Annotated in this window: 444 protein-coding genes, 2 tRNA genes and 8 pseudogenes (2 of these 454 only partly in view); 187 read left to right on the top strand and 267 right to left on the bottom strand. The window is 62.4% G+C overall.

The genetic code is table 11. The features are described from left to right. From AMK02_RS06475 to AMK02_RS06465, 3 genes are all read left to right on the top strand, one after another. A protein-coding gene (locus tag AMK02_RS06475) for a transglycosylase domain-containing protein (protein ID WP_189637001.1) crosses the window boundary here: on the top strand, positions 1–1,583 show its 3' portion. The gene continues 622 nt to the left of window position 1, outside the view; the window shows 1,583 of its 2,205 coding nt (coding positions 623–2,205); its start codon lies beyond the left edge, outside the window; its stop codon occupies positions 1,581–1,583. A 152-nt stretch (positions 1,584–1,735) separates the two neighbouring features. Beyond that, a complete protein-coding gene (locus AMK02_RS06470; protein WP_064801320.1) occupies positions 1,736–2,323 on the top strand; it encodes a DUF1214 domain-containing protein in 588 nt (195 codons plus the stop codon). Beyond that, positions 2,316–2,867, top strand: a complete 552-nt coding sequence (locus tag AMK02_RS06465; protein WP_064801318.1) for a DUF1254 domain-containing protein — start codon at positions 2,316–2,318, stop codon at positions 2,865–2,867. Before AMK02_RS06470 ends, AMK02_RS06465 begins: the two co-directional genes overlap by 8 nt. Before the next feature lie 52 nt (positions 2,868–2,919). Here the strand turns inward: AMK02_RS06465 and AMK02_RS31635 are convergent, their stop codons facing one another. Then, on the bottom strand, positions 2,920–3,087 hold the full coding sequence (locus AMK02_RS31635) for a hypothetical protein (RefSeq protein WP_164517769.1): 168 nt from the start codon (positions 3,085–3,087) through the stop codon (positions 2,920–2,922). A gap of 352 nt (positions 3,088–3,439) precedes the next feature. Continuing rightward, entirely contained in the window at positions 3,440–3,820 is a 381-nt protein-coding gene (locus tag AMK02_RS31080) for a hypothetical protein (RefSeq protein WP_145924218.1), read from the bottom strand. A 108-nt stretch (positions 3,821–3,928) separates the two neighbouring features. On the opposite strand from AMK02_RS31080, the gene AMK02_RS06460 reads away from it, so the two are divergent. Then, positions 3,929–4,978, top strand: a complete 1,050-nt coding sequence (locus tag AMK02_RS06460; RefSeq protein ID WP_189637000.1) for a DUF2336 domain-containing protein — start codon at positions 3,929–3,931, stop codon at positions 4,976–4,978. Positions 4,979–4,996: 18 nt separating this feature from the next. Here the strand turns inward: AMK02_RS06460 and AMK02_RS06455 are convergent, their stop codons facing one another. The 4 genes from AMK02_RS06455 to AMK02_RS06440 all read right to left on the bottom strand — a co-directional run bounded on the left by AMK02_RS06455 (position 4,997) and on the right by AMK02_RS06440 (position 9,455). Then, entirely contained in the window at positions 4,997–5,341 is a 345-nt protein-coding gene (locus AMK02_RS06455; protein ID WP_064801315.1) for a DUF1491 family protein, read from the bottom strand. Between the two features lie 61 nt (positions 5,342–5,402). Beyond that, positions 5,403–6,851, bottom strand: coding sequence for a methyl-accepting chemotaxis protein (locus AMK02_RS06450; RefSeq protein ID WP_064806032.1), 1,449 nt, complete (start codon positions 6,849–6,851; stop codon positions 5,403–5,405). A 134-nt stretch (positions 6,852–6,985) separates the two neighbouring features. After that, entirely contained in the window at positions 6,986–7,942 is a 957-nt protein-coding gene (locus tag AMK02_RS06445) for a peptidoglycan-binding domain-containing protein (RefSeq protein WP_064801313.1), read from the bottom strand. Further along, positions 7,914–9,455, bottom strand: a complete 1,542-nt coding sequence (locus AMK02_RS06440) for a sensor histidine kinase (RefSeq protein WP_064801311.1) — start codon at positions 9,453–9,455, stop codon at positions 7,914–7,916. Before AMK02_RS06440 ends, AMK02_RS06445 begins: the two co-directional genes overlap by 29 nt. 452 nt (positions 9,456–9,907) lie before the next feature. Here AMK02_RS06440 and AMK02_RS06435 point away from each other — a divergent pair, with 452 nt between their 5' ends. After that, positions 9,908–10,396: a DUF5330 domain-containing protein gene (locus tag AMK02_RS06435; RefSeq protein WP_064801309.1), complete on the top strand. Its 489-nt coding sequence runs from the start codon at positions 9,908–9,910 to the stop codon at positions 10,394–10,396. 387 nt (positions 10,397–10,783) lie between these two features. Next, positions 10,784–11,206, top strand: a complete 423-nt coding sequence (locus AMK02_RS06430) for a SufE family protein (protein WP_064801307.1) — start codon at positions 10,784–10,786, stop codon at positions 11,204–11,206. Between the two features lie 375 nt (positions 11,207–11,581). Here the strand turns inward: AMK02_RS06430 and AMK02_RS06425 are convergent, their stop codons facing one another. Together AMK02_RS06425 and AMK02_RS06420 are read right to left on the bottom strand one after the other, a co-directional pair. Next, complete coding sequence (locus tag AMK02_RS06425) at positions 11,582–12,013, bottom strand: MucR family transcriptional regulator (protein ID WP_010060045.1); 432 nt, start codon at positions 12,011–12,013, stop codon at positions 11,582–11,584. 457 nt (positions 12,014–12,470) lie between these two features. After that, positions 12,471–12,686, bottom strand: a complete 216-nt coding sequence (locus AMK02_RS06420) for a hypothetical protein (RefSeq protein WP_064806030.1) — start codon at positions 12,684–12,686, stop codon at positions 12,471–12,473. A 187-nt stretch (positions 12,687–12,873) separates the two neighbouring features. Here AMK02_RS06420 and msrB point away from each other — a divergent pair, with 187 nt between their 5' ends. Together msrB and AMK02_RS06410 are read left to right on the top strand one after the other, a co-directional pair. Continuing rightward, positions 12,874–13,287, top strand: coding sequence for a peptide-methionine (R)-S-oxide reductase MsrB (gene msrB, locus AMK02_RS06415; RefSeq protein ID WP_064801305.1), 414 nt, complete (start codon positions 12,874–12,876; stop codon positions 13,285–13,287). A gap of 51 nt (positions 13,288–13,338) precedes the next feature. After that, positions 13,339–13,869 (top strand): GNAT family N-acetyltransferase, encoded by a 531-nt coding sequence (locus AMK02_RS06410; RefSeq protein ID WP_064801303.1) that lies wholly within the window; start codon positions 13,339–13,341, stop codon positions 13,867–13,869. A gap of 214 nt (positions 13,870–14,083) precedes the next feature. On the opposite strand, the gene AMK02_RS06405 is transcribed toward AMK02_RS06410, so the two are convergent. The 3 genes from AMK02_RS06405 to AMK02_RS06395 form a co-directional block, all read right to left on the bottom strand. Continuing rightward, positions 14,084–14,449 (bottom strand): SPW repeat protein, encoded by a 366-nt coding sequence (locus AMK02_RS06405; RefSeq protein ID WP_064801301.1) that lies wholly within the window; start codon positions 14,447–14,449, stop codon positions 14,084–14,086. Between the two features lie 332 nt (positions 14,450–14,781). Beyond that, on the bottom strand, positions 14,782–15,291 hold the full coding sequence (locus AMK02_RS06400) for an Hsp20/alpha crystallin family protein (RefSeq protein ID WP_064801299.1): 510 nt from the start codon (positions 15,289–15,291) through the stop codon (positions 14,782–14,784). Positions 15,292–15,345: 54 nt separating this feature from the next. Then, on the bottom strand, positions 15,346–15,822 hold the full coding sequence (locus AMK02_RS06395; protein WP_064801297.1) for an Hsp20 family protein: 477 nt from the start codon (positions 15,820–15,822) through the stop codon (positions 15,346–15,348). A 213-nt stretch (positions 15,823–16,035) separates the two neighbouring features. On the opposite strand from AMK02_RS06395, the gene AMK02_RS06390 reads away from it, so the two are divergent. Continuing rightward, a complete protein-coding gene (locus AMK02_RS06390; RefSeq protein WP_064801295.1) occupies positions 16,036–16,257 on the top strand; it encodes a hypothetical protein in 222 nt (73 codons plus the stop codon). Positions 16,258–16,295: 38 nt separating this feature from the next. On the opposite strand, the gene AMK02_RS06385 is transcribed toward AMK02_RS06390, so the two are convergent. The 5 genes from AMK02_RS06385 to groES (AMK02_RS06365) form a co-directional block, all read right to left on the bottom strand. Then, a complete protein-coding gene (locus AMK02_RS06385) occupies positions 16,296–18,506 on the bottom strand; it encodes an amylo-alpha-1,6-glucosidase (RefSeq protein ID WP_064801294.1) in 2,211 nt (736 codons plus the stop codon). A gap of 15 nt (positions 18,507–18,521) precedes the next feature. Next, positions 18,522–19,616, bottom strand: coding sequence for a glycosyltransferase family 4 protein (locus AMK02_RS06380; RefSeq protein WP_064801292.1), 1,095 nt, complete (start codon positions 19,614–19,616; stop codon positions 18,522–18,524). An 85-nt stretch (positions 19,617–19,701) separates the two neighbouring features. Continuing rightward, positions 19,702–20,124: a hypothetical protein gene (locus AMK02_RS32045; RefSeq protein WP_064801291.1), complete on the bottom strand. Its 423-nt coding sequence runs from the start codon at positions 20,122–20,124 to the stop codon at positions 19,702–19,704. 94 nt (positions 20,125–20,218) lie between these two features. Beyond that, positions 20,219–21,847: a chaperonin GroEL gene (gene groL, locus AMK02_RS06370; protein WP_064801289.1), complete on the bottom strand. Its 1,629-nt coding sequence runs from the start codon at positions 21,845–21,847 to the stop codon at positions 20,219–20,221. Positions 21,848–21,897: 50 nt separating this feature from the next. After that, entirely contained in the window at positions 21,898–22,212 is a 315-nt protein-coding gene (gene groES, locus AMK02_RS06365) for a co-chaperone GroES (RefSeq protein ID WP_064801287.1), read from the bottom strand. A 280-nt stretch (positions 22,213–22,492) separates the two neighbouring features. Between groES (AMK02_RS06365) and AMK02_RS06360 the strand changes: the two genes are divergently transcribed. Continuing rightward, entirely contained in the window at positions 22,493–22,765 is a 273-nt protein-coding gene (locus AMK02_RS06360; protein ID WP_011424576.1) for an usg protein, read from the top strand. A 78-nt stretch (positions 22,766–22,843) separates the two neighbouring features. Here the strand turns inward: AMK02_RS06360 and AMK02_RS06355 are convergent, their stop codons facing one another. The 4 genes from AMK02_RS06355 to AMK02_RS06340 form a co-directional block, all read right to left on the bottom strand. After that, positions 22,844–23,545: a pentapeptide repeat-containing protein gene (locus AMK02_RS06355; RefSeq protein WP_064806028.1), complete on the bottom strand. Its 702-nt coding sequence runs from the start codon at positions 23,543–23,545 to the stop codon at positions 22,844–22,846. Between the two features lie 189 nt (positions 23,546–23,734). Continuing rightward, complete coding sequence (locus AMK02_RS06350; RefSeq protein WP_082240279.1) at positions 23,735–24,286, bottom strand: GNAT family N-acetyltransferase; 552 nt, start codon at positions 24,284–24,286, stop codon at positions 23,735–23,737. 75 nt (positions 24,287–24,361) lie between these two features. Beyond that, complete coding sequence (gene trhA, locus AMK02_RS06345) at positions 24,362–25,030, bottom strand: PAQR family membrane homeostasis protein TrhA (protein ID WP_064801285.1); 669 nt, start codon at positions 25,028–25,030, stop codon at positions 24,362–24,364. 134 nt (positions 25,031–25,164) lie between these two features. After that, complete coding sequence (locus AMK02_RS06340; RefSeq protein ID WP_064801283.1) at positions 25,165–25,584, bottom strand: universal stress protein; 420 nt, start codon at positions 25,582–25,584, stop codon at positions 25,165–25,167. A 279-nt stretch (positions 25,585–25,863) separates the two neighbouring features. Here AMK02_RS06340 and AMK02_RS06335 point away from each other — a divergent pair, with 279 nt between their 5' ends. After that, entirely contained in the window at positions 25,864–26,724 is an 861-nt protein-coding gene (locus tag AMK02_RS06335; RefSeq protein WP_064801282.1) for a VOC family protein, read from the top strand. Positions 26,725–26,731: 7 nt separating this feature from the next. On the opposite strand, the gene AMK02_RS06330 is transcribed toward AMK02_RS06335, so the two are convergent. Then, positions 26,732–27,115: a hypothetical protein gene (locus AMK02_RS06330; protein ID WP_064801280.1), complete on the bottom strand. Its 384-nt coding sequence runs from the start codon at positions 27,113–27,115 to the stop codon at positions 26,732–26,734. A 214-nt stretch (positions 27,116–27,329) separates the two neighbouring features. On the opposite strand from AMK02_RS06330, the gene AMK02_RS06325 reads away from it, so the two are divergent. Together AMK02_RS06325 and AMK02_RS06320 are read left to right on the top strand one after the other, a co-directional pair. Then, on the top strand, positions 27,330–28,496 hold the full coding sequence (locus AMK02_RS06325; RefSeq protein ID WP_064801278.1) for an AI-2E family transporter: 1,167 nt from the start codon (positions 27,330–27,332) through the stop codon (positions 28,494–28,496). Between the two features lie 18 nt (positions 28,497–28,514). Continuing rightward, complete coding sequence (locus AMK02_RS06320; protein WP_064801277.1) at positions 28,515–29,807, top strand: NAD(P)/FAD-dependent oxidoreductase; 1,293 nt, start codon at positions 28,515–28,517, stop codon at positions 29,805–29,807. A gap of 36 nt (positions 29,808–29,843) precedes the next feature. On the opposite strand, the gene AMK02_RS06315 is transcribed toward AMK02_RS06320, so the two are convergent. Continuing rightward, complete coding sequence (locus AMK02_RS06315) at positions 29,844–30,641, bottom strand: polysaccharide deacetylase family protein (RefSeq protein ID WP_064801275.1); 798 nt, start codon at positions 30,639–30,641, stop codon at positions 29,844–29,846. 102 nt (positions 30,642–30,743) lie between these two features. After that, positions 30,744–31,133, bottom strand: coding sequence for a DUF930 domain-containing protein (locus AMK02_RS06310; protein ID WP_064801273.1), 390 nt, complete (start codon positions 31,131–31,133; stop codon positions 30,744–30,746). 243 nt (positions 31,134–31,376) lie between these two features. On the opposite strand from AMK02_RS06310, the gene AMK02_RS06305 reads away from it, so the two are divergent. Both AMK02_RS06305 and AMK02_RS06300 read left to right on the top strand, forming a co-directional pair. Next, positions 31,377–33,485, top strand: a complete 2,109-nt coding sequence (locus tag AMK02_RS06305; protein WP_064801271.1) for a S9 family peptidase — start codon at positions 31,377–31,379, stop codon at positions 33,483–33,485. 249 nt (positions 33,486–33,734) lie between these two features. Then, positions 33,735–34,259 (top strand): DUF1697 domain-containing protein, encoded by a 525-nt coding sequence (locus AMK02_RS06300; protein ID WP_064801269.1) that lies wholly within the window; start codon positions 33,735–33,737, stop codon positions 34,257–34,259. A gap of 35 nt (positions 34,260–34,294) precedes the next feature. Here the strand turns inward: AMK02_RS06300 and AMK02_RS06295 are convergent, their stop codons facing one another. Beyond that, a complete protein-coding gene (locus AMK02_RS06295; protein WP_064801267.1) occupies positions 34,295–35,752 on the bottom strand; it encodes an MFS transporter in 1,458 nt (485 codons plus the stop codon). A 260-nt stretch (positions 35,753–36,012) separates the two neighbouring features. Here AMK02_RS06295 and AMK02_RS06290 point away from each other — a divergent pair, with 260 nt between their 5' ends. Then, complete coding sequence (locus tag AMK02_RS06290) at positions 36,013–37,515, top strand: protein adenylyltransferase SelO (RefSeq protein WP_064801265.1); 1,503 nt, start codon at positions 36,013–36,015, stop codon at positions 37,513–37,515. Between the two features lie 140 nt (positions 37,516–37,655). Next, positions 37,656–39,995, top strand: coding sequence for a glucose/quinate/shikimate family membrane-bound PQQ-dependent dehydrogenase (locus AMK02_RS06285; RefSeq protein WP_064801263.1), 2,340 nt, complete (start codon positions 37,656–37,658; stop codon positions 39,993–39,995). 25 nt (positions 39,996–40,020) lie between these two features. Here the strand turns inward: AMK02_RS06285 and AMK02_RS06280 are convergent, their stop codons facing one another. Then, positions 40,021–42,027: a BTAD domain-containing putative transcriptional regulator gene (locus AMK02_RS06280; RefSeq protein WP_064801261.1), complete on the bottom strand. Its 2,007-nt coding sequence runs from the start codon at positions 42,025–42,027 to the stop codon at positions 40,021–40,023. A 175-nt stretch (positions 42,028–42,202) separates the two neighbouring features. On the opposite strand from AMK02_RS06280, the gene AMK02_RS06275 reads away from it, so the two are divergent. Next, positions 42,203–42,442: a DUF1127 domain-containing protein gene (locus tag AMK02_RS06275; protein WP_064801259.1), complete on the top strand. Its 240-nt coding sequence runs from the start codon at positions 42,203–42,205 to the stop codon at positions 42,440–42,442. Positions 42,443–42,470: 28 nt separating this feature from the next. Here AMK02_RS06275 and bla read toward each other — a convergent pair whose 3' ends face one another. From bla to dmeR, 3 genes are all read right to left on the bottom strand, one after another. Continuing rightward, the gene (gene bla / locus AMK02_RS06270) at positions 42,471–43,376 is read right to left on the bottom strand and encodes a class A beta-lactamase (RefSeq protein ID WP_064801258.1); all 906 of its coding nucleotides are present in this window, start codon (positions 43,374–43,376) and stop codon (positions 42,471–42,473) included. A 129-nt stretch (positions 43,377–43,505) separates the two neighbouring features. Then, a complete protein-coding gene (gene dmeF / locus AMK02_RS06265; protein ID WP_064801256.1) occupies positions 43,506–44,495 on the bottom strand; it encodes a CDF family Co(II)/Ni(II) efflux transporter DmeF in 990 nt (329 codons plus the stop codon). Positions 44,496–44,514: 19 nt separating this feature from the next. Beyond that, a complete protein-coding gene (dmeR, locus tag AMK02_RS06260; RefSeq protein WP_064801255.1) occupies positions 44,515–44,787 on the bottom strand; it encodes a Ni(II)/Co(II)-sensing transcriptional repressor DmeR in 273 nt (90 codons plus the stop codon). A 278-nt stretch (positions 44,788–45,065) separates the two neighbouring features. Here dmeR and AMK02_RS06255 point away from each other — a divergent pair, with 278 nt between their 5' ends. Together AMK02_RS06255 and AMK02_RS06250 are read left to right on the top strand one after the other, a co-directional pair. Continuing rightward, a complete protein-coding gene (locus AMK02_RS06255) occupies positions 45,066–45,560 on the top strand; it encodes a GNAT family N-acetyltransferase (protein ID WP_064801253.1) in 495 nt (164 codons plus the stop codon). Between the two features lie 42 nt (positions 45,561–45,602). Beyond that, positions 45,603–46,232 carry a glutathione S-transferase family protein gene (locus AMK02_RS06250; protein WP_064801251.1) on the top strand — a complete coding sequence of 210 codons (630 nt, stop codon included), beginning with the start codon at positions 45,603–45,605 and terminating at the stop codon, positions 46,230–46,232. Positions 46,233–46,256: 24 nt separating this feature from the next. On the opposite strand, the gene AMK02_RS06245 is transcribed toward AMK02_RS06250, so the two are convergent. The 3 genes from AMK02_RS06245 to AMK02_RS06235 all read right to left on the bottom strand — a co-directional run bounded on the left by AMK02_RS06245 (position 46,257) and on the right by AMK02_RS06235 (position 48,807). Beyond that, positions 46,257–47,171: a cytochrome c gene (locus AMK02_RS06245; RefSeq protein ID WP_064801243.1), complete on the bottom strand. Its 915-nt coding sequence runs from the start codon at positions 47,169–47,171 to the stop codon at positions 46,257–46,259. A gap of 114 nt (positions 47,172–47,285) precedes the next feature. After that, positions 47,286–47,729 (bottom strand): c-type cytochrome, encoded by a 444-nt coding sequence (locus AMK02_RS06240; protein ID WP_037137579.1) that lies wholly within the window; start codon positions 47,727–47,729, stop codon positions 47,286–47,288. A gap of 196 nt (positions 47,730–47,925) precedes the next feature. Next, entirely contained in the window at positions 47,926–48,807 is an 882-nt protein-coding gene (locus AMK02_RS06235; protein WP_064801241.1) for a LysR family transcriptional regulator, read from the bottom strand. A 95-nt stretch (positions 48,808–48,902) separates the two neighbouring features. Between AMK02_RS06235 and AMK02_RS06230 the strand changes: the two genes are divergently transcribed. The 3 genes from AMK02_RS06230 to AMK02_RS06220 all read left to right on the top strand — a co-directional run bounded on the left by AMK02_RS06230 (position 48,903) and on the right by AMK02_RS06220 (position 51,235). Then, on the top strand, positions 48,903–49,571 hold the full coding sequence (locus tag AMK02_RS06230; protein WP_064801239.1) for a DsbA family protein: 669 nt from the start codon (positions 48,903–48,905) through the stop codon (positions 49,569–49,571). A 28-nt stretch (positions 49,572–49,599) separates the two neighbouring features. Next, positions 49,600–50,208 carry an NAD(P)-dependent oxidoreductase gene (locus tag AMK02_RS06225; RefSeq protein ID WP_064801238.1) on the top strand — a complete coding sequence of 203 codons (609 nt, stop codon included), beginning with the start codon at positions 49,600–49,602 and terminating at the stop codon, positions 50,206–50,208. Between the two features lie 124 nt (positions 50,209–50,332). Beyond that, on the top strand, positions 50,333–51,235 hold the full coding sequence (locus AMK02_RS06220; RefSeq protein WP_064801236.1) for an MBL fold metallo-hydrolase: 903 nt from the start codon (positions 50,333–50,335) through the stop codon (positions 51,233–51,235). Positions 51,236–51,351: 116 nt separating this feature from the next. Here AMK02_RS06220 and AMK02_RS06215 read toward each other — a convergent pair whose 3' ends face one another. Then, positions 51,352–51,987: a LysE family translocator gene (locus AMK02_RS06215; protein WP_004680390.1), complete on the bottom strand. Its 636-nt coding sequence runs from the start codon at positions 51,985–51,987 to the stop codon at positions 51,352–51,354. Between the two features lie 130 nt (positions 51,988–52,117). Between AMK02_RS06215 and AMK02_RS06210 the strand changes: the two genes are divergently transcribed. After that, positions 52,118–52,810: a helix-turn-helix transcriptional regulator gene (locus tag AMK02_RS06210; RefSeq protein ID WP_064801234.1), complete on the top strand. Its 693-nt coding sequence runs from the start codon at positions 52,118–52,120 to the stop codon at positions 52,808–52,810. 384 nt (positions 52,811–53,194) lie between these two features. Here the strand turns inward: AMK02_RS06210 and AMK02_RS06205 are convergent, their stop codons facing one another. Together AMK02_RS06205 and AMK02_RS06200 are read right to left on the bottom strand one after the other, a co-directional pair. Next, positions 53,195–54,040, bottom strand: coding sequence for a metallophosphoesterase (locus tag AMK02_RS06205; protein ID WP_064801231.1), 846 nt, complete (start codon positions 54,038–54,040; stop codon positions 53,195–53,197). A 135-nt stretch (positions 54,041–54,175) separates the two neighbouring features. After that, positions 54,176–54,778: a superoxide dismutase gene (locus tag AMK02_RS06200; RefSeq protein WP_064801230.1), complete on the bottom strand. Its 603-nt coding sequence runs from the start codon at positions 54,776–54,778 to the stop codon at positions 54,176–54,178. Positions 54,779–54,991: 213 nt separating this feature from the next. On the opposite strand from AMK02_RS06200, the gene AMK02_RS06195 reads away from it, so the two are divergent. The 3 genes from AMK02_RS06195 (at position 54,992) to AMK02_RS06185 (ending at position 56,923) form a co-directional block, all read left to right on the top strand. Further along, positions 54,992–55,318, top strand: coding sequence for a hypothetical protein (locus AMK02_RS06195; RefSeq protein ID WP_064801228.1), 327 nt, complete (start codon positions 54,992–54,994; stop codon positions 55,316–55,318). 160 nt (positions 55,319–55,478) lie between these two features. Next, a complete protein-coding gene (locus AMK02_RS06190) occupies positions 55,479–56,132 on the top strand; it encodes a class I SAM-dependent methyltransferase (protein WP_064801226.1) in 654 nt (217 codons plus the stop codon). A gap of 59 nt (positions 56,133–56,191) precedes the next feature. Next, a complete protein-coding gene (locus tag AMK02_RS06185) occupies positions 56,192–56,923 on the top strand; it encodes a sulfite exporter TauE/SafE family protein (protein WP_064801224.1) in 732 nt (243 codons plus the stop codon). Here the strand turns inward: AMK02_RS06185 and AMK02_RS06180 are convergent, their stop codons facing one another. Then, on the bottom strand, positions 56,924–57,265 hold the full coding sequence (locus AMK02_RS06180; RefSeq protein WP_064801223.1) for a nuclear transport factor 2 family protein: 342 nt from the start codon (positions 57,263–57,265) through the stop codon (positions 56,924–56,926). It lies immediately after the preceding gene. Between the two features lie 107 nt (positions 57,266–57,372). Here AMK02_RS06180 and AMK02_RS06175 point away from each other — a divergent pair, with 107 nt between their 5' ends. Beyond that, entirely contained in the window at positions 57,373–58,647 is a 1,275-nt protein-coding gene (locus tag AMK02_RS06175) for a multidrug efflux MFS transporter (protein ID WP_064801221.1), read from the top strand. On the opposite strand, the gene AMK02_RS06170 is transcribed toward AMK02_RS06175, so the two are convergent. Then, positions 58,609–59,226 (bottom strand): TetR/AcrR family transcriptional regulator, encoded by a 618-nt coding sequence (locus AMK02_RS06170; protein WP_064801219.1) that lies wholly within the window; start codon positions 59,224–59,226, stop codon positions 58,609–58,611. The two genes, AMK02_RS06175 and AMK02_RS06170, sit on opposite strands and share 39 nt — an antisense overlap. Before the next feature lie 115 nt (positions 59,227–59,341). Here AMK02_RS06170 and gstA point away from each other — a divergent pair, with 115 nt between their 5' ends. Then, positions 59,342–60,025 (top strand): glutathione transferase GstA, encoded by a 684-nt coding sequence (gstA, locus tag AMK02_RS06165; protein WP_064806024.1) that lies wholly within the window; start codon positions 59,342–59,344, stop codon positions 60,023–60,025. A gap of 9 nt (positions 60,026–60,034) precedes the next feature. On the opposite strand, the gene nadE is transcribed toward gstA, so the two are convergent. From nadE to AMK02_RS06145, 4 genes are all read right to left on the bottom strand, one after another. Further along, positions 60,035–60,868, bottom strand: a complete 834-nt coding sequence (gene nadE, locus AMK02_RS06160) for an ammonia-dependent NAD(+) synthetase (protein WP_064801217.1) — start codon at positions 60,866–60,868, stop codon at positions 60,035–60,037. A gap of 299 nt (positions 60,869–61,167) precedes the next feature. Continuing rightward, positions 61,168–62,358 carry an adenylate/guanylate cyclase domain-containing protein gene (locus tag AMK02_RS06155; protein ID WP_064801215.1) on the bottom strand — a complete coding sequence of 397 codons (1,191 nt, stop codon included), beginning with the start codon at positions 62,356–62,358 and terminating at the stop codon, positions 61,168–61,170. A gap of 26 nt (positions 62,359–62,384) precedes the next feature. Further along, a complete protein-coding gene (locus tag AMK02_RS06150) occupies positions 62,385–64,004 on the bottom strand; it encodes an MDR family MFS transporter (RefSeq protein ID WP_064801213.1) in 1,620 nt (539 codons plus the stop codon). A gap of 70 nt (positions 64,005–64,074) precedes the next feature. Then, positions 64,075–65,316 (bottom strand): HlyD family secretion protein, encoded by a 1,242-nt coding sequence (locus AMK02_RS06145; RefSeq protein WP_064801211.1) that lies wholly within the window; start codon positions 65,314–65,316, stop codon positions 64,075–64,077. Between the two features lie 137 nt (positions 65,317–65,453). On the opposite strand from AMK02_RS06145, the gene AMK02_RS06140 reads away from it, so the two are divergent. Further along, entirely contained in the window at positions 65,454–66,353 is a 900-nt protein-coding gene (locus tag AMK02_RS06140; RefSeq protein WP_064801209.1) for a LysR family transcriptional regulator, read from the top strand. A gap of 298 nt (positions 66,354–66,651) precedes the next feature. On the opposite strand, the gene AMK02_RS06135 is transcribed toward AMK02_RS06140, so the two are convergent. Continuing rightward, a complete protein-coding gene (locus tag AMK02_RS06135; RefSeq protein ID WP_064801207.1) occupies positions 66,652–67,539 on the bottom strand; it encodes a branched-chain amino acid aminotransferase in 888 nt (295 codons plus the stop codon). A 247-nt stretch (positions 67,540–67,786) separates the two neighbouring features. On the opposite strand from AMK02_RS06135, the gene AMK02_RS06130 reads away from it, so the two are divergent. The 6 genes from AMK02_RS06130 (at position 67,787) to zwf (ending at position 73,975) form a co-directional block, all read left to right on the top strand. Further along, positions 67,787–68,830, top strand: a complete 1,044-nt coding sequence (locus tag AMK02_RS06130; RefSeq protein ID WP_064801205.1) for a zinc-dependent alcohol dehydrogenase family protein — start codon at positions 67,787–67,789, stop codon at positions 68,828–68,830. Between the two features lie 291 nt (positions 68,831–69,121). Further along, complete coding sequence (locus AMK02_RS06120; RefSeq protein WP_064801202.1) at positions 69,122–69,586, top strand: cupin domain-containing protein; 465 nt, start codon at positions 69,122–69,124, stop codon at positions 69,584–69,586. A gap of 15 nt (positions 69,587–69,601) precedes the next feature. Further along, positions 69,602–69,931, top strand: coding sequence for a hypothetical protein (locus tag AMK02_RS06115; RefSeq protein WP_123876184.1), 330 nt, complete (start codon positions 69,602–69,604; stop codon positions 69,929–69,931). 65 nt (positions 69,932–69,996) lie between these two features. Next, a complete protein-coding gene (locus AMK02_RS06110; RefSeq protein WP_064801198.1) occupies positions 69,997–71,277 on the top strand; it encodes a hemolysin family protein in 1,281 nt (426 codons plus the stop codon). A 76-nt stretch (positions 71,278–71,353) separates the two neighbouring features. Further along, positions 71,354–72,124 carry a trans-aconitate 2-methyltransferase gene (gene tam, locus AMK02_RS06105; protein WP_064801196.1) on the top strand — a complete coding sequence of 257 codons (771 nt, stop codon included), beginning with the start codon at positions 71,354–71,356 and terminating at the stop codon, positions 72,122–72,124. 321 nt (positions 72,125–72,445) lie between these two features. Continuing rightward, positions 72,446–73,975: a glucose-6-phosphate dehydrogenase gene (gene zwf / locus AMK02_RS06100; RefSeq protein WP_064801194.1), complete on the top strand. Its 1,530-nt coding sequence runs from the start codon at positions 72,446–72,448 to the stop codon at positions 73,973–73,975. Between the two features lies 1 nt (position 73,976). Here zwf and AMK02_RS06095 read toward each other — a convergent pair whose 3' ends face one another. From AMK02_RS06095 to AMK02_RS06085, 3 genes are all read right to left on the bottom strand, one after another. Further along, entirely contained in the window at positions 73,977–74,294 is a 318-nt protein-coding gene (locus AMK02_RS06095) for a hypothetical protein (protein ID WP_064801192.1), read from the bottom strand. A 120-nt stretch (positions 74,295–74,414) separates the two neighbouring features. Next, positions 74,415–74,870, bottom strand: coding sequence for an NUDIX domain-containing protein (locus tag AMK02_RS06090; protein ID WP_064801190.1), 456 nt, complete (start codon positions 74,868–74,870; stop codon positions 74,415–74,417). Positions 74,871–74,947: 77 nt separating this feature from the next. After that, the gene (locus AMK02_RS06085; RefSeq protein ID WP_064801188.1) at positions 74,948–75,340 is read right to left on the bottom strand and encodes a DUF937 domain-containing protein; all 393 of its coding nucleotides are present in this window, start codon (positions 75,338–75,340) and stop codon (positions 74,948–74,950) included. A gap of 199 nt (positions 75,341–75,539) precedes the next feature. Between AMK02_RS06085 and AMK02_RS06080 the strand changes: the two genes are divergently transcribed. The 4 genes from AMK02_RS06080 to AMK02_RS06065 all read left to right on the top strand — a co-directional run bounded on the left by AMK02_RS06080 (position 75,540) and on the right by AMK02_RS06065 (position 81,089). Then, the gene (locus tag AMK02_RS06080; protein WP_064801186.1) at positions 75,540–77,096 is read left to right on the top strand and encodes a helicase HerA-like C-terminal domain-containing protein; all 1,557 of its coding nucleotides are present in this window, start codon (positions 75,540–75,542) and stop codon (positions 77,094–77,096) included. Positions 77,097–77,164: 68 nt separating this feature from the next. Beyond that, positions 77,165–77,338, top strand: a complete 174-nt coding sequence (locus AMK02_RS06075) for a hypothetical protein (RefSeq protein WP_237358335.1) — start codon at positions 77,165–77,167, stop codon at positions 77,336–77,338. 183 nt (positions 77,339–77,521) lie between these two features. After that, positions 77,522–79,117 carry an ABC-F family ATP-binding cassette domain-containing protein gene (locus tag AMK02_RS06070; RefSeq protein ID WP_064801185.1) on the top strand — a complete coding sequence of 532 codons (1,596 nt, stop codon included), beginning with the start codon at positions 77,522–77,524 and terminating at the stop codon, positions 79,115–79,117. 451 nt (positions 79,118–79,568) lie between these two features. After that, the gene (locus AMK02_RS06065) at positions 79,569–81,089 is read left to right on the top strand and encodes an ABC-F family ATP-binding cassette domain-containing protein (protein WP_064801183.1); all 1,521 of its coding nucleotides are present in this window, start codon (positions 79,569–79,571) and stop codon (positions 81,087–81,089) included. 235 nt (positions 81,090–81,324) lie between these two features. Here the strand turns inward: AMK02_RS06065 and AMK02_RS06060 are convergent, their stop codons facing one another. Genes AMK02_RS06060 through AMK02_RS06050 form a run of 3 tightly spaced genes read right to left on the bottom strand, consistent with a single transcriptional unit; the run spans position 81,325 to position 83,394 of the window. Continuing rightward, positions 81,325–82,104: a VOC family protein gene (locus AMK02_RS06060; RefSeq protein WP_064801182.1), complete on the bottom strand. Its 780-nt coding sequence runs from the start codon at positions 82,102–82,104 to the stop codon at positions 81,325–81,327. Positions 82,105–82,154: 50 nt separating this feature from the next. Next, positions 82,155–82,622 (bottom strand): DUF1579 domain-containing protein, encoded by a 468-nt coding sequence (locus tag AMK02_RS06055; protein WP_064801180.1) that lies wholly within the window; start codon positions 82,620–82,622, stop codon positions 82,155–82,157. Positions 82,623–82,665: 43 nt separating this feature from the next. Further along, positions 82,666–83,394, bottom strand: a complete 729-nt coding sequence (locus tag AMK02_RS06050; protein WP_064801178.1) for a DUF899 domain-containing protein — start codon at positions 83,392–83,394, stop codon at positions 82,666–82,668. A gap of 88 nt (positions 83,395–83,482) precedes the next feature. Between AMK02_RS06050 and AMK02_RS06045 the strand changes: the two genes are divergently transcribed. Further along, positions 83,483–83,998: a MarR family winged helix-turn-helix transcriptional regulator gene (locus AMK02_RS06045; RefSeq protein WP_064801176.1), complete on the top strand. Its 516-nt coding sequence runs from the start codon at positions 83,483–83,485 to the stop codon at positions 83,996–83,998. Between the two features lie 176 nt (positions 83,999–84,174). Here the strand turns inward: AMK02_RS06045 and AMK02_RS06040 are convergent, their stop codons facing one another. Continuing rightward, on the bottom strand, positions 84,175–84,597 hold the full coding sequence (locus AMK02_RS06040; protein ID WP_003569525.1) for an organic hydroperoxide resistance protein: 423 nt from the start codon (positions 84,595–84,597) through the stop codon (positions 84,175–84,177). A 125-nt stretch (positions 84,598–84,722) separates the two neighbouring features. On the opposite strand from AMK02_RS06040, the gene AMK02_RS06035 reads away from it, so the two are divergent. Next, positions 84,723–85,205, top strand: coding sequence for a MarR family winged helix-turn-helix transcriptional regulator (locus AMK02_RS06035; protein WP_064801174.1), 483 nt, complete (start codon positions 84,723–84,725; stop codon positions 85,203–85,205). Positions 85,206–85,242: 37 nt separating this feature from the next. On the opposite strand, the gene AMK02_RS06030 is transcribed toward AMK02_RS06035, so the two are convergent. From AMK02_RS06030 to AMK02_RS05985, 10 genes are all read right to left on the bottom strand, one after another. Then, positions 85,243–85,479, bottom strand: a complete 237-nt coding sequence (locus tag AMK02_RS06030; protein WP_020920726.1) for a hypothetical protein — start codon at positions 85,477–85,479, stop codon at positions 85,243–85,245. A 140-nt stretch (positions 85,480–85,619) separates the two neighbouring features. After that, positions 85,620–85,856 (bottom strand): 30S ribosomal protein S21, encoded by a 237-nt coding sequence (gene rpsU, locus AMK02_RS06025; RefSeq protein ID WP_011424510.1) that lies wholly within the window; start codon positions 85,854–85,856, stop codon positions 85,620–85,622. 55 nt (positions 85,857–85,911) lie between these two features. Then, the gene (locus AMK02_RS06020) at positions 85,912–86,196 is read right to left on the bottom strand and encodes a hypothetical protein (protein ID WP_064801172.1); all 285 of its coding nucleotides are present in this window, start codon (positions 86,194–86,196) and stop codon (positions 85,912–85,914) included. Positions 86,197–86,364: 168 nt separating this feature from the next. After that, positions 86,365–86,574: a cold-shock protein gene (locus AMK02_RS06015; RefSeq protein WP_011424508.1), complete on the bottom strand. Its 210-nt coding sequence runs from the start codon at positions 86,572–86,574 to the stop codon at positions 86,365–86,367. A gap of 257 nt (positions 86,575–86,831) precedes the next feature. Continuing rightward, on the bottom strand, positions 86,832–87,566 hold the full coding sequence (locus AMK02_RS06010; RefSeq protein ID WP_064801170.1) for a L,D-transpeptidase family protein: 735 nt from the start codon (positions 87,564–87,566) through the stop codon (positions 86,832–86,834). 139 nt (positions 87,567–87,705) lie between these two features. Beyond that, the gene (locus AMK02_RS06005) at positions 87,706–88,512 is read right to left on the bottom strand and encodes a L,D-transpeptidase (protein ID WP_064801168.1); all 807 of its coding nucleotides are present in this window, start codon (positions 88,510–88,512) and stop codon (positions 87,706–87,708) included. 198 nt (positions 88,513–88,710) lie between these two features. Continuing rightward, a complete protein-coding gene (locus tag AMK02_RS06000) occupies positions 88,711–89,634 on the bottom strand; it encodes an alpha/beta hydrolase family protein (RefSeq protein WP_064801166.1) in 924 nt (307 codons plus the stop codon). Between the two features lie 118 nt (positions 89,635–89,752). Continuing rightward, entirely contained in the window at positions 89,753–91,378 is a 1,626-nt protein-coding gene (locus tag AMK02_RS05995) for a cisplatin damage response ATP-dependent DNA ligase (protein ID WP_064801164.1), read from the bottom strand. Positions 91,379–91,636: 258 nt separating this feature from the next. Further along, on the bottom strand, positions 91,637–92,647 hold the full coding sequence (locus AMK02_RS05990; RefSeq protein WP_064801162.1) for a ligase-associated DNA damage response exonuclease: 1,011 nt from the start codon (positions 92,645–92,647) through the stop codon (positions 91,637–91,639). A 51-nt stretch (positions 92,648–92,698) separates the two neighbouring features. Then, positions 92,699–93,505: an alpha/beta fold hydrolase gene (locus tag AMK02_RS05985; protein WP_064801160.1), complete on the bottom strand. Its 807-nt coding sequence runs from the start codon at positions 93,503–93,505 to the stop codon at positions 92,699–92,701. Between the two features lie 122 nt (positions 93,506–93,627). Here AMK02_RS05985 and AMK02_RS05980 point away from each other — a divergent pair, with 122 nt between their 5' ends. Continuing rightward, positions 93,628–94,599, top strand: coding sequence for a glycerophosphodiester phosphodiesterase family protein (locus AMK02_RS05980; RefSeq protein WP_064801158.1), 972 nt, complete (start codon positions 93,628–93,630; stop codon positions 94,597–94,599). A 19-nt stretch (positions 94,600–94,618) separates the two neighbouring features. On the opposite strand, the gene AMK02_RS05975 is transcribed toward AMK02_RS05980, so the two are convergent. Beyond that, positions 94,619–96,409 carry a methyl-accepting chemotaxis protein gene (locus AMK02_RS05975; RefSeq protein ID WP_064801156.1) on the bottom strand — a complete coding sequence of 597 codons (1,791 nt, stop codon included), beginning with the start codon at positions 96,407–96,409 and terminating at the stop codon, positions 94,619–94,621. Positions 96,410–96,880: 471 nt separating this feature from the next. Between AMK02_RS05975 and AMK02_RS05970 the strand changes: the two genes are divergently transcribed. Next, positions 96,881–97,603, top strand: a complete 723-nt coding sequence (locus tag AMK02_RS05970; protein ID WP_064801153.1) for a LuxR family transcriptional regulator — start codon at positions 96,881–96,883, stop codon at positions 97,601–97,603. A gap of 38 nt (positions 97,604–97,641) precedes the next feature. On the opposite strand, the gene AMK02_RS05965 is transcribed toward AMK02_RS05970, so the two are convergent. Further along, positions 97,642–99,939 carry a sensor domain-containing protein gene (locus tag AMK02_RS05965; protein WP_064806022.1) on the bottom strand — a complete coding sequence of 766 codons (2,298 nt, stop codon included), beginning with the start codon at positions 99,937–99,939 and terminating at the stop codon, positions 97,642–97,644. 253 nt (positions 99,940–100,192) lie between these two features. Between AMK02_RS05965 and AMK02_RS05960 the strand changes: the two genes are divergently transcribed. After that, on the top strand, positions 100,193–101,560 hold the full coding sequence (locus tag AMK02_RS05960) for a TIGR03808 family TAT-translocated repetitive protein (protein WP_082929690.1): 1,368 nt from the start codon (positions 100,193–100,195) through the stop codon (positions 101,558–101,560). 19 nt (positions 101,561–101,579) lie between these two features. On the opposite strand, the gene AMK02_RS05955 is transcribed toward AMK02_RS05960, so the two are convergent. Together AMK02_RS05955 and AMK02_RS05950 are read right to left on the bottom strand one after the other, a co-directional pair. Beyond that, positions 101,580–102,044 (bottom strand): YbhB/YbcL family Raf kinase inhibitor-like protein, encoded by a 465-nt coding sequence (locus AMK02_RS05955; RefSeq protein WP_064801151.1) that lies wholly within the window; start codon positions 102,042–102,044, stop codon positions 101,580–101,582. 102 nt (positions 102,045–102,146) lie between these two features. Continuing rightward, positions 102,147–102,350, bottom strand: a complete 204-nt coding sequence (locus AMK02_RS05950) for a hypothetical protein (protein ID WP_064806018.1) — start codon at positions 102,348–102,350, stop codon at positions 102,147–102,149. A 235-nt stretch (positions 102,351–102,585) separates the two neighbouring features. Between AMK02_RS05950 and AMK02_RS05945 the strand changes: the two genes are divergently transcribed. Continuing rightward, entirely contained in the window at positions 102,586–103,251 is a 666-nt protein-coding gene (locus AMK02_RS05945) for a glutathione S-transferase family protein (RefSeq protein ID WP_064801149.1), read from the top strand. A 3-nt stretch (positions 103,252–103,254) separates the two neighbouring features. Here AMK02_RS05945 and AMK02_RS05940 read toward each other — a convergent pair whose 3' ends face one another. Continuing rightward, a complete protein-coding gene (locus tag AMK02_RS05940) occupies positions 103,255–104,151 on the bottom strand; it encodes a LysR substrate-binding domain-containing protein (protein ID WP_064801148.1) in 897 nt (298 codons plus the stop codon). A gap of 178 nt (positions 104,152–104,329) precedes the next feature. Here AMK02_RS05940 and AMK02_RS05935 point away from each other — a divergent pair, with 178 nt between their 5' ends. Next, the gene (locus tag AMK02_RS05935) at positions 104,330–104,515 is read left to right on the top strand and encodes a hypothetical protein (protein ID WP_064801146.1); all 186 of its coding nucleotides are present in this window, start codon (positions 104,330–104,332) and stop codon (positions 104,513–104,515) included. 35 nt (positions 104,516–104,550) lie between these two features. Here the strand turns inward: AMK02_RS05935 and AMK02_RS05930 are convergent, their stop codons facing one another. From AMK02_RS05930 to AMK02_RS05915, 4 genes are all read right to left on the bottom strand, one after another. Further along, the gene (locus AMK02_RS05930) at positions 104,551–105,042 is read right to left on the bottom strand and encodes a GNAT family N-acetyltransferase (RefSeq protein ID WP_064801144.1); all 492 of its coding nucleotides are present in this window, start codon (positions 105,040–105,042) and stop codon (positions 104,551–104,553) included. 409 nt (positions 105,043–105,451) lie between these two features. Next, positions 105,452–105,913 carry a DUF2231 domain-containing protein gene (locus AMK02_RS05925; RefSeq protein WP_064801142.1) on the bottom strand — a complete coding sequence of 154 codons (462 nt, stop codon included), beginning with the start codon at positions 105,911–105,913 and terminating at the stop codon, positions 105,452–105,454. Position 105,914: 1 nt separating this feature from the next. Then, a complete protein-coding gene (locus tag AMK02_RS05920) occupies positions 105,915–106,130 on the bottom strand; it encodes a DUF2945 domain-containing protein (protein ID WP_064806016.1) in 216 nt (71 codons plus the stop codon). 65 nt (positions 106,131–106,195) lie between these two features. Then, the gene (locus tag AMK02_RS05915; protein ID WP_064801139.1) at positions 106,196–106,444 is read right to left on the bottom strand and encodes a hypothetical protein; all 249 of its coding nucleotides are present in this window, start codon (positions 106,442–106,444) and stop codon (positions 106,196–106,198) included. Between the two features lie 93 nt (positions 106,445–106,537). On the opposite strand from AMK02_RS05915, the gene AMK02_RS05910 reads away from it, so the two are divergent. Genes AMK02_RS05910 through AMK02_RS05900 form a run of 3 tightly spaced genes read left to right on the top strand, consistent with a single transcriptional unit; the run spans position 106,538 to position 109,193 of the window. Next, complete coding sequence (locus tag AMK02_RS05910; protein ID WP_064801137.1) at positions 106,538–107,539, top strand: ABC transporter ATP-binding protein; 1,002 nt, start codon at positions 106,538–106,540, stop codon at positions 107,537–107,539. 47 nt (positions 107,540–107,586) lie between these two features. Then, entirely contained in the window at positions 107,587–108,387 is an 801-nt protein-coding gene (locus AMK02_RS05905; protein WP_064806014.1) for an ABC transporter permease, read from the top strand. A 2-nt stretch (positions 108,388–108,389) separates the two neighbouring features. After that, on the top strand, positions 108,390–109,193 hold the full coding sequence (locus tag AMK02_RS05900) for an ABC transporter permease (protein ID WP_064801135.1): 804 nt from the start codon (positions 108,390–108,392) through the stop codon (positions 109,191–109,193). A gap of 16 nt (positions 109,194–109,209) precedes the next feature. Here AMK02_RS05900 and AMK02_RS05895 read toward each other — a convergent pair whose 3' ends face one another. Together AMK02_RS05895 and AMK02_RS05890 are read right to left on the bottom strand one after the other, a co-directional pair. Beyond that, a complete protein-coding gene (locus AMK02_RS05895; RefSeq protein WP_064801133.1) occupies positions 109,210–109,830 on the bottom strand; it encodes a glutathione S-transferase family protein in 621 nt (206 codons plus the stop codon). 278 nt (positions 109,831–110,108) lie between these two features. Beyond that, on the bottom strand, positions 110,109–110,465 hold the full coding sequence (locus AMK02_RS05890; RefSeq protein ID WP_064806012.1) for a hypothetical protein: 357 nt from the start codon (positions 110,463–110,465) through the stop codon (positions 110,109–110,111). Between the two features lie 123 nt (positions 110,466–110,588). On the opposite strand from AMK02_RS05890, the gene AMK02_RS05885 reads away from it, so the two are divergent. After that, positions 110,589–111,341, top strand: coding sequence for a DeoR/GlpR family DNA-binding transcription regulator (locus AMK02_RS05885; RefSeq protein ID WP_064801132.1), 753 nt, complete (start codon positions 110,589–110,591; stop codon positions 111,339–111,341). Between the two features lie 32 nt (positions 111,342–111,373). On the opposite strand, the gene AMK02_RS05880 is transcribed toward AMK02_RS05885, so the two are convergent. Then, positions 111,374–112,381, bottom strand: coding sequence for an asparaginase (locus AMK02_RS05880; RefSeq protein ID WP_064801130.1), 1,008 nt, complete (start codon positions 112,379–112,381; stop codon positions 111,374–111,376). A gap of 764 nt (positions 112,382–113,145) precedes the next feature. Between AMK02_RS05880 and AMK02_RS05870 the strand changes: the two genes are divergently transcribed. Then, positions 113,146–114,357 (top strand): MFS transporter, encoded by a 1,212-nt coding sequence (locus AMK02_RS05870; protein ID WP_064801129.1) that lies wholly within the window; start codon positions 113,146–113,148, stop codon positions 114,355–114,357. 27 nt (positions 114,358–114,384) lie between these two features. On the opposite strand, the gene AMK02_RS05865 is transcribed toward AMK02_RS05870, so the two are convergent. Next, on the bottom strand, positions 114,385–115,020 hold the full coding sequence (locus tag AMK02_RS05865; RefSeq protein WP_064801128.1) for a helix-turn-helix transcriptional regulator: 636 nt from the start codon (positions 115,018–115,020) through the stop codon (positions 114,385–114,387). A gap of 102 nt (positions 115,021–115,122) precedes the next feature. Here AMK02_RS05865 and AMK02_RS05860 point away from each other — a divergent pair, with 102 nt between their 5' ends. Continuing rightward, a complete protein-coding gene (locus tag AMK02_RS05860) occupies positions 115,123–116,544 on the top strand; it encodes an MFS transporter (RefSeq protein ID WP_064801126.1) in 1,422 nt (473 codons plus the stop codon). A 93-nt stretch (positions 116,545–116,637) separates the two neighbouring features. Here the strand turns inward: AMK02_RS05860 and AMK02_RS05855 are convergent, their stop codons facing one another. The 4 genes from AMK02_RS05855 to AMK02_RS05840 all read right to left on the bottom strand — a co-directional run bounded on the left by AMK02_RS05855 (position 116,638) and on the right by AMK02_RS05840 (position 120,683). Further along, the gene (locus AMK02_RS05855) at positions 116,638–117,642 is read right to left on the bottom strand and encodes an NAD(P)H-quinone oxidoreductase (RefSeq protein ID WP_064801125.1); all 1,005 of its coding nucleotides are present in this window, start codon (positions 117,640–117,642) and stop codon (positions 116,638–116,640) included. 77 nt (positions 117,643–117,719) lie between these two features. Continuing rightward, positions 117,720–119,468, bottom strand: a complete 1,749-nt coding sequence (locus AMK02_RS05850; RefSeq protein WP_237350470.1) for a GGDEF domain-containing protein — start codon at positions 119,466–119,468, stop codon at positions 117,720–117,722. Positions 119,469–119,696: 228 nt separating this feature from the next. After that, positions 119,697–119,939 carry a ribbon-helix-helix domain-containing protein gene (locus AMK02_RS05845; RefSeq protein ID WP_064801122.1) on the bottom strand — a complete coding sequence of 81 codons (243 nt, stop codon included), beginning with the start codon at positions 119,937–119,939 and terminating at the stop codon, positions 119,697–119,699. 195 nt (positions 119,940–120,134) lie between these two features. Next, on the bottom strand, positions 120,135–120,683 hold the full coding sequence (locus AMK02_RS05840) for an HdeD family acid-resistance protein (protein ID WP_064801120.1): 549 nt from the start codon (positions 120,681–120,683) through the stop codon (positions 120,135–120,137). 171 nt (positions 120,684–120,854) lie between these two features. Here AMK02_RS05840 and betI point away from each other — a divergent pair. The 3 genes and pseudogenes from betI to betA form a co-directional block, all read left to right on the top strand. Further along, positions 120,855–121,448 (top strand): annotated as a pseudogene (gene betI / locus AMK02_RS05835) (transcriptional regulator BetI); the annotation flags it as partial. A 157-nt stretch (positions 121,449–121,605) separates the two neighbouring features. Continuing rightward, positions 121,606–123,069, top strand: a complete 1,464-nt coding sequence (betB, locus tag AMK02_RS05830) for a betaine-aldehyde dehydrogenase (protein ID WP_064801116.1) — start codon at positions 121,606–121,608, stop codon at positions 123,067–123,069. 168 nt (positions 123,070–123,237) lie between these two features. Next, complete coding sequence (gene betA, locus AMK02_RS05825; protein WP_064801114.1) at positions 123,238–124,887, top strand: choline dehydrogenase; 1,650 nt, start codon at positions 123,238–123,240, stop codon at positions 124,885–124,887. Between the two features lie 11 nt (positions 124,888–124,898). On the opposite strand, the gene AMK02_RS05820 is transcribed toward betA, so the two are convergent. From AMK02_RS05820 to AMK02_RS05810, 3 genes are all read right to left on the bottom strand, one after another. Continuing rightward, a complete protein-coding gene (locus AMK02_RS05820) occupies positions 124,899–125,372 on the bottom strand; it encodes a DUF6644 family protein (RefSeq protein ID WP_064801104.1) in 474 nt (157 codons plus the stop codon). Between the two features lie 6 nt (positions 125,373–125,378). Further along, positions 125,379–125,765: a DUF6152 family protein gene (locus AMK02_RS05815; protein WP_064801102.1), complete on the bottom strand. Its 387-nt coding sequence runs from the start codon at positions 125,763–125,765 to the stop codon at positions 125,379–125,381. Between the two features lie 114 nt (positions 125,766–125,879). Beyond that, on the bottom strand, positions 125,880–126,326 hold the full coding sequence (locus AMK02_RS05810) for an RrF2 family transcriptional regulator (RefSeq protein WP_064801100.1): 447 nt from the start codon (positions 126,324–126,326) through the stop codon (positions 125,880–125,882). A gap of 422 nt (positions 126,327–126,748) precedes the next feature. On the opposite strand from AMK02_RS05810, the gene AMK02_RS05805 reads away from it, so the two are divergent. The 7 genes from AMK02_RS05805 to AMK02_RS05775 all read left to right on the top strand — a co-directional run bounded on the left by AMK02_RS05805 (position 126,749) and on the right by AMK02_RS05775 (position 134,852). Then, positions 126,749–127,492, top strand: coding sequence for a phosphoadenylyl-sulfate reductase (locus tag AMK02_RS05805; protein ID WP_064806008.1), 744 nt, complete (start codon positions 126,749–126,751; stop codon positions 127,490–127,492). A 114-nt stretch (positions 127,493–127,606) separates the two neighbouring features. Continuing rightward, the gene (gene cysD / locus AMK02_RS05800; protein WP_011424472.1) at positions 127,607–128,560 is read left to right on the top strand and encodes a sulfate adenylyltransferase subunit CysD; all 954 of its coding nucleotides are present in this window, start codon (positions 127,607–127,609) and stop codon (positions 128,558–128,560) included. A gap of 1 nt (position 128,561) precedes the next feature. Further along, on the top strand, positions 128,562–130,058 hold the full coding sequence (gene cysN, locus AMK02_RS05795; protein WP_064801098.1) for a sulfate adenylyltransferase subunit CysN: 1,497 nt from the start codon (positions 128,562–128,564) through the stop codon (positions 130,056–130,058). Between the two features lie 374 nt (positions 130,059–130,432). Next, positions 130,433–130,705 (top strand): hypothetical protein, encoded by a 273-nt coding sequence (locus tag AMK02_RS05790; RefSeq protein ID WP_064801096.1) that lies wholly within the window; start codon positions 130,433–130,435, stop codon positions 130,703–130,705. Between the two features lie 291 nt (positions 130,706–130,996). Further along, positions 130,997–131,437, top strand: coding sequence for a hypothetical protein (locus AMK02_RS05785; RefSeq protein ID WP_064801094.1), 441 nt, complete (start codon positions 130,997–130,999; stop codon positions 131,435–131,437). Between the two features lie 341 nt (positions 131,438–131,778). Next, a complete protein-coding gene (locus tag AMK02_RS05780; RefSeq protein WP_064801092.1) occupies positions 131,779–132,420 on the top strand; it encodes a peroxiredoxin-like family protein in 642 nt (213 codons plus the stop codon). 134 nt (positions 132,421–132,554) lie between these two features. Further along, entirely contained in the window at positions 132,555–134,852 is a 2,298-nt protein-coding gene (locus AMK02_RS05775; RefSeq protein ID WP_064801090.1) for a PBP1A family penicillin-binding protein, read from the top strand. A gap of 30 nt (positions 134,853–134,882) precedes the next feature. Here AMK02_RS05775 and AMK02_RS05770 read toward each other — a convergent pair. Beyond that, a pseudogene (locus AMK02_RS05770) lies at positions 134,883–135,748 on the bottom strand (LysR family transcriptional regulator). 71 nt (positions 135,749–135,819) lie between these two features. On the opposite strand from AMK02_RS05770, the gene AMK02_RS05765 reads away from it, so the two are divergent. Together AMK02_RS05765 and AMK02_RS05760 are read left to right on the top strand one after the other, a co-directional pair. Then, the gene (locus AMK02_RS05765; protein ID WP_064801088.1) at positions 135,820–136,791 is read left to right on the top strand and encodes a quinone oxidoreductase family protein; all 972 of its coding nucleotides are present in this window, start codon (positions 135,820–135,822) and stop codon (positions 136,789–136,791) included. Between the two features lie 235 nt (positions 136,792–137,026). Beyond that, positions 137,027–137,980 (top strand): NmrA/HSCARG family protein, encoded by a 954-nt coding sequence (locus AMK02_RS05760; protein WP_064806007.1) that lies wholly within the window; start codon positions 137,027–137,029, stop codon positions 137,978–137,980. Between the two features lie 60 nt (positions 137,981–138,040). On the opposite strand, the gene AMK02_RS05755 is transcribed toward AMK02_RS05760, so the two are convergent. Both AMK02_RS05755 and AMK02_RS05750 read right to left on the bottom strand, forming a co-directional pair. Further along, the gene (locus AMK02_RS05755; protein ID WP_064801086.1) at positions 138,041–138,961 is read right to left on the bottom strand and encodes a LysR family transcriptional regulator; all 921 of its coding nucleotides are present in this window, start codon (positions 138,959–138,961) and stop codon (positions 138,041–138,043) included. 74 nt (positions 138,962–139,035) lie between these two features. Continuing rightward, positions 139,036–140,073 carry a LacI family DNA-binding transcriptional regulator gene (locus AMK02_RS05750; protein WP_064801084.1) on the bottom strand — a complete coding sequence of 346 codons (1,038 nt, stop codon included), beginning with the start codon at positions 140,071–140,073 and terminating at the stop codon, positions 139,036–139,038. A gap of 453 nt (positions 140,074–140,526) precedes the next feature. Here AMK02_RS05750 and AMK02_RS05745 point away from each other — a divergent pair, with 453 nt between their 5' ends. Next, positions 140,527–142,029 carry a DegQ family serine endoprotease gene (locus AMK02_RS05745; protein ID WP_064801082.1) on the top strand — a complete coding sequence of 501 codons (1,503 nt, stop codon included), beginning with the start codon at positions 140,527–140,529 and terminating at the stop codon, positions 142,027–142,029. Positions 142,030–142,576: 547 nt separating this feature from the next. Then, the gene (locus tag AMK02_RS05740) at positions 142,577–142,777 is read left to right on the top strand and encodes a hypothetical protein (protein WP_064801080.1); all 201 of its coding nucleotides are present in this window, start codon (positions 142,577–142,579) and stop codon (positions 142,775–142,777) included. A 158-nt stretch (positions 142,778–142,935) separates the two neighbouring features. On the opposite strand, the gene AMK02_RS29940 is transcribed toward AMK02_RS05740, so the two are convergent. The 25 genes from AMK02_RS29940 to AMK02_RS05615 all read right to left on the bottom strand — a co-directional run bounded on the left by AMK02_RS29940 (position 142,936) and on the right by AMK02_RS05615 (position 164,654). Further along, a complete protein-coding gene (locus tag AMK02_RS29940; RefSeq protein WP_082240273.1) occupies positions 142,936–143,121 on the bottom strand; it encodes a hypothetical protein in 186 nt (61 codons plus the stop codon). Between the two features lie 188 nt (positions 143,122–143,309). Continuing rightward, on the bottom strand, positions 143,310–143,738 hold the full coding sequence (locus AMK02_RS05730) for a hypothetical protein (protein ID WP_064801077.1): 429 nt from the start codon (positions 143,736–143,738) through the stop codon (positions 143,310–143,312). Between the two features lie 12 nt (positions 143,739–143,750). Next, positions 143,751–145,607, bottom strand: coding sequence for a hypothetical protein (locus AMK02_RS05725; RefSeq protein WP_064801076.1), 1,857 nt, complete (start codon positions 145,605–145,607; stop codon positions 143,751–143,753). After that, a complete protein-coding gene (locus AMK02_RS05720; RefSeq protein ID WP_064806005.1) occupies positions 145,604–145,831 on the bottom strand; it encodes a hypothetical protein in 228 nt (75 codons plus the stop codon). Before AMK02_RS05720 ends, AMK02_RS05725 begins: the two co-directional genes overlap by 4 nt. A gap of 4 nt (positions 145,832–145,835) precedes the next feature. Continuing rightward, the gene (locus tag AMK02_RS05715) at positions 145,836–146,198 is read right to left on the bottom strand and encodes a hypothetical protein (protein ID WP_064801074.1); all 363 of its coding nucleotides are present in this window, start codon (positions 146,196–146,198) and stop codon (positions 145,836–145,838) included. Continuing rightward, positions 146,198–146,662, bottom strand: coding sequence for a lysozyme (locus tag AMK02_RS05710; RefSeq protein WP_064801072.1), 465 nt, complete (start codon positions 146,660–146,662; stop codon positions 146,198–146,200). The genes AMK02_RS05715 and AMK02_RS05710 overlap by 1 nt, the downstream gene beginning before the upstream one ends. Further along, a complete protein-coding gene (locus AMK02_RS05705) occupies positions 146,637–146,891 on the bottom strand; it encodes a DUF7940 domain-containing protein (protein WP_064801070.1) in 255 nt (84 codons plus the stop codon). The genes AMK02_RS05710 and AMK02_RS05705 overlap by 26 nt, the downstream gene beginning before the upstream one ends. A gap of 238 nt (positions 146,892–147,129) precedes the next feature. Next, a complete protein-coding gene (locus AMK02_RS05700) occupies positions 147,130–147,690 on the bottom strand; it encodes an acyltransferase (protein ID WP_064801068.1) in 561 nt (186 codons plus the stop codon). A 50-nt stretch (positions 147,691–147,740) separates the two neighbouring features. Further along, a complete protein-coding gene (locus AMK02_RS05695) occupies positions 147,741–149,099 on the bottom strand; it encodes a hypothetical protein (RefSeq protein WP_064801066.1) in 1,359 nt (452 codons plus the stop codon). 653 nt (positions 149,100–149,752) lie between these two features. Beyond that, positions 149,753–151,174 carry a hypothetical protein gene (locus AMK02_RS05690; RefSeq protein WP_064801065.1) on the bottom strand — a complete coding sequence of 474 codons (1,422 nt, stop codon included), beginning with the start codon at positions 151,172–151,174 and terminating at the stop codon, positions 149,753–149,755. Beyond that, complete coding sequence (locus AMK02_RS32035) at positions 151,174–151,611, bottom strand: hypothetical protein (protein ID WP_237358333.1); 438 nt, start codon at positions 151,609–151,611, stop codon at positions 151,174–151,176. The genes AMK02_RS05690 and AMK02_RS32035 overlap by 1 nt, the downstream gene beginning before the upstream one ends. Beyond that, positions 151,608–152,612 (bottom strand): tail fiber domain-containing protein, encoded by a 1,005-nt coding sequence (locus tag AMK02_RS05680; protein WP_064801063.1) that lies wholly within the window; start codon positions 152,610–152,612, stop codon positions 151,608–151,610. The genes AMK02_RS32035 and AMK02_RS05680 overlap by 4 nt, the downstream gene beginning before the upstream one ends. Then, complete coding sequence (locus tag AMK02_RS05675) at positions 152,578–152,994, bottom strand: GNAT family N-acetyltransferase (protein ID WP_064801061.1); 417 nt, start codon at positions 152,992–152,994, stop codon at positions 152,578–152,580. Before AMK02_RS05675 ends, AMK02_RS05680 begins: the two co-directional genes overlap by 35 nt. Next, a complete protein-coding gene (locus tag AMK02_RS05670) occupies positions 152,991–154,814 on the bottom strand; it encodes a hypothetical protein (RefSeq protein WP_064801059.1) in 1,824 nt (607 codons plus the stop codon). The genes AMK02_RS05675 and AMK02_RS05670 overlap by 4 nt, the downstream gene beginning before the upstream one ends. Continuing rightward, on the bottom strand, positions 154,811–155,515 hold the full coding sequence (locus AMK02_RS05665) for a hypothetical protein (protein WP_064801057.1): 705 nt from the start codon (positions 155,513–155,515) through the stop codon (positions 154,811–154,813). The genes AMK02_RS05670 and AMK02_RS05665 overlap by 4 nt, the downstream gene beginning before the upstream one ends. Before the next feature lie 230 nt (positions 155,516–155,745). Beyond that, complete coding sequence (locus AMK02_RS05660; protein ID WP_064801055.1) at positions 155,746–156,309, bottom strand: hypothetical protein; 564 nt, start codon at positions 156,307–156,309, stop codon at positions 155,746–155,748. Positions 156,310–156,516: 207 nt separating this feature from the next. Beyond that, positions 156,517–157,302: a hypothetical protein gene (locus tag AMK02_RS05655; protein WP_064801054.1), complete on the bottom strand. Its 786-nt coding sequence runs from the start codon at positions 157,300–157,302 to the stop codon at positions 156,517–156,519. A 22-nt stretch (positions 157,303–157,324) separates the two neighbouring features. Next, a complete protein-coding gene (locus AMK02_RS05650; protein ID WP_064801052.1) occupies positions 157,325–158,299 on the bottom strand; it encodes a phage major capsid protein in 975 nt (324 codons plus the stop codon). Positions 158,300–158,331: 32 nt separating this feature from the next. Further along, on the bottom strand, positions 158,332–159,354 hold the full coding sequence (locus AMK02_RS05645; protein WP_064801050.1) for a hypothetical protein: 1,023 nt from the start codon (positions 159,352–159,354) through the stop codon (positions 158,332–158,334). Between the two features lie 92 nt (positions 159,355–159,446). After that, entirely contained in the window at positions 159,447–159,758 is a 312-nt protein-coding gene (locus AMK02_RS05640; RefSeq protein ID WP_064801048.1) for a hypothetical protein, read from the bottom strand. Between the two features lie 19 nt (positions 159,759–159,777). Next, complete coding sequence (locus tag AMK02_RS05635; protein ID WP_064801046.1) at positions 159,778–161,862, bottom strand: hypothetical protein; 2,085 nt, start codon at positions 161,860–161,862, stop codon at positions 159,778–159,780. Next, entirely contained in the window at positions 161,862–163,433 is a 1,572-nt protein-coding gene (locus AMK02_RS05630; protein ID WP_064801044.1) for a hypothetical protein, read from the bottom strand. The genes AMK02_RS05635 and AMK02_RS05630 overlap by 1 nt, the downstream gene beginning before the upstream one ends. Beyond that, positions 163,399–163,869: a hypothetical protein gene (locus AMK02_RS05625; RefSeq protein WP_064801042.1), complete on the bottom strand. Its 471-nt coding sequence runs from the start codon at positions 163,867–163,869 to the stop codon at positions 163,399–163,401. Before AMK02_RS05625 ends, AMK02_RS05630 begins: the two co-directional genes overlap by 35 nt. Before the next feature lie 17 nt (positions 163,870–163,886). After that, on the bottom strand, positions 163,887–164,123 hold the full coding sequence (locus AMK02_RS05620; RefSeq protein ID WP_064801040.1) for a spike base protein, RCAP_Rcc01079 family: 237 nt from the start codon (positions 164,121–164,123) through the stop codon (positions 163,887–163,889). Positions 164,124–164,357: 234 nt separating this feature from the next. After that, positions 164,358–164,654: a hypothetical protein gene (locus AMK02_RS05615; RefSeq protein WP_145924216.1), complete on the bottom strand. Its 297-nt coding sequence runs from the start codon at positions 164,652–164,654 to the stop codon at positions 164,358–164,360. 474 nt (positions 164,655–165,128) lie between these two features. Between AMK02_RS05615 and AMK02_RS05610 the strand changes: the two genes are divergently transcribed. Continuing rightward, complete coding sequence (locus tag AMK02_RS05610) at positions 165,129–166,028, top strand: dienelactone hydrolase family protein (RefSeq protein WP_189636999.1); 900 nt, start codon at positions 165,129–165,131, stop codon at positions 166,026–166,028. Positions 166,029–166,076: 48 nt separating this feature from the next. On the opposite strand, the gene AMK02_RS05605 is transcribed toward AMK02_RS05610, so the two are convergent. The 3 genes from AMK02_RS05605 to aac(3) all read right to left on the bottom strand — a co-directional run bounded on the left by AMK02_RS05605 (position 166,077) and on the right by aac(3) (position 168,019). Further along, positions 166,077–166,607: a YidB family protein gene (locus tag AMK02_RS05605; RefSeq protein ID WP_064801036.1), complete on the bottom strand. Its 531-nt coding sequence runs from the start codon at positions 166,605–166,607 to the stop codon at positions 166,077–166,079. Positions 166,608–166,748: 141 nt separating this feature from the next. Then, complete coding sequence (locus AMK02_RS05600; RefSeq protein WP_011424430.1) at positions 166,749–167,081, bottom strand: hypothetical protein; 333 nt, start codon at positions 167,079–167,081, stop codon at positions 166,749–166,751. A 134-nt stretch (positions 167,082–167,215) separates the two neighbouring features. Then, positions 167,216–168,019, bottom strand: coding sequence for an aminoglycoside 3-N-acetyltransferase (gene aac(3) / locus AMK02_RS05595; RefSeq protein ID WP_064801034.1), 804 nt, complete (start codon positions 168,017–168,019; stop codon positions 167,216–167,218). A gap of 551 nt (positions 168,020–168,570) precedes the next feature. On the opposite strand from aac(3), the gene AMK02_RS05590 reads away from it, so the two are divergent. Next, a complete protein-coding gene (locus AMK02_RS05590; RefSeq protein WP_064801032.1) occupies positions 168,571–168,759 on the top strand; it encodes a hypothetical protein in 189 nt (62 codons plus the stop codon). Positions 168,760–168,834: 75 nt separating this feature from the next. Here AMK02_RS05590 and AMK02_RS05585 read toward each other — a convergent pair whose 3' ends face one another. From AMK02_RS05585 to AMK02_RS05565, 5 genes are all read right to left on the bottom strand, one after another. Next, entirely contained in the window at positions 168,835–169,845 is a 1,011-nt protein-coding gene (locus AMK02_RS05585) for a DUF3618 domain-containing protein (protein ID WP_064801030.1), read from the bottom strand. Continuing rightward, positions 169,845–170,261 carry a phage holin family protein gene (locus tag AMK02_RS05580; protein ID WP_064801028.1) on the bottom strand — a complete coding sequence of 139 codons (417 nt, stop codon included), beginning with the start codon at positions 170,259–170,261 and terminating at the stop codon, positions 169,845–169,847. Before AMK02_RS05580 ends, AMK02_RS05585 begins: the two co-directional genes overlap by 1 nt. Then, positions 170,254–170,820 carry a hypothetical protein gene (locus AMK02_RS05575; RefSeq protein ID WP_064801026.1) on the bottom strand — a complete coding sequence of 189 codons (567 nt, stop codon included), beginning with the start codon at positions 170,818–170,820 and terminating at the stop codon, positions 170,254–170,256. Before AMK02_RS05575 ends, AMK02_RS05580 begins: the two co-directional genes overlap by 8 nt. Positions 170,821–170,936: 116 nt before the next feature. After that, positions 170,937–172,076, bottom strand: coding sequence for a sialidase family protein (locus tag AMK02_RS05570; RefSeq protein ID WP_064801024.1), 1,140 nt, complete (start codon positions 172,074–172,076; stop codon positions 170,937–170,939). Positions 172,077–172,089: 13 nt separating this feature from the next. Further along, positions 172,090–172,392, bottom strand: coding sequence for a hypothetical protein (locus AMK02_RS05565; protein WP_064801022.1), 303 nt, complete (start codon positions 172,390–172,392; stop codon positions 172,090–172,092). Between the two features lie 204 nt (positions 172,393–172,596). On the opposite strand from AMK02_RS05565, the gene AMK02_RS05560 reads away from it, so the two are divergent. The 6 genes from AMK02_RS05560 (at position 172,597) to AMK02_RS05535 (ending at position 175,458) form a co-directional block, all read left to right on the top strand. Beyond that, positions 172,597–172,926, top strand: a complete 330-nt coding sequence (locus tag AMK02_RS05560) for an ArsR/SmtB family transcription factor (protein WP_064801020.1) — start codon at positions 172,597–172,599, stop codon at positions 172,924–172,926. Then, complete coding sequence (locus tag AMK02_RS05555) at positions 172,923–173,387, top strand: SRPBCC family protein (protein WP_064801018.1); 465 nt, start codon at positions 172,923–172,925, stop codon at positions 173,385–173,387. The genes AMK02_RS05560 and AMK02_RS05555 overlap by 4 nt, the downstream gene beginning before the upstream one ends. 40 nt (positions 173,388–173,427) lie before the next feature. Further along, positions 173,428–173,844 (top strand): GFA family protein, encoded by a 417-nt coding sequence (locus AMK02_RS05550; RefSeq protein ID WP_064801017.1) that lies wholly within the window; start codon positions 173,428–173,430, stop codon positions 173,842–173,844. Positions 173,845–174,034: 190 nt separating this feature from the next. After that, a complete protein-coding gene (locus AMK02_RS05545) occupies positions 174,035–174,367 on the top strand; it encodes an ArsR/SmtB family transcription factor (protein WP_064801016.1) in 333 nt (110 codons plus the stop codon). Further along, positions 174,360–174,845, top strand: coding sequence for an SRPBCC family protein (locus AMK02_RS05540; RefSeq protein WP_064801015.1), 486 nt, complete (start codon positions 174,360–174,362; stop codon positions 174,843–174,845). The genes AMK02_RS05545 and AMK02_RS05540 overlap by 8 nt, the downstream gene beginning before the upstream one ends. Further along, on the top strand, positions 174,838–175,458 hold the full coding sequence (locus tag AMK02_RS05535) for a glutathione S-transferase family protein (protein WP_189636998.1): 621 nt from the start codon (positions 174,838–174,840) through the stop codon (positions 175,456–175,458). The genes AMK02_RS05540 and AMK02_RS05535 overlap by 8 nt, the downstream gene beginning before the upstream one ends. Positions 175,459–175,587: 129 nt before the next feature. Here AMK02_RS05535 and AMK02_RS31630 read toward each other — a convergent pair whose 3' ends face one another. From AMK02_RS31630 to AMK02_RS32025, 3 genes and pseudogenes are all read right to left on the bottom strand, one after another. Next, positions 175,588–175,731: a hypothetical protein gene (locus tag AMK02_RS31630; protein ID WP_189636997.1), complete on the bottom strand. Its 144-nt coding sequence runs from the start codon at positions 175,729–175,731 to the stop codon at positions 175,588–175,590. After that, positions 175,703–175,905: pseudogene (locus AMK02_RS32030) on the bottom strand (antibiotic biosynthesis monooxygenase family protein); the annotation flags it as partial. The pseudogene AMK02_RS32030 and the gene AMK02_RS31630, both read right to left, overlap by 29 nt. Positions 175,906–176,027: 122 nt before the next feature. After that, positions 176,028–176,555 (bottom strand): hypothetical protein, encoded by a 528-nt coding sequence (locus AMK02_RS32025; RefSeq protein ID WP_237350441.1) that lies wholly within the window; start codon positions 176,553–176,555, stop codon positions 176,028–176,030. A 363-nt stretch (positions 176,556–176,918) separates the two neighbouring features. Here AMK02_RS32025 and AMK02_RS05525 point away from each other — a divergent pair, with 363 nt between their 5' ends. Both AMK02_RS05525 and AMK02_RS05520 read left to right on the top strand, forming a co-directional pair. Beyond that, positions 176,919–181,202: a Calx-beta domain-containing protein gene (locus tag AMK02_RS05525; RefSeq protein ID WP_064801014.1), complete on the top strand. Its 4,284-nt coding sequence runs from the start codon at positions 176,919–176,921 to the stop codon at positions 181,200–181,202. A gap of 122 nt (positions 181,203–181,324) precedes the next feature. Continuing rightward, positions 181,325–182,179, top strand: coding sequence for a heparin lyase I family protein (locus AMK02_RS05520; RefSeq protein WP_064801013.1), 855 nt, complete (start codon positions 181,325–181,327; stop codon positions 182,177–182,179). 557 nt (positions 182,180–182,736) lie between these two features. On the opposite strand, the gene AMK02_RS05515 is transcribed toward AMK02_RS05520, so the two are convergent. From AMK02_RS05515 to AMK02_RS05460, 12 genes and pseudogenes are all read right to left on the bottom strand, one after another. Further along, a complete protein-coding gene (locus AMK02_RS05515; protein ID WP_064801012.1) occupies positions 182,737–183,201 on the bottom strand; it encodes an Imm26 family immunity protein in 465 nt (154 codons plus the stop codon). Between the two features lie 79 nt (positions 183,202–183,280). Further along, positions 183,281–183,367 (bottom strand): hypothetical protein, encoded by an 87-nt coding sequence (locus AMK02_RS32675; protein ID WP_442966369.1) that lies wholly within the window; start codon positions 183,365–183,367, stop codon positions 183,281–183,283. Between the two features lie 126 nt (positions 183,368–183,493). Next, positions 183,494–183,961, bottom strand: a pseudogene (locus AMK02_RS32670) (transposase); the annotation flags it as partial. A gap of 744 nt (positions 183,962–184,705) precedes the next feature. Then, positions 184,706–185,389, bottom strand: a complete 684-nt coding sequence (locus AMK02_RS05500) for a phosphatase PAP2 family protein (protein WP_064801011.1) — start codon at positions 185,387–185,389, stop codon at positions 184,706–184,708. 443 nt (positions 185,390–185,832) lie between these two features. Then, positions 185,833–186,183 (bottom strand): hypothetical protein, encoded by a 351-nt coding sequence (locus AMK02_RS32020; protein WP_237358332.1) that lies wholly within the window; start codon positions 186,181–186,183, stop codon positions 185,833–185,835. A gap of 272 nt (positions 186,184–186,455) precedes the next feature. Further along, positions 186,456–188,417: an elongation factor G gene (locus AMK02_RS05490; RefSeq protein ID WP_064801009.1), complete on the bottom strand. Its 1,962-nt coding sequence runs from the start codon at positions 188,415–188,417 to the stop codon at positions 186,456–186,458. Between the two features lie 180 nt (positions 188,418–188,597). Beyond that, positions 188,598–190,127: a SulP family inorganic anion transporter gene (locus AMK02_RS05485; protein WP_064801008.1), complete on the bottom strand. Its 1,530-nt coding sequence runs from the start codon at positions 190,125–190,127 to the stop codon at positions 188,598–188,600. A 4-nt stretch (positions 190,128–190,131) separates the two neighbouring features. After that, a complete protein-coding gene (locus AMK02_RS05480; protein WP_010058543.1) occupies positions 190,132–190,836 on the bottom strand; it encodes a carbonic anhydrase in 705 nt (234 codons plus the stop codon). A 503-nt stretch (positions 190,837–191,339) separates the two neighbouring features. Then, positions 191,340–192,572 carry a serine hydrolase domain-containing protein gene (locus AMK02_RS05475; protein ID WP_064805962.1) on the bottom strand — a complete coding sequence of 411 codons (1,233 nt, stop codon included), beginning with the start codon at positions 192,570–192,572 and terminating at the stop codon, positions 191,340–191,342. A 311-nt stretch (positions 192,573–192,883) separates the two neighbouring features. Further along, positions 192,884–194,087: pseudogene (locus tag AMK02_RS05470) on the bottom strand (MFS transporter). Between the two features lie 262 nt (positions 194,088–194,349). Continuing rightward, complete coding sequence (locus tag AMK02_RS05465; RefSeq protein ID WP_064801007.1) at positions 194,350–195,129, bottom strand: alpha/beta fold hydrolase; 780 nt, start codon at positions 195,127–195,129, stop codon at positions 194,350–194,352. 61 nt (positions 195,130–195,190) lie between these two features. Continuing rightward, positions 195,191–195,958 (bottom strand): SDR family NAD(P)-dependent oxidoreductase, encoded by a 768-nt coding sequence (locus AMK02_RS05460; RefSeq protein ID WP_064801006.1) that lies wholly within the window; start codon positions 195,956–195,958, stop codon positions 195,191–195,193. A 134-nt stretch (positions 195,959–196,092) separates the two neighbouring features. Between AMK02_RS05460 and AMK02_RS05455 the strand changes: the two genes are divergently transcribed. After that, positions 196,093–196,980 carry an AraC family transcriptional regulator gene (locus tag AMK02_RS05455; RefSeq protein WP_082929646.1) on the top strand — a complete coding sequence of 296 codons (888 nt, stop codon included), beginning with the start codon at positions 196,093–196,095 and terminating at the stop codon, positions 196,978–196,980. 111 nt (positions 196,981–197,091) lie between these two features. Beyond that, the gene (locus AMK02_RS05450) at positions 197,092–197,883 is read left to right on the top strand and encodes an SDR family NAD(P)-dependent oxidoreductase (RefSeq protein WP_064801005.1); all 792 of its coding nucleotides are present in this window, start codon (positions 197,092–197,094) and stop codon (positions 197,881–197,883) included. Between the two features lie 369 nt (positions 197,884–198,252). Here AMK02_RS05450 and AMK02_RS05445 read toward each other — a convergent pair whose 3' ends face one another. Both AMK02_RS05445 and AMK02_RS05440 read right to left on the bottom strand, forming a co-directional pair. Continuing rightward, a complete protein-coding gene (locus tag AMK02_RS05445) occupies positions 198,253–199,035 on the bottom strand; it encodes a hypothetical protein (protein ID WP_145924198.1) in 783 nt (260 codons plus the stop codon). Positions 199,036–199,274: 239 nt separating this feature from the next. Beyond that, positions 199,275–199,757, bottom strand: coding sequence for a hypothetical protein (locus AMK02_RS05440; protein ID WP_064801003.1), 483 nt, complete (start codon positions 199,755–199,757; stop codon positions 199,275–199,277). 871 nt (positions 199,758–200,628) lie between these two features. On the opposite strand from AMK02_RS05440, the gene AMK02_RS05435 reads away from it, so the two are divergent. Further along, a complete protein-coding gene (locus tag AMK02_RS05435) occupies positions 200,629–202,335 on the top strand; it encodes an adenylate/guanylate cyclase domain-containing protein (RefSeq protein ID WP_064801002.1) in 1,707 nt (568 codons plus the stop codon). A 251-nt stretch (positions 202,336–202,586) separates the two neighbouring features. Here AMK02_RS05435 and AMK02_RS05430 read toward each other — a convergent pair whose 3' ends face one another. Continuing rightward, positions 202,587–204,050: a tetratricopeptide repeat protein gene (locus AMK02_RS05430; RefSeq protein WP_237350440.1), complete on the bottom strand. Its 1,464-nt coding sequence runs from the start codon at positions 204,048–204,050 to the stop codon at positions 202,587–202,589. Here AMK02_RS05430 and AMK02_RS05425 point away from each other — a divergent pair. Then, on the top strand, positions 204,049–204,324 hold the full coding sequence (locus tag AMK02_RS05425; RefSeq protein WP_064805958.1) for a DUF4242 domain-containing protein: 276 nt from the start codon (positions 204,049–204,051) through the stop codon (positions 204,322–204,324). The genes AMK02_RS05430 and AMK02_RS05425 overlap by 2 nt on opposite strands. A 299-nt stretch (positions 204,325–204,623) precedes the next feature. Here the strand turns inward: AMK02_RS05425 and AMK02_RS05420 are convergent, their stop codons facing one another. Continuing rightward, on the bottom strand, positions 204,624–205,370 hold the full coding sequence (locus AMK02_RS05420) for a glucose 1-dehydrogenase (protein ID WP_064805956.1): 747 nt from the start codon (positions 205,368–205,370) through the stop codon (positions 204,624–204,626). A 108-nt stretch (positions 205,371–205,478) separates the two neighbouring features. On the opposite strand from AMK02_RS05420, the gene AMK02_RS05415 reads away from it, so the two are divergent. The 3 genes from AMK02_RS05415 (at position 205,479) to AMK02_RS05405 (ending at position 208,489) form a co-directional block, all read left to right on the top strand. Beyond that, entirely contained in the window at positions 205,479–205,823 is a 345-nt protein-coding gene (locus tag AMK02_RS05415) for an ArsR/SmtB family transcription factor (RefSeq protein ID WP_064801000.1), read from the top strand. A 526-nt stretch (positions 205,824–206,349) separates the two neighbouring features. Continuing rightward, positions 206,350–207,033, top strand: coding sequence for a winged helix-turn-helix domain-containing protein (locus AMK02_RS05410; protein WP_064800999.1), 684 nt, complete (start codon positions 206,350–206,352; stop codon positions 207,031–207,033). A gap of 58 nt (positions 207,034–207,091) precedes the next feature. Next, positions 207,092–208,489 carry a sensor histidine kinase gene (locus tag AMK02_RS05405; protein ID WP_064805955.1) on the top strand — a complete coding sequence of 466 codons (1,398 nt, stop codon included), beginning with the start codon at positions 207,092–207,094 and terminating at the stop codon, positions 208,487–208,489. On the opposite strand, the gene AMK02_RS05400 is transcribed toward AMK02_RS05405, so the two are convergent. The 9 genes from AMK02_RS05400 to AMK02_RS05360 form a co-directional block, all read right to left on the bottom strand. After that, entirely contained in the window at positions 208,386–209,282 is an 897-nt protein-coding gene (locus AMK02_RS05400) for a glycosyltransferase family 25 protein (protein WP_064805953.1), read from the bottom strand. The genes AMK02_RS05405 and AMK02_RS05400 overlap by 104 nt on opposite strands. 333 nt (positions 209,283–209,615) lie before the next feature. Then, entirely contained in the window at positions 209,616–210,023 is a 408-nt protein-coding gene (locus AMK02_RS05395) for a GFA family protein (RefSeq protein ID WP_064800998.1), read from the bottom strand. A gap of 706 nt (positions 210,024–210,729) precedes the next feature. Continuing rightward, positions 210,730–211,320 carry a hypothetical protein gene (locus AMK02_RS05390; RefSeq protein ID WP_064800997.1) on the bottom strand — a complete coding sequence of 197 codons (591 nt, stop codon included), beginning with the start codon at positions 211,318–211,320 and terminating at the stop codon, positions 210,730–210,732. A 14-nt stretch (positions 211,321–211,334) separates the two neighbouring features. Further along, positions 211,335–211,544, bottom strand: a complete 210-nt coding sequence (locus AMK02_RS05385; protein WP_064800996.1) for a response regulator transcription factor — start codon at positions 211,542–211,544, stop codon at positions 211,335–211,337. Continuing rightward, positions 211,541–211,837, bottom strand: coding sequence for a GcrA family cell cycle regulator (locus tag AMK02_RS05380; RefSeq protein WP_064800995.1), 297 nt, complete (start codon positions 211,835–211,837; stop codon positions 211,541–211,543). Before AMK02_RS05380 ends, AMK02_RS05385 begins: the two co-directional genes overlap by 4 nt. Beyond that, positions 211,834–212,232 (bottom strand): hypothetical protein, encoded by a 399-nt coding sequence (locus AMK02_RS05375; protein WP_064800994.1) that lies wholly within the window; start codon positions 212,230–212,232, stop codon positions 211,834–211,836. The genes AMK02_RS05380 and AMK02_RS05375 overlap by 4 nt, the downstream gene beginning before the upstream one ends. Then, positions 212,198–212,566: a hypothetical protein gene (locus AMK02_RS05370; protein WP_064800993.1), complete on the bottom strand. Its 369-nt coding sequence runs from the start codon at positions 212,564–212,566 to the stop codon at positions 212,198–212,200. The genes AMK02_RS05375 and AMK02_RS05370 overlap by 35 nt, the downstream gene beginning before the upstream one ends. Before the next feature lie 34 nt (positions 212,567–212,600). Then, positions 212,601–212,867, bottom strand: a complete 267-nt coding sequence (locus AMK02_RS05365; RefSeq protein WP_064800992.1) for a hypothetical protein — start codon at positions 212,865–212,867, stop codon at positions 212,601–212,603. A gap of 139 nt (positions 212,868–213,006) precedes the next feature. Next, positions 213,007–213,231 (bottom strand): hypothetical protein, encoded by a 225-nt coding sequence (locus AMK02_RS05360; protein ID WP_064805951.1) that lies wholly within the window; start codon positions 213,229–213,231, stop codon positions 213,007–213,009. 83 nt (positions 213,232–213,314) lie between these two features. Here AMK02_RS05360 and AMK02_RS05355 point away from each other — a divergent pair, with 83 nt between their 5' ends. From AMK02_RS05355 to AMK02_RS05340, 3 genes are all read left to right on the top strand, one after another. Beyond that, positions 213,315–213,962, top strand: coding sequence for a S24 family peptidase (locus AMK02_RS05355; RefSeq protein ID WP_064800991.1), 648 nt, complete (start codon positions 213,315–213,317; stop codon positions 213,960–213,962). 775 nt (positions 213,963–214,737) lie between these two features. Next, positions 214,738–215,001 carry a hypothetical protein gene (locus AMK02_RS05345; protein ID WP_064800989.1) on the top strand — a complete coding sequence of 88 codons (264 nt, stop codon included), beginning with the start codon at positions 214,738–214,740 and terminating at the stop codon, positions 214,999–215,001. 13 nt (positions 215,002–215,014) lie between these two features. Beyond that, positions 215,015–215,242: a hypothetical protein gene (locus tag AMK02_RS05340; RefSeq protein ID WP_064800988.1), complete on the top strand. Its 228-nt coding sequence runs from the start codon at positions 215,015–215,017 to the stop codon at positions 215,240–215,242. Positions 215,243–215,268: 26 nt separating this feature from the next. Here AMK02_RS05340 and AMK02_RS05335 read toward each other — a convergent pair whose 3' ends face one another. Both AMK02_RS05335 and gcvA read right to left on the bottom strand, forming a co-directional pair. Continuing rightward, a complete protein-coding gene (locus AMK02_RS05335) occupies positions 215,269–215,508 on the bottom strand; it encodes a DUF982 domain-containing protein (protein ID WP_064800987.1) in 240 nt (79 codons plus the stop codon). Between the two features lie 143 nt (positions 215,509–215,651). Then, entirely contained in the window at positions 215,652–216,560 is a 909-nt protein-coding gene (gene gcvA, locus AMK02_RS05330) for a transcriptional regulator GcvA (protein WP_064805950.1), read from the bottom strand. A 204-nt stretch (positions 216,561–216,764) separates the two neighbouring features. Here gcvA and AMK02_RS05325 point away from each other — a divergent pair, with 204 nt between their 5' ends. Next, the gene (locus AMK02_RS05325) at positions 216,765–217,619 is read left to right on the top strand and encodes a DMT family transporter (RefSeq protein ID WP_064805948.1); all 855 of its coding nucleotides are present in this window, start codon (positions 216,765–216,767) and stop codon (positions 217,617–217,619) included. 323 nt (positions 217,620–217,942) lie between these two features. On the opposite strand, the gene AMK02_RS05320 is transcribed toward AMK02_RS05325, so the two are convergent. Together AMK02_RS05320 and AMK02_RS05315 are read right to left on the bottom strand one after the other, a co-directional pair. Beyond that, entirely contained in the window at positions 217,943–218,338 is a 396-nt protein-coding gene (locus AMK02_RS05320) for a DoxX family protein (protein ID WP_064800986.1), read from the bottom strand. A gap of 16 nt (positions 218,339–218,354) precedes the next feature. Further along, positions 218,355–219,203, bottom strand: coding sequence for an SDR family oxidoreductase (locus tag AMK02_RS05315; protein WP_064800985.1), 849 nt, complete (start codon positions 219,201–219,203; stop codon positions 218,355–218,357). 126 nt (positions 219,204–219,329) lie between these two features. On the opposite strand from AMK02_RS05315, the gene AMK02_RS05310 reads away from it, so the two are divergent. Next, entirely contained in the window at positions 219,330–219,725 is a 396-nt protein-coding gene (locus tag AMK02_RS05310) for a winged helix-turn-helix transcriptional regulator (RefSeq protein WP_064800984.1), read from the top strand. Between the two features lie 134 nt (positions 219,726–219,859). On the opposite strand, the gene AMK02_RS05305 is transcribed toward AMK02_RS05310, so the two are convergent. Beyond that, a complete protein-coding gene (locus AMK02_RS05305; protein WP_064800983.1) occupies positions 219,860–221,212 on the bottom strand; it encodes a hypothetical protein in 1,353 nt (450 codons plus the stop codon). A gap of 322 nt (positions 221,213–221,534) precedes the next feature. Then, a tRNA-Pro gene (locus AMK02_RS05300) sits at positions 221,535–221,611 on the bottom strand. Between the two features lie 262 nt (positions 221,612–221,873). Between AMK02_RS05300 and AMK02_RS05295 the strand changes: the two genes are divergently transcribed. After that, positions 221,874–222,281: a hypothetical protein gene (locus AMK02_RS05295; protein WP_064800982.1), complete on the top strand. Its 408-nt coding sequence runs from the start codon at positions 221,874–221,876 to the stop codon at positions 222,279–222,281. A gap of 242 nt (positions 222,282–222,523) precedes the next feature. On the opposite strand, the gene AMK02_RS05290 is transcribed toward AMK02_RS05295, so the two are convergent. Further along, positions 222,524–225,499: an NAD(P)-dependent oxidoreductase gene (locus tag AMK02_RS05290; protein ID WP_064800981.1), complete on the bottom strand. Its 2,976-nt coding sequence runs from the start codon at positions 225,497–225,499 to the stop codon at positions 222,524–222,526. Between the two features lie 794 nt (positions 225,500–226,293). Between AMK02_RS05290 and AMK02_RS05280 the strand changes: the two genes are divergently transcribed. Continuing rightward, on the top strand, positions 226,294–227,484 hold the full coding sequence (locus AMK02_RS05280) for a TCR/Tet family MFS transporter (RefSeq protein WP_064800979.1): 1,191 nt from the start codon (positions 226,294–226,296) through the stop codon (positions 227,482–227,484). 136 nt (positions 227,485–227,620) lie between these two features. Further along, a complete protein-coding gene (locus tag AMK02_RS05275; RefSeq protein ID WP_020920629.1) occupies positions 227,621–227,905 on the top strand; it encodes a GIY-YIG nuclease family protein in 285 nt (94 codons plus the stop codon). Positions 227,906–228,289: 384 nt separating this feature from the next. Here AMK02_RS05275 and AMK02_RS05270 read toward each other — a convergent pair whose 3' ends face one another. From AMK02_RS05270 to AMK02_RS05255, 4 genes are all read right to left on the bottom strand, one after another. Next, positions 228,290–229,348 carry a dipeptidase gene (locus tag AMK02_RS05270; RefSeq protein ID WP_064800978.1) on the bottom strand — a complete coding sequence of 353 codons (1,059 nt, stop codon included), beginning with the start codon at positions 229,346–229,348 and terminating at the stop codon, positions 228,290–228,292. Between the two features lie 567 nt (positions 229,349–229,915). After that, on the bottom strand, positions 229,916–233,311 hold the full coding sequence (locus AMK02_RS05265; protein ID WP_064800977.1) for an acyl-[ACP]--phospholipid O-acyltransferase: 3,396 nt from the start codon (positions 233,309–233,311) through the stop codon (positions 229,916–229,918). Between the two features lie 94 nt (positions 233,312–233,405). Next, positions 233,406–233,687 carry a YiaA/YiaB family inner membrane protein gene (locus AMK02_RS05260; protein ID WP_011424367.1) on the bottom strand — a complete coding sequence of 94 codons (282 nt, stop codon included), beginning with the start codon at positions 233,685–233,687 and terminating at the stop codon, positions 233,406–233,408. A gap of 43 nt (positions 233,688–233,730) precedes the next feature. Next, on the bottom strand, positions 233,731–234,417 hold the full coding sequence (locus AMK02_RS05255) for a PspA/IM30 family protein (RefSeq protein ID WP_064800976.1): 687 nt from the start codon (positions 234,415–234,417) through the stop codon (positions 233,731–233,733). A gap of 111 nt (positions 234,418–234,528) precedes the next feature. Between AMK02_RS05255 and AMK02_RS05250 the strand changes: the two genes are divergently transcribed. The 5 genes from AMK02_RS05250 (at position 234,529) to AMK02_RS05225 (ending at position 239,686) form a co-directional block, all read left to right on the top strand. Then, entirely contained in the window at positions 234,529–235,146 is a 618-nt protein-coding gene (locus AMK02_RS05250; protein ID WP_064800975.1) for a TetR/AcrR family transcriptional regulator, read from the top strand. Between the two features lie 490 nt (positions 235,147–235,636). Continuing rightward, a complete protein-coding gene (locus AMK02_RS05240) occupies positions 235,637–236,416 on the top strand; it encodes an SDR family NAD(P)-dependent oxidoreductase (RefSeq protein WP_064800973.1) in 780 nt (259 codons plus the stop codon). Positions 236,417–236,645: 229 nt separating this feature from the next. After that, positions 236,646–237,437 carry a helix-turn-helix domain-containing protein gene (locus AMK02_RS05235; RefSeq protein ID WP_037144084.1) on the top strand — a complete coding sequence of 264 codons (792 nt, stop codon included), beginning with the start codon at positions 236,646–236,648 and terminating at the stop codon, positions 237,435–237,437. Continuing rightward, positions 237,412–238,950: a GNAT family N-acetyltransferase gene (locus tag AMK02_RS05230; protein ID WP_064800972.1), complete on the top strand. Its 1,539-nt coding sequence runs from the start codon at positions 237,412–237,414 to the stop codon at positions 238,948–238,950. The genes AMK02_RS05235 and AMK02_RS05230 overlap by 26 nt, the downstream gene beginning before the upstream one ends. A 247-nt stretch (positions 238,951–239,197) precedes the next feature. Further along, complete coding sequence (locus AMK02_RS05225; RefSeq protein WP_064800971.1) at positions 239,198–239,686, top strand: hypothetical protein; 489 nt, start codon at positions 239,198–239,200, stop codon at positions 239,684–239,686. 40 nt (positions 239,687–239,726) lie between these two features. Here AMK02_RS05225 and AMK02_RS05220 read toward each other — a convergent pair. Next, a tRNA-Gln gene (locus AMK02_RS05220) sits at positions 239,727–239,801 on the bottom strand. Between the two features lie 165 nt (positions 239,802–239,966). Here AMK02_RS05220 and AMK02_RS05215 point away from each other — a divergent pair. From AMK02_RS05215 to AMK02_RS05200, 4 genes are all read left to right on the top strand, one after another. Continuing rightward, complete coding sequence (locus AMK02_RS05215; protein WP_064805946.1) at positions 239,967–240,875, top strand: MBL fold metallo-hydrolase; 909 nt, start codon at positions 239,967–239,969, stop codon at positions 240,873–240,875. Positions 240,876–240,897: 22 nt separating this feature from the next. Further along, complete coding sequence (locus tag AMK02_RS05210; RefSeq protein ID WP_064800970.1) at positions 240,898–241,347, top strand: thiol-disulfide oxidoreductase DCC family protein; 450 nt, start codon at positions 240,898–240,900, stop codon at positions 241,345–241,347. Further along, a complete protein-coding gene (locus AMK02_RS05205) occupies positions 241,344–243,065 on the top strand; it encodes an SDR family oxidoreductase (RefSeq protein ID WP_064800969.1) in 1,722 nt (573 codons plus the stop codon). The genes AMK02_RS05210 and AMK02_RS05205 overlap by 4 nt, the downstream gene beginning before the upstream one ends. A 204-nt stretch (positions 243,066–243,269) precedes the next feature. Then, a complete protein-coding gene (locus AMK02_RS05200; RefSeq protein ID WP_064800968.1) occupies positions 243,270–243,950 on the top strand; it encodes a peroxiredoxin-like family protein in 681 nt (226 codons plus the stop codon). A 505-nt stretch (positions 243,951–244,455) separates the two neighbouring features. Here AMK02_RS05200 and AMK02_RS05195 read toward each other — a convergent pair. Further along, a complete protein-coding gene (locus tag AMK02_RS05195; protein WP_064800967.1) occupies positions 244,456–245,361 on the bottom strand; it encodes a DUF1499 domain-containing protein in 906 nt (301 codons plus the stop codon). Between the two features lie 230 nt (positions 245,362–245,591). On the opposite strand from AMK02_RS05195, the gene AMK02_RS05190 reads away from it, so the two are divergent. Further along, complete coding sequence (locus tag AMK02_RS05190) at positions 245,592–245,978, top strand: hypothetical protein (RefSeq protein WP_064800966.1); 387 nt, start codon at positions 245,592–245,594, stop codon at positions 245,976–245,978. Positions 245,979–245,994: 16 nt separating this feature from the next. Here the strand turns inward: AMK02_RS05190 and AMK02_RS05185 are convergent, their stop codons facing one another. Then, complete coding sequence (locus tag AMK02_RS05185; RefSeq protein WP_064800965.1) at positions 245,995–246,240, bottom strand: hypothetical protein; 246 nt, start codon at positions 246,238–246,240, stop codon at positions 245,995–245,997. A gap of 103 nt (positions 246,241–246,343) precedes the next feature. Here AMK02_RS05185 and AMK02_RS05180 point away from each other — a divergent pair, with 103 nt between their 5' ends. Both AMK02_RS05180 and AMK02_RS05175 read left to right on the top strand, forming a co-directional pair. Further along, complete coding sequence (locus AMK02_RS05180; RefSeq protein ID WP_041678836.1) at positions 246,344–246,535, top strand: hypothetical protein; 192 nt, start codon at positions 246,344–246,346, stop codon at positions 246,533–246,535. 400 nt (positions 246,536–246,935) lie between these two features. Then, on the top strand, positions 246,936–247,211 hold the full coding sequence (locus AMK02_RS05175) for a hypothetical protein (RefSeq protein WP_064800964.1): 276 nt from the start codon (positions 246,936–246,938) through the stop codon (positions 247,209–247,211). Positions 247,212–247,221: 10 nt separating this feature from the next. Here AMK02_RS05175 and ppdK read toward each other — a convergent pair whose 3' ends face one another. Together ppdK and AMK02_RS31625 are read right to left on the bottom strand one after the other, a co-directional pair. After that, positions 247,222–249,888 (bottom strand): pyruvate, phosphate dikinase, encoded by a 2,667-nt coding sequence (gene ppdK / locus AMK02_RS05170; protein WP_064800963.1) that lies wholly within the window; start codon positions 249,886–249,888, stop codon positions 247,222–247,224. Positions 249,889–250,073: 185 nt separating this feature from the next. Beyond that, the gene (locus AMK02_RS31625) at positions 250,074–250,232 is read right to left on the bottom strand and encodes a hypothetical protein (RefSeq protein WP_189636996.1); all 159 of its coding nucleotides are present in this window, start codon (positions 250,230–250,232) and stop codon (positions 250,074–250,076) included. 482 nt (positions 250,233–250,714) lie between these two features. Between AMK02_RS31625 and AMK02_RS05165 the strand changes: the two genes are divergently transcribed. Further along, complete coding sequence (locus tag AMK02_RS05165; RefSeq protein ID WP_064800962.1) at positions 250,715–251,365, top strand: glutathione S-transferase family protein; 651 nt, start codon at positions 250,715–250,717, stop codon at positions 251,363–251,365. A gap of 301 nt (positions 251,366–251,666) precedes the next feature. Here AMK02_RS05165 and AMK02_RS05160 read toward each other — a convergent pair whose 3' ends face one another. The 5 genes from AMK02_RS05160 to AMK02_RS05140 all read right to left on the bottom strand — a co-directional run bounded on the left by AMK02_RS05160 (position 251,667) and on the right by AMK02_RS05140 (position 257,502). After that, positions 251,667–255,128 (bottom strand): chromosome segregation SMC family protein, encoded by a 3,462-nt coding sequence (locus tag AMK02_RS05160; RefSeq protein ID WP_064800961.1) that lies wholly within the window; start codon positions 255,126–255,128, stop codon positions 251,667–251,669. A 324-nt stretch (positions 255,129–255,452) separates the two neighbouring features. Beyond that, positions 255,453–256,223 (bottom strand): DsbA family protein, encoded by a 771-nt coding sequence (locus tag AMK02_RS05155; RefSeq protein WP_406869898.1) that lies wholly within the window; start codon positions 256,221–256,223, stop codon positions 255,453–255,455. 143 nt (positions 256,224–256,366) lie between these two features. Continuing rightward, positions 256,367–256,669 carry a type II toxin-antitoxin system RelE/ParE family toxin gene (locus AMK02_RS05150; protein ID WP_064800959.1) on the bottom strand — a complete coding sequence of 101 codons (303 nt, stop codon included), beginning with the start codon at positions 256,667–256,669 and terminating at the stop codon, positions 256,367–256,369. Next, positions 256,659–256,934, bottom strand: a complete 276-nt coding sequence (locus AMK02_RS05145; protein ID WP_064800958.1) for a type II toxin-antitoxin system ParD family antitoxin — start codon at positions 256,932–256,934, stop codon at positions 256,659–256,661. The genes AMK02_RS05150 and AMK02_RS05145 overlap by 11 nt, the downstream gene beginning before the upstream one ends. 76 nt (positions 256,935–257,010) lie before the next feature. Then, entirely contained in the window at positions 257,011–257,502 is a 492-nt protein-coding gene (locus AMK02_RS05140; protein WP_064805944.1) for a DUF721 domain-containing protein, read from the bottom strand. A 96-nt stretch (positions 257,503–257,598) separates the two neighbouring features. On the opposite strand from AMK02_RS05140, the gene mutY reads away from it, so the two are divergent. From mutY to AMK02_RS05125, 3 genes are read left to right on the top strand one after another with little or no spacing between them, the layout of a single operon-like run. After that, a complete protein-coding gene (mutY, locus tag AMK02_RS05135) occupies positions 257,599–258,702 on the top strand; it encodes an A/G-specific adenine glycosylase (protein WP_064800957.1) in 1,104 nt (367 codons plus the stop codon). 2 nt (positions 258,703–258,704) lie between these two features. Then, positions 258,705–259,319, top strand: a complete 615-nt coding sequence (locus tag AMK02_RS05130; protein WP_064805943.1) for an HAD family hydrolase — start codon at positions 258,705–258,707, stop codon at positions 259,317–259,319. A 4-nt stretch (positions 259,320–259,323) separates the two neighbouring features. Next, entirely contained in the window at positions 259,324–259,689 is a 366-nt protein-coding gene (locus tag AMK02_RS05125; RefSeq protein ID WP_064800956.1) for a nuclear transport factor 2 family protein, read from the top strand. Between the two features lie 118 nt (positions 259,690–259,807). Here the strand turns inward: AMK02_RS05125 and AMK02_RS05120 are convergent, their stop codons facing one another. From AMK02_RS05120 to AMK02_RS05110, 3 genes are all read right to left on the bottom strand, one after another. Then, positions 259,808–260,938, bottom strand: coding sequence for a site-specific DNA-methyltransferase (locus AMK02_RS05120; RefSeq protein ID WP_064800955.1), 1,131 nt, complete (start codon positions 260,936–260,938; stop codon positions 259,808–259,810). A gap of 120 nt (positions 260,939–261,058) precedes the next feature. Then, positions 261,059–261,409, bottom strand: a complete 351-nt coding sequence (locus AMK02_RS05115; RefSeq protein WP_064800954.1) for an antibiotic biosynthesis monooxygenase family protein — start codon at positions 261,407–261,409, stop codon at positions 261,059–261,061. Beyond that, a complete protein-coding gene (locus AMK02_RS05110; RefSeq protein WP_064800953.1) occupies positions 261,406–261,735 on the bottom strand; it encodes an NIPSNAP family protein in 330 nt (109 codons plus the stop codon). Before AMK02_RS05110 ends, AMK02_RS05115 begins: the two co-directional genes overlap by 4 nt. A 69-nt stretch (positions 261,736–261,804) precedes the next feature. On the opposite strand from AMK02_RS05110, the gene AMK02_RS05105 reads away from it, so the two are divergent. Further along, positions 261,805–262,491 (top strand): ArsR/SmtB family transcription factor, encoded by a 687-nt coding sequence (locus tag AMK02_RS05105; RefSeq protein ID WP_064800952.1) that lies wholly within the window; start codon positions 261,805–261,807, stop codon positions 262,489–262,491. Positions 262,492–262,597: 106 nt separating this feature from the next. Here the strand turns inward: AMK02_RS05105 and AMK02_RS05100 are convergent, their stop codons facing one another. Beyond that, on the bottom strand, positions 262,598–263,401 hold the full coding sequence (locus AMK02_RS05100; RefSeq protein WP_064800951.1) for a DUF3800 domain-containing protein: 804 nt from the start codon (positions 263,399–263,401) through the stop codon (positions 262,598–262,600). 194 nt (positions 263,402–263,595) lie between these two features. On the opposite strand from AMK02_RS05100, the pseudogene AMK02_RS31045 reads away from it, so the two are divergent. The 4 genes and pseudogenes from AMK02_RS31045 to AMK02_RS05085 form a co-directional block, all read left to right on the top strand. Beyond that, a pseudogene (locus tag AMK02_RS31045) lies at positions 263,596–263,778 on the top strand (transcriptional regulator); the annotation flags it as partial. Between the two features lie 182 nt (positions 263,779–263,960). After that, positions 263,961–264,533 carry a hypothetical protein gene (locus AMK02_RS05095; protein WP_064800950.1) on the top strand — a complete coding sequence of 191 codons (573 nt, stop codon included), beginning with the start codon at positions 263,961–263,963 and terminating at the stop codon, positions 264,531–264,533. A 51-nt stretch (positions 264,534–264,584) separates the two neighbouring features. Continuing rightward, the gene (locus AMK02_RS05090) at positions 264,585–264,929 is read left to right on the top strand and encodes a hypothetical protein (RefSeq protein WP_064800949.1); all 345 of its coding nucleotides are present in this window, start codon (positions 264,585–264,587) and stop codon (positions 264,927–264,929) included. Between the two features lie 9 nt (positions 264,930–264,938). After that, a complete protein-coding gene (locus AMK02_RS05085) occupies positions 264,939–265,385 on the top strand; it encodes a hypothetical protein (RefSeq protein ID WP_064800948.1) in 447 nt (148 codons plus the stop codon). Between the two features lie 118 nt (positions 265,386–265,503). On the opposite strand, the gene AMK02_RS05080 is transcribed toward AMK02_RS05085, so the two are convergent. Beyond that, a complete protein-coding gene (locus AMK02_RS05080) occupies positions 265,504–266,403 on the bottom strand; it encodes a LysR family transcriptional regulator (protein ID WP_064800947.1) in 900 nt (299 codons plus the stop codon). Between the two features lie 117 nt (positions 266,404–266,520). On the opposite strand from AMK02_RS05080, the gene AMK02_RS05075 reads away from it, so the two are divergent. Both AMK02_RS05075 and AMK02_RS05070 read left to right on the top strand, forming a co-directional pair. Then, positions 266,521–267,906, top strand: a complete 1,386-nt coding sequence (locus AMK02_RS05075) for an MFS transporter (protein WP_189636995.1) — start codon at positions 266,521–266,523, stop codon at positions 267,904–267,906. Between the two features lie 157 nt (positions 267,907–268,063). Continuing rightward, positions 268,064–268,753: an HAD family hydrolase gene (locus AMK02_RS05070; protein WP_064800946.1), complete on the top strand. Its 690-nt coding sequence runs from the start codon at positions 268,064–268,066 to the stop codon at positions 268,751–268,753. 833 nt (positions 268,754–269,586) lie between these two features. Here AMK02_RS05070 and AMK02_RS05065 read toward each other — a convergent pair. Continuing rightward, the gene (locus AMK02_RS05065) at positions 269,587–270,234 is read right to left on the bottom strand and encodes a hypothetical protein (protein ID WP_189637014.1); all 648 of its coding nucleotides are present in this window, start codon (positions 270,232–270,234) and stop codon (positions 269,587–269,589) included. A gap of 262 nt (positions 270,235–270,496) precedes the next feature. Between AMK02_RS05065 and thrC the strand changes: the two genes are divergently transcribed. From thrC to AMK02_RS05035, 6 genes are all read left to right on the top strand, one after another. After that, positions 270,497–271,921, top strand: coding sequence for a threonine synthase (gene thrC, locus AMK02_RS05060; RefSeq protein ID WP_064800944.1), 1,425 nt, complete (start codon positions 270,497–270,499; stop codon positions 271,919–271,921). Positions 271,922–271,924: 3 nt separating this feature from the next. Continuing rightward, entirely contained in the window at positions 271,925–273,220 is a 1,296-nt protein-coding gene (locus AMK02_RS05055; RefSeq protein ID WP_064800943.1) for a M16 family metallopeptidase, read from the top strand. A 28-nt stretch (positions 273,221–273,248) separates the two neighbouring features. Beyond that, positions 273,249–273,863, top strand: a complete 615-nt coding sequence (locus tag AMK02_RS05050; RefSeq protein WP_011424324.1) for a GNAT family N-acetyltransferase — start codon at positions 273,249–273,251, stop codon at positions 273,861–273,863. Then, positions 273,860–276,772, top strand: a complete 2,913-nt coding sequence (locus AMK02_RS05045; RefSeq protein WP_064800942.1) for a sensor domain-containing phosphodiesterase — start codon at positions 273,860–273,862, stop codon at positions 276,770–276,772. Before AMK02_RS05050 ends, AMK02_RS05045 begins: the two co-directional genes overlap by 4 nt. Before the next feature lie 119 nt (positions 276,773–276,891). After that, positions 276,892–277,311, top strand: coding sequence for a hypothetical protein (locus tag AMK02_RS05040; protein WP_064800941.1), 420 nt, complete (start codon positions 276,892–276,894; stop codon positions 277,309–277,311). Positions 277,312–277,406: 95 nt separating this feature from the next. Next, positions 277,407–277,715, top strand: coding sequence for a Dabb family protein (locus tag AMK02_RS05035; RefSeq protein WP_064800940.1), 309 nt, complete (start codon positions 277,407–277,409; stop codon positions 277,713–277,715). Between the two features lie 31 nt (positions 277,716–277,746). Here AMK02_RS05035 and AMK02_RS05030 read toward each other — a convergent pair whose 3' ends face one another. From AMK02_RS05030 to AMK02_RS05005, 6 genes are all read right to left on the bottom strand, one after another. Then, positions 277,747–278,649: a metal ABC transporter substrate-binding protein gene (locus tag AMK02_RS05030; RefSeq protein ID WP_064800939.1), complete on the bottom strand. Its 903-nt coding sequence runs from the start codon at positions 278,647–278,649 to the stop codon at positions 277,747–277,749. Positions 278,650–278,665: 16 nt separating this feature from the next. Continuing rightward, on the bottom strand, positions 278,666–279,538 hold the full coding sequence (locus AMK02_RS05025) for a metal ABC transporter permease (RefSeq protein ID WP_064800938.1): 873 nt from the start codon (positions 279,536–279,538) through the stop codon (positions 278,666–278,668). After that, positions 279,535–280,284 carry a metal ABC transporter ATP-binding protein gene (locus AMK02_RS05020; RefSeq protein WP_064800937.1) on the bottom strand — a complete coding sequence of 250 codons (750 nt, stop codon included), beginning with the start codon at positions 280,282–280,284 and terminating at the stop codon, positions 279,535–279,537. The genes AMK02_RS05025 and AMK02_RS05020 overlap by 4 nt, the downstream gene beginning before the upstream one ends. After that, positions 280,281–280,409 carry a hypothetical protein gene (locus AMK02_RS32455; protein ID WP_257784647.1) on the bottom strand — a complete coding sequence of 43 codons (129 nt, stop codon included), beginning with the start codon at positions 280,407–280,409 and terminating at the stop codon, positions 280,281–280,283. Before AMK02_RS32455 ends, AMK02_RS05020 begins: the two co-directional genes overlap by 4 nt. A 500-nt stretch (positions 280,410–280,909) precedes the next feature. Then, complete coding sequence (locus tag AMK02_RS05010) at positions 280,910–281,395, bottom strand: peroxiredoxin (protein ID WP_064800935.1); 486 nt, start codon at positions 281,393–281,395, stop codon at positions 280,910–280,912. Positions 281,396–281,486: 91 nt separating this feature from the next. Further along, the gene (locus AMK02_RS05005; RefSeq protein ID WP_189636994.1) at positions 281,487–282,326 is read right to left on the bottom strand and encodes a protein-disulfide reductase DsbD domain-containing protein; all 840 of its coding nucleotides are present in this window, start codon (positions 282,324–282,326) and stop codon (positions 281,487–281,489) included. Positions 282,327–282,467: 141 nt separating this feature from the next. On the opposite strand from AMK02_RS05005, the gene AMK02_RS05000 reads away from it, so the two are divergent. The 3 genes from AMK02_RS05000 (at position 282,468) to AMK02_RS04990 (ending at position 284,545) form a co-directional block, all read left to right on the top strand. Next, entirely contained in the window at positions 282,468–283,073 is a 606-nt protein-coding gene (locus AMK02_RS05000; RefSeq protein WP_064800934.1) for a YqgE/AlgH family protein, read from the top strand. Between the two features lie 119 nt (positions 283,074–283,192). Beyond that, on the top strand, positions 283,193–283,384 hold the full coding sequence (locus AMK02_RS04995) for a CsbD family protein (RefSeq protein WP_064800933.1): 192 nt from the start codon (positions 283,193–283,195) through the stop codon (positions 283,382–283,384). Positions 283,385–283,474: 90 nt separating this feature from the next. After that, positions 283,475–284,545, top strand: a complete 1,071-nt coding sequence (locus tag AMK02_RS04990) for a zinc-binding metallopeptidase family protein (RefSeq protein WP_064800932.1) — start codon at positions 283,475–283,477, stop codon at positions 284,543–284,545. A 354-nt stretch (positions 284,546–284,899) separates the two neighbouring features. Here AMK02_RS04990 and AMK02_RS04985 read toward each other — a convergent pair whose 3' ends face one another. The 6 genes from AMK02_RS04985 to AMK02_RS04960 all read right to left on the bottom strand — a co-directional run bounded on the left by AMK02_RS04985 (position 284,900) and on the right by AMK02_RS04960 (position 288,890). Continuing rightward, positions 284,900–285,133: a hypothetical protein gene (locus AMK02_RS04985; RefSeq protein ID WP_145924214.1), complete on the bottom strand. Its 234-nt coding sequence runs from the start codon at positions 285,131–285,133 to the stop codon at positions 284,900–284,902. A 71-nt stretch (positions 285,134–285,204) separates the two neighbouring features. After that, positions 285,205–285,660: a ribonuclease HI gene (gene rnhA, locus AMK02_RS04980; protein ID WP_064800930.1), complete on the bottom strand. Its 456-nt coding sequence runs from the start codon at positions 285,658–285,660 to the stop codon at positions 285,205–285,207. Beyond that, complete coding sequence (locus AMK02_RS04975) at positions 285,657–286,622, bottom strand: homoserine kinase (RefSeq protein WP_064800929.1); 966 nt, start codon at positions 286,620–286,622, stop codon at positions 285,657–285,659. The genes rnhA and AMK02_RS04975 overlap by 4 nt, the downstream gene beginning before the upstream one ends. A gap of 61 nt (positions 286,623–286,683) precedes the next feature. Continuing rightward, entirely contained in the window at positions 286,684–287,685 is a 1,002-nt protein-coding gene (ispH, locus tag AMK02_RS04970; protein ID WP_064800928.1) for a 4-hydroxy-3-methylbut-2-enyl diphosphate reductase, read from the bottom strand. A gap of 76 nt (positions 287,686–287,761) precedes the next feature. Next, the gene (locus tag AMK02_RS04965) at positions 287,762–288,517 is read right to left on the bottom strand and encodes an SURF1 family protein (protein ID WP_064800927.1); all 756 of its coding nucleotides are present in this window, start codon (positions 288,515–288,517) and stop codon (positions 287,762–287,764) included. After that, entirely contained in the window at positions 288,510–288,890 is a 381-nt protein-coding gene (locus tag AMK02_RS04960) for a DUF983 domain-containing protein (RefSeq protein ID WP_064800926.1), read from the bottom strand. The genes AMK02_RS04965 and AMK02_RS04960 overlap by 8 nt, the downstream gene beginning before the upstream one ends. A 138-nt stretch (positions 288,891–289,028) precedes the next feature. On the opposite strand from AMK02_RS04960, the gene AMK02_RS04955 reads away from it, so the two are divergent. Further along, positions 289,029–289,670, top strand: a complete 642-nt coding sequence (locus tag AMK02_RS04955) for a chloramphenicol phosphotransferase CPT family protein (protein WP_064800925.1) — start codon at positions 289,029–289,031, stop codon at positions 289,668–289,670. Between the two features lie 335 nt (positions 289,671–290,005). Here the strand turns inward: AMK02_RS04955 and plsY are convergent, their stop codons facing one another. The 8 genes and pseudogenes from plsY to coxB all read right to left on the bottom strand — a co-directional run bounded on the left by plsY (position 290,006) and on the right by coxB (position 296,432). Then, entirely contained in the window at positions 290,006–290,692 is a 687-nt protein-coding gene (plsY, locus tag AMK02_RS04950) for a glycerol-3-phosphate 1-O-acyltransferase PlsY (RefSeq protein ID WP_064800924.1), read from the bottom strand. Between the two features lie 32 nt (positions 290,693–290,724). After that, positions 290,725–291,039 (bottom strand): annotated as a pseudogene (locus AMK02_RS04945) (HIT family protein); the annotation flags it as partial. An 88-nt stretch (positions 291,040–291,127) separates the two neighbouring features. Further along, a complete protein-coding gene (locus tag AMK02_RS04940) occupies positions 291,128–292,006 on the bottom strand; it encodes a cytochrome c oxidase subunit 3 (protein WP_064800923.1) in 879 nt (292 codons plus the stop codon). 60 nt (positions 292,007–292,066) lie between these two features. Beyond that, positions 292,067–292,675, bottom strand: a complete 609-nt coding sequence (locus tag AMK02_RS04935; protein WP_064800922.1) for a cytochrome c oxidase assembly protein — start codon at positions 292,673–292,675, stop codon at positions 292,067–292,069. Further along, entirely contained in the window at positions 292,672–292,812 is a 141-nt protein-coding gene (locus AMK02_RS31620) for a hypothetical protein (RefSeq protein ID WP_004672998.1), read from the bottom strand. The genes AMK02_RS04935 and AMK02_RS31620 overlap by 4 nt, the downstream gene beginning before the upstream one ends. Then, positions 292,812–293,762 carry a heme o synthase gene (locus AMK02_RS04930; RefSeq protein ID WP_064805937.1) on the bottom strand — a complete coding sequence of 317 codons (951 nt, stop codon included), beginning with the start codon at positions 293,760–293,762 and terminating at the stop codon, positions 292,812–292,814. Before AMK02_RS04930 ends, AMK02_RS31620 begins: the two co-directional genes overlap by 1 nt. 66 nt (positions 293,763–293,828) lie before the next feature. Continuing rightward, positions 293,829–295,529, bottom strand: coding sequence for a cytochrome c oxidase subunit I (ctaD, locus tag AMK02_RS04925; RefSeq protein ID WP_064800921.1), 1,701 nt, complete (start codon positions 295,527–295,529; stop codon positions 293,829–293,831). An 18-nt stretch (positions 295,530–295,547) separates the two neighbouring features. Continuing rightward, a complete protein-coding gene (gene coxB / locus AMK02_RS04920; protein ID WP_064800920.1) occupies positions 295,548–296,432 on the bottom strand; it encodes a cytochrome c oxidase subunit II in 885 nt (294 codons plus the stop codon). 315 nt (positions 296,433–296,747) lie between these two features. On the opposite strand from coxB, the gene AMK02_RS04915 reads away from it, so the two are divergent. From AMK02_RS04915 to AMK02_RS04905, 3 genes are all read left to right on the top strand, one after another. Then, positions 296,748–297,404: an invasion associated locus B family protein gene (locus AMK02_RS04915; protein ID WP_082929644.1), complete on the top strand. Its 657-nt coding sequence runs from the start codon at positions 296,748–296,750 to the stop codon at positions 297,402–297,404. A gap of 409 nt (positions 297,405–297,813) precedes the next feature. Beyond that, entirely contained in the window at positions 297,814–299,229 is a 1,416-nt protein-coding gene (gene tldD, locus AMK02_RS04910) for a metalloprotease TldD (RefSeq protein WP_064800918.1), read from the top strand. 16 nt (positions 299,230–299,245) lie between these two features. Next, on the top strand, positions 299,246–299,737 hold the full coding sequence (locus AMK02_RS04905) for a GNAT family N-acetyltransferase (RefSeq protein ID WP_064805934.1): 492 nt from the start codon (positions 299,246–299,248) through the stop codon (positions 299,735–299,737). A gap of 32 nt (positions 299,738–299,769) precedes the next feature. Here the strand turns inward: AMK02_RS04905 and AMK02_RS04900 are convergent, their stop codons facing one another. Continuing rightward, the gene (locus AMK02_RS04900) at positions 299,770–300,150 is read right to left on the bottom strand and encodes an NUDIX hydrolase (RefSeq protein ID WP_335726413.1); all 381 of its coding nucleotides are present in this window, start codon (positions 300,148–300,150) and stop codon (positions 299,770–299,772) included. 372 nt (positions 300,151–300,522) lie between these two features. On the opposite strand from AMK02_RS04900, the gene AMK02_RS04895 reads away from it, so the two are divergent. Together AMK02_RS04895 and AMK02_RS04890 are read left to right on the top strand one after the other, a co-directional pair. Then, positions 300,523–301,164, top strand: coding sequence for a DUF47 domain-containing protein (locus tag AMK02_RS04895; RefSeq protein ID WP_064800917.1), 642 nt, complete (start codon positions 300,523–300,525; stop codon positions 301,162–301,164). After that, positions 301,164–302,177 (top strand): inorganic phosphate transporter, encoded by a 1,014-nt coding sequence (locus AMK02_RS04890; RefSeq protein WP_064800916.1) that lies wholly within the window; start codon positions 301,164–301,166, stop codon positions 302,175–302,177. Before AMK02_RS04895 ends, AMK02_RS04890 begins: the two co-directional genes overlap by 1 nt. A gap of 16 nt (positions 302,178–302,193) precedes the next feature. Here AMK02_RS04890 and AMK02_RS04885 read toward each other — a convergent pair whose 3' ends face one another. Further along, positions 302,194–302,499 (bottom strand): pyrophosphatase, encoded by a 306-nt coding sequence (locus AMK02_RS04885; RefSeq protein WP_064800915.1) that lies wholly within the window; start codon positions 302,497–302,499, stop codon positions 302,194–302,196. 74 nt (positions 302,500–302,573) lie between these two features. Continuing rightward, entirely contained in the window at positions 302,574–303,857 is a 1,284-nt protein-coding gene (locus AMK02_RS04880; protein WP_064800914.1) for a D-alanyl-D-alanine carboxypeptidase family protein, read from the bottom strand. A 215-nt stretch (positions 303,858–304,072) separates the two neighbouring features. On the opposite strand from AMK02_RS04880, the gene AMK02_RS04875 reads away from it, so the two are divergent. After that, the gene (locus AMK02_RS04875; RefSeq protein WP_064800913.1) at positions 304,073–305,110 is read left to right on the top strand and encodes a polysaccharide deacetylase family protein; all 1,038 of its coding nucleotides are present in this window, start codon (positions 304,073–304,075) and stop codon (positions 305,108–305,110) included. A 4-nt stretch (positions 305,111–305,114) separates the two neighbouring features. Here the strand turns inward: AMK02_RS04875 and pdxH are convergent, their stop codons facing one another. Continuing rightward, positions 305,115–305,735 carry a pyridoxamine 5'-phosphate oxidase gene (pdxH, locus tag AMK02_RS04870; protein WP_064800912.1) on the bottom strand — a complete coding sequence of 207 codons (621 nt, stop codon included), beginning with the start codon at positions 305,733–305,735 and terminating at the stop codon, positions 305,115–305,117. 65 nt (positions 305,736–305,800) lie between these two features. On the opposite strand from pdxH, the gene AMK02_RS04865 reads away from it, so the two are divergent. The 4 genes from AMK02_RS04865 to AMK02_RS04850 all read left to right on the top strand — a co-directional run bounded on the left by AMK02_RS04865 (position 305,801) and on the right by AMK02_RS04850 (position 309,356). After that, positions 305,801–306,259, top strand: a complete 459-nt coding sequence (locus AMK02_RS04865) for an RT0821/Lpp0805 family surface protein (RefSeq protein ID WP_064800911.1) — start codon at positions 305,801–305,803, stop codon at positions 306,257–306,259. Between the two features lie 337 nt (positions 306,260–306,596). Continuing rightward, positions 306,597–307,805 carry a J domain-containing protein gene (locus AMK02_RS04860; protein ID WP_064805933.1) on the top strand — a complete coding sequence of 403 codons (1,209 nt, stop codon included), beginning with the start codon at positions 306,597–306,599 and terminating at the stop codon, positions 307,803–307,805. Between the two features lie 121 nt (positions 307,806–307,926). Next, complete coding sequence (gene fabI / locus AMK02_RS04855; protein ID WP_064800910.1) at positions 307,927–308,745, top strand: enoyl-ACP reductase FabI; 819 nt, start codon at positions 307,927–307,929, stop codon at positions 308,743–308,745. 20 nt (positions 308,746–308,765) lie between these two features. Further along, complete coding sequence (locus AMK02_RS04850) at positions 308,766–309,356, top strand: histidine phosphatase family protein (RefSeq protein WP_064800909.1); 591 nt, start codon at positions 308,766–308,768, stop codon at positions 309,354–309,356. A gap of 22 nt (positions 309,357–309,378) precedes the next feature. On the opposite strand, the gene AMK02_RS04845 is transcribed toward AMK02_RS04850, so the two are convergent. From AMK02_RS04845 to AMK02_RS04835, 3 genes are all read right to left on the bottom strand, one after another. Continuing rightward, positions 309,379–309,573: a type II toxin-antitoxin system HicA family toxin gene (locus AMK02_RS04845; protein ID WP_064800908.1), complete on the bottom strand. Its 195-nt coding sequence runs from the start codon at positions 309,571–309,573 to the stop codon at positions 309,379–309,381. Between the two features lie 4 nt (positions 309,574–309,577). Continuing rightward, positions 309,578–309,820: a DUF1902 domain-containing protein gene (locus AMK02_RS04840; protein ID WP_064800907.1), complete on the bottom strand. Its 243-nt coding sequence runs from the start codon at positions 309,818–309,820 to the stop codon at positions 309,578–309,580. A 117-nt stretch (positions 309,821–309,937) separates the two neighbouring features. Continuing rightward, complete coding sequence (locus tag AMK02_RS04835) at positions 309,938–310,198, bottom strand: DUF1344 domain-containing protein (RefSeq protein WP_003569889.1); 261 nt, start codon at positions 310,196–310,198, stop codon at positions 309,938–309,940. Between AMK02_RS04835 and AMK02_RS31040 the strand changes: the two genes are divergently transcribed. Genes AMK02_RS31040 through ribB form a run of 3 tightly spaced genes read left to right on the top strand, consistent with a single transcriptional unit; the run spans position 310,197 to position 312,735 of the window. Next, the gene (locus tag AMK02_RS31040; RefSeq protein ID WP_123876175.1) at positions 310,197–310,562 is read left to right on the top strand and encodes a hypothetical protein; all 366 of its coding nucleotides are present in this window, start codon (positions 310,197–310,199) and stop codon (positions 310,560–310,562) included. The two genes, AMK02_RS04835 and AMK02_RS31040, sit on opposite strands and share 2 nt — an antisense overlap. Further along, on the top strand, positions 310,526–311,623 hold the full coding sequence (aroC, locus tag AMK02_RS04830) for a chorismate synthase (RefSeq protein WP_064800906.1): 1,098 nt from the start codon (positions 310,526–310,528) through the stop codon (positions 311,621–311,623). The genes AMK02_RS31040 and aroC overlap by 37 nt, the downstream gene beginning before the upstream one ends. 8 nt (positions 311,624–311,631) lie before the next feature. Continuing rightward, complete coding sequence (gene ribB, locus AMK02_RS04825) at positions 311,632–312,735, top strand: 3,4-dihydroxy-2-butanone-4-phosphate synthase (protein WP_064800905.1); 1,104 nt, start codon at positions 311,632–311,634, stop codon at positions 312,733–312,735. 300 nt (positions 312,736–313,035) lie between these two features. Here ribB and AMK02_RS04820 read toward each other — a convergent pair whose 3' ends face one another. Continuing rightward, entirely contained in the window at positions 313,036–314,226 is a 1,191-nt protein-coding gene (locus AMK02_RS04820) for a winged helix-turn-helix domain-containing protein (RefSeq protein WP_064800904.1), read from the bottom strand. A 345-nt stretch (positions 314,227–314,571) separates the two neighbouring features. On the opposite strand from AMK02_RS04820, the gene AMK02_RS04815 reads away from it, so the two are divergent. The 3 genes from AMK02_RS04815 to AMK02_RS04805 are packed head-to-tail and all read left to right on the top strand — an operon-like array spanning position 314,572 to position 316,442. Then, positions 314,572–315,246 (top strand): energy-coupling factor ABC transporter ATP-binding protein, encoded by a 675-nt coding sequence (locus AMK02_RS04815; protein WP_064800903.1) that lies wholly within the window; start codon positions 314,572–314,574, stop codon positions 315,244–315,246. Further along, positions 315,246–315,854, top strand: a complete 609-nt coding sequence (locus tag AMK02_RS04810; protein WP_064800902.1) for an energy-coupling factor transporter transmembrane component T family protein — start codon at positions 315,246–315,248, stop codon at positions 315,852–315,854. Before AMK02_RS04815 ends, AMK02_RS04810 begins: the two co-directional genes overlap by 1 nt. A 24-nt stretch (positions 315,855–315,878) precedes the next feature. Continuing rightward, on the top strand, positions 315,879–316,442 hold the full coding sequence (locus AMK02_RS04805; protein ID WP_011424275.1) for a biotin transporter BioY: 564 nt from the start codon (positions 315,879–315,881) through the stop codon (positions 316,440–316,442). Positions 316,443–316,795: 353 nt separating this feature from the next. On the opposite strand, the gene AMK02_RS04800 is transcribed toward AMK02_RS04805, so the two are convergent. The 3 genes from AMK02_RS04800 to AMK02_RS04785 all read right to left on the bottom strand — a co-directional run bounded on the left by AMK02_RS04800 (position 316,796) and on the right by AMK02_RS04785 (position 321,268). Next, positions 316,796–317,935, bottom strand: a complete 1,140-nt coding sequence (locus AMK02_RS04800; RefSeq protein ID WP_064800901.1) for an acyltransferase family protein — start codon at positions 317,933–317,935, stop codon at positions 316,796–316,798. A 632-nt stretch (positions 317,936–318,567) separates the two neighbouring features. Then, on the bottom strand, positions 318,568–320,112 hold the full coding sequence (gene metG / locus AMK02_RS04790; protein WP_064800899.1) for a methionine--tRNA ligase: 1,545 nt from the start codon (positions 320,110–320,112) through the stop codon (positions 318,568–318,570). A 271-nt stretch (positions 320,113–320,383) separates the two neighbouring features. Next, positions 320,384–321,268: a LysR substrate-binding domain-containing protein gene (locus AMK02_RS04785; RefSeq protein ID WP_064800898.1), complete on the bottom strand. Its 885-nt coding sequence runs from the start codon at positions 321,266–321,268 to the stop codon at positions 320,384–320,386. 179 nt (positions 321,269–321,447) lie between these two features. On the opposite strand from AMK02_RS04785, the gene AMK02_RS04780 reads away from it, so the two are divergent. After that, positions 321,448–321,834: an ectoine synthase gene (locus AMK02_RS04780; RefSeq protein WP_011424271.1), complete on the top strand. Its 387-nt coding sequence runs from the start codon at positions 321,448–321,450 to the stop codon at positions 321,832–321,834. Positions 321,835–321,881: 47 nt separating this feature from the next. On the opposite strand, the pseudogene AMK02_RS29910 reads toward AMK02_RS04780, so the two are convergent. The 4 genes and pseudogenes from AMK02_RS29910 to AMK02_RS04765 form a co-directional block, all read right to left on the bottom strand. After that, positions 321,882–322,025: pseudogene (locus AMK02_RS29910) on the bottom strand (LuxR C-terminal-related transcriptional regulator); the annotation flags it as partial. A 34-nt stretch (positions 322,026–322,059) separates the two neighbouring features. Next, on the bottom strand, positions 322,060–323,409 hold the full coding sequence (locus AMK02_RS04775; RefSeq protein WP_064800897.1) for an SLC13 family permease: 1,350 nt from the start codon (positions 323,407–323,409) through the stop codon (positions 322,060–322,062). A 93-nt stretch (positions 323,410–323,502) separates the two neighbouring features. Then, a complete protein-coding gene (locus AMK02_RS04770; protein WP_064800896.1) occupies positions 323,503–325,017 on the bottom strand; it encodes a malonate--CoA ligase in 1,515 nt (504 codons plus the stop codon). After that, positions 325,014–326,435 carry a malonyl-CoA decarboxylase gene (locus AMK02_RS04765; protein ID WP_064805931.1) on the bottom strand — a complete coding sequence of 474 codons (1,422 nt, stop codon included), beginning with the start codon at positions 326,433–326,435 and terminating at the stop codon, positions 325,014–325,016. Before AMK02_RS04765 ends, AMK02_RS04770 begins: the two co-directional genes overlap by 4 nt. Before the next feature lie 160 nt (positions 326,436–326,595). On the opposite strand from AMK02_RS04765, the gene AMK02_RS04760 reads away from it, so the two are divergent. Then, a complete protein-coding gene (locus AMK02_RS04760; protein WP_064800895.1) occupies positions 326,596–327,246 on the top strand; it encodes a GntR family transcriptional regulator in 651 nt (216 codons plus the stop codon). Between the two features lie 6 nt (positions 327,247–327,252). Here the strand turns inward: AMK02_RS04760 and AMK02_RS04755 are convergent, their stop codons facing one another. Continuing rightward, entirely contained in the window at positions 327,253–327,654 is a 402-nt protein-coding gene (locus AMK02_RS04755) for an acyl-CoA thioesterase (protein WP_064800894.1), read from the bottom strand. A gap of 189 nt (positions 327,655–327,843) precedes the next feature. Between AMK02_RS04755 and AMK02_RS04750 the strand changes: the two genes are divergently transcribed. The 4 genes from AMK02_RS04750 to AMK02_RS04735 all read left to right on the top strand — a co-directional run bounded on the left by AMK02_RS04750 (position 327,844) and on the right by AMK02_RS04735 (position 330,889). Next, entirely contained in the window at positions 327,844–328,779 is a 936-nt protein-coding gene (locus AMK02_RS04750; RefSeq protein WP_064800893.1) for a histone deacetylase family protein, read from the top strand. A 2-nt stretch (positions 328,780–328,781) separates the two neighbouring features. Continuing rightward, positions 328,782–329,033, top strand: coding sequence for an exodeoxyribonuclease VII small subunit (locus AMK02_RS04745; protein WP_012482899.1), 252 nt, complete (start codon positions 328,782–328,784; stop codon positions 329,031–329,033). Between the two features lie 86 nt (positions 329,034–329,119). Next, positions 329,120–329,887 (top strand): SDR family NAD(P)-dependent oxidoreductase, encoded by a 768-nt coding sequence (locus tag AMK02_RS04740; RefSeq protein ID WP_064800892.1) that lies wholly within the window; start codon positions 329,120–329,122, stop codon positions 329,885–329,887. 78 nt (positions 329,888–329,965) lie between these two features. Next, positions 329,966–330,889: a pirin family protein gene (locus AMK02_RS04735; RefSeq protein WP_064800891.1), complete on the top strand. Its 924-nt coding sequence runs from the start codon at positions 329,966–329,968 to the stop codon at positions 330,887–330,889. A gap of 36 nt (positions 330,890–330,925) precedes the next feature. Here the strand turns inward: AMK02_RS04735 and AMK02_RS04730 are convergent, their stop codons facing one another. Then, positions 330,926–332,902 (bottom strand): phospholipase D-like domain-containing protein, encoded by a 1,977-nt coding sequence (locus AMK02_RS04730; RefSeq protein ID WP_064800890.1) that lies wholly within the window; start codon positions 332,900–332,902, stop codon positions 330,926–330,928. Positions 332,903–333,165: 263 nt separating this feature from the next. Between AMK02_RS04730 and dxs the strand changes: the two genes are divergently transcribed. Further along, entirely contained in the window at positions 333,166–335,082 is a 1,917-nt protein-coding gene (dxs, locus tag AMK02_RS04725; protein WP_064800889.1) for a 1-deoxy-D-xylulose-5-phosphate synthase, read from the top strand. A 243-nt stretch (positions 335,083–335,325) separates the two neighbouring features. On the opposite strand, the gene AMK02_RS04720 is transcribed toward dxs, so the two are convergent. Beyond that, complete coding sequence (locus AMK02_RS04720) at positions 335,326–337,269, bottom strand: methyl-accepting chemotaxis protein (protein ID WP_064800888.1); 1,944 nt, start codon at positions 337,267–337,269, stop codon at positions 335,326–335,328. Between the two features lie 265 nt (positions 337,270–337,534). Here AMK02_RS04720 and AMK02_RS04715 point away from each other — a divergent pair, with 265 nt between their 5' ends. Together AMK02_RS04715 and AMK02_RS04710 are read left to right on the top strand one after the other, a co-directional pair. Further along, the gene (locus tag AMK02_RS04715; RefSeq protein ID WP_064800887.1) at positions 337,535–338,281 is read left to right on the top strand and encodes a TlyA family RNA methyltransferase; all 747 of its coding nucleotides are present in this window, start codon (positions 337,535–337,537) and stop codon (positions 338,279–338,281) included. Next, positions 338,278–339,528, top strand: a complete 1,251-nt coding sequence (locus tag AMK02_RS04710; RefSeq protein ID WP_064800886.1) for a class I SAM-dependent RNA methyltransferase — start codon at positions 338,278–338,280, stop codon at positions 339,526–339,528. The genes AMK02_RS04715 and AMK02_RS04710 overlap by 4 nt, the downstream gene beginning before the upstream one ends. Before the next feature lie 59 nt (positions 339,529–339,587). Here the strand turns inward: AMK02_RS04710 and AMK02_RS04705 are convergent, their stop codons facing one another. Beyond that, the gene (locus AMK02_RS04705) at positions 339,588–340,037 is read right to left on the bottom strand and encodes a winged helix-turn-helix transcriptional regulator (protein WP_064800885.1); all 450 of its coding nucleotides are present in this window, start codon (positions 340,035–340,037) and stop codon (positions 339,588–339,590) included. 85 nt (positions 340,038–340,122) lie between these two features. On the opposite strand from AMK02_RS04705, the gene AMK02_RS04700 reads away from it, so the two are divergent. Both AMK02_RS04700 and AMK02_RS04695 read left to right on the top strand, forming a co-directional pair. Beyond that, a complete protein-coding gene (locus AMK02_RS04700; protein ID WP_064800884.1) occupies positions 340,123–340,941 on the top strand; it encodes an oxidoreductase in 819 nt (272 codons plus the stop codon). 80 nt (positions 340,942–341,021) lie between these two features. Then, positions 341,022–342,026: an MBL fold metallo-hydrolase gene (locus tag AMK02_RS04695; protein ID WP_064800883.1), complete on the top strand. Its 1,005-nt coding sequence runs from the start codon at positions 341,022–341,024 to the stop codon at positions 342,024–342,026. A 29-nt stretch (positions 342,027–342,055) separates the two neighbouring features. On the opposite strand, the gene AMK02_RS04690 is transcribed toward AMK02_RS04695, so the two are convergent. Together AMK02_RS04690 and AMK02_RS04685 are read right to left on the bottom strand one after the other, a co-directional pair. Next, positions 342,056–342,808, bottom strand: a complete 753-nt coding sequence (locus AMK02_RS04690; protein WP_064800882.1) for a crotonase/enoyl-CoA hydratase family protein — start codon at positions 342,806–342,808, stop codon at positions 342,056–342,058. Positions 342,809–342,837: 29 nt separating this feature from the next. Next, positions 342,838–344,613 (bottom strand): acyl-CoA dehydrogenase, encoded by a 1,776-nt coding sequence (locus AMK02_RS04685; RefSeq protein ID WP_064800881.1) that lies wholly within the window; start codon positions 344,611–344,613, stop codon positions 342,838–342,840. A 196-nt stretch (positions 344,614–344,809) separates the two neighbouring features. Here AMK02_RS04685 and AMK02_RS04680 point away from each other — a divergent pair, with 196 nt between their 5' ends. Further along, positions 344,810–345,805: a transporter gene (locus AMK02_RS04680; protein ID WP_064800880.1), complete on the top strand. Its 996-nt coding sequence runs from the start codon at positions 344,810–344,812 to the stop codon at positions 345,803–345,805. 467 nt (positions 345,806–346,272) lie between these two features. Here AMK02_RS04680 and AMK02_RS04675 read toward each other — a convergent pair whose 3' ends face one another. Continuing rightward, positions 346,273–346,614 carry a carboxymuconolactone decarboxylase family protein gene (locus tag AMK02_RS04675; protein WP_064805929.1) on the bottom strand — a complete coding sequence of 114 codons (342 nt, stop codon included), beginning with the start codon at positions 346,612–346,614 and terminating at the stop codon, positions 346,273–346,275. An 18-nt stretch (positions 346,615–346,632) separates the two neighbouring features. Next, the gene (locus tag AMK02_RS04670) at positions 346,633–347,400 is read right to left on the bottom strand and encodes an SDR family NAD(P)-dependent oxidoreductase (protein ID WP_064800879.1); all 768 of its coding nucleotides are present in this window, start codon (positions 347,398–347,400) and stop codon (positions 346,633–346,635) included. Positions 347,401–347,510: 110 nt separating this feature from the next. Here AMK02_RS04670 and AMK02_RS04665 point away from each other — a divergent pair, with 110 nt between their 5' ends. Continuing rightward, positions 347,511–348,014, top strand: coding sequence for a TetR/AcrR family transcriptional regulator (locus AMK02_RS04665; protein ID WP_064800878.1), 504 nt, complete (start codon positions 347,511–347,513; stop codon positions 348,012–348,014). 336 nt (positions 348,015–348,350) lie between these two features. Continuing rightward, on the top strand, positions 348,351–348,614 hold the full coding sequence (locus AMK02_RS04660) for a DUF982 domain-containing protein (RefSeq protein WP_064805928.1): 264 nt from the start codon (positions 348,351–348,353) through the stop codon (positions 348,612–348,614). A gap of 134 nt (positions 348,615–348,748) precedes the next feature. Here the strand turns inward: AMK02_RS04660 and AMK02_RS04655 are convergent, their stop codons facing one another. Next, positions 348,749–349,216, bottom strand: a complete 468-nt coding sequence (locus AMK02_RS04655; RefSeq protein ID WP_064800877.1) for a BA14K family protein — start codon at positions 349,214–349,216, stop codon at positions 348,749–348,751. A gap of 127 nt (positions 349,217–349,343) precedes the next feature. Next, a complete protein-coding gene (locus AMK02_RS04650) occupies positions 349,344–350,588 on the bottom strand; it encodes an aromatic ring-hydroxylating oxygenase subunit alpha (RefSeq protein ID WP_064805926.1) in 1,245 nt (414 codons plus the stop codon). A gap of 402 nt (positions 350,589–350,990) precedes the next feature. Between AMK02_RS04650 and AMK02_RS04645 the strand changes: the two genes are divergently transcribed. The 3 genes from AMK02_RS04645 (at position 350,991) to AMK02_RS04635 (ending at position 354,114) form a co-directional block, all read left to right on the top strand. Continuing rightward, on the top strand, positions 350,991–351,599 hold the full coding sequence (locus tag AMK02_RS04645; RefSeq protein ID WP_064800876.1) for a DUF6656 family protein: 609 nt from the start codon (positions 350,991–350,993) through the stop codon (positions 351,597–351,599). 68 nt (positions 351,600–351,667) lie between these two features. After that, positions 351,668–352,648, top strand: coding sequence for an L-threonylcarbamoyladenylate synthase (locus AMK02_RS04640; protein WP_064800875.1), 981 nt, complete (start codon positions 351,668–351,670; stop codon positions 352,646–352,648). Positions 352,649–352,677: 29 nt separating this feature from the next. After that, a complete protein-coding gene (locus tag AMK02_RS04635; protein ID WP_064800874.1) occupies positions 352,678–354,114 on the top strand; it encodes an FAD-binding oxidoreductase in 1,437 nt (478 codons plus the stop codon). A 226-nt stretch (positions 354,115–354,340) separates the two neighbouring features. Here the strand turns inward: AMK02_RS04635 and AMK02_RS04630 are convergent, their stop codons facing one another. Beyond that, positions 354,341–357,676: a DUF1217 domain-containing protein gene (locus AMK02_RS04630; protein WP_064800873.1), complete on the bottom strand. Its 3,336-nt coding sequence runs from the start codon at positions 357,674–357,676 to the stop codon at positions 354,341–354,343. A 301-nt stretch (positions 357,677–357,977) separates the two neighbouring features. Here AMK02_RS04630 and AMK02_RS04625 point away from each other — a divergent pair, with 301 nt between their 5' ends. Next, positions 357,978–358,544: a DUF6101 family protein gene (locus AMK02_RS04625; RefSeq protein ID WP_064800872.1), complete on the top strand. Its 567-nt coding sequence runs from the start codon at positions 357,978–357,980 to the stop codon at positions 358,542–358,544. A 95-nt stretch (positions 358,545–358,639) separates the two neighbouring features. On the opposite strand, the gene ubiA is transcribed toward AMK02_RS04625, so the two are convergent. From ubiA to AMK02_RS04600, 5 genes are all read right to left on the bottom strand, one after another. Continuing rightward, positions 358,640–359,599 carry a 4-hydroxybenzoate octaprenyltransferase gene (gene ubiA / locus AMK02_RS04620; protein ID WP_064805924.1) on the bottom strand — a complete coding sequence of 320 codons (960 nt, stop codon included), beginning with the start codon at positions 359,597–359,599 and terminating at the stop codon, positions 358,640–358,642. A 274-nt stretch (positions 359,600–359,873) separates the two neighbouring features. Continuing rightward, entirely contained in the window at positions 359,874–360,686 is an 813-nt protein-coding gene (locus tag AMK02_RS04615; protein ID WP_064800871.1) for a MipA/OmpV family protein, read from the bottom strand. A 175-nt stretch (positions 360,687–360,861) separates the two neighbouring features. Next, entirely contained in the window at positions 360,862–361,443 is a 582-nt protein-coding gene (locus AMK02_RS04610; RefSeq protein WP_064805922.1) for a histidine phosphatase family protein, read from the bottom strand. A 34-nt stretch (positions 361,444–361,477) separates the two neighbouring features. Next, positions 361,478–362,737, bottom strand: a complete 1,260-nt coding sequence (locus AMK02_RS04605) for an SAM-dependent methyltransferase (RefSeq protein WP_064800870.1) — start codon at positions 362,735–362,737, stop codon at positions 361,478–361,480. Positions 362,738–362,870: 133 nt separating this feature from the next. Next, a complete protein-coding gene (locus AMK02_RS04600) occupies positions 362,871–365,180 on the bottom strand; it encodes a Tex family protein (protein WP_064800869.1) in 2,310 nt (769 codons plus the stop codon). Positions 365,181–365,598: 418 nt separating this feature from the next. Between AMK02_RS04600 and glyS the strand changes: the two genes are divergently transcribed. Then, on the top strand, positions 365,599–367,713 hold the full coding sequence (gene glyS / locus AMK02_RS04595; RefSeq protein WP_064800868.1) for a glycine--tRNA ligase subunit beta: 2,115 nt from the start codon (positions 365,599–365,601) through the stop codon (positions 367,711–367,713). Between the two features lie 193 nt (positions 367,714–367,906). Further along, positions 367,907–368,395 carry a DUF523 domain-containing protein gene (locus tag AMK02_RS04590; RefSeq protein ID WP_064800867.1) on the top strand — a complete coding sequence of 163 codons (489 nt, stop codon included), beginning with the start codon at positions 367,907–367,909 and terminating at the stop codon, positions 368,393–368,395. A 136-nt stretch (positions 368,396–368,531) separates the two neighbouring features. On the opposite strand, the gene AMK02_RS04585 is transcribed toward AMK02_RS04590, so the two are convergent. From AMK02_RS04585 to AMK02_RS04540, 10 genes are all read right to left on the bottom strand, one after another. Next, positions 368,532–370,355: a methyl-accepting chemotaxis protein gene (locus AMK02_RS04585; RefSeq protein ID WP_064800866.1), complete on the bottom strand. Its 1,824-nt coding sequence runs from the start codon at positions 370,353–370,355 to the stop codon at positions 368,532–368,534. A 417-nt stretch (positions 370,356–370,772) separates the two neighbouring features. After that, the gene (locus tag AMK02_RS04580) at positions 370,773–371,234 is read right to left on the bottom strand and encodes a plant virulence effector HPE1-like domain-containing protein (RefSeq protein WP_064800865.1); all 462 of its coding nucleotides are present in this window, start codon (positions 371,232–371,234) and stop codon (positions 370,773–370,775) included. 93 nt (positions 371,235–371,327) lie between these two features. Next, entirely contained in the window at positions 371,328–372,611 is a 1,284-nt protein-coding gene (purD, locus tag AMK02_RS04575) for a phosphoribosylamine--glycine ligase (RefSeq protein ID WP_064800864.1), read from the bottom strand. Positions 372,612–372,677: 66 nt separating this feature from the next. Further along, complete coding sequence (locus tag AMK02_RS04570; protein ID WP_064800863.1) at positions 372,678–374,609, bottom strand: DUF2207 domain-containing protein; 1,932 nt, start codon at positions 374,607–374,609, stop codon at positions 372,678–372,680. A gap of 37 nt (positions 374,610–374,646) precedes the next feature. Then, positions 374,647–375,909: a 3-phosphoshikimate 1-carboxyvinyltransferase gene (locus tag AMK02_RS04565; RefSeq protein WP_064800862.1), complete on the bottom strand. Its 1,263-nt coding sequence runs from the start codon at positions 375,907–375,909 to the stop codon at positions 374,647–374,649. A 91-nt stretch (positions 375,910–376,000) separates the two neighbouring features. Further along, a complete protein-coding gene (locus AMK02_RS04560) occupies positions 376,001–376,552 on the bottom strand; it encodes a LemA family protein (protein WP_064800861.1) in 552 nt (183 codons plus the stop codon). Positions 376,553–376,613: 61 nt separating this feature from the next. Beyond that, positions 376,614–377,165 carry an AAA family ATPase gene (locus AMK02_RS04555; protein WP_064800860.1) on the bottom strand — a complete coding sequence of 184 codons (552 nt, stop codon included), beginning with the start codon at positions 377,163–377,165 and terminating at the stop codon, positions 376,614–376,616. After that, on the bottom strand, positions 377,162–378,118 hold the full coding sequence (locus tag AMK02_RS04550; protein ID WP_011424229.1) for a glycine--tRNA ligase subunit alpha: 957 nt from the start codon (positions 378,116–378,118) through the stop codon (positions 377,162–377,164). The genes AMK02_RS04555 and AMK02_RS04550 overlap by 4 nt, the downstream gene beginning before the upstream one ends. Positions 378,119–378,445: 327 nt before the next feature. Next, entirely contained in the window at positions 378,446–378,637 is a 192-nt protein-coding gene (locus AMK02_RS04545) for a hypothetical protein (RefSeq protein ID WP_064800859.1), read from the bottom strand. Positions 378,638–378,655: 18 nt separating this feature from the next. Continuing rightward, entirely contained in the window at positions 378,656–379,516 is an 861-nt protein-coding gene (locus AMK02_RS04540; protein WP_064800858.1) for a S49 family peptidase, read from the bottom strand. Positions 379,517–379,698: 182 nt separating this feature from the next. Between AMK02_RS04540 and AMK02_RS04535 the strand changes: the two genes are divergently transcribed. Continuing rightward, on the top strand, positions 379,699–381,039 hold the full coding sequence (locus AMK02_RS04535; RefSeq protein WP_064800857.1) for an Nramp family divalent metal transporter: 1,341 nt from the start codon (positions 379,699–379,701) through the stop codon (positions 381,037–381,039). On the opposite strand, the gene AMK02_RS04530 is transcribed toward AMK02_RS04535, so the two are convergent. Both AMK02_RS04530 and AMK02_RS04525 read right to left on the bottom strand, forming a co-directional pair. Then, positions 381,029–381,826 (bottom strand): tRNA1(Val) (adenine(37)-N6)-methyltransferase, encoded by a 798-nt coding sequence (locus AMK02_RS04530; RefSeq protein ID WP_064800856.1) that lies wholly within the window; start codon positions 381,824–381,826, stop codon positions 381,029–381,031. The two genes, AMK02_RS04535 and AMK02_RS04530, sit on opposite strands and share 11 nt — an antisense overlap. 7 nt (positions 381,827–381,833) lie before the next feature. After that, a complete protein-coding gene (locus AMK02_RS04525) occupies positions 381,834–382,061 on the bottom strand; it encodes a putative signal transducing protein (RefSeq protein WP_064800855.1) in 228 nt (75 codons plus the stop codon). 108 nt (positions 382,062–382,169) lie between these two features. Here AMK02_RS04525 and AMK02_RS04520 point away from each other — a divergent pair, with 108 nt between their 5' ends. From AMK02_RS04520 to moaB, 4 genes are all read left to right on the top strand, one after another. After that, positions 382,170–383,186, top strand: coding sequence for a polyprenyl synthetase family protein (locus tag AMK02_RS04520; protein ID WP_064800854.1), 1,017 nt, complete (start codon positions 382,170–382,172; stop codon positions 383,184–383,186). A 127-nt stretch (positions 383,187–383,313) separates the two neighbouring features. Then, the gene (locus AMK02_RS04515; protein ID WP_064800853.1) at positions 383,314–385,146 is read left to right on the top strand and encodes a tetratricopeptide repeat protein; all 1,833 of its coding nucleotides are present in this window, start codon (positions 383,314–383,316) and stop codon (positions 385,144–385,146) included. Positions 385,147–385,158: 12 nt separating this feature from the next. Beyond that, positions 385,159–386,043 carry a 4-(cytidine 5'-diphospho)-2-C-methyl-D-erythritol kinase gene (locus AMK02_RS04510; RefSeq protein ID WP_064800852.1) on the top strand — a complete coding sequence of 295 codons (885 nt, stop codon included), beginning with the start codon at positions 385,159–385,161 and terminating at the stop codon, positions 386,041–386,043. After that, the gene (gene moaB / locus AMK02_RS04505) at positions 386,043–386,594 is read left to right on the top strand and encodes a molybdenum cofactor biosynthesis protein B (RefSeq protein ID WP_064800851.1); all 552 of its coding nucleotides are present in this window, start codon (positions 386,043–386,045) and stop codon (positions 386,592–386,594) included. The genes AMK02_RS04510 and moaB overlap by 1 nt, the downstream gene beginning before the upstream one ends. 82 nt (positions 386,595–386,676) lie before the next feature. On the opposite strand, the gene AMK02_RS04500 is transcribed toward moaB, so the two are convergent. Together AMK02_RS04500 and AMK02_RS04495 are read right to left on the bottom strand one after the other, a co-directional pair. Beyond that, complete coding sequence (locus AMK02_RS04500; protein WP_064800850.1) at positions 386,677–387,012, bottom strand: hypothetical protein; 336 nt, start codon at positions 387,010–387,012, stop codon at positions 386,677–386,679. A gap of 394 nt (positions 387,013–387,406) precedes the next feature. Beyond that, positions 387,407–387,925 (bottom strand): glycosyltransferase family A protein, encoded by a 519-nt coding sequence (locus tag AMK02_RS04495; RefSeq protein WP_064800849.1) that lies wholly within the window; start codon positions 387,923–387,925, stop codon positions 387,407–387,409. A 139-nt stretch (positions 387,926–388,064) separates the two neighbouring features. On the opposite strand from AMK02_RS04495, the gene AMK02_RS04490 reads away from it, so the two are divergent. Beyond that, a complete protein-coding gene (locus tag AMK02_RS04490; protein WP_064800848.1) occupies positions 388,065–389,222 on the top strand; it encodes a PA0069 family radical SAM protein in 1,158 nt (385 codons plus the stop codon). A 167-nt stretch (positions 389,223–389,389) separates the two neighbouring features. Then, entirely contained in the window at positions 389,390–390,079 is a 690-nt protein-coding gene (locus AMK02_RS04485) for a ribonuclease HII (RefSeq protein WP_064800847.1), read from the top strand. A gap of 112 nt (positions 390,080–390,191) precedes the next feature. Here the strand turns inward: AMK02_RS04485 and AMK02_RS04480 are convergent, their stop codons facing one another. The 12 genes from AMK02_RS04480 to AMK02_RS04420 all read right to left on the bottom strand — a co-directional run bounded on the left by AMK02_RS04480 (position 390,192) and on the right by AMK02_RS04420 (position 402,958). Beyond that, positions 390,192–391,142, bottom strand: a complete 951-nt coding sequence (locus AMK02_RS04480) for an IS110 family transposase (protein ID WP_064800413.1) — start codon at positions 391,140–391,142, stop codon at positions 390,192–390,194. 535 nt (positions 391,143–391,677) lie between these two features. Further along, positions 391,678–392,169, bottom strand: a complete 492-nt coding sequence (locus AMK02_RS04475; RefSeq protein WP_064800846.1) for a F0F1 ATP synthase subunit B — start codon at positions 392,167–392,169, stop codon at positions 391,678–391,680. A gap of 3 nt (positions 392,170–392,172) precedes the next feature. After that, a complete protein-coding gene (locus AMK02_RS04470) occupies positions 392,173–392,796 on the bottom strand; it encodes a F0F1 ATP synthase subunit B (protein ID WP_064800845.1) in 624 nt (207 codons plus the stop codon). Positions 392,797–392,873: 77 nt separating this feature from the next. Then, a complete protein-coding gene (locus tag AMK02_RS04465) occupies positions 392,874–393,101 on the bottom strand; it encodes a F0F1 ATP synthase subunit C (protein ID WP_003588243.1) in 228 nt (75 codons plus the stop codon). A 68-nt stretch (positions 393,102–393,169) separates the two neighbouring features. Next, entirely contained in the window at positions 393,170–393,922 is a 753-nt protein-coding gene (locus AMK02_RS04460) for a F0F1 ATP synthase subunit A (protein WP_064800844.1), read from the bottom strand. A gap of 62 nt (positions 393,923–393,984) precedes the next feature. Beyond that, a complete protein-coding gene (locus AMK02_RS04455) occupies positions 393,985–394,323 on the bottom strand; it encodes an AtpZ/AtpI family protein (RefSeq protein ID WP_064800843.1) in 339 nt (112 codons plus the stop codon). A gap of 272 nt (positions 394,324–394,595) precedes the next feature. Then, positions 394,596–395,807 carry a cell wall hydrolase gene (locus AMK02_RS04450; RefSeq protein WP_064800842.1) on the bottom strand — a complete coding sequence of 404 codons (1,212 nt, stop codon included), beginning with the start codon at positions 395,805–395,807 and terminating at the stop codon, positions 394,596–394,598. A 281-nt stretch (positions 395,808–396,088) separates the two neighbouring features. After that, a complete protein-coding gene (locus tag AMK02_RS04445) occupies positions 396,089–397,990 on the bottom strand; it encodes a potassium transporter Kup (RefSeq protein ID WP_064800841.1) in 1,902 nt (633 codons plus the stop codon). An 18-nt stretch (positions 397,991–398,008) separates the two neighbouring features. Then, positions 398,009–398,983: a magnesium transporter CorA family protein gene (locus tag AMK02_RS04440; protein ID WP_064800840.1), complete on the bottom strand. Its 975-nt coding sequence runs from the start codon at positions 398,981–398,983 to the stop codon at positions 398,009–398,011. A gap of 454 nt (positions 398,984–399,437) precedes the next feature. Further along, positions 399,438–400,604, bottom strand: coding sequence for an Mrp/NBP35 family ATP-binding protein (locus AMK02_RS04430; protein ID WP_064800838.1), 1,167 nt, complete (start codon positions 400,602–400,604; stop codon positions 399,438–399,440). Between the two features lie 613 nt (positions 400,605–401,217). Beyond that, on the bottom strand, positions 401,218–401,952 hold the full coding sequence (locus tag AMK02_RS04425) for a LuxR family transcriptional regulator (protein WP_064800837.1): 735 nt from the start codon (positions 401,950–401,952) through the stop codon (positions 401,218–401,220). 211 nt (positions 401,953–402,163) lie between these two features. Beyond that, positions 402,164–402,958, bottom strand: coding sequence for an IclR family transcriptional regulator (locus tag AMK02_RS04420; RefSeq protein WP_064800836.1), 795 nt, complete (start codon positions 402,956–402,958; stop codon positions 402,164–402,166). A 103-nt stretch (positions 402,959–403,061) separates the two neighbouring features. Here AMK02_RS04420 and AMK02_RS04415 point away from each other — a divergent pair, with 103 nt between their 5' ends. The 5 genes from AMK02_RS04415 to AMK02_RS04395 all read left to right on the top strand — a co-directional run bounded on the left by AMK02_RS04415 (position 403,062) and on the right by AMK02_RS04395 (position 407,137). Next, complete coding sequence (locus AMK02_RS04415) at positions 403,062–403,859, top strand: SDR family NAD(P)-dependent oxidoreductase (RefSeq protein ID WP_064800835.1); 798 nt, start codon at positions 403,062–403,064, stop codon at positions 403,857–403,859. Continuing rightward, the gene (locus tag AMK02_RS04410) at positions 403,859–404,773 is read left to right on the top strand and encodes a 2-dehydro-3-deoxygalactonokinase (protein ID WP_064800834.1); all 915 of its coding nucleotides are present in this window, start codon (positions 403,859–403,861) and stop codon (positions 404,771–404,773) included. The genes AMK02_RS04415 and AMK02_RS04410 overlap by 1 nt, the downstream gene beginning before the upstream one ends. Positions 404,774–404,786: 13 nt before the next feature. Continuing rightward, positions 404,787–405,419 carry a 2-dehydro-3-deoxy-6-phosphogalactonate aldolase gene (locus tag AMK02_RS04405; RefSeq protein WP_064805920.1) on the top strand — a complete coding sequence of 211 codons (633 nt, stop codon included), beginning with the start codon at positions 404,787–404,789 and terminating at the stop codon, positions 405,417–405,419. 4 nt (positions 405,420–405,423) lie between these two features. Continuing rightward, positions 405,424–406,311 carry an SMP-30/gluconolactonase/LRE family protein gene (locus AMK02_RS04400; RefSeq protein WP_064800833.1) on the top strand — a complete coding sequence of 296 codons (888 nt, stop codon included), beginning with the start codon at positions 405,424–405,426 and terminating at the stop codon, positions 406,309–406,311. Between the two features lie 220 nt (positions 406,312–406,531). Then, positions 406,532–407,137: a PRC-barrel domain-containing protein gene (locus AMK02_RS04395; protein WP_064800832.1), complete on the top strand. Its 606-nt coding sequence runs from the start codon at positions 406,532–406,534 to the stop codon at positions 407,135–407,137. Positions 407,138–407,254: 117 nt separating this feature from the next. Here the strand turns inward: AMK02_RS04395 and AMK02_RS04390 are convergent, their stop codons facing one another. Both AMK02_RS04390 and AMK02_RS04385 read right to left on the bottom strand, forming a co-directional pair. Then, positions 407,255–408,619 (bottom strand): putative bifunctional diguanylate cyclase/phosphodiesterase, encoded by a 1,365-nt coding sequence (locus AMK02_RS04390; RefSeq protein WP_064800831.1) that lies wholly within the window; start codon positions 408,617–408,619, stop codon positions 407,255–407,257. A 146-nt stretch (positions 408,620–408,765) separates the two neighbouring features. Beyond that, a complete protein-coding gene (locus AMK02_RS04385; RefSeq protein ID WP_064800830.1) occupies positions 408,766–410,493 on the bottom strand; it encodes a response regulator in 1,728 nt (575 codons plus the stop codon). Between the two features lie 183 nt (positions 410,494–410,676). Between AMK02_RS04385 and mutL the strand changes: the two genes are divergently transcribed. Both mutL and AMK02_RS04375 read left to right on the top strand, forming a co-directional pair. Then, a complete protein-coding gene (gene mutL, locus AMK02_RS04380) occupies positions 410,677–412,509 on the top strand; it encodes a DNA mismatch repair endonuclease MutL (RefSeq protein ID WP_064800829.1) in 1,833 nt (610 codons plus the stop codon). A 67-nt stretch (positions 412,510–412,576) separates the two neighbouring features. Next, positions 412,577–412,807, top strand: a complete 231-nt coding sequence (locus AMK02_RS04375; RefSeq protein ID WP_010010632.1) for a DUF2093 domain-containing protein — start codon at positions 412,577–412,579, stop codon at positions 412,805–412,807. Here AMK02_RS04375 and lpxK read toward each other — a convergent pair. The 6 genes from lpxK to AMK02_RS04345 all read right to left on the bottom strand — a co-directional run bounded on the left by lpxK (position 412,804) and on the right by AMK02_RS04345 (position 418,644). Beyond that, positions 412,804–413,847: a tetraacyldisaccharide 4'-kinase gene (lpxK, locus tag AMK02_RS04370; protein ID WP_064800828.1), complete on the bottom strand. Its 1,044-nt coding sequence runs from the start codon at positions 413,845–413,847 to the stop codon at positions 412,804–412,806. The genes AMK02_RS04375 and lpxK overlap by 4 nt on opposite strands. 90 nt (positions 413,848–413,937) lie before the next feature. After that, positions 413,938–414,660 (bottom strand): HAD family hydrolase, encoded by a 723-nt coding sequence (locus tag AMK02_RS04365; protein ID WP_064800827.1) that lies wholly within the window; start codon positions 414,658–414,660, stop codon positions 413,938–413,940. 9 nt (positions 414,661–414,669) lie between these two features. Beyond that, positions 414,670–415,989, bottom strand: a complete 1,320-nt coding sequence (gene waaA, locus AMK02_RS04360) for a lipid IV(A) 3-deoxy-D-manno-octulosonic acid transferase (protein WP_064800826.1) — start codon at positions 415,987–415,989, stop codon at positions 414,670–414,672. Positions 415,990–416,148: 159 nt separating this feature from the next. Beyond that, a complete protein-coding gene (locus AMK02_RS04355) occupies positions 416,149–416,397 on the bottom strand; it encodes a DUF4170 domain-containing protein (RefSeq protein ID WP_064800825.1) in 249 nt (82 codons plus the stop codon). A gap of 62 nt (positions 416,398–416,459) precedes the next feature. After that, a complete protein-coding gene (locus AMK02_RS04350; RefSeq protein WP_064800824.1) occupies positions 416,460–417,269 on the bottom strand; it encodes a 3'(2'),5'-bisphosphate nucleotidase CysQ in 810 nt (269 codons plus the stop codon). A 28-nt stretch (positions 417,270–417,297) separates the two neighbouring features. Further along, positions 417,298–418,644, bottom strand: a complete 1,347-nt coding sequence (locus AMK02_RS04345) for a TldD/PmbA family protein (protein ID WP_064800823.1) — start codon at positions 418,642–418,644, stop codon at positions 417,298–417,300. A gap of 119 nt (positions 418,645–418,763) precedes the next feature. Between AMK02_RS04345 and AMK02_RS04340 the strand changes: the two genes are divergently transcribed. The 3 genes from AMK02_RS04340 (at position 418,764) to AMK02_RS04330 (ending at position 421,554) form a co-directional block, all read left to right on the top strand. Next, a complete protein-coding gene (locus tag AMK02_RS04340) occupies positions 418,764–420,578 on the top strand; it encodes a monovalent cation:proton antiporter-2 (CPA2) family protein (RefSeq protein WP_064800822.1) in 1,815 nt (604 codons plus the stop codon). Between the two features lie 121 nt (positions 420,579–420,699). Further along, complete coding sequence (locus tag AMK02_RS04335; RefSeq protein WP_064800821.1) at positions 420,700–421,071, top strand: VOC family protein; 372 nt, start codon at positions 420,700–420,702, stop codon at positions 421,069–421,071. Positions 421,072–421,074: 3 nt separating this feature from the next. Further along, entirely contained in the window at positions 421,075–421,554 is a 480-nt protein-coding gene (locus AMK02_RS04330; RefSeq protein ID WP_064800820.1) for an EVE domain-containing protein, read from the top strand. Here the strand turns inward: AMK02_RS04330 and AMK02_RS04325 are convergent. Genes AMK02_RS04325 through AMK02_RS04315 form a run of 3 tightly spaced genes read right to left on the bottom strand, consistent with a single transcriptional unit; the run spans position 421,543 to position 424,966 of the window. Beyond that, positions 421,543–422,424 (bottom strand): patatin-like phospholipase family protein, encoded by an 882-nt coding sequence (locus tag AMK02_RS04325; RefSeq protein ID WP_064800819.1) that lies wholly within the window; start codon positions 422,422–422,424, stop codon positions 421,543–421,545. The genes AMK02_RS04330 and AMK02_RS04325 overlap by 12 nt on opposite strands. 15 nt (positions 422,425–422,439) lie before the next feature. Further along, positions 422,440–423,000, bottom strand: a complete 561-nt coding sequence (rsmD, locus tag AMK02_RS04320) for a 16S rRNA (guanine(966)-N(2))-methyltransferase RsmD (RefSeq protein WP_064800818.1) — start codon at positions 422,998–423,000, stop codon at positions 422,440–422,442. Continuing rightward, positions 422,981–424,966, bottom strand: a complete 1,986-nt coding sequence (locus AMK02_RS04315) for a pseudouridine synthase (RefSeq protein WP_064800817.1) — start codon at positions 424,964–424,966, stop codon at positions 422,981–422,983. Before AMK02_RS04315 ends, rsmD begins: the two co-directional genes overlap by 20 nt. 90 nt (positions 424,967–425,056) lie before the next feature. Between AMK02_RS04315 and AMK02_RS04310 the strand changes: the two genes are divergently transcribed. Beyond that, entirely contained in the window at positions 425,057–425,494 is a 438-nt protein-coding gene (locus AMK02_RS04310; protein ID WP_064800816.1) for a nucleoside deaminase, read from the top strand. Between the two features lie 250 nt (positions 425,495–425,744). Here the strand turns inward: AMK02_RS04310 and AMK02_RS04305 are convergent, their stop codons facing one another. The 4 genes from AMK02_RS04305 to AMK02_RS04290 all read right to left on the bottom strand — a co-directional run bounded on the left by AMK02_RS04305 (position 425,745) and on the right by AMK02_RS04290 (position 431,539). Beyond that, positions 425,745–426,374 carry a hypothetical protein gene (locus tag AMK02_RS04305; RefSeq protein ID WP_064800815.1) on the bottom strand — a complete coding sequence of 210 codons (630 nt, stop codon included), beginning with the start codon at positions 426,372–426,374 and terminating at the stop codon, positions 425,745–425,747. Between the two features lie 131 nt (positions 426,375–426,505). Beyond that, positions 426,506–429,412: an isoleucine--tRNA ligase gene (ileS, locus tag AMK02_RS04300; protein ID WP_064805918.1), complete on the bottom strand. Its 2,907-nt coding sequence runs from the start codon at positions 429,410–429,412 to the stop codon at positions 426,506–426,508. 280 nt (positions 429,413–429,692) lie between these two features. Further along, complete coding sequence (locus AMK02_RS04295) at positions 429,693–430,676, bottom strand: bifunctional riboflavin kinase/FAD synthetase (protein ID WP_064805916.1); 984 nt, start codon at positions 430,674–430,676, stop codon at positions 429,693–429,695. Between the two features lie 14 nt (positions 430,677–430,690). Further along, the gene (locus tag AMK02_RS04290) at positions 430,691–431,539 is read right to left on the bottom strand and encodes a TIGR01459 family HAD-type hydrolase (protein ID WP_064800814.1); all 849 of its coding nucleotides are present in this window, start codon (positions 431,537–431,539) and stop codon (positions 430,691–430,693) included. A 322-nt stretch (positions 431,540–431,861) separates the two neighbouring features. On the opposite strand from AMK02_RS04290, the gene groES (AMK02_RS04285) reads away from it, so the two are divergent. The 3 genes from groES (AMK02_RS04285) to AMK02_RS04275 all read left to right on the top strand — a co-directional run bounded on the left by groES (AMK02_RS04285) (position 431,862) and on the right by AMK02_RS04275 (position 434,919). Continuing rightward, complete coding sequence (groES, locus tag AMK02_RS04285; protein WP_004675403.1) at positions 431,862–432,158, top strand: co-chaperone GroES; 297 nt, start codon at positions 431,862–431,864, stop codon at positions 432,156–432,158. 70 nt (positions 432,159–432,228) lie between these two features. Then, on the top strand, positions 432,229–433,866 hold the full coding sequence (gene groL, locus AMK02_RS04280; RefSeq protein WP_064800813.1) for a chaperonin GroEL: 1,638 nt from the start codon (positions 432,229–432,231) through the stop codon (positions 433,864–433,866). Between the two features lie 606 nt (positions 433,867–434,472). Further along, positions 434,473–434,919, top strand: a complete 447-nt coding sequence (locus AMK02_RS04275; protein ID WP_064800812.1) for a hypothetical protein — start codon at positions 434,473–434,475, stop codon at positions 434,917–434,919. A 96-nt stretch (positions 434,920–435,015) separates the two neighbouring features. On the opposite strand, the gene AMK02_RS04270 is transcribed toward AMK02_RS04275, so the two are convergent. After that, positions 435,016–435,726 (bottom strand): glutathione S-transferase family protein, encoded by a 711-nt coding sequence (locus AMK02_RS04270; RefSeq protein ID WP_064800811.1) that lies wholly within the window; start codon positions 435,724–435,726, stop codon positions 435,016–435,018. Between the two features lie 203 nt (positions 435,727–435,929). On the opposite strand from AMK02_RS04270, the gene AMK02_RS04265 reads away from it, so the two are divergent. Next, positions 435,930–436,349 carry a DoxX family protein gene (locus AMK02_RS04265; RefSeq protein WP_064800810.1) on the top strand — a complete coding sequence of 140 codons (420 nt, stop codon included), beginning with the start codon at positions 435,930–435,932 and terminating at the stop codon, positions 436,347–436,349. A gap of 77 nt (positions 436,350–436,426) precedes the next feature. On the opposite strand, the gene hisG is transcribed toward AMK02_RS04265, so the two are convergent. The 3 genes from hisG to hisS form a co-directional block, all read right to left on the bottom strand. Further along, entirely contained in the window at positions 436,427–437,122 is a 696-nt protein-coding gene (gene hisG, locus AMK02_RS04260) for an ATP phosphoribosyltransferase (RefSeq protein WP_064800809.1), read from the bottom strand. Next, positions 437,119–438,240 carry an ATP phosphoribosyltransferase regulatory subunit gene (locus tag AMK02_RS04255; RefSeq protein WP_064800808.1) on the bottom strand — a complete coding sequence of 374 codons (1,122 nt, stop codon included), beginning with the start codon at positions 438,238–438,240 and terminating at the stop codon, positions 437,119–437,121. The genes hisG and AMK02_RS04255 overlap by 4 nt, the downstream gene beginning before the upstream one ends. A 180-nt stretch (positions 438,241–438,420) precedes the next feature. After that, positions 438,421–439,992, bottom strand: coding sequence for a histidine--tRNA ligase (hisS, locus tag AMK02_RS04250; RefSeq protein WP_064800807.1), 1,572 nt, complete (start codon positions 439,990–439,992; stop codon positions 438,421–438,423). 129 nt (positions 439,993–440,121) lie between these two features. Here hisS and AMK02_RS04245 point away from each other — a divergent pair, with 129 nt between their 5' ends. From AMK02_RS04245 to copM, 3 genes are all read left to right on the top strand, one after another. Next, on the top strand, positions 440,122–440,886 hold the full coding sequence (locus tag AMK02_RS04245; RefSeq protein ID WP_064805915.1) for a hypothetical protein: 765 nt from the start codon (positions 440,122–440,124) through the stop codon (positions 440,884–440,886). A 60-nt stretch (positions 440,887–440,946) separates the two neighbouring features. Further along, positions 440,947–441,315 carry a hypothetical protein gene (locus AMK02_RS04240; protein WP_064800806.1) on the top strand — a complete coding sequence of 123 codons (369 nt, stop codon included), beginning with the start codon at positions 440,947–440,949 and terminating at the stop codon, positions 441,313–441,315. 76 nt (positions 441,316–441,391) lie between these two features. After that, on the top strand, positions 441,392–441,751 hold the full coding sequence (copM, locus tag AMK02_RS04235; RefSeq protein ID WP_064800805.1) for a CopM family metallochaperone: 360 nt from the start codon (positions 441,392–441,394) through the stop codon (positions 441,749–441,751). A 230-nt stretch (positions 441,752–441,981) separates the two neighbouring features. Here the strand turns inward: copM and AMK02_RS04230 are convergent, their stop codons facing one another. After that, complete coding sequence (locus AMK02_RS04230; protein WP_064800804.1) at positions 441,982–443,031, bottom strand: aldo/keto reductase; 1,050 nt, start codon at positions 443,029–443,031, stop codon at positions 441,982–441,984. 254 nt (positions 443,032–443,285) lie between these two features. On the opposite strand from AMK02_RS04230, the gene AMK02_RS04225 reads away from it, so the two are divergent. Further along, positions 443,286–443,990 (top strand): HAD family hydrolase, encoded by a 705-nt coding sequence (locus AMK02_RS04225; RefSeq protein ID WP_064800803.1) that lies wholly within the window; start codon positions 443,286–443,288, stop codon positions 443,988–443,990. A 12-nt stretch (positions 443,991–444,002) separates the two neighbouring features. Here AMK02_RS04225 and AMK02_RS04220 read toward each other — a convergent pair whose 3' ends face one another. Then, a protein-coding gene (locus AMK02_RS04220; protein WP_064800802.1) for a hypothetical protein crosses the window boundary here: on the bottom strand, position 444,003 shows a 1-nt sliver of it. The gene runs 497 nt beyond the window's last position; only 1 of the gene's 498 nt is visible here; the start codon falls outside the window, past its right edge; its stop codon straddles the right edge of the window (only 1 of its three bases is visible, at position 444,003).

The following is a 444,003-nucleotide window of genomic DNA, read 5'->3' as shown; positions in this document are numbered from 1 at the left end:
AGCGCTCGATCGACCGCAAGATCACCGAGGCCTTCCTGGCGCTGTGGCTCGAAGCCAACCTTTCCAAGAAGGAGATCCTCTCCACCTATCTCGACCGCGCCTATATGGGCGGCGGCACCTTTGGTGCGGCGGCGGCGGCGCAGTTCTATTTCGGCAAGAATATTACCGATGTGAACCTTGCCGAATCCGCGATGCTTGCCGGCCTGTTCAAGGCGCCGGCCAAATATGCGCCGCATGTCAACTTGCCGGCCGCGCGTGCGCGTGCCAACGAGGTGCTGACCAATCTGGTGCAAAGCGGGCTGATGACAGAGGGCCAGGTGATCGCCGCCCGACGCAATCCGGCCACCGTCGTCGACCGCAACGAGGTGGAATCCCCGGATTTCTTCCTCGACTGGGCTTTCGACGAAGTGCAGCGGCTTTCGCCGCGTTTTCACCAGCATTCGCTGATCGTGCGAACGACGATCGACATGGGCATCCAGCAGGCGGCCGAGGATTCGGTCGAGACGTCGCTGCGCGAATATGGCGAGGCCTATCACGCCAAGCAGGGCGCCATGGTGATGATCGAGAACGGCGGTGCCGTGCGCGCCATGGTCGGCGGGCGGGATTACGGCGAGAGCCAGTTCAACCGCGCCACCAAGGCGCTGCGCCAGCCGGGCTCCTCCTTCAAGGTCTATACCTATGCCCTGGCGATGGAGAGCGGGATGACGCCGCAGACGACGATCGTCGACGCGCCGATTTCCTGGGGCAACTGGAGCCCGCACAATTACGCCAACCGCTATGTCGGCCGCATCACGCTCGAGACCGCCATCGCCCAGTCGATCAACACCGTGCCGGTGCGGCTCGCCAAGGAGAAGCTCGGTATCCAGCCGATCCGGGCAATGGCGAAGAACCTCGGCGTCGAAACGCCGATCCGCGACGACGTCACCATTCCGATCGGGACATCGGAGGTGACGGTGCTCGACCAGGCGACGGCCTATGCCACCTTCCCGGCCGGCGGCTATCAGTCGCGCCGCCACGGCATTACCCAGATCCTCGATTACGAAGGCGATGTGCTCTACGATTTCGACCGCGACGAGCCGGCGCCGAAACGCGTGCTGTCCGAGCAGGCCGATACCTATATGAACCAGATGCTGTCGCGCGTCCCCTATGTCGGCACGGCGCGCAAGGCGGCACTCGACAACGGCATCCTGACCGCCGGCAAGACCGGCACGACCCAGGCCTATCGCGATGCCTGGTTCGTCGGCTTTACCGGCAATTACACCTGCGCCGTCTGGTTCGGCAATGACGACTATACCTCGACCAACAACATGACGGGCGGCTCACTGCCGGCAATGACCTTCAAGCGCGCCATGGACTACGCCCATCAGGGTGTGACGTTGCGCCCCATCCCCGGCGTCGAAAACCCCCTGCCCTCGGAGAAGGATGTCGCCAAGACCGCCGCCGCCAAACCGCAGGATGGACCGCCGCAGCTCATCCGGCCCCGCATGCTCTCGGTGCAATCGACAAACATCCTCAAGAAGCTCGGAGAGAAGCTGAAGGCCGCCGCGCCGCTGACGCCGCAGAAGGTGGCGAGCGCGGAGTAGACGCTGCGTGGAAGTGTCGCTTTCTCTGTCTCTCCGCGAGTATGCAGACGAGACCACCCGCCTCTGGACAGATCGGCGTTCATTCGCCACCCGGCATTCCACCCTGCCAGAATCAATGCTAACCCTGTCATCCCGGTTTCCAAGGTCATGACGTGTTTCGATTCCCCCTTTTCATCCTGATCACGCTGATTGTCGCCTTTGGCGGCGGGATCATGATCTCGCTGTACGCGCTGGATGCGACGCAGGGTTTCGGGGCGATCAAGCTTGGCGCCTGGGAGGCCTTTCCGGCTTTGCAGACGGTCGATGCCGACCCTTACGCCAAGTCGCACCGGGCGCGCGCCGGCAAGCTGCTCTACGGCAGCGCGGAGGGGCTGACCTTCACGGCGAGCGTCGACGACGACGGGGCGCGGCTGAATGCCGGCTGCCGCTACCGCCTCAGCGGGCAGACCCCGCCCGCCCGGCTGTGGACGCTGTTTACCGCCGACAATGGCGGCAATCCGGCGGCGGTGAAAACCGGGCTTCCGGCGGCGCTCAATTCCTGGACGGTGCTGCGCCAGCCCGACAGCAGCTTTTCGATCGAGATCTCTGCCGCCGCTCAGCCGGGCAACTGGCTGGCCTTGCCGCAGGCCGGCACCTTCCGACTGGTGCTGACGCTGTTCGACACGCCGACCGCCGGCAGCTCCGGCGTGATCGATCTCGCCATGCCGAAGCTCACCAAGACCGGGTGCGGCAATGCTTAGGATCTTCTTCGCCATCCTGACCGGGCTTTTCGGTGCGGCGCTGCTGCATCTCGTCATCATCCTGTCGCTGCCGCATTTCACCGGCAGGGATGCGGCGACCCGCGTGGCGGCAGAGGGCGATCTCAACAATTTCTATCTGCTCGGCGAGCAGTACGACGAGGCCGGCCTTGCCAATGGCGACCCCTTCCTGCGGACCGCCGTCTGCTCCTTCGATGTCGAGGATGCGCCGGTGCATTTCACCGCCAAGGGCAATGTGCCCTTCTGGTCGATCGCCATTTACGACAGCGCCTCCAATGAGGTGTTCAGCATGAACGACCGGACATCTGTCGGCGGCGCGCTCGACGTCCTGGCCGGCGGCCCGATCCAGTTGACGGACCTGCGCAAGAACCTGCCGAAGGAACTGGATCAAGCGATCCTGGTGGAAATGGCGCGGCCGGACGGTTATGCCGTGCTACGGACGCTGGCACCGCAGGCAAGCTTCGACGAAGCAGCGCGCAGCTTCCTGACGGAAGCGGGCTGCGAGCAATTCACCCCCGGCAATTAAGCGGGATGTCTGTTCTCAATTTCGGCATCACGCTCTGGGGTTGAAGAAGCGCTTACTTCTTCCTGGCGCGCTGCGAGGGCGTCGGACGATGTTTCGGATTCTCGGCGAGCCGCTCGTAGCGGACCCCGGTGAACCAGAGGATCTTGGCTTCGCGCGGTTCCTTGTCCGGGCGACGCGGCGCCCGCGGCCGCCGATCCGCCAATGCGACTACTATTGCCATTCTCGTCTCCATGCACTGCCCGAGACGGATGAACTTGCGACGGATTTCACCCTGCCCGCCAATCTGCGGGCCGGCGCGTCCTGCGGTGCCGGCATGGCCGAACCGAGGGCATTCGCGCCTTTCCCACGGCACCTGACTGAAATACCGTGATGCGGAGTTTCGACGATCCAAACACTCAAATCGCGTCGTTCCTGTCCGAATTGAGACACATGACAGTTAACAGTTTACTAATATTCGGCGGATGCCAAATACAGTTTCCGTAACTTCCTCTTCAACGCTTGAGGAGTCGATTTGGTTTCATGCCTCCGCTGAAAGAACGGAAGGCGGCCGATAATATAAAATTAGAAACAATTCATACGGTTGACGGTATCTGTCTGCCGCGGGCAGTGCCGGTGTTGCAAATATGCGGCACAAAAATATTCGTTGCGGCAGATCTGGATCGGCTTTGGTTTGTCCTGCGTCGGCCACGCGTTTCGGGAGAGGGACCGATTGCAGTTCCCGCCACACTTGAAACGGCTGCAGCGGCCCGATTTTCATCTTTCTCGATGCGGCATGTTCGAAGCGCCGGACCCGATCCGGAGGAAGCAACGAGCTGCTTCAGCCGCCGCACCGGCGGTGGAAATTGCCGCAGCGCCTTTTCAAAACCGATCGCCTTTCCATTGCCGGCTAACCATTCGCCGCGCGTTCCGCAGGTATATTTCTGTATCATTTTAATAAAATCTTCAGCATCCATTAACCGTACCGGTGTAGGATTTGTTCATATCCGTGTGGTCCGAGAGGCGTCCCCGCCAGCGCTATCGGTCCGTGGTTTCCCTTGGTTCTGCGTTTTCAGGGTGTGCTTGTGCGTGACCGGTTTCGAGACCTAGAGGGCCCGTTGGCCGTCAGGAAAAAGGACGTGGTGTTAATGGCGACTGTGAGCAGTTTCGAGAGCCTGTCTCATCCGACACGATCCGAGCTGCGCCAATTCGCCGAGCTTTTCACACCGCTGTTCCAGGCTTCCTCCGACGAGGCCAAGCGCCAGGCAGTCGCCGCCCTTTCCCAATGCCAGACCATGCCGGCAGCCGTGGCGCTGTTCATCGGCAATCAGCCGATCGAGATCGCCGCGCCTTTCCTTATCGCCTCGAAGGCCATTGCCGACGACACGCTGATCACCATCGCGCGCATGCAGGGTGCGGCGCATGTCAAGGCGATCGTCAGCCGCGACTCGCTCTCGCCGAAGGTCATCGACGCGCTGGTGGCGTTGCGCCAGACCCAGCCGCGTTCCGCGACCGCTTCGGCGCCGATCACGGAATCGGTGGCCGTCCCGCTTTCGCCAGTCCAGGTGGAGAGCAACGAGGCCGAAGCGCTGGAGGAACAGCGCATCGCCAATGAGGAAGCCTTGCGCGGACGCATTCTGGATCTTGCCGGCCATCTCGGCCGCGACGATCAAGACAGGCTCGGCCTGCGCACCCTCACCGACATTCAGGAGGCGCTGCTGGTGCGCTTTGCCCGCTCGCAAGAGGCGACGCACTTCGCCACCGCACTCGCCGATGCGCTTTCCGCCAGCCGCTGGCTTGCCGAACGCATCATGCTCGACCTTTCCGGCCAGCAGCTCGCCACGACGCTGATGAGCCTCGGCATGGGCTTTCTCGACGCCGTCTTCGTGCTGGAACGATTCTATCCGCATCTTGCCGAACAACAGCACAATGTGACGCGCGGCTGGATGGTGCTCGATGCGCTCGATCCGGAAGAATGCCACGAAAGGGTGGAGGCCTGGCGGCGCGCCGATCGCTACACCTACAAGGCCGAGGCATCCGATTCGCGCACATCTCGGGAGACTGAAACGCACCGTTTCGCCCGCCAGGCGCCGGCGCGGCGCGACATGCGCGCGCTAGGGCGGCGGTCACGTTGAGTTGAACAAGACCTGATCTCAGCGATCCCCCGCCAAGGGGATCATGTCCCCCAATTCCTCCGCCTCCAGCTCGACGATCCAGAGGTCGGGGTCGAAGCGGCGTTCGCGATCCAGCATCGCCCGCACCGCTTCCGGCTCGCTGCGCGCGAGACGGACTTCGAACAGCCGGTCGCGGATCTCGTCTTCACCGAAGGCGGTCTGCGGCGCCGGCGCATAGAGCGTCTCCAGGCCGTCGCGAAAGTGCTGGCGGATGAAGATCGCGCCCGCCTCCTCCGCGCCCTTCTTCTCCACAGCCGCGAAATCGCCGCTTGCGAAGACGCGGCGCAGAAGCGAAGAAACGAAGATGTCAGCGCGTAATCTCATCGGCGCGATATAAACCGGCGCGCGGGCGCCGGCAATCCGCAGCCAAGTTTTGGCGGATACGTCAGACCTTGATCGCCAGCCGCAAGCCGCCCCAATGGCGGCCCCTGACGGTGATGGGAGCGGAGATATCCTTCATCATCACGAAATTGCCGCCGCCCATGTCGCGGCGATAGGTCTGGACGAGGAAAGGCGCAGTGCTGCGGCCGGCGGCAAGACCGACGCGATCGGCGAAGATACGGCGATTGCGGCAATTGGCAGTGTTCCAGACGATATCGCCCGGCCGCTGCGGCTGCGAAAACTTCCGGTTATGGGTCGGCAGATAGCCGTTTTCGTCGATCGCCGCGCAGAAGGCGACGCGCTCGTCAAGGGCAACGACGGGCTCCTGGATCGGCGGCAGCAGACGGTCGGTGAGTTCGGTGAAAGCGGCCATCATCTGAACCGGATCGGTGCCAGGCATCGGCCGGTAGCGTCGGTCGAAGAGGGCATCGAAACCGATCTGACCCTCGGCGACGGCGCGTTCGAAAGCGCCTGATATCTGCCTTGCCACCGATTGTGCTTCCTTGATCCAACGGCTGTCGGCGGTCTTGACGCCGGCGCTCGCCGTCAGCTGGATCAGCGTTTCCGAGAGGCCGACGACGCTGTCGACGCGGTTTGCCGCCTGCTGCAGCCTGACATTCGAACCGGCGACCTCGCCGGACATCTCGCCGAGCTTCTGGACGAAACCGGCGCATTGCTGGTCGACCGCCTCGGTGGTGTTGGCCATGACCGTCGAACTGTCGAGAATGCGGGTGATGACATGTTCCATGCTATCGAAGGCGCCGCGCATCGCGTCCGACTTGTCACGCACGCCGGCGGCACTGTCGCGGGCATCGCCGCCGACCGCCGACAGCCGGTCGATCTTCACCCGCAGCTCATCCAGCGTGTCCTGAATGGAGCCGGTCGCCTTTGACGTCTGCAGCGAAAGTGCGCGCACTTCAGCGGCGACAACGGCGAAACCCTTGCCCGCATCGCCGGCACGCGCCGCCTCGATCGCGGCGTTCAGCGCCAGGAGGTTGGTCTGGCGGGCTATGGTGCTGATCTCGTCGGCAATCTTGTCGACATCGGCAAGCGATTTCGAGAAGCCGGCGATTTCGGCGCCAATGACATTTGAAGCCTGAACCATATGGCCGATCTCGGCAACGGAGCCGGACAGGCGGTCGGCCGATTCCTTGAGCATCTGGCGAGCTTCGGCGGCCGTCCGGTCTGTCTCTCGCAGCGACAGGGCGACCGAGCGATTGGTCTCGGCGATGGAAAGTGCGGTGCTGGTGACATGATCGAAGGCTGAGGCATGGCGCGCCGACATCGCCGCCATGTCCTGAATGGCGCCGGCAATGTCGACGAGATCGATCCCAAGAGTGGAGGCTTCTTCGGCAAGGCGCTGCAGGATGTGGCGCAATGCCTCGCGATCCGGGCTTTCCGCTTCGACCGCCGGTTCTGTGGCCAGATCGTCTATCGCCTTCAGCGCATGCATGACCGACATTCCCCCGCCGCAATGGGCAAAGCTTCGGACAACATGGTTAACAAGTTGCAAACGGCGCCGGCATCTTAGACTTAGGTTGTAACCCAAAGACCGACCCTGCGGCTGCGCCGCTTGGCGCGTATGCCTTAAATCGCGCCGATTTCCCTCAACTTCTTCAGCACAGCCTCGTTCGGCTCGCCGTTTTCGGGGAGATTGTAGTGCTTCTGGAAATGGCGGATGGCAGCGCGGGTCTGCTCGCCGGCCACACCGTCGACGCCGACATTGGCATAGGCCATGTTGGAAAGGCCCTTCTGGATCTTCAGCACCAGGTCGACGGTGGCGAGCTCGCTTGATGGAAGCTGCTTTGCCGCGGATGGAGCCGTCTTGACGGTCTTTTCGGCGCTACGGATAGCAGCGGCGACCGGGTCTTCCGCCGCCGCCTTCGAGGTGACATCCTCACGCGGTTTTTCCACGGGCACGGTCGAGGGGCCGGCAGCTTCGGTTTTCAGCGCGGCCAGCACCTCCGGCGTCGCTTCCCCAGTCTGGGCCATGCCGACGGTCTCCTGGAAGAACAGGATGGCAGCGCTGGTGCGGGGGCCGATGATGCCGTCGGCGGTGCCGTTATAGAGGCCGCGGCGCACCAGCTGCTGCTGGATGTCCATGACCAGCTCGCTCGGCTGCTGAGCGGGTGCGGCCGGCGCCGGCGTCCCGCTGGTGGTGGCGCCGGCATCCTCCGGCCGTTCGATCCGGAAGGTGGTGACATCAGCCGGCTGTTCGTCGGCCGGACGGCGCGCACCGAGCACGTTTGGAGACTGCGGGTCGCGGGTGCGGAAAATCGGGTGCGGATGCAAGCCAGGCTGATACCAGAGGGCGTTGGCCGCAACGAAGGAGAAGATGACGAAGAAGGCGATCGCGCCGCCGGCGACCGACGGATTCCGGCCGATGACGCCGCCGAGCGCGGACGCCCCCTGCAGCCCGAGCCCACCCAGCGCGGATGCACCCTGCAGACCGAGGCCGCCGAGAGCGGCCGCACCCGACACGACAAGGCCCGGCTGCTGCCGCCGCTTCTTTCCCTTAGGCGATTTTCGCTTGCGCGCGGCCATCGAAAAGCCCCTCTTCCAATTCTGCTCCGGTACCGACCGCGTCCTTCAGCCGCGGCGGAAATTCGACGGTTGCGCCATGGCCGGCATTATCGGCGCGCCGGGCGCCCGAGCCATCCACCGCGATCTCGACGGTGATGATCGTACCTTCGCCCGGCTGGCTGGCAATGGCAAAATTGCCGCCATGCAGCGCCACCAGCCCCTTGACCAGCGAGAGGCCGAGACCGCTGCCCTCGAAGCGGCGGGTGTAATCGTTCTGGATCTGGACGAAAGGCTGGCCGAGCATCGCCAGCTTGTCGGCGGCAATGCCGATGCCGGTATCGCTGACCGTCAGCTTCAGAATGCCGTCACGCGCAGCCGCATCGACCGAGACGACGCCGCCGGCTTCGGTGAATTTCACGGCATTGCCGACGAGATTGATGAGGATCTGCTGAATGGCGCGCTGATCGGCGACGATCTCGCCAAGCCCGCGCTGAATCCGGCTCGTCAGCGTGACGCCCTTGGTCTTGGCTTGCAATGCCAGCATCGATTCGCAGGATCTGACGGAGCTCGAGATATCGAAGGCATCGAGAATCAGCTCGTAGCGCCCCGCTTCGATCTTGCTCATGTCGAGCATGGTATTGACGACGGAGAGCAGATGCGCGCCGGATTCGCGGACGAGCCCGACATATTCACGCTGGCGATCGTTTTCGAACTTGCCGAAATATTCGCCGATCAGAATATCGGAGAAGCCGAGGATGGCGTTCAGCGGCGTGCGCAGCTCGTGGCTGACCGCGGCGAGGAAGCGCGACTTGGCATCATTCGCCGATTCGGCGTCGGCCGCACGGTTCTGGGCTTCGGCCCGCAGCTGCTGCTCGACGGAGACATCGCGCAGTTGGGCGATGACGGCGGCAAGCTCGCCATCGGCATCGCGTCGCGCCGTCATGTCCATTCTCAGATAGGCGAACTGGCGCTGATCGCGCGAGACCGAAGGCCGATCGAGGCGCAGATCGACGCTTGCAGCATCTTCGCCGCGCCTGAGCTCATCGAGCGCCTGCAAGAACAGGATACGGTCGGAGACATGCACCTGCTCCAGGAAGCCCCTGCCCTTCGGATCGCGCATCCAGCCAAGGAAATCGCGCCGGTCGCGGCCGCCTATGGTGGCGACGCTGCCGTGCGGATCCAGGAAGAAGACGAGGCCGGGGGTGACGGCGAGGAAGAAATCCTCGGCCGACTGTGTGGCAATGCCGGCGGACGAGCCCTGGCGGGCCAACGCGATGCTGCCGACGGCGGAAAAGAGGAAGGCGGCGCAGACCATGGCGACGCCGGCCGGCAGCGCGACGGCCGGGCTGGTGACCGCCGAAAGGCCGACAGGCGCGGCGACGAGAGCGGCCGAGGAGAGCAGCACGAGACGGCGCAGAATCGCAAGCTCGCGCTGGCGCACGGCTTCGCCGCCACCCGTCCGGGAAAGCCAGCTTGTCGCCGCCCGGTCTACGAGGGTCGTCACCCAGCCGCCAATGTCACTCAATACTCGCACGCAATACCCGCCCAAAGAGGCTGTCTGTCGATCCGGACAATAGGCCCCCGCGACTTAAGGAAAGGATAAGGCAAAGGCGCTGTTCACAGCCAGAAAGAGCAGAAATTCCCGTTTTGGAGCATCCGAGAGCCCCTTTGCTTTTTGTGGTTAATGGCAGGTAAGCGGCGGATTTCCTTCATATTTCAGCATCGCGTTAACTCCTGTGGCAAGGCGAGCCGGCAAAAGCCCTGCAATTGCAGGCAGGTGCTGCCCTGATGCTTAACAACAATCGCTCGCATTCGACTTGAATGCCGCTCAAATGCGCTTCGCTAAAATTTGAATTAAATTTGCCGCAAATGCGCACGAGTTTCGAAAAGCGGCATTCGCAACTTGCCGATAGGGTGAAAGCACACCGGACAACCGGCCTGATTCGGCGATAAGAACCGGACGGGAAAACAGGATGGGCAACGACAATGTGGTTTCTGATCAAAGGATCCTTCTGGTTTGGCCTTGTGCTCGTGCTTCTTTCCGTCTTCAGCACGGAGGGATCCGACAAGCTCGCCGGCGGCCCGCAATTGCAGCTCTCCGACGCCTTTACGGCGGCGAGCGGCGCTTATGACTATCTCACCGGCATGTGCTCGGAAAAGCCGGAGGTCTGCGCCAAAGGCGCCGAGACCTTGACGGCGCTCGGCTATCGGGCCCGTGAGGGCGCCCGCGTCGCTTACGAACTTCTCGACAGCCAATTCACGGACGAACCGACGACGACCGCAAGCCCCGCCGAACCGGCGAACCGGGTGGCAGCCGCCGCCCCCTCCCTCGCCTCTCCTTCCGTCCAGGAGAAGGACCGCGAGGCAAAGGCTGCGCTCAACCAGCCGATGCCTTATCGTCCGCCGGTCGACGATGAAGCCGGGACCGTGGTAACCGGCGCGATCCCACTGCCGACGCCGAAGCCGGCGATCTGACGAAATTGCGCGGGCAACCGGCCCGCCGCACATAAGCAACGATCGGACGCGTCTCACTAGAATTCTACAGCTTGCATCGGTGGTCCGCATGACGCGGAAATGCCCCATGCCTGACGTGCCTGCCCTGTTTAATTCAGCAGATTGCTGCGCCGTGAGGATGCCCATCCCTCACGGCGTTTCTTTTTGAGAGCATGTCGCACAAGAATGTGCAGTGGTTTTCGATAACGACATGCGTAAAAAACAAAAGCCGGAGCGCGGCATCACTAAGATGGCTCGCTTTAGCGGTTCAAATCTGCAGGTCTAACACCTATATGCAGTCCTAGAGCATGTCCGGACGCAAAATTGCCGTGTCGTTTTGCCAGCATGCCAAAACGTGAAAGGCTTTTTATGGCATCCCTCGACCAGATCATCGATGACTTCGCCTTCCTGGACGATTGGGAAGACCGCTACCGCTATGTCATCGAACTCGGCAAGGCGCTGCCCGAGCTCGCCGAGGAAAAACGCACCTCGGAGAACAAGGTGATGGGCTGCGCCAGCCAGGTGTGGCTGGTGACGCATACGTCGGGCGATCCGGAAAACCCAATCATGAGTTTCGAGGGCGATTCCGACGCGCATATCGTGCGCGGCCTCGTCGCCATCGTGCTTGCCACCTATTCCGGCAAGCCGGCTTCCGAGATCGCTGCGCTCGATGCCTTCGAGATCTTCTCGAAGATCGGTCTGGTGGAGAACCTGTCGTCGCAGCGCTCCAACGGGCTGCGCTCGATGGTGAAGCGAATCCGGGAAGAGGCGAAAGTCCGCGCCGCGGCCTGAATGCGATTGATTCGGTCGGCGAGCGCGGCCGATTGCGCATTTGCGGAAACGGCCAATCGACTATATTAACACTTGCTTATAGTATAGGAATACATTCTACGCCGCCCTCCCAAGCGTAAGAGAGGCTTCCTGATAATATCCCGTCTCCCCCGTGCATGACTTGCGATAGCGGCGGAATAGTCAGGGAGGTATTATCCTCATTCAGAACAGGATGAACTCTGGGCCGTTCGGACCAAAGTCTGAATCGTGCTTTCTTTTAACAGGCCGGGACAGACAGCGCCGGGAAACGCTTCCGGTTTTCGGCATCATGTTTGCGGTACAGACAGAAAAGCCGGGCACAAGACCCGGCTTTTGTCGTTGACTGCTCCGAGAAGCTCAGCCGCGGCCGCGCTTGCGGCGCTGACCCAGGCCCATCTCCTTCGCCAGGCGCGAACGCGCTTCGGCATAGGCGGGCGCTACCATCGGGTAGTCGGTCGGCAGGTCCCATTTCTCACGGTACTCTTCCGGCGAGAGACTGTGATGCGTCATGAGGTGACGCTTGAGGGATTTGAAGTTGCCGCCGCATTCCAGGCACGTAATCTGCTCGTCCTGTACGGACTTGCGGACAGAGACTGCAGGCTTCTGCTTTTCGACGACAGCCGCAGCGGGCTGCGGTACGGACGTGTTGCTCAGTGCCGAATGCACGTCGGAAATCAGATTTGCCAGGTCGCTGACCGGGACAACATGGTTGCTGACATAAGCCGCGACGATGTCGGCCGTCAGTTCCACAAGCAGCTCCGGCCCATTGCCGGTCGCCATATCCGTCATATTTTTTCTCCTGTTAGCATGCTCAAACGATCTTTGACTGTCACGCCAAAGACCCGCCTCGTAGAAGCGAACAGCAAAAGCACAGGAAGCAATCTTCTGTTTCGAAAAACGTGAAATCCACCCCTAGATTCCGAAGTCCGAGACCTGTTCTTATACTGCCTGACCGAAAACCACTACCGTCTTGCTCCAGGCGATGGCCCCAGTTAGACATTGAAAAATCAAAACTGAGGGACTTGGAAGCAGTACGATTGTAATTCACAATCAGAATTCTACTTGCATTTTCAAATACCATCGTTTGGCCGAAAGGCCAATTATTATTTGTCGTTTTTCTTGAGAAAAAATGGCTGATGAAGAATTATAGGACTTTAGGCCAAGCTTTACTCACAGCTTCCTGTGCATAAGTTCGGCGTAAAACAGGTTAAGACGCCAATAGCATGGGCTCAGAGAGTTGCCGAGATCAGGCCGGCGATCGGGAGAGACGCGTCAGCAGCCGGACGACCGAGCCGTGCAGGACGAAGAGCAGAAGCGTCAGCGGCCAGAGCAGGCAGGCGAGAAGTCCGGCGAGACGATGGAACGTCAAACCGGCATGATTGGCCCAGCCCTCCAGCAGCGTGACCGCCATGGCGGTCACGGCCACGAGGCCGTAGAGCAGGACGATTGCGGCTTCAAACACCAATGGCTCCTCAATGCACGTAACATTAACCCTAACAGAAAACCCTTAATAGATGTAAAAGCAGACGTCCTCCCTGATAGCTGCATGCCGCGATTCCCGCGGCCCGGCGCCGGAGGCTTGATGAAACAAAGACGGCGCACCACATTTCTCGCGAACCGGAACCGCCCCTCGGCGAAAGGAGCACGTCATGTCCGAAACTGCAACCACCGCCAAGATCCATAAGTCAGACGCCGAATGGAAAGAGCAGCTCACGCCAGAGCAATACCGCATCACCCGCCAGCACGGCACCGAACGCGCCTTCACCGGCCCCTACTGGGATTCCTTCGAGACGGGGCTCTACCGCTGCGTCGGCTGCAACGCGCCGCTTTTCCGCTCCGACACGAAATTCGACGCCGGCTGCGGCTGGCCGAGCTATTTCGAAGCGGTCTCTCCCGATGCTGTGACCGAGCATCGCGACACGAGCTACGGCATGGTGCGTACTGAAATCCGCTGCGGCACCTGCGATGCCCATCTCGGCCACGTCTTTCCCGACGGCCCGCCGCCGACCGGCCTGCGCTATTGCATCAACGGCCATGCCATGGTGTTCGAGCCGGGGGAATAGGCGCTGAGGCAATGATCGGCTATCCGCCCACCTGCAGACAGGAGGAGACCAATGGCGCGCGCCGTCCTGGAGACCGACCGGCTCACTCTACGAGAGATCACGCCTGACGACCTGCCGTTTCTCCACCGCATTTTCGGCGACGCTGAATGTATGCAGTATTATCCCAGAGTTAAGAGCTTCGACGAAACCGCACGCTGGTTTCAATGGCTTGCCTTCGACAGCTACGCCAGTCACGGATTCGGCCTCTGGGCGGTAACGGACCGGCAGAACGGTGCACTGCTCGGCGATTGCGGCATCACGCTGCAGGAAACCTCGCGGGGCCTGGAACCGGAGATCGGATATCATCTTTGGCGCGACCATTGGGGCAAGGGCTATGCTGTCGAGGCGGCTGCTGCCTGCCGGGACCATGCAACTCATAGCCTCGGACTGGCGCGGATCGTGTCTATCGTCAGGCTCGATAATATTCCGTCGCAGCGTGTGGCGGAGCGGGTACATCGGCGGCGGGAAAGGTTCGCCAAGGCGGGAAGTCCCGATGGCGGCCTGGCGGAATTTTACCTCTACATCACCGAGAACATAGACTGAGGGACCTACCAGGATAACTGGTGCGCGTCGGCGCGAAGGCCGCACGGTCAGCTATGCTGCGAGGTTAGTCGTGCCGCGACCGCGCACCCATTCATGGCGATCATTGCGTCGCGGTCGTCAACCAGTCTGATCGGCCGCCAGGCCTCTCCTTCGGGGGCGGCTGGCGAAGAAATAAGGCGAGCGGGCCCGGACGTCCGAGCCCGTTCGCACTCAGTCATGCGGTCGACAACGGATGGTTATGACTGAACCAGATGCTGCCCGCTGCGAGGGCAGCGACGACCAGGCCGACAATCACATGCGCCCACATGGCCGCTGTCACGGCTGAAAAGCCGAGGAGCCACGGAGCGATCACAGCCCATAGCCCGAGGACCAGGTTGCACCATTCCTCGGCCTCATAGAAGGCGTAGAGAGCGGCAACGGCGATCAGGGTGATGGCCGCGCCAACGATCCACGCGTTCCAGGCGGCATAGGTCTCAGCGGCGAAACCGAACAGCCAGGGCGAGATGAAAAGGCCAAGACCGGCAACGATATTGACGATATCGAAAGCCGTCCGGTTGTTGGAAGACAAAGACTTCAGCATCGATCATTTCTCCTTCTTAGTTGGTTGCATCATCAATGGCCGCCTCCTGCGGACAGAAGACGGTTGCGGCGGCAGCGGTTCGAACCACCATCGCCGCAAAGCTCGGTCATCGTGTAGTGGGATGCCAGAATGAGAGATGCGGGCGACGCCGTTCCCTTGGAACTGCGGAACTGTGAAACGAAGACGGCTGCGCCGGTCGTCGTTCGAAGCGCGGAAGAGGGAGATCGGTGCTGTGTTTTCGCGGTGTGTACGTCCGATAATCTTCATCGTTTATCCTTCCCAAACTGGTGAAGGATGAGCGGCGGCCGGCCAGGTGTCGGCCGCCGCGCTCGTCAGCTTCTGATGGCGATGCGCTTGACCTGTGACTGCGCCTTTTCGGTCTTGGGCAAAGTGACGGTGAGGACGCCGTTCTTGAAGGTGGCGTCGACCTGGTCTTCCTTGACCTCGGTGCCGAGCGGGATGCGTCGTTCGAAGCGGCCGTAGTAGCGCTCCGAGAACTGCTTTTCCTTGTCTTCCGTTTCCGAACGCTTCTCACCCTTCAGGGTCAGTACGCCGTCATTGAGAAAGACTTCGATGTCCTTTTCCTCAAGGCCGGGTATTTCGGCCGTCACCTTAATGTCCTTGTCGGTGTCTGAGATCTCCACGCTCGGCCAGCCGGCACCAAAGCCGCTGGCGCCGCGAAGTGACGGCAAGCTGGAACCGAAGCCACGGAAAACGTCGTCGAACAGCCGGTTGACCTCGCGGTGGAGCGACAGGAAAGGATCGCGGTCGTCGTCGCGAAGGACACTCGGCATCTGATTGCCGTTGTTGCGGCCCCAGGGAATCAAATCACGAACACTCATGGCTCTACTCCTTTCTGATGGTTCATGGGCGCTAGACGGCGCCTGGCGCCACGCTTAGGCCGCCTGTGTCCCGCCCTCGATCTGCTTGGTCTCGGCCTTCGGCATTGCGTGCCCAGTTCCGATCTCGATTTGACGCGGCTTCATCTCTTCAGGAATTTCGTGCTTGAGATCGATGGTCAGCAGACCGTTGACCAGACCGGCGTCGACAACCTTGACATGATCGGCCAGCTCGAACCGGCGCTGGAACGAGCGTCCGGCAATTCCGCGATGTAGGTATTGAACATCTTCGCTGTCTGCCCTCTGCCCCGATACCATGAGCATGTTCTGCTCTTGCGTGATTGCCAGCTCGTCCTGCGAGAAGCCCGCCACAGCCATGGCAATGCGGTAGTCGTTCTCACCAGCCTTGACGATATCATAGGGCGGCCAGTTGTCGATTGTCTCGGCGCGGCCGGCAGCCTCAAGCGCGTTCAACATCCGCTCGAAGCCGATGCTCGACCGGAACAGGGGAGAGAAATCGAGGTTTGTCCTCATAGCCATATCCTCCTTGCAAGCAACATGGACACAAGGAGACGCCAAGAGCGACCGGCGTCTCCTGGACCTTCTGTCGATCCCTTTTGGGCGATCGACAATACTGATATAATTCAGTGTCTTACAGTTTCAAGGGATCGAATTTCTTAACGAGAAAAATTGATCTTTTCGAAGACGCCACCATATGTTTTGGAGCTTGAGCGAGGAGCAATGGTTATGACACTGACTTCACACGATGTCGTCGCCGTCCTTGGGCCCGCCGACAAAACGCTTGTGGCCGAGATCATCGCGACAGGTGCAACCCAAGCCGAGCTTGCCGAGGCGTTTGCATGGGCCAACAACGACGAGGCCCTGGTGGGTGAAGGGCGGCATCTACCGACTGGCAGGGTTGCTGCGCTTGTTGACCTGCTGAGATCGGACGAAGAGGAACCGGATTAGAAAAGGCGGTTGACCCGCCTTCCCCGCACCGTCCTTCATCAGGCCGTGGTGAGCACGCTGACATTGCCCTGTCGATTGATGACATCGACCACGACCTGGTGTCGAGACCGACGGATAGCCACGTCAGCCGAGCAATTGCCGATCAGCAGACGCCGCAAGATCACCTCGTCGAGAAACGAGGGAAGCCGCGGCACGCTGAAGCTGATCTGCAAACTATTCGGATCGAAGTCGAGGCCGAGGCAGGATTGCAGCAGCGACAAAGGGGCAGCTGCTGCCCATGCTTGCGGCGAGCAGGCAACCGGATAAGAGGTCGGTCCGCGTGCGCGTTGACGTGGCAGGCCGCAGAGGAGTTCGGGAAGCCGCCGCAGGTCGATATAGGTCGCAGTGGCAAACAGCCCCTCGAAGATTCGTGCGGCTTCGGCGCGATAGCCATAGCGGGCAAGACCACTGGCAATCATGGCATTGTCATGTGGCCAGATCGAGCCATTGTGGTAGCTCATCGGATTGTAACGTGCTTCGGTCGAGGGAATGGTCCGGATGCCCCAGCCACAGAAGGACGAAGCATTCATAAGGGTGCGGGTCACCTGTGCGACCCGTTCAGGATAAGCAATTCCGGTGAACAGAGCATGGCCGGCATTGGAGGATCGGACCCGGCAAGGCCGTTTATCCCCGTCGAGAGCCAACACATAGGTGCCCAGTTCCTCATCAAAGAAGCTCATGTCGAAGGCGCGGCGCAGTCCCTCCGCGCGCGCGAGAAAGCTCGCCGCGCGTTCCGGTTTGCCCCTCCACCGGAAGATTTCGGCAGCACTTTGCCAAGCGCCGTAGACATAGGCCTGGACTTCGGCGATCGCGATCGGGCCTCGAGCCAACGTGCCATCGGCATGGAAGACCGAGTCGTTGCTATCCTTCCACGCCTGATTAATAAGTCCTTCTTCCGTCAGCCGCCCGTATTCGACGAAGCCGTCACCATCGCGATCCCCATGTTCGTCGATCCAGGTCAGTGCCGCTTCGACGTGAGGCAGGATACGGTCAATGGTCGCAAGATCACCGGTTCGTTTAAGATAGTCGCCAGCCAGCATCACGAAGAGTGGCGTCGAGTCGATGCTGCCGTAGTAACGCCGGAATGGAACCTCGCCGAGCTCGGCCATTTCGCCGCAACGCACTTCGTGCAGGATCTTGCCCGGCTCGGCGTCTGAAGCAGGATCGACGTTCGTCGCCTGATTGGCGGCAAGATGACCGAGAACCCCGCGAGCGATCTCCGGATCGAGCCAAAGTGTCTGAAGCGCCGTGATCAGGGCGTCGCGGCCGAAAACGGTGCTGAACCAGGGAATACCGGCATAAGGATAGGGGCCTTCCGGCTTGTCGGTGATCAGCATATAGAGGTCGGAGGCGCTTCGTCGCGCGACTTCGTTGAAGATCTCGTTGGAGGTTGTGACCGACGCCGCGCGCGAGGAGGAGGCGCGCAACGCACGGCGGGCATCCCTCAAGGTAAGGAAGAAGGAAAGGCGGCTCAGTCGATCGGCGGAGGTATGGTCGCAGCCGATCTGCATGAAGAGCGATTTGGTCTCGTGCGGCTCCAGTTGGAGGTCGTAAGTAACAAGATCGCTACGAACTTCGGCCGGTTCGGGCATGAAGGAAAGGCGCGTCGACCGCTTGCGATCGTCCAGGCCAATATAGGAAAGCAGGATCCAATCCTGTTCCACGATGGCGGGAAGATGGCGCCCTCTTCTTGCTCTTGCGGTGCCGCGGACTTCAAAAAGATCGGCGAAATCGGCCCCGAAAGAGATCTGAATGCGAACATGTTGCCGCCGCTCGTCATAATTCCTCACGGCCAGCCGTTCATAACAACAGGCATTCCAGAGAAAGCGCGATCTGCGCAGATGAATCACGTCATGGCCCAGAACCAGCCTTCCCTTCTCATCGAACTGATCAGGATTGGTGAGATCGCAGGTCAGCGTGGCATTGTCATCCCGCAGCGTCGACGACAGAAGCATCGGCCGCTGTTCGTTGATCGTCAGGTAAAGATGCGAGAGATGACGGGTGTCCTGGTGGAAAAGGCCTTCCGGGCTGCCGGGACCGGAAAGAGCATCGCCATTATGGTCGAAGACGGCGAAAGTATCGCCGTGCTTCAAGGTACGCGGCCGGCGCTCCTGCAGCGATGCGGCGGCCGGAATGAAGAACTGAGCGACCGGCGCTGCCAGGCCTGACGATGCTGTGGCGGGGTTGCTGTCCGCAGACAGTTTCGACATGGTCTCCTCCTTGCCTCAGGCGACAGCCTGCAGGTCGAGCGCTTGACCATTCGACCGGCGGGTCGGCGCGGCTTTGATGCGAACGCCAGGCAGGTTGCGATAGATGTCGAGATAATCGCACGCCATTCGTTGTGCGGTGAAGCGCTTTTCAAACGCGGCACGCACCTTCTGCCGATCGAGACGGAGTGCCCATTCGACGTTTTCGGCCGCCTCGGTGACGCTGTCGACCAGGATGCCGGAGATGCCGTTGTCAATGACCTCGGGAACCGAGCCACAGCCGAAAGCGATGACCGGCGTGCCGCAGGCCATGGCTTCGATCATCACCAGCCCAAACGGCTCCGGCCAGTCGATCGGGAAAAGCAGAGCGCCTGCATTCCCAAGGAAGTCGGCTTTCTCACGTTCATCGATCTCGCCGATGAATTCCACATGCGGATGGCTCTTAACCATCGGCTCGATGACGGTTTCCCAGTAGGCCTTGTCGACATTATCGATCTTGGCGGCGATCTTCAGCGGCATTTCGACCCTTGTCGCGATCTGAATGGCGCGGTCCGGGCGTTTTTCTGGCGAAATACGGCCAAGGAAGGCCAGGTAATTGCCCCTTGGATTCTCCGTGAAGGGAAGAAGATCGGCCGGCAGACCATGATAGACCGTTCCGCGCCAGTCGACCGGAGGCATCGGACGGCGCTGATCATTGGAGATCGACACCAGTGGAATATCGGGGAACGTCCCGTAGAACGGCTTGAGATCCGGCAAGTCGAGTCGCCCGTGCAGCGTTGTCACCGTCCGATCGGCGAAATCGCGGATCAGCGGGAAATGCAGCAGGTCGATGTGGAAATGCAGCACGTCGAACTCGTGCGCCCGCTGTCGGATCTCCTCCAACATCAAGACCTGATGTGGAAGATGGTCCCTGACCGCCGGATTGAGCCGTAAGGCGACGTCCGCACACGACACGAGTGTCGCCTGGGTGACGGAATCGCCGCTGGCAAAGAGCGTGACCTCATGCCCCTGGGCCACGAGTTCTTCAGCAAGGTAGGAAACGATCCGCTCGGTTCCCCCGTAGAGCTTCGGCGGAACGCTTTCGGCGAGCGGTGCAATCTGAGCGATCTTCATCGGCAAACCTCCTCAGTTGAGCAAAGAGCCGTCGGCAAAAATCATGCCCGCGTCCTCGAGAGGCACACGGCAGGCCAGACGAGGGTCAGGTTTCGAACAGCGGTCGACGCCGTCCTCCTTTCCAGTAGCTGCACAAGCCAAGGCCGGGAAGCCGGCGTGCGGGCGGTTTTCGACGGCGGATCCTATGGCAACTCAGGGAAGCGGACGTATCCTGCCTCGCGGATGGTTGATCGCCATTATCCAAAGCCTTCAGCGCTTCAAGGATCTCGTCATAGGATACAGCTCTTTCGGCCCCGGGGTGAAGGCGGAGGGCTGGTACGGATTCGACTGCGAAGATATCGGATGCCCATGAAGCGAGAATTGCCCGCTTCTCGTCGTTGTCGATCTCGGCGGCGGCAAGCACGTCACGCGGGTGACCGAAATGCTTCGCCGGATGAAGCAGATGCGCCGCGCTTATGGCTGCCACGGCATTCTGCTGTATGGAATTGCTGATGTTTTCCTTTCTCATAGCTTGGCTCCATTGATGTCGACCCGATGGAACTTGTTAATTCGATAGTGCGTAGAACGGCCCGCCCCGATGGCAGAGCGGGCCGAGCGATCGCTTAGAAGTCCATGCCGGCGCCGGCCGGCATGGCCGGAGCAGCTTCCTTCTTCGGCTTCTCGGCGATCATCGCCTCTGTCGTCACCAGCAGGCCGGCAACCGAAGCTGCGTCCTGCAGTGCGGTGCGAACGACCTTTGCCGGATCGATGACGCCCTGCGCGTAGAGATCGCCATATTCGCCGGTCTGAGCGTTCCAGCCATAGGAGAATTCGCTCTTCTCGCGCAGCTTGCCGACGATGATGGAGCCTTCCGCACCGGCGTTTTCGGCGATCTGGCGAACCGGTGCCTCGATCGCCCGGCGAACGATGTCAACGCCGACCCGCTGGTCGTCATTGGCAGTCTTGATCGCGTCGAGGGCCTTGACCGCGCGCAGCAGCGCCACACCGCCACCTGGCAGGATGCCTTCCTCGACCGCTGCTCTTGTTGCATGCAGCGCGTCGTCAACGCGATCCTTCTTTTCCTTCACCTCGACTTCGGTCGAGCCGCCGACGCGGATGACGGCAACGCCGCCGGCGAGCTTGGCAAGACGTTCCTGCAGCTTCTCGCGATCGTAGTCGGAGGTGGTCTCTTCGATCTGGGCGCGGATCTGAGCGGTGCGACCGTCAAGTTCCGCCTTCGAACCGGCACCGTCGATGATGGTGGTGTTTTCCTTCTCGATCGCCACCTTCTTGGCGCGGCCGAGCATATTGAGCGTCACATTCTCGAGCTTGATGCCGAGGTCTTCGGAGATCACGGTGCCGCCCGTCAGGATGGCGATGTCTTCGAGCATGGCCTTGCGGCGGTCGCCGAAGCCAGGGGCCTTGACGGCAGCGATCTTCAAGCCGCCACGCAGCTTGTTGACGACGAGCGTTGCAAGGGCTTCGCCTTCGACATCTTCAGCGATGATGAGGAGCGGCTTGCCGGATTGAACGACGGCTTCGAGAACCGGCAGCATCGACTGCAGGTTCGACAGCTTCTTCTCATGGATGAGGATATAGGGATCCTCGAGCTCGACCCGCATCTTGTCCTGATTGGTGACGAAATAGGGGCTGAGATAACCGCGGTCGAACTGCATGCCTTCGACGACTTCGAGTTCGGTTTCGGCGGTCTTGGCTTCTTCAACGGTGATGACGCCTTCGTTGCCGACCTTCTCCATGGCTTCCGCGAGGTAACGACCGATCTCGGAATCACCATTGGCGGAGATCGTACCGACCTGGGCAATTTCGGAATTGTTGGAAATCTTACGGGCGTTGGTCTTCAGCTCCTTGACGACAGCGTCGACGGCAAGATCGATACCGCGCTTCAGATCCATCGGGTTCATGCCGGAGGCTACCGCCTTTGCGCCCTCCTTGACGATCGCTTGGGCAAGAACGGTCGCCGTCGTTGTACCGTCGCCGGCAAGATCATTCGTCTTGGATGCAACTTCACGCAGCATCTGGGCGCCCATGTTTTCAAACTTGTCTTCAAGTTCGATTTCCTTGGCGACGGAAACGCCGTCCTTGGTGATGCGCGGCGCGCCGAAGGACTTGTCGATCACCACGTTGCGACCCTTTGGGCCGAGCGTGACTTTCACTGCATTGGCCAGCACATCGACCCCACGCAGCATGCGTTCACGGGCATCGCTATGAAATTTGACTTCTTTCGCAGCCATTCTGTTACTCCTTCGATAGGCAGCTTTTTGACTAATGCGCGGAAATCGCCTCAGGCGGCGATCTTTTCGGCGACCCGGGCCTCGATGATGCCCATGACATCGCTTTCCTTCATGATCAGCAGGTCTTCGCCATTGATCTTGATCTCGGTGCCGGACCACTTGCCGAACAGGATGCGGTCGCCGACCTTGACGTCGAGCGGCTGGATCTGGCCGGCATCGTTGCGTGCACCGGGGCCGACGGCAATGACCTCGCCTTCCTGCGGCTTTTCCTTGGCGGAGTCGGGAATGATGATGCCGCCCTTGGTCTTTTCTTCGGAATCGACGCGGCGGACGAGAATGCGATCATGAAGCGGTCGGAACGACATGTTTTCCTCCAATGGACAAACAATAATGATGTTGTTCCCCTGGCCGGACCGGATGACCAGTCCGGGCGGGTGCAAAACCTCGATCGAGCGTTCTGCGCGCAATGATCTGGTTTTGCGCTTTTTCCATTTCAAGAGGGCATCATAAAAAAATTAGCACTCACTCGAAGTGGCTGCTAACATCCTGTAAAGGAACAATAAACAGGGTGGACGCGTTCAGAAATCCGTTGATGGCCGCAAAATTTTGCGCCACCTTTCGAGCGTCATGAAACGGAGATGAAGCATGCAATTTTCATCAGATCTGGAGCGTCAGCTGAACGGATATGGACTCACCACCGCCCATATCCTCTATCGCATTCCTGATTTTGAATCCGTGCTGCAGACCTATGTCTGGCAGGATTACGACCTCGCTCCGGACTTTCCGGAAATGCACAAGTTCCTGGATTTCTGGCAGTCCACGCTCGACGGGCCGCTGCATTCTGTCCGCTACACCCACCAGCGGCTGATCGGACCGAACGAATGGCGTCGCGTCATGGGCGAGTTCAAATTGCACTAGGTCGAACCCGACATTCCCAAGCCAGCCGGGCGCAGTTGCCATAGCGTTTTTTCAACACGTACGGTGTCGCCCGGGTAATCACTCGTGCTCGGCAGGGCATGGCCAAGTTGCCGGCGTCGAAAGGCCGGACGGCAATTTGGTCGAGGCATCGCCGCAGGCGAGCTCGATCTGCGCCTGTTCGAGCCCGGCGGCAGCCGAGAGGTCCAGGCCTTCGATGCGGGTCAGGAACATGAAGGCGCGCTCGAACGTTGCCGGGCCCTCGAAGACGGCGCTGGAGAGATCGGCGCGGGAGAGATTGGCGAAAGAGAATTTCACTCCCGTCAGCACCGCCTTGTCGAAATCGGCGCGGCCGAGTTCGGCCTTTTCGAAGCTCGCGCCGGAGAGCCGGGCGCCGGCAAAATTGGCCCGCTGCAGCTCGGCGCCGGCAAAGGAAGCGCCTTCGGCGGCAATGTTGGCGAAGCTGGCGCGATAGGCCTCCACTTTGGCGAAGTTGGCCCCTTCGGCATGTGACCCCTCAAGCGAGGCACGCACCAAGCTCGCCTTTTCCAGATTGGCGGATTTGAAATTCGAACCGCTGAGATCGGTCAGCGAGAAATCGGTGCTGAAGAGGTTGGCGCCTTGGAGATCACTGCCCTGCAGCATCAGGTTTTTCTTCGTGCATTCCTGCCAGTCGAGCTTCGGCGAGGCCGTGCTGCTGCAATCGGCAGCGTGTGTGGAGATCGGAGCGGAGGCGAGAAGAATGAGGGCAAGGAGGCCGAGCGGCGATCGATGCATTGCCATTGAACTGTTGATCTCCATGACGCTTATCACGCCGCCTCTCGCGAAGCAGGCGGCCTCTCTTTTCTACACAGCTCAGAATACAATAAAAAGATAGTGACCGCTCCGGCAATGATTTGCCGGTTCACTCCGTCCGGCGAGCGCTCATCCTCCTTGCCCCGGCAGGCCGTCGGCCTTGCCCGAGCAGGCAGGTCAATCGGCCTCGCCGGGCAGACGGAGTTCCATGCAGGTCAGATCCAGCCAGCGGCCGAACTTGGTGCCGACCTCGGAAAATCTGCCGGCGATGCGGAAGCCGAGCTTTTCGTGCAGCCGGATCGAAGCAGCGTTGTCGGCCTCGATGCCGGCGATCATCACATGGATATTGGCGGCGGCCGCACGCGCGATCAATTCGCGCATCAGGGCCTCGCCGATGCCGGCGCCGCGATGATCCTTGTCGACATAGACGGAATGTTCGACCGTGTGGCGATAGCCCTCGAAGGCACGCCAGTCGCCATAGGAGGCGTAGCCCGCCACCTTGCCCGACATCTCGGCGACAATGACCGGAAAGCCGCGGCCCTTGCGCGCACTCAACCATTCCCGCCGGTTTTCGAGATCGACGAGCGTTTCGTTCCAGATCGCCGTCGTGTGCTCGACGGCATGATTGTAGATATCCCGGATGGCGGGAAGATCGGCTTCGGTGGCGTCGCGGAGAAGGATGGCGTCTGTCATGATGGCCCGGTTCGGATTGACTGCGCGGGTTGGCATACGCCGCGGTTCAAAAGATGTAAACGGCTGATACAGCAGAGAAAGGCTTGCGGGACGCCTCGGGCGGGCGGCAGATCAGAACTCTGGCATCGGCAGGCTGAAACAGGTGAAGACGGCCGAATAATGCACGGCCGCGGCGATGACGACGAAACCGTGCCAGATGGCGTTCTGGAAACGCAGTTTCTCCCATACATGGAAGATGACACCGAGCGAATAAATGACGCCGCCGATGACGATCAGCAGCATCGAAGCGGAGGGAATGCGCGCGGCGACGGGCCCCGCCACGAGCACGCCGCTCCAGCCCATGGCGAGGTAAAGCAGGATGGCGAGACGGTCGTATCGCCCTGGAAAGGCGCATTTCAGGACGATGCCGACGGCAGCGAACAGCCATATCGCCACCAGCATGAAGGAGATCAGCGGATCGTCGGCGCCGCGTTCTAGGAATGGCGTATAGGTGGCGGCGATCAGGATGAAGATCGCCGAATGATCGAAGCGGCGCAGGAACCATTTGGTGCGCGAGACCGGCCAGACATTGTAAGAAAAGGAGATGGCAAGCGTCAGCACCAGTCCGACGCCATAGATCCAGGCGGCGGCGAGCGCCCCGTGGGAGCTCCAGACGGTGGCGTAGAAGATCAGAGCAGTGGCGCCGATCAGCGCCAGCACGAGACCGACGCCATGGACGATGCCGTCGGCGATCAGCTCATATCTGTCGTAAGCCCAGCGAATACCGTTGAACTCGGCCATGCACGCCAACCTGTTTCGTACCCGATCGCGATGGTCGCACCGAACCGGCGGGGGCGCAACTGCGGCGCATCGTGCGGGCAGTAAATCTTCGTGACAGACCGCACAGGCCCCGCCCCCTCGACGGCGGCACAGATTCAGATCTTCTGCCGCTCGACCAGCACGGAGCACTTGGCGTGCCGCACGACGCGGTCGGCCGTGGCGCCGATAAAGTAGTTGGAAAAGTCCGGAATATGCGAGGCGAGGATGATCAGGTCGGCGCCGTGGCTTTCGGCGGCCGCGATGATGGCCTTGGCCGGGGGGCCGTTGCGGATGTCGATCGTTGCCGCGACCCCGGTTGCGGCGACCAGCGCTTCCAGCTTGTCGCGGCCGTCCTTCATCGCGTCCTCGAGCATATTGGCCGGCAGTTCGATCGCGACATAGGTTGGTACATCCTCGACGACGTTGAGCGCGACGATCTGGCCGCCCGTGTCGAGCAGCGATGCGGCCTTGCGGAGAATGTTCTCTCCCCTGTCGAGGCTGCCGAGCGCGACCGCCACGATGATTTTCCTGTACATGGCTTCCCTCCATGACTGCGATGCATAAGCTTGCTCTAATGAAGATATGCACGCATTGACTGCGATCAAGCCGGTGCAGGTCATCGTCAACATCGGCTCAACGCTTCATCCTCAAAAACAAGCCTTCTGTGAACAATCGGGATGAGCCATATAGAGATCAAGTACGGCACCGAGGAGACCAGGCGCATGAACCGGCGGCACCTCCTCGGATTTGCTACAGGCGGCATGGTTGCCGCCCCCGCCGGTACGCCTTCAACTGCCAAGGCAGGAGACCCATTGATGACGACAGAAACATCTTATGCGCTGACGCGGCCTGCCTATATCGACCAGTCGCATCTCGTCGTTACCGACCTCGGCCTGGTTTCCGGCTTCTATCAATCGATGCTCGGCCTGAAGGTCATCGAGAAGACGACGAGCGGCGAAGTGCTGGGTGTCGGGGGGCATCCGCTGCTGACGCTGACGACGGCAAAGGACGCGGCAGTCGCGCCACGCAATGCCGCAGGCCTTTTCCACACCGCGTTCCTGATGCCCGACCGCGCCGAACTGGCGCGATGGCTACGCCATGCCGCCCACAACAACGTCGTGCTCGACGGCGCCTCGGACCATCTCGTCAGCGAGGCGATCTATCTTTCCGACCCCGAGGGCAACGGCATCGAAATCTATGCCGACCGGCCGCACAAGGGATGGAAATTCCTTGAGGACGGCATGGTCGAAATGGCGACGCAGCGCCTTGACCTGCAGGCGCTCTATAACAGCGCATCGGAGGATCGCTGGGACGGCATGGCTGAGGGAACAGCGATCGGCCATCTGCACCTGCAGGTGGGCGATATCCCGCAGGCCGACGCCTTCTATCGGGACGTGCTCGGCCTCGAGCTGATGGCCCGTTATCCCGGCGCGAGCTTCTTTGCCACCGGCGGCTATCACCACCATCTCGCAGCCAACATCTGGAACAGCCGGGGCGCCACTGCCCGCGCCGACAATATGACCGGGCTGTCGGATTACCGGATCCGTTTCAACGACAAGGCGACGCTCGACGCGGCGGTCTCCAGGTTCGACGCGCTGGAGATCAACAGCGAGAAGCGCGATGGCGGCGTTTTCCTCAAGGATCCCTGGGGCATTGGCCTGACGCTTTCGGCCTGAACCTGCACTATTGGACCTTCTCGGTTCCTGAGGGCGTCGTCACCTGCGTCGGTCCGCCGCCGTTTCCGCTCGGCGTTGGCGACCGGTCTGTCGCTTCGGGCGGCCGTGCAGGGCCGGAGGCCGGGTCGTTGTTGAACGCGCCGGGACCGGAGGGCTGCGTATTGATCGGATCCGGCTTGGTCGAAGCCGTCGCCGTCGGATCATTGTTGCTGGGATTGGGCCAGATCGCAACGCTCACGCCGGCAATGACGAGAACTGCCGCGCCCGCCACAAGAACGGTCCAAACCCACCAACGCCGCTGATCGGCGGCTTTCAGCCTCGCCTCGTCCGCATAGGGGGGATCGGTCGAATAGGTCTCGGTGGTTTTCGTCTGATCGGGATCTGCAATCATGAGCACTCTCCTTCCGAGGTCGAACGCCGGCGACTGCGAGCTTGTTCCGGCGGCAGGATCAAATCGGCGCGCGAGCCGATGAAAGGGCGGATGCTTCAGCGCCCTTGCCCGCAGGCGGACCGATGTCTTTACGATAGCGCCACGGGCCGGCGGAACCGGAACCGCATCGGCGCGTTTTTGTGGCGAAGCAATGGGGCTTCGGGGACCTCACCGCATGGGCATCGCCAACGGCATCCGCAAACACGCAAAGAAGATCGCCATCGGCGAACGCCAAACCAGCGCCTGGGCTCAGTCGTTGCAGGAGACGGCGGAGGAACTGCCGTCTCCGCCCGTGCATCGGCTTGAGAAGGACGGCCTCGACATCAGCATGGCCTGGGCCACCATCGGCATCTTCGCCATCCTCGGCCTTGCCGCCGTCTACACAATGTCGCTGATCCTCATTCCCGTCACCCTTGCCGTCGTCGTCGGCATGATTCTCGGCCTCGCCGCGGAAAACCTCAGCAAAATGGGCGTGCCAAGGCTTGCCAACGCCTTCCTTCTGTCAAGCAGCGTCGCCTTGGTCATCGTCCTGCTGGTCAGCTCGCTTGCCGATCCGCTGGCGACGCTTGCCAACGAAGCCCCGGCTTTCGTCGAGCGGATGATCAGCCGCATCATGCCCTATCTGGAGCGCATCGAATGGCTGCACATCACGCCGGCGACATTCGAAAGCGGGCCGATGTCGATCGGCGCGCTGCTCGAAAACACCGGTAGCGTCCTGCATGTGGTGACAACAAGCCTGACGCCGGCGCTGGTACAGGGGCTGATCTTCTTCGCTGCGCTGCTGCTCTTCCTCGCCAGCCGGGTCAATCTGCGCAAGACGATCATCATGACCTTCCGCACCCGCACGCAGCGCCTGGCGGCAATCCGGGTCATCAATGCGGTCGAGCAGGTGCTCGGCTTCTATTTCGCCACAGCCTCGCTGATCTATGTCGGGCTTGGCGTCGTCATGACGATCATCGCCTATGCGAGCGGGTTGTCGTCACCCGCGCTCTGGGGCTTCTTCGCCTTCCTGTCGAGCTTCATTCCCTATCTCGGCATCACGCTGATGACGCTTTCCGTCGCCATTGCCGGCATCATCACCTATGACGGCTTCATCGTCGGTCTGGTGCCGGCGGCGGCTTTCTTCACGGTGCATCTCGTCATGGAGAACCTGATCTTTCCGGCGGTCATGGGGCGGCGGCTGGAAATCAATCCCTTTATCGTCTTTCTCGCCATCCTGTTCTGGACCTGGATGTGGGGCGCCGTCGGCGCAATGCTGGCGCTGCCGCTGTCGCTGATCGTCATGACCATCATCGAGGAACTCCTGATCGAGGAAAAACCGCAGCCGCAATTGCCGAAGTGATCAAGCGAGGAGACATCAGTGGCGTCCGATCTCGATCTCGACGAATCCGATCATGACCAGATGGTCAGTGGCCGTTCGTTCTGGGGGAAGAATGCCATACGTCCGCAATGGCGGCCGATGGCGCAGAGCTTTTCCACCGATGTCGCGGTGATCGGCGGCGGCATCACCGGCGCGCTGATCGCAGATCATCTGACGGCGCGCGGCTTTTCCGTTGTTATCATCGACCGGGAGGAGCCGGGCTTCGGCAGCACAGGCGCCAGCACCGCGATGCTGCAATGGGAAATCGACAGCACGCTCAGCGAGCTCGAGACCTATTACGGCTTCGAACGAGCGGCCGGAATCTATCGCCGCAGCGCCGCTGCCGTCGCCGGCCTTTCCAAGCTGATCGCCGCAAACGGCATCGTCTGCGGCTTCCGGCCGCGCAACACGCTCTATCTCGCCGCCAATCGGGAAGGTGCGCGCGACCTGCAGGAGGAGCGCCAGCTGCGCCGGCGGGCGGGGCTGCCCGGCGTCTATCTCGAACATCCCGATCTCTTCACCCAGTTCGAGCTCGATCGCGACGGCGCGATCTATTCGCCGGGTTCGGCGGAGGCCGATCCGCTGCTGCTCACCTTGGCGCTGATCGCGATGGCTGTGGGACGCGGAGCGCAGCTCGTCAGCGCTTCGGTGACCGCGCTGCACAGCGAAGGCGATCGCGTCACGGCAGAGACGGCTGGGGGGCACGCCATCGAAGCGCGACATGCGGTGCTGGCGACCGGCTATTCGATGCCGGGGCTTAACATGCCGAAGCTGCACCGGGTCAGTTCAAGCTGGGCGCTCGCCACCGTGCCTCAGGACCCGGCGCGGCTCTGGCGCGACAGGACGCTGATCTGGGAGAATAGCCATCCCTATCTCTACATGCGCACAACCGCGGACAACCGCATCGTCGCCGGCGGCGAGGATGACGGCACGACGGATCCCGCGGGGCGAAATCACAAGCTGCCGGCCAAGATCAGTGCGATCCGGGAGAAGATGAAGCGGTTATGGCCGGCAGCCGATACCCGCGTCGCCCATGCCTGGGGCGGAACCTTCGGAGAGACGGCCGACGGCCTGCCGCTGATCGGCCCGATGCCTGGTGTGGCGCATGTGTTCGCCGCCTATGGCTACGGCGGCAACGGCATCACCTTTTCCTATCTCGCAGCCCAGATGATCGGTGCAATGATTGCCGGCATGCATCGCGACTGGTTCGAGGATTTCGCGCTCGACAGGGAGGGGCCGGGGATGCGGCGGTTCGGAGAGGATGCAGTGCGGGCTGCGGATGAGTTGCGGTAGAGGCCTTGCGTTTGCTGTCATGCCGTGGCCGCAGAACTACTCCGTCGTCCGATCGTCGCCCATATCCTCGACGTCCTGCAGACGAACGAACTCCGTGCCCTTGGCTTTCAGATCGATCAGCGCCTTCGCCACCCCCTCGCCCGCGGCATGGGTAGGCTGGTTGATGTGGGAGATGACGACATCGCCGTCCTTGGCGGAGGCGATGCGCTTTTCGGTGATTGCTGCGCCGAGCAGCGAGCCACCGTCGCCGTTTACCGAGTAGCCGGCGATGCGATAGCCCATGGTGCGGATCTCGCCGATGGCGGAAAGATCGTATTTGGCCGTGGATCCGCGGAACCAGTGAGGCGCGGGAATGCCAGATGCGACCATGGCCGCGGCGCCGCCTTCGACCTCCTGCTTCACCGCCTGCGGCGAGCCGGCCGAGGCAATGCCATAGACGAGCGTCGGCGTATCGACGGCCGGAATATGGTTCTCGCCATGGTTTTCGAGCTCGAAGAGATCCGGATTCTGCAGGAAGACGGCAAGGGCTTGCGGGTTACGCTTCAGCCATCGGGCGGTGACAAAGATCGTTGCAGGAATGCGCTCGCGCACGAGCGTCGACAGGATGCGTTCATCAGCCTGACCCATGCAAGCGTCGAAGGTCAACGCGATGCGGGCATGGCCCGGTATGTTGGAACGGCCGATATGCAGATGCGGTTCGACGAGCTTGATCGGCGGCGCCTTGGCCGGACCAATTGCGGCCGGGGCCGAAGCGATCGGCGGCGGCATTTCGTCCGCCAATGCAGCGGAGACCGAGGCCAGAAGCAGGGCCGATGTGAGTAGGATGCGGTTCATGTCGTGCACTTTACGATTCGAGCGCCGCGACTCTAGTCGCTCGCCTTGCCACACGCCATGTGGCCGGATGTCACCGCAGCCGCCCGGGCACATGCAACAGCATCAATCGTAGAGATAGTACTTGTCCCACTTCTCGCGCGGCACCTTCTCGCCGATCTGATAGTCGAGTTCGCGCACGTTGATATGCTGTGGGCCGGTGATGCAATTGTAGGAAAGATGGTACCAGTCGCCCTTGCTGCGGAAGACCGCGCCCGGCGCCTGCAGCGAATTGTCGCCGGCGATCGGGTCCTTGAAGGTATAGGCGATCACCTTATCGGGCTTGAAGCCGGTGCTGTCATTGTTGATCCGGCTCATCGCTTCCGTGTCGCAGCTCTGTTCCAGGCGGGTGGAGGGATCGAGTTTTTCCAGCTGCTTCTTGATGGCCGGGTCGACGGCAAAAGCGGGGGCAGCCAAGCCGGCCAGAGATACAAACAGGAGCAGACGTTTCGGCATTGCGGAGGAAATCCCTTACTGTTGTACAGTCTTCATCCTGCCGCCGGCGGCTTGCCGGGGGCTGGGCACGTGCAAAATTCGCTCTGTGATAGCCGACCTCCTTAAATATTGTGGTGACATCAAGGCAAGCCGGGCGGTGCCGTCTCCTCGACTGTGGACGGTCACCTCGTCCCTTGGCGCTTGATCCGGCGGCGGTGCGCCTCTATCTCTTGCCAACCCGACATTCCCACCGGAGCCAATTCCTTGTCCGTTTTCAAGAGCCTGCCGACACCGCCCGCCGCACCGAAAAAGCCTCTCTCCGACACGCGCCACGGCATTACCCGCACGGACGATTACGCCTGGCTGCGCGCCGACAACTGGCAGGCGATGTTCAAGGACCCGTCGATCCTTGACCCCGAGATCCGCCGGCATCTGGAAGCCGAAAACGCCTATATGAACGCGGCGATGGAGGACACCAAGCCGTTGCAGAAGGCGCTGTTTGCCGAGATGCGCGGCCGCATCAAGGAAGACGACAGCTCGGTGCCGATGAAGGACGGCGGCTATGCCTACGGCACGTTCTTTGTGACCGGCGGCGAACAGCCGCGCTATTTCCGCATTCCCCGCGACGGCGACGTCGCCGACGAGGCGATCCGCACCGTGCTGCTCGACGGCGACAAGGAGGCATCAGGCAAGGCCTATTTCCGCATCGCCGGACTCGACCATTCGAGCGACCACAGCCGCGGCATCTGGGGCTATGACGACAAGGGCTCGGAGTTCTTCACGCTGAAGGTGCGCGATCTCGCGACCGGGGAAGATCTCGAAGACCGGATCGAGAATACCGGCGGCGGCGGCGTCTGGGCGCCGGACGGCAAGAGCTTCTTCTATTCGGCGCTCGACGAGAACCACCGGCCCTCGAAGGTGTTCCACCACATTGTCGGCCGGCCTCAGTCTGAAGACCGCCTGGTTTATGAGGAAGCCGATGCCGGCTTCTTCATGGGCGTTGGCGGCTCGCTGCTCGACGATTTCATCTATATCGATATTCACGACCACGAGACCAGCGAATACCGGCTGCTGTCGACCAAGGATCTGACAGCCGAGCCGAAACTGGTGGCGGGGCGCGAGGAAGGCATCGAATATTCGCTGACCGAGGGCGGCGACGTCTTCTACATCCTGACCAATGACGGCGGCGCCAAGGATTTCAAGATCATGGAAGCGCCGGTGGAAAATCCGGGCAAGGAGAACTGGCGCGAAGTCGTCGCTCACAAACCCGGCACGCTCATCATCAGCCACATGGCCTATGCTCGCCACCTCCTGTGGCTGGAGCGCAAGGACGGGCTGCCGCGGATCATGATCCGCGATCGGGCGACCGGCGAGGAACATGCGATCGCCTTTGCCGAAGAAGCCTATTCGCTGGGGCTTTCGGGCGCGGCGGAATACGATACGGATGTCATCCGCTTCTCCTATTCCTCGATGACGACGCCGTCGCAGCTTTACGACTACAATATGGTGACGCGCGAGCGCACGCTGTTGAAGACGCAGGAAGTGCCGTCCGGCCACAATCCCGATGACTATGTCACCCGCCGCGTCTTCGCCCCGGCCTGGGACGGCGAGACGGTGCCGGTCACCCTGCTCTATCGTCGGGATACGCCGCTCGACGGCAGCGCCCCCTGCCTGCTTTACGGCTACGGCGCCTACGGCATCACCATTCCGGCCGGTTTCAACACCAATTGCCTGTCGCTCGCCGACCGCGGCTTCGTCTATGCCATCGCTCACATCCGCGGCGGCAAGGACAAGGGCTTTGCCTGGTACGAAGACGGCAAGATGGACAAGAAGACCAACAGCTTCAAGGACTTCGTCGCCGCGGCCGATTACCTGAATCAACAGAAGTTCACCTCTTACGCGAAGATCATCGCCGAGGGCGGCTCGGCCGGCGGCATGCTGATGGGCGCCGTCGCCAACATGGCGCCGGAAAAGTTCGCCGGCATCATCGCCGCCGTTCCCTTCGTCGACGTGCTCAACACCATGCTCGACGACACCCTGCCGTTGACACCGCCGGAATGGCCGGAATGGGGCAATCCGATCGAAAGCCGCGAAGAATACGAGCAGATCGCCGCCTATTCGCCCTATGACAATGTCGGCGCAAAACCCTACCCGCCGATCCTGGCGCTCGGCGGCCTGACAGACCCGCGCGTCACCTATTGGGAGCCGGCCAAATGGGTGGCGAAACTGCGCGACAAGACAACGGGCGAAGCGCCGATCCTGCTGAAGACCAATATGGACGCCGGCCATGGCGGGGCGTCGGGGCGGTTCCAGCGGCTGGAGGAGATTGCGTTCGAGTATGCGTTTGCGATCAAGGTGGCGGGGAAGATGTGAGGGAGTGGATTTGGTGGGGCTGAATGGGTGAGGCGTGCCGTGTGGCACCCCCCTCTGCCCTGCCGGGCATCTCCCCCACAAGGGGGGAGATCACAAGTGGCTTAACCTTGCCATCCACCTAGTGTTTCGCCGTGCTGAACGCTGATTGTTTGGGGAAGCCATCGCCCCCAGCCAATCTCCCCACCTGTGGGGGAGATGCCCGGCAGGGCAGAGGGGGTGCCACACGGCACAAGGTCAGGGGAGACAGAAATGCCCGTCTATATCGCCCTCCTCCGCGCCGTTAATGTCGGCGGCACCGGCTCGCTGCCGATGGCTGAACTCAAGGCGATCTGCGAAGGTCTCGGCTTTACCGACGTGAAAACCTACATCCAGAGCGGCAATGTGCTGTTCCGCTCGGATGAAGCCGAGAAAACCGTTGAGGAAAAGCTCGACGAGGCGCTCGGGCAGAAGATGGGCAAGCGCCCGGGCGTGATGGTGCGCAGCCGGAAAGAGCTCGACGCGATTGCCGCCAACGCGCCCTTCCCGGCCGCCAAGCCGAACTTCCTGCTCGTCTATTTCCTGCCCGAAAAGCCGCCCGCCGATGCGCTTGATAAAATGGTGGCGCCCGATGGCGAGGAGGCGAAGCTCACCGGCCGGGAGATCTATGTGCATTATCCGAATGGATCCGGCCGCTCGAAGCTGAAGCTGCCGGCGCTGAAGCCCGGGACCTCGCGCAATCTCAACACCGTGCGCAAGCTCGCGGACATGGCGGCCGACATGGAGAACAAGGACTGAGTGCGACGCGCAGAATTTGATTCAAGCGACGCGCGTCAAGCCTTTGTTTCTCCAGGTATCTTCGTGCGTCTGGCCTTATAGCCGCTGATCTCCTCGCCTGCTGTCGGCGAGAAACGCAGGTTCCAGACGGTAGCGGTGATCGAGATGATGGTGACGACGACGAAGGCGGCGGAGAAATCGCCGAGATCAGGCGTTTCGGTGCCTGACAAGGCCATGGAACCGTGCAGCGCCAAGGCCCCGATGCAGATTCCGAGCGACAACATAAGCTGCTGGAAAGTGGTGTAGAAGCTGGTGGCCGAGCTCATCCGCTCCTTTTCGATCTCGTCATAGGCGATGGTGTTGTAGGCGGTGAACTGGAACGACAGGAAGAAGGCGCTGAGCACCAGGACGACGAAGATCAGCGGCATCGGCCAATCCGGCCGAAAGGCGGCGCAGAGGGCATAACCAGCCGTGCCGAGGATGCCGTTGAGAACGAGGCTTCTGCGGAAGCCGAGCCGGCTGAAGACGAACCGCGCCATCGGCTTCATGGCGAGCGCGCCGAGCGCGGTGGCAATGACGATCTGGCCGGCTGCGGCGGCGGAAAGGCCGAAGCCGATCTGGAACAGCAGCGGCAGCAGGAAAGGTTGGGCACCCTGGGTGATGCGCGTCAGCGAACCGGCGATAACGGAGGTGCCGAAACTCGGCACCTTCATCAGTGAAAAATCCATGATCGGCGACGGATGCCGGCGGGCATACCTCAAATAGCCGATGCCGAAGAGCAGGCCGACAGCGATCAGGAAGATCGAGAAGGCGCCCTCGCCGTCATGGCTCGACATTTCGAAGCCGAAGAGCAGCGAGCCGAGCGAAATGCCCGAGAGGATGAAGCCGACCGTATCGAAGGGGCCGGTCGCCTTGCCTTTCACCTCGTCGATGTAGATCGAGACGAAGATCATGCCGATGATGCCGATCGGCACGTTGATGTAGAAGATCCAGCGCCAGTCGAGATAGGTGACGATGAAGCCGCCGAGCGGCGGACCGACGATCGGACCGATCAGCGCCGGCACCAGCAGCCAGGACATGGCGCTGACCATATCCTTGCGGGCGACGCTGCGCATCAGCACCAGCCGGCCGACCGGCATCATCATCGCGCCGCCCATGCCCTGCAGCAGCCGGGCCAGCACCAGGAAGGGCAGCGTCGGTGCGAGCGCACAGAGGATGGAGCCGATGACGAAGACCGCGATGGCGGCGCGGAAGACGGTGCGCGAACCGAAACTGTCGGCGATCCGGCCACTGGCCGGAATGAAGATCGCCAGGCTGAGGAGATAGGAGGTCAGTGAGATCGACATGGCCGGGGCGCTGACGGCGAAATCGCGCGCCATGGTGGGCAGCGCGGTCGCCAGCACGGTCGCGTCGATATTTTCCATCAGCATCGCACTCGCGACGATCATCGCGATCACCCGAAAATTGGGCGCGGCGCGCCGAACCATCGGCGCCTGGTAAATCTGATCCGACATCGTGTGGAATCACTCGCGGTGGCGCGGCGGAGCAGAGGAAGCAGCAAGGCCGCGGGGATGACATGGCGCAAGGCCAAGGGGAGACGATCTGCTATACGCCCGAGATCATGGCGGGGCTATGTCCTTTATGGCAAAGCAGCTTTGACGAGAGGTAAAAGCGGATCACGATTCCTTGCATCTGCGCGATCTGCGTGACGGCCGATGGATCCGGCGCGCAAGACCGGCTTGCGCGCGGGGCACCCCGACCCTACCTATGAACAATGACCTCGACCCCGCAGAAAATCCGGTCCGGTGCGGCCTTTCCGTTCGACAACAGCTATGTCGGCTTGCCCGAGCGCTTCTTTGCGCCGCAAACGCCGACGCCGGTGGCCGAGCCATGGCTGATCAAGCTCAACGAGCCGCTGGCCGCCGAGCTCGGGCTCGACGTCGAGGCACTGCGCCGCGACGGCGCGGCGATCTTTTCCGGCAATCTCGTTCCCGAAGGGGCCGAGCCGCTGGCGATGGCCTATGCCGGGCACCAATTCGGCGGCTTCTCGCCGCAGCTCGGCGACGGGCGGGCGATCCTGCTCGGCGAAGTGGTCGACCGCGACGGCAAGCGCTTCGACATCCAGCTGAAGGGCGCGGGGCCGACACCTTTTTCGCGTCGCGGCGACGGCCGGGCCGCAATCGGGCCGGTGCTCAGAGAATACATCATCAGCGAGGCGATGTTCGCGCTCGGCATTCCCGCCACGCGGGCGCTGGCGGCGGTGACGACAGGCGAACCGGTCTACCGCGAAGAAGTGCTGCCGGGTGCGGTCTTCACCCGGGTCGCGGCAAGCCATATCAGGGTCGGTACCTTCCAGTATTTCGCGGCACGGGGCGACACGGACGGTGTTCGGGCGCTCGCCGATTACGTGATCGAGCGGCACTATCCCGCGCTGAAGGAGACCGAGGCACCCTATCTCCGCCTGTTCGAGGCAGTTTCGGAGCGCCAGGCTGCGCTGATTGCCCGTTGGCTGCATGTTGGCTTCATCCATGGCGTGATGAACACCGACAATATGACGATCTCCGGCGAGACGATCGATTTCGGTCCCTGCGCCTTCATGGATGCCTATAATCCGGCAACCGTCTTCTCGTCGATCGACCAGCACGGCCGTTATGCCTATGCCAATCAGCCGGCCATCGGCCAGTGGAACCTTGCGCGGCTCGGCGAAACGCTATTGCCGCTGATCGATACCGAACCGGACAAGGCGGTCGACAAGGCCAATGCGGTGATCCGCGCCTATGGCGAGCGGTTCCAGGCGCATTGGCTGGCCGGCATGCGGGCAAAGATCGGCCTTGCCGGGCAAGAGGATGGCGATCTCGAGCTGGTTCAAGCGCTGCTCTCACTGATGCAGGCACAGGGCGCCGATTTCACCCTGGCCTTCCGGCGACTCTCCGATCTTGCCGGCAACGACGATGCAGAGCCTGCCTTTGCCGGGAGCTTCCAGGAGCCGGAGGCCTGTCGCCCTTGGCTCATGCAGTGGCGCGAGAGACTGTCGCGCGATCCGCAGACGCCGGTCGAACGCGCCGGCGCCATGCGCCGCGTCAACCCAACCTTCACTCCCCGCAATCACCGGGTCGAACAGGCGATCGAGGCGGCGGTCGAGAACGGCGATTTCTCGCTGTTCGAGGCGCTGCTCACCGTGCTGTCGAAGCCCTACGAAGACCAGCCGGATTTCGCCGCCTATATGGAGCCGCCGAAGCCGGAGGAACGGGTGCTGCAGACTTTCTGCGGGACGTAAGCGGCTTCAATACAACCGTACCGTGACGCCCGGCTGCGGCAAATGCGGCCGTTGAAAGGCATCTCCCTCGCTCTATCTGCCTGACCGGCGGGCCTTTTCCCGCCGTTCCCACCCGGCTAACCCACGCGGGAGACAGCCTTATGGCGCTCGTCATCACCTCCATTCTCTTCATCATCATCGGGGTTGCGCTCGGCGGCGGCGGGCTCTGGCTCGTCATGCTCGGCGGCAGCGTCTTCTATCTGTTTGCCGGCCTGATGTTCCTCATCACCGCAGCGCTGCTGCTGATGCGCAAGGCGGTGGCGCTCTGGGTCTATGCGGTGCTCGTCGTCGCCGCACTCGCCTGGGCGATCTGGGAGGTGGGATTCGACTGGTGGCAGCTGGGCCCGCGCGGCGGGGTGATCATTCTTCTCGGGCTCTGGCTGCTGACCCCCTGGATCCGCCGGCCGCTCGGGTTTCGCAGCCCAACCGGCATCGTCTACGGCGCCAATCCCTGGCCGCTCGCCGTGCCCGTCATTCTCGCTATCCTCGTCGCCGTCTATTCGATGACGACGGATCCGCATGATCTGGCCGGCGATCTGCCGAAGGATGCGGTCGCCGCCAATCCGGCTTTCGGCGGCAGCGTGCCGGATGGCGAATGGCACCAATATGGCCGCACGCCCTTCGGCCAGCGCTACTCGCCGCTCGATCAGATCAATGTCGGGAACGTCTCGACGCTGACGGAAGCGTGGCGATACCAGACCGGCGACGTCAAGCGGCCGGAGGATATCAGCGAGACGACCTATCAGGTGACACCGCTCAAGGTGAAGGACACGCTCTATCTCTGCACGCCGCATAACTGGGCGATCGCGCTCGACGCCAAGACCGGCAAGGAGAAATGGAAATACGACGCCAATTCCGGCATGAACCCCAACCGGCAGCACCAGACCTGCCGCGGCGTCACCTATTATGCCGATCCTGATGTCGCCGCCGGCCAGCCCTGCGCCGAACGCGTGTATCTGCCGACTTCGGACGCCCGGCTGATCGCCCTCGATGCGGCCGACGGCAAGGTCTGCACCGGCTTTGCCGATCAGGGCGTGCTGCATATGGAAACCGGCATGCGCTTCAATCCGGCCGGCTATTATTATTCCACCTCGCCGCCGGTGGCGGTGGCCGGCAAGATCATCGTCGGCGGGGCGGTGAACGACAATTATTCCACCGAGGAGCAATCCGGCGTCATCCGCGCCTTCGACATCAAGACCGGCGCCCTGATCTGGAATTGGGATTCCGGCAATCCCGACGTGACGACGCCGATCGCCGCAGGCCAGACCTACACGACCAACTCGCCGAACAGCTGGTCGGTCTTCAGCGTCGACGAGGCGCTCGGCATGGTCTACATCCCGCTCGGCAACCAGGTGCCCGATCAGCTCGGCATCAACCGCAGCGACAATGTCGAGAAATTCTCTTCCTCGATCGTCGCGCTCGATATCGCCAGCGGCCAACTGCGCTGGGTGCGCCAGACGGTGCATCACGACCTCTGGGACATGGACGTGCCGGCGCAGCCGGCGCTCATCGACCTGACCAAGCCTGACGGCAGCGTGGTTCCCGCCCTCGTCGGCCCCACCAAGCAGGGCGATCTCTATGTGCTCGACCGGCGCAGCGGCGAGCCGATCATCCCGGTCAAGGAAATTCCGGCGCCCAGCGGCGCGGTCACGGGCGATCATACGTCGCCGACGCAGCCGATCTCTGACCTCACCTTCTCGCCCGAGCCGCTCAAGGAAAAGGACATGTGGGGCGTGTCGCTGTTCGACCAGCTCCTCTGCCGCATCGATTTCCACCGCTATCGCTATGAGGGCCGCTACACGCCGCCGTCGCTGAAAGGGACGATCGTCTATCCCGGCAATTTCGGCACTTTCAACTGGGGCTCGGTGGCGGTCGATCCCGAGCGGCAGATCATGTTCGGCATGCCGACCTATCTCGCCTTCACCTCGCGCCTGGTGCCGGCCGCAGACATTCCGCCGCGAGGCCAGGACGAGAAGGGCAGCGAACAGGGGCTGAACCGCAATGACGGCGCCCCTTACGGCGTCTTCATGGGCCCCTTCCTCGGGCCGATGCAGATCCCCTGCCAGGCGCCGCCATGGGGCTATGTCGCCGGCGTCGATCTGCGCACCGGCAAGATCGCCTATATGCACAAGAACGGCACCGTGCACGACATGACGCCGCTGCCGCTGCCCTTCAAGGTCGGCGTGCCGGGCATCGGCGGCCCGATGCTGACCAAGGGCGGCGTCGCCTTCCTCGGTGCTGCGGTCGACAACTACCTGCGCGCCTATGATGTGACCAACGGGCGGGAACTCTGGCGGGCACGCCTTCCGGCCGGCGGCCAGGCAACGCCGATGACCTATACGACCGACGACAACAAGCAATATGTCGTCATGGTCGCCGGCGGCCACGGCTCGGTCGGCACCAAGCCCGGCGACTATGTCATCGCCTATACGCTGCCGTGATGGCGAGGTCTCCTTCGCCGCATGCCTACTCCGGCAACCCCGCCATACGAAGGGCCTCTATATAGCGGTTGCGGTCATCCGGTCGCCGGAACGGTGGGAGAATGTCGGCGAGATTCGAAAGCCGAAGCGCCGGATCCAGCAGGCGCAGGCGCGCAATCGTTTCCCCTGCTTCCGCGCTCCGCCCGGCCATGGCTTGGCCGGCCGCCATCACGCGTATCGCGCTCGGGTAGTTCGGCTGGTGACGCAGGGATTTTGCCGCCCAGGCGGCGGCATCGTCGTAGTGACCGGCACAGAAGTGAGCCAGCCCGGTGTTGAATTGCCAGGCAAACAGGCGCGGATCCAAGGGGCTCAGGCGCATGGCGAGGGCGGCGTGTTCGATGGCAATGTCCGGCTCGCCCAGGCAGGCTCGCACCCAGCTGCTGACGCCGAGCGCAGCGCCCAGGTTCGGGTTGAGGAAGAGAGCGCGATCGATACAAGCCGCGCTGTCATCGAGGTCGCCACCGACATAACCGAGCACATATCCGCCGTAGGAGAGCGCGACTGCATCGTCCCAGCCGAGTTCAACGGCTCTTCTCGCCAGTCGGGTCGCTTCGGCAATCTCGCTGGCGGGATTGACCATCCAGCCATTGCTCTTGCGGGTCGCGTAGCAGCGCGCAGCGCGGGCATGGGCGATGGCAAAATCCGGATCGCGCTCGATCGCCTTCATGAACAGCCGCAAGGCCTCGTCGACGACCGATCTGTTGGTCACCGTCCGGTCGAAGGCCGCCAGCCCACGGAGATAATAGTCATAGGCGTCGAGGCTTTCGGTCGGCTTGCGTTTGGCGCGCTCGATCTCCGCCTCCTCCACCTTCGGGGTTATTGCGCCGACAATACTCGATGCGACCTGGTCCTGCAGATCGAACAGGTTCGCCAGCGTCCCGTCGAAACGGTCTGCCCAGAGATGCGCGCCGGTCGAGGTGTCGATGAGTTGTCCGGCGATACGAAGCCGGTCACCCGCGCGGCGCACGCTCCCCTCGACCACATAATCCACGTCCAGCTCGCGCCCGACCCGCTTTATGTCGACGGCCTGCCCCTTGTAAGTGAAGCTCGAATTGCGGGCGATGACATAGAGGTGGCGGAATTGCGCGAGAGCGATGGTGATATCCTCCACGATGCCGTCGGCAAAATATTCCTGTTCCGCATCGCCGCTCAAATTCTGAAACGGCAGCACCGCGAGGGATGGCCGATCATGATGTTTCGCCGGAGCGAAGAAGCTCTGCAGCGGCAACTCGATTGCGGGCGTGGCCCGCGGATCACCGGATCGCTGCCGCGGTTGCAGCGAGGCGGCCAGGGACGACGTCTCCGCTTCGGGTTCGACATCCAGATGCTTCTTCAGGAGAGCTCGGCAGGTCTCGAACTGGCGCAAGGCCATGTTCTCGTGGCCGCGGAGAGTGTGGATCCGCATCAGCGCCCTGTGGGCAGCCTCCGCCGTGCGGTCGGAGGCGAGAAGTCTCTCGGCAAGTCCTTCACAGGGCAACTCTTCCGCGGAGCCTGGTTCCAAGAGGGCAAGGCTCAAACGTTCCACGAGCTGCAGCGCCTTGCGCTGATATGTGCTCCGGTAAGGTGCGAACCACTCACCCAACTCATCCGGAATGGACTCGCCTTCAAGCAGGTCGCCGCGGTAGAGATCCGCCGCGGAGGCGAGATCTGCGCTCGAGCCCGTCCCCAGCTTCCGGTCGAAGAGTGAAATGTCGACTTCATCAGGAGCGACAATCAGCGCCACGGTCTCCTGATCCCCTTCGATATAGGCGGTGGCGTCACTGCCTGCCGGGAACGACCGCCTGATATCGACCAGCGCCTGCCGCAAACTATTGCGGGCCTGCTCATCGCTTCGTCCCGGCCAGAAGACTTCGGAAAGCACCTCCCTGCGACAGCCGCGGCGGCCTGCCAGGGCCAGGGCCGCAAACAGCAGCGACGCCTTGCGCGTGGCGAAGCGGACTTGCCGGTCTTCTCCGGAGGTAACCTCGAGACCGCCTAGCAACCTGATGCGCACAGAAAGCCTCCAGCTTTGGACCGCCGCTGGCAGAATAGCATTTGGGAAGACGGATTTAACACCGATTTAGCGGCGGCATATCGAAGTTTTCTTCTCCTTTCACGCTCAGCCGAACAGGCCGAAAACACCCGCATGGCAGATTTCCACCCACACATCACAGATGGGAGATCGGAAAATGGCCCATACGGAAACACAGACCATCGTCAGCGCGCCGACAAGGCGGATGGCTGGTCTCATGAACGTCATAACGATTTTGTTGACTGCCCTGAGGACATGGCAACGGGCGGTCGCGAGTCGGAGACAATTGGCAGAGCTGACACCCTATCAGCTGAGAGACATCGGTCACCCGGAGGCCAATCGGCCGGTGCTCGACATCAAAGCGGGTCTGATCACGAACTTGATGTCGATGCGGTAATCGATTGCTGCTGAAGCGATTTCCGGCGTCACACCATCTCGGTGATCATCTTGCCGACTTCGGCAAAGATCGGGTTGAGATCCTTCACCGGCGCGGTCGCCTCGGCGATATAGACGGCTGCGACGATCGGGCCGCGGTCGGGCGGCCAGATGACGGCGATATCGCCGAGGGAGCCGTTTTGGCCGGTACCCGTCTTGTCGCCGACCTTCCAGTCCTGAGGCAGGCCGGCCCGCAGCCGCTCCTTGCCTGTTGTGCTTGCCACCAGCCAGGCGATCAGTCTCTCCGAGGAGGGTTCGGCAAGCACTGAGCCGAGCGTCAGATTGCCAAGCGTATCGAGCATCGCGTCGGGTGCCGTCGTGTCGCGCGGATCGTCCTTCCGGCCTTCGTTCAGTGTCGGTTCGGTGCGGTCGAGACGGGTCGTGCCGTCGCCGATCGAGCGCAACCAGTCGGTCAGCGCCGGCGGGCCGCCGAAGCTCTCGAGCAGCAGGTTGCTGGCGGTGTTGTCGCTGACCGTCACCGCCGCCTCGCAGAGTTCGGCGATCGTCATGCCGTCGGTATCGGCGTGTTTTTCGCTGAGCGGCGAATAGTCGACGAGTTTGTCCCTGCCATAGGTCACCCGCCGCTCGAGGCTCTCCTGCCCTTTGTCGACGCGGGCAAGGACGAAGCCTACGGCCAGCGCCTTGAAGGTGCTGCACATCGGAAAGGCCTCGCTGCCGCGATAGCCGAAGGAAATGCTCGTCTGGGTGTCGAGCACCGAGACGCCGAGACGTCCGCCGGTGCGTTTTTCCAGCGCGGCCAGGCGATGCTCGATATTGTCGTCGCCCTCCCCGGCAGTTTCCTGTGCATTGGCCGCAAGCGCCAGCGTGGACAGGCCCAAAGCAGGCAGGCAGAGTGCCGTGCCGATCAGCGTGCGGCGAGTTAGGCTGATATCCATGAATTCCTCCGACGATTCGGAGAATAGAGCTAAGGACCGATTGCGGCGGCATCTCGTCCCCGCTGCAACTTGTTGTCAGCCGCTGCAGCCTTGTTGGGTGGCGGCGATTTCGTGCTCCACCGCAGCCGATCAGGCGGCGCACGTGACCTCGACCGTCACATGCGACAATTCTTCCAGCGCTGAAAGCCGGCCCTTGTAGAAGGCCGGGTCGCGCGGCTGCGAGGTGACGACGGCGACGATTGCCGCATGATGGCCGGGGCCGACCTGCCAGACATGCAGATCGGTGATCCGATCCTCCTCGGTCTCGATCGCCCGGCGGATTTCGCTGGGCAGCGTCTCGCCTTCGGGCACGACGTCGAGAAGGACGCCGCCGGATGATTTCAGCAGGCTCCAGGACCAGTTGGCGATCACCAGGCCGCCAACGATGCCCATGATGGGATCGAGCCAGAGCCAGCCATAGAGGCTGCCGAAGGTGAGTGCCGCGATGGCGAGCACTGACGTGAGAGCATCGGCCATCACATGCAGATAGGCGGCCCGGATATTGTTGTCGCCGGTCTCGCCGTGGTGGGCATGGTCGCCGTGGCTGCCATGGCCGTGGTGATGCGCGTGGTGCCCATTCGCGTGCGCATGATGAGCATGCGCGGCATGACCGCCGCTCGCCAGCAGCCAGGCGCTGGCGAGATTGACGGCAAGGCCGATGACGGCGACGGCGATCGCCTGGGCAAAGCCGATCGGCACCGGATTGGACAGGCGCAGCAGGCTCTCCCAGGCCATCAGCAAGGCGATCAGGGCAAGGACAATGGCGCTGGCGAAGCCGGCGAGATCGCCGAGCTTGCCGGTGCCGAAGGTGAAGCGCGGATTGCGCGCCTGCCGGCGGGCAAAGAGATAGGCGAGCGCGGAAATCAAAAGAGCGCTGGCATGGGTGGACATATGCCAGCCATCAGCGACGAGGGCCATGGAGCCGTAGACGGTGCCGGCGGCGATTTCCGCCACCATCATCACCGTCGTCAGCGCAATCACCAGCCAGATACGCCGCTCGTTGCGCAGATGATCGGCGCCGAGGAACACATGATCGTGTTCGAGGGTTTTCACTTCGACTTTCCCGATCCCGGCATTCATTCCCAGGGTCCTTTTCTCATCAGCGGATATAGGTTCTCAGCACTTCAGATATTTCTTCGACCGCCTCGGCCCGGGCTCTGTCGTCCTCGGCATTGAGCACGTGCTCGCGCAGGTGATCATCCAGAACCTCGCCAGTCAGCCCGGTCAGCGCGCCCCGAATGGAGGCGAGCAGTTGCAGGATTTCGCCGCAGGGGCGTTCAGCCTCGAGCGCCCGCTCGACTGCTTCGAGCTGCCCCTTCAGGCGGCTGACGCGGGCAACAAGCTTCTTCTTCTGCAGGCTGGTGTGAGACATCGCAGACCTTCGTTTAGCATAGGGGGGTATCCTATTCAGGTTCTCGGCTGGATTCAAGGGTCTGACATGTTTCAGCGTCATGCGCTCACGCCATTGACAAATGCCGCGTTTGCGGCGATGGATGCTACATGATCAAAAACGCGCACCAGAGCCGCTCGTATTTTTGGCTGTACCTGTAAAGGGCGGCCGGGCAGATCATATTGTCAACAAGCCGCCGTCAGGCGGCTTTGTTGTATCGGCAGCGTCCTGACGGCAGATTATCAAAGGACGCGAAGACCATGACCGAAATTGAAGACAGCGAAATCTCACTGATGCGCCCATCGGTAGTGACCATCCGCGCCGCCAAGCCGCGCGATCTGCCCGAGCTCAACGAGATGATCGCCCTGCTTGCTGCCCATCACGGCGATGCGGCCGCCGCGACGCCGGAGCAATTGGAGCGCGACTTGTTCGGCCCGCTGCCGTGGATCACCGCGCTTGTCGCCGAAACCGGCGAAGGGCTGATCGGCTATGCGATTCTCGTGCCGCTCTACAGGGCGCAGGAAGGCAAACGGGGCATGGACCTGCACCATCTCTTCGTGCGCGACGGCCATCGCGGCCACGGCACCGGCCAGCTGCTCGTCGACCGCGCCCGCGAGACGGCGCGCAATGCCGGCTGCGGCTACCTCTCCGTCAGCGCCGCGACCGGCAATGTGCTCGCCCACCGCTTCTACGAACAGATGGATTTCACGCCGAGGCCGGTGACCGGCATGCGTTACATGCAGTCGATCGCTTAACCGCGTTTCGGGTCTAAGTCTTTGTTGTTACGAGGAGATTTCATGCCTGACTTCAAACTCCATTGCTTTGCTCTCTCGGGGAACGCCTACAAGGTCGCCCTCTTCTTTGCCCTTGCCGGCATCGAGTGGGAGAGCATTTTCGTCGATTATCTCGGCGGTGAAACGCGAACCGAACAATGGCGAGAAACCATCAACGAACAGGGCGAGGCACCCGTGCTCGAACATGGGCAAACGAAGATCAGCCAATCGGGGGTCATCCTCGACTACTTGTCAGAGGTAACGGGGCAGTTTGGGGCGCAGACAGCCGAAGAACGGCGCGAGATCATGCGCTGGATCCTTTTCGACAACCATAAATTCACGAGCTATTACGCGACGTTGCGGTTCATCTACGGCCTTCAGAAGAGCGGCGAGACACCGGTCGTCGAGTTTTTGAGGCTGCGGGCCAAGGCTGCCTATGCAATTGTCGACGGCCACCTTGCCCACCGGGCCTTTATGGTCGGCAACCGGCTGACAATCGCAGACCTCTCCTTGGCAGGCTACGTCTTCATGCCGGAGGAAACCGGGATCGATCACAGCGCTTATCCGGCCATCGCAGCCTGGAAAGACCGGATCAGCAACATGCCCGGCTGGGGCCATCCCTATGATTTGATGCCAGGCCCCACCTCCCTGTAAAGAGGCGTCGGTTTTGCAAAGGTGCTAACGCCCCGGCACGGCCTTGAGATAGGCGGCGATCGCCTCGCGGTCGGCAGCCGGCAGGCGGGCGATGTTCTGCTGCACGTCGACCATCGAACCGCCGACGGAATCGAAATCGGGCGTGAAGCCGGTTTCGAGGTAGTTGGCGATATCCGCCGCGCTCCAGCTGCTTGTGCTCTTCGAAGCCGGGGTGATATCGGGGATGCGGCCCTTGCCTTCCGGATTGGGCGCGCCGGCAAGCCACTGATCTGCCTGGAAACCGCCGAGCGCATTGCGCGGCGTGTGGCACTCGCCGCAATGGCCGGGGCCTTCGACGAGATATTGTCCGCGCTTGATCTTGTCATCGTTCTTGGCGAGCGCGACCCGCGGCTGATCATTGAAATAGAGGAATTTCCAGCCGCCGAGTGCAGGCCGGATGTTGTAGGGAAAGGGCAGTTCGTGCGGGGGCGCGACGTTGGCGCTCTTCGGCAGGGTCTTCAGGAAGGCGAAGAGATCGTTGACGTCCTTGTCGCTCATCCTGCTATAGGATCCATAGGGAAAGGACGGGTAGAGATGTTCGCCGCCGGGGCCGACGCCGCGCTTCATGGCGTTGCCGAACTGGGCGAGCGTCCAGCCGCCGATGCCGGCCTTTTCATCGGGCGAGATGTTCGGCACGTGGAAGGTGCCGAAAGGGCTCTTTAGCGCCAGACCGCCCGAAAGCGTCAGCCGGGCATCGCCTTCGGAACCGGGGGCCGAATGGCAGCTGACGCAGCCGCCCGCCCAGAACACCATCTGACCATTTGCCGGATCCGGCGCGCCGAGCCCGGCCCAATGGCTCTCCGGCAGCGGATCTGGCGCGGTGACGAGATAGAAAGCGCCGCCGCCGAGGACCGCGACGCCGATCAGACAGAGCAGTAACCGGATGAACCTGCGGACCATGCGCCACCTCCCCTCTTGCCGACAACCCGCGCCGGTCGATCCCACATAAGGCGATCCGCGCCGCCGGCAAGGCGGGCACGGATCGCCCTTGCTGGAATTGCTGTCGACGGCCTATCAGTCCTTTTTGATACGATAGGCCTTGTGACAGCCGCCGCAATTGGCGCCGAGGTTGTTCAGCGTGGCACCGACGGCGGCGGGATCGGCCGGAAGCTGCGCCAGCGCGGTCTCGGCATCGGCGGAGAGCTTTGCGGCGCGCGCCTTGAAGTCGTCCATGTTTTCCCAGACCTTCGGGCTGACCTCGGGATCGTTCATATCGCTGCCCGGCTTGAACTGATCGGGGAAAACCTTGGCCGTTGCTGCGATCGTCGTCAGCGCCGTCTTTACCGTCTCGGCATCATAGGGCTTCTCGCCCTTGGCGATGGCGGCCATGGCGCCTGCCGAACCGCCGATCTTCTTCATCAGCGCAATGCGCGAATCATGGGTTCCATCGGCGGCGGTCACGGAACCGAAGGCTATTCCTGCCATCGCTGCGGCGGCAGCTACTGCTTTCCAATTCATTTGTTCCTCTCCAATTTTCTGAAGGCCAAGGCGGCCGCTGGCCAATCTGCACCGGGAGCATGACAAAATCCATGGCGCAAGACAGTCACGTTTTGCCGGATCATCATAAAAACAATGTGATAACCAGCGCACAGACCCGTGGCGGGGCGAGCCGGACAGACCGACACCGGCACGAATAGTCTCGCGCCCGGCAACCCTACCCATCGGCAAGCTTCGTTGCCAGGAAGTCGATGAGGACTCGGGCAGCCATCGGCAGGTGCTTACGGGAAACATAGAGGGCGTGGATGCCAAGCGTGGCCGGCTGCCATGCCGGCAGGACGACAATCAACTTGCCGGCCTGAACCTCCTGATCGGCGGCAAAACGCGGCAGCATGGCGATGCCGAGACCGGACAGAGCGGCGCGGCGCAGGGCGACAGCGTCATTGGTCTGGAAGGTTCCTTCCACCGAAATAACGATCTGAGATTCGGAACTCCTCAGCGACCATTCGCTCCCTCCAAGATGGGTGTAAGTGAGGCACCTGTGGCGGTCGAGATCCTCCGGTCCTGTCGGAATTCCGTATTCCTCGAGATAGCGCGGGGAAGCGTAGAGCAGCGACGAGCACTGTCCGAGCCGCTTTGCGATCAAGGATGGATCCAGGCGGTTGGCGATCCTTATCGCCAGATCGATGCGGTCCTGCACGAGATCGATCGCTCGATCGGAAATTTGTAAATCGACCTTAATGCGCGGATAGAGATCGGCAAAATCGGAAAGAAGGGGAATGAGCTGCGCCTCGGCGAGGATGGCGGGCGCCGTCACCCTGAGAAGACCGTGCGGAGTCTCCGCATGGTTTGCGACCTCCGTCACTGCGTCGGCAACACGGGTGATGTCCCGACACATGTCGAGAACGCGTTCGCCCGCCGATGTCAGACTGAGCTGTCGCGTCGTGCGGTGGAGAAGCCGTGTTCCCGACCAGTCTTCCATGGCCGCAATGTAGCGCGAGGCCATCGCGCGGGACATGCCCAGTTCTTCGGCTGCAGCCGAAGCGCTGCCGCGCTCGACAGTCTTCAAGAGCACTTTCGCGGCAATGATCCGATCCATCTATTCGCTCGATTTATGCAACATTCTGTCGACTATAGTGACGTTTATCTTTGATCCGCGCAATATTATATCTCTCTCAACACAGGGAGATCGCAGTGACCACCGATATCGAACTTCAATATTTCTTCGACCCTTTCTGCGGCTGGTGCTACGCAAGCGCCCCGGCGCTGGCTGGTCTTGCCGACAGATTTCCAGATCGCCTCAGGATGCTCCCCTCCGGCCTTTTCGTCGGAGCAAGGCCAATCTCGTCGATATCAGATCATGCCTGGCGCAACGACCAGAGGATTGAGGTTCTCACCGGACAGCGCTTCTCCAAGGCGTACCATCAGAACGTCCTGCTGGCGCCGAACGGCGTTTTCGACTCGGGACCTGCGACGCTTGCGCTCACCGCACTTGGCGAGCACGCCACGCACCTCGAGCCCCGTTTCCTGCATGCCGTCCAGATCGCGCGTTATGTCGACGGACGCGACACGTCCAACGTTCAGGAAGTGGCGACTGTCGCCGTTCAGGTGGCTGCCGAGCATGGCGTCGAACTAAGCGCTGAGATCTTTGCCGAGAAGCTCCGGAACGACCCCGCTCTCAGCGAGCGCACGCTGGAGCGGATGGAAGAGACCCAGCGTCGGATGAATATCCTCGGCATTCGCGGCGTTCCGCAGCTCGTCGCCCGCATCAGCGGCCATGCGCACGTGCTGAGCGGCGAGGCGCTCTATCAAGGTCCGGCTCATCTCTTCGCGGCTCTCGACGAGCTCTGCGCCGTCGCCTGAAACATCAATCCCAACCAGGAGTACCACTATGAAAATTGCTCTCATCGGAGCTTCCGGTCAGGCCGGCTCCCGCATCCTGTCCGAATTGTCGGCCCGCGGCCATAGCGTCACCGCGATTGCCCGAGACCCCGCCAAGGTCGCCTCTCTGCCTGATGTCACCGCCGCCGCCGGCGACATCGAGGCGCCTGACGCTCTGGCAAAACTCTTGGAGGGGCATGACGCCGTCATCAGCTCGGTGCATTTCTCCGCCAGCGATCCGGACAAGCTGCTTGGCGCAGTCAAGGCCTCCGGCGTTCGCCGCTACTATGTGGTGGGCGGAGCGGGCAGCCTCGAAGTCGCTCCGGGTGTTCTCCTCGTGAACACGCCCAAATTTCCGGAAATCTACAAATCCGAAGCGCAGGGCGGCGTCGATTACCTCAACAAGCTCAGGAACGAAAACGACCTGGACTGGACCTTCCTGTCCCCTTCGGCCGCATTCGGCCCCGGCGAGCGGACCGGCACCTTCCGCCTCGGCAAGGACGAACTGCTGACGAACGAACAGGGCAGCAGCATTTCCTTCGAGGACTTCGCCATTGCGCTGGCTGACGAAATCGAAGCTCCGGCCCACGTCAGGCAGCGGTTCACCGTCGGCTACTAATCCGGTCTCCCCAATCCGAATCCCTTGCCGCAGCGTGGTCGACACCGTTCGTGTGTCGGCCGCGGCAGCTCCCCTCTGCCTCGAAGGCGGAATTAGACTGATCCCAAAACCTCGGAAATCGACGATGATCACCAGACGCACCACCCTCAAGACGATCGCCGCAGCCGCGGCCATCATGATCCCGCTCGCCACATCCGTCGTGGCGCAGGAGAAGTCTCCACTGTCATGGACGGCGTTCAGGACGAGCGAAGCGGGCTTCCTGCGCGCCCCAGTCCTCGTGACCGGCAAGACGGAGGCCGCCCTCATCGATTCGAGCTTCAGCTATTCGGACGGCAAGCTCGTCGCCGATGCCATCAAGGCGAGCGGCAAAAACCTCACCACGATCTATATCACCACCAACGATCCCGACTACTATTTCGGTCTCGCACCCGTCCATCAGGCCTTCCCGGATGCCCGCATCCTCGCTGCTCCCGACACCGTCGACCTGATGCGGGAGAAGGCCGAAGGCAAGATCAAGGCTTGGTCGCCTGTTCTGGGCGACAATGGTCCGAAGGCGGTCTCCGATCTCATTTTCCCGGAAGCAAGCGACATTGACACGCTGACGGTCGATGGCGAGAAGCTCGAAATCGTCACCGCGCCGGGTCTGAAGGATCGCGGTCGCTATATCTGGGTTCCATCGCTCAGCGCCGTGTTCGGCGGCGTGCCTGTCTTCGGCGGCATGTATCCCTGGGTCGCCGATCTCCCGACCGTCGACGAACGAAAAGCCTGGGTGGCGGCGCTTGACGCCATCCTCGCCCGCAAGCCCAAGATCGTCGTACCGGGTCACGGCACTCCCAGCTGGCCGATGGATGCTTCCGGCGTCAGCTACACGCGCGATTACCTGATCGCATTCGACGCCGCGGCCGCCAAGGCCCCAGACTCCAAGGCACTGATCACAGCGATGAAAAAACTCTATCCCGACGCTGCCATGCCGATTTCGCTGGAATTGGGGGCGAAAGTCGCCAAGGGCGAGATGACCTGGCAGTGACAACAGCGGGACTCGCGGCTGATCCGAGCCGCGAGTCCCGGCCGTGGCCGCCGTGGAGGCGTCCGTGAGCGAAGTTTGCTTTCCAATATCAGTGACGACGATCAGGCACAGCCGGCTCAGGCGCTTTTCCACCCCTGCCAGAGGCTGAGCGCCGAGACTGCGACCAGGAGCAGCCCGGCGCAGCGGCCGACAAAGGCCGTGGCATCGGGATTGGCGACGAGAAGATCGCGGCTGCGGCCGGCGGTCATCGCCAGCGTGCCGTAGATGGCGAACTGGGTGGCAACAGTCATGGCGCCCATGATCAGGCCCTGCTTCCAGACCGGGCCAAATTCCGGCCTCAGGAACTGAGGATAGACGGCGAACATGAAGATATAGGCCTTGGGATTGATCAGACAGGTGACGGCGCCCTGGCGGAAGGCGCGCCAGCCGGAGTGCGCTGTTGCCGGCCCGACCGCCTCGACGGTGATCGAACTGCGCATCAGCGAAATGCCGATCCAGATCATATAGGCGACGCCGGCAAAGAGCAGCACATTGAAGAGCTGCGGCAGCATGGTGACGAGCACACCGACTCCGGCCGCGCCATAGGCCGAATGCACGGCACCCCCCGCCATGATGCCGCCGGTTGCCGCCAGTCCCCGGCGGATACCGCCGGTCAGCGCATTGGCGAGCACGAAAAGCATGTCCATGCCCGGCACGATGATGATGCCGAAGAGAAGGGTAAAGAAAAGCCAGAGGTTTTCGTGGTAATTCATGTCAGTTACCGCCTTGTCGTTCCGAGGGCCGTTTTCAACGACCCCGATAGATTTCAATCCGATAGGCGGCTCTATACGCAAACCCAACTGACAGTGTATTGTCAGGAGCGTGAGGGATGGGAGAGGCAAAATGCGCAAGGCCTCGCGGCTTTTCGAGATCATTCAGATCCTGCGGCTCGCCAGAAAACCGATGACGGCGGCTGTGATGGCCGAGACGCTCGAGGTGACGGTGCGCTCGATCTATCGCGATATCGCCGCGCTCCAGGCGATGCGCGTGCCGATCGAGGGCGGGCGCGGCATCGGCTATATCATGCGGCCGGGATTCGACCTGCCGCCGCTGATGTTTTCGATCGAGGAGATGGAGGCGATCGTGCTGTCGCTGGCGCTGCTCGAACGCACGGCCGACGAGGAACTGAAGCAGGCCGCCCGCCGCGTCAACCGGAAGATATCAGGCGCCGTGCCGCCGCCGCTGCGACAGGCAATGGACACCAAGGCGCTTTATGCCTGGGGCTCGACCGCGCAGCCGGCCGGTTTCGACCTTGCAATCGTGCGCCGGGCGATCCGCGACGAACGCAAGCTGACGCTCGGCTATCGCGACGAACTCGGCCGCGCGAGCGAGCGGACGATCCAGCCGATCGCGCTGATCTACTATTCGCAGACCGCCAATATCGTCGCCTGGTGCGAGTTGCGCCAGGCGATCCGCAATTTCCGCAGCGACCGGGTGGAGCGCTGCGCGGCCGCCGAGGCATTCTTCAAGGGCGACGGCGACCGGCTGCGGGAGTTGTGGACGAGTGGGTGGGCGGAGAAGGCTGTGGCGGGGTAATATTGGGCGTTTGTGCGAACAGGTCTGGCAACGCTTGAGGCACGAGCAAGAAGTCAGCGCTATGCGGCCCGGGAAGGCGCATTCTTGCCTGGCGCATCCTCGACGCCGCCAAAGGACCGCCGACATCTGCCCCCTCCTCCGTCATCCTCGGGCTTGACCCGAGGATCCACGCCGACCCCTATTAGCAGCGGGCATGGATCCTCGGCTCAAGGCCGAGGATGACGGAGAATGAGGGTGCGTTCCGCCAAACTCACCGTTGGCGGGTTGGGCGCTTCTTCGCGGAGGCACTCCGCATATCTCGGTCAATTTCTGTTATAGAGCCGGTAAAGCCCGAGCATGAGATAAGGGGGAGTTGGCCGACCTTTATCGGCAGTCTCTCCCAGCCTAATAAACCAGCGTCCGACTCTCTTCCCGGCCGAAGCCGCGGACAGCGATGTGGTCTGTATGGACCTCGACGATAGCGAAGGCGTTTTCGTTCTCGGTGTCGACCACGCCCTTAAAATTGACGAAGTGGCATCCGCCAAGCCTGCCGTAATTGCCGACGTGGTCGTGGCCGTTGAGATAGGCGACGACATTGTCGTGCGAGGCGAGCAGCGTGACGATGCGCTCGCTGTCCCACATGCAGTGCTCACTCGGCGGATGCACGGGATAGTGATTCATGACGATCACCTTCTCGCCGGCCGCGGCCGCCCCTGCGATTTGATCGCCAAGCCAGGCGAACTGCGCGTCGCTCAGCGCAGCATTCCACCGATGCGCATTCCTGGCGCCCTTCGCCTCCAGCGCGGCCAGCATTTGCGCGGCAAGGGCGCGGTGCGGATGGCCTTCGGGTGGCGCAAAGATGCTGACCTCGTTGCCGTCGAGCACGATGAAGCGCCAGCCGTGACGGGAAAAGCTGTAATAGGGCGACGGCATGCCGAGACGTGCGGCAACTTCGGACAGATGCCCCGCGGAGACGGAAAAATCGTGATTGCCGAGCAGAAAGAGCGCCTCGTGCCGGAGCCTCTCATAGACCGGCAGGATATCGTCGAAGCTCTGGAAGCTGCGGTCGATGACATCGCCGAGCGTCATGACGAAGCTCAACTCCCAGCCGTTGAAGACCTCGATCGCCTCGGCGACCTTGGCGAGGCTGTTGGCATAGTAGCGGTCCATGGCCGCATGCGGAGGAATGGCCGCATATTGCGGATCGGCAATGATACCGAAGCGGAAGACAGGATGAGCGGACATGGACATGAGGCGTGGTTAGGATCGGCCGGTGACAGGAATGTGACGCCGGGATGTGAAAACAAACACCCGGCGTTCGGGGAACGCCGGGTGCAAATCAAGGAAGCTGAGAGATCGCCGCCGATGGCGGCAGCCTCGCACCGCTTACTTCGTGGCTGCTTCGTAGCGCTCCAGGACGTAATCCCAGTTGATCAGGCTATCGACGAAGGCTTCGAGATACTTCGGACGCGCGTTGCGATAGTCGATGTAATAGGAGTGTTCCCAGACGTCGACGCCGAGGATCGGGGTGGCGCCGTGAACGAGCGGGTTTTCGCCGTTCGGGGTCTTGGAGATTTCGAGCTTGCCGTTCTTGACGGAAACCCAGGCCCAGCCGGAGCCGAACTGGGTGGCGCCGGCATTGGCGAAATCGGCCTTGAACTTGTCGTAGCCGCCGAGATCGGAGGCGAAAGCCGCTTCCAGCTTGCCCGGCAGCTTGTTGCCGCCGCCGCCCTTTTTCATCCACTTCCAGAAATGGATGTGGTTGTAGTGCTGGGCGGCATTGTTGAAGAGGCCGGCATTGGTGCCGAAAGACTTCTTCACGACCTCTTCGAGCGAGAGATCGGCAAGGCCGGCTTCGGCGGCGAGCTTGTTGCCGTTGTCGACATAGGCCTTGTGGTGCTTGTCGTGGTGAAACTCCAGCGTTTCCTTCGACATGAAGGGGGCAAGGGCTTCGTAATCATAGGGAAGTTCAGGCAATTCGAAAGCCATGTCAGATCTCCTCTTGGCAATAGATTGCGTCATCGGCAGGTGAGGCGGAACATAGGAGGGGAACGGGGGAGAGGCAACCGGCGAAATATCAAAAAACGATCCGCCGGAGGAAAATTTGCCTCAGTTGCCGCGCTGGAATCGCATGAGAAAATTCCGCGGGATAGCCGCGCCGAAAACCATTCCGCCGGCCACTGAGATCAACGGAGATTCGAGATGAACAGGAATATAATCCAGCTTCTATCCGCAGCGGCGTTTCTTTGCCCGGCGGCTGCGGCACAGGCCTCTTCCGAGGAGGCCTGGAAACAGCTGGCGGCGGATGTGGACGCCAAATGCAGGCAGGCGGCGGTGGCGATCGAGAAGCCGGCTGCCGCCGTCGATCCCTTCGGCACCTCGCGTTATGGTCTGGCCCTTGTGACCGGAAAACCGAAGGGCGCCAAGGGGCTCGTCGCCCAGATCTGCGTTTACGACAAGCAGACAAAAACCGTCGAAATCGGCAGCGAGATGGACGCGAAGACGCTCGGGCTCGCGCCGGCGAAATAGGCTCGGCGGAACCCAAGACCACCCCTAGGAGTTGAACTTCTGGGTTTTAGAGCGCCGCGCGCCTGTGAGAGGCGCTGAGGCGCTCTATGTTTGCGATAAATGCATGATGCTTTCCGAAAATCGTTTCCGGTTTTCGGGGCGGCGCAGGGGAGATATTGGCATGTCGGAGCTTCGCAACCGGGCGGAAGATCAGCAGAAAATCTATCAGCGCTGGGCACCCGTCTATGATCGGGTCTATCGCGGCATCCTGCGCGACGGCCATCGCAAACTTGCCGCGCTTGCCGCTGCGGCCGGCACGGATATTCTGGAAATCGGCGTCGGCACCGGCCTGACGCTCGGACATTATCCCGGCCGCTGCCGAGTGACCGGCATCGACATTTCGCAACATATGATCGCACGAGCGCGCGCGAAGGTGCAGCGCGAGAAGCTGGAGCATGTGCAGGCGCTCGAGGTGATGGATGCGCATGCGCTGAACTTTGCCGACCAGTCTTTCGACGCGGTCTGCCTGCCCTTCGTCATTACGCTGATTCCCGAGCCGGAGCGGGCGCTCGACGAATGCGCCCGGGTGCTGCGGCCGGGCGGCGAGATCATTCTCGCCAGCAAGCTCGGCGACGGCGCCGGCCTGCAGGGGGCGATCGAGGCGGCGGTGGCGCCGCTGGTGCGTCACATCGGCTGGTCCTCCGCCTTCCGCATCCACCGCATCCTCGCCTGGGCCGAACGTCGCGGCGATTTTTCCACGACCGATATTCTGCCGGTCTTTCCGAACGGGTTTTTCAAGATCGTCCGGCTGAAGCAGCGCGGACTTTCGGCCTGAGGTCAAAAGTTTCTCACGCATCGCGGATTCTGATGCTATCGTTCGTCTGAGGGGACTATATGACATCGGATATCTTCTTCTTCATCGCCGTCGGCTTCTGCGCGCAGATCGTCGACGGCGCGCTCGGCATGGCTTTCGGCGTACTGTCGACCACGAGCCTGCTGGCCTTCGGAGTGCCTGCGGCCAATGCCAGCGCCATGACGCATGTAACGGAAATGTTCACGACGGCGGCATCCGGCATTTCACATGCCTATCATCGCAATGTCGACTGGCGGCTGGTGGCGCGGCTGGCGCCTGCCGGCATGATCGGCGGGGCGATCGGCGCCTATCTGCTGGCCAATATCGACGGCAAGGTGATCGCGCCCTTCGTGTCGGCCTATCTGATCGCGATCGGCCTGTTGATCCTCTACAAGGCGTTCCGGCCGCCATCCAGGCGCGAAGTGCGCGACTGGGCGGTGCCGCCTGTCGGGTTTTGCGGCGGAATGCTCGATGCGATCGGCGGCGGCGGATGGGGACCCGTCGTCACCAGCACGCTGATCGGGCGCGGCCATGATCTGAAGCGGGTGATCGGCTCGACCAACTTCACCGAATTTGCTGTAACGCTGACGATTTCGCTGACCTTCATCCTGACGCTCGGCTGGTCGGAACTCAATTCGGCGATCGGCCTGATCATCGGCGGCGTGATCGCCGCTCCTTTCGGCGCCATCCTCGTCAAGCGGCTGCCGGTGCGGCCGCTGATGGTAGCGGTCTCGATGGTCATCATCACGACGTCGGCGCTACGAATTTTCTAACTACAGATCCCGTCCGAAATAAACCTCGACCGAGGCGATCTTGCCGCCGCGGAAGCGAAGGCTCTCCATGTTGCCGAAGCTTGCGCCATCCAGTTTTTGGGCGCGGTAGCGAACAGCGGCCTCGTTCCCGTCGATTGCCAGGAACTCGATGTCGATACGGCGGAACAACGGCTCCTTCGGCCAGCAGCGCTCGAAATACGCAGCCCGGTCGATATGGTCGTCACGCGGACTGGAGAAGGTGAAATCCTCGGTCAGCATGGCGCCGACAATATCCTTGCGGTCTTCGAGATAGGCGGCGTAGAGATCACGGACGGTCTGCTGCCTCGTGCGCATATCGTTCATGGCATATCCTCCGATTAACCGATTGCATCACGCAATCAGTAGCACATTTACCTCAAATGATCCAGTTTCGGCGCAATTGCGCCCCGTGATCGAAGTCGAGGCAGGGAATGACCGATACGCAATTGGACGCGGTGAGCGTCAAGGCAGGCTCGATCCACTGGAAGCGCAACCTCACCGTCTCGCTGATCGGCTCCTTCACCACCATCGTGGCGATGACGCTGCTGCTGCCTTTCCTGCCGCTCTATGTCGAGGAGCTCGGCGTGGCCGACCATGCGGCGATCGTGCAATGGTCGGGCATCGCCTATGGCGCCACCTTCCTGGCCGCCGCGCTCGTCGCGCCGCTCTGGGGGCGGCTCGGCGACATTTACGGCCGCAAGCTGATGCTGGTGCGCGCCAGCCTCGGCATGACGCTGGCGATCTCGCTGATGGGCATGGCCGGCAATGTCTGGCAGCTGGTGGCGCTGCGCCTCTTCGTCGGGCTCGCCGGGGGCTACTCCTCCGGCTCGATGGTGCTGGTGGCGACGCAGACGCCGAAGGAGCGTTCGGCCTGGGCGCTCGGCGTGCTTTCTTGCGGCATCATGGCCGGCAATCTCGTCGGGCCGCTGATCGGCGGGGTGCTGCCGCCTGTTATCGGCATCCGCGGCACGTTTCTCGCTGCCGGAGCGATGATCTTCCTCGCCTTTCTCGCCACCGCCCTGCTGATCAAGGAGGAGAAGTCGCCGGCCCGCAAACAGGCGGCCAAGGCAAGCGGCGGCTGGAAATCCATTCCCGATAAAGGCCCTGTCGTTGCCATGCTGGCGACCGGCATGCTGTTGATGTTTGCCAATATGTCGATCGAACCGATCATCACCGTCTATGTCGCGCAGATCGTGCCTGATGCCACTGAAGTGACGAAGATCTCGGGTCTCGTCATGTCGGCCGCCGCGCTCGGCAGCATTCTTTCGGCCTCCCGGCTCGGCAGGCTCGCCGACAGGATCGGCCACTGGCCGGTCATATCGGGCGCGCTCGCCGTCGCCGGGCTGCTGCTGATTCCGCAGGCATTCGTCACCAGTTCCTGGCAGCTGATCGTCCTGCGCTTCCTGATGGGAGCCGCCCTCGGCGGGCTCCTGCCCTGTATTACCGCCGTCATCCGCCACAGCGTTCCGGACAGCGCGGCCGGCAGCATTCTCGGCCTGTCCGTGTCCTCGCAATATGTCGGCCAGGTGGCCGGTCCCATCCTCGGCGGCTTTGTCGGCGGCCATGTCGGCATGCGGGCGGTTTTCCTCGGCACCGCGGTGCTGCTTCTCGCCGGCGGCGCCTATGCCTGGATAGTGCGGCCTAAAACAACTGAGACTGGAGCGGGATCAGCTTCGCGCGCTGCCGCAGATCAGTTCGACGCCTGAGCGGGCGATCGCCTCCAGCGTCTCGCGGCTGTCGCCGGCGCGGGCGCGCACGGCGAGCGAATGCATGACGGCGGAGGCGAGCCTCGCCAGCATCTGCGGATCGGCGCTCTCGGGAAGCTCGCCGCGTTCGACGGCAAGGCGCATGCGCTTTTCGATCTCGCCGTCGAAATCGCTGAGGCTGCGGCCGAGCACCTCGCGGACCCGTTCACGCTCGACCGCCTCGGCCGTCGCCGTGCCGATCAGCAGACAACCGCGGGCGGCCGTTGCACCGTGAAGATAGATCGCCAGCGCGCTTTCATAGACCCGGGCGAGATTGTTGCGCAGCGGCAGCGACGGGTCGAGCGCTTGGGCAAGCGCGTCCATGCCGTCTCGGCGATAAGCCTCCAAAGTATCGAGATAGAGATCCTCCTTGTCGCCGAAGGCGCCGTAGAGGCTCGGGCGGTTGAGGTTGGTCGCAGCACTCAGATTATCGAGCGAGGCGGCGGCAAAGCCCCGGTCCCAGAAGACGTCCCGCGCCTTGCCGAGCGCTGCCTTGGCGTCGAAAGCCCTCGGGCGGCCGCGCTTCTTCTCATCCTTCATATTTGTACCGTTTCGCATTAAATTCTTGACGAAGGCTATTTTATGCGAAACAGTACAGATGTTCAATGATATCGAACGGGCGGCCTCGACCGCCTGCATGAGAGAGGAAATTGCCATGAAACTCTATATGAACGCCGCGGCCTGCTCGCTTTCACCCCATATCGTCTGCCGGGAGCTGGGGCTCGATATCGAGCTTGTCGAGGTCAACAGGGAAACCCACCGGACGAGCGACGGCAAGGACTATCTCGCCATCAACGGCAACGGCTATGTGCCGGCGCTGATGCTCGACGATGGCAAGGTGCTGACCGAGGGACCGGCGATCGCACAGTTCCTCGCCGACAGCGTGCCGCAAGGTGCGGCGATGCTGCCCGAGGTCGGCAACCTCAGACGCAACGAGGTGCAATCCTATCTGAATTTCATATCCGCCGAGCTGCACAAGCCGATGGTGCTGCTGTTCGAGCCGGCTTATGCCAGCGTGCATGACCGGGTTCGCGCCCAGGTCTCGAAGCGGCTTTCCTGGCTGAGCGGCCGTCTTGCCGGACCTTATCTGACCGGCGAGGCCTTCACCGTGGCGGACGCCTATCTCTTCGTCTGCCTGAACTGGACGCCCTGGACGCAGATCAATCTCAAGCAATGGCCGGCGCTGCACGGTTTCATGGCCCGTGTGGCGGCCCGCCCGAAGGTGCGCGAAGCGCTACGGGCCGAAGATCTGCAGGCCTTCGACGTCGACGGCGTCTATTTTGCGCCGAATGCCTATCTCGCCTCGTCGGATTGGACGGGCTCGCCGGTGCAGCCCTGAGCGCGCCCCTCAGAGCGCGTTGACGGCCACCGGCAGCGCGCGCTTATGAGCGGTCGCCCGATAGGCGGCAAGGATGCGGCGGCGGGCAATCTCGCCGACCGGCTTGCCTTCGAGAAAATCGTCGATCTCGTCATAACTGACGCCATAGGCCTCCTCGTCGGGGCGCAGCGGCCGCTGGTCTTCCAGATCGGCGGTCGGCACCTTGAAAATGAGCTCGTCGGGCGCGCCGAGCCGCTTTGCCAAGAGGCGGACGCGTCGTTTATTGAGGCCGGCGAGCGGCAGGATGTCGGCAGCACCGTCGCCGAATTTGGTGAAGAAACCCATGACCGCCTCGGCGGCATGATCGGTACCGATGACGAGGCCGCCGAGCGCGCCCGCCAAAGCGAACTGGGCGATCATGCGCTGGCGGGCCTTGATGTTGCCGAGAATGAAATCCTGCCGGCCGGCATCGGCAAAGGCAAGGCCGCCATCTTGAGCGGCGGCCAGCATCGCATCCGCCGCCGCCTTGATGTTGACCACCATCGAGCGGTCAGGGTCGATCGTTGCAAGCGCCTTCACCGCATCGGCCTCATCCGCCTGGACGCCATAGGGAAGGCGTACAGCGATGAATTCGGCCGCATAGCCGCCGTCACGCAGCTCGCGCACCGCTTTCTGAGCCAGCAAAGCCGCCGTCAGCGAATCGACGCCGCCGCTGATGCCGAGGACGTAGCCGCGCATGCCGGACGCCACGAGATAATCCTTGAGGAAATTGGTTCGCCGCGCGATCTCGCGCTCAGGGTCGATATCGGCGGCGACACCCAGTTCGCGGATGATTTCGCCTTGTTCGTCGAACAGCACGGTCATAAGCTCTCCTCCCCGCTTACGGAATTCCGGCGCCACTATGGCGAAAAGATGGGCGAAGACGAAGCCGTTTCGGGCAGACCTGCTATGCGTTCCGTGCAAGTGTGTATTTGGTGGGTGCAGCACCCCCCTCTGCCCTGCCGGGCATCTCCCCCACAAGGGGGGAGATCGGCAGGAAGCCATGCCTCGCCCTTAATTTGCGATTCATGTGACGGGCAGTTGTTTGGGGAAACCGTCGCGCCCATCCGATCTCCCCCCTTGTGGGGGAGATGCCCGGCAGGGCAGAGGGGGGTGTCCCACACCTACCTCACGATCGTAAACAGCTCCACCGGATCGGCAAACCCCTTCAGCGTATGCGCCCCGACCGACAGCACATCCCCTGCCCGGGCGTCCTGGCGAAACGGCGCCGACATCAGCAAGGCCTCTCCCAGTTCGCCGCAGGCGGTCTGGATGCGGCTGACCAGGTTGACGTCGCGGCCGATCAGGGTGAAGTCGAGGCGGCGGCCGGAACCGATATTGCCGTAGCTGACCTCGCCGTAATGCAGGGCGATGCCGGCCTTCACGCCAATGCCGTCGTACTGGAAACGGTCGATCTCATCGAGGATGGCGCGGGCCGATGCCAGGGCCGCGCCGCAGGCATGGGCCGCAGCGTAGCCCGGAAAGAAGGCAAGCACGGCGTCGCCCATGAATTTCAGCACTTCGCCGCCTTCCCGGGTAATGGCTGGGACAACCCGATCGAAATAGGCGTTGAGAAGCCCGAGCACGGTGCCGCCGGGGAGTTTATTCGACAGCTCGGTAAAGCCGCGCAGATCGCAGAGCAGCAGGGCGGCCTCCATCGATTCGATTTCGCCCTGGCGAATGCGGCCGGCCAAGATCCGGCTTGCGGTCAGCGGGCCAACATAGGTGTCGAGCAGGCTGAGCTCGACCTGGCGAAGAATGCGCAGCTCGCTGGTGTTGCGCAGCGCCGGCAGAATGCGCTCGATCACCTGACGTTCGGAGGCTGTGAAGCCGGCCGGCCGCCTCGTGCCGAAGACGGCGGCGCCGACCGGCCCATCAATATTGCAGAGCGGCGCGATGACAAGCTGCATCAGACCGCGATCGGCGAAAACGTCGATATGCTGCCAGCGGCCGTGCACGCTTTCGCCGGGGCCAACCACCAGCGGCTCCCGGGTTTCCATGACCTTGCGCAGCGGCGTGTTTGAAATCGCGACCCGTGCGCCATGTTCGCGGTCGTGGATCTCGACCGGCTCGCCCGGCGCCCAGGCAATGGTGCGGCCGACGAGCTCGGGATGCAGCGTCATCAGATGCAGGGTCAGCCGGTCGACCGGCAGGCCGAGCGCCTGAAGCCTGCGGCCGAGGCCGGAAACGAGGCCTGCTTCGTCGAGCGCGTGGCATTCATCGCCGGAGAGCCATTCGATGATGGCAAGCAGCGCGCCGGTGCCGACGGCATCGGTCTGCCGTTCGGCGGCTGGAGCATAGATTGCGGTTGTCATGGCTTCTTCTCCTTGACCAGGTGGCGCTAATGGGCGCCGCCGCCCGAGAGTTGACCGGCTTTCTTCAGTAGCAGGATCGCAAGCAAGGCGAAGACGAGCGCAACGCCGAGCAGGAAGAAAGCGTCGCTGAAGGCCATGATATTGGCCTGCTTGCGTATCTTGAGCGCGATGGCGACCACGGCCTTATGGCTGGCGAGCGCCTGGTCGCTGACGCCATGGCTCATGAAATGGGCGGTCAGCCGAGCGATACGATCGCGGGTGGCCTCCTCGAAAACCGAGACCGAGTGGGTGAGGATGTTCGAATGGTACTGCTCGCGCTTCGACAGGAAGGTCTGCAGCAAGGCGATGCCGACCGCGCCGCCGAGATTGCGCATCATATTGAAGAGCGCGGATGCCGAGCCGGCATTCTCCTGCTCGATGCCTGCGGTGGCGATCGCCGAGAGCGGCGTGAAGACCAGCGCCTGGCCGATGGCGCGGACGATGTTCGGCCAGAAGAGCTGGTCGCTGGCATAATCGCCGGTCATGTGCACGTTCATGAAATTCGAGGCGGCAAAGAGGGCGAAGCCGATGATAATCAGCAGCCGCACATCGAAACGCTTCATCAGGCGCGGCACCAGGGGGATCAGCAGCAGCTGCGGAATGCCGGTCCAGGCGAGAACCATGCCGATCTGCTCGGAATTATAGCCCTGGATGCGGGTGAGATAGATCGGCAGCACAAAGACCGAACCGTAAAGCGCGATGCCGAGCAGGAAATTGGCGACGATGCCGAAGCCGAAATTACGGCGCAGCAGCAGACGGAGGTTCAAGAGCGGATGAGCCGCTCTCAGCTCGATGACGATGAACAGGGTCAGCGAGACGACTGATATAACCGACAGGCGCAGGATGAAATCGGAGCCGAACCAGTCTTCCTTGTTGCCCTCTTCCAGCACGGTCTGCAAGGCGGCCAGGCCGATCGCCATGGTGACGATACCCGGCCAGTCACCCTTGGCGAGCAGTTTCAGGTTCATCGGCGTCCGATCGAGCGAGGCCCAGAGCAGGCCGACCATCAGCGCGCCGGGGACCAGATTGACGTAGAAGATATATTCCCAGCCCCAGCTCTCGGTGAGGTACCCGCCGATCGTCGGACCGATCGCTGGTGCGAAGGTGGCCGACAAGGCAAAGAGGGCAAGGCCGACCGGCTGCTTGGCCTTGGGCAGCAGCGTGATGATGATGGTGAAGGCCATCGGGATCAGCACGCCACCGGCAAAACCCTGAATGGCGCGCAGGATGATCATCTGCTGCAGATTGGCCGCGAAGGCGCAGGCCACCGAGAAGATCAGGAAGAGGATGGCGTTGGCCAACAGATAGTTGCGCAGCGAAAAGACTCGCGCCAGCCAGCCGCTGAGCGGAATGACGACGATTTCGGCGATTAGATAGGAGGTCGAGATCCAGCCGCCGTCATCGGTGCCGGCGCCGATGGCGCCCTGGATATCGGCAAGCGAGGCATTGACGATCTGGATGTTGAGGACCGCCATGAAGGCGCCGAGTGTCGAGCCGACCACGGCCGACCACATGCGAAGCGGGCTCGTGACGGCAGGCGTCGCGGGCGCTGCCGCGGCGGGGCGCGTAAGCGAATTGCCGATTGCGGCGATCTGAAGCGTGGCCATGCCCTATCTCCTTCCGCTGTTGCGGAAACTTTCTGACGATGGGTTCTGCGATATTTCGGGAGGAAATGAATCACCCAGCGTGGCTGGATAATTCCTCCTCGGCTTCTCCAGAGGCCTGGGAAGCCTCGCTCTGGGCAGCCTTGGTATCGACTTCGGGCTCGACCGACATGCCCGAGCGCAGCAGCCCGCCCAGAGCCTCGTCGTCGATGACGATCTTGACGGGGATACGCTGGACGATCTTGGTGAAGTTGCCGGTGGCATTGTCCGGCGGCAGCAGCGAGAATTCCAGACCGCTTGCCGGCGAAACGCTGTCGACATGACCCTTGACCGACATATCGGGAAAACTGTCGACCTTGATCTCGACCGACTGGCCGGGACGGACATAAGTCAGCTGCGTTTCCTTGAAATTGGCGACGACATAGACCGCATGCAGCGGCACGACCGCCATCAGCTGGGTGCCCGAGGTGACATATTGGCCGACGCGGATCGAGCGGGCGCCGACCGTGCCGTCGACGGCGGCGACGATATCCGTGTAGGACAGGTTGAGTTCGGCCTGGCGAGCGGCGGCCGCCGCCCGGTCGCGCTGGGCCACCGCCTGTTCCCGCTCAGTCCGGAGCACCGGCACCTTGTTCTCTGCCGCGACGAGCGCTGCCCGATCGCGTTCGACGGCGGCAGCCGCCTGGTCGCGAGCCGACTGGGTCTGTTCGGCGCGCGACTGGGTGCCGGCGCCGTTGGTGATCAGGCGGGCGGAGCGAGCGGCATCGGAGACGGCAAAGTCCAGCGAGGCCTGCGAAGCGGCGATCGTGGCCTTGGCCTGCGCGATGACCGACTGTTGCAACGCGATCTGGGCATCGATGTTGGTGATGGCGGCCTCGGCTGCCTTGACGTCGGCTCTCGCCTGCGAGAGCGCCGCCTGGAAGTCGCGGTCGTCGATGCGGGCGAGAACCTGGCCTGATTTGACCACGTCGTTGTCGTTGACGAGAACCTGCTTGATATAGCCGGCAACCTTCGGGGCGACGGTGGTGTAATCGGCCTTCACATAGGCGTCGTCGGTGGATTCGATGAAACGGCCGACCGTCCAGTAGCGATAGCCGAAATCGCTAGCAAATGCGGCGCCGGCAAACAGTGCCGCGGCGATGACCGCACGCTTGAGCATCCGGCGGCCGGTCTTTTCAGGCGCTTGCGCGACCGGGGTTCCGGTCATGGGTGTTGCGGGTGCCTCGGCGGCGGGGGCCCTGGCGGCCTCCTCGGCCAAGATGCGCTCGGCCTCTCCAGCACTTTCGAAAACCTGCTTGCGGGGTAGCTCGACCATCGTCCTTTTCCTTCGTCTGTCGCCCTGCTTAGGCGAGGCCTGTTCAATGCGAAGGAAAATGCGCCCTGCCATTCACTTTGATAATCTGCTTAAATCGGGAAGGATCATCAACTCTCAGCGGATAATCCGAGGGCAATATGGATCGGCTGACAAGCCTTGCAGTTTTTGGCCGCGTCGTGGAATGCGGCGGTTTTTCCGCTGCCGCGCGGCGGCTGAACATGTCCGTCACCATGGTCGGCAATCATGTGCAATCGCTGGAGGACAGGCTCGGCGTGCGGCTGCTTAACCGCACGACGCGCAAGGTCAGCCTCACGGAAACCGGCAAATATTATTATGAGCGGTCGTCGCAGATTCTCGCCGAACTCGATGAAGCGGACCGGACGGCGAGCGCGCTGAGCACGACGCCGCGCGGCACGCTGAAGGTCTATACCAGCGGCTCGATCGTGCGTTTCCTGCTGCCCGTTTTCACCGAATATATGGAGCTCTATCCGTCGATCTCGGTCGATTTCAGCGTCGGCGAGCGGATGGTCGACATGATTGAGGATGGCTATGACCTAGTCATCCGCACCCTGCCGCCGGATTCGTCGCTCATCGCGCGCAAGCTGACGCCGTGGCGCCATATGCTGGTCTGCTCACCTGCCTATGTCGACAGCCATCCGCTCCCGCTGAAGCCGGCCGAAATCGCCGATCACAATTGCCTGCAATACGCCTATTACCCTTATGGCGATGAGTGGCGCTTCGAGGATGGCGACGGCCGGCAGGAGAGTGTCAAGATCAGCGGCAATGTTGTCTCGAACAATGCCGAGATGCTGCGCTTCCTGACGTTGAACGGACGAGGCCTCTTCCTGGCGCCGAGCTTCGTGGTGTTCGACGACATTGCCGAAGGGCGACTGATAAAGATCATGCCGGATTATCGGCCGGTGGAATTCACCATCAACGCCGTCTACCCCAACCGCAGCCATCTGCCGACGAAGGTGCGGCTGTTTATCGATCTCTTGGCGGAGAGATTTGCGGAACATCGGAAGTGGATGATCTGAGGGGGTGGGATGGCACCCCCCTCTGCCCTGCCGGGCATCTCCCCCACAAGGAGGGAGATTGGCTGGGCGCGATGGCTTCCCCAAACAACTGGCCGTCACATGAATCGTGAACTTAGGGCGAGGTATCGCTTCTTGCCGATCTCCCCCCTTGTGGGGGAGATGCCCGGCAGGGCAGAGGGGGGTATCCCCGATCTCAATTCTGCCGGCGGAACCGCCCCGGCCCTGCGCTTGCGCTCCGGGCGTTCGCCACTGCAATCGATTCACTGGATCGATTGCTCCCGCTGCGCGGGATCGTGGCTCACTCCTCGCTCTCGGTTCTGCCGTGGGCCCAGTTCATGTAGAGCTCCAGCGCCTTGCGGGTGACCGGGCCTTCCTGGAGGTTGCGGTCGTCGAGGCGGGTGACGCCGACGACTTTGGAGTAGTTGCCGGTGGTGAAGATTTCGTCGGCGGTGAGGAAATCCTCGACGGAGAGGGTTGCTTCGACGACGTCGAAACCGGCCTTGCGAAGCAGGCCGATGACGCGGGCGCGGGTGATGCCGGCGAGGAAGGTGCGGTTGGCAGCCGGCGTCATCACCACGCCGTCGCGCACCAGGAAGACGTTCGACGAGGCGGTTTCGACGACGTTGCCGTTGAGGTCGCGCACCAGCGCATTGTCGAAACCGCGGCTGCGGGCCTCGGCGATCATGCGGCCGCTATTGGGATAGAGCGAGCCGGTCTTCGCCTCGGTCATTGCCGTTTCCGGCGACGGACGGCGATAGGGCGAGACGGTGAGGCTGGTGCCGGCATGACCGCCCATCGGCGCCTCGAACAGGCAGAGCGCGAAACGGGTCGATTCCGCATCGACGGAGACGATGCTACCGGCCGAACCATGTTCGCCCCAATACATCGGCTTGATGTAGATCGCCGTCGCGCCGTCGAATCTGCCAACGCCTTCCCAGGCAAGCGCGGCGATCTCCTCGGCCGATTTTACCGGCTTCAGCCCCATGGCGAGCGCCGAGCGGTTGACGCGCTGGCAATGCAGATCGAGATCCGGGGCGATGCCGTCGAACCAGCGGGCGCCGTCGAAGACCGTCGAGCCGAGCCACATGGCATGCGAGGTCGGCCCGATCAGCGGCGGATTGCCGGGAAGCCATTCCCCGTCGACGTGAGTCCAGGTGGTGGAACGCGGTGATGTATCGACGGCCATTGCTGCTCTCCCTTCATCCGGGAAAGCAAAAACCCCGGCGGCAAGCCGGGTCAAGGACAAATCCCGGCCGGAAATACGGAAGCAAGAAAATGCCGGGGGACAGCGTCCGGCCGCAATATTCGTGCGCGACACCTGCGGCGTGAGCGATGGGTGCATCAGCAAAAATGATCGAATCTTTGTTGGAACGGCGGGCTGGCGCATGCGATCATGAGGAGAAATCGCCGGACAGCGGCAAGGGAGAACGCCGATGAAAGCCATGTATTATGAAGCCTTCGAGCAGGCGCCCGAAATCCGCACCCTGCCCGATCCGACGCCGACAGAGGATGGCGTCGTCATCTCCGTCGGTGCCAGCGGCCTTTGCCGCAGCGACTGGCACGGCTGGATGGGGCACGATCCCGATATCCGGCTGCCGCATGTGCCGGGACACGAGCTTGCCGGGCGGGTCGTCGCCACCGGGCGCGGCGTGATGCGCTTCAAGGTCGGCGACCGGGTGACGGTGCCCTTCGTTTCCGGCTGCGGCCATTGCAGCGAATGCCACTCCGGCAACCAGCAGGTCTGCCCGAACCAGTTTCAGCCGGGCTTCACCCATTGGGGCTCCTTCGCCGAATATGTGGCGATCGATTATGCCGACACCAATCTGGTGCACCTGCCCGATACGATCGACGATGCGACGGCGGCAAGCCTCGGCTGCCGCTTCGCCACTTCGTTTCGCGCCGTCGCCGACCATGCGCGCACCGGACCCGGTGAATGGATCGCCGTGCATGGCTGCGGCGGGGTCGGCCTGTCGGCGATCATGATCGCCACTGCGCTGGGCGCCAATGCGATCGGCATCGACATATCGGAGGAGAAACTTGCCTTCGCCAGAGAGTGCGGCGCGGTGGCGACGGTCAATGCCGCAAGCGTTGCCGACGTCGCCGAGGCGGTGCGCGAGATCACCAAAGGCGGCGCGCATGTCTCGATCGACGCGCTCGGCCATCCCGCCACCTGCTTCAACTCGATCAAGAATCTGCGCCGGCGCGGCCGGCATGTGCAGGTGGGGCTGATGCTCGGCGAATATGCCACGCCGCAAATCCCGATGGCGCAGGTGATCAGCAACGAACTCGAAATCTACGGCAGCCACGGCATGCAGGCCTGGCGCTACGACGCCATGCTGTCGATGCTGGGCGCCGGCAAGATCGCGCCGCAGAAGCTGATCGGACGGCGGATCAGCCTGGAGGAAGCCGTGCCGGCGCTGATGGCGCTCGACAAGGCGGAGGGGACGGGGATCAGCGTGATCACGCGGTTTTCGTGAGCGAACGGGGCCCCTGCCTGCCGGTGGCGGCCGGAAGCGCCGCCTTGGTCTATGCGCCGCTTCTGTGTCGGCCGCATTACAGGAACCGGGTCATTTCCACGCAGCCGGCGAGGCGTTGCCGGGCCTTGCGGAAGCGGCGGGGCACACCGATATCAGCCGCGACGCCCTCATAAGGCGCATGTTGTCGCGTGATCCGGCGATCTGCCCCCACAACGGGGCGGTTGTCAAAGGCCGCGCAAAGGTCTAACGGCTGCGCCCGCTGGAAAAAGCCTGTAAGAAGAAGAAAGAGACATGATGTCCAACTCATTTGTGACAAAGCCTGCGGGCGAAGAGGCGAAGCGCTTTTTCGTCCTCGGCGACCGCATCGAACGACAGGTCCGTATCCGCGGAACCTGGCTCAATATTTTCGACGTCACCGTACCACCCGGCAGCCGGACGCCGAAACATGCGCATGCAAGCCCGGAAGTATTCCGCATTCTCGAGGGTCGTTTGACGATCTGGCGGCTGACCGACAGCGGCCCCGAAGAGATCGAGGCAGGTGCTGGCGACATCGTCACGATCGCGCCCTTTATGGTGCATGGCTACGCCAACCGGGGAACCGTTCCGGCGGTGTTTTCGGCGATCGTCGATCGCGACATGGCCGAATTCATCGAAGCGGAAGGCACGAGCGAGCCGCTGAAAGCCCCCTCGCCCGAGACCATCGCCCGGATGACGGCCGCCGCCAATGCTTATGGGATCACCATTCTGGCGGCCTGACGGTTCGAGCGCGTGATGCCGGTACGTTCGAGCGTCTTCGGCATCACGCAGACATGTGAATTGCCCCGAAATTTCCAGCCGGAAACCATGTTCGCCGCCGTTTTCGAAACTGTCACATCAAGACGCTATAGGGAATTCGCCCAGCGCCTCTTGCGCCGGACCCGTTTCACCGCCAAAATTGCGCCATGCCTGATAGCGACCCATCCAGTACAAGCCCCGTCCGATCAAACCGGAAAGCCGCGGCAGAAGATGCCGACGCTGACTGTAGACGGTGTGGCGATGTCCGCCTCGCACCCAGCCGGGCTCGCACAGAAAGCTTTGCCGATGGGTGATGCGCAGATATAGCGTCTCTGCGAAAGCCCTGCCGCCTTGCCTTATGCGGCATTAAAACCTCAACGAATAGGGTCCCTGTGTTTCTGGAAATTGGCATTGTGGCGTTTCTCACCATCCTGAATGGTGTGCTCGCCATGTCTGAGCTCGCCGTCGTGTCTTCTCGAACGGCACGCCTGAAGGTTCTCTCCGACAATGGGAGCAAGGGTGCAGCTCAAGCCATCAAACTTGCCGAAAACCCCGGTCGCTTTCTCTCCACGGTTCAGATCGGCATCACGCTGGTCGGTGTTCTCTCCGGCGCTTTCTCCGGGGCCACGCTCGGCGGCCGCCTGACAGCATGGCTGGAGGCGCAGGGGATGTCATCGACGGCTGCTGACGCCATCGGCGTCGGTTCCGTCGTCGTGGCTATCACCTATCTCTCCCTGATCGTCGGCGAACTTGTTCCAAAGCAGATCGCATTGCGGGAACCCGAAGCGGTTGCGGCGAGGGTCGCACCCGCCATGGCGATGCTTTCAAAGATTGCGCTGCCTCTCGTCTGGCTTCTCAACGCCTCGGGAAATCTGATGCTCAAGCTGCTCGGCCAGACAGGAAAAGCCGGCGATAACGTCTCTGACGAAGAGATCAAGACCGTTCTGGCCGAGGCGCAGTCGGCGGGCGTCATCGAGAGCGAAGAGTCCGCGATGATCTCTGGCGTCATGCGGCTGGCGGACCGCACCGCCCGGGCGCTGATGACGCCGCGGCGGGACGTCGAAATTATCGATATCGACGACAGCCTCGATGAAATCCGGGCGCAGTTGCACCGGACGAAACGGTCTCGATTGCCGGTTCGCAAAGGCAGTTCCGACGAGGTGATCGGCATCCTTCCGGTCAAGGATTTCTACGACTCGATATCCGAACACGGCAGCGCCGACATCAAGGCACTGACGCAGGATGTCCCCGTGGTTTCGGACCTGGCAACTGCTACCAGTGTGATTGAAGCGATCAGGAAATCGCCTGTTCACATGGTGCTGGTGTTTGACGAATACGGCCATTTCGAGGGGATTGTCTCGTCGGGCGACATTCTGGAAGCGATCATGGGCGCGCTGCAGGAGGGACCGGTCGACGAGCAGGCCATCGCTCGCCGAGACGATGGTTCCTATCTCGTCTCCGGCTGGGCGCCGATCGACGAATTCGCCGAGTTCCTGAATCTCAAGCTCGAGGACGATCTCGAATATCAGACCGTGGCCGGCCTGGTGTTGGAGGAGCTGAAACATCTGCCGGACCTGGGGGAGAGCTTCACGAGAGATGGATGGCGCTTCGAGGTCGTCGATCTCGACGGCAGGCGCGTGGACAAAATCCTTGTCTCTGAAGTGCGCGACTGAGCTCGACGGGGCGCAACATCGACACGATCCGCATCCGCCACATGGAAGACGTGGCTCGACATCAGGAGGTATCGCCATGGCATGGTCCGCCAGCCAATATGTGAAGTTCGAGGACGAGCGCACGCGGCCGGCGCGCGATCTTCTGGCGCAGGTGCCGCTGCAAAGCCTTCGCCGCGCCGTCGACCTCGGCTGCGGCCCAGGCAACTCGACCGAGCTCATCATCGCGCGTTATGGGGCTGGCGGCGTCTCCGGCCTCGACAGCGACATCAACATGCTGGAGGCGGCCCGCAAGCGGCTTCCCGGCACCGCCTTCGTCGAGGCGGATCTTGGCAGCTGGCAGCCGACGGAGCCCGCCGATCTGCTCTTTGCCAATGCCGTCTTCCAATGGCTGCCCGATCACCTCGACATTTTCGAGCGGCTGATGGACGGACTTTCCGAAGGCGGGGTCCTTGCCGTGCAGATGCCCGACAATCTCGGCGAACCCTCGCACCTGGCGATGGAAGAGACTGCCCATGCTGGCCCGTGGAAGGCCGCTTTCGAGGCAAAGAGCGTGCGTCGCCAGCCGCTGGCACCGCCGTCCACCTATTATTCCAGGCTGATTGCCAAGGCGGCGCGCATCGATATCTGGCACACCATCTACAATCATCCGATGGCGGACGCGGCTGATATCGTCGAATGGGTCAAGGGAACCGGGCTGATGCCCTATCTCGCCCATGCCGGCGAGCGACATCGCGAGGCTTTCCTGGCCGATTATCTCGAACGGATGGAAAAAGCCTATCCGAAGCTGTCGGACGGGCGGGTGCTGCTGCGGTTCCCACGGATTTTCATCGTGGCAGTGAAGGGATAACCCGTTGCGGCCGGCATCCTCCGGTTCGCCCCCCAAAGAAAGACCCTCCCCAACCCCTCCACAAGGGGGAGGGGTTAACGCGTGGCGACCGACTGTGGCACGCATCAATCCTTCTACGGATGAAACGGTGAAACGAACTGCGTCGGTGCAACGTCTAAGCCCCTCCCCCTTGTGGGGAGGGGTTTTGAGTCAGCCGGATGAGCTTTTGTAGCCCTGAACGCCCGCCCCCGATACTGTCAAATGCCTGTTACCCCTCGCCGCCTATGTTGCGGCCAAAGCGGCACGCATTATAGTCGGCCGGAGGAACCAGGAGATGACAATATGCACGCTGCCCCTACCCCGCCGGTCACTCTCGTCATCTTCGGCGCCACGGGCGACCTGACGCGCCGGCTCTTGGTGCCGGCGATCATCAACCTGACGCGCCAGCGCCTGGTCGGCGAGGATCTGCACATCCTCGGCATCGGCATTGAAGCAGGTGACGACGAGTTCCTGCGCGGCCGGTTCGATGCCTTCCTCGAGCATCTGAACGGCGAGGAGCAGACGGTCAAGGACGAGGCATGGGAAAGCCTGCGCGGACGCATTTCCTATATGGCCGGAGATTTCACCAAGGAGGATGTTTTCGTCGAGATCGGCAAGCGGCTGGGGCCGAGCGCCAATGCGGCCTTCTATCTGGCGGTGCCGCCGTCCTTCTTCGGGACCATCGTCGAGAAGCTTGCCGCTCATGGGCTGACCGACGAAAGCGAGGGCGTCTTCCGCCGCGTCGCCATCGAGAAGCCGTTCGGCACCGATCTCGCCTCGGCCCGCGCGCTCAACGCGCAAATCCTCGCGCACATCGACGAAAGCCAAGTCTACCGGCTCGACCATTTCCTCGGCAAGGAGACGGTGCAGAACCTGATGACGGCGCGTTTCGCCAACATGATCATCGAGTCCTTGTGGAACAGCCGCTATATCGACCACGTGCAGATCACCGCCGCCGAGATCGTCGATGTCGGCAGCCGCGGCAAATTCTACGATGCCACCGGTGCGCTGCGCGACATGGTGCCGAACCATCTCTTCCAGCTCTTGGCGATGATCGCGATGGAACCGCCAAACAGCTTCGATGCCGAAGCGATCCGCAACGAGAAGAGCAAGGTGCTGAAGGCGCTGCGCATCTATACGCCCGAGGAGGCAAAGACGCATGGTGTGCGCGGCGCCTACACGGCCGGCCCGCTCAACGGCGTCGATCTTCCCGCTTACCCCGACACCAAGGATGTTTCGCCCGACAGCCGCACCGAGACCTATGTGGCGCTGAAGCTCTATGCGGATACATGGCGCTGGGCCGGCGTGCCCTTCTATCTGAGAACCGGAAAGGCCCTGACGGCGCGCGACACCGAGATCGTCATCACCTTCCAGCCGGTGCCTTTCGCTCAGTTTCGCGAGACCGAGGTCAATCGCCGCCTGCCGCCGAACCGGCTGGTGATCCAGGTGCAGCCGGACGAGGGCATGAGCATGGAAATCTCGATCAAGTCACCGGGGCTTTCGGTCGATACGACGCCTGTTTCCCTCGACTTCCGCTATGCCGACAAATTCGACATCGGCAAAACCACCGGATACGAATCGCTGCTCTACGATCTCTTCATCGGCGACCAGACGCTGTTCCAGCGCGCCGATGGCATCGAGGCCGGCTGGGCGGCGGTGCAGCCCTTCCTCGACATCTGGGCTGGGGATACGAGCACACCCGAACCTTACGCGCCGGGCAGCATGGGACCGGCCTGCGCCGACGCGCTCATCGAGCGCGACGGGCGCAAATGGCACGAACTCGGCGTCGTCCTGCACCAGGATGGCCAGAACGGCAAAGAGAGGCTTGCCTGAATTACTGACCTTCGCGGCATGCCGGGCTGACAGAGGCGCCGCTATTGCCGCCCTGCGTGGCAAGCGCGCCGCGCGCCTTGCGCGGCGGGCAGCGCGCCCAGTCGACACGGCCGCTCGGAGCACTGTTGACGACGCTGCCGGTTTCTATCGAGTCGAGCGGGATGACCAGCCCGGTCTGCGGCTCGGCGCCCGGCGCGGTGCCGAGCGGCGGCGTGCCGTCGATGCGGCCGCTGGCATCCATGCCCATGTTCGACTGGGCCAGAACCGGGGCGGAAAGGCTGAGGAGAGCGATCGACGTTGCTGCAATGAACCTGCGCATGATGCTGTTCCTTCTGATGTCGGCAATGCGGCAGAAACAGCCATTCTACGCCCCTTGTTCCCTATCGGGCAGGCCCGGACGTTCAAAGTTTGGCGAGCAGATTAAAAACGTCCCCGGGACTCAATCAAGCCAGCGCGACAGCACCCTCTCGAGGCCAGTCGGATAAAGATCGAGCCCGGCATCACGCAGCATGTCGCGGCCGAACCAGCGTGCCGTTGCCGCCGTCTCGTCGAGCTCGGAATAGCGGATCTCATCGCGATCGTAGAGGGTTTTGTCGGCCAGCTCGATATCGGCGGCGAAGATGAATTCGTGGCCGATTGCGCCGTGGTGTTCGAAGATGTTTTCGAGAAGATGCCAGGGGCCGACGATGCGGATTTCCGTCTCGATCTCCTCACGGATTTCGCGGTGCAGGGCCTGTTCGCGTGTCTCGCCGAATTCGATCGAGCCGCCGAGCGGCCGGACACCTTTGATGCGGCCGCTGTCATCTTCCACTTCTGCAGCGAGCAACCGGTTCTCTCGCCAGGCAAGCCCGATCACTTTCACCCTGATCTGCTGCGGCGGGCGCCAGACGGTCATGCGGCTCTCCTTCTGGGCGCGGACAAATAGAAGAGCCTCGCAGCGAATACCGCGAGGCTCCTGTTTTCGGCCGTCGTTCAGACGAACTGGCTGAGGCCGGGGACGGAGGCGACGACTTCGTCGACGACCTCTTCGCCGGCATATTGTTTGGCAATCGCGATGGTTTCCTTGGCGAGCGAGGTGATCTCGCCCATGCCGAGGCCCTCGCCCATCAGCTGCTGGCCGAGACCCATGATGCCGCCGCCGCCGAGCGAGCTCATCAGCCCACCGAGCAAACCGCCGCCGCCGGCACCTGCACCATTGAACTGGGCGACGAGATCGGCGCCGCCCGGGATCGCCTCGATCATCCGGGCGACCGGGCCGTCGGCGGCCTCGCGCTGCAGGAAGCCGAGCATCATGCCGAGCGCCTTCTCCGCCTGCTCCGGGGAAATACCCACGCGATCGGCAATCTCCGTCACAATTTCATTCATTGTCAGCCTCCTGATATTTTGACGTTAACGTCAACGTTATTCGAGATTCGAGTGCAACTCAAGCCAGCGGTTTCGCTTGCCATGCAAACAGTTGTCCGCATCTGCCTGCCTGCTTATAACAGGGAAACGATGGTTCGATGAAGGCGGCGCAAGCCGGACCTTCTCAACAAACGGCGGCAGAGCCGAAGGGAGCATGGGGATGATCGAGGACGGCAAGATTTTCATCGGCGCGAGCCGCAATCCCGACGACAGCATCAACAAGCCGGAATATCTCGACCTGAAATTCGGCAACCGCCACGGCCTCGTCACCGGCGCCACCGGCACCGGCAAGACGGTGACGCTGCAGGTGCTGGCGGAAGGCTTTTCCCGGGCCGGCGTTCCGGTCTTTGCCGCCGATATCAAAGGCGATCTTTCCGGCATCGCCGCCAAAGGCGAGGCCAAGGATTTTCTCACCAAGCGCGCCGAGCAGATCGGTTTCAGCGATTATGAATTCGACCAGTTTCCGGTGATTTTCTGGGATCTGTTCGGGCAGAAGGGCCACCGGGTGCGCACCACCGTCGCCGAGATGGGGCCGCTGTTGCTCGCCCGGCTGATGGACGCTTCCGAGCCGCAGGAAGGCGTCATCAACATCGCCTTCAAAATCGCCGATCAGGCCGGCCTGCCGCTGCTCGATCTCAAGGATTTCACCTCGCTTTTGAACTATATGGGCGAGAATGCCACCGAGCTTTCCAGCCAGTACGGTCTGATCTCCAAGGCCTCGGTCGGCTCGATCCAGCGGGCGCTACTCGTTCTCGAACAGCAGGGTGCGGAACATTTCTTCGGCGAGCCGGCGCTGAAGATCTCCGACATCATGCGCACCAGCAATAATGGCTACGGCCAGATTTCGGTGCTTGCCGCCGACAAGCTGATGATGAATCCGCGCCTTTACGCCACCTTCCTGCTCTGGTTGCTGTCGGAGCTGTTCGAGGAACTGCCTGAGGTGGGCGATCCGGAAAAGCCGAAGCTCGTCTTCTTCTTCGACGAAGCGCATCTGCTGTTCAACGACGCGCCGAAGGTTCTGGTCGAACGCGTCGAGCAGGTGGTGCGGCTGATCCGCTCCAAGGGCGTCGGCGTCTATTTCGTCACGCAGAACCCGCTCGACGTGCCGGAAACGGTGCTCGCCCAGCTCGGCAACCGCGCCCAGCATGCGCTGCGCGCCTATTCGCCGCGCGAACAGAAGGCGGTGAAGACGGCGGCCGATACCTTCCGCCCCAACCCGGCCTTCGACTGCGCCACCGTCATCACCAATCTCGGCACCGGCGAGGCGCTGGTCTCGACGCTGGAGGCCAAGGGCGCGCCGTCGATCGTCGAGCGCACGCTGATCCGCCCGCCGTCGGGCCGCGTCGGCCCGCTGACCGACGGCGAACGCCAGCAGGTGATGGACAGAAGCCCGGTTCTCGGCATCTATGACGAAGACGTCGACCGCGAATCCGCCTTCGAGATGCTGGCGGCGCGCGCCAAAAAAGCGGCGGAAGCCGAGGCCGCCAAGCGGGCCCAGGAGGAAGCGGCCGAACAGCAGGGCACGACCTCCGGCTGGAACCTGCCGGGCTTTGGCGGCGATGACGACAACCGCCAGGGCCGCGGCCAATCGCGCGGCCGGTCCGGCTATCAGCGCGAAACGGTAGTGGAAGCGGCGATGAAGAGCGTGGCGCGCACCGTGGCGACCCAGGTCGGCCGGGCGCTGGTGCGCGGGATCCTGGGGAGCTTGAAGCGATAGCTTCGCTCTCTTCCCCCTCGCTGAGAAGAGAGCGAGACAAAGGTGCAATTGTTGCCGCGCGCGCCGCCATGACACAAAATACCGTGTCGAAAATCGAAAGCGCTGACGATGTCCTGCTATCGTCAATCGTGCGGTACATGCATTCTCTGGGCGGCGGCGTCGAGCTTGTCTTGAAAACACCCGACGGAAAAGCCAAGCGCGTTGATTTTGATCCTGAGATTTACGTCAAGCAGACCGTGTAGCCGCAGAGCACCCGAATACCACAGCGAGGTAGAATCGGACTGCCGGCGGGCCGAGGATCTTGAACCTGACATCTTCATTCCCTAAATTCGCAGCCATCAATCATTTCAACAGGATGTGTGCCGCAATGGATTTCAACCCGATCGCAACGCCAGTTCGCCTTGCCAACGGGGATATTCAGATCCATGCCTGCATCCATCACCCTCTCCCAGATTTCGTGGTCCGCGCCTGACGGGCGGCCGCTTTTTTCCAATCTCGACCTGAGCTTCGGGCCGGAGCGCACCGGTCTCGTCGGCCGCAACGGCGTCGGCAAGACGACGCTGCTGAAGCTTGTCTCCGGTGAGATCCGGCCGTATGCCGGGACGATCTCGGTCAGCGGCAGCCTCGGCATTCTGCGCCAGAGCGTGCAGGTCGCGCCGGAGGAGACCATCGCCGATCTCTTCGGTGTCACCGCTGCACTTGCCGTTCTCCACCGTGCCGAAGCCGGCAGGGCAACCGCCGACCAGCTTGCTGCGGCCGACTGGATGCTGCCGGCGCGCATCGCCGCAGCACTCGGCCGCACCGGGCTCGACGCGGAACCGCAGACGCCGCTTGCCGCGCTCTCCGGCGGGCAGCGCACGCGGGCCGGGCTGGCCGCGCTGGTTTTTGCCGAGCCGGATTTCCTGCTGCTCGACGAACCCACCAACAATCTCGACCGCGACGGCCGCGAAGCGGTAATCGCGCTGATGTCAGGCTGGCGGGCCGGCGCGATCATCGTCAGCCATGACCGGGAACTGCTCGAAAGCGTCGATCAGATCGTCGAACTGACGTCGCTCGGCGCCACCCGCTATGGCGGCAACTGGAGCCATTATCGCGAGCGCAAGGCGCTGGAGCTGGCCGCAGCCCAGCATGACCTCGCCGATGCCGAAAAGCGCATGGCCGAGGTGGCGCGCAAGACGCAGGCGACGGTGGAGCGTCAGGCGCGCCGGGACAGCGCCGGGCGGAAGACGGTGGCCAAGGGCGGCATCCCGCGCATCCTGCTCGGCGGTATGAAGGAGCGGAGCGAAACGACCGGCGGCGACAACGCCCGCCTTGCCGAACGCCGGCGCGCGGCGGCACAGGAAGACGCAAAGGCGGCGCGCGAGAAGATCGAGATCCTGCAGCCGCTATCGGTGAGCCTGCCGCCGACGGGACTGCCGACCAGCAAGATCGTGCTGAAGATCGACGGCGTGACGGCAGGTTACCGGCCTGATGAACCCGTCATCTGCGATCTCTCTTTCGACGTGACGGGACCGGAACGCATCGCCATTACCGGGGCGAACGGCTCGGGCAAGACGACGATGCTCGCACTCATTACCGGCGAGCTGAAAGCCTGGGCCGGCACGGTCGCGGTGATGACCGGTTTTGCGATGCTCGACCAGAAGGTCGGCCTTCTCGATCCGTCAGCCTCGATCCGCGACAATTTCCGCCGGATCAATCCGCAAGCGGATGAAAACACCTGCCGGGCCGCGCTGGCCCGCTTCATGTTCAGGGCCGATGCGGCGCTACAGACGGTTTCGACGCTCAGCGGCGGCCAATTGCTGCGCGCCAGCCTTGCCTGCACACTCGGCGCCGCACCACCGCCGCTGCTGATCCTCGACGAGCCCACCAACCATCTCGACATCGACTCAATATCGGCGGTCGAGGCGGGTCTCGGCGCCTATGACGGGGCGCTGATCGTCGTCAGCCACGACGAGACGTTTCTCGAAAACATCGGCATAACGCGGCGGCTGGAATTGCCGGGCGGCTATGTGGGTGGGTGATTTTAGGGGGAGCTGCCTTTCCCCATTCCCGCCCGCCTTTCAGGAGCGCGGCATCCTCCAACGTCCCTCATGCTGAGGTGCGAAGCCCGAGAGGCGTAGCCTCGAAGCACGCCGCAACATTGCTTCCTGCATCCCTCCGACGTCGCCTCCCTTGCCTCATTTTGCCGGCAATGGTATTTCCCTCCTGCAACTCTTTCGAGAAAGGAGGATCACGTCATGCAGTATTATTTCCGGCATCATCGCCAGCGTGGTCCCGTCGACGCCCTGCAAATGCGTTTGCAGGGCTGACCAGAGACGCTTTCACATCTCTTCCTGGTCTGCCCTTCGTGGCCGATGCGCCGCCGTCAGATGACAGCGCGCATTCCTTTTATTCCCGGGCCTCAAGGACGCAATCCGTGATGGGCTGATGCCGCCGATTGCGCCTGCCCCCGGTCAGGACCAGAGAACGAACATGACCCTCATCAACATCCGCAATCTCGGCGTGACGCTCGCCAATCCGCTGTTTTCCAACCTCAATCTCGTCGTCAATTCAGGCGACCGCATTGGTCTCGTCGCCGCCAACGGCCGCGGGAAATCCACCCTGCTTGCCTGTATCACCGGCGCGCTGGAGCCGAGCGAGGGCGAGATCACTAAGACCCGCGGGCTCACGATCGGCCATGTCGCGCAGAATGTGCCGGCCGCACTTTCCGACACGCCATTCTATGATGCGGTGCTGCAGGCGCTGCCGGCCGATCAGGCCGAAAGCGAGAGCTGGCGCGTCGATGTCGTGCTGGAATCGCTCGAAGTCCCGGAGATGATGCGCGGCCGGCCTCTGAAGCAGTTGAGCGGCGGCTGGCAGCGGCTGGCGATGATCGCCCGCAGCTCGGTCACCGAGCCAGACGTGCTGCTGCTCGACGAGCCGACCAACCATCTCGACCTCAAAAAGATCGCGCAGCTGGAAAGCTGGCTGAATGCGCTGCCGCGTGACGTGCCGGTCATCCTCTCCAGCCACGACCGCGCCTTCCTCGATGCGACGACGAACAGGACGCTGTTCCTGCGGCCGGAGCAATCGCCGGTCTTTGCGCTCCCCTATAGCAGCGCACGCGCCGCTCTTGACGAGATCGACGCCGCCGAAGCGCGGCGCTACGAGCGCGACATGAAGACGGCGGAACAATTGCGCAAGCAGGCGGCCAAGCTCAAGAACATCGGGATCAATTCCGGCAGCGACCTGCTCGTCGTCAAGACGAAGCAGCTGAAGCAGCGGGCGGAGAAGCTGGAGGATGCGGTAAAACCGGCACATCTGGAACGCTCGGCCGGCGCCATCCGGCTTGCCAACCGCGGCACGCATGCCAAGGTGCTGCTGACGCTGGAGGACGCCGCGGTGACGACGCCGGATGGAACGCTGCTCTTCAGGACCGGCCGGCAATTTATCTGCCAGGATGACTGCATCGTACTCCTTGGCCACAACGGCGCCGGCAAGTCGCGGCTGGTGACGATGCTGAAGCAGGCGATCGAAAGGCCGGAGGCGGCGCCGGGCGGGATCAAGGCGACGCCGTCGCTGGTTCTCGGCTATGGCGACCAGGCGCTTGCCGATCTTGCCGACAGGGACACGCCGATCGGCACGATCATCCGCCGCTTCGATGTCGGCGACCAGCGGGCGCGGGCGCTGCTCGCCGGAGCCGGCATAACGATCGACATGCAGTCAAAACCGATCGGCCAGCTGTCCGGCGGCCAAAAGGCGCGGCTCGGCATGCTGGTGCTGAGGCTGACGGAGCCGAACTTCTATCTGCTGGACGAGCCGACCAACCATCTCGATATCGAGGGGCAGGAAGCGCTGGAGAACGAGCTGATGGCGCACGAGGCGAGCTGCCTGCTGGTCTCGCACGACCGCAGCTTCGTGCGGGCGGTGGGAAACCGCTTCTGGCTGATCGAGAAGAAGCGGCTGGTGGAGGTGGAGAGCCCGGAGGGGTTTTTTGCTTCTGTGGCGGGGTGATGGATGGCGGCGGCGTGCCGTGCAGCCCCCTCATCCGGCTGCCGCCACCTTTGCCTGGGTAGAGCCAGGGGTCTCGGCCCGTCCTTCGGACCCCCATGGGGAGAAGAGACTCGTTGCTATGCCGCGGGCTGTCTTGTAGGCGCAGCATCCGCGACCCCCTTCTCCCCAGCGGGGAGAAGGTGCCCGTAGGGCGGATGAGGGGGCCGGCGGCACGACCCCAAAAGCAGCCCAATCACTACCGCTTCGGCGCCACCAGGCAGAAGAAGGCGCCCTGGGGGTCGGTGGCCTGGATGATCCAGCTGCCGCCGGGGACCTCCATCGGGCCGTTGACGACCTTGCCGCCGCCTGAGGTGACGCGTTCGATCGCGGCATCGAGTGCCGGCACGATGAAATAGTAGCACCAGAAGGTCATCGGCAGGTTGTCCGGCTTCGTCATCATGCCGCCGGTCTGCCGGCCGTCATGGGCGAAGATGTAGTAGACGCCCATCGGCCCCATGTCCATTTCGCTGTCCTTCGTCCAGCCGAACCGCCTGGAATAAAAGTCCAGCGCCTCTTTGCCGTTGCCGGCGTAGAGCTCGCGCCAGCCGATATTGCCGGGCGCGTCGGGGGCCAGTTCCGGCCGGGTCTGCTCCATCGGCGCCGGCGTCATGATGCAAATGACGGCGCCATGCGGATCGGCGACCACGGCGAAGCGGCCGATCGTCGGGATGTCCTGCGGCGGACGGCGCACCGCCCCGCCATTGGCGGCGAAATCCTTTGCCGTCTGGTCGACATCGTCGACGCCGACATAGCCCGTCCAGTTCGGCGGTATGCCCTGGCCTGCGAGCTCGGGCGGAAACTCCATCAGGCCGGCAACGCCAATACCGTTCGCCTCGAAGACGGTATAGGTCGGCATGCCTTCCACCTTCATTTCGGAGGTGGTCCAGCCGACGACGGAGCTGTAGAATTTTGCGGCGGCTGCGGTGTCGGGGGTCATCAGCTCACACCAGATGAACTTTCCATGCATCTTGGACATCATGCTCTCCCTCTTCTGACGCCGCCCTTTCGCTAGGGGCGCCGTGGTTGTCAGATTTTGCGGATGTAATGTGCTTCCATGAACTGCTTCCACGAGCCGTCCTCCTGCCTGGCGCTGGAGGTGAAAGTGCGGTGATTGTCGTCGACGAAGGTGATGCACTCGCGGTAGTCGGCGAAGCCATCGCCGCTGAAGTCGGGTCCAGTCGTATAGAGGTCGAGCACATTGCCGGAGGCGTCGACCTCGCCCTCATAGACCCACATATAGTCCATCATGCTGCCGATCCAGCTGCCGACATATTTGTTCTTTTCGGCGTTGTAGCCGAGCGTCAGGATCGTGGTGGCCGGCTTGCCATCGGGCATATGGCCGGTCCCTTCGGCGACAAACCAGATGCCGTGGAGCGAGCGGACGGTCTCCGCCCAGTCGTTGCCGTCGGACATCTCGGGTGCGCTGACGCTCCAGTCGCCGACCAGTCTTTCCAAAAAGGAATGCTCTTTCAGCACTTCGGCGGCCTTCATCATTCTCTTCTCCCTTCGAATGACGATATCCAGGAGGTTTGATTGCTCAGTGACAGCAGGACGATGTCTTCGGAGCATCCTCATATTCGTCATGGCGGCGCACGAAATTCATGGTGCTTTCCTCGTTGCGGCCCTTCGGCGCGCGGTCGAGGATCATCAGGGTTCCGATCAGTTCTTCCGGCCCGCGGGCATAGCTCGAATAGGTATGGAAGACCTCGCCCTTATCGTTGCGGTAGAAGGCACTGAGGCCCGACAGTTCGTCATGGGCCTCAGCCGGCTCGATAGAAGTGAAATTGTAGAAGACTTTGTCTTTGGCAAGGTCCTCCGGACTGAAAGAGACGTGATAATCGAAATTGAAATCGCTGCCGAAGGACGAGACCCAGGGGAATTTCCAGCCCATGCGCTTTTTGTAGGCGGCGATCTTCTCGAGCGGGGCACGCGAAACAGCGACCCAGGTGACGTCGTGATGGTTGAGATGCGGCAGGGCGCCATCGACGTGATCCGACAGGAAGGAGCAGCCGGGGCAGCCGGCCTGCCAGTCGGGACCGAGCATGAAATGATAGATCAAAAGCTGGCTGCGGCCATCGAAGAGATCGGCGAGCGACTTCTTTCCCTCGGGCGTTTCGAAGACATAATCCTTGTCGACCTTCACCCAGGGCAGCGCCATGCGCTCGGCATTGATGCCGTCGCGCAGCTTCGTCGCCTCCTTTTCCTTCAAGAGCAGGGCACGCCGGGCCTCCAGCCATTCCTCGCGGGACACAACCTCATTCTGCATGGAATGCGCCCTCCTCCGGCGCCTGCCGGTGAAGCCGGCTCATCTCCTTCTCCTTGACTAATTACATTGATATCAATATAAATTGCGCATGTCAAATTCGATCGAGATTCCGTTTTCGACGACGCTGCTGGTGCGCGACACCTGCCTCTGCCTGCATGTGCAGCGGGCAGCCCGCGCGCTTGCCCGGCTGTTCGACGATGCGCTGCGGCCGGCCGGCCTCACCAACGGGCAGTTTTCCCTGATGATGTCGCTGAACCGGCCGGAACCGCCGCCGATGGGGCCGGTCGCCGCCCTGCTCGCCATGGACCAGACGACGCTGACGGCGGCGCTGAAGCCCTTACAGCGGAAGGGCTGGGTGACGGTGGTGGAGAACCCGAGGGACCGGCGTGGCCGCCTGCTCAGCCTTACGGCGGAAGGCAAGGCGGTGCTGGCAAAGGCACTGCCGATCTGGGAAAGCACGCATGCGGCCCTCGACGACGGATTGCCGGGCGGCGGCGTTACGCGGCTGCGGCAGGATCTGCAGGCGCTGTCGGGGGTGGATGCGCCGAAACCGGCTGAGGGGTCGCGCCGGCGGCGTTATAGCGGGCGGGTAAGGGGCGCTTAGGGCGACCTGCCCCTCATCCGCCTGCCGGCACCTTCTCCCCGTTCTGACGGGGAGAAGGGGATATGCCACACCCTCTCCGTCCCACGCCGGCCTTTCGCAGGGCACGTCCCCTCGCCCCGTCAGAACGGGGAGAGGGTTAGGGTGAGGGGCAATTCCAAGGCGCTGAATCGCCGGGATCAGGCGACCGTGACCGGAACTTCGGTCGAGGTGCGCATGGCGTGGCTGTAGGGGCAGACGATGTGGGCCGCGGCGGCGAGCTTTTCGGCGGTTTCACGGTCGAGACCGGGAATATTGACCGTCAGGGCCACTTCGATGCCGAAGCCGGTGCCGTCTTCGCGCGGGCCGATGCCGACCTTGGCCGAGACGGTGGTCTCTTCCGGAATCTTGACCTTCTGCTGGCCTGCAACAAATTTCAAGGCACCGAGGAAGCAGGCGGAATAGCCGGCAGCGAAGAGCTGTTCGGGATTGGTGCCGGTCGCGCCGTCGCCGCCGAGTTCCTTGGGAACGGTCAGCGTCACGTCCAGAACGCCGTTTTCGGAAACGGCGCGGCCGGCGCGGCCGCCGGTGGCGGAGGCTTTGGTCGTATAAAGAATAGGCATGACGATCTCCTTTGGTTGGCCCTTCGATCGGGTTGGAGTTTTACTATCGCACAATTAAATTGCACACAAGTGAATTTTGCAAATTGCATTTCACGGATGGAAAGAAGACAATCGCAGCCTCGGGGATGACGGATATGAAAGCGCTAACGGCAAAGACGATGGAGATACCTGAGGAGGAGAAGCGGCTGGAAAAGCAGCTGTGCTTTGCGGTCTATGCGACAGCGCATGCTTTTACCCGCGCCTATAAACCGATCCTCGACAGGGTCGGCCTCACCTATCCGCAATATCTCGTGATGCTGGTGCTGTGGGAGCGCAGTGCGCTGCCGGTGAAGACGATCGGCGAGCAGTTGGACCTCGATTCCGGCACGCTGTCGCCGCTGTTGAAGCGGCTGGAACAGAGCGGGCTGATCAAGCGCATCCGCGATCTGCGCGACGAGCGACAGGTGATCGTGTCGCTGACGCCGAAAGGTGAGGCGATGAAGGGAGAGGTCGATAAGATCATGACGGCGATCGGGAAAGCCGCCGGCTGCACGATCGAGGAAATGGCCGAGATGCGCGACATGCTGCATCGGCTGCGGGCCAATCTCAGCCGGGTCGGCGACGGCTGAAAGTCCCTGCCCCGAGCCCGTGGCGGCTATGGCGGGATCAGGAGCGCCGCTTGGCGACCTTCGCAGTTGAGCGCCGCTTTTTTGCAGGCGGAGGTGAGGCTTCCGCTTCTTCGGCGGCCTGCTGCAGACGCAGCGCCCTCAGCTTCTCCGTCTTCTTGTCACGGGCCGATGCTTCGGCTGCGATAATGGCGCGCGCCGTGTGATCGGTGGCCTCCGCCTTGTCGCGGGACGACAGCTTGGCGGGGTTGAAGAATTCTCCCTTGGTGGCGGTCATGTGCCCCCTTTCTCAGATGATGGCGGCGTTTGATCCTTGCATTGCGGCTGCCAACATCATTTTACGGCCAGGACGCGATTCGACAAAGCCGAGATGTGGCGACCGGCCCGTGACACCACGGCCGGCATGCCACGGCCGGATCAGCGAGCGCGGACAGCCTTTTTCGGCGCCGGCAGCAGGCCCTCGCGCTGCAGCTTCTTGCGGGCAAGCTTGCGCTGGCGGCGAACGGCCTCCCCTTTTTCGCGGGCACGCTTCTCCGACGGCTTCTCATAGGCGCTGCGCGCTTTCATTTCCCGGAAAAGTCCTTCGCGCTGCATCTTTTTCTTAAGCACGCGCAACGCCTGATCGACATTATTATCCCTGACGAGTACCTGCAAACGAATATCCTTCCTGTTGGCGGCGAGGCCGCTGTCATGTGATGAAAATGGCGGGCTACTTGCCCATGCGGATTCCCGAAAATTTCAGCCATGGCTCGGCGTCATCGGCTTTGGCAGCCGCCTCGAGTGACGCCCGCCGTGGCGATTCCCCGATGTCGATATCGTCCTCGGTGATGCGGCGCTCGAAATTCTCGCCGGTGAACTGAACGCGATATTGCACGTGCCCATGATCGTTGGGCAGGATGCTGGCGATCCGGCACCGCTTGTCTGCCTTTGCCGTGCGGGTCAGGCCGGACTTCAGCACGATCATGTCGCCGACTTTATAGCTTGATCTGCTCATTCAGCGTCCCTCAACTCTTCGGCTGCTCAATTTCAAAACAAAAAGGCCGGGCTTGAACCCGACCTCTTTCAGTCATTCAGCCACAAAGCTGCCTTTGATGGTCAGCGCGCTGCCAGTACATCCGTGGTCAGCTCGCCGCAATCTCTGGTCAGCCCAGGCGAACGACAATCATGCGGCCTGAAGGTTATCGGCCGAATTCTTGCCGGACCGCTTGTCGCGGACCAGATCGTAGCGGACCTTCTGACCTTCGGTGAGTTCGCGCATGCCGGCGCGTTCGACTGCCGAAATATGGACGAAAACGTCCGTGGAACCATCATCGGGCTGGATGAAGCCAAAACCCTTGGTGCCATTGAACCACTTGACGACGCCTGAATTCATAACGATCTCCTTTTCAACCGTTTGAGTGCGCCCGGGACCGATTCCGCGGGCAATATCGATGTTGAGACGAGATCTGACGAAGCGCACGGAGCGCATGGACAAAGGGTCACAAGCAATATTCGATACGCCCCATGTAGGGGGTTTACCGAATTAAGCAATGGATTTTCGAAAATAAATTCCTTTACAGGCGGCGAAAGGGAAAGCATTTGCCGAGAAAAATTGCCGGAGGCGGCCGGCTGGCGACCGCCCCGGCAGCATCACTGCCAGACGACGATCGGCGCCTTTGTCGGAACGCGGTCGTAGAGATCGATGATGTCCTGGTTCATCAACCTGACGCAGCCCGAGGAAACGGCCTTGCCGATCGAGCGCCAGTCGGGATTGCCGTGCAGGCGGTAGAGCGTATCCTCTCCATTCGAGAAGATATAGAGGGCGCGGGCGCCGAGCGGATTTTTCAGGCCCGGCTCCATGCCGCCGTTATCGATCGAATATTTGACTAGTTCCGGCTGGCGGGCGACCATCTCGTTCGGCGGCTTCCAGCGCGGCCATTTCTGACGCCACTGGATGACGCCCGATCCCTGCCAGGCGAAGCCCTCGCGACCGATGCCGACGCCGTAGCGCATCGCCATGCCATCGGCCTGGACGAGATAGAGGAAGCGCGACGGCGTATCGACGACGATGGTGCCGGGCGGTTGGCCGGTGGGGTCGAGGACACGCTGGCGATAGTAGCGCGGATCAATCTGTTCATAGGGAACGGCGGGAATGAGGAAGCCGCCGTCCTCGATCGGGCCGTACATGACGGCAAGCTCGGGCCCGCTCGGCACGCTCGAGGCTGCCGGCGACTGGAACAGGCGGCCCGGCGAACGGTAGATAATCGACGTGTCGCCCGAGGTGACCGTGTTGACCGTGGAGGCGCAGCCGGTGAGCGCCGAGGCTGCGGTCAGTGCCGAAAAGGAAAGAAAGCTGCGGCGGGAAAGATGTCTATCGAAGCTCATGACGCGGGACTGATTTCCTTTGATGCGTGACGCCGGGGTGGCGACATGAGGAAATCTATCGGCTTGCGCCAAATAAACCATAGCTTCACGCAGACGTGTTCCTGATGGAGCCGACGATATGAAGAGCGCTGTTGCAGCGCTACATCACAACGATCTCAGCCTTGGGGGGAAGCCGGTCGTAGAGATCGACGACATCCTGGTTCAGCATGCGCACGCAGCCCGACGACGTCGCCTTGCCGATCGACTGCCAGTCGGGCGTGCCGTGGATGCGATAGAGCGTATCCTGGCCGTCCCTGAAGATATACATGGCGCGCGCACCGAGCGGGTTCTGAAGTCCGGGATTCATGCCGCCGTTTTCCGCCGAAAAGGCGCGAACTTCCGGCTGACGCGAGACCATTTCGACCGGCGGTGTCCAGCGCGGCCACTTCTGCTTCCACTGGATGACGCCGCGGCCCGACCAGGCGTAACCGTCGCGGCCGAGGCCGACGCCGTAGCGCATCGCCTTGCCGTTCGCCTCGACGAAATAGAGGAAACGCGCCTTGGTATCGACGACGACGGTGCCGGGGCGTTCGGTCGTCTGGTAGTCGACCTCCTGACGCAAGAATTGTGGCTGAACGCGGCTGACAGGAATCGCCGGCAGGGTAAAATCCTCGTCGCGCAGCTCGCCATACATCGCCATATGCAGCGGGTTCGTGACCGGCAGGCCGTAGGTCTGGTGGAACTGGGTCTTGTAGAGTTCGCGCGTCTGCGGCACCGGCTGATCGGGGATCGGCCGCACCCGGCGCGGATCGACGCCCGGCGGCTGGTAGAAGACCGGCGAGGTTTCCTGGACGAAGCGGGCGGGCGAATCGGCAGCGACATCGGGGATCAGGATGTTGCAGCCACTGAGCGGCGCGACAGCAATCATAAGCCCGGCAATCGGGAAAACCCGGCGCAGAAAATTCATGGGACCACCCTATCAACGATCGGCAAGACAGCGATATCTTCCGCCAGGATGGCACCCGCGGCTGGCGCGAGGCTGGCGTTGGAGCGGAAAAGATCAAGACGAGTAAATGATCAACCCGCTACCAGGATCGGGGACGGCGCGCTCATGCGAAATCAACCGTCCATCATGCTCCGCCAGCCTCGCCGGCATCGGCAGAGCTTACGCCGCCACCCCGTGGAAGAAGCGGATGCTCTGTTCGATCTCGGCCGGCAGCGCCGAAGTGTGGTTGCCGGCGACGGTGTCGGTTTCAATATGGATGCCCGCGGCGCGGGCGCGGCGGGCGAGCAGATCGGCGCGGTCGTTGAAATGCGACTCTTCCGTGCCGTGAACCACCCGGATGGGGCATTTGAAGCTGTGGGCGTAACAGAGCGCCGAACGCACCTCGAATTCATGCGCATTGCTGTCGTCGAAACGGATGTCCTGGGGATAGCGGCTGAAGAAGCGGAAGGCGTTGGGATTGCCCGATATCGGCGCGGCGGCACGGAATTTTTGGGTGCTCATCGCCGCCAGCATGGTCAGAGTGCCGCCGATGCTGTGGCCGGCGATGAACAGGCGGCCGGGATCGACGCCCGGCAGATGCGCCAGGCGCTCGGTGGCGGCAAGCACATCGTCGACCTCATCGTAGAAGCCGGAGAAATTGCCCCTCTGGCCGTTCTCGCCGCGCAGCGACGGCATCATCACGACATAACCCGCATCCATATAGGGCTTCATCAGCTGCCAGTGGCCGACACCCATGGCATTGCCGCCGTGCAGGAAGAGCACGGCCGGCCTGGCGGTGCGCTCGCGCTTGTATCTGGAGACCCAGGCCGCCAATTCCAGTTCGCCGCCATAGCCGGAGCGGTAGAAGATCTTCTCGGCGTCGGCAGGCGCGGTCAGCGGTTCGTATTTGTCCGGCGCCGGCCCCTTCTGCAGGAGTTTCGTGCGGAACCGGCGGCGGACCGCGGCATAGTCGTGCTTGGCAAGGCGCGGCTCGTCCGGGACATCGAAGGCGGCCGCCATGCGCGGCAGGACGAGTGCGCCGGCGAGCCCCGCCAGGACGGCGCGGCGTTGGCGGAGAAAAGAATTTTGTTCATGCGAGCTCATGACGCAGCACCTAAATCATTTCCCCGGCACGCCAGATTTGCATCGGAAAATCGGCGCCGCCAATACACATGATGTTGAAAATATTGCCCTGCGTCATTGTTGCACAGGAGCGCAAAGCTCAACCCGGTTTTGCATCGATCATGGCGACCAGCGTGCGCAGGCGGTCGGCCTCGTAAGGTGGCTTGTCGGGGCGAAGGCGGGCGATGCGGGGGAAGCGCATGGCGACCCCCGATTTGTGCCGCGTCGAGCGGTTGATGCCCTCGAAGGCCACCTCGACGACGAAGCCGAAATCCCTGTCGGCGCGCACGGCGCGCACCGGGCCGAAACGCTCGGTGGTGTTGTTGCGCACGAACTTGTCGAGCAGCTCGAGTTCGGCATCGGTGAAGCCGAAATAGGCCTTTCCCACCGGCACCAGCTGTTCGCCGTCCTCGTCATCGGCCCAGACGCCGAAGGTGAAATCGGAATAATAGCTGGAGCGCTTGCCGTGGCCGCGCTGGGCATACATCAGCACTGCATCGACATTATAGGGATTGCGCTTCCACTTGAACCAGGGGCCTTTCATCCGGCCGGCCTGGTAAATGCTGTCGCGCCGCTTGATCATCACGCCCTCGATGACCGGATCGGGCGGGGCGGCACGCAGAGCGTCGAGCTCCTCCCATGAGGAGAAAGGCACGAGCGGCGAGAGGTCGAACCGGTCATGGGGGGCGCGGTCGATGATCTCGGAAAGACGCCCGCGGCGCTCGACATAGGTGCGGCCGCGAATATCCTCCTCGCCGTCAAAAAGCATGTCATAGGCGCGGATGAAGGCGGGGTAGTCGTCGAGCATCTTCGCCGTCACCGTCTTGCGGTTCAGCCGCTGCTGCAGGTCGGAGAAGGTGCGGGTCGGGCTGTTGGAGCGGGCAGTGCCGCCGACCAGCAACTCACCGTCGACGACGCCGGAAAAATTGATCGCCTCGAGAATGTCGGGAAAGGCGCCCGATATGTCGTCGCCGGAGCGCGAATAGATCTTGCGCCTGTCGCCGGAGCGCGACAGCTGGACGCGGATGCCGTCCCATTTCCATTCGGCGGCGTAGTCGGCCGGGTCGAGACCTGCCAGATCCCCCTCCTCCACCGCATTGGCGAGCATGACGGAATGGAAGATCGCCGGTGTCGTCAGCGCCGGTTTGTCGCCGTCGCCCGCCAGCCACTGGAACAGCGCCTCGTAAGGCGGCTGCAGGCCGTGCCAGAGGGTCTCGATCTCGGTGACATCCTTGCCGCCGAGATCGGCGAGCGCCTGCTTGGCAAGACGGGCGGAAACGCCGATGCGCAGCGCGCCGGTCGCAAGCTTGATAAAGGCGAAACGGCCTGAGGAATCCAGCTGGTCGAGCAGATCGCGGACATAGCCGCGCACTTCGGTACGGCCGAGCCCGTTCATGCGGGTGACGACCTCCCCCAGGCGCGGCTGAGCCAGGGCCGAGCGGTCGATATCCCGCTCATTGTCCCAGACAAGCGAAATGGTTTCGGCGAGATCGCCGACATAATCGTAGGAATAATGGAACAGCACCTCGTCTATACGCTCCAGCGCCAGGTCGCGTAGCATGGCGGGCTTGACATTGCGCACGTCAAGCGTGCCGGCGATGGCGGCAAGGCCGTAACCGCGGTCCGGGTCGGGCGTGTCGCGGAAATAATCGGTCAGCAGCTTGAGTTTGCCGTTGCGGCTGGGGGTCAGGACCAGGCGGTCGAGGAGCTCGGCGAAGGCTTTCATGTGGGCCTCCGCATTCCGGGGGAAAACCCCTCCCCAACTTGGCGAGAAGAAGACCCCTCCCCAACTTGGCGAGAAGAAGACCCCTCCCCAACCCCTCCCCACAAGGGGGAGGGACTAACCCGTGGCCGCGGCTTGCCCCAAAGTGTCGTCGCTGCATGCGGGGCCGTCAGACGTAAAATGCGACGAGCGCGGCGCGGTAGCCCCTCCCCCTTGTGGGGAGGGGTTGGGCAGGGGTTTGGGTGCATTCTCCAGCTCATCTCAATCCGCCTCATCCTCATAGCCCACCAGATGCAACGGTTTCGCCTTGATGCCCTGCAGCTGGCACCAGCGCACCAGCGCCTCTTCGCGGCCATGGGTCACCCAGACCTCGGCCGGGCGCAGTTCGCGGATCGTTTCGGTCAGTTCCGGCCAGTCGCAATGGTCGGAGATGACGAGTGGCAGTTCGACGCCGAGCTGTTTGGCGCGCTGGCGCACCATCATCCAGCCGGAGGCGAAGGCCGGCAGCGGCTCGTTGAAGCGCCGGGCCCAGCGGTCGGCAAAGGCCGAGGACGGGCCGATGACGACGGCGCCCCGGAAGGTGGATTTGTCGCGGCTTTCGATCGTCGCGGGCAGCAACTCGCCGAGATCGATGCCTTGGCCGACATAATAGTCGCAGAGCTTTTCCATGGCGCCGTGGATATAGATCGGCTCGGCATAACCGGCATCGCGCAGCAGTCGGATGACGCGCTGAGCCTTGCCGAGCGCATAGGCGCCAACCAGATGAGTGCGTTCGGGAAATTGCCGGAGCGAGGCCAGCAGCTTGCCGGTCTCGTCGATCGGATCTGGATGATGGAAGACCGGCAGGCCGAAGGTCGCCTCGGTGATGAAGACATCACAGGCGACCGGCACATAGGGTGCGCAGGTCGGGTCGGGGCGGCGCTTGTAATCGCCGGAGACAACGATGCGGGTGCCGTTCTTCTCGATGGCGATCTGGGCCGAGCCGAGCACATGGCCGGCGGGGTGAAAACTCACCTTGACGCCATTGATGAGCAGCTCCTCGCCGAAATCGGCAACCTGCTCGCTGGCGCAGAAGCCCTCGCCGTAACGCAGGCGCATGATGTCGAGCGTCTGGCGGGTGGCAAGCACGTTCACATGACCCGGTCTTGCGTGATCGGAATGTCCATGGGTGACGAGCGCCCGTTCGACAGGCCGCACCGGATCGACATAAAAGCCGCCTTCCGGGCAATAGAGCCCCTCCGGGGCGGGATAAAGCAGCGCATCAGCTCTCATAGACCGAGAGATAGCGGGAAATGGGCGCGAGGCCAGAGGAAGCGATCGTCATCACCTGATCCCCTCGAGAAAGGATAAGATCGCGGCGTTGAACTGCGCGGGCCGCTGCAGCGGCGCGAAATGGCCGACGCCGGGCAGGTAGATCATCTGAGCGTCCGGGATGCTGCCGGCAAGATATTCGGCATGTTCGGCTTTGATGAATTCGTCGTGTTGACCGAGCACGATCGCGACCGGAACGCCGATGCGGCCGAGGTCCTCCGCCCCATAATTCGGCTCGGTGCGCATCATCAGGCCGACCGCCTCGACGAACGAATTGAAATCGTCCGGGGTGGTGGACAATGCCGCATAATCCTTGGCGTGGCGAGCGAAACATCGGTCGATGATCGGGGTCGGAACGAATTCCAGCGTGCCGCTCGGATCCATGTTGCAGGCGAAGAAGAAGACGCCCTCGACACGCGACGGCGCCGTCATGGCGAGGATCAGCGCGATGCAGGCGCCGTCGCTCCAGCCGACGAACGCCGCCGTTTCCAGCCGCAGTTCGTCCATCACCGCCAGCACGTCGGCAGCCATCAGCTCATAGGTGTAGGGACGGTCATCGCGAGTGCTTCGGCCATGGCCGCGGCTGTCGATCAGTACGACGCGGCGGCCGCGGCCGAGCAGCGCCGGGACCTGGTAGCCCCAGTTGCCGCTATGGCCGAGGCCGCCATGCAGCAGAATGACGGCAGGGCCGCCCGTCCCGTAGCTCGCATACCAGATGCGGGCGCCGGCCCGCCCGACATGGCCTTCGACAGAAGCCGGCGGCAACGGCGCGGCCCCCTGCGCTTCGAAATGGATGAGTTCGTCGTCCTGTCGTTCCATCGCTATGCCAATCCTTTCCGGCGAATAACCCCGCGCATAGAAAAGCCGGAAAACAGTCCAAGAACAACCAGAATCGCTTTCTAGCTGTTGCCTCCTTCGATGCAATCAGGAGGAGCAGAGAGATGGGCAGGAAGCTTTTCTATTGCGCGGCGGCGATCGCGCTCGCAGCCGCCGGCATCTATCTCAACAATACCAGCCTCATTGCCGAACATCGGCCGGGAAAGCCGGTGCTGCTCGCCCATCGCGGCATCGCCCAGCGCTTCGACGGGACCGATCTGAAGAACGACACGTGCACGGCAAGCCGCATACTGCCGCCGAAACATGACTATCTGGAAAACACTATTGCCTCGATGCGGGCGGGCTTTGCCGCCGGCGCCGATATCGTCGAGATCGACGTGCATCCGACGACGGATGGCGAATTCGCCGTCTTTCACGACTGGACGCTCGACTGCCGCACCGACGGACACGGCGTGACGCGGGAGCATTCGATGGCTGAGATGAGGAGGCTCGACATCGGCTACGGCCATACCGCCGATGGCGGCAAGACCTTTCCCTTTCGCGGCCGGGGCGTCGGCATGATGCCGACGCTGGCGCAAGTGCTTTCGACCTTTCCGGATCGGCGCTTCCTCATCAACATCAAGAGCCGCGATCCGTCCGAGGGGGAAAAGCTCGCCGCCGTGCTGAACGGGCTTCCGGCCGCACGGCGGGCCGGCGTCATCGTCTATGGCGGCGACGAGCCGATCGACGTGCTCGGCCGGCTGACACCCGATATCAAAATCGCCTCGCGCAAAAGCCTGAAGGGCTGCCTGTTCAGCTATATCGGCTATGGCTGGACCGGCCTCCTGCCTGAGGCCTGCAAACACCGAATGATGCTGGTGCCGATCAATATCGCACCCTGGCTCTGGGGCTGGCCGGACCGTTTTCTCAACCGGATGCAGGATGCCGGCACTGAGGTTTTCGTGCTCGGCCCCTATCGCGGCGGCGATTTTTCCACCGGCATCGACGATGCCGCGCAACTGGCGCGGCTGCCGCAGGATTATGCGGCAGGGCTATGGACCAATGAGATCGAGACGATCGGCAAGCTCATGAAATGAGGCGGAGTCTTCGCGCGCCTCAGAACTCCACCCAATCGCCGCCGGCGACTGCCGCATTGCCGTGGAAGGCCGCGCTCACCTTCGCGGCCATTGCCCGCGGTGCCGATGGGACGGGTCTGGAAGCAGCGGTTGCCGCGGCGGGGCGTGATTGGCGCAAGGCCGCGCTTCCGATGTTGAACTGCCCCAGCAGCTGGAAGAGCGCATCGGCCTCCTTGGCAAGGCTGTGGGCGGCAGCCGTCGATTCCTCCACCATGGCCGCATTCTGCTGCGTGCCTTGGTCCATGGTGTTAACCGCGGTGTTGATTTCCTTCAATCCCGTCGCCTGCTCCTTGGAGCTTTCGACGATCGCAAGGACATTGCCGTTGACCTGCTGAACCTGGGCGACGATTTCTTCCAGAGCCTTGCCCGTTTCGCCGACCAGCGTCACTCCGCTCTTCACGTGCTCGTTGGAGGCGCTGATGAGCTCCTTGATCTCCTTCGCCGCTTTGGCCGATCTCTGAGCAAGCTCGCGAACTTCCTGCGCGACCACTGCAAAACCCTTGCCGGCATCGCCCGCGCGCGCCGCCTCGACGCCCGCGTTAAGCGCCAACAGATTGGTCTGAAAGGCGATTTCGTCGATGACGCCGATGATATTGCCGATCTCGGCCGACGATGTCTGGATCTTTCCCATGGCTTCGACAGCGCTGCGGACCACCGCCCCGGAACGCTCGGCATTCTCGCGCGTCCTTCGAACCAGCTGCCCGGCCTCCTGAGCACGGTTGCTGGAATCGGAGACCGTTGTGGTGATCTCTTCCAGGGCGGCGGCGGTTTCCTCGACGGAGGCCGCCTGCTGTTCCGTGCGCTTCGACAAATCATCCGAGGCGGAACGAACTTGCTGAGCTCCGGCCGCGATGCCGGTTGCGTTTTCGGCCACGGCCTGCATCGCTGCGCGCAGCTTGCCGACAGCGGCGTTGAAATCGGTTCGGAGTTTTTCCAGGGTCGGAATGAACGGGGTTGCGACTTCGCGGGTCAAATCGCCGCCAGAGAGGCCCATCAACGATGCCGCCAACTGATCGACATTATTGACGCGGGCAGTTACGTCGGTCGCGAACTTGACGACCTTGAACACCTTGCCGTTCATATCGAAGATCGGGTTGTAGGAGGCCTGGATATAGACCTTTCTGCCGCCCTTGCCGATGCGCAGAAACTCATCAGCCACGAATTCGCCACCTGACAGGCGCGTCCAGAACCGCCTGTAATCGTCACTGTTAACGTAAGCGCTGTCGCAAAACATCGAATGGTGGCGCCCCTGGATCTCGGCAAGCTGATAACCGAGCGCCGACAGGAAATTCTCGTTCGCCGTCAGAATCTCGCCCTTTGGTGTGAATTCGATAACCGCCTGGGCGCGCGACAGTGCGCTTATCTTGCCGGCATCCTCGGCGCTCTGCAGCTTCTGCTTGGTGATATCGGTCGCGAACTTCACCACCTTGTAGGGTTTCCCGCCGCTGAAGACAGGATTGTAGGAGGCTTCGATCCAGATTTCCTTGCCGCCCTTGCCGATGCGTTTGTACTGGCGCTGATCGAACTCGCCTCGATTGAGTTTCGCCCAGAACTCGCGATAATCGCCAGACGAGGCTTCTGCCGGCTCGACGAACATCCGGTGATGCTGGCCGACAATCTCAGACAATTCGTAACCAAGGGCAGCACAGAAATTGGCATTGGCCGTGAGAATCCTGCCGGTAAGGTCGAATTCGATAATGGCCTGCGACCTGCTCATCGCGGCCATTACGGCCTTGGCATCCGAACCGAAGCCGAATCCTATCTTCTTCATGCTGTTCCCCCTAGCTCAAATCGAGCGCATGACTGCCGCCACCCACCGCGGGCTTGCGCTGGACGGGCACCCCGAAAATAAAATCCGATAAATTCTTTAAGCTTCCTTTAACCGGGTCATTGCGGCATTTGCTTCCTCCCATTTGGGCCGAGCAAACAAATAACCAAATAGAATCAGTCGCTTGAATGAGCCTCCCACGTCGGGAAAATATCTTCCGGCGCAGACTTCCAGCCGTCAGCATAGCTTTTTTTACCGCAGCCTACCCGGGAAGCGCCACAATAGGTTTACTCTTTATTAAGCATCAATTGCTGGTTATGCTCGCGTGCCAGGCAGCCGGAGGGCTTTACTGTCTTTCCTCTGCAGGCAGATTTCACTGTCCTTCGAGCGTGTAGAATCAACTTCCGATACGAGCGGACAAGCTGGACACATCAGCCGCCAAGCGCCGGATGCTGCCGGGGATCGGAGAAGGACATGAAGCTCGAGGCCGAGTGCAATCGAATTGAGAAAATCGCCGCAGGCTTTAATACGCATTACGAAGTCTTCAAATATATGAAGGGCCTCACTCAGGATCTGGGGATGAGCGCTTTCCTGATCATGATGCTGCCAGCGGTCGAGCTCGTTGAAATCGGCGCAACAAAGATCATCACCAATTGGCCGGCGGAGATGGTCGATTATTATGACAGCCATAACCTGATGGTCGATAGTCCGGTCATTCGCCGGATGTTGAGATCGACAAGCCCGTTCAACTATGATGTCGAGGCGATCAATATCGATCGCGGAGAAGGCAAGAAGCTCACCGTCATCGATCTGTTCAAGCGGTACGGCATGGAAAAGGGGGCCTATTTTCCCGTCCATGATGCCGCGGGCGGACGCGGTGCGATGTCGATTTCGGGGGCTCGGAATTTCAGCATGCCGGAAATGGCGAAAATCCTGTTCATCGCCACGCACATCTATGATCGGCTCTCACAGCTGACATTAAACGAGAAACACAAGCCGGTTGCCTTCACGGAGAGCGAGCTGGATTGCCTGAGGCTGACGGCCGGCGGCAGGAAGAGCAGCGAAATTGCGAAGCTGCTCGATCTGTCGGAAAACGCGGTCAACAATCAGATCGGCAGCGTGGTCAGGAAGCTGGGATGCACGACGAGAACGCAGGCAGTGGTCAGCGCTCTGCGTCTCAATATCATCCGTGTTTGAGGGGCCGGTCGACGAACTCGGCAAGCCGAGGAACACGTTCAGAGAAGCTGCGCCTGCAGCAATCGGGAAACCTCCTGCGGCGGAACCGGCTTCGAGAAGCGGTAGCCCTGCGCTTGCTCGCAGTGGGCCTGCCGCAGGAAATCCATCTGGGCATCGGTCTCGACGCCCTCGGCAAGCACCGAGAGCTTCAGCGTCTGCGCCAGCGAAATGACCGCCGAGGCGATGGCGACGGCCGTCTTGTCGCCCGGCAGGGCCTCGACCAGCGAACGGTCCATCTTCAGCCTGTCGAAGGGGAAGGTCTTCAGTGCCGCAAGGCTGGAATAGCCGGAGCCGAAATCGTCGATCGACAGGCGCACGCCGAGCGCCCTCAGTTGCTCCATCATGGCGAGCGCACGCTCGGCATCCTGCATCACCACGCTTTCGGTGACCTCGAGCTCCAGCCAGCGGGATTGCAGGCGGTTGCGCTCCAGCGCCTCGGCGACGTGGCTGGCAAAATCCGGATCGGCGAACTGCTTGGCCGAAACATTGACGGCGATTGTCAGCGGCGTCAGGCCCATATCCTGCCAGCTGCGGGCCTGGCGGCAGGCCTCGTTCAGGACCCAGAGGCCGAGCGGAACGATGAGGCCGGTCTCTTCGGCGAGCGGAATGAAATTGACGGGCGGCACCCTGCCCTTGGCCGGATGGTTCCAGCGGACCAAGGCCTCGACGCCGGTGATGCGACCGGTGGCGACATCGACCTGCGGCTGATATTCCAGGAACAGCTGATCGCCGGTGATCGCCTGGTGGAGCTCGTCCTGCTCGCCGCGCGGCATGCCGACCCCGCTGCTGTCGCCATCATGATGCTGCAGCGTGTTGCGGCCGAATTGCTTGGCGCGGTACATGGCGCGGTCGGCATTGGCAAGCAGCTCTTCCGAGGTGACGCCGTCGACGGGAAAGGCGGCGACGCCGATGCTCGAGGTGATGGTGATGTCACCACTCTCGTCGCGCATCGGCCGAGTGATCGCCTTCTGCAGATCGCGAAGGCGGCGGGTGATGCCGGCATCGTGGCTCGACTGGTGGACCAGCACGACCAGGAATTCATCGCCGCCGAGCCGCACCACCATATCCGAGGGACGGATGCTGTTGGCCATGCGGGTGGCGATCTCTTTCAGCACCTCGTCGCCGGCGGCATGGCCGCGGCCGTCGTTGATGTCCTTGAAATTGTCGAGATCGATATAGGCGACGGTGACCTTGCGGTTGTTGCGCCGGGCCTGGTCAAGGATGCCGGCCAGCCTTTCCTTCAGAAAGGCGCGGTTCGGCAGGCCGGTGAGATCATCATGATGAGCCATGAAATGGATGCGATCGTCGACGCGCTTTCGTTCGATGGCGATGCCGGCGATGTGGGTGGCGAGCGCCACCAGCCTCATTTCATGCTCCGTCGGATGACGCACCTCCCTGGAATAGAGGGCGAAGGTGCCGAGCACATTATTCTCAGAGGTAGCGATCGGCGTTGACCAGCAGGAGCGGAAGCCGAAGGGGGCGACCAGGCCCCGGAAATCCTCCCAGAGCGGGTCGCTCATCACGTCCTCGACGATGACAGGCTGGCCGCGCCAGGCGGCGGTGCCGCAGGAGCCGACCTTGGGGCCGATCGTGACGCCGTCGATCAGGCGGCTGTAGCCGCCGGGCAAGTTCGGCGCCGCGCCGTGATAGAGCCTGGTGCCCTCGCTGTCGAGCAGCAGCACCGATCCGTCGATGCCGGTCAGCTGCGCCTCGATCATCAGCACCAGCGCCTCGAGGATCATCGGCAGCGGCTCGTTGCGGGCGATCATCTCGAGCAGTTTCGCCTGGCCGCGATGGAGATCCTCCTGCAGCTTGCGCTCGGTGATATCGCGGGAAACGCCGATCAGGCCGACGACCTCGCCGCGATCGTTGCGTAGCGGTATCTTCGAGGTCAGCCGGCAGACCGGCCTGGGGCTGCCTGGAAGAACGACAGTTTCCTCCATGTCGATCCGGGCCTGACCACTCGCCATGATCTGCTGCTCAATATCGAAATGCCGGCGCGCCACCTCGAAATCGAAGAGGTCGAAATCGCGCTTGCCGGTAATCTCTTCGGCGCGCGTAAAGCCAAGGTGGCTGGCGGTGACGGCATTGGCGAAAACGAAGCGGCTGTCACGATCCTTGACATAGAGGAAGTCCGGAAGTTCGTGGATGATTGCTTTCAGGCGCAGGTTCTCAACGCCTTCCGAGAGGTGATGAGCGGTCGACGCCATCATCGCCTCAGTCGCAGCAACGAAACGCCGCGTTTCGGCCGCCAGGGAATCGACCGATTCCCGTTGCCTGGCACTCGCTTCGTGCATGACGCCATTCTCCTCCAGCGGCTGAAGGCCCATTCCGCAACACCCAATGTATTTTCACGTCAAAGTAGTCCGCATTTCCCTTCGGGTTGCTTAAATGAAAGGGTGAACGACACACCAATATAAGCGGCGAGATCCTGCCATCGGCCCCTGTCCCAGCAAGAATTTTCGATTGATGTGCAGGGCCTGTGCCAAAAGAAGACAGGCGGGCTGGCACGTTTTCTGCTACGGGCGCGTCATGACAGGAGAGCCCGGACTGCCCTTTCGCCGCGACATGCTTCTCTTTCTCGCCGCCTCGGCGCTGGCGGGCGGGACGTCGCGTGCGCTTGCCTCGCCGCTGACGGCTGCCAGCCAGCCCGATCTGCGCGGTGCAATCGACGCGGTGGAATATCGCGCCGTTCCCGAAAGCGGCGACCGCAAGACCCGCAACCTGGAGCAGATGATAAAGCAGGCAGCGGCCGAGAACGTGCCGGTCTTCCTGCCGCCCGGCACCTATAAGGTCTCCAACCTCACCCTGCCCGACAATACGCGCATATCAGGGGTGCCCGGCGCCTCGCGGATCGTCTATACCGGCGACGGCCATCTGTTTGCGGCCGAAAACATCGGGCGCATCGAGCTTTCCAATCTCGTCATCGACGGCGGCAACCGCTGGCTCGGCGATTATGCCGGCGGGCTTCTGCAATTTACCGGTATCGACGAGGTGCTGATCGACAATTGCGAGATCGGCGGCAGCCGCAAGCACGGCCTGCAGCTGGAGCGCTGCGGCGGGCGGATCGAACGCAGCCGCATTTCGGGCGCGGCCCAATCCGGCCTCTACGCCGTCGATTCCACCAATCTTTCGATCGTTGCAAATACCGTCTCGGATTGCGGCAATGGCGGCATCCTCGTGCATCGCTGGAAGAAGGCCGAGGACGGCACGGTCGTTTCCGGCAACCGGATTTTCAACATCCGCGCCAACGACGGCGGCACCGGCCAGAACGGCAACGGCATCAATGTCTTTCGCGCCGACGGGGTGATGGTGGTGAACAACCACATTTCCGACTGCGCCTTTACCGCCATCCGCGCCAATTCGGCCTCGAACATCCAGATCAGCAGCAACCAGTGCCGGCGCTCAGGCGAGACGGCGATCTATGTCGAATTCGCCTTCGAAGGAGCGGTCGTTTCCGCCAATATGATCGACGGGGCGGCGAACGGCATCTCGATCGCCAATTTCGACGAGGGCGGGCGGCTCGCGAGCGTCACCGGCAATGTCGTGCGGAACCTGACGCTGAAAGGCCCCTACAAGCACGAGGTCGGCTTCGGCATCGGCATTGCGGCGGAAGCCGATACGCTGGTGTCCGGCAATGTGATCGAGGGCGCGCCACGCTGGGGCCTGCAGATCGGATGGGGGGCTTATCTCAGAAATGTCGTCGTCAGCGGCAATGTGGTGCGCAAGGCCCCTGTGGGATGCGCGGTCTCGGTCGCCGAGGGGGCCGGCACGGCCGTCATCACCGACAACATCTTCCAGGAGGTTGGTGAAGGGGCGGTCCTCGGCTTTGAGTGGGACAGACAAGTCTCCGCCGAAATGGCGGGCGGCAACGCGCCCTATGCGCAGCTGACCGTCGAGCGAAACCGCGTGTCCTGACACGCGGCTCCGTCTTTGCTCAGTGCGTCTGATAGGTGCCGGTGACGGTCGCTTCCGCCAATGCGTGTTTCTTTGCCTCCGCCCACATCACGCTGATACCGGCGGCATCCGGCGTAGAAAGCTTCGGCACGTCGAGGGCCGCGAGGCGGAAGATGTAGTGATGCGGGCGATCGCCTGCAGGCGGCTGCGGGCCATCGTAACGGGCATTGCCGAAATCGTTCTTGTAGAAGCGCGGCGCCTGCTCCGGCGCCGTATCGACGCTTTCGGCAAGTGCGCACCACTCAGCCGGGATATTGGCAATGCCGCAATGGCGGAACGTGCCATGCGGAGCATCCGGATCCTCAACCATCAGAGCAAAGCTCCTGGTCTCCTCGGGCGCGCCGCTCCAGGTCAGGGGCGGAAAGAGATTCTCGCCGGCGCGCGCATATTTCTTCGGGATCGGCTGATCCTGGGCAAAAGCCTTGCTGATCAATGTCAAAGTCATGACATTCTCCTGTCTAAGGGGGCTCCTTTCTAAGGGGGCTCCTTGATGTTCGGGGCTCCTTCATCGTCAGGGACGACCACCCCCCTTTTTATGCTCGCTCTCCTAATTGCGGCCGCGCATCATGGCCCGGTCGTCATTGTGGGGGTCCGGGTCGGCCTTCAGATCATTGCCTTTGCGATAGGCTTCCTTCGCCTGCTCATTGCGTTGCAGATCTGCCTTGGCGTCGAAATCCTTGCCGGCATTTGCGGTTTTCTCGCGTTTCTCGATGACACGAAGCTGTTGTTCATGCGTCTTCTTGCCCGTCATGAGTTCCTCCTTTGCCTGGCCCGCGTTGCGCACGCGGCTCATCGCTTTTCGGCGCTTGGACGGCGCCAATCTCAGGGTCCAACCCGCCGGCCCTCTCATTGTTCCCAATTGTGCTCGATCCGGTCGGGAAGGCCCCGGCCGCATCAAAAGCTTTCATCGTCCCATCAGCGGCGAGGACTTTTCCGAGGGTGATCCGGCGTTTACGGTTTCTGCGACACAGCGAGGGGATATCGTCATGCTGACAATCTATGGGGTCTATCGATCGCGCGCTTCGCGCGTCTACTGGATGGCGGAGGAACTCGGGCTCGAATTCCGCTCGATCCCCGTGCTGCAGGCCAGGCGGCTTGCCGACCCGCTCGCCGAAGAGGCGCCGCTCAACACGCATTCGCCCGATTTTACAGCCCTCAACCCGATGGCGCAGATCCCCAGCATTCGCGACGGCGACCTCGTCATGCACGAGTCGCTGGCGATCAATCTCTACCTCGCGCGCAAGCATGGCGGGCCGCTTTCCGGCAAAACCGTCGAGGAAGACGGATTGCTGACGATGTGGACGATCTGGGCGGCCTCGCAGGTCGAGCCGCATTCGGTGCGGATCGTCCTGACCTACGATAACGAGCTTGAGAACAGCGACGATGGCAAGCAGTCGATCGCCGCCGCCTGCTACGGGCTGCGCCGGCCATTTGCGGCGCTCGAAGGTCACCTTTCCGGCCGGCAGTGGATCATCGGCGATCGCTTCACCGTCGCCGATCTCAACATCGCCGAGGTGTTGCGTTATGCCCAGAGCGAGACGGATCTTTTCGACGCGCATCCGAACATCAGGGCCTGGATCGAACGCTGCCAGTCCCGCCCGGCTTACAAAGCGATTCAGGCGGCCCGCAGCAAGGAGCCGGTCGAGGTTTAACACCTACTCGAAAAGCGCCAGCGTTCCGGCCATCTCCTCGCGGATCCAGGCCTTGAAATCCTTGACCTTCTTCGGTTCGCGCGCGCCTTCGGCGGTGATGAAATAGTGGCCGAAGCCGGTCTTTGCGCGAATGCCGAAGGGCGCCGCCAGCCGGCCTTCGGCCAGCGCAAAGTGCGCAAGCGTCTGCCAGGCGAGCATCACGCCCTGGCCGGCGATCGCCGCATCGAGGCACAGCGAGGCGTCGTTGAAGACATGGCGCGTCGACGGCGTCGCACCCGAAAGTCCGGCCTCGCGCATCCAGACTTCCCAGCTGAACATGGCGCGGCCGTCGATAACCGCTGGTAATCGCAGGATATCCGCGGGTTCATGTAGTTTCGCCGCCATCTCAGGCGAACAGACGGGAAAGACCTCCTGTTCCAGCAGCAGTTCAGCCTTCACGTCGGGCCATTTGCCGGCTCCGACGCGGATGCCGATATCGACGTCGCCGAGCGCCGGATTGACGAGATTGTGCGTCGCATCCAGCCGCAGCTTGATGTCGGGGTAACGCTCGGCGAAGCGGTCAAGCCGGCAGACGAGCCAGCGGGCGGCGAAAACCGGCGCCACCGAGATGGTCAGGATCGTATCGTCCTTGCGGCTTGCGATCGAGACCGCCGCCGAAAGGCGGGCGAAGCCCTCGTCGAGCGCTGCGAGCACCGGCCGACCGGCTTCGGTGGCGATCATGCCCCGGGCGGTGCGCTCGAAGATCACCTGGCCGAGTTGGGCTTCGGCCTTGATCACCTGCTGGCTGACGGCGCCGACCGAGACGCCGAGCTCGTCGGCGGCCGCCTGCAATGAGCCGAGACGACCGACGGCCTCCAGCGCCCTGAGGCCGTTGAGATGGACGCTATTCAGGTTCTTCATATAGTTTTTCTATAATGTCGCCGTGGTAATCTCAATTGAAAAAGCACCGGCGCAGGCAGACATTGCAAGCATACAGAATCCCGCTCGACCGGCGATGGCACGATGAGCGGGAGAGCTTGTTCGGCACCAGCCGCCGGTTGGTCACCTTTCCGCGCCGCTGGAGAATGCGAGGCTTGCCATGTCATGGCTGAAGTTTTTCTTGAGGTCTGCCGCGGGGACGCAGATCGACCCGGCCTGGAAGGATGACCCGCTGCGGCATCCCGAGGTCCAGCGCATGTCGCTACGCGAAATCGCCGATCTGCCGCTGGGAGCGGAGACCGGTTTTCATGCCGAGGCCAGGCCGCCGCTGGCGAAATGCGCGTGAGCACCGCTCCCGCGCTTTTGCTGGTTTGCGTTATACTAAACGGCAGACGTCTGCCAGCAAATCACCGGACCGTCGTCAGGATCGATGCGCTCGCCGGCGCGGAAAAAGCCGTTGCGTTCGAGGACACGCTGCGAGGCGATGTTTTCCAAGGCCGTATCGGCTGAAACGAGAGTTACGCGCTGGTCCTGCCGCGCCCATTCCAGTAATTCTCCTATGGCACGCGTGACGGATCCACGTCCTTGGCGGCTGGGCGCGATCCCATAGCCGATGTTGATTTCGCCGTTCTGAGGTGCGCGAATGATGGAGCACAGCCCGACGATTTCGCTCTCCTCCACAATCATCCAGGCCGAGGGCATGAATTCGGCGGCGATCTCTGCTGCAATCCTGGCCAGCATCTCCAGGACCTCAGGGGGCGCGATGGCGCAATCGGAAATCAGGCGTGTGTTTACAGGCGCGAAACCTTTCAGCAACGCGTTGAAATCATGAGTCGTCAATTCGATGATCATGTTCTTCTCGACATTGAGCATGCGCCGGTTTTGGCGCGTCAAGCCGAGCCATGGAGCGAGACTAGCCCTCGATCAATTTCGAGCCGTGTCTCGCCGTTCGCCTCGGCCGGTGCGTTCTGAATATTTTGCGACGGCAAACAAAGGCATTCTCCTGTTAGGGCATGATCCCGGAATGAGCTGATGCGGCTTGATATTGAAGTTCATTGGGTTCTTTGTCCAGGCTTCGCCAAGAAGCAGCGCCGGAGCGCGTCCTTCGAGGCTTCGCCCTTTGGGCTGCGCGCCTCAGGATGAGGAGCGTTGGAGGGTGCCGCGGCTAATGAGAGGCGTTGGTGGTTCTGAACCGAAGCGCTCCGAGAGCCTCATCCTAAGGTGCCCCGCAGGGGCCTCGAAGGATGGGGCGGGGATGCTGGCGTTGGATGCATGCCGTTCATTATCTCGTCGGATTGGCCGGATCCTCGCTGACGCCGACGCGGTGGCGATAGACCATTTCCCAGCCTTTCCAGCCGTTGAACAGAAGAAGGGCGGTGGCGATCAACGACAGCACCAATCCGGTCGGCACGATGAAGTCGCCACCTTCGGCCAATCGGCGCCAGAGGTTGACGGCCTCGATCAGGACGAGGACGACATTGCCGATCATATGGAGCCAGGCGGCGCGCAGGTCGCGAATGCGGCTGTCGCCGAGAAAGTCGGTCAATCCGGCAACTGCCGCCAGCGCCGCCATGACAAGGCCGGCGCCGAGCATCCAATTGGTCGCTACTGCCCAGGCCGGATCGCCCGATCTGGCGTAGACGATGTCGACAACAAGCGTGCCGACGAAGGCGGCGACCGGGAACGGGATCAACATCGGATGGATCGGGTGACCGGCAATGCTCAAGGTGCTTTTCGGGTTCATCCTATTGTCCTCCGACCTTTTTCAATGCGTCTTGCCTGTGGGCAGCGATATGATCGCTCTTGTCGCTTTTGATCTCGTACTGGGGCGATGCCTCCGTCGCCCGGCGCCGATGGCCCTTGTAATCGAAATCCCGGGTGTGGATCGCGATGATACGGCCGGAGACCTGCCCGGCCTCCGAATTCCAGGTGACGTGATCTCCCCGAGCAAATTTGGCCATGTCGCACAACTCGTCAGATGCAGCAGAGTATGCGTCAAACATCCAGACGGCCTGGTTTGTTCCCGTCACGGCCGACAAGCTGAAACCCGCAGCTGTGGAGAAGAGGCCTGCCGCTTGCCGCGCGAACGAAGATTGCGGAAGCCCAGATAGTGATCGGCATCCGAGGTGTTCCATCGACCGGCAAGAGCGATGATCGCGATGTCCGCAGCGATGATGAGCAAGGCATAGATTTTGCCCATGCCTTCAATGTAGCGCAGGCGGAAATCGGTCAAAGGTGGTGGCGACATCAGGCCGAAATGACGGCCGAAACGCAACTTGCCCTTGCACGAATCCCACTTCGCGCTAGCCTGCGTTCGCAAGCCCCATCGCCGCCCGAGTCGGCTCGCTTCACATCCGAGGGAATAGATATGCCGGCTTTGATCGAAGCACGGGGCGTCAGCAAGCGCTTCCGGCAGCACAAGAGATTTCCGGGTTTGCTCGGCGCCTTCAAGACGCTGGTGACGAGCGAATATACCGAGGTTCAGGCGGTTTCCGATATCGGCTTCGATATTACCGCCGGCGAAGCCGTCGGCTATCTCGGCCCGAACGGCGCCGGCAAATCGACGATGATCAAGATGATGACCGGCATTCTGGTGCCGAGCGCCGGCACTCTTTCGGTGCTCGGCCGCACGCCGCATCTCTCCCGCATGGACAATGCGCGCGAGATCGGCGTCGTCTTCGGCCAGCGCAGCCAGCTGTGGTGGGATCTGCCGCTGATCGACAGTTTCACCCTGCACCAGCGCATCTATGATATCCCGGCTTCTCGCTATGCGGACAACCTGCGTCACTTCAGCGAGCTGCTCGATCTTTCGCCCTTCCTCGACCGGGCGGTGCGCCAGCTCAGCCTCGGCCAGCGCATGCGCGCCGAGATCGTCATGTCGCTGCTGCACGATCCGAAGATCCTCTTTCTCGACGAACCGACGATCGGGCTCGACGTGGTCGCCAAGGATGCCGTGCGGCGCTTCCTCGCCGAGATCAACCGCGAACGCGGCGTCACCATCATCCTCACCACCCATGACCTGCAGGACATTGAGACCATCTGCCCGCGGCTGATCATGGTCGATCACGCCAGGCTGATCTTCGACGGCGAATTGCGCAGCCTGCGAGCCGCGCTCGGCTCGGCCCGGCGGCTGACGCTGGAATTTGCCAGCGACCCCGGCCCTTTGCGGCTCAGCACCGCGTCGCTCGTCAACGACGAGGGCTTGCGCAAGGAATATCTGATCGAGCGCGAGGGCGTGTCGCTGGTCAAAATCCTTTCGGAGGTCGGCAGCGACCGCGACCTCAAGGACGTGGCGCTGCACGAGCCCGACATCGAAGAGGTCATCCGCACCTTCTACCAGGGTCGCAATGCCAGAGCCCGGGCCTCATGAGCGCCTATCTCGCCTTCACACGCAACGCCCGGGCGCCCGCCCACGCTATGATCGCCTATCTGGCCTTCACACGCAGCGCCTTCCACGCGCAGCTCGCCTACCGCAACGAGGTCTGGGCCAATATTTTCGGCAAACTGGTGCAGGTCGTCGCTCGCGTCGCCATCTGGCTCGCCGTCTATGCCGGCGCCGGCGCGACCGTGGTCGACGGCGTCTCGCTGCAGCAGATGGTGACCTACGCGCTGCTCGGCGGGGCTGTGATGGGCGCCACCCGTCCGGAAAGGGTCATCGGGGAGATCGGCCGGTCGCTCAAAACAGGCGATATCGCCGTCTGGCTGCTGAAGCCGCTCTCCTATCCGCTCTATGTCTTCGCCAATGAATGCGGCAGCTTTTTCTACCGGCTAGCGACGCAGGTGATCCCGACCGTTGTCTTCACCGCCCTGTTCTACGGCATGCTGGCGCCGGAAAGCCTGTTTCACGGCCTGATGTTCATCGTCTTCTGGGCGCTGTCCTTCGTGCTGATCTTCCTGATGTCGGCGCTGTTCGGGCTGATCGCCTTCTGGCTGATGACGAGCTTCTCGCTCGACTGGATCCTCGGCGCCCTGCTGCATCTGTTCTCCGGCCTGCTGGTGCCCTTCTGGTTCTTCCCCGAGCCCTTAGCGACGATCGCCCGCCACCTGCCCTTCGCCTGGGTCGTCTATTATCCCAATGCCGTCTATCTCGGCAGGCTTTCGGTGGCCGACACCTGGCTACATCTCGGCCTCGGCCTCGGCTGGACCGGACTGTTCCTTTTGGGCGTGCTCTGGCTGTGGCGCCTGGCGTCGCGCCGCATCACCGTGCAGGGAGGCTGATCGTGTTCATCCATCACCTCCGCGTCATTCCGCTCCTGGTGCGCATGCATGTGCGCTCACAAATGGAATATCGCGGCGCCTTCTGGCTCGACCGGTTTGCGCAGATCCTCTCCTATGGCAGCGTCTTTGCCACCATCGGCATCCTGCTTGCCCGCTTCCAGACGCTTGGCGGCTGGACCTGGCCGGAACTGGCGCTGCTCTTCAGCTTCCAACTGCTCGCCTATTCGCTGGGTGCGGCGATGAGCTTCGTGCAATTGCGCGATCTTGAGGAGCTGGTGCGGCTCGGCACCTATGACACGCTGCTCATCAAGCCGTTCAGCCCCTGGGCCTATCTCGTCTTCTCCGGCCTCAATATCGGCTATGCTGGCCATATCATCCTGGCAGTGCCGCTGCTCTGCTGGGCCGTCCTGTCGGTCGACTTCGCCTGGTCTGCCGCGTCCGTGGCGTTCCTGCTTGCCGCAATCGTCAGCGCGACGCTGCTCACCGGCGCGATGATCACCATGATAGGTGCGACCGCACTGATGTGGATGCGGTCGAACCACCTGTTTTCGATCTTCTTCGGCTTCTGGGAGCTGACGCGTTATCCGCTCAACATCTTTCCCGGCAGCATCCAGCTGACGCTGATCACCGCTGTTCCCCTGGCCCTGACCAGCTCGGTCCCGGTCGGCGCCCTGCTCGGCAAAACCATCCCTATCCTCGGCGATTGGGCCGCCCCCGTAACGCTCGCCGCCGGCCCGGTCTGGATGCTCATTGCCATGGCCCACTGGCGCTACGCCACCCGCAAGTACCAGGGTGCGGGCGGCTGATGGGGCCGACTCCGCCTCAGCCCCGATCGAAGGCCAGCGCCCGCTGAACGGCGGGGCGCTGCAGCATGCGGGCGTGGTGGTCGCTGACTTTTGCAAAACGGGCTGGGTCGACGCCGTCGGACGGCAGCCAGTCGGTCATGACGAAGAGATAGGGATCGGCGAGCGAATAGGTCTCGCCCATCACCCACGGACCTTCGAACATCGTTTCTTCGATCAGCGTGAAGCAATCGGCCATATTCTGCGGTACCTTGGCCTTCATCGCCTCGAGTGCCGCCGGCTCGTCGGCCCAGCGGGAGCCGCGCCGGCGATGGGCATGGTTCACATGTACGGTCGAGCAGAGATAGCTGTTAAAGGATTGCAGCCGCGCCATTTCGAAGGCATCGCCGAGCGGCGCGAGCTTTGCGGTCGGGGCGCTTTCAGCGATGAAGCCGAGGATCGCCGGCGTTTCCGTCAGCACGCCGCGATCCGTGACGAGCGCCGGCACCCGGCCCTTCGGATTGATCTTCAGATAGTCCGGCGAACGCTGCTCGCCATTGGCGAAGCTGAGCTTCTTCGTTTCGAAGGCAAGGCCGGATTCTTCCAGGGCAATGAGGCTTGCAAGCGCGCAGGTTCCGGACGCGTAATATAATGTCAGCATGGTTGTCGTCTCCCGTTCGGCACGAGATATAGCGCAGGGATGGCTGCGCCGGAACGGGGGAGATGGGTTTGCTTGCGTCGGAGTCGCCCCTCATCCGGCTGCCGCCACCTTCTCCCCGTTCTGACGGGGAGAAGGGAATATGCCGCGACCTCTCGGTCCCCTCGGGCCTCTCGCAGGGCACGTCCCCTCTCCGGGGGTCCGCAGGACGGGTCGAGACCAGCGGCTCGACCCCGGCAAGGGCTAGGGTGAGGGGCAAATCACCGGCACAAGCTCGCCGCTCAGCCGCAACCCGGCACATCCTCCAGCCGATGCCAGACCGGGATGCCGCGTTCTCTTGCGATGCGCACGTCGTTGTCGGCGCCCTTGGACTCGCCGGCCAAGCGCAGCACGCCGTCGCAGAGCTGCAGCAGCCGGCCAGCAACCGGGTGGAAGATCTGCTCGTAGAGCGCATCGCCGACCGATCTGCCGCCGGCGGCGTGCCAGATCGGCAGGGCCACCCATTCGCCGATCATCGGCACATGGCCGGCTTCAAACAGCTTATGGGAGGGTTCCTCCAGCCGCCTCAGGTTGGCGGCCATTTTTTCCGGGTCGTCGCCCGTTCCGGACCGATAAGGCCCGGCAATCAATATCAACATGATCCACTCCATCACTCTCCCGGCCTCATGCACGGGATTTCCCGAAAATGCACGATATTTCTTGAATGTCGAGTCATTTCGTGCAATATGATGCCATCTCGTGAATTTTCGTGCGGAAAGACAATGCTAACGACGCAACGCAAGAATCTGATCCTCGACATTCTGCGCCGTGACGGTCAGGTGATTGCCAAGCGCGTCGCCGAAGATTTTTCGCTTTCGGAAGACACGATTCGGCGCGACCTCAGGGAAATGGCAGCGGAAGGGCTCTTGAAACGGGTGCATGGCGGGGCGATGCCGCTTTCGCCCGATCTGCCCGATTTTACCGCGCGGCGTAGCGTCTCGTCCGAGGTCAAGGCGCGGCTCGGAGCCACGGCGGCGGCGATGATCAAGCCGGGGCAGATGATTTTCCTCGACGGCGGCACGACGACCGCCGAAATCGCCCGGCATTTGCCGCACGACATGGGACTGACGATCGCGACCCACAGTCCGACGATCGCCGCCGAGCTCGAGCACCATCCGGCCGAGGTGATCCTGACCGGCGGACGGCTCTACAAACATTCGATGGTGGCGACGGGCGCTGCGGCGATGGCGGCGATTTCGCAGCTGCGCCCCGATCTGTTCTTCCTCGGCGTCACCGCAGCCCATCCCGTGCATGGGCTTTCTACCGGTGATTTCGAGGAAGCGGCGATCAAACGCCATATCGCCCGCTGCTCGGCCGAAACGCATGTGCTGCTAACGGAGGAGAAGTTCGACCTCGTCTCGCCCTGCCCGGTGCTCGGCGTTGCCGAGGTGGCCGGGCTGATTGTGCCGGCCGAGATGCCGGCCGAGCGGCTGAAGCCCTATCGCGATCTCAATAGCACAATCACTGCAGCCTAATCATCGTGCGAAAACGCACACAGTTTTCGGCATCATGCCGAGAAGACGGACGTCGCTCTGATATCGCCGACATGGATGCCGTTCCAGTTGCGCATCGCCATTGCGGCAAAGGCCATCAGAGCGGCATGCACCGTCTCTTCCGTCTCGAAGAAGCGGGCGAGTGTGGCCGCCACCATGGCTTCGGCGGCGCGGGTGGCACCATCCTCGCATTTCAGCGCGATGCCAATGCCCTTTTCCGGGATCGCGGCGCAGAAGACACCCTCGGCGCCGGTCTTGACGAAGATGCGGCCGGGAGCGATCTGCATCAGTTTCGTGCAGGCGCGGCCGGAGCCGGCGACATAGAAGGGCTCGGCCATGCAGGCCTCGATCAGGCGGCGGGATGCTTTGGCGCGCAGGGGCTCCAGGCCGATGCCGGTCGCCATTTTGGCAAAGCCGTGGGCCAGGCTGCGCAAAGGCACGGCATAAGTCGGGATGGAGCAGCCGTCGGTGCCGCAGCTCTCGGCGCCGAGCACGGCGCCGGTCAGACTTTCCATCACTGCTCGGATCTCGACCTGCAGCGGATGCTCGTAGCCGACATAACCCTTCGGGTCGATATCGCGGTGGCAGCAGGCGCAGATGAAACCGGCGTGCTTCCCCGAGCAATTGTTGTGCAGCGCCGTCGGTGCGTCGAGCGTGCGGGCCTGATGGATCAGGACTTTCTGGTTCATCGACCAGTGGGCGCCGCATTCCAGCGCTTCGACATCCCGGCCGGCGCGCGACAGCATCGAGGCGGCAAGCGCCACATGTTCTTCCTCGCCATTATGCGAGGCGCAGGCGAGCGCCAGTTCCTTGTCGCCGAAGCCATAGGCAACGGCCGCACCGCTCTCGACGAGCGGCAGCGCCTGCATCGCCTTGCAGGCCGAGCGCGGAAAGACGGCGGCGTCGATATCGCCGAGCGAAAAGACAAGGCTGCCATCGCCGTCGACGACCGCCACCGCGCCGCGATGACGGCTTTCGACGAGCAGGCCACGGGTGACTTCAACGGCGACGGGATTGGTCATGGGCTCTCATCCGATGCTGGTGGGATGCCGCAGGCATAACGCGTCAGGGCGCGAAAGCCAACGGGGTTAGGGCTGTCTGTTTGTGGCTGCGCGCGTTCCTGCTGACGGCGCCGCGACGCGGCGGCGGGATGTTCGGCAAAGACGTCACGTCGCATTCCGTCATCGTCGGCCTTGAGCCGGCGATCCATGTCCGTTGCTAACGGAGGCCAGCATGGATGCTCGGCTCGGGATGGCTTGTGGAGCAGAACCGCAATGCCGGGCGGAGGAGGATAATTGCGCATGCCAATTCGGCCTTGACCTCCGTCATCCCAGATCTTGAGCCTGGCTCCAACCGTATGATGTCCGCGCCCGGTGTGAACCCAAGCCTTGAGATCGGACGCGTAGCGACGCTATCCTGCAACCGAGTCACATTCGAAGGTATCATCTTGCAATCAAGTCTATCGATTTCAGCGTCCATATTGTGGGTATTTTTCACGCTCGCCTCTCTCGGTCTGGCATGCTGGTTGGCGCGCCGGCCCAAAAGGACAAGCGTTGGAATCATCCTCGGAGCGCTTCTGGGGTTGGCTTTGATGTCGATTGCGTCAATTCTGACCGGTTTCCTCGGAAACGTTCTTCCCATGGGGCAAATCGATTTCTGGCTCTCCAGTTTGACAGCGCAGATCTGACGCAGACAATCATCACCGGAATTGATTGAACAGATCGAAAACTATCGTTTTTCTGATGCATCGGACGCGGCTAAAAATGGTGCGTCAGGAATCGCCCCAATGCCATCCACTCTTTCCTTGATTCTGCGCGACAATAGGATCCGCATTCCCGCCGTGACGCTCGTCGCGCTTGCTTTTACCTACGCCTCGACCGTGCCCTACCAGTCGATCATCGGCATCAACGAGCTGGACTTAAGCAACGGCGCCTATTCGGCGCTGGTGTTCTTCTCGGCCATCGTCAACGTCACGACCAGCCTGACGCTCGGCATCTGGTCGGACAGGCTGAAGGGGCGCCGGCCGTTGGTGCTGGCGCTTTCGGTCGCCGGCATGCTCGGCTTCGGATCGATCGCAATCATCCACAGCCCGGCAATCTTCATCTTTTCGACGCTGCTGCTGGTGCCGATGAGCGGCTCGACCTATTCGCTGCTCTTCGCCAGCCTGCGCGCCAGGACCAACCAGATGGAGCGTGGCGAGGGCGCGGCGGTGACGGCAACGGTGCGGGCGCTGTTTTCCGGCTCCTGGGCGCTGGCGCCGGGGCTGATCGGCCTTTATCTCGTCAATTCGCCATCGATGACGCCGGCCTACGGGATCGCGGCACTCGCCAGCTGCACCTGCTTCTGCCTCTATTTCTTCTTCGCCCCCGGCAACGGCAGCACCGGCCCTGCTCCCGATCCGGTGGGTTTCCTCGCTTCGCTGAAACGGATCTTCATGCCGAACGTGCTGATCCGCGTCGTCATCATGTCGCTGCTTTTCGCGCTGCAGCGGCTGAACGGCATGCTTCTGCCGCTGATCATCACCCGTGCGGCGGGCGGAAACGTCGCCGACGTCGGTTTCATCGCCGGGCTGACGGCGCTTCTCGAAATGCCGTTCATGATGATGTGGGGCTTGGCGCAGCGGCGCTTCCGCACCGCGCATGTGCTCGCCTTCGGCGCGCTGATCTATTGCGCCTATCTGCTGCTGCTCGGATTTGCGTCCGCGCCATGGCACATCTATGCGCTGCTGCTCGTCAACGCCTGCGGCGCGGCGGCAATTCTCAGCGTGCCGATCACCTATCTGCAGGATCTGATCGCCGACCGGCCGGGGCTCGGAACCTCGCTGCTCTCGCTCAACACCTTCATCGGCACCGGCATCGCCGCCGGGCTCTTCGCCTTCGGCACAGCGCTCACCGATTATTCCGGCACCGCCTTCGTCGGCGCCGGCGCGGGTTTGGGGGCGATTGGGGCGTTGCTCCATCTGGAAAGCAGCAGGCGGCAGGCGCGGCAGCCGGCCTGATTGCAGGCGGCGCAGGAAGATCAACGTTCACTCGCCATGCCTTAACGCCCTGATGCGGTAGGCGCAGCGGCGGGCGCCGGTGAGGATATGTTCGCTACGCTCGACGTCGGCGCCGAGGGCGGCGCGGAAGGTTTCGAGTTCGGAGCGGCAGAAGCCGGCGCAGGCGGTGGCAGCCGCGCAGATCGGGCAGTGATTTTCAACCAGCATGAAGGAGCCGTCCGCCTGCTGCCAACTGTCGGCCATATAACCCTCGCGGGTGCGGATCGCGGCCAGACCCTCGACGCGCGCGGCAAGGTCGCCGGCGTTTTCGAGCTCGTGGCGATAGCGCTTCAGCGTCTCGGCCTCGCGGGCGGAGATGACGGTGTCAAGCGCTCCCGCCCCAAGCTGATCGACGAGGGTGCCGAGAAGATTGGCCGTCAGTTCGGCATGGCCATCGGGGAAGCGGCGATTGCCGGCCGCAGTCAGGTGCCAGAGCTGACGCGGCCTGCCCCTGCCGGCAGCGGCAACGGTGACCGGCTCCACCAGCCCCTCCTCTGCCAGCTTCGCCAGCTGCTGGCGGGCGGCCTCGCCGGAAATGCCAAGTGCATCGCCGATCGCCGAGCCAAGCTGCGGGCCCTCGGTCTTGAGCAGGATCAGAATTCGGTTGGCCGGGGACTGACGCATATTTCTCCAAGTGAAGTCTTGTTTTAATCGCAGCGACATGCAATTTTCCAATTTATAACTTGGAAAATAATAATCGGCCAGCAAAAACATCGGGAGCATCTCATGTCCGATATCGACCAGACCATTGCCATTCCGAACGCCAGTTCCGTCTTCCGCCTGTTCCTGCCCGCACACCTGCCGGCGACCTTCATGCTTGCCGGCGGCGTGACGCTTTATGCTGTCGAGAGTTATATCACCGCCACCATCACCCCCTCGATCGTGCGCGATATCGGCGGCCTTGCCCTGATTTCCTGGATGACGAGCCTGTTCGTGGCGGCCGCCATTCTCGGTTCGATCTTCGTCGCCATGCGCCCGCGGGGAATCGGGCTCCGTGTGGTCTATGTGATCGCGGCGCTGGTCTTCGGTGTCGGCAGCATGGTCGCGGCAATCGGCCCTTCGATGCCGGTGGTGCTGATCGGCCGCGCCGTCCAGGGCCTCGGAACGGGCGCGCTGGCTGCGCTCGGCTATGCCTTCATCCGCTATGTCTATCCGGAACCATTGTGGCCGAAAGCCTCGACGCTCTATGCGGCGATCTGGGGTGTGGCGACCGTCATCGGGCCGACGCTCGGCGGCTTCTTTTCGTCAGGCAGCAATTGGCGCTACGCCTTCATCGTGCTCGTACCGCTCGGTCTTGCGATGGCGGCGCTGGCGCCGCGGCTTTTGCCCGAGGTCAGGGATGAGCGCGACCAGGCGGGAACACCGGTCCTGCAGATCGGGCTGCTGCTTACCGCCGTGCTGATGGTCAGTGCGGCCGGCGCGATCGACGTGACGGCCATCAAAGCCCTGCTGATCATCGCCTCGGTCATCGCGGTCTCGGCCATGCTCGGCATCGAGGGCCGAAGCCGCAACCGGCTGCTGCCGTCCGGCGCCGTCAGCCTTTCCCGGCCGATTTGCCGCGTCTACCTGGCAATGCTCGCCATGACCGTCGTGCTCGTCAGCGACGTCTTCATTCCCTATTTCCTGCAGGTGCTGCACGGGGTAACGCCGCTGATCTCCGGTTATCTCGTGGCGCTGGTCGCCGTCGGCTGGACCTTCGCCGCCTTCCTCGGCAGTTCGTTGAGTGGCCGACAGGCCTATCTGGCGATCGTCGCCGGCGCGTTGATCGAGGCGGCGGCGACCGCTTCGGTGGCGGTATTTCTCGCCAACGAAAATCCGCAGGGGGATTTGCCGCTCATCCTGCCGGCAGCGGCGGCCATGTTGATGATGGGCTTCGGTATCGGTCTCGGCTGGGCGCATCTCGTCGCCATGGTGCTGAAGCTTGTTGCCAGCAACGAACAGGACAAGGCCTCGGCGGCAATCCCGACGATGAGCTCGCTTGGCGGCGCCTTCGGTGCGGCTTTCGCCGGCGTCATCGCCAATGGCGCCGGCCTCGTCGATCCGGGCGGCATGTCGGGCGCGCTGTCGGCGGCGCATTGGCTTTATCTGCTGATGGCGCTGCCGGGCATTCTCGCCGTCGGCGTCTCGCTGACCCTCAGAACAGGATGATTTTAGGCCGAGTCGGCCTAAAACCTGAATCCTGTTCTAGATTAAAAAAGTTAGAGCATGATGTTGCCCGAAAACCGTTCACACTTTTCGGCATCATGCTCGGCTGACGCGCAGCATGACCTTACCGACATGGCTGCCCTCTTCCAGCAGCCGGTGCGCCTCGACGACATTCTCGAAGGCGAAGACCTTGTGGATCACGGGGGCGACCGTGCCGGCCTCCAGCAGCGGCCAGACTTCGGAAAGCAGGTCGTCGCGGATGGCGCGTTTTTCTTCGGCGGCGCGCGGGCGCATGGTGGAGCCAGTGACCGTCAGGCGCTTGACCATGATCGGCGAGAGATTGACCTTTTCGGCGACGGCCCCGCCGAGGAAGGCGATGATCGACAGGCAGCCGTCCTTGGCAAGCGAGGCGATGTTGCGCTCGAAATAGGCGGCGCCGATCATGTCGAGGATGACATCGACACCCTGGCCGGTTTCGGCCTTGATCACCGCGGCGAAATCCTCGCTCCTATAGTTGATCCCTCGTTTGGCGCCGAGCTTTTCGCAGGCCTCGCATTTTTCCGTCGAGCCGGCCGTGGCATAGACCTCGGCGCCGAAGGCGCGGGCGAGCTGGATGGCGGTGGTGCCGATACCGCTCGTGCCGCCATGGATCAGCACGCTCTCGCCTTCGGTCAGCCCGGCCATCTGGAAGAGATTTGCCCAGACGGTGAAGAAGGTCTCGGGAAGCGCCGCGGCCTTTACAGCGTCGTATCCCTTGGGAAAGGGCAGGATCTGACCGGCCGGCAGCAGGCAATATTCGGCATAGGCGCCGCCATTGGCGAGGCCGCAGACCTTGTCGCCGACGGCATAGCCGCTGACGCCAGGCCCGACGCCGACGATTTCACCGGATAGCTCCAGCCCGAGAATCGGGCTCGCATCCTTGGGCGGGGGATAGCTGCCCTGCCGCTGAGCGATATCGGGACGGTTGACGCCGATCGCCTCGGCGCGCACGAGGACCTCGCCTTCGCCGGCCACCGGCAGCGGACGCTTGCCGATCACCATCACATCAGGCCCGCCGAAGGACTTGAGATCGACGAAACGCATTTCCTGAGGCAATGACATGGCGCGACCCTCCTGATCCAGAAGGTTCGGAATAGATCAGCCCGGCCGGCTTGGGAAGGCTGGAAGCGGCAAGGGCGTCAATTCGCCTCGCCCAGGAAGTGGAAGGCGAGGCCCTCCTCGCTCTCCTTGGCGGCCGACTTGATGACGGCGATTTCGGCGCTGACGCGGTTGATATCGTCGATGACGAGGCCTTCCGGCAGTTCGAGAACGCCGATCGAGCAGCGCATCAGCGGGAACAGGGCCTCAGTGCCGGTGCGGTCGTGGCCGAGGATGCGGCCGGCGGCGCGGTGCTCGTCGGAATAAAGATCGAGCACGTCGTCGTGGAAATCGCTGATCAGCCGGTCGAGGATCTCGGTCAGCTCCTCCTTCGTCCAGCCGACGACGCCGATGAAGAAATCATCGCCGCCGACATGGCCGAGGAAATGCCGCTCGGCGAAGAAATAGCGGCGCATCAGCGCGGCAAACAGCGAGATCGCGTGGTCGCCGAGATGGAAGCCGTAGGCATCGTTGAACGGCTTGAAGTTGTCGAAGTCGCAATAGCAGAAATGGCGGACCTCATCGCCGTCGCGGCCGGACTGGCGCATGAAATCACGGATGGCGCGATTGCCCGGCAGGCCGGTCAGAGGGTTCTGGTCCTGGGCGGTCTTCAGCTGTTTCTCGTTGATGACCTTGATCAGCGAAGCGGCGGAGACGACGCCGGCATAACGCATATTGTCGGTCAGGATCAGGCAGTTGCTGCCCTCCATATTTGCGAAGATCGCCATCAGTTGCTCGGCATCGCTGTCGAGGCCGACGATCGGCGCCATCTCGACGAAATGCGAAATGGAGCGCTCGTACATCTTGTTCTTCAAGAGATCGCGGCCAAAGGGCTGATAGATATATTCCTTGAGGTGATGCTCATGGATAATGCCGCGCGGCTCGTCATTGGCGTTGAGGACCGGAAAGAAGGCCTGACGCGGATTGCGGCGGAAGAGTTCGAAGACGCTGTCAATGCTGTCGTTTTCGTAGACCGTCGGCAGGAGCTCGATCTGCTTGCGGATGAGGATTTCGTCGAGCGACTGGCTCGCCCGCTTGCTCTTGCCGAGCTCCTGCAGATGCGGGAAGGATGGCGCCAGCTCCGACATATGCGCCGTCGGCCGCGAGACGAACCAGCCCTGAACGAGATCGACGCCATATTCGCGGCAGGCGATGAATTCGGCCTCGGTCTCGATGCCTTCGGCGATGACGCGGGTGCCGAGCACATGGGCAATGTTGACGATGCTCTTCAGCAGATGACGCTTGCGCGGGCTGCGGTCGATCTCGGCGACGAAATGCCGGTCGATCTTCAGATAGTCGACGGCATGATCGCAAAGCAGCTTCATCTCGCCGTGACCGACGCCGAAATCGTCGATCGCCAGCTTGAAGCCGGCCTTGCGCAGCGTGGAAACCAGGGCGGCAAACTCCGGCACGCTGGTATTGTCGAAACGTTCGGAGAACTCGAAACAGATGGAGGACGGCGGAATATTGGCCGTCCGCAGGTGTTGCAGCAGGCTCTCGACCAGGCGCTCACCATCGGGGATCAGCCGGACATCGAGATTGAGAAACAGCGTCGCGGTGGAGAAATTCGACAGCGTCGCGAACTTGGCAAGCGCGCGGCTGGCAACCATCTGTTCGAGCTGCAGCAGCTGACCGGTCCGATGCGCCTCGTCCAGTATGTCGGCCGGCGTTTCGTAACCGATGCGCTCCTGGCCGCGCATCAGGGACTCGTAACCGAAGACAGTACCAGTGCCGGCTTCGACGATCGGCTGGAAGGCGTTCTCGACGACGAGCTTGGCAAGGGTTACCATCTGATCGCTCGCATAACGGCGGAGCACGCCCGGCTCGACGGCGCCAGCCAAAGATATTGCAGTCTTCATTGTGGGCCGATCTCCACTGCGACTTGTTCTTCTTGCTCAGGAACTTGCCGCAGAAGGATCAATGAACCCTTTCGCCAATATGAAAGTTTTGTGAAAGACGCGAATCCCCGACACGCGTTCCGCGTGAATTCGAATTACCCAGTACAATCAGGCGCTTGTTCAGGCGGAGCGACGGCGCTGCGCTTCATGATCGGCAAACATGTCGGCGACGCATCTGCCGCCGGAGGCGACGCTCTCGTCGTCGAGGAGATCTGCCTTGATTTCGCCGAGCTTGCGGGCGGTATCCCAGAGGCGAAGCGCCTCGCGGACGACCTCGCTGCTCGAGGCGTAACCACCCGTGTCGACGGCGGCGCGGATGCCCGCTGCCTGTTGCGGAGAGAGGGAAACGGTGACCATCGGCATGAACTTCCTCCCTTTTTTTCTTCAGGCAGTACCCTGCCTTTGGGGGACGCATGACCATTTTCGGCATCTCGGCGATTGCGCCGGTGCTGTGGTGCATTCGTACGGAAACCGTCCGCATAACCCGGATCGGCCCTAATCCCTAAAGTCTAATCCCCCGTCATGTCCTTGTCAAAAAAGAAACGGCTTTCCACCGTTTCAGCTGCGGATGCCGAGGCCGAAGGCGATCATCGTCCAGCCCTGGACAATGAGATCGACGGCCAGGAACAGGCCGAGGACCCAGAGGCTGTTGACCGGCCAGCCGAGCGCGATGACGAAACCGGCAAGCGCGGTGATGACGCCGCTTGCGACGATCCAGCCCCAGCCTTTGGCCGGCTTCATGCGCCTTCCGACCCAGGTGCGGAAGACGCCGGCGATGACGAGGGCGAGCGATAGAAACAGCGTCAGCGCCGCCGATGTCAGGATCGGATTGACGAAGGCTGCGATGCCGGCAAACACATAGAGCAGGCCGCTCAGGGTCCAGAAGAGCACATGATCCCAGCCACGGACCTGAAAGGCATGGACGAGATAGGTCACGCCGCCGAACAGCATGAGCATGCCGACGTAATAGACTGAAACGACAGTGGCGAGCATCAGGTTGCCGAGCGCGATCAGACCGCAGACCAAGAGCAGCACGCCGAGGCCGACGAACCAGATCCATTTCGACTGCAGCTGGGATGCCGGCGTTTCGTTGAAGACATCGGCCATAAACGCACCTCCCGTAGCTTTGAATATGTTGCAGCAATGGCCCGGGGGAAGATGCGGCCGCGGGCGGCACGCAAGAAAGATTTTTATTGATTGATCAATCAATCAAAAATAATATGGGTAGAGATAATATGGCCAGAAGTAACATGGCGCCGTTTTCAGGGAGTTGCGGCCTTGCCGAAAGTCGGAATGGAGCCGGTGCGCCGCAAGGCGCTTGTCGATGCGGCGCTGCGGGTGATCGGCGATCACGGCTCGCTTGCCGTCACCATGTCCGACATCGCCCGGCAGGCCGGCGTCTCGCCTGCCCTCGCCCATCATTATTTCGGCAGTAAGGAACAATTGCTGATCGAGACGATCCGCTCGCTGCTGAGACAGTTGCGCAGCGATACGGTGGCAGCGCTCAAAGCGGCGAAGACGCCGCGCGAGCGGCTTTCGGCGGTGATCCGTGTCAGCTTCCACGCCGACCAGTTCGCACCGGAGACGATTGCCGCCTGGCTTGCCTTTTATGCCGAAGCGCAGCGCTCCGAGGAGACGCGGCGCTTTCTGGTCATCTATGCCAGCCGGCTGCGTTCGAACCTGCTTGCCGACCTCAAGGCGCTGCTGCCGGCCGACGCCGCAGAACGCATCGCCGAGGGCGCTGCGGCGATGATCGACGGGCTCTATATCAGGCAAAGTCTGAAATCGGCGCCGATCGGCATTGATGCCTCGATCGCGCTGACGGAGGATTATCTGAACGCGCTTCTAGCCGCCACCTCCCCTTCTCCCCAGCGGGGAGAAGATGTCCGAAGGACAGATGAGGGGGTGAGCGACGCAGGAGCGAACGGCCGAAAGGCCGAGATTGCCGCCCCCTCATCCGGCCCTGCGGGCCACCTTCTCCCCGAGGGGAGAAGGGACGACCACATCGAACACCCCAAGGACAAATGACATGAAAGCCCAGCCGAAAGCCTCGCACTTCATCGACGGCGAATATGTCGAGGATACCGACGGCACCGTCATCGAGAGCCTCTATCCCGCCACCGGCGAGGTCATCGCCCGGCTGCATGCGGCAACGCCCGCAATTGTCGAAAAGGCGATTGCTGCGGCCAAGCGCGCTCAGCCGGAATGGGCGGCAATGAGCCCGATGGCGCGCGGGCGCATCCTCAAGCGCGCCGCCGAGATCATGCGCCAACGCAACCGCGAGCTTTCCGAACTGGAGACGCTCGACACCGGCAAGCCGATCCAGGAAACGATCGTGGCCGACCCGACCTCGGGTGCGGATGCCTTCGAATTCTTCGGCGGCGTCGCACCCGCCGGCCTCAACGGCGCCCATATCCCGCTCGGCCAGGATTTTGCCTATACCAAGCGGGTGCCCCTCGGCGTCTGCGTCGGTATCGGCGCCTGGAACTATCCGCAGCAGATCGCCTGCTGGAAAGCTGCCCCGGCGCTTGTCTGCGGCAATGCCATGGTGTTCAAGCCTTCCGAGAACACGCCGCTCGGCGCCCTGAAGATCGCCGAGATCCTGCATGAGGCGGGGCTGCCGAAGGGGCTCTTCAACGTCATCCAGGGCGACCGCGACACCGGGCCGCTGCTCGTCAACCATCCCGATGTCGCGAAGGTGTCGCTGACCGGCTCGGTGCCGACGGGCCGCAGGGTCGCGGCCGCGGCGGCCGGCAACCTCAAGCACGTGACGATGGAGCTCGGCGGCAAGTCGCCGCTCATCGTCTTCGACGATGCCGATCTCGATTCGGCGGTCGGCGGGGCGATGCTCGGCAATTTCTATTCCACAGGCCAGGTCTGCTCGAACGGCACCCGCGTCTTCGTGCAGAAGGCTGTTAAGGCCGAGTTCCTCAAGCGGCTGAAGGCGCGCACCGAGGCGATGCTGATCGGCGATCCGCTGGATGAGGCGACGCAGATCGGTCCGATGGTTTCGTGGGCGCAGCGGGAAAAGGTGATCGCCTATATCGAGAAGGGCAAGGCCGAGGGCGCGACGCTTGTCGCCGGCGGCGGCATCCCGAACAATGTCTCCGGGGAAGGCTATTACGTGCAGCCGACCGTGTTTGCCGATGTTACCGACGACATGACGATCGCCCGCGAGGAGATCTTCGGGCCTGTGATGTCGGTGCTCGATTTCGACGATGAGGACGAGGTCATCAGCCGCGCCAATGCCAGCGAATTCGGCCTCTCCGGCGGTGTCTTCACCGCCGATCTCACCCGCGCCCACCGCGTCGTCGACAGGCTGGAGGCCGGCACGCTCTGGATCAACACCTATAATCTCTGCCCGGTGGAAATCCCCTTCGGTGGCTCGAAACAATCCGGCTTCGGCCGGGAGAATTCGCTGGCGGCGCTCGAGCATTATTCCGAGCTGAAGACGGTTTACGTCGGCCTGGGGCCGGTGGCGGCGCCTTACTAAGTCAGCGCAAGCAGCCCCCTCATCCGCCCTCCGGGCACCTTCTCCCCCAAGGGAGAAGAGGAGTCGAGAGGCCGCGGCACGTCCCTTCTCCCCTCGGGGAGAAGGTGGCGGCAGCCGGATGAGGGGGCGACACGGCGCAACGCCTGAACAAAGTGCGAGAGAAAAACCATGCAAGCAGATTTCGTCATCATCGGCTCGGGCTCGGCGGGGTCCGCCCTCGCCTATCGCCTGTCGGAAGACGGCAAGAATTCCGTCATCGTCATCGAGGCGGGCGGCAGCGATTTCGGGCCGTTCATCCAGATGCCGGCCGCACTTGCCTGGCCGATGAGCATGAAGCGCTATAATTGGGGCTATCTCTCCGAGCCGGAACCGAATCTCAACAACCGGCGCATCACCGCGCCGCGCGGCAAGGTGATCGGCGGCTCCTCCTCGATCAACGGCATGGTCTATGTGCGCGGCCATGCGGAGGACTTCAACCGCTGGGAGGAACTCGGCGCCAGCGGCTGGGCCTATGCCGACGTCCTCCCCTATTTCAAGCGGATGGAGCATTCGCATGGCGGCGAGGAGGGCTGGCGCGGCACCGACGGGCCGCTGCATGTCCAGCGCGGCGGCTTCACCAATCCGCTGTTCCGCGCCTTTATCGAGGCCGGCAAGCAGGCGGGCTTCGAGACGACCGAGGATTATAACGGCAGCAAGCAGGAAGGCTTCGGGCTGATGGAGCAGACCATCTTTGCCGGGCGCCGCTGGTCTGCCGCCAATGCCTATCTGAAACCGGCGCTGAAGCGGGACAATGTCGGGATCGTCTACGGCCTGGCGCGCCGGATCGTCATCGAGAACGGGCGGGCGACTGGCGTCGAGATCGAGCGCGGCGGCAGGATCGAGGTGGTCAAGGCCAACCGCGAGGTGATCGTCGCGGCCTCCTCCTTCAATTCGCCGAAGCTCTTGATGCTGTCGGGCATCGGACCGGCCGAGCATCTGAAGGACATGGGCATCGCGGTGAAGGCCGACCGGCCGGGCGTCGGCGCCAATCTGCAGGACCATATGGAATTCTATTTCCAGCAGGTCAGCACCAAGCCGGTGTCGCTCTATTCCTGGCTGCCCTGGTTCTGGCAGGGGGTGGCGGGCGCGCAATGGCTCTTATCGAAGGGCGGGCTCGGCGCCTCAAACCAGTTCGAAGCCTGCGCCTTTCTGCGCTCCGCACCCGGGCTGAAGCAGCCGGATATCCAGTACCATTTCCTGCCGGTGGCAATCAGCTATGACGGCAAGGCGGCTGCCAAAAGCCATGGTTTCCAGGTACATGTCGGCTACAACCTGTCGAAATCGCGCGGTAGCGTGACGCTGCGTTCGCCGGATCCGAAGGCCGAGCCGGTGCTGCGCTTCAACTATATGAGCCATCCGGAAGACTGGGAGAAGTTCCGCCATTGCGTGCGGCTGACCCGCGAGATCTTCGGGCAGAGCGCCTTCGACGCCTATCGCGGCCCGGAGATCCAGCCGGGCGAAGGCGTGCAGAGCGACGAGGAGATCGACGCCTTCCTGCGCGAACATCTGGAAAGCGCCTATCACCCCTGCGGCACCTGCAAGATGGGGGCGAAGGACGATCCGATGGCAGTGGTCGACCCGCAGACCCGGGTGATCGGCGTCGATGGCCTGCGCGTCGCCGACAGCTCGATCTTTCCGCATGTCACCTACGGCAACCTGAATGGCCCGTCGATCATGACCGGCGAGAAGGCGGCGGATCATATCCTCGGCAAGCAGCCGCTGGCGCGCTCCAACCAGGAGCCGTGGATCAACCCGCGGGCGGCGGTGAGCGATCGGTAACAGCCTCGGAGTCAGAGAAATCCGATCCACCGCCCGGCCAATAGAGCGGCGATCCAGCTCGCCGCCGACAGGGCTGCAGAAAAGCGCAGGCCCGGCCGGATGCGGCCGCTGGTGGTGAGTGTTTTCCACCCTTGCCCGAGATGAACCGTCAGGAGGTTGATAAGGCCGAACCCGATCAGGGCGAGCTTGGCGAGGAAGGCGGGATTGGCGGCATATTCGACCGCACGCACGCTGAAGAGGCCGAAGCCGGTGACGACAGCGGCGGCAAGGCCGATGCCCGCCGCACGCGACAGAAATGGCGCGATGATCTGCGCCGGCACCTTTCGGAAGAAGCCGGTGAGCCTGAAATCGAGCGGCAGGATGGCGCCGACGAGAAGGCCGATCGCCAGGATATGGCCGGCATTGACGAACATGTAGAGCGTTGCGGAGCGCCTGAGCGCAACCGCGGGCGCTGTGGCCGACAGCCATTCGAGGACGGCGATCACGGCGGATCAGTTCGTCCGGATACGGTCGGGATAGATATCATAGCGCTTGTCGCCGATGCTGATGCGCACGGCCTTCATCCGCTTCTCGTTGCGATCCTGCGAACGGTTGCCAAGCGCGACCACCTGGTCGCCGGACCTGGCGACACCCTCGACGAAGCCGGAGCGTTCGGTCTGACGCGGATTGCCGAGTTCGACACGCCAGAGGCCGTCATCGGCGGTGGCGACATCGAGCGTCGGATGCGGCCCGCCCCATGATATTTTCTCGATGGTGCCGCGCAGCTCGATCTGGTCCGCCTCGGCCCATGACCAGCCGTGATGGGCGGCAGCGCTGGTTGCAAGGGCAACAGACAGTCCGACGGCGGCCAGCCCATGCTTTGTCGAAAGTGCAAACATAATTGTTCTCCCTACCCGAATGGGCAGGCAGGTGGAGCATTGCGGCGGCGAGAAAAGCCATTTCACCAAATGTTGAAGGTGAGACGCCCAGCGCCATTCTCCGAGCCTTGGTGCTCAGGCCAGCAGGCGGGTGACTTCGGCGCCCTGTCTCGGACCGACGGCATCGGCGATGGTCGTCGAGAACAGCACCTTGCGTGTGGCGTCGGCCACCTTGGCGAAGACGTGCCTGATTTCGCAGGTCTGTTCGCCGTCGCAATCGTCGCACCTGCGATAGGCTGTGATCGACAGGCACGGCAGCGGTGCGATCGGGCCGTCGATGATGCGCAGGATTTCGCCGAAGGTGATGGTGTGGGCGGGCTTGAGCAGGAGATAACCACCCTGCTTGCCCCGGCGGCTGACGACGATGCCGTGATGTTTCAGGTCGAGCAGGATCTGTTCGAGGAACTTCTTCGGGATCTTCTGCTGCGCGGCAATATCGGAAATCATCACGGGTTCGTCGGCATCGGCATCAGCCAGAACCGTCAGCGCCCGCAGCGCATATTTCGCCTTTTGCGTAATCATCTCAGACCGTCGACACACACAGGCGGCGCGTATTCCCGCGCCGCTTCACGAGCACATTTGCCTCTATGGCACAACCAGCATGAACGGAATTTGAACGCACCAGCAGAAAGCCTTGAGGGACAAGCATTTTGGCCTCGTTTTTGACGCTCGGCCAAGCCCTTGCAATCTACGCCAAATCAGCGCCTCCCGCATCTTTTTCGGCATCACTTCAGATTTCGGATTGACAGGCTGCGTGTAACTCTACTAAATTTATAGACATTCAGGCAGCCGAGGCGGATTTTCTCTGCCGGGCGGCTGTTTTTTTGCATTGCGGCAGCTTCGGAGAGATATTTGCTCCTCCTGCCGCAGCTTTCGAAATCCCTTTTTCTGTGCGATGCATGCGCGAACTGCGATACTCCTGCTCAACAAAGGACAGGATTCTGATGACTGTTACCAATCCAATAGCGCAGGCCGAGGCGCTGAACGATAAGCTGGCGGGTCTCGACCTTGCCGGACGTCTGTCGCTGGTGGCGGGCTTTGGTGGCCGCGTGGTGTTCACCACCTCACTCGGCATCGAAGATCAGGTAATCACCGCCGAGATCGGCACGCACCGCCTGCCGATCGATATCGCGACGCTTGAGACCGGCCGGCTGTTTGCCGAGACGCTGGCGCTGATCGACGAGACCGAAGCCCAATACGACATCCATATCCAGCGCTTCACTCCCGAAAAGGCCGATATCGACGCCTACGCAGCGAAATACGGCCTCAACGGCTTCTACGAAAGCGTCGAGGCACGGCATGCCTGTTGCGGCGTGCGCAAGCTGAAGCCGCTTGCGCGCGCTCTCGAGGGTGCAACGATCTGGATCACCGGCCTGCGCCGCGGCCAATCGGCCAACCGCGCCGAGACGCCCTTTGCCGAATATGATGCCGAACGCCACCTTTTGAAGGTCAATCCGCTCGCCGATTGGGACCTGGAGGCGATCAAGGCCTTCGTTTCGGAAAACGGCGTGCCGGTCAATCCGCTGCATGGGCGCGGCTATCCGTCGATCGGCTGCGAGCCGTGCACCCGGGCGATCAAGCCCGGCGAGCCGGAGCGCGCCGGGCGCTGGTGGTGGGAGCAGGACGAGAAGCGCGAATGCGGTCTGCACGTCGCCGAAGAGGCCTCCGCGGTGGTCGCCGCACAATAATCAACCCTCACGGCTTTCCCAATCAGGGCGCGGCGGCCGCTGCAGCCTTTGGGGAAGCCAACATCAAGGAATTGTTTGCGGGCAGCCGCAAAGATCGACAGTCTGGAGTAAGACATGCCCGATAGCCGTCCGGATACGGAACTCAGCAATCCCCAGAGCGCCAAGGCGCCGCTCGACCCGCATCTGAAGGCGCTGGAAAACGAATCCATCCATATTTTCCGCGAGGTCGCGGCCGAATTCGAGCGTCCCGTCATGCTCTATTCGATCGGAAAGGATTCCTCGGTGCTACTGCACCTGGCGCGCAAGGCCTTCTATCCCGGCCGCGTGCCCTTCCCGCTGCTGCATGTGAACACCGGCTGGAAATTCCGCGAGATGATCGCCTTCCGCGATGAGACCGCCAGGAAGTACGACCTCGACCTGATCGAGCACATCAATCCGCGCGGTGCGGCCGAAAACATCACGCCCTTCACCCATGGATCGGCGGCCTTCACCGATATCATGAAGACCGAGAGCCTGCGCCAGGCGCTCGATGCCGGCCAGTTCGATGCGGCCTTCGGCGGCGCGCGCCGCGACGAGGAGGCTAGCCGCGCCAAGGAGCGCATCTATTCCTTCCGCACGCCCGATCACCGCTGGGATCCACGCAACCAGCGTCCGGAACTCTGGAACATCTATAATGGCATGATCCGCAAGGGCGAGAGCGTGCGCGCCTTCCCGCTGTCGAACTGGACCGAGGTCGATATCTGGCGCTACATCCAGGCCGAGGACATTCCGCTCGTGCCGCTCTACTACGCCAAGAAGCGCAAGTTCGTGGAGCGTGACGGCATGATGATCCTGGCCGAGGATCCGCGCCTGGAACTCTTGCCCGGCGAAGTGCGCCAGGAAGGCATGATCCGCTTCCGCACGCTCGGTGACTTCCCGCTGACCGGCGCCATCCGCTCACAGGCGACCACGCTGGAAGAGGTGATCGCCGAACTCGAAATTGCAACGGTGTCCGAACGCCAGGGCCGCGCCATCGACCGCGACCAGTCCGGCTCCATGGAAAAGAAGAAGCGTGAAGGATATTTCTGAGATGACCGCAGCCAACACCGCCGTCTCGGCCGCAACCGCCGTCAGCCTGCCCGCGGCCGAGCCGCAGAAGGCTCAGCGCGACTCGCGCCCGCTGCGCCTCATCACCTGCGGCAGCGTCGATGACGGCAAGTCGACGCTGATCGGCCGCCTGCTCTGGGACACCAAGGCGGTCAAGGAAGATCAGGCCGCCACGCTGCAGCGCGATTCCACCGGCAAGCAGAACGATCTCGGCCTGCCCGACTTCGCCCTGCTGCTCGACGGCCTGCAGGCCGAGCGGGAACAGGGCATCACCATCGATGTCGCCTATCGCTATTTCTCCACCGACAAGCGCTCCTTCATCGTCGCCGACACGCCCGGCCACGAGCAATATACTCGCAACATGGCGACGGGTGCTTCGACCGCCGATCTCGCCATCCTGCTCGTCGACGCGCGCTTCGGCATTCTGGAACAGACGCGCCGTCATGCGACCATCGCTTCGCTGCTCGGGATCAAGCAGTTCGTGCTTGCCGTCAACAAGATCGACCTGACCGGCTACGACCGCGCCGGCTTCGAGAAGATCAGCCATGAATTCCGGGAATTCGCGCTGTCGCTCGGCGTCAAGCAGATCACCGCTATTCCGATGTCGGCGCTGAAGGGTGAAAACGTCGTCTATTCCGGCCAGACCGCCATGCCTTGGTACAGCGGTCCGACGCTGGTGGAGACGCTGGAGCTTGCCACCGTGCGCTCGTCGCAGACGGTCGGCTTCCGCCTCTCGGTCCAGCGTGTGTCGCGTCCGGGCGAAAGCTTCCGCGGCTATCAGGGCACGGTCGCCGGCGGCTCGGTCAAGCCCGGCGACAGCGTCATGATCCTGCCGTCGGGCATGGTCGCCAATGTCTCCAAGATCGTCACCTTCGATCTCGTGCGCAACGCCGCCGTCGCCGGCGACGCGATCACGCTGGTGCTCGACCGCCAGGTCGACGTGGCACGCGGCGACATGATCGTCTCGATCGACGCCCAGCCGCAGGTCGGCCTTGCCTTCGACGCGCAGATCGTCGCGCTGCAGCCCGAGGGCATCGAGCCCGGCAAGCGCTACTGGCTGAAGAGCGGCTCGCGCCGCCAGCGCGTCCAGGTTCTGCCGCTCAGCCAGCTCGAATTGAAGACCGGCACGTGGAACGCCGCCCAGCGGCTCTACATGAATGCGATCGGCAAGGTGCGGCTTTCCTTCGACGAGGCGGCGATCTTCGACCCCTACGAGCAGAACCGCCAGTCCGGCTCCTTCATCCTGATCGATCCGGAGACCAACAACACGGTCGCCGGCGGCATGGTGACCGGCAAGCGTAGCGAGCTCGGCGGGCTGCACACCGGCGACGCCCGCGTCATCCTCTCGCTGCCGGCCGATCTCGCCGAGCAGATCATGGCGAGCGAACTCTTCGCCAGCCGCAGCCATGAAGCCGAAGTGCGGCGCATGACGGCAGCCGAAGCGGCCGACCTCTGGTCGAGCGCTGCGAGCGATATCTGATAAGAGATAGGGGGCCAGCAAGATTGGCCCCTTATGCGAAGCCGAACCCGCTGGCTAAGGGCTGGCGGATTCCTCGCGAAAGGCGCTGTCGCAAACTTCAGTGATGAAATCGATCCGATCCTCGGACGTTGCACACCCGCTTTCGGCCCGAAGCGGCCAAAGCCCTCGGGCTTAAGCCCATTGCCTTGTCCGGCATTTTCCAAGCCACTTAGGCGAGACCAGATTATCGCAAGACCCGTTCTCAGAGTTGACTCCCAGAAATAGTCACACCTGTTCTGCAGGCGGTGACTCACGAGGATGTGATGACGAATTGGCGAATATCGGCGGTGGCTAGCGTGTTGTCGTCCAGGGCAGAAAACGAAGGAGTTCTTGCGATGAAAATCCATCACTTGATTACCGCGGCGTTCTTGCTGATTTCCACCTGCGGCGTTGCCCAGGCGGACGACCATCTTTTCCAGGCGGAACAGCATGGATTGAAGTCCGGCAGCACGGCGGCTTCCACGACGCACGCCTTTACCACCAACAATGCCGGTCACAGCGGTACATTGGCGCCCGGCCAGGGAAGTCCGTTCACCGGGCACGACACCCAGACGCCGGCCACCGACACGGATGCCGCCAACGAGCACGCCAACGTGAAGCCCCGCTGAGGAGGCCGACGGTCACTCAGGCGAATTGCTATTAGGCTTAGGTAGATCGATTTTGAAGGCGCAGCGATTGTCTTTCTTGCGCCTTCCTTGTGCATGACGGGCTGCCATCGGCTGCCCTGTCGCCGAAATTATGTTTGCGATCAGCCTCGTTTCGTGGCGGCCGTCTCCCGGCCGGATTCTGGCGGCGTGCTTGGAACTAATGACGGGCGAGACTGTTTCAGCTGTGACTTTGGCATGACGCTGACACGCCCTCCTGGCTGGGTAAGCCTCGATTGTGAGGAGACTTGCATCATGAAGAATTCGTCCACAATTCGTTCAGTCGCGGCTGCGGTTATCGCTGCAGCGGGAATCAGCTTTGCCGGCTCCGCGCATGCCGACAGCGGTACCATCAGCTTCTCAGTCTACAAGGCTGCCTTCTTTGTGGGTGGTTCTGGAGGCGAGGGTACGCTGACCTTCCATGGTCGCCGCTATCCCATCACTGTCGGCGGCATCTCGGGCGGCCTCGCCTTCGGGGCTTCTAAGACCAATTTTCATGGTACCGTTCGCCATATTCGCCGCGCTCGAGATGTGACGGGGGTCTACGGTGCGGCGGGCGGTGGCGGCGCCGTCGGCAAGGGGGCCCAGGTGATCGTCATGACCAATGACAAGGGCGCCCAACTCGAACTCTCAGGCAAGCAGGTAGGCCTGCAAGTCAATGCCGATCTCAGCGGTATTGCCATCACCGTAAAGTAAGGGCCGTCGCACCGTTCGCCGCCCCGAACGGGTCGCGATGCGCAGAGTTGCTAAAACTCTACAGAGAAATCGGGTGGGGTCGCTGCCGTTGACAGGCTTGCGGCCGGTCAGTGTGCGATAATTCACAGATTGGCCGCTAAAAAAACAGTGTTTGCAGAAAACGGACTTTTTCAATTCCGATTCGCTGTTTACCGCTTGCCCGCGGGCTCATATGAGCACATTCTTAAATTGGATCCTGGCGGTGCGGTAAGACGAGAGGTCAGGCCTGCAACGCTCAATCTCGACCTCGCAGTACTTCACGTGGCGCCTTTGCTTGACTGATCCCGAGCGAGGAGGTGTCCATGTCCACGCCCTATGTCGACCACCCGCTACAACCGGGCGACCCGGTCCCGAACGTTGTGTTCGATGCAATCTCGCGCGAGGGGAAGATCGCACTTGACGATTTTCGTGGCCGCAGCCCGTTGTTGATCGGTTTGTTTCGGGGCCTGCATTGTCCGTTCTGCCGGCGCCATGTCGCCGCCATGGCATATCTCAACCCGATGCTGCGTGAGAAAGGTGTCCAATCCCTGGCTGTTGTAAACACCCCGGTCGAACGCGCGCGGCTCTATTTCCGTTACCATCCGATACCCGATCTTCTTGCTGCTTCGGACCCGGTACGGGCTTCGCACCAAGCCTTCGGCTTACGCGAGGTCGGGATCGACACGGTGATGGCGATACGGATCGATCTTCCGGGCGAGTTGCCCGAGCCCATGAGCGTGGTGGCAATGGGCGAATTTCTTAACAAGAAAGAAGGATATCAAATGACGGAAGCCGATGAGCGGATGATGACCGCCGACCACGGGCAGCTTGTCGGTCAGTTCCTCATAGACCGGCAGGGAATCGTGCGCTGGAGCTTCACCGAGGTGCTGGAGGCTGGGCTCCAGACATTCAAGGCACCGAATTCCCAGGAATTGATGTCGGTAGCTTCCCAGGTCGCGCCTTGAGAGAAAAACTGGCTCGACGCCCACCGCCAGGTGGTGCTCAGTGAGTTGCGGAACTGCTGCGGCCTTTTGCGGTGGAACACTCCGCATCACGCGGATATATAGGTCATGCTGCGTTGGCTTTTTAGCGGTTACCGATGCCCAATTCTCCCGATTCCTCAAGTGAAAGCGTTAGCAGCTCGATCTCGGGTCGCAATCAGACAGCAGATCCGGCGGCGCAAGCGGCTGCCTCGGATTCACCAGACAGTGCCCAAGTCAACGACCCGCAACCGCCCCACGGATCCTTCGGCCAAACCAGACGGGCCGCGAGCAATCTATTCCGGGCGCTACGTCACGATTTGCAGGCAAGTTCTGCCTTGGCGAAGAGCAGGACGACCGCTTCGGTTTTGAGGCGGAAGCTATGGCGGTCGATGCGGCTGGCAGCCACATCAGCTCCAACCAGGTGGATGACCACTGCTCTAGCCAGAGCCGGAGGCGGAACTCGCGTTCGGCGTATCAATCCGGCACAAAGCAGCCAGCGCCGGTCGCGTCTGGCGGGCTGGTGGAAATTCGCTCTCGGGCTGACCCTTCTTGTCTGCCTCCTCGTCGGAAGCGTGCTGGTGTGGGCACTGAAAGACGTGCCCTGGAGCGAAATCCGGGATGGAACGTTAAAGCCGGTCGTGGTGCTGGAAACTGCCGACGGCGCGCCTCTGGTCAGGCAGGGACCTTATCAAGGGCCATATGCGCGCTACGACCAGTTTCCGCCCCATCTGATCGACGCCGTCCTGTCGATCGAGGATCGCCGGTTCATGGATCATTTCGGCGTCGATCCCAGGGGCATCGGCAGGGCGTTTCTGCGGAACCTGGAGGCCGGCTCGGTGGTGGAGGGTGGCAGCACCATCACCCAGCAACTCATTAAGCTGCAATATCTCGACAGCGATCGAACGATAAAACGAAAGATACAGGAAGTTGTCATCGCCGTCTGGCTGGAATGGAAGCTCGGCAAGCGGGAAATCCTGACGCGCTATCTCAACAGCGTCTATCTTGGCGCGGGGGCTACCGGCATGCCTGCGGCCGCGCGCATCTATTTCAACAAGGATATCGGCGACCTTAACCTACCGGAGTCGGCGATGCTGGCGGGGTTGTTGCGGGCGCCCAGCCAATGGAACCCCATCGATAATTTCGAAGGCGCCCGGCAGCGCACCATGGTCGTTCTCGACGCGATGACGGCCAATGGCAAGATCACCGCGCCGGAGGCGGCGGAGGCCAAGGGGAGCTTTGCCAAGCTGCATCCAACGACGCCGACGCCGCGCTCGGGAAGCTGGTTTGCCGACTGGATTTCGCCGCAGGCGAGCGAAATCGCCGGCTCGTCGCCAGGTTCGACGACGGTGCGCACCACGCTGGTGCCGCAGTTACAACAGATGGCCGAGCGCGTCGTGAAACGGTCCCTGGACGGCGAAGGAAAAACAGTGGGGGCATCGCAGGCCGCTTTGGTTGCGATGACGCCGGACGGCGCGGTCGTAGCGATGGTTGGCGGGCGCGATTACAAGGCTAGCCAGTTCAACCGCGCCGTCACTGCGATGCGACAGCCGGGTTCCACCTTCAAGCTATTCGTCTACTACGCAGCATTGAAGGCTGGGCTCACCTTGTCCGACCAGGTGCTGGACGCGCCAATCGAAATCGACGGCTGGTCGCCGGAAAATTCCGGCGGCAACTATAGTGGGTGGGTTACGCTCGCTGAGGCATTTGCGCGATCGCTCAATGCCGCGTCGGTGGCGCTTGCCCAAGAGGTCGGTCTGGACAATGTGATTGCCGCAGCGCGCGAACTCGGCATCGATGCGCCACTGGCCGACACGCCGTCTTTGGCGCTCGGTACCTCCGAGGTCAATCTGCTCAATCTCACCAGCGCCTATGCGTCCGTCCAAGTCGGCAAGGCCCCCGTCAAGCCCTGGGGCATCATCGATTTCCAGGCGGCAGGGCAGCCCCAGGCCTTTCGCGTTGGCGCGCAATCCAAGCCGAGTGTCGATCTTTCGCCTTACCAGTCCGATCTCCTCGGGCTCCTGCAACTGGTGGTCGAGCGCGGCACCGGACGTGGAGCAGATCCCGGCACCTTTGCGGCCGGCAAGACCGGCACCAGCCAGAACAATCGTGATGCCTGGTTCGTCGGCTTCACGGACAACCTCGTCGTCGGCGTCTGGGTCGGCAATGATGATGACGCGCCGATGAAGGGAGTGACGGGCGGCGCCCTGCCGGCCCATATCTGGCGCGACTTCATCCGCGAGGCGACGACCGCACCAAGCCTGAACGGCGTGCGATCGACCGAAATAGTCGACGATGGCCAAGGCGCACCGCAGTCCTGCAACATCAGCGCCTGCTCGCGCAGTTACCGATCCTTCCGCCCGTCCGATTGTACCTATCAGCCCTATTCCGGCGGCCGACGGCTTTGCGAAAAGTGATCGGGTTCGGCAGATATCCAACCGCGGGGACTACCTGCCCAGAGCGTTTTTCAGCGCATCGACGACGACACGGACGGAGGGGACGTCTTTGATATCGGCATGGACCACAAGCCAGACCTCTCTCGTCAACGGCTGTTCGGTCTCGATGCGCTGGAGACCGCTCGACTCCAGGGCGGCGAAATCGGGAAGCATGACGACACCAGCACCAAGGCTTGCAGTTGCGGCCTGAAACTCCAGAACGGACGACCTCACGGTGATCGGCCGGCCGGCGGCCAGTTCGACCAGCCGCAATTGTTGCGGTGAGGCGTTCATGGTTTCGTCGTAACCGATGAAGGTCCAGTCCGCCGGTGGAACCGTTTCGAGATAGGCCTTCGATGCGTAGAGATGAAAGCTTGTCTCACCGAGCTTGGCGATAGCGTAATCTCCGTCCTCCGGACGCGACATTCGCACGGCGACGTCCGCCTCCCGCCTGTTCAGCGAGGCGAGGCGCTTTTCTCCGACAAGCGTGATCTCAACGCCGGGATGGTCTCGCCTGACGGTCGCGATCGGTTTTGCGAGCAGCACGCTTGAGAGTGCGGGAGGCGCGCTGATCCGGACATGGCCGCGCAATTGCGTGGCGCTGCTGCGACCAAGCTGCTCGATTGCGGCTGTCTGGACAGCGACGAGAGCCGCGTGCCTGGCGACCTGCTCTCCGTCCGAAGTCAAGATGATGCGGCGTCCGCGGCGGTCGACGAGTCTGCGTCCGAGACTGGCTTCGGCGACGAAACGCGCCGACTGACGGTCGCATGTTCGACGCCGAGTTGTTTTGCTGCGCTCAGCAACGTTCCCGATTGCGCGAGGGCCAGGAAATGCCGAAGGTCGTCCCAATCCAGCTTTGTGAAATCTCTCCCAATCATTGTGCAATAATAGGGAATTTTAACCCATTTCGCCATCGCTTAATTTGTCCGAAATAAGGAGAGCACGAGCGATGACTGACCAGATCCTATGGCTGAACGCCCCCGGCGACAGCACCCAGCTCCATATTGAGCAGTACCAGTGTGAGGGCCCCGGCGATGGCGAGATCCGAATCCGTCATGAGGCGATCGGAACGAACTTCCTCGACGTTTATCACCGAAAAGGTATCTACCCGATGCCGTCCTACCCCGCGGTGATTGGCGCCGAGGCGGCTGGCATCGTCGAGGACGTCGGCTCCGGCGTCTCGATGTTCGAGAGAGGTGATCGCGTTGCCTATGCCGGGCCTCCGGTTGGCGCCTATCGCTCCGCACGCAACATCGCCGCCGAAAGGGCGATCAAGCTGCCCGATGCCATTTCGGCAAGAACGGCCGCGAGTTCGCTGCTCAAAGGCATGACCGCCTACATGCTGTTGAAGAAGACCTATAATGTGCGTGCAGGAAATCAGGTTCTGATCCGTGCGGCCGCGGGCGGGCTCGGCAGCATCCTGGTTCGCTGGGCCAAATCGCTTCAAGCCACGGTGATCGGGACGGTCGGCTCCTCCGAAAAAGCAGCCCTCGCCGCATCTTGTGGAGCCAATCATCTGATCGTTGGACGCGGCGCCGATATCGTCGCTGAAGTGAAGCGGTTGACGAACGGGCTCGGCGTCGACGTCGCCTATGATGGGATCGGCGGCGAGACGCTTCTCAAAAGCATACGCTCTGTCCGCCCATTCGGCATGGCTGTCACCATCGGTCAGGCGGCCGGCGCCATTCCACCCGTGGCTGTCGAGGAACTTCGCCCGGGCAAGGCGCTCTGCCATCCGAGCATCATGGCCTGGTGCGCCGACGTCGAACAATATCGCGAGGCTGCAGTCGCTGCGATCAGGGCGATGGAGACAGGCATCGTTTCGCAAATCGGTGCCGAATACCGTTTGTCCGAGGTTGCCAAGGCGCACGACGAGATGGAATCCGGGCGCGCGGCGGGCAGTATCCTGCTGATACCTTGATTGCCTGCGCTCCGATCCGAGCGGCGGCTTTCGACGGGCTGATCCGGGTGGGCGATCCGGCGGCCCACTTATCCGAAAAATGGCATTATCTTATCCATTCCGTCCATCTACAGCGACAAAGCGTGTTTCGGTAGACTGCCGCCAGGTGGGCGATCGGCAATGGACCAGCCCGAGCCACCTCGTAAGGACGCCGGCCCGTCCGGCCGGCGGCAAGTGACGGAAAAGAATGAAAGACATGTCTACAGACAACAAGCCACTGATCGCGGTCACCGGTGCAACGAGCAAACAGGGGCGCAGCGTCGTTGCGACGCTTCTTGAAAGCCAGCGTTTCCGCGTCCGCGCTCTCACTCGAAGAAGGGATTCGCCCGAAGCTTTGCGTCTCGAGAAACTCGGCGCGGAAATCGTCGCCGCACCCCTCGAACTCGGCCTTCAGAAGGAATTCGTTGCGGCATTCAAGGGCGCGGATGGCGCGTTTCTGATGACGCCGCCGATCGCCCCGCCGGACACGACCGAAGCGCCTCTCGGCCGGCAGCTGGCGGATGCGGCCGTGGAGGCCGACGTCGGGCACATTGTCTTCAGCACGCTGGAGAATGTGGACAAGATCACCGGTGGGACGAAATATGCGCCGCATTTTACCGACAAAGCGCGCGTTGCAGATCATATTCGCGGCCTGCCGATCTCTCATTCCTTCGTCATGCTGGCATTCTTCTATACAAACCTTATCGAGTATTATGCGCCGCGCATGGAAGGCGACACCCTGCTCTTGCCGATTTATCTTCCGGAAGATTTCCGGGCGCCTTTCGTCGATCCGCTGACGGCGACCGGGCCTGTTGTCCTCGAGATTTTCTCGAACCCCGAGCGCTACAACGGCAAAACGCTGCCGATCGTCGGCGATATCATTTCTCCGCGGGAGATGGTCGAAACCTTCCGGCGCGTCACCGGCCGCAAGGCCGAGTATCGAAATGCTTTCACCAGAGATGGGCTGCTGCGCTATTTTCCGGAATTTGCCGCCAACGAATTTTTCGTTCGAGAGCTTCTCGGGATGGTCGAGTATGCGGTCGAATATGGCTATTTCGGCAAGGAGCACGATCTCGAATGGAGCCGGCGGCTCAATCCCCAGACGCTCAACTGGGAGCAGTTTCTGCGGACGACGGGATGGCGCGGCGACAAGAGGTCTTTCGGAGATTGAAGCTGTCTCGCACAAGTGCCGCAGCGCCTGCGTGGCAACGACATGCTTGAAAGCAAAGTCTTACGACGGCCGGATTCCCGGCAGCTTGGCAATCTCGGCGGCAAGAAAGTCGACGAGGAGCCGAACGCGGGCAATGGCTGCACGCTCCGGAACAATCAGCAAGCTCAGCGGAACGGGCGAAGGCCGATAGTCTCCAAGCACCACCTCCAGCCGGCCGTCGTCCAGCAGATCGTGAACCAGCCAGAGATGTGTTGGACCGATGCCGCGTCCGGCAGCAAGGGCTTCGCGCGCCGCAAGCCCGTGATCGACACGCAGCCGGCCGCCGACCGGGATGACCAGGCTGGCGCCATCGGGAGAGGAAAGAAGGAGCTGATTGCTGCCAACCACGTTGGACATCACGATGGTTTCATAGCGTGACAGATCGGCCGGGCGCTCCGGCCGCCCCCGGGCGGACAAATAGGCCGGAGCACCGACCAGCAGCCGCTGGCTCTCTCCGATCGCGTGGAGTTTCATCGAGCTGTCGGCGAGAGGTCCAAGGCGAAGCGCCACGTCAACGCCTTCGCGAACCAGGTCGATGCGCTCGTCCGTCAGATTGAGGTCGATGCGGATGTCGGGATGCCTGTCCTGGAAGTCAAAGATCATTCGCGTGACATGCATGACACCGAGCGCTGCCGTACAGGAAAGCCGGACAGCGCCCGCCGGCGCCTGACGGGCATCTCTGGCTTCCTCGGCAGCCTGTTCGACCAGGCGCAGGATCTGCAGGCAGTTGGCATAATAGCGACTGCCTTCCTCCGTCAGGGTGACGCGGCGGGTGGTGCGGCTGAGAAGCGGCACGCCGACAGCCTCCTCAAGCTCATTGAGGTGCCGCGTCACGGTGGACTGGCCGAAGCCGAGCTCCTTTGCGACCATCGACAGGTTGCCGCGCTCGGCCACCCGAACAAAGGTGCGCATCCTGTCAAACGACAATCCCGCGTTATCCATTTTTCAGCACAGTGGTCGCCATCCGCTCCATATACGGAATAATCGTGACTGTGGCCAGGCCGGAACGGGCCAGATCACCGCGTCGACCCACGGGCCACGATCGAAAAGCCGCAGTCGACCCTGTCTTGCTCGACCGGCTCGTCGTGGATGGCGCGCTGCAGCATGTCGGCGACGCGGTGGCCGATGTCGTAGCGCGGTAGGTGCACCGTCGTCAGCGACGGCTCGATGAAGGGCGAAAATTCCAGGTCGTTGAAGCCGCAGATGCCGACATCCTCCGGCACGCGTATGCCGCGCGCCTTGCATTCGATCAGCACGCCGAAGGCCAGTTCATCGCTCTGGGCAAAAACGGCATCGACATCGGGCACGCGCTCGAGCAGGCGGGAGAACAACTCCCTGCCGAGGCCGATACGGCTCGGCGCATCGCCGCCGATGATGAGATCCTCTTGGAAAAGGCCGGCTTCCCGCATTACTGCCTCATACCCCTCGATGCGCCGGCGCGAGCGGACATCCGCGCCGCGGCCGATGAAGGCGATCCGACTATAGCCCCTCGACAACAGAAAGCGGGTGGGTTCGGCGCCGGCCGCATAATGATCGAGGCCGACGACCAGCCTTTGCGGTTCCTGGCTGAGATCGGTGACATGGGCGATGGGACAGGCGGCGTTCTCGATCAGCGGCAGAAGATTGCAATAGGATTCGGCGCCGGCGATGATGACGCCGGCCGGCTTCTGGGTCAGGATGGATTTCAGCAAGCCAGCCTCGCCCTCGGCATGGTGCAGCGTGCTGGAATATTGCACAGTGAACTCGGTGCCGCGGAAGCGATCCTCGATGCCGATCATCAGGCCGGCAAAACCGTACTGATGCAGGGCGGGCGTGATGACGCCGATAATGCCGTTGTGGCGGCCGGCCAGCGCCCGAGCGGCAAGATTGGGAATATAGCCCATCTCCTCGACCGTGCGCAGAATCTCCTCGCGCAGATCCTCCGAGACGATTTCCGGATTGCGCAACGCACGCGAAATGGTGATCGGGCTGACGCCCACCTTCTTCGCCACATCGCTCAGCTTCACCTGCATCCCGCGTTTGGCTTTCCGCCCCCGCTCAACCGAGTTCTTCATCGCCCCTCATATACCGTGGGCGAGACGCGCCTGCGGCTGATTCCCCGGTCATTACTTCCTGACGAAGAAATATTTTAGAGTCTACTAACTTTTATGGCCGCAACGGGTTCCAGATCCGACTTGCCGAAGAGAGCGGGATCGCCTTTATCAGGCGAAACGACCGGCAGTTTGGCAGAGAGCGCGGCGGCTCGCGCCGACCCCGGGCGACGAAGGTTAAACTTCAGTAATGTCTTACAAATCGGCAATATAAACATGATCAATGTTTAATTTGTAAAGCCGTTCGGCGCGATCATATTAATCCCGAGCGCGAATTCTTCTTGCCCTCCCCGATCGTCGCCTCCCGACGATCCGCGCCGGCGAGCGGAGGAATTGGCGCACCTCATCCGACGCCGGGTCCCAGACATGGAACTACGACGCCATCACAAGCCAACGCTCTCGCAAGGGATCACCACCATGTCACATATTCTCAGCAAACATCGCACAGCAGCGCTTGTCGGGGCCGCCATCATCGCCGGCGCGGCTTGCCTGCCCTACGCCATCAATTCGTCCAGCGCCTTTGCCGCGCCATCGGACACGGGCGGTGTTCTCGCCCCGAGCGGCTCCTTCGCCTCGGTCGTCGACGCCGACAAGCCTGCCGTCGTCACCATCACCACGACGATGAAGACGACGGATGTCAGCGCCGATCAGCAATCGCCGATGGACGAGCAGTTCCGCCAGTTCTTCGAGGATCAGGGCATTCCGCTGCCGCGCCCGGCGCCGCAACAGCGCGGCTCCCAGCATGCGATGGCGCTCGGCTCCGGCTTCATCGTCAGTCCCGACGGCGTGATCGTCACCAACAACCATGTCATCGACAATGCCGTCGACATCAAGGTGACGCTCGACGACGGCACGGAACTTCCGGCCAAGCTGATTGGCACCGATCCGAAATCCGATGTCGCCGTCTTGAAGATCCAGGCGGGCAAGCCGCTGCAGACCATCGCCTGGGGCGATTCCGACAAGCTGAAGCTCGGCGACCAGATCCTGGCGATCGGCAATCCCTTCGGCATCGGCACCACGGTGACGGCGGGCATCGTTTCGGCGCGCGGCCGCGACCTGCACAGCGGGCCATATGACGATTTCATCCAGATCGATGCGCCGATCAACCACGGCAATTCGGGCGGCCCGCTGGTCGATCGTGAGGGCAAGGTCGTCGGCATCAACACCGCCATCTATTCGCCGAACGGCGGCAGCGTCGGTGTCGGCTTCGCCATTCCCTCCGACGAGGCCAAGGAGATCGTCGCCAAGCTCGAGAAGGACGGTTCGATCAATCACGGCTACCTCGGCGTGCAGATCCAGCCGGTCACGAAAGACGTCGCCGATGCCGTCGGCCTCGACAAGACGGGCGGCGCGCTGGTGGCCGCCGTCTCCGCCGATACGCCGGCCGCCCATGCCGGCCTGAAGCCCGGCGACATCGTCACGTCGGTCGGCGGCGAGACCGTCAAGACGCCGAAGGACCTGTCGCGTCTCGTCGCCGATCTCTCGCCGGGCACGCAGAAATCGCTCGGCGTCTGGCGCGACGGCAAGGCGATCGATCTCAACGTCACCGTCGGCGCCAATGCGGACGGCCAGAAGCAGGCCGCAGCGACAAGCCCGGAAGCGCCGGGTCGGGCCTCCGGCCAGCCGAGCCTCGGCATCGGCCTTGCCGAGCTGACGCCGGATGTGCGCCAGCAGCTCAACCTGCCGCGCTCGGTCAGCGGCGCGGTGGTCGCCAGCGTCAATCCGGACAAATCGGCCGCTGCCGCCGGCATTCAGTCGGGCGACGTCATCGTCTCGGTCAACGACCGGCCGGTGCACAATGCCCGCGACGCCAAGGCCGCAATCGCCGAAGCCGGCAAGGCCGGCCGCAAATCCGTGCTGCTGCTCGTCGAACGCGACGGGAATAAAACCTTCGTCGCCGTGCCTTTTGCCGCGGCGTGAAGCAATCCAGCAAAAGCTTGCGAAAGCGGGCTCACTTTGCTGACAAAATCTCTTCCGTCATGCTCGGCCTTGTGCCGAGCATCTGACCACCGCAATTGTTCCGCCGTAAAAGCGTTAATTATCAAATGCCTGATTGGACGTGCGCAGATCCTCGGCACAAGGCAGCACAAGGCCGAGGATGACGTCCCCTTGTGGCTGTCCGGCTCCGGGACGGAGCTGCGCCCGGACGTCGCAATATAAAGGCGGCATTTCCCGCGAATCCAAACAAACCGCCTGCATTGTATGCCGGGAAACAACACCAAACCATGACGTTGCCTTGTTGCCTGACATTCCCGCCGACGGGCCGTCAACTGCCGCTGGACGAATTAACCCTACTGCCTTACCTTAATATCAGCATCAACTTGAATACATCCCGCCCTGTGACATCGTATTTTCATGATCGCTAATTTGTTCCGGCACGGCGCCCCGGAACGGTGACCCGCCTTTCCCGAGAGGGACCGGCTTCATGCATCAAGCAGCGCCGCAACATCAAACGGAGGGGTATGCCATGAATAACATTGTGGAATTTCGTGCCAAATGCCCGAATGACAAAGATCTGGCCGACTGCCGGGAAGCGCTTGAGCCGCAGGTGATGAAGATCGTTGCCGAAGCCGTCGGCAGGGGCTATCCGCCGGCCGAGGCGGCCATGGTGGTCGCCGATATCGCCGACGACTATATTCTGATGCTGTCGCGCGAGCTGCGGCATTGATGGCGGCGTGCGCAGATCCGCACGCCGGCAAGCCGGAAACAAGGGAATCAGTGGACCGCGCAGCGCCTGCCGGGGTAGCAGGGGGTACAGGAGACGAGACCGGCCGCGCGGTCCGGCGATCCTAACGCCGGATCATGCCGGAAGTTCCGGCCCCGGCGCTATCGCCATTTCGGCTGGGGCGGCGGCGCATTGGCCCGGATCTCATGCAGCGGTGCGTGAGACCCGAGCAGCTTTTTCAGCTTCTTCTCCTCCGCCGGGCCAATCCCAAACTTGCGGCAATGCTCGGCAACGTCATGCTCCCGGGGCCCGGGAACGCGAACTTGGCGGTTGCTCATGCTCTTCATGTCCGTTTCCTCCTTGAAGAGGATAACAAACAGGCGGCGGTTTTGTTCGTTAGTAAAGTCTAATTTTAGTAGGTGGCGAAATACGGCAATATATCAGCCGAGCTGACGCCGTTTTGCTGCGTTTGACTTGCCGGCATTCTCCGTCAATCGCCTGCTTGCCAGACAGCGCAAAGCTGGGCGCGCCCCGCTCAACTGATCTTCAGCCAATGCCTGAGCGCCGCCACAGCCCCATCGCTGGCATAGGCAATGACTCCGCCGGTCGTCAGGCCTGCGAAGGCAATCAGCCCGGAGATGCCATAGCCGATCGATTTCATCCGTTTCCACTCTTCGAGCGCCGGGCCGACCGTCTCCTGGTTTTTCTCGACGGTTTCCTTGAGCGTCAGGATCTCGGCGCGGATCTGCGTATCGGCTCCGCCTGTGATTGCCACCCTGGTATCGAGATGGGCGATCTGCCTTGCCTGTTCGTCGAGCCGTCTGTGGATCACCGTACGGCTCTCATGGGCATTGGCCTTTTCGTCGCCCATCTCCTGGCGCAGCAGCGCGACATTTTCCTCGATGCCGGTCAGCCTTCCCTCGACGCGCCCGAGAGCGCGCAGGATATCGTCGTTGGATGTCATGGCGGGGCCACCTCAGGGATTGAATTTGAGCTTCTCGGACTGGGCAATGCCGTTCGATATCCGGTCGATCATGATCGGCTGCGGGTGGATGAAGGAGACCGGCGAAAGCTCCCCGACGGACGGCGCCGGACGCACCACAGAGCCGGCCGGCAGAATGACGGCGCTCACGCCTTGATAGGTGATAACGTTGCCGGCGATGCTGGCGATGACCTGCGTGCTCAAGCGAGCCAGGCCGTCCGGACCGGAATAGATGTGCAGCGTCTGCTCGGGCCTGAAGATGCTCGCATCCGCGACGACGATCTGGTTATAGGTGGTAACGCCGTCCGTTCCGGCCTGCGCGGTCAATGTCGTGCTCGCAAGCTCCAGCATGCCGGGCCAGACACCGCCTCTGGAGGGGGAGACCCATGCTGCGTAGGTATCGATTGCCGCGTCGCAGCAAGCCGATGTCTGCGCAAGGATATCATCGCGAAGCCGCCATTTGCCCGAAGCGTCCGTTCCGTCCGACGGCCAGCTGTTGTTGGCGCTATAGACCTGATATTCCGCCCGCAGGCCGAGATCGTTGCAGGTGATGGTCCCGGTCGCCGGCGAGGTGCCGCCGGCGAAATTGTAGGTGAAGGTGTTGGCGTCGACGACCGATATCACATAGCTTCCATTGTAAGCGGTCGGCGTCGCTCCCGAAATGCTGACGGTCTGGCCGGTCGCCAGTCCGTTGAGGCCGCTTGCGATGGTCGCCGTGGCAACCGTGCCGACCGAGGTCAGCGTGATGTTGCGTGTAACGGTCGTGCGCCCCAGCGGCGGGAAGGCGACGATTCTGACGCCGGCATATTCGGCGCGCAGGCGGGTGACCAGCGAGCGGTAATTGGTGGTGAAGAACTGCGTATAGGTCGAGGCCGTGTCGTTCTGCCCCATCTGATTTGTTATGACCGTGAACGGCCATTTATTGCCGTTGAAGGCGTTGATTTCTCGGATGATGTCTCGGCGCCTGGTCGCGATCGAGGAGCCGCTGCCGGTATATTCACGGACGGAGCCGGCGCCGGGCATGCCGATCAGGCAATGCGGAATGCGGCCAGGGCCACCGTCCCTGTCGAGCCAGCGGCGCAACCAGCCGAGATTGCCGCGCATATCGGCTGCGGACGAATATTCCTGTCGCGCCTCGCCGATGCTGTCGACGAACGCCAGCGCGACCGGCCTTCCATCCCAGTCGCCCTTGGCGACCATGAAATCGGCCCCCCAATATTGCGGCTGCGCCTGTGTGCCATAGCCGCTATCGAGCGCGGCGGTGCTGTCGGCGAGCGGGCTATCCTTGAAGGCGACCAGGCTGGCGAGATCGCCGGCGCCCCAGACGCGTTCGCCGCGATGCTTCTGGATGCGGTAGACCGGCCAGATCTTCTCGCCGACGGCGGTGTGATAAAACAGCCAGATTTCGATTTCGCTTTCCGGCGCGACGTCTGGAATGGTGAGTTCGTCCGTCCAGGCGCCGTTCGTCTGATCGGCGACGGTCACCGTGTTCGCCCCGGCGAAGCGGCACTGGTAGAAGACGCCGGCGACGCGGATGAACATGGCGTCGGCGATCACGGAATTGCCCGGCGTGCCGATTGTGCCGGTGACGACGGTTTCCTGCGGCGAATTTCCGCCTTCGGTCGAGGCGAAGCCGGAGAGATGGAAGCGGAAGGTCCGCGTCTTGTATTGCGGCGTGTTGACGACGATCTTGGTGCAGACATAATTCGTGCCGGAGGCGGCGGTGACGATCGCGCCCGACGGCATGCGGTTGCGGGTGGCGAAGAACATGTAGCGGTCGGGGTCTCCGGCGCTCGCGCCGGCGCCATTCAGCATCGGATTGGCAAGGGCGAGCGAAATGGCATTCATCATCGGCGTGTTCCATATCGGCTGGTGAGGTCATCATAGAATTTGACGCTGCGCCCCTGGCGGGCGTTGGCGCGGTCGAGTGCTTGGCGCTCGCGGGCGAGGATCGCAATCAGCGGCTCGCCCTCGCGGACAGGCGCATGCGCTTCCTGCTTTCTGAGATCGTCGGGCAGCGGCGGCAGCACGATGCCGGCCGCCGCCTGCCCGCTCGCGACCGCCGCCTTGTTCAGGCGCTCAGTGGCGGAGCAGCCAGTCACGATCAGCAGCAGTGACAGCGCAAGCGCGGTTCGTTTGCGAAAGCTCGAATTCATAGGATCGGATCTCGTTTTCCAATGTGTCTCTGGCGGCCTGCTCGGCGGCCTTGGCGGCCTCCAGGCGCCTGCGGTGCTCCTCACCGGCGCCTGCGGCCGCATTCCGCTGGCGCTCCATCTCGGCCGCCCTGGCTTCGGCCGCGGTCTTTTCGGACATGAGGACGTAACCGGCGCGCGCCTGACGCGCCGCCGAGGGATAGCCGATCGACACGGCATAGAGGTGATAGAGTACGAGGCCTGCGGCCATGCCGGCGCCCATCTTCAGCGCGTCGAGAAGGCCGAACATCAGATGCCCTCCAGGCAGAAGGCGCGCTCCTTCTGCCGGCGGCGCGTCAGGCCGGGAAAGGTGATGCCGGCGGCGCGGTTCCATTTGAGGAGAGCCTCGCAGCCCTCGGCCGTCCTGCCCTGGTTGATCAGCTTGACCGCGCTCGAGCCGCAGGCCGCCCTGACGCCGACGTTGTAGGCAAAGGAGGTCAGCGCCACGAAGCGGGCATCCGGAAGCGGGGCCGTGACACACTGCTTTATGCCATTGGCATACTGCTGCAGCTCGAGCGAAAGCAGCAGCTTGCATTCTCCCACCGTCTTGTAGTCGCCCGGCTTCACACCATTGGTGCTGCCATAGCAGATCGTCCACGGCTGACCTTGAGTGGCCGGGTCAGGATAGGCATGCTGTCGGAGCCCTTCGAAGCTTCCGACCAATACAACGGCCATCGCGGCTGCGGCGCTACCTTTCTGCAGGCGGTTTGCCATTCAGTTCTCCTGAGATTTTCTGCTGGACGAAGATGCGGGCGACGATCGCCGCCGCGGCGAAGAGCCCCGATGCCGTAGACATGGCGAGCTGGATGTAGAGGTTGCGCGACACCCAGGTCGCGGCCACGAAATTGATGACGGGCTCGAGGACGATGAAGAGCAGAGCGAGCGCCATGAGGCGGACGCTCCAGGCGTGCTTGATCACTGCGCGCCAGTTATGGACGAGCATGGGGTGGGCTCCGGTTGTTGTGGATTTAGCGGGACGCGCCGTTTCAAAAGGCGGTGCGAGTCGGATTTTCAGTGATGCATGAGCCCTGTCCGACGAAGACGGACACTAAATGCCGTTGGCTACGACTCTCAAAGGAATGGCTGTCGCCATTCACCAGATCGGGCTGAAGAAGGAGCAAAACCTAAAAACTACGTGGCACGATCGCGTCGATGATAGCCGCGTACAATCTGGATCTGATTCAAGTGCGGTATTTGACAACTTTCGCCGGGGAACCCACCGCGATCGCGTAGTCGGGAATATCGGCCGTAACAACGGCATTTGCGCCGATCACGGCTCCCGTCCCTATCGTGACGTTCATCAATATCTTGGCACCCGCGCCAATCCAGACATCATCACCAATTTCTACAAAGCCGATTTCGGCCTTCTGAAGTCTGATTGGTACGTCTCGCCTCATACCGTGGCCGTGATCGATGATCTGGACATCAGAGCCGATCAGGACATCATTGCCGATTGATATTCGGTTCTTTGCCGTGATGATGTTTCGCCGGCCGATTACGGTGTTGTTGCCGATGAAGACTTTGGGCTCTGGCATTGTAAGTTGAAAGAACGACTGGTCCTGGATGGTGACGTGATCCCCGACCTCAAGGACGGCATGACCCACCAGGCGAAACTCAGCGCTGCGCTTCACCACGAGATTTTCGCCGGCCGCGGTGAAGTAGCGGAAGCGCTTATAAGCAGTGACGAGCCGCTGGATTACGCCGCCTCGATTACGATACGATGCCTTATCGACCTGTGCCATTTCTACTCCTGGCGTGATGTCAGCATGTCAAACACAGGTGTGGAGCTTATTCAAGAGCTCCTTCCGCAAGGGAAATGGAAGCCATCAGTCCAGATCCAGATGCTGCCGGTGGAACCGCCCACTGCCATCCGAATTTGCCGACTTGTATTTGTCCATATCTCCTGCGATCCCACTGCGAAACCGCTCGCTACCTGGATAGAGCCGACGTTGGCGCCGTCATTGCCGGCGCCGGCAATAAGCGCACCTTGTGCAGGGTCGGATAACAGAGCCGCATTGGTCGTTGCCGACGATGTGAACTCGAAACGCAGCTTCGCTTTGACTTTCACCCCATTTGGCGCTGTTAGCGCCAGAAGGGTCGAGGTCGTAGAGATAGCGGCACTGACAGCATCCTTGACCGGCGTCACGAAGGTATACTCGTCCCTCGGATACAGAACAAACGGCCGAATGTTCGAACTTCCATCCGTCAGCACCACGCCGACGCATTTCACGATCGTGTAGCCGGTGAGCAGTGTCGTGGTGATGCCGCCGATGGTTGGCGAGGTCGAGAAAACCACGTCGAAAGACAGATCGGCGTCCTTGCGCAAGGCATAGGCGAAGTATGTCGCATTTGCTGCGACGGCGCCGGTGTCAAGGCCGCCCGCGCCGGTTCCGGCCGCAAATGTTCCCGTCACCCTTTTGGTGAACGATGCTGCGCTGGAAACGAAACTCGACCCCGACCTGGCCGAGCCGGAGGTAAAGTCGATATGGGTGTTCGGGCTGGCGCCGTTGTTGGAAAGGATGAGGCCGACGACGAAATCGCCCACGGCCGAACTGTCGGCTTTACTCTCGATTCTGGCCGCGAGCTTGTTGGTGAAGAAGGCGGCACCGGAACATATGATGTTGACGCTATAGCCGTTCTTGAGGACAAGTGTCGCCGCCCCATCGATCGTCTCCGAGCCGGTGGGATCAATCGTCACGTCGCCACCATCGGCAATGACGCAATAATGCCAGTTTGCGCCAAGCGTTGCGGCAGCGCTCAAGGTGAGCGTCGCTGCCTGGGTGAAGCGATGGACCGCATTGTCGTCTGACGCAAGCGCCGTGTAATCGCCTGACTTCGCAGAGTAAACCAAGGCCTTTTCGAAGCTGACGTCGGCGCCGTTCTGCGTGAACCCTAGGAGACCACCGCCCTTCAGATAAAGGCCTGTCTGAGGGTTGGTGGCGAAACCGATGCCGGGCGCCGAAACCGTGCCGCTTGCCGCTTTGAGTGGCGCGGTCATCGGCGCCGAGCCGTCGCGCGGCAGCGAGTTGGTGATTTCGTTGCCGAGGTCGGTGGTCAACGCGTTCCATGGCGCGGGATCGATGACCTGGCCGACGGAGGGTGTCGTGCCGGCGGGTTTCGAATAGACGCCGGTTGATGGGTTTCTGGGCATTCATCGTCTCCAAAGAAAAAGGCCCCGCGGATGCGAGGCATTCTTGTTGAGCAAGCTTTTCTGAACGACATCGGGCTATCGTCTCTTGAACAAGGGGCGGCGGCGATAGACATCCGCGCTGGCACCGATCACGCCTCTCCGATTCCTGGTCGCACCTGGGTCTGTTTTTCAGGCGCGATCGGCGCCGAGCCGTCGCGTGGCAGGGAGTCGTCAGCGCGTTCCAGGGCGCGGGGTCGATGACCTGGCGGACAGCAGGCGTCGTTTCGGCGCGTTTCGAATAGACGCCGGTTGATCCTGTTCCGTCCCTGATAATCTCCAAACAAAAAGGACCCCGGGAATTGACTGTCGGGCGGCGCACTTGGTTTGATAGTGACGCTCGCAACATTGCTGCCGATGGCCATCCCAATGCAGATCGCCTGCGGGTGACTGCCATTATGAACTCCACAGGCTCCCAAGCGCTCAGGAAAGATTTTTGATGAGGAAATACATATCGATGACACTGGGGACGATGGTGGCGATTGGCGGTCATCAGTCGGCGGTTACATGTTCCTGTATGCCAGCCAACCGGTCAAAATGATTATTTGGGCCATGCCGATAAGCGTGATGGCATTGGGGGGTGCCATTTTGTGGGAAGATATGCGGGGATAGCCCCATCACCACCCACCCCCGCCATTTTGCTGCTGCGGCTGCTGAGAAAGCAATAAAGCTCTTACGAGTGCCTCCGCCTTCGGTTGGCGGACGACTTCCTTCGGCGCCGCATTCAGCGTGGCCTCGTAAAGCGGCGAACGCTGCCGAACCATTCGATCAGCGGCAGACAACGCCCGCCATGTCAGGATATTCGACAGTTCCTTACTGCCCTGGCCCAGGACCGTCGGGACCAAAGCACCCACAGCCGCGCCGCTGGCGGTGGCTCCGGCGCCGCCAGTCTTGCTCGCCACCGCTGCCGCGGCGCCGCCGGCCGCCGCGCCCAGCATCCTGGCCATACCGCTTCCGCCCTCCAGAAATTTTCCTATCCGACGCGTGACGTTCTGGGCCGCGCTTCCCTCGGCAATGGTTTTGAGCGCTGCCAATTCTTCGGGAGAAAAACCGAACATCTCCTGGTCCTGAAGAAGCGTCGAGGCCACACGTTGACGAATCGCATCGGCACCATTCTCGGCCGAATTATGCGGTACAGCGCGGAAATCTGGGGATCTGTCAGTCCCGTTCAGGATATCGGAACGCTTTGCGGCTGCGGAATTGCCGCTTGCGGCCTTAAGGGCGTCGGCCGCGTCAGTGGCCTTTCCGGCAACGACCGTCGCCGGATCGGCAGCCTCAATGAACTCGTCCAATTCTCGAATAACTCGCGACGCTGCAGCTTGATCGTTCGGATCTTTGACGCTTTGGACTATTTTTTCGAACGTCTTGCGGGCTGCGTCCAATCCCTCGATGCTCGCGAAGCTGTCTTCCGGAGGAGTGGAGAGCTTGGCGAGAATTTTATGAGTCTTCCCGGCGATGTCTGCGTCGAAACCCTCTTTTTCGAGCTTCGTTTTGGCTGCCTCTGCCATTGTTTTTACGGCATCGGCTGAGTAATCAACACGACTGTTACGCATCATCTCGAAGTTGCGATTTGCTTCGGCATGGAGAGCGTCGCCGGATGGCGGCTCCAGCTTATCTGGTTTTCGCAAGTTCTTGCTCACGCCTGGGACGATCGCCTCTCCTGAGCGAAGCCCCGGCGTTACCGGTGTGAAGATCGACGCAAATTCCAACGAGCGGCCAATGCCCTCCATGGTCGGCCTGCCATCTGGGCCAAACATCTGTACCTTGCCGCTGTAGACGTCACCCGGAAGCATGAAGGCGCGTTTTGCCATCCCCAGAATGCCGGCGTCGCTATCGAAATATCTGTTCCCGTCGCGGTCCCGGCTGATCGGCCAAAGTTGGCCGATATGACTCTTATCTACAGGTGGAGGGGCGCTATCTGTGGGCTGAGGGAGGCTCCGCAATAGCTTATCAACCAGAAGACTCTGGTCGTCCGGAGAGAGGCTCAAAAAGCTGTCGTCGACGGTCAAATTCTGGCCATTAACCTGGATTGTCGCCATTACTGTTCAATGCTCCACAAGGTGCCGTTCGGTGTTTTGCGCATGCGCGAAGGCGTGGTCCCGGCAATGGCGACAGGGGTAGCCCGTTGTCTCGGAACGACCGAGGCAGCGACCGGTGGAGTTACCGCTTTCGCTTGTCCTGACGCTACGGGAGTGGCATCGGCCGGGTTGAGCTTGTCATCGCGATCGAATGCTTCGTCGGAGGAGATGATCGGTGGGGGAGCTTCAGCCGCACCCGCACGCTGCTCCTTATCCTCCTGCCTGAGCGCCAGCCCGCCCATCAGGGCCTGGACGAGACGCGCCGCCCCTTGCCACGGCGATTGCACCGGGCTCGTCTCCATGCCCTGCTGCAGCATGGCATAGGCCAGCCGCTTGCGCTCGCCGCTGATCTCATTTTGTGTCTTGCCGGTATCGCCGCCGAAGAGGAAACCCCTCATGCCACTGCCCTTTCGTAGTTGACGCGGTCGAAGCCGTCGGCATGTTCGAACACCGCGTCCGGGTGAACCTTGCGCACATCGTCGGACATCAGGCCGATCTGCATCGGGCCCCCCTCCTTGTAGCGGAAGGCGTAGACCGGCAGGCCGTTTTCCAGCGTGCCGGCGCGTTTGATGTCTTGCTTCAGCCGCCGGTCGGATTTCGCCCAGCCGCCAAGGAGTGTTCCGCCGAGGCCGAAGAGGCCGCCTATTGCGGCGTTCGATTGGGCGACCTGCCGGTCGTAGAGACCCATCTTCTGGTTGAAGTTTTCATTGATCAGACCAGCCTGGTCGACGGTCGGCAGCTGCGTCGTCGGCGTGTTGACGTAGCTCGGCTGATGCACCTGCGAGCCCGACATCAGCGCCGAAATCTCGTTCAGCGGCTGGTTGCGCTCGGTCAGGATCGCGTTCTGCGCATTCGAATACATGTCGCCGAGATATTGGTCGGAGGCGGCCTGCTTGCGGGTGGAAAAATCGCGCATGGCGTTGTCGTAGGCCGCCGAGCCCATCGAGATGCCCTTGTCGGCCAGGCTCTGCTCGATGCTCGCCTGGTCGCGATCCCACTGATTGTTGAAGCCGGACTGCCAGTGATTGTTGACATATTTGTCGACATTGCCGGCGCTGAGATCGACATTGGTGCCGAGGATGCCGGAGATCTTGCCGGTCTGGTCGTTGGCGAGCCTGGCAAGGCCGAGCTGCGTCTGCTGCGTCTGGTCGTAGATCGCCTGGTTCTCGGGCGAATAGGTCTGATAGGCGGAATAGGTCGGCAGCTTATAGGTCTTGCCGTTCTGGTCGGTCATCGTCTGATAGCCGCTGACCTTGTATTCCAGCGAGCCGTCGGGCGTATACTGGTTGGTGTGGCTGAGCCCCGCATTGGCGATGGCGGTGTCGACGTTGGTGGCGGTCTGCGCCGCCGCGGTCTGGGTCGGATCAGGCGCCTTGGGAGCCTTTGGCGTGGAGACCATAGGGAAAATCCTCCTTCATGATGGCGTAAAGCAGGGCGTCGCAATCGCCGAAATAGCCGCGCTGGCGGCCCTCCGGCTCAGCACCGACTCTGGCGAGCAGTCTCTGGGCGCTGATGTTGTCGGCGCGGGTGCGGCAGGTGACGCGGCGGCAGCCGAGCTGGTTGAAGACATAGTCGGAGACGGCGCGCATCAGCGTCAGCGACAGCCGGTCGGCGGCAAGCGAGATCTCGATATCGTGCTCGGTCCAAACGTTGAAGACGAAGCCGGCGAGAATCCGACCGCGGTCGACCTGGGCAAGCGTGGTGTAGGGCGGGTGAAAGGTGACGCCGATCCTGGCGCCCACCCAGGCGGCGATTTCGGCGCCGGGTTCTGAGACGATCAAATCGGCGCGCCCCTCTCGTAAAGCAGCGAGCCGCCGACGACAGCGGCTTCCGAGACCGAGCCCGACGAGCCCGAGATCAGCGCCCGGATGGTCGGCGCCAAAGCCGAACCCGCGCCGCCGGCGGAGGCGAATTTGCGCACCAGCGAAATGCCGGGGAATTTCGAAACACCCCAGACCGCCGTTCCCCATTTCGCCGCCGCATTGTTCTCGACCGACGACAGAAGCGCTGTCGGCACCTTCGTCTGGTAGTCGACCGAGATGCCGCCATACATCAGCGTCGACACGCCGATCTCGGCCGTCACTCCGATCAGCTTGGAAAGCTTGGTCGAGAGGCCGTCGCCGAAACGGCTCCAGGCGCCGACCATCAGCGCGTCGATCGCCGCGCCATTGTCGTTTGCCCCGACTTCCGCCTCGTACAGCGTGCCGTCGGCCGCGCCGAAGAACAGCCGGTCCTGCCAGGTCGCCCAGCAGGAGGCCGGCATGCCGGCGAAGCGGCACCAGGCGCCGGTCTCGGTGTTCATCACATATTGATAGGGGCCGAAGGAGGCCGGCAGGTTGACGATCGCCATCTGCCGCGCCGGGAAGCTCGAAAGCTGCCATTCCTCAGAGGTGGTTCCGGTCGCCGCCACGGTCGCGCGCCATGTCGGGCCGATCCTGGCCGTAATGGCGCCGAGGCTGGTGGCGCCGCGATCGAGCTGCACCGCCTTGGTGATCGGCACGATGCCGTCGGTGGTCATGATCGCCAGATCGGCGCCGACCGAGAGCAGGCAGCGGTCGCTGCCGAGCGGCCGGCCGAGCTTGAAGGTGCCGATCAGGCCCCAATTCGCCGCGCTCGATGGATCGGATCCTTGGAAGACGATCACCTCGCCCTCCGAGGAGATCAGCACCAGGCACTGCTGCAGGCCTGTCGACACCGGGATGGTCCAGACGTTGATCGCCACCAGCGTGCCGCCATATTTCATGTTGCCGCCGACCGGCAGCACCGTCGCCGCGCCGCTGACGGCGTCGGTGGCGAGGTACCAGACATTGGTCGAGTCCCGCTCGATGAACCACAGGCGTGAGCGATAGGCGGTGACGGCGCTGAGCAGCGAGGCGTCCGGTATGCCTGTGATCATCGTCGAGGCGACATAGGGCGTGGCGGTCGCGCCCTTTTCCAGCTGGGCGTTGCTGACCGTTCCCGTCACGGTGACGACGAGCGTGCCGGCCGCCGGTGTGAAGGTGAGCGACACCCGGTTGCCGGCGCCAGTGCCGTTCAGCGTGCCGGCGAAGGCGCCGGAGAGCGTCACCGAGCCGGTGCCGAAAAAGCTCAGCGTATAGGCCGTGTTGCGCACGGCGACGTTCTGACTGGCGAGGGACGCGGTGCCGACCAGGAAATTATTCGTCCAGGAGCTGCCGTTGAAGATCAGCGGCGTGTCGAGGCCGTTGACAAGGCGCAGGAATTCCTGGCCGGCCGGATTGGTATATTGCTGCACCGACCAATGGGCGCTCGCCAGGCCCGAGACGACGGGCGCGCCGGCCGCACCGCCCACCGTCACGTCGAAGATCTTGTCGCCGGCGGCGGCAAACAGCCGGTTGCTCACGCCGGAATAGGGAATGACCGTCTGCACATCGGCGCCGAGACCGGTGGAAAAGGCGAGGAAACCGTAGCGGGCGCGCACCCTGTTTGCCTCGGGAAAGAAATTGTCGAGCTGGAAGGCGGCATCCTCGGGCATATCGGCCATCTCGACATCGGTTCGCCAGCCGCCGATCGGCGCGATCCAGTCTATGCCGGGCGAAACGCGGCGGGTGCGGCCGTTCGGGGGGACAGGTCTGCGGGTCATGGCGTCACCGTGATCGTGCCGGGCCAATAATTTTCAGGGCTTTGTCCCCTCGCCGGCAGCGCAAGGTCGACAGCGCCTGCGGCACGGTCGGCGCCGATCGCGGCTTCCTTGGATCGTTCGAAACTGGCGAGCTCCTCGCCGTAATCGAGGCCCTTGGCCCGCTTCCAGCGCCAGATCAGCGAGAGTTCGAGAAGCTCTTCGGGAAAGAGTGCCGTGTCGGTGTCGTTGGCCCAGTTGGCGGCAGTCGCAGCGCCGCCGTTCACCGCCACCCAGAAGCCGGAGACATAGGCATATTTGATCGTCTCGCCCGCAACGTTCGGGTAGATGTCGAGCCTGCCCGCCGCCATGCGCCAGATCTGCGGCACCGGGTTGGCGGCGAGGATCGTCTGGCGCTGCCAGGTCTGCGGCTCCACCGGGCCGTTGAGCGACCAGAGGCGGGAGACGTTCCAGATCCGCGCATTGGCGGCGAAACGGTCCCAGTCACCGGGCGGCTCGGCCGGCTCGGGGGCAGCACCCGTCGCTGCGAATTGCCGCCGCACCATCAGCGCCGACCAGTCATGGGCCCGCATCAGGTCACGGCCGGCGCGGGTGGAGAGGATGCGCAGCTGCATGATCTGCGGATCCGCCGAGGACATGACGGCCGTCGGCGGATCGAGGTCGATCTCCGCGCAGACATTCTGAATGATGGTCAGGAGCGACATGCGGATCTCCGGTTCAGAGCGGTTGGCGTGGGGGCGGCGGGATAAGGTGTGCCGTGGCCCCCTCATCCGCCCTACGGGCACCGACCGGGGTTGAGCCACGGGTCTCAACCCGTCCTTCGGACCCCCGCTGGGGAGAAGAGGGAATCGAGACCTCGCGGCATAACCCCTTCGCCCCAGCGGGGAGAAGGTGCCGGCAGGCGGATGAGGGGGCGGCTTGCGTCAGCGCTTCTTCAGGCTACTTGCCGACCGCGGGACTTGCTGCCGCTTTCGCTTTCGAGCGCCTCGAAGCGAACGGCCATCTCCTTCATCTGCGCCTGCAGGCGGCTCACCTCGTCCTTCAGCCGCTCGTTTTCGGCGGCAAAGGCGGAGGCGGCACTGGAGTTTTCGGCGGTGGCCAGATAGGCGCGGGCGGCGGCGGTCAGCTCGTTGGCGCCCATGCCGATCTTCTGCTTGGCGGTGTCGGAAAGCGCTGCCAGCTGCTCGACGGTATAGATATTGACCGCCTCCAGCTCCTTGATCTGGCTGGGCTTCAGATAGGGCCATTGCGAAAGCGGCGTGCCGGTCAGCTGCTCGCGGGCGGCTGCACCCTCCTTGAAGCGCTTATAGGCGTCGGCAAAACGCTGTTTGTCGTTGTCCGTCACCTCGCGGTAGACTTCGGTGTGCTTGTCGCCTGCGATGAAGATGCGGACGAATTCCTTGTCGGCAAAGATCGGCCGGCCTTCCTTCTCGGTCAGGAAGGTCTGCTCGACCGGTTCGAGGCTGAAGGAGGCGTAGATTCCGGTGTTGTCGGGCATATGCTGGTCTCGCTGTTGATGGCGGGGAGATGGGAAATGGGCGGGGGAAACATCCCCTCCTCGTCATCCCAGGCCTTGTGCCGAGGATCTGCTACGCATCGACCGGCAGCAGATGCTCGGGACAAGCCCGAGCATGACGGAAGAGAGGTTTGCAAGCGCTGAAAGTAGCCATGGCGGGCGCCGAAGCGCCCGTCGATTGCTTTAGGTTCAGTTCACCTTCGACAGGAACGGCCGCATCAGCGTCGCCTCGAGCACGCCGGTCGCCGTGATGGTGATGCCCGTGCCGTTGGCCGTCGCATTGGCCGAGAGCGTGATGGCCTGGACGACGCCGTTCGGGCTGTAGGTGATGCCCGAAATCGTCGTGCCGCCTGCAATCCCGGTGCCGGCGACGGCCGCGCCGATGAACGGGCCGGAACCGGCGCTGAGGCCGGCAAGGCCGGTCAAAACGCTGGAGCCGTTGACGGTGTTGGCCGTGAACGTCTGGTTGGCGGCGGCGAAGTTGACGTTGGCGATCGCCTTGGTGCCGACGGTGGCGGAGGCCGGGGCGCTCGCCTGGCCTGCGGTGGTGGTGGTTTCGGCAACGACGAGGGCCGCCGTTGCGCTCGCCACCTGGGCCGGCGCCTGGCCGTTGCGCTGCAGCCAGAGGTAATAGGTGCCGGCGGCAAGGGTGATGGCGCCAACCGGACCGCCGGTCAGCGTCGGCGGCTGGGCGGCACCGGAAAAGACGCCGCAGCGCTGGCCGACGACGGCACCGGCCGTGGTCAGCAGCGAAGCGACATAATCCTTGGTCCACTGGAACCACTGACCCGGCTGAAGGGTCGTCTGCGCGGCCAGCACCAGCTGGCAGTAGAGCCATTCGGATTCACGGTCGCCGCCGGCGACCGCGCCGAGGGCGAAGTTCGGCCCCGGAATCCCGGAGCCGGAAACGATCGGGCCTTCGACGACGAACGGGTTCGCGCCAAGACGATCGGTCTGGGAAATTGCGATGGTCATGGATGTTGATCCTTTCGTTCGATCAGGCGAACAGCACGCCCTGCAGGAAGGCGTTGTTCATGGTGAGGTTGCCGGCAAAGCCCATCAGCTGCACGAAGGCATCCTGGTTGGTGTTCATGCGTTCGTCACCGATCGGCGCCATGTCGCGGTCGCGGTGCGGGCGATAGAACAGGTACTTGGTGTTGAGGAAGAACATCTGGTTGGCGGGCGCGCCGCCGCCGAAGCCGCCGTCGTAGATCACGTCGGCGCCCATGTACTGCAGCGACTGGAAGCCGGCCATGCCCTTGTCGGCGGAGGTGATGCGCTGGATTGCCTGCAGCGATTCCCAGTAGAGGCGGAAGAAGTTGTTGTCGGCGACGACGAGATCGGGGGCGTCGGAGCCGCGCACGCAGGACATGTAGAGCCGGTTCATGTAGCTCTGGATGTTGGCGTTGGTGGCCGCCGCGCCGCCATCGGCCGAGGCCGAGAATTTCTGGTTGCGCCAGAAACCCCAGGTGGCGCGCGAGATGCCGCCGACGGTGCCCGAGGTCGGCGAGGTCGAGATCAGCAGCTGCAGGCCGCCGATCTGCCGGCCGCCATCGGCCGTGCCGTCGGAATAGCAATCGAGCGCGATGTTGTTCTTCAGCGTCGTTTCGGCGTTCTCGATGCGCTGCTCGAGCAGGTCGAGGATCGCATCCTCGCCGGAATTCTGCAGCTGTTCGAGGCCGGACATGGAGACGGCGACCGCGGCCTGCTTCAGGTCGTATTCGGCGGCGGTGATGACGTCGGAGGGCTGGACGTTCAGGATGTCGTAACCGGAATAGCGCTTGAAGGTGCTGTTTTCCTGGTACTGCAGTTCCTGGACGATGGTGCGGCCGCCGGAGACGGGTTTCTTGCGGCCGCGGCTGTTCAGACGGGTGAGAAGACCGTTGTTCTTCGTCACGTCGTCGGCAACCGTGCCGCTGCGGTTGCGCAGCGTCGTGGTGACGATTTCAGAGAGGTTGGGCGAAATGGGCATCGATCATTCCTTTGATCAGAATTGGCCTGTGATCAGACTTGGCCGCGCGAAAAACGCATGGCGTCGCGCAGCGAGTCGCGGATGGAGGTGGGCTGGCCTCTTGCCGCATCGCGGGTCGGGCCCGGGGCGGAAGAGCCAGAGATGGATCGCGAGGCGCGGCGGGCTTGATCTGCCGCTGCGACCCTCTGGGCATGCTGTTCTCGGACGAAGGCCGGCGCAGTCTGGCTGATCAACTGCTGGCGAATGTCCGGTCGCATCCAGCATGCGGCGTCGTAGGCGTCCTGAAGCGTCGATGCCCGCCCCGCATTGATGAGGGCAACCATGTCGTCGAGAACATCTTCGGCATGCGCATTGGCCGGATCGGAAAGAAAGGCATCGACCTGAGTTTCGGTGTCTCTCTTGCGCAAAACATGTTCGACCGTGGCCTCGACATTGATCGGCCGAGGTTGCGGCGCTGCCTGCTCGTGTCGCTGAAGGGCCTCCCCTGCCCGGCCGTTGACCAGGGCGTGAAGATTAACCCCGGCCACCTTGGCGACATGAAGCACGGTGTTGACGGGATCGCGGATCAGCGCGTTTTCCCATTCGATCGCCCGGCGCATGACATCGGCATGGGTCATGCCGGCCTGGCGGACGATCGGGGTGAATTCTTCGAGCCCCTTGTAATCCTGCAGGACGCGGAAGCCGCGATCGACCTCCTGCTCCCGCTTGGCAATCGCCGCCTGCACTTCGCTCGGCAGGCTTGAAAACTGCGCCTTGGCCTCCGCCGACCAGCCGGGCGGAACCCGGTTGGCCATGGCGGCCGGCTGTTCGTCGCCCTGCACCCGGCTCTGTGCCTGTGGCGTCTGCTGCCGGTCGACGCCGGCCTGCTCCTGCCCCTTGGCGAGGAAACGGCCGTTTTCGCCGTCGCGCGGCTGGGCCGCAAGATCGCCCGGTCCATTGCCGTCGACGGTGTCGATCGCCGCCTGCAGGCTGTCGCGGATGCTGACCGGCTTATCGCCGGACGAGTCAAAATCGTCGCCGCCGTTACCGGCCTCGTTGAAGTCTTCCATATCCATGGGGAAAGTTCCTATTTCGGGGATTGATGCCCGCTTCATCCTTTGTGCATGTCGTTATCCCGGAACCGCTGCACACTTCCGGGCGACATGCGTCAGGCGTTGTATTCGGCGTGGACCCGCCGCAGTTCGTTGCGGATCGCCTTCCGGTCCGCTTTGGGTTTTTCGATCGCCTGCGGCGTCTCATTGCCGATCTCGACCACGCCGGCTTCCCGATAGGCGGAACGAAGCTTGGCCTTCGAGGTGTAATGCCGGCCGTCATGCATCGACTGGATCTCGATGCTGTCGCTGACGAAATGCGGCGCCGGCAGATCCGACCGCGCCAGGGTCTGCGCCGGCAGGCAATTGTGCGGCCATCTGTCGAGTGCGTGCCAGCCGCCGCAAACGCGGCAATAGCGTTCTCTCATGCTGTTGCTCCCGGCAAACCTATTGGTAGAGGGATTGGGCGGCGCGCATCTGGTCGATCGCCTGCGCCGCCATTTCACCGCGCGCCTGTTCGGCTGCGGCGCGGTGCTCGATCTCGGCCTGCGCGACGCCGAGCTCGGCCTTGCGCTGTTCGGCGCTGGCCTTCACCTCGGCCGTCTTCAGCTTGAGCATCTCGCCGGGCGCAGGCTGCGGCTCCGGTTTTGGCGCACTCGCCGCCTGGGAAAGCTGGCCTCCGACCTGCTCCAGCATGCTCTCGAGCTGACGGCCGGCCCGGAAGCCGCGGGCGGCAAAGAGCAGCGTTTCGACCATAACAGGCACCAGCATCGGCGACTGCTGTGCCATCGCGCCGGCCTGCTGCATGAAGCCGCCGACCATCTGCACGAATTCCATGCGGCGTTGCTTTTCGGCGTCCTCGTCGGGCTCGATCGTCGAATCCGTCTCGATCTCGATCTGGAAACCGCGAATGCTGTCATTGCGTAGGAGCTGCACCACCTCGTCGATCGTCGGCTGCCCCATCATCTGCTGCAGCTGCGGCGGCATTTCGGGCGGCGCCATTCCTGGGGACGACTGGGCCGGCTGGCCCATCTGCTCGGCTCGCATTGCCTGCTGCTGCGCCGCCATCTGCACCTGCTGCATCTGCATCTGCACCTGCTGCTTCTGAGCCATCGTCGGCAGCCTGATGCCGCTCACCAGCATCAGCGTTTCCGGCTGGAACTGATCGCAGATGATTTCACCGGCAAGGCGGATGATGTCGCGGGCAAAACGGGCGAGCTCGGCCTGGCGGTCGCGGATGCGGATCGAGCCCCACTGGGTCTTGATGCGCTGCGCCGTCGCCGTCTCGGAGGCTTGCGTGTCGCCGCGCACGATGTCGGAGATGCCGGTGATCTGGTAGACGTCCTCGATCAGCTGCTTGCGCGCCGCCATGCAGGCGACGATCACCTTCTGCACCTCGTCGATCGGCAGCGTCACCACCGCCTTCGAGCCGCCCTTGTCGGTGAAGGCGGCCCATTCCGGGATCGGCACCATCACCATGTCGTTTTCCGGCCGCATCGCCTTCTCAATCGCCGGCGAAATGGCGCCGTCCCCGGAGGGATAGAAGACCTTGAGGCGCAGCTGGTCGGTCAGCTTGTTGATGCGCCTGGTCAGCAGGTCGATCTCATCGCATTGCTGCTGATAATAGACATAGTCGGGAACCGGGATCAGCGAGCTCGTCGACATGGTGCCATAGGCCGGGCGCGGGCATGGCCAGAAATGCGTCAGCGCCAGCGGCGGCTCGGAAACTTCGAGCGCCACAGGCGAGCCGTCGGCGATCCAGACGGTATAGTTCTCGCTCTTGCACCAGATCTCCCAGACATGGGTCTTGCCCTCATTCTCGGCGCGTTCGGCCTGGCTTTCGCCCTTGCGCGCACCGGCAGCATCGGCCGCGCCCGAGGCCATCGCCGCACGGCCGAAGCGCTTTTCCATCTCTTCGCCGGTCATCGGCACGCGCCGCGCCACCCAGGTCACATCCTTCCAGCGGCGGGCCGGCGAATGCAGGAAATCCGACCAGTGGACATAATCGATGCAGACGCGCTCGTCGGCGATCGTTTCGAGGGCTGCACCCATCTCGCCGGGCAAGCCATCGGCCGGCGGGTTCGAGGGTTCGACGCCCATGTCGAGCGGCTCGAAATCGGCCTCGTAGCGCAGCCACACCGTGCCGCGGGCGCAGAGCAGGAAATCGTCGCGCACCGCCCGCATGATGGAGTCGAGATCGGCCTCGTCGCCTGTGTAAGCAAGATTGCGTTCGACGATTTCCGAGGCGATGCGCGCCACCGGCTCGGCATCCTTGAAGCGGCGCTCGACGACCGGCTGCGGCACCCGGGCATAGACGGCCGGCTGCAGCACCGCCGTATTGGCCCAGAGCATCGGAAAGCGGCGCTTGGCCGCGCTGGTCTGGTCCGACTGCTGGTCGAGATAGATCTTCTCGATCTTGCCGCAGCGGTCGTGCCAGGACTTGAAATAGCGCTGGGCGCGTTCGAGCTCCTGCTGCCAATGGGCGCCGACCAAGTGCAGCCCGCCTTCCAAAGCCATCGTCTCGTCTTCCATCAAACACGCTCGCTATGTCTCGGGGTGGACTCGGCAAATTCGTTGAAGGTCATCGTCTGGAATGTCGGCAGTGGCTTACGCTCGGGCTTCAGCGGTACGGGCGCCAGGCCGGTGAAGATAATTGCCAGACCGCCGAAAGCGTCGGCGCCGTGCGAGGCCCAGTTGTGCAACGGGGCGTCGCGGAAGACGCTCAGATCCTCGTCCCAGTCCTTGCGGTAGTTGCGCAGGCATTTGATACCGTCGGCGCAGCCGGCCTGGTCGAACTCGACCTTTGCCAGGATGCGCCGCGTACCGTTGATGCGATCTTGGACATAGGCGCGCTCGACCTTGCGCACCGTGCCGAGGCCACGCGCCTTGACCTCCCTCAGCATCACTTCGATGCGGGTCATGCCGCCGCGCGTCCATTCCCTGACCTTGATGTCATGCGGCATGTTGTGGACGCCGTAGACATAACCATGTTCACCGCCGCGCCGCTCCAGCTCGTCGAGCATGCCGTCCATGCCGGTGCCGGTGTGCTCGAAATAGCCGATCATCCTGACCCGGCCGGGCAGCACCTGGAACAGCCAGACGCTGTTGGTGTCATCCATGCCGATGTCGGAGATGGTGTGGACGGGATAACCTTCCACATGCGGGAAGACGCCGATGCGCTCCTCGGCGTCGGCGATCGCCATCTGGTCGGCGTAATAAGCGCCCTCGACGCTCGCCTCAAAAGCTTCGGCAGGTGTCGAGGGATATTCGCGCTTCATGTCGCCGAGCTGGGTCTCGGCCTTCTTGACGTACCAGGCCTTCTGCCCCGCCGTCAGCATGATCCCCTGCTCGGCAAGTTGGCGGAAATATTTGACGAAGGCGTCGCCGATGATGACGCCCTCGGGCGCGATCGAATATTGCGGCTCCTTCCACCAGGGAAAGAAGTGGAACTTGAAGTCGAGTTCGCTCAGAACAAGCGCCTGGCGCTGCTTGACCTGGGCATCCTCGCAGAGCGCGTAGAAATGCCCCTCCTGGCCTTCCGCCGTGCTTTCGACGAAGACCATCTGGCCGGCCTGCACCGTGTTCAAGGCGCCGGTCCTGACTTCTCGCGCCTTCTCGGGATATTTGGCGCAGAGCTTTCCATATTCGGAAATATGCAGATATTGCAGCGTTCCCGAGCGCAGCGAGGTGCCGACGCGGATGCTCGAATTGTTGGCGAGCAGCAATTCGCTCTGGTTGGTCCTGATGACGGGCACGGCGTTGCGGATGCCTTCGGGCAGATTGTCATAGGGATATTTGATCTTGTCCCGGAAGATCGTCTGCACGTCGCCGAGTGTATGGGCGATGGTACCGGCCCTGATATCGCGGTTGAAGACGCAGGCATCGAGCATGAAGATCTGGATGAAGGTGGTCAGCCCCAGCTGGCGGGCCTTCAAGAGCACGTTGAGATAATGCATCTCCTCGAACAGGCTCGTCTGCATCACGTTCATCTCGAACCTGACGCGCCTGCCCGCCTTGTCGGTGATCCAGTAGAGATTGTTCAGCCGCCAGCGCCAGTCGGAAAACTGGTCAACCGCCGCTTGGAAGTCCGCGCGTCCTGCCATTGACCGCCTCCAGCAATTGCGAGACTTCGCCGGTCACGCTCTGTTCGGGCTCGACCTTGGCGCCATATTTCTTCGGCCTGAGCTTTTCGGCGACCCATTGGCGGGTGGCGATGCGCAGCTGCGAACGCCTGATCGCCTCGCCATTTTCCTGCCAGCCGGTGGTCTCGCTGGCCGCATTCTTCTTTTCGATCCAGTCGTCGCTGCTGTTGTCGGCGATCTCGACCATCTCGTCGACGAAGCTGTCGGCCATGATCTCGCGGGCCAGCGCATATCGCGCCCGGAACGACGCCTTCTCCTCGTCCGCCAGCCAGGACAGCACCGTCGATTTCGCCGGCATGTCCTCATCCCGACAGATCGAGCGCAGGCTCTCCCTGTCGGCGATGCGCGCGCAGATTTTTTCCGCCAGCGCCTGGCTGAACTTGGTCGGCCTGCCCATCGGTCGGGGTCTAACGTTCAGAACAAGGCAATAATGTTGGAGGCCGTTGTCCCGGTCAGCGCCACAATCGCCGCATGAACGGGAAGGATCGTCCCGGCCGGCACGCTCTTGAAGATGACAGGATCCACGTCCCGCCGCGGCGCAATCGCCACATCGCCGGCCGTGCCGATATAGAGCGCACGGGCCCCGACAATGGCGCTATCGTTCGGCGTCACCGCGGCGGCCCGCGAGGCCGGAGCAATCGAGGGGTCCATGCAGTTCTCCTTGTGAGGGGTCTTCGATCGGAACGCGGCAGCACGCCGCCTCGGCATTTTGCCGGGCCTGCCCGCCGACCTCCGCCCCGCCAGGCCTGACCCGAGGGGAATGGAGTTTGTATCAAGCCGGCGCAATCAAGCGGGTTTGGCAAACCGCTACCCCACCCTCCGTCATCCCAGACCTTGACCCTGGGATCCATGCCGGATCCCCATCGAACTGGGTGGATCCCAGGGTCAAGCCCTGGGATGACGGAGCAAGAGGTAGGCTCTGTGGCAAACCTGCTCGGCAAAGCCGGCTGGAAAGCCTTCGGAATGACGCAGGCGGTCGAAGAGCGGTATCGACGTAATCGTCAACATCACCTCTTGATTCAATATTCGCAGCTTGGATTTGCGGTAGTGATAAATGATCTGCCGGGGGGTGATCAAGGGCCAGATCGTCGGTCCCGCGCCCAGTGTGAAATCAAGCCTTCTCGAACCAAATGGACGCCAGAATTCCACGCCCGCTCCGGCAGGTTTGGCAAAACCGCACACCCCACCCTCCGTCATCCCAGGCCTTGAGCCTGGGATCCATGCCCGGTCCTGATGGAGGCCAACGTGGATCCTCGGGTCAAGCCCGAGGAAACGGAGCAAGAGGTGAGCTCCGTCGCAAAACCGCGGCGACGGCGCGATGACGCTGGGCCCCTCACGGGCCCTGGCGGGTGGCAATTTGATCGAAGGGCGAGACCGGCTTGACCGCCGACATCACCTCTTGATTCAATATTCGCAGCTTGGATTTACGGTAGTGATAAATGATCTGCCGGGGGGTGATCAAGGGCCAGATCGTCGGTCCCGCTCCCATGCGAAATCGAGCCCTGCGCGACCAGGTGGACGCCAGAATCCACGCGCTGCTCCGGCAGGTTTGGCAAAACGCTACCCCCACACTCCGTCATCCCAGGCCTTGAGCCTGGGATCCATGCCCGCCCAGCAAAGCCAGCGTGGATCCTCGGACGGCAAGCAATACCATCCATGGGGATCGAGGATTATAGTGGCAGCAGACTGTCGATCACACGGGTGGAGGAGCCTGTGAAAACCGCAAGACTTTTGGTGTGCCTTGTCGCCTTGGCCGTCGCCGTGCCTGAGGCCGCGGCCACTGCCGAGGAACTGGTGCGGTTCGAAAGCGTGCCGGTAAAACTCAGCCCGTTTCGCATCCGCAAAGCCCGGGAATTGGGGGAAACTCTGCCTCAGCCGCAAGGCACGCCATTGCTCGGATATTTGTCCCGCCCCGAAGGCGACGGCCCCTTCCCGGCAATCGTCGTCATGCATGGATGCGATCACCTGCGTTCGAGCGTCAGGGAGCTTTGGCCGAAACGGCTGGTCAGATGGGGCTATGTCGTGCTCGTTGTCGACAGCTTCACCACCCGCAACCTTGCCGACCCGTGTCGAAGCCTTCTTCCTGTCCGCGCCTTCGATGCCTATGGCGCTTTGGATTTCCTGTCGAAATCAGGCTTTGTCGACCCGCAGCGCGTCGCCTTGATGGGCTTCGCCGCCGGCGGTACCGCGACTTTGGATGCGACGAAAATCGAAGGATACGAGCAGCTGATGGAGCGCAAGTTCAGGGCGGCAATTGCCTATTATCCCGCCTGTGACGCAGATCGGGGCGATCCGACTGTGCCGACCTTGATCATGACCGGCGAACGAGACAATTGGAGCCGGGCTGAACGGTGCCAGAAGCGGCTTGCCCGCCTCAGCGACAATGCCCCGCCCGTCGAGCTCAACGTCTACAAGGGCGTCTATCACAATTTCGATGCGCCGGAATTCATGGTGGGAAGGAGGGTGCTGGGTCATATCGAAAAATACGACCCCGACGCTGCGGCGAAGTCCATGCGCAGCGTTTACGCCTTTCTTCGAAAGTATCTGGCGAACTAAAGCTTCGGTGATCTCCCGGCAAACACTGACGGTGCGTTTGCACCAGGACTAAACGCTGCTCGGCCCCCCTGAGGGCGTCGCCTGGCTGGACGATGAAAACGCCTCTTCGGCGCTCGGCACTTTCCCCTCCGGCGTCAGATCGTCGACGGCCTTGGGAAGATCGCGGCTCAGCCGGCCGAGGATCTCCTGATGCGAGAGGCCGGTATTCCTGGCGATCTCGTCCAGGACATCCGGGCCGAGGGCTGTGGCAAGTTCGCCGTCATTGATGCCGGCATTCTGCCCGCGGCGCACCCAGGACTCCATCTTGTCGCCCTGGCCGTTCTGCTGAAAGGTTTTCAGGAGGTCGCCGATACCGCCGCTGACGATGCTGCCGGAGCTTAAGCCGCCGAGAAGGCCACCGAGACCGCCGGAGCCGGCCAGTCCGCCGAGAATGCCGCCGAGCCCGCCTGACGGCTGGCCTCCGGCGCCTGCCTGCTGCGGGTTCTGGAGGCCCCGCAGGAGCTCCCGGATCTTGTCCCTGTTCTGGTAACCGGCAACGGCAAGAACGGCGAGAAGCGCCTTCATTTGACCGCTCATCATGATGAAATCCTCCTGTGGTGCTCCGGGGGTTCACGCCGGCCGGAGTGCTGATTGGGCGCAATGTTCACACGTGGAAAGCTTCCCCGCCGGCGGGCAGAACGGCCCGTGCCGGTGGCACTGTTCGACTGTCTCAAGGCACGGTCAGATTTCCGGGCAACCGCGCCGGTTGGCGAAAACCATCCGATCCGGCCCGCGGCGCGTCATCCCCTCGACGACGATGCTGCGCGGCGACATGCGGACGATACGGGCCCGGCGCAGGCCTTCGCTGCGGGCGATGTCTAGCGCATCGTCGGGATCGCAGCGGCGCGGCCCCCGGCGGTCGTAGCGGTCGTAATCGCGATCGCGGTCGTAGACGCCGACGCCTCCGGGGCCGATGCGCAGCTCCATATCCTGCGCGGCCGCAATCGTTGGTGCGATCGTCAGGCCGCTCATGGAGGCCAGGCCGATCAACACGAACTGAAGAGACTTATGCATGGATTCCTCCCATGGCCTTGTTGCTTATCGCCATACCAACATCGCCATCGGGATTTTGTTCCGTGAGGCCGGAGGAGCCGGCGCAGGGGAGAAAGCTGGAGCCTGCCACCGCAACGCGGAGCGGCTCAACGTGCTCAGGCGTGATGCTCCAGCCAGGCGACAGCGAAGCTGCAGATCGAAGCCGCATCGACCAGCACCGATGGCGCGTCTCCAATCAGGCCCTGTGCGCCCTGCCCGCCGGCGAGAAAGGCACTGACGATCCGGGCGAAGCAATCGCTTTCGAGCCCGGGCACGACCGGGTCGCCGGTGTCGAATTCCTCGAGCATGCGCCACACCACGCCGGCCGGCGTGGCAAAGGGCACTTCATAGCGGCGCAGGCGCTTGTTCGGGATTTCAGCCAAGTGCTCGGCATGGTGGAGAAGGGTCATCGTGTCGAGCGGGGCTCCGGCCATGAGGACCTTGCCGCCGGCTGCCACGAGTTTGGCGAGCGGAGAGCCCTCGCCATAGCCGTAATCGAGCGGGTGGTCGGCGGTGAGCCAGTCGGCTCTGGCGCCGATCGCCGCGACCGAGGCGCCCGGATTGCCGCTGCGCCGCGCCCCTGCCGTCGTTCGAAGGAATTCCGGGAATATGCCATTGTCGCGGATCGCCCGGGAGGTCATGGGGTCGAAAGGCGCGATATGGTCGCGCCATTCGAAAGGAACACGGCGGTTCTCGTCGAGCAGTTCGTCATAGGCGCCGTTCCAGTCCGTATAGGCGACGATGGTGCCTGAAGGGCCGACGACGTCGCGCAGCGCATCGATGAACATGTCGGGACCGTTGAGCAACCGCCCCAGCCTGCTCATGGCGGCATGCACCATAACCATGTCGCCGAGGCGAAGTCCGAGCTTCTCCAGATCCTTGGCGAGCGAGAGACGGGTGTGAAAGTGCGGAGCGGTCATCGGCCAACGATCGTCAGGACGTGACCTGGAGTCAACGCTCCCCGTCCGGACTTTCAGGACACCATGCAGAACAACAAGGACATGAACCTGATGGTCATCGATGACGCTGATCGTCCCGGGTCTGGGCACCTGATGGGCTGATTTTTCAACATGGGCAGCAAACCCCGCAGGCCAAGTTCCACCGCTGATGGCATCGACGGACCTTCTCGAGGGCACGGGGAACTTTCGGCCGGCATCCGATGCGCGTGCCGCAGACCATTTCACTCACACGATGGCCCGGGTTCCATACGGCCACTTACATCTTGTCCTAGTGTCCTCGCGCCACTATGTCCGCGGAGCGTGTGTCACGCCGATTTCACGCGATTTCGACGGCGGCTCTGGTTAGATTCTGCTGAGATTTCGCCAGCAAGATTTTGGCTGAATCGGAACGCGTTTCGGACAGCACCGCCGGCCGGCGCAATGGTGAGGGCCGATCAAGCGTTGCCCCTCCAGGGTGGGCGGCGGTCGGCCTGTTTTGATCTTGATCATGCTGCATAAGGAGGCAGCTGAAGATGCTATTCCCGGTGCATTCAAAGACGATCGCCGAACTTGATTACGACAGCCAAACCTGCCTCTTGCGGGTGCTCTACAAAGACGGACGAGTAAGCTCTGTTCCCGATGTCGCTCCCACGCACGTGATGAAAATTGTCGCGCGGCTTCCCGTCGAAAAATCGTCATACCTCATGAAGACGGCCATCTGAGACGGAAAAGCGGATCAGTCGGACAGCGCCTCTTCCCGCGTGGAACCTTTCCTGGAGCCGGCCGGTATGGGGCCTCTACTGCCGATCGGTTCCGCCGAGGCCATCCTTGCGATCTATGAAAGCCTCGGCTTCATCCACCACACGTTCCTTAATGGCATCATGAGTATCGGAGGCAACGTCCACGGCCTTGTGATACACTTCCGACGCGACCTCTTTACCCTGCGCGACGAGGTCCTGGGTCTCATGGCTGAGGTTATCTCTAGCGCTATCTGCGGCTTCGCCGACCAACTCATCCTCGGTGTCGGTATGGGGCAGCGCCGCGCCGATCGCTGCACCGACCGCGAAAGCCAGAGCACCGCCGACTAGCGGCTGGTCGCGGAAATGGGTGAGGATCGCCTCGTTGAGTTTGCTCGTTTGCTCCTGAAGACTGGTCGCCGCCGAAGAGGATCGGCTCGACAGCGAGCTCGCCGCGCCTGAGGCACGGGCGCTGAGGTCGCTCGCGGCGCTTTTCGCCTGCTCCCATTTCTCCGCCGCCCAGCCGGTTGCCGCGTCGAGCATTGCACCAGTCTCGTCGGTGATCTGGCTGATCTGTTTTCCGCTGGCGTCGGCGAAGCCACGATAGGTCTTGCCCGCCTCGTCCATGAAATGGCCGGCACGACCTCCTGTTTCGTCTGTCAATGCCTTCAACCTCTTGCCGGATTCGTCGGCAAAATGGCTGTAACGCGCTCCGTTTTCCATTGCCGGCGGACCAATCCTGCGGACTTGGCCGGTCGCCGGATAAAGCGGATATTCAGGATCCTCCCTCCAGGTCGCCGAGTCACCTGACGACGAACTGCCTTTTGCCATGAGCCAGGCGAGGCTCACGCCCATCAGCGCGACCGGCAGAGGGTTCGCCTTGAGCGCGTGGCCAAGATTGCTGACATACTCTGCGCCGCCGCTTCCCTTGGCGTATGCGATGACCTCATCGATGAGTTGGCCCGGCGACATTCGTTCTTGGATCGCGTCAATCCGGTCTCCTATCCGGCGGCGGTCCTGGTCGATCTCCCGCTGAAGCTCGGCCGATGTTTTCTCCATTGAGTTTTCCATCAGATTTTGTCCTTCACAACATCAACGTCGCGGCGAAGCGAGGTTGCGGTTCGATCCAGTGTCAAGTTGTTGCCGCGAAGTGCGGCGAGGCCCCGGGAGACCAATGCCCACGCGATGCCCGCGATGATGATGCCGACGATCAGCGAGGCGAGCGCACTGGCAGTGGTTTCGGTAAATCCCTGTGTCACGAGGAAGGCCGCGAGACCGCCGACAAGGGCACTCAGCAGCACGCCGACCGCCCCGATTGCCAGGACCAAGCCGAACAGGAGAATCTCCACGCCGCTGAGCGCCCGCGAAAGTTTTTCCGAAGCCTCCGTCTTGGCAAGATCGATTTCCTTGCGAAGCAGGCCGGTGACATCACCAACGAGGCCACTGACGAGCTCGGAGAGGGGTGTGTTCTCTGAAGATTTAGCCATTGTTTTCGCCTCCGGTCGTTGCGATGCCGGGGCGGAGGCCAATCGACGGCTCACGCGGCGCGGCAGCTGTTTGCCTTTTCGCGGAGGCTGTCAGGAAGCGGCTTGCCGCCAGGCCGGCAAGTGCGGCTAACCCGAGAAAGGCGAGCGGTTGCTTGCGCCCGAAATCCTCTGCCATGGTGGCGATTTCGCCGATGTCCTTGCCTTCCATCCGCCGAGCGACAGTGCGCACGCTCCGCCCGATTTGCCTGGCGTATCGTCCGACCTCTGCCTGACCGGAGCTTTCCATTTCGGCGCCCGCTTTCTCAAGTGCCGTTGCAACGCCGCCGACCTGGCGTGCAGCGAAGCTGGTGCGTTCGGAAATGACTTCCTTGGCCTTCTCGACGGCAGTGTCGGCGCCTTCCTTGATTGTTTCCTTGGCGGCGGAAACATCTTCGCTCACCTTCGCTTCCAGATCGGAAATGGACGTGCGCGTCCCCGGCGAAGAACCGAAACCTGGGGATGAGGACGGTGTCTGCGCCGATGCGCTTCCTCCTGCCGGATCTGTGAAATCGTTTTGCATGTCTAACCTCCCATATCGTGGCGGCGACTGCCGCGGCCCCGAACCACAGGTTCCCCGCTTTGTTCCCCGAACGCGCTTGAAACGTTCCTCTTCGGCCCATGATGACAGGATGGGGCTCACAACTGCGACTGCAATGAAGCAGCGCCGTCCTCGGCTCCTTGTTGATCTTTGGCGGGCGTGACAATAGACGCTGCGACGTAACGCTCCTCCCTGTCGCCATCGTTGAAGTAGTAGACGGCGAGCAGGTGTCCCTCACCGCGTTTTACTATTCTGGGATAACCGAGATCAGCCGTGCCGCCATCGCTCCGGATGACCTTCTCGGCGCCCCATGTCTGGCCGTCATCGAAACTCATGCGCATCCGGATACCAAATGGCGGATCACGGTAGCCGTAGACGACGAGTAGCATGCCTTCGATCCGTCCGAGCGCTGGCGGATTGCCATTGCTGCCCGTGTCGTCGACGATGCAGCCTTTCCGCGTCCAGGTCTTCCCTTCGTCGTGGGAGGTGAAGGCTTCTATCCAGCCCTTGCCACCTCCCCTCCCCATGCAGCGCGTCAAGGTCAGCATGGCGCCGCCGGAAAGTGCCGTCGAGGCCGGCATGATCGAATAGCCCTCAGGTTCGGGGCCGACAAAGCCTTGAAGGACGAAGCTGCGCCCGCCGTCTGCGGTGCGCGCGCAGAACACTCTGCCTTCCGCACCGTCCTCTTTGGAGGTGCTGAGCATGAAGAGCGCATGGTCTCTGCCAAGAGGAACGATATCGGTGCGCGCCGAGATCGGAAGATGCAAACCGGTGAAACGATACGGACCCTGCCATGTCAGGCATCGATCCCGGCTGACATAGAACCAGCTGATAGCATCGCCCTCTACATCGGTCCTGGCGCACATCACGATCGTCTCGGGATCGAGAAAGTTTATGGGTTCATCCAGGAGGCAGAGGTCATCACGAACCGACAGATGGGGACGAATCTTGAGATCGGCGTTCAGGTGCTCGTCGGCCGAAAGCGAGAGCCCACCCGGGACGTGGCCGCGGAACGGCTCGCCCATCCATGTCAGTCCTCCGTCCAGGCTGCGTGCCTGCCACGGTACGACTGGATAATCACGATCCAGTTCGTGCAACTCCCCCTTCGCTCCGAGTTTGCCGCGCGCGAAGACGACGACGATTTCGTCACCCCAGGACCAGAGACCATAATTTGCCGGCCAGGCTGCGAACTCATCCTGTCTGCGGTAGATTTCAAGATGGCGCAATTGCATGTCCATGGAGGCTTCCAGGTCAGAGGGTTTCGACCGGAAGTGCCCGCACGAGCAGTTCATCCTGGCCGAGCAGCTGTTCGAGTTCGCGCCGGTATTGGTGCCACCACACCCGATCGAGACTGCCCACCATGACTTCGATCACAATGACGGTATCTTCTTCAGTGCCCTTATCATTGGACCAGAGCCCTCTTGCGGGGGAATTGAGATATGCCGTCACCCCGCCATGGCGCTCCGTCATCTCGCGCTGAATTGCCGCGATAATGCCTTCGATGTCGATCGCCGCTCGCGGCGCTGCCGGAATAAACAATTGTATCAAATGCACGTGGAATCCTCCTCGTTTCGCAAACTTCGCAGGTCTGACGAGGTTCCGGCCCGGCTCGAAATCTGGTGCGATCACGCTGGCGAGCGCAGACGCAAGGTGCCGTCATAGGGCTGATCAAACAACGGGCATCGCCTTTCGGCCCACCGCGGAGCCAGATACCAATTAGTCTTGACTAATCAATTAGTCCTCGCTATTGATTTCTTCATGATCGAGACCGCCCCCATCACTACCCTCATGCGCGCCCTAGCCGATCCCACCCGACGGACCGTGTTCGAGCAGATCGTCCTCTCCAAGGAGATCACCGTCGTCGAACTGACGCGGGCGAGCACCGTCACACAAGGCGCTGTCTCCCAGCACCTCAAGGCGCTGAAGCAGGCGGGCCTGGTGGCAGAGCGCCCCGAGGGGCGCAATGTCTATTACCGCGCCGAGCCCGAGGGGCTCGCGCCGCTTATCGACTGGATGAGCCATTACGGCACCTTCTGGCGCGAGCGTTTTGCCGATCTCAGAACCTTGCTGAAGGAAATCGATCCATGACCGACACCGCATTGAAGCCAGACACGCAGGAAATCGTCGTCGACGAAGTGTTTCCGCACGCGCCGGAGACGATCTGGAAAACGCTGACCACGGCCGAGTTGATGGGCCGTTGGCTGATGATGCCGGCCGGTTTCGAGCCGATCGAGGGCAAGCGCTTCACCTATCAGACGACGCCGGCCGGCGACTGGGATGGCACCATTCACTGTGAGGTGCTCGAGGTAAAACCGAACGAGCGTCTCACCTATGCCTGGAAAGGCGGGCATGCGGGCAATACCGGCTACGGCTCGCCGCTCGATACCGTCGTCACTTTCATCCTTGCCAGAGCCGAAAACGGCACCCGGCTGCGCCTCGTCCATTCCGGCTTCGTGCTGCCGAAAAATGAAACGGCCTACCGGAAGATGGGCGAAGGCTGGAAGAAGGTCGTGGAGAATATCGGCGCCCTCGCCGGCGGCGAGGACTGAGCCGGCGCCAGCCACATCACCAATTGTTCAGGAGAAAGCAATGAGCAAGCCCTATACCGGCGGCTGCGCCTGCGGCGCCATTCATTACGAGATCGCCGCCGAGCCGATCGCGATGAACGACTGCCAGTGCCGCGACTGCCAGAGAACGAGCGGCACCGGCCACGGATCCTATCTGACCTTCCCGAGCCGGCAGGCGGTGAAGCTCGAAGGCGAGGCCAGCCACTGGCAGATGATCGCCGACAACGGCAACGTCAAAACCCGCGGCTTCTGCCCGGCCTGCGGCGCGCCGGTTTATCTGACTTTCTCCTACATGCCCGATTTCTTCACCATCCACGCCGCCAGTCTCGATGAGCCCGAGCGATATCAGCCGCAAATGGCAACCTACACCGTGCACGGCCTCGCCTGGGATCGGGTCGACCCGGCTGTGCCGAACTTCGAAAAGATGCCGCCGATGTAAGGCTGGCGCAGCGCACGCAAAATGGTGCTCGCGGGTGCTCGGTCGCGAGCGGGGAATGTTCCGCTCACGACCTCATTGATTCCCACCAGGGGTCGAGTTTCTTCCGTCATTGCCGATCCAGCGCAAAATTGTCTTTGACATTTCGCCGTACAGAATATATCCATTTGGCTATATAGCTAATTGGTGATGCATGGACGACAGGCTTGATGCGATTTTTTCCGCCCTCTCCGACCCCACACGGAGAGCAATTCTCGCGCGGCTTGCCAACGGCAAGGCAACTGTCGCCGAGCTTGCGGATCCCTTCGAGCTGTCTCAGCCCGCCATCTCAAAGCATCTGAAGGTTCTGGAACAGGCCGGCTTGATCCGCTCTGGCCGGGAAGCAAATTCGCGTCCCCGCGCCCTCGAGCCGGCAGCCTTGAAGACAATTGCGGATTGGGTCGCCGATTACCGGCGCTTCTGGGATCAAAGCTTTGACCGTCTCGATGACTATCTGTCCAAGATACAAGGAAACGAAAATGACTGATCCAGAGACCGCCAGCGACAACAGCCATGAGTTGGTTCTCGTGCGAAGGTTCGATGCCCCATGCGATCTCGTTTTCAGGGCATGGACCGACCCGAAAGCCTTGGCGCAATGGTGTGGTCCTCACGGTTTCAAGGCGGTGGGCGACAAACTGGAAGCCTGGCCCGGCGGCAGACACCGCGCCTGTCTGATTGCACCGGATGGAGAGGAGCATTGGGTCGGCGGAAAATATCTGGAGGTCGAGCCGCCACACAGGCTTGTCTTCACCCATGCCTGGGAGACCGGAACCGGCGAAATCAGCCCCGAAACGGTCGTCACCATCACCTTCACGGAAAGCGATGGAGGCACGGAAATGACTTTTCGGCAGAGTGGATTTGCCAGCGCATCGTCCCTTGAGGGTCACGAATCCGGTTGGTCGCAAAGTTTCGAGCGATTGAGCTTTTTTCTCGGCGTCGACTCCGAAGGGCAAAATCATGCGTAAGGCGGCGATGAAGCTCTACTATTGCGAGACGCTCAATCCGCGCAAGGCCTGCGCCGCCGCTCGTTTTCTTCAAGCCGACGTCGAGTTCGTCAGGGTTGACCTGGCCAGCGGAGAGCAGCGCACCGCGGAATTCCTGTCGCTGAACCCGAACGGCAAAGTCCCGGTGCTGCAGGAGGATGCCGGAACCTTATGGGAAGCGAACGCCATCATGTGCAGGTTGTCCGACACGGTCGCATCGGATTTCTGGCCGCATGATCACCGGCAGATCGACGTGCTGCGCTGGTTGAGCTGGGATGCCAGCCATTTCACCCGGCACGGGGCAACGCTGTGGTTTGAAAGTTTGATCAAGCCGTTGTTCGGCGGGAAGCCCGACCTCGCCGTGATCGAAGACGCGAAGACGAGTTTTCGGCTCCATGGGCGGGTGCTCGACGATCATCTGGCCGCCAACAGCGTCGCCGTCGGCAAGACACTGACCGTTGCAGATTTCGCACTGGCAGCCGCACTTCCTTATGCAACCGCTGCCGACATACCACTCGCCGAATTCCGGCATATCCAGAAGTGGTACGCACGGCTTGAAGAACTGGATGCGTGGCAAAACCCTTTCCCAGCCTGAGAGGGATGAGTGAAGGAATTGTTGTGAGCGTGAGAGGCGTTACCGCCGAGTCTTGTTGAGGACGATCGTCGTCTCGACCTCTTCTCTACAGCAACACCTTGTGCATATATTGCCGCTGCGCCGAGCACATCACGCCGCAACGATATCTTCAACGATGGCATGGTCGGTGACGTGATCCGTTTCGTGGAAGTGCTGGAAGGAAACGGCCCTGGATCCCGTGATGAAGGGAGTCTGAGGGCGAAGATCATCGCGGTGGGTCGGCTTCGAATCCATAAGCTCTTCCAACGATAGCGCCACACGAATTTCATAACGCGTGTACCAGTCTGCCCGGCCCCGGCGTTGCGCTTCGACGTGATCGACAACCGCTTTCCATGCCCGGATGCTTTCTTCGTCTCTCCAATAAGAGTTGATGATGCCGAAGCTGTCCGCACGGCGGGCGCTTTCGAAGGGCCGGCGTGAGTCCTCGGGTCAAGCCCCGAGGACGACGGAGGGCGGGTGGATCTTCTGTCGATACACAGTATGCGCCCGCCCGATGAAGGCGCGTGCACCATTGCCGCCTCTGGCAAGTTCTAAGGTTCTTTGACGACCGAGATCTCGACCCAGGTATTCAAAATCTCTTTACGGTTGGCGTCCTGTGCGACGATCACCGCCAGCCAGTTATTTTGGCCTTCGATCAAATAGGCCGTGCCGCTTTGCCTGCGCTCTTTCGTTATCCGGCCCAGCGAAGCTGCGGACAGCCCCGCCTCGAAGGCTTCAAGCTCCGCGTTGGAACAACTCAATCGGTTTTCTGCCAGACCTTGTAAGTAATCGAGCGAGCAGGTGGCAGAAAAGAATTTTTGGAAGTCCCGATACAACATCGAGAACCGCTGCCCATTTGGCATCGTGTAAACCTCGCTGCTCGTTCGAGGCTCTGAGATTGCATTGACGGGAGAAGAAATGGCTTCGACCTTCCAATCACCGCGACCGACGCCATCGTGCAGGGCAACCTGACTTCTGCCATTCAGCACGCACAGCTTCAAGGTGTCATCAAGAGGGCACGCAACCACTCCCCCGTGGCTCGATATAATTGCAATCGCCAAAGCTGAAATGAAACGCATGCAGTCAATCCCCAAATCACCCTGTCGGCAGCGTAGTTTGCATGGTGGAGAAAGCAAGACAGCGGCCCAGCCAACCACTGTTGCCGAAGCAGAGCCACGAAAGCCTCGACCTTATTGGCGCATAGCAAAAGCCGCGTCGTCCGCATCCATTTGCCAGCTGCAACTGAGCTCCAGCGCACTTGGGGCGTGTGAGGTTGACAGAGTGCTACCAACAAAGAGCTACTGGAAAATTCAAAAGATCGGAGCATAGTCCGCCCAGTGGAGTTCAGCGCGCGTGGGAAAATGCGGGACACTGGACTCCCGCCGCCACGCCTCGACGACTTAGCAGACAACATTGACAGGTTGATGCGGAGGTAGCGTGTGATGGCGCAGGGCGTTGTTTCTCTCAGCGGGACTCTGACTCAGAATCAGACATTGGCGGCAAACGTCACGGATGTTGACGGATTACCGTCAGGGACGGTCATTACCTATCAGTGGCAGCAGAGTAGCGATAACGGTGCCACGTGGAGCAACATAACAGGTGCAGCCACAGCCGCCCTGACCTTGCAGCAAGCTCAAGTCGGAAAGCGGGTGCGGGCAACCGCTGCTTACACCGATGCTTTGGGTAACCAAGAACTGGCTGCCAGCACCACCAATGCCGCCGTCGCCAACGTGAGCGACATCGGCGTGGTCACGATCAGCGGTACACCCGTGCAAGGCCAAGCCCTGACCGCCGCGGTCTCGGATCTGGATGGGCTCGCCAACGTGTCGATCACATATCGTTGGCAGCAACTGATCGGAAACACCTGGAGCAACATCGCGGGCGCCACCGGTTCAACGTGGACGCTTCAGGCAGCGCAGGTCGGCAGGCAAGTCCGCGTCCAGGCAACCTATACCGATCAGTCGGGAGGAACCGAAAACAATCGAACCAGCCTGGCGACATCCCCGATCGTCGCGAGCAATCCTGCCGGCAACGACATTGGCGTCATCTCCATTATCGGGGCCGCAACTCAAAATCGGACGATCGCGGCGGGCGTTACTGATGTCGACGGGCTCCCCGCCGGGACCATCGTCGCTTACCAATGGCAGCAAAGCAGCAACGGCGGCGGCACGTGGAGCAACATTGCCGGTGCCACTGCGAAAACACTCAGCTTGCAGCAAGCACTGGTTGGGAAGCAGGTTCGAGCGACCGCCACGTACACCGATGCCCTTGGTAACAACGAGACGGTCGCCAGCAGTCCGACGGCGGCAGTCGCCAACGTGAACGACGTAGGCGTGGCGACGATCACCGGTGCGCCCGTTCAAGGCCAAGCCCTGACCGCTGCCGTTACCGACCTCGATGGACTCGCCAACGTGTCGATCACCTATCGCTGGCAGCAGCTGATCGGGACGACCTGGACCGACATCGCCGGAGCCACCGGTCCGACCTGGACACTCCAGGCGGCGCAGGTGGGCAGGCAAGTCCGTGTGAGGACCACTTACACCGATCAGCTGGGTGGTGTCGAAACCAACCGGGTGAGCACGTCGACCGCAGCGATTGCCAGTGCCAACAACCATCCGGGTGTGCTTGGCATCAGCGGGACGGCGACGCAAGGTCAGGTGTTGACGGCCGCTGTCACCGACGCCGACGGTGTGCCGGGATCGGTGACCTATCAGTGGCAGCAGAGCAGCAACGGCACCACGTGGAGCAATATCGGCGGAGCGACTGCCAATACGCTGACCCTGCAGCAGGCCCAGGTCGGCAATTTCGTGCGGGCAACAGCCAGTTACATCGACAACCTGGGCAACAGCGAGAATGTCACCAGCCCGGCGACGCCCTCGGCAGTCGCCAATGTCAATGATCCCGGCGTGATCTCGATCAATGGCATAGCGAGCCAGGGCCAGACCTTGACCGCCAGCCTCAGTGACATCGATGGCCTGCCGGCAACAGGCGTCAGCTATCTGTGGCAGAGCAGCGACAACGGCAGTACGTGGAGTGACGTCGCGGGCGGGCAAAGTCTGACACTGGGCAGCAGTCTCGTCGGCAAGCGCGTGCGGGTCAATGCCACTTATACCGACCTGCTTGGCACTGGCGAGAACATCGTGAGCGCGGCGACTGCGCCGATTACATCCGTAAGCTCCAGCCCCGTCAGCCTCTTCACCACCCAGACGCCAGCCCAACCGAACTTCACCGACGGACCTGGAGTGGACTGGGAAGTCGGGATGCGCTTCGTCAGCAGCAATACCGGTTCGATCCAGGCGATCCGCTATTACAAGGCCCCCAGCGAGACCGGCACGCATGTCGGCCGCATCTGGTCGGCTACCGGGCAGCAGCTGGCAAGCGTCACCTTCACCAATGAGACAGCCTCAGGCTGGCAACAGCAGACTTTGGCAAGCCCGCTGGTCATCAATGCGGGCACCACCTATGTCGTCTCGGTCAATGCCAACAGCTACTATTCGCTAACTTCGAACGGCTTCGCCAACCCGATCAGCAATGGCGGATTGACCGCCCCGGTCGGCGCCGGTGTCTACAACGAAACCATCGGCACGTTTCCAGCCCTCGTCTATCAGAACGAAAACTACTTCCGCGATGTCGTGTTTTCTGCTGGATCGAGCGTTGCGTTGCGGGACAACAACACCATCTTCGTCAGTGAATCAGCCGGCGCTGCAACAATCACCGTCGTTCGCACAGGCAGCACGAGCGGGCAGCTGACACTGGAGTACACGACCAACGAGATCGGCGGAGCCGGAGCGGCACAGGCTGGAGCGGACTATACGCCGCCGACCTTCAATGGCCGCGCGAATACCGGGCAAGTCGTTTTCGCGGATGGCGAGAGCAGCAAGACGTTTGCCATCCCGATCGTCAACGACACCGATGCCGAAGGGACCGAGACGTTTTCTGTCGGCATCCAGAATCCCGGGCCCGGTGGCTCTCTGGCTGCGCCGCGGACTGTTCTCGTCTCGATCGTCGACGACGATTCCGCACCCACCATCTCCGTGAGCAATCCGGTCATCACCTTGTCGGAGGCGGCCGCCGCTGCCACTATCACCGTTCAGCGCAGCGGAAACATCGATGCCACGGCTAGCGTTGCATATGCAACGAGCAATGGCAGCGCGATCGCGGGCTCCGATTATACGGCAACAACGGGCGTGCTCACCTTTGCCGCAGGGCAAGCGATCCAGACCATTTCTATTCCGCTGCTCAACAACACGACGGCCGAGAGCAACGAAAGCTTCACTTTAACCTTGAGCAACCCTACAGGTGCTGTCCTGGGGAGCCAGGCGACCGCGACCGTCAACATCCTGGACGACGACAGCAACCTCGGCAATCTGGTCCGACAGACCGTCGTGACCGGCTTGACCGAGCCAACGGCCTTGGATTGGACCCCCGACGGCCGCTATATGGTTGTCGCGCAACAGAATGGCATTGTGCGGTTGGTGGACAACGGCACGCTGCGATCGACGCCGCTTGTCGATTTGTCCAGCCAGGTCAACTATACGCCCGGAGATCGGGGGATGCTGGGGCTGGCAATTCATCCGAACTTCGCGGCAAATCCATACGTCTATCTGCTCTACACTTACGATCCGCCGGAAACCGCGAATGGAACTGGCCTGGCGGGACCGGATACCAAAGGGAACCGTCCTTCTCGCCTCGTTCGCCTTACGGTCAACCCCAACACGATGATTGCCGATCCGGCCAGCATGGTCGTGCTGGCCGGTACCAATAGCACCTGGGCATTCACCAGCCGTCCGGATCTCGACAGTACCGGCGCTGTGAACATACCGCCGTCCGGCATCGTCAACGGCACCACCATTACCGCCCCTGCAAGCCTGATCGAGGTGGGAACGCAGGACAACGATCCAGATCGCGCCGGAATCCAGAACCAGAATATTCGGGACTATCTGGCGACGGACAGTGACTCCCATTCCAATGGAGCTCTCCATTTCGGGCCCGACGGCATGCTGTACTTCAGCAACGGAGACGGGACGTCGTACAATTTCATGGACCCTCGCACGGTTCGCGCTCAAGACAATCACAATCTGTCCGGCAAGGTCCTGAGGATAGATCCCATGACCGGCGCGGGCGTTCCGGGGAACCCCTTCTATGACCCCGCAGATCCGAACAGCAATCAGTCCAAGGTATTCTATTCCGGCGTGCGCAACGCCTATCGCTTCACCTTCGATCCGGTGACCAACCTGCCCGTGCTCGGAGATGTCGGCTGGAACAGTTGGGAGGAAATCAATACCGGCCCCGCAGGATCCAATTTCGGTTGGCCGTATCTGGAAGGTCCTGGCCGAACGGGCGGCTACCAGGATCTCCCCCAGGCGATCAGCTTCTACAACAATGGGAACCGAAACAGTCCTTCCGATCAGGCTGCTGTTTTTCCGCTGCTATCGAGAAGCCACGGCGCGCCCGACAACGCCACTGCGATCACGGTCGGGGACTTCTACAACGACGCCACCCTGATGTTTGCGGATCTTGTGAATGGTAATGTCTACACCGCAACAATGAACGCAAGCCGGCAGATCACGAACGTACAGGTCTTCGACACGAACGTCCCCTATTTGGTGGACATCGAGAAGGGACCGGACGGCTGGCTTTACGCTGCTGATTTGGGCACCGGCACCATCCGCCGCTGGGCAGACCCCAACCTGCCGAGCGGCGGGAACCTGTTGACACCAACTTGAGCCGTAGCATTCACCATGGGATTGGTGGCACGGATCATTCAGTCGTCGGTAAGCGGTGTGCCGCCGGCACCGCTGAAGTCGTCTAGTTGAAGGCGATGCCGAGATAATGGGGGAGGTTGGTAATGCCGCTGAGAGCTAATCGGTCAAGCGCAGGGTTCAAGGATATTGGGATATTGAACTTCCTCCGCAAAATCCTAATAGCAGTACTTCTGCCCGTTCTTTCAGCAAATCTTTCATTCGGTGCCGAAAGGACATTTAAAGTTCCTGGCTTCACCCACCCGTTTAGAGTTACGACGGAGCGCAATCAGCCGGGCGGCTTTACTATGGTGAAAGACCCGCTGGATCAGTACAACGCGGCCAAGGTGTTCAAGTTTTCGATCAACCCAGGCCCGTGCGTGCGGGACGACTGCGAGCAACAGTCGGCTCGCGCGACGGTTCAGCAAGGACGCAAGGCCAAGCAACCCAAGGAGGCATGGTATGGTTGGGACATGTATTTCGTGCCCGACTTTCCGATTGGTTCGAAGCAGGTAAGAGGTCACGAGATATTCGTCGAATTCAAGGATCAGGACCAATGCCAACTCGTGGCCCTGACCACCAATCCCCATAGCAACGACCAATTCCTTTCATGGAGTATGGAAAAGCCAAGCGGGAAGCAGATGACCCAGTTCGGCGGTGACTGTATTGACCTTTTTGACATGCGCGTCGCCCCGATCAGGGAACTGGCGGGCGCTTGGCACCGTTTCGAACTCTTTGTTCGATGGACCGGGGAAGGCGACGGACGCTTCTTGATGTTTCTGGATGGGAAGCAGGTCGTGGACTATCAGGGCATTACCTGTTTTTCATGCGATAAGCTAAATTACTTTCTTTTCGGCAACTATCTGTGCTGCACGACTGGCACCAAATTGGTAGTGCCCGCGACGGTCTATTATCGCTACGTCAGCATGGCGAAATCGCGTGAGGCTCTCGTTTGGAAGTAGTTCAGCAGGATCGACGGCGATGGGACGGCTCCGCGAACAACGAAGCTTGCGGAGCTGAAATGCACGAAGGGAGGTGGGCGGCCCGTCACGAAAATTTCTAGGAAAACGCAGAGCCAGAGAAAGCGGTGTTTTCCTCACACGTTGACCAAGCGCGGTAGGCCGATCCAAAGCTACCGCTTCGATACTGATGGCAAGAATGCGGCGGCAGCGGACATTGACTACGTTCGAAAGTTGTATCGACTATCCTATATCTGGGGCCGTAGTTGGATGATCCTGTGGCGTCTTGTGAAGGGGAGCGTTGGAGTTGAAGAGCAGCGTCAAAATAAGATGGAGTGATGTGATTGCTCAAAGAATCGTAGCCCCAGGGCGCTACGTGCAACCGGCAAAATTTCCGGCTGACGTATATTCCCCCGACGACACATGGAGTGTGGTGCTCGAATTCAATGAGCCTACCCATGGTACGGCGTCCTTCCTAGCTGCAGCGGCACCTCACCATTTGCTGAAGCGCGGCGTCACCTTCCAAATGTTTGAAGGTCCGACGCTGACCGCGATCAGCACTATTTCCGGGGCCGCATTGATGCCCACCACTTATTCGAGATGCCGTTCACATGATCACGAAGCCTGTCTTCGACATGCTCAGGGCTCCATACAGCAGCGCACTCTAGGCGGTCTGCCTCTTCAAAGCTGATAGGAGACTCGGCATTTGCGATGGCATCATAGGCTGAAATTCTGCCGGAAATCAGGTCCTGCTTGAAAAACACCGTACCGTCCAACGCGGACACTATGGGTGGATCAACCTTTCCCACGATGGGCCATCGCCCGGACTTTGCAGCGCTGTCCATCACCCATAGCTTGAAGAGGACCGCTCGATCTCGTACGTCTTGAACCGGTTCCTCACCTTCGGAAACACCGTCGAGAAAAGCGAACAGCGGATGTGTTAGGGCGACGGCGTGAAATTGCTTTCCGTTTCCAATATCGATCCTAACGATATCGCCTCGTTTCTGCTTTCTGCCTCTTCCCATCGCGCCCTCGCTGTTCCAGCAACACGTTTAGCGAGTCCTGAGAAGTCCTCAAAGGGCCGACGGAAGCCTTTGGCACATGTTACCCAGCCGGATAATTCCACGGTAGGATGCTGTCAATCTTGCTCTGCTTAAAGCCGTTGACAATAGCGGTGAGCGTGCTGGTCAAATATGCAAAGGGATCAACAGCATTGAGCTTGCACGTCTCAATGAGTGAAGCAATGGTGGCCCAGTTCTCGGCTCCTGCGTCGTGTCCAGCAAACAGAGCATTCTTCCTTTTCAACGCTATCGGCCGAATGGTTCTTTCAACGGTGTTGTGTTGTTGTCAATCTCGGTGCGGCCGTCGCCCAGGAAGACGCAAAAGGCCATGCCAGTATTTGGCGATATAGGAAAGCGCTTCGCCGAGCGGCGACTTACCAGCGACACGGGCACGCTGCTGCGTGAGCCAGGTTCGCATGTCGGCGATTAACGGTGCGGATCGGTCCAGCCTTCCCGCAAGCCGAGCTTCGGCTGGTAGGCCATGCAGTTCCGCCTCGACCCGATAGAGTTCACCGATCCGCCTCAGGTCTGGCAGAACCAACTTGCCCTGCCGCGCCATCGTACGCCAGGTGGACAGATGGTTCGGCTTCAAGCCATGTCGCTCTGCGACTTCATTCACCAATGCTCCGGGCCGCAGACTTTCCGAAACGATCTGCGCCTTGACCTCATCAGGCCAATGCCGGTGAGCCTCACGTCCAGGCTTCCTGGTCGTGAGAACCTCCAATGTACTCTCCATCGAGAAACTCCCCGCTCATCCATGGAAAGCCGATCACAGATCAGGGCAGCCAAGACAACGTGGGAGCGGAACACCGGGTTACTGTAATGGTGTCTCCCACGAGGGTTAGGTTGAGCCCCCGAAACGGGAAGTCTTGGGAGGCTGTGCCAGGCATTGTGGATATTGGAACATGAGCCGCCGCCAAACATTATGTGCTTGCAACCTCGCTCATTTCCATTGAAGGAGATTCCACGTGAATAACTTGATCTGGCTCGTCGGCGCCGTCGTCATCGTGCTCGCTATCCTGAGCTTCTTCGGCTTCCGTTGAGAAAGAAGTGCGGCGGCTCAACTGCACCATCCATGAACGCAGGAGCACGCCGCTACGCCGGACGAAGAACCCGACCGGCGCAGCATGTTATATGGGGAGCATTAGCAGCGACTTAAATGTCTGCTGTCATACCCACTGTGGATCGAGGCTGTCCCGTCGAACTCGCGAGCTGGACGCGTCCCCGTTTGATGGCGCCTCAAACGGAAACGGCGCCATGAGGCCGCGGGTGAACCTTGATACGATCTGGCTCAGTCCGCTACGGCGTTGGAGATAGTTGAACTGACCTTCGGCCTCTTAATTAGGCCAATCTCCGCTTGCTACGATTTCGATTTTCGCCAGCCCGCCGCCCAAGCTTCCTCTATGTGATTCCGGAACGACCTGCAGTGGAAGGATGTGCCGTTTATCCGAGCACGTCGAACTCGCAATCACGAGATGAGGTGTTGAATGGCCCTTCCGACGAGCCGCAGCTCGTCGAACTGCGTCACAAATTCATAGGATATGACAAAGAAACCAGAGAAGAACAAACCTGGAAAGCGCTCCTCTACCGTTAGCACAGACGGCATCAATAGCTTCTGGAGGGGGCGCGCAACCACGAGGGCTGTGCACACGCCCACAAAAGCGCCACCCAGGATGTCGGTCGCATAGTGATAGCCAGCATAGATGCGCGGCAGGCAAATCACGAACGTCGACCAGATGAAGCAGGCCGCACCAAGCGGTCGGGATGCGCGCCACATCGTTGTCGATACCGCGAAGGTCAGCGCGGCATGGTCACTGGGGAAGGAACTCCAATGCTCAAGCGCTTTCGGATCAACGCCCAAAGGCAGCACGAAGTCGGGATTGCCTGAATGCAGCGGCCTCATACGCTCTGGCAGAAACAGTTGTGTAAATCGCGATATGCCAATTCCGAAGAACATGTCGATGATGCATTCGACAACAACCGGCTTCCACTTATTTCGAAAAAACCATAGAAACCACAATAATATAAATAAGGTCAGAAATTTTACAGTGTTCAAGTCAAGAAAATGAATAATTAACTTATTCGCTGTAATCGACTTTGATGAATACTGACCCATCAGCTTCATCACGAAGGTGTCGAGACTATTCATCATTGAGAAGCCAGCCAATTTCCTTGGTTTGAATGATCTATGATGTTATACTTATGTCATCATCCCGTTAAGACCAATTGCGTCAGCCGGACCGTTGTCATACGCACCTGCGCGTGCAATTCTGTCGCGTAGACTGTTCAGGCAAGGTGCACATGGCGGCAACAACATTCGCGTCTCCACTCTGGTGGAGAATTGCAGTTGCACTAATTGTAGTGCCTTTGGTGACATCCTTCGCATATGCGGTTTACAGCGCCGCGTATCAGGGCCTGCCGAATATGATGGAGCGCGTTGTTGAAACGACTGCAGTCGTCGCGTTCTTCGGTGTGTATCCGCCAACTGTTGTATTGGGGATTCCATTGATACTCTATCTCAGGGGACGAGTACGGGCATCTCTTTCAAATTGTGTGATGGTCGGGGCCTCCATTGCGACCTTCCCGTGGCTTTGCCTAAGTATATTTTTCGGCCCGGACGAGGCCTACACGAATAATCACATGACCTACCAGCACGGGATGATGACGTGGTGGGGATTGTTGGAAGCAATCGAAGTGCTCACAGAAATAGCTGTATTCGGAATTGCCGCCGGTGGATTGTTCTGGCTGATCGCCGCGGCCGGCATCAAAAAACAGCCCCCTTCTATAAAAGTATTCGAATAGCGGCTCTCGATATCGCGCGATCGCGATCGATCCGGATTTGCGCAACAGCAGCGCGGCGCGGCGGAGCATGATCTGCAATTCAGCTCCCGAAATATCTGCGATCCGGCTGGCGGCGTCTTCAAGGAGAGTGACGGCGTAGGTCATGGAGTCCCAGCGAGTGCATACCGTTCGTTTTCCTGACTGAATACGATTTGAATGTGATCCCGGAAGAATTGGCCGATGTCGCCAGGCTCCAAAAACCGTTCGCGCTGCGTGATGTCGTCGAGGCGGTCAGCAAACCGTAGGAAGAGACTAGCTCGAGCTGCCCGAAGCAACGGACAGGCCGAAGGCCAGGCTCCACACGAAGTGAGGAGAACTCGGTTAACTCAACGACATGAGCCCCATTCTGCGAACGAGCAGGAAGTGGCCCGAACGTTTCAGCGTGCGCCGCCCGCTTCCTCGTGTGCCTTCACGATGGCGTCCGCTTCCTTGCCGTATAGCTCCTCGAAATGATCGAAGGTCTTGGAAAAGTAACCGATGCCCTGCGTCGCCGAGCGCAGCGCCCGCGCCAGATCATCGAGTGCGCCGCCCGGAACAAGTGCCCGGAAGATGTCCCATCCCTTGGCGGTTTCATCCCGGTCGAAGCCGAGAACCTGACCCTTGAGAGCGGAGACGATCTGGACGAGGCTGCCGGAATAGATCGAGGGAATGTGAATTTCGCTGCGGAAGACCGGTTGCATTAAAACGGCCGACCCTTCGGAAAGCGCCTGTCGCACTCCCATTCTCGACGCAGTCCTGAAGGCGTGTTCCGAACTGTCGACGGCATGGTGCTGACCATCGAACAGCGTTACGCCGACATCGATGACCTGGAAGCCGAGCGGCCCTTTCTCCATCGCTTCGCGCGCGCCTGCTTCGACGGCAGGGATGTAGTTGCGCGGAACGACGCCACCCTTGACGGTTTCGCTGAAGGTGAAGCCCCGGCCGCGCTCGTTGGGGCGAATGCTCAGCTTCACATCCGCGAATTGCCCGGCACCGCCGGTCTGTTTGCGATGCCGGTAGTGAACCTCGGAGGGCTTGGCGATTGTCTCGCGGTAGATCGGGCTGGGCGTTCGATCGGTGACCTCGATGTGGAAGACGTCGGACAGGGTTCGGCAGAGATCGCGCAGATGTACAGGGCCCTGGGCGCGGACGAGCTGGGCGCCCGTGCCTTCCTCCTGCAAAACGACAAGACCGCGATCCGTCTCGGAAAGTTTTACCAGCGTTTCGGAGAGCTTGTTTTCATCGCGGTCGCTGCCCGGGACCAGGATCCTTTCAAGCATCGGCGTCGGTGGCTCGGTCCATTCGGGCGGGGCGACCGTCGCGGCTGACGTCAACAGCGACGGGACGGGCAAGTGGTCGGACTTGACCGTTGCGAAGACATCCCCCGGTGCCGGTGTAATCGCCGAGCTGGACCGTCCGTTTGCGGGATCCTGCACGGCGCCGAGGCTGGAGCCGCCCAGCGATGCGCCTTGCCGCAGTCCCTCGGCAAACGCACGCACCAGCACCGTCTTGCCGATATTCTGACGATGATAGGCATGGAAGCTGACGGCGGTCAGCTTGTTTTCCTCGACATTGCCCGCACGAGCCAGACGCTGTCGAAGAACCGTGACCTGCGGCGCCTCGTGGCGCAGCGCCTTCATCAGCCTCATCATGCCGTTGCCGTGACTTGCGGCACCGATCAAGACCGGAATAATCCTGTTTTCGCTCAGAACCCGCGATGAAATGGCATAGAGGGCGTCGCTGGGTGGCTCGCGATCTTCGATCAGTTCCTCGAGAAGCCAGTCATCGAATTCGGATAGGTGTTCCAGGAGCTCGCTACGCGCTTCGTGCTCGCGCTCGGCGGCGCTTTCGGGGATTGCGATCAGCGCCGAAGTCTGGCCTTCCCGGTAGCGCCACGCCCGTTCCGATATCAGATCGCAACTGCCGATGATCCTGTCCCCTTCGCGGATCGGGATCTGGCGAAGCAGAAGCGTGTGGTTGGCATAGTCCTGAAGCGCGGCGATCACGTCCCTCAGCCTCCCTCTCGGTTCGTCCATTCGGTTGACGAAGAGGATGCACGGCGTCCCCGAGGCTTCGATTATCCTGAGATAGGGCGCGGCGAGCACAGCCTCCTCGGGTGCCGATGAAACGCACAGGATGCAGGCGTCGCTGGCAAGAAGCGCGTGCTGTGCATGCGCCAACGCCTCGTTGGGTCCTGGCGCATCCAGCGCACACCACGCCTCGTTTCCAAAGGTGAATTCTGTGAGGTTCAATCCATAAGGGGAACTGGATTTTCTCGGCGTTCCCTCCAACGAGCCGAGCTTTTCCACGACTGTTGATTTTCCAGTCTGCGAGGGTCCAAGAACGGTAAAGCAACGCATCGGCATTCCTCCAACTGCCATAGACACAACTTTCAGCCAGCATAGGATGCCCTGAACTGCTGCAAGGCGCCAGAGGTGTTCAGTTTTCACGACGCTTTGACCTGGAGAGGTCGATGCCGATGTCGTTCGCCGCCCTGCTTGGCGGACTGATAGGGAGGGCGTTTGCCCTCCCCAGATTTATCAGGCGACTTCGGTCGCAAAACGCTGAAACAGCGGTTTCAGGCGGGGGTGGCGTGCCGCCGGAGGCGGATGAATTTCAATGGCCCGACCGGCCCTTGCCTCGCGTCGCAGCCATTCGCTGATGGTTTCGGCGCTGGTGTGATCCATGTAATGGAGGTCCTCGCCGACAATCTTGACCTTGCGGCCCTCGGGCAGCTGCTCGAGCGTGTTCAGCAGAATGGGCACGTCCTTGCAGGTGGCTGCGCCGCCGAGTTGGAGATGGATTTCCTCGTCTATCTCCGCGTGCCTGATGGCGAGTTTTCGCCTGAGGTAAGGCACGATCTCGATGAGCGACAGCGCCAGGCCGAGTGCCACGCCGACCAGCAGGTCCTGCAGGACGACCATGGCAACGGTCGCCGCCCAGATGCCGACCGGAACCAGTCCATGATGCTCGAACAGGTGGCGGACATGGCGCAGGCTGATCAACCGCCATCCGGTGACGAGCAGAACCGCGGCGAGGGCCGACAAGGGAACGAGGGTCAAGAGGCTTGGCGCCAGCGCCACCAGGCCCAATATCCAGATCCCGTGCAGAATGGCGGAGGCCCGCGTGCGTGCGCCGGCCTGAATGTTGGCCGAGGAACGGACGATGACGCCGGTGATCGGCAATCCGCCAAGCAGGCCGCAGAGGCCGTTGCCGACGCCCTGGGCAAACAGCTCCTTGTTGAACCCGGTGCGCACGCCGTCATGCATCCGGTCGACGGCGGCGGCGGAGAGAAGGGTTTCGGCACTGGCGATGACGGCAATCATGACCGCCATGAGAATGACGCCGGGCTCCAGCAACCGGGCGAAGTTATCCGCGGTCGGCAGTGTGATGCTGTCCATGAGCGAAGTGGGGACTTCGACGCGGGCGATCGGCAGCTGCAACGCGGCGGCAAGAACCGTCGCCGCCGCCACACCGACCAGCGCTCCCGGAACCAGCGCCAGCGATTTCGGGCGGCACTTCTCCCAGCACACCATTGCAAGCAGGGAGATGAGGCCGACCTTCAAGGCGGTTGCCTCGCTCGTCAGGCCAGTTCCCCAGAGACGGGCGAGACTGTCTTCCATCGCCGCGACGTTCTCCATCCCGCCGGCAGCGGGCTTGGCATCCATCAGCACATGAATCTGCCCCAATATGATCAGGATTCCGATCCCGGCGAGCATGCCGTGAACGACGGCCGGCGAGATCGCCCGGAACCAGGAGCCGACCCGCAGGAACCCGCCGGCGATCTGCAGGAAACCGACGGCGATCAGGACGGGGGCAAGCATGGCGACGCCGTATTCCTCGACGAAGCCGAAGACGATGACGGCAAGTCCGGCTGCCGGTCCGGAGACCTGCAGCGGCGAGCCCGACAGGAAGCCGACGACGATGCCGCCGATGATCCCTGAGATCAGGCCCATCGACGCCGGCACGCCGGAGGCGATGGCGATCCCGAGGCAAAGCGGAATGGCGACGAGAAAGACGACCAGCGACGAGGCGAGGTCGCGCGAAAAGGCGGAGCTGATTGCTGTCATGGCGCTACTCCGCGGCAAGCATTGCTGCGATTTGCGGCATGACATGCGGCCGATCGCGGCCGGTCACCGCCACAGGCAGCGGCTCTCCCTCCTGCGGCACCGTGAAGGTCGCTTTCGCCCCGTCATAGACCTGGACTTCGCCGGTCTCGATGTCGAAGAACCAGCCATGCAGGGTGATCTCGCTGGTGGCGAGTTTCGCGGCCACCGAAGGATGCGTCTTCAGGTGATCGAGCTGAACGACGACGTTTTCCATCGCCACGGCGCGCACGCGGTCACTTTCGGACAAGTCGTCCGGATAGGCCCGGCAGACGATCGAATGGGCGGCGTGGCTGTGGCGCAGCCAGGCTGCGACATTGGGCATCGGCTCGAGCAGCTCCGGATGGCACAGGCCCTTCATTGCGCCGCAATCCGAATGGCCGCACACGACGATGTCGCTGACGCCGAGCGCCAGGATCGCATATTCGATGGCGGAGGAAACCCCGCCATTCAGCGTCGAGAAAGGCGGTACGATATTGCCGGCATTGCGGCAGACGAAGAGATCGCCGGGACCGGCCTGCGTGATGGTTTCGGGCATCACCCGGCTGTCGGCGCAGGATATCATCAGAGCCTGTGGTTGCTGGCCTTCCCTCGCCAGCTTGCGATAAAGCGCCGACTGGTTGGGAAAAACCGCGCCGCGAAAACTGGAGATACCTTTCAGGAGATCACCCATTGTTCGGATCCTCTTTCTGGCCGGACGTCGGATTGGGGAGGAATGTCTCTCGTCCGGCGGGTTACAGAAGCGATTCGTTCGCAGGTGCGAAAAGAACAGCAAAGAGTGTGCGGTGCAACCAGCCGCTGCGAGATCGTGATCAACAACACGTGAGGAGGGTACCGAGATCCGACGGGGGCCGGCCATTCTTCCGGCTGGAACGCAAGGTCAGCAATGCGTCCGCATGTCGGCCACAGTGGCGATCTTTGCCTTCGCCCTGAAGCCGACAGGCGTATAGGCGTCAATCTGGGTGATACGTAGACGACCGGGGTCTATCCGACGTTGCCAGGTGAGACGCTGTTACCGGTGGAAGAACGGCCGGCCATCGTCGAGACGTTCGTGGAAAGGTTCCGCGTACGCCTGCGCGGAATACCTGGTGAAGAAGCCTGACGGATTCGTAGCGCGAGCTTTCGCGGCATCGTCACGCTGATGCTGCTTTCGCTTCTTGTATGGGCAGCAGCTCTTCAGGCCCCTGTCAACGCACCATGGACGAGTGCCCGCAGCTCTTTGCGCACCGGAATGGCGCTTGAGGGCAGCAGTTGCGTGAAGAGGATGACAACCATGTCGTCGACAGGGCTTACCCAGAAGAAGGTGCCTGCCGCCCCGCCCCAGCCATAGTCTCCGACCTGCGCCGAAATTTGTGCCCTCGCTGGATCGAGGACGACAGAGCCCAACAGACCGAACCCGACGCCATCAAACTGGGTTTCGGCCCAAACTTCGGCTGCCACCGAGGCAAGATCGCCCGGCAGGTGATTGCACGCCGCCAATCTCAAAGTGCGGGGACTGAGGATGCGTTCGCCGTTGAGTTCACCTCCAGCCCGCAGCATTTCGGCGAACCGCCAATAGTCGTCGATGGTTCCAACGAGCCCGCCTCCGCCGCAGAACGTGTCAACCTTGCCTTGCCGCCACTCCGAAACCTCCGGCGCTTCGTGCAAAGCCATTCCGCCAGCCATAGCTTCATAGAGCGGGGGCAAACGGCTGATCTCAGACCCCGGCACAGAGAAGCCGGTGTCGGTCATGCCGAGGGGCTCGAAGATGAGAGTCGCGAAGTACTTGTCGAGCGTCATTCCGGAAACGACTTCAACGATGCGGCCGATGACATCTAACCCGGTGCTGTATTGCCATTTCGTGCCCGGCTCCCATTCCAATGGCAGCTCGGCGATCCTGCGCACCATCTTGTCGAGCCCACCGTAGGCAAGTGCGAGGCCGAGTTTTTCTTTGGCATAAGCTTCGCCGAGTATTCCGGGGTTCGTAAAAAGGCTTAGGCCAGATGTGTGGGTCAGCAGATGACGGATCGTCATCTTCGTTTTGACGGGCACCGTTTGGTCGAGCGACTTTGCGTCCGGTATCAGAAGTTGCCTATTTTTGAATTCCGGCAGGTAAGCTTCGACCGGATCGTCGAGATGCACGCGCGCCTCCTCGTACAGCATCATCAGCGCTACGGCGGTGACGGGCTTGGTCATCGAGTAGATGCGGCCGATGAGGTCGCGCTGCCAAGGCCGCTTGGCTTCTACGTCGGCGTGCCCGGCGCAGTCGAAGAAGGCGAGTTCTCCATGACGCGCGATGAGCACCGCACCACCCGGCCAGCGCCCGGTGTCGGCATATCGCTGCATCCACCGCTTCAGTCGCGCCAGCCGCGCCTTGTCGAAGCCGAGGTGCCCAGGGTCACGAACTGGTTCGCTACCAAATTGACTCATCGCGCAAATGTCCTGTCGTAGGCGAAGGTCCTTTGGACAATCCTGCGCTTTCCCCGCATTATTGCAATAGTCGCCTGCTTGTAGCGAGTTCATCGTGCTTCATTTCGGCTAGATTCACTTCCTTAAGGCGGGTTAGCGGCGTCGATCGGCCGCATCATGTCTGTCAGCTTGTACGTGATGCCAGCGGCCATGCCGGGGGCTCCAATTGCCACGATTGTGGCATGCGGGGCCCTTCGCCGAGGGCCCCTGGTCGCGTGATAGCTATGTCCTTTTTTCAAATCGGGCGATCTGCTCACCTTGAGCTCCAAGAGTCAGCTGCGGGGCTGAAGCAACGCCAGAACGATCGTCGATGCCGCCGAGACGGCTGTAAATGTCAATGGCGCTGAGGCGCCAAAGTGATCGACCACATAGCCGCCGAACAGCGCACCGATGCTGATGGCGACCTGGAACGAAACGACCATCAGGCTGCCAGCAGCCTCCAAGGCGTCTGCTGCGCCCCGGGACAAGTTGGTGGGCAGTACAACAGGAGCCATCCCAAAAGCGAAACCCCAAAGTGTCACCAGGGCAAACGCGATGCCGCTCTGTGCACCCCAGAGGACGAGAGCAAGCGCCGAAAACGCCATCAATACGCCGGTGACAGCGAGCGCCACGTGGATATTCGCGTCTGCCAGTCGGCCGCCGGCGACATTGCCGATCACAGAGGCGATGTCAAACCCGAGGAGCGCCAGGGCAATCGGGCCGGTGCCAAGGAGCGTCACCTGTTCGAGGAAGGGTCGCACATAGACCGAGCCGGCAAAATGCCCCGTCGCAAGAGGATGGCAAGCATTCCGAGTTGCACAGTGCGCCGTTTCGTCAGCCGGAAGACGTCGGAAAGACTATTGCTTGTGCTTGCGGGTAGCGTCGGCAAGCTGAGTATCTGCAGCAGCATCGCAATCGCTGCGAGCCCTGCGGTCATGGCGGTGGCGGCACGCCAGCCGAGCCAATCGCTGATCAAGGCACCCATGGATGGTGCAGCTATGGTGGCAAGAGAGACACCGAGGGTGACTATCGCCATACCGCGACCTGTCGCATTGGTGCCAACCAGTCTCGCCACGACGGCAACCGAAAGCGCCCAGAAACCACTGAGCGCGACGCCCAGCCCGGCCCGGCCCAACAACAATAGCCAAAAATCCGTCGCGAGCGCGGCCACGAGATTGGAGCCGATAGCCAAGGCGCTTAGGCCGACCAGGACAGTCTTCCGGTTCAGTTTGCCGATGAGAACATTGCTCAACAAGGCCGTCACCGCGCCGACAGACGCGGTGGCGGTGACAACCTGGCCGGCGGTTCCCTCGCTGACGCCAAGGTCACGCGCCATTGGCGTCAACAGACCTGCCGGCAGAAATTCAGCTGAGACGAGCGCAAAGCTTGTGGCTGCCATTGAAATGACGGCAACTAGGTTCTTGGGCTCCATGTACTCGGAATGGTAGAATCGAGGCCAATCGCGGCGCCGTCAAGCTGTGATGTTGTGTCCGTCATTGAAGTACCTCCAAGTGTTAGAGGTCTTAATAGCGGAGTCTTTCAGGAATGGCGCGATAGCAAAGGCGTTTACTGGCATTGCCAACACCGCCGACATCCGTTGGAGCTTGCTGACGCAGGCGGGCGCCTCCAGTCGGAGACCCCCGATGTCCTCGCAGCGATCGGAGCCGCCGAATAGGAAATGCTATGTGGGGCGCCGCTCACCTTGCCGGCAGCGATCGGGCTCGGACTATCGGCTCGCGCGGCGTCAGGGGATCCAATGTCATGATTGCCCGGCTGCTTCCAGGATGAGCTTGGCGATCTCATCCGGATGCGAAATGAGCGACAGGTGGCTGGATTTGAGTTCGATGGCTGTAGCGCCCATGCGTCTGGCCATGAAACGCTGCAGGTCTGGATTTATCGTCCCATCCTGCGTCGAAACGGCGTAGTAGCTTGGCTTGGAGCGCCAAGCAGCGTTTGAGGTTTTGCCGGTGAGCAACGCCTTTTGGAATGGTTGTTGAACGGCATAGAGAACCCTCGCCCTGGCCTCGGGAAGGTCGCCCCCGAAATCGCGCAGGAACGCTTCTTCCGTCAGCCGTCCTTCGTCGCCGTCGAAGACAATGCCCGCGGTTGCGGGTGGTGTCGGGTAGGTCTTTGCCAAAGCTGCATAGTCCTCGCCTGCATCCGGTGCTCGGGCAGCGACATAAACCAGTGAAGAGACGTTCGGATGTACGCCTGCTTCGGTGAGGATCATCCCCGAAAAGGAGTGGCCGACAAAGACGGTCGGACCGTCCTGCCGGTCGAGGATGCGCCGGGCGGCCGCCACGGCATCGGGCAGCGTGGTGAGCGGGTTCTGGACCGCCGTGCAGTTCAGGCCCTTCGCCTGCAGCCGGGCGATAACCTCGGTCCAGCATGATCCGTCGGCGAAAAGTCCATGCACGAGAACGACATTGCGCGCCTTTGGAGGCGTGGGTGTGGCGGCAAGGCCGGCATGTGTCGCAACAAGTGACGTGGCGGCACCGACGAGCAAAGTTTTCGAAAATGTGCGTCTGTTCATCATCATGATCGAATCTCCATCGTTTGCGAAGCGGTAGGATTATTTGAACTCGGTCCGGACCGGCATCTCAGATTGACATGCCGCCGGAGACCTCGATGCGTTGGGCATTGACCCAGCGGTTGTCCTCGGAGAGCAGCGAGGCAATCATCGGACCGATATCGTCGGGCAGGCCGGCGCGGCCCAGCGCCGTCATTTCGGCGACACGCTGGTTCAGATCCGGATTGTCGCGCACCATACCGCCGCTAAAGTCGGTCTGGATGGCACCGGGCGCGACGACATTGACGGCGACGCGACGCGGTCCCAGCTCTTTTGCCATGTACCGGGTCAGCACCTCGACCGCTCCCTTCATCGCACCGTAAGCAGCGCTGCCGGGAACGATGATGCGGGTCAGGCCGCTCGACAGGTTGACGATCCGACCGCCGTCATTGATCAGCGGCAAGAGTTTCTGCGTCAAGAAGAAAACGCCCTTGAAGTGCACATTGTAAAGCATGTCCAGTTCGTCTTCCGTCGTCGCCTCGATGCTGTTGTGGTGCGAGGTTCCGGCATTGTTGACGAGGTAGTCGAAGCGCTCGGCGCCGAGATCGGCAAGCGCCTGCTTTACGGCGTCGACGAAAGGGTCGAAACCGTGGGTGTCACCGGTGTCGAGCTTGAGGGCAATGGCCTTGGCGCCGGCTTCAGCAACCGAGGCCACGACCTTTTCGGCTTCCGCCCTGCTGGAATTGTAGGTGAAGATCGAGTCGACACCGCGTCTGGCGAGGGTGAGCACGGTGTTGCGGCCCAGCCCGCGGCTGCCGCCGGTGACGATTGCGATTTTGCGTTCAAAGTTCTGTGTCATCGCCGTTCTCCTTTGATTGATGACGCTGAACATAAGAGGGCGAAGCAGGGGCGAACATGCCGGAACCGGCTTCTTTCTTGCCTGATCCTGCCTCCGGCGTTAGTTTTGGAATTCCAGGTTTGCGGGGACTCCGATTGAGCACTCTTTCGATATTGCATGATGCTGTCGTCGCCGCGTTTGCGGCTCATGGAAACAGGAGCCCCTATTTCACCGCGATCGACGGGCTGGCCTTGCTCCGATCCTTCACCGAGCGGCATCCGAACCACCTGATCCACCGGCCGGCGCTCTGCATCGTGGTGCAGGGCGCGAAATGGACGACGTTCGGCGAACGGAGGCTCCATTATCGCACCGGCCAGGCCATGGTCGTCAGCGTCGAGATGCCGGGTGCAAGCCAGGTGGTGCACGGCGCGCCGGATGCGCCCTATCTCAGCGCCGTCATCGAACTCGACCAGGCAATCCTACGCGAAGTCTACGAAAGCATGGAGGCACCGCCCACTCCGGCCTCCGACGAGCATGCCGCCTTCGTTATGGAGCTCAACGAGTCGATCCTCGGCTGCGCTGCGCGCGCCGTCAGTCTGCTTGGCGAGCCGCAGGCAATCCCGTTGCTCTATCCCGGCGTCAAGCGCGAACTCTGCTACCGCCTGCTGGCCGGGCCACATGGCGCTGTCTTCGCCCGCATGGTCGTCGGCGCGGAGCGAAACCGGCGTCTGGTCGAAGCGATCCACGTGTTGCGGGGCAATTTCGACAAGCAGGTGCGCGTCGACGATCTTGCCGCACTCGCCGGCCTCAGCCCGACAGCCTTCCATCGTCAGTTCAAGGCAATGACCGCGATGACACCGGTGCAGTTTCAGAAGCAGATTCGCCTGATGGAGGCGCGCCGGCTGATGCTGTCGCGCGAAATGTCGGCGGAAACGGTCGCCTTTGAGGTGGGCTATGCCAGCCCCTCACAGTTCAGCCGGGAATATGCCCGGCTGTTCGGGGCTCCGCCACGCCGGGACATCGGAAAGCTTCTGTCGGCCTGACTGTTTCAGCACGCACGCGGCAGGAATTCGATCGGGTATCGACGTCGTGGGCTGTTGCGAGACCGACCGCGAGTTCATACGTTCTCTATCCAACCTCACAAGGAGCAGCAGATGCAGATCGACCTCGCAGGCAAGATCGCTCTTATTACTGGATCTACCGAAGGGATCGGCTACGCGATCGCCCGCCAGCTCGCAAGGGCGGGCGCGGACGTGGTGATCAACGGACGGTCCGAAGGAAAGACCGCGAATGCCGCCGAACGCCTGAAAGTCGAAGGTGCCGGGGGCACCGTCACAGCCGTCGCAGCCGATGTGGCAACCGCTGAAGGGTGTGACGCTCTTGTCGCCAAGGTTCCTCACGTGGACATCCTCGTCAACAACGCGGGCATTTTTCAGCCGCTCGACTTCTTCGAGGCGAACGACGAGGTGTGGGATCGCCACTGGCAGGTAAACGTCATGTCGGCCGTCAGGCTTTCGCGTGCCTACCTTCCGGGCATGCAGAAGGTCGACTGGGGTCGCGTCATCTTCATCGCGTCGGAATCCGGCTTTAACATTCCGGTGGAGATGATTCACTACGGCGTCAGCAAGACCGCCGATATCGCGGTTGCGCGCGGACTCGCCAAGCGCATGGCCGGTACGGGCGTTACCGTGAACTCGGTCCTCCCCGGCCCAACACTGTCCGAGGGCGTCGAGACTATGCTTGCCGAAGAGCGCGCGAAGACGGGCAAGCCGATCGAGGAGGTCGCGGCCGACTTCGTCAAGAAGCATCGTGGCAGTTCGATCATCCAACGAGCTGCAAGCGTCGAGGAAATCGCCAACCTCGTAACCTATCTGGCGTCGCCTTTGGCATCCGCAACGACCGGGGCTTCCATGCGCGTGGACGGAGGACTGATCGACACGCTCTGAGGCGATCCCTCGCCTGCTGGTGGTGATTGCCGGCCTGCGAAAGTCGAAGCGCTGCCGGGGCAGCGTTGGCGTGTCGATTGCACGACCGCAAATCGCGTCCAGATGTACTAACGTCAAACGAACGGAAGTCCGCTCTGCGGCAAGGTCTGCCATTACGACTGATAAGAGGGCGCATCATCTCTGTCACAGCGCTCTTATTCGGAACGGCAATACGCGCCTAGTCAAGGTGCGAAGCAAACAGCACTGTCGATGATTGCGCCGCTTGCTTCGCTCCTGTCTCGTTGGACCGCTGGTGCAGCAATCCACCGCGTCAGTCTCGCGCGCCATGAACCGCAACTTCACTGACCATGGAGTGATCCCATAAAGAGTTCAACCGCCGCCGAGCGGTGGGTCACATGGCGTTACGCTTTCAGTCGTCGTGATCTTGAAGAATGCCTTGTATAGCGCTCCCTTCTTGTTGAAGGGTTTTTCAATCCCGGGAGGCGGCCAGTTCAATGGAATGTCGCCACCCATTGCCGGATCATATCTAATTGAGTTTGCATAGAGGTTTGGATCTGCAAAATTCTTGAGATTTTGAGCGGGCACCCAAAAAGTATTGTCCCCTAGTAAATCGTCAGCCAGGGCATTTGCTATCAACCCAGCAATCCCTAACGACAGGATATGAAACGGCTTTACGCCGCCAATTTCGAATTCGGTTACGTCTCCAACCTTGCCCGCGGTAACGGCAGCATCACTGCCAAGAGCACCTCCGACAATTGCCTGCTGCCCCTTCTTCGCAGCATCTTCGATCACTGCTGCGATCTGGTCGCGTATTTCATCAGCATCGCCAGACTCATGATCCCAGAGCGAGATGTGAACGCGGATACCAGTGCCGACAAGAGGCACGTTTCCCAAGGTAACGTTCTGGAACGCGGTCTCACCAGATTCTATTTCGACGATTGGTGTCCGGAACGTCTTCACAAGCTGATCCACGCCTGAAGCAGTTGGATTGACATTGATAAGCGAAATTACCGCAAACAGCTCGTCAGTTACGTCGTCTTGTGCAGCGAAGCAATGGATTCCGGAGAGTGTAATGGTGGAAGTGTAGTATCTAAGAGGCTCGCATTCACCGCTGAGTGTATGCAGCGTTAAGGTGCCAAGCTGGGTGTCCATCCAATATCCACGCTCAGGATCGTGCTGGACCTCACCCGACTCCCCGAGCTGGCCGAATTTGCCGCCCTGAAGCCTATATCGATCGCGAATATAATGTTCAGCTACGCTGTATGACAAAGACTTTCGGCCATATTTGTGAGAGAGCGATGCTAAAGACTTTTCGCCTGAGCAAGCGGCTTCCAAAACTGTGCGTAGGCTCCTCATATGCGCCTCCAAGGTGTGCGGAACTTTAAGCGAGCCTATTCCGATCCGAGGATCGGCTCCCCCAATTGAACCTCAGACCAGTAGGCTTGTTCTTCCGTTTGATCACGACCAACGCAGATGAACAGGCGGACTGGGCCGGGCTCATAATCAGTGAAGCCACTTTCGGAGCCAGAACCGCTAATGACTGACTGAACGAGATGAAGTGTGCCCACAGGAGCATCTTTGGGGAGCAGGGGCTCCCCCCCGTTTTGTTGTTCAAGTCTTAGGTTAAGCTTAGCGTCAGCTATTCTCGTCCCGCCTGGGTAGTCGCCGAGGAAATTGACTATGAGGCTGTCGTCTTCGCCGTGCACGAGCGCTCTTCGATATGGGCCGCCTTTATTACTTCGGCGAGGTGGGCAATCAATGAGGAAGTCCGACGCCGTCGTCTTTACAACATCGGCCTGAATTCTTAAGGCTCCAGCCTCAATTTTTACGGTATCCTGATCTGCCCCATGATCCAGCTTGATATCTGTCGCCACTTGCCCCTCCCATATTAGCGATGTTGCAGGATATGACGCTAATCTTCGTCTGGCAATGACGAATAACACGAAAAGATTGCAAAATGACAACATCACGCTCGTGAGCACAAACTTACCAGCCGGTGCGGACGACGACGCACACGCTTCTATGTCACTGAAGCCACAGTCACGCCCGGCTTTTCGAGTTGCGCTGTTTACGGATCCAGCTCCGTAGCAGGTTCGCATTGATACCATTCTCAAGCGCCAGCTTCGATATCGAAACACGGGCGTCAGGCAGGCTTCCACTAGTCTGGCTTTTGACGCCGCGTCAAACGCCCGTTTCCCACCGCGACAGCGTGCACTACCTGCAAGAGTCGCGCCTCGTTCATATCATCCATCGCATTGTGTCCACTATGTTGCTTGTGGACACAACCTGCCTAAGCACGATCCGAATTCATAGATGACCCAAAAATCGCGGTTACATTGCGCCAACGCCGATAACGCCGCCGGCGAGTTGGGCGGAAACGCACCTCCGGCCTCCGTCATTCCAGGCCTTGAGCCTGGAATCCATGGCCATGCCGATGATGCCGGCGTGTGTCCGCGGGGCGAGCCCGAGGACGACGGAGGGCGGGCGCACCGGTATCCGAGTATGCGCGCGCTGAAGAGGCGCGCGCTTTTCACTCCCATCTCAGCGGAAACCGCCGCCCGCCGCCCGTCACCAGACGTTCAAGAAAACCGACCGCTTTCCGCGGATACTCATTTCCGTGTGGTCCGCTTCGACGCTGGCGGTCACAAAGAGGGATGACGGCTCTGAGCACTACCTCTTACCATTTGTTGACTCACCCGCGCTTGAACAATAATTTGGGAAGTCGGTCGTTGGGCTTGTCCTCAAATGACGAACCATTCTCTTCAGCGTCGCCTTGCTGCCATCGTCGTTGCCGATGTGGTGGGATATTCACGCCTGATGGAGGCTGATGAAGTCGCAACGCTTGAGAACCTCAGGGAACTCCGTTCTCGCACTATCGAGCCGGCTGTGATGGGTCACAACGGTCGCATCTTCAAGGTCGTGGGCGACGGCTTCCTGATCGAATTCGGCAGCGCGGTGGACGCGGTCGCAGCAGCGTTGGAAATGCAACGGGCCACCACTGCTGTCGAGGCTTCCGGAGACCGGCGACTGCTTTTGCGTGTGGGCGTCAATCTGGGAGATGTCATTGACGACGGTTCAGACGTCCTCGGCGACGGCGTCAATGTCGCGGCGCGCCTCGAGACGCAGGCAGCACCGGGAGGTATCTGCATTTCAGCCAGCGTTCACGGCGAGATCGTCGGCAAGATCGCCGACCGGTTCTTCGATGCAGGCGAACGCTACCTGAAGAACCTGACCCGCCCAGTCCACGTGTGGCATTGGCCGGATGCGCTGCAGAGCATATTGCCGCTGCCGGAAAATCCCTCGATCGCTGTATTGCCGTTCACGAATATGAGTGGGAATGAAGCGGACGAGCCTTTCGTCGACGGCTTGACTGAAGACCTGATCACCGACCTTTCCCGCACGGCTGGCCTGTTCGTCATCGCGCGCAATTCCGTGTACGGCTACAAGGGCAAGCCGGTCGACGTACGGCTCGTCGCCCAGGAACTCGGCGTCCGCTATGTCCTGGAGGGGAGCGCCAGACGCGCGATGGGCCGTGTCCGCATCAATGCCCAATTGGTCGACGCGCCTGGCGGCCAGCACTTGTGGGCCGAACGGTTCGACAGGACGGTGGAAGATGTTTTCGAGTTGCAGGATGAGGTCAACGCCAAGATTGTCGAAGCCCTCGTCGGCCGGCTGACCGTCCCGACGCCGCGCAATCGGCCGAAGAACTTTGAGGCCTACGATCTGTGTGTGCGCGCTCGCCTCCTGACGGAAGAGTCGCCGCAAACCGAGCGTGAGGCCTATATGCTGCTCCAACGCGCGGTCAAGCTCGATCCATCCTATGCCGAGGCGCTCGGTCTGCTCGCCTATAACCGTTGGCTTGCCTGGACTCATTTCGGCGAGCCCGAAGATCCTAACCGTCGGATGGCGGTGACATCAGCGCAGAAGGCGGTCGACCTGGATCCCAACGATGCCGGCTGCCGTTACGTCCTGGGTACCATTCTGGCTTATGAGCGGCGATGGGAGGAGTCGGAGGCAGCCTTTGCCAAGGCCCTGGAGCTGGACCCCAACCACGCCGACACCTGGGCCGCCATGTCTGATATGTCCGTGCTGGACGGCAGGATTGCCGACGGACTGGCGCAGATCGAAAAAGCCCTGCGGCTCAATCCCTATCCAGCCTGCTGGTACCTTTGTCACCTTGGGCAGGCGCAATACGCCGCGGGCGACTATGAGGCGGCAACCGCTACACTGCGCAGGAAAGAAACCTATCGCACCAACTCACGCAAATTCCTGGCTGCTGCGCTTGCGCAGTTGGGCCACCATGACGAGGCGCGGCGAGAAGCCGAATTGTTCCTGATCGCCCACCCTCATTTTACGATCGGTCATTGGCTCAGCTCCCAGCCGCTGCGGGATGCATCTGTACGAGACCACTTTGTCGACGGCTTTCGAAAGGCGGGCCTGCCTGAGACGTGACAGCGGGCGGGGACAGTCCCGACGCGTTTGTCAAGGTGCGAAGCAAACAGCGCTAGCGACGATTGCGCCAAAGCCGATAATTGCAGGATTTGCGAGGCGCCGCGCCGCCGGCGAGTTGGGCGGAAACGCACCTCCGGCCTCCGTCATTCCAGGCCTTGAGCCTGGAATCCATGGCCACAGCCGATGATGCCGGCGTGGGTCCTCGGGGCAAGCCCGGCCATTGCCGCCTGCGCGGGACGCACTCACCCTGCTTAACCTGAAGAGAGCTCGTTCGCTTTCTCGGCATAGCAATCCGCCTGCTCCTGCTCGCCCATTGCTGCCAGCAGAAGGGCTAGATTCCGATACGTCTGGGGCTCACCGGGACGCAACCTTATCACCGCAAGGTAGTGTGACCTTGCTTCCATGAAATCGCCTTTCTCGTGAAGGAGCACCCCAAGATTATTATGAGCTTCAGCGTAATTCGGCGACGAGCTCAGTGCTGCGCGATAGTGTGATTCTGCTGCCTCGACGTCTCGGCCTTCAAGAAGCATCGCATAGTTATAGTGCACTTCGGCGTAGTCCGACCTCAGATGCAGCGCCTGTCGATAATGCGCTTCAGCCGCTCCCGCATCACCGGTTTTTTCGAGGAAGACCGCGAAATTGTTGTGGGCTTCGGCAAAGCCCGGTCGAAGCCGCAGGGCCTCCTGAAAGTGCTGGTGCGCTTCGAACCGGTCACCCCATTCGTCAAAAAGACCAGCCAGACGCAGAAGGGCGTCGACGTGACCCGGTCGGTACTTCAGAGCCAGCCGATAATGGGCTGCCGCCTCATCAGGGCGATCGGTCTCCTCGAGGAGTATCGCGAAATTATAGTGAGCTTCCGGGTATTGCGGCCAGAGACGAACGGCATTGAGGTAGCGGGCTTCCGCGGCGGTTCTGTCGCCGGCGGCCTTCAGGATCACACCGAGATTGTTGTGCGCTTCCGGATAGTCCGCGCGTAGCTCCAACGCCTTTTCGTAACAATGCTGTTCCTCTGCCAATTCCTTCTCATCCGCAGCGGTCATTCCCGCCCCTTTCAGGAACCAGTCCTCGGCTGTCATCCGCTCTTCGGAACGTGCCGCAAGCGCTGCGTGGTCGACTGACACGACCCGATAGAGATGTCGCCTCGGCAGGAAGTCGCCCTTGAGTTCGAAGACATCAACCTCCTGGAAGAGATAGACGGGCAAATCGATGAGATCCAGTATGGTCTGCGTGACGAAGAGGGTATCCGGCTCGGCACATGATTCCACCCGCTTCGCGATGTTCAAGGCACGACCGATCCAGGCGTCGTCATCGTGCATTCGGGAACATTCGCCGAAGTGGCAGCCCACCCGGATTGGCAGATCGTTCGCCTGGCCGGTCGTCAGGTGACGCCGCCGTTGCTTCCAATAGGCGATGAGTTTCAACGAGAAATGGACGGCCACATCAGCAGATTCGAATAGATAAAGATGCCCGTCGCCTGTAAAATTCTCGTGCCGTCGCCCGTATTGGCTGGCAAGCGTCTGAGACAGGTAACGATATTCTGCAATAGCGCTCGTAATCGTGTCGCGCGAAACCGTGTTCCAAACCGCTGAGTGTCGGACGAGGTCGGTGAATACGGCGGCAAAATAGATGTCCATTCGCAACGGCCGGAAGTTAAAGCGATCGCGCGACATGTCCAAACGCATGCTGTCATCGCTCAACACAAGGACAATCATCATGCCACAGTACATGGTCGAAAGACACCTGCCAGGAATCACTCCCGATCAGCTCAGTGCGGCGGCATCGCGCGCGAAAAATGTCACTGCCGAGATGACCAGGCAGGGTAAGCCGGTGCGCTATCTGCGCTCGACATTCATTCCCGCCGAGGAACGATCATTCTGCCTGTTCGACGCTTCGTCGGAGCAGGATGTGAAGGAGGCAAACGAACGTGCCGAAATCCCGCTGGTGAGAATTACCGAAGTCAGGCACATCTCGGCCGACGATGTGAAATAGCGCATCCGGCGCGACAAAGCGCAAATGTTGCGACACCGCGTCCGGCCAGCCCGGCCTTGAGCCTTTCCGGGCTGGCTGAATCGCTTGTTGGCTCCATCGTTCGAGCCCTACGGCCAAGCCGGTCGGTCGATCAGGCGGCCCGTTTCAGCCAACCCTACCGCTGATTTGCCCGGCAAATCCGCGAGACTTCAATCAAAGGCGATCGGCTCACACGTACCTTGACGTACGCCGTCGCCGATCGCCTCTGCCCTGGCGAAAACCCGCTCCGGCAGAATGCTTCAAGCGAACCCGGAAAGGCCCTAGCGGAAGCCGCCGCTCGCGACCAGTCGTTCGCCAGTCAGCCAGCGGGCGTCGTCGGAGGCGAGGAAGACGGCGATGTCGGCGATATCGTCCGGCTGGCCGATGCGGCCGAGCGGCGTCTGGGCGACCATGGTCTGCTGCAGATCCGAGCCGATGACGCCGGCCGTGTGGGTGCCTTCGGTCTCGACCATGCCCGGCAGAATGGCGTTGACGCGGATCTTGCGCGGACCGAGCTCCTTGGCAAGCACGCTGTTGATGCCCTCGACGGCGCCCTTGGTGCCGGTGTAGACGGCCGAGGCCGGCAGCCCGAGGCTGGTCACCACCGAGGAGATGTTGATGACGCTGCCGCCCTCGCCGAGATGCTTGGCCGCCGCCTGGGTGGTCAGGAGAACGCCGAGAACATTGACGTCGAACATGCGGCGATAGTGCTCCTCGGTCACCTCGCCGATCGGGGCGAATTCATAGACGCCTGAGTTGTTGACCAGCACGTCGAGCTTGCCGAATTCCTTGACCGCGGCATCGACCACGCCCTGCGCCTGTTCGGCCTTGGAAACGTCGCCCTGCACCGCGATGGCTTTGCCGCCGGCCGCGCCGATCGCCTGGACCACGGCGTCGGCTCCGGCCTTGCTCGAGGCGTAATTCACCACCACTTCAGCACCTTCGGCCGCCATCGCCTTGGCAATCGCGGCGCCGATGCCCTTGGAGGCTCCCGTGACCACTGCGACCTTCCCTGTGAGCTTAGCCATCTCTTGTTCCTTCTGATCCGGACGGCTCGCCGGAATTGGCGGCCTTGTTCCGTAGTTCAGAAATTCGGAACTGTTGATCTCGGTTTCAAGGGGCACTATATAAAATTCATGCGACCGCTCTTTCACCCTGCCCTGGAGGATATCAAGCCCGATGCGATCCTCTATGCGCTGTCGGATCCGGAGCGCGTCGCGATCTTCGCCAAGCTCGCCGGCACCGCCTGCGGCGGCACCTGTTCCGCGCTCGCCGATCTCGGCGACCGCGTCATTCCGAAATCGTCGCTGTCGAACCATTTCAAGGTGCTGCGCGAATCCGGGCTGATCCGCAGCGAGCGCCAGGGCGTCGAGATGCGCAACCAGACCCGCTGCGCCGAGCTCGACGAGCGCTTTCCAGGGCTGGTCAGGGCGATTCTGACGGCTTACGGACAGCTTCCCGAGCAAATGAAGACGGGTTGACGGACCTTGAATACCTTCGATGGGTGCTGCCGGTGCAAGCCTGGGTCCTCGGGTCAAGCCCGAGGACGACGGAGGGTGGGGAGGCGATTGCGGCAAACGCAGACCCTTGGCAAAACCGGGACATCGCGCTTTCTGATCTCACCGCCAGACTTCATCACTCACCGCTTGCCGACGCACCATCCGCTGCGAATTTGGCATAACGTACCTTCAAACTCCGTCATCCCGGCCTTGGGCCTTAGTCCCTGAGTCTGGGATCCATGCCCGCGGCTGATCGAGACTTGCCGACGCGTTATAATTATAACGACATGAAATGAGGACTTCGCAGCCTATGCAATATGGAAGTCATGTTGCCCTCCACTTGTGGGTCGCTGCCATTGCCGGCCAACGGCTACGCGCAGCCTTGTCACGCTCGAGGTCGAACCTCGTGGTGGAGCGCGATGCGCCCTCCCCCTTACCAATCCGTAAGTTGCCGCCAAGCCGTCGTCTCGGCTAGATCTTGCCGCACCAGGCATGCCGGGAGCGGCCGATGCGAATCCTGCTGATCGAAGACGATACCAAGACGTCCGATTATATCGCCAAGGGCTTCTCCGAGGCCGGGCATGTCTGTGACGTCATCGGCGACGGCCGCGACGGGTTGTTTCAGGCGCAGCGCGAGGCCTATGACGTCATCGTCGTCGATCGCATGCTGCCGGGCCTCGAGGGCCTGGCGATCGTGCGTTCACTTAGGGCTGCCAAGGTCGGCACGCCGGCGCTGTTCCTGACCTCGATCGGCGGCGTCGACGATCGGGTCGAGGGGCTGGAGGCCGGCGGCGACGATTATCTCACCAAACCCTTCGCCTTCTCCGAGCTTCTGGCGCGCGTCAATGCGCTCGGCCGGCGCCCGCCGGTGCAGGAGCAGCGCACGGTCTTGAAGGTCGCCGATCTGGAGCTCGATCTGATCCGGCGGGAGGCGCGGCGCGCCGGCCAGGTGATCGAGCTGCAGCCGCGCGAATTCACCCTGCTCGAGGTGCTGATGCGCGGCGAGGGCCGCGTCATCACCAAGACGATGCTGCTGGAGCGGGTCTGGGATTTCCACTTCGATCCGAAGACCAGCGTCGTCGAGACCCATATCAGCCGCCTCAGGGCCAAAGTCGACAAGCCGTTCCAGGCCCAGCTTCTGCACACGATCCGCAACACCGGATACAGCCTGCATGCGCCTCGAACAGGATGATTTCAGGCCCATCGGCCTGAAAATCTCAAATCCTGTTCGCAATTTAAAGAGTAAGAGCATGATTTCGTCCGAAAACCGCGCACACTTTTCGGCATCATGCTCTAGCCTGCGCAGGAGCACGCCGTTCCGCCTGGCCGTCACCTTCGGCGTCCTCTTCGTCGTCGCCTTCATCTTCAGCGGCGCGATCATCTATCACATTCTCAGCCTCGGCCTCGGCCGCGATGTCGACCAGTCGCTCAACGAAATGAATTCGCTCATCGTCTCGACCTACGAGCCCGGCGACACCGCGGACCTGATCAACACGCTGAACAATTATGCGAGTTTCCAGTCGACCTCCGACGGGCTCTATTCGCTGACGGATGCCAGCGGGCGCAAGCTGGCCGGCAATTTCGCGGCACCGCGCATCCCGAACGGCGTCTATACCGTCACCTCGGGCGATGTCGGGCTGAAGGGGCATGAACGCTATCGCATGCAGGTATCGACGGTCGGCCCCTACAGCCTTGTCGTGGCCGAGAACTTCAACGATGCCGACGAGATGCTGCGGATCGTGCTGGTGAGCTTCGAATGGGCGGCCGCAATCGTCGTGGCGACGGCGATTGGCGGCGGTGTCTTTCTCGCCGTTCGTGCTCAGGCGCGGCTGGACCGGGTCACCAACACCATGAATGACGTCTCTCACGGCGCGCTCGACGCCCGCATTCCGATCACCGGCAACGGCGACGATCTCGATACGGTGGCGATCCAGATCAACGCGGCGCTGGAGCGGCTGCAAAGGCTGGTCGAGAGCATGCGGCAGGTGAGCGCCGATATCGCCCACGATCTGAAAACACCGCTCAACAGGCTGCGCCTGACGCTGGATGCGGCGGTGGCCGAGAACGATCGGCGGGCGGATGTTTCGGCTCTGCTCGACGAGGCACGAAACGAGAGCGACCGGATCAACGCCACCTTCGAGGCGCTGCTGCGCATTTCCCAGATCGAGGCCGGCGCCCGCAAGGAGCGTTTCCAGGCGACCGATCTCGACGCCGTTCTGAGCGTCATCTCTGAGGTCTATGGCGATGTCGCCGAAGATGCGCAGATGTCATTGACGATCGCCGGGCGCGCTCCCGCCGTCATCTGGGGCGACCGCGATCTCCTGACGCAGATGATCGCCAATCTGGTGGAGAACGCGATCAATCATTGCCCGGCCGCAACCGGCATCACCCTGTCGCTCCGCCGCCAGGGCGACCGCGCCATCCTCTCGGTCGTCGATACCGGCCCGGGCATTCCGGCCGCAGAGAGGGACAAGGTCTTCCGGCGCCTCTACCGGATCGACAAGAGCCGCACGACGCCAGGCAGCGGCCTCGGTCTCAGCCTCGTCAAGGCAATCGCCGAACTGCATTCGGCCGAGATTGCGCTGGCAGACAATCATCCCGGCCTTCGCGTTTCGATCGCCTTCCCATTGATGCCGGAGAAATCCTGAGCCGCCATGCCGCGAGCCGACCGAAGCGGGCGACAAAACGGCGGATTTCGGCAGCAGCGCGAAAAGGCAGCACGCTCCACGGCCGGCGGTGGCCGAGCCGGTAGGCCGAAAGCCCCGCCTGGATCTGCGAGCAGGGATCGGCCCTCTGGCTCACCGGCAGCGGATCGACGAAGCAGGCGCGCAGCCCGTCGTCGAACTCCAGGTCGAAGGCGAGATCATAGGGCAGACGCATGGGCAGCAGCGCCCCGGCAATCCAGCCCGCCGCCTTGCGGTTGATCAGATAGGCGCCCGATCCCTTCTCGCGGGTCAGCGCAATGGCGAGCGAGCGCGAGGCGGTCAGCGGCTCGACCCGGTGTTTTCGCCCGGAATTGACCGTCGACAGCCGCAGAATGTCCCAGTGCGCGCGGTGGCGAAGTGCCGCCTCGAGCAGCTCGGGCAGATCATCGTCGAAGTCGAGATCGTCCTCGAGGATGAGGGCGAATTCGCCATTGCTGGCGAGGAAGCGCCGGGCGCATTCGACATGGCTGAGATAGCAGCCGATCTCGAAAGGGTTCGGCCGGCGGCCGTGCCGGCGGAGATAGGATGCCTCGTCGAAGCCGGGATGCGGCAGGCTGATGGCCGCACCGTCGACCGCCGCCACGCGCTCATAGGCAAGGCCGAAGCCTGCCAGCAGCCGTTCCATCCGAAACCGGCGCAACGGCGCGCGGTCGAGATTGATGAGGTAGGTATTGACCCGCAGGCTGACCGGATGAAGGGCCGGCATAAGGGCGGCGGGTGTGGCGCGCACGTTCATGAGACTTGGCCTCGACTTGGCAATGACGGCGCCAAGCCTGCGCTTCAAACCTCACGGGGGCCTCGCCCGGACTATACATTTTCGTAAGCTGCGGCGACCGGCAGCCGAAGCAAGCATCCTTACGGATCGGTATGCTGCCGGCAAAGCCCCCGTAAGAATGCCGCGCTACAGCTCGCCTGCGACATGCAATGGGTCCTTCCCTTCCCGCGATCATGACGACATCAATCAAGCCTTCGATGACGACGGCGACCCATTGCGTGCCGCGCCGGCGTCAGAACCTCGCATTAGCCCGCAGCTGTTGCGATCGAGGTCCCTTTCCCGGTTCCCGAACCGCTAATTTCCGGCATGACGCTCGATCGTGTCGGCGAGGTCGATCCAATGCGGGCGATCGTCCCACCAGTGAACATGATCGGGCGCAGGAAAGGAGGGATCGGCGAAGGTGCCGGCGGCGATGACGACGGTGCCGGGGAAGTATGTTCCGGATTTGGAAAATCCGCCCTCACCGCAGATCCGGCAAAAGGCTTTCATCACATCCGGCGTGGTTTCGCCCTGCGGAAACCATACGGAATAATCGCCGGAAACGATCCGGACGTCGTCCTCGCGGAACCACACATTATGGGCAAGAGCGCTGCCGGATGCGCGCTGGCAGCGTGTGCACGTGCAGACGTGGTTGTGCACTGGATCGCCATCGACCTCCAGGCACAGGGCGCCACAGCTGCACTTGGCATGAAAGACAGGCATTTGGCTCATTCCATGTTGATTTTACGGCAATGTGCCGTCGTTCAAATCGTTCTGACGCTCTCCGATCCAAAATGTTCAGCCGGCTCGGGAACAACGGACTTCGCTGATCGTAAGTATTATGGGCCGTGCGGAGGTGCTTACAACACAGCCATGCACTTCGATACTCTGTGCGGCCCACTCCAGTCAAAGCCAGGGCGCGTCCATATGTTTGGAAGCGCCCACATCCCTTGCCCACTTCGATTGGCATCGCGATGGGAGCGACAGCCCGGGGGCACGTCCGGGAGAACACCCGCCCCGATCTCCGTCATCCCAGGCCTTGAGCCTGGGATCCATGCCCATCTGATGGGGCCAAAGGTGGATCCTCGGGTCAAGCCCGCCGCTCACAGATCCGCGACGTCTCGACGCGGAACGTGCAAGGCAATCGCGCGCCGCGGTGAAGTTCCATTCGGCTTCGCCTCTGCCACGTCCGGCGAAAACACCCGTACCGGCCTCCGTCATCCCAGGCCTTGAGTCTGGGATCCGTGCCCGGAGTTGGAGGTCGGCGTGGATCCCAGGGTCAAGCCCTGGGATGACGGAGGGTGAGGTGGGCTCTGCTGCCACATCGGCGCGTTGCGGAAGGAGCCCATGCCTAATCTCCCCCAGCCGCCAACATCCTGCTTTCGGGAGGCCAGCGGAGAGTATGGCAGGAGCCGCACCCGCACCTCCGTCATCCCTTCGCCCTCCTGAGCGCGATCAGCCCCCGCCGCAGCCACAGCAATTGCTGTGGCGGCATCTGGCGCAGATGTTCGTAATCCATCACCGCGACGTTATAGACGGTGCTGCGCACCTGCGGCCCGTCTTCGCAGCGCAGGAGAACGGCCTGCAGTTCCATCATGCGGTTGCTGGCCTTGCGGGCGCGGTCGGCGAGGCTTTCGGTGATCTCGCCTTCGTGGCCCTTGACGGCAAAGAGCGACTGGGCCCTGGGGCTCGGGGCCGGAATGCCCGTCGTCTTGTGATAGCGGGCCATGACCTCGGCATAGTCGTCGCCGGCCTGGCGCTGCTCGTCGGTGATCAGCCCGTCGAGGAACATGCGGCCGAGGGTATAACCGGCATAGGGGCTTCTGACCGTCTCGTCGGCCACCGTCCTGCCGAAGCCGTGGATGCGCCGGCGCGCCGCCATCGCCACGCTGATATTCTCTTTCTCGGTTTCGAAGGGCTTGATCTTGCCGCAGGGGAAACGCTCGACATTGGCCTTGCGCGGCCGGCCGGCGCCCTTGTTGGCCCGCTGTATCTTCACCTTGGTGGCCTTGCCGCCCATGCTGATTATCCTTCCTATTGAATGATGCCGTTTCGAAGTGCGGCGGCGACCAGGGCGGTCTCCTTGAACACGCCGAGTTTCGCCTTGGCGTTTGATATGTGGGTGTTGACGGTGATCGGCGAGATGCCGAGGATGGTGCCGATCTCGGCGGCGGTCTTGCCTGCGGCCATCCAGCGGATGATCTCGCGCTCGCGCGGGGTCACGGCACTGGTTACGGCACTCATGGCGCCGGCCCGTCGATCGTCGGCACGCGCGGCATCGTCACCTCGGCGCCCGACAGCGTCACCCGCCGCACCCGGTCGGGATGGCAGATCGGCGCGGGCACCGCGCCGGCGACGGCCAGTGGCTTGCGCGGGTCCTGCCTGGGCGGAAACCGGTCGCGGTTGCGATGCGCCATGTTGATGACGGTGTTCTTCTTCGAGCCGAAGAGTTCGGCGATCTGACGTGCCGAAAACCCCTCCTGCCAGAGCTTCTGCGCCTTGACGATCTTGTCTTCCGTCCAGAACAGATCTCTCATCCCACTGCCTCCTGTGCGTCTCGTGCGGCCCTTGCGATGACCGGGTTGTCGGGAAACATCTCAGCCAGCGCCCGCTTGGCGCTGCGGCTGCCGTTTGCTGCCTGTCTCAGCAGCCGCATCTTGTAGGCGGCGACCTTCGGCTGCGGCTGTTCGGGCGGCGCTTCGACGCGCGGGCGGTTTTGCGCCGTCATCACCGCCTGCTGCTGGCGGGCGATTTCGGCGAAGCTCGCCGCGCTCGGGGCGAAGGCGCGGTTATGGTCCCTGACCTTGCCTGACAGGAACAGCTTGGCGGCGCGCCAGACCGCCTCTGCCGGAATGCCGTCGATGGCGACGAGATAGGCGCGGATCTGCATGTCGGGATCAGTGCCGGCGGAGGCCGGAAAACCCGAAAGCATCCCCGCTATGATCTTCACCGGAGAGGAAATCTCTTGCGGCATCGACCGTTGTCCTTCTGCCCACGCTTGCATCGATCGACCCGGCTTCCCTCGCCTTCTCATTGAAATACCAATCGGATTTGATCGCCCGCCAGCCGCGCAGGATCTGCATCTCGGCGGCCTCGACCGGGTTGCCGGTCTTGAGATACTCCTTGAGCTGGATCCTCGCCGCATAGGCCGTCAGCGGTTTCTTCAGTGTGCGGCTGCGATGCTCGATGATCGCCGCCGCCAGCTCCTGCCCCAGCACCGGGCTGAGGATCTCCATAATGTCCTTGCTCATCTCTTCCTGTTCCATGCGATGTCCTTTCCCGCTCGCGGTCGCTGCGCCCTCAAACCAGCAGCCTCGGCCGCCCGCCGGGAAAATTAACCGGAGCGCCCGGCCTGGCGGCGCGGTCGGGAAACCGCCTGAACTCGCGGCCGGCATAATCCTGCTGGGCGGTGTCGCCCTTCTCGGCGCTGCGAAGCCGGTGAATCTCGCTTTCCACCGAGGGCACCGACACCCCGAGGATGGCTGATATTTCGATATAATCCCGGCCGGAGCGGAAGAGCTCGAGGGCGTTCATGTGCGTGCCTTGATGCGCAGGAGCGATGCTCATCGCTTGATTCTCTTTCTCATTTTCGATCCGCAGCCGGCCCTTCCCGCCAAGCGGGCGCCGGCCGGATCGTTCATATTCAAACTTGTGGAAGAGGCTGGCGTCGCCGAGGGAGGACGACGACGCCAGCTGCCGAGAGCCTTCAGGGAGGAGTGAGGCTGACGGAATTGGTGATCGGCTGAGAACCGGGCAAGACCGGCGTCTGCCGCATCTCTTCCGGCTCGGTCTGCCGGCCGCAAGTCTCGCAGTGGCGCTCGATCACCTCGGCGATCGAGAGCGCCCTGCCGCAGTGCGGACAGCCGGTGTAGCGGGCATTGGCAGAGCCCGAAAGCCGGGGTCGATTGTTGATAATATGTGCTTGTGTCATGGCCATAAGGGTACGTAAAATACCTCGCACGTCAAGCGATTTAGGGCATTACATGTACCTTTTTTTAGGGTATAATTTATATCATGTTGAAAGATCAGGAACAATTTGAGCGCGAAGAACGCGCAAAGCGTCTGGTCATGGCCAGGAAGAACGCGGGCTTTGCCGGGCCGAAAGCGATCGTCGATCGTTTCGGCTGGAACGCCAATGTCTACAAGGCGCACGAGTCGGGCCGGAACGGCTTCGGCATCGCCGACGCGAAGAAATATGCCAAGGCGTTCCGGGTCAATCTCAACTGGCTGCAGTTCGGAACCGGCGATGCACTCGATCCGGAGGAGCGGCCGGTCTCCGTCGCCGACGTGCCGAAGATCTCCTGGGTCAGCGCCGGGCAGCTGACCGAGCAGGCGCCGATCACCGACTTCTCGGAATTCCCGACCGTCGCCGCGCTCGATCTGCCCGACGGCGACTGGATCGCGCTCGAGGTCGAGGGCAATTCGATGAACAAGATCTCGCCGCCGGGCTCGATCATTTTCGTCAACCGCCGCGATAAGCGCCTGGCGCCGAACGCGCTTTATGTCGTCGCCGACGAGACCGGGGCTGCGACCTACAAGCGCTACCGCCCGAACGACAATCCACCCTTCCAGCCGGCCTCCTACGAGGACGTGCCGCCGCCGGAATTCCAGGGCGCCGTCACCATCGTCGGCCGCGTCCGCCGGTCGGTGATCGAGATGTGAGAGTCCAGACCTCTTTCGAAAATCTCAACTAATTCCGCGATGTAACGCTTACCGCTCCAGCAAAATTCCAACCACTTCGCAAAACGATTCAAGATGATCAGCCCGCCCTCATGAGCGGGCGGAATCTGGCTCCATTTCGTGACGCTCGCCGTGCTGATCATCGCTTTCGGCGCCGCGCGGGCGATCCTGTTTTGAGGTGAACCCCTCGCATGGCCGAAACCGGCTCTGCCCGGCGCTCCAATCGCCACGGTCAAACTGCCTGCAGCGACCTCGCAACCGCTTCGAGCTCAGGCGTCCAATCTGAAAGCCGCGACGCGCCGCAGAGCGGGTCATCGCCGCCGCCTGCGCGCCTGCGCTATCCTGATCTCTCTCACTCCTTCTCTCTTCCATCTCTTTCCAGTTCCTGAAGGCTGGTGAGGGAGGGTTCCGGCCAAAGCTTCCCCCTACCCCATGAGCAAAGCCCATGAAGCCGGGAGAGCATTGGCCATGTCCTGAAGGCCGGAGCCGGGATGGGACACGTGCCAGAGGGGCCATTCGCTTCGCCCTCGTCCTGATTTTCTGACAGCGCACTTAAGGACTTTCGCTTCCCGCGCCGCTGGGCTTCGTCAGCTCGGGAGTTGCACCCGGTCGCCCAATCACTTGGCCGAGACATACGCCTACGATTCGTACCTCGTCAATCTGTCAGGTATTTTTTATACCTTTTTCGATTGACGATCTAGGGTATGTTATATACCTTTCTCGACAGGCCGACCAGCCGGCACGAGAGGGCAGAGCAATGCAGCATATCCGCAGGATCGAGACCGAGCAGAGCCGGCGGGACACCCGCTGGAATGCGGTGCGCGGGCTCGATGACTGCGATGCCTATATGGCCAACGAGGCCCAGCGCATGGGCGCCCTCGGCTTTGCCTATCTCGGCCGCCCCGAACATTCGGTCCGCGGCCAGTCATGGCTGCGCGGCGCCACCGCCAGCGTCGAGGCGCATTACCGCTACGCCCGCGAGATCATGGGCATCACCGATCGCGATCAGCTTTACGCCTGAGGGAGAAACCGACATGTCCGCCGATTGCGTCATCAAAGCCTTTTCCGGCTGCGCCTGCCCGCCGGGTCAGTGCGCCGAGAAGCCCCGCATCCCGGCGCCGGTCACCTTCGTTTCGTGGCAGATCCAAGCGCTCACCTGCATCGCCCTCGGATTGCTGGCGGCGCTCGTCTCGGCCGCCTGGATGGAGCCACAACTCAAGCATCGCGGTCTCGACCACCAGGAGCGGGTGTCATGGAAGTGAGCGAATGCCTTTCGAAGCGCCGCCGGTCAGGAGCTGAACTTGATGTCGCTCGCCTTCGCCGCAGTAATGAAGGCCCGCCGCACCTGCTCGGGCTCGGCGAGATCGTTGAAGACATCAAGCACCAGCAACTCGGCAGCCTTGGCCGCCGGCGTCTGCGCGGGCCAATCGTTCAGCAAGGTATTGCCGGCCTGGACGACATTATAAACGGTCCTGGTCTTGCCATTGATGGTGATCTTCACCGGTTTGAAGCTCCGTCGCCTGCTCATGATGCAGCCCCCTCGCGCTGGACATCCGACTCAACGAGCGGCGTTCGGACTCGTTCCACCGACACCAAGTTCTTTCTCAACCAATCAGAAAGTGCAGTAAGCGATGTTCCGATTACACCTTAGCTCAGTTTTTTTCGGACGCTTCAGGTTTTCACAATTCGTATGAATTCACGCACCTCTTTTAGCATCCAGTTCCGAAAGGCGCGGACCTTTGGTTGGTCTTGATTGCCGACGCGGTACAGCAGATCGTAACCCCACTCGACCTCGAAGGCCACGTCGGGAAATAATGAAACCAGCCTATCAGCGGCAAGGTCTTCTGCAACAAGGACGCTCCGCCCAAGAGCTACACCCGCTCCTCGAATGGCTGCCTCAATGGACATGCTTCCATGGCTGTATCCGGGCCCACGCATACCGGGGTACGGCAGCTCCATCATCGCGAACCATCGCTCCCAGGTTGTGATCATCCCGATCTCGTGAATGAGTTGGCATTTGACCAGGTCGCTCGGCGCATCAATCCCGCCCATCTTCTGGCGGTACTCCAAGGAGCATACTGGTGAGACCGTCTCGTTCATGATGCGCTCCGCCGCCGCGTGAGGGTAGCGACCGTCACCATAACGCAATGCTACGTCGACTTGACCGGCAGCGAAGTCGACGGCTGCATCGGTAACCTCCAGATGAACATCGAGATCAGGCAGGTCAGCCATCAGGCGGTGCAGTCGAGGCGTCAGCCATTTGCTGGCAAAAGAAACACTGCAGTTTACAACAAGGCGGGAGGCATCGCTTTTGCGACGCAACGCCTCGGATTCTCGCTGCAACTCCGACAGAAGACGCGTGACGGTGCTGAAATAGGAATGACCCGCGTCGGTCAGTTCAATCCTTCGGGTCAGGCGACGGAAGAGCGGCACGCCGAGATGGTCTTCGAGTGCCTTTATCTGTCGGCTTACCGCTCCGTGGGTGAGATGAAGCTCCTGGGCCGCAAGGGTCATGCTCAGCCGTCGACCGGTTGCCTCGAAGGCTCGCAATGTCTGGAGCGGAGGAAGTGGGTTGGTCATGTGCCCCATGCGTGATGTCATCTCACGCATCCTGTGAGAACAAATGGTTTGTCGCGCGGGTATCGCGCAGCTTATGGATGGCACACTCTCACGCACACGCCAATGCAAAAGCTGTCAAAGATGTCCCCCAACTCCGTTGAATCAGCCGCCATGCCTACACAACTCGGCCCTGCGAGTTCGCTCTCGACGAAGAGCTTGGGGGCCATGTTGCTTCTGGCCCTCATGTGGGGGCTTTCTATCCCGATCACGAAGCTCGGCCTTGGCAGCATTCCCCCGATGACGTTCACGGCGTTGCGCTTCATGGTGGCCGTGCCGCTCATGATGTTCCTAGCGAGACGCGAACTCCGTGTTCCGAGGAGAGCAATTCCTGGAATTGTCGGCCTGGGTGTCATGGGTATCACCTTGGGTAACGTCGCCCAGTCGTTCGGGGTGCAAGGCACATCGGCCTCGGTCGCGACCATCGTCTCGGCAACCATCCCGCTGTTCATGGTCGTCCTGGCGGCAATCCGTTTCAGGCAATCCGTGACACCGCTGCAATGGAGCGGCCTCCTGGTTGCGTTCTTCGGTATTGCCCTTGTGGCCGTTGGAAGCGGACCGGGTGTCGATGACATGTCGAGGACGACAGTTTCCGGTGTAATGTTGATGCTGCTCTCCACCATCGGAATCGCGATCTACTATATCTGGAGCGCGGAGCTGACAGAGAAGTATGGCCTGATGCCTGTCGCGGCATGGAACATGCTCGTCGGGCTTTTGACCGTTATGCCGCTCGCAGGCTGGGAGATCACCCAACACACGGTCGATATCACCGTCGAGGCGCTTGCGGCCATCACCTATCTCGGCGTGATCGTCACAGTGGCGGGACTGATCGTGTGGCTCTATCTTCTGAAAGTCGTTCCGGCGCGCGTTGCGGCGAGCGTCCAATATCTGCAGCCAGTGTTTGGCATCAGCGCCAGCGCGTTTCTTTTTGGTGATGAATTAGGACTGATGTTCGCGGCAGGCATTGGGCTCGTCCTTGCTGGGCTGGGATTGGCCGCCGCCGGAAAGCGTGCAAGCCCATAGCAAGCGCGAGGTTCGCTCTGTTTTAATTCCCCCGCTCGGTTACTCCCCGAGCGAATTGACCCGCTTCGGCGGGTCTTTTTTGTGCGGCGAAAAATGTCCGATGCACCTCACGTCCAGACTTCCCGGTCGTGAGAACCTCCGTAAGCGGTGTGCCGCCCGCACCTTGACTGAAGTTCAATGTGAGATCTCCAATGCTCCTGCTGTGACAGACACTGCAGCATGAGCCATGTCGAGCATATGCGCCAGGCGCGACGGGCCATGACGACTGCGCCCGAAACTGGATCGGGACGCAGATCGCAAAGGTTTGGATGCCAGGAGGTATCTCAGGTTCCGGCCTGCCGGGAGGCCGCATACGGCGAAGGCTTTGCTCGTGCGGCATTTTGGGTCGTGAAAGACAAGACAAGGACGCCCAGACCGAGGAATGCCGGAACTGATCCGGCGTAGTCGGACGCGTTCAGATGAGCCGATAGCGCCAGCAGCAGGTGAAAAAACATTCCGGAGTAGGCGAGATCGCTCAGTCCGACGCTGATGCGGGAAAGGATCGCCGCCACTCCCAGCAGTTTGACCGTAATCAGGAGCGGCACCAGATAGCCAGGAAAGCCAAGCTGACCCAACAGTTGTCGCACGGTGTCGCTTTGGGTGAGATAGAAGGTGGCGGACATAAGGTACAACGCCGAAAGAAGCGCGGTGCTGATCCAATAAATGTATTTGCGGGCCATGTTTACTCGGTTCTCCTCACGACTTCGTTGCCGCGAACACGTTGCGGAACGAGATCGGCGCACGGCCCGACAGCCGCTCGACATCATGTGTAAGCACATCGAAGTGTCCTTCGACAAAGGTCTTCTTGATGTCCATGATGGCATTGACAACCAAATCGGGCAGCCCGGCCTGGCCTAAGCCGCCATGCAGTTGCTCCTCGGTAATCGAGGCAAACACGATGGGCTTTCCAAGTGCCTCCGAAGCAATGGCGGCGACGTCATGCCCTGTTAGCGCATCGGGTCCCGTCAGATTGTAGATCGCGCCTGCGTGACCTTCGCCCAATACGGCTCCTGCTGTCGCTGCGGCCACGTCGTTGCGCGAGACATACGCGACGCGACCTTCGCCGAGTCCAGCGAGCATTCCTTGGCTCTGTGACATCATGACCTCGTCGATCATGGACTGTGCATAGTAGTTCATGCGCAGGATCGTCCAGTGTGGAGCTGACCTGATCAGATGCTGTTCGGCTGTCCAGTAGGACTCGCCGAGTGCAGGAACGGCAGCCTCGCGTGTGCCTGCCGCCGACAGCAGGACGATGTGCTGCACACCTGACTTCACGGCCACATCGATGGCGGACTTGAGCTGTACACCGCGCACGCCCGGACCTAGGTCTGCGCTGGGGATCAGCACCAGACGGTCGAGCCCGGCATAGGCGTCCAGAAGCGTCTCTGGCTGGTCATAGTCACCCTTACGAGCCTCGACCCCGCTACGTGCCTTCTCCGGCGAGCGGGAAATGGCGACGATTTGGTGGCCGCCTCCGCGTGAGCTGAGTTCTTCGATGATGGCCGCACCCAGTTTCCCACTTGCGCCGTTGATGCCGATCTTCATGTCGTCGTCCTCTTCTGCTAACGAACAAAATGTACGTGACGATATGATCGATATCGGGTATCTGCACAAGAATGCACATGAAAGTGCGCCACGCACAGGGATGTGCGTGCCTTGATGGAGTAGCCAATGAACACCACCGCCGCCACGCAGGCCGTGGACTTGCCTGCGAGCGAAGATCACAACAACTGCCGTGCGCTCGGCCAGATTCTTGATCGCATTGGCGACAAGTGGACCATTATGGTTGTCGGAGTGCTGTCACGGGGACCGTTGCGCTTCAACCAGATGATGCGCGAGATCGCCGGCGTGTCTCACCGGATGCTGACCCTCACACTCCGTAGTCTGGAGCGCGATGGATTGGTGTCGCGCACGGCCTATGCCACCATCCCGCCGAAGGTGGAATATGCTCTCACCGACGCCGGGCGTTCGCTGATCGAGCCATTGCGGGTACTCAGCGATTGGGCAATTGACTATCGCCCTGTGATCGAGAAGGCTCGGGCGGACTTCGACACCCGCGAGGTATGAAGCCCGAGATGGAAATACCGTGTGGCGAGGCTGTCAGTGCAGAAGCGCTTACTCCCGACGGCCGCTTTGGGCCGGGCTCGTGATACGGAATCCACCGTCGCCCCCCAAGGAAGCGCACGGAATTCGGTGCAGACTTAGATCGACTTCAAATACTCGATGAGGTCGTCCTTTTCCTGAGTGCTCAGATCCAACTTCAAATGATCGTTGTAGTGCTCGACGACTTCCTCGAGCGTGGCAAACCGCCCGTCGTGGTAGAAGCCACCCTTGTGGACCTTCTCCATGTTCCACAGGGCCCGCAACGGCGCTGTCCTGTAGCGACCATCCGGGGATCGCACCGCCTGGAAATCGTCTATCCCGATCTCGTCCGCCGTATGAAGGTTCCAACCGGGCTCTGTGAAGAGCGGCGGCACATGGCAAGTGGAGCACTTGGCCTTGTCGTTGAAGAGGGCCTTTCCCTTCTCCGCCGCCGCACTGTCGAATGTGCCATTTGGCGGCTGCGGGGTGGGTAGGGATAGCTGATAGAAGTGCAGCGCCGGAAGTTTGGCGGTGATCCGGTCTTCCTTGTCCTGCTTGTGACCCTGCTTTGTCCTGGCTGCAACCGGATACTTCTCGGCGTCATCAAGCCGCGGATCGTAGAACACGCCTTTGCCGTGCATCTCGAGATTGCCGACATAGGCGTTCCAGTAGCTGACGTTCCCCCAGGCCCCGGTCCAGGTATGGTTATTTACGCCCGCCAATCCGAATGCGGGGGGATTGAGCGTCGCGGCCGTCTTGCCGTCCGGGCGGAAGGCCTTTCCGTCCAGGTTGAGCTCGGCATCGAACTTGCCAGGCCCCCAGGCCGCCACCGCCTTCTTCACGTCGGCTTCGGAGATTTGCAGCATCTCGGTGAATGCCGTGAGGTCAGGCGCCAACCTGACGATCGCACCGATGTCCAGGTCGCGGTTGGGCCAGCCATCTAGCCTGCGGCCGATGCCGGGAGCGTAGGCGTCGTCGACTGTCGAATGGCATACCGCACACTGGATGCCGACCGACGTCAGCGTCTTGCCGTCGTCGCCGAAAAATCCGGTTACCCCGACAACGGCATTGGCCTTCAGCAGCAGAAGCGTGCTCGCCGGATCGTCAAGATCGACCTTGCCCTTGTTGAGCGCTGCGGCGACGTCCTTCGGGACGGCGTTGAGGTCGACCTTCAGACCGAGCTCCAGAGCCTTCTTGGGGCTCAGTCCCGGCCCCTTGCCCCCCAGCTTCTCACCCGCGATCGCCTCGTGAAGCTTGAGTTTGCCTCCCCAGAAGTCCTCACTGCCGAACGTGTCGAAGCGGAATGTCTCGCGACCCTCCTCCAGGAACCGTCTGGCTTGGGCGGCCGCCGCCGCATCAAACTCCTTGCCGCCGACAGAGGCTTTTTTGGCCGTCTGGGCGGCCGCCGGGATCATCGTTGAACAGAGGAGAAGAAGGAAAAAAGCTGCTGTGCCATGAGAGCGTAGAGACATAGAAATCCCTCCACGCAGCCGAGGTTTTCGGCTTGCGCACCTGGTTTTACCGCAATGAAACAAATCCCATCCACAATATTACAACATGCTAAATTAGCAATGGAAATCCTTTGTTCTCGCCCGGTCTGAGGCTCCGAGCCGATTGCCTTCGCTGCGGCGTGCCTCTTACAAGGGGCTTCGCGAATAAGGCGGCCGCCGACGTCTACGAGATCGCGTGATCTCAAACCGATATCTGTCGGTTTTTCTGTCGATTTGAATCTGTCGGATAATCTTTTGGCGCTCGGGATCACCACTAGCCCCCTGTAAAAAAGGGGGTTTCCGCTGGTCGGAGTGGAGTGATTCGAACACTCGACCCCCACGTCCCGAACGTGGTGCGCTACCAGACTGCGCTACACTCCGTGACCAGCGGCGCTTCTATAGAACAGCCTATCTGGTTGCACAAGCACCAAATTTCAAAAAACCGAGGGATTTTTTGACGGGTTGATGACAGCGGCCGGAATGGGCCGCTGCAGCAAAAAGACACACCGCAAGCAAATCGAACGGAAGTGCAAAAGGGGCAATTTTCTTTTGCCGGGTTCCGCGCTAAAGGGCTCGGCGGGACAGGCGAAACCGCCGCGACGGCGGCTTCGCAGCCATTGCGCTAGAGATCAGGGACGACACGATGAAACTCCGCACCATTACCGCGGCCGGGCTTGCAATTGCGCTTGCCGGATGCACGACTATTCCTTCCGCCGGCAATCCGATCGAGGCCCGCTGGGTCGGCAAATCGGCCGGCATCTTCTTTGCCGCCTACGGGCCGCCGATCAGCGACCGCGAGGAAGGTGCGAGCACCATCTATACCTGGCGCGGCGGCTACATGACCGTGCGCATTCCGGCGAAATATGCCGAAGGCGCCGATGGCAAGCGCGGCAAGCAGATCGCCGCCGCCCGCACCGCCTATCTGCGCTGCCAGGCCGAAATCACCACCAATTCCGACTACACGATCCGCGATATCCGCACCGTCGCCGACATTCCGGGCGTCAACGGCCCGTCCTATTGCGCCGAGTTCCTGGCGCCGGAACAGAAGTAACGGGCAACCGGAAGAGACGAAAACAGGCGGCCGATGTGCCGCCTGTTTTGTTTTGGGCTGCTGCGGATCGTTACAGGCTAGCGGCCTCGGACGCGGATCACGGAACGAATGATGATGTGAGGTTGTGCCGTGCAGCCCCCTCATCCGGCCCTGCGGGCCACCCACCGGGGTCGGATGAGGGGGCTGCACGGCACGGCGTCAGCGACAGAAAACCATCGCCACTCGCCGTGCCGTCGATAGCCCTACCCCTCCGCCGGCCCGTACAGGCCGAGCTGGTCGAGAAGCGCCCGCTGCCGGTCGGCATTTTCGACCAGGAGGCCGGTGTAGCGCTCGACGATCCGGCCGCGGTGGTCCGGATCGGACACGGCCGACAGCGCGCCGGTGATGGCGGCGATCTTTTCCGAGGTCCGGCGCAGCTCTTCCAGCAGCTCAGCCTTGCCGCCGGCCTCCGCGACGACCTGCTTCGTCACCTTGCCGATGCCGGCCGGCGTGCGGCTGCCGCCGGAGACGTAGCCTTCCGGCAGGTCGCCCTTGAGATTGACGACGGATTTGAAGCGGATGACGTCGAAGATCTGGTCGACCGCCTGCTTGGCGCCGGTCACCCGCGAGGGATGGTCGGTGTCGGCGGCGGCATGCGGCAAGAGCTCGAGCTTGCCCTTGTGGCGCTCCTCGAGCGGCAGGTAGGGCAGCATCGGGCCGCTGAGCGCGCCGGTCGCGGCATCCCGGAAGAGGTCGGCGTCGATCGCCGCATGGGCGATCTTGCCGGAGGCAAGGGCTGCATCGAGGGCATGGGGATCAACGACTTCGCCGCGGTCGTAATTGACCAGCACCGCGCCGTCCTTCATGGCGCCGAGCACCTGCGCATTCACGGTGCCGGCATTGGAATAGGTGCCGGTCGATGCATCGAGGCGGCCGAGGCCGATATGGACGGAGAGCACGTCGGCGCCGGCTGCCGCTTCGACCGGGCTTGCGGCATAATCGAAGCCCTCCGCCTCGATCCAGCGCCGGTGGTGCTCGCGGGCATAGATCGCCACCTTCATGCCGAAGGCCTTGGCGAGCTTGGCGACTTCGCGGCCGATATTGCCGTAGCCGAGCACGGCGAGCTTGCGGCCCTCGAGCTTTGCCGTCGGGAAATCCTTGAGCTGGCGGCCGGTATCGAAATCGCCGCCGGCGACCATGCGGTGCAGCCGGTCGACCGGCAGGTCGGGCATGACCTTCAGGATCGCCTTCACAGCCATCTGGGCGGTTGCCCGGCTGTTGATGCCGGGCGTGTTCATCAGCGGCGCATTGCCGCCCTCGCCATTGCCGCCGCCCCAGGAGGCCGAGCCCATATTGCCGGTGCCGGCGCCGATGCGCACGCCGCCGAGCGGGAAGACGGAGGACTTCGGGATAAAGGTCGCCGCCGCGATCAGCGCGTCGTACTGGCCCTTGTCGGTCTGCGGCAGGATCTCCGCCTCGGTGCTGAGGTTCGGCTGGTAGAAGAAATGGATGCGGCCCTTTTCCAGCGCCGAACGATCACCGAGCGGGCCGAGATGGAAGACACCGCCCTTCTCCTCGATATAGGCCTTGACCTCGCTGTGATCGGGCTCGCCGTCGGCGCCGAAGCGCAAGCCGATGAGATCGGCGATCAGTACGGTATAGGCGCGGTTCGGATCGTCCTTGCGCAAGGCGCCATCGGCCTTGGCGGGCGCCTCGAAGGTGACGCCGTGTTTTGCGAGCTCCTCTTCGAGCACGACGATCTTGGCGCGCAGATAGGCGTATTGCAGATTTTCCAGGAGTGCCACGACATCTTCGGGCTCGCGGATGCCGCCGACCCAGGCGCGGTAATCGCCTGGCGTGCCCGGGAAGGCGTTGACGTAGCGGGCCGCATCGAGGCCGGGCTCGTATTCGCCGTTCGGATGGGTGATGCCCTCATAACCGAGCAGCTGCTTGGAACGGGCGATGATGCGGGCGTGGATGCCGGCATCGCTGATGCCGTCGTCCTCGACCTTCAGCAGCGTTACCGCCGCGCCGCGGCGGTCGGCATCGGTGACGGTCAGCGACAGTAGCGGGTGCGACTTGACCCATTCGTCGATCACGGCGCGGTTGGCGGCGGAGCGGCGGTTGAGCTCGACGATGGTGCCGACCCGGGCTTCCGACTGCAGCAGGCCGAAGGTGGTCTCGGCAAAGGCGAGCGCGCTGTAGGTGTTGATGACGCCGCCGAGCATGCGGTCTTCGCCGGCATCGTAGAACGGCCCGGCATCGACGGAGCGCTTGGCCGAAAACGGCTGCCGGGGATCGATCGGCGGGGCGATCTTCAGCTGGCGCGGGATCGCCCAGGCGGGATCCTGCTGATTCTTTTCGATCAGCGCCAGCGCATGCGGCGTGAAGGAGGCGACGAAATAGCCGGAGATGCCGCCGATCGCCTTCTGGAACGGCATGAACAGGCAGCACTTCGCCATGACGGCGCTGACGAGCTCGGGCTCCCAGGGCATGGCGCCGAGCATCGAAGTGGCGTCGAACACCGCATGGCGGTTGGCCGGATCGCCGTCGAGCCAGGAGAGGAGCTCGCGGATCTCGCCGCTGGTATAGGCGTTCGCCCCCGTCGTCTCGTGGCCGACGCCGACGAAGATCGACACGCCGAGGCTGGACAGTTCGGCCGCCGTCGGGATCACGCCTTCGGAGGCGGCGAAATGGATGCGGCTCTCGCAGCCCTTTTCGGCGAAGCGCTGCATCTCGATCAGCTGGGTCGCCCAGGACTGGCGGAAGAAGCCGGCGGCCTTGGACGGATCGCTCTCCGGCCGCGGCGTATCGACATAGACGCGCTGGCCGGCGTCATTGGCATTCATCAGATGCTGGATGCAGACGGTGAAACCGCTATGGCCGCCGCCGAGCCCGACCGCCATGCGGTTGGTCTTCGGGAAGCCGAAATAGCGATGGATCGCCCGCATCATGTCGGTCAGGATCTTGTCGGCCGGATAGCCGCGATGCATGCTGCGGGAAATCTCGGCCGTGGTGAAGCCGCCGATATCGTTGCCCCTGTCGTCGAACTTGCGATAGCTCTTCTCGATCCAGGCGTCGAAGGCGATGCGCCGCAGGCGGCTATCCACTTCGTCGGTCGTCGCATCGGTGATCGGCCCGACGCCGAAGAACGGGTTGGACGGCAGCTTCGGCGCGCCCGACGCAGTCTGTCGAAGGGCGTTCAATCGCTGTTCCTGCATCTGCGCGATATCTGTCATAGCCTGCCTGTCTCTGTCCGGAGCTGAAGTTGCCTTCATGGTGAAGCGACTGCTCCGGCTCGACAACCTCATATGCGCCGAACGACAGGCGAAACGCGTCATTGGTGGCCGTATCGTTGATGATGGCGCGATGGGCGGCGGGACGCGATCCGCTTTCCAGTCTGCAGATCGGCGGTACTGGGATGACTGAGGAGAAGTGGTGCTGGGATGGAGGGGCAGAGGTGGTGCCGCGAGCTGGATCGCCGGTGCGTCTGGCAACAAAGCCACCCATACTCTCCGTCATCCCAGGGCTTGACCCTGGGATCCACAACCAAGCACGCGGACTTCTATTTCTCTGCAGTGGGCCGCCTTCGCTGTTTGCCCAGTGCCAGCCGCATGGATCCCAGGGTCAAGCCCTGGGATGACGGAGGAGAAGTGGTGCCCGGGATGGAGGAGGAGAGGTAGTGCCGGGACCAAAAGCGCGCCGGGCGCGATGAGCGAACCGCGAGTGCGGCGTCACAAAGTGTCACAGCCGCAACCACCCCCCACACAAAAACGGGCTTGCCGCGCGCAACCATTCGGCGTATCTCTTGCCCGTCGCGAAAAGCGACTGCCTCCCTTGATCCGCTCAGTGGCGGAGTAAACAGGTGGACGAATGGGTCGTCCAGGCGGTCGAGCACACGCCCTCCATGCGCCTCGGCCATGGTGCGGCCAGCACCTCCCTGAAACCAGTGCCTGACCAGATCAGGCCTCATCGTGAGCCATCGGCGCACTCTGTCGGCGCTTGTGCGCTCGCGTCGACCCGGAACGCACCCATGACAAGATCCCTTATCGTAATCTTCACCGCCATTGTTCTCGATGCCGTCGGCATCGGGCTGATTTTTCCGATCCTGCCGTCGCTCCTGCAGGACATCACCCATGCCGAAAGCGTCGCGCCCATTATCGGCGCGATGACCGCGCTCTACGCGCTGATGCAGTTCATCTTCGCCCCCGTGCTCGGAGCGCTGAGCGATCGGCTCGGCCGCCGGCCGGTGCTGCTGATTTCGCTGGCGGGGGCCGCCGTCAACTACCTCTTCCTCGCCTTTGCGCCCAATCTGACCCTGCTGTTCATCGGCCGGGCGATCGCCGGGCTGACCAGCGCCAATATCTCGGTCGCCACCGCCTATATCACCGACATCTCGCCGGAGGAGAAACGCGCCCGCCGCTTCGGCCTGTTCAACGCCATGTTCGGCCTCGGCTTCATCATCGGCCCGGTTCTCGGCGGCGTGCTCGGCGATTATTGGCTGCGGCTGCCCTTCATCGCGGCGGCCGCGCTCAACGGCGCCAACCTGCTGCTCGCCATCTTCGTCCTGCCGGAATCGCGTCCCGGCAGCCGCGAGACGATCGATCTGGCGGCGCTCAATCCGCTGAAGCCGCTGCGCTCGGTGCTGGAGGTCAAAAGCCTGCTGCCGATCGTCATCCTCTTCTTCATCTTCAGCGCCACCGGCGAGGCCTACGGCACTTGCTGGGCGCTGTGGGGCAGCGATGCCTTCCACTGGAACGGGCTGTCGATCGGCCTCTCACTCGGCGCCTTCGGCATCTGCCAGACGTTTGCCCAGGCTTTGCTGCCCGGACCGGCCGTCCTTCTGCTCGGCGAACGCGGCGCCATCCTCACCGGCGTCGCCGGCGTCTCACTCGCGCTCACCGTCATGGCCTTCGTCGGCCAGGGCTGGATGATCTTCGCCATCATGCCGATCTTCACCCTCGGCGGCATCGGCGTGCCGGCGCTGCAATCGCTCGCCACCCGGCAGGTCGACGAGAACAGCCAGGGCCAGTTCCAGGGCGTGCTGGCCTCGGCCGTCAGCCTCGCCTCGATCGTCGCGCCGCTCGGCTTTTCCAGCCTCTATTTCCTCTTCAGGGCGGAATGGCCGGGCGCCATCTGGCTCTCGGTCGTCGCCATCTACGCGCTCACCGTGCCGCTGGTGCTCGGGTTGCGGCTGAAGACGGCGGAGCGGGTTGCGGGCTGAGGCTGCTCGGCAGGCCGAGGCGGTGTCGATACGGGATCTGCTCCCGGTCTTCCGGCGCGTATGGCGACAAAGCCAGCCACACGCTCCGTCATCCCAGGGCTTGACCCTGGGATCCACAACCAAGCACTCTGCCGGCATGGCAGGATATGTTTATATCGTCACGAACCAGAAAAACGGCACCCTCTATATCGGCGTGACATCCGATCTGGAGCGCCGCATCTATGAGCATCGCGAGGGCCTGACGCCGGGCTTTGCCTGGAAATATGGCTGCACCCGCCTCGTCTGGTACGAGGAACATTGGGATATCGGCAGTGCGATCCAGCGCGAGAAGTCGCTGAAACGCTGGAACCGACAATGGAAGATCGATCTGGTCGAAGCGATGAACCCCGAGTGGGACGATCTCTATCTTACGCTGTGGTAATGCGAGGCGTCCTCTGTCGTGCTCGTCACATGGATCCCAGGGTCAAGCCCTGGGATGACGGAGGAGAGGTAGTGCCGTGATACACAAGCCTCGCCGGCGCGATGGAGCTCGGCTCCCCAGCGGTATTGCAGCGACGGCAAAGGCGGCGCCTCGCAAGCTATCGCCGGTGCGTTTGGCCAGAACGCCAACCCCACACTCCGTCATCCCAGGGCTTGACCCTGGGATCCACAACCCGGCTCTCGACTTCAATAATTTCCCTGCAAGTGGACGCCATCTCTGTTCACACGGTGCGAGCCGCATGACGGATGAGAGATGGTGCCGGGACGCACATGCCTCGCCGGCGCGACGAAACTGCTGCAATACAGGCGTCGCATCTGCCCGCGATCACGGCCCGCTCTTCCATGTCAGCCCAAATACGCGCAGCCAGTTGTCGAAAGCGAATTTCGACAGGCTCTCTCCGTCGAAGCCGCTTTTCCTCATCACTTCGAACAGATGCGGCAGGCCGCTGGCATCCTTGATCGCCAGAGGGATCACCGCACCGTCGAAATCGGAGCCGAGGGCGACGCGGTCTTCTCCGACGCGGTCGATCACATATTTGATATGGTCAACGATCTCGTCGAGCGGGGTATCGTCCTTCAGGTCGCCATCGGCGCGGATGTCGTTGACCGAGAGGTTGAAGCCGATCACGCCGTCGCTATCGCGGATGGCGTCGAGCTGCCTGTCGGTGAGATTGCGGGTCGAGGGGCAGATGGCGTGGGCGCAGGCATGGGTGGCGACGAGCGGGGCGTCGCTCAAGGCCGCCACATCCCAGAATCCGCGTTCGTTCAGATGCGCCAGGTCGATCATGATGCCGAGCCGATTGCAGGTTCTGACCAGATCCTTGCCGCTCTCGGTCAGCCCGGGGCCGGTATCCGGCGACCTGGGATAGGCGAAGGGAACACCGTAGCCGAATATGTTCGGGCGGCTCCAGACCGGCCCCAGCGACCGCAGGCCCGCCGCATGCAGGCGATGGAGATAGTCGAATTCGCCATCCAGCGCTTCGGCCCCTTCCATATGAAGCACCACGGCAAAGGCCTTCGCGGCCCTGGCGGCGGCGATCTCATCGACATCAACCGCCAGGCGCATCCGGCCGCCGGAGCGGCGGATCAACGTCTCCAGCGCCAGACGCTGGGCCTCGATCTGCCGGCGGGCATAAACCGGATCGAGGCTCTCGGCATAGATGACCTCGTAGCCGTCTTCTCTTATGATCAGGTCGTTTTCCGGCGGATGCTCCGGGGCCGCATGCAGCGCAAACAAGCCGCCGACCAGGCCGCCCTCGCGGGCCCGCGGCAGATCGAGGTGCCCGCTTTCCGACCGCAGTAAAAAGTCGCGGCCGGAGGCGGTGTATTCCGCGATGAATTGAACCGCGTCATTATGCCCGTCGAAGACATCGATTTCGGCCATGTCGGTTTCCTCTTGGCAAATCGCTTATCCATTTTGGAGAGATTTATCTGCTCAAATGAGAGGGAGATTCAATGCCTGGCATATTCTGGCCAGTGGACACCATCGCTCTTCACGCAATGCCAGCCGCATGGATCCCAGGGTCAAGCCCTGGGATGACGGAGGAAAGGTGGTGTCCTGGGATGAAGGAGGAGAGGTGGTGCCCGGGATACATAAGCCACGCCAGCGGAGCTGGTTCGGCAGCGGCGACGAAGCTGCGGCTCCGCGGCGGCGATGGATCGGCGGCAAAAGCGGGCATTATAGCTGCGCCGACGGAGCGTTTGGCGAGAACGCCAACCCCACGCTCCGTCATCCCAGGGCTTGACCCTGGGATCCACAGCCCGGTGCTCGGCTTCAACAATTTCCCAGCTTTGGCTGCATCACTCTTCACGCAATGCCAGAAGCCGCATGGATCCCAGGGTCAAGCCCTGGGATGACGGAGGAGAGGTGGTGTCCTGGAATGACGGAGGAAAGGTGGTGTGCTGGGATGGAGGAGCAGAGGTGGTGCCTTCCCCAAAATCAAACACCCGCCTACGCCGCCTCCCCCGCCTGCACCGCACCCTCCGCCAGCTTGCGCGCCGCGACGAAATCGACCTTGCCGGAGCCCAGCACCGGCACCTTGCCGATCGTGACTTCGGCCGGCACCATCATGTCCATGGCGCCCTTCGACTTGGCGAAGGCGAGGAATTCGGTGCGGGTGGCGGTTTCGGATTCGGTGAGCAGCACCAGGCGCTCGCCCTTCTTCGGGTCGGGCAGCGAGGAGACGACCGAGAGCGCGCCGGGCCAGAGTTCGGCGGCCAGCGTTTCGACGGCGGCGAGCGAGATCATTTCGCCGCCGATCTTGGCGAAGCGTTTGGCGCGGCCGCGGATCTTGACGAAGCCGTCCTCGTCGATGGTGACGATGTCGCCGGTGTCGTGCCAGCCATCGGCGAGCGGCTCGAGCACGCCGGGCTTTTCGGCGCGCAGATACCCGGCCATGACATTGGCGCCGCGCACATGCAGCCTTCCGCCCTCGTCGATGCCGGGCACCGGTTCGAGCTTCCACTCCATACCAGGCAGGATTTTGCCGACCGTGCCGGAGCGGTTGTACATCGGGGTGTTGATGGAAATAACAGGCGCGGTCTCGGTGACGCCGTAGCCTTCCAGGATGCGCAGGCCGAATTTTTCCATATAGGTGTGGCGGGTCGAGGCCTTCACCGGCTCGGCGCCGGAGAAGATGTAGCGGATCGAGCGGAAATCATACGGGTGCGCGGTCCTGGCATAACCGTTGAGGAAGGTATCGGTGCCGAAGATGATCGTGGCGTTGGAGACATAGATCAGCTCCGGCACGATGCGGTAATGCAGCGGCGACGGATAGAAATAGACCGGCACGCCTGAGATCAGCGGCAGCACGGTGCCGGCCGTCAGCCCGAAGGAATGGAAGACCGGCAGGATGTTGAACACCTTGTCGCCGCTGTGGAAATCGATGCGGGCGGCGGCCTGGGCGGCGTTCGACAGGATGTTGCGGTGGGTCAGCACCACGCCCTTCGGCGTGCCTTCCGAGCCGGAGGTGAAGAGGATGACGGCGGGATCGTCGGCCAAGCGTTTCACCAGCGGCCGGCCCTTGCGCAGCAGCCCGCGGATCTTGTCGAGCGCGCCGATTTCGGCCCGGAGATCATCGAGCCAGACGATCGTCACCTGCTTTTCCATCTCGGCGATAACCGGGCCGAGCTTGGCCTGGGCGACGAAGGCGCGCGAGGTCAGCACATGCTTCACCTCGGCGGCCTTGCAGGCGGAGAGGATATTGGCGGCACCGGCGGTGAAGTTCAGCATGGCCGGCACCTTGCCCGCGCTCATGACGCCGAGGATGGTGGCGGCGGCGCCATTGGCATTCGGCAGCATGACGCCGATGTTTGCCTCCGGGAAGCGGGCGCGGAATTTGGCGCCGAGCACGACGGCACCCGTCAACAGCTTGCCATAGGTGAGGCTGCCGGTGACCGGATCCTCGACGGCGAGTTTTTTCATGCCGAATTCGTGGGCCGCCTGAATGACGCGGCCGAGCACGGTGGACGAGGTATCGGCGGTCTCGAACAGCAAGTTCGACATCACCTGATAAAGCGCAGCACCCGCCGCCGTGCGGCGCTTGCGGCCCTTCAACTCGGCCGGCACTTCGAGCTTCACCGGCTCGAGAATGGTGACCTTGACCTTGGGAAACAGCCGGCGGCGGATCTTGCCGTTATCGAGATAGGAGAGATAGCTCTTCTCCAGCCCGTCGATCTTGACCGGCACGACCATCGAGCCGGTTTTGTCGGCGACCATGGCGGCGCCGTCATAGACCTTCATCAACGTTCCCGTCACCGTCAGGCGGCCCTCGGGGAAGATGCCGATCGGGCTGCCCTCCTGCACCACCTTGATCAGCGAGCGCGTCGCCATCGGCTTGGTCGGGTCAAGCGGCAGGAACTTGCACATTTTCAGGAAGGGCCGCACCCACCAGGCCTGGGCGATCTTGTAATCGACGGCGAAGGTCGGCTCCTCCTCGGTGATGGCGAGCGCGAGCGCGCCATCGAGCAGGCTGACATGGTTCAGCGCAATGATCGGCGCGCGGCCGGCCTTCTTGATATTCTCCAGCCCCTCGACCTCGAGGCGCATGAAGGCGCGGAACAGGATCGAGATGAAATCGCGGAAGGGATTGGTCGGCAGCGTCTTCAGCATCAGCCAGGCGACCGCGAAATTGAGGATGCCGAGGCCGATCAGAATCTGAGGGATGGAGGCGCCGAGCGCCTGGATGACGGCGACGAGGCCGAGGCCGACGGTGATGAACAGCGCCGAGAGCACGTTGGCGGCACCGATGACGCGGGCGCGGCGATCCTCATGCGCCCAGGTCTGCAGCGCGGCGAAGGTGGGAACGGCGATGAAGGCGCCCGCGATCGCCATGCCGGCGAGATCGATGGCGACGCGGATGGTGTTCTCGCCGGCGAAGAAATCGAGGATCGTCGTCGCATGGGCGGCAGAGGCCAGGCCCCAGAGATTCCAGGCGAGATCGAGGCTGAAGAGCCCGAGCAGCGCCGTGCCCACAGGGGCCGGCAGCAGCACGATGCGGCCCGACGACATCCAGGCGGCAATGCCGGAGCCGACGGCGACGGCAATGGCAAAGACGGTGAGATAGGCGGGAACGACGAGCTCGGAGCCGCCGAGCAGCTCGGTCACCATGGTCGGCAGGATCGACAGCACGAAGGCGCCGACCAGCCAGAACCAGCAATTCATCAGCGCCGAACGCCAGAGCCGCTTGTCTTCGCGGATTTCCATGACCAGCGTGTAGCTGGAGCGAATGACGTTGCGGTCGATCTCCAGATCCGGCGCCTTGGAGCCGGTGGGCGGGATCATCCGGCTCGCCAGCCAGCAGAGCAGCGACAGCCCCATCATCATCGAGCCGAACAGCAGCACATTGTCGCCGCTGGAGAAGGCGAGTGCGGCGATGATCGTGCCGCCGAGGATGGCGATGAAGGTGCCGCCCTCGATCCAGGCATTGGCCTTCGGCAGGTCGCGGCGCTCGAGATGATCGGGCAGGATGCCGTATTTGATCGGCCCGAACAGCGCCGAGATGACGCCGAAGCCGAAGAGCGCTGCCATCAGCACGAAGATGGAGGAGAAGCCGAGGCCGACGACGGCCAGCGCGGCAATGCCGATCTCGCAGCGTTTCAGCAGTTCGGCCACCTCAGCCTTGTCGTGCTTGTCGGCAAGCTCGCCGCCGAGCGCCGAAAGCAGCAGGAAAGGCACGATGAGGATGACGCCGGCAAGCGTCACCAGGGCGGCACCCTCGCTCGCCGACATCTTGAAGAGAATGAGGAACACCAGCGTGTTCTTCAGAAAATTGTCGTTGAAGGCCGTGAGGAACTGGGTCCAGAACAGCGGCGCGAATTTTCTAGACGTCATCAGATTGTGTTGCACGGCGGGAGTCCTTCTTTAGGCAGCTCGAGAAGGCCACAGAGTTGTTACCCGTTGGTTGAATGCGGCAACAACTCTGCGCTGTGGTTAAGGAAGATCAATCTTCATCGCTACGATTGAATTTGACCAGCAGCTTTTCGGTGCGGGCATCTTCGACCTTGCGGATCAGCTTCTCGGATTCGGCATTGTCGCGCAGCGTCTTGGTGATGTTCACCGTGGTCTGCACCAGCATCAAGATGCCCATGGCGAGATAGCCTTTGCCCCAGAGATCGAGCGGCATCATGTAAAGGCCGAGGGCCAGCATGAAGGCGGCGGCGCCGAAGGAGATGTAGGAGAAGCTGACCCAGCTGGCGGAATGTTTCTGGAAACTGTCGTTCATGGTGATGACCCTTCAATTTTTAGGGGTGAATGGATGGATGAATTCAGGCGGCCGGGGTGATGCGGCTCTTCAGCCGGGCAAGCACATCATCGGCCGATGAGGTGAGCGGCGCGCCGCAGCCGGCATTGGCGAGCTTTTCGATGATGCCGGCCGGCCGCGTGGCGCTTTCCATGTCCTTCAGCGCGGCCGCCGTCAGCTCGTTCTGGCTCTGGCGCAGGCGCAGCCGCGCCAAGGTCTCCTCGGCCTCATCGAGGGTGGCGAGGCCTGGGCCGGCGACGACGACATCGAGCTTCTGTGCCTCTTCAGTCGCCCGGGCCAACCGTTCGCCGCGCTGCAGCTCCTGCAGCCGCGCCTCGGCCGAGCGCACGATGCCCTTCAGCTTGCCGATCGAAGCGGTGAACTGGGCCTGCGCCGCCACCGAGGCATCGCGCTCGGCTTCGAGAAAGGCGATCGCCTCGGCCGCCTCGCGGGCCAGGCCCTCATTGCCCTTGGTGAGTGCGGCGCAAGCGCGGGTCTCGAGATCGGCGATGCGGCTGAGGATCGTCTGATGCTGCGCCTTTTCCTGCTCGTTCTGGGCGATGGCGACGGCGACGCTGCGGCGCGCCGACTGGATCGCCTGGGCGGCATCGCGGATCTGCTGGGCAAGCAGCGGCACGGCGTGGCGATCGGCAAAGGCCTGCTCGGCATCATGCGCCCTGCCCCGCAAAAGAATGGAAATCAGTTTGAACATTTCTTGCCTCCGGCTTATGAACGTTGTTCACGAGTGCTGTTATGGCAGAATCATGAACGACGTTCAAGATAAGTTTTGAACGCCGTTCAAAAAATCGAAGTGGAATGGTTAATGGCCGGCAGGCGAGAAGAAAAACGCGAGGACCTGAAGGCGCGGCTGATCGAGGCGGCGCGCGAGCGCATCGCCCGCGACGGGCTGACCAATCTGCGCGCCCGCGACATCACCCAGGACGCCGGCTGCGCGCTCGGCGGCCTCTACACCGTCTTTACCGACCTCGCCGAACTCGTCATCCACGTCAATTCGTCGACGTTGAAGGCCTTGGAGGCGAAGCTGACCCTGCCCGAGGCCCGCGACAAAAGCCCGACCGATCGCCTCCGCAACCTCGCCCAGGGCTACCTCGCCTTCGCCGTCGAGCACCGCAACCTCTGGAAGGCGCTGTTCGACCACTTCCCCCCCGACACCAGCCCGACGCCGCAATGGCACCTCGACGAACACCTCTTCCTGATGGACGTGATCGCCGAACCGCTCGCCGAACTGCAGCCCGACATGCCGCCGCAAGACCGCGCCATCCGCGCCCGCACCCTCTTCAGCGCCGTCCACGGGGTGGTCAGCATCAGCCTGGAGGGACGCTTCGTGGGATTGCCGCTGGAGCGGCTGGCGCGCGAGGTGGACGAACTGGTGCAGACGATCGCGGCCGGGGCGGAGCGGCGAAGGGAAGCGGGCGCGTGAGGGCGGCTGGCGGCGAGTTTGGCAGCAGCGCTCCCCCACCCTCCGTCGTCCTCGGGCTTGACCCGAGGACCCATGCCCGGTGCTGATGCAACTCCGCCCCAAAGCCTGCCCCTCACCCTAACCCTCTCCCCGTAAACGGGGCGAGGGGACGTGCCACGCGCGACGTTGGAGAGGGACGGAGAGCTCGCGGCATATCCCCTTCGCCCCGCAAGCGGGGAGAAGGTGGCGGCAGCCGGATGAGGGGCTGGCCGCCCCAGAAGCAACCCAATGATGTTTGTCTATCAAAAACGGCCGATCTTGAAAGACAAACTATTTTGAGTGTGGCTCGTGAGAGTCAACTTGGCTTGAGATCCAGAATTGGAGGTTTTTGAGAGTCAACGACATCTCGCCTCCTGCCACTTCCCTCTCCCCACCCTCCGTCACCGGACTTGACCCAAGCACCCCCACCCAAGCACTCTGCCCCCACCACGCCACCGCGAAAGGAAACCCCATGAGCCGCATCTTCATCACCGGTTCCACCGATGGCCTCGGGCTTGCCGCCGCCCGCACCCTCATCAGCCAAGGCCACGACGTCGTCCTCCACGCCCGCTCCCGCGAGCGCACCGCCGCCATCGCAGAGACCTCAGCCGTCGCCCTCGGCCTCGTCATCGGCGATCTCGCCAGCGCCGCCGAGACGCGCTCCATCGCCGAACAGGTCAACGCCATCGACCGCATGGACGCGGTCATCCACAATGCCGGCATCTACCTCGAACGCAGCCGGGGCGAAACGCCTGAAGGTCACGCCAAGACGCTGGCTGTCAACGTGCTCGCCCCCTATCTCCTCACCGCCTGGATCACCCGCCCCGACCGCCTGATCTATCTCTCGAGCGGCATGCACCGCAGCGGCGCCAGCAGCCTTGACGATATCGACTGGAAGCGGCGGCCATGGAACGCCAGCCAGGCCTATTCCGAAAGCAAGCTCTACATCGCCACCCTCGCCGCCGCCCTCGCCCGCCACTGGCCGGATGTCTTCAGCAACGCCGTCGACCCCGGCTGGGTGCCGACCAAAATGGGCGGCGCCAGCGCGCCGGATGATCTTGAGATGGGGCATCTCACGCAGACGTGGCTGGCGACGAGCGATGATGCTGCGGCCAGGGTGAGCGGCGGGTATTGGTATCACCGGCAGCAGCGGGAGGCGGCGGCCGAAGCGGGTGATCCGGGGTTTCAGGAGGCACTGGTGGGGAGGCTGGCAGAACTCACAGGCGTCCGTTTATTCGAAGAGCGAGAGTAAAGCGCATGGCCGGCCAATTAGCGGGAGTTGCCGCGTTCGAAACTTCACGAAGTCTCTTCGAACCTTTCTCCAAACCCGGCACCGCATTTCGGCAGAGATTGAAGATAGCCCCCCTGTGGTCTTTTTCCTACACAGATCAATATAATAGCCGAACATCTCCCACTGGAACCGATATTCCTTGTAAGGAATATTGGGGCCGGGTTATCAAGGTGTGAAACGGAGCATGCGCATGGGTAAATTGGCTGGAAAAATCATCGAAGCGTCCGAAGCAAGCGGCTCGCGCGCTGATCATGCCGAAGGCTTGGATTTGCGTCGGCTCCGGCTGTTATCTGGCCTCACCCAGGCTGAAATGGCGATCCGCCTAAACGTTCAGCAAGCAGCCGTATCGAAAATTGAAAAAGGTGGAGAAGTCTACCTTTCAACTGTTCAACGGTATGTGGAAGCGCTAGGAGCTTCTTTGCGCGTAGAAGCCGTTTTTCCATCGGATGCGCGGCTTGTGTTGCGCATCAAGGAAGCTTTCGATGCCGAATACGGCAACGATGATCAGCTCGTCTTTCCTCTGCTGGCGGATGAGCCGTTTCGGGCGCAGAAAGACGTAGTGCTCTCGATCAGACCCCAGTATTCCGAGAAGATATTGGAGGGACGCAAAACGGTTGAACTGCGGCGTCGTTTTCCCATATCAGCGCCTGGCGGCACGATTGCTTACATTTACTCCACCTCACCGGTTCGAGCGATGGTCGGTGTCGCTGAGATCAAAGACGTTCTTAAATTGCCGATCGAACAGATCTGGGCCGAGTTCGAGGACACGGCCTTTATCGAGCGAGCAGACTTCGATAGCTACTTTCAGGGAGTGGACTTCGGCTTTGCGCTGCTCTTTGAAGATGTGAAGTCCTTTGCAAGGCCGATCCCTCTAAACGAGCTCCGTGAGCGGTTTAGCTTCGAGCCTCCTCAATCCTATTTGTACGCAAGTCGCGATCTTCGAAAGGCATTGAGACATGAGGCAGCAGTCGTATCTCATTGATACGAACATTCTAATCGGGCTGGAAGATTATCGTGCTGTCGGGGCAGCATACGCCAAATTCTCGAGCCTCGCCGCGGCGCATAAAGTCAATGTCTTCGTCCACGAAGCTGCGCGTGACGATATAGCTCGAGATAAAGATGCCGAGCGCCGCCGAATATCGCTCAGCAAGATCGCAAAATACCAGATCCTCGGCAAAAGACGTGGCCTGACCCAAGCAGAACTGGAGGCCGAGTTCGGTCCCCTCAGGAAGCCAAACGATATCGTAGACGCGATCCTTTTGCATACGCTGAAGAGCAACGCCGTCGACTTTCTCGTTTCGCAAGACAAAGGGCTTCATGAGCGAGCCCTCAGGCATTCAGCTGAGTTGGGACGCCGCGTTCTGTTCGTCGGTGACGCGGCCGATCTTCTCACGCAAACCTACGAACCAAAACAAGTTCCGATCCGTCATGTCGCGGAGGTCGACGCGCATATGATCGACCACGAAGACGGCTTCTTCAACAGCCTTCGCGATGGGTATCTCGAGTTCGATGACTGGTGGCGCGAAAAATGCGTGAGGCAGCATCGCCCCTGCTGGGTTGTATATGATGACGACAAGCTTGCCGGCCTGATCGTTCGGAAGGAGGAGACCGCTATCGACACAGATGCGGTCACAAAGGTTGAAAGAATTCTGAAAGTTTGCACATTCAAGGTCGCTCCCGAGAAGCGCGGTGTGAAATTGGGAGAATTACTTCTTAAGCAAGTGCTTTGGTACGCCCAGATGAACGGCTACGATCTGGCGTATCTTACCACCTACGAAGATCAGGCCACGCTGATTAACTTGCTGGAGTTTTATGGTTTTCGCCAGGCCGGTAAAAAGCCTGATGGCGAACTGATTTATGAGCGGGCCTTCTCTTTGGAAAAGCTCGCCGACGATCCGGCAGTGACAGCCTACGAAGCCGCACGGAAGAATTATCCGCGGTTTCTGGTGACCGACGAAATCAGAGGCTTCGGTATCCCGATTAAGGAGGAGTATCACGATACACTCTATCCGGATCTATGGAACCCAAGGCAATCAGATTTATTCAACGGAACTTCGACGGCCGACCGCCCGGCACGCCCGGGAAATACAATCCGAAAGGTATATCTTTGTCGGGCGCCTTCAAATCTTGGTCCGGCGGGTTCGTTGCTATTCTTTTATAAAAGCGCTTCAAAGGAGCAGCCTTCTCAAGCCATTACAGCTCTTGGAATATTGGAAAGTATCACCCTTGCCAAATCTACAAGAGAGCTTATGCATCTAACGGGAGGCAGATCAGTGTACAGTGAGCAACAGCTAGACGCGTGGAATGCAACACAAGCGCGACCGGTCAAGGTCATCAATTATCTGCTTGTATCGTATATCGAGCCGGCGATCGGTCTTGATGAACTGCGGCGGATAGGTGTCGTGAATGGCAACCCACAGCAATCGATCTATGAAATAAGGCATGATCAGCTAAGGCTCTTGCTCGACCGTGCGAATCTTGAGTTCGACGTATGATGCGTTCAGTCACCGTCGCGTCGCCACTCCGTCGTGCAACACCACCCCCAAACCTTGGACCAGCGGAAGCTGGGCTTTTCCGGCTTCATTCATAGACGCTAACTCGTTGCACCTCCGGAATTCGACGAGGAGTGCAGCATAGTAGCGGCTTGGAAGGTTGCAGCGTAAAGCACATAGTCCGCCGCGACAAATCGGCAGAACCTGCGGAGCGCAGAATCTCTAATTAAAAAGATATGGGGTCTTTAGCGTGCCGATCATCTATTTAGTGATTACCAGTTATTGCGCGCTTGCAGTCGTGTTTCTGGCCGCCGCATTCTATCATCTCGGGAAGATCGGCTACCCCCAGCAAGATTTCTATTATGAAGACCTACATCAAATGCACTGGGAACGCTGCACATTGGCAGCTTTACCTTATTTGAGCATATCTCTGCTGATGGTCGTCGGCCCAGTGCTCTGGTTTTATGATCAGGCCACTGCACTAGTGATGCCAATCTTTCAAGGAAGTGACCGCGCAATTGGGGTAGCACTGATATGGCTGATCTGGATTGCCTCATGGTTCGTTGTTGCGATAAGCGCCGTCGCGCTGGTCGGAACGATCTACTATCGGATGTGGCTCGCTGCAGGGCATCGCGCCCAGCACCAGGCGTTCATTGAGGCTACCCAGATCATCCAGATAGCCTACGGACCAAAACACTGGCGCAGGTGGATTCAAATGAAGCGCCCGAAGAGGCCCTGAAACGAAAAAGAGGTCAGGAGAAAATTGACGAAGCCAGACTTGGCTGGGGCGCCTGGATTCGAACCAGGGGATGGCGGTACCAAAAACCGCTGCCTTACCGCTTGGCTACGCCCCACCAGAGCTTTCGGCGCTAAGCGCCGGCTCAAATCGACGCCTGATTAGCAAAGCTCTCCGTCTGTCACAATGACTAAGTTGCGCATCGGGCAGATTTATGCGCTGCAGAGTGCAGTGGGCCGTGCTAGGAATGGGCGACGTCATCGGCCGCGAGATCATCGCCTTCATGGAAAGCCCCGCATTCGACCTTGCTTTCGAGCCGGCCTATGGGCGCGCCGTGCCGGTGGCGCCTGGGGTCGGGCGGATCACGGCGGAAAATCCCGGGCCTTTCACCTTTTACGGCACCAACAGCTATATCGTCGGCGCTTCCTCGGTCGCGGTCATCGATCCCGGGCCGGAGGACGAGGCGCATTTTCAGGCGCTGATATCAGCACTTGGCGGGCGGGAGGTGACGCATATCTTCGTCAGCCATACCCATCGCGATCACTCGCCGCTTGCCCGGCGGCTGCAGGCGGCGACGGGGGCGGTGACGGTGGGGCAAGGGCCGCATCGGCCGGCGCGGCCGCTGAGGGCCGGTGAGGTCAATCCCTTTGCCGAAAGCTCGGATCTGGAGTTCGTGCCGGATCTGACACTCGGCGACGGCGAGACGATTGCGGGGGATGGCTGGGGGCTGACAGCGGTGCTGACGCCGGGGCATACGGCCAATCACGCCGCCTTCGCGCTCGAGGGCCGCAACATCCTCTTTTCCGGCGATCATGTCATGGCCTGGTCGACCTCGATCGTCGCACCGCCGGATGGTTCGATGGCGGATTATATGGCTTCGCTCGACAGGCTGATTGCGCGCGAGGACAGCCTGCTGCTGCCCGGCCATGGCGGGCCGGTGCGCGAGCCGAGGAGCTTCCTGCCGGCGCTGAAGGCGCATCGGCGGGGGCGCGAGCAGGCGGTGCTGGCGCGGGTTGCGGCCGGCGACCAAGGGATAGCGGAGATGGTGAAGGCGATCTATCGTGATACCGATCCGAAACTGCATGGGGCGGCGGCCCTTTCCGTGCTCGCCCATATCGAGCATCTCATGGAGCGCGGCGCGATTGTCGCGGATGGGCCGCCTTCGCTTGCCGCGCGCTACCGGCCGGCGTAAAGAGAGGCGGAGGGAGATCTGAATGGGCCGCGCCGATTACAGCTATCGCAACGATCCCGCCGTTCCCGCCTTTGCCGATGACCGGCCGCTGATCGTCTTCGATGGCGAATGCGTCTTCTGCTCCGGCTGGGTGAAATTCGTGCTGAAGCATGACAGGCGGCGGCGATACCGGTTCCTCGCCGCCCAGTCGCCGCTCGGCGAGGCGCTTTACCGGCATTACGGCCTCGATACGCGCGACTACGAAACCAATATCCTCATCGAAGGCGGCCGCGCCTTCTTCAAGTCCGACGGCACGATCCGCATGGTGGCGAGCCTCGGCTTTCCCTATTCGCTGGCGAAGCTCTTTCGGCTCCTGCCGCGGCGCGCGCCCGATGCGCTTTATGAATTCATCGCCCGCAACCGGCTGAAGATCGCCGGCCGTCAGAGCTGCATGGTGCCGACGCCGGAGCAGCGCAGCCGCTTCATCGCATGAGCGGCGGCACCTTTTCCCTGCTGATCATCGGCGGCTACGGCGCCTTCGGCGGCCGGCTCGCCCGGCTGCTCGGCGAGGAGCCCAGGCTCAGGCTGCTGATTGCCGGCCGCTCGCTCGAAAAGGCCGATGATTTCGTCTTCGATCTCCGCTCGCCAAAAGGCGGCGCCGGGCGGCTCGGCAGCAACGATCTCGGCGCCTGGCTGCAGGCGGTGGTCTTCGATCGCGACGGCGATCTCCGGGAGCAGCTGACACGGCTCAGGCCCAATCTCGTCGTCGATGCCTCCGGGCCGTTCCAGAGCTTCATCGGCGATGGCTACAAGGTGGTGCGGGCCTGCATCGACCTTGGCATCGATTATGCCGATCTCGCCGACAGCAGCGGTTTCGTCGCCGGCATCGGCGGGCTCGATGCCGAGGCGAAGGCGAAGGGCACCTTCGTGCTCTCGGGGCTCAGCAGCCTGCCGGCGCTCTCCTTTGCGGCGCTGGAGGCGATGGCGCCGCATTTTGCCCGCGTCGACAGCGTGGCGGCCGGCATTGCCCCCTCGGCGCATGTGAAGATCGGGCTCAATGTCGTGAGAGCCATCGCAAGTTATGCCGGCAAGCCGGTGGCGCTGCTGCGCGAGGGGCAGCCGGCCGAGGGGCGCGGGCTGATCGACGAGATGCGGGTGGCGATCGCGCCGCCCGGTGTGGCGCCGCTCGCCAGCCGGACTTTCCTGCTGGTCGATGCACCCGATCTGGCGCTGCTGCCGCGGCACATTGCCGGCCTGCAATCCACCTTCACCGGCGTCGGCACCGAGCCGCAGGCGCTGCAGCGGCTGCTTTCGGCTGCCGCCCGGCTGGTGGAGATCGGGCTCTTGCCCTCGCTCACGCCGTTTGCGCGGCTGCTGCAGGCCGCCAGCCATCGCTTCGCCGTCGGCGCCCATCGCGGCGGCATGTTCGTGCGCCTGGGCGGCCTTGATCGCGATGGGCGGCGGCTGACGGCGGACTGGTCGCTGATTGCCGAAGGTGATGACGGGCCATTCATCCCGGTCCTCGGCGTCGAGGCGCTGGTGCGCCGGCTGCTCGATGGCCAGCGGCCGCAAAGCGGCGCCCGGCCGGCGGCGGGGGAATTGCCGCTGGCCGATTTCGAGGCGGCCTTCCAGCGTTTCTCGATCACCTCCGGCATCCGGCTGGAGCATGCGGAAGAGGCCGAACCGCTCTACAGGCGCGTCCTCGGCGACGCCTGGGAGAGCCTGCCGCCGGCGCTTGCGGCGATCCATGGCGGCGGCACCCGGCTTGCCTCCGGCCGGGCGCGGATCGAGCGCGGCCGCGGCCTCCTCCCCCGGCTGATCGCCGGCATCATCGGCTTTCCCGCCGCCGGCGAGGATGTGCCGGTCGCGGTGCGCTTTGTCGCGGATGGCGACAAGGAGATCTGGACGCGGTCTTTCGGGGGCAAGACCTTCCGCAGCTGGCAGGCCGCCGGCACGGGCCGCGACCGCCACCTGCTCGCCGAGGTGTTCGGGCCGTTCCGGGTGCTGCTGGCGCTGGTGCCGGAGGGGCAGAAGCTCAGGCTCGTGGTGCGCGGCTGGCGGTTTTGCGGCATTCCGCTGCCGCTGTTCCTGGCGCCGGGTGGGGATACTTACGAGGAGGAGCGCGATGGGCGCTTCCACTTTCACGTCGAGATCGGCGGGCGGCTGACGGGGCTGGTGGTGCGGTATTCGGGGTGGCTAGTGTTGGAGTGAAGGGGTGGCGCTTGACTGAGCCGACGCGCCTGGCCGCCCCCTCAGGGCGTTCGTAACTGCAATCGATTCACCGGATCGATTGCTGGCGCATTGCGCCACCGTTGCTCACCCATCACTCCATCGGGCGATGGGCCTTCTCGAAGCAAGTGCTATAGTTCCATTTCGGTCGTTTCACCTGAGACGCTCCGGGAAAGGAATTATTCCATGGGAGACCAGAAGCGCCCGCTGCAGCCTGGAAACACCGCGCCCGCGTTCGAGCTCGCCACAGCCAATTTCGACGGAACGGTCTCCTTGGCCGACTTGAGCGGCCGGCCGTTCCTGATCGGATTCTTTCGCGGGCTGCACTGCCCCTTCTGCCGACGCCAGCTCGAACAGCTTGCCGGCATCGAGCCCGCCCTCAACGTCGCCGGGGTGAAGACCGTGGCGGTTATCAACACGCCGGTGGAACGCGCTCGCCTGTATTTCCGCCACCGCCCGACGCCGGTGACGCTGCTCTGCGATCCAGACTGCCGCACGCATCGCGCCTTTGGCGTGCCCCATGCCGAGTTCCAGCCCGATGGCAGCAGCGAGCCGCCGGAATGGCCTTACACCGCGACAATGGCGCAGTTTCAGGCGGCGCGCATCAATCCCACCGGCGAGTTCCCGGAACCGCTCCAGCCGATGGAAGCCAATACAATCCTCAACGCCAAGGACCGCTTCGCGCTTGATGAAGCCGATCATGCGATCTTCGCCAAGCACGCCACCCAGCTCGTCGGGCACTTCCTGGTCGATCAGAACGGCACCATCGCCTGGGCACAGATGGAGGCGCTGGACGGACCCAGCAGCCTTTGCATCTTCCCGACCGCAGCGGAGATCATCGCCGCCGTGGGCGATCTTGCACGCTGACCCGCATCGCTTTCGGCGATCGAGCCATGCGAGACCGTGCGGGGAATAGAGAGTTCGCGGCGTGTCCTCTTCTCCCCTCGGGGGTCCGAAGGACGGGTTGAGACCCGTGGCTCAACCCCGGTCGGTGCCGGCAGGCGGATGAGGGGGCCACACGGCACATCCTCACCTCACAACCTATCCCGCGATCCTTAGGTGAGCGCGGTCAAGGGATGCGAAGCTGTTGGAAAGACCAGCGCGACCGGCCCCCTCATCCGCCCTACGGGCACCTTCTCCCCGAGGGGAGAAGAGGGAATCGAAAGGTTGCGGCACATAACCTGGCCCTTCGCTTGGGCTCAGGGCGTTCGCAACTGCAATCGATTCACCGGATCGATTGCTGCCGCTTCGCGGCACCGGAAGCGGGTCGAGTCTGCCGCACCCTCTCCCGGCCCTTCGCTTGGGCTCAGGGCGTTCGCCGCTGCAATCGATTCACTGGATCGATTGCTGCCGCCTTTGGCGGCACCGCGGCTCACCCACCCGCAATCCCCAAGAGTTCGGCATCCAGCGCCTTCAGATAATCGCCGGCGATTTCGGCGCTGAAGCCGAGGTCGTGCTGGCCGTAGCGGGAGGCGACGCGGATGTCGACGAAGGTGGTTTCGGCCTCTTCGCGCAGCCGGATGATCATATCGAAGCGCAGGCCGAGGATCAGCGTGCGGGTGGTCGCCTGCAGCGTCACGCCGTTGGCGCCACGGATCAGCTTGGCAACGTCGTCGTCATAGGGGCGCGGCGTCGGCACGGGAATGATGCCGGGCGCGTCGGTCACGGCATCGTCGCCGGGGGCGGGCTTTGCCGGCCTGTCCTCGAGATCGCGGTCCGGCTCGCTCGTGCCGGTGCTCTTGACGATCGTAAAGCCGCTCTGCTTCGCGACCTTGCGCACCGCCTCCAGCACGCGGTCGAGCGCGCCTTCGTAACGCCGGCCGGTCAGTTCGGGATAGGCTGAAATCTGCTTTTCGCGATCCTCGGGCGTCACGAGATTGCGCTTCAGCCAGATCTGATCGGCCTTCGGCGGCGACAGCCAGTCCGGTTCCGAGACCGGATCGGTGGAGACGTCATAGATGTCAGGCAGCGTCAGGTAACGCTCGGCGGCAAAGGCGCCGATGCCGAGCGGAAAGGCGGCGTAGATCAGCGCGGCAAGGGCGGCAAGCCCGCCTTCGGCCCCGGTCATCCAGAGGCTGCGCAGGCCGATTGCGGCAAGCAGGGCGGCAAGCAGCGCGAAGCCCGCGGCGGTGAACAGCAGCAGCACGAGATAGGGCGTGGCGAGCCCGCCGAAGCGATGGGCGACCAGCACGGCCAGCGCCAGAACCAGCGAAAATGCCCCGAGCAGCCGCGAAAAGCGGGCGGCGCTGGAAACGGGGCGGTCGTAGCGGATGGCCATCAAACTTACCGGTTGCTCGTCAGCGCCGCGCCCTCAACACGCGCAAATCGCCATACCCTGTTTAGTGCAAGATTCGGCTGAATTGAAACTGTTGTCTCGGAATATCAGATGGAATTCAGCGGAGACCGCCGGGCAATCGGCCGCCCACCTTCATAAGCCCTTGCTGATATGCAAAAAAAAGGCCATTCTGCCGCGGTTTCATCTCCGAGGTCATGTACAGGAGAGACGGGATGATTTCACCCGAAATAACAGCAAGGCCGCAGGCGTCTGCGCTTGGCGGGATCGATCACACCGAACCGGCGCTGCCGATGGAGCTCGTCGAGCTCGAACTTTCACTCGAAGGTTATGCCGGCGGCGATGCCGGCTTCTGCGAGGCGGTGCGCCAAGCAGCCGGCCGTTCCGGCGGCGAATTGCTGTTCGACCTGCCGGCCGCCGGCCTGATCGAGGATTGCCGCCGCATCGCCGTCCTGCGCATTCCCGATGGCGAGAACATGCGCGTCGTGCTGGCGCTGCTCGATCAGAACGGCACCGAGATCCGCATGCAGGCGCCCGACGAGGACACCGCGCATCTCGTGCGTTTCGCCGATGCCTTCATCGAGGTGCTGGAGCGGATCTGAGCGTCATTGTTGAGATTCAACGCCGCTCGGCCGCGGCTTCCGCCAGGCTGCGGAAGGGAAACTTGCGGCCGCACTCGCACTTGATCATGAAGCTTTCCTGGTGATTGGCGGCGCGCTGCACGCCAAAGCCGCGCGGCAGCTGATCGACCTTGAAATCCGGGTGCTTGCGCTTGGGATCGTCGATCTCCGAGGCCTCGGCAAAACCCGCATTGCCGCATTGCGGGCAGTTCAGTTTCTTCGAAAATCGATCGCGGATGGCCATGCTCGTTCCAATATTTGCAAGCCCCTCATACAGAGGAATCGCCGGCGGCGAAAGTGGAACCATCTGCCTGGGCTGCCGTTCCTTTTTTCAAAAGGAGGCGATCATGCCCAACAGAGACCCGATACCGAATGCCGATACCCCACGCGGCCCGACGCCGACACCCGGCATTCCCGACCGAACCCAGGAAAAACCACCGCTGACACCGGCACAGGACCCCGGCGATACGAAAAACCCGCAAGACCCGCCGCTCGATCCGGCGCTGCTGCCGATCGGGGATCCGGCGGGGGCGGCGTGAAAGCCTGATGAGAGCGCATACTCACGCTCCCTCCTTCCTGTCCTCAGGACTTTGCCCGAGGGATGTCACAGGAATGAGGGAGAATGAGGAGAGTGCCCTCAGCCGATCTCCCCCCTTGTGGGGGAGATGTCCGGCAGGACAGAGGGGGGGGTGCCCTGCCGCTACGCGAACCAAAACAAAGGGCACGATCACCATAATTGATAGTATGAAAGCCGTCCGACTGCGACGCACTGAGGGCTTTGAACCCCCCTCTGCCCTGCCGGGCATCTCCCCCACAAGGAGGGAGATCGGCAGGTGGCGGGCGCCTCGCGAAAAACGGGCGCTTCTCCTGGGGCGGCAGTCGCAACTTGACGCCAACACCCGAATGGCATTTCCTTCTGGAAAAGCAAGGAATACCCCGATGCGCGTCCCTCTTATCTTCACCCTCCTCGCCCTCGCCGCCAGCCTTTCCGCCTGTCAGACGATGACGCCGGAGGAGCGGCGGGCGGCGGATGAGCAGCGGTGCCTGAGCTATGGTTTCCGCCGCGGTACGGATGGGTTTGCCACCTGCCTGCAGCGCATCGATCTCGACCGGCGGGCGGAATCGCGGGCTGCGAGCGCGGAGATGATGGACCGCATGGCCTGGGATCTGAACGGGCCCTATGTCTACCGCGACCGCTGGCGCTATCGTCACTGACGAGCCCGGCTTACCTGCTCGCTGCAATCACCGCCTGGGCCGCCGCCAATCTCGCGATCGGCACGCGGAAGGGCGAGCAGGAGACATAATCGAGGCCGATCGTTTCGCAGAAGCGGATCGAGGCCGGGTCGCCGCCATGTTCGCCGCAGATGCCGAGCTTCATGTCGTTGCGGGTGCGCCGGCCGCGTTCGGCAGCGATGCTGATCAGCTCCCCTACCCCGTCGAAATCGAGCGAGATGAACGGGTCGTGCTCGATGATGCCCTTGCGCTGATAGGTGGGGATGAAGGCCGACGCATCGTCGCGCGAGATGCCGAAAGTGGTCTGCGTCAGGTCGTTGGTGCCGAAGGAGAAGAATTCGGCCGCTTCTGCGATCACATGGGCGCGAAGGGCGGCACGCGGCAGCTCGATCATCGTGCCGACGAGATAATCGATCTTCATGCGGGCCTCGCGCATGACATCGCCGGCGATGGCATCGATGCTGGCCTTGACGTAATCGAGCTCGGAGCGCAGGCCGACGAGCGGCACCATGATTTCGGGCACGACGGCCGCTCCGGTCTCCTGGGCGGCCGCCACCGCCGCCTCGAAGATGGCGCGGGCCTGCATTTCGACGATCTCGGGATAGGAGATCGCCAGCCGACAGCCGCGATGGCCGAGCATCGGGTTGAACTCGTGCAGCGCGTCGACGCGCTGGCGCAGCGCCAAGGGCTCCATGCCCATGGCGAAGGCGACCTCGGCCACCTCGTCGTCGGTCTTCGGCAGGAATTCGTGCAGCGGCGGGTCGAGCAGGCGGATCGTTACCGGCAGGCCGTGCATGACGGTGAAGAGGCCGGTGAAATCCAGGCGCTGCATCGGCAGGAGCTTGTCGAGCGCCAGCCGCCTGCCCTTCTCATCCTCGGCAAGGATCATCTCGCGCATGACATGGATGCGCTCGCCCTCGAAGAACATGTGCTCGGTGCGGCAAAGGCCGATGCCTTCGGCGCCGAAAGAGCGGGCGGCGCGCGCATCGGCCGGCGTATCGGCATTGGTGCGGACCGTCATGCGCCGGACACGGTCGGCCCAGCCCATGATGCGGCCGAAATCGCCTGATAGTTCCGGCTGGATCATCGGCACCTCGCCCTTCAGCACCTGGCCGGCCGAGCCGTCGATGGTGATGACATCGCCCTTCTTCAGCGTGACGCCGATGCCGAGCAGCCGCTCGTTGCGTTGATCGATGCGCATGGTGCCGGCACCGACGACGCAGGGAATGCCCATGCCGCGGGCGACGACCGCCGCATGGCTGGTCATGCCGCCGCGCGTCGTCAGGATGCCTTCGGCGGCATGCATGCCGTGAATATCCTCCGGGCTGGTCTCGACGCGGAGCAGAATGACCTTGCGGCCCTCGGCCTCCGCCTCGACCGCCTCTTCGGCGGTGAAGACGATGGCGCCGGTCGCAGCCCCCGGCGAGGCCGGCAGGCCGGTGCCGATCACCTGGCGGTTGACGCGCGGATCGATCGTCGGATGTAAGAGCTGATCGAGGCTCGAAGGTTCGATGCGCAGCACCGCCTCCTCCTCGGTGATCACTTTCTCATCGACCATGTCGACGGCAATCTTCATGGCCGCCCGGGTCGAGCGCTTGCCGGCGCGGGTCTGCAGCATCCACAGCTTGCCGCGCTCGATGGTGAACTCGATATCCTGCATGTCGCGGTAATGGATCTCGAGCTCGGAACAGATGCGGCTGAGCTCGCGGAAGGCCTCCGGCATCAGCTTTTCCATCGAGGGCTTGTCGGAGCCGGAGGAAAGCCGCCCCTCCTCGGTGATGCTGTGCGGCGTGCGGATGCCGGCAACGACATCCTCCCCTTGCGCATTGACCAGGAATTCGCCGTAGAGCGCCTTTTCGCCGGTCGAAGGGTTGCGGGTGAAGGCAACGCCGGTCGCCGACGAATTGCCGAGATTGCCGAAGACCATCGCCTGGATGTTGACCGCCGTGCCCCAGCCTTCCGGAATATTGTGCAGCTGGCGATAGGTGACGGCGCGCGCGCTCTTCCAGCTGGAAAAGACCGCGCCGACCGCGCCCCAGAGCTGGACTTCCGGATCCTGCGGGAAGTGCTTTCCCAGTTCCTCCTCGATCAGCCTCTTGTAGAGGGAGACGATATGCTGCCATTCGGTGGCGCTGATTTCGGTATCTAATTCATGGCCGAGCTTGGCCTTTTCGTCTTCGAGGATCTCCTCGAAGGCGTCGTTGCCGAGGCCCATGACGACGTCGGCATACATCTGGATGAAGCGGCGGTAGCTGTCCCAGGCAAAACGCGCGTCGCCGGCATCGTGGCCGAGCGCCTGCACGGTCTCGTCATTGAGGCCGAGATTGAGCACCGTGTCCATCATGCCGGGCATCGAGACGCGGGCGCCGGAGCGCACCGAAAGCAGCAGCGGCTGGCTGGTGGAGCCGAAATGGCGGCCGGTGATCGCCTCGATCGCCGCTATGCCGTCGCGCACCTCGGCCTTCAGCCGCTCGTCGATATGGCCGCCATTTTTATAATAGGTGTCGCAGGCATCGCTGACGATCGTCAGTCCCGGCGGAACGGGAAGGCCAAGAGCGCACATTTCAGCAAGATTGGCGCCCTTGCCGCCGAGCATCTCATGGTCGCGCGCGCCACCCTCAGCCTGCCCGTCGCCGAACCTGTAGACCCACTTGGTCATCTTCCCCCCAACACCACGGAAGGATCAGCGTGATCCCTCAGCTGTCGACAACGCCGCCAACTTCTCTTTCGTCATGCTCGGCCTTGTGCCGAGCATCTGCATCCGCTTGATAGGGCAGCAGATCCTCGGCACAAGGCCGAGGATGACGCCGAGTAGAAAGCGACGTCCGTCAACAAACTTAGGAATTAGCTTAATGCCTTGGTGTTGAAATGAAAATCCACAAATGCGGCGAAAATGCTGCGGCGCACAATAATTTTCGCAGTCAAGCGGTCGAAGGCCTGAACCGCACCTGATGTGAACAAGGCATAAAAAAAGCTTTGCGGGACTGCAACAATGTCCCGCAAAGCCTTGTTTCCGTCCGGCCAGGAAAACCGGACGGGGGGTCCCTCAACCCAGGACGGTTCATGGAACCGCCCTGATCTTCGTTTGTGCAATACCTCAGGATTTCCCGGGATTGCTCAAACACCTTCCGGGTCCTTGCCCTCTACCCGGAAAGCGCATCGCAAATTCGACAATGCACAACGCTGACCGCCCGCTTTTCAGCAAAGTCATCAGGTTGCGTTGAAACAACTTCTAATGCAAGTCAGAGAAAAGAGCATCATCCAAATGGGGTACGGACCCCAAGACAGCCGACCTTTTTTGGTGTTTATCGCCGAATGCGGGAAAATTGCGCGCGATTTGTGCGGAGTCCGTCTCGAGCGCGTCCCGACCGGCCGATGAACAACCGCCTTGTCGTCGATGCGACCCTCTCGAAACGAGACGGCGGTGAGTGTCGGAATCCCGTTGGGCCACACGTCTTCAATGCAGACTAGCGATGGAGAAAGCGATGACGATCACCATTACCGCCTTTGAACGTTCGCCCGATCGCGGCCGCGGCCTGGCGCGCGACATGCGGGTTCGCTGGGCGCTCGAGGAAGCGGGCCAGCCCTATGAGGTTCGCCTCGTCTCATTCGAGACGATGAAGCAGCCGGCGCATCTGGCGCGCCAGCCTTTCGGGCAGATCCCGACCTATGAGGAAGGCGATCTTACCCTGTTCGAATCCGGCGCGATCGTCCTGCATATCGCCGAGCGTCATGGCGGCCTGTTGCCTAGGGATGCCAACGGCCGGGCGCGGGCGATCGCCTGGATGTTTGCCGCGCTCAATACGGTGGAGACGCCGATCTTCGAGCACAGCCTCGCCAGGATCCTCGAGCGCGACGAGCCCTGGTACGAGCAGCGCCTGCGCGCCCTCGAGAGCAGCATCCGCAAACGGCTGGACAGTCTTGCCGCCCATCTCGGCGACGCCGACTGGCTCGACGGCGCCTTCAGCGCCGGTGACTTGCTGATGGTGTCGGTGCTGCTGCGGCTGAAGTCAGCCAATATCCTCGACGATTATCCGAGCCTCGCCGCCTATGTCGCCCGCGGCGAAGCGCGCCCGGCCTATCAACGCGCCTTCGCCGCGCAGCTCGCGGTCTTCCAGGCCGCCTCGGCGGGCTGATCCCAGGCGGGCCGGTGTCAGGGCCGAGCCTATCCGCGCAAGGCGTGCGAGCAGCTGGGCGACCTCGGCAGCAGAACGGCGACGGATCCGAACGGAAATGCAATGACGCGCCCCACCGGTCCGCGCCTCCTGCCGCTCCGTCCCCTCAATCTCCGTCATCCCAGGCCTTGAGCCTGGGATCCACGGGCTGGCGCTGGTGGATGCCGCATGGATCCTCGGGTCAAGCCCGAGGAGGACGGAGGGTGGGGTGACAGCCGCAGCAAAACAGCGGCGGACGGATCCACAGCCTCCTCGCAAGGCCTCAGGCGATTTCGCGCAGGCGCTCGGCCGTCTGCAGGTCGACGGAGACGAGGGTGGAGACGCCCTGTTCGGCCATGGTGACGCCGAAGAGGCGGTTCATGCGGGCCATGGTGATCGGATTGTGGGTGATGATGACGAAGCGGGTTTCGGTGGACGCCGCCATTTCGTCCATCAGGTTGCAGTAGCGCTCGACATTGTGGTCGTCGAGCGGCGCGTCCACCTCGTCGAGCACGCAGATCGGTGCCGGATTGGTGAGGAAGACGGCAAAGATCAGCGCCATCGCCGTCAGCGCCTGCTCGCCGCCGGAGAGCAGCGTCATCGTCTGCGGCTTCTTGCCGGGCGGCCGCGCCAGGATTTCGAGGCCGGCTTCGAGCGGATCGTCGGATTCGATCAGCTGCAGTTCGGCGGTGCCGCCGCCGAAAAGGTGGGTGAACAGCCGCTGGAACTGGGCATTGACGACGTCGAAGGCGGCGATCAGCCGTTCGCGGCCTTCGCGGTTCAGGCTCTGGATGGCGCCGCGCAGCTTGCGGATCGCGTCGATGACGTCGTCGCGCTCCTTGATTAGCGCTTCGAGCTTTTCGCTCAGCTCCTTCTGCTCCTCGTCGGCGCGCAGGTTGACGGCGCCGAGCCGCTCGCGCTCCATCTTCAACCGCTCGAGATCGCGCTCGACCTCGCGCGGATCGGGCAGCGCCTGCATCGGCTGCAGCCCGGCGAGCCGCAGTGCTTCATGCGGCGGCACGTTCAGCGCCTCGCGAATGCGGATCTCGCTTTCGTGCCGCCGTTCGCGGGCCGAGACCAGGCGCTCCTCGGCGCGGCCGCGGCGTTCGCGGTATTCGGCAAGTTCGGAAAGCGCGGTCGCCGCCTTGTGGTCGGCCTCGCGCTGGATACGTTCGGCTTCGGCCAGCAGATCGCCGGCGTTGCGGCGCGCCTCCTCGGCCTTCTGCAACTCGCCGAGCAGAGCGCGGCGCTTGTCGTCGAATTCATCCGGCGCCATTTCCAGATCGGCCGCCTCTTCGCGCGCCTCTTCCTCGCGCTCGCGCAGCGTGGCGACATGATCCTCGCCGCTTTCCGCCCGCTGGCGCCAGGTTTCGCGCTCCTGGCTGATCGCCATGATGCGGCGCTGGCGGGCCTCGTTTTCCCTTGCCAGGCTTTCGTGGCGGGCGCGGGCTTCGGCGAGTGCGCCGCGGTCGGTCGCCACCTCCGCCTGCTGGAAGCGCAGCCGCTCGTCGATCTCGGTGAGATCGGGCGCATCCTCCAGCTCGATGCGGGCATTTTCCTCCTGAATGCCGATCTCCTCCAGCTGCCCACCCAACTGGCTTGCAGCCTCGCTGACGACATCGCGGCGGCGGATCAGATCGCCGGAGGCACGCTCGGCCCCGGCAAGCGCGTCACGGGCTTCAGCGAGATGACGCGCCGACAGCCGACTCATGTCGCGGGCCTCGGCAAGCCGGCGCTCTTCCACCCGGATTGCTTCGGCGGCGGCCGCCTGCCGTTCCTCGGCTTCGGCAAGCACGTCGCGGGCGATCGCCGCCTCGCCTTCGAGTTCGGCCAGCCGGTTCTTCTGGGCAAGGCGCAGCGCCGCAGCACTCGGCGCGTCGGCGCCGGCGACATGGCCGTCCCAGCGATAGACGGCGCCCTCCTTGGTCACCAGCCGCTGGCCGGGTTTCAGCGCCGCCATCAGTGACCGCGCGTCGGCTTCGGCGACGAGGCCGATCTGGCGCAAGCGGCGGGTGAGAGCTGATGGCGCGCTGATATGGACGATGAGCGGCGTGGCGCCCGCGGGAAGCGCGGGATCGGCGGCGCCATCGCCATTCTCCGACCAATAGGCCGGCGCCTCAGCATCGAGCGGCGCTTCCAGATCGTCGCCGAGTGCTGCACCCAGCGCCGTTTCGAAGCCGCGATCGACCTTCAGCTCCTCGGCCACCGGCGGAAACTTGCCGGCCGCCGCACCGGCGGCGAGCATGCGGGAAATGGTGCGGGCCTCGGTTTCCAGCGCATTCAGGCCGGCGCGGGCCTGATCCACCGGGGCGCGCGACAATGCCTCGGCCTGGCGGGCGGCGGCCAGCGCCTGTTCAACCGTCTGGGCCGCGGCTTCGGCATCGGCAAGTGCGATCTCGCCGGCCTCGACGATCGCGCGTTTTTCGTCCGGGTCGGGCAGGCCTGATATCTTCTCGTCGATGGCCGACAATTCCCCGTTCGCCTCGTGCATCTGCCGTTCGAGGCGCATGCGGCGGTCGGCGAGATCGCGGATGGCGCGCTCCAGCTGGTTGCGGCCGGCGGCGGCTTCCGCGCGCTCGGCCGTCAGTTGGGTGAAGACGCGTTCGCTGTCGGCAAGTTTTGCCGCCGCCCCTTCGAAGGCTTCGCGGCTCTCCTCGGCATGGCGGCCGGAATCGGCCAGCACCTCTGAAATCTCGACCTCTTCGGCGTCGAGCTTGGCGAGGATGACGGCATTGTCGGCCACCAGCCGCTCCTCGCGGCGGATATCCTCGGCAAGCTGGGCGAGACGGCGAGTCAGCTCGTCGCGGCGGCGCAGGATGCGGCCGGCATCCTCCTCCAGCTGGCTCCTGGCGATCTGCAAGCGCTGCAGGGCGGCGGCGGCACGCGCCTCGCCCTCGCGCAGTTCCGGCAGCTTCAGGCTGGCGATGCCCTGCTGCTTGGCGGCCTCCATCTGGATCTGCGCCTTTTCGGCGACGATGACGGTTGCCTGGTTGAGGGCGCTGTCGGCCTCGGCCTCGGCTTCCTTGGCCTGCACCCAGCGAATATGCAGCAGCATCGCCTCGCGGGCGCGGATATCGGCCGAAAGCGTCTTGAAGCGGTTGGCCTGGCGGGCCTGACGCTTCAGGCTCTCGATCTGGCTCTCGAGCTGCGAGGTGACGTCGTCGAGGCGCTCGAGATTGGTTTCGGCGGCGCGCAGGCGCAGTTCGGCCTCGTGGCGGCGCGAATGCAGGCCCGATATGCCGGCCGCCTCTTCAAGCAGCTGGCGGCGGGCCTGCGGCTTTGCCTGGATCAGCTCGCCGATGCGGCCCTGGCCGACCATCGAGGGCGAGCGGGCGCCGGTGGAGGCGTCGGCAAACAGCAGCTGCACGTCCTTGGCGCGGCTTTCCTTGCCGTTGATGCGATAGAGCGAGCCCTGCTCACGCTCGATGCGGCGGGTGACCTGGATCTCGTCGGCATCGTTGAAGGCGGCAGGCGCGGTGCGCTCGCCATTGTCGAGATAAAGCGCCACTTCGGCGGTGTTGCGGGCCGGGCGGTTTCCCGAGCCGGAAAAGATCACGTCGTCCATGCCGGAGGCGCGCATGTTCTTGTAGGAATTCTCGCCCATCACCCAGCGCAGCGCTTCGACGAGGTTGGACTTGCCGCAGCCGTTCGGGCCGACGACACCGGTCAGCCCCCGCTCAATGATGAATTCCGTCGGCTCGACGAAGGATTTGAAGCCGACCAGGCGCAGCTTGTTGAACTTCATGCAGAAGCTCCGGGGCGCTCAGAGGGCTTGGAACCCCCCTCTGCCCTGCCGGGCATCTCCCCCACAGGTGGGGAGATCGGCAAGCGGCGAGGCCTTTCCCAAACAATGGAGCGCTTACGCGGCGCAGTCGTGAGAGGGGTCACGATGGATGAGACGTCTCCCCCAGCCGATCTCCCCCCTTGTGGGGGTCCGAAGGACGGGTCGAGACCCGTGGCTCGACCCCGGGTCCGGCAGGACAGAGGGGGGTGTTCCCCGCCACTACGCAGCCACAAAAAAACGGGCGCACAGCTTTCGCCGTCGCCCGTTGTGGTCGAACGATCCGGTTCAGATGAGGCTGTCGATGAGCTTCGACATGGTGTCAACCGGCATGTCTCCAGAATAGCGCTTGCCATTGATGAGGAAGGTTGGCGTGGCGTTGACGCCGAAATCCTTCGATCCCCTTTCCCGCGTGGCGTTCACTTCATCCAGAAGCTTCTGGTTCGTCAAGCATTTCGTGAAGCTATCCTCAGTAAATCCGGCAAGCTTCGACATCTGCAGCAGTGCGGCGCGGCCGTCATCGGCGGCGGCCCAGACCTGCTGCTGCTTGAACAGCATTGATACCATCGGGAAATACTGTTCCGGCGTGCTGAGCTGCTCCGGATTGGACGCGCTGCAGCGGGCGAGCATGAAGGCGGCCGCGGCGCGCGGATCGAAGGGGAATTCGCGGATGATGAACTGCACCTTGCCGCTGTCGACATATTTCTGCTTGATGGCGTCGAAGGTGGTGTTGTGGAAATGGGCGCAATGCGGGCAGGTCATCGACATATATTCGACGATCTTGACCGGGGCATCGGCCTTGCCCAGCGCCATCTCCGGCAGCGCGCCGGGTTTCAGCACCTCGGCCATATCGACATCGCCGTCGGACTGAGGCATGTCGGTCCCCGAGGTGGCCGCCGTCTGCATGGTGTCGACATTGGTGCCGTCGGCCATGGTCTTGCCGGAAGACGACGCATCGGCAGCGTCCTTGCTGTCGTTGCAGGCGGCAAGCGCTGCGGCAGCTGCGGCGATGGCGATCCCACCCAGGAGGCGGCGTTTCGTCAGTTGCATTTCGGACATCTGCATGGGTTCCCCATAGGTAATGAGAGTGACGGCGTGACTGTGCGATATAACGCCTGACGGCCGCTCACAAGCCACGGTGAACCAACTTCCTTCAAAGAATTGTGACCGTGATGGGACCGAGAGCCCGAAATGCGTGATTCTCAGTTTCGGTGGAAGGCCGAAGGCGTATTCCGGCCAGCGTAGAACAGCCTCAGCACTTGTACCCGATGCTTGGTGATCCGGTAAGCAATGGTCACACGCCGTTCGAATACCAAAATGCGGACGCCCGGAGCAAAATCCTCGCGCGGTGATCCCCTTTCCGGCATGTCTTCCAACTGATGACAGAATTGTCTCAGCCGGCGAATGAATTCGATCGCCGCCGGAAAATTATCGGCAGCAACGAATTCATAAATATCAAACGGATCCTTCTCCGCCCTGGGGCGAAACGCGACCTTAAACGCCACCGCGCCCAGCCTTCACGCGTTCGGCATGGAGATGTTCGAGCCGCTCAAACACCGTATCGGCATCAATATCCGAACCCGGATCGTCGATAGCCTCGCGAATTTTCTGGCGCATGATTTCGTCGATCGCATCTTCTTCCCGGTCGAGCGCGCGCAAAGCAGCTCGGATAACCTCGCTTGCAGAGCTATAGGCACCCGATTGCAGCCGGGCGTCCAAGCTTTTCTGCTGGCTGCCGAGCGTGACCGTAATGGGTTTGCTGCTGCGCATCCTGTGCCTCCGTCAGATGATTACAGTGTAATACACCCGTGGAGCACTTCAAGTGAAGTTTAACATTTGGCGCAGTTCATCGTCCCCGCTTGCCCATCACCGCGGTGCCCAGCCGCTGGATCGCCTGGCGCAGCTTGTCGCCCTCGATCCCCTCCATCATGCCTTCCAGCTTGCGGGCGGCTTCGCCCTTCAGCGGCTGCGGGGTGCGGGAGCGGCGGGCGAGATTTGAGACCGGCTTTTGGACGATGCGGATCTGGTGGACGGCGGCGAAGCCGAAGAAGCTGTTGATGCGCTGGATCAGTTCGCCCTGGGCATGGGTGAGGAAAAGCGCGCGGGCGCCTTCGCAGGCGATCGTCAGCACGCCGGGACGGAAGCTGCCGTCATCGCCGCCGCCGCGGGCCCAGGCGATCTTTTCCGGGCGGGTGCAATCGGCGAAATCCTCGCCGGCGATTTCGCTCCAGGAGCCAAGCAGAGCCGTGTTGATGCCGGCGCGGCGCGCCAGGACGGGATCGATCAGCCCGTTCGCCAGCTCGGAAATCTGCTTTGCACCTTTGCGTGGATAACTCATCGAAAACCTTGGGCGCTGCCGCGAAGTGACGGGACCGACTTGATCGCGCGGCATTGCTTCGCCAAGTATAGGCACTTCCCCCGATCCCGGCAAATCATGACGATCACGACACTCGACACGCCCTCCGCCAAGCCCCTGCTCGACTGGTACGACCGCCACCACCGCGATCTGCCCTGGCGCATCTCACCCGGCATGGCGACGCGCGGCGTCAAACCCGATCCCTATCGTGTCTGGCTTTCCGAAGTGATGCTGCAGCAGACGACAGTGCAGGCGGTCAAACCCTATTTCGAGAAGTTTCTTGAGCGTTGGCCCGAAGTGACCGATCTGGCCGCGGCCGAGAACGACGCTGTCATGGCCGCCTGGGCGGGGCTCGGCTATTACGCCCGCGCCCGCAATCTGAAGAAATGCGCCGAGGCGGTTGCAAAGGAGCATGGCGGCGTCTTTCCCGACACCGAAGAGGGATTGAAGTCGCTTCCCGGCATCGGCGATTATACGGCAGCAGCCGTCGCGGCGATCGCCTTCAACCGGCAGGCTGCCGTGATGGATGGCAATGTCGAGCGGGTGATTTCAAGGCTTTATGCGATCGAAACGCCCCTTCCGGCCGCCAAGCCGGCGATGAAGGCGAAGGTGGCGCTGCTGACGCCGTCAGGCCGGCCCGGCGATTTCGCCCAGGCAATGATGGATCTCGGAGCGACGATCTGCACGCCGAAGCGGCCGGCCTGTTCGCTCTGTCCGTTCCGCAATGCCTGTCAGGCACTGAAGCATTCCGATCCCGAGCTCTTTCCGGTCAAGGCGGCGAAGAAGGAAAAGCCGGTGCGCCATGGCGCTGCTTTCGTCGCGGTGAGCGGCGATGGCGAGATCCTGCTGCGGCGGCGCGCCGAAAGCGGGCTGCTCGGCGGAATGACCGAGGTACCGACGACCGCCTGGACGGCGCGGCTCGACGGCGAGACCTCTTCTGCGGCCGCGCCCTTCGAGGCGGCCTGGCAGGCCTGCGGCACCGTGATCCATGTCTTCACCCATTTCGAGCTCCGGCTGTCGATCTGGCGGGCGGCAATCCCCGCAAAGCCGAAGCCGAATGATGGCGTGAATGACGAATGGTGGGAGCCGGTTACAAATCTTGAAGCCCAGGCGCTGCCGACCATCATGAAAAAAGCAATTGCAGCGGCTATTCCTCTCGCATTCAAAACAGCCAAGGCATGACCATGACGACTGAGATAAAACATATCGTTTTCGATATCGGCAAAGTCCTTATTCATTACGATCCGCATCTTCCCTTCGCCCGCCTCATCCCTGATGAGACCGAACGCAACTGGTTCTTCGCCAATATCTGCACCCACGACTGGAACGTCGAGCAGGACCGCGGCCGCACCTGGGAAGAGGCCGAGGCGCTGCTGATCGAGCAGCACCCTGCCCGCGAAGAGCACATCCGCGCTTTCCGCAAACACTGGCACGAGATGGTGCCGCACGCCTATGCCGAGAGCGTCGCAATCATGGAAGGGCTGATCGCCGAAGGCCGCGACGTGACGATGCTGACCAATTTTGCCTCCGACACCTTTCGCGAGGCGCAGCAGCGCTTCCCCTTCCTCACGCTGCCGCGCGGCGTCACCGTTTCCGGCGATGTTGGCCTGATCAAGCCGGATATTGCCATTTACGAGACGCATACGAACAGCTTCGGCCTCGATCCGAAGGCAACGATCTTCATCGACGACGCGCCTGTTAATGTCGAAGGCGCCAAGACGTTCGGCTGGAACGCGGTGCTGTTTTCGGGCGCCGAGAAGCTGCGCAGCGATCTCGCCGTTTACGGATTGAAGGTCTGAGACCATGGCTTTCGACCCGGCAGAGGAAATCGAGCGCTTCCACGCCGCCATCAACGCTCTCGATTTTCCCGCAATCGAGGCCTATTTCGCCGAGGACGCGACCTATGTCTCGAACGGCGTCGGCAGCCTTTCCGGGCGGAGCGAGATCATGGCCGCGTTCCGCCGCTATTTCGACGATTATCCCGATCAGACGGCCGGGAATTCGTTGGTGGAGCGGCTGACGCCCCTCTCCGGCCGCGCGGTCTGGTCGCTCCGCGCCACCCACAGCCGGACCGGCAAGCCGCTGATCCGCGAGGGCGAGGAGACGATCACCTTCAATGAAGACGGCCGGATTACGCGGGTCGAAGTCACCGACTATCACCAGTTCTGATCATCGCGCTTCCCCGCTCAAATAGAAGACGCCCGAGGCTCGAGCCCCGGGCGCCTTGGCCTTCTTCCGCAACTGGAGGAAACCGGAAGAAGGTATCTCGATCCCGCGAAGGCGCTGCTCAATCCACCTTTGCCAGATCACTGCGGATGACGGACCTGAGATCGTCGATCGGGCGCAGGGATTGCCCGTCTTCGAAATGCCAGAAGGTCCATCCGTTGCAAGCATCGAGGCCCTGCACCTTGGCGCCGAGACGATGAATGGAGCCGGCCTCGCCGCCTGAGGCTACCGTGCCGTCGGCGCGAACGATGGCGCTGTAGCGGCGTTTGGCGTCGGTCAGCACCTGGCCGGGCTTGATCAGGCCGCTTTCGACCAGCACGTTGAAGGCGACGCGAACCTCGGCCTTCTTGCCGGTCATGACGGTCAGCTCCGCCTTCCCCAGCGGCTCGACGGCGGCGATGCGGGCGGAGGCCGCATCGATATAATCCTGCTCGCGCTCGATGCCGACGAAGTGGCGGCCGAGACGCTTGGCGACGGCGCCCGTCGTGCCGGAGCCGAAGAAGGGATCGAGCACGATATCGCCTGGTTTGGTCGAGGCCATGATGACGCGGGCAAGCAGCGCTTCCGGCTTCTGCGTCGGATGCACCTTCTTGCCGTCCTCGCCCTTCAGCCGCTCGTTGCCGTTGCAGATCGGGAACAGCCAGTCCGAGCGCATCTGCACGTCGTCATTGGCGGCCTTCATCGCATCGTAATTGAAGGTATAGCCCTTGGCCTTGGCATTGGGGCTTGCCCAGATCATCGTCTCATGGGCGTTCTGAAAGCGGCGGCCCTTGAAATTCGGCATCGGATTGGTCTTGCGCCAGATGATGTCGTTGAGGATCCAGAAATTCAGATCCTGCAGCGTCGCGCCGACGCGGAAGATATTGTGATAGGAGCCGATCACCCAGATTGAGCCCGTCGGCTTCAGCACGCGGCGGCAGGCGAGCAGCCAGGCGCGGGTGAAGGCGTCATAAGCCTCGAAGGAGGCGAACTGGTCCCATTCGTCATCGACCGCATCGACCAGCGACTGGTCGGGACGATGCAGCGATCCGCCGAGCTGGAGATTATACGGCGGGTCGGCGAAGATCACGTCGACGGAGTGGTTGGGCAAGGCTTCAAGGGCGCTCACGCAGTCGCCCTTGATGATCGTGTCAACCCAGGAGTCCGCCTTGGCGGAAGCCTTGAGGTCGGCAAGCGGAAAAACTGACGCCATTCTGATACTCACTCATACGCTGTACGCTTAACTCTCCGTTATGGTTACCCAACTTAGTTACCAAAGCCTGAAGCGCTGGCTGATTTCGGGAATTTATTGTGGCGGCCACCCCTTCCCTCATCACGCGGCGTCATGAACCCTGCGGCTGTCGGCCGGCGCCTCGTCGCGTTCGAACATGCCGTAATCGCGCACCACATTGGCGATCCGCAGCCGGTAATCGGCGAAGACGCCGCTGCGGCCGGCTTGCTGGGCGGCTCGGTGCGCCTCGAGGTTCCGCCATTTTCTAACGGCCTCCTCGTCGCGGAAGAAGGAGAGCGACAAAAGCTTGCCGCGGTTGGTCAGGCTCTCGAACCGCTCGATCGAGACGAAGCCGTCGATCTTTTCGAGCTCGGCGCGCAGCTCGCCGGCGAGATCGAGATATTTGTGGCGTTCGCCCATATAGGGCACGACTTCGAAGATGACGGCGATCATGGCAGCACCAGCCTGGCGTGAGGAGCGGAGACGTTTTTCAGGAAGATGCGGTCCTCCTTGAGGATGAAACGCTCGCGTCTGGAAAATTCATAATTCTCGCGGCCGAGCGGATCGGCGGCCAGCCTGGCGCGATAGGCCTCGTAGGCGGCGAGGCTTTCGATGTTGTAGACGCCGTAAGCGGTCGTCGCCGATCCCTCGTGCGGGCCGAAATAGCCGATCAGGTCGGCGCCGTTTTTCGGGATGGCCTGACCCCAGTTGCGGGCATATTCGGCAAACGCCTCCTTCTTGAAGGGATCGATCTCATAACGGATGAAGCAGGTGATCATCGGTTTCTCCTTTGTGCCTGCCCGTTTTCGCACATTGCCTGACGGCGATGCTTCGGTTACGATCGAACTATGAAGGAAGGTCCTGACATTGCGCAGATCGGTGCGCTGATCGGCGATCCGGCGCGGGCCAACATGCTGGCGGCGCTGACCGGCGGGCGGGCGCTGACGGCGACCGAGCTTGCCGGCGTCGGCGGCATTACGCTGCAGACGGCGAGCACCCATCTTGCCAAGCTCGAAGCCGGCGGCCTGCTGGCCCAGCGCAAGCAGGGACGTCACCGCTATTTCACGCTCGCCGATGAAGCCGTCGCCCGGCTGATCGAAAGCATGATGGGCTTTGCCGCCGGGCGCGGGCATCTGCGCCACCGGCCGGGACCGAAGGAGCCGGCGCTGCGCAAGGCGCGCATCTGCTACGATCACTTGGCCGGCGATTACGGCGTGCGCATGCTCGACAGCCTGATCGCCTCAGGCGCGATCGAGGCGGTCGGAGACGGCCTGTCGCTGACCGAAAAGGGCGAAAGCGATCTTAAGCGCATCGGCATCGACGTCGGCAATCTCAGATCCTCGCGCCGCCCGCTCTGCCGCTCCTGCCTCGACTGGAGCGAAAGGCGGGCCCATCTGGCCGGCAGCCTCGGCAAGGCGCTGCTGTCAAGCTTCCTCGACAAGGGCTGGGCCCGGCGCACCGCCGAGAGCCGCTCGATTATCTTTTCGCCGGAAGGCGACCGACAGTTCCTGAGGCTGTTTCCGGTCGAAACGTAGAGCAAATCCATCGGAGGGATGGGGTTGCCGTTATTACGCCTGCCCGATCAGAGAGAGGAAACCTACGAGAACATCTCCGCTTGCAATAACGCTTCTGCAATGCAGATCAAAAGTCTGCATCCTGCGCTTCGGGCAGAACGATCACATTCCTTCCTGTCTGATTTTTTGCCATTCGCGCGAGCGTCGGCAAAAACTGTTCTTCTGTGAACGCGATGTCGATCGTGGCGCGAGGTGACCGCCTTCTGATTGACTTTGCAAACCCTTCAAAATCATGACGCACGATCTTATCCGGCTGCCCATTATCGCACCACTCCCGGACCCACCAAACCCAAAAATCTGCCGCTTGCAAAGGTGGAGCGGTTTTGTCGTTTTCGAATACTGGAATTGCTGCGTAACGGTCCCGAATATCGCTCGGTCGATGAGCGATGTACTCCGCCCACATCCGCTCGACGGATTTTCTGTCTGACGTCTCGTCCATATGAAATTGAACTACCTCATTCTGCGGAATGACTCGATCGAGCTGCGGCCGTTCTAAATGGAACTTGTCCATAAGACACCGAAAGGCGATCCAGTAGTAGTTTTGCCGGTCCCATTCCATCGCAGCTCCTGGAACGTAAATGCGCTTCAGCGCGCGGTTGAATTCTGACCTGTTGAAGCGAGCGGATATAAAGACGGGTACGTGCTCGCTAATGACAGAATAGAAAAAGCCGACATCTTCCAAGCGGTTCGCCATCTCGGCCATGTGAAAATACCGATGGCCCCGAGCATCAACGCGGCCAAATCGCTGTGCAAACAAGCGCCATTCGCCGGAGAACGTTGCCCAATCCCGATCTGTCGCAATGCAGCCGCCGATCACGTAAGCATCGCCATCTGGCGTGTAGCTTTCATCGATGTAACCATGCCAACCCAAGATGGCGCTCCCTCGCTCCTCCTATGCTCTATCACCTTCTGGCTCTCCCCTTCAAACCAGAGCGCAGCCCGCGATGTTGATCGACTTACGGACGGGGACTCGGGCGGTCCATCAACTCCTTACTTTGCTCTCGTCCTGCTTTTTTTGCAGCTGGTCCGTTCCGCGGTCTGATGTCGCTTGCCAGATGACATCATCTCTGCCGCTCCTGCCTCGACTGGAGCGAAAGACGGGCGCATCTGGCCCGCAGCCTCGGCAAGGCGCTGCTGTCCAGCTTCCTCGACAAGGGCTGGGCCCGGCGCACCGCCGAGAGCCGCTCGATCATCTTTTCGCCGGAAGGCGACCGGCAGTTTCTCAGGTTGTTCCCGTTACAGGCGTAAGGCATAGAACGGATGTCATGCGTTCCTCCGCAACCCGCGGAGCGACGGACCAGACCAAGGTCCGACGCCTCTCGGACTGAGTGCCCAGAATAGGAACAGTGGGATGTAACCGAAGTTTGTCAAACAGCTGTCCATCCGCTCGGGAAGCGACAGCAACTCAAAGACAAATGGAGGTATACACCATGATGAAGGTAACCCATCTGGCATTGGCAGCGGCCTTTCTGGCCGGCACGGCTGTTTCCGGCTTTGCGCAATCGTCCAGCACGGTCGGCACGGGCGGTTCGTCCGCCGGCGGCGGAACTGCGAGCAGCACGGTCGGTACTGGTGGCAGCTCTGCCGGAGGCACCTGCCCTGCCGGCGCGACCAACTGCACCCCCGGCTCGTCCTCGACGGTTGGCACAGGCGGCTCGTCGGCTGGCGGCGGCACATCGAGCAGTTCGGTGGGTACCGGCGGCTCGGCCGCGGGCTCCGGATCGGGCTCCGGTTCTGCTTCGACGCTCGGCACGGGCGGCTCCTCGGCCGGCGGCGGCACATCGAGCAGCTCGGTCGGCACAGGCGGCTCCGCCGCAGGCTCGGGCGATGCGAATTCGGCCTCGAGTGTCGGAACGGGTGCCTCGTCCGCTGACGGAGACAAGACGGGCAGCACCGTCGGTACCGGTAGCAGCGCTGCAGGAAGCTCGCATGACAACAAGGGCAAGAAGGGCTGCGCGCCCGGCCAGGTCAAGAAGGATGCCGCCGGCACCAAGGACTGCTGACGCTGTCGGCCGGCGCCTTTACGGCGCCGGCCAAACCCCTGGAGGAAAACAATGGCCCAACTTTCCACAATTGCACTGACCGCTTCGCTCGCCCTAATCGCCGGGGAGGCAATGTCGGAGGAAATCAAGCTCGATGACGGAACGACATGCACGATCGTCCAGTCGCAGGCGGGGGATACGTCCACCACCGTGACGGCTGGCAACGGCCACGTCTCCTCGTCGACAACGACCGGAAGCGGCTCAGCCGGCTCCACTTCCTCATCCGCCTCTGCCGGCTCCTCGGCCGGATCCGGAAGCGTCGACAGCTATTCCACCGCAAGCATCACCCGGCCCGACGGCACCGTCATCACCAAGCGTTCCGATGGGACCTGCTCGGTAACGAAACCTGCGAAATAGGAGACGGCAATGAAACCTATCCACCTCATCGCAGCCGCCTCGGTCGCGCTGCTCGCCTCGACTTCGGTCGGTCTTGCGGAGGAATGCAACGCAGCTGGAACGGTCGGAACCGCCGGCAGCGCTTCGGCCGGAGGCACCTCGGCCAGCTCGGTCGGAACGGCCGGCGCCTGCCGCACCGATGGCGGCACGACCTCCTCAATAGGATCGGGGGGAAGTGCGGCCACCACCGACGGCAAGGCGCAGAGCAAGACGCATATCAACGACAATAATGGCGACAAGCTCAAGGCGCAGACCAAGGCCCAGGCCGTCGACAAGGGGACGTTCAGCAAGTCCCGCACCAAGACCAGCACCGACGGCGACACGCTGCAGAGCACGACCCGCACCATGTCGCACGTCCCCGGCGAGAAGCCGGTCAAGAGTACCACCACCAAGAAAATCATCCTGCCGGAGCAGTGAGGTTAGATGGGCTCGCTTCGCGTGAACCGAAGCGAGCCCATGCCCTCGATGAGCCGGCGTCGAAGCGCTTGCTGATATCTGCGTCTCGGTGAAGAGCTGGACTCTGACCGGCCCGTGTTCAGTTCATCGCGTGGAACGTCTCGAAGATAAGCGCCCTCAGCCAGCGATGAGCGGGATCTGCGTCCATGCGCGGGTGCCAAGCCTGGACGATGTTGAAACCCGGCACCGCGACTGGCAGTTCGAAGGTTCTGATCTCTCTCGTCGCCGCGGATTTGCAGTAAGACTTCGGAACCGAACCGATCAGATCGGATGCGGCTGCAACTGCGATCACCGCCGGGAAACTTGGCACGATCAGTTTGGCATCCCGATGCAAGCCCAGTTCGGCGAGCGCCCTGTCGACTGGACCGGCATAGTCCGCCTGCGTCGAGAAGAGCACGTGGCCGCAGGCGGCATAGCGCTCGGCCGTTATCCGGTCTGCCTCGAAGATCGGATGCCCCACCCTTGCGACGCCGACGAACCGATCCTCGAAGAGGCTCTGGCAACGCAGCTCGCCGCTGTCGCGCGGGAGCACACCGATGTCCAGATCTATCGCCGCCTCCCGCAAAGCCTGAACATCCTTGTCGGATCTCGGCGCAAAGCGAAGCCTTATTCCCGGCGCGGCATTCGTCACCGCGGCGCTCAGATCCGCCGCGTAGAGAAGCACGAAGGCTTCATTGGCGCGGATCGTGAAGTGGCGCCGCACCTCCCGAATGTCGACGCTCGACGGCGGGCTCAGCACCGCTTTCACAGCGTCTTTCAACAGATGCACGTCTTCGGCAATCGCCAGGGCATGGGGTGTCGCAACCATGCCGCGGCCGGCCGGCACCAGGATCGGATCACCGATCGCAGTCCTCAAGCGTGACAGTGTCCGGCTCATGGCGGATGTGCTGAGGCCAAGTCGGCGGGCGGCAGCCGATACGCTTTGTTCGGCCAGCAAAGCGTCCAGCGCGACGAGAAGGTTCAGATCGAGATCGGACATGGCGCAATCCTATCAGACGTGGCGCCACACGCAACTGAGCATTGCTTCCGTTGCGTCTGGCGCAATGTCCCGGCCGGGGCTAACTAGTCTCTATCCCAGGCACACCGAGGATTTCCCATGTCTTTCACCTACACCGCACCCGTTTCTCAAGAAGGTCTGGCATCGCCCCGACGCTATCTGGCGGTCGCCCTCCTGCTTCTGGCGGTTGTTCTCGTCGTACTGGACGGAGCGATCGCCAATGTCGCCTTGCCGTCGATTGCGCTCTCGCTGCAGGCGGAAGCGGATAACACCGTGTGGGTCGTCTCGGCCTACCAGCTGGCCGTGCTCGTCGCCATTCTTCCATGTGGGGCGCTCGGCGAGATCTACGGCGCCCGGCGGGTCTTCCTGATCGGCGTTGCGCTGTTCACCGCGGCTTCCGCAGCCTGCGCCTTGGCGGGCGACCTGCCCTTGCTGATCCTTGCGCGTTTCGCCCAGGGCCTTGGCGCAGGTGCGATCATGGCGCTGGCGATGATGAACCTGCGCCAGGCCCTGCCGCAACGCATGCTGGGTCCGATCATCGGCATCAATGCCATGGTCATCGCGATTTCCTCCGCCGCGGGCCCAGGCATTGCCGGCGCCATTCTTTCCGTCGCGACCTGGCCTTGGCTGTTTGCGGTCAATCTACCGCTCGGCGTCATCGTTCTCCTCGGCGGCGGCCTGCTCGGCCATGTGGAGGGCGTAAAGCGGGAGCTGAAGGCAAAGGCGTTGCTGGCCAATACGCTGATGTTCATCCTGTTCTTCTCAGGAGCCGACCGGATAGCCACCGCGCCGGTCAGCGGTGCCGCGCTCATCGCCGCCTCACTCGCCTGCCTCTGCGGCCTGCTGCGTCTGGAACGAAACAGTGACGTGCCTCTGTTTCCCACGGATCTGCTGGCGGGGCCGGCATTCCGCATGGCGGTGATCGCCTCGGTATCCTGCTTCTGCGGACAGATGCTGAGCTACATCGCCCTGCCCTTCTACCTCCAACACGGGCTGCACATGACGCCGGTTGTGGCTGGTCTCTACATGATGCCCTGGCCTGCCGCGACCGCAATCATCGCGCCCGTCTCGGGACGCCTGGCAAACCGGGTCAAGACGTCATGGCTTTGCGCGATCGGCGGGGCGCTCATGGCGCTTGGCCTTCTGGTGGCCGGCCTCACGCCGCCTGACCCGAGAGGTATCGGATTTCTCGTCGGCACAGTGATCGCCGGCCTCGGCTTCGGGCTGTTCCAGACTCCCAACAACCGAATTCTGCTGCTTTCGGCACCGAAAGCCAGAAGCGGTGCGGCAGGCGCCATGCAAGGGACTGCGCGGCTTCTCGGCCAAACCCTGGGCGGGGTCTCGATGTCGATCATTTTCGCGACGCTGCCATTGTCGGCGGCGCTCAACGTCGCGGTCGCCATTGCAGCCGGCTGCACGGCGATCGCCGGCCTGGTCAGTCTGAGCCGGGCTCGTTACGAAATGGGGCAGGCTGTAGCGGCCTGAACTGCCCGCTTCTTGGGCGTCCGGCGACAGTGGTTTCACCGAGCCGGTCGCCTGCCGCATCGCAGCCATGCTTGCGATCAGGTTGAGCTTTGCCCGGTCATCGTGTAAAGCCGCAGCATCCCCGGACAAGACCAGATTTCCAGCAAGGCGTGAACATATGGAAGGCTTCGACCTCATCATCTTCGACTGCGACGGCGTTCTCGTCGATTCCGAAATCATCGCCGCGGAGGTCGAATCCGCGCTGTTGACGGACGCCGGATATCCGATCAGCGTCGAGGAAATGGGCGAGCGTTTCGCCGGCATGACCTGGCACAATATCCTGCTGCAGGTCGAGCGTGAGGCCAGCATCCCGCTTTCGGCCTCACTGCTCGAAAAGTCCGAGAAGCTGCTCGACATGAGGCTGGCGAACGACGTCAAGGCGATCCCAGGCGTCGAATTCGCCGTCTCCAGGCTGCCGATGAAGCGCTGCATCTGCTCGAATTCGAGCACCAAGCGGCTCGACATGATGCTGGGCAAAGTGGGCCTGAAGCCGCTGTTCGCGCCCAACATCTTCTCCGCCAAGGATCTCGGCCCCGACCGCGTCAAGCCGAAGCCGGATATCTTCCTGCACGGCGCAAGCCGCATGGGCGTCTCTCGCGAGAAGACGGTCGTCGTCGAGGATTCGGTGCACGGCGTGCACGCGGCGCGCGCCGCCGGCATGCGCGTTATCGGCTTTACCGGCGCCTCGCACAGCTACCCCGCCCATGCCGACAAACTGACCGACGCCGGCGCCGAAACGGTGATCTCGCGCATGAACGACCTGCCAGGCGTGGTTGCCGCGCTGGCGGCTTGGGAAGGCGTGCTTTAGGGCAATCTCTGCCCACTTCGCTATTTGCCGCCCACGCTCCCCCGCCCTCCGTCGTCCTCGGGCTTGACCCGAGGACCCATGCGGGCGGGCACTTCGTTCCTATCGAACTGGCAAGCGACCCCCGCCGAACAAATTGAAGCGGAGTGCTTGCGACGTGGATACTCGGGTCAAGCCCGAGTATGACGGAGGGTGGGGCGCGTGGCCGGCAAGAGGCGAGACGTCTGCAGAAACTTCATGCGCGGGCGGTTTCCTGTGAGAATCGGGCGAACAGCGGTCGCCAACTCCCACAAACCGCTGCGCCTGTGGCACCTGCCGCATCCGCTCCCCCGCCCTCCGTCGTCCTCGGGCTTGACCCGAGGACCCATGCGGGCGGGCACTGAACAGCAATGGCGTCGCACTGCAGAGAAGTGGAAGCCGAGTGCTTGGATGTGGATACCAGGGTCAAGCCCTGGGATGACGGAGTGTGGGGTTGGCGTTCTCGGCAAACGCACCGGTGGCGCAGTGTGGTCCCCGTGTTCGCCGCCATCTCGCCACAGTCAGCCCCGCGCCATCTCTTCTCACCCCGACACCCACCTCTCCTCCGTCATCCCAGGGCTTGACCCTGGGATCCATGCGGCTGGCACTGAACAGCAATGGCGTCGCACTGCAAGAGAAGTGGAAGGCGGGCTTGGCTGTGGATCCCAGGGTCAAGCCCTGGGATGACGGAGTGTGGGGTTGGGGTTCTCGCCAAAACACCGGCGGCAGAGCTTGAGCGCCGCCGCTTTTTTGCCATCGCTCCGTCGCGGCTGCGGAGGCATCGCGCCGGCGCGCCAGACTGCAGGTTGCCGAAATAATCAGCTGCTCTTCTTGCCCTTGGCCGGCTGAGTGTCGAAGCCGACGTTGACGCGCACCAGGGCGCCGGCGCCGACCGGCATCTTGATGCCTTCCTTGCGGAAGATGACCTGCGTGCCCGGTGAGCCGGCCGGGATTTCGGTCGGGAACTTGGTGACCTCGGAATAGAGCACGTTCTCGCCGTCGAGGATGCTGACGCGGATCGGCAGCGTCACCGGGCCGGGAGCACCGGCCGGGCCGGTGATCAGGCGCAGCTGGGCGACGACGGTCATCGTCAGGTTCGTGTCGTTCAAGGTGCACTGGCGGGTATAGTCGCCGAAGGAGGCCTGGACGACGATCTGCTGCGGATCGTCCTTCTTGCCCTTGGCGTAAGTGCGGAAGATCGCATCCTGGTCACGCATGAAGATCTGCGGGCAGGCGCCCTGCACGACCGGGGCGACGGTGCCCTGCGCCGTCTTGGCCGTGCCGATCGACGGGTTGTTCGAGGAGGGGTTGGCCGGCGCCAGCGGCATGATCTGGGCATTGCCGTTCGGCTGCGCCGGCGCCGCCTCCGGCTTGCTGTCGCCGCCGATGCCGAGCGAGTTGCAGCCGGCAAGCAGGGCAACGAAAGAAGCGGAGATGATAAGACGCGAGACCTTGCCGAGCACTATGTTCCACCCTTTGCACAAGCGTTTCTTGGAGGCCCCAGTCTTTTCCGCGAGGCCTTTCACGACGGTTTGCGATGGTCTATATCAGCGGCGCAAACAAAAATCGATTGGGTACGCGCCGTTTTGATGCACTTTTCGCCGCCGGATGCGGGCAACTTCAACAAGATAACGGCGATGGTATGGCCGCAAGCGCAGCCCCTGCCGGTTTCCGGCGGAGCGGCCCACGGCCCGGCCCGGCCAAATTTCTTCCAGCGATAGATCAAGGATGACCAACGTGGACTATATCTCGACCCGCGGCGAGGCCCCTTCCCTCGGCTTTTGCGACGCCCTTTTGACGGGACTGGCGCGCGATGGCGGGCTCTATGTTCCCCGCGAGTGGCCGCAGTTTTCGAAGAAAGAAATCCGCGCGCTGAGGGGCAAGACCTATCAGGAAATCGCCTTCACCATCCTGTCGCCCTTCACCAATGGCGAGATCCCCGAGGAAACCTTCCGGGCGATGATCGACGAGGCCTACGGCACCTTCCGCCATCCGGCGATCGCGCCGCTCGTCCAGACCGGCCCGAACAGCTTCGTCATGGAGCTCTTCCACGGCACGACGCTTGCCTTCAAGGACGTGGCGATGCAACTGCTCGCCCGGCTGATGGATTATGCGCTGGAAAAACGCGGCGAGCGGGCGACGATCGTCGGCGCCACCTCGGGCGACACCGGCGGGGCGGCGATCGACGCCTTTGCCGGGCGCGAGCGCACCGATATCTTCATTCTGTTCCCGCACGGCAAGGTCTCGCCGGTGCAGCAGCGGCAGATGACCACCTCGACGTCGTCAAATGTGCATGCGCTCGCCGTCGAAGGCAATTTCGACGACTGCCAGAACCTGGTGAAGGCGATGTTCAACGACGCGGCCTTCCGCGACAAGGTTCGGCTTTCCGGCGTCAACTCGATCAACTGGGCGCGCATCATGGCCCAGATCGTCTATTATTTCACTACCGCCGTGGCGCTCGGCGGGCCGGACCGCAAGGTCTCGTTCACGGTGCCGACGGGCAATTTCGGCGACATCTTCGCCGGCTACTGCGCCAAGCGCATGGGCCTGCCGATCGACCGGCTCGTCATCGCCACCAACGAGAACGACATCCTGACACGGACGCTGAAGACCGGCCGCTACGACATGAAGGCGGTCAAGGCGACGAGCTCGCCGTCGATGGATATTCAGATCTCGTCGAACTTCGAGCGGCTGCTGTTCGAAGCCTGTGGTCGCGACGCCTCGAAGGTGCGCGCGGCAATGGAAAGCCTCAAGCAATCCAATGGCTTCGAGATCGGCGCGCAAGCGCTGAAGGCGATCCGACGCGACTTCCGCGCCGGCCGCGCCAGCGAGCGGCAGGTGGCCGAGACGATCCGCAAGACCCATGCCGAAACCGGTTATCTCCTCGATCCGCATTCGGCGATCGGCGTCTTCGTGGCGAAGAAGAAGGAAAAGCCGAATACGCCGATGGTGACGCTTGCGACCGCGCATCCGGCGAAATTCCCGGTCGCCGTAAAATCGGCCAGCGGTATTGACCCGGCGCTTCCGACGTGGCTTGCTGGTCTGATGCACAGGGAGGAGCGCTTCCAGATCATCAAACCGGAGCTGAAAGCCGTTGAAACCTTTATCGGCCAGCACGCCCGCAGCGAGACGACAGCAGGCGCAGAAAGATAGCCAATGACAGTTGAGTGCACCCGGCTCAAATCCGGGCTGACAGTAGTCACAGAAACCATGCCGCACCTGGAAAGCGTTGCGCTCGGAGTCTGGATCAAATCGGGATCGCGCAACGAGACGGAAGACGAGCACGGCATCGCCCACCTGCTCGAACACATGGCCTTCAAGGGCACGGCGCGGCGCACGGCCCGCCAGATCGCCGAAGAGATCGAGGATGTGGGCGGCGAGGTCAACGCCGCCACCTCGACCGAGACGACCTCCTATTACGCCCGCGTGCTGAAGGATCACGTGCCGCTCGCCGTCGACATCCTCGCCGACATCCTGACGGAATCGGCCTTCGAGGAGGAGGAGCTGGAGCGTGAGAAGCAGGTGATCCTGCAGGAGATCAACGCCGCCAACGATACGCCCGACGACGTGGTGTTCGACCGCTTCTCCGAAGCCGCCTATCGCGACCAGACGCTCGGACGCGCCATCCTCGGCACGCCACAGACCGTCGTCTCCTTCACGCCCCAGCAGATCCGCACCTATCTCGGCCGCAACTATACGACCGACCGCATGTTCGTGGTGGCGACCGGCGCCGTCGAGCATGAAGAATTCCTGCGCATGGTCGAGGATCGTTTCGCCAGCCTGCCGACTTCGCCATCGGCGCCGCCGGTCATGGAAGCGGCCCGTTATATCGGCGGCAGCGTGCGCGAGCCGCGCGACCTGATGGATGCGCAGATCCTGCTCGGCTTCGAGGGCAAGCCCTACCACGCCCGCGATTTCTACTGCTCGCAGATCCTCGCCAATATCCTCGGCGGCGGCATGTCCTCCAGGCTGTTCCAGGAAGTGCGCGAATTCCGCGGTCTCTGTTATTCCGTCTATGCCTTCCACTGGGGCTTTTCCGATACCGGCATCTTCGGCATTCATGCCGCGACCGGCGGCGAAAACCTGCCGGAGCTGGTGCCCGTGATCATCGACGAGCTGCACAAGTCGGCCAATGAGATCCACCAGAAGGAAATCGAGCGCGCCCGCGCCCAGATCCGCGCCCAGCTGCTGATGGGCCAGGAGAGCCCGGCCGCCCGCGCCGGCCAGATCGCACGGCAGATGATGCTCTACGGCCGGCCGATCTCCAATCCGGAGATGATGGAACGGCTGGAAGGCATCACCATCGAGCGGCTGACCGACCTCGCCGGCCGGCTGTTCTTCGACACGGTGCCGACGCTGTCGGCGATCGGGCCGCTGGAACAGCTCGCGCCGATGGAAGACATCATCGCCTCGCTTTCGGTCCCGGCGCCGAAGACGATGCAGGCCAGCTGAGCCGACGTCCGTCTGCCGGGAGTGATCGATGCCAAAATCGGTGTTTCGGTTCCTGTCGCGGCAGCCCGATGCGGTGGAGCTGGAGAATGAGAAATACCTCCTGCGCCTGCCGCGCTACCAGGATTTCAACCAGTGGCACCGGCTGCGCGCCGAAAGCCGCAATTTCCTCGAACCCTGGGAGCCGACCTGGCGGCGCGACGAGCTGACGGAGGGCGCCTACCGCGCCCGCGTTATCCGCGGCAAGCAGGAATACGCCTCGGGACAGTCAATCCCGCTGTTCATCTTCCTCAAGGAAAACCGTACCCTCGTCGGCGGCATCACCATCGGCTATATCAGGCGGGGTGCGGCACAAAGCTGCATGATCGGCTACTGGATGGGCGAACGCCATGCCGGCCAGGGGCATATGTATGCCGCGCTTCAGTTGGTTATTCCTTACATCTTCTCCGGGCTTGAGTTGCACCGTATTGAAGCAGCCTGTATTCCAGATAACGCGCGCAGCATGCGTCTGCTTGAAAAGGCCGGGTTTCAACGGGAAGGCTATTTGCGCGGATATTTGAAGATCAACGGTCAGTGGCACGACCACGTGATGTTCTCACGGCTCGCCACCGATACGGATAAAGGCAGGAAAACCGACAGCCGATGACCAGAAACAGCATGCTGCCCAAGTCACCGTCCGGACGAGTGATCGCGGTGATCGCAGCCCTTTTCCTGGCGGTCTTCGCCCTTTCGGCGGGTCTTGCCCGGGCGGCCGAGCCGGTGAAGATTTCCCGTGACGATACCGCGCTCGATCTCACCGCGACGACCGAGATCTACGCCAACCAGGGCGAGGCCTTCCAGGTTTCGACGGCGGCCGGGGCCGACGGCATCCGCCGCCGCATTGAGGTCCGGGCGAGTTCGGAAAACCACCAGGGCGACTGGGCGGTGTTTGCGCTTGCCAACGTTTCCGAGGAACAGCTCGAACGCGTTATCGTCGCCCCGCATTTCCGTCTGGTCAATTCCAAGCTGTTCTGGCCGGATCTCGGCTCGCAGCGCATCAGCGCGATCACGCCGAGCGAAGGTTTTGCGCTCGACCGGCAGCCGAGCGACGAGGCCGATGTCTTCCGCATCACGCTGAACCCCGGCGCCGTCATCACCTTCGTCGCCGAACTGTCGACGCCAGAGCTGCCGCAGATCTATCTCTGGGAGCCGAACGCCTACAAGGATACGATCAACGCCTTCACGCTCTATCGCGGCATCGTGCTCGGCATTGCCGGCCTGCTCGCCGTGTTTCTGACGATCCTCTTCGTCGTCAAGGGCACGTCGATGCTGCCGGCAACCGCCGCACTTGCCTGGGCGGTGCTCGGCTATATCTGCGTCGACTTCGGCTTCCTCGGCAAGCTGATCAGCGTCGCCTCGGCCGACCAGCGAATATGGCGCGCCTGCGCGGAAGTGGCGCTCGCCTCGAGTTTCGTCATCTTCCTCTTCACCTATCTGAACCTCAACCGCTGGCATGCGCATCTCGGTTACGCCACACTCGCCTGGGTGCTCGGCCTTGCCCTGCTCTTCGGCGTGGCGATCTACGATCCGTCGATTGCCGCCGGCATCGCCAGGCTGTCCTTCGCGCTGACGGCGGCGACCGGCCTGCTGCTGATCATCTATCTCGGCTTCAACCGCTACGACCGCGCGATCCTGCTGGTGCCCGCCTGGGCGCTGACGCTCGTCTGGCTGTTCGGGGCGTGGCTGACGGTCACCGGGCGGCTCGACAACGATATCATCCAGCCGGCGCTCGGCGGCGGCCTGGTGCTGATCGTGCTGCTGATCGGTTTTACCGTCATGCAGCACGCCTTTGCCGGCGGCGCCTTCCAGCAGGGACTGTTTTCAGACCTCGAGCGGCAGTCGCTGGCACTGACCGGCTCCGGCGACATGGTGTGGGACTGGGACGTGGCGCGCGACCGCGTCGTCACCATCCCCGACGTCTCGGTCAAGCTCGGCCTGTCCCCCGGCACCATGCATGGGGCGGCGCGCAACTGGCTGCCGCGGCTGCACCCTGATGACCGCGACCGTTTCCGCGCCACGCTCGACGTGTTGCTCGAACATCGGCGCGGCCGGCTCAATCACGAATTCCGCATCCGCGCCGAGGACGGGCATTTCCACTGGCTGTTGATCCGCGCCCGGCCGGTGCTCGGCTCCAACGGCGAGATCATCCGCTGCGTCGGCACGATCGTCGACGTGACCGAGCAGAAGAATTCCGTCGAGCGGCTGCTGCATGATGCGCTGCACGATAATCTGACCGGCCTGCCGAACCGGCAGGTCTTCCTCGACCGGCTGCAGGCAGTGCTGGCCTTAGCGCCGGGCGGCGACACGCTGCGCCCGACGGTAATGGTGATCGACATCGACCGCTACAAGCTGGTCAATGATGCGCTCGGCGTTGCGGCCGGCGACAACATCCTCATCGCGCTGACCCGGCGCCTGCGCCGGCTGATGAAGCCGCAGGACACGCTGGCGCGGCTGGCCGGCGACCAGTTCGGCTTGATCCTGGTGTCCGAGCACAATCCGGCCAAGGTCGCCGATTTCGCCGATGCGGTCAGCAAGGCGATCATGGTGCCGATCAACTTCTCCAATCGCGAGATCATTCTGACCGCGTCGATCGGGCTCGCTTCCTGGGTGGACCGGCAGGAGAGCGCCAGCGGTCTGCTCAGCGACGCCGAGCTTGCCATGTACCGGGCGAAACGGGCCGGCGGCAACCGCGTCGAACCGTTCCAGCCGGCCTTCCGCGATTTCGGCACCGACCGGCTGCAGCTCGAAACCGATCTGCGCCGCGCCATCGAGCGCCGCGAATTGTCGATGGTCTACCAGCCGATCGCCCGGCTGGAGGATGTCGAGATCGCCGGCTTCGAGGCGCTGATGCGCTGGGAGCATCCCAAGCGCGGCAATATCCCGCCGTCGGAATTCATTCCGATCGCCGAGGCCTCCGATCTCATCGGCCCGCTTGGCATGTTCGCGCTGGAACAGGCAACCAACGATCTGATGAGCTGGCAGACCCAGACCGGCGAATTGCCGATCTTCGTGTCGATCAACCTGTCGAGCGTGCAACTGCTCAACAACGAGCTTTATGACGACGTGCGTTCGGTTCTCGCCAAGACCCATTGCACGCCCTCGCGGCTGAAGCTGGAACTGACGGAATCCATGGTGATGGAAAATCCGGAACAGGCCCGACTCGTGCTGCAGAAGCTCAAGGAGGCCGGCATTGGCCTGGCGCTCGACGATTTCGGCACCGGCTATTCGTCGCTTGCCTATCTCACCCGCTTCCCCTTCGACACGATCAAGCTCGACAAGGCGCTGGTGCGCGACGGCAGCGACAAGAAGGCGACCGTGCTCCGCTCGGTCATAGCAATGGCGCGCGAGCTGGAGATGAAGGTGGTGGCCGAAGGCATCGAATCCAACGAGGATGCGATCGAGCTCGCCAAGATGGGCTGCAGCTACGGACAGAGCTATCTGTTCGGGCCGCCGATCCCGTCGGAATCGGTGCTGCGGCTGCTGCGCGACCGGTTTCCGCTGACGAAACGGGCCTGAACGAGGGGCGACCGAGCTGACCGGTTTTCCCGCCTGCGCGGCGCGCCTCTCCCCCATGAATGGTGATTGACCAACGACCGGCGATATGCGCCTCTTTCCTATCGCATAAGGACAATTCGATGCTCAAATTTCTGCTCGCCCTTTCGGTCGGCGCCCTGTTCGTCTCGCCGGTTCAGGCGACCGACCTCTATCCCGCCACCAAGGCCTGTGTGCCCGGCAAGCCCCATTGCGAGCGATGGACGGCGGAGTTCAAGAGATCGCTGGCGCTGGCGCAGAAGGGCGATCACGTCGCCCAACAGACCGTGGCCTTCTGCCTGTATTCCGGCTGCCACGGCGCCGTCGCCATCGACAGGGTTGCGTCCTGCAGCTGGTACCTCGTCATCGCCGATTCGGGTGCGGCGACGGTGCTCGACCGCTCCAATCTCAGAAACAGCTGCCAGCCGATGACGCCGGCGCAGAAGGACGAAGCCCGCGCCTTGTCCGGCGAGCTCGTCCGCAAGCTCTACAATCGCGCGCCTGTAGCAGGCGACCAGATATAAGCTCTCCGGCCATCCAGATCAGGCCGGCGATAAATCTGATTGCCCTCCCGGCGTTCGCCGCTATTCTGCCGGCAACGACAATCGGGAGGACACTGATGATCCTGCACTGCGTGTTTCTGCGGCTGAAGACCGCGCTGACGACCGACGACAAGCAGGCGCTGTTTGCCGCGATCGCCGCCCTGAAACAGGTCATTCCCGGCATCGTTGATATCAAATACGGGCCGAATGTTTCTCCCGAGGGACTGCACGGCGGCTTCGTCGACGGCTTTGCCGTCACCTTCGAAAGCCCCGAAGCGCGGGATGCCTATCTCATCCATCCAGAACATGTGGCAGTCGGCGAGCGCATCGTCTCCTCAACGGACGGAGGCCTCGCCGGCATCCTGGTCTTCGATCTCAATATTTGAGGCGGGCCGGGATAGACCCGCCCCTCAATCTTCAGCTCGATTTCGCCATGGCGGCGGCGAGCTGGTCGACATTGTAGCGGAACATCTTCTCATAGGTCGGCGCCGGTCCCTTGGCGTCGGAAAGTGATTCGACATAGAGCTCGCCGCCGGGTTCCGCACCCGTTGCCTTGGCGACCTGCTTGACCAGGCGCGGATCGTTGGAATTTTCGAAGAAATAGGCCTTCACGTGCTCGCTCCTGATCTGTTCGATCAGCTTGGCGACATCGGCGGCCGAGGCTTCGCTCTCGGTGGAGAGGCCGAGGGGCGCAAGGAAGCTCACCTTGTATTCGCGGCCGAAATAGCCGAAGGCGTCGTGGCTGGTCAGCACCTTGCGGCGGTCCTCGGCGATCGTATCGAATTTCGAATGGGCGTAGGCGTTCAGCTCATCCAGCTTCTGGGTATATTTTTCGGCATTGGCCTTGAAGACGGCGGCGTCGGCGGGATCGGCTGATGACAGCGCCTTTTCGATATTGGCGACCCAGACCTTGACGTTCACAGGACTGTTCCAGACGTGCGGATCGGTGATGGTCTTGCCGTCCTCTTCCATGGTGCGGGTGCTAATGCCTTCGGAGACCGTCACCGGCTTGCCCTTGTAGCCCGAGGCGGTGATCAGCCGGTCCATCCAGCCTTCCAGCCCTTCGCCGCTGACGAAGGTGACTTCGGCCGCCTTCAAATTCTTCGCGTCGGCCGGCGACGGCTCGAATTCGTGGGGGTCGCCGTTCGGACCGACGAGGCTCGTGACATGAACATGGTCGCCGCCGACCTCCCTGACGACATCGGCAAGCACGGTGAAGGACGCCACCACCTTCAGCGTTTCGGCGGAAGCGGGCGCGGCCGAGAGCGCCGTCAGCGCGGAAAGTGCGGCGGCGGAGAGAAGCAGTCTGCGCGATGTCATCAAAGTCTCCTTGAAATCAGCCCTTCAGATGCGGGCGGGGAAAGAAGCGCCGGGCAATGCCGGAAGGCGCGAAAAGGATTGAGAAGGCGTAAAATAGCGCCGCCGTCATGATGATCGTCGGGCCGGAGGCGAGTTCGAGATGGTAGGAGGCGATCAGGCCGAGATAGCCGGAGGCGGCCGCACTGGCGGTCGCAATCAGCATCATGACAGGCAGGCTGCGCGACCAGAGCTGGGCGACGGCGGCCGGCAGCATCATCAGGCCGACCGCCATCAGCGTGCCGAGCGCCTGGAAGCTGGCGACGAGGTTCAGCACCACGAGCAGCAGGAAGAGGACGTGATAGACCGGTCCGCGCCCGCCGACGGCTCTCAAGAAACCCGGATCGAAACATTCGGCCACCAGCGGCCGGTAGATGGCGGCGAGGATGACAAGCGTCAGCGAGGTGATGGCGCCGATCTGGTAAAGCGCCGGCGCATCGATCGCCAGGATGGTGCCGAAGAGCACGTGCAGGAGATCGATGTTCGAGCCGCGCAGCGAGACGATCAGCACGCCGAGCGCCAGCGAGGCGAGATAGAAGCTGGCAAAGCTTGCATCCTCGCGCAGCACGGTCATGCGGCTGACGGCGCCGGACAGCAGCGCCACCGACAGGCCGGCGATAAGGCCGCCGAGGCCCATCGCCGTCAACGACAGCGAGCCGGCGAGGAGATAACCGATCGCCGCCCCCGGCAGCACGGCATGGCTCATGGCATCGCCCATCAGGCTCATGCGCCGCAGCATCAGGAAGACGCCGATCGGTCCCGAACCGAGCCCGAGGCAGAGGCAGGCGACAAGAGCGCGGCGCATGAAGCCGAAATCGGCAAAGGGCGCGAGGAAGAGATCGTAAACCGTCATGCCACCGGCGCCTCTTGCGAGGTGCAAGCCGCGGCATCCTCGTCCCAGCGCTCGGCCATGGCGCGCGCCTTCAAGAGATTGGCGGACGACATGACGTCGGCCGTCGGCCCCCAGCCCACCAGCTCGCGGGCGAGCAGCAGCGTCTGAGGGAAATGCGTCCGGACGAGCTCGAAATCATGCAGCACGGCAATGACGGTGCGGCCCTCGCCGTGCCAGCGAGCGACGATATCGAGGAGATCTTTGGTCGTGCGGGCATCGATTGCCGTGAACGGCTCATCGAGCAGGATGACGCCGGCATCCTGCAGGAGCAGGCGGGCAAAGAGCACGCGCTGGAACTGGCCGGCCGATAGCGATCCGACATGGCGTCTGCCGAAACCGTCGAGGCCGACGGCGGCAAGCGCCTCGCCCGCCCGTTTCACATCGGCGGGTGCCACGCGGCCGAAGGCTCCGCTCGCCTTCCAGGCGCCGAGCATGACGGTGTCGATGACCGAGATCGGAAAGCGCCGATCGATCTCTGCCGCCTGCGGGAGATAACCGAATTCCGCCCGTCCCAGGCGGTGCTCGACCCTGCCTTCGGCCGGGCGAAGCTCCCCCATGATCGCCTTCAGCAGCGTCGACTTGCCCGCCCCGTTCGGCCCGGCAATCGCCGTCAGGCTGCCGGGCGCAAAGACGCCGGAGACATGATGGACGGCCGGGTGACGGTCATAGGCGATGGTGAGATCGTCGAGACGGATCAACGGCGTCATGGCAGCAGAACCGCCCAGTGAATGGTAAGCCACAGCCCGGCTATGATCACCGAGATGCCGATCACCCTTGAGAAGGCCGATTGTCCCAGCAGGCTGACGGAGGGGCGATCGGGGCTCGGGTGCATGGCTCATCCTGACAATGTAATAACATTACCGTTATGTTATAACGATTGCGGCGAGATTGAGGCGAGAGGGCCGGCTTTCGTGTCGCAGGATGATCGGTGGTGGGTTCCAGGCTCAAGACCTGGGATGACGGAGTTTGAGGAGAGGCATTGGCCAGAGGCGCAACGCCGCTGCTATTGCATCACCATCGCTGGATTTGCCACGGAGCTTCATCCCACCCCGGGCCTCGTCGGCGGTGGCCATGGATTCCAGGCTCAAGGCCTGGAATGACGGAGATTGAGGAGGGCCATTGGCAGGAGGCGCAACGCAGCGGCTATTGCGTCACCATCGCTGGATTTGCCACAGAGCTTACCCCACCCTCCGTCGTCCTCGGGCTTGACCCGAGGACCCATGCCGGCCTCGCCGACTGCGACCGTGGATCCCAGGCTCAAGGCCTGGGATGACGGAGGTTGGGGGCAACGTTGCTGGCCAGACCAGCCGGCGCTGCCGTCCTATCGAAAACTCAAAGCAGTTCCAGCATCGCCGCAGCACCCGAGACCGTCGCCTGGCCGGGGCTTTCCTCGACGTTCAAGGCTTTCACGACGCCGTCTTCCACCAGCATCGAATAGCGCTTGGAGCGCAGGCCGAGGCCGCCGGCGGAGAGGTCGGCTTCGAGGCCGACGGCCTTGGTGAAGCCGGCGTCCCAGTCGGCGAGGAAGTGGATCTTGCCCATACCGCCGGAGGATTGTGCCCAGGCGCCCATGACGTGCCAGTCGTTGACGGCGAGAACGGCGATGTCGTCAACGCCCTTGCCGAGGATGGTGTCGCGGTTTTCGAGATAACCCGGCAGATGATTCAACGAGCAGGTGGGCGTGAAAGCGCCCGGCACGGCGAAGAGCACGACGCGCTTGCCGGCGAAGAGCTGATCGGTGCTGATTTCGACAGGGCCGTCGGCGGTCTTTTCCTTGAAGGTGGCGGCCGGAAGCTTGTCGCCAATCGCGATGGTCATGGGTTTTCTCCTTTGTCCAGGTTTTGCGGCAGATGCCGGGGGCCGGCTTGGCGGGCGCCGCGAGAAGATCGCAGGCGACTATAAGTGCCGGTCAGTCAAAGGCAAGCGTGGTCTCCATCGCCCTGTCGCCATCGATAACAAGCACGCCCCAGCGCTTGCCTGATATGTCGTAATCCTTAGGCAGCTTGCCGATTGCCATATCGGTCTTGAAGGTGGCGCCGTCGCGTTTGCCGCCGATCTGCTTGGTGAAGGCATAGCCGCCCGGGCCGGTGACGATGATATCGGGGGCGCTCTTTCCCGCGCCCGGCAGGGTGAGCGTCAGCGACAGTGTCTTCCTGTCCGGCGCGATCGCGTGCGCCGTGAGCTTGAAATCGTCCGACGGCGGCTTCGGCAGCGCCGCATCGGCGGCGGCAAGGATCGCCTCCTCCTCCGGATGCGACTGGATGGCAGGGCCGAGCGTCACCGAGAGATTTGCCTGGAAGGGAACGCAGATATCCCTGCAGATGCCGATGAAGGCCGTCGCATCGATCGTAACCGGGGCTTTGCCGGATGCCGTCAGCGACAGCGGCAGCGTCACCGGCGCGTCATAGGCGATATCCTCGATGGCGCCGTTGAAGAAGTGCTTCGGAACCGGATAGGCGATGCTATCAAGCGTGACGCCGCTCCCGGCCGCGATGGTGACTTGAGGCGGAATGCCGCTGTTACCGGGCTCGCGCCAATAGGTGATCCAGCCGGGTTTCGGTTCGATCTGCAGGGCGGCGCGGATTTTGCCGCCGGCATCGGGCGCCAGCGCCACGAGGCGCATACGGCCGCCCTCGGCCTCGGCCCAGGCGCTCATTTCCGCCCTAGCGGAACAAAAGGGGGCGAAGGCTGCGGCCAGCGAAATGGCCGCCATCAAAAGCCGGCGCGGTGCCAAAGAAATAATCATCATGGAACAAAGGTTTATCGAAAGTCCGGTTTGGCCGCCAGAAGCGGACGGCCATATAATCCTCATTTTCAGTTGATTGATTGGTGACATTGGCCCATCTTTCTCTTGTCGGGGCCTTGATGCGGTCTGGCAGCAGGAGGAACGATGTCCTTATCTACGCTGAAGAACAGACGGGAACGTGGCTTCTTCGATGGCCAGTTCCTCATCGCCATGCCGGGCATGGAAGACCGCAATTTTGCGCGCACGGTGATTTACATCTGCGCGCATTCGGATGCCGGTGCCATGGGCTTCGTCATCAACCGGCCGCAGAGCCTGACCTTCACCGACGTGCTCCTGCATCTCGACATGATCAAGCAGGAGGAACCGATCGTGCTGCCGCAGCGGGCGCGTGACTTCCCGATCCAGACCGGCGGCCCGGTGGAAAGCGGCCGCGGCTTCGTGCTGCATTCGGACGATTATGCCAGCGACTCCTCGATCCCGGTCAGCGACGACATCTGCCTGACGGCGACGCTCGACATCGTGCGCGCCATCTCCAAAGGCGCCGGGCCGAAGCGTGCGACCATGCTGCTCGGCTACTCCTCCTGGGCGGCCGGCCAGCTCGAAAACGAGGTCGCCAACAATGGCTGGCTCACCTGCCCGGCCAATGAGGAACTGATCTTCGATCGCAGCCTCGACGACAAATACGAGCGGGCGCTCGCCGGCATGGGCATCAACGCCGCCATGCTCTCGGCCGAAGCCGGCCACGCCTGACGGTCGCGGCTCGCCTGACGGTCGCGGCTCGCCTGGCGGTCGCGGGAACGAATAGGCGCGAGTGACGTTCCCTTCCCGCGCGGACGAGAGGTCCGACGCCGAGCATGGAGACATCACAGATGGGTAGCACCAGCGACAAGATTTCAGGCAAGGCAAACGAAATTGCCGGCAAGACCAAGCAGGCCGCCGGCAAGGCCACGGGCAATCGCGACATGCAGGCCGAGGGCGACGTCCAGGAAGCCAAGGGCAAGGGACAGGTCGCAACAGGCAAGGTCAAGGACAAGCTCAAAGGCGCCGTCGACCGGCTCTGAACCACCAGCTCAGCCCTCCCGAACCACGCCTGCTGCGCACGCGCGCAGCGGGCATTTTTAATCCGCCCCTGCCTTGCAGAGATCAGTACGATGAAACTCTTTGCCTGCGACAATTGCGACCAGGTCGTCCACTTCGACAATCGTCACTGCGTGCGTTGCAATCACCGGCTCGGTTTCCTCCCGGGCGACCTCGCCATGCACGCACTGGAGCCGCGCGACGAGATGGTCTGGCAGCTCGTTTCCGATCCCGACCGGCACGTGCGCTTCTGCGCCAATTCAGGCCTCGACATCTGCAATTGGCTGGTGGAGGGCGAGAGCGACAGTGAATTCTGCACCGCCTGCCGCCACAACCGGCTGGTTCCGAATACCGACACGCAGGACGGCATCGACCGCTGGCGGCGCATCGGCCAGGCGCAGCGTCATCTGTTCTATTCGCTCTTGCGCTGGAAGCTGCCGCATCCCGATCGCGGCCAAGATCCGCAAGGCGGCCTGGTCTTCGATTTCCTCGAAGATTCCCTGCAGGGCAACGGCAATGTCGTGCCTGCTATGACCGGCCACGAGGAAGGCCTGATCACCATCCGCGCCGCCGAAGCCGACGACGCTACGCGCGAACAGGCGCGCAGCTCGATGAACGAGCCCTATCGCACGCTGCTCGGCCATTTCCGCCACGAGACCGGCCATTTCATCTGGAACAAGCTGGTGCGCGACCGCGACGGCCTTGCTGAATTCCGCGCCGTCTTCGGCGACGAACGGCAGGATTATGCGGCCGCCCTGCAAAGACACTATGCCGACGGCCCGCCTTTGGGATGGCAGGATCATTTCATCAGCGCCTATGCCGCATCGCACCCCTGGGAGGATTTCGCCGAATGCTTTGCGCATTACCTCCATATCGTCGACACACTGGAGACGGCCCGCGCCTTCGGCATCGCCATCGATCCGCGCGGCCATGAGGAAATAGCAGGCGAGGTCGATTTCCTTCCCTACAGGGCGAAGAGCGCCGAGCAGCTCGTCAGCGCCTGGGTGCCGCTCAGCATCGCGATCAACGCCATCCAGCGCAGCATGGGCCAGCCGGATTCCTACCCCTTCGTGCTCTCCTCGCCTGTCGTGGCCAAGCTCGAATATCTGCATCGGCTGATCCAGGGGGCGGCGGTGCGGCAATAGGTGGGTGAGAATACCGAACGTCGCTGCTTGCTCCCTCTTCTCCCCAGCGGGGGCCCGAAGGACGGGGCGAGACCCGCGGCTCGACCCCGGTTGGTGGCCCGAAGGGTCGGATGAGGGGGCCGTACGGCACACCATTCATTGCCCTTCGCTTGCGCTCAGCGCATTCGCGGCTCAGCCGCTCCCCCCCCCCTCATCTGCCTGCCGGCATCTTTCCCCGCTGGGGAGAAGGGGCTCGTGCAACGCCGCATCATCTTTCACCCGTGCAAGTTCGAGGGAGCACAAGGAGACGCAATCCGCCTATTATCGGCCTTCCGCATCGCGGGCCGCAGGATGAACGCGTAAACCGTCCCTCCTTCAACCGCGCACAGAATCTGACCCTGTCTCTTCGAGCCAATATTTGATCATCATCAGCGCTGCCCCTTTGCTGAGCAACACATCGCGCTCGTCCGCCAAATCCCGTTCGAAACGCTGACACAGCTTCTCATAGGCATCGAAAAGAGCGCCGGCTTCTCCGTGACGACGATAGACGTCCTCCATATGATCGATCGTTGAGCTCAATTCGACTGTCGTTGGAATAGATGATGACACTCTTGCCTCCCGAACGAAAACGGTCTCGGCCTGCAATATGCGGTAGTTGGTGAGGGGCAGCCGTCATACACCTAAAACGAAACCGCCTTGCCCTTCTTGAACGGCTCCATGCCCCGGCGCGCAAGTTCATCGGCGCGTTCGTTTTCCGGGTGGCCGGCGTGGCCCTTGACCCAGTGCAGCGTCACCTTGTGGCGGTTGCGGGCTTCTTCCAGCGCCTGCCAGAGCTCGGCGTTCTTCACCGGCTTCTTGTCCGATGTCTTCCAGCCGTTCTTTTTCCAGCCGAAGATCCACTTGGATATACCGTCCTTGACGTAGGCGCTGTCGGTATAGAGATCGACCTCGCAAGGGCTCTTCAGCGCCTGCAGCGCCGAGATCGCGGCCATCAACTCCATGCGGTTGTTGGTCGTCTCCGCCTCGCCGCCGAAAAGCTCTTTTTCGACCTCACCATACCGCAACACCGCGCCCCAGCCGCCCGGACCGGGATTGCCGGAGCATGCGCCGTCGGTGAAGATATCGACGTGTTTCATCGGCTCAATCCGTATTCGGCGGCCGAGCCGATCTGGCGGTGGAAGCGCAGCTTGCGCAGATATTCGAGCGGGTCCTTCTTGGTGACCATCGCGCCTTCCGGCGTCGTCAGCCAGTCATAGAGCCGGGTCAGGAAGAAGCGCAGCGCCGAGCCGCGCGCGAGCAACGGCAGGGCGGCGATCTCCGTCTCGCTCAACGGCCTGACGCTCTGATAACCCTCGAGCATCGCCATGCCCTTGGTGATGTTATAGGCGCCATCCTTCTCGAAGCACCAGGCGTTCAGGCAGATCGAGACGTCATAGGCAAGCAGGTCGTTGCAGGCGAAATAGAAATCGATCAGGCCGGAGAGCTGATCGCCCAGGAAGAAGACGTTGTCGGGGAAAAGGTCGGCATGGATGACGCCGGACGGCAGGCTCTTCGGCCAGGCGGCGGCGAGAAAATCGAGTTCGTTGCGGATCTCGCCCTGCAGGCCGGGTTCGACCTCATCGGCACGCGCCTCGGATTTCTCCCAGAGCCCCCGCCAGCCGTCGAGCGACAGCGCGTTCGGACGTTTCAGCTCGAAATCTTCGCCAGCCACATGCATTTCGGCGAGCGCCTTGCCGACCTCACGGCAATGCTTCGCCTCCGGCTTTCTCAGCCACATGCCTTCGAGGAAGGAAATCAGCGCCGCCGGCCGGCCGGAGAGCGAGCCGAGCAAGGCGCCGTCGCGGCGCGGCAGCGGCAGCGGGCAGGAAAGGCCGCGGGCCGAGAGATGCTGCATGAGGCCGAGGAAGAAAGGCAGGTCGCTCTTTTCCACACGCTTCTCATAAAGCGTCAGGATCAGCGGCGCCTTGGAGGTATGCAGCAGGAAATTCGAATTTTCGACGCCTTCGGCGATACCCTTATAGGAGAGCAGCGTGCCTGCATCATATTCCGTCAGGAACCATTTCAGATCGTCTTCGGCGATATCGGTGTAGACTGCCAAGGGAGGTCTCGTCTCTGGATGATGGATGGTGGATGGTGGATGACCCGGGCGCGATGGCGGTCTAGCCGTTGACGAAGGCCATGTCGGCCGCCGTCAGCTCGATGCTGCGCAATTCGCGATTGACCAGGAAGTTTTCGGTTTCCTGCACCGTCTCGGCCAGCTCGACGCGGGCATCGAAGCGGGCGCGGAAAGCCTCGATGATCTCGTTGACGATCACCTCCGGCGCCGAGGCGCCAGCGGAAAGGCCGAGCGTCGAAATCGCGCCGATCTCCTCCCAGTCGAGCTCGGCGGCGCGCTGCACCAGGATCGATTTCTTCGCCCCTGCCCTCAGCGCCACTTCGACGAGACGCTTGGAATTGGACGAATTCGGCGCACCGACGATGATGAAGAGATCGCAGCCCGGGGCCGCCTGCTTCACCACTTCCTGGCGGTTGGTCGTCGCATAACAGATCGAATCCGCCGCCGGCGCGGTCAGGTTCGGAAATCGCTCCTGCAGGCGGGCGATGACGCCGGCTGTATCATCGACCGACAGCGTCGTCTGAGTGACATAACCGAGATTGTCGGGATCGGCGGGGGCGTAGGCATCGGCATCCTCGATCGTCTCGATCAGCGAAACCGAACCTTCCGGCAATTGCCCCATCGTGCCGATCACTTCCGGGTGGCCGGCATGGCCGATGAGGACGACATGGCGGCCGAGGCGATTGTGGCGCATCGCCTGCTTGTGGACCTTGGACACGAGCGGACAGGTGGCGTCGAGATAGAAGAGGTTGCGGCTTGCCGCATCCTCCGGCACCGATTTCGGCACGCCGTGAGCGGAGAAGACCACCGGCTGGGCGCGATGCTCGGCGGGGATCTCGTCCAGCTCCTCGACGAAGACCGCGCCCTTGGCCTCCAGCCCTTCGACGACATAACGATTGTGGACGATCTCGTGGCGCACATAGACCGGCGCGCCATAGGATTTGAGCGCCAGCACGACGATCTGGATGGCGCGGTCGACGCCGGCGCAGAAACCGCGCGGACCGCAGAGCCTGATCGTCAAGGGAGGTTTCGCCGCAATAGTCATGTCCGTTCCGTCAAAATTCCGTCCAGCGTGGGAGTAAGGGACCTCTAGCCCAATATGGCCGGGAATTGAAGCGATACTATTGCCGAGGCGCCTTGCCGGATTTTCGGAACCAGGAGATCGCCACCACAACGACGAGGACGGCGGCAAGCCCGTACCAGGTCAGGGCATATTGCAGATGATCGTTCGGCAGATCCACCTGGGTGACGCCGCCGATCGGCAGGCCGGCCGGGTTGGGGGTGGAATCGGCATCGACGAAGAACGGGATGACGCGCGCCTTCTCCAAGCCGACGCTCTCGGCCATGACGTCGAGGTCTTTCCAGTAGAAGATGTTCTTGGCGACGTCATTGTCGGGCACCAGCCAGGACGGCTTGCCGGCAAGTTTGGCGCGCGCGAGCCCGGTGACCGTCTGCTGATCGGTCAGCTGGCCCTGCATGCGCATTTCCGGCTCCTTGTTCTCATAGGGAACGAAGCCGCGATTGACGAAGAGGATGCGCCCGTCGGCAAGCTCGAGGGGGGTGTAAATATAAAAGCCGGTCTGGCCGTGCCAGGTGGCGAAGAAATGCCGCTCCTTATTGTTGATATAGCGGCCGGTGGCGGTGACCTTGCGGTATTCGATGTCGCCGCCGGACGCGGCCATTACCTCGATATCGGCGAGCGGCACTGGCGCGGCAGCCTGGCGCGCGGCTATATCGGCGAGCAGGCCTTGCTTCCAGTGGAGGCGCTGCAGTTGCCAGGTGCCGAGCGAAACCAGGATGGCAAGGGCGATCAGCACCAGAATGCCGGTTATAACAGGCAGCCGGCGGCGCGCCACGGCATGATCGACGTCAGTCACTCAGACGTCCTTCGCGGGCATTATGGCGGTACTGCATGGCGATCAGGATGCCCTTGAACCAGCGCAGTGTCAGAAGCGACAGGATGATCGTCAGCGGCCCGAAAATGAGGATATGCACCCAGATCGGCGGCCCGTAATTGACCTGCAGCCACAGCACCATGCCGATGACGATGAAGCCGACGATGAGGATGACGAAGACGGCCGGGCCATCACCGGAATCGGCAAAGGAATAATCCAGGCCGCAGGAGGCGCAGCGCGGCTTCAGGCCGAGCAGACCATCGAACAGTTTGCCCTGGCCGCAGCGCGGGCAGCAGCCTTTGAAACCGGTTTTCACCGGATCGAGGGGTGGAAATTGCGCGCTGTCCTCGCTCATGATGTTCCTTTACGCGGCCACTTGCGGCCGCGGCCTTTTCGATGCTGCCTTAACTCTCCCATAAAGTATTCGCATCCCGAATGGAAATGCCTGCGCGGTTCTGATGAGCGATTCGCGCCAAACAGAAGAAGAAGACTGATGACCAATGACAGCCATGCCGGACAGATCATCATCCTGAACGGCGCGCCGAGAAGCGGCAAATCCAGCATTGCGCGTGCAATCCAGGACGAATTCGAGGGGCCGTGGATCAACCTCGGCGTCGACGGCTATAACGATATGACACCAAAACGCTACCTGCCCGGCATCGGCCTGAGGCCGGGCGGCGAGCGCCCGGATCTCGAGGAACTCGTGCCGTTCCTCTACGCAGCCCTTTACGAATCGATCGCCATCCATGCCGGATTGGGGCTCAATGTGGTGGCAGATCTCGGCCATCACGACAGCTACTCGCAGCCGCTCGGCATTCTTCCCGATTGCGCCCGGCGCCTGCAGGGTTTCTCCGTGCTGTTCGTCGGCGTGCGCTGTCCGATCGAGACGATCATGCAGCGGCGCGAGATCAAGCAAGAAGGGCGCGAGACACTCTATGCAAGAGCCTCCGAAGAGATGCCGGTCCCCGAACCGGTGCAGCGCTGGCAGGACGAGGTTCATCGCCCCGGCATCTACGACATGGAGGTCGATACCTCGGTGCTGACTGCACTCGAATGCGCCGAAGCGATCCGCCACCAATTGGATCTCGGCATTCCCACACCCTCTGCCTTCGAACGGATCGCCGGCGGGCGGTGAGAAAAGCGGCGCGGCCCAAATGGGCAAAGGCATGCCGCGGCTTGACGACTCCCCTTCTCCCCAGCGGGGAGAAGGTACCGTAGGGCGGATGAGGGGGCCGCAGAAACAGGTCTTTCCAAATGTTTCGGAAGTTCGACCGCGCCAGCATTGTCTCGCCCATGTCGCTTTAGTGGGATAGGCGGTTGCGGGCGCGGTGCCGTGTAGCCCCCTCATCCGCCTGCCGGCACCTTCTCCCCGCTGGGGAGAAGAGATTTGCCGCGACCTTTCCGTTCCGTCCCTCCACTCAGTCGGTTGTGGCCGCGCAACGGACACAGCAGACGGCCCACGCCGCCGCTCTAACTTTGGGACGCCGTTTTCGATTCAGCGCTGTTTTGCCCCAGGCGCGGCTCCATCCCTGACAGCAGCCGCTGAATGTTGGCGCGATGACGTATGATCACATAAGCACCGCCTGAAATCACCAGCAACCGATAGGGCAAGGGCTGCTCGAGGCTGCAGATGAGAGCGATTGCAGTCAAAGCCGCCAGGATCGACCCGAGGGAAACAATCCTGAAGATGGCGAGCACGACGCCAAAAACCGCAAGGGCGCCAAGACCGACCGGCCAGGATATTGCGAGCAACAGGCCGAGCCCCGTAGCGACGGATTTGCCGCCTTTAAAATTCAGCCAGATCGAACGGCTATGACCGAGCAATGCGGCAAGTCCGGCCAGGCAAACGGCCCAGTGCAGCCAGGCGTGCAGATCAAGTGCTGCCGGCGGCATGTCGTACAACGATCTATGGATCCACGGATAGAACCAGCGGGCAAACAGGATCGCTCCGGCGCCTTTCAGCACATCCACCAGAAGCACCGCCGACGCAGGCCATTTCCCCAGGGTTCGCAAGACGTTCGTTGCGCCGGTGGATCCGGAGCCATGGTCGCGAATATCGATGCCTACAAGCAGTTTCCCGGCAAGATAGCCCGTGGGCGTGGAACCGATGAGGTAGCCGATCGCCAATCCAAACAAGCTCGCTGCCCAAAAAACCATGGAGCCTCCTCGATGCTCGACCTGTCAGTGTATCATCGCATCGCCCTTCGCAATAATTCAATGGTCTCCGAGACGGACCGGCCTTGAACCGGCGGCGGCTCCGCGCGCTCGCAGAATTCGCGCCAGACGAACAGGGTCAGTTCGGCGCCATCCGTCGGGGTCTCTCCCGGTCCGTCGGCAAAACTCTGGAGGATGCGATATCGGCTGTCTTTCCAGAACAACTCCTCCACCCACTCATAGATCGGGATCACGTGGAAATGGATCGGATAACCGGGGGAATGGCCATACCGGCCGATGTAGACGCGCCCCGCGTTCAGTTTCCGCGTGGATGCTCGGGTCAATGACGGAGTATGAGGAAGCTGGCGAGGCAAAGCGCGAAATCGTCAACAAAAAAGGCGGGCACCGAGCCCGCCTTTTGCATTTATTCCGTCCCGATCAGCCTGCGGCGACCGGAGCGCCCCAGCCGCCCCAGACGTAGATGCAGAAGAACAGGAACAGCCAGACGACGTCGACGAAGTGCCAGTACCAGGCGGCTGCCTCGAAGCCGAAATGCTGCTTCGGGGTGAAATCGCCGCGCAGCGCGCGCAGCAGGCAGACGAGCAGGAAGATCGTGCCGACGAGGACGTGGAAACCGTGGAAGCCGGTCGCCATGAAGAAGGTCGCGCCGTAGATCGAATTCTTGAAGTCGAACGGAGCGTGGGCATATTCGTAGGCCTGCACGCTGGAGAACAGGATGCCGAGCAGCACGGTCAGCGTCAGGCCCTGAACGAGGCCCTTGCGGTCATTGTGCAGCAGCGCATGGTGCGCCCAGGTCACCGTCGTGCCGGACAGCAGCAGGATGACGGTGTTGTAGATCGGCAGGTGCCAGGGATCGAGGACTTCGATGCCCTTCGGCGGCCAGACGCCGCCGGTATAGGCCATGCGCGAGGCCTGGATCGCCTCGTTCGGAAACAGGCTGGCGTCGAAATAGGCCCAGAACCAGGCGACGAAGAACATCACTTCCGAAGCGATGAACATGATCATGCCGTAACGCAGGTGCAGCGAAACGACGCGGGTGTGAGAGCCCTCATGGGCTTCCTTCACCGTATCGGCCCACCATCCGTACATCACATAGAGAACCAGCACGAGGCCGATAAAGAAGAGCCAGGGATTGGCGAGTTCGGCGCCGGCGAGCTTGAAGGAGCCGCCGTTCAGATAACGCATATAGCAGACGCCGCCGATCGCCATGATGAAGGCGCCGAGCGAGGCGAGAATCGGCCACGGGCTCGGATCGATGATGTGGTAGTCGTGGTTCTTCTGATGCGCATCGGCCATGTGGCTATCCCCGGATGTCTTCCTCACTTCGCTCCCGGCATAGCCGGAAACGAGCCTTGATCAAAGTTTCTTTTCAATCTTCACCGCTCCACCCTCATTCGAAGCGAGAGGCTTCGGACCCTCTTTCGGGTAGAACGTATATGACAGCGTCACCGTGTGGATATCCTTCGATTCCACCGCCTTGACGATTTCAGGGTCGATATAGAATACGACCGGCATTTCCAGCTTCTCGCCCGGCTTCAGGTCCGTTTCCGTAAAGCAAAAGCACTGAACCTTGTTGAAATAGGCGCCCGCTTCGCCCGGCGTGACGTTGAACACCGCCTGGCCGCGCTGGGTCTCGTTCGACCGGTTCTCAGCGACGAAATTGACCTGGATGGTTTCGCCGATCTTCGGATTGACCTCGCGCTCGACCGGTTTGAAATTCCACTGCAGGCCAGGGGCGACGTTGGCGTCGAAGGTGACGCGCATCTTGCGGTCGAGGACGACGCTCGACATCTGCTCGACGCGCTGTGTCGTGCCGTTATAGCCGGTCACCTGGCAGAAGATGCGGTAGAGCGGCACGGCGGCATAGCTCATCGCGCCCATGCCGAAGACGAAGCTCAGGCACATCAACACGACGGCGCCGTTGTTGCGGCCTTGCTTCCTGGGTGCGGCAGCTTTCTCGCTCATCCGGCCATTCCCCCGCCGATCTTGACGATCGTGATCGCGTAGAAGAGGACGACCAGGCCGGCCAGCACCAGCCCGAGGGCGATATTGCGATTGCGGCGCGACTTCATCTGCTTTTCGGTGAGCTTGACCAGATCCATCAGAACCAACCTCCAGCGTGCGAAACCAAGACCGAAGCCAGCCGGTCGATCATCAGGGCTGAAAATACGGCGAAGAGATAGAAGATCGAGAAGGCAAAGAGCTTCTTTGCGGGGATCATTTTCAGATCGCCGTCGGGCATGCGCCAGACGGCGATGGAACAGTAGATGAAGATCGCACCGAGGGCGGCGGCGATGAGGCCGTAGCCGAAGCTCGCAAAACCGAGGAAAGACGGCAGCACCGCGCAGACGGCGGTCAGCACCGCATAGGCGACGATCTGATGCTTGGTCACCCGCTCGCCGGCGACGTTCGGCAGCATCGGCACGCCGACGGCCTCGTAATCGCGCATCTTGAACAGGGCAAGCGCCCAGAAATGCGCCGGCGTCCACAGGAAGATGATCAGGAAGAGAACGGTGCTCTCGATCGTCACCGAATTCGTCACGCAAGCCCAGCCGATCATCGGCGGGAAGGCGCCGGCGGCACCGCCGATAACGATGTTCTGCGGCGTCGAGCGCTTCAGCCACATGGTGTAGATGACGGCGTAAAAGAAGATGGTGAAGGCAAGGATGCCGGCCGAGAGCCAGTTGACGGCAAGGCCGAGAATGACAACCGAAAAGCCCGACAGCACCAGGCCGAAGGCGAGCGCCTCCGATGGGGCGACGCGGCCGGCCGGGATCGGGCGCTTGGCCGTGCGGCTCATGACGGCGTCGATATCCGCGTCGTACCACATGTTCAGCGCGCCCGAGGCGCCGGCGCCGACGGCAATGCAAAGGATGGCGATCAGGCCGAGGACGGGATTGATGTGGCCCGGGGCCAGCACGAGACCGGCAAAGGCGGTGAAGACCACGAGCGACATGACCCGTGGCTTCAAGAGCTCGAAATAATCGCGCGCGCTCGCTTCCGACATTTCGCCGTCCTCTGCAAGCGCCTCGTGATTGTCGATAACCGTCATCATTCCGTCCTGAATTTCCTTACGCCGGACGCCGTATCGAATGCGGCGTCCGGTTTTCCGCGCGCTTTACTTGATGCGCGGCAGCTGTTCCCACTGGTGATAAGGCGGCGGCGAAGGCAGCTGCCATTCCAGCGTCGTCGCACCCTCGCCCCACGGATTCTCGCCGGCGATGCGCTTCCTGGCGAAGGCTTCGAAGACCGAGAAGAGGAAGATCAGCACGCCGAAGGCCGAGATGTAGGAGCCGATCGAGGACACATAGTTCCAGCCGGCAAAGGCATCCGGATAATCGATGTAGCGGCGCGGCATGCCGGCGAGACCAAGGAAGTGCTGCGGGAAGAACACCAGGTTGACGCCGATGAACATGACCCAGAAATGCAGCTTGCCGAGGAACTCGTTGTACATGTAGCCGGTCATCTTCGGGAACCAGTAATACCAGCCGGCAAAGATCGCGAAGACGGCGCCGAGCGACAGAACGTAGTGGAAGTGAGCCACGACGTAATAGGTGTCATGCAGCGAACGGTCGAGACCGGCATTGGCAAGCTGGACGCCGGTAACGCCGCCGACCGTGAACAGGAAGATGAAGCCGATCGCCCAGATCATCGGGGTGCGGAACGAGATCGAGCCGCCCCACATCGTCGCGATCCAGGAGAAGATCTTCACGCCGGTGGGAACAGCGATGACCATCGTGGCGAAGACGAAGTAGCGCTGCGCATCGAGCGACAGGCCGACCGTATACATATGGTGGGCCCAGACGACGAAGCCGACGGCGCCGATCGCGACCATGGCGTAGGCCATGCCGAGATAACCGAAGATCGGCTTCCTCGAGAAGGTCGAGATGATGTGGCTGATCATGCCGAAGCCCGGCAGGATGAGGATGTAGACCTCGGGGTGACCGAAGAACCAGAACAGGTGCTGGTAGAGGATCGGGTCGCCGCCGCCTTCCGGAGAGAAGAAGGAGGTGCCGAAGTTGCGGTCGGTCAGCAGCATGGTGATGCCGCCTGCCAGAACCGGCAACGACAGCAAGAGCAGGAAGGCGGTGATCAGCACCGACCAGGCAAACAGCGGCATCTTGTGCAGCGTCATGCCGGGGGCGCGCATGTTGAGGATCGTGGTGATGAAGTTGATCGCACCGAGGATCGACGAGGCGCCGGCGATATGCAGCGCGAAGATTGCCAGGTCCACCGCCGGTCCAGGCGTGCCGCTCGTTGCCAGCGGCGGATACATCGTCCAGCCGCCGCCGGTGCCGTAGGCGCCAGCCGGGCCTTCGACGAACATCGACAGCAGGAGCAGCGCAAAGGCCGGAACGATCAGCCAGAAGGAGATGTTGTTCAGGCGCGGGAAGGCCATGTCGGGGGCGCCGATCATGATCGGCACCATCCAGTTGGCAAATCCGCCGATCATCGCCGGCATGACCATGAAGAAGATCATGATCAGCGCGTGCGCCGTCGTGAACATGTTGAACATCTGCTTGGCGCCGTCGATGGCGGCATCGCCCTCATAGCCGTAGACCATCGAGGCCAGGCCGTGGAAGATCTGGATGCCCGGCTCCTGCAGCTCCATGCGCATGGCCACCGACAACGCGCCGCCGATGATGCCGGCGATGATCGCGAATATCAGGTAGAGCGTGCCGATGTCCTTGTGGTTGGTCGAGAACAGCCAGCGATTGACAAAGCTCGGCTTGTGCCCGTGATCATGGTGATCGTGATCATCATGCGCATGGTCGTGGTGGGCGTGAGAATGATCGTCGTGAGCGGAAGGTCCAGCCATTGTCCCGATCCCCTTTAATTACTGTGCTTCGGCAACGTCGACGGTCTTTGCGGGACCATCGGTTGCGGCCATGAGTGTCTTGTAGGCGCCGGGCAGGTCGCTGGCGGCCGTGGTCAGCCACTGCTTGTACTTGTCCTCGGAGACGACGCGGATGGCGATCGGCATGAACGCATGGTCCTTGCCGCAGAGCTCGGAACACTGGCCATAGAACAGGCCCTCGCGCTCGGCCCTGAACCAGGTCTCGTTCAGGCGGCCCGGCACGGCGTCGATCTTGATGCCGAAGGACGGCATGGCGAAAGCATGGATGACGTCGGTCGGCGCAGACGTCACGAGAACGCGGACCGTCTTGTTGACCGGCAGCACCAATTCGTTGTCGACGGCGAGCAGTCTCGGATAGACCGACTTGTCTTCCTTGCCGGCGGCCGCACGATCCTGATCCTTCAAGAGGTAGGAATCGAAGGCGAGCGGGCTGTCGCCCGACCCTTCATATTCATAGTTCCACTGCCACTGGGTGGCGGTCGCCTTGATCGTCACGTCAGGATTTTCGGGCAGCGTCAGCTGCGCCGTCAGAAGGTTGAACGAGGGAATGGCGAGGAAGAGCAGCACCAGGACCGGCCCCACGGTCCAGATGACCTCGATCAGCGTATTATGGCTCGTGCGCGACGGAACCGGATTTGCGCCGGCGCGGAACTTGAAGCAAACGACGATGAGCAGGATCAGAACGAAGAGCGTGATCGGAACGATAAACCACAGGGTATATTGTTCGAACCAATGAATTTCCCGCATAATCGGCGTCGCTGCCGGCTGCAGCGTCGCCTGCCACGGCGTCGGCTGGTCGGCATATGTGCCGGAAGCAAAAAGCAGACAGACCAGTGCGGTCAGAGCTGCATAAGCCTTCTTCATCACCTTATTATCTCCCTCGAGCGCTTGACCTGCAAAATCGAACGCAGAATCCTTGCCATCTTCAGCGCTTCAAACCACAGTTTGGCATTTGCCGCAACAGGCAGGAGCAATTGTCTATGCGGCATTTTTGCTTAAAGCACAGGCAGGCCGAACGGCAAAACATCCCAAGTTTTTCATCGGCATATGAAAAATGCCCTTTCCGGCCGATCCGCCCCCCGTACATTATTTGACAAAGGTCCAATTTCTGCCGCAGTCCCCCGGTTTTCACGGGGTGGGGCTTTTCATTTCCGGTGGGCAGCTTCAACAATAGCCGCAATGATTCGATATCCAGAGGTTTCCATGGGTTTCCGTTCCCTCGCGCGGTCGCTTCTCGTGACTGCCAGCATCGCGGCCGCAGCGACGACGCCCGTCTTCGCACAGCAACCCGCCCCTTCCCCGGCCCAACCCACCACACCAGCACCGGCCGCCCCTGCCCCGGCGCAGCAGCCCCCGGCTGCCGCCCCGAATATCCAGGTGACGCCCGGCCAGACCCAGCCGCAGGCGCCGGGCACGGTGAAATCCAATCACGGCGCCTGGTCTGTCGTCTGCGACAAGCCGGCCGGCGCGGCGACGGAACAATGCGCGCTGATGCAGAACGTCATCGCCGAGGACCGGCCGGAGGTCGGGCTTTCCGTCGTGGTGCTGAAGACGGCCGACCGCAAATCGAAGATCCTGCGCGTGCTGGCGCCGCTCGGCGTGCTCCTGCCGAACGGCCTCGGCCTCAATGTCGACGGCAAGGATATCGGCCGCGCCTATTTCGTCCGCTGCTTCGCCGACGGCTGTTATGCCGAGGTCGTGCTCGAGGACGAACTGCTCAAGACCTTCCGCAGCGGCGCCCAGGCCACCTTCATCGTCTTCCAGACGCCTGAGGAAGGCATCGGCATTCCCGTCGATCTCAAGGGTTTTGCTGAGGGTTTTGACGCGCTGCCTTGAGATCAGGTGATGTGTGCCGCGGCCTTTCGGCTCCCTCTTCTCCCCTCGGGGAGAAGGTGCCCGGAGGGCGGATGAGGGGGCCGCAAGCCGGCCTTCCAATAAGAAGAACGTTCATCCGGACTTCGGCCGCACTGGCATGGTCTCGACTGTCTTGAAGTCGCTGCCATCGCGTGGTTGGACAGGAGTTGAGAGGGCGTGCCGTGTGGCCCCCTCATCCGCCTGCCGGCACCTTCTCCCCGAGGGGGGAAGAGATATGCCGCGCGCTTCTTCGTCCCACCCGTCGGGCACCTTCTCCTAGAAATCTTGCCCGACACAGAATATTCCGCGACAGGGGCTTCACTCTTTATCGGGTAGAGCCCTATCTAGGGACTGAGCGCATTCCCGACCGCATGCCCATTGGAGCCAGACCATGACCACCGATCTCCTGACGCTTTTCGATGCCGACGAAGCCACGATGCGTGGTCTCGTCGCCCAGGCGCTCGCCGGCGCCGATGACGGCGAGCTGTTTATCGAGCATGCCCAGGCCGAGGCGCTGACCTTCGACAATGGCCGGCTGAAGGGCGGCAGCTTCAATACGGAACAGGGTTTCGGGCTGCGCGCCGTTGCCGGCGAAGCCGTGGGTTATGCCCATGCCGGCGACCTCTCGGTGGCGGCGCTGAAGCGGGCGGCCGATGCGGTCGGCGCGGTGACGCGCGGCTATTCCGGCACCTATGCCGCCGCTCCCCAGGGCACCAACAAGAAATTCTACGGCGACCAGAATCCCATCGGCCAGCCGAGCTTCGAGGAGAAGGTCAAGGTCCTGCAGGACATCGACGCCTATCTCAGAGGCAAGGACGACAAGGTGCGGCAGGTAACCGCCTCGGTCGCGGCGAGCTGGCAGGTCGTCGACATCCTGCGTGCCGACGGCCATCGCGTGCGCGACATCCGGCCGATGACCCGCATCAATATTTCCGTCGTCGTCGGTGAAGGCGAGCGGCAGGAGAGCGGCTCCTACGGCAGCGGCGGGCGCATCGGCTTCGGCGATTTCATTGCCGAGGGCAGCTGGCAATACGGCGCCGACGAGGCGCTGCGCCAGGCGCTCGTCAATCTGGAAGCCATCGATGCGCCGGCCGGCACCATGGATGTCGTTCTCGGTTCCGGCTGGCCGGGGGTTATGCTGCACGAGGCCGTCGGCCACGGGCTGGAAGGCGATTTCAACCGCAAGAAGACGTCGGCCTTTGCCGGGCTTCTCGGCCAGATCGTCGCCGCTCCCGGCGTTACCGTCGTCGACGATGGTACGATCGACAACCGCCGCGGCTCGATCACAATCGACGACGAGGGCACGCCGTCCGGCTACAATGTGCTGATCGAAAACGGCAAGCTCGTCGGCTACATGCAGGACCGGCAGAATGCCCGGTTGATGGGCATGGCGCCCACCGGCAACGGCCGCCGCCAGGGCTATGCCCATGTGCCGATGCCGCGCATGACCAATACCTATATGCTCGGCGGCGACAAGACGCCGGATGAAATCATCGCCTCGGTGAAGAAGGGCATCTATGCCGTCTCCTTCGGCGGTGGCCAGGTCGACATCACCTCGGGCAAATTCGTCTTCGGCTGCACCGAGGCCTATCTCATCGAGAACGGCAAAGTCGGCGCACCGATCAAGGGCGCCATGCTGATCGGCAACGGCCCGGATGCGATGAAGCGGGTGTCGATGATCGGCAACGACATGAAGCTCGATACCGGCATCGGCAATTGCGGCAAGGCCGGCCAATGGGTTCCGGTCGGCGTCGGCCAGCCGCATCTGCGCATGGATCAGATCACCGTCGGCGGCACGCAGACCTGAGGCTGAGGATTTCATGATGGCAGAGATCGAAATCAGACCTTTTGCCGCCGGCGATGCCGATGACGTGCTGTCGGTGATCCTGCCGATCCAGCGCGAGGAGTTCGGCATCGACATCACAGCCGATGCCCAGCCGGATCTCAGGGTCATCCCGGATTTCTATCAGTCCGGCAAAGGTGAGTTCTGGGTCGCCGTCAAGGACGGCGCGATTGTCGGCACGCTTGGGCTGAAGGACATCGGCAACAACCAGGCGGCACTGCGCAAGATGTTCGTCGCCGCCGAGGTTCGCGGCCGCGAACACGGCGTGGCGGCGCGGCTTCTCGAGCGTCTGTTCGATCACGCCAGAGATGCCGGCCTTACCGATATCTTCCTCGGCACGACGGACAAATTCGTCGCCGCCCATCGCTTCTACGAGAAGAACGGCTTTACCGAGATCGCCAAGGGCGCCCTGCCCCGCTCGTTTCCGCTGATGGCGGTGGACAGCAAGTTCTATCGCTACAAGGTCGGCTGACGAAAGAGCTGGAGCCATCCCGACATTCGGCATCACGCTTTAGGCGGCTTCACCACCGCTCTTTCAACCTTGCCGAGCAAGCTTTTCAGTTCGGGCTCGCGGACGAGAGCAGCGGCTTCGAGCGGCGGGAGCCATCGGCTGTTTCGTTGTTTTTCCTCCGGAAACTTCTCGTCAATTTTTTCGGCTTGCAAGAGATGGACCTGAACGACGGAAGGAACGCGCTCCCCGTTGGCCAGCGTCTTGATATAGGTGTAGAAGCCAAAGGGGCGCTTCCTGGCCTTACCCTTCACCCCGGCCTCCTCCCAAGCCTCGCGCTCGGCAACCTGGTGGGGTGCGAGCTTCGCAATAGGCCAGCCCTTGGGAATGATCCAGCGGCCGCTGTCGCGCGACGTGACCAGGAGGATATCAACCAACGCCGACTTTTCGATAACAGATCGCCGCAAACTGCTCGATTGCTTCCCCCCTCAAGAGCTGATCGGTCGCGCCTGCCAGCCGGCCGAGATAGGATCTAGCTTTCTTCGGCATTGGCTTCAGCCGCCGCCGGCCGGCCATCATTGGTGGCGGAAGCCGTGGTAATCTCCTGAGCGATAGATCAAGCGTGAAAAAGAAGCTTGAGACGCTGAACAAGGTTGGGGGCGCCGCCAATGTTCCTCAACTATATCTCTACTTCAAGGGCGGCGCCGTCACAAATCTGTCATAAACTGAAATTCACCCCTATCTCTTCAATGGGATACGGTTTAGGACGGCTTGCGCCTATAGCGCAGACCAAAGATCACGAGGTGTCCATGCTGGGTTGGTTTCGAAAGTTGATGCCGCGCGAAGACCGGTTCTTCGTCCTTTTCGAACAACATTCCAGAACGATCGTCGACGCCGCACAGGCTCTGGACAGGTTGCTGTCGGGCATAGAGATCGATCGTCAATGCGAAACGATCGTGCGGCTGGAAGATCAGGCCGACGATATAACGCGCGAAGTCATGCAGGCCGTCCGGCGGAGCTTCATCACGCCTTTCGATCGCGGAGATATCAAGGATCTCATCCAATCCATGGATGATGCGATCGACATGATGCACAAGACCGTCAAAACCATCCGGCTCTTCGAGCAGACCAGCTTCGACCCGCGGATGCAAGAGATGGGCAAGACCGTTGTGGAGGCTGCCAATCTCATTGCCGAGGCCATTCCCTTGCTTGATCGCATAAGCGCCAATGCGCCGCGGCTTTCTGCCATCGTCGAGCAGGTCACGCGGGTGGAAGGTCGCTCCGACGAGCTGCACGAGCAGGGGCTCAAGGATCTGTTTCGCCGGCACGGCGCCGGCAATGCAATGGCCTATATGATCGGCAGCGAGATCTACGGCGAGCTGGAGAAGGTGGTCGACCGTTTCGAGGACGTCGCCAACGAGATCAGCGGCATCGTGATCGAGAATGTCTGATGGATGCCGCCCTTGCACTTCCGCTTCTTGTCGGCCTGATCGGCATCGCGCTGCTGTTCGATTTTCTCAATGGCCTGCATGATGCGGCCAACTCGATCGCGACAATCGTCTCGACACGGGTCCTGAGGCCGCAATATGCGGTCTTCTGGGCGGCATTCTTCAATTTCATCGCCTTCCTGTTCTTCGGCCTGCATGTGGCCGAGACGCTCGGCACCGGCATCATCGACCCGGCGATCGTCACACCGCAGGTGATTTTCGCGGCCCTGATCGGCGCCATCGTCTGGAATGTCGTGACCTGGATCTTCGGCATTCCCTCCAGTTCATCCCATGCGCTCGTCGGCGGGCTGGTCGGTGCGGGCCTTGCCAAAACCGGCTTGAGCTCGATCGTCTGGAGCGGGCTTCTCAAGACTGCCGCCGCCATCGTCATGTCGCCGATGATCGGCTTTCTCCTGGCACTGTTCCTGATCCTCGCCGTGACCTGGACCTTCATCCGGCAAACACCCTTTGCAGTCGATCGGTCCTTCCGTTTCCTGCAATTCGTGTCGGCGTCGCTCTATTCGCTCGGCCACGGCGGCAATGACGCCCAGAAGACCATGGGCATCATTGCCGTGCTTCTTTACTCGCAGGGCTATCTGGGTGGCAGCTTCCACGTGCCGCTCTGGGTGGTGATTTCATGCCAGGCGGCGATGGCGCTCGGCACCTTGTTCGGCGGCTGGCGTATCGTCCATACGATGGGCTCGAAGATCACCCGGCTGAACCCGATGCAAGGATTCTGCGCCGAAACGGGCGGTGCCTTGACGCTGTTCGGCGCCACCTGGCTCGGCATCCCCGTTTCGACCACCCATACCATTACGGGCGCCATCATCGGCGTCGGCGCCGCCCGGCGCGTGTCCGCCGTCAGGTGGGGACTTGCCGGCAACATCGTGATCGCATGGATCATCACCCTGCCGGCCGCGGCGATAATATCGGCGCTTTCCTTTTGGCTGGTGACCGGCTTGAGCAAAATCTTCTGATGTCGCTCCCGATTTCTTACCTGCTCGGCTGAAACCGCCACTTCCGCTCGATCGCGGCGGCGAGGTCGATGTCGTTACGGCGAGCAAACAGCATGAGGTGACCGAGCAGGTCGGCAGTCTCGTCTGCCAGCTCGCGCCTGATATCCTCAGGAGAGCGGCCCTTCGCACGGCCCCGACCGGTCAGCCGGTTCCAGGCCTGGGTGAGCTCTCCCATTTCCTCCTGCAGTTTCAACAGGAACCAGTCGGCATCTCGCTCGATGCCATTGGCGGCGACATGGGCAGAGGAAGCGGCTTCGAACTGGTCGGCGAGACGGCGCAGCATCAATGTTCTCCTTTTGTTTATGGAGGAGACGCTGATTCCCGCTGCTTGTCCAGAGTGGAATATGGCGGCCGCGATTAGCTGTGATCGGGCAGCAGCATGCAATCATAGGAACGCTGTTTCAGCGCATCGCAGGCGGAGGCGGCGGCGTCCCTGCTGGCGAAACCGACGAAGCGGGCGCGATAGATCCTGTTCGCCCCCTGCCCGACAGCCTCGGTATAGGGTGAGGCGGAGACCAGCGGCGCGCCGCCTTCCGACTGTGCCTGGGCAAGAAGCGCCCGCGCCGCATCGGCGCTCGGCGCCGCTGAAATCTGGATCTGCCAGGTTCCGTCGGCTTTCTCGGCCGAAGCCTTGCCGGTCTTGCCGGCATTCAGGATCTCGTCCATCGCGACAGGACGCTCCAGCGGCACGACGGCGTCATCAGCATAAGCCAGGCTCTTCGCTGCGAGATCTTCGTCAGGGCGCGGCGCGTTCGCCGGCACCGGAACATCGGAAGCCTCGGCGGCGGACGCGACTTCGACCGGCTCCCTGGCGCCGACGCTCGCCATCAGCCTGGCGCCGCCGGATGACGAGGCGCGGCCGAGATAGCGGTCGAGCAGTGCCTCCATCCTGGCATCGCGGCTGCGGGCGGTGCGGCCGCCGAGCACGACGCCGACGACGCGGCGGTTGCCGTCCCTGACGGCACTGACGAGGTTGAAGCCCGACGCGTTGGTATAGCCCGTCTTGATGCCGTCCATGCCCTGGTAGCGGTACATGAGATTGTTATGGCCGCGCACGGTCTTGCCGCGGAAACTGAAGCTTGCCATCGAGAACAGGCGATATTCATTGGGATAATTCTTCATCAGCGCCACGGCGAGCGTCGACATGTCGCGCGCCGTCGTCACCTGGCGGCTGTTCGGCAGCCCCGACGCATTGACGAAGACGGTGCGGCTCATGCCGAGCTGGCGGGCCTTGGCCGTCATCATCCGGGCAAAACCGCTCTCCGAGCCGCCCAGCGTCTCGGCCATGGCGGCGGCGGCGTCATTGGCGGATTTGACGATCATGCCATAGACCGCCTCGCGCACCGTGATGGTGCCGCCCGCCTTGACGCCGAGCTTGGTCGGCGGCCGGGAGGCGGCATATTTCGACATTTCGATCGGCGTATCCCAGGCGATCTTGCCGCGTTTCAGCGCCTCGAAGGTGAGATAGAGCGTCATCATCTTCGTCAGTGAGGCCGGATGATTGAGCGTATCGGCGTTTTCGGACGCGAGAACCTTGCCGGTCCGGGCATCGAGGATCAGCGAGGCGCTGCCGGCAAGAGCCGCAAGCGGCGCCGAAACGGCCAGCGTTACGGTCAAAACAGCCGCCAAAAGCTTTCTCATGGAGTTCCCCCTGATGCGCTGGCTCTCGATGGGCCGGCGATGTCTCGTAATGTGACAGAAGCCGCAAGTTTGGCGCGACTTTGCGGCAACGCCTACCATTTTTCTAGCCTTTTCATCGTCTTGGTTAACAAAAAACGAAAGAAGCTGTGCGAAATCGGTATACAGCAAGGCTTAAGCTAGGATCGCTAGTTTGGCGCAAAAGCAATGGGCGGCGCATGACGGGGCAGTTGAAGCGACTGGCAAAAAGGGCGGCGATCGGCGCCGGGCTCGAGGCGTCCTGGCTGATCGCGGCGGCCGGCCTGATGCGGCAGGCGCGCGGGCGCGGGGTCATCTTCACGCTGCATCATGTCCGCCCGCACGTAGCCCAGGCCTTCGAGCCGAACGCGCATCTCGAAATCACCCCGCACTTTCTCGACGCCGCGCTGCGGCGGCTGACCCGCGACGGCTATCGTTTCGTGCGGCTCGACCAGTTGCCGGCGCTATTGGCCGAGCCCGAGGGCGGCAGGCCGTTTGCGGCCTTTACGCTGGACGACGGCTACATCAACAACGTGGAGCATGCGCTGCCGGTATTCGAGCGACATAGGGCGCCTTTCACGGTGTTCGTCACCAAGGGTTTTGCCGAAGGCTCCCACAGCATCTGGTGGGAAACGCTCGCCGTCCTGTTGCGCCAGGCAAAAGAAATCCGCTTCGATTTCGGCCGCGGCAGCGAGCGGCTGGCGCTCGACGGGCCGCGGCAGCAATGGGAGGCCTTCGACCGTTTCGTCCGGTATATCCACCGCTTCGACGAGGCGCGCGCCGTTGCCACCCTTGATATGCTGGCCAGGGAAAACGGCATCGAGCCGACCGATATCGTGCGCGATCTGGTGATGGGACCGGCGCAATTGCAGCGGCTCGCCCGACATCCGCTTGCAGCGCTCGGCTCCCATACGATCAGCCATCGCGCCCTTGCCCGGCTCTCGGAGGCCGAAGCGCGGATCGAGATGGAGGTTTCAGCCGATTACGTCGAGGCGCTGACCGGCGTCCGTCCCGCCGCAATCGCCTATCCCTACGGCACGCCTGAAGCTGCGACCGCCCGCGAGGCGGCGCTTGCCGGCCGGCTGGGCTTTTCGGTCGCCGTCACCACGCAACCGGGGCTGCCGGCAGCAGGTACGAACAACTATCTCCCGCGCATGTCGCTGAACGGCTTCTACCAGAAGCGGCGCTACGTCTCGGCGCTTGCCTCCGGCATTCCGCTGAAGCTGATGGGTCGGTAAGCGGTCAGGGATACATCCGCACCTTTTCCCACGCTCCGACCGGCGACGGTCGTCGGAATTCGATGCGGTCATGCAGGCGGAAATTCTGATCTTTCCAGAATTCGATCGAGGTCGGCCGGATGCGGAAGCCCGACCAATAGGGAGGCCGGGGTATCTCGCCAATCGCGTAGCGGGCGGTGTATTCGGCCACCGCCTTCTCCAGCGCGAATCGGCTTTCGAGCGGACGCGATTGTTTGGAGGCCCAGGCGCCGATGCGGCTGCCGCGCGCCCGCGTCTTGAAATAGGCGTCGGCTTCGGCGTCGCTCACGATCTCGACAGGTCCGCGCAACCGCACCTGGCGGCGCAGGCTTTTCCAGTGGAAGCACATGGCGGCTTTCTTCTGCCCCAAGATTTCGCGACCTTTCTGGCTCTCGAAATTGGTGTAGAAGACGAATCCGTCATCGTCGAATCCCTTCAGGAGTACCATGCGGACATTGGGAAGACCATGCTCGTCGACCGTTGCCAGCGCCACGGCATTGGGATCGTTCGGTTCGGAGGCCTCCGCTTCCTTCAGCCATTCGGCAAAGAGCTTGAAGGGCTCGCCACTTTCGGTAAAGTCACCGCTTGTTAACTCGTTTGCCGACATATTGGTTCAAATGCCCCGGATTATTCAAAACTCGCCCAGCTTTTGAAAACTGGACAGGACGCAGGGTGGAAGTCATAGCAAAGTCATATCGCCATACAAAGGGCCTGCGGCAACGCAGCAGCGTCTTCCTGGTTGTCGGCGCCGCAATGCTGTCGCTTTCCGGCTGCCTTGCGGGCGGGATGGATTTCTTGAGCGAAGCCAAGGTCGATCGGTCGGTGGCCACCGGCACCGTGCCGCAGACGCCGCCGAGCACCGACACGCTCTCGGACGAAATGACGGTGCGCAACGCCGTGACCTCGGCCGATGTGCACAAGCTCGAGGGCCAGCCGCTTCCCTGGGCGAATGCATCGACCGGCAGCGCCGGCGTCATCGACACGATCGTCGAAAACAACGAATCGGGCCAGGTCTGCAGGCAGTTCCGCACGACGCGGCATTCCTATGTCGGCATCGCCAAATTCTACGGCAAGACCTGCCTCGTCGGCGGCGGCAATTGGCAGCTGCTGAGCTTCCAGCCGGAAAGTTAATTTCCGGCGGGAAAGTTAATTTCCGGCGGGAAAGTTAATTTCCGGCGGGAAAGCTGATCCGGCAGGATTCAATCTGCGATTCGGCGCGCCGACAGGTTAACGGCCGCCGGCTTTGTGGCGAATGCTTAGCAAAGAGCTAACCATTTACGGCAAAACACTCCCCATCCCTCCACAGAAATAAGAAGTGATTAGCAACTCGGCCGCACGATCGGTGTCGAGAGTGGCTCTCCCTGCCTTTGCGGCCGGTGGCGCCTCACATGTTGACATTGGACTTCGATATTGGGCGGGGATGCCGGGCAAGGACAGGCGCCCGCATCGCAACACCGGCGGTTTTGACATGCGCGATCCTTACAAAATTCTGGGCGTCAAGCGCGACGCGGCGGCAGACGAGATCAAGGCGGCCTGGCGCAACATGGCCAAAGCAGCCCATCCCGATCACAATCAGGGTGATCCGACGGCGACGGCCCGGTTCGCCGAGATCGGCCGCGCCTATGAAACGCTGAGAGACCCGCGCAAACGCAGCCTGTTCGACAATGCCGTGCGGATGGCGGAAGCCAAGAAGCAGGAACAGACGATCATGCAGCAGCGCCAGGCCGCGCGCGAGGCTGCGGCCCGCGCCAAGGCGGCGCAGGCCAATGCCGAGCGGGTGATGGAAGAGCTTGCCCGGGCTGCCCAGAAGGCCGCGGCCGACGGCCAGAGACAGCAGACCGGCGCCGGCGAAGGCGCCGAGGAGATGGTGGAACGCATTTTCGGCGCGCAGGCGCGCGCTGCGGCGGGCGGCCAGGCGCAAGGCCGCGCCCAGCAGGCCCCGAACCAGCAGGCCCAGAATCAGCAAACACAGAATCAGCAGACGCATTCTCAGCAAACACAGGGCCAGACACAGGCCGAAGCAGGCAAGCGCATGGATGGCGAGGCCGCCGAAGCCGACGAGGAACTCGGCGAGACGTCAAATAATGCCGGCGCCAACCTGTCGCTGCCGCTCAGCATCCTGACATCGCTGGTGCGCCGTTTCACCGGCGCCAAGGATACCGGCCTGGAGAAAGCGCCCGACGAGGTGACGACGGCGACGGTCACGATCGACGACGTGCTGAAGAGCGGCTGGATCACCGCGTCGCTGCCGGAGGGCCGCGAAATCGGCTTCGCGCTGCCGGCGGGCACGACCGATGGTCACGAGATCAGGCTCAAGGGACAAGGCTTCAAGCTGCCGGGCATGCAGCGCGGCGATGCCGTCGTCAACATCCGCATCGCCCCCGATCCACGCTTCACCGTCGATGGTTTCGACCTGCATGCCGTACTGCCGATCAGTATCGAAAATGCCGTGCTCGGCACCGAGGCACACATCGACGGCCCGGCCGGGCCTTTGAGCATCACCGTTCCCGCCTGGTCGGGCTCGGACAAGACGATCGCGATTCCCGGCCAGGGATTGCTGCGGGAAGACGGCAGCAGAGGCGATCTCGTCGTCGAATTGCGCATCATCCTGTGGGAAAAGCCCGACGACAAGATCACCGATCTCATGCGGAGCATGCGTGAAGGCCTGTTCCTGTGAAATTTTTATGACATTCGCACCCTTTGTTACGATCCCTAACAGTTGATGATCCAGGCCAAGCTTGAACCGATTAACGGCCTATGCCATAGGCAGGATCGATCAGAATCCTAGGGAGCGAAATATGGCTCAAGCATCCGGCCTCATGGCAGGCAAACGCGGCGTCATCATGGGTGTCGCCAACAATCGTTCGATTGCGTGGGGTATTGCCAAGGCCATTCATGCGCAGGGCGGAGAAGTTGCGCTCACCTATCAGGGCGATGCGCTGAAGAAGCGTGTCGAGCCGCTTGCAGCCGAAATCGATGCGACGCTCGTCGGCCACTGCGACGTCGCCGACGAATCTACCATCGACGCGGTTTTCGAAAATGTCGAAAAGCTCTGGGGCAAGATCGACTTCCTCGTGCATGCGATCGGCTTTTCCGACAAGGACGAGCTGACCGGCCGCTACATCGACACCTCGCCCGACAATTTCACCAAGACGATGCAGATCTCCGTCTATTCCTTCACGTCGGTCGCCCGCCGCGCCGAGAAGCTGATGACGGATGGCGGCTCGATGCTGACGCTGACCTATTACGGCGCCGAAAAGGTCATGCCGAACTATAATGTCATGGGCGTCGCCAAGGCCGCCCTCGAAGCGAGCGTCAAATATCTCGCCGTCGACCTCGGGCCGCAGAACATCCGCGTCAACGCCGTTTCGGCCGGGCCGATCAAGACGCTCGCCGCCTCCGGCATCGGCGATTTCCGCTACATTCTGAAGTGGAACGAATATAATGCCCCGCTGCGGCGCACGGTTACGATCGAGGAAGTCGGCGACGTCGGCCTCTATCTGCTGTCCGACCTCTCGCGCTCGGTCACCGGCGAAGTGCATCATGCCGACAGCGGCTACCATGTCATCGGCATGAAGGCGGTCGACGCGCCGGATATTTCGGTCGTCAAGGACTAAATGCCTCCGGAGTCTGGACCGTGCTTATCTATGTGATCAGACACGGTCAGACGGACTGGAATGCCGAGCGCCGCCTGCAGGGTCAGAAGGACGTGCCGATGAATGCCACGGGCCTGGAACAGGCCCGGCAGAACGGCATTGCGCTGGCCGAGATTCTCGGTGAGACGGTCGGCGAATTCGATTTCGTCGCAAGTCCGCTCGGACGCACACGCGCCACGATGGAAATCATGCGCGCCGCCATGGGCCTCCCGCCGCTTGCCTATCGCACCGATCCCCGGCTGGTGGAGATTTCCTTCGGCGACTGGGAAGGCTCGACGCTCAAGGAGCTGAAGGCGACGCAGGCCGAGCGGGTGGCCGAACGCAATGCCTCGAAATGGGATTTCATCCCGCCCGGCGACGACGCCGAAAGCTATGAGATCCTCTCCTGGCGCACCGGCGCATGGCTGCGCTCCGTCGATCGCCCGACGGTCTGCGTCACCCATGGCGGCGTCATCCGCACGCTTTTCCAGATGATCGCCGACCTGCCGAAGAGCACCGCTGCTGAAGGCGGCATCCCACAGGATCAGATCGTCAGGATCGATACTACCGAGCGGAAGATCGTCTGGCTGTAGGGGGCTGCCAAGCCATCCCCCATCAGAATGCCTTTGGAAGTCCGGCCTGTTTCAGCGTTTCATTGGCTGTATGGCGGGATTTTACACCATGATCGACCGTGAAATGACGGCCGGAAATCGGACTGTACCAGATTTCATGGTCGCCCTTTCCCGACCGCACATATTCGCAGCCGGCTTTCAACAGCAACTCTTTGAGCTCGCGGAGATAGCCGGCCATGCGCTCAATAGGACGGATTGGGAATGCGAACGAGCTGTTCGGCCATGATGTGAATAGGGATTTCCGGCAGGCTCGACGTAAAGCCGTTCAGCTCGAAGAGATCGGTGATCGCTGCGATAACCTTAGGCTCGAGGGCTTCGAGGGTATCCGCCTCAACGGCCAACCCTTCGATATCGTTGCTGCTGGCAACCCAAACGCCAGCCTCTTCATCCCAATCCGCGCGCACTATGATCGAGGCGTGCTTCATAGATCATTCTCCATAACGGCCGTGATGTCCCAGACGGTTGGCATGCACCGCCGTGTCTAGTGTACATATGTAACCGAATGAAAGTGAATTTTATACGCCGATCTCGGCATTTGCCAGCTACTTGACGATATCGAGATCGTTGATGACGCGCTTGCCGTCGACCTCGGTATAGAAGACGATCACTTTGACGCCGGCTTCGAGGCCGTCGAAGTTGAATTCCTCGGGCGCCTGATAGGTCTTGCCGTCGTCGAGCGTCAGCACCAGATTGGCCGTGTCGACCTTCTTGATCGTCGCCTCGACATCGGCGCTCTCGGCGAAACCGCTCATCGGCGACAGGAAACTTGCTGTGGCCAAAAGCGTGGCGACGACGAAACGCATGGCAACAATCCTCTTGAAACGCTGCACGAGAACACTGGCCACAGATAATCTCCTGAATATGGCGAAAATTGCCCGTAAGGATGGCTTTTCCCGCCCAATTGATGAATCGCATTTTAAACATAATCAAGACGCTGCGTTAACCACGCCTTTTCTTTCGGGCTTCGTGACGGCCCTTCCGTTGCAAGGACGGAAACAGCATTTCCGCCACTGCCGGTTTGACGCAAAGAAAGGCTTTTGCCTCGGCGGTTTTTTGGCCTATGAGTGTCGCGCCTTTTCAAGCAATGGCGCGGCCGGCGGCGACCGGCCCTGGCGCCGCCGTGGGAACACATGTCGCACAATACATTCGGTCACCTCTTCCGCGTAACCACCTGGGGCGAAAGCCATGGTCCGGCGCTCGGCTGCGTCGTCGACGGCTGCCCTCCGGGGCTGCGCTTCAAGCTCGAAGATCTCCAGGTCTGGCTCGACAAGCGCAAGCCCGGACAATCCCGCTTCGTCACGCAGCGGCGCGAGGACGATCTGGTGAAGGTGCTGTCCGGCGTCATGCTCGATGCCGACGGCGAGACGATGACGACCACAGGCACGCCGATCTCGATGCTGATCGAGAACACCGACCAGCGTTCCAAGGATTATGGCGAGATCGCCCGGCAATACCGCCCCGGCCATGCCGACTACACCTATGACCTGAAATACGGGATTCGCGACTATCGCGGCGGCGGCCGCTCCTCGGCGCGCGAGACCGCCGCCCGGGTTGCGGCCGGCGGCATCGCCCGCCTCGTCGTACCGGGTGTTACGGTGCGCGGCGCGCTGGTGCAGATCGGCAAGCACAAGATCGACCGCAGCAACTGGGATTGGGAGCAGATCGGGCAGAACCCATTCTTCTCTCCGGATGCGGCGATCGTGCCTGTCTGGGAGGAGTATCTCGACGGTATCCGCAAGGCCGGCTCGTCGATCGGCGCGGTCGTCGAAGTGATTGCCGAAGGCGTGCCCGCCGGTCTCGGCGCACCGATCTATTCGAAGCTCGACCAGGATATCGCCTCGCTGCTGATGTCGATCAATGCCGTCAAGGGCGTCGAGATCGGCAATGGTTTTGCCGCCGCCGAAACCTCAGGCGAAGACAATGCCGACGAAATGCGCATGGGCAATGACGGCACGCCGATCTTCCTTTCCAACAATGCCGGCGGTATTCTGGGCGGGATCTCGACGGGACAGCCGATCGTCGCGCGTTTCGCCGTCAAGCCGACCTCGTCGATCCTGACCGAACGCCAATCGATCGATGCCGACGGCAAGAATGTCGACGTCCGCACCAAGGGCCGGCACGATCCCTGCGTCGGCATCCGCGCCGTGCCGATCGGCGAGGCGATGGTCGCCTGCGCCATTGCCGATCATTATCTTCGCGACCGCGGCCAGACCGGCCGTCTGAAATAGGAGCGTCCATGTCTTACGATCAGAAACGCGTCGTCGACGCCATCAGGGCCTTCGAGGCCGGCGAAATCGTCGTCGTCATGGACGACAATGACCGCGAGAACGAGGGCGACCTGATCGTCGCCGCCGTGCACACCACGCCGGAGAAGATGGCCTTCATCGTGCGCCATACCTCAGGCATTGTCTGTGCGCCGATGCCGAAGGAAGAGGCCAAGCGCCTCAACCTCAACGCCATGGTGGCCGAGAACGATTCGGCTCACACGACCGCCTTCACCGTCTCGGTCGATTTCAAGCACGGCACGACGACCGGCATCTCGGCCGACGACCGGACGCTGACGGTGCGCAACCTCGCCAATCCGAATGTCGGGGCCGCCGATTTCGTCCGTCCCGGCCACATCTTCCCGCTGGTATCGCGTGAAGGCGGCGTGCTGATGCGCTCCGGCCATACGGAAGCCGCGGTCGATCTCTGCAAGCTTGCCGGCCTGCCGCCGATCGGCGTCATCTCCGAACTGGTCAATGACGACGGCACCGTCACCCGCGGTCCGCAGGTGGTCGAATTCGCCGAGCAGCACCGGCTGAAGCTCGTCTCCGTCGCCGATCTCATCGCCTATCGCCAGCGCAAGGAAACGCTGGTCGAGCACGGCACCAGCTTCGACATCGACACGCCGTTCGGCAAGGCCAAGGCCCATACCTATTCCCTGCCCTGGGACCCGATGCAGCATCTTGCCGTTGTCTTCGGCGACATCCGCGACGGCGTCGACATTCCGGTGCGCCTGCATCCGGAAAACGTTGCCGAGGACCTTTTCGGCAGGAAGAGCCCGGTCGATTTCTACATGGAGAAGATCGCTGCGGAAGGCCGCGGCGTCATCGTCTATCTGCGCGAAGGCTCTGTCGGCGTCGGCCATTACGACAACGGCCGCAAGGCCCGCAACCAGGGCCGTGAAGCCCATACCGAGGCGCAGACGCGCGAGAGCGAATGGCTGGAAATCGGCCTCGGCGCCCAGATCCTCAAGGATCTCGGCGTCAGCTCGATCAAGCTGCTCACCAGCCGCGAGCGCCACTATGTCGGTCTGGAAGGGTTCGGCATCAAGATCAGCAAGACGGAGATCTGCTGAGGGGAGGCCCTCCCCTCCGTCATCAAGGCCATGACCGGCTACCTGACTTCGCTAGGCCTCTGCGCGGTGAATGGGTTTCTCCTCTGCACCCCCCTCTCCGTCATGCTAGGCCTTGAGCCGAGCATCCACGCCGCATCCATCAGCAGCAGTCGCATGGATCCCAGCTCAAGGCCTGGGATGACGGAGAGTGTGGTTGGCGTTGTTTGCCAAAATCGCCGTCGGCGTACAGAAACGTATTCATTCGGCCGGCACTTACGGCCTCCCTTGTAAAGGCGCAGAGACGGGCAGAGAGTAATTCGACTACCCTCTCCACCCCCCCAAAAGCACCACCTTCTCCACCCCGGCAAACCGCGCCACCCGCTCGAGCTCCGCCTCCAGCCGCTCCAGCCGCCCGGACGAAGGCTTCACGCCCGGCTCCAGCCAGAGCCGCCTGACGTCGAGCGTCGATTTCTTCCGGTCGGCCTTCATGTCGATGCGGCCGATCAGGCGGTCGCCTTCGAGCAGCGGGAAGACGTAATAGCCATATTCGCGCTTGGCTTCGGGCACGAAGACCTCGATGCGGTAGAAGAAGCCGAACAGGCGTTCGGTGCGGTTGCGGTCGCGGATCATCGGGTCGAAGGGGCTGAGCACGCGGATGCGCGGCGGAGCATCGGGATGGCTGTCGAGCGTCGAGAGAAAGTCGGCAAAGGCCCAGGATGGCCGTGCCTTGCCGTCGAGCGCCGGTTCGATCAGCACTTCGCTCAGCTCGTCGCGATGGGCTGATACCCAGGCCTTGGCCTCGTCGGGCGACACAAGGTTCCAGAAGGCTGCGATCTCGCCGTGGGTGCCAAAACCGAGGCGGGCAAGCGCGCTGCGGCAGGCCCAATCGACAAAGTCTTCGCGGCTGACCTCCGGCTCGCGGAATTCGGCCGGGATGACGCGCTCGGTCAGATCATAGATCTTCTGGAAATTCGAGCGGCCGGCGATGGCGAACTTGCCGGTGTGCCAGAAATATTCGAGCGCCGTCTTGTTCGGATGCCAGTTCCACCAGCCGCCGGAAACATGACCATCGGCCTTGACGTCGCGCGCCAGCATCGCGCCATCGCGCCGCACACGCTCATAGGTCTCCTCGAAAGCCGCCTCGAAACCCTCGCCGCGCCATTTGCGCCAGCGCTCGACGAGGACTTTTTCCTGGTGGCGGAACTTGTGCTTCCAATAGACGAAGAAGGCGCTGGGCAGGATCGAGGCGTCGTGCGTCCAGTGCTCGAACAGCGCACGTTCCTTTTCGAGCAGTGCCTTCAGATGCTCGCGCCGATAGGTCTGGTTGCGGGAAAACAGGATCTGATGATGCGCCCGCTCCACCGTCTGGATACTGTCGACCTGGACGAAGCCGAGATCGTGGATCAACTGCAGCAGGCCGGCCCTGGTCAAGGCGCGGTTCGGTGGGGCGCTGAGGCCCTGCTTGGCAAGAAAGACGCGGCGCGCATCGGAATTGGACAGCAGATTCGTCATGGCCACATCATAATCCGGAAAATCTTCCTAGCCACCCGATATCGACAGCGAGATTTGCTCTTTCACCGAGGAGGGTCGACCGTATAGAAGGAGCGCTGTCAGGTTGGCGCCGATTTCTGCCCCTCACCCTAGCCCTCTCCCCGTTCTGACGGGGAAAGGGGACGTGCCCCATGAGAGGCAACTGGGGACGGAGAGGTCGCGGCATATCCCCTTCGCGCCGTTTACGGGGAGAAGGTGGCGGCAGCCGGATGAGGGGCTGTTTCGCAAATCTCCCCACTATAAGGCGGTCAAGCGTCGCATGATGTTGACCTCCTGTGTCACGTCACCGAATGCAAGGTAGTTGGTTTGAACATTCAATTCGAAAGTGCGGGTGTCAGTTTCGGAGCGCGGGTGGCGCTGGAGCCGCTGACGCTCGCCATCACCGGCAAACGCATCGGCGTCATCGGGCTGAACGGCTCGGGCAAGACCACCTTTGCGCGGCTGATCAACGGGCTGACCAAGCCGACCACCGGCCGCGTCATCGTCAACGGCCGCGATACGGCCGACGAGAAGACTGCTGTCACCGATGTCGGCTTCATCTTTCAGTCGCCGCAGAATCAGATCATCCTGCCGATCGTCAAGGACGACATTGCCTTCGGGCTGAAGCGGCGCGGCCTCAGCAAGGCGGAGATCGAGGCAAGGGTCGAGGGGGTGCTCGCCCGCTTCGGCGCCGAGGCGCTGGCCGATCGCCGGGCGCACGAGCTTTCCGGCGGGGAGCTGCAGGTGGCCGCGCTCTGCTCGGTGCTGGCGACCGGCCCGGGCATTCTCATCCTTGACGAGCCGACCAACCAGCTCGATCTCAAAAACCGGGCGCTGGTCGAGAGGATCATCGCCGGACTGCCGGAAAGCGCCATCGTCATCACCCACGACCTCGAGCTGATCGCCGGTTTCGAGCGGGTGCTCGTGTTTCACGAGGGTCGGCTCGCCGCCGATGAGCCGGCGGCCGAAGCCATCGCCCGCTACAGGGAGATCGCCGCCTGATGCAATCGCTCTACGTCGAAGGCAAGAGCCGCATGCACCGGCTCTCGCCGCGGGCAAAGCTCCTGTCGCTGACGGCCTTCGCCATCCTGCTGTTTATCAGCCACAATCTGCTTCTGCTCTCGGGTGCCGTGCTGGTGGCGGCGGTTCTCTACGGTACGGTCGGCCTGCCGATCGGCGAGGCGTTGCTACGGCTGCGGCCGATCTTCCTGACGATTGCGGTTGTCGCCCTCTTCAACCTCATCTTCAACCCTTGGCAGGCGGCACTCGTGCCGGTGCTGCGGCTGACGGCGCTGATGCTTCTCGCCGCCAGCGTGACGGCGACGACGACCATTACCGAGTTCATCGACGAGGTGACGGCGCTCGCCCGCCCGCTCGAACGCACCGGCCGGGTTCAGGCCGATGATATCGGCCTCGCGCTCGGCCTGGTGCTGCGTTTCGTTCCAGAGATCGTCAACCGCTATCAGGCGATCCGCGAGGCGCACAAAGCTCGCGGGCTGAAGGTCCGGCCGACGAGCCTGCTGGCGCCGCTGATCATTCTGACGCTGAAGGACGCGGATAATGTCGCCGCTGCGATTGACGCGCGCCGCATTCGGCGGCATGGAAGTTAACGATTTCTTAATACGGAGTTCATGATGAGCACTCGCGACCTCGTCCTTACCGCCCTCTTTGCCGCGATCATCGTGGCGCTCGGCCTGCTGCCGCCGATTTCGCTCGGCTTCATTCCGGTGCCGATCACCGCCCAGTCGCTCGGGGTCATGATGGCCGGCGTCGTGCTCGGCGCCCGGCGCGGCGCGATCGCCGTGCTGATCGTGCTGCTCTTGGTCGCGATCGGCCTGCCGGTGCTTTCCGGCGGCCGCGGCGGCCTGGCGATCTTCGCCTCGCCGACAGCAGGCTTCCTCGTCGGCTGGATCTTCGGCGCCTTCGTCACCGGCTATCTCAGCGAGCGGCTGGTCAACCACGGGCAGTCCGGTCTGGTGCAGACGGTGAGCTTCTTCCTCGCCGCAATGATCGGCGGCATCGTCGTGCTCTACGCCTTCGGCATCACCTATCTCGCAACGGTCGCAGGCCTCGGCTTCACGAAAGCCTTCGTCGGCTCGATGGCCTTCATTCCGGGCGATGTGATCAAGGCCGTCGTCGCTGCCCTCCTCGGCCGCGCCGTCATGGTCGGTTATCCCCTGCTGCCGGCGCGCGCTTGAGCGCGTAACGGCCGACTTGCTGAGCATACCGACAATGGCCGCCTTCCGCGCCAAGGCGGCCATTCTGCGTTGAAGGAAGTCGCGTGGATGCGCGTGCCAAGCCCGAGCACGAGCAAGAGTGGAGTGGGCTCTGCGGCAGGGGCCTTGAGTGGAGGGGCCCCCTGCCGCTCGATCTCCTCAACCTCGGTCATTCCAGGCCTTGAGCCTGGAATCCATTCCCCGTGCTGCAAGAGGCCACATGGATGCTCGGGTGCCCGAGCAGGACGGAGAGTGGGGTAAACTTCAAGGCAAGAACCGAGACGGGGAAATCGGACGTCATTACGCCTCCGGCCTACCTTCTCCTCGATTGCCCCCTAAGCCCGAGACTCCTTCGCCTGAAATCCGGCAGCGCGCTGACCAAGCCGGTCGAGGAACCCTCGCAAGATCCTGCGGGTCGGCGGCTCTCCCCATTTGCACACCGCAAGCGACATTGCGCAGACGAGCGCGACGGCGAAAACCAGCGCCAGGAGCGGCGCCAATCCCAGAGCAGTCAACCAGTCGAGAAGCTGGACGCCGATGGCGAAATGCAGGAGATAGAGCGGATAGGTCATCGAGCCGAGGGTCTTCACCGATTGAAGGAAGGAGGCCGGCAGGTGACTGATCCGCTTGCTGTATCCGACGCTTGCAACGATCGACGCCAGCCCCGCCGCCCAGATTGCGATTGCGGGAAACGACGAGAAGAAATGGCCCGCTGCGGCGAGCGTACGGTCGCTGGTGTTCTCGCCTGCCATGTAGATCTGAACAGTCCCCGTCGCCAGGGCGCAGAGGAAACCCAGCCAGGAAATTCGGTTCATCCGACCCTGAGACAGCAGCCATATGTAGATGCCGACAGCGAATTGGCAGCCATAATAGAAGGGAATGGCCCGCCAGGCGGTCTCGGTGAATATGGCCGGGATGGCTGCATCGGGAAAGGCGTATAACAGCGCAATGAATGCCGTGCTGGCCAACGACAGGCCGAGCGCCAGGGCAGGCATCCTCGTCTTTTGCCGCGTCGCGCACATGATGAAGACGATGGCATAGAAACAGATCTCGCATGCCAGCGTCCAATATTGGCCATCTATCCATGGCCCGCCGGGATAGAGCGTGATCGAGCGCAGATAATTCCAGAGGACGCGCCTGTTGACGTCTTGCGTCGCGATGATGATCAGCGTCAGCGATGCACAGATCCATACCGCCGGATAGAGCCGCAGAATGCGCCCTTTGAGAAAGGACATGGCGCTGGCGGAAGCGGCGGAGTTGACGATGACGAAGCCCGATATGACGAAGAACAATTCGACGCCAACCCAGCCGGGTTGGGCGATGTTCTCGATCTCGGGCATTGGATACGGTCGGAGATATAAGGGCGAAGCCCAGGAAGCAAATCCAAGATGAAATACGGTCACCATGAGCGCGCATACAAATCGCAGTGCGTCGATCCCGTAAATATACGGGCTTCCAGCCGCAGACTTTGCCATATTGATTGTCTCCAACACCTTCGCCCCAGCGCCGACCCGACTGAGATAGGGCACATGTTTGCTGCGACGACCCCAAAATTGAATTGCGTGCCGGATTCGCTCGTCTATCAGCCCGTCAGATCAGTTCTGCAATCTCCGCGCGGGTCTGAGATTCCGGGCTTGTACGAAGTGTTGTTCGGGCAACAAAAAACCGCCTTGAGGCGGTCGGGCATTCTATCGATTTCCGTTTGATCTAGTCTCCTCCACCTCCGTCCCCGCCACCTCCATCCCCGCCATCGCAGCCCCGTCATCAGAGACCTCGATCCCAATTCCACCATCGCCACCTGAATCCGGGCTGCGCCTGGTGTTTGCGGTGGTTTGGGTGGTTGTCCCCGCTCTTACCGCCGTGAGGGCAAAGGCCAGGACACCAGCGACGAGCATGGTCGTCAGAAGATAAGAATCCAATCAGTTTCCTTTCGTTTGCTTCAGGAATTCTTGTTTCCTGACCAAATTTGTAGATTATTCTTCGGTTTTCGCAATGGCCTCAATATGAAAGTTTCATGACATGCTGGAAAACCTCTCCTTGTCACTTGAGGCCCTCGCTCTGCGCTGCCGAAGTTACAGCGCAGAGTAATTTGTCTGGACTGCGGCCGTCACGCGGCCGTTCTTCGGGGAAAGAGGACGGCTTGCGGGGCGGCTTTGACCCCATCCACGATCAGCGGATCCCGATAGAGGCGAGGAGACGGTATTCCGAGCCTGGCATGCAGCGCTGCGGCCGAGCCCGGCAGGAACGGCAGGAGGCAACGGGCAATGATGGCGAGGCCGTAGACCTGTTCCGCCAGGCAGGTGCCAAGACGGGCAGCGGCCGCCGTTCGGCCTTCCGGAGTTAAATCGTCACGCAACGCTTTCGCATCCGCCCATGGCGTCTGTTTTGTAAACCGTCTGTTCGCCTCGGCGACAAACTCGAAAATATGAGCGAGGCCCACATGGAGCTCGTAGGCATCGAAAGCCCGAGCCACCTTCCCGGGGAGACGGATCGCCTGCTGCACGAATTCGTTGTCCGGCACGGGCGGCACGATCCCGTTGAACGATGCCGAGAGAAGGGCAAGTACGCGGTTGGCGAGATTTCCGAGCTGCCCTGCGAGCTCGCCCGACCATGCCGCGTCGAGACGCTCGGCCGAGAAGTCGCCATCGTCTCCCGAGCGTATATGCCGGAGCAGGTAATATCGCAGCGCGTCCGGCGTTTCGTAAGCCTGGATAATGCGTTCCGGATCGATGCCATTACCGGCCGACTTGCCGATCTTCCTGCCGTCCAGCGTGACATAACCGTGCACCAGGATCGACGACGGCGGCGGCAGGCCGGCGGACAGCAGAATGGCCGGCCAGTAGATGGCGTGGAACTTGGAAATGCCCTTGCCGACGACGTGGACACGTTGGCCGCCGTTCCAATAACGCTGCAACAGGGCTGGATCGGACCCGTGACCAAGACCTGTGAGGTAGTTGGCCAAGGCGTCGAACCAGACGTAGACGACCTCATCTCCATTGGGAACCGGAACGCCCCAACCTCGCGCCCGTTCGGCGCTGCGCGACACGCTGATGTCGGTCAGGCCACGCCGCAGTAGGGCGAGGACTTCGTTGCGCCGATGGGCGGGAACGATCATAAGCTCGCCGCTCTCGACGAGCTCGGTCAGCCGGTCGCCGTATCGGGAAAGACGGAAGAACCAGTTCTCCTCCCGGATGACCTCAAGGGAAATGCGGTGTTCCGGGCAGCGCCCGTCATCGAGTTCCGAAGGCTCGTAGAATTGCTCGCAACCGACACAATAGAGGCCTTCGTAGGCCTTACGGTAAAGGTCGCCGTTTCCGGCACATGCCCTCCACAAAGCGTGGACGCAGGCGGCGTGCCTAGGGTCGCGGGAGGTTCGCACGAATTCCTCGTTGGAGATATCAAGCTGGCCGCCCAGGCGCTCGAACCGGTCTGCATTCGCATTGACGAAGTCTTCCACCTGCAGTCCCGCGGCTTCCGCCGACCTGACATTCTTCAGGCTGTTGTCGTCGGTCCCGCACTGAAACCTGACGTCGCGGCCGAGAAGCCTGAGATGACGGGCGTAGACATCGGCCTGGACGAGCTCGAGGGCAAACCCCACATGCGGCGCGGCATTGACGTAGGGGATGGAGGTGGTGATGTAGATCTCGTTCATCGGCGTTTCCTTTCGAAGGCTGTTGTTGCCGACGAGACGGATCGACCCATGAAAAGACCGCCTCGAGGGCGGTCGCTGGTGCTTTATGGACGCACGAAACCCGCCACGCTATGAGCGCGGCATCATCATCACGAAAGTGCTGATCACGGTATTGTCCATGCACTTTTCCTAACATCAACGGCCGTTTCGAACAAGCGCGCACCTTGATCCGCGTTTGTGCCGATCGCTCCTCCCGAGCATTTCGCCCTTCAGCGTCTATCTCCGCACGGTTCTACCGCAGTCCAACGGCTTGGCATTCCTTCATGAACCATTCCGCGAAACGACGCACCGGCTTCTTCGCCGAGGAGTTGGTGATCAGGTAATATCCCTGGGTCTCGGCCGTCGAGATATCCGAAAGCACGACGAGGTCGCCGCGTTCGATCTCTCGCCGAAACACCTCGACAGGACATAGAGCGATCCCATGACCGGCGATCACTGCCGTGGCAAGAATGTTGAAGTCCTGAAAGATCGGCCCGCGGATCGGCGCGGCCGGCTTTATCTCGGCCTTGCGGAACCATTCTCTCCAGCCGTCCATGGATTCGTCATGCAGGAGGTCGGCCGTGGCAAAGGGAACGTTCTCGATAGTCCAATTCCGCTTTGCCAGATAATGGACGCTCGCCACCGGCTGGTTGCGCCGGGAGAATAGCAGCCTGCTCTCCCGCCCTCCCGACAGGTCTTCCCCCATGGTGATGAGAACATCCAGGCTTTCGTCATCGAAGCGTTCTTCCGCTCTTGCATAGACGATCCTGACGTCAAGGTCGGGATCACTCTCCCGGAAAGACGGAAGCGCGGGAACCAGCCAGCGCGACGCGATTGAAGGAATGCAGCCGACGGTGATCGAGCGCATATTGTGGTCTCGGCGCATATTGCCCGTTGCGTGGGCGATGGCTGCCAATGAGCCGGAGACGGCCAGATAATATTCGGCACCCGCCGGCGTTAGCGCAACGCCGCGTCCGGATTTCTGCAGCAGCTTGCGCCCCAGCCACGTCTCCAGATGTTTGATTTGGTGGCTGATCGCGGCATGGGTCACATGCAGCTCGTCTCCGGCTTTTGACAGGCTCATCAGCCGGGCTGTCGCTTCGAAGGCCCTCAATGCGTTGAGCGGCGGCAGCTGCATATGTTCGAATTCCTCACATGAGAGCCGGAATCGGCTCCTTCACTCACCTCAAATCCGGGAGAAACATGTAAATTATTCTAACAGTTTTCGCAATTTAGATCATTTGAAGCAAGCGTGGATTTCAGGGCCTAATGGATCATGGAGATCGAGCCATCTCCGCCATTTTCGAGGAGAAGAACATGTTTGTGAGAAGCCTGAAAGACGTGGAGCAGACCGAGCGTTTCGTCGATTGGGGCAATGGCACGAGCCATCGTCTGCTGACGCGGGATGACGGGATGGGGTTTACGGTCTGCCACACTGTCGTTCGCGCCAACACGCAAGCGCTGCTGCAGTACCGCAACCATCTGGAAGCCTGCTATTGCATTCAGGGAGAAGGCGAGGTCGAGGATATGGACGGCAATGTCTTTCCCATCCGCGTCGGCGACATCTACGTTCTCGACCAACATGATCGCCATTATTTGCGGGGTGGCAAGGACGAGGATCTCATCCTGGTCAGCATCTTCAATCCGCCGCTAAAGGGGACGGAACGTCACGATCTGAACAACAGCAGCGGTTCGGAATATTGAGCCTGGCTCCCGCACACCGATGAAGACCGGGATTGCGCCTCGAGTATTCACCGCATCAGCAGCGACACCAGGCGGACCCGGGAATTGACCCCGAGCTTGGCATAGATGTTTCTCAGGTGCGTTCTGAGGGTCTCGTAGCTGATATCGTCGGCCATCGCCACTTCCCTTAAGGAAAGGCCGCGGGCGATGGCCCACGGCCGAAGGGAGAGGTTCACAGGCTCCTCGTCACACCAGCCCCGGCACGACGAACACAAGCCAGGCGACGATCGGGCCGATGATGGCAATCAGCGCGCTGTAGACCAGCAACTGCTTGAGGACCTGCTCGCGCCTTTCATCCGGCGCATTGGCGACCACAAGCGCACCGTTGGTGGAAAATGGGCTGGTATCGACGATCGTCGTCGAGATCGCGATGGCGGCGACGACGCCGATGGCGCTGACATGGCCCTGCATGAGGAACGGGACGGCCAGCGGGATGATTGCGCCGAGCAGCGCGGTCGAGGACGCAAAGGCCGAAACGATGGCACCGGTGAAGCAAAGCAGAAGCGCCACCAGCAGCGGCATGCCGAGGCTGGATATGCCGTTCGCCACGTAATCGACGGTACCCGCCTTCTCCATGACGCCGACATAGGTGATGATGCCTGCTATCAGCAGCACGGTCGACCAGCTGACCTTGTCGATTGCCGCCTTCTGCGTCTTCGGGGACAAGAGCGCCAGGGCGACGGCCACGGTCATGGCGACGAGGCCGACATTGAACTTGAAAACCAGGGCGCCGATGCCGAGCGCCGTCAGGCCGATCAGGGTCGTAATTCTCTCATTGTTCAGACGCAGTGTCGCAGCGGTATCGGCCGCAGTGCCGTAGGCATGCTCCCGGATCGGCTTTGCCGGCGTGCCGCCGTGGCCCCTGATCGACGCCGACACGCCCTCGGGATGCAGTTCGGGCAAGGGGCCAGGTGATGTTGTCGGCGCGTGCTTCATGACTTTTGCGCCGCCGAAGGCGAAAAAGACCAGCACCGCGATCGCGAGGTTGAAGAAGAAGCTCGAGAGAAACAGCGAGGTCGGCGCGAAAGGCAGGCCGGCCTTGGCGACGATCTGATTGGTGATGCCGCCATAGATGCTGATCGGCGAAAAGCCGCCCGCCTGGGCGCCGTGGATCACCATCAGCCCCATCATGACCGGGTGAATGCGGTACTGGATGGCAAAGCTCAAGGCGACGGGCGCGAGAATGGCGACGGCGGCAGGCCCAAGCGCCCCGAAACCTGTTATGACGGCGGCGACGAGGAACATCACCCAGGGGATCAAGCCGATGCGTCCGCGCACCAGACGGACGGCGCATTCGACGAGCCAATCGATGGTGCCGTTGATCTGCGCGATGGCGAAGAGGTAGGTGACGGCGACGAGCGTCAGGAACAGATCGCTCGGAAAGCCAGCAAAAATATCGGTGGTTTTCATGCCGATGGTCATGGAGCCGAGCACGAAGGCGCCGGCAAAGGCGAGCGCGCCCATGTTGATCGGCTGGATCGTCGCAACGATGAACATAGCGATGAGCAGGCCTATGGCCAGTATTTCAATACCCATGATTCCCCTCCCTCCGACGCCTCCAGCGCCGTGGTTGCTGTTTGCGATGTTGATGCGGATACCGACGCGCCCTCCTCCCAGAGGGCAGTCGCCTTACGTCCTGGTGTAAAGATCGGCGTATTGCTGCCGCAGGATGTTCTTCTGAACCTTGCCCATCGTGTTGCGCGGCAGGTCCTCGGTGAAGATGATGCGTTTTGGCTGTTTGTAGCGGGCGAGACGATCCTGCAGGGCGCCGACAATGGTCTTTTCGTCCAGTACGGCGCCGGGCTTGCGCACCACGATGGCCGTCACGCCTTCTCCGAAATCGGGATGCGGCACGCCGATCACGGCGCTCTCGACCACGCCCTCGATCCGGTCGATCTCGCTCTCGACCTCTTTCGGATAGATGTTGTAGCCACCCGAGATCACCAGGTCCTTGCCGCGGCCGACAATATGCACATAGCCGTCGCTGTCGATCTTGCCGAGATCGCCGCTGATGAAGAAGCCGTCGCCGGTGAATTCGGCCGCGGTCTTTTCCGGCATGCGCCAATAACCCTTGAAGACGTTCGGCCCCTTGATCTCGATCATGCCGGTTTGTTCCGGCGGCAGCACGAGCCCGGTTGCGGGATCGGTGACGCGCACCCTCACATCAGGCAGCGGAAGGCCGACCGTTCCGGCAATGCGTTTGCCGTCGTAAGGGTTGGAGGTGTTCATGTTGGTTTCCGTCATGCCGTAACGCTCGAGGATCGCGTGGCCGGTCCGGGCCTCGAACTCGGTATGCGTTTCGGCAAGCAGCGGCGCCGAACCTGAGATAAACAGGCGGATGTTGGCTGCCGCCTCCTTGCCGAAGCGCGGGCTTTGCAGGAGACGCACGTAGAAAGTCGGAACGCCCATCAGCATCGTTGCCTCAGGCATCAGTGAAACGACCTCGTCGGCGTCGAACTTCGACAGCAGGACCATCGAGGCGCCGGCAAGCAGCGTGACGTTGGTGGCGACGAACAGCCCATGCGTATGGAAGATCGGCAAGGCGTGGATCAGCCGGTCGTCTGACGTGACGCGCCAATAGTCCCGCAAGGTCAGGGCGTTCGACAGCAGGTTGCCATGGGTGAGCATCGCCCCCTTGGAGCGTCCCGTCGTTCCCGAGGTGTAGAGGATCGCAGCCAGATCGTCGGCAGAGCGCGACGCGTCGACGAAATCGGCCGGCTCGTCGCGCGCCAGATCGAGCAACGAGCCGCTGCCGTCGGCATCGAGCGTTTCGACGATCGCGCCGTGACGCTGGGCGATCGTCGCGACGCCTTCGCGAGCAGCCGAGGCAACGACGACCAGACGCGGCTCCGCATCGCCGATGAAATAATCGAGCTCGGCCAGCGTATAGGCGGTGTTGAGCGGCAGGTAGACGGCGCCGCTGCGCAGACAGGCGAGATAGAGGATCAATGCCTCGGCGCTTTTCTCGACCTGCACCGCAACCCGGTCGCCGGGGCGAATGCCGAGCGTGTCCAACGCGCCGGCAATGCGGCCGGAAAGAGCGAAGGCGTCGCCATAGCTCCATGTCTGCCCGCTGCCGGTCCGCATGAACGGTGCGTCAGCGGGCGCAGCCGCCCGCATGGCGTCGAAAAGATGGTTGCTCACTTTCGCCCTCCAAGCGTTGAATTCATGATCTGTGCGAAGGCTCGAGAGCCTTGTTGGCCATTGCCGCCGCGGCGGCCTTCGTCGTTCTGGTTGAGCAGGCTTTTGACCGCAGGCGAGGCGATCACCTCGCCGCGCTGCGCCAAGGCCTCGTGGTTGGCCACGATGTCGTCGAGCTTGTAGAGATAGTTGACCATCAGACCGTGCGCCTGCTGCATCGCCTTCGGCGAGCGATCGCCGAGGAAATTCACTCTTTCAAGCCGGGCGCCATTGCCGAGATGGAAGCGGGCGACGGGATCGACCGGGCGGCCCTCCGGCGTGCGTTCTGTCAGGAAGTAGCGCGCAGCAAGCGGCAGTAGCACGCGCTCCACATCGGCCGCGCTGCTCTCGTTGTCGGGCCAGTCCGGATCGTCAAGCAAGGTCAGCGTTTTCAACGCCGCTTCGGATAGAGACCGATCGCCGGTCGCGGCGCGCAGCTTGGCAAGCCAACGGGCAAAGCCCGGGACAGGCGACAGCGTGACGAAGTTCTTGAGGCCCGGCAGGTCCTTGCGCAGATCTTCCACCACCTGCTTGATCAGGAAATTGCCGAAGGAGATGCCGCGCAGGCCGTCCTGGCAGTTGGAAATCGAATAGAAGACAGCGGTCGTCGCCTCGTCGGCGTTGATCTGCTCCCGCCCCTCATCGAGAACATCTGCGATCGCCTTCGGCACGGAGCGGGTGAGCGCCACTTCAACGAAGACGAGCGGCTCATCGGCCAGCCGCGGGTGGAAAAAGGCAAAGCATCGACGGTCGGCCGGCGCTAAGCGACGGCGCAACTCCTCCCAGCCGGCAATCTCGTGCACGGCCTCGTATTCGATGATCTTTTCGAGGATATACGCCGGCGTCGACCAATCGATGGGTCGCAGCGTCAGAAAGCCGCGATTGAACCAGGAGCCGAACAGGTGCGTGAAGTCGGCGTCCAGCGCGTGATAGGCTTCGGATCGGTTTTCGGAAGCAAGCAGCTGCTGACGCATCCGCACCAGCCTGGCGGTGCCGTTCGGCGCATGGTTCAACCGGCGCAGCAGCTCCTGGCGCCGCGGCTCGGCTGCCTGATGGAGCGCAATGACCGCGGCGGAGCTCTTGTCCGTACGGTAATTTTCAATCGCTTGGTCGAGCTTGCTTGCATCAGGCCCGAATTTCTCATGAAGCATATGAAAGAATTTCTGCGCATCCTCGCTCTCGAGCGCGCCCCAGCGATCGAGTATTTCGGCAGCAAGGGCTATGCCAGATGCTTCACCCCGGCTCGACAGGAGCATTTCACAGAGGGTCTGAAGATCGGCTTTGGCGGCGGCCTGCGTGTTGCGTGAGCCGGAAAACAAAAGCTGGCGACCGTGATCCGTGATGCTTTGCAGCATGTCGGTGAAGAAAGACGCCTCGGGCATGCCATTCTCCTCTCTTTCGAAGACGCCGCTCGATGCAGCCATCGGACATCGCTTCCCATCGCCGGGTTTCGCCGGTAGTATGTAGATTGTCATCTTTCGTACACGAGGTCAACATTTGTGTATACAAGAATGGCGTTTATGTATGAAGGATGTGAGACAAATGTCCGAGAATGTCGGCCGGTGGCTTCGGGATGAGATTGAAAATGCGATACTTTCCTACGAATTCGCCCCCGGCGAACGGCTTGACGAAACCGTGCTTGCCAATCGGTTCGGCGTGTCGCGAACGCCGGTGCGCGAAGCGCTGATGCAGCTTGACGCCATCGGGCTGATCGAAATCCGTCCGCGCCGGGGTGCGGTCGTGATCGATCCGGGACCGCACCGGATCTACGAGATGTTCGAGGTCATGGCCGAGCTCGAGGGCCTGGCGGGCTCGCTCGCCGCCCGCCGGCTGGACAAGGCCTCCCGCGAAGCGATCACCGCCACCCACAGCCGCTGCGAACAATCCGCCGCCGCCGGTGACAGCGATGCCTATTATTACGACAATGAGGCATTCCATAAGGCCATCTACGCCGCGAGCCGCAGCGATTTCCTGCAGGAGCAATGCGCGCAACTGCATCGGCGCCTGCGGCCCTATCGCCGTCTGCAGCTGCGCGTGCGCAACCGCCTGTCGACCTCGTTCTTAGAACATTGCGCCATCGTCGATGCGATCTTTGCCGGAGACGGCGACGAGGCCCGCCGCCTGCTGCGGACGCATGTCGGCATTCAGGGAGAGAGGTTCAGCGATCTGGTCGCAAGCATGGCGACGAGATAGAGTGACCTAATCCAAAAACCCATAAAGCCAATCGCGCGTTTCCTCCGGCAGCGAGGCCGGCTGCTGATCCTCGCCGCTGCGGGCCTGCCAGATGATCTCCACCTCGGCGGCGCGTTCCTCGCCGGTGTCAATCGAAACGAGGAAGCCGATGGAACGCACGCCGATCTTGTCGACGGCGGCGGTAAAAAGGGCCGGCTCGTCGTAATGCAGCGGGCGGTGGAGAACGCAGGTAATCTTGCTGGCGTTATAGACCGGTTCGTCCTCGACCTCGGGCCGAGCCGACCAGAAGCTCGCAATGACGGATTCGGCATAGGAAATATAGGAAGCCAGGAACATCCGGCCGTTCATATCGACATCGCGAAACGGTACATGTATTTCCGTCACACCCGGGCGTTTCGACTGACTCATCAACAACTCTGCCTGCAAAATTCCCCGTTAACGACAGTAGCACGGGGTTTTTCGAAGTAAACGGCTGAGATGACAGGAATTTATAATGCCACCGGCGGCGAGATGGTGCCGCGGGAGCACTTGTTGAAATCGGCGGGCAATGCCCCATCTGCAGTGGATCATGACAGAAGCGGCCGATAGAGTGTCTCCATGAGCACCCGTCTTTATGAACACCCGATCTTCCTGGAACATGTGACGCCCGCCGGACACCCTGAGCGATCGGACCGGATCCGCGCCATCAATGTGGCGCTGGAACATCCGAATTTCGAACGGCTGGAGCGTCGGCAGGCGCCCGAGGCAAGCGAGGATGCGGTGCTGCTCGCGCATCCGGAGGAGCATCTGACCGCCGTGATGCGCGAGATCCCCGAGGAAGAGGACCGGATCAACCAGCTCGAAGCCGATACCTATGCCAGCGTCAAGAGCCTGCAGGCGGCGCTGACCGGGATCGGCGGCGCGATGGCGGCGGTCGACGACGTCTTTTCCGGTGCCGCCGACAATGTCTTCGTCGCCGCCCGGCCGCCCGGCCACCATGCCGAAAAGACGACGGCGATGGGTTTCTGCTTCTTCAACAATGCGGCGATCGCCGCCCGTCACGCGCAGAAGCGGCATGGCGCCGAACGCGTCGCCATCGTCGACTGGGACGTCCACCACGGCAACGGTACCCAGGACATCTTCTGGGACGATGCATCCGTGCTGTTCTGCTCGACGCATCAGATGCCGCTTTATCCCGGCAGCGGCGCCAAGGAGGAGAAGGGCAAGCACAACACCATCGTCAACGCGCCGCTTTCGCCGAATGTCGGCAGCGACCATTTCCGCGAGGCGTTCAAGTCGCGCGTGCTGCCGGCGCTTGATGATTTCCGGCCGGATCTCATCATCATCTCGGCCGGGTTCGACGCCCATCACCGCGATCCGCTGGCGCAGATCAACCTGACCGGCGAGGATTTCGATTGGGCCACTGGCCGCGTTCTGGAACTGGCCGACCGGCACGCCAAGAACCGGGTCGTCAGCCTGCTCGAAGGCGGCTATGATCTGGAAGGGCTGGCCGAATCGGCCGGCATGCATATTCTGCGAATGATGAAGGGTTGAGAATGACTGACAGCGCCAAGCCGGAAGTGGCCGGCCTTTCCTTCGAAAAGGCGGTCGCCGAACTCGAAAGCATCGTCGCCCGGCTGGAACGCGGCGACGTGGCGCTGGATGAATCGATCGAGATCTACGAGCGCGGCGAAGCGCTGAAGAAACATTGCGAGACACTGCTTTCGGCCGCCGAAAACCGCATCGAGAAGATCCGGCTCGACCGCGCCGGCAAGCCGCAGGGCGTCGAGCCGCTGGACGGCGCCTGAGCGGATCGAAGAGCCTTTCGAAGGCGCTTGGCGATCGGCTGGCGGCCGATCTATGATCCCCTCCAGAACCATGAGGGGACAGACAAATGACGGATAGATTGAAGGGCAAGGTCGCTATCATCTCTGGCGGCGCGACCGGCATGGGTGGCGCTGCCTCGAAGCTGTTTGCGGCCGAAGGCGCGCGTGTCGCGATCATCGACCGCAATGGCCAGGCGGCGGCCGAGACCGTCAAGGCGATCCGCGATGCCGGCGGCGAGGCCGACTGCTGGACGGCCGATGTCTCGGATGAAGGCGCTGTCAAAACAGCCGTCGCCGGCGTCGAGGAACGCTACGGCGCGGTCACCGTGCTCTTCAACCATGCCGGCACGATCGTCATCAAACCCTTCCTGGAAACGACCGTTCAGGAATGGGACTGGCTGCACGCCGTCAATGTGCGCTCGATGTTCCTGATGACCAAGGCTGTGCTGCCGAAGATGATTGCCGCCGGCGGCGGCTCGATCGTCTGCACCTCGTCGATCTCGGCGGTCGCCGCCACGCCGATGGAAGTGCTTTACGACACCACCAAGGGCGCCGTGCATATGTTTGCCCGGGCAATTGCAGTGGAATTCCGCGACCGCAACATCCGCTGCAACGCCGTCTGCCCCGGCTTCATCCGCACGCCGCACGGTCTGCGCGAGGTGGCCGACCTGCAGGCGCTCGGCGTCGATGTTTCGGATGCCGCCATCGCCGCGCAGCAGGGGCGGATCGGCGAGCCGGAGGATGTGGCACGGGCCGCCCTTTATCTCGCCAGCGACGAGTCGAGCTTCGTCAATGGCGCCCATCTCTTCGTCGACAACGGCTTCACCGCCATCTGAGCGCAAGCCCATCTCGATTGGACGCGCGAGGTGTGAGTCTCTATCTATGGCCGACGTCCTTACAAGCGGAGACCCGTCATGTCCTTCTTTCCCGGTAAAGACCCCCTGCCCGGCGATGCCTTCGCCTGTGACGCGATCGAGAACCTGATCATTCCGCGCACCAGCGATATCGGCGGCTTCCAGGTGCGGCGCGCCCTGCCGACAAGGCAGCGGCGGCTGGTCGGACCGTTCATCTTCTTCGATCGCATGGGGCCGGCGATCCTGAAGCCCAACGAGGCGCTCGACGTCAAGCCGCATCCGCATATCGGGCTGTCGACCGTCACCTATCTCTTCGACGGCGAGATCCGCCATCGCGACAGCCTCGGCACCGAAAAGGTCATCCGTCCCGGCGATATCAACCTGATGACGGCCGGCCGCGGCATCGTGCATTCCGAGCGCACGCCCGAAAATCTGCGCGGCCACCCGCTGCTGATGTCGGGGCTGCAGACATGGCTGGCGCTGCCCGACGACAAGGAGGAGATCGATCCCTCCTTCGCCCACACGGAAAAGACCGACATGCCGCTGATCGAAACATCCGGCGTGCGCGGACGTGTCGTCATCGGCTCGTTCGAAGGCATGACATCGCCGGTCGGCACCTTCTCCGACACGCTCTATGTCGATCTCAACCTGCAGCCCGGCGTGCGCTTTCCCTTCGGCGCCGGCCATGAGGAACGTGCCGTCTATGTGCTGTCGGGCGAGGTGGTGATCGCGGGCGACCGTTTCGCCGCCGACCAGCTGCTGATCTTCCGACCGGGCGATGCGATCACGCTCGAAGCCGGCGGCGACGGCTGTCACCTGATGCTCTTCGGGGGCGCGGCGCTGAACTCGAAACGCTATATCTGGTGGAATTTCGTCTCCTCCTCGAAGGAGCGGATCGAGAAGGCCAAGGAGGAATGGCGCACCGGCCGCTTCGATATCGTGCCGGGCGACGAGGAGGAATTCGTGCCTCTGCCGGAAGGGTGACGGCGGCGATGCAGCGCCGCCGTCAACGTGCGAACATCAGCCCGCCGCGAAATAGCGCGTCAGCGCACCCTTCGTGCGATTGATGTAGCCGTCCTGCCAGCTGTCGTCGACGTTCAGAAAGCCCGACCAGCCTTTCTTGCCCTGCCGCTTCAGCTCCGCCTCGACGGCACGGAAGCGGTAATGATCGTAGACATCGAGGATATGCACCGCATAGGCTTCGGCAAGCGCCCGGTCGCCTTTGACGATCAACATGTTCTCGTCATTGGCGTACGAGGCCTTGAAGCCGAGATTGTGGCTGCCGAGGACGACGACGCAGTCCTCCGACAGGGGATCGATCACCAGCACCTTGTCGTGAATGATGGCGCCGACTTTCTTGGCCGTCAGCTCCTCCGCACCGAAATCCGCCAAAAGCTGGCGGTCGTCGATGCGCGAGGCGCGGACGATCGAGACATTGGCCTCGTCGAACGTATGGGGCGAGACGGCGTCGACATCGTCGTCCTCATCGTCGGGGTCGTTCTTCTTGCCGGCGACGTAATTGGGCATGGCCTGCGGGCTGGAAACGGCGCCGGTGACGATCAGCTTCTGATCCTTGAGGCCGATATCGATCGCCTCGCCGACGATGCAATCCCTGCCCGATTGGCCGGGATAGAAGGCGAGGAACAGCACGGCGTGCTCGGCACGGCGCATCAGCCGGTAGACCTCGCGCAGGTCCGGCGGCGTCGCCTTGCCCTTCTTGCGGCTCTGCATGTTTGGCGAAAACCATGCTTCGATCGAATCGCCATTGACGGTCGGGATGAGCGAAGGCGTTTCGTTCGAGTGCCGGAACGCCTTGCTCTGCTGGTTGTCGGGCATGCCGTCGTCGAATTCGACCGGCGCTTCCAGCGTCGCATTGTCTTCCAGCATCCGCTCCCAATACGAAACATAGGCCGCGGCGACGGCATCGTTCCTGACGATCAGCGCATTGTTGGACTGGCCGGCAAGGCCGGTGGCCGTCCAGTTGGTGCTGCCGGTGAAGACGCTGCGGTCACCGCCGGCCGGCGGAATATGGACGACGAACTTGTTGTGGCCGATCTGGCTCGAATTGTTGAACATGCGGTGGTGAATCTCGACGCCGGCCTCGATCAGCGCCGTGCGTGCGTGGGCATTGCGCACATCCCAATCGTCTCCGACTTTTCCGGTATTGGCGAGGATGATCCGCAGCTTGTCCTTGTTGGCAAGCAGCAGGTCGAGCAGTTCCAGGTCCTCCAGCTCATAGAGGGCGACAAGGAAGCGGCCGGGCGCATTCATGAAGTCCCTGAGCATCGGGATGACATCGCCGGCAAGATATTTGCGGATGCCGTTTTCCGGATTGGAGATCATGTCGATCAGCTCGTTCGGCTGCTTGACACCGTCTTCCAGCAGAACGTTGCGCAACCATTGGGCGGCAAGGATGCCGTTGGTGAAGCTGGATTCGAACTGGCCGCGCTTGCGCGTCACGTGCACAGGATTGGAGGCGACGGCCGGCCCGAGATAACCGAGCGGCCGCGGCGGCCCTTCATAGGCCTTGACCGCGATTTTCTCAAAGCTGCCGTTCTTCTCGATCGGCTTGCCCTTGTCGTCCCGCTTGTTGATCTCGACCGTCTGAGGCGTCGGATCGGGCGCGGCCTGCATGCCCGGTTTCAGGTCGCCGAGCGGGCGGATTTCATAGCGCACGCGGACCTCGTCCGGCCGCCGTTTCATTTCGTTGCGCCGCTTGCGCAGCGTCAGGTCGCGCCAGGAGAACTTCTGCACCGGCCAGAGCGAGGTGGTTTGCGGCAGCCAGTGCGGATTGCGCTGTCCCTTGAAGGCGACCCAGGCGGCGCAGGTCACACGGTCCTCGCTGCCATCAAGCTTTTTCGCCACGTTTCCCTGCTCGTCGAGATAAACGCGGACGACTTCGAACCCGAGGCATCCCTCGATCTTGGCATCGATGTCCCAGGCCACATAGGCGACCTCGTTGTTGACATAGGCATGCGCTGCAACAATCGTTCCCATGATCTGTCCCCCAGCCAGTGCGGCAACAGTGCTACCATTCCGTGTCATATTCAAGCTGCTCGCCGGTTTGCCGCGCGTTCGCTCGGCTGGGCAAATCAGGCGAATGCAACTCACAGAAATAGAAAGTCATATCTTCCGAAACCGCTCACACTTTTTTCCGCCATGCTCTAAGGTGAAAACCTTCGGTTCCTGAAATGCACTTGTTTTGCCCCGATCTAATCGAATAAAGCGAAACGAGGAAAAGCAAGAAAGAGCGCCCGCCCGTGACACAACTGCCGAAGACCCCCCTGCTCGACCAGGTCGTCTATCCCGCCGACCTGCGCAAGCTCGAGGATCGCGAGCTGCCGCTGCTTGCCCGCGAGGTCCGGGACGAAATGATCGATGCGGTGTCGCGCACCGGCGGTCATCTCGGCGCCGGTCTCGGCGTGGTCGAGCTGACAATCGCCATCCACAGCGTCTTCGATACGCCCAATGACCGGCTGATCTTCGATGTCGGCCACCAGTGCTATCCGCACAAGATCCTCACCGGCCGGCGCGACCGCATCCGCACACTGCGCCAGGAAAACGGGCTTTCCGGCTTCACCCGCCGGGCGGAAAGCGAATATGATCCCTTCGGGGCGGCGCATTCCTCGACCTCGATCTCGGCCGGCCTCGGCATGGCGATCGCCGCCGATCTCGAGAAGACCGACCGCCGCGTCATCGCCGTCATCGGCGACGGCGCGATGTCGGCCGGCATGGCCTATGAAGCGCTGAACAATGCCGGTGCCCTCGATGCCCGCCTCATCGTCATCCTCAACGACAACGACATGTCGATCGCGCCGCCGACGGGAGCGATGAGCGCCTATCTCGCCCGCCTCGCCTCCGGCCGCACCTATATGGGCTTCCGCGACTTCGGCAAGAAACTGACGGCCTATCTCGGCAAGAATATCGACCGGGCGATCACCCGCGCCGTCGAGCATGCCCGCGGCTACGTCACCGGCGGCACGATGTTCGAGGAGATGGGCTTCTATCATATCGGGCCGATCGACGGGCATTCCTTCGATCACCTGCTGCCGGTGCTGCGCAATGTGCGCGACAATGCGCGCGGCCCGGTGCTGATCCACGTCGTCACCCAGAAGGGCAAGGGCTATCCGCCGGCCGAAGCCGCCGCCGACAAATATCACGGCGTCAACAAGTTCGACGTCATCACCGGCGCCCAGGCGCGGGTGAAGCCGAACGCACCGAGCTATACCAGCGTCTTTGCCGAGGCGCTGGTGCAGGAAGCTGCCCTCGACGAGAAGATCGTCGGCATCACCGCCGCCATGCCGAATGGTACCGGCCTCGACAAGCTCGCCGAAGCCTTTCCGTCGCGCTGCTTCGATGTCGGCATCGCCGAGCAGCATGCCGTGACCTTCGCCGCCGGCCTGGCTGCGGAAGGCTACAAGCCGTTCGCCGCGCTCTATTCCACCTTCCTGCAGCGCGCCTATGACCAGGTCGTGCACGACGTGGCAATCCAGGGACTGCCGGTGCGTTTTCCGATCGACCGCGCCGGCTTCGTCGGCGCCGACGGCCCGACCCATGCCGGCTCCTTCGACACCGCCTTCCTCGCCACCCTGCCCGGCTTCGTGGTGATGGCGGCGGCCGACGAGGCCGAACTCAAGCACATGGTGCGCACGGCCGCCGCTTATGACGCCGGGCCGATCTCCTTCCGCTATCCGCGCGGCGAAGGTGTCGGCGTCGACATGCCGGCACGCGGCGAAATCCTGCAGATCGGCAAGGGCCGCATCGTCAAGGAAGGCACCAAAGTTGCGCTGCTTTCCTTCGGCACCCGGCTTGCCGACTGTCTGCTTGCCGCCGAGGACCTCGAGGCCGCCGGCCTGTCGACGACGGTCGCCGATGCGCGCTTCGCCAAGCCGCTCGATCACGATCTGATCCGCCAACTTGCCCGCCACCACGAGATGCTGATCACCGTCGAAGAAGGCTCCGTCGGCGGCTTCGGCAGCCAGGTGATGCAATATCTCTCGAGCGAAGGCCTGCTCGACAACGGGTTGAAGATCCGCTCGCTTGTTATGCCCGACATCTGGATGGAGCAGGCCAAGCCGGAAGCGATGAACGCCCATGCCGGGCTTGATCGCGCCGGGATCGTTTCGACGGTGTTCCGGGCGCTGGGGCGCAGTATTGCGGTTGGGGTTGCTGGATAATGATTGGTGAGGGTGCCGTGTGGCCCCCTCATCCGCCCTAAGGGCACCTTCTCCCCTCTGGGGAGAAGAGATTTGCGGCGACGTCTCGACTCCCTCTTCTCCCCTCGGGGAGAAGGTGCCCGTAGGGCGGATGGGGGGGCCGCGAGGTCAGACGGAGACAGAAGCTTATTCCCAACAAAAAGGCGGCGCATCCGCTGCGCCGCCTTGTTCATTTGACGTCTCTTTCCGAGAAGGAGCGCCCTCTCAGAACTCCGTCCAGTCTTCCTGCACCGCAGCTGCTGCCGTTGCCTGTCTTCCGCCGAAGGCTTTGCTGACCTTGCCGGCAAGGGCGCGGGCCGGAGAGGCGACCGGGCGGGAGGCTGGCGTTGCGGCTGAAGTCTTCTGGGCCGGAGCGGCAAGCTGGGTGCCGAGCTTGAACTGGCGCAACAATTCGTCCAGGGCGCTTGCTTCCTGGGCGAGCGCATGGCTCGCCGCAGTCTGTTCCTCGACCATGGCCGCATTCTGCTGCGTGCCCTGATCCATGTTGTTGACGGCGGTGTTGATCTCCTGCAGCCCGATCGACTGTTCGCGCGTGGCGGTGACGATCGCGTTGACGTTGCGGTTGATCTCCTGCACCTCGGCGACGATGGCTTCCAGCGCCTTGCCGGTCTCGCCGACCAGCGACACGCCGGTCTGCACATGCGTGCCCGACGTGGTGATCAGATCCTTGATCTCCTTGGCCGCCTTGGCGGAGCGCTGGGCGAGCTCGCGCACTTCCTGGGCGACGACGGCAAAGCCCTTGCCGGCCTCACCGGCGCGGGCGGCCTCGACGCCGGCGTTCAGCGCCAAAAGGTTGGTCTGGAAGGCGATGTCGTCGATGACGCCGATGATGTTGGAGATTTCGCCGGAGGATTTTTCGATCTGCTGCATGGCGGAGACGGCGCGGCGGACGACGTCGCCCGACTTTTCGGCGCCGAGGCGGGTGCGCTCGACGAGATTGCCGACATCCTCGGCGCGCTTGGCGCTGTCGCGCACCGTCGTCGTCACCTCTTCGAGTGCTGCGGCGGTCTGTTCGACGGCGGCGGCCTGCTGCTCGGTGCGGTGGGCAAGATCGTCGGCGGCCGAGCGGATCTCGCCGGCGCCGGCATTGATTGCCGAGGCGTTGTGGCCGACCGACTGGAGTGCTGCCTGCAGCTTTTCGACGGCATTGTTGAAGTCGTTGCGCAGGCTGTCATATTGCGGCGCGAACGGCGTCTGGATGCGGGCGGCTACATCGCCGACGGCAAGGCCGGCAAGGCCGCCGGCCAGGGCGTCGACGGCATGGCGGAGCTCGCCTTCCTCGCGCGCCTTCTGCTCGTCGCCTGCCTGGCGCTGGCGCTCGGCGTCATCACGCATGCGGTCTGTTTCACCGGCAAGGCGCAGCTTCTCGATCGCCGCCTGCCTGAACACGAGGACGGACTGCGCCATACGGCCGATTTCGTCGCCGCGCTCGACAGCCGGGACCTCGATATCGTTCTGGCCGCCGGCGAGGCGATCCATGGCCGCGGTCATGCCGACGACCGGGCGGACGATGGTGCGCGACATCAGCCAGGCGAGAAGGGCGGCGGCAAGCGAGGCGACAATGCCACCAGCAAGCAGTGTCGTCGCCAGATCGCTGTTGGCATCGGCCCGGATCGCGGCGAGCGCATTCGACTTTTCGCGGGCGGTGGCCTTGATCTTGGCGGACGCCTGGCGGAAACCGTCGAGCTGGCCCTTAGTGGCGTTGACGCCGATCTTGACGACCTCTTCAATCGGCATGTCGGTTTCCTTGCGCGCCTTGGTCTGCGGTTCGGCAAGTTCATGGAAATAGAGGTCGGCGGCCTTCTGCATGCTGTCGATCATCTCGACCAGCTGCGGCTCGCCTGATGCCGTCTGCCTGGCGGCGGCGATCGCCTTCAGCATGCGCTCGCGATTGGCGAAGACGTCGCCATAGGTGCTGTCACTGCGGAAGAGGATGAAGCCGCGCAGGTTGACCGCCTGCTCGAGCATGGCCTGCAGCGCATCATCGATCTGATTGACGAGCAGCTCCGATTTTTCCTGCTCGGCGGAGGCTGCCGCAGAGGCCGTTGCCTTGGAATAGACGAAAGCCGAAACGGAGATGAAGATCAGAATGAGGGCTGCGAACGTGGCCGCAAGCTTCCCGTTCAGGGATATGTTTTTAGCAGACATGGTCAAATTCTCCTGACGACAATCGACGCGGCGAGAGACGGTCGCGCGTTGGGCGCAACCGCAGAGATTTGGAATCGGAAACATGATCGGCGGAAGACGCCTGCGCCTTCATGGCACCAAGCGGTTTGGACCAACCGCTGCAATCGTGCCGACCCTATGCGGGCAGACTTTAAATTTGCTTAAATTGCGCATCTCAGGAATTGCCCTTTAATCGGCTGGGAATAAAATGCTTGCAACCGACTGATTTGCCGGTCATTCACAGCCGATGTCCGATCAGAACAGCCAACGCCTCGACCAGCTTCTCGTTTCCCGCGGCCTCTTTGCCAGCCGCTCGCGGGCGCGCGACGCCGTGCAGCGCGGCACGGTCAGGATCGGCGGCCAGGTCGTAACCAAGGCCGGCGCGCTCTTCGACGACGATGCCGATATCGAGATCGACGATCCGGCACAGGCTTACGTCTCGCGCGCCGCCCTGAAGCTTGCCGCCGCTCTCGACCATTTCCGGCTCGATCCGTCCGGCCATCACTGTCTCGATATCGGCGCTTCCACCGGCGGCTTCACCGAGGTGCTGCTGCAGCGCGGTGCTGCGCATGTCACCGCAATCGATGTCGGCCATGGGCAGATGCATCCGCGGATCTCGGCCGACCCACGGGTGACGAACCGCGAGGGCCTCAACGCCCGCCATCTGACCACCGACGATATCGGCGAGCCCGCCACCTTCATCGTCTCCGATGTCTCCTTCATCTCGCTGAAGCTGGCGCTGGCTCCGGCGCTCGATCTTGCCGTGGCGGGTGCCGTCGGCGTGCTGCTGGTCAAGCCGCAGTTCGAGGCCGGGCGCGAGGCGATCGGCAAGGGCGGGCTTTTGAAGGACCTCTCGTCTGCTCCGGCCGTCGCGTCGGAGCTGGAGCGCTGGTTCACCGAGGACATGGGCTGGAAAAGCCTCGGCCTCATCCCCTCCCCGATATCAGGCGGCGACGGCAATCGGGAATACCTTCTGGCAGGATTGAAACCGTGAGCACCGAAACCGTCACGATCGAGAAACTCGGCGCCCAGGGCGACGGCATCGCAAGCAACGCCGGCGGGCCTGTCTACGTGCCCTTTTCCCTGCCAGGGGAAATGGTGGCGATCGCCCGCGTCAAAAGCCATGGCACGATCATGTCGATCGCAGCGCCCTCGCCCGACCGGCAGGAACCGCCCTGCCGGCATTTCGGCCCGGATGGCGTCAACGGCACCTGCGGCGGCTGCACGCTGCAGCATCTGGCCGACGGCCCCTACCGCGCCTTCAAGCGCCAGCTGGTCGTCGATGCGCTGAAATCCAAGGGGTTGACGCCTGATGTCGGCGAAATCGTTCCGGCCCACCCGGGCGAGCGCCGGCGTGTGGTGTTTGCGGCGCGCCGGACCGAGAAGGATATGCTGATCGGTTTCAACCAGGCCGAAAGCCATCATATCGTCGCCATTGAGGAATGTCCGATCTCGTCTCCGGGCATCGTCGCCCGGCTGCCGGCGATCAAGGCGATCGCTGCGTCGCTGGCGACCAGCGCCGAACCCTTCCGGATCGCCGTGCTCGAAACGCTCTCCGGCCTCGACCTGGCGGTCGACGAGATCAAGAAACTCTCCGACCCGCAGCGGCGCAAGGCGATCGAAACCGTGCTCGGCCTGCGCGGCATCGCCCGCGTGACGCTGAACGGCGAAATCCTCGTCGAGCCGGCCAAGCCGATCATCGATTTTGACGGCGTCGAGGTTTCACCGCCGGCAGGCGGCTTCGCCCAGGCGACCAAGCCGGCGGAAGAGGCGATGGCGGAGCTGGTGCTCGCCCATGTCGGCAAGGCCAAGCGGATCGCCGATCTTTTTGCCGGCGCCGGCACGTTTTCGCTCAGGCTGGCGCGAATCGGCCGGGTGCATGCGGTCGAGGCCGAGGCAACGGCGCTCGCAGCCCTCGACCAGGCCGCCCGCAAAACCCAGGGGCTGAAGCCGGTGAGCGTCGAAAAGCGCGATCTCTTCCGCCGCCCGCTGATGACGCAGGAGTTCAAGCCGTATGACGCCGTCGTCTTCGATCCGCCGCGCGCTGGCGCGGAGTTTCAGTGCAGGGAGCTTGCCCGCTCAGCCGTGAAGAAGATCGCGGCCGTCAGCTGCAACCCGCTGACGCTGGCGCGCGATCTCGCGATCCTCGTCGAAGGCGGCTACCGCATTACCGGGGTAACGCCGATCGACCAGTTCCTCTGGACCTCGCATGTCGAGGTGGTGGCGACGCTGGCGAAATAGGCGGCTGCCTGACGCTTCGCAGTCAATGCGATCGCGATATCCGGAGCGTCAGCAACATCTTATCGATCGCCCGGTTCGCTTCCCTGCGGCAAACTCATGCGCATTGGCCGCGTTCCGAGCTTTGCGCCGGTAACGGCATCGATTGCGATCGGCTCGATCTCCGATCCTGACTCGACGTCGATATAGCGGGCGAGTTCGCCATCGCAATGGCGGTGCGCCCAAGCCCCGATCATCATCAGCACAGGCAGAAAATCGCGCCCGGCTTCGGTGAGGACATATTCTTCGCGCGGCGGCCGTTCGGAATAGAGCCGCTTCTCCAGCAGACCGTCCTCCGTCAGCGCCTTGAGACGCTTGGTCAGCATGGTCGGCACGATGCCGAGGCTCTTCCTGAACTGGTCGAAGCGGGTGAGGCCCGTATGGGCGTCGCGCAAGACCAGAATGCTCCACGCGTCACCGACGGATTGAAGGCCGCGGGCGACCGGGCATTGCGGAATCGGATTATTTTTCATTTAGTATCTTTTCGATAGTGACACGATATCGAAAAGATAGTAACAGATCGGCCAACGATGATCCACTCTTTTGGAAGCTGACGATATGACCGACAAAAACAGAAGCGTTGCACTGGTCACCGGTGCGTCCTCAGGCATCGGCCTTGCGACGGCGGAGTCTCTGGTGAAGGCCGGCTACCGCGTGTTCGGGACCAGCCGCAAACCGGCCGCCGACAGGCCCGGGATAACGATGCTGATCTGTGACGTGGCCGAGGAAGCCTCGGTGCAGGCGGCTGTTGCGGAGGTCGTCCGGCAAACCGGCCGGCTCGACCTCGTCGTCAATAATGCCGGCATCGGCCTCATCGGTGGTGCGGAAGAATCCTCGATCGCCCAGGCCCAGCGGCTTTTCGACGTCAACGTCTTCGGCGTGGCGCGCGTCGCCAATGCGGTACTGCCGGTCATGAGGAAGCAAAAGAGCGGCCGGATCATCAACATGAGCTCGATCCTCGGCCTCATCCCGGCTCCGTATAACGCCTTCTATGCCTCGACCAAACATGCGCTCGAGGGTTATTCGGAATCGCTCGATCATGAAGTGCGCAACTTCGGCATTCGTGTTGTTCTCGTCCAACCCGGCGTCACCAGAACATCCTTCGAGGAAAATCTGACGCGAGCAGACCAACCTCTTCCGGTCTATGCTTCGGAACGCGCCCGCAGCGAAGCGCTGATGCGCAAGTGGGTGGAAACGGGCGATGCGCCCGAGGTCGTCGCCGACATGGTCGTGAAAGCCGCAACCGCGAAGAAGCCGAAGCTGCGCTATTCCGCCGGCAAGCAATCGCGCCAGGTCCGCTCGCTTCGCCGCTACCTCCCCGAGCGGCTGGTCGACAGCCTGCTGCGCAAGGTCAACGAGTTTCCGGCCTCAGCCTAACGCGTTCATCGAGGACCGGATTCCGATTTCAAGCCGACAGGCTTAAACTTCCTGTCCTCGACCACGGAAACCGATTCTCAATGCGCAAGACCAAAAGACGCAATCCCTACTATGCGGGCCCGGTGTCCGATCACTTCGACGGCACGCTTTTCTTCAATCCCGAAGGCATCGAGCCGCTTGGTTTCCGCGAACTCTTGCGATGGCAATTCGGCGGCGGCCGTGAGCGATGGCCGCGGTCGGTCCCCAGCCCATATCCGGCCGCCAAGCCGGACCCCCGTGTCGGTGGCGGGGATCTGCGGGTGACCATGGTCGGGCATGCAACGTTGCTGGTGCAGGTCGCCGGGCTCAATATTCTCACCGATCCGGTGTGGTCGGAGCGGGTCAGCCCCTTCACCTTTGCCGGCCCCAGACGCGTCGTTCCACCGGGCATCGCCTTCGATGATTTGCCGCCGATCGATCTCGTGCTGGTCTCGCACAATCATTATGACCATCTCGATATCGCAACGCTGAAACGGTTGCATGCGAAGCATCGGCCGCGGATCGTGACGCCGCTCGGCAATGACACGATCATGCGCCGCGCCGTGCCCGACATACAGACGACATCGATGGACTGGGGCGAGCGCATCTCGCACGCCGGCATAAGCATCGATGCGGAGCCGGCCCATCACTGGTCCGCTCGCGGCGGCGCCGATCGCCGAATGGCGCTCTGGGCCTCGTTCGTTTTGTCGACACCAGCCGGCAAGATCTATCACGTCGGCGATACGGGCTTTCACCGCGGCATCAATTACAAAGCGGCGCAGCGGAAACACGGCGGTTTTCGCCTGGCGATTTTACCCTTCGGCGCCTATGAGCCGCGATGGTTCATGAAAGGGCAGCACCAGAATCCTGAGGAGGCGGTGATGGGGATGAAGCTGGCAAATGCGGCCTATGTGGCCGGGCACCACTTCGCCACGTTCCAGCTGACGAATGAAGCGGTCGACGCGCCGGTGAGAGCGTTGCAAGAGGCGATGCGAGAGCATGATATTGCCTCGGACCGGTTCCGGCCGCTCAGAGCCGGTGAGGTGTTCAATGTGCCGATGGTCTAATCGGTATCCGTTTGCTGCCGGGGCGCCGTTCAGCGGCGCATGAAGGCTTCGAAGGCCGCCCGGGCTTCGGCGCTTTTCAGGCGCGCGGCGAAATGACGGGCCTCGACGTCGATGCGGGCGATGACTTCTTCCCGGGAGCCGCAAATGAGATCGCGGGCGATCTTCAAGGCTTCCGGTGGCTTGGCGGCGAGTTTCGCAGCCGCGGCAATCGTCGCATTCTCCACCTCGCCCGGTGTCGTTACCTTCCAGATGAGGCCGGCCTCGCGGGCTTCCTCGGCGCTGAAGGCCTCGCCGGCGGCCAGCATGGCAAAGGCGCGCTGGTGGCCCATCACACGCGGCGCGATCAGGCTGGAAGCCGCTTCCGGCACCAAAGCCAGATCGACGAAAGGCGTGCGGAACTGGCTGCGGTCGGAGGCGATCGTCAGGTCGCAATGCAGGTTGAGGGTGGTGCCGATGCCGATCGCCAGGCCGTCGACCCCTGACACCAGCGGCTTTTCGGATCTGGCGAGCGCGTAGAGGAAATCGATCAGCTCGTCTCCCATGCTGCCGCCCATGGCAGTGGCAAGAAAATCGCCGATGTCGTTGCCGGCCGAAAAGCTGCCTTCGGTGCCGAGAAAGACCGTCACTTTGACATTCGCGTCCGTATTAGCGGCGGTGAGCGCATCGGTCATGGTGCGATACATCGCCCGTGTGAAGGCGTTCTTCTTTTCCGGCCGGTTGAAGCGGATCAGCTGAACGCCGGGATGGGCGGAAGGCTGCTCGACGATGATGTGATCGGTCATTGGATCTCCTCGGAACTTATGGGGTCTCGTCAGGCAAGCAGAATGCGGGCGGCGGCAAGGCTTGCCGCGCCGTTGACCACCCGGTCGCGCAAGGCCGCGGTCTCGGCGAGCAGGTTTTCAGCGGCGAAGCGGCAGAGCGCGATACGGCCCTCACCCTTGCCGTCGCCGCTTTCGGCCAGAGCCCCCTTGGCGAGGTAACAGCCGGTGAGCACGAGGCCGAACAGTCGCTGATAGGGGGTGGCGCCGGCAAGCGCCTCGGCGGCCCTGTCATCGGCAAGTACTGCCAGAAGCCAGGCGGTCGCCGCGTCGAGATCGGCGATCGCGACGGCGAGTCTCGCGGCAGTTTCGCCAAAACCATCGAGATTGGAGCGCTCGACAGCCTCGGCGATCGCCTTCAATTCGGCGATGAAACCCTTGACCTGATCGCCGCCGGAGAGCGGCAGCTTGCGGGTGACGAGGTCAATCGCCTGGATGCCGTTGGTGCCCTCATAGATCGGCGCAATGCGGGCATCACGCAGATAACGCGCCGCGCCCGTCTCCTCGATGAAACCCATGCCGCCATGCACCTGGATGCCGAGCGAGGCGACATCGACGCCGGCATCGGTCGAAAAGGACTTGGCGATCGGCGTCAACAGCGCGGCGCGCTCCTGCCAGTCTCGGCCGTCGCCTGCCCGGCGCGACATGTCGATCGCATGGGCGCAGGCATAGGCGATGGCGCGCGCGCCCTGCGTCAGCGCCTTCATGGTCAGAAGCATGCGGGCGACATCGGGATGGTCGACGATCGGGCTCATGCCGGGCCCGGTGGAATCTGGCGCCCTGCCCTGCGTGCGCTCCCTGGCATAAGCAAGGGCCTTCTGGGTGGCGGCCTCGGCGATCGCCACGCCCTGCATGCCGACGGCGAGACGGGCATTGTTCATCATCGTGAACATGCAGGCGAGCCCCTTGTTCTCCTCGCCGACCAGCCAGCCGACTGCCCCCTTTTCGCCGCCGAAGCGGCCGTCGCCATAGATCATCGTGCAGGTCGGCGAACCGTGGATGCCGAGCTTATGCTCCAGCGAATGGCAGAAGAGATCGTTGCGGGGTCCGAGCGAACCGTCGTCATTCACCAGGAATTTCGGCACGAGAAAGAGCGAGATGCCGCGTGTGCCGGCCGGCGCATCCGGCAGCCGCGCCAGCACCAGATGGACGATGTTGTCGGCCGCGTCGTGTTCGCCCCAGGTGATGAAGATCTTCTGGCCGAAGACGCGGTAGCTGCCGTCGGGCCGGCGTTCGGCGCGGGCCTTCAGCGCGCCGACATCCGAGCCGGCATGCGGCTCGGTCAGGTTCATGGTGCCGGTCCATTCGCCGGACACCATCTTTGCCAGATATTTGTCTTTCAGCGCGGCGCTGCCATGCGCGCTGACCGCCTCGATGGCGCCCATGGTCAGCGTCGGAGCGAGCGCAAAAGCCATGGATCCGGAATTCCACATTTCCAGCGCCGCGACATTCAGCATATCAGGCAGCGCCTGGCCGCCGAAAGCTTCCGGCGCCGTCAGGCCGTTCCAGCCGCCTGATATCCAGTTGCGGTAGAGATCACGCCAGCCGTCCGGCAGCCGGACTTCGCCATCGATGAGACGGGCGCCCTGGCGGTCGCCGATTTCGGCCAGAGGCGCCACTTCCTCTGTGGCAAGACGTCCCGCCTCGGCCAGGATGGCGTCGACGAGATCCTCGCCGAGATCGCCGAAAAGACCGTTCGACATCGCCTCGCCCATGCCGGCTACATGCTTCAATGTGAACGCGATTTCCTCAACGGGCGCCTTGTACATGCTTCCTCCTCCGTGGGGTGCCCTGCACCTCATGCAAAGCCCTCACCGGCAAGGGCTAGTTGATTTTTACGTAAACGTCAATTTTGATTCATAGGCCACGATGCGATAAATGGCGCTTTCTTCTTGCACAGTTGCGCCCATGGACGGCATGGAGAACTGAAGACAATATATCGCCCTCGCAAAGGATCGGCGACCCATGGATACATTGCCCGTCAACATACCCGGTTTCGTCTGGGCCTATCGTTTCTCGCCGGATGAAAAGACGGCGGTGCGGCTGACCAACACCGCGACGGTGGCGGATCTGACCGCCGACAACTGTTTCTACTGGCTGCATCTCAACCTCGTCGACGCCCGCGTGCCGGCCCTACTCGAGACGCTCGACGGACTGACGGAAGACGCGAAATCGGCGTTGACGACGCATGACACGCATGCGGCCCTGACCGTCGACGAGCAGATGCTCTACGGCACGCTGGTCGATTGCCAGCGCGATTTCGACCAGGATACCAACAATCTCGGCTGGCTGCATTTCGCCATGTCGGACCGCTTCATCGTCACCACAAGGCTGCAGCCGCTGCGCAGCGTCGAGCGGGCACGCACGCTGATCGAGAAGAACCCGGGCAAATTCTCGCGGCCGGTCGATCTCTTCGAACTGCTGGTGATCGAGTTCCAGCGGACGCTGATTGCGATCGTCATCGAACTCACCGAAGAGCTGAACCAGATCGAGGATATCGTCTACGACAATGCGCCGCGCGACGAGCGCCGGCGGCTGGCGCCGGTCCGGCGAACCGTGGTCCGGCTGCACCGGCATCTGCGCACGGTGCTGGCGCTGATGCGCCGCGCGGCGGCGGCCGATGACGATGAAATGCCCTTCGGCTTCGACGATGTGGCGCGGCGGCTGACGAGCCGGCTGGAAACGGTCGACCACGATGTCTACGCTTTGCAGGACCGGGCGCGCCTGCTGCACGAAGAAATCGATTCGAAACAATCCTCCGAGACCAACCGCCATCTCTACCTGCTGTCAATCATGACGGCCTTCCTGCTGCCGCCGACGCTGGTGACGGGTTTCTTCGGCATGAATACCGCCAACCTGCCCTTCGCCGTCGGCGATTACGGCACGGAATACGCCGTGATCCTGATCATCGCCTCGATCGTCTTCGCCTGGTGGCTGCTGCGGCGGGTGGATATTCTTTGAGGGTGAGAGTTCGAGGATGACTGTTGGGAGGCGCAGTCGCTTCTATACCATCAAACGTCGCGGTACTTGCCACAGAAGTTCACCCCACGCTCCTTCATCCTCGGGCTTGCCCTGCCTTGACCCTGGGATCCATGCGGCTGGCACTGCGGAAAGAGCGATGGCTACAGGGAAACAATTGAAACCGCGTGCTTGGCTGTGGATCCCAGGGTCAAGCCCTGGGATGACGGAGTGTGGGGGTGGCTTTGTTGCCACACGCATCGCCGGTGCAGCTTCAAAGGCGCCGCTTTTGCAGACGCTCCATTGCGCCTGCGGAGGCGACCTGTCCCGGCACCACTTCATCGCGCCGACGAGGCTTATGCGTCCCGGCACCACCTCTCTTCCGTCTCCCAGGGCTTGACCCTGGGATCCACAGCCGAGCACGGCGGGCAGGCGGGCCGGCATCGCCCATGCGCCCGTCGATATTGCCATCACCGCCCCGGCAAAGCCTCAATGGCGTCGAACACCCGCGCCGTATAGGTCAGCGCGGCGCCGGCGTTGAGTGCGATCGCCACGCCGAGGGCCTCGGCGATTTCGCCCTCGGACGCGCCGAGCTCGACGGCCTTCTTGGCATGCACGGCGATGCAGCCGTCGCAGCGGGTGGTGACCGCGACGGCGAGGGCGATGAGCTCGTGCATCTTCGGCGCGAGCTTACCGGTCTTGCCGCCGCTGCCTTCGATCATGTTCAGGCCGCGCAGCACGTCGGGGCTCAGCTTGGCGAAGTCGCCAACCCGGCCGATGAGGGTGTCGCGATAGGCGTTCCAGTCCTGCATATGGCTCATGTCGCTCTCCTAGTGCCGGCCGGCGGTGACGCCGCCGTCGACCGGCAGGATGGTGCCGGTGATCCAGGAGGCCTGCTCTGAGGCGAGGAACAGGATCGCCTCGGCGACATCACGCGGCTGGCCGTTGCGGCCGAGCGGGTGGAAGGAATTGAACGTCGGGAGAACCTCCTTCACCTGATCGTCGGAGAGGAAGGTGTTGTAGACGGGCGTTTCGACGACGGCCGGCGCCACGGCATTGATGCGGATCTTGTGGGGCGCCAGCTCGATCGCCAGGTTGCGGACCATGGCATGGACGCCGGCATTGGCCGCCGAATAGGCCGCCGACGGGGTGGCGCCGATCGCCTGGATCGCCCAGATGGAGCCGGTCTGGACGATGGCGCCGCCCTTATCCTTCATTGCTTTGGCGGCCGCCTGGGCGGTGAAGAACTTGCCCTTCAGGATCGTGTCCAGGTACCAGTCGTAATCCTGTTCCATCAGCTCGAGGAACGGCTTCGGATTGAAGACGCCGGCATTGTTGACGAGCACGTCGAGCCGGCCGAAGCGAGAAACGGCGGCGTCGACGAGTGCTGCGCCGGTTTCCGGCCGGGCTATATCGCCTGATGAAACGATGACCGAATTGCCGCTCGGATCGATGTCGCGTGCCGCCGCCTCCAGCTTTTGCCGGTTGCGTCCGTTGATCGCCACCTTTGCGCCTTCCGCCACGAAACGGGCTGCCGCTTCCCGGCCGATGCCGGAACCGCCGCCGGTGATGGCGACCACTTTGCCTTCAAATCTCATTGCTGTTTTCCTTTGGCTTGTCTATCTAACGTTAGATAGATGACGAATGCATAGAGCTTGCTTTGGCAAAGCGCAACCCCTATCTAACATTAGGTAGAGAGGACGAACGCATGAGTGAAACAGCAGAGGCGATACTGGATGCTGCCGAGGAGAGGATCCGCGGGGCGGGCTATAGCGGCTTCAGCTATCGCGACGTCGCCGCCGATGTCGGGGTCAAGGCCTCCTCGGTGCACTACCATTTTCCGGCCAAGGAAAAGCTCGCCGCAGCCGTCGCCCGGCGCTACACCGATCGTTTTTTTCAAGCCGTCGATCAGCGGCAGGCTTCGGGCGACGACATCATCACCGCCTGGCGGGCGGCCTTCCGCGAGGCGCTGCATCGCGATGCCAGAATGTGCCTCTGCGGCGCCATGGCCGCAACCTCGCATGATCTCGCCGAGGAGGTCAGGGCCGAGGTGCAGCGCTTCTTCCTGCTCGGCATCGAAAGACTGATGCAGGGCGGACTGACAAAGGAAGCCGCCGTCCATGTCATCGCCACCCTGGAAGGCGCGATGCTGGCCGCCAACGTCCTCAACGACCATTCCCTGTTCGACAGCGGCACCGCCGGGCTGGCATGAGGCTCAGGCTCGGGGCACGGCGAGCCATTCCGGCAGAGTGCCTGGCCGTGGATCCCAGGGTCAAGCCTGCTCAAGGCCGAGGATGGCGGAGGGTGGGTTAACGTTCTTGCCAAATTCGCCGCCGACGCAGCGGATTGCGCGGCGTTGCGCCTATCGCATCATGCGGGACGCGGCCACTGTCAGCATTGCGACGCTTCATCCATCTGATTTCTGACTCGGCGGTGGCAGGCAATCTAAGCGCTCGATGCCCAGGTGATCAGCTGGTTTATGCCACTACCCGCCCGGAACGGTTCTTGCACGGTTACTAATATGTTCACCGTGGGGAGGCCTGATGTCATGAAGTGGCACACACCTGGAGAATTCAGTCCGCTGATGCTCGTTGTGAACGGGCCGGAAAAATACAAGCTTATCGCGAGCCTTTGGGAGGCGGCCCAGATGCTGACGGCTTGCTGGCCATTCGACGACGGCGAAGAATATCTTACGGCTGTTATGGCATGCCGCGATGCGATCCATGGGGACCTCCCGGCTGAGGACGCGAGAGAAGCGCTGATTCGTGCTGCCAAGGAGGCAGGCATTTCGGTGATCACCGTCGTTCACTGAGTATCGCAGCCGACGATTAAAGGGGTTCACGGGCTTCTTCATGCCACCGCCCTCTCGTTACTGCTCCCCAAGTTCGACATGTCCCCTCCCCCTGTTTTTATGGGGAGAGGGTCAGGGGTAGCATTCTGCGCCTGTCAATAAGGCGAATAGCACTGCTGGCGCGGGCCGTTATAAGGCTGGAAGGTGTTGTCGTAAGCCCGATAGGAGCGGTAGCGGTTTTCGCACCAGGCAACGTGAGCCGAACCCATGCGCCGCGCGGGCACCACGTAGCGCCGCGGCGGAGCGACGATGGCGCGGCCGATCACCGCGCCGGCGCCGAAGGCGGCGAGCGGATACCAGTAGCCATTATAGCGGCGATAGCCGGGACGGTAGTAGGTATAACCGCGATAGCCGCCATACCAGCCGGGACGATAATAGGCGCCGGGGCGATAGCCGGGCCGGTAGTAGTCGCGTCGGTAATAGTACTGGACATTCTCGACAGCCGAGGATTTTTCAACCTGCGGCGCGGCCGGCATCTGTATTGCCTGCGACGGCACGAAACTCGTTAAAACGATAGCAGCGGCCATCACCGCGGTTGCCATCCTGTTTCTCAGCCCGATCATTTCTCTCTCCCATTCAACAGCGATCACCGCTTGGGCCTGCAACGTTTGCGAGCGAGAATGGTTCCAAAAGCCGCCGGAACCAGCAGCTTCTGGATGAGTAGATCTTGACACGCTCAACCGGCAGAGGTCAAGCGACGGCGGAAATTTTCGCCTGGTCGCCCTGCAGGCGGTTCACCATGAAGTTCGAATACCATTCGAGGAACTGCATGACGCCGCCCTCGTGCAAGGCGGAATAGGGGCCGGGCTCATAGGCGGGCGAGTGGATGCCGAAGGCATTTTCCTCGACGATGCGGCGGTCCTGGTCGTTGGTCTCGGTCCAGACGTGCGTCAGTTCCTCGAGATTGTAATCCACGCCCTCGACGGCGTCCTTGTGGACGAGCCACTTGGTCGTCACCGCCGTCTCGTTGGCGCTGAGCGGCAGCACCCGGAAGGAGATGGCGTGGTCGCCGAGCAGGTGGTTCCACGTCGTCGGGTAGTGGAAGAGCAGCATCGTGCCGATACGATTGATCGAGATGTCGTCGGAGATCCGGCGCTGCACCGCCGGCTTGCCCGACATGGTGTAGCTTTCGGCGTCCTCGATCAGCGGCATGCGGGCGGTGCGGAACTGGCCGTCCGGCGAGATCTGGAACTTGCTCGGCAGGCCGGCGGCCTCGCAGCGCGCCCAATGGCCGGCGATCTCCGGATCGTCGGCGCCGCCGTCCGTGCCGGTGACGCTCGGGGCTTCGGGATAGGTGCGGCAGAGTTCCGGGTGATTGGCGGCGCAGTGGTAGCACTCGCGGTTGTTTTCCCAGACGAGCTTCCAGTTGCCCTTCTCGATGATCGTGCTCTGGAAAGCGACCTTGGTCTCGCCGATCCGGTGCGGCGCCATATAGGGCTCGATCTTGTCGCGCACCGGCTTGAAATCCGGGGCAACGTCGGCAAGGCAGATGAAAATATAGCCTGCGACGCTCTCGCAGTGGACGGGCTTCAGGTTGAAGCCGGTTTTGTCGAAATCGTCGCCCATATGACGGGCAAAGGCGAGCTTGCCGTCGAGATCGTAAGTCCACTGATGATAGGGGCAGACGAGGCGCACGGAAGAGCCATGCTCCTTCGTGCAGACGCGCGAGCCGCGATGGCGACAGCTGTTGTGGAAGGCGCGGATGACATTGTCACGGCCGCGGACGATGACGACCGGATACGTGCCGATCTGGACGGTGAAATAGGCGCCCGGCTTCGGCAGTTCGCAATCATGGCCCATGAACAGCCAGTCGCGATAGTAGATCATCTCCATGTCGAGCTTGAAATAATCCTCGTCGGTGTAGAACGGCTGTTCGAGGCTGAAGCCCTCGCGGCGGTTCTTGAGCTGACGTAAAACGTTGCTGCGAATATCCATCTTCATGTCCTCGTGCACCGGCTGCCGCTTTCAGCGGAAGGCTATGGAAGCGCGCCTGCTTCCTTCTCCTGCGGGAGAATTGTTCATGACGCCATTTAATCACCTGGCATTCCTGCCGCTTGGTTGTAATGCGACATCGGCTTCGAAATTGACGACAGGATGCGCCGAGGTTTCAAAGAGCCCCCGCCAGTCGACCAGATCGTCCGACTCTGCAGGTAATTATCGTCAATTGCGACATTGCGTAAAGACCGGATCGGCAAAGAGAGCGGCTCTCCGGTATCGGCTATTGTCGCATTTACGACATCGCCGGCTTCCGCCCGATGCCCCGGTCGCGTCTTAATGCTGCGTTAAGCATACGATCTTATCCTGCTGTCGACCTCAGACCGACGAAGCATGTAGACCATGGCCAGACTCCGCTATTTCGACGCGAAAGAAGTAATCCGGCCGCAGGAGCGGCAACTGGTTGCCGCGCATTCCGAATTCCTGCGCACCGGCCGCATCCCCCGCGACCGGCGCCACTGGCTGGCCGAGGAAAGGCGCTACCTCACCCATGACGAGGTCGCCGAAAAGACCGGCCGCAAGCTGCAGGCGGCCGGCGAGAAGACGCATCAGCACATCAACGGCTTCCACCACTCGATTCAGTTTCCGAAGATGATCTTCCATCGGACGCTGCAGGACAGCCCACATCTCGGTTATTGCCACGTCACCGCGGCGCGCACGAAATTCGCCCGCTACGAAGAGGTCAGCTGGGCCTTCTACATCGCCAACTTCTATTCCGACATCGGCGACAACGACAACTTCTTCGAACGGATCGATGTCGGCTATTCCCGGATGTATTTCGCCGTCGCGATTAAGCCTGGCGAGGAATCCGCCGAAAAGATGACGATTGACCGGTCGGTGCGCGGCAATGGGCTGCTCTTTCGCACCCACGATCCGCAGGCGGCGATTCGAAACATCCTGCTGCTCGGCGCCCGCAACGAACAGATGCGCGAAATCATCCGCCAACTGTGAGCGAACAAGGCGATTGATCGTAAGCGGCGGAAAGCCTAATGACTGCCGGAACCAGAGACGGGCAGCATATGGCACGCATCATTGACATCAGGGCAGACAGGCAGGCGGCGCTCGAAGCGGCCTGTGCCGCTCTTTCCGATGGCTTTGCCATCGCCATGCCGACGGAGACCGTCTACGGCCTTGCGGCCGACGCCACCAATCCGGCCGCCATCACCCGCATCTATGAGACCAAGGGACGGCCGCGCTTCAACCCGCTGATCTGCCATATGGCCGATCTCGAGATGGCCGGACACCATGCCGAGTTCGACCCCGTATCGCGGGCGCTCGCCGAAGCCTTCTGGCCCGGTCCGTTGACGCTCGTGCTGCCGCTGAAGCCCGCAAGCCCGATCCACGCGCTGGCGACCGCCGGTCTCGACAGCGTCGGCGTGCGCGTGCCCAAGGGCTTCGCCGGCACCCTGATCGGCGCCTTCGGACGGCCGCTCGCAGCGCCGAGCGCCAACACCTCAGGCGCCATCAGCGCGACCAGTGCGGCCCATGTCGAGGCCGATCTCGGCGCGAAGATCCCGTTGATCCTCGATGCGGGCCCGAGCACCGTCGGCGTCGAATCGACCATCGTCAAGGTGCAGGGCGACCGGGTGAGGCTGCTTCGGCCCGGCGGGCTTGCGGCGCGCGAAATCGAACGCATTGCCGGCCGGCCTCTGCTGCGCGCCAAAAAGGCTTCGGCGGCCATCGAGGCGCCTGGCATGCTCGCCTCGCATTATGCGCCGAGCGCCAGCGTGCGCCTCAATGCGACGGCGGTGGAACCCGGCGAAGCGCTGATCGCCTTCGGCGGTGCGTCGGTCGAAGGCGCACGCGCGGCACGCATCGTTCTCGATCTCAGCCCGGCCGGCGACCTGGCGGAAGCGGCGGCCAATCTTTTCGACTATATGAAGCGGGCCGATGCCAGCGGGGTGTCGAGCATCGCCTTTTCGCCCATCCCGGACGAGGGACTCGGCGAAGCCATCAACGACCGGCTACAAAGGGCGGCCGCGCCCCGCGCGACTGCCTGACCTGATAGAAGCGATAGAGGATCGACCTGATGAGCAGCGCCGGCATTTCCACCGATCTTCTCGACCGTTTCGCCGCCATCGTCGGCGAGAAATATGCACTTCGCGGCGAGGCCGATCTGGCGCCGCATCTGATCGAAAACCGCGGGCTCTATCATGGCTCTTCCCCTCTCCTGCTGAAGCCTGGTTCGGTCGAGGAAGTCTCCAAGATCATGAAGCTTGCGACCGAGACTAAAACGGCGATCGTGCCGCAGACCGGCAATACCGGCCTCGTCGGCGGCCAGACGCCGCGCACCGGCCAGGCCGATATCATCCTGTCGCTCGAACGCATGACGAGGATCCGCGACGTCGACCCGGTGGCGAACGTGCTGGTCGCCGATGGCGGCGCGATCCTGGCCGATGTGCAGAAGGCGGCCGAGGCGCATGGTCGGCTCTTTCCGCTGTCGCTCGGCTCGGAGGGCTCCTGCCGCATCGGCGGCAATCTCTCCACCAATGCCGGCGGCACGGCCGTGCTTGCCTATGGCAATATGCGCCAACTCTGCCTCGGCCTCGAAGTGGTGCTGCCGACCGGCGAGATCTGGGATGGCCTGCGCCGGCTGAAGAAGGACAATACCGGTTATGACCTGCGCGATCTCTTCATCGGCGCCGAAGGCACGCTCGGCATCATCACCGGGGCGGTGCTGAAACTGTTTCCCCAGCCGCTCGGCCATCAGGTGGCGTTTGCCGGCCTCAATTCGGTCGAGGATGCGCTTGCCCTCTTCAACCTTGCCGCCAGTCTGTGCGGCACCTCGCTCACCGGTTTCGAGCTGATGCCGCGCTTCGGCGTCGAGATCACCACCCGCCACATCGACGGCGTGCGCGATCCGCTGGAAGCGGCATACCCCTGGTACGTGCTGATCGACATTTCGACGTCGGATTCGGCCGAGACGGCGGAGCGGATGATGAATGGCGTGCTGGAACAGGGCTTCGAGGCCGGGCTGGTGCAAGACGCCGCGATCGCCGCCTCGGTCGCCCAGCAGAAGGCGATCTGGCATATGCGCGAGAGCATGTCGGATGCGCAGAAGCCGGAAGGCGGTTCGATCAAGCACGATGTGTCCGTGCCGGTATCGAAGATCCCGCATTTTATGGCCGAGGCGGAAAAAGCCGTGATGGCGGCCATGCCGGGCGCCCGCATCTGCGCCTTCGGCCATATGGGTGACGGCAATATTCATTACAATATTTCCCAGCCGATCGGCGCCGACAAGGCCACCTTCATCGCCCGCTGGCGCGAAATGAACCATATCGTCCACGGGCTGGTGCTCGCCCATGGCGGCTCGATCTCGGCCGAACACGGCATCGGCCAGCTGAAGCGCGACGAACTGGCGGCAATCCGCCCGGCGATCGAAATCGAGCTGATGCGCCGCATCAAGCGCGCCTTCGATCCCGCCAATATCATGAACCCAGGAAAGGTCGTCAGTCTCGAGGAGTGAGGTCGGCGAGCATCGGCCCGTTCGGCGATATCAGCATGAGGGAAGGCCCCTCCCCACAAGGGGGAGGGGCTAACTTGCGGCCCGCATCGGCGGCCAAAAGTCAAAGTCTCGCACGCTGTTACCATTCCGCTGCCTCCGACGATGCGGTTTGCGTAGGACAGCGCGGCACTCAAGCCCTTCCCCCTTGTGGGGAGGGGTCTTATCCGTAAGGTTTGCCGGAATTACCTCAGGACGACTGCGTGCCGCCGCCGGTCAGGATCTGCAGGGCCGGTGACTGCTGGGTGCTGTTCTGGACGTCGTACATCGCGGTAAAGCGCCGCAGCAGCTTGTCGACCTTCTTCGGATCCTGGAGGTCCTCGAGCTTGACGAAACGATTAATGAGATCGGCCTGCTTGGCGACGTCCATGCTCGATATCTGAGCTGGCAGGCTGTAGGCTGTGGTGATGACCTGATAGAGCGCCTTGTCGCCGAGGATCGAATAGATCGAGGTGATGCTCGGGGCCTTGCGGCTGAAATAGAGCGCCAGGCGCACACCGTCGTTGCTTTCGCCCTGCTGGGTTTCCAACGTCTGCTTGATGAAGAGGTCCTGCGTATGCGCCTCGGCCGCCTTGTTCTGGATGGCGCCGATCTTGGCGCGGGTCAGATTGCCGTCCTTGTCGAAGTTGAAGGCGGCGACGATATCCTTGAAGCGCGCATCGGCCTTGGTGTTGAGGTAGCTCTTCTTGTCGTCGGGATCGGAGGTGAAGATCTTCTTCAGCGTCGCCTTGTCATAATCCTTCGGGTCGAGGTTGTTCGCCTTCAGCACCAGATCGGTCAGGCGGCTGTCATCGAGGAAATCGTCGAGCGACTGTACCTTGGCCATGCCCTTGGCGAAATAATCCACCTCGGTCGTCGCATCCTTCGATGCCTTGTCCTTCACCGGGCCGGCCTTCAGCAGCATGGTGACATGCGCCTTGTAATCGGTGGCGTATTTGGCCAGGGTCGCGTCGGGCAGCGCCTGCAGAGGTGCTGCCGCCTTGCCGTCGGGGCCGAAGTTGAAGGCGCGGGCAAGGTTGGTGATGCGCTCGTCCTTCAATGAGGCGATATAGCCGTTCGGATCGTAGGCATCGCTGGTCAGGATCTTGCGCATCATCGAGCGCGGGACTTCCTGGTCCGTCAGGCCGAAGGCCTGCAGCGCCACGTGATAGGGGTCGGGCAGATTGTCGTTGCTCTTCTTGAAATCGGCCGAAGCATTGGTGCGCAGGAAATCGTTGACGGTCTTGATCTCGGCCGTATCGAGCAGGCTGGTGCTGTCGGCCATCATGCTCGAGTAATTGTCGGCGACCTCTTCGATCGCCTCGTCGCGCTCGTCGTCATAGCGCGCCATGTAGTTGTCATTGGTGGTCTGCGCCTGATCGGCGGTCTGGACCGAGCTGACGGCCGGCAGCGATCCGTCGGCGGCGAAATTGAAATCGGCGTTGAGATCGGCATGGCCGGCGGCTGCGGCAGCCGTCGCATCGGTCAGGATGCTCTTCAGCTCGGCATCCGAGATGTCGAACGGCAGATCGTAGGTGCTCTTCAGGAAATTGGTGATGGCGGGATCGGCGATGAGCTCGTCGACATTGGCGATCGTCGCCATGCGGGACGAATAATCGTCGGTGCGCGCTCCGGCGGCAATCTTCGTGTTCGTGGTCTGGCTCGAGGTCTGCGCCGCCAAGCCATCCTCGAGCGATCCATCGGCCTTGAAATTGAAAGCGGCGGCGACATCCGCATAGGTGCCGGTGCCGCTCTGATCGGTCAGGATGGCGCGAAGATCGACGTCGCTGACGGTGGACGGGATGCCGTAGGCATTGCGCACGAAGTTGTTGAGCTTCTGGTCCGCCAGCAACTGATCGACGTTCGAGATCCCGGCGATGGTCGACTGGTAATAGACGGCCGCACTGTCGGCCTTGCTTGACGTGTTGGCGCTTTGTGCGGCGGTCTGCGTGGCATAAAGCGTTGCGACCGACCCATCCGTCTTGAAATTGAAGAGATCGTGAACGTCGCTATAGCCCTGGGCGCTGGCTGCCGCGGGATCGACGAGGAAGGTCCGCAGCGTCGCGTCGGAGACGCTGTCGGCGATCTGCATACTGGTTCTGAGATAGCTGACCGCGACGGGATCGGACATGATGTCATCGACATTGGTGACATTGCCGATCATCGCGTTGAAGTGGGCCGCGTTCGCCGCCGATTTGTCGGTCGTCGACTTGCGTTGCGCGGCGGTCTGAATCACCGAACCATTGATCGACCCATCCGCATTGAAGTTGAAGTCGGCATTGAGGCCGGCCTGCCCCTGGGCGGCGGCATAGGCCGAGTCGGTCAGGATGTTCTTCAGCTCGGCATTGCTGAAATTCACGCCGAGGCCATAGGCATCCTTGATGTAGCGCGCCATGACGCTGTCGCCGAGCAGGTCGTCGACATTGGTGATGCCGCTCGATTGCGAGGTCACGCTATAATAGTTGGCGGTGCTCGAGGCGGCCGACGCCAGCTTGTTCGCCTGGTCGATCGTCTGGGCGCGGGCCGTGGTCGAGGTCGAACCGTCCGACTTGAAGTTGAAGGCGTTATAGACATTGGTAAAGCCCATCAGCTGGGCATAGCTTGGATCGGTCAGGACCATGCGCAGCGCCGGCGCGGTGAAGTCGGCGCCCATGCTGTAGGCGGTCTTGATGTAGGAGGTCAGGCGGGCGTCGGCGACGAGATCGTCGACATTGGTGATCGTGCCGATCTTGGCGGTATAATAGGCCTTGTTGTAGTCGGCCGCCGTCTTGCTGACGTAGACAACGTCGGAACCGACCGCATTGTCGATGATGACGGATTGGGAATTCAGCGTGTAGGTCTCGATGACCGAGGCCTTCTGCGCCGCCGTCTGGGCCGTGCCGGTGACGGTGCCGTCGGCGTTGAAGCTGAACTGGGCGGCAAGCGCTTTGTACTTGTCGCCGCCCTGCGTGTTGACGACGCTTGTCGGGTCGCTGAGATCGCTCGTCAGCACCTGCCGCAGAAAATCTTTCGACGCATAGGTGGGATCGATTTTGAAGGTCTTCAGCACATAGGTGCGCAGCCTTGTGTTGTTGACCAGATCGTCGACGGTCTGCACGCTGTCGATATTATTGCTGTAATAGGTGCTCTCGGCGGCCGCGGCCTTGTCGGCATCGACGAAGGACTGCTTGTAGAGGCCGATCAGATCGTCCTCCTGGGCATCCGTCTGTACGTCCTTGTCAGGCGCGTTGAAATTGAAGGCGGCCGCGAATTCACGGTAGCGCGTATCGGAGAGCTTGTTGGCGTAGCTGTTCGGGTCGGTCAGATCGCTCTCGAGCACCTTCTTCATGAAGGCCTTGGCATAGGTCATGTCCTCGAGGCTATAAGCCTTCATGGCGTAGCTGTAGAGCTTGTAGTCGCCGAGGAAGTCGTCGACGTCTTTGACCTTGTTGATGTTGTCGGCGTAGTACTGGGCATCCTTCTTGACCGTCGCCTGCGCCGCAACCTTGTTGAGGCTCGACGTCATGTCCTTCGACAGGATCGTGTACGCGAGGGAGGCCGTGATCATGAAAAGCGCCCTTTTTGGCAAAATCTCTAAAAGAACGACGAACTGCTGGTAGGCACATTTTGCCACGCAAAACTTACCCGAGACTTACCTTTGGATTGCGCCATTTCAGGACAGCGGGCCGTTCACCTTCCGGAAACCCTGCCGGATTCGGTTTTGATAACCATCAGGGGAGGCAAAGTTTTCTTAACCGCAATTTTTAAGCTGTACGGAAGGGGGGCCGCCTATTGTCGGCCATAGAGGACGAAAAGTCCCGAGGAGAAGACCGCAAACCGGCTCTCAGGTAAGACAAGGGTAGAATGAAATGAACAATCCCGTTTTGAAGCCCGCTTGGGCCGACACGACGCTGCGTCTCGATCCGTCCCGCTTCCCGCAGCAGGTCAGCTACGCCATCCATGATTGTTCGGATGACGTCAGCATCACGATAGACGAACGCGGCGCAGTCCTGCGGAAAGTCCTTCCCTCCAGCGGCCTGCCGCTCTCGATTGCCCTGCCGAGGCGCGTCTTCAAGGGTGTCGCCGCCCGCGCCATCGACCATGGCGACGGCGAGGTCACCGTCACGCTCGAGCTTCACCATGCGGATCCGGAACTCTGCATTCCGCTGCTCGTCGCCCATGATCTCAGCGACATCGCCGCCGACTGGCGCAGCTGGTCGGAGGCCTTCCGCATTCCGATGCTGATGGTCGAAGCCGATGGCGTCGCGCGGCCGCTCGAAGACCATATCGGGGCGCTGCGCACCAGTGACCTCAAGCCGCGCCGCCGTCATTCCTACTTCGCCAATCGCCGTCCGCGATTCCTCGTGCGCCGCACCACCGGGCAGCTGGGCGTCGCCATGAAGATCGAAGGCAAGGAAATCATCGCCCGCAACTGACCGAAATCGCGACAGCGCCATTTCGGCGGTAAGATCTCGGAAAATTTCGAAACCCGGCGCTTGAGCCGGGTTTTTCGTTTCACGCGTCGTTGCCCTCACGGAAGGGCGAAGAGCAGCGAAAAGAACAGGCCTAGGAAGATGGTCAGGCCGACGCGGTTGTTCGACTTGAAGAGCGCCAGGCATTGGGCGGGATCGTTGATATCAAGCCGGACGATCTGCCAGGCGAACATGCCGGCCGCGCCGAACAAGGCCAGAAAGGCGATGAGATTGGCGCCGGCGAGCGCGAAGGCTGCAAACATCAGCACCAGCGTCAGCCCATAAAGGCCGATCAGCCACTGCCTCGTCTGATCACCGAAAAGGCGGGCGGTGGAGCGCACGCCGATCAGCTCGTCATCCTCCTTGTCCTGATGCGCATAGATCGTGTCGTAACCGATCGTCCAGGCGACGGAGGCGGCGTAGAGCAGGATGGCGGCAAAGGAGAGGCCGCCCAGAATGCCGGCCCAGCCCATCAGCGCGCCCCAGGAAAAGGCAAGGCCGAGGTAGAATTGCGGCCAGTCGGTGAAGCGTTTGGCATAGGGATAAAGCGCCACGATGCCGAGCGAGAGCAGGCCGAGAAAGACGGTGAACCAGTTGAACTGCAAGAGCACGAAAAGGCCGACCAGCGCCTGAATGCCTATGAAGATCTTCGCGCGGGCGCGGGTGACGCGGCCGGAGGGCAGCGGACGCGAGCGGGTGCGCGCCACTTCCATATCGATCTCGTGATCGACGAGATCGTTATAGGTGCAGCCGGCGCCGCGCATGGCGACGGCGCCGATGAAATAGAGGAAAAGATGGGACACCAGCAGGCTGCCGGAATAGAGCCCTTGACCGATCGCCGCATTGGAGGCGAGCGTGGCCGACCAGAAGCACGGCCACATCAAGAGCTCCCAGCCGATCGGGCGATCCCAGCGTGCCAGCTGCGCATAAGGCCAGAGCCATGGCGGCAGGATCCGGTAGACCCAGTTATCGGAAGGTGCGTCGGAGACGCGATCGTTGAACTCGCCGGTATCTTGCATGCCATTCATCTAGCGGCGGGCTGGCGATCCGGTCAAGAAGTGATCGCGACGGCGCTAAAAGCGAGTCGCATTAAATTTGGTTCGTATGACGCGCTTTGGCTCTTTGTTTATGCATGTCGTTACCCCGGAACCGCGGCACACCTCCGGGCGACATGCGTTAAGTTTACGCATGTCGTTGCCCCGGAACCGCGGTACACTTCCGGGCGACATGCATTAAGTCTATGCATGTCGTTGCCCCGGAACCGCGGTACACTTCCGGGCGACATGCATTAAATCACTGCAGCGAGAAATTGAACCTGTAAGTCGCCGAGACACCGATGAGCACCTGGTTCTTCGAGCCGCGCTGCCGCACGAGACTGCTGTCGGCCGCCGGACCCGCCAGTCGCTTGTATTCGAGGAAAGAGCTGGCCGACAGGTTCTCCGTCGCCTTCCATGTCAGAGCCGCGCCGGCGCCATAGGACTGGATGCCCGACGACGGCTTGTATTGATCAAGCCCGCTCGCCGCCGACTGTTTGGCGTTGACGCCGTAATAGGCGTCGTAATAGCCGCTGGTGGCGAATGTCGCGCGTGGACCGCCTGACAATTGCAGGTCGGGGGCGATATCGGTGAAGGCATCGACGGCGAGATCGGCAACGACCCCGTCATGGGAGCGGATGCCCTGGCGAACTTCGGCGCGGGCGCGCAGGAAATCGGTCGGATAAACTTCGACGAAGCCGCCGGCTTCCGCGCCCCATTTGACCTTCTTCATGCCCTTCAGCTCATGACCGTCGCCCTCGTCGCGCGAAGGCACGAATTTGCCGACGATGCCGGCGCGGAAAGCACCATTATCCATGAGGGCGAAGGACGGATTGTCGTTGCGCGAGGAAAAGCGCGGAGCCGAACCCTGCCGGCCGGCCGAAATCAGCGGGCTGAACCGGAATTCGTAACGCCGCGAGCCCTCGAATTTCGGCGCGGAGAAGCCGGCGACACCGACGCTCAGATACCAGTCGCCGGACCAGAAATGCTGGCCGCTTTCCTGCGCGAGCGCCAAGGCCGGGGATGAAAAGGCAATAGCCAGGGAGATCGATACGACTGATCGATGAAACACGTCCGCACTCCAGAAAACGCAAAAACAAAGCCGCGGAGGGCGGCGGTGGCTAGACTTATCCCGATGTTGTTACCCCAATGTTAACCACGGCGCGCAAAGGGCGCCCATGAAAGGCGTGCCAACGATAATTACATCGTTCTGAAGAGACGTCACCGCAAACCCACCCGCAGCAATTTTATCTCTGGTTCCACCCACGAATGACCGGTTCGGCCAAATCGTGTTCGTAACCGAGCACGCTGATGCTTGTCGTATCGAGGGAAAAAAGCGCGCCGCCCTGCGGCGGCAGGCCGAGCCAACGGGCGGCAAGCACGCGCAGGAAATGCGAACTGGAGAAGATCAAGACGGGAGCACCCGCCTGGCGAAGCGCCTCGACGACGGCGTCGGCACGGGCGCCGACATCGGCGGCCGTTTCGCCATTTGGGCAGCCGTCGCGAAAGAGCTGCCATCCGGGGCGCTTCCCCAGAATCTCCTTCGTCGTGATGCCTTCATAGGCGCCGTAGTCCCACTCGGCGAGATCCTCACGGATCACCGCGCCCGAGCCGAAGCCGGCGAGCGCGCAGGTCTTGCGGGCCCGCTCGGAGGGGCTTGACCAGACGGCAGCGAAGGAGAGGCCCGACAGCCGCTCGGCAAGCTTGCGGGCGGCGGCCTCGCCCACGTCAGTCAGCGGAATGTCGCTGCGTCCGGTGTGGCGCCCCGACCGGCTCCATTCGGTCTCGCCGTGGCGGACGAGGTAGATCTCGGGAAACGCGCTGCTCATCGGCATGTCCTCTCATAGGTCCGACCGCTGTCGCTCAGAAGGTCACCTTTTCCAGCGGCGGGCGCCGCGCCTCGAATTCCTTCAGCTTGGCTTCATTCTCCGCGATGTAGTTGCGGTTGTCGGGAACGGCGAACTGGTTCTTGGCGATCTGGATCTGCAGGATGAACAGCTCGTCCCAGCGGAAGCCCATTTCGGAACCGGCGAGATAGAATTCCCACATGCGGAAGAACTGCTCGTCGTAGAGCGCCACCGCTTCGGCCCTGCGCGCTACGAAACGCTCGCGCCAATGACGCAGCGTATAGGCATAGTGCATCGGCAGGATTTCGACATCCCTGACCAGCAACCCCGCCTTTTCGAGCGGCGCCACCACCTCGCCGACCGAGGGGATATAGCCGCCGGGGAAGATATATTTCTCGATGAAGGCGTTGGTGGCGAAGCTCGGTTTCGGGCGGCCGATCGAATGCAGCACCATGACGCCGTTGTGGTCGAGCAGGTCCGCCACCTTGCGGAAGAAGTTGCCGTAATTGCCGATGCCGACATGTTCGAACATGCCGACCGAGACGATGCGGTCGAATTTCCGGCCGTTCATGCTGCGATAGTCCTGCAGCTCGAAACGCACGCGATCGGACAGACCGCGTTTTTCGGCGCGGGCGCGGGAGACCTTCAGCTGCTCTTCGCTCAGCGTAATGCCGGTGAACTCGGCGCCTTCCGTCGCCTCCGTCAGATACATGCCCATGCCGCCCCAGCCGGAGCCGATCTCCAGGATCCGCTGGTTGGGCTGAAGCAGAAGCTTCGCGGCGATGTGGCGTTTCTTGGCAAGCTGCGCCTCGTCGAGTCCGATGCCCGGCGGCTCGAAATAGGCGCAGGAATATTGCCAGTCCTCGTCGAGGAAAAGATCGAAGAGCTTGGCCGACAGGTCGTAATGGTGGGCGACATTGTGCTTGTTGCGATTGACCGGCACACGGCTCTTCAGCTGCTGCCAGGCAATGCGGCCGACGAGCAGCGCCGCCATCTTGAAATCGAAGATCTCGTTGGTGGTGTTCTGCTTCACCAGCGACAGGAAATCGTAGATGTTGCCCTGTTCGAGAATGAACCGGCCCTGCATGTACATTTCCCCGAGTTTCAGGGTCGGATCGCTGCGGATGGCGTCCTCGGCCTCCTGATCGGCAAGGCGGGCGGCCACCATGTCTCCGGTGCCGTCGCCGATCATGTGGGTCTCGCCATTGGCAAGGGTAAGTTTCAACGAACCCTTGCGGATGATTTGCTGGACGATCGATAAGAAAGCCGACGCCATGGACGCCTCGCAAATGTGACAGGATGGTCACATCAACTTAATAACTCTCCCTCGCCTTACAAGCGCCGGATTTAGCAGTCCGCGCAGAACGCTGCCAAACTGTGGCATTTTTGCCAGAATACCGGCTAAACCCTTATTTTCTCTTCATGGCTTCGGCGAGTGCCGCGCCGAAAGCCCCCTGACTCTCCGGTTTCGGAGCTGCAGGCCGGCGCTCGGTCTGCGGCCGGCCGCCCTGACTTGCGCGAGAATCACCCCGCGGCTGAGACGCCGAAGAACCGTCGTCGCGTCGCATGGAGAGGCCGATGCGCTTGCGCTTGGCATCGACTTCCACGACCCGCACCTTGACGACATCGCCCGCCTTGACGACCTCGTGTGGATCTTTGACGAAACGATCGGCAAGCTGCGACACATGCACCAGACCGTCCTGATGCACGCCGATATCGACGAAGGCGCCGAAGGCGGCGACATTGGTGACGGTGCCTTCGAGCACCATGCCGGGCGTCAGGTCGGAAATCTCGTTGACACCCTCGGCGAAGGTCGCAGTCTTGAAGCTCGGACGCGGGTCGCGGCCGGGCTTTTCCAGTTCCGAGAGGATGTCTTTCACCGTCGGCAGGCCGAATTTCTCGTCGATGAACTGACGCGGATCGACCGATTTCAAGACGGCACTGTCGCCCATCAGCGCCCGCAGATCGCGGCCGCAGGCAGCGACGATCTTCTTGGCGACGCCGTAGGCTTCGGGGTGGACCGAGGAGGCATCGAGCGGCTCCTTGCCGTTCGGAATGCGCAAGAAGCCGGCGCATTGCTCGAAGGTGCGGCCGCCGAGTCTTGCGACCTTCAGCAGATCGCGCCGCGTCTCGAAACGGCCCTCGCTGTCGCGATGGCGGACGATGGCCTCGGCGATCGAGGGCCCGAGGCCGGAGACGCGGGAGAGCAGCGGCGCGGACGCGGTGTTCAAATCGACGCCGACGGCGTTCACCGCGTCTTCGACGACCGCATCGAGCGAACGCGACAGCTTCTGCTGGTCGACATCGTGCTGATACTGGCCGACGCCGATCGACTTCGGTTCGATCTTGACGAGCTCGGCGAGCGGATCCTGCAGGCGGCGCGCGATGGAGACGGCACCGCGCAGCGACACGTCGAGATCGGGAAACTCCGCCGCGCCGGTCGCCGAGGCGGAATAGACCGAGGCGCCCGCTTCCGAGACGATGACCTTGGTCGGCTTCGGCGCTGGCAGTTCGGCCAGCATGTCGGCCACCAGCTTTTCCGTTTCGCGGCTGCCGGTGCCGTTGCCGATCGAGATCAGCTCGACATTGTGCTTGCGGATCAGTGAGGCGAGTTCGATCTGGGCGCCGCGCACGTCGTTGCGCGGCTGGAAGGGATAGACGGTCGAGGTCGCAACCACCTTGCCGGTGCCGTCGACGACGGCGACCTTGACGCCGGTGCGGATGCCGGGATCGAGACCCATCGTCGCGCGCGAACCGGCGGGGGCAGCCAATAGCAGGTCCTTGAGGTTGCGGGCGAAGACATGGATCGCCTCCTCTTCGGCCCTTTCGCGCAGCTCGCGCATCAAGTCGAGCGACAGCGACATGGAAAGCTTGACGCGCCAGGTCCAGCTGGCGACCTCCATCAGCCAGCGGTCGCCGGGACGGCTTGCACCGATCTCATAGGCCGCCGCGATCATGCGTTCGACCGGCTTGTTCGGCGAAGCGATCTCGGCATCGGCCTCGATCGTCAGCGTCAGCACCTCCTCGTTCCAGCCGCGCAGCATGGCGAGCGCGCGGTGGCCGGGCGCCGTCGCCCAGCGCTCGGAATGATCGAAATAGTCGGAGAACTTCTCGCCGGCCGCCTGCTTGCCGTCGACGACCCTGGCCTTCAGCAGCGCAGCCTGGCGCAGATGGGCGCGCAATTTGCCGAGCAGATCGGCATTTTCGGCAAAGGCTTCGGCGATGATATCGCGCGCGCCTTCCAGCGCCGTCTTCACGTCGGGCACATCAGCCGTGACGAAGCCTTCGGCGAGCGCCGCCGGTTCGCGGCCGCGATCGGCCAGGATCGCCTCGGCGAGCGGCCCGAGGCCGCGTTCGCGGGCGATCTCGGCGCGGGTGCGGCGCTTCGGCTTGTAGGGCAGATAGAGATCCTCGAGCTCGGCCTTGGTTTCGGCGCCTGCGACCTTCGCCATCAGCTCGTCGGTCATCTTGCCCTGGCCGGTGATCGATTCGACGATCGCGTCGCGCCGGGCTTCAAGTTCGCGCAGATAGACCAGCCGCTCGGCGAGGTTGCGCAGCTGGGTGTCATCGAGCCCGCCCGTCACTTCCTTGCGGTAGCGGGCGATGAAGGGCACGGTGGCGCCTTCGTCGAGCAGCTCGATGGCGGCCTTGGCCTGGTCGGGCCGTGCATTGATTTCGGCCGAGATGCGGGCGGCGAGGAAACGGAGATCAGCGGCCATGGGATTTCCTATGTCGACGAAAGTTGCGGGACCATAGCGGCGAAAAGCGGCAAGGCAATGCCCGAGCGTGGTTTCCACAGCGGAAGTTGATGGATTGGGGGATCCGGCAGGCGTGTTGCCGTGTGGCCCCCTCATCTGCCTGCCGGCATCTTCTCCCCCAGGGGAGAAGGGACATGCCGCGCTGCTTTCCTCCATCACAACGGCAGCGGCAAGAATGGGTCGCTGCCGCACCTCCCCTTCTACCCACCGGGGAGAAGGTGGCCCGAAGGGTCGGATGAGGGGCCACACGGCACAACGCTACCAACCAGCCACCCCATCGCTCTCTTCCGTTTTTGCGGTTGTGCAGATGCGGCATTCTTTGATAGCAGAAGCAACGTTTTTGGATCGCCCTGCCCGCGGGCGCAAGGAAAAGAGTGACATGCCAAACCTTCTTCTCGAACTTCGCTCCGAAGAGATTCCGGCCCGCATGCAGCGCAAGGCTGCCGGCGACCTGAAGAAGCTCGTCACCGATGCGCTCGTCGAAGCGGGTCTGTCCTATGAGGGCGCGCGCGAATACTGGACGCCCCGGCGGCTGGCGCTCGACATCCACGGCCTGACGGCGCGCTCGGCCGATGTGCGCGAGGAGCGCAAAGGACCGCGCACCGACGCCAACGAAAAGGCGATCGAGGGCTTCCTGCGCGGCGCCGGCCTTTCCTCGGTCTCCGAGGCGCAGGTGGTGAGCGATCCGAAGAAGGGCGATTTCTACGTCGCGGTGATTTCAAAGCCGGGCCGCGCGACGGAGGAAATCGTCGCCGAGGTGATGCCCGGCATCATCCGCGATTTTCCCTGGCCGAAATCGATGCGCTGGGGCAAGGCCTCCTCCAAACCGGGCGCGCTGCGTTGGGTGCGGCCGCTGCAGTCGATTGTCTGCACCTTTGGCCCGGAGCATGAAGAAACCGTCGTCATCCCCTTCGAGATCGACGGCATCACCGCCTCCAACGTCACCTACGGCCATCGTTTCCATGCGCCCGAGGTGATCACCGTGCGGCGCTTCGACGATTACGCGGCGAGCCTGGAAAAGGCGAAGGTCATCCTCGACGCCGAGCGGCGCAAGGACATCATCCTGCATGATGCCCGCGACATCGCCTTTGCCAACGGGCTCGAGCTGGTGGAAGACGAAGGCCTGCTGGAGGAAGTCTCCGGCCTCGTCGAATGGCCGCAGGTGCTGATGGGCAGCTTCGAGGAGGATTATCTTTCCATTCCCTCCGAGATCATCCGGCTGACGATCAAGACCAACCAGAAGTGCTTCGTGACGCGCAAGCAGGGCGAAGAGACGCTGTCGAACAGGTTCATCCTGGTTTCCAACATCCAGGCGCATGACGGCGGCAAGGAGATCGTCCACGGCAACGGCAAGGTGGTGCGGGCCCGGCTTTCGGATGCCCTGCATTTCTGGAAGCGCGACCAGGGCGACATGCCCGATCTCGACACGCTGAAAGCATCTGCAGCAAAATTCGGTCTCGACCTGACGAAGCCGCTCGACCAGCGCATGGCCAAGCTCGATGCGCTCGACGTGACCTTCCATGCCAAGCTCGGCACGCAGGGTGACCGGGTCGCCCGCATCCGTGCGCTGGCAAAGGAGCTCACCGCTATCACTGGCGCGGATACGGCTCTCGTCGATCGCGCCGCCGTGCTTGCCAAGGCGGATCTGCGCACCGAGGCCGTCGGCGAATTCCCGGAGCTGCAGGGTCTGATGGGGCGCAAATATGCGGTACTGCAGGGCGAAAACCTCTCCATCGCCGCGGCGATCGAGGATCATTACAAGCCGCAGGGTCCGTCGGACCGCGTGCCGGAGGACAAGGTGGCGATTACGCTGGCGCTTGCCGACAAGCTCGACACGCTGACGGGCTTCTGGGCGATCGACGAGAAGCCGACGGGTTCGAAAGACCCGTTTGCGCTGCGGCGTGCCGCCCTCGGCGTCGTTCGCATCCTGCTGGAACGCAGGGTCCGCCTGCCGCTGCTGGCGACGACCAAGGATGGTGATCTGCTCTCCTTCTTCCATGATCGTCTCAAGGTCTACCTGCGCGACCAGGGCGCCCGGCACGATCTGATCGACGCCGTGCTGACGCCCGAGGCCGACGACCTGTTGATGGTGGCGCGCCGCGTCGAGGCGCTGACGGCCTTCATCACCTCGGAAGACGGCAAGAACCTGCTCGCCGGCACCAAGCGCGCGACGCAGCTGCTCGCCGCCGAGGAGAAGAAGGGCACCGTCATCGCCGACGGCGTTTCGCCGGCGCTCTTCAGGCTCGATGCCGAGAAGGAGCTGTTCGCCGCCATATCGAGCGCTTCGAAGGACGCGGCCAATTCCGTTGCCGGCGAAGATTTCCGCTCCGCGATGGAAGCGCTTTCCAAGCTGCGCGGCCCGGTCGACCGCTTCTTCGACGACGTGCTCGTCAACGACGAGGACGCCGCGATCCGCGCCAACCGCCTCGCCCTGCTCAGACTGATCCGCGAGGCAACGGGAACGGTGGCGGATTTCTCGAAAATTTCGGGGTGAGCGGTCTTGGGCTGGGTTCTCTTCCCAGTGCTAACGCCCACGCTATGCTTGCCGCATGGTTCCTCGGGTCAAGCCCTGGGCTTGACCCGAGCATCCATGCAAGCACTCTGCTTGCGTGATTTATTTTGGTCGGTCACGATAAATCGATGACCCAACCCTAGCATCACCGCCCCATGGGATGACTCAAGCAGCGATGCAGAGCAAGATTCTCGTCAGCGCCTGTCTCATGGGGCATGCCGTTCGTTATGACGGGCGGGCGAAGCCGTTGCTTCATCCGGCGATCGAGAGGTGGCGGGCCGAGGGCCGGCTGGTGACGATCTGTCCGGAGATGTCGGCGGGCATGGCGGTGCCGCGGCCGCCGGCGGAGATCGCGGATGGAGCGACCGGCGAGGAGGTTCTGGCCGGCACGGCTCGGGTTATAGAGCTGACGGGCGGCGATGTGACGGCAGAGTTTCTGCAGGCGGCGGAGAATGCCGTGGCGCTCGCACGGCAGACCGGCTGCCACTATGCGCTGCTCATCGACGGCAGTCCGTCCTGCGGCTCCGCGTTCATCTATGACGGCACGTTTTCCGAGCGCCGGCAAGCCGGCAACGGCGTCACGGCGGCGGCGCTGAAAGCGGCCGGCGTCGAAGTATTTTCCCATGGTGAAATCGACCGATTGATCGACCGTCTGGCACCATAGGCCCCAAAGGACACGGCCGCCGAAGAACCGACGGCCGCTAAGATTTTGGTGCTGAAAACTCTGATTGTCCCCGCGCCGTTTATGTTTTTACGCGGTTCCTGACGGAAAACCGTTTCACACTTTTCCTGGAATTGCGCTAGGCGGCGCGGCGACCTTGATGCGCGACGGGAGCAGCGGCGGCACTGTTGACGCGGAAACCGCGGATGAGATCGATCAGTTCGTCGGTGTCGGCAGCCAGCGTCTCGGCCGACGCCGTGGTCTCTTCGGCCATGGCGGCGTTCTGCTGGGTGGCGGCGTCGAGCTGGTTCACCGACGAGGAGATCGAGCGCAGCGTGGTGTCCTGTTCGGAGGCGCTGTGGGCGATCTTGGCGACGATCTCGTTGGCGGCCTTGATCTGGTCGGAGATGCGCTTCAGCGCCTCGCCTGCCTCGCCGACCAATCGGACGCCGTGATCGACCTGGCTGGAGGAGCGGGCGATCTGATCCTTGATCCCCTTTGCCGCGGCAGCGGAGCGCTGGGCGAGTTCGCGCACTTCCTGGGCGACGACGGCAAAGCCCTTGCCGGATTCGCCGGCACGGGCCGCCTCGACGCCGGCATTCAAAGCCAGGAGGTTGGTCTGGAAGGCGATCTCGTCGATGACGCCGATGATCTTCGAGATCTCCGAAGACGATTTCTCGATGCCGCTCATCGCCTCGATCGCCTCGCTGACGATCGCATCGCTATGGGTGGTCTCGGCACTGACGGCATGCACGCGCTTGCTCGCCTCATGGGCGCCATCGGCGGTCTGGCGGACGGCGACGGTCAGCTCATCGAGGGCGGCAGATGTTTCCTCCAGGCTTGCGGCCTGGCGCTCGGTGCGCTGCGACAGCTCGTTGGAGGCACGGCGAATTTCTTCCTTGCTCGTACCGATGTCACTGCCCTTGGCGCTGACCTTGGCCATGGCGGCTTCGAGATGCGACAGCGCATCGTTGAAGTTGTCGCGAAGGGCGGCGTATTTCTGGCCGAGATCGGCGCAGCGGACGGTGAGGTCGCCGCGGGCGATCAGCTCCAGCGCCTGGCCGATCGTCGTCACGACGCGGGCCTGGAGTGCGGTCTCGTCCTGCTGCTGGCGCAGGTTGTTTTCGCGCTCGCTTTCCAGCGCGAGCTGCTGTGCCGCCTCGCGATCGGACATCTGATGGCGCTCCCTGATTTTCTCCTGCAGCGACAACGTCGCCTTCGCCATCATGCCGACCTCGTTGTTCATGCCGGTATGCGGGATGGCGATGGAAACATCCTCCTCGGAAACGGCCTTCAAGGCCGCATGGACATTGTTGAGAGGCCCCGAAATGCCGCGAATGACGACGTAGGCGGCCGCCATGGCAAGGAAGAAGAGAACGATGCTGCCGGAGAGCGCGGTCAGGATCGTGCCGTTAATCTGGGCATCGAGATCGTCCATATAGACGCCGGTGACGACGACGACCTTCCAGGGGTCGAAGGCCTGGCCATACGCCGTCTTGCGGTAATCGCCGGCCGGCTGCCCCGGCTTGCTGGTGGAGTAAAATTCGACGAGACCGCCGCCCTGCTGACCGAGCTTGACCAGCTCTTCACGATAGAGCTTGCCCTTGCTGTCCGGCTGCCCCTTCAGGTTCTGTCCTACCTTCGCGGCATCGTAGTGGAACATCATCTGGACATCGTAGCTGTAGCCGAAGAAATAGCCGTCCGGATCGTATTTCATGCCGTTGACGGTGGTGTAAGCCTGCTTCTGGGCATCCTCCAGCGTCATCTCGCCTGCGGTGACCTTAGCCTGATAAAGCTTGAAAACCGAGATTGCCGACTGAACCTCGGCACGGAGCATGTCGTAACGCTCCTTGTAAATCGCATCGACCGAGGAGCGGATCTGCAGGGACGTGGCGATCGCAAAGGCTGCCATCAAGCCGACGATCAGCAATATGAGCTGCTTCGATATCTTTAAATTTTTCATGATTCCTCGCAAAGGGGAATGAGGGAATACATTCCGGTGCGGTCTTCTACCGCCTGTGCGAGCGCATCTGAGAGGGACGCGTCTACCGCTGCTGAACAACATGCTGCGACCGGCGAGTAAGAATTGAAGCTGACTCGATAAGAAAGCTTTAATTTTATTCAAAACGACGCGAATTTCCCTAAAAATCGGGGGGCGGAGTTACAAGACCAACCGCTGATTTTCACTGAATATCACTTGTTTTCGCGCTGCAGATCTGCCGGCGCTCAAAAGCAGGAATGCACCCCCGCTTCTCTTCGAGGGTGCATTCGCTCCACCGCGGTGGAACCCCAAGCGATCGAAACCTTGATCGGGCAGGGGCAGGGAACTGTCGCAGCGGCTCAAATTGGCTTAGTACACAGCCCTCAGATGCCGTGGCTTTTAGAAACGCAGCTTAAATTCGGAAACGTCGAGAGCCGCCGGCGGCTCAGCCATTCCGGCAGCGACCGGCCTGGCATCGCCGCCGATGACGGCTGCGGTCGTTGCGTTCATGTCGATGCCTTGGGCGGGCGGCATCGAAGGTTCGGCGGCAGCCAAGGCTTCCGGTGTTGCCTTGCTGACGAAGACGACGGGCGAACCGCCCATCCAGGCTTCGGTGCGGAAGATCTTCGTTTCGCGGCCGACGTCGCGGACTTCGCTTGCCTGGAGGACGCCGGGCTTCAGTTCCGGCACCGTATAGTCCTTGCGGTTCTGCCCGGCCTGCAGCGGCGGACAAGCGGCGCAGCTTTCGGCTACGATGCTGCCCTCGGCACGTGCTGCCGTTTTGCCGATCACCTCAATCGAGGAGGCCATCGCCGAGCCTGCCATCAGCAGGATTGCCGCACCGAGGAAAATCTGACGCATCAACGCACCTCCGTCTCACTACGGCAACGGTATAGCGCAGCTTCGTTTCCATCCCGTCAGGGGAAAGAGTAAAAATTTAAGGAACGCGGCGATTTATGCTTTGTCCGAGGTTTTTTCGCGCTCGATCGCACGCCAGCCGATGTCGCGCCGGCAGAAGCCGTTTTCCCAACGAACCCTGTCCAACAGGGCATAGGCGCGGCCCTTCGCTTCGGCAACTGTACCGCCTGACGCGGTGACGTTGAGCACGCGGCCGCCGGTCGCGACCAGCACGCCGTCCTTCATGCCCGTGCCGGCATGAAACACCTTCTCTCCCTCGCCTGCCTCGGGCAGCGACTGGATCGGTGTGTTTTTCTCATAGGCGCCGGGATAGCCCTTCGAGGCCATGACCACTGTCAGGGCCGGATCTTCGCTCCATTCGGCGCTTACCTGATCGAGCGTGCCATTGGCGGTGGCAAGCAGCAGCGGCAGCAGATCGCTCTTCAGCCGCATCATCAGCACCTGGCATTCCGGGTCGCCGAAGCGGACATTGTATTCGATCAGCTCCGGCCCCTTCTTCGTGATCATCAGTCCGGCGAAAAACACGCCGGAGAAGGGATGACCGCTCTCGGCCATACCGCGGATCGTCGGCTCGATGATCTCTTTCATCGTCCGCTCGACCATCTCGGCCGTCATAACCGGCGCCGGCGAATAGGCACCCATGCCGCCGGTATTGACGCCGGTATCACCCTCGCCCACTCGCTTGTGATCCTGGGCGGTCGCCAGCGGCAGCGCATGTTTTCCATCGCAGAGACAGAAGAAGCTCGCTTCCTCGCCATCGAGATAGGCTTCGACGACGACTTCGGCGCCGGCGGCGCCATAGGCGCCCTCGAAGCAATCATCGACCGCGGCAAGCGCCTCGTCGAGCGTCATCGCGACGGTCACGCCCTTGCCGGCGGCCAGGCCGTCGGCCTTGACGACGATCGGCGCGCCCTGGGCGCGAATATAGGCTTTCGCTTTCGGCGCGTTGTTGAAACGCTGGTAGGCGCCGGTGGGAATGCCGTAGCGGGCGCAGATATCCTTGGTGAAGCCCTTGGAGCCCTCGAGCTGGGCGGCACCCGCGGAGGGCCCGAAGACTGCCAGGCCGTCGGCGCGCAGCCGGTCGGCGAGGCCGGCGACGAGCGGCGCCTCGGGGCCGACGACGACGAAATCGATCGCCTTCTCTCGGCAGAAAGCGGCGACTGCTTCATGATCGTCGATATTGATGGGCACGAGGGAGGCATGTTCGCCAATGCCGGGATTACCGGGTGCGGCGTAGAATTCGCTCATCAACGGCGATTGCGCCAGCTTCCAGGCGAGCGCGTGCTCGCGTCCGCCCGATCCGATCAACAGAACCTTCATGCGCGACCCCTTTCCTGTTCCGTCAGGCGGTTAAGGGCCAAGGGCCGAAAGGTCAAGCGGGAAAGCTTACCAGCCCCCGCCTCCCCCGCCTCCGCCGCCACCGCCGGAGGAGCCGCCGCCGGAAAAACCGGAGGATGAACTCGACGGCGGCGCGGGGATCGTCGACGCGATGGTGGAGGCCATCGACGAGGAGAAACCGCCGATACGGTCGGAGAAGCTGCCGCTGTTGAAATCGCCGGAATACCAGGAGGGCGCATAGGCTGCGGCCGTGCCGGCGGCGGCAGCCGCAAGCCAGGTCTCGAAGGTGCGCGACCAGGGCTTTTCGACACCCAAAGCCACCGCGTAGGGCAGCAGCGTCTCGAAATGCTGCGGCGACATTTTGGGAGCGCCGGCCATGTTCATGCGGTCCTTCTCGGCCAGCGTCAGGTATTGCCGCAGGCCGTCCACGCCGTCCATCATCCGGGCGCCGAGCGGAGTCGGCGCGCCCATGATGAAGACATAGAGGATGTTGAGCAGCACGATGCCGCCGATGGCAAAGAGCATCGGCGTCTCGTGCAGTTCCACCAGAGACGAGGCAAACGTCAGCATCAAGATCGCCAGGATGCTGACGCCGACGAAAACACCGACCGCCGCGGCAATGATGGCCATGACCTTGGCGAACAGCGATCTTCCTTGGTGCAGCGACTTGACCAAACCGGCGATGAAGACGGCGATGAAAACCGAGATGGCAATTGGGATCAGCATCAGCGCGATCGTATCGGGCTCCAGCGAGCCGAAGACGAACAGCGCCACCAGGGCGGCGGCACTGAGCGCAACGCCGCCTGTGGTATAGCCGACGTTGGAATTGTAATATTTACCGCGATGCTCTCTCTCGATTGCCGAACGGAAGGCTTGGCCGACCGTCTTCACCCGCTCGCCATTGGCCTCGTCGATCGTTAGCGTCCTGCCCTCGCCGCCGGCGACCTTCAGCAGCTCGGCCTCGCCGGCCTGGAATTTCTCCTTGCCGACCGGCTTGCCGGTGCCGCGGATGATGATCGAATCCTTGAGGTCTTCGAGCTTGACATAGCCGCGCACCGCCAGATTGAGGGCGGTTGCAGCTAGCGCCGTCCAGCCGCCGCCGGAGAAACCCTTATTGTCGATATAGTTGACCAGCGCCGGCGAGATGCCGTCCGGCGCGTCCCAGCGCGGCACGACGACGCCACGGGCGGGATCGCGGCCGACCTTCAGCCAGGATCTGAGATAATAGGCGAAAACCAGGATCAGGCCGCCGAAGCCGATGAAATAATTGCGGTTATCCTTCAGCCACCAGGTGCTTTCCATGTCCGCGCTCGGCGGATCGATCGAGCCCTTCGGCATGCGGATCGCAAAGGTCAGGCCTTCCTTGGGCCCAAGAGGCGCGGTGGTGGAAAACACGAGGCCGGCGCCGCTTTCGCTGACACGGGCATCCTTTCCCCTGGCGCCCTGCGGGCCGGTAAAGAAGGTCGTCTCAGTCGCGCTGACATCAGGCGGCAGCTTCACGGTTGCGGTCACTGACCGGATCGGGAAGATCCAGCCATTGCCGGTGACATTCCAGTAGAGCTCGTCATGATCGTCGAAATAGCGGATCTGGCGATTGGTCCTGTAGGTGAAGACGTAGCGGTGACGGCCCGGCGTCACCGTCACCTCGGCGGAGCCGGCATAGATGCGGATGCCGCCCGATATCGATTCCGTGTGCCAGGGCTCCTCCGCACCGTCGCGCGTGACCGACACCATATCGAAATCGACGCTGCGGCGACGGCCTGCGCCGTCGGTGAAATAGAGCGGGAAGTCGCGGAAGATGCCGTGGTTGATCCGGTTGCCCTCGGCATTGACCGTGATCGTTTCCGCTACCGTCATCTCACCGCTCTTTTCGAGCGCGATGTCGGAGGCGAAACTATCGACAACCTCGGCGGCAAAGGCCGCCGGGGCGGCGACCATCAGGAGCAGCGCCAAGCAAAAACCGAAAAACCGACGCCCCATCCTGTCTCCCCGCCGGCTGCCCCGGCTGCGCCTTGCTTCAATCCTTGTCCCGATAGGTCACGCCGAGGGCGGCGAGCGTCCGCCAATAGGCGGGGAAGGTCTTGCCGACACAATCGGGGTCGAGAATGGTGATGCCATCGATCTTGAGGCCGGCGAGCGCAAAGCTCATGGCGATGCGGTGATCGGCAAAGGTGTCGATCTCCGCCGGCAGCGTTTGACCGGCGAGAGCAGGATGGGAATGGACGATCAGATCGTCGCCCTCCTCGACGGCGAGACCTTCGCGGATATTGTTGAGCCCCGTGGACAGGGCGCGGATGCGGTCGCATTCCTTGACGCGCAGATTGGCGATGCCGACGAAGCGGACCGGCGTCTCGTTGAAGGCGGCAAGCACGGCGATCGTCGGAACGGCATCCTGCATCTGCGAGCCGTCGATTTCAGCCGGCAGGTGCGGGAACTTGGCGATCGTCTCATAGGCTTTGGCATCCGGCTGGGTGAAGGCATCGTTCGGCACGCCGAGATCGATCCTGCCATCGCTCAGCACTTCGGCCGCCCAGAGATAGGTCGCGGCGGATGCATCCGGCTCGATGACGAAATCGGCGGCGCGGTAGCCGGTCGGCTCGACGCGCCAGGTGACGGGGCTGGTCTTTTCGACCCTGGCGCCGAAGGCCTGCATCGCCGCCGTGGTGAGATCGATATAGCCGAGCGCGCCGATATCCTCGCCGACGAGTTCGATGTCAACAGGACGGTCGCCGCCGGCCGCCATCATCAGCAGCGCCGAGACATACTGGCTGGACAGCCCGCCATCGATCAGGATGCGGTCGGCCTCGAAGCGGCCGGTGCCCCTGACAGTGACCGGCGGGCAGCCGGTCTCGGCGCTGACATCGATGCCGAGTGTGCGCATCGCCTCGACCAGCGGGCCGATCGGTCGCTTGCGCATGTGCTCGTCGCCGTCGACGATGACGGTGCCGTCGACGAGAGCAGCAGCCGCCGTCAAGAAGCGTGTGGCCGTACCGGCATTGCCGAGGAAGAGCGGCGCCTTCGGCGGCGCGAGCCTGCCGCTGCCGGTGACGACGAAGGTGGTGTCATCGGGCTCGTCAATCGCAACACCCATGGCGCGCAGCGCATCGGCCATATAACGCGTGTCGTCGCTCTTCAGCGCGCCGGTCAGCCGGCTCGTGCCCTTGGCAAGGCCGGCGAGCAGCAGGGCGCGATTGGTGATCGACTTCGAACCCGGGGGCATGGCGCGGCCCGAAAGCGGCTTGCCCGGCGGGATGATCGTGAGTTTGGCTGTGCGTGTCATGCTGTGTCTTCCGTCCATGAGCGAGGCTAAAGCGCGTCGCCGTCTGCCCTTGCTCTTAACCGCTTTCTTGCAAAGGCAAAATGCCGGATCGTCAGAATTTGACGCTGGGAACGGCGCGATCGGCCTCATTGGTGATCTCAAAATACTCCCGCTTGGCAAAACCGAACTGGCCGGCGACGAGATTGGAGGGGAAGCTTTCGACCTTGACGTTCAGGTCGCGGGCCGCACCATTGTAATAACGCCGCGCCATCTGCAGCTCGCCTTCCAGGGTTTCGAGCGACGCCTGCAGTTCGGCGAAATTCTGGTTGGCCTTGAGATCGGGATAGGCCTCGGCAAGCGCGATCACCCGGCCGAGCGCCTGGCCGAGCAGCCCTTCCGCCTGCGCCCTGCCCGCGACATCGCCCGATGGCACGGCCTGCGCCTTGTTGCGGAGCGCAACCACCTCTTCGAGCGTCGACTTCTCATGGGCGGCATAACCCTTGACCGTCTCGATCAGGTTCGGAATCAGATCGGCGCGGCGCTTGAGCTGGACGTCAATGCCCGACCAGGCTTCCTCCGCCATCTGGCGGGAACGCACCAGCCCGTTGTAGATGAAGACGATGTAGAGTGCGATGACAGCGACGACGGCAAGTGCAATATACATCGCGAATCCCCTGCGGCGAAGTAATGTTCGCGCGGAGACTACGCGGGTTTGCCGGCTGCCGTCAAACGCCGATATCGGCGAGGATTCGGGCCGCTGTCTGCTCCGGCGAAAGGTTCGTCGTATCAATTTCGACTGTGTGTTCAGCCAGTCCGCGCAACAGTTTGTAGGTCGCCCGGAGCTGTTGCAGCTTCGCCGTATCCGTCAGCTTGAGCGCGTCGGATCGGCCGGGAGAGATGAGGCGCCTGGCATTCTCCTCCGGCGCGCAATCGAGCAGAACCGCGACCAGATGCGCGCCTCTGCCGACAGCCAGATCGACATACCAGCAGAACATCGCCCTATCCTGCTCGTCATCCGCAAGAGCATCGGTAAAGACGAAACTTTCAGCCGGATCGGCGTGCACGGCGTGGTCGAAAACCGCTCGCCGAATCTGCTCACGCAGTGATGCATGCAGAGGGTTGCTGCGGGCGAAAAGAGCTTCGGCCGGATTAAGCAGCGTGTGATTGTCGATGAGCCGCGCGCCGAGCCTTCTCGCGAGCAATCGGCCGACCGTCAGCTTCCCGGTGCCTGGCCAGCCGTTGAGATGGACTATACGGCTGGCAGGCTTTTGCGTCATGCCGCCTCTTTCGACAGGTTGACGCCGCCGGCGTCGGTCAGCAAAAAGGCTTCACCGCAGGCCTTGGCGAGCGTGCGTACCCGCAGGATGTAGCTCTGGCGCTCGGTGACCGAGATGACGCCGCGGGCGTCGAGCAGGTTGAAGACATGGCTGGCCTTGATGCACTGGTCATAGGCCGGGAAGACGCATTTGTGCAGGCGCTGGTTGGCGCTGTCATCGGGCGCGCCGGCATCGAGCAGCGACCGGCATTCCTTCTCGGCATCGACGAAGTGGCGATGCAGCATCTCGGTATTGGCGAATTCGAAATTGTGACGCGAATATTCCTGCTCGGCCTGCAGGAAGACGTCGCCATAGCTGATCTTCTCGTCGCCCTCGCGGCCGTTGAAATTCAGATCGTAGACATTGTCGACGCCCTGGACATACATGGCGAGGCGCTCGAGACCATAGGTCAGTTCGCCGGCGACCGGCGCGCATTCGATGCCGCAGACCTGCTGGAAATAGGTGAATTGCGAGACTTCCATGCCGTCGCACCAGCATTCCCAGCCGAGCCCCCAGGCGCCGAGCGTCGGGCTTTCCCAGTCATCCTCGACGAAGCGGATGTCGTGCAGCAGCGGATCGAGGCCGATCGCCGCCAGCGAGCCGAGATAGAGTTCCTGCAGGTTAGGCGGGTTCGGCTTCAGGATGACCTGATACTGGTAATAATGCTGCAGCCGGTTCGGGTTCTCGCCATAGCGGCCGTCCGACGGGCGGCGCGAGGGCTGGACGTAAGCGGCCTTCCAGGGCTTGGGGCCGAGGGCGCGCAAGGTGGTGGCCGGGTGGAAGGTGCCGGCGCCGACTTCCATGTCGTAGGGCTGCAGCACCGCACAACCCTTGTCCGCCCAGTAGCTATGCAGGGTCAGGATCAGCGCCTGGAAGGAGCGCTTCGGGTTCATATGGTCTGGGATAGCTGACATGGGATGGCACCGCTGGCTTGGGAATTATCGGCGCGACAGGTGCCATGGAGGGCGGCAGGGGTCAAGGGTTTTGCGGCGGTCGGCGACGCTGTGTGGTGACGCAAGCGGAGTTTCGCCGCCCTACCCATCCTGTATTTCGCTGGGCGGTGCCGCATATCCATTCTCCCCAGCGGGGAGAAGATGCCGGCAGGCAGATGAGGGGGTGAGCTGCGATAGGAGCGAATGCACGGCGCGCAAGCGAAGGGCAATCAATGGCGTGCCGTGCGGCCCCCTCATCCGACCCTTCGGGCCACCTTCTCCCCGCTGGGGAGAAGGGAGAATTGAAGTCTATTCCTCATCTCGCTTCAGCCGATACTCCCCGGTCACCGGGTCCTTGACCAGGGTGCCGATCGCGCCGGTCTGGCGTTCCTTTTCGGCGCGGCGCGATTTTTCGGCGAGCTTGCGGGCATCGGAGACGAAGCGGCGGTAGAGCCACCAGGCTGAGAACACCAGGATCAGGATCGTGATAAGCTGTGCCATGCCCCTCTCTTGCTCCTCTCAAAGCCCGAAGCGGCTCCACAATGCTCTCTCTTCCGCCGCTTCGACAAGTCCTGTTGCGAGACCTGCCCCCGCGCCCTCGAGTGTAACAGGCGATACGCCGGGAATGCGGCGGCCGAAGAGCCCGCGGCCGGCGGTGACGAGTTCCAGTCGGGTCTTTTGCCCGTAGCGCCGCTTCAATTCCTGGCGCATGTCGCCGAGACCGTCGATGAGGCCAAGCTCGAGGCCGCGGGTACCGCTCCAGAACAGGCCGGAAAACACCGTCGCATCATCCGTCAGCTTGCCGGCGCGGCGCTCGCGCACCATTGCGATGAAGACCTGGTGGATTTCGAGCTGCAGGCTCTTGAGGTACTCGATATCCTTTTCCTTTTCCGGCTGGAACGGATCGAGGATCACCTTGTTTTCGCCCGCCGTATAGACGCGGCGCTCGACGCCGATCTTCTTCAGCAGTTCGGGAAAGCCGAAACCGCCGGAGACGACGCCGATCGAGCCGACGATCGAGGTGGCGTCGGCGATGATCTCGTCGCCGGCAAGGGCGATCATGTAGCCGCCGGAAGCGGCGACATCCTCGACGAAGATCAGAACCTTCTTCTTCTTCTCCCGCGCGAGCTCGCGAATGCGGGTGAAGATCAGCCGGGACTGGACGGGCGAGCCGCCCGGCGAGTTGATCGCAATGGCCACCGCCGGCGCGTCCTTCATGGCGAAGGCCTTTTCCAGGACCGGGGCGACATTGGCGAGGTTGAGGGTCGGCCGGAACTGACCGCCGCCGCTGATGATCGCGCCCTGCAATCTGACGACCGGGATGGTGACGCCATCCTTGCGGAACCGTTTTGGCAGCAATTTTCTCAAGAACCCGGCCATTTCCTATCCTTCGCTTCGGCTCGCCCGATCGTCATCTGCGATCGGCATCCATGTATGCGCTGGAACGACAAACGCAATGGCCGCGTTTGCAAAACATCGAGGATGATTTTTCTTGTTGCGAATGACTTGCATTATCATTCTAATTCGTCATAGTGCAGAGACGATAAACAGGTGGAAATGGCATGGACGCCCTCAATCCCAATGCAACAAACGGCTGGCGGCACGAACGCGGAGAGGCGTCGCTGTCGGATGTCTACCGCACCGTCGGAACCGGGCGTCACAGCTCGAGATGGCGCAGGGCGGCGGCCTTTGCCGGGCCGGGCTACATGGTCGCTGTCGGCTATATGGACCCCGGCAACTGGGCGACCTCGCTCGCCGGCGGCTCGAAATTCGGCTATGCGCTGCTCACCGTCGCACTGCTTTCCAACCTGATGGCAATCGTCCTGCAATCGCTCTGCGCGCGTCTGGCGATCGCCTCGGGCCGCGACCTTGCGCAGGCCTGCCGCGACGCCTATCCGAAATGGGTTTCGGTGCCGCTCTGGGCCTTTGCCGAAATTGCCATCATCGCCACCGACATCGCCGAGGTGATCGGCACCGCGATCGGCCTCAACCTGCTGATGGGCATTCCGCTCGAACTCGGCGTACTCATCACCGCGCTCGACGTCTTTGTGATCCTTTTCCTGCAGAAGCTCGGCTTCCGCTGGGTGGAAGCCTTCATCATCGCGCTGCTCGGCGTCATCGCGCTCTGCTTCGGCGTGCAGATCCTGCTTGCCGACCCGCAATGGGGCTCCGTCATCACCGGCTTCTTCCCGACTACCGAGATCGTCACCAATCCTGAGATGCTTTATCTGGCGCTCGGCATTCTCGGCGCGACCGTCATGCCGCACAATCTCTACCTCCACTCCGGCATCGTGCAGACGCGGGCCTACGGCCATACGGTTCCCGAAAAGAAAGAGGCGCTGACCTATGCGACGATCGATTCGACGGTCGCTCTCTGTTTCGCGCTGCTGATCAACGCCTCGATCCTGATCTTGGCCGCGGCCGCCTTCAATGCGCATGGCAGGACCGACATCGTCGAACTCGGCGAGGCCCATTCGCTGCTGTCGCCGCTGCTGGGTCTGGCGATCGCGCCGACGCTGTTCGGCATCGCGCTTCTGTGCTGCGGCCTCAACTCGACGGTGACGGCGACGCTTGCCGGCCAGATCGTCATGGAAGGTTTCCTCAAGATCCGGCTGCAGCCATGGGTGCGCCGACTGATCACCCGGGCGATCGCCATCGTGCCGGCGGCAATCGTCACCATCTGGTACGGCGACCAGGGCACGGCGCAGCTTTTGATCCTGACACAGGTGGTGCTCAGCCTGCAGCTTTCCTTCGCCGTCTTCCCGCTCGTGATGTTCACCGCCAGCAAGGCCAAGATGGGCGAACTCGTCGCACCGCGCTGGCTGAGCGGCATCGCCTATGTGATCGCGGTCGTCATCGCCGGGCTCAACGTCAAGCTGCTCTTCGACTTCGTCACCGGCTAGACGTTGAGAGGCGAAGCCTGGCATAGGCCGCCCGGCCATTGTTGAAATCGTCGACGAGAGGGGAGAACTTGTGGCTCCCCTCTTCGTGCATGATGAGGGCCGCGCGCAGCGACAGCCGCGCCCGCGATCCCTTGATCGCGGTCATCAGAATGCGCACGGCATTTTCACCGGGGCGCGGATGGATGGCCGTCATTTCAATGCCGCCGAAGCGTCGGCCGCAGGCATCGATGATCTCGGCGATCGATTGGGGCCTGGCGATCAGCGACAATTGCCCGCCGGGGATCATGATCGCGCCGGCCGTGCGGATCCAGCTTTCGAACAGGCCGTCGGTCATCGCATGGGCTTCGGCCTTCAGCGCATCGGGCGTGCGCCGGTCGCCGGCATCGTTGAAGGGTGGGTTCATGATCACGTGGTGGAAGCTCTCATCGGCAAGCCCGGCATCGTTGCGCGCCTTGGCGGTCAGCGTCACATCCGCCTCGACGACGCTGACGCGGGCGGCAAGATGGGCGTTTTCCGGCAGGAGAATGCTGCGGCGGGCATAATCGGCCATCTCGGCCGAACGCTCGAAGAGCACCACTTGCGCCTTGGCAAGGCGCGAGGCGACGGCAAGGCCGGCAGCACCGGCGCCGGCGCCGAGATCGGCAACCCTGACCGGGCGATCGTCGGCGACGAGGGCGGCCAGCAGCATCGCATCCATGCCGGCGCGATGACCCCTGCCCTTCGGCTGCACCACATGAAAGGCGCCGCGATGGAAGGCATCGATGGTTTCAGCGGGTGCGCCGGTCATCGCCCGCTCACGTCCTGTCGCGCAGCTCGCCGCCGAGGCCGGCGTCGATCAGAATGCGGCGGGCCTGGTCGGCCATGTCCTCATCCACCAGCAGGCGGCGCGGCAACATGCCGAGCGAGCCTTCCAGCACGCTCATGCCCTGATCGGCGATGAAGCAGTGAATTCCGGCGTCCTTCATCAGGCTCTCGGCAAAGGAGAGCAGAACGGGATCGTTGGCGCGGATAAGTTCATGCATTTGCCGTCATTTTCCTTCCAATTTCGCCTTGCGCGACAATTCACCTCTTGCCGCGTCCATCGCCCCTTTCTATTGTCAGCTCTAATGAATGAACAGGAGTCCGGGTCGTTGGGCGTGGTCATACCGCTTGAAGAAAGCAAAAACAAACTGGCATCCATCAAGCCGTTGGTCGATCTCACCCGGGCTGACATGGAGCGGGTGAACCAGCTCATTCTGTCCAAGGCCGGCTCCGACGTGCAGATGATCCCCGAAGTGGCCAACCATCTGATCTCGTCCGGCGGCAAGCGGCTGCGCCCGATGCTGACGCTGGCGGCGGCCTCGCTGTTCGACTACCGCGGCGAAAACCACGTCAAGCTCGCCACTTCGGTCGAATTCATGCATACGGCGACACTGCTGCATGACGACGTCGTCGACGAAAGCGACCTGCGCCGCGGCAAGTCGACGGCGCGGATGATCTGGGGCAACCAGGCAAGCGTGCTGGTTGGCGACTTCCTGCTCGGCCAGGCCTTCCGCATGATGGTCGATGTCGGCTCGCTCGACGCGCTCGACGTGCTGTCTTCCGCCGCCTGCGTGATCGCCGAAGGCGAAGTGCTGCAGCTTTCCGTCGCCAAGAACATGGAGACGACGGAGGATGATTACCTCTCCGTCATCCGCGCCAAGACGGCCGCCCTCTTTGCGGCTGCCGCCGAAGTCGGGCCGATCGTCGCCGACGCCGGCCGCTCCGGCCGCAACGCGCTGAAATCCTACGGCATGAATCTCGGCCTCGCCTTCCAGCTCGTCGACGATGCGCTTGACTACGGCGGCAAGGCCGCCGATCTCGGCAAGAATGTCGGCGACGATTTCCGCGAAGGCAAGATCACCCTTCCCGTCATCCTCGCCTATCGCCGCGGCACCACGGAGGAGCGCGCCTTCTGGCGTGATGCGATCGAGGCCGGCAACAGCAGCGACGCCAACCTGGAAAAAGCGCTCGGGCTGATCACCAAATACGGCACACTCAGCGACACGATCGGCCGGGCGGTCCATTACGGCACGATCGCGCGGGACGCGCTGGCGCCGCTTCCCGATACGGTATGGAAATCCGCCCTGATGGAAGTGATCGACTTCTGCATCGAACGCGTCAATTGATCGAACGCCGCGATCGAGGCTGATTTTCTTGCAGCGCCGCTCCAAAAAAGCCATCCTGTTATGAATCAGTGATGACGACTGATTTGCGACCGGCAGCGGCCGGACGCTCTCGAAGAAAGGTTTTCTAATGCGGCAGAGAATTGCCATCCGTCTTCTTACGAGCGCAGCACTGACGGCTGTCCTTTCGCTCGGCGGCATCGCCGGCGCGAGTGCCGAAGATGCGGCCAAGGCGGGCGATGCCGGCAAGGCCGAGAGCTTCTTCGATGCCGATAGCGTCACCACTTTCTCCGGCGCCTTCCTCGCCGCGCGCACCGCCGATGTCGATCACGATTACGAGACCGCAATCGCGCTCTACAAGAAGGCGCTGCAGATCGAGCCCGGCAATCCCGAAATCCGCCAGCGGCTGATGATCTCGCTGCTGCTCAACGGCGACATCAAGGAAGGCGTCAAATACGCCAATGATCTGAAGGGCGATCCCTCTGTCGAGCGCATCACCACGATCGTGCGCGGCATGGATGCCGTGCGCCGCGACGACTACAAGACCGCCGAGTCGATCCTGAAATATAAGGGGCCGAACGATCTCGACCGGATGATGAACGACCTGCTGCTCGCCTGGGCCCGGGTCGGCGCCGGCCGCGGCAAGGAAGCGCTCGCCATGGTCGAGAAGATGAAGGGGCCGGACTGGTTCCGCATCTTCCAGAACTACAATGCCGGCGCCATTGCCGTCGTCACCGGCGACGTGAAGTCGGCCCGCCAGCACCTCAACGACGCCGTGCTCGACAAGGAAGGCGGGGCGACGGCGCCCGACACCTTCATGCGCGCGGTGATGGCGCTTGCCCGCCTCGAGGCGATGCAGGGCAACAAGCAGAAGGCGCTCGACGCCGTTTCGGTCGGCGATAACCTGCTGCCGAATTATGCGCCGCTGAATGCGCTGCGCGACAGCATCGAAAAGGGCGAGAAGCAGGAGCAGCAGGTCAAGACCGCCGAAGAAGGCGCCGCCGGCGTGCTCTTCTCCGTCGGCGGCGCGCTGAACCGCGACGGTGCCGAAGACATCGTCTCGCTCTACCTGCAGACCGCCAACGCGCTCGACCCCAACAGCGCCGATACGCTGGTGCTGCTCGGCGGCATCGCCGAAAAGCAGAACCAGATGGATCGCGCCATCTCCCTCTATAAGAAGGTGCCGGAAGATTCGCCGATGCGGCGCATTTCCGAGCTGCAGCTCGGCCTTGCCCTTGCCCAGGGCGGCAAGGTCGACGAGGCGCGCAAGCACCTGCAGGCGCTGATCGCCTCCGACCCGAAGGACATCCGCAGCTACCTCGCCTATGGCAGCGTGCTCTCCGACGCCAAAGACTACGAGGCGATGGCCGCCAATTACGACAAGGCGGTCGAAGCGATCGGGCCGATCCCCGGCCGCGCCAACTGGAGCGTCTTCTTCCAGCGCGGCATCGCCTATGAGCGGCTGAAGAAGTGGGACCAGGCCGAACCGAATTTCCGCAAGGCCTTGGAACTCAATCCCGATCAGCCGCAGGTACTGAACTATCTCGGCTATTCCTGGATCGACATGAACCGGAACCTCGACGAAGGCCTTGCCATGATCAAGAAGGCCGTCGATCTTCGCCCTGACGACGGTTACATCATCGATTCGCTCGGCTGGGCCTATTTCCGCCTCAACCGCTTCGACGACGCCGTCGACGAGTTGGAGCGGGCGGCGCAGATCAAGGCCGGTGACGCGACGATCAACGACCATCTCGGCGATGCCTACTGGCGCGTCGGGCGCAAGCTCGAAGCCGTCTATCAGTGGAACCGGGCGCTCGCCTCCGAGCCTGAAGCAGCCGAAATTCCGAAGATCAAGGAAAAGGTCGCAAACGGCCTGCCCGCCGACGACGATGCCAAGGCGGCCGACAAGAAGCAGCCGGATCCGCCGCCTGTCACGCCGCCGCCGATCGACAAGAAGTCCTGACGGGCGCCACCGATGCCTGAGCAGGGCTTGGCCAACGCTTTCGGCGTCACCGAAGAGGCGCGCGCGAAGATCAATCTCGCCCTGCATGTAACGGGCCAGCGGCCGGACGGCTATCATCTGCTCGATATGCTGGTGACCTTCGCAGATTGCGGCGACCGGCTGGGCTTCCTGCCGGCGCAGGCCGACACCTTCACCCTGTCTGGCCGCTTCGGCGAGACGCTTGCCGACGACGGCGGCATCAACCTGGTGATCAGAGCGCGCGACCTCCTGCGCGAGGTCGTGGGCGCCCTTGCGTTCCCCGTTCACATCCACCTCCAGAAGAACCTGCCTGTTGCCTCCGGCATCGGCGGCGGCTCGGCCGACGCGGCGGCGACACTGCGGGGGCTGATGCGCCTCTGGGGCACTGGATTGCCGATAGAGACGCTGGCTGCGCTGGCGCTGAAGCTTGGCGCCGACGTGCCCATGTGCCTCGAGAGCCGGCCGCTGATTGCCCGCGGCATCGGCGAGGAGATCGAAGCCGTGCCCGATCTGCCGTCCTTCGCCATGGTGCTTGCCAACCCATTGAAGGGAGTTTCGACGCCGGAGGTTTTCCGCCGGCTCGAGGCAAAGAACAATTCACCCCTGAACCTCTCCCGGCCGGCCGGCTGGCTTGCGGCAATCGGCGCGGCCCGCAACGACCTGGAGCCGCCGGCGCGCCAAGCCGTGCCCGAAATTACGGCGATCTCGGCGATGCTGCAGGCTGAGGGCGCCTTGCTGACCCGCATGTCCGGCTCCGGCGCCACCTGCTTCGGGATCTTTGCCGACATGGCCGCCGCGCGAGAGGCGGCAGCGGCTCTTCACGAGGCGCGGCCCGACTGGTATTTCCAGGCGACGGAAACGGTTTCGGGAGGCATGTGATGGCAGGCTTGGACGAAAAACGGCCCTTCATCGCCGTCGGCATTGCGGTTCTTACCGTTTCGGATACGCGCACCCCGGAGACGGACAAGTCGGGCGATACGCTGGCGGCGCGGATTGCCGAGGCTGGCCACAGGCTGGTCGAGCGGGCGATCGTGCCCGACGACCGGGAGAAAATCGCCGCCCAGGTCAAGACCTGGACCGAGCGGGATGAGATCGACGTCGTCATCACCACAGGCGGCACTGGTTTTACCGGCCGAGACGTGACGCCCGAGGCGCTGGAACCGCTGTTCGAAAAGCGCATGGACGGCTTTTCCGCCGTCTTCCACCGTATTTCCTATGATAAGATCGGCACGGCGACGATCCAGTCGCGCGCCACTGCGGGCGTTGCCAACTCGACCTTCATCTTCGCCCTGCCCGGCTCGCCCGGCGCCTGCCGGGACGCCTGGGACGGCATACTGAAAGCACAGCTCGATTATCGCAGCGTACCGTGCAACTTCGTGGAAATCATGCCGCGCCTGGACGAGCACTTGAAACGCGGCGCACAGAAATAGACCGGCGCTGCCGTTACAGCCGCCGCGATCGCGCCGTCGAAAATCCGATTCAGACTTTTCGGGGCCGACGCGCCGGCGTTTGTCATGTGGCAATGCCCGGCAGAGCCGGCATCGAATCCCAGCTATCACCCGACAGCAAGATGCAGCTTATGCCGTGAACATCCGTGACCACGAGCGTCCAGGTGCCGCTTTTGGCGGCATAGACCTCGAGAACGGCGTTCTGGTTGACCAGCCCGACCGCGGTGAGCTTCTCACCGAAATTCCTGTCGAGGAAACTGACGACGTCGGATCGGCCTGCGCAACTGAGCATCGTCTGCGATGCTGCCGAATGCGGATGCGCGATCACCAATGTCGGCAATATGACCGCCAGCAGCCCGCAGATCATACTGCGTACGCCGTCGATCTTACCGCGTGTCATGACGCACCTCCTTTCGCCGGAAACCCGGCAGAAGAGGAGATTTGCCGACCTGTTCTGCCGTTCACCGGCATTTCACGGCATCCGTTGCGAAGCGCGGCGCTTCGGCGGCGCCATGGGCGAATTATAGCGCGAAATCCGATTGGGCGCCATCTTTGCGCGATGGCGGGACGTAACACAAAGCGCACTTACGGCGAGACGGCTGCCGCCACCGACCGGGGTCGAGCCACGGGTCTCGACCCGTCCTTCGGACCCCCGCTTGCAGGGCGACGGGGATTTGCCGCGCCGGCGTCCTCCATCTCGACGTTGCGTTGGGCACGCCCCCTCGCCCCGTTTTTAACGGGAGAGGGTTAGAGTGATGGGCATCTCGGACAGCGTCGATGCAGGGATGGGCATTCTACCGCGCAGCGCGCGCCACCCAGGAGGGAATCAATTCACTTGAGAGCTTGCGCGGCTTCTGCCCCTTGGCGAAGTCGGCAACAGGCATACCGCTTCTGGCGGCGGCGAGCGCCAGGTTCTTCGGCATCAACAGCCCGAGCTCCAGCGGCGGCCGGGCGCGGGCGACGCGCTGGAAGAAGGGGCGCCGATAGCCGCGCGACGCGGTAAAGCGCGCCGGCGTCTTGTTCAGCGCCACGTATTCGGCGATCTCATCGATCCAGCCGGCCTGCGGCCTGGCGCCCGGCTCGACGAAGAGCAGCCATTCGCCGCGGGCGGAGCGAACGATGTCTTTGATATCCCACTGTGAATGGAAACGGCAGCCGGCGGCGTCGGCGACCCGCGAGGTGCCGTCGCGCGAGCCGTGATCAAGCACGATCACATCGCTGACGAGCCCTTCCACCGCGCCTGCCACCAATACCGATAAGGTCTGCGCCAGTTCGGATTCCTGATCCTGGCATTCGAGAACAACCGTCAACATCGATTATTCATAATGCGCCGCACAATTTTTTGCCAGCACCCTTTTGCGCATTTTGTTCTTGCATTGTTCTCATTTTGTCGATAGGAATTTAATCATCAAAACGGGTGGAGGCAACGGCTTTCCGCCGCGGGAGAATCCGATGAGAGAGCAGTCCCTGGCAGGGCAGGCCGCATTCGCGCCTGCCAATACGGCAGATATTGCCGATGCGATGATCGTGTCCTCCGGTCTCAGGGTCGAAGGCGACCGCCGGCGCGGGCGCGGAGCCGGATTGAATCCAACAGGACGGTTCGAAGCGCTGCAGCGGGAGACCTTCGACGACGGCTGGCAGACGCTGGAAGAGCTGCCGCCGTTCAAGACCGAGGTGCAGATCGAAAAGCCGCGCACCGCGATTACCCGCAACGAATCGCCGGATCTTTCCTTCGACCGCTCGATCAATCCCTATCGCGGCTGCGAGCACGGCTGCATCTATTGTTTCGCCCGGCCGACCCACGCCTATATGGGGCTTTCGGCAGGGCTCGATTTCGAGACGAAGCTCTTCGCCAAGCCCGATGCGGCGAAGCTCTTGGAGCGGGAGCTCGCCAAGCCAGGCTACAAGGTACGGGTGATCGCGATCGGCACCAATACCGACCCCTATCAGCCGATCGAGAAGGAATGGCGCATCATGCGCGGCATCCTCGAGGTGCTGAACAAGGCGAACCATCCGGTGTCGATCGTCACCAAATCGGCAATGATCCTGCGCGATCTCGATATTCTCCAGGAGATGGCCGGCAAGAACCTGGTGCGCGTCGGCATCTCGGTCACCACGCTCGACCGCAAGCTCGCCCGAGCGATGGAGCCGCGCGCCGCCACACCGCCGCGACGGCTGGAGACCATTCATGCGCTCTCGGAGGCAGGCATCCAGACTGCCGTCATGGCCGCTCCGCTGATCCCGGCGCTGAACGATCACGAATTGGAGCGCATCCTAGAATCGGCCAAGGCTGCCGGCGCCGCCGAGGCGAGTTATGTCATTCTCAGGCTGCCGCTCGAAGTCAGCCCGCTCTTTCGCGACTGGCTGCTGCAGCACTATCCAGATCGTTACCGGCACGTGATGTCTCTGGTGCGCTCGATGCGCGGCGGCAAGGATTACGACGCCGAATTCGGCAAGCGCATGAAGGGCGCCGGCCCCTATGCCTGGCAGATCGCCCGACGTTTCGAAATGGCGGCGAAACGCTTCGAGCTGACGCGGCGCAGTGTGCCGCTGCGCGACGATCTGTTCGTGCCGCCGGATGGCAGCGGCGTACAGCTGTCGCTGCTCTGATTTTTTAAGCTTGCGCATCGGCTGCTCAGAAAAACCGCCCTGTTTTCGAGCCCCGAGCGCAATTCCCGCGGATGGCTTTGACCGCCACCATCCGCCGGACCGTCCCCGGCCGCCGCCCTGATCCGGGGACTTGCGGGAAATCGGGTTGGCGTGCGAGGTTCAGCCGCATGAAACGTCGCACGCCACCCGATTCTCCCCTGCTTTTCGACACGGTCCCTCTCGTGCCGGATTTCAAGCTCGAGCTCAAAGCCCGCAAGGCCGGCCACTGGCCGGTCGCCGGCGCCGACGAGGCAGGCCGCGGGCCGCTGGCGGGGCCTGTAGTGGCCGCTGCGGTCATCCTCGATCCGAAGCGCATCCCTGAAGGCCTCAACGATTCCAAGCAGCTCTCGGCGCAGCGACGCGAGGAACTCTTCGTGCAAATCCTGGCGACTGCGACGGTTTCCATCGCCTCTTCCAGCTCGACCCGCATCGACGAGACCGACATTCGCAAGGCCAGCCTGGACGCGATGCGCCGCGCCATCTGCAGCCTCGCCGTTCCCGCAAGCTACGTGCTGACGGATGGGCTTGATGTGCCGCCTGGCCTCGATTGCCCCGGACAGGCGGTGGTCAAGGGCGATGCCCGATCCGTCTCGATCGCCGCCGCCTCGATCGTCGCCAAGGTGACGCGCGACCGGATTATGGCAAGGGCGCATAATGTTTTTCCGGATTACGGGTTTGCCGCCCATGTCGGCTACGGCACGGCGCAGCACCGCGCCGGCATCGAGAAACATGGGCCGTGTTCGCTGCACCGGATGAGCTTTAGACCGCTGCGCAAGGGCGAGGACGGTCCTGAAATGGACGAGCTGATTTCCGAATAGCTCACCCAAAGAAAACCTGGCAATGAGAAGCCGGACTAGCACCGTAAGAGGCGCGCGAGGAAAAGAGAGGCCACGGCATGTCCTCTTCTCCCCGGCGGGGAGCAACCATGTTTCATTTTTGCTGGTATTGTGGCGTCCATTCGGTCTTTCGAGAGAGGATTGTGTTGGCGAGAACGATGAGTTTGCGTGCGACGGCTATGACGGCGCACAGGTGATCCTTTCCGTTCTGACGCAAGCGGGCGTAGAAAGAGGCGAGATCCGGATTGTGCCGGGTTGCCGTAAACGCGCACATGAACAGGCTCTTTCGCAGGCGTTCGCGACCACCCTGGATGCGGCGTCTGCCATGATATTTTCCGCTATCATCGTCATAGGGTGCGACGCCGGCAAGGGCGGCGATCTCGGCGCGGCTGGCATGGCCGAGCTCGGGCAGCCGAATGATCAGGCACAGGGCGCTGCGCAGCCCGATGCCCTTAATAGAGGTCAGCAGATCGAGCCGTTGCGAAAGGTCACAATCGTCGCGAACCATCTTTTCGAGCCGCAGCAGATGGGCCTTTCGGCAGGTTTCGAGGCGGGCGACCTCGCGCGCATGACGGCGCTTGATCGCCTCCGACAAGGCGGTCTCGGCAAAGGTTTTGATCAGGGCGATCTGCTGCTCGATCTGTTCCAGATAGGTCAGTTCGGCCGCCAGTTTGTCGAGGCGTGCATCCGGCAGCGCCGGCAACTGCTCGAGACTTGCCGTGAAGAGCGCAATCAGCACGGCATCGAGGCGATCGTTCTTGGCTCGCTTGAGCCGGCTCTTGGCAAAGAAGCGCAATTGCGCCGGCTGCAGACGCGCCGCCGGCCGCTTGCCGGCCCGCAGATGCGCCAGCAACCGCCATTCATAGCCGCCGGAGGCTTCGAAGCCGATGCGGCTGACGTCATGCTCTTGAAGAAAGGCGTCAAGCGCCTTCAGGCCAGCAGCGTCATAAGTGACCCTCAGCCTTGCGCGGCCGGGATGGAGGGCAATGTCGAGATGGCTTTTGCCGACATCGATTCCGGCACAAATCATGCTATTATCGGTCATCTTCGTCGTCCCTGTCTTGGATACGAACCCCAAGGTTCCTGCAACCACACGGGCCAGATGAAGAGCCGGTTGCGATCCTGCTCCCCACAGCCCCTAACGGCTAAGAAGGTGACGATCCGACAACCAGCTGCCGGGCGGGCGGCCACCCGCCCGGCAGGCATCAGTATCCTACATTTTGCTCATCCAAGAAGGTGCCGGCAGGCGGATGAGGGGGCCGCCGGCACACCCTCACGGAAAACCTATCCGCCACGCCAGCGGTAACGCCGCGCGCCACCGCCCTGAACACCGTCGACACAGGCTTGAACGGTCGAAACCCGCATCGGTTTCATTCGGAAAGACGGCTTCCCCGGCTCCCTCATCCGCCCTACGGGCACCGACCTGGGTCGAGCCACGTGTCTCGACCCGTCCTTCGGACCCCCGAGGGGAGAAGAGGGAATCGAGAGGGAGCGGTATGCCCTCGACCCGAGATCGAGTATTCAACAACAAAAAAAGGCCGGGACATGCCCGGCCTTTTCCTCATTCTATACGCTACCGCTCAGTTGAGCCGTGTCTTGACCTGGCCGACGGCGTTGCCGAAGAGCTCGGACTGGACTTTGCCGTCGGCCTTCTTGGCGAGCACCGTTTCGGCGGCTGCGATCGCCAGATCGACGGCGGCGGAACGCACCGCCTTCATCGCATCGGCCTCGGCCTGCTTGATCTTCTGCTCGGAGAGCGCCGTGCGGTTAGCGACGAATTCTTCCGTCTTCTTCTTCGCCTCGGCGGTCAGCATCTCGGCTTCGCGCTCAGCGGCGGCAACTATGTGGACGGCTTCGGCTTCCGCTTCCTTGCGCTTGCGCTGGTATTCGGCGAGCAGGTGCTGGGCTTCCTCGCGCAGGCGCTTGGCTTCGGCCAGCTCGTTACGGATCTGGTCGGCGCGGTCGTCGAGCGAGCGCGCCATCATGCCCGGAACCTTGAGGTAAACGACCAGCGCCAGGAAGAGGATGAGACCGACAAAAGCGAAGAAAGTCGCGTCGAAATGAAATTCCATCGATCAAGCCTCCTTCTTGGCGGCCGCGACGGCGGCGGCGACGTCTGCCTGCGCAGCGGTGCTGCCGATCAGCTGTTCGACGACCGCGGCTGCCGTTTCCTCGGCAATGGTGCCGACGTCGGCGAAAGCCTTGGCCTTGATGTCAGCGATGCGGGCTTCGGCAGCCTTGATCTTTTCCGACAGGCTGGCCTCGACGGTGCGGCGATCCTCTTCGGCCTTGACCTTGGCGGCGTCACGGGCGGCGGAGCCGATCGCGTGGGACTTGGCGCGGGCAGCGGCCAGTTCGCCTTCATAGGTCTGGACGGCGGCGTCGGCTTCCGCCTTCAGGCGGCCTGCTTCTTCCAGGTCCTGGGAGATGCGCGTGTGGCGCTGATCGAGGATGGCCCCGATGCGCGGCGCGATGACCTTTTGCATAAGGAGGTAGAAGACGCCGAACGTAATCACCAGCCAGAGCAGCTGGGATGCGTAGGTCGTCGAATCGAAAGGCGGGAACGGGCCGCGGGCGTGTTCGCCTTCGGCAACGCCGGTCTCGGTATGGACCTCGCCTGCGGCCGGAGCGGCATGCGCATCCGTGCCGGTCGCTGCCGCCGGTGCTTCTTCAGCGTAAGCCGGGGTCACAAAAAACATGCTCACCTCCAGGTGGACTGCAAATGCAAAGGATCACGGCTTGCGGTCGCAGGCCGTGATCCATCTATTCGCCGATATCAGACAGCGAAGAGGAGGAGGAGAGCGACGAGCAGCGAGAAGATGCCCAGAGCTTCCGTAACGGCGAAGCCGAATACCAGACGGCCGAACTGGCTGTCAGCGGCAGACGGATTGCGCAGAGCGCCGGAGAGGTAGCTGCCGAAGATATTGCCGAGGCCGAGAGCCGTACCGGCCATACCAAAGCAAGCCAGGCCTGCACCGATGAACTTTGCTGCTTCCGCTTCCATGTTGAACTCCTTTGAAATGGTTGTTGCGGCGAATGACTGACGCCCTGGAGACGTCGTTGTCGTTATCCTTAGTGCCCGCCCGGATGGATTGCGTCGTTGAGGTACATGCAAGTCAGCACCGCGAAGACGTAAGCCTGAAGGAAGGCGACGAGGAACTCGAGACCGGTCAGGGCGACGGTCATGATGAGGGGAAGAACGGCGCCGCCGATACCAACGGCACCGAGGGTTCCAAGCGAGGCGACGAAGCCTGCGAACACCTTCAGCGTGATGTGACCGGCGAGCATGTTGGCGAAAAGACGAACGGAGAGCGAAATCGGACGGGACAGGAAGGAAATGATTTCGATCGCGACGACCAGCGGCAGCAATATGCCCGGCACGCCCGAGGGCACGAAGACATTCAGGAAGTGGAAACCGTGCTTATAGAAGCCGTAGATCAGAACCGTGCTGATAACGAGGATCGCCAGCGCGAAGGTGACGATGATCTGGCTGGTGATCGTGAAGAAATAGGGGAACATGCCGAGCAGGTTCGCCGTCAGCACGAACATGAAGAGCGAGAAGACCAGCGGGAAGAACTTCAGTCCCTGCTTGCCCGCGCCTTCCTTCAGCATGTTGGCGATGAATTCATAGGACATTTCCGCGACCGACTGCGAACGGCCGGGCACGATGGCGCGGTTCGAGGTCGAGAAATACAGGAAGCCGGCGGCAACGGCTGCCGAAGCGACCATGAAGAGCGATGCGTTGGTGAACGAAAAATCAATTCCGCCGATTTCGATCGGGACAATCTTCTGGATCAGGAACTGATGAGTCGGATCGTTAGACACCGCTTGTTCTCTCTCTTTGGCCCGCAGGACGCGGGGTCATTGCACTGGACCGGGACCGGCCCCTATTTCTTGTCGTCCTGGTCGTCCAGCGGATGAGCAACCACCCCCGCAGAACGCAATACGTTCAGAACGCCGGCACAGAATCCGAGAAGCAGAAGAACAATCAACCCCCAAGGCGCCGTGCCAACAAAACGGTCGAGAAGATAGCCAAGGACGGCACCGACGACGATTGCGGCAATGAACTCGCTGGAAAGCTTCATCGCCTGGGCATAACCTTTGCGGCTTACCTCGGCTTGGGCCTCGCTTGCTTTTTCCACTCCCGCCTCAGCGCGCTTGGTCGCGAGTTCCGCTCCCAGTTGCGCACGGCGCTTCTCAAGACTTTCCTCGCGGTCGTCCGCCATGGATCTCTCCTCGCCTGCCCGTCGCCCGCACTCCCGCTACCCCGGTCATTCGGACCCCGGACGCGAAGGTTGAGACCCTTCCGGCCCGTTCTGAAGTCGCGCGCAACATAGTTTTAGGGATTGGTATAGTCAAGGCGTAGACGGCTTCTGTCCAGCCAGAAAATAATGGTGTAAAATCAAGGAGATATATCGATATTCAGCCGTGTGGGCAAATTCGACGGAAAGAATCCGCTTTTGCGGGCCGGAAATCACTGCCGCCCTGGCGGATTCTCTTAGCTCCAGCCGCCGCCATAGGTGCGGTAGAAGACGTGGAGACCGATGCGCCCCACCTTTTCCATGGTCTTTGCCCATTTCGGGCGGACATAGACGGCATGGTAGTGTGTTGCCGAACCTACCTGCGGCAGCCAGATCTTGCCTGATGTCACCGCCATGGCCACGTCGCGGGCCATCCGCCAGTGATATTGTGAATTCACCCGGTCCTTGATGCTGTCGCAGGCGAAGGAAAACTGGCAGCGGTTGCGCCAATCCTCGTTCTGATAGACGACGCCGCAAATGCTCTTGGGATAGGCGGGGTTGCGGACACGGTTGAGGATGACCTGGGCGACGGCCGCCTGGCCCTTCACCGATTCCCCGCGCGCCTCGAAATAGATGCCGGAGGCAAGGCATTGCTGCTCGCGGGCGGAGAAGACGCTCGGCGGCAGCACGCTTGCGGCCCAGGCGTGGTCGCCCGGACCGATCTGGGGCACGAAGCGGCCGCTGTCCGGTTCGGTCAGGATCGAATCGAAGGGCGACTGGCGGGCATAATCCGGTGCGGCCGGCGCATAGGCGGTGGCAAGCACGTCGGCCTTGTTGCTGGTGACGAGGCTTGCGAGCATCGCCGGCACGCCGACCTCGGGCATCACCGGCTGCTTCTTATAGAAAGAGGTGGCGATCTCGATTTCCCTGCCCTGGATCTTCGGCTTGACGAAAGCCGACCGGTCCTTGAGATCGAAATTCGGGGTGAACAGCATCTTGGTGCGCTCGAGAATCGAGCCGGCGGAAAAATCCTTCGGCGGCTGCATCTTCTCGACGGCGACAACGCGGCCTTTCTTCGTGCCGCGAATGACGCGGTCCTCGTCCGGCGTGTCCTCGTGACCCTTGTCCTTGGCCGTAAAAGCCACCTTGCGGCCATCGGGCAGCACCATGCCGGCGTCTGAGGCGATCGAGCCGGTCGCTGCCGGATCGGCGAAGGCGAGCTCGGCCTGGTGGATGGAGCCGGCCGGCGAATTGGTCAGCACCATGCGCCAGCTCTCCCCCTCACGATCGAGACCGGCGAGCATCGTGGCGAGATCGGCGTGGGAGGCAACGCTCGGGAAGATCAGCCAGCCGGCAAGCCCGAAGATGGCGGGCGACACCCAGTTCTCGGGAAGAAGACGCAGCTTGCTACGGGAAGGGCTCTTTCGACGCAACACGAACTCCGGGCATGGAACGCGGGAACATGCCATCGAAAATCTCTCATTAACCTTGACGTCCGGTTAACGAGGCGTGCCGGAAAGTAGCAGTGGGAGTTTTTGGATGTTCTAATATGGCTGATAAGTTCATAGGACGAGGTGTGTGTCGCAGCCTTGTGAAAGACCCCTCCCCAACCCCTGCACACAAGGGGGAGGGACTAACCCGGGGGTTCCGCCTCGGGTCCTCCGACACGTTGAAAATATGTTAAGTCGTCGCGGCAAGTTAAGCCCCTCCCCCTTGTGGGCAGGGGTTGGGGCGGGTCTTTGCCCACGCATCAAATAATAACGTGCGAGCCCAGCTCCACGACGCGGTTGGCCGGCAGGCGGAAGTAGTCCGAGGGGTTGGCGGCGGCGTTGGCCAGCGCGATGTACAGCCGGTCCTGCCAGTAGGGCATGCCCGACTTGGCATCCGGCACCAGCTTGCGGCGGCCGAGATAGAAGGAGGTCGACATGATGTCGAACTTCAGACCGGTCTTGCGCAACGTTGCCAGCGCCTGCGAGACGTTCTGCGATTCCATGAAGCCGAAGAGCAGCTCGACGCGCGAGAAGCGTTCGGAAATCGGCTCGACCTTGTAGCGGTCGTGGCTCGGTACACGCGGCTTGTTGACCGTGCGGATCGTCAGGATGACGTTGCGATCGTGAAGCACGTGGTTGTGCTTGAGATTGTGCAGCAGGGCGGCGGGGGCCGATTCCGGATCACTGGTCAGGAAGATCGCCGTGCCCGGAACCTGGGCCGGCGAATGCTCGCTCTTACGCTCGATGGAACTGACGAAGGAGGCGAGCGGAATATCGGTGTGCCGGGTCTTCTCCATCAGGATCGCGGTGCCGCGGCGCCAGGTCCACATGACGACGGTAAAGGCAGTAGCGATCAGGATCGGGATATAGCCGCCATCGTGGATCTTCAGAAGGTTGGCGCCGAGGAAGATCATTTCGAGCACGACGAGCGGCGCGAGCGCGATCACCGCGACCGGCAGCGACCAATTCCAGCGGGCGCGGACGAATTCGAAGGCCATGATAGAGGTGACGACCATGGCGCCCGTGACGGAGATGCCGTAGGCGGTCGCCAATGCGTCCGACGTCTTGAAGCTCAGCACCAGGAAAATGACGCCAAAGAACAGCACGGCGTTGACCGACGGCAAGAAGATCTGTCCAGTATTGGTTTCCGAGGTGAAGAGGATTTCCATGCGCGGCAGGAAGCCGAGGTTGATGCCCTGGCGCACCAGCGAAAAGGCCCCCGTTATGACGGCCTGGCTGGCGATGATTGTTGCGGCGGTGGCGAGGATGACGACCGGCAGCAGCGCCCATTGCGGAAACATCAGATAGAAGGGGTCGGACATCGTCTCCGGTCTGCCGAGCACGAGCGCGCCCTGCCCGAGATAGTTCAGCGTCAACGCCGGAAACACCAGCGCGAACCAGGCCCATTGGATCGGGCGACGGCCGAAATGGCCGAGATCGGCATAAAGCGCCTCGGCGCCCGTCACCGTCAGGAAGACGGCACCAAGCACGACGACACCGTAAAAACCCTCATGCAGCAGGAAGCTGACCGCATAATAGGGGTTGAAGGCGGCCAGAATGCCGAAATCGTCGGAGATGTGGGAAATGCCGGCGGCGGCGATGACGAGGAACCAGACGGCGGTGATCGGGCCGAAGAATTTGGCGACGGCCCCGGTGCCGCGCGACTGCACGACGAAGAGCAGCACCAGTATCGCCACCGAGATCGGCACGATGTATTCCGCCAGGCTGGGCGTGACGAGCTTCAGACCCTCGACGGCCGACAGCACCGAAAGCGCCGGCGTGATCATCGCATCGCCGAGGAACAGGGCAGCGCCCATCAGTCCGAGCAGCATCAGCAGTGCGGTATGGCCGTTGGCGGTCTTCATCAGAAGGGCGAGCAGCGACAGCGTGCCGCCCTCCCCGTCGTTGTCGGCGCGCAGCAGGAAGAGAACGTATTTGATGGTGACGATGATGGTCAGCGCCCAGATCATCAGCGAAATCAGACTGATGACCTCGAAACGGGTGACGCCGTCATGGGCGACGGGCTTCAGCGCCTCGCGAAAAGCGTAGAGCGGGCTCGTACCGATATCGCCATAGACGACACCGACGGAACCGAGCGCGAGATAGAACAGCTTGCGCGGCGTCATATGGCGTTCGTGCGGAGGATGGCTCTCTTCGGACATGAAATTTCAACAAGCTCCTCAGAGCCAGCCTTTCCAGCGAAAAAAGAAAAAAGGAATGACGGCCGATATTACCATCAAGGCCAGCGAATAGGGATAACCCCCCGTCCAGGCCAGTTCCGGCATGACCTGAAAATTCATGCCATAGATGGAGGCGACCAATGTCGGCGGCAGGAACACGACCGAGGCGATCGAGAAAATCTTGATGATCGAGTTCTGTTCGATGTTGATGAGGCCGAGCGAGGCATCGAGCAGGAAGGTGATGTTGGCGGCAACGAAGGAGGCATGCTCCGACAGCGACTGAATATCGCGTGAGACGGTGCGGCAGAGCTCCTTCGCCTCGTGATCCTGCTGGATCGCCGGGATCGTGTAGAAGAACGTCAGAAGCCGGGAAAGCGAGCCGAGACTGTCTCGCAGCTTGCTGATCATGCGGTGATGACCGGCGATATCGCGCAATTTCTGCTCGAGGTAGTTCGAAGGCTTGCGGACCTTTTTCGCCCTGCCGAAGACATGCGTCGACAAGATGTCGATGCGCGAGACGGAGATTTCGAGGATTTCGGCAGTCCTGTCGACGATCGTCTCCAGCAGCTTGGCAAGAAGGGCCGCGCCGCTGCGCCAGTTTTCCGGCAGCCGGTGCAGGGCGGCGATAAACAGCGCAAAGGATTTCGGTTGGGCGTAGCGAATGGTGACCAGGCGGTTTTTGGCCAGGATGAAGGCGACATCGGTCAGCGTCGGCGCGTCGGTATCGGCCTTCCAGACCAGCGAAGCGGTCATGAAGACGGCGTCGTTTTCGATATAAAGGCGAGCCGAAGGTTCGATGTCCTTGAGATCGTCACGGGTCGGAACCTCGATGCCCAGAACCTTCTCGACATAAAGCTCCTCCTCGCGGCTCGGCTCGATCATGTCGATCCAGACGACATCCTCGGGAAAGGATGCCGGCTGCGCGAGATCGCGGATCTCGACCGATTTGCAATTGGAACGGTAAGCGGTGATCACCGGCAGCGTCTCCGATGCTCACGACACTTCGTGGTCATCGCCATCTTCATCGCAAGCCTTTCCATCCGTCCGCCATCGCGGCAATGCGAGGCTGGCACGTCCCAGGTCCAAACGGAAGCAGATCAAGAAAGTTCATACAACTCCGGCTGCATCCGGCCGCAAAAGCCAGCATGCCCATTGTGCTCCACCGCATCGCAGTACCCATCCTTCGACCTTGCAGGCGGGCCGGACCTTCGAAACGAAGACGGCCGTCGTTGAGCATCTGCAGCAATGCCATCATGGCGCCGCGGCATATGAAGCAAAGCCGTGAAATAATCAAGACATCTTCCGTGAAGCGCGGCTTTTCACCACATTTCCTGCACAATTCGGGGTGATCGCAACGGTGATTCGGCGGCTCAGCGCTCTGCTGTCATGCGCGCGCCCTGGCCTGGAAGTCTGCCCATAAACGGAGACGTCATTCAAAAACGATCGCCGGCGCCGGGCGCTGGGGCTGGCCGCCGAGCTGCTGCCACACCTTGGCGGCGATGCCGCGATAGATGCCGGCGACGACGCCGTTCGGATCGGAGGCGACGAGCGGCGTGCCGGCATCTGACGTTTCGCGGATGTTCATCGTCAGCGGCACTTCGCCGAGGAAGGGCACGCCGATGCGCTCGGCCTCCTTGCGGGCGCCGCCATGACCGAAGATGTCGTAGCGGGTGCCGGTGTCGGGCGCTATGAAATAGCTCATGTTTTCGACGATGCCGAGAACCGGCACCTCGACTTTGCGGAACATGTTGAGGCCCTTGCGGGCATCGATCAGGGCAAGGTCCTGCGGCGTGGAAACGATGACGGCGCCGGCAAGCGGCACTTGCTGGGCCATCGTCAATTGCGCATCGCCGGTGCCGGGCGGCATGTCGACGACCAGGACGTCGAGCTCGCCCCATGCCACTTCGCGCAGCATCTGCAACAGCGCCGACTGGACCATCGGCCCGCGCCAGATCATCGCCGTCTCCTCGTCGACGAGGAAACCCATCGACATCACCTTGAGGCCGTAATTCTCCATCGGATTGATGATGCGGCCATCGATCTGCGTCGGGCGGCCGGAGATTTTCAAGAGCCGCGGCATCGAGGGGCCGTAGATATCGGCATCGAGAATGCCGACGCGAAGACCGTTGGCGAGCAGACCGAGCGCCAGGTTGACGGCGGTGGTGGACTTGCCGACCCCGCCCTTGCCGGAGGCGACGGCAATGATGGCGCCGACACCGGGGACGCCGATCTTGCCGGTTCGGGGCGGCTGTTGCTGCGGCGCATGCGCGTGTTGCCCATGATCATGACCGGGATGACCGTGGGGCGGATTCGACGCCGGGCGGGCAGCGGGCGCGGCGGCCGCCTTCTTGTCCGCAGTCAGTGTGACGAGAGCACCCTTGACACCCGGGATCTCCTTGATGACGCGCTCGGCGGCGAGCCGCATCGGCTCCAGTTCCTTGGCGCGCTCGGCCGGAACGGTGATGGAGAAATAGACCTTGCCGTCGGAAATGAAGATATCGGAGACCATGCCGAGCGCGACGATGTCGTGTTCAAGATCCGGTCCGCGCACGGTCTTCAGCGTTTCGAGAACCTGTTCCTTCGTGACGTCAGTCATTCCACCCTCATTGGTTCTTCTCGCAGACTACGGCGCCGCGCGCCTTTCAAGACGCGCGCATGATTTTAGTCTCGGCCGATTCCGACCAAGACATGAAATCATGCGGTAGAGATAGTGGAGCCGCACGCCTTCGCCAAACAAAATCATCGGGAGGAAAATTGGATTTGCCGGCGTCGAAAACGCCGGCGGGGACCCCGCGAAGCCGTTGCGGCCATCAAGTCCGCCGGGCTTTTCGCCCTGATGGCCGCAACGGTCTCTCTCCCCGAGAACCGGCGCAATGCGGGGCGAACTAGCGCAAGCCGAAAAAAAGGCCAGAGAAAAGTGATCGGGAAGAGGAATTCGTCAACAGCTGCGAAAGAAGCGGTGCCAAAAGGCAACAACCGCCACCGACGCCGAGGGCCGGGAGAGAAGCGGCGTCGGCGTCGGGCAGCGGTGTCGGCCGCGCCATTTCCTGGCGCTGGTCATCAAAGTCCCCTCTGGACCTCTGGCAAAGGAGATGCAGAAAGCGTGCCAGATGAAAAAATCGGGAAAAGCGCGCAGAAGTGCCGGCGGCGCGTCCCGTTTCTGCCTAAGCACTGAGCGGCCGCCCGCAGCGCGCCGCCATCTTTGCGACTTATTTGATCAGGCCGATCCGCAGCGCCTTGGCGACAGCCTGGGTGCGGTTGACCGTGTCGAGCTTCTTGGTGGCGCGGTTGAGGTAATGATTGACCGTATGCTCGGACAGCGCCAGGATTTCCGCGATTTCGGCGCTGGTCTTGCCGGCCGCCGTCCAGTTGAGGCAGTCGATTTCGCGGTCGGTCAGCGAGGCCGTCATGCGCGTGTCAAGGTTGCGGATTTCGGCAAGCCTGTCGAAGACATGGATGGCGATATAGCAAAGCTCGCGCATCTCGGCGGCGCTGAACGGTTCACGATCGCCCGAGAAGGAGACGGCGCCGCGCAGGCCGGAGGCCTCATGGGTTGGGAAATAGGCGCCGCGCATCATCCTGAAACGCTCGAACAACCCGGTGACCAGCGCGGACTTGCCGTCGTCCCGCGACCAGGTCTCACGCGACATGTCGTAAAAGAACGGCCGCGTCGATGTTCTCAGCCGCCTCAGAACCGGGCTGTTCACCATCAGCGCTTCCTGGTCGTAGAGCGCCAGAAGCTCGGCCGGCCAACTGGTGATGACGGTACTGCCCTGCAGGTCGAGAGAGGTGATCGGCGGCAGATTGAGAACCATGAAGGCACGGCTGCGATAAGCTTCCGTGACGCGTTTCAAGAAACGGAAAATATCGAACTGCGTCTTCAGGCCGGCGATTTCATTGATGTAATCGTCTTCTTCCGTGGATGTTTGCGACAAGGATACCATCACAGTTTTCATCTTCGGCGCCGCGGCCGGTTCCGGTTGCATCGAGGCGTGAGGAGCGTGAGTTGGATCACATGGAGCCGGCCTCGGCGGACAGGCTTATGCGTGGTTGCAGATTTCGCGGGCCATTCCACTTGGCGTGATTCGCCCGTAAATCTCAATATCGCGCTCATCATAAGCATGCTCAGCAAGCGGGTCCAGCAAGGGATGACCGTCAACGGCGCGGGCCGAGGCGAACGCGCATGCCCTCCATAATCCTTGCAGCCGCCAGCTGCACGGGAACGGCCCACTGACGCAGAAGTTCCATCGACAGCCGATAGGCCGGGCCGGTGACCGAAATGCCGCCGATGAAGGTGCGATCCTCCGACCAGACCGGCGCGGCGACGCAGCGGATGCCGGCCTCGTGCTCCTCGCGGTCGAAAGCATAGCCCTGTTCGGCAATCTCGCGGATTTCGGCGGTAAGCGTCTCGGCCGAAGCATGGGTCGAGGCGGTAAAGCTGGTGAAGCTCAGACCGGCGAGGAGGTCGACAAGAGTTTCTCGCGAAAGCAGCGAAAGAGCAGCCTTGCCGACCCCAGTGCAGTAGCAGGGCGACGCGTTACCGATCTGCGAATACATGCGCACCGGCTGACGGCCTTCAACCTTGTCGAGATAAATGATCGACTGTCCCCGGAGAACGCCGAGATGCACCGTCTCGCCGGTCGCCTGCTGGAGTTCGCTCAGGTGCGGTTCGGCAATCAGGCGGAATTCGTTGCGCGCCCAGCTGCGCGCGGCAAAATCGAGCAGGCGCAGGCCCGGCGCATAACGGCCGTCGCCATCAAGCTCGAGCAACCCCTCCTCCACCAGGTGGCTGAGCTGGCGATGCAGCGTGCCGCGCGGCTGGCCGGCCCGCGCCAGAATATCGGTGAAGCGCAATGGCGTATCCGCATGGCTGACGAGATCGAGGAGAACCATCAATTTGCCGAGGGTGCCGGTCTCGCGTGCCTGAGCCATGCCGTCGCTTGAAGTCATTGTCTATGTGCCATTGAATCGGTCCGCGCTTGCAGGCGTGCGCCCTTGACAGAAAGCCCAGCATAATCCGATAATTCCACATAGTCAAATTAAGTTCCAAATAATGGAACATTGGGCGTCGGAGGAGACGGTGAGCGCAGTGGCAGCACAATTTCCCGAGTTCAAGGATCGCGCCGTGCTCGTGACCGGCGGCGGATCCGGCATCGGCGCGGCGATCGTCGAAGGTTTCGCACGCCAGGGCGCCAAGGTCTCCTTCATCGACATTGCCGAGACGGCCGGCAGGGAACTCGCCGAAAGACTGTCGCGGGAAACGGCGCATCCGGTGCTCTTCTACCATGCCGATCTGCGCGACATCGAGGCGATCCGGCGCACGGTCGATGCCGTCGTTCAGACATCCGGGCCGATCCGCGTGCTTGTCAACAACGCCGCCTGGGACGACCGCCATGAATTTGATGATGTGACCGAGGCCTATTGGGACAACAATCAGGCGGTCAATCTGCGGCACGTGTTCTTCACCTCGCAGGCGGTGGCGCCGTCGATGCGGTCGGCCGGCGGCGGCGCGATCGTCAATATGTCGTCGATCGCCTTCAAGCTGAACATGGGCGGATTTCCCGCCTATGCGGCAGCGAAGGCGGCGGTCGTCGGACTGACGAAGAGCATGGCGGGCCGGCTCGGGTCGGAGAATATCCGGGTCAACTGCATCCTGCCCGGCATGGTGGTGACCGAACGGCAGATGCAGCTGTGGCTCACCGAGGAAAGCATTGCGCGCTCGGTCGAGCAGCAATGCCTGAAAGTCGCGCTCAAGGCCGATGCGATCGTCGGTCCCTGCCTGTTTCTTGCATCCGACTGCGCGGCGGCGATGACCGCCCAGTCCCTGATCGTCGATGGAGGCGTTTTGTAATGGCTAATCCCGCTTATGTCGCGGTGGACTGGGGCACCAGCAGTTTCCGGCTCTGGCTGATCGGCAGGGACGGCAGCATCCTTGCCGAACGCCGCAGCGGCGAAGGCATGACCAGCGCGGCAAAGACTAGCTTTTCCGCCGTGCTGTCGGGCCATCTTACAGCTGTCGAAGCGCCGGAAGGCCTGCCTGTCATCGTCTGCGGCATGGCCGGCGCAAGGCAGGGCTGGGTCGAGGCCGGTTATATCGACGTGCCCGCGCCGCTCGCCTCGATCCTCACTGCGGCGGTCCGCGTGCCGGGTGAAAGCCGTGACATCCGCATCCTGCCGGGCCTTGCCCAGCGGGATGCGGCGAGGCCCGATGTCATGCGCGGCGAGGAAACCCAGCTTCTCGGCGCGCTCGGCCGCGCGAATTCCGCGGCGCAGGCAGTCTGCATGCCCGGCACGCATTCGAAATGGGTGCATGTCGTGGACGGCAAGGTCACCGGCTTTTCGACCTTCATGACCGGCGAACTTTTCGACGCGATCAGTAAAAGCACGATCCTGTCGCATGCCGTGTCGGGTGCCGAACAACAGCCGGCGGATACGGCTGCTTTCGAGGCGGCGGTATCGGCGGCCTTTGCGCATCCGGCCCTTGCCTCCAATCTGCTGTTTACCGCCCGTTCGGGCCAGCTGCTGCACGGGATCTCCGCCGCATCAGCGCAGGCCCGGCTTTCCGGCACACTGATCGGCCTCGAAATTGCCGGCGCGCTGCAGGATGCCGCCAACTCAGGCATCACCCTCGTCGCCTCCGGACGCCTGCAGGCGCTCTACGAGCAGGCTTTCAACACCCTCTCCCTTGCCTTCGCCGCCATCGACGCCGACGCGGCCGTGCGCCGCGGCCTATCGGCAGCCGCCGAAGCCATCTGGCCGAATTGAGAAAGCTGACATGATGAACCGTATCCCCTTCCCCGACATGAAGCGCCCGCTGATCGCCATCCTGCGCGGCATCCGGCCCGACGAGACCGAGAGCGTCGTCGGCGCCTTGATCGAAAACGGCCTGACGGCGATCGAGATCCCACTCAATTCGCCGGAGCCGTTCAAATCCATCGAGATTGCCGCGAAGATGGCGCCGGCCGAGGTGCTGATCGGCGCCGGCACGGTGCTGACGGTGGAGGCTGTCGACAGTCTGAATGCGGCCGGCGGCAAGCTGCTGGTGACCCCGAATGTCGAACCGGAGGTGATCATCCGGGCGCGCGAACATGGTATGGTGACGATGCCCGGCGTCTTTACGCCGACCGAGGCGCTCGCCGCAGCGCGGGCCGGCGCCACCGGTCTCAAATTCTTCCCGGCGAGCGTTCTTGGCCCCTCCGGCATCACGGCGATCCGGGCGATCCTGCCGCCGGAACTGACGATTGCCGCCGTCGGCGGCGTGTCGGAGAAGAACTTCGCCGATTACACCAAGGCCGGCATCTCAGCCTTCGGCCTCGGCACCAGCCTCTACAAGCCCGGAATGACCGCGGCAGAGGTTGCCGAGCGCGCCAAGGCGACCATTTACGCCTATGATGCAGCCATGGGAGCGTGAACGTATGACCGACATTTACGAGTTCGAAGGCAAGACCCTTTGCAACACCAATTCCGTTCTCGGCGAAGGTCCGACTTATGATCCGGACAGCGATACCGTCTGGTGGTTCAACATCCTCGGCAAGGAGCTGCACGAGCTCAACCTTTCGACGCGCGCCAAAAAGGTCCATTCGCTGCCGGTCATGGCAAGCGTGCTGGCCCGCATCGACGCCGGACGGCAGCTGATCGCGACCGAAGAAGGGCTTTTCGTGCGCGACTTGGCCAGCGGCAACCTCACCTTCTATGCGGCGCTCGAAAACGACAGACCGGAGAACCGCTCGAATGACGGCCGCACCCATCCGTCGGGCTCACTCTGGATCGGCACGATGAGCAAGCGGGCGGAGAACCAGGCCGGCGCCATCTATCATGTTGCCGGCGGCAAGGTGACAAAGATCTTCAGCGGCATCAGCATCCCGAATTCAATCTGCTTTTCCCCGGACGGCACGGTCGGATACTACACGGATTCCCGCATCAACCGGCTGATGCGCGTCATGGTCGATCCGCAGACCGGCCTGCCCTCGGGCGAGCCGATCGTGCTCGTCGACAGCATGAACGAGCCCGGCGGCATCGACGGTTCGGTGGTCGATGCCGACGGCTATATCTGGAATGCCCGCTGGGGCGCCGGTGTCGTCGATCGCTACAATCCCGATGGTTTGCGTATCTCGCGCTACAAGGTTCCCGCCGTCCAGCCCTCCTGCCCGGCCTTCATCGGCGCCAATGCCGACCGGCTGGCGGTGACGACGGCCTGGGAAGGGCTTGACGAGGATGCCCGTTCGGCTCAGCCGAGTGCCGGCGCGCTTCTGGAACTCGGCATCGAGGTCAAGGGCGTGTTCGATCCCGTCTATGTGCTCTGACTGCCGTATCGGCCAGCCACCATTCAAGGCGCTCCCGGCTGGGGCGCCTTTTTTCGTTTCGGGCCGTTCGCCAATAAAAGTTCCGTGATAATCGAGAAATTTTCCGTGTTTTCAACCGGAACCAATCGGCGCACCGCTCATTTTCCCTTCGAACCGGCGCGGCAAGGATGATGCATTGCCGGGTCAGCGATCACTCTAGGGAAATGAAAGTAGGTTCGAAATGACAAGCAAACTTTTGACGACCGTTGCCGCTGGCGCGCTGTTTGCCACGGCTTTCGCACCGGCGGCATTCTCGCAGACGGCGCCGCAGCCTGCCGATCCCGCCGCGACCAATCAGGCAGCGCCGGCCGATCCGGCTGCCCCCAAGCCGGTCACCCCTGATGTCACCAAGCCCGCAGGCGACGCTGCACAGGCTCCGGCTGCAAAACCGAGCACGGATGTCGCTCAAGGTACCTATCTGACGGAGCAGGCTCCGGACCAGGTCAGCGCCAACACCTATATCGGTCAGTCGGTCTACAACGCCAACAATGAAAGCATCGGTAGCATCAACGACCTGATCATGAAAAAGGATGGCGGCATCGTTGCTGCGATCGTCGGCGTCGGCGGCTTCCTCGGCATTGGCGAAAAGGATGTCGCCGTTCCGATGGAGAAAATCGCCATCGCCCAGAATACCCAGGATGGCAGTCTCAAGCTGACAACCAGCGAGACCGCTGAATCGCTGAAGGCTGCGCCCGAGTTCAAGACGCTGGCAATGCAGTCTGCAGAGAAGGCCCCGGCCGCAACCGGCACCGATACGACGGCAACCGGCTCGACCACGCCTAAGTAAACCGCGCGCGCGGTAGTATAGCGTAGGTGATGGCGCTCCTAGGGGCGCCATCGCTGTTTGGTTATCGCTTGACGCAATCCCGGACGCAAAACCGCTGCGCACTTTTGGTGGGATAGCTTATGCGCTGACGCGCTCGGCGGGCGCCATATCGTAATAGTTCTCGTGCAGGAAGCGCAGCGTGGCGATGCCATCGGCCGGGCGGCCGAAATGGTAGCCTTGGCCCATGCCGCAGCCGAGTGTGCGCAGCTTTACCGCCTCGGCATAATCCTCGATACCTTCGGCCACGACTTCCAGCTCCAAGCCTTCGCACATGGAAAGGATCGCCTTGATGATGTGTTCGGAGGCGCGGTCGGAATTGATGCGCGAGACGAAGGCGCGGTCGATCTTGATCTTGTCGAAGATGAAGTCGCGCAGACGCCCGAGGCTCGACTGGCCCGTGCCGAAATCGTCGAGGGAGATGCGAACGCCGGCGGCGCGCAGATCGGCGATGATGCGATGGGCGGTATCGGCCGAACCCATCACCGCCGTCTCGGTGATTTCCAGTTCCAGGCGGTGCGGATCGAAACCAACGCGGCCGAGGATCGACAGGATGCTGCCGCTCGTGCCGGGATCCATCAGCTGCGCCGAAGAGAGGTTGAAGGACAGGAAGAGTTCGCGCGGCCAGGACAAGGCTGCTTCGGCGGCCTTGCGAAGCAGGGCCTCCGACAGGGCGTCGATGAAACCGCGCTCTTCGGCGAGCGGCACGAAGACGCCGGGGGACACGAAACCGAGATCGGGATCGTTCCAGCGGGCGAGCGCCTCGAAGCCGACGACCTGATTGTTGCCGAGCGAGACGATCGGCTGGAAATGTACATCGATGGCGTCGGAGATGATCGCATTTCTGAGCGCCTGCTCCAGCTGTGTCGCGCGCTTCATCTCCTGGGCGATTTCTCGCGAATAAACGGTGATCTGGCCGCGGCCGCGACGCTTGGAACGATAGAGGGCGGTTTCGGCGCTCTTCAACAGTTCCTCGCAATCCTCTCCGGCGAACGGGTAGATGGCGAAGCCGAAGGAGGCGGAGAGACGAACATTGCGGTCGCCGAGGTCATAGGGCGCCGACAGCACCTCGCGGATCATCTGGCCGAATTTTTCGGCGCTCGCCCGCTCGAAGATCAACGGCAGCACGAAGGCGAATTCGTCACCATCGTGACGGGTGACCAGCGCCCCGTCCGGAATGCAGGCCCTGAGCCGATGGGCGACCTGGCAAAGGATCTCATCGCCGGCCGAGGAGCCAAAAAGATCGTTGATCGGCTTGAAGCTGTCGAGATTGGCGATGCCGATGGTGAAGGGAGCGGGATCGCTGGCGCGCTCGGCAGAGATCTGCAGCACCTTGTCGCGCATGCGATTGCGGTTTCCCAACCCGGTCAGCGGATCGGTATAAGCCATCGCCTGAAGCTCATTGTGACTCACGGTCAAGGAAGCTGTTTCCGCCGATTTCATCATCCAAACCCGAGCTTCCCTCCGCAGCCGAGGAGAGAATGACCGGCATTTCTTAACAATTCGCTAGTAAATCAGCTGCCTTGACGGGCTGATCTACCCCAGATTTGGGGAGATTGCGGTATACGGGAGACGGCGATCGGACTTCCGTCTCATCCGCTCGCTCGAACCGGCGCAGCCCCTTCCGTCAGGTATTTCTGAAATATCGTCTCCAGCATGTCGGGACTGACGGGCTTCATGATGACGTCGTCCATGCCCGATTTGGCGCATTCGGCGCGATCGCGCTCGAAGGCCTGGGTCAGCACGCCGATGATCGGCGTGCGGGCTGCGCCGCCGGCTTCCTCCATCTGTCGAATTAGGCGCGCCGCCTCGAAGCCGTTGAAGCCCGGCAGCGAAATGTCCATCAGCACCACGCCGGGCCGGTGTTCGGCCCAGAGGCGCACGACCTCGTCGCCGGTCGCAGCGATCATATGACGATAGCCGAGGCCCTCGAGGATCTGTGAAAACACGATCTGATTGATATCGTTGTCTTCGGCGACGAGAACCTGCAGGCCGGCAGTATCGTCGGAAGTGCTGATTTCCCAATCCGCGTCCGCCCCGCCGCCGTTGTTGCGGCTGTTGCGATTGAAATGGCGGGCGATCTGGAAGGTGAGCTCGTTGGCGATCTGGAAGCCGTCCATGACGAGCGCCGGAATTCCGTATTGCTCGGCAAGCTCGAGGCAGCGCATGCCCATCTGATTGTCGATGATCAGCAGATCGAGCGAAATGCCGGAGGAGGTGGCGATTTCCAGGAACCGCTCCTCTTCATCCTCGCCGCGCACCGAGCAGGATTCGAAACCGTATTTCGTCAGCGTCCGCAGAGCGGCGGTCTCGGCGGCGAGGTCGGCGGTGACGACGAGAATCTTGCGGCCGGAAAAATTCTCCGGAACGATCGCCTCCATCGCCGCCGGCTCGCGGCGCTCCACCGCGCTCGGCACCGGCACATAGGCGCGGCGATAACTCTGGTTGGTGGAGGCGGTGATCGCCGAGGCGCGGTCGAACTCCTCGAGATCGGCGCCGTCGCGCGGCAGGTCCTGCATGGTCGACACCAGGAAATAGCGGCCGGGCTTGCCGATGCGATGCTTGCGGCTGACGATGTCGCGCTCGATGCCGTCGCGGGAGATCTGCCGCTGGCGGGAGATCGACATCTCGCCGGTTTCCAGCACGTGACGATCGCTTTCTTCGAAGCGCTTGGCGATCTCGGGTGAGAAGAGATCGCCGCTCTTGCGCCCGAGCACCTCGTCGGCGCTCCGCTGGTATTTCTCACAAAAGGCGAGGTTCACCGCGACATAGGTGAGGTTGCGATCCTTGACGAAAAGCGGGAACGGCAGGTTATCGAGAATGTCTTCGGTGAGCTGCACCCGCTCCATGTCCGAGCGCCACTGCTCCTCGCGCTTCTTGTCCTCGGAAATGTCGGAGACGACGGTGACGCCGTAACCGCCCGGCAACCTGCGCTTGACGAAGCGGACCCAGCTGTCGGCGCCATGTCGCTCGACGGATTCGAAGCGTTCGCGCCAATGCGAGGCGATTTTCTGCGACAGCCAGTCCTCGCGGCTGAGCGAGCCGCTCTGCCTGATATATTGCTGGCGAACGCCGGTATCGTAGATCGCGCCCAGGAAATCGCGCAGCCGGATGCCTGGCTTCAGCATCTCGGACGGCAAGGGGAAGAATTCGAGAATCTGGCGGCTTGCGAAGATCAGATGATCGTTCTTGTCGTAGATGATGAACGCTGCCGAAAGGCTGTCGCACACCGCATCGAAGAGCGCCGTCTGCAGATCGGCCCCGGCGAGAGTCCCGTCGGTCTCTGATGATGTGTCCGCCTTTTCGAAGCCGGCACTCATTCCATTTCGTCCCACATCTGTTTGATTTCGCGGCTTCCGGAGGGTATTGATTAGAAATGCCATTTTTCTGTTAAAACCGGCTTAACACTGCCAATCCCCGAATTCGGGGCAACCGCGGATCACAGTTTTGCCAAGCGATCGGAAAGCCCTTCCCTCCAGGCCGCGAATCCCCGAAAATAGCCCATGGCCATCAGACAGCTTTCCGAAACGCTCATCAACCAGATCGCTGCCGGCGAAGTCATTGAACGGCCGGCGAGCGCTGCCAAGGAATTGATCGAAAACGCGCTCGATGCGGGGGCGACGCGCATCGAGATCGCCACGGCAGGCGGCGGCAAGGCGCTGCTGCGGGTCAGCGACAACGGCTCCGGCATGGACGCCGGCGATCTGGAGCTGGCAATCAGGCGCCACTGCACCTCGAAGATCTCCGAGACGCTCGAGGATATCAGAACGCTCGGCTTCCGCGGCGAGGCGCTGCCTTCGATCGGGTCCGTGGCTAGGCTCAGCATCGCAAGCCGCAAGCGCGACAGCGCCGGCGGCCACGAGATCGCCGTTGCCGGCGGCAAGGTCCTGCATCTGAGGCCGGCCGCCGCCAATCCCGGCACGATCGTCGAAGTCCGCGACCTGTTCTTCGCCACGCCGGCGCGGCTCAAATTCCTGAAGACGGAGAAGGCCGAAGCCGGCGCCATTACCGAGATCGTCAAACGCATGGCGATCGCCTTTCCCGCCGTGCGCTTCGTGCTGTCCGGCTCTGACCGCGCAACGCTGGAATTTCCGGCGACGGGCGACGATCATCTGGCGCGCATGGCGCAGGTTCTCGGCAAGGACTTCAGCGACAACGCCATTGCGCTCGACGCCGTACGCGAGGACATCGCGCTGACCGGCTTTGCCGGCGTGCCGACCTTCAATCGCGGCAACTCCGCCCATCAATATGCCTTCGTCAACGGCCGCCCAGTGCAGGACAAGCTGATCCTCTCGGCGATCCGCGGCGCCTATGCCGAGACGATCCCGTCCGGGCGCTATCCGGTGGCAGTGCTGTCGATCACTCTCGATCCGGCCCTCGTCGACGTCAACGTGCATCCGGCCAAGTCCGACGTGCGCTTCCGCGATCCCGGGCTAGTGCGCGGCCTGATCATCGGCGCCATCCGCGAGGCGCTCGCGCGCGACGGCAGCCGGGCGGCAACGACCGGCGCGAGCGATATGCTGCGCGCTTTCCGCCCCGGTTTCCCGCCCTATGGGCAGCGGCCACAGGCGCCATGGTCGGCAGAGACCTCCCCTTCCCGCCCCTACCAGCCGGCACCGGCTTTTTCCGAACGGCCGCAGGCATCCTTCGACGGTCTGTCGATGCCGACCGCACGGGCCGAGCCGCAATTTTCTCCCGACCCCGTGTCTCCCGGCCTGGCCTCTCCTCGCCCGGCCGCGCCGGAACCCGTCGGGCGTTATCCGCTCGGCGCGGCACGGGCGCAGATCCACGCCAATTATATCGTCGCCCAGACCGAGGACGGGCTCGTCATCGTCGACCAGCATGCGGCGCATGAGCGGCTGGTTTTCGAGGCGATGCGCAAGGCGCTGCATTCGAAGCGGCTGGCCTCGCAGGTGCTGCTCATCCCAGAGATCGTCGACATCCCGGAAGAAGATTGCGACCGGCTGATGCTGCACGCGGCAGAGTTTGCCGAACTCGGTCTGGCGATCGAGCGCTTCGGTCCCGGGGCGATCGCGGTGCGCGAAACACCGGCCATGCTCGGCGAGGTCGACGCCCATGGCCTGATCCGCCAGCTTGCCGACGAGATCGCCGAATGGGATACGGCGTCGGGCCTATCGGCCAAGCTCGAATATGTGGCGGCGACCATGGCCTGCCATGGATCGGTTCGCTCCGGCCGGCGGTTGCGGCCGGAGGAAATGAACGCGCTGCTGAGGGAAATGGAAGTAACACCCGGCTCCGGCCAGTGCAATCACGGCCGGCCGACCTATATCGAATTGAAGCTCAGCGATATCGAGCGGCTTTTCGGCAGAAGCTGAAAAAGCTGGCAAAGCCCTTCATGCGGGAGTATGGCAGACGGATGACAAGTTGCAGGGAACGGAGCGCATGAATTTGTTCGAAGGGCACGGAAACCGCGAGGCGAAGATCCGCTATCTCGACGGCGATTTCCAGATTCTCTCGCCCGGCTCCTACGTCGTCTGCGCGATGACCGGAAAAAACATCCCGCTCGACGAGCTGCGCTACTGGAGCGTCGCCCGGCAGGAGCCCTATGCCGACGTAATCTCGGCGATCGAAGCCGACAAACGCGCCGGCGTGCTGCCGAACCAGCGGCGTTAGCTCTTACCTTTCAATTCCCTTAAACGCCGCTCGCGACAGGCGACGATCGCCCGATCGATGATCAGGCTCGGGGCGAGATGATCTTCGAAGATCATGTCGACTTCGATCACCCGGCATTTTTGCGCCAGTTGCTCCGCCTTGCCGTGATGGCCGGAGAGGCGAACGAAATCCTTCGACGTGGTGACGATCAGGAGGTCCTGGCGCTCGGCGGTCGTCAGGATATCGTCGATCTCCTCCTCGGTCAGGTGCTCGTGGTCGCCGAAGGTCTTGGCGATCGCGATTTCGGCGCCGCGCGATTCGACGGTGCGGAAGAATTTGGCGGGATCGGCGATACCGGCGAAAGCAAGCACCTTGATGCCGGAAAGCCGGTCGTCGCCGCGCACCTTGAGCGAAGCGGTGAAATAGGGCTTTGCGGCGCGTGCCGCCATGCGGACGATGCCGTCGGCGGCATTGCCGCCGCCGACCTTCAGCAGCGCCGTCGCCGACCGCAGCTGCTGGCGGATCGGCGCGCGGACCGGGCCGGCCGGCACAATATGGCCGTTGCCAAGGCCGCGGGTCGCATCGATGACGAGCAGCGCATAGTCGATCGCCAGCCGGGCGCTCTGAAACCCATCATCCATGATGATGAGATCGGCGCCTTCCGCGACCAGACGCCGAGCACCGTCGACGCGCCGGCGGGAAATCACCGTCAGCGCCTCCTGGGCGAGCAACAGCGGTTCATCGCCGACGGCGACCGCCCGGTGATGATGGGGATCGACCACCGTCGTCACGTCGAGCGAGCCGCCGTAACCTCTGCTGAGAAAGCCGGGCTTCAGGCCTTTCGCCTTGGCGGCGCGGGCGAGCGTCAGCGCCGTGGGCGTCTTGCCGGCGCCGCCGACGGTGAAATTGCCGACGCAGATGACGGGAACGGAAACCGAGGCACGGCGCGCATGGGCCATGCGGTGGCCGGCGATACGGCCGTAAAGAAAGGACAGCGGCGCCAGCAGCCAGGCCCGCCAATCGGCTTTCCTCCACCAGAACGGCGGCGCTTCTGAAATCATTTTGCCGTCCCGCTCCCCGCCCGGCCAGAGAATTTCGTTTTCCGGCCGGATTGAGAGGTTAAAATCGATGAAAATGCAAGCCTTTACCGATCAGGCCGGCTGCAGATCGGGCAGCAGCGTCTCAAGGGCGGTGATATCGTCGAGCACATGATCGGCCGCCGCAGCAAGTGAATCGCGCGAGCCGGTTCCCGTCAACACGGCGATCCTAAGTCCCGTGCCGGCATTCAGGCCCATGTGCAGATCGTGATTGTTGTCGCCGACCATGGCGACCTCGGATGGCAAAAGCCCGGTCGCAGCGCAGAAGCCGAGCACCATGCCCGGCTCCGGCTTGACGCCGAAGCCGCTGTCGTAGCCGGCGATATAATCGACATAGCGGGCAAAACCGAAGCGCTCCGCCGTCTGGCGGATGGAGCGCTCATTGTCGCTGGAGGCAACGCCGAGCTTGAAACCGCGCCGATGCAGCCTTGCAAAAAAGCCGGCAAGGTCGGTCACCGGCACGGAAAATTCAGCGGCGCCGGAAAAGAGGTCGTCGAGACGGATCGTCAACTCCCCGATATCGACCATCGATCCGGCGGCGACGAGACCCTCGGCGATCTGCCTTGTATTGCCGGCGGCGAGCAGGCTGTCGGGAACGATATGGCCGCTGACCGGATCCATGCCGCACGCGGACAGCAGCCGGTCGGCCAGAAGCGGGTCGCCTTCAGCGGCGATGCGGGCAAGCTCGCGATTGACTGGCAGCCAGCTCTCATCATAGTCGAGCAGCGTGCCGTCCTTGTCGAAGAGGATGCCTTTGATATGCGCCGGGCCCGACATCGCGTCTCCTCAGACCTGGGCCGCGGCCTTGGGCAACAAACGCGCCTTGACCGTCAGCGGATTGATATAGGGTTCGAGCCCCTTCACCGTCGCCGACAGCGCGCCGCGCATCTCGTGCACGGTGGCGACGCCGGCCTCAATCATGTTACGGCGGGCGCCATCGTTGGTTAGCAGGTAATGCACGCCCTTGGCCAGCATTTCGGTATCGCGCACCATGCGGGCGCTGCCGCTGCGGGCGAGCTTCTGATAGGCCTCGCGGAAATTCTGCACATTGCCGCCGGAGAGGATGGCGCAGCCGAGCATGGCAGGCTCCAACGGGTTCTGACCGCCTTCGGCAAAGAGCGAACGGCCGACGAAAGCGATTTCAGTCAGACGGAGATAAAGCCCCATTTCGCCGATCGTATCGCCGAGAAAGATATCGACATCGGCGGAGAGGACATCGTCGCGGGTGCGGCGGGCGACTTTCAACCCCTGCTTGACGAGCGCTGCCTCAATCTCGTCGCTGCGCTCAGGATGGCGGGGCACGATGATGGTCAATTGACGATCGCGCTCCTTCAGGGCGCGATGGACGATGCCGGCAGCATTCTCCTCGCCGTCGAAGGTGGAGATCGCCGCCCAGGTTTTGCGATCGCCGATCTGCTTCTTGTAGCGGGCGAAGACAGCGCTGTCATAAGGCGGCGCGTCGGTATCGACCTTCAGATTGCCCGAGGTGATGACGGGAACGGCACCGAGATCGCGGAATCGCTCGGCATCGACATCGGATTGGGCGATGACGAGGGCGAGGTTCTCGAACAAGGCCTCCGCAATCGACGGGCGGCGGCGCCAGCGGGCAAAGGAGCGGTCCGACATGCGGGCATTGACCAGGATCTGCGGGATGCGGCGACGGCCGAGTTCCAGCACGGTCGCCGGCCAGATCTCGGATTCGGCGATGATGGCGCAATCGGGCTGCCAATAATCGAGGAAGCGGCTGACGGAGGGTTTCAGATCCAGCGGCACATATTGATGGATCGCCTCCTGGCCGAGGCGCTCGGCGGCGAGCCTGGCGGAGGTGATGGTGCCGGTGGTCAGGATGACATGGATATCGCGGCGGCGGATTTCGCGGATCAGCGGAATGACGGCATTGGTTTCGCCCACACTTGCGGCATGGAACCAGACGAGCGGGCCCTGCGGCCGATTGGCGCTTGGATAGCCGAAGCGCTCCAGGCGGCGCGCCCGGTCTTCCTTGCCCTTGGCCGTGCGGTAGGTCAGATAGAGGCCGACGACCGGAGAAGCGATGGTTCCCGCCAGACGGTATGTGCTCAGACCGAGCCGCGCCATGCGGGAGCTCATCGCGCCAGCCTCCGACCCAAGACGATCGACATCAAACCCATTCCCTTATTATCGTTGCGGCCGGAATGGCCGATCAATTTGTTCAGAATGCGTCAAACGATCCGGATCGACGGGCGCCCGATGCACAAAGGCCCGCTCGGCTGGCGGCGGCTGCCGAGGTCAGTTGCCCCCAGCCTTTTGCTGCGGATCGAGCAGACGGTGCATGTGGACGATGAAATAGCGCATATGCGCGTTGTCGACCGTCTGCTGCGCCTTCGCCTTCCAGGCCGTCAGCGCCGTGGCATAGTCGGGAAAGATGCCGACGATATCGAGGCCGTTCAGATCACGGAACTGGACATCTTCGAGGCTTTTCAGTTCGCCGCCAAAAACGAGGTGCAAAAGCTGCTTCTTGTCACCGGAGTCAGTCATTTTCTTGTTCTCTTTCTGCCTAGTTCCTCCGCCACCTCATCTGCGGGATTTTGACGGAAACGTCAACTGTCTCCGCGCCCGGCAAAGGCCGCGAGGAATTCATCGATGCGGGGCACCGGGGCCGCACAGAGGACCTTATGGGTGACGTCCGCCCTGTTATAGACGATCGGCTTGCCGTCGAGGTCGACGAGGCCGCCGCCGGCGCAGGCCAGAACGAGATCGGCGGCGGCAAGGTCCCAGTCATGCGAATTGCCCTTGACGAAGGTGCCTTCAAGACGGCCGTCCGCCACCATGGCGATGCGATAGGCAAGCGACGGGACATATTTCTCGCGTCTCACGCGGTCACGGAAGGTCGGTGGAAAGGTCTTCAACAGGTCTTCGCCGATCGCAAGCCGGCTCATCTCGTCCGGCCCGGCGGCCGAAACGGTGAAAGGCATGCCGTTCTTCAACGCCACGCCGCCATCGACGGCCTCATAGAACTCCTCGAGCGCCGGCGCATAGAGCACGCCGGCGACGGGGCGGCCGCGATGCACGACGGCGACGCTGACGCACCAGACCTTCTGTCCGCCGAGGAAGGCGCGGGTGCCGTCGATCGGATCGACGATGAACAGCGTCTCGCGCGAGAGGCGGTCTTCATCGTCCTCGGTTTCCTCCGACAGCCAGCCATAATCCGGCCGCGCCTTGCGCAGGATCGTTTCAAGCGTCTTGTTGGCGGCGAAATCGGCGGCGCTGACCGGAGAGCGGTCGCCGTTCTTCCACCAGACCTCGGGAGACTGGTTGAAGAAGCCATAGGCGACCGCCCCGGCCTCCTTCGCAGCATCGGCGATCAAGGCGAGATCGCTCTGCCAGCGGAGCTTTTCCCTATCGCTCATCCCGTCATTCCATTCCTGCTGCCCGTTTTTACTGCCCGGCGAGCGTCATGCCTTCGATCGCGAAGGTCGGAGCCGCGACGCCGAACTTGCGGTCGATGTCATTTGCCGGCGTCAGGCGCATGAACATGTCCTTGAGGTTCGAGGCGATCGTCACCTCGGACACCGGGAAAGTGAGTTCGCCGTTCTCGATCCAGAAGCCGGTGGCGCCGCGGCTGTATTCGCCAGTGATCATGTTGACCCCGTGGCCGATCAGTTCGGTGATGTAAAAACCGTTGCCGATGCTGCGGATCAGTTCCTCCGGCGAGATGTCGCCCGGCTCCAGCGCAAGATTGGTGGAAGACGGCGTGACGGCGCTGCCACCGCGCACGCCGCGGCCATTGGTCTCAAGGCCGAGTTCGCGGGCCGTCGAGGTCGAGAGGAACCAGTGCTTCAGGACACCGTCTTCGATCATGACAAGCCGCTCGCCGGACACGCCCTCACCGTCGAAGGGACGCGAGGAAGGCCCGCGCACGATCAGCGGATCGTCGGTGATCGACAGGCCTGACTTCAGCACCCGCTGACCCATCCTGTCACGCAGGAAGCTGGTCTTTCTAGCGACGGCGGCACCGTTGATCGCACCGGCAATATGGCCGACGAAACCGCGGGCGACGCGCGGATCGAAGACGACGGTGATGTTTTTGCCGGTCGGCACCTGGCGCGGATTGACGCGCTTGACCACCCGTTCGCCGGCGCGGCGGCCGATTTCGGAAGGATCGTCGAGCTCGGCGTAATAAAGCCGGCTGTCGAAATCATAGTCACGCTCCATGCCGGTGCCTTCGCCTGCGATGACGCTGACGGAGGTGCCGAAACGGGAGGCCATGTAGCTGCCTTGGAAACCGTGCGATGTGGCGAGAACGAGGCCGCCCATGCCGGCCGATGCGCCGGCGCCGGAGGAATTGGTGACGCCCGTGACCGCAAGGGCTGCCGTCTCGGCGGCAAGAGCGGCCTCGCGCAGCATCTCGGAGGACACTTCCGTGGTATCGAGCAATTGCAGGTCGGGATAGGACCTGGCAAGGTTCGGCTCGTCCGCCAGGCACGCGAAGGGGTCTTCCGGGGAAACCTTGGCCATGGCGACGGCACGTTCGGCCAGCGCCTGGAGATCGAATCCCGGATTGGCCGAAACGCTGGCGACGCGCTTGCCGATGAAGACGCGCAGCGAAAAATCGTCGCTTTCCGACGATTCCGTTCCCTCGACCTTGCCAAGCCGGACGCTGACCGATTGCGAGCGAGAGCGGACAACGACGGCGTCGGCAGCGTCGGCTCCTGCCTTCCTTGCCAGATCGATCAATTGACTTGCGCGGGAAAGAAGTGTCGAGGAATCGATTTCAGAGGACATGATTTGGCCTTTCCTTCGGCTTCCATTTATTGTGCACTCTCCCTGGCATCAAGGCCGCCGCCGCCGATTCTTTGTCAGGGCTGCCAGGATGTTTCCCGCCGTCGAAAGAAATTGTCAGCATGTCAGCGCCCAACGACCTTTTTTCCGAAACGATCCTGCTGCTTGGCGGCGCGGTTGTGGCGGCACCGATCTTCAAGAAGCTCGGGCTCGGCACGGTGCTCGGTTACCTCGCCGCCGGCATCGTCATCGGCCCGGTCTTCCACGGCATCACCGATGGCGAACAGATCCTTGCCGTCGCCGAGCTCGGCGTTGTCTTCCTGCTCTTCATCATCGGACTGGAGTTGAAACCCAGCCGCCTCTGGCAGATGCGGCGCGACATTTTCGGACTCGGCACGGCGCAGGTGGTGGTGACCGGGTTGGTGCTGACCGGGCTCGCCTGGTTTTCCCACGTCCTCGATTGGCGCGGCAGCATCGTCGCCGGCTTCGGCCTGGCGCTGTCCTCTACCGCCTTCGCCATGCAGATCCTCGAGGGCGACGGCGACGTCAACACGCGATATGGCCAGCGTTCCTTCTCGATGCTGCTGTTCCAGGATCTGGCGATCGTGCCACTCCTGGCGCTGATCACCGTTCTCGACGGCAGCGGCAAGGGCAGCAATGCGCCGCTTTCCGATTTTGCCGTGGCCGTCGGCGCCGTGGCGGCGATGATCGTCATGGGGCGCTATCTGCTGACGCCGCTCTTCCAGATCATCGCCCGCACCGGCGCGCGCGAGGCGATGATCGCGGCGGCGCTCTTCGTCGTCATGGGGTCGGCCAGCCTGATGCAGCTTGCCGGACTGTCGATGGCGATGGGCGCCTTCCTGTCCGGGGTGATGCTCGCCGAATCCTCCTATCGGCACGAGCTTGAGGCCGATATCGAGCCTTTCCGCGGCGTGCTGCTCGCCATCTTTTTCATCGCCGTCGGCCTGTCGCTGGAGCTCGGCGTCCTCCTCGACAATGCGCTCTTCGTCATCGTCACGGTGCCGATCATCATGGCCGTCAAGGCGATCATCATCTACGGCCTCTGCCGGATATCAGGATCTCCGCACAACGATGCGATCCGCATTGCTTTCCTCTTGCCGCAGGGCGGCGAATTCGGCTTCGTGCTGTTCACCACGGCGGGCGTCGTCGGGTTGATGTCGACGAGCACGGCATCGTTGCTGGTCGCAATCGTCACGCTGTCGATGGCGCTGACGCCGATCGGCGCGGCGCTGTCGAAGCGGCTGCTCAACGGCGATGAACAGGAGGAACTGGACGAGGATTTCGAAGGCGCCGGCGCCGACGTGCTGATGGTCGGCTTCTCCCGTTTCGGCCAGATCGCCGCGCAGATCCTGCTGGCCGGCGGGCGCAGCGTCACCGTCATCGATTTTTCCGCCGACCGCATCCGCCAGGCCTCCTCATTCGGTTTCCGGATCTATTTCGGCGACGGCACCCGCAAGGACGTGCTGCGCTCGGCCGGGATCGATCGGGCAAAGATCGTGCTCGTCTGCACGCAGAAGAAGGAAATCACCGACAAAGTGGTGGAGCTGGTGCAGGCCGACTATCCGCACACCCGCCTCTACGTCCGCTCCTACGACCGCATCCATTCGATCGAACTGCGCAACAAGGGGATCGATTACGAGCTGCGCGAGACGCTGGAATCGGGCCTGCTGTTCGGAAGACGGACGCTGGAGGCGCTCGGTGTCTCCGAAACCGACGCTTATGAAATCGGCGAGGACATCCGCAAGCGCGACGAGGCGCGGCTCGCCCTGCAGGTCTCCGAAGGGCTGCAGGCGGGGCGCGACATGCTGTTTTCCCATCCGGTGCGTCCCGAACCGCTGGTCAAGCCGAAGCGCGCCGCTGATCCCTTCGAGGACGATCCGCTGGCGGGAATCGCGGATGCGACGGCGGACGCATAAATCAGATCCGGCAAGCGCGACGCCCGAGCGGATCGACAAGCGGAAGGGACGGAGGCTGCTGCCAGAATCTGTCAGCATGTCTCTCTAGATATTCTCCTGCCTAACACACAGGAGGCTTATCGTGATCGACAGCAACAGCATTCTACTTTTCGTAACCGACGCGTCGAAGAGCGCCAGCTTTTATGCGCGGCTGCTCGGGCAGGATCCCGTGGAGGCCAGCCCGACCTTCGCAATGTTCATTCTGCCTTCGGGCCTGGCGCTCGGACTGTGGGGCAAGGCGGGCGTCGAGCCGGCGCCGGCGGCTGAGGGCGGCGGCTGCGAGGTCGGTTTCAAGGTCGCGACAGCAGACATGGTCGATAGGCTCCACACCGAATGGCAGGGCAAGAGCGCGGCGATCCTTCTGCCGCCGACCGACCTCGATTTCGGCCGTAGCTTTGTTGCTGCCGATCCCGACGGGCATCGCTTGCGCGTCTACAACGTGGCGGAGGACTGAACCATGTCCCGCAGCTGGATTGCCGTCGCATCAGCAAACCACGTGCGCATCGGGCGCGCAGCCGGGTTCATGCAAGTCTGTCACGGCAAGGCCGCTCCGCTTAAGCGGAGTGCGCCAGGCGACCGCGTGATTTACTATTCGCCGACTGAAACGTTTGGCGGCAAGGATCGCCTGCAGGCGTTCACGGCCATTGGCGTGATCGAAGAAACGGCGGCATATCAAGTGGAGGCTCACCTCGGCTTCCGCCCCTGGCGACGGGATGTCGCGTGGTGGCGGGCCATGGAAACGCCGATCCGACCACTGCTCGGTCGATTATCTTTCACGAGCGATCGGACCGGCTGGGGCTATCGGTTGCGCTTTGGGCTCTTCGAAATCGACAATGAGGATGCCGAGCTCATAGCCGAAGCGATGTTCGCTGAACCGCTCGTGCATGCCGCGCGGACGCAGACAACGGTGCCCATGCAAGGTTCTTTAGCGTTTTAGCCGCGCTTCGATCTCGCGGTCGAGAGCGAATTTCAGATCGTCCTTGACGCCGACGGACATGGCCAGCACTTCGCGGGCCTTGAGGAAATCCATGACGCCGGTGCGGCCGACCGTCGGGCGCAGGAAGATGTGCGGCTGGCAAAGCTTCAGCTTCAGCGAGATCGCCGTCTGCATCATCAGCTGACCGGAACCGAAGATGCTTTCCATGCGGTTCGGGATATGGGTGCCGTCGCCTTCCGGGGCGCCGACCACATCGATGCCGATGACGATGTCGGCAAGATCCATCAGGGGTTCATAGGGCACCGGATTGCTGATGCCGCCATCGATCATCACGCGGCCGCGCAGGCGCACCGGCATGAACACGGCGGGGATGGAGGACGAGGCGGCGAGTGCCGGAAACAGCTCGCCCTCTTCGATGATGACCTCGTTCTGTCCGTAATAATCTGTGGTGATGACCTTCATCGGCACCAGCAGATCCTCGAACCGGGCCGGCAGCTCGGACGGCAGGAAGGCTTTCAGGATCCGCTCGAGATTGAACTGGCCGATGCGGATGCCTTTCGCCACCGCATCGCGCACCGTTGCCGGCCGCATGCCCCAAATGCGGGCGACGACAGCCGTCTTGTTGCCGACGGTTGCCAGCGCATGTTCGCGGATTTCGGCGCCGGACATGCCGGCGGCCATGCCGGCCCCCATGATGGCGCCGATCGACGAACCCGCAATCGCTACCGGGCGGATGCCGAGCTCGTCGAGGGTTTCGATGATATGGATATGGGAAAGGCCGCGCGCGCCGCCACCGCCGAAGGCGACAGCGACGGTCGGCATATCGCTGATCGCAGGCAGTTTCGGACTGATGATCTCTGCCTGCTGCACGCCCCGCCCCTGCGCCTATTGCGGCTGATATCGGAAGAAATGCACCCTCGTATCGCCAAAGATACGGCTTTCGAGGAAAACATAGGAAGGATGCACCGAAACGACAATGTCGGCGCGTTCTTCGAGCACCGCGATCGCCCCCGACCGCAGCCAGCCGCCAACGGCGGCCGCAGCCATCGCCTTTTCGCCGAGGCCCTTGCCATATGGCGGGTCGGCAAAGAGCACGTCGAAAGGCTCGAGATTGCCGACGCTGCCGAGATCGGTCGCATCGCGGCGCAGGATGCGGGTGCGGCCGTGCAGGCCGAGCGCATCGATATTTTCCCAGAGCAGCGCCCTGCCCTCGACGCTGTTTTCGACGAAGAGCGCGTGGCGACAGCCGCGCGACACGGCTTCGAGGCCGACAGCGCCGGTTCCGGCAAAAAGATCGAGGATCCGGGTGCCGTCGACGCATTCCGGATAAGCATGGCTCAATATATTGAACAGGCTCTCGCGCGTCCGGTCGGCAGTCGGCCGGATGTCGTTGGATTTTGGCACGGCGAGAGGCCGTCCGCGAAACTCACCGCCGACGATCCGCACCGCGCGTCATTCCCTTCCCTCTCGCACCACCTCTGGACGGACCGCCCGCGGGCCTGTCACCGCCCGGCCTGTCACCGCCGGGCTTGCCGCCCTTCGGCTTGCCGGAAAAATTCTTCGATCCGCCGGGCTTGGCACCAAAGCCCTTGCCGCGCGGCTTATCGCCCGAAGGCTTGCCGCCGGGAGCCTTGTCGCCGAAGGACCGTTCGCCGCGCGGACGCTCGGAGCGCCCCTCACCGGCAAAGCTTCTGGCTGCCCGCGGGCGTTCGTCACCGTCTTCGCGCGGCCTGCGATCCCCACGCGGCTTGTCGGCGAAAGGCCGATCTCCACGCGAAGGACGATCACCGAACGGGCGGTCGCCGCGCGGACGCTCAGAACGGCCCTCGCCGGTGGAGGCTCTGGCGGCGCGAGGACGCTCATCACCATCGGCACGCGGCCTGCGGTCGCCGCGCGGCTTGTCGCCGAAAGGCCGGTCGCCACGCGAGGGACGATCACCGAAAGGCCGGTCGCCGCGCGAACGCTCCGCACGGCCTTCGCCACGCGCCGGGCGGTCGCCATAACCGCGGTCTTCGCGGGCCGGGCGATCCCCGAACGAGCGCTTGCGGCCGCGGCCTTCGCCCTCATCCTTGCGGTGGGGCTGCTCGCTCGAGCGGATCCATTCGCCGTCCTCCTCGCGCACGCGATTGATCTGCGTGCGCGGGCGATCCTCGATATGGTGGAAACCGGTGCCCTTTGCCGGCGTCTGCTCGCCGCGCCGGCGCGCGGTCTGCTCATTCTTGGCGGCTTTCGCCGCAGCCTTTTCGCCGAGCGGTCGGGCGCCCGGGGCCATCCAGACATTGGCGCTGCGGCGCTGGCCGAGCGGCTGGGGACGCTTCGGCTTGTCGTCGTCGAAGCGGCCGCCATCGCGGCGGTCGTCATCTCGACGTCCGCCACCGCAACGGTCGTCGCGCTTGGTGTCAAGGCGGCTCAGCGCCCGTTCGCGCTTGTCCTCCTCGCGGCGTGGACGCTGTTCGCGCTTTTCCGGGGCTGCGGGTTCAGCTTCTTCCTCGGCGGCGACGGCGGGCGCATTGTATATCGGCGCGTCGAAATTCGCCTTGGCTTCCTCAATCAGGCGCGGTCCGAGCTGGTCGCGAAGCGTGCGGCCGCGCACCTCGACGACATGGCCTTCCGGCAAGTCGCCGAGCTGGAACGGGCCGTAGGATATGCGGATCAGACGGTTGACGTCGAGGCCGAGAGCGCCGAGCACGTTCTTGATTTCGCGGTTCTTGCCTTCGCGCAGGCCCATGGTTATCCAGACGTTCGAGCCCTGGGTGCGATCGAGCGTCGCCTCGATCGATCCATAGAGCACGCCGTCGACGGCGATGCCGTCCTTGAGCTTGTCGAGCGCTTCCTGATCGATTTCGCCATGGGCGCGGACGCGGTAGCGCCTCAGCCAACCGGTCGCCGGCAGTTCGAGGGCGCGGGCGAGGCCGCCGTCATTGGTGAGCAGCAGCAGGCCTTCGGTGTTGATGTCGAGCCGGCCGATCGACATGACGCGCGGCAGTTCTTCCGGCAGATTGTCGAAAACGGTCGGCCGGCCTTCCGGGTCGGCATTGGTGGTCACCAGGCCCGCCGGCTTGTGATAGAGCCAGAGCCTAGTGCGCTCTATGCCGCGGATCGGCACGCCATCGACCTCGATGCGGTCGGCAAGCGTGACGTTGACGACGGGGGTTTCGAGAACCGTGCCGTTCAGCGTCACCCGGCCTTCCATGATCATGCGTTCGATGTCGCGGCGGGAGGCGACGCCGGCGCGCGCCATCACCTTGGAAATGCGTTCGGCCTTGGTGTCGCTGTCGGCTTCGGCCGCCGCCGGACGCGCGGCTGCGGCCTTCGCCGGCTTCGCGCCGCCCGCCTTCGGACCGGCCTTCGGCCTGATATCCCGTGAAAGGGGCTTTGCGCCCGGGCGTTTTGGCTTGTCTTTGGGTGTCATTTGCTGTTTGCCTGCCTTTTGGGCCTGTCTATCAGGTCACGCATCTGCGGTTAAGTGGAAATTCGTGCGATCGTGAAGACAAATCGTTTCATGGAGATGGCGCTTGAAGAAGCGCGCGCCGCCGGAGAACGCGGCGAAGTGCCGATCGGCGCGGTCGTCGTTGTCGACGATATTGCCGTTTCACGCTCGGGAAATCGCACGCGCGAGCTCAAAGACGTCACCGCGCACGCCGAAATCGCCGCAATCCGGATCGCCTGCGAGGCGCTTGGGCAGGAACGCCTTGTCGGCGCCGATCTGTATGTGACGCTCGAGCCTTGCACCATGTGCGCGGCAGCCATCTCGTTTGCGCGTGTCCGCAGGCTCTATTACGGCGCCGAGGACCCGAAGGGCGGCGGCGTCGACAATGGCGTGCGATTCTATGCGCAACCGACCTGCCACCACGTACCCGAGGTCTATTCCGGCATCAACGAGGTCCAGTCGGCCGAGATATTGCGGAGATTTTTTGCGGAACGGAGAGAGGCGCCGTAGTCCCCGCGTCCGTGCATGCCGTCATCATTGGTCGCGCGCTGGCACTGTCCGGCTGATGAGCAACAGATTCAAATGTAATCCTGAGATATCCCGGCAGGAGATCACCGATACAAGCCCTCATCCGGCTGCCGCCACCTTCTGCCCGTAAACGGGGCGAAGGGGATATGCCGCACCGTTTGCCTCGTCCCCTCGCCCCACGAGCGGGGAGAGGGTTAGGGTGAGCGGCAAATCCGCGTGGCGAGAACGACCGCTACTGCAGGAAGTTCCACCACTGCTTGCCGGAATTGGCGATCGCCGCATCCTTCTTGCGCTTCTTCTGCTTCTTGAGCTCGGGCTCGCCGACGTCGTCGAGCTTTGCCGGGTCGTCGACGGTGCGGTAGCCGGGCGGCGGATCGGAAATATAGCGGCGCTGATCGACATAGGAGCCCTTCTGCAGGGCGCGGGCCTCGCGATAGGCCTGGGTCTGGGCTTCGGTCGTGCGCCGGCCGCCTTCGATGGCGGAGCTCGCCAGCGGCGAGCGGTAATTCGGATTGTCCGAATTGGCGTCAGCCTCGGAAACGAGGCGGGCGCGCGTCTCCTCCGGCGATTCAAGCCATTGCGGATTGTCCTTGTTGGCCACCGTCGGCTGCGGCGCGATGAGGGTTTCGCGCTGGCCCTCAGCCGGCAGCACCAGTGTCGGACGCGGCGTATATTTGACGCCCTTGTTCTTCGGTTCCGGTCCGGTCAGCGACACGGACTGGCCGAGATCGTCGGTCAGCTGCTCCATGGCGGTCTTGTCGGTGCCGTAGGTCGGGCTGCTGGCGCAGCCGGACACAAGGGAGCATCCCGCCATGACAACAGACAGGCAGGCGCCTACACGGAACCAATGCGTTGCGAACATGAAAACCCTTCCAGCCACCGGTGCAATCGTCGCCCTACCGGACAACCGTCCCCCTGACGCAAAAATCCGGCCATTTTCAGGCAGCTTTTACCGGATGAACGCCGCAAAGGCAATTCACCCGGCAAATATCTTCAGCCGCGGATGCCGAGTTCGCGCAAGGCGGCAGCGTCGCGCGCCGAGACGTCGGGATAATCCGGATCGGAACCGACATCGGTGGTGATGCGCCAGGAACGGGCGCATTTGACGCCTTCGGCAAGCCTTGGCACGACGGCGACATCAGGCACCTCGGCCAGGCGGAAGGCGTCGACCGGGCCTGCGTCCGTCTTGATCGTGATGCCAGAGGTTATGCAGACTTCGCTGAAATCCTGGCCCTCGAGCGCCTTGCAAAGCGCCGCGTCGGCGACATGCACGACCGGAGCCGCCTCGAGCGAGGAACCGATGCGCTTGTCCTTGCGCTCGATTTCAAGCGCGCCGGTCACGACGCTGCGGATCGCGCGGATCTTCCTCCATTTTTCGGCCAGCGCATCGTTGCGCCATTCCTTTGCGACCAGAGCGAACTGCTCCAGATGCACCGAGACGGCCGAGGGATTGCGCGAGAGCCATGCCTCTTCCGTCGTAAAGGGCAGCATCGGCGCAAGCCAGGTCACGACGCAATCGAAGATCATGCGGATGACATAGAGCGCCGAGCGACGCCGAAGGCTGGAGGGCGCGTCGCAATAGAGCGCATCCTTGCGAACGTCGAAGTAGAAGGCCGAGAGCTCGACATTGGCAAAGTCGATCAATGCGCGGGCAATCTTCTTGAAGTCGAAGGCATCATAATTTTCACGCACGAGCTGATCGAGCTCGGAGAGACGGTGCAGCATCAGCTGCTCCAGCTCCGGCAGATCGGCCAGCGCAATCACCTCGCCCTTGTCATGGGCGAGCGTGCCGAGCATCCAGCGGATGGTGTTGCGCAGCTTGCGATAGGCATCGACATTGGTCTGGATGATCGTCTTACCGACACGGAGATCATCGGCATAGTCCGAGGTCATGACCCAGAGACGCAGGATGTCGGCGCCGGCATCCTTCATCACCTCCTGCGGGGCGGTGACGTTGCCCTTCGACTTCGACATCTTCTCGCCCTTCTCGTCCATGGTGAAACCATGGGTGAGGACGGCATCATAAGGCGCGCGGCCGCGGGTGGCAGCCGATTCCAACAGCGAGGAATGGAACCAGCCGCGATGCTGGTCGGAGCCCTCGAGATAAAGGTCGGCCGGCCATTTCAGGTCTGGGCGGTCTTCCAGCGTGAAGGTGTGCGTCGAGCCCGAGTCGAACCAGACGTCGAGGATATCCATGACCTGCGACCACTTGGCCGGGTCATGCTCATTGCCGAGGAAGCGTTCCTTGGCGCCTTCGGCAAACCAGGCGTCAGCGCCCTCGGCGTCGAATGCCTCGAGGATGCGGGCGTTGACGGCCTCGTCCTGCAGCACGGCGCCATGCTCATCGACGAAGACGCAGATCGGCACGCCCCAGGCGCGCTGACGAGAAAGCACCCAGTCCGGGCGCTGCTCGATCATGGCGCGCAGGCGGTTCTGGCCGGCAGCCGGCACGAAACGGGTATCGTCGATCGCGGTGAGCGCACGGGTGCGCAGCGTCGTTCCATCCGGCAGCGTCTTGTCCATATAGACGAACCACTGCGGCGTGTTGCGGAAGATCACCGGCTTTTTCGAGCGCCAGGAATGCGGATACTGGTGCTTCAGGCGGCCGCGGGCAAAGAGCGCGCGGCATTCGATCAGCGCCTTGATGACGCGGTCGTTGGCATCGCCCTTCTTACCGTTGTCGTCGATGACGCGGGCGCCTTCGAGGCCCGGCGCATCGGCTGTGTAGAAGCCGCCGTCGTCGACCGGGAACGGGATCTTGGTCTCGATGCCGCGCGCCTCGATCTCACGGGCATGCGCCATCCAGACGTCAAAGTCTTCGCGGCCGTGGCTGGGTGCGGTGTGCACGAAACCGGTACCGGCATCATCGGTGACATGGTCGCCCTCGAGCAGCGGCACGACAAATTCGTAACCGCCTTCCAGGCCCTTGAGCGGATGTGCGCAGGCCATGCCGGCGAGATCGGCAGCCGTGACATCGGCTAGGCGCCTGTACTGCAGCTTCGCCTTGGCGAAAGACTCTTCCGCCAGTTTGTCGGCGAAGATCAGCTTCTCGCCCGGGCGCGGGCCAAAATCATTCTCGGCAGCCGTGACTTCGTAGAGGCCGTACGCAACACGCGAGGAATAGGCGATCGCGCGGTTGCCGGGGATCGTCCATGGCGTGGTCGTCCAGATGACGACGAAGGCATCGTTGACGCCATCGGGGCCTTTCGCGACGGGGAATTTCACCCAGATCGTGTCGCTCTCGTAGTCGTGGTACTCGACCTCGGCCTCGGCCAGCGCGGTGCGCTCGACCACCGACCACATGATCGGCTTGGAGCCGCGGTAGAGCTGGCCGCTTGCGGCGATCTTCAGGAGCTCGCCGGCGATGCGGCTTTCCGCATGAAAGTTCATCGTCAGGTAGGGGTTTTCGAAGTCGCCGACGATGCCGAGGCGCTGGAACTCGTCGCCCTGGACCTTGATCCATTTTTCGGCATAGGCGCGGCACTCGCGGCGGAACTCGATCATCGCCGCCGGCTCTTTCAGATCCGGCTTGGCCTTGCCCTTGGCGCGATAGTTCTCCTCCTCGATCTTCCATTCGATCGGCAGGCCGTGGCAATCCCAGCCGGGCACGTAGTTGGCGTCATAACCGCGCATCTGGAACGAACGGTTGATGACGTCCTTGAGGATCTTGTTCAGCGCGTGGCCGATATGGATGTTGCCGTTGGCATAGGGCGGGCCGTCATGCAGGACGAATTTTTCGCGGCCGGCGGCAGAGGCGCGCAGCTTCTTGTAGAGATCCATCTGCTGCCAGCGCTTGACGAGCTCCGGCTCCTTCTGCGGCAGGCCGGCGCGCATCGGGAAATCGGTTTCGGGCAAATAGAGGGTCTTCGAGTAATCGATCTTTTCGGCTGTGTCGGTCATATCGGGACAATCGTTTCTGGCGGCCCAGAAAGGGGCGCAACGGCGTGAAAAAGCTGGTGACGGAAGCGCTTGTATCCAAGCGCCGAAAACCCGGACCTCCCGGCCGCTTAGCGCGCGCGGAAGGCCGGGCCGATAATTCGTATCTTGATCGCCAGCCGAAATTTTCTCATCGGGCCGGTTCATAGGCGTTTTTCGGCGGAAAAGGAAGAGAAGAATTCTGCAATGCGATCCCCGGGCGCCGAGGTTTTTACGCTTGAAAGACGCCGCGCTTACCACGGCATCAGGAAAAGCACAGTTTCGCATCGAGCGGGCTGAGCGGCACGACACCCGCCAGCAGCGCCCTCGCCTCTTCCTCGTCGCGCTTGATTTGGGCGACGAGCGCATCGAGGCCGTCGAATTTCAGCTCGGGTCTGATATAGCCGAAGAAGGAGACGGCGCAGAGCTGGCCGTAGAGATCGCCGCTGAAATCGAAGAGATAGGTTTCAAGCAGCGGCGCGCCGTTTTCCGTCACCGTCGGACGGCGGCCATAGCTGGCCACCGCATCGTGGAGCGTTCCGTCCTGGCGGCGGAAGCGGACGGCGTAGATGCCGGCGGCAAGTTCGGCCTCGGGCGGCAGGCGCATGTTGGCGGTGGGGAAACCGAGCTGGCGGCCGAGTTTTTCGCCGTCGATCACCTCGGCCTCCGCCGTATAGCGGTAGCCCAGCATGCCCGCGGCTTCGCTGACATTGCCGTCCTTCAGCAGCGCCCGGATGTGGCTCGAAGAGACGACGTCGGCGTTCTCGTCGCGGAAGGCATCGATCAGGGTGACGCCGAAACCATAGGTCTGGCCGGCATTCATCAAGAAGGCAGGACCGCCTTCGCGGCCGCGGCCGAAATGGAAATCGAAGCCCGTGACGACTTCGGAGGCGCCGAGCCAATCCTTCAGGATCGAATGGATGAAATCGTCGGCCGAGCGCTGTGAAAATTCGTAGTCGAAGGGATATTCGATGACCGCATTGAAACCAAGCGTTTCCAGGATGCGGGCCTTGAGCGGCGCGGGCGTCAGGCGGAAGACCGGCGCCTGCGGCCGGAACACCGTGCGCGGATGCGGTTCGAAGGTCAGCACCAGGGCAGGAATGCCGCGCGCCTTGGCGATCTCGAGCGCGCGGTTCAGCACCGACTGATGGCCGCGATGGACGCCGTCGAAATTGCCGATGGCAATCACCCCGCCCTTCAGATGGGCGGGCAAGGGTTCCCGGGTTTCATTGCGGTGGAAGACGGTCATCGGCTGGCTTCTTTTCATGCAAGGCGCGGCATCCACCATTTCGGCGCCGCCTTTTCCCGTTCGAGATAGGCATTGAGGATCGCCTCGTCGGTCTCGCCGTTCAGGGTATATTCCTTGGCGTGGATACCGCCGCTGATGTAGAGAAGGTCGAGGCCGAAATTCAAGGCGCCGCGTACATCGGTCGGCATGCCGTCGCCGATCGCGAGCACCCGCTCGGTGGGGAAATCGCCGCGAAGCTCCCGGGCAGCCGCAAGCGTCGCCTCGTAGATCGGCCGGTGCGGCTTGCCGGCGATGCGGGTCTTGCCGCCGAGCTGCTCGTAATAGGCGGCCATGGCGCCGGCGCACGGGATGATGCGATGGCCGCGCTCGACGACGAGGTCGGGATTGGCGCAGATCATCGGCACGTCGCGCGCTTGGAAATCCAGAAGCATGTCGGTGTAATCCTCGGGCTTCTCAGTCTCGTCGTCGAAAAAGCCGGTGCAGACGAGCGATTGCGCTTCGCCCGCCGGCCGACGCTCGACGCCAATGCCTTCGAGAAGCGCCTTGTCGCGCTCGGGGCCAAGCAGAAAAACCGTCTTCGGCCCCTCAGAAATCAGCCCGCGGGTGACATCGCCCGAGGTGACAATTCGATCATAGGCGCCGTCGGGAACGCCGATATGGCGCAACTGCTCGACCACCTGCCAGGAAAGGCGCGGCGAATTGGTAATGAGGACGACGGCAAGGCCGCTCTCACGCGCGGCTTGAAGGGCGGCTGCAGCCTTTGGAAACGGATCGACGCCGTTGTGAACCACGCCCCAGACGTCGCAGAGCACCACATCATAGTGAGCTGATATCTGCGAGAAGTTCTCTATCCGCCTGGCCATTCCGATTTCCCGATTTGCTTCAGTCACCGGTGACATTGCAAAGGCGCAAGGCGATGGCAAGGCATTTTCTTCACACACAAGATCGCCGGCAATCCCGTGAGAGCGGACGGCAAGGTCCGGTTAGAGAGCATTTCAACGGCAATCTCCGATAATTCGCCGCCTCTTCACAATTCCGGCACAAAAATTCGTGATTGCTCTCATTGACTCCTCTCGGAGCCATCCCTAAATGCTCGAGCGCTAGCACTCACCTTAGAGGAGTGCTAACACTTATCCATGTGGACCGCTCCGGTCCGCGAATGTCATTCGATCGAGGGATTAGACAATGGCAAGCACCAATTTCCGTCCGCTTCACGACCGCGTCGTCGTTCGTCGCGTCGAGTCCGAAGAGAAGACCAAGGGCGGGATCATCATTCCCGACACCGCCAAGGAAAAGCCGCAGGAAGGCGAAATCGTCGCCGTCGGTTCCGGCGCTCGTGACGAGTCCGGCAAGGTCGTCGCACTCGACGTCAAGGCTGGCGACCGCGTGCTGTTCGGCAAGTGGTCCGGCACCGAAGTCAAGATCAACGGCGAAGACCTTCTGATCATGAAGGAAGCCGACATCATGGGCATCATCGGCTGATTGCCGATCCGCTTTCCCGAAATGACTGACGGGCTTTTGCCCGAACAAATCGAATTCAGGAGTCACAAACATGGCAGCTAAAGAAATCAAGTTTGGCCGCACCGCGCGCGAAAAGATGCTGCGCGGCGTCGACATTCTCGCCGATGCAGTCAAGGTCACGCTCGGCCCGAAGGGCCGTAACGTCATCATCGACAAGTCCTTCGGCGCGCCGCGCATCACCAAGGACGGTGTTTCGGTCGCCAAGGAAATCGAACTCGAAGACAAGTTCGAAAACATGGGCGCCCAGATGGTCCGCGAAGTTGCTTCGAAGACCAACGACATTGCCGGCGACGGCACCACGACCGCAACCGTTCTTGCCCAGGCGATCGTTCGCGAAGGCGCCAAGGCCGTTGCCGCCGGCATGAACCCGATGGACCTGAAGCGCGGCATCGATCTCGCCGTCGCCGAAGTCGTCAAGGATCTCCAGGCCAAGGCCAAGAAGATCAACACCTCGGAAGAAGTCGCTCAGGTCGGCACGATCTCCGCAAACGGCGAGCGCCAGGTTGGCCTCGACATTGCCGAAGCCATGCAGAAGGTCGGCAACGAAGGCGTCATCACGGTTGAAGAAGCCAAGACCGCCGAGACCGAACTCGAAGTCGTCGAAGGCATGCAGTTCGACCGCGGCTACCTCAGCCCCTACTTCGTCACCAACCCGGAAAAGATGGTCGCCGACCTCGAAGACGTCTTCATTCTCCTCCACGAGAAGAAGCTCTCGAACCTGCAGTCGATGCTCCCGGTTCTCGAAGCCGTCGTCCAGACCGGCAAGCCGCTCCTCATCATCGCTGAAGACGTCGAAGGCGAAGCCCTTGCGACGCTCGTCGTCAACAAGCTGCGTGGCGGCCTGAAGATCGCTGCCGTCAAGGCGCCTGGCTTCGGCGACCGCCGCAAGGCCATGCTCGAAGATATCGCCATCCTGACGGGCGGCACCGTGATCTCCGAAGACCTCGGCATCAAGCTCGAGAGCGTCACGCTCGACATGCTCGGCCGCGCCAAGAAGGTTTCGATCTCCAAGGAAAACACCACGATCGTCGACGGTTCGGGCGCCAAGTCCGACATCGAAGGCCGTGTTGCCCAGATCAAGGCCCAGATCGAAGAAACCACCTCCGACTACGACCGCGAAAAGCTGCAGGAACGCCTTGCCAAGCTCGCCGGCGGCGTTGCCGTCATCCGCGTCGGCGGTTCGACGGAAGTCGAAGTGAAGGAAAAGAAGGACCGCATCGACGACGCCCTCAACGCGACGCGCGCTGCCGTTCAGGAAGGCATCGTACCGGGCGGCGGCGTTGCCCTGCTGCGTTCTTCCGTCAAGATCAACTCCAAGGGTATCAACGACGACCAGGAAGCCGGCATCAACATCGTTCGCCGCGCTCTGCAGGCTCCGGCCCGCCAGATCGCTGAAAACGCTGGTGACGAAGCTTCGATCGTCGTCGGCAAGATCCTCGACAAGGATCAGGACAACTACGGCTACAACGCCCAGACCGGCGAATATGGCGACATGATCGGCATGGGCATCATCGACCCGGTCAAGGTCGTTCGCACCGCCCTGCAGGACGCGGCTTCCGTCGCATCGCTGCTGATCACCACCGAAGCCATGATCGCCGAGCTGCCGAAGAAGGACGCTCCGGCTATGCCGGGCGGCATGGGCGGCATGGGTGGAATGGACATGATGTGATAGGCCAAAGGCCTTTCGCACATCATCCATGAAACTGGACAGGAAGGGCGGCCCTCGGGTCGCCCTTTTCTTTTGGCCGCGGCGATTCGATCCGTTGCGCACTATTTTATGCCGTGCAGCGCGTCAGCCCACCTCGAAGCTTTCGTCAGGCTTGCGTCACCGCTTATTTTCGATCCCACGAAACGGGAGGAGGAGGTCGGTATCTTGCCGTCGTCTGCTGTGCGCCATCGGGTGAAAACGCTTTAAAGTGCCAAAAACAGCAATTTTTGCTACTTTTCTGACGAAACCGGCCGGGGGAATGCGGGAGCCTCTAGAAAATAGCCGCCGCACCGTCTCTGAAAAAGGCGTTGCCGTTTGTTTAAAAGCTCCTATAAATCCGCGCAGCAATTGACGTGCGCCCCGGCGATAATTTTCGCCTCAAACGAGGCCGGAGCGCGAAAAAGCGACGCCAGAACGTTCGGTTTGAAGGTTCCGTTTCGGAAGCCCGATGGCTGTGGCGATGAGCGGCGAATGCCGGCGCGGACATAATGTCCGCTGCTACATGATCCTGTTTCTTGTGTTTGACGTGCGTGCGGCGGAGGAGCCGCATCCGAACTGGGGAACGCCTTGTTTAAGATCGCCAAAGCCAATGCAGCCGTGCCCTTGATGACTGGCTCGCTGAACGACAACCATCAAAATCACCAGATGCTGGCGCAGTTGTCGGTTTCCGAAAGCTGGACCGGAGATTTTTCGAGCGGCCTGATCCGTCTCGGCAAATGGAGCGCGATGCTGCACGGCCTCACCGCCGAGGAATGCGGGCTGCTGAACCTGATCCGCTGCTACGATGGCAAGGATCGCTCCCGCGTGCTGGAATTGTTCGAGCAGGCGGCGACGCACTGCTCCTCCTTCTGCTTTTCGACGACGATCATCATGCCGAACGGCTTGCGCCAGCCGCTGTTCTGCATGGGCGAGTCGAACGGGCTCGAGGAGAAATACAGCGGCAGCATGACCGGCATCTTCATCTTTCCCCGCTTCAAGCTGGAAGGCGCAAGGCAGATCACACGCCGGCAATAAGACCGCCAGTCCCCTCGCCCCGTTTACGGGGAGAGGCTAAGGTGAGGGGCAGCCTCACGGCAGCCGCCTGCGGCAAGGGCGGCTTTGTGCTTTCCGTTACTCCGGCTTGACCGGAATATTCAGACCCCTTTCGCTGGCCGGACGGGCGATGCAGCGCTCCAGCCAATCGGAAACCGCGGGGAATTTCGCATATTCGAGCACCTCGCGGCCGCCATAGAAGATGTCGGCGCCGCGAACCCAGGTGAAAGTGGTGATATCGGCGATCGTATATTGATCGCCCATGATCCATTGACGACCCTGCAGCCGGCCTTCGAGCACGCCGAGCAGGCGTTTGGATTCATCGCGGTAGCGCTCCATCGGATAGGAATTGTTGGCGACCTTGTCGGCGGCGAATTTGTGGAAATGGCCGAACTGGCCGAACATCGGGCCGATGCCAGCCATCTGGAAAAAAACCCATTGAATGCATTCGTAGCGGCCGGCGGCATCCTCGGGGATGAGCTTGCCGGTCTTTTCGGCGAGATAGAGCAGGATGGCGCCGGATTCGAACAGGCCGATCGGCTTTCCCCCGGGCCCGTTCGGATCGATGATCGCCGGAATGCGGCCGTTCGGATTGAGAGATTCGAATTCCGGCGACTTCTGCTCGTTGGCGGCAAAGGAAATATAGTGCGGCTCATAGGGGAGCCCGAGCTCTTCGAGGGCGACCGATACCTTCACCCCGTTCGGCGTCTGAAGGGAATAGAGCTGGATGATGTCGGGGTTTTTCGCCGGCCAGCGCATGGTGATCAGAAATGCGGAAAGATCTGCCATAAGAGACTCCATATTAACAGCCGACCATAGGAGACGAGGCTCCGGAAAAGCAAGCGATGGTATCGTTCCAGATTATTGAACGAAGCGTCCCCTTCTGTTTATCTTTCCATGACGGAAGAAATAGGCGAGATAGGGGTATCAGAGATCCACAGCGTGCCGGGGGCACCAAGATCTCCAGAGCCCTTCAAACGGAGACAACATCCATGTCGAACGCCATCATCCTGATTGCCCGCATTCTTCTGTCTTTCATGTTCATCCTTTCCGGCTTCATGAAGCTAACCGATCCTGCCGGTACTGCGGGCATGATCGCCGGTGCCGGCCTGCCGGCAGCAACCCTGTTGGCCTATGTCGCAGGCCTTTTCGAACTGCTCGCCGGCCTTGCGGTTCTCACCGGCTTCCAGGTCCGCATTGCCGGCTGGCTGCTCGCCGCCTTCTGCGTCTTCACGGGCGTTGCCTTCCACCTGCCCTACGCAAGCGGCACGGAACTCGTGAACATTCTCAACCAGATCATGGTCATGAAGAACATCACGCTGGCCGGCGCGTATATCCTGCTCGCCACCGCCGGTGCCGGTGCCTATTCGATCGACGCGCGGCGTGGTCTGCAGGCCGTTGCTGCCCGCTAATTCCATCTCCTCCCAAGCATGCAAAACCCGCCGTCATTGAACTGACGGCGGGTTTTCTTACGCGTTGACAGTGGAGATCAGAGGGCCGCGCGTACCGCGTCGACGATCGCCTGCACCACGGGTTGATCTGCATGGCTCTCCTTGCGGGCGCGCACGAGGCAAGCCTCTGAATGCAGGATGACGCCGTCCTGGAGCACCTTCAGATGATTGGCGCGCAGGGTCGAACCGGTGGAGGTGATATCGACGATGATATCGGCCGAACCGGACGCCGGAGCGCCCTCGGTTGCGCCCAGGCTTTCAACGATGCGATAAAGCTGAATGCCGTGCTGGCTCGAAAAGAACTGCTGGGTCAGGCGCCAGTATTTGGTGGCGATGGCAAGGCGCCTGGAGTGGCGGGCGCGGAAATCGGCGGCGACATCGCCGAGATCGGCCATGGTCTCGACATCGAGCCAGATCTCGGGCACCGCGACGACGACATCGGCGTGGCCGAAGCCGAGCCGGGCGCAGAATTCGACACGCTTGTCGACTTCGGCAAAACCTTCCCGCATCAGATCCTCGCCGGTGACGCCGAAATCGACGGTGCCGTTGCCGAGCTCGCGGGAGATTTCCGACGCCGACAGGAAGGCAACCTCGACATCGTCCCAGCCTTCGACGCGGCCGCGATAGGAGCGGTCGTTGCCGACAGCCGATATCGGCATGCCGGCCCGTTCGAAGATTGCCGAAGCGTCGTCCTTCATCCGGCCCTTGGAGGGAAGCGCGATGGTTATGGTCATGCGGCTGCCCTTTCGGTTTCGATGCGGTCGAGCCAGAAGGAGAAGCCGACGGCCGGAATGCGGTCCGTCGCGCCGAGGAAGGTCAACAGCCGGTCGAAGCGGCCGCCGCCGGCCAGAACCGCGCTCGAGCCTTCCACCGTCATCTCGAAGACAAGGCCGGTGTAATAGTCGAGCGGACGTCCGAAAGCGGCGCGGTAGTCCAGGCAGGACAGATCGACGCCGGTATCGGCAAGGGCGGCGACGCGACCGTTGAAGCGCGACAGCGCATTACCGAGCTTCAGGCCGGCAGCGTCGGCAAAGCCGGCAAGGGCTGCGGACGCATTGACGAGCGGCACATGCAGCGACAGGAACTCTTCCAGCACATGGAAGGCGGCATTGTCGAGACGCGTCTCGGACAGGACGAGCTTTTCCTTGAGGCGTCGGGCGATTTCCAGCGGCGAGCGGCTGGCATTCGTCGAATAACCAGTCGCCTGCATCTCGTGCTCGATATGGGCGACCAGCGCCGGCTCGTTGCCTGAGGCAACAAGCCTGGCGATATCGTCGTCGAGGCCGGTGACGAATTGCGGGCTGACGAGGCCGGCCAGCAGCGCCTCCAGCTGCGTCATGTTGCCGAAAGCGTGGATCAGCCGCTTCTGCCACCCGAGCGGCAGGCCGAGCGCCTGGACGACTGCCTCGAACACCGCCTGATCGCCCAACGTCACGGCTAAGCGCCGGCCCGGCAGAAGGCGGGCGAGAATGCCTGTGGCGTCACCGATGGCGCGCGCATCGGCGCCCGGTATGTTGATGTCGCCGAGATCCTCGATGCCGGCCTGGTAGAATTCATTGGCGCCATCGCGCCGCTGGCGGAAGACCTCGCCGAGATAGGCGTAACGCTTCGGCGTGCCGGTTGCCGTCTCGATGTGGCGCAGGCAGACAGGGATGGTGAATTCCGGACGCAGGCAGAGGCTGGCGCCGGTTTCGCTCTCGGTCATGAAGATGCGGCGGCGCAGATCCTCGCCGGCGATGTCGAGGAACGGCTCGGCCGGCTGAATGACCGGCGTATCGATGCGCTCGGCGTTGCGGGCGTCAAATTCGGAGAGCAGGTCCGTGGAGAATTCGGGGAGATTGATCAGGGGCATAGGCTGAACTTCCCTCTTCTCCCCAGCGGGGAGAAGATGCCCGACAGGGCAGATGAGGGGGATGAGGAGTGGAAACGACGAATGTCCTGAGCGGCGAGCGAAGGACAGCTTGTGCTATGTCGCCCCCTCATCCGACCCTTCGGGCCACCTTCTCCCCGAAGGGAGAAGGGGAGATCCTTCTCAAATGTCGTCATCGGTGTCACCGGCCTGGGTGGGATCATAGGGAATTTCGAGGCCGAGGGCAGCCCTCTTCCGATCCTCCGCTTGCGCCGCAAGGATCTCCCTCACCTTGGCGACCAGGTCGGCTTCCGGCACAGTCTCCTGGGCCACGCGGGCTTCGCGCCAGCTGGCATTGTCCTCGATCTCGCCGGAAAGCCGTTTGCCCTCGATCAGATCCTTGATCTGCACGACACCGTCGGCGCGTTCGTCGCCGCCCTGGATGATGGCGATGGGGCAACCGCGGCGGTCGGCATATTTCAGCTGGTTGCCGAATTTCTTCCAGTTGCCCTGGAACATCTCGGCACGAATGCCGGCGGCGCGCAGTTGCTGCGTCATCTTCTGATAACGGCCCATCGCCTCGACATCACCGTCCATGACGGTCACCAGCACCGGCTCGATCACCGCGCTGGCTCCGAGCTTGCCAAGGTTCTTCAGCGCCGTCATCAGGCGGGAGACGCCGATCGAAAAGCCGGTCGCCGGCACCGGCTGCCCCATGAAACGGGAAACCAGGCCGTCATAACGGCCGCCGCCGGCGACGGAACCGAAGACGACCTTCTCGCCCTTCTCGTTGGTGACGTCGAAAAGAAGCTCCGCCTCATAGACCGGGCCGGTATAATATTCGAGGCCGCGAACGACGGAGGGATCGATCTTGATGCGATAGGCGCCATAGCCGGCGCTTGAAACGAGCGCACCGATGAAATCCAGCTCCTCGACGCCTTCGCCGCCCTTCGAGGTTCCCGCGACGAGTTCGGCGAGGCGGCCGGCGCTTTCGGTGTAATCCTTGATGCCTACGAAGAACAGAACCTTGTCGATCTGCTCCTGGTTGAGCCCGGCGCCCTTAGTGAAATCGCCGGATTCATCCTTGCGACCGGGACCGAGCAGCAGCGAGACACCTTCCGGGCCGAACTTGTCGAGCTTGTCGATGGCGCGCAGCACCGCTAACCGCTGGCCAGCCTTGTCGTCGCCACCGAGGCCAATCGCCTCCAGCACGCCGTCCAGAACTTTGCGGTTGTTGACGCGGATGACGTAGTCGCCGCGCTTGATGCCGAGAGCTTCCAGCGTATCGGCCATCATCATGCACATTTCCGCGTCCGCCTGAACACCAGGCGCGCCGACCGTATCGGCATCGAACTGCATGAACTGACGGAAGCGGCCCGGGCCCGGCTTCTCGTTGCGGAAGACGTAACCGGCGCGATAGGTGCGGTAAGGCAGCTGGATCTCGTTGAAGTTCTCGGCGACATGGCGGGCGAGCGGCGCCGTCAGGTCGTAACGCAGCGACATCCACTGCTCGTCATCATCCTGCAGTGAGAAGACGCCCTCGTTCGGCCGATCGCTGTCGGGCAGAAACTTGCCGAGCGCATCGGTATATTCGAACAGCGGCGTTTCCACAGGATCGAAACCATAGTGCTCATAGACTTCCCGGATCTTTGCCGTCATCTCGTTGACGGCGCGGATATCGTCGGCCGAGCGGTCGACGAAGCCGCGCGGCAGGCGGGCCTTGAGCTTTTGCGGTTTCTTCTGCTTGTCGTTCATTTCCGGGAATTCCGCTGACTGTGACAGTGGCGGTGTCCTAGCGGATTGGGCGGGGAGCGGCAAGGGCGAAGGGCCTTGATGGCGCTACCAGAATCGATCGAACAATGCGGCCTTGTTCAGAATGCGGATATGCTCATGATCACCGAGGCGCTCCTCTATGCCGCGACATTGCCGCTGACCGGCAAGCCCCATCGGAAGTTCATCCGCTATTCCGTCAATCTCTGGTCGCGGGCCGGACGTTGCGCCGGGGATTGGGCCGACCACGAGGAGCAGAGCCGCAACGCTATCCGTGCAGCGGCGGCCGGCCTCAGGCAGAAGCGGACCGCCGTCGTGCTCGGCTCCGGCCTGTTGCGGGACGTGCCGATCGGCGAACTGGCACGCGATTTCGACACGGTCGTGCTCATCGATCTCGTTCATCTCGCCTCGGTGCGGCTCTGGCTTGCGGCCAAGGGCTATCGCAACGTCCGGCTGATCGAGCGCGATCTCTCCGGCTACGACGATCTCGCCGCCGGTCAGGAGCCCGAACCGCTCGGCTTTCTGCGCAACGTGCCCTATCTCGATTTCGTGGTTTTCGCCAATCTCCTGTCCCAGATCGGCCGCGGCGTGCAGCGGCGCCATGAAGCCGAGGCGACCGGTCGAATGCCTGAAGACACGGTGGAGAGGCTGATCGCGGCGCATCTCAGCGGCCTTTCCGGACTTTCCTGCCGGCACTGCCTCGTGACCGACATCGCCTATGCCGTCATCGATCGCAACGGTAAAACACATGAGGAGGCCGACCTGCTGCACGGCGTCGCCCCGCCGCCGGCGAAAGCGGTCTGGACATGGCCGGTCGCTCCGCTCGGCGAGGAGAGCAGGGATTACCGGATCGAACACAAGGTCATTGCCGGCTGGTGATCGGGATGTGCCCCCCGGCGGTACTTGGCTTGCAGCCGGCATTCACCTATATCAGACGCCATGCGCATGCTCGCCCTCATCACGATGTTTCTCGGCTGGCTGGTCTACAGCGCCATGTCGGCATGGGCGGGCTGTCCGACATGCGCGTCGATGAATGCGCCGGTTGCCGTCGACAGCGGCAGCATGCACCACGAAATGGCTGGCATGCATAAGCCGAAAGAAGCGGGCCAGGCCGCTCCCTTGAAAGATCCCTGCGCCAGCGGAAACTCTGCACATATGCCGCTTTGCGCCGCCTGTCTTCTGCTGCCGCCGGCAGTGATGGCCGTGGCCGGCGGAAAAGCCGATTTCGGCTATCCCGCGCCGCCGCTTGCCCGCGCCCTCGATGACAACAGGCCTGCTCCACAGGCGCCCCCTCCCCGACTGGTCTGATATTGGATTTTCCATGCAGAATGGCCGGCTTCGGCTGCCCGGAAAACTCTATTGTCAGACAGAGGAAGGAACTCTCATGTCTTTGAAAATCATCACGCTTACCGCAATGCTTGCCGCTTTTGCCGCCCCCGCTTTTGCCGAAGACAAGCCCATGGATATGAGCAAGCCAATGGGCAGCCACGACGCGGCGAGCCACGCCTTCAGCGAGGCGAACGACAAAATGCACAAGAATATGATGATCGAGTATAGCGGCGATGCCGACGTCGATTTCGTCCGCGGCATGATCCCGCACCATCAGGGCGCGATCGACATGGCCAAGGTCGAGCTCCAATACGGCAAGGATCCTAAAATCCGCAAGCTCGCCGAAACGGTCATCAAGGCGCAGGAAGCCGAGATCGAGGAGATGAACGCCTGGCTCAAGCCCCACGGCAAGTAAACGATCGCTGCCAGAGGCTGCTAACAACCACTGCAACACCCACGACGTCATCCTCGGCCTTGTGCCGAGGATCTGCTGCGATCGAATTAAGCGATTGGAAAATATTTGTTTTCCCGTCAAATAATTGCTGTGCTCAGATGCTCGGCACAAGGCCGGGCATGACGGAGGAGAAGTAGTCAACAAACTAGGGAACGCCTTATATCAGGCGTTCCCTACTGGTTCGAGCGACCTCAGTCCTTCGCCTCGAAATCCGCCGGCCGGCGGCCCGCGCCCTGCCGCGACAGCATCCAGCCAGGATACTCCGGAGCAAGGGCACTCACCTCGTCGAGCTTTTTCAAATCATCTTCATCGAGCTTCAGCTTGACGGCAGCGAGGTTCTGGTCGAGCTGGTCGACGCGCTTGGCGCCGATGATCACCGTCGTGACGAAAGGCTTGGCGAGAATATAGGCGAGCGCCACGGTCGCGACGCTGACGCCGTGCTTTTCGGCGATCTCGCGCATGACGGCGACGCAGGCCCAGGCCCGGTCCCTGTCGACGGGCGGGAAGTCGAAACTAGCGCGGCGGCCCTCGCCGTTGCCGGGGGCGCCCGGACCATACTTGCCGGAGAGCAGGCCGCCGGCGAGCGGCGACCAGACCATCAGGCCGAGCTTTTCCTCCTGCATCATCGGCACGATGTCCCGTTCGAGATCGCGGCCGGCGATGGAATAATAGGCCTGCACGGTTTCGAAGCGGGCAAAGCCGCGGCGTTCGGAGAGACCGAGCGCCTTTGAAATACGCCACGCCTGCCAGTTGGAAACGCCGATATAACGCACGAGGCCGCGCGAAACGAGATCGTCGAAGGCGCGCAGCGTCTCCTCGATCGGCGTCACCGTATCGGTCGCGTGGATCTGGTAGAGATCGATATGATCTGTCTGCAGGCGCTTGAGGCTCGCCTCGACCGAATCCATGATGTGGCCGCGCGAGGCGCCGCGGTCGTTCGGCTGGTCGCCCATGACGCCATAGACCTTGGTGGCGATGACGACGTCCTTGCGGGGGATGTCGAGGTTCTTCAGCGCCTGACCGAGCAGCCTTTCGGACTCGCCGGATGAATAGACGTCGGCCGTATCGATGAAATTGACGCCTGCTGCAAGCGAGCGCTCGACGATCCGATCGGCGGCATTCTGGTCGACATCGGCGATGGCGCCCCACATGCTGCCTTCTTTGGCTTCGCCGAAGGTCATCGTGCCCAGGCAGATTTCCGAGACGAAAAGTCCCGTATTTCCGAGTTGATTGTAACGCATGGTCGAAAAAATCCTTTGTGTCTGCCGCAAGAGGGACTTGCGAACGGAAGAACTTCATCTTTTGATTATTGGCCTGCGCGCGACAGGCACAGCCGTGGCTGGCTGCTGGGTGAGGCCCATTCGATGTAGTGCGACGGCGACGCTTTTCAACGCCAAGCCTTGTCGCATCGAAGGCGGACGCCCTTGTCTCGACATAGCCCTTGTCTCGACACAGGCGGCCGATAGATTGCGGCCATAGTTCAAGAGGTGCGCATGTGACGACCCGAGCACTGACGACGATCGGCTTCGATGCCGACGACACGCTTTGGCAGAACGAACAATATTACCGACTGACGGAAGCCCATTTTACCGAGCTTCTTGCCGATTTCGCCGAAGGCCCGAAGATTTCCGAGCGGCTGCTGGAAGCGGAGAAACGCAATCTTCGCCATTACGGCTTCGGCATCAAGGGCTTCACGCTGTCGATGATCGAGACGGCGATCGAGATCACCGAGGGCAAAGTGCCGGCCAGCGTCATCGCCAAAATCCTCGATACCGGCCGCGACCTCCTCAGCCATCCGGTCGAGACCATGCCGCATGCGCGCGACACGCTGGAGGCGCTTGCCGGCAAATATCTGCTGGTCGTGATCACCAAGGGCGATCTCTTCGACCAGGAGCGCAAGCTTGCCCAATCCGGGCTCGGCGACTTCTTCGATGCGGTCGAGATCGTATCCGACAAGACGGCCGTCACCTATCGCCGCATCTTCGCCAAGGTCGGGGACGGGCCGGAGCGGGCGATGATGGTCGGCAATTCGCTGAAATCGGATATCGTGCCGGCGATCGCCGCCGGCAGTTACGGCGTCTTCGTGCCGCACGAACTCACCTGGGTGCTGGAACATGTGGACGAACCGACGGAGGCGCCGCGTTTTCGCAAGATCGGCCATCTCGGCGAATTGCGCGACCTGATCGAACAGCTGGCATAGCGGGGGCGTGCGT

Origin of the sequence: Rhizobium sp. N731 (assembly GCF_001664145.1) — a bacterium.
In the GTDB taxonomy this organism is placed as follows: Bacteria; Pseudomonadota; Alphaproteobacteria; order Rhizobiales; family Rhizobiaceae; genus Rhizobium; species Rhizobium esperanzae.
This window is presented reverse-complemented; position numbering and strand designations above follow the sequence as displayed.

What these genes read in the sequence shown, in the direction of transcription:
- AMK02_RS06465 (WP_064801318.1), top strand. Translation starts at nt 2,316, where the DNA reads ATGCTTAGGATCTTCTTCGCCATCCTGACCGGGCTTTTCGGTGCGGCG.
- AMK02_RS31635 (WP_164517769.1), bottom strand. Translation starts at nt 3,087, where the DNA reads ATGGCAATAGTAGTCGCATTGGCGGATCGGCGGCCGCGGGCGCCGCGT.
- AMK02_RS31080 (WP_145924218.1), bottom strand. Translation starts at nt 3,820, where the DNA reads ATGGATGCTGAAGATTTTATTAAAATGATACAGAAATATACCTGCGGA.
- AMK02_RS06455 (WP_064801315.1), bottom strand. Translation starts at nt 5,341, where the DNA reads ATGAGATTACGCGCTGACATCTTCGTTTCTTCGCTTCTGCGCCGCGTC.
- AMK02_RS06450 (WP_064806032.1), bottom strand. Translation starts at nt 6,851, where the DNA reads ATGCATGCGCTGAAGGCGATAGACGATCTGGCCACAGAACCGGCGGTC.
- AMK02_RS06445 (WP_064801313.1), bottom strand. Translation starts at nt 7,942, where the DNA reads ATGGCCGCGCGCAAGCGAAAATCGCCTAAGGGAAAGAAGCGGCGGCAG.
- AMK02_RS06435 (WP_064801309.1), top strand. Translation starts at nt 9,908, where the DNA reads ATGTGGTTTCTGATCAAAGGATCCTTCTGGTTTGGCCTTGTGCTCGTG.
- AMK02_RS06430 (WP_064801307.1), top strand. Translation starts at nt 10,784, where the DNA reads ATGGCATCCCTCGACCAGATCATCGATGACTTCGCCTTCCTGGACGAT.
- AMK02_RS06425 (WP_010060045.1), bottom strand. Translation starts at nt 12,013, where the DNA reads ATGACGGATATGGCGACCGGCAATGGGCCGGAGCTGCTTGTGGAACTG.
- msrB (WP_064801305.1), top strand. Translation starts at nt 12,874, where the DNA reads ATGTCCGAAACTGCAACCACCGCCAAGATCCATAAGTCAGACGCCGAA.
- AMK02_RS06410 (WP_064801303.1), top strand. Translation starts at nt 13,339, where the DNA reads ATGGCGCGCGCCGTCCTGGAGACCGACCGGCTCACTCTACGAGAGATC.
- AMK02_RS06405 (WP_064801301.1), bottom strand. Translation starts at nt 14,449, where the DNA reads ATGCTGAAGTCTTTGTCTTCCAACAACCGGACGGCTTTCGATATCGTC.
- AMK02_RS06400 (WP_064801299.1), bottom strand. Translation starts at nt 15,291, where the DNA reads ATGAGTGTTCGTGATTTGATTCCCTGGGGCCGCAACAACGGCAATCAG.
- AMK02_RS06395 (WP_064801297.1), bottom strand. Translation starts at nt 15,822, where the DNA reads ATGAGGACAAACCTCGATTTCTCTCCCCTGTTCCGGTCGAGCATCGGC.
- AMK02_RS06390 (WP_064801295.1), top strand. Translation starts at nt 16,036, where the DNA reads ATGACACTGACTTCACACGATGTCGTCGCCGTCCTTGGGCCCGCCGAC.
- AMK02_RS06385 (WP_064801294.1), bottom strand. Translation starts at nt 18,506, where the DNA reads ATGTCGAAACTGTCTGCGGACAGCAACCCCGCCACAGCATCGTCAGGC.
- AMK02_RS06380 (WP_064801292.1), bottom strand. Translation starts at nt 19,616, where the DNA reads ATGAAGATCGCTCAGATTGCACCGCTCGCCGAAAGCGTTCCGCCGAAG.
- AMK02_RS32045 (WP_064801291.1), bottom strand. Translation starts at nt 20,124, where the DNA reads ATGAGAAAGGAAAACATCAGCAATTCCATACAGCAGAATGCCGTGGCA.
- groL (WP_064801289.1), bottom strand. Translation starts at nt 21,847, where the DNA reads ATGGCTGCGAAAGAAGTCAAATTTCATAGCGATGCCCGTGAACGCATG.
- groES (WP_064801287.1), bottom strand. Translation starts at nt 22,212, where the DNA reads ATGTCGTTCCGACCGCTTCATGATCGCATTCTCGTCCGCCGCGTCGAT.
- AMK02_RS06360 (WP_011424576.1), top strand. Translation starts at nt 22,493, where the DNA reads ATGCAATTTTCATCAGATCTGGAGCGTCAGCTGAACGGATATGGACTC.
- AMK02_RS06355 (WP_064806028.1), bottom strand. Translation starts at nt 23,545, where the DNA reads ATGGCAATGCATCGATCGCCGCTCGGCCTCCTTGCCCTCATTCTTCTC.
- AMK02_RS06350 (WP_082240279.1), bottom strand. Translation starts at nt 24,286, where the DNA reads ATGCCAACCCGCGCAGTCAATCCGAACCGGGCCATCATGACAGACGCC.
- trhA (WP_064801285.1), bottom strand. Translation starts at nt 25,030, where the DNA reads ATGGCCGAGTTCAACGGTATTCGCTGGGCTTACGACAGATATGAGCTG.
- AMK02_RS06340 (WP_064801283.1), bottom strand. Translation starts at nt 25,584, where the DNA reads ATGTACAGGAAAATCATCGTGGCGGTCGCGCTCGGCAGCCTCGACAGG.
- AMK02_RS06335 (WP_064801282.1), top strand. Translation starts at nt 25,864, where the DNA reads ATGACGACAGAAACATCTTATGCGCTGACGCGGCCTGCCTATATCGAC.
- AMK02_RS06330 (WP_064801280.1), bottom strand. Translation starts at nt 27,115, where the DNA reads ATGATTGCAGATCCCGATCAGACGAAAACCACCGAGACCTATTCGACC.
- AMK02_RS06325 (WP_064801278.1), top strand. Translation starts at nt 27,330, where the DNA reads ATGGGCATCGCCAACGGCATCCGCAAACACGCAAAGAAGATCGCCATC.
- AMK02_RS06315 (WP_064801275.1), bottom strand. Translation starts at nt 30,641, where the DNA reads ATGAACCGCATCCTACTCACATCGGCCCTGCTTCTGGCCTCGGTCTCC.
- AMK02_RS06310 (WP_064801273.1), bottom strand. Translation starts at nt 31,133, where the DNA reads ATGCCGAAACGTCTGCTCCTGTTTGTATCTCTGGCCGGCTTGGCTGCC.
- AMK02_RS06300 (WP_064801269.1), top strand. Translation starts at nt 33,735, where the DNA reads ATGCCCGTCTATATCGCCCTCCTCCGCGCCGTTAATGTCGGCGGCACC.
- AMK02_RS06295 (WP_064801267.1), bottom strand. Translation starts at nt 35,752, where the DNA reads ATGTCGGATCAGATTTACCAGGCGCCGATGGTTCGGCGCGCCGCGCCC.
- AMK02_RS06290 (WP_064801265.1), top strand. Translation starts at nt 36,013, where the DNA reads ATGACCTCGACCCCGCAGAAAATCCGGTCCGGTGCGGCCTTTCCGTTC.
- AMK02_RS06285 (WP_064801263.1), top strand. Translation starts at nt 37,656, where the DNA reads ATGGCGCTCGTCATCACCTCCATTCTCTTCATCATCATCGGGGTTGCG.
- AMK02_RS06275 (WP_064801259.1), top strand. Translation starts at nt 42,203, where the DNA reads ATGGCCCATACGGAAACACAGACCATCGTCAGCGCGCCGACAAGGCGG.
- bla (WP_064801258.1), bottom strand. Translation starts at nt 43,376, where the DNA reads ATGGATATCAGCCTAACTCGCCGCACGCTGATCGGCACGGCACTCTGC.
- dmeF (WP_064801256.1), bottom strand. Translation starts at nt 44,495, where the DNA reads ATGAATGCCGGGATCGGGAAAGTCGAAGTGAAAACCCTCGAACACGAT.
- dmeR (WP_064801255.1), bottom strand. Translation starts at nt 44,787, where the DNA reads ATGTCTCACACCAGCCTGCAGAAGAAGAAGCTTGTTGCCCGCGTCAGC.
- AMK02_RS06255 (WP_064801253.1), top strand. Translation starts at nt 45,066, where the DNA reads ATGACCGAAATTGAAGACAGCGAAATCTCACTGATGCGCCCATCGGTA.
- AMK02_RS06250 (WP_064801251.1), top strand. Translation starts at nt 45,603, where the DNA reads ATGCCTGACTTCAAACTCCATTGCTTTGCTCTCTCGGGGAACGCCTAC.
- AMK02_RS06245 (WP_064801243.1), bottom strand. Translation starts at nt 47,171, where the DNA reads ATGGTCCGCAGGTTCATCCGGTTACTGCTCTGTCTGATCGGCGTCGCG.
- AMK02_RS06240 (WP_037137579.1), bottom strand. Translation starts at nt 47,729, where the DNA reads ATGAATTGGAAAGCAGTAGCTGCCGCCGCAGCGATGGCAGGAATAGCC.
- AMK02_RS06235 (WP_064801241.1), bottom strand. Translation starts at nt 48,807, where the DNA reads ATGGATCGGATCATTGCCGCGAAAGTGCTCTTGAAGACTGTCGAGCGC.
- AMK02_RS06225 (WP_064801238.1), top strand. Translation starts at nt 49,600, where the DNA reads ATGAAAATTGCTCTCATCGGAGCTTCCGGTCAGGCCGGCTCCCGCATC.
- AMK02_RS06220 (WP_064801236.1), top strand. Translation starts at nt 50,333, where the DNA reads ATGATCACCAGACGCACCACCCTCAAGACGATCGCCGCAGCCGCGGCC.
- AMK02_RS06215 (WP_004680390.1), bottom strand. Translation starts at nt 51,987, where the DNA reads ATGAATTACCACGAAAACCTCTGGCTTTTCTTTACCCTTCTCTTCGGC.
- AMK02_RS06210 (WP_064801234.1), top strand. Translation starts at nt 52,118, where the DNA reads ATGCGCAAGGCCTCGCGGCTTTTCGAGATCATTCAGATCCTGCGGCTC.
- AMK02_RS06205 (WP_064801231.1), bottom strand. Translation starts at nt 54,040, where the DNA reads ATGTCCATGTCCGCTCATCCTGTCTTCCGCTTCGGTATCATTGCCGAT.
- AMK02_RS06200 (WP_064801230.1), bottom strand. Translation starts at nt 54,778, where the DNA reads ATGGCTTTCGAATTGCCTGAACTTCCCTATGATTACGAAGCCCTTGCC.
- AMK02_RS06195 (WP_064801228.1), top strand. Translation starts at nt 54,992, where the DNA reads ATGAACAGGAATATAATCCAGCTTCTATCCGCAGCGGCGTTTCTTTGC.
- AMK02_RS06190 (WP_064801226.1), top strand. Translation starts at nt 55,479, where the DNA reads ATGTCGGAGCTTCGCAACCGGGCGGAAGATCAGCAGAAAATCTATCAG.
- AMK02_RS06185 (WP_064801224.1), top strand. Translation starts at nt 56,192, where the DNA reads ATGACATCGGATATCTTCTTCTTCATCGCCGTCGGCTTCTGCGCGCAG.
- AMK02_RS06180 (WP_064801223.1), bottom strand. Translation starts at nt 57,265, where the DNA reads ATGAACGATATGCGCACGAGGCAGCAGACCGTCCGTGATCTCTACGCC.
- AMK02_RS06175 (WP_064801221.1), top strand. Translation starts at nt 57,373, where the DNA reads ATGACCGATACGCAATTGGACGCGGTGAGCGTCAAGGCAGGCTCGATC.
- AMK02_RS06170 (WP_064801219.1), bottom strand. Translation starts at nt 59,226, where the DNA reads ATGAAGGATGAGAAGAAGCGCGGCCGCCCGAGGGCTTTCGACGCCAAG.
- gstA (WP_064806024.1), top strand. Translation starts at nt 59,342, where the DNA reads ATGAAACTCTATATGAACGCCGCGGCCTGCTCGCTTTCACCCCATATC.
- nadE (WP_064801217.1), bottom strand. Translation starts at nt 60,868, where the DNA reads ATGACCGTGCTGTTCGACGAACAAGGCGAAATCATCCGCGAACTGGGT.
- AMK02_RS06155 (WP_064801215.1), bottom strand. Translation starts at nt 62,358, where the DNA reads ATGACAACCGCAATCTATGCTCCAGCCGCCGAACGGCAGACCGATGCC.
- AMK02_RS06150 (WP_064801213.1), bottom strand. Translation starts at nt 64,004, where the DNA reads ATGGCCACGCTTCAGATCGCCGCAATCGGCAATTCGCTTACGCGCCCC.
- AMK02_RS06145 (WP_064801211.1), bottom strand. Translation starts at nt 65,316, where the DNA reads ATGGTCGAGCTACCCCGCAAGCAGGTTTTCGAAAGTGCTGGAGAGGCC.
- AMK02_RS06140 (WP_064801209.1), top strand. Translation starts at nt 65,454, where the DNA reads ATGGATCGGCTGACAAGCCTTGCAGTTTTTGGCCGCGTCGTGGAATGC.
- AMK02_RS06135 (WP_064801207.1), bottom strand. Translation starts at nt 67,539, where the DNA reads ATGGCCGTCGATACATCACCGCGTTCCACCACCTGGACTCACGTCGAC.
- AMK02_RS06130 (WP_064801205.1), top strand. Translation starts at nt 67,787, where the DNA reads ATGAAAGCCATGTATTATGAAGCCTTCGAGCAGGCGCCCGAAATCCGC.
- AMK02_RS06120 (WP_064801202.1), top strand. Translation starts at nt 69,122, where the DNA reads ATGATGTCCAACTCATTTGTGACAAAGCCTGCGGGCGAAGAGGCGAAG.
- AMK02_RS06115 (WP_123876184.1), top strand. Translation starts at nt 69,602, where the DNA reads ATGCCGGTACGTTCGAGCGTCTTCGGCATCACGCAGACATGTGAATTG.
- tam (WP_064801196.1), top strand. Translation starts at nt 71,354, where the DNA reads ATGGCATGGTCCGCCAGCCAATATGTGAAGTTCGAGGACGAGCGCACG.
- zwf (WP_064801194.1), top strand. Translation starts at nt 72,446, where the DNA reads ATGCACGCTGCCCCTACCCCGCCGGTCACTCTCGTCATCTTCGGCGCC.
- AMK02_RS06095 (WP_064801192.1), bottom strand. Translation starts at nt 74,294, where the DNA reads ATGCGCAGGTTCATTGCAGCAACGTCGATCGCTCTCCTCAGCCTTTCC.
- AMK02_RS06090 (WP_064801190.1), bottom strand. Translation starts at nt 74,870, where the DNA reads ATGACCGTCTGGCGCCCGCCGCAGCAGATCAGGGTGAAAGTGATCGGG.
- AMK02_RS06085 (WP_064801188.1), bottom strand. Translation starts at nt 75,340, where the DNA reads ATGAATGAAATTGTGACGGAGATTGCCGATCGCGTGGGTATTTCCCCG.
- AMK02_RS06080 (WP_064801186.1), top strand. Translation starts at nt 75,540, where the DNA reads ATGATCGAGGACGGCAAGATTTTCATCGGCGCGAGCCGCAATCCCGAC.
- AMK02_RS06075 (WP_237358335.1), top strand. Translation starts at nt 77,165, where the DNA reads ATGACACAAAATACCGTGTCGAAAATCGAAAGCGCTGACGATGTCCTG.
- AMK02_RS06070 (WP_064801185.1), top strand. Translation starts at nt 77,522, where the DNA reads ATGCCTGCATCCATCACCCTCTCCCAGATTTCGTGGTCCGCGCCTGAC.
- AMK02_RS06065 (WP_064801183.1), top strand. Translation starts at nt 79,569, where the DNA reads ATGACCCTCATCAACATCCGCAATCTCGGCGTGACGCTCGCCAATCCG.
- AMK02_RS06060 (WP_064801182.1), bottom strand. Translation starts at nt 82,104, where the DNA reads ATGTCCAAGATGCATGGAAAGTTCATCTGGTGTGAGCTGATGACCCCC.
- AMK02_RS06055 (WP_064801180.1), bottom strand. Translation starts at nt 82,622, where the DNA reads ATGATGAAGGCCGCCGAAGTGCTGAAAGAGCATTCCTTTTTGGAAAGA.
- AMK02_RS06050 (WP_064801178.1), bottom strand. Translation starts at nt 83,394, where the DNA reads ATGCAGAATGAGGTTGTGTCCCGCGAGGAATGGCTGGAGGCCCGGCGT.
- AMK02_RS06045 (WP_064801176.1), top strand. Translation starts at nt 83,483, where the DNA reads ATGTCAAATTCGATCGAGATTCCGTTTTCGACGACGCTGCTGGTGCGC.
- AMK02_RS06040 (WP_003569525.1), bottom strand. Translation starts at nt 84,597, where the DNA reads ATGCCTATTCTTTATACGACCAAAGCCTCCGCCACCGGCGGCCGCGCC.
- AMK02_RS06035 (WP_064801174.1), top strand. Translation starts at nt 84,723, where the DNA reads ATGACGGATATGAAAGCGCTAACGGCAAAGACGATGGAGATACCTGAG.
- AMK02_RS06030 (WP_020920726.1), bottom strand. Translation starts at nt 85,479, where the DNA reads ATGACCGCCACCAAGGGAGAATTCTTCAACCCCGCCAAGCTGTCGTCC.
- AMK02_RS06020 (WP_064801172.1), bottom strand. Translation starts at nt 86,196, where the DNA reads ATGAGCAGATCAAGCTATAAAGTCGGCGACATGATCGTGCTGAAGTCC.
- AMK02_RS06015 (WP_011424508.1), bottom strand. Translation starts at nt 86,574, where the DNA reads ATGAATTCAGGCGTCGTCAAGTGGTTCAATGGCACCAAGGGTTTTGGC.
- AMK02_RS06010 (WP_064801170.1), bottom strand. Translation starts at nt 87,566, where the DNA reads ATGAGCTTCGATAGACATCTTTCCCGCCGCAGCTTTCTTTCCTTTTCG.
- AMK02_RS06005 (WP_064801168.1), bottom strand. Translation starts at nt 88,512, where the DNA reads ATGAATTTTCTGCGCCGGGTTTTCCCGATTGCCGGGCTTATGATTGCT.
- AMK02_RS06000 (WP_064801166.1), bottom strand. Translation starts at nt 89,634, where the DNA reads ATGAGCTCGCATGAACAAAATTCTTTTCTCCGCCAACGCCGCGCCGTC.
- AMK02_RS05995 (WP_064801164.1), bottom strand. Translation starts at nt 91,378, where the DNA reads ATGAAAGCCTTCGCCGAGCTCCTCGACCGCCTGGTCCTGACCCCCAGC.
- AMK02_RS05990 (WP_064801162.1), bottom strand. Translation starts at nt 92,647, where the DNA reads ATGAGAGCTGATGCGCTGCTTTATCCCGCCCCGGAGGGGCTCTATTGC.
- AMK02_RS05985 (WP_064801160.1), bottom strand. Translation starts at nt 93,505, where the DNA reads ATGGAACGACAGGACGACGAACTCATCCATTTCGAAGCGCAGGGGGCC.
- AMK02_RS05980 (WP_064801158.1), top strand. Translation starts at nt 93,628, where the DNA reads ATGGGCAGGAAGCTTTTCTATTGCGCGGCGGCGATCGCGCTCGCAGCC.
- AMK02_RS05975 (WP_064801156.1), bottom strand. Translation starts at nt 96,409, where the DNA reads ATGAAGAAGATAGGATTCGGCTTCGGTTCGGATGCCAAGGCCGTAATG.
- AMK02_RS05970 (WP_064801153.1), top strand. Translation starts at nt 96,881, where the DNA reads ATGAAGCTCGAGGCCGAGTGCAATCGAATTGAGAAAATCGCCGCAGGC.
- AMK02_RS05965 (WP_064806022.1), bottom strand. Translation starts at nt 99,939, where the DNA reads ATGCACGAAGCGAGTGCCAGGCAACGGGAATCGGTCGATTCCCTGGCG.
- AMK02_RS05955 (WP_064801151.1), bottom strand. Translation starts at nt 102,044, where the DNA reads ATGACTTTGACATTGATCAGCAAGGCTTTTGCCCAGGATCAGCCGATC.
- AMK02_RS05950 (WP_064806018.1), bottom strand. Translation starts at nt 102,350, where the DNA reads ATGACGGGCAAGAAGACGCATGAACAACAGCTTCGTGTCATCGAGAAA.
- AMK02_RS05945 (WP_064801149.1), top strand. Translation starts at nt 102,586, where the DNA reads ATGCTGACAATCTATGGGGTCTATCGATCGCGCGCTTCGCGCGTCTAC.
- AMK02_RS05940 (WP_064801148.1), bottom strand. Translation starts at nt 104,151, where the DNA reads ATGAAGAACCTGAATAGCGTCCATCTCAACGGCCTCAGGGCGCTGGAG.
- AMK02_RS05935 (WP_064801146.1), top strand. Translation starts at nt 104,330, where the DNA reads ATGTCATGGCTGAAGTTTTTCTTGAGGTCTGCCGCGGGGACGCAGATC.
- AMK02_RS05930 (WP_064801144.1), bottom strand. Translation starts at nt 105,042, where the DNA reads ATGCTCAATGTCGAGAAGAACATGATCATCGAATTGACGACTCATGAT.
- AMK02_RS05925 (WP_064801142.1), bottom strand. Translation starts at nt 105,913, where the DNA reads ATGAACCCGAAAAGCACCTTGAGCATTGCCGGTCACCCGATCCATCCG.
- AMK02_RS05920 (WP_064806016.1), bottom strand. Translation starts at nt 106,130, where the DNA reads ATGGCCAAATTTGCTCGGGGAGATCACGTCACCTGGAATTCGGAGGCC.
- AMK02_RS05910 (WP_064801137.1), top strand. Translation starts at nt 106,538, where the DNA reads ATGCCGGCTTTGATCGAAGCACGGGGCGTCAGCAAGCGCTTCCGGCAG.
- AMK02_RS05905 (WP_064806014.1), top strand. Translation starts at nt 107,587, where the DNA reads ATGATCGCCTATCTGGCCTTCACACGCAGCGCCTTCCACGCGCAGCTC.
- AMK02_RS05895 (WP_064801133.1), bottom strand. Translation starts at nt 109,830, where the DNA reads ATGCTGACATTATATTACGCGTCCGGAACCTGCGCGCTTGCAAGCCTC.
- AMK02_RS05890 (WP_064806012.1), bottom strand. Translation starts at nt 110,465, where the DNA reads ATGTTGATATTGATTGCCGGGCCTTATCGGTCCGGAACGGGCGACGAC.
- AMK02_RS05885 (WP_064801132.1), top strand. Translation starts at nt 110,589, where the DNA reads ATGCTAACGACGCAACGCAAGAATCTGATCCTCGACATTCTGCGCCGT.
- AMK02_RS05880 (WP_064801130.1), bottom strand. Translation starts at nt 112,381, where the DNA reads ATGACCAATCCCGTCGCCGTTGAAGTCACCCGTGGCCTGCTCGTCGAA.
- AMK02_RS05870 (WP_064801129.1), top strand. Translation starts at nt 113,146, where the DNA reads ATGCCATCCACTCTTTCCTTGATTCTGCGCGACAATAGGATCCGCATT.
- AMK02_RS05865 (WP_064801128.1), bottom strand. Translation starts at nt 115,020, where the DNA reads ATGCGTCAGTCCCCGGCCAACCGAATTCTGATCCTGCTCAAGACCGAG.
- AMK02_RS05860 (WP_064801126.1), top strand. Translation starts at nt 115,123, where the DNA reads ATGTCCGATATCGACCAGACCATTGCCATTCCGAACGCCAGTTCCGTC.
- AMK02_RS05855 (WP_064801125.1), bottom strand. Translation starts at nt 117,642, where the DNA reads ATGTCATTGCCTCAGGAAATGCGTTTCGTCGATCTCAAGTCCTTCGGC.
- AMK02_RS05850 (WP_237350470.1), bottom strand. Translation starts at nt 119,468, where the DNA reads ATGGTAACCCTTGCCAAGCTCGTCGTCGAGAACGCCTTCCAGCCGATC.
- AMK02_RS05845 (WP_064801122.1), bottom strand. Translation starts at nt 119,939, where the DNA reads ATGCCGATGGTCACCGTTTCCCTCTCTCCGCAACAGGCAGCGGGCATC.
- AMK02_RS05840 (WP_064801120.1), bottom strand. Translation starts at nt 120,683, where the DNA reads ATGGCCGATGTCTTCAACGAAACGCCGGCATCCCAGCTGCAGTCGAAA.
- betB (WP_064801116.1), top strand. Translation starts at nt 121,606, where the DNA reads ATGAAAGCCCAGCCGAAAGCCTCGCACTTCATCGACGGCGAATATGTC.
- betA (WP_064801114.1), top strand. Translation starts at nt 123,238, where the DNA reads ATGCAAGCAGATTTCGTCATCATCGGCTCGGGCTCGGCGGGGTCCGCC.
- AMK02_RS05815 (WP_064801102.1), bottom strand. Translation starts at nt 125,765, where the DNA reads ATGTTTGCACTTTCGACAAAGCATGGGCTGGCCGCCGTCGGACTGTCT.
- AMK02_RS05810 (WP_064801100.1), bottom strand. Translation starts at nt 126,326, where the DNA reads ATGATTACGCAAAAGGCGAAATATGCGCTGCGGGCGCTGACGGTTCTG.
- AMK02_RS05805 (WP_064806008.1), top strand. Translation starts at nt 126,749, where the DNA reads ATGACTGTTACCAATCCAATAGCGCAGGCCGAGGCGCTGAACGATAAG.
- cysD (WP_011424472.1), top strand. Translation starts at nt 127,607, where the DNA reads ATGCCCGATAGCCGTCCGGATACGGAACTCAGCAATCCCCAGAGCGCC.
- cysN (WP_064801098.1), top strand. Translation starts at nt 128,562, where the DNA reads ATGACCGCAGCCAACACCGCCGTCTCGGCCGCAACCGCCGTCAGCCTG.
- AMK02_RS05790 (WP_064801096.1), top strand. Translation starts at nt 130,433, where the DNA reads ATGAAAATCCATCACTTGATTACCGCGGCGTTCTTGCTGATTTCCACC.
- AMK02_RS05785 (WP_064801094.1), top strand. Translation starts at nt 130,997, where the DNA reads ATGAAGAATTCGTCCACAATTCGTTCAGTCGCGGCTGCGGTTATCGCT.
- AMK02_RS05780 (WP_064801092.1), top strand. Translation starts at nt 131,779, where the DNA reads ATGTCCACGCCCTATGTCGACCACCCGCTACAACCGGGCGACCCGGTC.
- AMK02_RS05775 (WP_064801090.1), top strand. Translation starts at nt 132,555, where the DNA reads ATGCCCAATTCTCCCGATTCCTCAAGTGAAAGCGTTAGCAGCTCGATC.
- AMK02_RS05765 (WP_064801088.1), top strand. Translation starts at nt 135,820, where the DNA reads ATGACTGACCAGATCCTATGGCTGAACGCCCCCGGCGACAGCACCCAG.
- AMK02_RS05760 (WP_064806007.1), top strand. Translation starts at nt 137,027, where the DNA reads ATGTCTACAGACAACAAGCCACTGATCGCGGTCACCGGTGCAACGAGC.
- AMK02_RS05755 (WP_064801086.1), bottom strand. Translation starts at nt 138,961, where the DNA reads ATGGATAACGCGGGATTGTCGTTTGACAGGATGCGCACCTTTGTTCGG.
- AMK02_RS05750 (WP_064801084.1), bottom strand. Translation starts at nt 140,073, where the DNA reads ATGAAGAACTCGGTTGAGCGGGGGCGGAAAGCCAAACGCGGGATGCAG.
- AMK02_RS05745 (WP_064801082.1), top strand. Translation starts at nt 140,527, where the DNA reads ATGTCACATATTCTCAGCAAACATCGCACAGCAGCGCTTGTCGGGGCC.
- AMK02_RS05740 (WP_064801080.1), top strand. Translation starts at nt 142,577, where the DNA reads ATGAATAACATTGTGGAATTTCGTGCCAAATGCCCGAATGACAAAGAT.
- AMK02_RS29940 (WP_082240273.1), bottom strand. Translation starts at nt 143,121, where the DNA reads ATGAAGAGCATGAGCAACCGCCAAGTTCGCGTTCCCGGGCCCCGGGAG.
- AMK02_RS05730 (WP_064801077.1), bottom strand. Translation starts at nt 143,738, where the DNA reads ATGACATCCAACGACGATATCCTGCGCGCTCTCGGGCGCGTCGAGGGA.
- AMK02_RS05725 (WP_064801076.1), bottom strand. Translation starts at nt 145,607, where the DNA reads ATGATGAATGCCATTTCGCTCGCCCTTGCCAATCCGATGCTGAATGGC.
- AMK02_RS05715 (WP_064801074.1), bottom strand. Translation starts at nt 146,198, where the DNA reads ATGTTCGGCCTTCTCGACGCGCTGAAGATGGGCGCCGGCATGGCCGCA.
- AMK02_RS05710 (WP_064801072.1), bottom strand. Translation starts at nt 146,662, where the DNA reads ATGGCAAACCGCCTGCAGAAAGGTAGCGCCGCAGCCGCGATGGCCGTT.
- AMK02_RS05705 (WP_064801070.1), bottom strand. Translation starts at nt 146,891, where the DNA reads ATGCTCGTCCATAACTGGCGCGCAGTGATCAAGCACGCCTGGAGCGTC.
- AMK02_RS05700 (WP_064801068.1), bottom strand. Translation starts at nt 147,690, where the DNA reads ATGGCACAGGTCGATAAGGCATCGTATCGTAATCGAGGCGGCGTAATC.
- AMK02_RS05695 (WP_064801066.1), bottom strand. Translation starts at nt 149,099, where the DNA reads ATGCCCAGAAACCCATCAACCGGCGTCTATTCGAAACCCGCCGGCACG.
- AMK02_RS05690 (WP_064801065.1), bottom strand. Translation starts at nt 151,174, where the DNA reads ATGGCGACAATCCAGGTTAATGGCCAGAATTTGACCGTCGACGACAGC.
- AMK02_RS32035 (WP_237358333.1), bottom strand. Translation starts at nt 151,611, where the DNA reads ATGAGGGGTTTCCTCTTCGGCGGCGATACCGGCAAGACACAAAATGAG.
- AMK02_RS05680 (WP_064801063.1), bottom strand. Translation starts at nt 152,612, where the DNA reads ATGGTCTCCACGCCAAAGGCTCCCAAGGCGCCTGATCCGACCCAGACC.
- AMK02_RS05670 (WP_064801059.1), bottom strand. Translation starts at nt 154,814, where the DNA reads ATGACCCGCAGACCTGTCCCCCCGAACGGCCGCACCCGCCGCGTTTCG.
- AMK02_RS05665 (WP_064801057.1), bottom strand. Translation starts at nt 155,515, where the DNA reads ATGTCGCTCCTGACCATCATTCAGAATGTCTGCGCGGAGATCGACCTC.
- AMK02_RS05660 (WP_064801055.1), bottom strand. Translation starts at nt 156,309, where the DNA reads ATGCCCGACAACACCGGAATCTACGCCTCCTTCAGCCTCGAACCGGTC.
- AMK02_RS05655 (WP_064801054.1), bottom strand. Translation starts at nt 157,302, where the DNA reads ATGACCATCGCAATTTCCCAGACCGATCGTCTTGGCGCGAACCCGTTC.
- AMK02_RS05650 (WP_064801052.1), bottom strand. Translation starts at nt 158,299, where the DNA reads ATGCCCATTTCGCCCAACCTCTCTGAAATCGTCACCACGACGCTGCGC.
- AMK02_RS05645 (WP_064801050.1), bottom strand. Translation starts at nt 159,354, where the DNA reads ATGGATATGGAAGACTTCAACGAGGCCGGTAACGGCGGCGACGATTTT.
- AMK02_RS05640 (WP_064801048.1), bottom strand. Translation starts at nt 159,758, where the DNA reads ATGAGAGAACGCTATTGCCGCGTTTGCGGCGGCTGGCACGCACTCGAC.
- AMK02_RS05635 (WP_064801046.1), bottom strand. Translation starts at nt 161,862, where the DNA reads ATGGAAGACGAGACGATGGCTTTGGAAGGCGGGCTGCACTTGGTCGGC.
- AMK02_RS05630 (WP_064801044.1), bottom strand. Translation starts at nt 163,433, where the DNA reads ATGGCAGGACGCGCGGACTTCCAAGCGGCGGTTGACCAGTTTTCCGAC.
- AMK02_RS05625 (WP_064801042.1), bottom strand. Translation starts at nt 163,869, where the DNA reads ATGGGCAGGCCGACCAAGTTCAGCCAGGCGCTGGCGGAAAAAATCTGC.
- AMK02_RS05620 (WP_064801040.1), bottom strand. Translation starts at nt 164,123, where the DNA reads ATGGACCCCTCGATTGCTCCGGCCTCGCGGGCCGCCGCGGTGACGCCG.
- AMK02_RS05610 (WP_189636999.1), top strand. Translation starts at nt 165,129, where the DNA reads ATGGGGATCGAGGATTATAGTGGCAGCAGACTGTCGATCACACGGGTG.
- AMK02_RS05605 (WP_064801036.1), bottom strand. Translation starts at nt 166,607, where the DNA reads ATGATGAGCGGTCAAATGAAGGCGCTTCTCGCCGTTCTTGCCGTTGCC.
- AMK02_RS05600 (WP_011424430.1), bottom strand. Translation starts at nt 167,081, where the DNA reads ATGCATAAGTCTCTTCAGTTCGTGTTGATCGGCCTGGCCTCCATGAGC.
- AMK02_RS05590 (WP_064801032.1), top strand. Translation starts at nt 168,571, where the DNA reads ATGCTATTCCCGGTGCATTCAAAGACGATCGCCGAACTTGATTACGAC.
- AMK02_RS05585 (WP_064801030.1), bottom strand. Translation starts at nt 169,845, where the DNA reads ATGGAAAACTCAATGGAGAAAACATCGGCCGAGCTTCAGCGGGAGATC.
- AMK02_RS05580 (WP_064801028.1), bottom strand. Translation starts at nt 170,261, where the DNA reads ATGGCTAAATCTTCAGAGAACACACCCCTCTCCGAGCTCGTCAGTGGC.
- AMK02_RS05575 (WP_064801026.1), bottom strand. Translation starts at nt 170,820, where the DNA reads ATGCAAAACGATTTCACAGATCCGGCAGGAGGAAGCGCATCGGCGCAG.
- AMK02_RS05570 (WP_064801024.1), bottom strand. Translation starts at nt 172,076, where the DNA reads ATGGACATGCAATTGCGCCATCTTGAAATCTACCGCAGACAGGATGAG.
- AMK02_RS05560 (WP_064801020.1), top strand. Translation starts at nt 172,597, where the DNA reads ATGATCGAGACCGCCCCCATCACTACCCTCATGCGCGCCCTAGCCGAT.
- AMK02_RS05555 (WP_064801018.1), top strand. Translation starts at nt 172,923, where the DNA reads ATGACCGACACCGCATTGAAGCCAGACACGCAGGAAATCGTCGTCGAC.
- AMK02_RS05550 (WP_064801017.1), top strand. Translation starts at nt 173,428, where the DNA reads ATGAGCAAGCCCTATACCGGCGGCTGCGCCTGCGGCGCCATTCATTAC.
- AMK02_RS05545 (WP_064801016.1), top strand. Translation starts at nt 174,035, where the DNA reads ATGGACGACAGGCTTGATGCGATTTTTTCCGCCCTCTCCGACCCCACA.
- AMK02_RS05540 (WP_064801015.1), top strand. Translation starts at nt 174,360, where the DNA reads ATGACTGATCCAGAGACCGCCAGCGACAACAGCCATGAGTTGGTTCTC.
- AMK02_RS05535 (WP_189636998.1), top strand. Translation starts at nt 174,838, where the DNA reads ATGCGTAAGGCGGCGATGAAGCTCTACTATTGCGAGACGCTCAATCCG.
- AMK02_RS31630 (WP_189636997.1), bottom strand. Translation starts at nt 175,731, where the DNA reads ATGGATTCGAAGCCGACCCACCGCGATGATCTTCGCCCTCAGACTCCC.
- AMK02_RS32025 (WP_237350441.1), bottom strand. Translation starts at nt 176,555, where the DNA reads ATGCGTTTCATTTCAGCTTTGGCGATTGCAATTATATCGAGCCACGGG.
- AMK02_RS05525 (WP_064801014.1), top strand. Translation starts at nt 176,919, where the DNA reads ATGGCGCAGGGCGTTGTTTCTCTCAGCGGGACTCTGACTCAGAATCAG.
- AMK02_RS05520 (WP_064801013.1), top strand. Translation starts at nt 181,325, where the DNA reads ATGCCGCTGAGAGCTAATCGGTCAAGCGCAGGGTTCAAGGATATTGGG.
- AMK02_RS05515 (WP_064801012.1), bottom strand. Translation starts at nt 183,201, where the DNA reads ATGGGAAGAGGCAGAAAGCAGAAACGAGGCGATATCGTTAGGATCGAT.
- AMK02_RS05500 (WP_064801011.1), bottom strand. Translation starts at nt 185,389, where the DNA reads ATGATGAATAGTCTCGACACCTTCGTGATGAAGCTGATGGGTCAGTAT.
- AMK02_RS32020 (WP_237358332.1), bottom strand. Translation starts at nt 186,183, where the DNA reads ATGACCTACGCCGTCACTCTCCTTGAAGACGCCGCCAGCCGGATCGCA.
- AMK02_RS05490 (WP_064801009.1), bottom strand. Translation starts at nt 188,417, where the DNA reads ATGCGTTGCTTTACCGTTCTTGGACCCTCGCAGACTGGAAAATCAACA.
- AMK02_RS05485 (WP_064801008.1), bottom strand. Translation starts at nt 190,127, where the DNA reads ATGACAGCAATCAGCTCCGCCTTTTCGCGCGACCTCGCCTCGTCGCTG.
- AMK02_RS05480 (WP_010058543.1), bottom strand. Translation starts at nt 190,836, where the DNA reads ATGGGTGATCTCCTGAAAGGTATCTCCAGTTTTCGCGGCGCGGTTTTT.
- AMK02_RS05475 (WP_064805962.1), bottom strand. Translation starts at nt 192,572, where the DNA reads ATGAGTCAATTTGGTAGCGAACCAGTTCGTGACCCTGGGCACCTCGGC.
- AMK02_RS05465 (WP_064801007.1), bottom strand. Translation starts at nt 195,129, where the DNA reads ATGATGATGAACAGACGCACATTTTCGAAAACTTTGCTCGTCGGTGCC.
- AMK02_RS05460 (WP_064801006.1), bottom strand. Translation starts at nt 195,958, where the DNA reads ATGACACAGAACTTTGAACGCAAAATCGCAATCGTCACCGGCGGCAGC.
- AMK02_RS05450 (WP_064801005.1), top strand. Translation starts at nt 197,092, where the DNA reads ATGCAGATCGACCTCGCAGGCAAGATCGCTCTTATTACTGGATCTACC.
- AMK02_RS05445 (WP_145924198.1), bottom strand. Translation starts at nt 199,035, where the DNA reads ATGGACACCCAGCTTGGCACCTTAACGCTGCATACACTCAGCGGTGAA.
- AMK02_RS05435 (WP_064801002.1), top strand. Translation starts at nt 200,629, where the DNA reads ATGACGAACCATTCTCTTCAGCGTCGCCTTGCTGCCATCGTCGTTGCC.
- AMK02_RS05425 (WP_064805958.1), top strand. Translation starts at nt 204,049, where the DNA reads ATGCCACAGTACATGGTCGAAAGACACCTGCCAGGAATCACTCCCGAT.
- AMK02_RS05430 (WP_237350440.1), bottom strand. Translation starts at nt 204,050, where the DNA reads ATGATGATTGTCCTTGTGTTGAGCGATGACAGCATGCGTTTGGACATG.
- AMK02_RS05420 (WP_064805956.1), bottom strand. Translation starts at nt 205,370, where the DNA reads ATGGCTAAGCTCACAGGGAAGGTCGCAGTGGTCACGGGAGCCTCCAAG.
- AMK02_RS05415 (WP_064801000.1), top strand. Translation starts at nt 205,479, where the DNA reads ATGCGACCGCTCTTTCACCCTGCCCTGGAGGATATCAAGCCCGATGCG.
- AMK02_RS05410 (WP_064800999.1), top strand. Translation starts at nt 206,350, where the DNA reads ATGCGAATCCTGCTGATCGAAGACGATACCAAGACGTCCGATTATATC.
- AMK02_RS05405 (WP_064805955.1), top strand. Translation starts at nt 207,092, where the DNA reads ATGATTTCGTCCGAAAACCGCGCACACTTTTCGGCATCATGCTCTAGC.
- AMK02_RS05400 (WP_064805953.1), bottom strand. Translation starts at nt 209,282, where the DNA reads ATGAACGTGCGCGCCACACCCGCCGCCCTTATGCCGGCCCTTCATCCG.
- AMK02_RS05395 (WP_064800998.1), bottom strand. Translation starts at nt 210,023, where the DNA reads ATGCCTGTCTTTCATGCCAAGTGCAGCTGTGGCGCCCTGTGCCTGGAG.
- AMK02_RS05390 (WP_064800997.1), bottom strand. Translation starts at nt 211,320, where the DNA reads ATGGGCGGCAAGGCCACCAAGGTGAAGATACAGCGGGCCAACAAGGGC.
- AMK02_RS05385 (WP_064800996.1), bottom strand. Translation starts at nt 211,544, where the DNA reads ATGAGTGCCGTAACCAGTGCCGTGACCCCGCGCGAGCGCGAGATCATC.
- AMK02_RS05380 (WP_064800995.1), bottom strand. Translation starts at nt 211,837, where the DNA reads ATGAGAGATCTGTTCTGGACGGAAGACAAGATCGTCAAGGCGCAGAAG.
- AMK02_RS05375 (WP_064800994.1), bottom strand. Translation starts at nt 212,232, where the DNA reads ATGCTTTCGGGTTTTCCGGCCTCCGCCGGCACTGATCCCGACATGCAG.
- AMK02_RS05370 (WP_064800993.1), bottom strand. Translation starts at nt 212,566, where the DNA reads ATGGAACAGGAAGAGATGAGCAAGGACATTATGGAGATCCTCAGCCCG.
- AMK02_RS05365 (WP_064800992.1), bottom strand. Translation starts at nt 212,867, where the DNA reads ATGAGCATCGCTCCTGCGCATCAAGGCACGCACATGAACGCCCTCGAG.
- AMK02_RS05360 (WP_064805951.1), bottom strand. Translation starts at nt 213,231, where the DNA reads ATGACACAAGCACATATTATCAACAATCGACCCCGGCTTTCGGGCTCT.
- AMK02_RS05355 (WP_064800991.1), top strand. Translation starts at nt 213,315, where the DNA reads ATGTTGAAAGATCAGGAACAATTTGAGCGCGAAGAACGCGCAAAGCGT.
- AMK02_RS05345 (WP_064800989.1), top strand. Translation starts at nt 214,738, where the DNA reads ATGCAGCATATCCGCAGGATCGAGACCGAGCAGAGCCGGCGGGACACC.
- AMK02_RS05340 (WP_064800988.1), top strand. Translation starts at nt 215,015, where the DNA reads ATGTCCGCCGATTGCGTCATCAAAGCCTTTTCCGGCTGCGCCTGCCCG.
- AMK02_RS05335 (WP_064800987.1), bottom strand. Translation starts at nt 215,508, where the DNA reads ATGAGCAGGCGACGGAGCTTCAAACCGGTGAAGATCACCATCAATGGC.
- gcvA (WP_064805950.1), bottom strand. Translation starts at nt 216,560, where the DNA reads ATGACCAACCCACTTCCTCCGCTCCAGACATTGCGAGCCTTCGAGGCA.
- AMK02_RS05325 (WP_064805948.1), top strand. Translation starts at nt 216,765, where the DNA reads ATGTTGCTTCTGGCCCTCATGTGGGGGCTTTCTATCCCGATCACGAAG.
- AMK02_RS05320 (WP_064800986.1), bottom strand. Translation starts at nt 218,338, where the DNA reads ATGGCCCGCAAATACATTTATTGGATCAGCACCGCGCTTCTTTCGGCG.
- AMK02_RS05315 (WP_064800985.1), bottom strand. Translation starts at nt 219,203, where the DNA reads ATGAAGATCGGCATCAACGGCGCAAGTGGGAAACTGGGTGCGGCCATC.
- AMK02_RS05310 (WP_064800984.1), top strand. Translation starts at nt 219,330, where the DNA reads ATGAACACCACCGCCGCCACGCAGGCCGTGGACTTGCCTGCGAGCGAA.
- AMK02_RS05305 (WP_064800983.1), bottom strand. Translation starts at nt 221,212, where the DNA reads ATGTCTCTACGCTCTCATGGCACAGCAGCTTTTTTCCTTCTTCTCCTC.
- AMK02_RS05295 (WP_064800982.1), top strand. Translation starts at nt 221,874, where the DNA reads ATGAAACTCCGCACCATTACCGCGGCCGGGCTTGCAATTGCGCTTGCC.
- AMK02_RS05290 (WP_064800981.1), bottom strand. Translation starts at nt 225,499, where the DNA reads ATGACAGATATCGCGCAGATGCAGGAACAGCGATTGAACGCCCTTCGA.
- AMK02_RS05280 (WP_064800979.1), top strand. Translation starts at nt 226,294, where the DNA reads ATGACAAGATCCCTTATCGTAATCTTCACCGCCATTGTTCTCGATGCC.
- AMK02_RS05275 (WP_020920629.1), top strand. Translation starts at nt 227,621, where the DNA reads ATGGCAGGATATGTTTATATCGTCACGAACCAGAAAAACGGCACCCTC.
- AMK02_RS05270 (WP_064800978.1), bottom strand. Translation starts at nt 229,348, where the DNA reads ATGGCCGAAATCGATGTCTTCGACGGGCATAATGACGCGGTTCAATTC.
- AMK02_RS05260 (WP_011424367.1), bottom strand. Translation starts at nt 233,687, where the DNA reads ATGAACGACAGTTTCCAGAAACATTCCGCCAGCTGGGTCAGCTTCTCC.
- AMK02_RS05255 (WP_064800976.1), bottom strand. Translation starts at nt 234,417, where the DNA reads ATGTTCAAACTGATTTCCATTCTTTTGCGGGGCAGGGCGCATGATGCC.
- AMK02_RS05250 (WP_064800975.1), top strand. Translation starts at nt 234,529, where the DNA reads ATGGCCGGCAGGCGAGAAGAAAAACGCGAGGACCTGAAGGCGCGGCTG.
- AMK02_RS05240 (WP_064800973.1), top strand. Translation starts at nt 235,637, where the DNA reads ATGAGCCGCATCTTCATCACCGGTTCCACCGATGGCCTCGGGCTTGCC.
- AMK02_RS05235 (WP_037144084.1), top strand. Translation starts at nt 236,646, where the DNA reads ATGGGTAAATTGGCTGGAAAAATCATCGAAGCGTCCGAAGCAAGCGGC.
- AMK02_RS05230 (WP_064800972.1), top strand. Translation starts at nt 237,412, where the DNA reads ATGAGGCAGCAGTCGTATCTCATTGATACGAACATTCTAATCGGGCTG.
- AMK02_RS05215 (WP_064805946.1), top strand. Translation starts at nt 239,967, where the DNA reads ATGGAAAGCCCCGCATTCGACCTTGCTTTCGAGCCGGCCTATGGGCGC.
- AMK02_RS05210 (WP_064800970.1), top strand. Translation starts at nt 240,898, where the DNA reads ATGGGCCGCGCCGATTACAGCTATCGCAACGATCCCGCCGTTCCCGCC.
- AMK02_RS05205 (WP_064800969.1), top strand. Translation starts at nt 241,344, where the DNA reads ATGAGCGGCGGCACCTTTTCCCTGCTGATCATCGGCGGCTACGGCGCC.
- AMK02_RS05200 (WP_064800968.1), top strand. Translation starts at nt 243,270, where the DNA reads ATGGGAGACCAGAAGCGCCCGCTGCAGCCTGGAAACACCGCGCCCGCG.
- AMK02_RS05195 (WP_064800967.1), bottom strand. Translation starts at nt 245,361, where the DNA reads ATGGCCATCCGCTACGACCGCCCCGTTTCCAGCGCCGCCCGCTTTTCG.
- AMK02_RS05190 (WP_064800966.1), top strand. Translation starts at nt 245,592, where the DNA reads ATGATTTCACCCGAAATAACAGCAAGGCCGCAGGCGTCTGCGCTTGGC.
- AMK02_RS05185 (WP_064800965.1), bottom strand. Translation starts at nt 246,240, where the DNA reads ATGGCCATCCGCGATCGATTTTCGAAGAAACTGAACTGCCCGCAATGC.
- AMK02_RS05180 (WP_041678836.1), top strand. Translation starts at nt 246,344, where the DNA reads ATGCCCAACAGAGACCCGATACCGAATGCCGATACCCCACGCGGCCCG.
- AMK02_RS05175 (WP_064800964.1), top strand. Translation starts at nt 246,936, where the DNA reads ATGCGCGTCCCTCTTATCTTCACCCTCCTCGCCCTCGCCGCCAGCCTT.
- ppdK (WP_064800963.1), bottom strand. Translation starts at nt 249,888, where the DNA reads ATGACCAAGTGGGTCTACAGGTTCGGCGACGGGCAGGCTGAGGGTGGC.
- AMK02_RS05165 (WP_064800962.1), top strand. Translation starts at nt 250,715, where the DNA reads ATGACGATCACCATTACCGCCTTTGAACGTTCGCCCGATCGCGGCCGC.
- AMK02_RS05160 (WP_064800961.1), bottom strand. Translation starts at nt 255,128, where the DNA reads ATGAAGTTCAACAAGCTGCGCCTGGTCGGCTTCAAATCCTTCGTCGAG.
- AMK02_RS05155 (WP_406869898.1), bottom strand. Translation starts at nt 256,223, where the DNA reads ATGTCCGAAATGCAACTGACGAAACGCCGCCTCCTGGGTGGGATCGCC.
- AMK02_RS05145 (WP_064800958.1), bottom strand. Translation starts at nt 256,934, where the DNA reads ATGCGCAGCAGCAAACCCATTACGGTCACGCTCGGCAGCCAGCAGAAA.
- AMK02_RS05140 (WP_064805944.1), bottom strand. Translation starts at nt 257,502, where the DNA reads ATGAGTTATCCACGCAAAGGTGCAAAGCAGATTTCCGAGCTGGCGAAC.
- mutY (WP_064800957.1), top strand. Translation starts at nt 257,599, where the DNA reads ATGACGATCACGACACTCGACACGCCCTCCGCCAAGCCCCTGCTCGAC.
- AMK02_RS05130 (WP_064805943.1), top strand. Translation starts at nt 258,705, where the DNA reads ATGACGACTGAGATAAAACATATCGTTTTCGATATCGGCAAAGTCCTT.
- AMK02_RS05125 (WP_064800956.1), top strand. Translation starts at nt 259,324, where the DNA reads ATGGCTTTCGACCCGGCAGAGGAAATCGAGCGCTTCCACGCCGCCATC.
- AMK02_RS05120 (WP_064800955.1), bottom strand. Translation starts at nt 260,938, where the DNA reads ATGGCGTCAGTTTTTCCGCTTGCCGACCTCAAGGCTTCCGCCAAGGCG.
- AMK02_RS05115 (WP_064800954.1), bottom strand. Translation starts at nt 261,409, where the DNA reads ATGATCGCCGTCATCTTCGAAGTCGTGCCCTATATGGGCGAACGCCAC.
- AMK02_RS05110 (WP_064800953.1), bottom strand. Translation starts at nt 261,735, where the DNA reads ATGATCACCTGCTTCATCCGTTATGAGATCGATCCCTTCAAGAAGGAG.
- AMK02_RS05105 (WP_064800952.1), top strand. Translation starts at nt 261,805, where the DNA reads ATGAAGGAAGGTCCTGACATTGCGCAGATCGGTGCGCTGATCGGCGAT.
- AMK02_RS05095 (WP_064800950.1), top strand. Translation starts at nt 263,961, where the DNA reads ATGATGAAGGTAACCCATCTGGCATTGGCAGCGGCCTTTCTGGCCGGC.
- AMK02_RS05090 (WP_064800949.1), top strand. Translation starts at nt 264,585, where the DNA reads ATGGCCCAACTTTCCACAATTGCACTGACCGCTTCGCTCGCCCTAATC.
- AMK02_RS05085 (WP_064800948.1), top strand. Translation starts at nt 264,939, where the DNA reads ATGAAACCTATCCACCTCATCGCAGCCGCCTCGGTCGCGCTGCTCGCC.
- AMK02_RS05080 (WP_064800947.1), bottom strand. Translation starts at nt 266,403, where the DNA reads ATGTCCGATCTCGATCTGAACCTTCTCGTCGCGCTGGACGCTTTGCTG.
- AMK02_RS05075 (WP_189636995.1), top strand. Translation starts at nt 266,521, where the DNA reads ATGTCTTTCACCTACACCGCACCCGTTTCTCAAGAAGGTCTGGCATCG.
- AMK02_RS05070 (WP_064800946.1), top strand. Translation starts at nt 268,064, where the DNA reads ATGGAAGGCTTCGACCTCATCATCTTCGACTGCGACGGCGTTCTCGTC.
- thrC (WP_064800944.1), top strand. Translation starts at nt 270,497, where the DNA reads ATGACCAACGTGGACTATATCTCGACCCGCGGCGAGGCCCCTTCCCTC.
- AMK02_RS05055 (WP_064800943.1), top strand. Translation starts at nt 271,925, where the DNA reads ATGACAGTTGAGTGCACCCGGCTCAAATCCGGGCTGACAGTAGTCACA.
- AMK02_RS05050 (WP_011424324.1), top strand. Translation starts at nt 273,249, where the DNA reads ATGCCAAAATCGGTGTTTCGGTTCCTGTCGCGGCAGCCCGATGCGGTG.
- AMK02_RS05045 (WP_064800942.1), top strand. Translation starts at nt 273,860, where the DNA reads ATGACCAGAAACAGCATGCTGCCCAAGTCACCGTCCGGACGAGTGATC.
- AMK02_RS05040 (WP_064800941.1), top strand. Translation starts at nt 276,892, where the DNA reads ATGCTCAAATTTCTGCTCGCCCTTTCGGTCGGCGCCCTGTTCGTCTCG.
- AMK02_RS05035 (WP_064800940.1), top strand. Translation starts at nt 277,407, where the DNA reads ATGATCCTGCACTGCGTGTTTCTGCGGCTGAAGACCGCGCTGACGACC.
- AMK02_RS05030 (WP_064800939.1), bottom strand. Translation starts at nt 278,649, where the DNA reads ATGACATCGCGCAGACTGCTTCTCTCCGCCGCCGCACTTTCCGCGCTG.
- AMK02_RS05025 (WP_064800938.1), bottom strand. Translation starts at nt 279,538, where the DNA reads ATGACGGTTTACGATCTCTTCCTCGCGCCCTTTGCCGATTTCGGCTTC.
- AMK02_RS05020 (WP_064800937.1), bottom strand. Translation starts at nt 280,284, where the DNA reads ATGACGCCGTTGATCCGTCTCGACGATCTCACCATCGCCTATGACCGT.
- AMK02_RS32455 (WP_257784647.1), bottom strand. Translation starts at nt 280,409, where the DNA reads ATGCACCCGAGCCCCGATCGCCCCTCCGTCAGCCTGCTGGGACAATCG.
- AMK02_RS05010 (WP_064800935.1), bottom strand. Translation starts at nt 281,395, where the DNA reads ATGACCATCGCGATTGGCGACAAGCTTCCGGCCGCCACCTTCAAGGAA.
- AMK02_RS05005 (WP_189636994.1), bottom strand. Translation starts at nt 282,326, where the DNA reads ATGATGATTATTTCTTTGGCACCGCGCCGGCTTTTGATGGCGGCCATT.
- AMK02_RS05000 (WP_064800934.1), top strand. Translation starts at nt 282,468, where the DNA reads ATGTCCTTATCTACGCTGAAGAACAGACGGGAACGTGGCTTCTTCGAT.
- AMK02_RS04995 (WP_064800933.1), top strand. Translation starts at nt 283,193, where the DNA reads ATGGGTAGCACCAGCGACAAGATTTCAGGCAAGGCAAACGAAATTGCC.
- AMK02_RS04990 (WP_064800932.1), top strand. Translation starts at nt 283,475, where the DNA reads ATGAAACTCTTTGCCTGCGACAATTGCGACCAGGTCGTCCACTTCGAC.
- rnhA (WP_064800930.1), bottom strand. Translation starts at nt 285,660, where the DNA reads ATGAAACACGTCGATATCTTCACCGACGGCGCATGCTCCGGCAATCCC.
- ispH (WP_064800928.1), bottom strand. Translation starts at nt 287,685, where the DNA reads ATGACTATTGCGGCGAAACCTCCCTTGACGATCAGGCTCTGCGGTCCG.
- AMK02_RS04960 (WP_064800926.1), bottom strand. Translation starts at nt 288,890, where the DNA reads ATGAGCGAGGACAGCGCGCAATTTCCACCCCTCGATCCGGTGAAAACC.
- AMK02_RS04955 (WP_064800925.1), top strand. Translation starts at nt 289,029, where the DNA reads ATGACCAATGACAGCCATGCCGGACAGATCATCATCCTGAACGGCGCG.
- plsY (WP_064800924.1), bottom strand. Translation starts at nt 290,692, where the DNA reads ATGGTTTTTTGGGCAGCGAGCTTGTTTGGATTGGCGATCGGCTACCTC.
- AMK02_RS04940 (WP_064800923.1), bottom strand. Translation starts at nt 292,006, where the DNA reads ATGGCCGATGCGCATCAGAAGAACCACGACTACCACATCATCGATCCG.
- AMK02_RS04935 (WP_064800922.1), bottom strand. Translation starts at nt 292,675, where the DNA reads ATGAGCGAGAAAGCTGCCGCACCCAGGAAGCAAGGCCGCAACAACGGC.
- AMK02_RS31620 (WP_004672998.1), bottom strand. Translation starts at nt 292,812, where the DNA reads ATGGATCTGGTCAAGCTCACCGAAAAGCAGATGAAGTCGCGCCGCAAT.
- AMK02_RS04930 (WP_064805937.1), bottom strand. Translation starts at nt 293,762, where the DNA reads ATGACGGTTATCGACAATCACGAGGCGCTTGCAGAGGACGGCGAAATG.
- ctaD (WP_064800921.1), bottom strand. Translation starts at nt 295,529, where the DNA reads ATGGCTGGACCTTCCGCTCACGACGATCATTCTCACGCCCACCACGAC.
- coxB (WP_064800920.1), bottom strand. Translation starts at nt 296,432, where the DNA reads ATGAAGAAGGCTTATGCAGCTCTGACCGCACTGGTCTGTCTGCTTTTT.
- AMK02_RS04915 (WP_082929644.1), top strand. Translation starts at nt 296,748, where the DNA reads ATGATTCGATATCCAGAGGTTTCCATGGGTTTCCGTTCCCTCGCGCGG.
- tldD (WP_064800918.1), top strand. Translation starts at nt 297,814, where the DNA reads ATGACCACCGATCTCCTGACGCTTTTCGATGCCGACGAAGCCACGATG.
- AMK02_RS04905 (WP_064805934.1), top strand. Translation starts at nt 299,246, where the DNA reads ATGGCAGAGATCGAAATCAGACCTTTTGCCGCCGGCGATGCCGATGAC.
- AMK02_RS04895 (WP_064800917.1), top strand. Translation starts at nt 300,523, where the DNA reads ATGCTGGGTTGGTTTCGAAAGTTGATGCCGCGCGAAGACCGGTTCTTC.
- AMK02_RS04890 (WP_064800916.1), top strand. Translation starts at nt 301,164, where the DNA reads ATGGATGCCGCCCTTGCACTTCCGCTTCTTGTCGGCCTGATCGGCATC.
- AMK02_RS04885 (WP_064800915.1), bottom strand. Translation starts at nt 302,499, where the DNA reads ATGCTGCGCCGTCTCGCCGACCAGTTCGAAGCCGCTTCCTCTGCCCAT.
- AMK02_RS04880 (WP_064800914.1), bottom strand. Translation starts at nt 303,857, where the DNA reads ATGAGAAAGCTTTTGGCGGCTGTTTTGACCGTAACGCTGGCCGTTTCG.
- AMK02_RS04875 (WP_064800913.1), top strand. Translation starts at nt 304,073, where the DNA reads ATGACGGGGCAGTTGAAGCGACTGGCAAAAAGGGCGGCGATCGGCGCC.
- pdxH (WP_064800912.1), bottom strand. Translation starts at nt 305,735, where the DNA reads ATGTCGGCAAACGAGTTAACAAGCGGTGACTTTACCGAAAGTGGCGAG.
- AMK02_RS04860 (WP_064805933.1), top strand. Translation starts at nt 306,597, where the DNA reads ATGCGCGATCCTTACAAAATTCTGGGCGTCAAGCGCGACGCGGCGGCA.
- fabI (WP_064800910.1), top strand. Translation starts at nt 307,927, where the DNA reads ATGGCTCAAGCATCCGGCCTCATGGCAGGCAAACGCGGCGTCATCATG.
- AMK02_RS04845 (WP_064800908.1), bottom strand. Translation starts at nt 309,573, where the DNA reads ATGGCCGGCTATCTCCGCGAGCTCAAAGAGTTGCTGTTGAAAGCCGGC.
- AMK02_RS04840 (WP_064800907.1), bottom strand. Translation starts at nt 309,820, where the DNA reads ATGAAGCACGCCTCGATCATAGTGCGCGCGGATTGGGATGAAGAGGCT.
- AMK02_RS31040 (WP_123876175.1), top strand. Translation starts at nt 310,197, where the DNA reads ATGGCAACAATCCTCTTGAAACGCTGCACGAGAACACTGGCCACAGAT.
- AMK02_RS04835 (WP_003569889.1), bottom strand. Translation starts at nt 310,198, where the DNA reads ATGCGTTTCGTCGTCGCCACGCTTTTGGCCACAGCAAGTTTCCTGTCG.
- aroC (WP_064800906.1), top strand. Translation starts at nt 310,526, where the DNA reads ATGTCGCACAATACATTCGGTCACCTCTTCCGCGTAACCACCTGGGGC.
- ribB (WP_064800905.1), top strand. Translation starts at nt 311,632, where the DNA reads ATGTCTTACGATCAGAAACGCGTCGTCGACGCCATCAGGGCCTTCGAG.
- AMK02_RS04820 (WP_064800904.1), bottom strand. Translation starts at nt 314,226, where the DNA reads ATGACGAATCTGCTGTCCAATTCCGATGCGCGCCGCGTCTTTCTTGCC.
- AMK02_RS04810 (WP_064800902.1), top strand. Translation starts at nt 315,246, where the DNA reads ATGCAATCGCTCTACGTCGAAGGCAAGAGCCGCATGCACCGGCTCTCG.
- AMK02_RS04805 (WP_011424275.1), top strand. Translation starts at nt 315,879, where the DNA reads ATGAGCACTCGCGACCTCGTCCTTACCGCCCTCTTTGCCGCGATCATC.
- AMK02_RS04800 (WP_064800901.1), bottom strand. Translation starts at nt 317,935, where the DNA reads ATGGCAAAGTCTGCGGCTGGAAGCCCGTATATTTACGGGATCGACGCA.
- metG (WP_064800899.1), bottom strand. Translation starts at nt 320,112, where the DNA reads ATGAACGAGATCTACATCACCACCTCCATCCCCTACGTCAATGCCGCG.
- AMK02_RS04785 (WP_064800898.1), bottom strand. Translation starts at nt 321,268, where the DNA reads ATGCAGCTGCCGCCGCTCAACGCATTGAGGGCCTTCGAAGCGACAGCC.
- AMK02_RS04780 (WP_011424271.1), top strand. Translation starts at nt 321,448, where the DNA reads ATGTTTGTGAGAAGCCTGAAAGACGTGGAGCAGACCGAGCGTTTCGTC.
- AMK02_RS04775 (WP_064800897.1), bottom strand. Translation starts at nt 323,409, where the DNA reads ATGGGTATTGAAATACTGGCCATAGGCCTGCTCATCGCTATGTTCATC.
- AMK02_RS04765 (WP_064805931.1), bottom strand. Translation starts at nt 326,435, where the DNA reads ATGCCCGAGGCGTCTTTCTTCACCGACATGCTGCAAAGCATCACGGAT.
- AMK02_RS04760 (WP_064800895.1), top strand. Translation starts at nt 326,596, where the DNA reads ATGTCCGAGAATGTCGGCCGGTGGCTTCGGGATGAGATTGAAAATGCG.
- AMK02_RS04755 (WP_064800894.1), bottom strand. Translation starts at nt 327,654, where the DNA reads ATGAGTCAGTCGAAACGCCCGGGTGTGACGGAAATACATGTACCGTTT.
- AMK02_RS04750 (WP_064800893.1), top strand. Translation starts at nt 327,844, where the DNA reads ATGAGCACCCGTCTTTATGAACACCCGATCTTCCTGGAACATGTGACG.
- AMK02_RS04745 (WP_012482899.1), top strand. Translation starts at nt 328,782, where the DNA reads ATGACTGACAGCGCCAAGCCGGAAGTGGCCGGCCTTTCCTTCGAAAAG.
- AMK02_RS04740 (WP_064800892.1), top strand. Translation starts at nt 329,120, where the DNA reads ATGACGGATAGATTGAAGGGCAAGGTCGCTATCATCTCTGGCGGCGCG.
- AMK02_RS04735 (WP_064800891.1), top strand. Translation starts at nt 329,966, where the DNA reads ATGTCCTTCTTTCCCGGTAAAGACCCCCTGCCCGGCGATGCCTTCGCC.
- AMK02_RS04730 (WP_064800890.1), bottom strand. Translation starts at nt 332,902, where the DNA reads ATGGGAACGATTGTTGCAGCGCATGCCTATGTCAACAACGAGGTCGCC.
- AMK02_RS04720 (WP_064800888.1), bottom strand. Translation starts at nt 337,269, where the DNA reads ATGTCTGCTAAAAACATATCCCTGAACGGGAAGCTTGCGGCCACGTTC.
- AMK02_RS04715 (WP_064800887.1), top strand. Translation starts at nt 337,535, where the DNA reads ATGTCCGATCAGAACAGCCAACGCCTCGACCAGCTTCTCGTTTCCCGC.
- AMK02_RS04705 (WP_064800885.1), bottom strand. Translation starts at nt 340,037, where the DNA reads ATGAAAAATAATCCGATTCCGCAATGCCCGGTCGCCCGCGGCCTTCAA.
- AMK02_RS04700 (WP_064800884.1), top strand. Translation starts at nt 340,123, where the DNA reads ATGACCGACAAAAACAGAAGCGTTGCACTGGTCACCGGTGCGTCCTCA.
- AMK02_RS04695 (WP_064800883.1), top strand. Translation starts at nt 341,022, where the DNA reads ATGCGCAAGACCAAAAGACGCAATCCCTACTATGCGGGCCCGGTGTCC.
- AMK02_RS04690 (WP_064800882.1), bottom strand. Translation starts at nt 342,808, where the DNA reads ATGACCGATCACATCATCGTCGAGCAGCCTTCCGCCCATCCCGGCGTT.
- AMK02_RS04685 (WP_064800881.1), bottom strand. Translation starts at nt 344,613, where the DNA reads ATGTACAAGGCGCCCGTTGAGGAAATCGCGTTCACATTGAAGCATGTA.
- AMK02_RS04680 (WP_064800880.1), top strand. Translation starts at nt 344,810, where the DNA reads ATGGATACATTGCCCGTCAACATACCCGGTTTCGTCTGGGCCTATCGT.
- AMK02_RS04675 (WP_064805929.1), bottom strand. Translation starts at nt 346,614, where the DNA reads ATGCAGGACTGGAACGCCTATCGCGACACCCTCATCGGCCGGGTTGGC.
- AMK02_RS04670 (WP_064800879.1), bottom strand. Translation starts at nt 347,400, where the DNA reads ATGAGATTTGAAGGCAAAGTGGTCGCCATCACCGGCGGCGGTTCCGGC.
- AMK02_RS04665 (WP_064800878.1), top strand. Translation starts at nt 347,511, where the DNA reads ATGAGTGAAACAGCAGAGGCGATACTGGATGCTGCCGAGGAGAGGATC.
- AMK02_RS04660 (WP_064805928.1), top strand. Translation starts at nt 348,351, where the DNA reads ATGAAGTGGCACACACCTGGAGAATTCAGTCCGCTGATGCTCGTTGTG.
- AMK02_RS04655 (WP_064800877.1), bottom strand. Translation starts at nt 349,216, where the DNA reads ATGATCGGGCTGAGAAACAGGATGGCAACCGCGGTGATGGCCGCTGCT.
- AMK02_RS04650 (WP_064805926.1), bottom strand. Translation starts at nt 350,588, where the DNA reads ATGGATATTCGCAGCAACGTTTTACGTCAGCTCAAGAACCGCCGCGAG.
- AMK02_RS04645 (WP_064800876.1), top strand. Translation starts at nt 350,991, where the DNA reads ATGGCCAGACTCCGCTATTTCGACGCGAAAGAAGTAATCCGGCCGCAG.
- AMK02_RS04640 (WP_064800875.1), top strand. Translation starts at nt 351,668, where the DNA reads ATGGCACGCATCATTGACATCAGGGCAGACAGGCAGGCGGCGCTCGAA.
- AMK02_RS04635 (WP_064800874.1), top strand. Translation starts at nt 352,678, where the DNA reads ATGAGCAGCGCCGGCATTTCCACCGATCTTCTCGACCGTTTCGCCGCC.
- AMK02_RS04630 (WP_064800873.1), bottom strand. Translation starts at nt 357,676, where the DNA reads ATGATCACGGCCTCCCTCGCGTACACGATCCTGTCGAAGGACATGACG.
- AMK02_RS04625 (WP_064800872.1), top strand. Translation starts at nt 357,978, where the DNA reads ATGAACAATCCCGTTTTGAAGCCCGCTTGGGCCGACACGACGCTGCGT.
- ubiA (WP_064805924.1), bottom strand. Translation starts at nt 359,599, where the DNA reads ATGCAAGATACCGGCGAGTTCAACGATCGCGTCTCCGACGCACCTTCC.
- AMK02_RS04610 (WP_064805922.1), bottom strand. Translation starts at nt 361,443, where the DNA reads ATGAGCAGCGCGTTTCCCGAGATCTACCTCGTCCGCCACGGCGAGACC.
- AMK02_RS04605 (WP_064800870.1), bottom strand. Translation starts at nt 362,737, where the DNA reads ATGGCGTCGGCTTTCTTATCGATCGTCCAGCAAATCATCCGCAAGGGT.
- AMK02_RS04600 (WP_064800869.1), bottom strand. Translation starts at nt 365,180, where the DNA reads ATGGCCGCTGATCTCCGTTTCCTCGCCGCCCGCATCTCGGCCGAAATC.
- glyS (WP_064800868.1), top strand. Translation starts at nt 365,599, where the DNA reads ATGCCAAACCTTCTTCTCGAACTTCGCTCCGAAGAGATTCCGGCCCGC.
- AMK02_RS04590 (WP_064800867.1), top strand. Translation starts at nt 367,907, where the DNA reads ATGCAGAGCAAGATTCTCGTCAGCGCCTGTCTCATGGGGCATGCCGTT.
- AMK02_RS04585 (WP_064800866.1), bottom strand. Translation starts at nt 370,355, where the DNA reads ATGAAAAATTTAAAGATATCGAAGCAGCTCATATTGCTGATCGTCGGC.
- AMK02_RS04580 (WP_064800865.1), bottom strand. Translation starts at nt 371,234, where the DNA reads ATGCGTCAGATTTTCCTCGGTGCGGCAATCCTGCTGATGGCAGGCTCG.
- purD (WP_064800864.1), bottom strand. Translation starts at nt 372,611, where the DNA reads ATGAAGGTTCTGTTGATCGGATCGGGCGGACGCGAGCACGCGCTCGCC.
- AMK02_RS04570 (WP_064800863.1), bottom strand. Translation starts at nt 374,609, where the DNA reads ATGGGGCGTCGGTTTTTCGGTTTTTGCTTGGCGCTGCTCCTGATGGTC.
- AMK02_RS04565 (WP_064800862.1), bottom strand. Translation starts at nt 375,909, where the DNA reads ATGACACGCACAGCCAAACTCACGATCATCCCGCCGGGCAAGCCGCTT.
- AMK02_RS04560 (WP_064800861.1), bottom strand. Translation starts at nt 376,552, where the DNA reads ATGTATATTGCACTTGCCGTCGTCGCTGTCATCGCACTCTACATCGTC.
- AMK02_RS04555 (WP_064800860.1), bottom strand. Translation starts at nt 377,165, where the DNA reads ATGACGCAAAAGCCTGCCAGCCGTATAGTCCATCTCAACGGCTGGCCA.
- AMK02_RS04550 (WP_011424229.1), bottom strand. Translation starts at nt 378,118, where the DNA reads ATGTCAGCTATCCCAGACCATATGAACCCGAAGCGCTCCTTCCAGGCG.
- AMK02_RS04545 (WP_064800859.1), bottom strand. Translation starts at nt 378,637, where the DNA reads ATGGCACAGCTTATCACGATCCTGATCCTGGTGTTCTCAGCCTGGTGG.
- AMK02_RS04540 (WP_064800858.1), bottom strand. Translation starts at nt 379,516, where the DNA reads ATGGCCGGGTTCTTGAGAAAATTGCTGCCAAAACGGTTCCGCAAGGAT.
- AMK02_RS04535 (WP_064800857.1), top strand. Translation starts at nt 379,699, where the DNA reads ATGGACGCCCTCAATCCCAATGCAACAAACGGCTGGCGGCACGAACGC.
- AMK02_RS04530 (WP_064800856.1), bottom strand. Translation starts at nt 381,826, where the DNA reads ATGACCGGCGCACCCGCTGAAACCATCGATGCCTTCCATCGCGGCGCC.
- AMK02_RS04525 (WP_064800855.1), bottom strand. Translation starts at nt 382,061, where the DNA reads ATGCATGAACTTATCCGCGCCAACGATCCCGTTCTGCTCTCCTTTGCC.
- AMK02_RS04515 (WP_064800853.1), top strand. Translation starts at nt 383,314, where the DNA reads ATGCGGCAGAGAATTGCCATCCGTCTTCTTACGAGCGCAGCACTGACG.
- AMK02_RS04510 (WP_064800852.1), top strand. Translation starts at nt 385,159, where the DNA reads ATGCCTGAGCAGGGCTTGGCCAACGCTTTCGGCGTCACCGAAGAGGCG.
- moaB (WP_064800851.1), top strand. Translation starts at nt 386,043, where the DNA reads ATGGCAGGCTTGGACGAAAAACGGCCCTTCATCGCCGTCGGCATTGCG.
- AMK02_RS04500 (WP_064800850.1), bottom strand. Translation starts at nt 387,012, where the DNA reads ATGACACGCGGTAAGATCGACGGCGTACGCAGTATGATCTGCGGGCTG.
- AMK02_RS04495 (WP_064800849.1), bottom strand. Translation starts at nt 387,925, where the DNA reads ATGTTGACGGTTGTTCTCGAATGCCAGGATCAGGAATCCGAACTGGCG.
- AMK02_RS04490 (WP_064800848.1), top strand. Translation starts at nt 388,065, where the DNA reads ATGAGAGAGCAGTCCCTGGCAGGGCAGGCCGCATTCGCGCCTGCCAAT.
- AMK02_RS04485 (WP_064800847.1), top strand. Translation starts at nt 389,390, where the DNA reads ATGAAACGTCGCACGCCACCCGATTCTCCCCTGCTTTTCGACACGGTC.
- AMK02_RS04480 (WP_064800413.1), bottom strand. Translation starts at nt 391,142, where the DNA reads ATGACCGATAATAGCATGATTTGTGCCGGAATCGATGTCGGCAAAAGC.
- AMK02_RS04475 (WP_064800846.1), bottom strand. Translation starts at nt 392,169, where the DNA reads ATGGAATTTCATTTCGACGCGACTTTCTTCGCTTTTGTCGGTCTCATC.
- AMK02_RS04470 (WP_064800845.1), bottom strand. Translation starts at nt 392,796, where the DNA reads ATGTTTTTTGTGACCCCGGCTTACGCTGAAGAAGCACCGGCGGCAGCG.
- AMK02_RS04465 (WP_003588243.1), bottom strand. Translation starts at nt 393,101, where the DNA reads ATGGAAGCGGAAGCAGCAAAGTTCATCGGTGCAGGCCTGGCTTGCTTT.
- AMK02_RS04455 (WP_064800843.1), bottom strand. Translation starts at nt 394,323, where the DNA reads ATGGCGGACGACCGCGAGGAAAGTCTTGAGAAGCGCCGTGCGCAACTG.
- AMK02_RS04450 (WP_064800842.1), bottom strand. Translation starts at nt 395,807, where the DNA reads ATGGCATGTTCCCGCGTTCCATGCCCGGAGTTCGTGTTGCGTCGAAAG.
- AMK02_RS04445 (WP_064800841.1), bottom strand. Translation starts at nt 397,990, where the DNA reads ATGTCCGAAGAGAGCCATCCTCCGCACGAACGCCATATGACGCCGCGC.
- AMK02_RS04430 (WP_064800838.1), bottom strand. Translation starts at nt 400,604, where the DNA reads ATGACTGACGTCACGAAGGAACAGGTTCTCGAAACGCTGAAGACCGTG.
- AMK02_RS04425 (WP_064800837.1), bottom strand. Translation starts at nt 401,952, where the DNA reads ATGGTATCCTTGTCGCAAACATCCACGGAAGAAGACGATTACATCAAT.
- AMK02_RS04420 (WP_064800836.1), bottom strand. Translation starts at nt 402,958, where the DNA reads ATGACTTCAAGCGACGGCATGGCTCAGGCACGCGAGACCGGCACCCTC.
- AMK02_RS04415 (WP_064800835.1), top strand. Translation starts at nt 403,062, where the DNA reads ATGGAACATTGGGCGTCGGAGGAGACGGTGAGCGCAGTGGCAGCACAA.
- AMK02_RS04410 (WP_064800834.1), top strand. Translation starts at nt 403,859, where the DNA reads ATGGCTAATCCCGCTTATGTCGCGGTGGACTGGGGCACCAGCAGTTTC.
- AMK02_RS04405 (WP_064805920.1), top strand. Translation starts at nt 404,787, where the DNA reads ATGAACCGTATCCCCTTCCCCGACATGAAGCGCCCGCTGATCGCCATC.
- AMK02_RS04400 (WP_064800833.1), top strand. Translation starts at nt 405,424, where the DNA reads ATGACCGACATTTACGAGTTCGAAGGCAAGACCCTTTGCAACACCAAT.
- AMK02_RS04395 (WP_064800832.1), top strand. Translation starts at nt 406,532, where the DNA reads ATGACAAGCAAACTTTTGACGACCGTTGCCGCTGGCGCGCTGTTTGCC.
- AMK02_RS04390 (WP_064800831.1), bottom strand. Translation starts at nt 408,619, where the DNA reads ATGATGAAATCGGCGGAAACAGCTTCCTTGACCGTGAGTCACAATGAG.
- AMK02_RS04385 (WP_064800830.1), bottom strand. Translation starts at nt 410,493, where the DNA reads ATGAGTGCCGGCTTCGAAAAGGCGGACACATCATCAGAGACCGACGGG.
- mutL (WP_064800829.1), top strand. Translation starts at nt 410,677, where the DNA reads ATGGCCATCAGACAGCTTTCCGAAACGCTCATCAACCAGATCGCTGCC.
- AMK02_RS04375 (WP_010010632.1), top strand. Translation starts at nt 412,577, where the DNA reads ATGAATTTGTTCGAAGGGCACGGAAACCGCGAGGCGAAGATCCGCTAT.
- lpxK (WP_064800828.1), bottom strand. Translation starts at nt 413,847, where the DNA reads ATGATTTCAGAAGCGCCGCCGTTCTGGTGGAGGAAAGCCGATTGGCGG.
- AMK02_RS04365 (WP_064800827.1), bottom strand. Translation starts at nt 414,660, where the DNA reads ATGTCGGGCCCGGCGCATATCAAAGGCATCCTCTTCGACAAGGACGGC.
- waaA (WP_064800826.1), bottom strand. Translation starts at nt 415,989, where the DNA reads ATGAGCTCCCGCATGGCGCGGCTCGGTCTGAGCACATACCGTCTGGCG.
- AMK02_RS04355 (WP_064800825.1), bottom strand. Translation starts at nt 416,397, where the DNA reads ATGACTGACTCCGGTGACAAGAAGCAGCTTTTGCACCTCGTTTTTGGC.
- AMK02_RS04350 (WP_064800824.1), bottom strand. Translation starts at nt 417,269, where the DNA reads ATGAGCGATAGGGAAAAGCTCCGCTGGCAGAGCGATCTCGCCTTGATC.
- AMK02_RS04345 (WP_064800823.1), bottom strand. Translation starts at nt 418,644, where the DNA reads ATGTCCTCTGAAATCGATTCCTCGACACTTCTTTCCCGCGCAAGTCAA.
- AMK02_RS04340 (WP_064800822.1), top strand. Translation starts at nt 418,764, where the DNA reads ATGTCAGCGCCCAACGACCTTTTTTCCGAAACGATCCTGCTGCTTGGC.
- AMK02_RS04330 (WP_064800820.1), top strand. Translation starts at nt 421,075, where the DNA reads ATGTCCCGCAGCTGGATTGCCGTCGCATCAGCAAACCACGTGCGCATC.
- AMK02_RS04315 (WP_064800817.1), bottom strand. Translation starts at nt 424,966, where the DNA reads ATGACACCCAAAGACAAGCCAAAACGCCCGGGCGCAAAGCCCCTTTCA.
- AMK02_RS04310 (WP_064800816.1), top strand. Translation starts at nt 425,057, where the DNA reads ATGGAGATGGCGCTTGAAGAAGCGCGCGCCGCCGGAGAACGCGGCGAA.
- AMK02_RS04305 (WP_064800815.1), bottom strand. Translation starts at nt 426,374, where the DNA reads ATGTTCGCAACGCATTGGTTCCGTGTAGGCGCCTGCCTGTCTGTTGTC.
- ileS (WP_064805918.1), bottom strand. Translation starts at nt 429,412, where the DNA reads ATGACCGACACAGCCGAAAAGATCGATTACTCGAAGACCCTCTATTTG.
- AMK02_RS04295 (WP_064805916.1), bottom strand. Translation starts at nt 430,676, where the DNA reads ATGACCGTCTTCCACCGCAATGAAACCCGGGAACCCTTGCCCGCCCAT.
- AMK02_RS04290 (WP_064800814.1), bottom strand. Translation starts at nt 431,539, where the DNA reads ATGGCCAGGCGGATAGAGAACTTCTCGCAGATATCAGCTCACTATGAT.
- groES (WP_004675403.1), top strand. Translation starts at nt 431,862, where the DNA reads ATGGCAAGCACCAATTTCCGTCCGCTTCACGACCGCGTCGTCGTTCGT.
- groL (WP_064800813.1), top strand. Translation starts at nt 432,229, where the DNA reads ATGGCAGCTAAAGAAATCAAGTTTGGCCGCACCGCGCGCGAAAAGATG.
- AMK02_RS04270 (WP_064800811.1), bottom strand. Translation starts at nt 435,726, where the DNA reads ATGGCAGATCTTTCCGCATTTCTGATCACCATGCGCTGGCCGGCGAAA.
- AMK02_RS04265 (WP_064800810.1), top strand. Translation starts at nt 435,930, where the DNA reads ATGTCGAACGCCATCATCCTGATTGCCCGCATTCTTCTGTCTTTCATG.
- hisG (WP_064800809.1), bottom strand. Translation starts at nt 437,122, where the DNA reads ATGACCATAACCATCGCGCTTCCCTCCAAGGGCCGGATGAAGGACGAC.
- AMK02_RS04255 (WP_064800808.1), bottom strand. Translation starts at nt 438,240, where the DNA reads ATGCCCCTGATCAATCTCCCCGAATTCTCCACGGACCTGCTCTCCGAA.
- hisS (WP_064800807.1), bottom strand. Translation starts at nt 439,992, where the DNA reads ATGAACGACAAGCAGAAGAAACCGCAAAAGCTCAAGGCCCGCCTGCCG.
- AMK02_RS04245 (WP_064805915.1), top strand. Translation starts at nt 440,122, where the DNA reads ATGCTCATGATCACCGAGGCGCTCCTCTATGCCGCGACATTGCCGCTG.
- AMK02_RS04240 (WP_064800806.1), top strand. Translation starts at nt 440,947, where the DNA reads ATGCGCATGCTCGCCCTCATCACGATGTTTCTCGGCTGGCTGGTCTAC.
- copM (WP_064800805.1), top strand. Translation starts at nt 441,392, where the DNA reads ATGTCTTTGAAAATCATCACGCTTACCGCAATGCTTGCCGCTTTTGCC.
- AMK02_RS04230 (WP_064800804.1), bottom strand. Translation starts at nt 443,031, where the DNA reads ATGCGTTACAATCAACTCGGAAATACGGGACTTTTCGTCTCGGAAATC.